The organism is Brevundimonas sp. DW-iso22 (assembly GCF_058725425.1).
In genome coordinates this window covers 10001-446660 of the sequence record NZ_JBZXEB010000004.1, presented here as the reverse complement: position 1 = coordinate 446660, position 436660 = coordinate 10001, and the positions used below count along the sequence as shown (strand labels likewise).

455 protein-coding genes, 4 tRNA genes, 3 rRNA genes, 1 other RNA gene and 1 pseudogene (2 of these 464 cut by a window edge) are annotated in these 436660 nt (G+C 66.2%); 218 read left to right on the top strand and 246 right to left on the bottom strand.

The window, feature by feature from the left end; genetic code table 11:
- Positions 1 to 1425 carry the 5' portion of an alanine--tRNA ligase gene (alaS, locus tag AC4PRM_RS08540; protein WP_492039521.1) on the bottom strand. The gene continues 1221 nt to the left of window position 1, outside the view, so only the first 1425 of its 2646 coding nucleotides appear in the window; it begins with the start codon at positions 1423 to 1425; the stop codon falls past the left edge of the window.
- Positions 1426 to 1662: 237 nt separating this feature from the next.
- Here alaS and AC4PRM_RS08535 point away from each other — a divergent pair, with 237 nt between their 5' ends.
- Complete coding sequence (locus AC4PRM_RS08535; RefSeq protein WP_487922435.1) at positions 1663 to 1992, top strand: hypothetical protein; 330 nt, start codon at positions 1663 to 1665, stop codon at positions 1990 to 1992.
- 220 nt (positions 1993 to 2212) lie between these two features.
- Here the strand turns inward: AC4PRM_RS08535 and recA are convergent, their stop codons facing one another.
- Positions 2213 to 3295: a recombinase RecA gene (recA, locus tag AC4PRM_RS08530; RefSeq protein WP_373258306.1), complete on the bottom strand. Its 1083-nt coding sequence runs from the start codon at positions 3293 to 3295 to the stop codon at positions 2213 to 2215.
- A gap of 224 nt (positions 3296 to 3519) precedes the next feature.
- Between recA and AC4PRM_RS08525 the strand changes: the two genes are divergently transcribed.
- Entirely contained in the window at positions 3520 to 5067 is a 1548-nt protein-coding gene (locus tag AC4PRM_RS08525) for a GNAT family N-acetyltransferase (protein WP_492039520.1), read from the top strand.
- 9 nt (positions 5068 to 5076) lie between these two features.
- Here the strand turns inward: AC4PRM_RS08525 and AC4PRM_RS08520 are convergent, their stop codons facing one another.
- From AC4PRM_RS08520 to chpT, 5 genes are all read right to left on the bottom strand, one after another.
- Positions 5077 to 5526, bottom strand: a complete 450-nt coding sequence (locus tag AC4PRM_RS08520; RefSeq protein WP_492039519.1) for a MaoC family dehydratase — start codon at positions 5524 to 5526, stop codon at positions 5077 to 5079.
- A gap of 5 nt (positions 5527 to 5531) precedes the next feature.
- Complete coding sequence (locus tag AC4PRM_RS08515) at positions 5532 to 7412, bottom strand: M20/M25/M40 family metallo-hydrolase (protein ID WP_492039518.1); 1881 nt, start codon at positions 7410 to 7412, stop codon at positions 5532 to 5534.
- Between the two features lie 90 nt (positions 7413 to 7502).
- Positions 7503 to 8318, bottom strand: coding sequence for a CheR family methyltransferase (locus AC4PRM_RS08510; RefSeq protein ID WP_492039517.1), 816 nt, complete (start codon positions 8316 to 8318; stop codon positions 7503 to 7505).
- A 4-nt stretch (positions 8319 to 8322) separates the two neighbouring features.
- Positions 8323 to 8742 (bottom strand): response regulator, encoded by a 420-nt coding sequence (locus tag AC4PRM_RS08505; protein WP_373258302.1) that lies wholly within the window; start codon positions 8740 to 8742, stop codon positions 8323 to 8325.
- 53 nt (positions 8743 to 8795) lie between these two features.
- Positions 8796 to 9482, bottom strand: coding sequence for a histidine phosphotransferase ChpT (gene chpT, locus AC4PRM_RS08500; protein ID WP_373258301.1), 687 nt, complete (start codon positions 9480 to 9482; stop codon positions 8796 to 8798).
- Between the two features lie 91 nt (positions 9483 to 9573).
- On the opposite strand from chpT, the gene cysQ reads away from it, so the two are divergent.
- On the top strand, positions 9574 to 10374 hold the full coding sequence (gene cysQ, locus AC4PRM_RS08495) for a 3'(2'),5'-bisphosphate nucleotidase CysQ (RefSeq protein ID WP_492039516.1): 801 nt from the start codon (positions 9574 to 9576) through the stop codon (positions 10372 to 10374).
- Here cysQ and AC4PRM_RS08490 read toward each other — a convergent pair.
- The 4 genes from AC4PRM_RS08490 to AC4PRM_RS08475 form a co-directional block, all read right to left on the bottom strand.
- Positions 10371 to 11612, bottom strand: coding sequence for a hypothetical protein (locus AC4PRM_RS08490; protein ID WP_492039515.1), 1242 nt, complete (start codon positions 11610 to 11612; stop codon positions 10371 to 10373). The two genes, cysQ and AC4PRM_RS08490, sit on opposite strands and share 4 nt — an antisense overlap.
- A gap of 133 nt (positions 11613 to 11745) precedes the next feature.
- Positions 11746 to 12096: a hypothetical protein gene (locus AC4PRM_RS08485; RefSeq protein ID WP_492039514.1), complete on the bottom strand. Its 351-nt coding sequence runs from the start codon at positions 12094 to 12096 to the stop codon at positions 11746 to 11748.
- 90 nt (positions 12097 to 12186) lie between these two features.
- Complete coding sequence (locus tag AC4PRM_RS08480; protein WP_492039513.1) at positions 12187 to 13674, bottom strand: DUF1570 domain-containing protein; 1488 nt, start codon at positions 13672 to 13674, stop codon at positions 12187 to 12189.
- A gap of 66 nt (positions 13675 to 13740) precedes the next feature.
- A complete protein-coding gene (locus AC4PRM_RS08475) occupies positions 13741 to 15387 on the bottom strand; it encodes a peptide chain release factor 3 (protein WP_487922445.1) in 1647 nt (548 codons plus the stop codon).
- A gap of 189 nt (positions 15388 to 15576) precedes the next feature.
- On the opposite strand from AC4PRM_RS08475, the gene AC4PRM_RS08470 reads away from it, so the two are divergent.
- On the top strand, positions 15577 to 15714 hold the full coding sequence (locus tag AC4PRM_RS08470) for a hypothetical protein (protein ID WP_373258296.1): 138 nt from the start codon (positions 15577 to 15579) through the stop codon (positions 15712 to 15714).
- Positions 15715 to 15771: 57 nt separating this feature from the next.
- Here AC4PRM_RS08470 and AC4PRM_RS08465 read toward each other — a convergent pair whose 3' ends face one another.
- The 3 genes from AC4PRM_RS08465 to AC4PRM_RS08455 form a co-directional block, all read right to left on the bottom strand.
- On the bottom strand, positions 15772 to 17394 hold the full coding sequence (locus AC4PRM_RS08465) for a DUF1570 domain-containing protein (RefSeq protein ID WP_492039512.1): 1623 nt from the start codon (positions 17392 to 17394) through the stop codon (positions 15772 to 15774).
- Positions 17395 to 17491: 97 nt separating this feature from the next.
- Positions 17492 to 17872 carry a hypothetical protein gene (locus AC4PRM_RS08460; protein WP_373258294.1) on the bottom strand — a complete coding sequence of 127 codons (381 nt, stop codon included), beginning with the start codon at positions 17870 to 17872 and terminating at the stop codon, positions 17492 to 17494.
- A 128-nt stretch (positions 17873 to 18000) separates the two neighbouring features.
- Positions 18001 to 18339, bottom strand: a complete 339-nt coding sequence (locus AC4PRM_RS08455; protein WP_487922447.1) for a DUF1491 family protein — start codon at positions 18337 to 18339, stop codon at positions 18001 to 18003.
- Between the two features lie 57 nt (positions 18340 to 18396).
- On the opposite strand from AC4PRM_RS08455, the gene AC4PRM_RS08450 reads away from it, so the two are divergent.
- Positions 18397 to 19269, top strand: a complete 873-nt coding sequence (locus tag AC4PRM_RS08450) for a hypothetical protein (protein WP_492039511.1) — start codon at positions 18397 to 18399, stop codon at positions 19267 to 19269.
- Here the strand turns inward: AC4PRM_RS08450 and AC4PRM_RS08445 are convergent.
- Entirely contained in the window at positions 19266 to 20969 is a 1704-nt protein-coding gene (locus tag AC4PRM_RS08445; RefSeq protein ID WP_487922449.1) for a sensor histidine kinase, read from the bottom strand. The two genes, AC4PRM_RS08450 and AC4PRM_RS08445, sit on opposite strands and share 4 nt — an antisense overlap.
- A 184-nt stretch (positions 20970 to 21153) precedes the next feature.
- Between AC4PRM_RS08445 and AC4PRM_RS08440 the strand changes: the two genes are divergently transcribed.
- Positions 21154 to 21594: a SufE family protein gene (locus tag AC4PRM_RS08440; protein ID WP_492039546.1), complete on the top strand. Its 441-nt coding sequence runs from the start codon at positions 21154 to 21156 to the stop codon at positions 21592 to 21594.
- Here AC4PRM_RS08440 and AC4PRM_RS08435 read toward each other — a convergent pair whose 3' ends face one another.
- Both AC4PRM_RS08435 and AC4PRM_RS08430 read right to left on the bottom strand, forming a co-directional pair.
- Complete coding sequence (locus AC4PRM_RS08435; RefSeq protein ID WP_492039510.1) at positions 21595 to 22302, bottom strand: DUF6456 domain-containing protein; 708 nt, start codon at positions 22300 to 22302, stop codon at positions 21595 to 21597.
- Positions 22299 to 22655, bottom strand: coding sequence for a helix-turn-helix domain-containing protein (locus tag AC4PRM_RS08430; protein ID WP_492039509.1), 357 nt, complete (start codon positions 22653 to 22655; stop codon positions 22299 to 22301). Before AC4PRM_RS08430 ends, AC4PRM_RS08435 begins: the two co-directional genes overlap by 4 nt.
- Positions 22656 to 22960: 305 nt before the next feature.
- On the opposite strand from AC4PRM_RS08430, the gene ctrA reads away from it, so the two are divergent.
- The 4 genes from ctrA to AC4PRM_RS08410 all read left to right on the top strand — a co-directional run bounded on the left by ctrA (position 22961) and on the right by AC4PRM_RS08410 (position 26611).
- On the top strand, positions 22961 to 23668 hold the full coding sequence (gene ctrA / locus AC4PRM_RS08425) for a response regulator transcription factor CtrA (RefSeq protein ID WP_487922452.1): 708 nt from the start codon (positions 22961 to 22963) through the stop codon (positions 23666 to 23668).
- A 198-nt stretch (positions 23669 to 23866) separates the two neighbouring features.
- Positions 23867 to 24397 carry a hypothetical protein gene (locus AC4PRM_RS08420; protein WP_492039508.1) on the top strand — a complete coding sequence of 177 codons (531 nt, stop codon included), beginning with the start codon at positions 23867 to 23869 and terminating at the stop codon, positions 24395 to 24397.
- Positions 24398 to 24632: 235 nt separating this feature from the next.
- On the top strand, positions 24633 to 25922 hold the full coding sequence (locus AC4PRM_RS08415) for an OmpP1/FadL family transporter (protein WP_492039507.1): 1290 nt from the start codon (positions 24633 to 24635) through the stop codon (positions 25920 to 25922).
- A gap of 182 nt (positions 25923 to 26104) precedes the next feature.
- On the top strand, positions 26105 to 26611 hold the full coding sequence (locus AC4PRM_RS08410; RefSeq protein WP_373258285.1) for a hypothetical protein: 507 nt from the start codon (positions 26105 to 26107) through the stop codon (positions 26609 to 26611).
- 107 nt (positions 26612 to 26718) lie between these two features.
- Here the strand turns inward: AC4PRM_RS08410 and AC4PRM_RS08405 are convergent, their stop codons facing one another.
- The 21 genes and pseudogenes from AC4PRM_RS08405 to AC4PRM_RS08305 all read right to left on the bottom strand — a co-directional run bounded on the left by AC4PRM_RS08405 (position 26719) and on the right by AC4PRM_RS08305 (position 44631).
- Positions 26719 to 28221, bottom strand: a complete 1503-nt coding sequence (locus tag AC4PRM_RS08405) for a DEAD/DEAH box helicase (protein ID WP_373258284.1) — start codon at positions 28219 to 28221, stop codon at positions 26719 to 26721.
- Between the two features lie 367 nt (positions 28222 to 28588).
- Positions 28589 to 30520 carry an ATP-dependent zinc metalloprotease FtsH gene (ftsH, locus tag AC4PRM_RS08400; RefSeq protein ID WP_487922457.1) on the bottom strand — a complete coding sequence of 644 codons (1932 nt, stop codon included), beginning with the start codon at positions 30518 to 30520 and terminating at the stop codon, positions 28589 to 28591.
- Positions 30521 to 30615: 95 nt separating this feature from the next.
- Positions 30616 to 31791 carry a PP-loop family protein gene (locus AC4PRM_RS08395; RefSeq protein ID WP_492039545.1) on the bottom strand — a complete coding sequence of 392 codons (1176 nt, stop codon included), beginning with the start codon at positions 31789 to 31791 and terminating at the stop codon, positions 30616 to 30618.
- Between the two features lie 131 nt (positions 31792 to 31922).
- The gene (locus AC4PRM_RS08390) at positions 31923 to 32786 is read right to left on the bottom strand and encodes a tetratricopeptide repeat protein (protein WP_487922459.1); all 864 of its coding nucleotides are present in this window, start codon (positions 32784 to 32786) and stop codon (positions 31923 to 31925) included.
- 116 nt (positions 32787 to 32902) lie between these two features.
- The gene (pal, locus tag AC4PRM_RS08385) at positions 32903 to 33457 is read right to left on the bottom strand and encodes a peptidoglycan-associated lipoprotein Pal (RefSeq protein ID WP_492039544.1); all 555 of its coding nucleotides are present in this window, start codon (positions 33455 to 33457) and stop codon (positions 32903 to 32905) included.
- A gap of 137 nt (positions 33458 to 33594) precedes the next feature.
- Positions 33595 to 34959 (bottom strand): Tol-Pal system beta propeller repeat protein TolB, encoded by a 1365-nt coding sequence (tolB, locus tag AC4PRM_RS08380; protein WP_487922460.1) that lies wholly within the window; start codon positions 34957 to 34959, stop codon positions 33595 to 33597.
- A 93-nt stretch (positions 34960 to 35052) separates the two neighbouring features.
- The gene (locus AC4PRM_RS08375) at positions 35053 to 35496 is read right to left on the bottom strand and encodes a TA system VapC family ribonuclease toxin (protein ID WP_492039506.1); all 444 of its coding nucleotides are present in this window, start codon (positions 35494 to 35496) and stop codon (positions 35053 to 35055) included.
- On the bottom strand, positions 35493 to 35720 hold the full coding sequence (locus AC4PRM_RS08370) for a CopG family transcriptional regulator (protein WP_487922462.1): 228 nt from the start codon (positions 35718 to 35720) through the stop codon (positions 35493 to 35495). Before AC4PRM_RS08370 ends, AC4PRM_RS08375 begins: the two co-directional genes overlap by 4 nt.
- Before the next feature lie 31 nt (positions 35721 to 35751).
- Positions 35752 to 36519 carry a TonB C-terminal domain-containing protein gene (locus tag AC4PRM_RS08365; RefSeq protein WP_487922463.1) on the bottom strand — a complete coding sequence of 256 codons (768 nt, stop codon included), beginning with the start codon at positions 36517 to 36519 and terminating at the stop codon, positions 35752 to 35754.
- 6 nt (positions 36520 to 36525) lie between these two features.
- A complete protein-coding gene (locus AC4PRM_RS08360; protein WP_487922464.1) occupies positions 36526 to 36987 on the bottom strand; it encodes an ExbD/TolR family protein in 462 nt (153 codons plus the stop codon).
- A gap of 3 nt (positions 36988 to 36990) precedes the next feature.
- The gene (tolQ, locus tag AC4PRM_RS08355) at positions 36991 to 37743 is read right to left on the bottom strand and encodes a protein TolQ (protein ID WP_492039505.1); all 753 of its coding nucleotides are present in this window, start codon (positions 37741 to 37743) and stop codon (positions 36991 to 36993) included.
- A gap of 147 nt (positions 37744 to 37890) precedes the next feature.
- On the bottom strand, positions 37891 to 38340 hold the full coding sequence (locus AC4PRM_RS08350; RefSeq protein WP_487922466.1) for a hypothetical protein: 450 nt from the start codon (positions 38338 to 38340) through the stop codon (positions 37891 to 37893).
- Between the two features lies 1 nt (position 38341).
- Positions 38342 to 38824, bottom strand: a complete 483-nt coding sequence (gene ybgC, locus AC4PRM_RS08345) for a tol-pal system-associated acyl-CoA thioesterase (RefSeq protein ID WP_373258275.1) — start codon at positions 38822 to 38824, stop codon at positions 38342 to 38344.
- The gene (locus tag AC4PRM_RS08340; protein ID WP_492039504.1) at positions 38821 to 39216 is read right to left on the bottom strand and encodes a hypothetical protein; all 396 of its coding nucleotides are present in this window, start codon (positions 39214 to 39216) and stop codon (positions 38821 to 38823) included. The genes ybgC and AC4PRM_RS08340 overlap by 4 nt, the downstream gene beginning before the upstream one ends.
- Before the next feature lie 37 nt (positions 39217 to 39253).
- Positions 39254 to 40288, bottom strand: coding sequence for a Holliday junction branch migration DNA helicase RuvB (ruvB, locus tag AC4PRM_RS08335; RefSeq protein WP_487922468.1), 1035 nt, complete (start codon positions 40286 to 40288; stop codon positions 39254 to 39256).
- Entirely contained in the window at positions 40285 to 40902 is a 618-nt protein-coding gene (gene ruvA, locus AC4PRM_RS08330; RefSeq protein ID WP_492039503.1) for a Holliday junction branch migration protein RuvA, read from the bottom strand. The genes ruvB and ruvA overlap by 4 nt, the downstream gene beginning before the upstream one ends.
- A gap of 164 nt (positions 40903 to 41066) precedes the next feature.
- Positions 41067 to 41567 (bottom strand): annotated as a pseudogene (gene ruvC, locus AC4PRM_RS08325) (crossover junction endodeoxyribonuclease RuvC); the annotation flags it as partial.
- Between the two features lie 53 nt (positions 41568 to 41620).
- A complete protein-coding gene (locus AC4PRM_RS08320; protein WP_492039502.1) occupies positions 41621 to 42319 on the bottom strand; it encodes an MgtC/SapB family protein in 699 nt (232 codons plus the stop codon).
- Positions 42320 to 42386: 67 nt separating this feature from the next.
- A complete protein-coding gene (locus AC4PRM_RS08315; protein ID WP_492039501.1) occupies positions 42387 to 43112 on the bottom strand; it encodes a hypothetical protein in 726 nt (241 codons plus the stop codon).
- Between the two features lie 149 nt (positions 43113 to 43261).
- Positions 43262 to 43780, bottom strand: coding sequence for a hemerythrin domain-containing protein (locus AC4PRM_RS08310; protein ID WP_492039500.1), 519 nt, complete (start codon positions 43778 to 43780; stop codon positions 43262 to 43264).
- A gap of 77 nt (positions 43781 to 43857) precedes the next feature.
- The gene (locus tag AC4PRM_RS08305) at positions 43858 to 44631 is read right to left on the bottom strand and encodes a YebC/PmpR family DNA-binding transcriptional regulator (RefSeq protein ID WP_373258267.1); all 774 of its coding nucleotides are present in this window, start codon (positions 44629 to 44631) and stop codon (positions 43858 to 43860) included.
- 231 nt (positions 44632 to 44862) lie between these two features.
- Here AC4PRM_RS08305 and AC4PRM_RS08300 point away from each other — a divergent pair, with 231 nt between their 5' ends.
- Positions 44863 to 45069, top strand: coding sequence for a hypothetical protein (locus AC4PRM_RS08300; RefSeq protein WP_373258266.1), 207 nt, complete (start codon positions 44863 to 44865; stop codon positions 45067 to 45069).
- 10 nt (positions 45070 to 45079) lie between these two features.
- Here the strand turns inward: AC4PRM_RS08300 and AC4PRM_RS08295 are convergent, their stop codons facing one another.
- Complete coding sequence (locus AC4PRM_RS08295; RefSeq protein WP_492039499.1) at positions 45080 to 45517, bottom strand: acyl-CoA thioesterase; 438 nt, start codon at positions 45515 to 45517, stop codon at positions 45080 to 45082.
- Positions 45518 to 45673: 156 nt separating this feature from the next.
- On the opposite strand from AC4PRM_RS08295, the gene AC4PRM_RS08290 reads away from it, so the two are divergent.
- A complete protein-coding gene (locus AC4PRM_RS08290; RefSeq protein ID WP_492039498.1) occupies positions 45674 to 46846 on the top strand; it encodes a zinc-dependent alcohol dehydrogenase family protein in 1173 nt (390 codons plus the stop codon).
- A 60-nt stretch (positions 46847 to 46906) separates the two neighbouring features.
- Here the strand turns inward: AC4PRM_RS08290 and AC4PRM_RS08285 are convergent, their stop codons facing one another.
- The 4 genes from AC4PRM_RS08285 to AC4PRM_RS08270 all read right to left on the bottom strand — a co-directional run bounded on the left by AC4PRM_RS08285 (position 46907) and on the right by AC4PRM_RS08270 (position 54770).
- Entirely contained in the window at positions 46907 to 47284 is a 378-nt protein-coding gene (locus AC4PRM_RS08285; RefSeq protein ID WP_492039543.1) for a hypothetical protein, read from the bottom strand.
- A gap of 272 nt (positions 47285 to 47556) precedes the next feature.
- The gene (carB, locus tag AC4PRM_RS08280) at positions 47557 to 50856 is read right to left on the bottom strand and encodes a carbamoyl-phosphate synthase large subunit (RefSeq protein WP_492039497.1); all 3300 of its coding nucleotides are present in this window, start codon (positions 50854 to 50856) and stop codon (positions 47557 to 47559) included.
- A 16-nt stretch (positions 50857 to 50872) separates the two neighbouring features.
- On the bottom strand, positions 50873 to 51187 hold the full coding sequence (locus AC4PRM_RS08275) for a hypothetical protein (RefSeq protein WP_492039496.1): 315 nt from the start codon (positions 51185 to 51187) through the stop codon (positions 50873 to 50875).
- Positions 51188 to 51395: 208 nt separating this feature from the next.
- Positions 51396 to 54770, bottom strand: a complete 3375-nt coding sequence (locus AC4PRM_RS08270) for a TonB-dependent receptor domain-containing protein (RefSeq protein ID WP_487922476.1) — start codon at positions 54768 to 54770, stop codon at positions 51396 to 51398.
- A 548-nt stretch (positions 54771 to 55318) separates the two neighbouring features.
- Here AC4PRM_RS08270 and AC4PRM_RS08265 point away from each other — a divergent pair.
- Both AC4PRM_RS08265 and AC4PRM_RS08260 read left to right on the top strand, forming a co-directional pair.
- Positions 55319 to 58336, top strand: coding sequence for a TonB-dependent receptor plug domain-containing protein (locus AC4PRM_RS08265; protein WP_492039495.1), 3018 nt, complete (start codon positions 55319 to 55321; stop codon positions 58334 to 58336).
- Between the two features lie 84 nt (positions 58337 to 58420).
- The gene (locus AC4PRM_RS08260; RefSeq protein WP_492039494.1) at positions 58421 to 59215 is read left to right on the top strand and encodes a hypothetical protein; all 795 of its coding nucleotides are present in this window, start codon (positions 58421 to 58423) and stop codon (positions 59213 to 59215) included.
- Here the strand turns inward: AC4PRM_RS08260 and AC4PRM_RS08255 are convergent.
- The gene (locus AC4PRM_RS08255; protein WP_492039493.1) at positions 59206 to 59907 is read right to left on the bottom strand and encodes an HAD family hydrolase; all 702 of its coding nucleotides are present in this window, start codon (positions 59905 to 59907) and stop codon (positions 59206 to 59208) included. The two genes, AC4PRM_RS08260 and AC4PRM_RS08255, sit on opposite strands and share 10 nt — an antisense overlap.
- 126 nt (positions 59908 to 60033) lie before the next feature.
- Between AC4PRM_RS08255 and AC4PRM_RS08250 the strand changes: the two genes are divergently transcribed.
- Genes AC4PRM_RS08250 through AC4PRM_RS08235 form a run of 4 tightly spaced genes read left to right on the top strand, consistent with a single transcriptional unit; the run spans position 60034 to position 64242 of the window.
- Positions 60034 to 60723, top strand: a complete 690-nt coding sequence (locus AC4PRM_RS08250) for an SDR family NAD(P)-dependent oxidoreductase (RefSeq protein WP_492039492.1) — start codon at positions 60034 to 60036, stop codon at positions 60721 to 60723.
- A gap of 10 nt (positions 60724 to 60733) precedes the next feature.
- Positions 60734 to 62071, top strand: coding sequence for an amino acid permease (locus tag AC4PRM_RS08245; RefSeq protein WP_492039491.1), 1338 nt, complete (start codon positions 60734 to 60736; stop codon positions 62069 to 62071).
- 45 nt (positions 62072 to 62116) lie between these two features.
- Positions 62117 to 63292, top strand: coding sequence for a glutamine-hydrolyzing carbamoyl-phosphate synthase small subunit (gene carA, locus AC4PRM_RS08240; RefSeq protein ID WP_492039490.1), 1176 nt, complete (start codon positions 62117 to 62119; stop codon positions 63290 to 63292).
- A complete protein-coding gene (locus AC4PRM_RS08235) occupies positions 63289 to 64242 on the top strand; it encodes a hypothetical protein (RefSeq protein ID WP_492039489.1) in 954 nt (317 codons plus the stop codon). Before carA ends, AC4PRM_RS08235 begins: the two co-directional genes overlap by 4 nt.
- 3 nt (positions 64243 to 64245) lie before the next feature.
- Here AC4PRM_RS08235 and AC4PRM_RS08230 read toward each other — a convergent pair whose 3' ends face one another.
- The 3 genes from AC4PRM_RS08230 to AC4PRM_RS08220 all read right to left on the bottom strand — a co-directional run bounded on the left by AC4PRM_RS08230 (position 64246) and on the right by AC4PRM_RS08220 (position 65597).
- Complete coding sequence (locus AC4PRM_RS08230; RefSeq protein ID WP_373258253.1) at positions 64246 to 64515, bottom strand: hypothetical protein; 270 nt, start codon at positions 64513 to 64515, stop codon at positions 64246 to 64248.
- Positions 64516 to 64686: 171 nt separating this feature from the next.
- Positions 64687 to 64935: a transcriptional regulator gene (locus AC4PRM_RS08225; protein ID WP_492039488.1), complete on the bottom strand. Its 249-nt coding sequence runs from the start codon at positions 64933 to 64935 to the stop codon at positions 64687 to 64689.
- Positions 64936 to 64952: 17 nt separating this feature from the next.
- On the bottom strand, positions 64953 to 65597 hold the full coding sequence (locus AC4PRM_RS08220; protein ID WP_487922485.1) for a hypothetical protein: 645 nt from the start codon (positions 65595 to 65597) through the stop codon (positions 64953 to 64955).
- A 107-nt stretch (positions 65598 to 65704) separates the two neighbouring features.
- Here AC4PRM_RS08220 and dnaG point away from each other — a divergent pair, with 107 nt between their 5' ends.
- The gene (dnaG, locus tag AC4PRM_RS08215; protein ID WP_492039487.1) at positions 65705 to 67603 is read left to right on the top strand and encodes a DNA primase; all 1899 of its coding nucleotides are present in this window, start codon (positions 65705 to 65707) and stop codon (positions 67601 to 67603) included.
- A gap of 68 nt (positions 67604 to 67671) precedes the next feature.
- Positions 67672 to 69615 carry an RNA polymerase sigma factor RpoD gene (gene rpoD / locus AC4PRM_RS08210; RefSeq protein WP_373258249.1) on the top strand — a complete coding sequence of 648 codons (1944 nt, stop codon included), beginning with the start codon at positions 67672 to 67674 and terminating at the stop codon, positions 69613 to 69615.
- Positions 69616 to 69651: 36 nt separating this feature from the next.
- On the opposite strand, the gene AC4PRM_RS08205 is transcribed toward rpoD, so the two are convergent.
- Complete coding sequence (locus AC4PRM_RS08205) at positions 69652 to 69924, bottom strand: hypothetical protein (protein ID WP_492039486.1); 273 nt, start codon at positions 69922 to 69924, stop codon at positions 69652 to 69654.
- A gap of 210 nt (positions 69925 to 70134) precedes the next feature.
- Between AC4PRM_RS08205 and AC4PRM_RS08200 the strand changes: the two genes are divergently transcribed.
- Positions 70135 to 70806: an extensin-like domain-containing protein gene (locus AC4PRM_RS08200; protein WP_492039485.1), complete on the top strand. Its 672-nt coding sequence runs from the start codon at positions 70135 to 70137 to the stop codon at positions 70804 to 70806.
- A 2-nt stretch (positions 70807 to 70808) separates the two neighbouring features.
- On the opposite strand, the gene AC4PRM_RS08195 is transcribed toward AC4PRM_RS08200, so the two are convergent.
- The 5 genes from AC4PRM_RS08195 to AC4PRM_RS08175 all read right to left on the bottom strand — a co-directional run bounded on the left by AC4PRM_RS08195 (position 70809) and on the right by AC4PRM_RS08175 (position 73426).
- A complete protein-coding gene (locus tag AC4PRM_RS08195) occupies positions 70809 to 71159 on the bottom strand; it encodes a DUF1428 domain-containing protein (RefSeq protein WP_492039484.1) in 351 nt (116 codons plus the stop codon).
- A gap of 122 nt (positions 71160 to 71281) precedes the next feature.
- Positions 71282 to 71773, bottom strand: coding sequence for a VOC family protein (locus AC4PRM_RS08190; RefSeq protein ID WP_492039483.1), 492 nt, complete (start codon positions 71771 to 71773; stop codon positions 71282 to 71284).
- Positions 71770 to 72222 (bottom strand): SRPBCC family protein, encoded by a 453-nt coding sequence (locus AC4PRM_RS08185; RefSeq protein WP_492039482.1) that lies wholly within the window; start codon positions 72220 to 72222, stop codon positions 71770 to 71772. Before AC4PRM_RS08185 ends, AC4PRM_RS08190 begins: the two co-directional genes overlap by 4 nt.
- 35 nt (positions 72223 to 72257) lie before the next feature.
- Positions 72258 to 72947, bottom strand: coding sequence for a glutathione S-transferase family protein (locus AC4PRM_RS08180; protein ID WP_492039481.1), 690 nt, complete (start codon positions 72945 to 72947; stop codon positions 72258 to 72260).
- A 56-nt stretch (positions 72948 to 73003) separates the two neighbouring features.
- Complete coding sequence (locus AC4PRM_RS08175) at positions 73004 to 73426, bottom strand: VOC family protein (protein ID WP_492039480.1); 423 nt, start codon at positions 73424 to 73426, stop codon at positions 73004 to 73006.
- Positions 73427 to 73593: 167 nt separating this feature from the next.
- Here AC4PRM_RS08175 and AC4PRM_RS08170 point away from each other — a divergent pair, with 167 nt between their 5' ends.
- Positions 73594 to 74292, top strand: coding sequence for a winged helix-turn-helix transcriptional regulator (locus AC4PRM_RS08170; protein WP_492039479.1), 699 nt, complete (start codon positions 73594 to 73596; stop codon positions 74290 to 74292).
- Here the strand turns inward: AC4PRM_RS08170 and AC4PRM_RS08165 are convergent.
- The 5 genes from AC4PRM_RS08165 to AC4PRM_RS08145 all read right to left on the bottom strand — a co-directional run bounded on the left by AC4PRM_RS08165 (position 74289) and on the right by AC4PRM_RS08145 (position 76980).
- Complete coding sequence (locus AC4PRM_RS08165; protein ID WP_492039478.1) at positions 74289 to 74576, bottom strand: GNAT family N-acetyltransferase; 288 nt, start codon at positions 74574 to 74576, stop codon at positions 74289 to 74291. The two genes, AC4PRM_RS08170 and AC4PRM_RS08165, sit on opposite strands and share 4 nt — an antisense overlap.
- Positions 74577 to 74682: 106 nt before the next feature.
- Positions 74683 to 75099 carry a hypothetical protein gene (locus tag AC4PRM_RS08160; protein WP_373258236.1) on the bottom strand — a complete coding sequence of 139 codons (417 nt, stop codon included), beginning with the start codon at positions 75097 to 75099 and terminating at the stop codon, positions 74683 to 74685.
- Positions 75100 to 75103: 4 nt separating this feature from the next.
- Positions 75104 to 75757, bottom strand: coding sequence for a hypothetical protein (locus AC4PRM_RS08155; protein ID WP_492039477.1), 654 nt, complete (start codon positions 75755 to 75757; stop codon positions 75104 to 75106).
- 64 nt (positions 75758 to 75821) lie between these two features.
- Complete coding sequence (gene folB, locus AC4PRM_RS08150; RefSeq protein WP_492039476.1) at positions 75822 to 76217, bottom strand: dihydroneopterin aldolase; 396 nt, start codon at positions 76215 to 76217, stop codon at positions 75822 to 75824.
- A 4-nt stretch (positions 76218 to 76221) separates the two neighbouring features.
- Positions 76222 to 76980, bottom strand: coding sequence for an SDR family oxidoreductase (locus AC4PRM_RS08145; protein WP_492039475.1), 759 nt, complete (start codon positions 76978 to 76980; stop codon positions 76222 to 76224).
- A gap of 182 nt (positions 76981 to 77162) precedes the next feature.
- On the opposite strand from AC4PRM_RS08145, the gene AC4PRM_RS08140 reads away from it, so the two are divergent.
- The 8 genes from AC4PRM_RS08140 (at position 77163) to pgsA (ending at position 82973) form a co-directional block, all read left to right on the top strand.
- Positions 77163 to 77609, top strand: coding sequence for a DMT family transporter (locus AC4PRM_RS08140; RefSeq protein ID WP_292174696.1), 447 nt, complete (start codon positions 77163 to 77165; stop codon positions 77607 to 77609).
- Positions 77610 to 77677: 68 nt separating this feature from the next.
- Positions 77678 to 78145 carry a YkgB family protein gene (locus AC4PRM_RS08135; RefSeq protein ID WP_492039474.1) on the top strand — a complete coding sequence of 156 codons (468 nt, stop codon included), beginning with the start codon at positions 77678 to 77680 and terminating at the stop codon, positions 78143 to 78145.
- Between the two features lie 40 nt (positions 78146 to 78185).
- Entirely contained in the window at positions 78186 to 80087 is a 1902-nt protein-coding gene (gene uvrC, locus AC4PRM_RS08130) for an excinuclease ABC subunit UvrC (protein WP_492039473.1), read from the top strand.
- Between the two features lie 24 nt (positions 80088 to 80111).
- On the top strand, positions 80112 to 80420 hold the full coding sequence (locus AC4PRM_RS08125) for a YdeI/OmpD-associated family protein (protein WP_492039472.1): 309 nt from the start codon (positions 80112 to 80114) through the stop codon (positions 80418 to 80420).
- Between the two features lie 72 nt (positions 80421 to 80492).
- A complete protein-coding gene (locus AC4PRM_RS08120) occupies positions 80493 to 80990 on the top strand; it encodes a DUF421 domain-containing protein (protein WP_492039471.1) in 498 nt (165 codons plus the stop codon).
- Complete coding sequence (locus AC4PRM_RS08115) at positions 80990 to 81475, top strand: DUF421 domain-containing protein (RefSeq protein WP_487922503.1); 486 nt, start codon at positions 80990 to 80992, stop codon at positions 81473 to 81475. The genes AC4PRM_RS08120 and AC4PRM_RS08115 overlap by 1 nt, the downstream gene beginning before the upstream one ends.
- Before the next feature lie 154 nt (positions 81476 to 81629).
- Complete coding sequence (locus AC4PRM_RS08110; protein WP_492039470.1) at positions 81630 to 82253, top strand: carbonic anhydrase; 624 nt, start codon at positions 81630 to 81632, stop codon at positions 82251 to 82253.
- 84 nt (positions 82254 to 82337) lie between these two features.
- The gene (pgsA, locus tag AC4PRM_RS08105) at positions 82338 to 82973 is read left to right on the top strand and encodes a CDP-diacylglycerol--glycerol-3-phosphate 3-phosphatidyltransferase (protein ID WP_292175510.1); all 636 of its coding nucleotides are present in this window, start codon (positions 82338 to 82340) and stop codon (positions 82971 to 82973) included.
- A 147-nt stretch (positions 82974 to 83120) separates the two neighbouring features.
- Here pgsA and AC4PRM_RS08100 read toward each other — a convergent pair whose 3' ends face one another.
- Positions 83121 to 85196: a S46 family peptidase gene (locus AC4PRM_RS08100; RefSeq protein ID WP_492039469.1), complete on the bottom strand. Its 2076-nt coding sequence runs from the start codon at positions 85194 to 85196 to the stop codon at positions 83121 to 83123.
- Positions 85197 to 85410: 214 nt separating this feature from the next.
- Positions 85411 to 87501, bottom strand: a complete 2091-nt coding sequence (locus tag AC4PRM_RS08095; protein WP_492039468.1) for a S46 family peptidase — start codon at positions 87499 to 87501, stop codon at positions 85411 to 85413.
- A gap of 182 nt (positions 87502 to 87683) precedes the next feature.
- Between AC4PRM_RS08095 and AC4PRM_RS08090 the strand changes: the two genes are divergently transcribed.
- From AC4PRM_RS08090 to AC4PRM_RS08080, 3 genes are read left to right on the top strand one after another with little or no spacing between them, the layout of a single operon-like run.
- On the top strand, positions 87684 to 88856 hold the full coding sequence (locus AC4PRM_RS08090; protein WP_373258222.1) for an ABC transporter permease: 1173 nt from the start codon (positions 87684 to 87686) through the stop codon (positions 88854 to 88856).
- Positions 88853 to 89608, top strand: coding sequence for an ABC transporter ATP-binding protein (locus AC4PRM_RS08085; RefSeq protein WP_373258221.1), 756 nt, complete (start codon positions 88853 to 88855; stop codon positions 89606 to 89608). Before AC4PRM_RS08090 ends, AC4PRM_RS08085 begins: the two co-directional genes overlap by 4 nt.
- Positions 89609 to 89630: 22 nt before the next feature.
- Entirely contained in the window at positions 89631 to 90644 is a 1014-nt protein-coding gene (locus tag AC4PRM_RS08080; protein WP_492039467.1) for an efflux RND transporter periplasmic adaptor subunit, read from the top strand.
- 7 nt (positions 90645 to 90651) lie between these two features.
- On the opposite strand, the gene AC4PRM_RS08075 is transcribed toward AC4PRM_RS08080, so the two are convergent.
- The gene (locus tag AC4PRM_RS08075) at positions 90652 to 91449 is read right to left on the bottom strand and encodes a crotonase/enoyl-CoA hydratase family protein (protein ID WP_492039466.1); all 798 of its coding nucleotides are present in this window, start codon (positions 91447 to 91449) and stop codon (positions 90652 to 90654) included.
- 167 nt (positions 91450 to 91616) lie between these two features.
- Positions 91617 to 91772 (bottom strand): hypothetical protein, encoded by a 156-nt coding sequence (locus tag AC4PRM_RS08070; protein WP_292174107.1) that lies wholly within the window; start codon positions 91770 to 91772, stop codon positions 91617 to 91619.
- Between the two features lie 164 nt (positions 91773 to 91936).
- Here AC4PRM_RS08070 and AC4PRM_RS08065 point away from each other — a divergent pair, with 164 nt between their 5' ends.
- Entirely contained in the window at positions 91937 to 92146 is a 210-nt protein-coding gene (locus AC4PRM_RS08065) for a DUF1289 domain-containing protein (RefSeq protein ID WP_492039465.1), read from the top strand.
- Between the two features lie 168 nt (positions 92147 to 92314).
- Positions 92315 to 92860, top strand: coding sequence for a TIGR02281 family clan AA aspartic protease (locus AC4PRM_RS08060; protein ID WP_373258217.1), 546 nt, complete (start codon positions 92315 to 92317; stop codon positions 92858 to 92860).
- Here the strand turns inward: AC4PRM_RS08060 and AC4PRM_RS08055 are convergent.
- The 3 genes from AC4PRM_RS08055 to AC4PRM_RS08045 are packed head-to-tail and all read right to left on the bottom strand — an operon-like array spanning position 92857 to position 94608.
- Entirely contained in the window at positions 92857 to 93681 is an 825-nt protein-coding gene (locus AC4PRM_RS08055; RefSeq protein WP_492039464.1) for a sulfite exporter TauE/SafE family protein, read from the bottom strand. The genes AC4PRM_RS08060 and AC4PRM_RS08055 overlap by 4 nt on opposite strands.
- Positions 93678 to 93911: a helix-turn-helix transcriptional regulator gene (locus tag AC4PRM_RS08050; protein ID WP_374599727.1), complete on the bottom strand. Its 234-nt coding sequence runs from the start codon at positions 93909 to 93911 to the stop codon at positions 93678 to 93680. Before AC4PRM_RS08050 ends, AC4PRM_RS08055 begins: the two co-directional genes overlap by 4 nt.
- Entirely contained in the window at positions 93904 to 94608 is a 705-nt protein-coding gene (locus AC4PRM_RS08045) for a hypothetical protein (RefSeq protein WP_492039463.1), read from the bottom strand. Before AC4PRM_RS08045 ends, AC4PRM_RS08050 begins: the two co-directional genes overlap by 8 nt.
- Positions 94609 to 94773: 165 nt before the next feature.
- Between AC4PRM_RS08045 and AC4PRM_RS08040 the strand changes: the two genes are divergently transcribed.
- The 3 genes from AC4PRM_RS08040 to uvrB all read left to right on the top strand — a co-directional run bounded on the left by AC4PRM_RS08040 (position 94774) and on the right by uvrB (position 99208).
- Positions 94774 to 95715 (top strand): hypothetical protein, encoded by a 942-nt coding sequence (locus tag AC4PRM_RS08040; RefSeq protein ID WP_492039462.1) that lies wholly within the window; start codon positions 94774 to 94776, stop codon positions 95713 to 95715.
- Positions 95716 to 95756: 41 nt separating this feature from the next.
- On the top strand, positions 95757 to 96770 hold the full coding sequence (locus AC4PRM_RS08035) for a mechanosensitive ion channel family protein (RefSeq protein WP_492039461.1): 1014 nt from the start codon (positions 95757 to 95759) through the stop codon (positions 96768 to 96770).
- Between the two features lie 83 nt (positions 96771 to 96853).
- The gene (gene uvrB, locus AC4PRM_RS08030) at positions 96854 to 99208 is read left to right on the top strand and encodes an excinuclease ABC subunit UvrB (RefSeq protein ID WP_492039460.1); all 2355 of its coding nucleotides are present in this window, start codon (positions 96854 to 96856) and stop codon (positions 99206 to 99208) included.
- Between the two features lie 28 nt (positions 99209 to 99236).
- On the opposite strand, the gene putP is transcribed toward uvrB, so the two are convergent.
- Positions 99237 to 100742 (bottom strand): sodium/proline symporter PutP, encoded by a 1506-nt coding sequence (putP, locus tag AC4PRM_RS08025; RefSeq protein ID WP_492039459.1) that lies wholly within the window; start codon positions 100740 to 100742, stop codon positions 99237 to 99239.
- Between the two features lie 124 nt (positions 100743 to 100866).
- On the opposite strand from putP, the gene AC4PRM_RS08020 reads away from it, so the two are divergent.
- Positions 100867 to 101004, top strand: a complete 138-nt coding sequence (locus tag AC4PRM_RS08020) for a hypothetical protein (RefSeq protein ID WP_492039458.1) — start codon at positions 100867 to 100869, stop codon at positions 101002 to 101004.
- A gap of 273 nt (positions 101005 to 101277) precedes the next feature.
- Positions 101278 to 102035, top strand: a protein-coding gene (locus AC4PRM_RS08015; RefSeq protein WP_156796487.1) for an IS5 family transposase whose coding sequence is annotated in 2 segments (ribosomal slippage) — positions 101278 to 101599 and positions 101599 to 102035 — 759 coding nt in all. Because the reading frame shifts where the segments join, the coding sequence is not laid out codon by codon here.
- A gap of 691 nt (positions 102036 to 102726) precedes the next feature.
- On the opposite strand, the gene AC4PRM_RS08010 is transcribed toward AC4PRM_RS08015, so the two are convergent.
- The 3 genes from AC4PRM_RS08010 to AC4PRM_RS08000 form a co-directional block, all read right to left on the bottom strand.
- Positions 102727 to 102930, bottom strand: coding sequence for a cold-shock protein (locus tag AC4PRM_RS08010; RefSeq protein WP_292171020.1), 204 nt, complete (start codon positions 102928 to 102930; stop codon positions 102727 to 102729).
- Between the two features lie 220 nt (positions 102931 to 103150).
- Positions 103151 to 103921 carry an extensin-like domain-containing protein gene (locus tag AC4PRM_RS08005; protein ID WP_492039457.1) on the bottom strand — a complete coding sequence of 257 codons (771 nt, stop codon included), beginning with the start codon at positions 103919 to 103921 and terminating at the stop codon, positions 103151 to 103153.
- A 51-nt stretch (positions 103922 to 103972) separates the two neighbouring features.
- Positions 103973 to 105067 (bottom strand): serine hydrolase domain-containing protein, encoded by a 1095-nt coding sequence (locus AC4PRM_RS08000; RefSeq protein ID WP_492039456.1) that lies wholly within the window; start codon positions 105065 to 105067, stop codon positions 103973 to 103975.
- A gap of 118 nt (positions 105068 to 105185) precedes the next feature.
- Between AC4PRM_RS08000 and ppk2 the strand changes: the two genes are divergently transcribed.
- Positions 105186 to 105932 (top strand): polyphosphate kinase 2, encoded by a 747-nt coding sequence (ppk2, locus tag AC4PRM_RS07995; RefSeq protein WP_492039455.1) that lies wholly within the window; start codon positions 105186 to 105188, stop codon positions 105930 to 105932.
- Here the strand turns inward: ppk2 and gluQRS are convergent.
- Positions 105929 to 106777: a tRNA glutamyl-Q(34) synthetase GluQRS gene (gluQRS, locus tag AC4PRM_RS07990; RefSeq protein ID WP_492039542.1), complete on the bottom strand. Its 849-nt coding sequence runs from the start codon at positions 106775 to 106777 to the stop codon at positions 105929 to 105931. The genes ppk2 and gluQRS overlap by 4 nt on opposite strands.
- Positions 106778 to 106865: 88 nt before the next feature.
- On the opposite strand from gluQRS, the gene AC4PRM_RS07985 reads away from it, so the two are divergent.
- The 3 genes from AC4PRM_RS07985 to AC4PRM_RS07975 all read left to right on the top strand — a co-directional run bounded on the left by AC4PRM_RS07985 (position 106866) and on the right by AC4PRM_RS07975 (position 108939).
- The gene (locus tag AC4PRM_RS07985) at positions 106866 to 107528 is read left to right on the top strand and encodes a DNA-3-methyladenine glycosylase family protein (RefSeq protein WP_492039454.1); all 663 of its coding nucleotides are present in this window, start codon (positions 106866 to 106868) and stop codon (positions 107526 to 107528) included.
- Between the two features lie 35 nt (positions 107529 to 107563).
- Positions 107564 to 108217 (top strand): trimeric intracellular cation channel family protein, encoded by a 654-nt coding sequence (locus AC4PRM_RS07980; protein ID WP_373258199.1) that lies wholly within the window; start codon positions 107564 to 107566, stop codon positions 108215 to 108217.
- A gap of 161 nt (positions 108218 to 108378) precedes the next feature.
- Positions 108379 to 108939, top strand: a complete 561-nt coding sequence (locus tag AC4PRM_RS07975; RefSeq protein ID WP_492039453.1) for an HNH endonuclease — start codon at positions 108379 to 108381, stop codon at positions 108937 to 108939.
- Positions 108940 to 108949: 10 nt separating this feature from the next.
- Here AC4PRM_RS07975 and AC4PRM_RS07970 read toward each other — a convergent pair whose 3' ends face one another.
- From AC4PRM_RS07970 to AC4PRM_RS07960, 3 genes are all read right to left on the bottom strand, one after another.
- Complete coding sequence (locus AC4PRM_RS07970; RefSeq protein ID WP_373258197.1) at positions 108950 to 109936, bottom strand: ABC transporter ATP-binding protein; 987 nt, start codon at positions 109934 to 109936, stop codon at positions 108950 to 108952.
- Positions 109937 to 109961: 25 nt separating this feature from the next.
- Positions 109962 to 111518: an ABC transporter permease gene (locus AC4PRM_RS07965; RefSeq protein WP_492039452.1), complete on the bottom strand. Its 1557-nt coding sequence runs from the start codon at positions 111516 to 111518 to the stop codon at positions 109962 to 109964.
- Between the two features lie 62 nt (positions 111519 to 111580).
- A complete protein-coding gene (locus AC4PRM_RS07960; RefSeq protein ID WP_487922529.1) occupies positions 111581 to 112624 on the bottom strand; it encodes an extracellular solute-binding protein in 1044 nt (347 codons plus the stop codon).
- 156 nt (positions 112625 to 112780) lie between these two features.
- Here AC4PRM_RS07960 and AC4PRM_RS07955 point away from each other — a divergent pair, with 156 nt between their 5' ends.
- Positions 112781 to 113557 carry a transglutaminase-like domain-containing protein gene (locus AC4PRM_RS07955; RefSeq protein ID WP_373258194.1) on the top strand — a complete coding sequence of 259 codons (777 nt, stop codon included), beginning with the start codon at positions 112781 to 112783 and terminating at the stop codon, positions 113555 to 113557.
- On the opposite strand, the gene AC4PRM_RS07950 is transcribed toward AC4PRM_RS07955, so the two are convergent.
- Both AC4PRM_RS07950 and AC4PRM_RS07945 read right to left on the bottom strand, forming a co-directional pair.
- On the bottom strand, positions 113554 to 115293 hold the full coding sequence (locus AC4PRM_RS07950; RefSeq protein ID WP_492039451.1) for a M1 family metallopeptidase: 1740 nt from the start codon (positions 115291 to 115293) through the stop codon (positions 113554 to 113556). The genes AC4PRM_RS07955 and AC4PRM_RS07950 overlap by 4 nt on opposite strands.
- Positions 115294 to 115392: 99 nt before the next feature.
- Positions 115393 to 115731 carry an MmcQ/YjbR family DNA-binding protein gene (locus AC4PRM_RS07945; RefSeq protein ID WP_492039450.1) on the bottom strand — a complete coding sequence of 113 codons (339 nt, stop codon included), beginning with the start codon at positions 115729 to 115731 and terminating at the stop codon, positions 115393 to 115395.
- Positions 115732 to 116035: 304 nt separating this feature from the next.
- On the opposite strand from AC4PRM_RS07945, the gene AC4PRM_RS07940 reads away from it, so the two are divergent.
- A complete protein-coding gene (locus tag AC4PRM_RS07940) occupies positions 116036 to 117109 on the top strand; it encodes a sensor histidine kinase (RefSeq protein ID WP_492039449.1) in 1074 nt (357 codons plus the stop codon).
- A gap of 112 nt (positions 117110 to 117221) precedes the next feature.
- On the opposite strand, the gene rpmB is transcribed toward AC4PRM_RS07940, so the two are convergent.
- A complete protein-coding gene (rpmB, locus tag AC4PRM_RS07935) occupies positions 117222 to 117521 on the bottom strand; it encodes a 50S ribosomal protein L28 (protein ID WP_292170981.1) in 300 nt (99 codons plus the stop codon).
- Positions 117522 to 117725: 204 nt separating this feature from the next.
- Between rpmB and AC4PRM_RS07930 the strand changes: the two genes are divergently transcribed.
- Positions 117726 to 118229 carry a DUF3617 domain-containing protein gene (locus tag AC4PRM_RS07930; RefSeq protein WP_373258018.1) on the top strand — a complete coding sequence of 168 codons (504 nt, stop codon included), beginning with the start codon at positions 117726 to 117728 and terminating at the stop codon, positions 118227 to 118229.
- A gap of 27 nt (positions 118230 to 118256) precedes the next feature.
- On the top strand, positions 118257 to 118550 hold the full coding sequence (locus AC4PRM_RS07925; protein ID WP_487922534.1) for a PepSY domain-containing protein: 294 nt from the start codon (positions 118257 to 118259) through the stop codon (positions 118548 to 118550).
- A 3-nt stretch (positions 118551 to 118553) separates the two neighbouring features.
- Here AC4PRM_RS07925 and AC4PRM_RS07920 read toward each other — a convergent pair whose 3' ends face one another.
- From AC4PRM_RS07920 to gapR, 11 genes are all read right to left on the bottom strand, one after another.
- Entirely contained in the window at positions 118554 to 119996 is a 1443-nt protein-coding gene (locus AC4PRM_RS07920) for an SLC13 family permease (RefSeq protein WP_492039448.1), read from the bottom strand.
- A complete protein-coding gene (locus AC4PRM_RS07915) occupies positions 119993 to 121153 on the bottom strand; it encodes a glycerate kinase family protein (RefSeq protein WP_492039447.1) in 1161 nt (386 codons plus the stop codon). Before AC4PRM_RS07915 ends, AC4PRM_RS07920 begins: the two co-directional genes overlap by 4 nt.
- A gap of 463 nt (positions 121154 to 121616) precedes the next feature.
- Entirely contained in the window at positions 121617 to 122276 is a 660-nt protein-coding gene (locus tag AC4PRM_RS07910; protein ID WP_492039446.1) for a hypothetical protein, read from the bottom strand.
- Positions 122276 to 123634, bottom strand: a complete 1359-nt coding sequence (locus AC4PRM_RS07905; protein ID WP_492039445.1) for a hypothetical protein — start codon at positions 123632 to 123634, stop codon at positions 122276 to 122278. The genes AC4PRM_RS07910 and AC4PRM_RS07905 overlap by 1 nt, the downstream gene beginning before the upstream one ends.
- Before the next feature lie 42 nt (positions 123635 to 123676).
- A complete protein-coding gene (locus AC4PRM_RS07900; protein WP_492039444.1) occupies positions 123677 to 123895 on the bottom strand; it encodes a hypothetical protein in 219 nt (72 codons plus the stop codon).
- Positions 123892 to 124143 (bottom strand): hypothetical protein, encoded by a 252-nt coding sequence (locus tag AC4PRM_RS07895; RefSeq protein ID WP_492039443.1) that lies wholly within the window; start codon positions 124141 to 124143, stop codon positions 123892 to 123894. The genes AC4PRM_RS07900 and AC4PRM_RS07895 overlap by 4 nt, the downstream gene beginning before the upstream one ends.
- The gene (locus AC4PRM_RS07890) at positions 124140 to 124268 is read right to left on the bottom strand and encodes a hypothetical protein (protein WP_492039442.1); all 129 of its coding nucleotides are present in this window, start codon (positions 124266 to 124268) and stop codon (positions 124140 to 124142) included. Before AC4PRM_RS07890 ends, AC4PRM_RS07895 begins: the two co-directional genes overlap by 4 nt.
- A 14-nt stretch (positions 124269 to 124282) precedes the next feature.
- Positions 124283 to 124624 (bottom strand): helix-turn-helix transcriptional regulator, encoded by a 342-nt coding sequence (locus AC4PRM_RS07885; RefSeq protein WP_492039441.1) that lies wholly within the window; start codon positions 124622 to 124624, stop codon positions 124283 to 124285.
- Positions 124624 to 125103 (bottom strand): hypothetical protein, encoded by a 480-nt coding sequence (locus AC4PRM_RS07880; protein ID WP_492039440.1) that lies wholly within the window; start codon positions 125101 to 125103, stop codon positions 124624 to 124626. The genes AC4PRM_RS07885 and AC4PRM_RS07880 overlap by 1 nt, the downstream gene beginning before the upstream one ends.
- Complete coding sequence (locus AC4PRM_RS07875) at positions 125103 to 125486, bottom strand: hypothetical protein (protein ID WP_492039439.1); 384 nt, start codon at positions 125484 to 125486, stop codon at positions 125103 to 125105. Before AC4PRM_RS07875 ends, AC4PRM_RS07880 begins: the two co-directional genes overlap by 1 nt.
- The gene (gene gapR / locus AC4PRM_RS07870; RefSeq protein WP_492039438.1) at positions 125486 to 125761 is read right to left on the bottom strand and encodes a nucleoid-associated protein GapR; all 276 of its coding nucleotides are present in this window, start codon (positions 125759 to 125761) and stop codon (positions 125486 to 125488) included. Before gapR ends, AC4PRM_RS07875 begins: the two co-directional genes overlap by 1 nt.
- Positions 125762 to 125929: 168 nt before the next feature.
- Between gapR and AC4PRM_RS07865 the strand changes: the two genes are divergently transcribed.
- A complete protein-coding gene (locus tag AC4PRM_RS07865; protein ID WP_492039437.1) occupies positions 125930 to 126496 on the top strand; it encodes a hypothetical protein in 567 nt (188 codons plus the stop codon).
- On the opposite strand, the gene AC4PRM_RS07860 is transcribed toward AC4PRM_RS07865, so the two are convergent.
- A complete protein-coding gene (locus AC4PRM_RS07860) occupies positions 126482 to 127156 on the bottom strand; it encodes a helix-turn-helix domain-containing protein (RefSeq protein WP_492039436.1) in 675 nt (224 codons plus the stop codon). The genes AC4PRM_RS07865 and AC4PRM_RS07860 overlap by 15 nt on opposite strands.
- 163 nt (positions 127157 to 127319) lie before the next feature.
- Here AC4PRM_RS07860 and AC4PRM_RS07855 point away from each other — a divergent pair, with 163 nt between their 5' ends.
- The 4 genes from AC4PRM_RS07855 to AC4PRM_RS07840 are packed head-to-tail and all read left to right on the top strand — an operon-like array spanning position 127320 to position 129535.
- Complete coding sequence (locus tag AC4PRM_RS07855; protein ID WP_492039435.1) at positions 127320 to 127607, top strand: hypothetical protein; 288 nt, start codon at positions 127320 to 127322, stop codon at positions 127605 to 127607.
- Positions 127604 to 128032 carry a hypothetical protein gene (locus AC4PRM_RS07850; protein ID WP_492039434.1) on the top strand — a complete coding sequence of 143 codons (429 nt, stop codon included), beginning with the start codon at positions 127604 to 127606 and terminating at the stop codon, positions 128030 to 128032. Before AC4PRM_RS07855 ends, AC4PRM_RS07850 begins: the two co-directional genes overlap by 4 nt.
- Positions 128033 to 128036: 4 nt before the next feature.
- On the top strand, positions 128037 to 128429 hold the full coding sequence (locus AC4PRM_RS07845) for a hypothetical protein (RefSeq protein ID WP_492039433.1): 393 nt from the start codon (positions 128037 to 128039) through the stop codon (positions 128427 to 128429).
- Positions 128426 to 129535 carry a DUF7146 domain-containing protein gene (locus AC4PRM_RS07840; RefSeq protein ID WP_492039432.1) on the top strand — a complete coding sequence of 370 codons (1110 nt, stop codon included), beginning with the start codon at positions 128426 to 128428 and terminating at the stop codon, positions 129533 to 129535. The genes AC4PRM_RS07845 and AC4PRM_RS07840 overlap by 4 nt, the downstream gene beginning before the upstream one ends.
- A gap of 2 nt (positions 129536 to 129537) precedes the next feature.
- Here AC4PRM_RS07840 and AC4PRM_RS07835 read toward each other — a convergent pair whose 3' ends face one another.
- Positions 129538 to 130230 (bottom strand): hypothetical protein, encoded by a 693-nt coding sequence (locus AC4PRM_RS07835; protein ID WP_492039431.1) that lies wholly within the window; start codon positions 130228 to 130230, stop codon positions 129538 to 129540.
- Between the two features lie 32 nt (positions 130231 to 130262).
- Here AC4PRM_RS07835 and AC4PRM_RS07830 point away from each other — a divergent pair, with 32 nt between their 5' ends.
- Positions 130263 to 132158 carry a hypothetical protein gene (locus tag AC4PRM_RS07830; RefSeq protein ID WP_492039430.1) on the top strand — a complete coding sequence of 632 codons (1896 nt, stop codon included), beginning with the start codon at positions 130263 to 130265 and terminating at the stop codon, positions 132156 to 132158.
- Here the strand turns inward: AC4PRM_RS07830 and AC4PRM_RS07825 are convergent.
- Complete coding sequence (locus tag AC4PRM_RS07825) at positions 132155 to 132796, bottom strand: hypothetical protein (RefSeq protein WP_492039429.1); 642 nt, start codon at positions 132794 to 132796, stop codon at positions 132155 to 132157. The two genes, AC4PRM_RS07830 and AC4PRM_RS07825, sit on opposite strands and share 4 nt — an antisense overlap.
- A 494-nt stretch (positions 132797 to 133290) precedes the next feature.
- Here AC4PRM_RS07825 and AC4PRM_RS07820 point away from each other — a divergent pair, with 494 nt between their 5' ends.
- The 9 genes from AC4PRM_RS07820 to AC4PRM_RS07780 all read left to right on the top strand — a co-directional run bounded on the left by AC4PRM_RS07820 (position 133291) and on the right by AC4PRM_RS07780 (position 141353).
- Entirely contained in the window at positions 133291 to 133920 is a 630-nt protein-coding gene (locus AC4PRM_RS07820; protein ID WP_492039428.1) for a hypothetical protein, read from the top strand.
- Positions 133921 to 134162: 242 nt separating this feature from the next.
- Positions 134163 to 135692 (top strand): hypothetical protein, encoded by a 1530-nt coding sequence (locus AC4PRM_RS07815; RefSeq protein ID WP_492039427.1) that lies wholly within the window; start codon positions 134163 to 134165, stop codon positions 135690 to 135692.
- A 10-nt stretch (positions 135693 to 135702) separates the two neighbouring features.
- Positions 135703 to 135888: a hypothetical protein gene (locus AC4PRM_RS07810; RefSeq protein ID WP_492039426.1), complete on the top strand. Its 186-nt coding sequence runs from the start codon at positions 135703 to 135705 to the stop codon at positions 135886 to 135888.
- A 4-nt stretch (positions 135889 to 135892) separates the two neighbouring features.
- Positions 135893 to 137560 (top strand): portal protein, encoded by a 1668-nt coding sequence (locus AC4PRM_RS07805; protein WP_492039425.1) that lies wholly within the window; start codon positions 135893 to 135895, stop codon positions 137558 to 137560.
- A complete protein-coding gene (locus AC4PRM_RS07800; protein WP_492039424.1) occupies positions 137557 to 137970 on the top strand; it encodes a hypothetical protein in 414 nt (137 codons plus the stop codon). Before AC4PRM_RS07805 ends, AC4PRM_RS07800 begins: the two co-directional genes overlap by 4 nt.
- Positions 137864 to 138838: a hypothetical protein gene (locus AC4PRM_RS07795; protein ID WP_492039423.1), complete on the top strand. Its 975-nt coding sequence runs from the start codon at positions 137864 to 137866 to the stop codon at positions 138836 to 138838. Before AC4PRM_RS07800 ends, AC4PRM_RS07795 begins: the two co-directional genes overlap by 107 nt.
- A gap of 244 nt (positions 138839 to 139082) precedes the next feature.
- Positions 139083 to 140024: a phage capsid protein gene (locus AC4PRM_RS07790; protein WP_492039422.1), complete on the top strand. Its 942-nt coding sequence runs from the start codon at positions 139083 to 139085 to the stop codon at positions 140022 to 140024.
- A 98-nt stretch (positions 140025 to 140122) separates the two neighbouring features.
- On the top strand, positions 140123 to 140614 hold the full coding sequence (locus AC4PRM_RS07785; RefSeq protein ID WP_492039421.1) for a hypothetical protein: 492 nt from the start codon (positions 140123 to 140125) through the stop codon (positions 140612 to 140614).
- A gap of 118 nt (positions 140615 to 140732) precedes the next feature.
- Complete coding sequence (locus AC4PRM_RS07780; protein ID WP_492039420.1) at positions 140733 to 141353, top strand: phage connector family protein; 621 nt, start codon at positions 140733 to 140735, stop codon at positions 141351 to 141353.
- Between the two features lie 4 nt (positions 141354 to 141357).
- Here AC4PRM_RS07780 and AC4PRM_RS07775 read toward each other — a convergent pair whose 3' ends face one another.
- Positions 141358 to 141516, bottom strand: a complete 159-nt coding sequence (locus AC4PRM_RS07775; protein ID WP_492039419.1) for a hypothetical protein — start codon at positions 141514 to 141516, stop codon at positions 141358 to 141360.
- A gap of 64 nt (positions 141517 to 141580) precedes the next feature.
- On the opposite strand from AC4PRM_RS07775, the gene AC4PRM_RS07770 reads away from it, so the two are divergent.
- The 15 genes from AC4PRM_RS07770 to AC4PRM_RS07700 all read left to right on the top strand — a co-directional run bounded on the left by AC4PRM_RS07770 (position 141581) and on the right by AC4PRM_RS07700 (position 158018).
- The gene (locus AC4PRM_RS07770) at positions 141581 to 143752 is read left to right on the top strand and encodes a phage tail protein (RefSeq protein ID WP_492039418.1); all 2172 of its coding nucleotides are present in this window, start codon (positions 141581 to 141583) and stop codon (positions 143750 to 143752) included.
- Complete coding sequence (locus tag AC4PRM_RS07765) at positions 143749 to 144174, top strand: GNAT family N-acetyltransferase (protein WP_492039417.1); 426 nt, start codon at positions 143749 to 143751, stop codon at positions 144172 to 144174. The genes AC4PRM_RS07770 and AC4PRM_RS07765 overlap by 4 nt, the downstream gene beginning before the upstream one ends.
- Positions 144174 to 144659, top strand: coding sequence for a hypothetical protein (locus AC4PRM_RS07760; RefSeq protein ID WP_492039416.1), 486 nt, complete (start codon positions 144174 to 144176; stop codon positions 144657 to 144659). The genes AC4PRM_RS07765 and AC4PRM_RS07760 overlap by 1 nt, the downstream gene beginning before the upstream one ends.
- Entirely contained in the window at positions 144656 to 147619 is a 2964-nt protein-coding gene (locus AC4PRM_RS07755; RefSeq protein ID WP_492039415.1) for a transglycosylase SLT domain-containing protein, read from the top strand. The genes AC4PRM_RS07760 and AC4PRM_RS07755 overlap by 4 nt, the downstream gene beginning before the upstream one ends.
- Positions 147616 to 150135 carry a hypothetical protein gene (locus AC4PRM_RS07750; protein ID WP_492039414.1) on the top strand — a complete coding sequence of 840 codons (2520 nt, stop codon included), beginning with the start codon at positions 147616 to 147618 and terminating at the stop codon, positions 150133 to 150135. The genes AC4PRM_RS07755 and AC4PRM_RS07750 overlap by 4 nt, the downstream gene beginning before the upstream one ends.
- A complete protein-coding gene (locus tag AC4PRM_RS07745; protein ID WP_492039413.1) occupies positions 150135 to 150338 on the top strand; it encodes a hypothetical protein in 204 nt (67 codons plus the stop codon). Before AC4PRM_RS07750 ends, AC4PRM_RS07745 begins: the two co-directional genes overlap by 1 nt.
- On the top strand, positions 150335 to 152995 hold the full coding sequence (locus tag AC4PRM_RS07740) for a hypothetical protein (protein WP_492039412.1): 2661 nt from the start codon (positions 150335 to 150337) through the stop codon (positions 152993 to 152995). The genes AC4PRM_RS07745 and AC4PRM_RS07740 overlap by 4 nt, the downstream gene beginning before the upstream one ends.
- Positions 152996 to 153035: 40 nt before the next feature.
- On the top strand, positions 153036 to 154283 hold the full coding sequence (locus AC4PRM_RS07735; RefSeq protein WP_492039411.1) for a hypothetical protein: 1248 nt from the start codon (positions 153036 to 153038) through the stop codon (positions 154281 to 154283).
- Positions 154283 to 155254, top strand: a complete 972-nt coding sequence (locus AC4PRM_RS07730; protein ID WP_492039410.1) for a hypothetical protein — start codon at positions 154283 to 154285, stop codon at positions 155252 to 155254. Before AC4PRM_RS07735 ends, AC4PRM_RS07730 begins: the two co-directional genes overlap by 1 nt.
- Entirely contained in the window at positions 155242 to 155628 is a 387-nt protein-coding gene (locus tag AC4PRM_RS07725) for a hypothetical protein (RefSeq protein WP_492039409.1), read from the top strand. The genes AC4PRM_RS07730 and AC4PRM_RS07725 overlap by 13 nt, the downstream gene beginning before the upstream one ends.
- A gap of 1 nt (position 155629) precedes the next feature.
- Positions 155630 to 156079 carry a D-Ala-D-Ala carboxypeptidase family metallohydrolase gene (locus AC4PRM_RS07720; RefSeq protein WP_492039408.1) on the top strand — a complete coding sequence of 150 codons (450 nt, stop codon included), beginning with the start codon at positions 155630 to 155632 and terminating at the stop codon, positions 156077 to 156079.
- Positions 156076 to 156573: a hypothetical protein gene (locus AC4PRM_RS07715; protein ID WP_492039407.1), complete on the top strand. Its 498-nt coding sequence runs from the start codon at positions 156076 to 156078 to the stop codon at positions 156571 to 156573. Before AC4PRM_RS07720 ends, AC4PRM_RS07715 begins: the two co-directional genes overlap by 4 nt.
- Before the next feature lie 28 nt (positions 156574 to 156601).
- Positions 156602 to 156832 carry a hypothetical protein gene (locus AC4PRM_RS07710; protein ID WP_492039406.1) on the top strand — a complete coding sequence of 77 codons (231 nt, stop codon included), beginning with the start codon at positions 156602 to 156604 and terminating at the stop codon, positions 156830 to 156832.
- A gap of 9 nt (positions 156833 to 156841) precedes the next feature.
- Positions 156842 to 157303 (top strand): hypothetical protein, encoded by a 462-nt coding sequence (locus AC4PRM_RS07705; RefSeq protein ID WP_492039405.1) that lies wholly within the window; start codon positions 156842 to 156844, stop codon positions 157301 to 157303.
- A gap of 91 nt (positions 157304 to 157394) precedes the next feature.
- Entirely contained in the window at positions 157395 to 158018 is a 624-nt protein-coding gene (locus AC4PRM_RS07700) for a hypothetical protein (RefSeq protein WP_492039404.1), read from the top strand.
- A gap of 105 nt (positions 158019 to 158123) precedes the next feature.
- Here the strand turns inward: AC4PRM_RS07700 and AC4PRM_RS07695 are convergent, their stop codons facing one another.
- The 3 genes from AC4PRM_RS07695 to AC4PRM_RS07685 all read right to left on the bottom strand — a co-directional run bounded on the left by AC4PRM_RS07695 (position 158124) and on the right by AC4PRM_RS07685 (position 158959).
- The gene (locus AC4PRM_RS07695) at positions 158124 to 158498 is read right to left on the bottom strand and encodes a hypothetical protein (RefSeq protein ID WP_492039403.1); all 375 of its coding nucleotides are present in this window, start codon (positions 158496 to 158498) and stop codon (positions 158124 to 158126) included.
- The gene (locus AC4PRM_RS07690) at positions 158495 to 158680 is read right to left on the bottom strand and encodes a hypothetical protein (protein ID WP_492039402.1); all 186 of its coding nucleotides are present in this window, start codon (positions 158678 to 158680) and stop codon (positions 158495 to 158497) included. Before AC4PRM_RS07690 ends, AC4PRM_RS07695 begins: the two co-directional genes overlap by 4 nt.
- 203 nt (positions 158681 to 158883) lie before the next feature.
- A tRNA-Lys gene (locus AC4PRM_RS07685) sits at positions 158884 to 158959 on the bottom strand.
- A gap of 201 nt (positions 158960 to 159160) precedes the next feature.
- Here AC4PRM_RS07685 and AC4PRM_RS07680 point away from each other — a divergent pair.
- Positions 159161 to 159514 (top strand): Hpt domain-containing protein, encoded by a 354-nt coding sequence (locus AC4PRM_RS07680; RefSeq protein ID WP_492039401.1) that lies wholly within the window; start codon positions 159161 to 159163, stop codon positions 159512 to 159514.
- On the opposite strand, the gene AC4PRM_RS07675 is transcribed toward AC4PRM_RS07680, so the two are convergent.
- The 3 genes from AC4PRM_RS07675 to ygfZ all read right to left on the bottom strand — a co-directional run bounded on the left by AC4PRM_RS07675 (position 159511) and on the right by ygfZ (position 161669).
- Positions 159511 to 159783, bottom strand: coding sequence for a chorismate mutase (locus AC4PRM_RS07675; RefSeq protein WP_492039541.1), 273 nt, complete (start codon positions 159781 to 159783; stop codon positions 159511 to 159513). The genes AC4PRM_RS07680 and AC4PRM_RS07675 overlap by 4 nt on opposite strands.
- 214 nt (positions 159784 to 159997) lie before the next feature.
- Entirely contained in the window at positions 159998 to 160813 is an 816-nt protein-coding gene (locus AC4PRM_RS07670) for a ferredoxin--NADP reductase (RefSeq protein ID WP_492039400.1), read from the bottom strand.
- A 61-nt stretch (positions 160814 to 160874) separates the two neighbouring features.
- Entirely contained in the window at positions 160875 to 161669 is a 795-nt protein-coding gene (gene ygfZ / locus AC4PRM_RS07665) for a CAF17-like 4Fe-4S cluster assembly/insertion protein YgfZ (RefSeq protein WP_492039399.1), read from the bottom strand.
- Between the two features lie 95 nt (positions 161670 to 161764).
- On the opposite strand from ygfZ, the gene AC4PRM_RS07660 reads away from it, so the two are divergent.
- Positions 161765 to 162715 carry a glycosyltransferase family 9 protein gene (locus AC4PRM_RS07660; RefSeq protein ID WP_492039398.1) on the top strand — a complete coding sequence of 317 codons (951 nt, stop codon included), beginning with the start codon at positions 161765 to 161767 and terminating at the stop codon, positions 162713 to 162715.
- Here the strand turns inward: AC4PRM_RS07660 and AC4PRM_RS07655 are convergent.
- From AC4PRM_RS07655 to AC4PRM_RS07620, 8 genes are all read right to left on the bottom strand, one after another.
- The gene (locus AC4PRM_RS07655) at positions 162712 to 163770 is read right to left on the bottom strand and encodes an endo-1,4-beta-xylanase (protein WP_492039397.1); all 1059 of its coding nucleotides are present in this window, start codon (positions 163768 to 163770) and stop codon (positions 162712 to 162714) included. The genes AC4PRM_RS07660 and AC4PRM_RS07655 overlap by 4 nt on opposite strands.
- 236 nt (positions 163771 to 164006) lie before the next feature.
- The gene (locus tag AC4PRM_RS07650; RefSeq protein ID WP_492039396.1) at positions 164007 to 164417 is read right to left on the bottom strand and encodes a flagellar FliJ family protein; all 411 of its coding nucleotides are present in this window, start codon (positions 164415 to 164417) and stop codon (positions 164007 to 164009) included.
- Between the two features lie 28 nt (positions 164418 to 164445).
- Positions 164446 to 165789: a flagellar protein export ATPase FliI gene (gene fliI, locus AC4PRM_RS07645; RefSeq protein ID WP_492039395.1), complete on the bottom strand. Its 1344-nt coding sequence runs from the start codon at positions 165787 to 165789 to the stop codon at positions 164446 to 164448.
- Between the two features lie 171 nt (positions 165790 to 165960).
- Complete coding sequence (locus AC4PRM_RS07640) at positions 165961 to 166863, bottom strand: Brp/Blh family beta-carotene 15,15'-dioxygenase (protein ID WP_492039394.1); 903 nt, start codon at positions 166861 to 166863, stop codon at positions 165961 to 165963.
- Between the two features lie 102 nt (positions 166864 to 166965).
- A complete protein-coding gene (locus tag AC4PRM_RS07635) occupies positions 166966 to 167742 on the bottom strand; it encodes a bacteriorhodopsin-like (protein ID WP_492039393.1) in 777 nt (258 codons plus the stop codon).
- 106 nt (positions 167743 to 167848) lie between these two features.
- The gene (locus AC4PRM_RS07630) at positions 167849 to 168466 is read right to left on the bottom strand and encodes a LuxR C-terminal-related transcriptional regulator (protein ID WP_492039392.1); all 618 of its coding nucleotides are present in this window, start codon (positions 168464 to 168466) and stop codon (positions 167849 to 167851) included.
- A gap of 130 nt (positions 168467 to 168596) precedes the next feature.
- Positions 168597 to 169019 carry a hypothetical protein gene (locus AC4PRM_RS07625; RefSeq protein ID WP_492039391.1) on the bottom strand — a complete coding sequence of 141 codons (423 nt, stop codon included), beginning with the start codon at positions 169017 to 169019 and terminating at the stop codon, positions 168597 to 168599.
- A gap of 51 nt (positions 169020 to 169070) precedes the next feature.
- Positions 169071 to 169970 carry an EamA family transporter gene (locus AC4PRM_RS07620; protein WP_492039390.1) on the bottom strand — a complete coding sequence of 300 codons (900 nt, stop codon included), beginning with the start codon at positions 169968 to 169970 and terminating at the stop codon, positions 169071 to 169073.
- A 213-nt stretch (positions 169971 to 170183) separates the two neighbouring features.
- Here AC4PRM_RS07620 and cysK point away from each other — a divergent pair, with 213 nt between their 5' ends.
- The 5 genes from cysK (at position 170184) to AC4PRM_RS07595 (ending at position 174279) form a co-directional block, all read left to right on the top strand.
- Complete coding sequence (gene cysK, locus AC4PRM_RS07615; RefSeq protein ID WP_492039389.1) at positions 170184 to 171164, top strand: cysteine synthase A; 981 nt, start codon at positions 170184 to 170186, stop codon at positions 171162 to 171164.
- 1 nt (position 171165) lies between these two features.
- Positions 171166 to 171840: a DUF6624 domain-containing protein gene (locus AC4PRM_RS07610; protein WP_492039388.1), complete on the top strand. Its 675-nt coding sequence runs from the start codon at positions 171166 to 171168 to the stop codon at positions 171838 to 171840.
- 26 nt (positions 171841 to 171866) lie between these two features.
- Complete coding sequence (locus AC4PRM_RS07605) at positions 171867 to 173084, top strand: DUF2336 domain-containing protein (protein WP_492039387.1); 1218 nt, start codon at positions 171867 to 171869, stop codon at positions 173082 to 173084.
- A gap of 171 nt (positions 173085 to 173255) precedes the next feature.
- A complete protein-coding gene (locus AC4PRM_RS07600) occupies positions 173256 to 173690 on the top strand; it encodes a Ros/MucR family transcriptional regulator (protein ID WP_492039386.1) in 435 nt (144 codons plus the stop codon).
- Between the two features lie 184 nt (positions 173691 to 173874).
- Complete coding sequence (locus tag AC4PRM_RS07595) at positions 173875 to 174279, top strand: hypothetical protein (protein WP_492039385.1); 405 nt, start codon at positions 173875 to 173877, stop codon at positions 174277 to 174279.
- A 64-nt stretch (positions 174280 to 174343) separates the two neighbouring features.
- Here the strand turns inward: AC4PRM_RS07595 and AC4PRM_RS07590 are convergent, their stop codons facing one another.
- Both AC4PRM_RS07590 and AC4PRM_RS07585 read right to left on the bottom strand, forming a co-directional pair.
- Positions 174344 to 174721, bottom strand: a complete 378-nt coding sequence (locus AC4PRM_RS07590; RefSeq protein ID WP_492039384.1) for an SCO4402 family protein — start codon at positions 174719 to 174721, stop codon at positions 174344 to 174346.
- Between the two features lie 166 nt (positions 174722 to 174887).
- Entirely contained in the window at positions 174888 to 175139 is a 252-nt protein-coding gene (locus tag AC4PRM_RS07585) for a hypothetical protein (RefSeq protein WP_492039383.1), read from the bottom strand.
- Between the two features lie 66 nt (positions 175140 to 175205).
- Here AC4PRM_RS07585 and AC4PRM_RS07580 point away from each other — a divergent pair, with 66 nt between their 5' ends.
- Both AC4PRM_RS07580 and AC4PRM_RS07575 read left to right on the top strand, forming a co-directional pair.
- The gene (locus AC4PRM_RS07580) at positions 175206 to 175490 is read left to right on the top strand and encodes a DUF6624 domain-containing protein (protein WP_492039382.1); all 285 of its coding nucleotides are present in this window, start codon (positions 175206 to 175208) and stop codon (positions 175488 to 175490) included.
- A 1015-nt stretch (positions 175491 to 176505) separates the two neighbouring features.
- Positions 176506 to 177213 (top strand): hypothetical protein, encoded by a 708-nt coding sequence (locus AC4PRM_RS07575; protein ID WP_373257982.1) that lies wholly within the window; start codon positions 176506 to 176508, stop codon positions 177211 to 177213.
- An 18-nt stretch (positions 177214 to 177231) separates the two neighbouring features.
- Here AC4PRM_RS07575 and AC4PRM_RS07570 read toward each other — a convergent pair whose 3' ends face one another.
- From AC4PRM_RS07570 to AC4PRM_RS07540, 7 genes are all read right to left on the bottom strand, one after another.
- On the bottom strand, positions 177232 to 178326 hold the full coding sequence (locus AC4PRM_RS07570) for a DUF2336 domain-containing protein (protein ID WP_373257981.1): 1095 nt from the start codon (positions 178324 to 178326) through the stop codon (positions 177232 to 177234).
- Complete coding sequence (locus AC4PRM_RS07565; protein WP_492039381.1) at positions 178323 to 179393, bottom strand: hypothetical protein; 1071 nt, start codon at positions 179391 to 179393, stop codon at positions 178323 to 178325. The genes AC4PRM_RS07570 and AC4PRM_RS07565 overlap by 4 nt, the downstream gene beginning before the upstream one ends.
- A gap of 104 nt (positions 179394 to 179497) precedes the next feature.
- A complete protein-coding gene (locus tag AC4PRM_RS07560) occupies positions 179498 to 180538 on the bottom strand; it encodes an ABC transporter substrate-binding protein (RefSeq protein ID WP_492039380.1) in 1041 nt (346 codons plus the stop codon).
- Positions 180539 to 181251: 713 nt separating this feature from the next.
- Positions 181252 to 182259 (bottom strand): alpha/beta hydrolase, encoded by a 1008-nt coding sequence (locus tag AC4PRM_RS07555; RefSeq protein WP_492039379.1) that lies wholly within the window; start codon positions 182257 to 182259, stop codon positions 181252 to 181254.
- 43 nt (positions 182260 to 182302) lie between these two features.
- Positions 182303 to 184150, bottom strand: coding sequence for an ABC-F family ATP-binding cassette domain-containing protein (locus tag AC4PRM_RS07550; protein WP_492039378.1), 1848 nt, complete (start codon positions 184148 to 184150; stop codon positions 182303 to 182305).
- 84 nt (positions 184151 to 184234) lie between these two features.
- A complete protein-coding gene (locus tag AC4PRM_RS07545; RefSeq protein ID WP_492039377.1) occupies positions 184235 to 186112 on the bottom strand; it encodes a hypothetical protein in 1878 nt (625 codons plus the stop codon).
- Positions 186103 to 187809 (bottom strand): Hsp70 family protein, encoded by a 1707-nt coding sequence (locus tag AC4PRM_RS07540; RefSeq protein WP_492039376.1) that lies wholly within the window; start codon positions 187807 to 187809, stop codon positions 186103 to 186105. Before AC4PRM_RS07540 ends, AC4PRM_RS07545 begins: the two co-directional genes overlap by 10 nt.
- Before the next feature lie 150 nt (positions 187810 to 187959).
- Between AC4PRM_RS07540 and AC4PRM_RS07535 the strand changes: the two genes are divergently transcribed.
- The 12 genes from AC4PRM_RS07535 to AC4PRM_RS07480 all read left to right on the top strand — a co-directional run bounded on the left by AC4PRM_RS07535 (position 187960) and on the right by AC4PRM_RS07480 (position 199911).
- Positions 187960 to 190794 (top strand): PAS domain-containing protein, encoded by a 2835-nt coding sequence (locus AC4PRM_RS07535; protein ID WP_492039375.1) that lies wholly within the window; start codon positions 187960 to 187962, stop codon positions 190792 to 190794.
- On the top strand, positions 190791 to 191156 hold the full coding sequence (locus AC4PRM_RS07530; RefSeq protein WP_373257973.1) for a response regulator: 366 nt from the start codon (positions 190791 to 190793) through the stop codon (positions 191154 to 191156). Before AC4PRM_RS07535 ends, AC4PRM_RS07530 begins: the two co-directional genes overlap by 4 nt.
- 22 nt (positions 191157 to 191178) lie before the next feature.
- Positions 191179 to 191646, top strand: coding sequence for a YcgN family cysteine cluster protein (locus AC4PRM_RS07525; protein WP_492039374.1), 468 nt, complete (start codon positions 191179 to 191181; stop codon positions 191644 to 191646).
- 35 nt (positions 191647 to 191681) lie between these two features.
- Positions 191682 to 194501 (top strand): PAS domain-containing protein, encoded by a 2820-nt coding sequence (locus AC4PRM_RS07520; RefSeq protein WP_492039373.1) that lies wholly within the window; start codon positions 191682 to 191684, stop codon positions 194499 to 194501.
- Positions 194502 to 194614: 113 nt separating this feature from the next.
- A complete protein-coding gene (locus AC4PRM_RS07515; protein ID WP_487922564.1) occupies positions 194615 to 195031 on the top strand; it encodes a hypothetical protein in 417 nt (138 codons plus the stop codon).
- Between the two features lie 37 nt (positions 195032 to 195068).
- Entirely contained in the window at positions 195069 to 196196 is a 1128-nt protein-coding gene (locus AC4PRM_RS07510) for a DNA-packaging protein (protein WP_492039372.1), read from the top strand.
- 81 nt (positions 196197 to 196277) lie between these two features.
- Positions 196278 to 196985: a hypothetical protein gene (locus tag AC4PRM_RS07505; RefSeq protein ID WP_492039371.1), complete on the top strand. Its 708-nt coding sequence runs from the start codon at positions 196278 to 196280 to the stop codon at positions 196983 to 196985.
- 49 nt (positions 196986 to 197034) lie between these two features.
- The gene (locus AC4PRM_RS07500; protein ID WP_492039370.1) at positions 197035 to 198228 is read left to right on the top strand and encodes a phage portal protein; all 1194 of its coding nucleotides are present in this window, start codon (positions 197035 to 197037) and stop codon (positions 198226 to 198228) included.
- Positions 198229 to 198327: 99 nt separating this feature from the next.
- Entirely contained in the window at positions 198328 to 198558 is a 231-nt protein-coding gene (locus AC4PRM_RS07495) for a hypothetical protein (RefSeq protein ID WP_373257968.1), read from the top strand.
- On the top strand, positions 198558 to 199007 hold the full coding sequence (locus AC4PRM_RS07490) for an HK97 family phage prohead protease (RefSeq protein WP_492039369.1): 450 nt from the start codon (positions 198558 to 198560) through the stop codon (positions 199005 to 199007). Before AC4PRM_RS07495 ends, AC4PRM_RS07490 begins: the two co-directional genes overlap by 1 nt.
- Positions 199008 to 199069: 62 nt before the next feature.
- Positions 199070 to 199282 (top strand): helix-turn-helix transcriptional regulator, encoded by a 213-nt coding sequence (locus AC4PRM_RS07485; protein ID WP_292174546.1) that lies wholly within the window; start codon positions 199070 to 199072, stop codon positions 199280 to 199282.
- Positions 199279 to 199911, top strand: coding sequence for a hypothetical protein (locus tag AC4PRM_RS07480; RefSeq protein ID WP_373257966.1), 633 nt, complete (start codon positions 199279 to 199281; stop codon positions 199909 to 199911). The genes AC4PRM_RS07485 and AC4PRM_RS07480 overlap by 4 nt, the downstream gene beginning before the upstream one ends.
- Positions 199912 to 199926: 15 nt before the next feature.
- Here AC4PRM_RS07480 and AC4PRM_RS07475 read toward each other — a convergent pair whose 3' ends face one another.
- The 3 genes from AC4PRM_RS07475 to AC4PRM_RS07465 are packed head-to-tail and all read right to left on the bottom strand — an operon-like array spanning position 199927 to position 202019.
- Positions 199927 to 200814 carry a hypothetical protein gene (locus tag AC4PRM_RS07475; RefSeq protein WP_492039368.1) on the bottom strand — a complete coding sequence of 296 codons (888 nt, stop codon included), beginning with the start codon at positions 200812 to 200814 and terminating at the stop codon, positions 199927 to 199929.
- Between the two features lie 3 nt (positions 200815 to 200817).
- The gene (locus AC4PRM_RS07470; protein ID WP_492039367.1) at positions 200818 to 201378 is read right to left on the bottom strand and encodes a hypothetical protein; all 561 of its coding nucleotides are present in this window, start codon (positions 201376 to 201378) and stop codon (positions 200818 to 200820) included.
- 53 nt (positions 201379 to 201431) lie between these two features.
- Positions 201432 to 202019: a hypothetical protein gene (locus AC4PRM_RS07465; protein WP_492039366.1), complete on the bottom strand. Its 588-nt coding sequence runs from the start codon at positions 202017 to 202019 to the stop codon at positions 201432 to 201434.
- A gap of 48 nt (positions 202020 to 202067) precedes the next feature.
- On the opposite strand from AC4PRM_RS07465, the gene AC4PRM_RS07460 reads away from it, so the two are divergent.
- The 8 genes from AC4PRM_RS07460 (at position 202068) to AC4PRM_RS07425 (ending at position 206176) form a co-directional block, all read left to right on the top strand.
- Positions 202068 to 203333 carry a phage major capsid protein gene (locus AC4PRM_RS07460; RefSeq protein ID WP_492039365.1) on the top strand — a complete coding sequence of 422 codons (1266 nt, stop codon included), beginning with the start codon at positions 202068 to 202070 and terminating at the stop codon, positions 203331 to 203333.
- A gap of 224 nt (positions 203334 to 203557) precedes the next feature.
- On the top strand, positions 203558 to 203824 hold the full coding sequence (locus AC4PRM_RS07455) for a head-tail connector protein (protein ID WP_492039364.1): 267 nt from the start codon (positions 203558 to 203560) through the stop codon (positions 203822 to 203824).
- A gap of 102 nt (positions 203825 to 203926) precedes the next feature.
- Positions 203927 to 204220 (top strand): phage head-tail adapter protein, encoded by a 294-nt coding sequence (locus AC4PRM_RS07450; RefSeq protein WP_492039363.1) that lies wholly within the window; start codon positions 203927 to 203929, stop codon positions 204218 to 204220.
- The gene (locus AC4PRM_RS07445; RefSeq protein WP_492039362.1) at positions 204217 to 204630 is read left to right on the top strand and encodes a DUF3168 domain-containing protein; all 414 of its coding nucleotides are present in this window, start codon (positions 204217 to 204219) and stop codon (positions 204628 to 204630) included. Before AC4PRM_RS07450 ends, AC4PRM_RS07445 begins: the two co-directional genes overlap by 4 nt.
- Complete coding sequence (locus AC4PRM_RS07440; RefSeq protein ID WP_487922573.1) at positions 204627 to 205037, top strand: phage major tail protein, TP901-1 family; 411 nt, start codon at positions 204627 to 204629, stop codon at positions 205035 to 205037. The genes AC4PRM_RS07445 and AC4PRM_RS07440 overlap by 4 nt, the downstream gene beginning before the upstream one ends.
- Positions 205034 to 205330, top strand: coding sequence for a GTA-gp10 family protein (locus AC4PRM_RS07435; protein ID WP_487922574.1), 297 nt, complete (start codon positions 205034 to 205036; stop codon positions 205328 to 205330). The genes AC4PRM_RS07440 and AC4PRM_RS07435 overlap by 4 nt, the downstream gene beginning before the upstream one ends.
- Entirely contained in the window at positions 205327 to 205566 is a 240-nt protein-coding gene (locus tag AC4PRM_RS07430) for a phage tail assembly chaperone (protein WP_492039361.1), read from the top strand. Before AC4PRM_RS07435 ends, AC4PRM_RS07430 begins: the two co-directional genes overlap by 4 nt.
- A gap of 79 nt (positions 205567 to 205645) precedes the next feature.
- A complete protein-coding gene (locus tag AC4PRM_RS07425; protein ID WP_487922576.1) occupies positions 205646 to 206176 on the top strand; it encodes a phage tail tape measure protein in 531 nt (176 codons plus the stop codon).
- A 97-nt stretch (positions 206177 to 206273) separates the two neighbouring features.
- Here the strand turns inward: AC4PRM_RS07425 and AC4PRM_RS07420 are convergent, their stop codons facing one another.
- Positions 206274 to 206984 carry a DUF805 domain-containing protein gene (locus AC4PRM_RS07420; RefSeq protein WP_492039360.1) on the bottom strand — a complete coding sequence of 237 codons (711 nt, stop codon included), beginning with the start codon at positions 206982 to 206984 and terminating at the stop codon, positions 206274 to 206276.
- Between the two features lie 76 nt (positions 206985 to 207060).
- On the opposite strand from AC4PRM_RS07420, the gene AC4PRM_RS07415 reads away from it, so the two are divergent.
- From AC4PRM_RS07415 to AC4PRM_RS07380, 8 genes are all read left to right on the top strand, one after another.
- Positions 207061 to 207690, top strand: coding sequence for a phage distal tail protein, Rcc01695 family (locus AC4PRM_RS07415; RefSeq protein ID WP_492039359.1), 630 nt, complete (start codon positions 207061 to 207063; stop codon positions 207688 to 207690).
- 117 nt (positions 207691 to 207807) lie between these two features.
- Entirely contained in the window at positions 207808 to 208461 is a 654-nt protein-coding gene (locus tag AC4PRM_RS07410; RefSeq protein ID WP_492039358.1) for a phage/gene transfer agent baseplate hub protein, read from the top strand.
- Between the two features lie 194 nt (positions 208462 to 208655).
- Positions 208656 to 209102: an NlpC/P60 family protein gene (locus AC4PRM_RS07405; RefSeq protein WP_492039357.1), complete on the top strand. Its 447-nt coding sequence runs from the start codon at positions 208656 to 208658 to the stop codon at positions 209100 to 209102.
- A complete protein-coding gene (locus tag AC4PRM_RS07400; RefSeq protein WP_492039356.1) occupies positions 209103 to 212885 on the top strand; it encodes a baseplate multidomain protein megatron in 3783 nt (1260 codons plus the stop codon).
- 81 nt (positions 212886 to 212966) lie between these two features.
- Entirely contained in the window at positions 212967 to 213893 is a 927-nt protein-coding gene (locus AC4PRM_RS07395; RefSeq protein ID WP_492039355.1) for a DnaJ C-terminal domain-containing protein, read from the top strand.
- Positions 213893 to 215044, top strand: a complete 1152-nt coding sequence (locus tag AC4PRM_RS07390; RefSeq protein WP_492039354.1) for a phosphoserine transaminase — start codon at positions 213893 to 213895, stop codon at positions 215042 to 215044. Before AC4PRM_RS07395 ends, AC4PRM_RS07390 begins: the two co-directional genes overlap by 1 nt.
- A gap of 82 nt (positions 215045 to 215126) precedes the next feature.
- Positions 215127 to 216422 carry an adenylosuccinate synthase gene (locus tag AC4PRM_RS07385; RefSeq protein WP_492039353.1) on the top strand — a complete coding sequence of 432 codons (1296 nt, stop codon included), beginning with the start codon at positions 215127 to 215129 and terminating at the stop codon, positions 216420 to 216422.
- Between the two features lie 73 nt (positions 216423 to 216495).
- Positions 216496 to 217302 (top strand): response regulator, encoded by an 807-nt coding sequence (locus AC4PRM_RS07380; RefSeq protein WP_487922585.1) that lies wholly within the window; start codon positions 216496 to 216498, stop codon positions 217300 to 217302.
- 43 nt (positions 217303 to 217345) lie between these two features.
- Here the strand turns inward: AC4PRM_RS07380 and rpoH are convergent, their stop codons facing one another.
- From rpoH to AC4PRM_RS07365, 3 genes are all read right to left on the bottom strand, one after another.
- Complete coding sequence (gene rpoH, locus AC4PRM_RS07375; protein ID WP_373257946.1) at positions 217346 to 218233, bottom strand: RNA polymerase sigma factor RpoH; 888 nt, start codon at positions 218231 to 218233, stop codon at positions 217346 to 217348.
- 206 nt (positions 218234 to 218439) lie between these two features.
- The gene (locus AC4PRM_RS07370; protein WP_492039352.1) at positions 218440 to 218748 is read right to left on the bottom strand and encodes a GNAT family N-acetyltransferase; all 309 of its coding nucleotides are present in this window, start codon (positions 218746 to 218748) and stop codon (positions 218440 to 218442) included.
- A gap of 12 nt (positions 218749 to 218760) precedes the next feature.
- Positions 218761 to 219801, bottom strand: a complete 1041-nt coding sequence (locus tag AC4PRM_RS07365) for an RluA family pseudouridine synthase (RefSeq protein ID WP_492039540.1) — start codon at positions 219799 to 219801, stop codon at positions 218761 to 218763.
- Between the two features lie 117 nt (positions 219802 to 219918).
- Between AC4PRM_RS07365 and AC4PRM_RS07360 the strand changes: the two genes are divergently transcribed.
- Entirely contained in the window at positions 219919 to 220563 is a 645-nt protein-coding gene (locus AC4PRM_RS07360; protein WP_492039351.1) for a DUF2799 domain-containing protein, read from the top strand.
- Positions 220564 to 220586: 23 nt separating this feature from the next.
- Here AC4PRM_RS07360 and fba read toward each other — a convergent pair whose 3' ends face one another.
- From fba to gap, 4 genes are all read right to left on the bottom strand, one after another.
- The gene (gene fba, locus AC4PRM_RS07355) at positions 220587 to 221672 is read right to left on the bottom strand and encodes a class II fructose-bisphosphate aldolase (protein WP_492039350.1); all 1086 of its coding nucleotides are present in this window, start codon (positions 221670 to 221672) and stop codon (positions 220587 to 220589) included.
- A gap of 83 nt (positions 221673 to 221755) precedes the next feature.
- Positions 221756 to 222952, bottom strand: a complete 1197-nt coding sequence (locus AC4PRM_RS07350) for a phosphoglycerate kinase (RefSeq protein ID WP_492039349.1) — start codon at positions 222950 to 222952, stop codon at positions 221756 to 221758.
- Entirely contained in the window at positions 222949 to 223443 is a 495-nt protein-coding gene (locus AC4PRM_RS07345) for a hypothetical protein (protein WP_492039348.1), read from the bottom strand. The genes AC4PRM_RS07350 and AC4PRM_RS07345 overlap by 4 nt, the downstream gene beginning before the upstream one ends.
- A 32-nt stretch (positions 223444 to 223475) precedes the next feature.
- Positions 223476 to 224483: a type I glyceraldehyde-3-phosphate dehydrogenase gene (gap, locus tag AC4PRM_RS07340; RefSeq protein ID WP_492039347.1), complete on the bottom strand. Its 1008-nt coding sequence runs from the start codon at positions 224481 to 224483 to the stop codon at positions 223476 to 223478.
- Between the two features lie 228 nt (positions 224484 to 224711).
- Here gap and AC4PRM_RS07335 point away from each other — a divergent pair, with 228 nt between their 5' ends.
- Positions 224712 to 225950: a S41 family peptidase gene (locus tag AC4PRM_RS07335; RefSeq protein ID WP_492039346.1), complete on the top strand. Its 1239-nt coding sequence runs from the start codon at positions 224712 to 224714 to the stop codon at positions 225948 to 225950.
- Positions 225951 to 225959: 9 nt separating this feature from the next.
- Complete coding sequence (locus AC4PRM_RS07330; RefSeq protein WP_492039345.1) at positions 225960 to 227255, top strand: S41 family peptidase; 1296 nt, start codon at positions 225960 to 225962, stop codon at positions 227253 to 227255.
- Here AC4PRM_RS07330 and purT read toward each other — a convergent pair.
- From purT to tkt, 3 genes are read right to left on the bottom strand one after another with little or no spacing between them, the layout of a single operon-like run.
- Positions 227226 to 228422, bottom strand: a complete 1197-nt coding sequence (gene purT, locus AC4PRM_RS07325) for a formate-dependent phosphoribosylglycinamide formyltransferase (protein WP_492039344.1) — start codon at positions 228420 to 228422, stop codon at positions 227226 to 227228. The two genes, AC4PRM_RS07330 and purT, sit on opposite strands and share 30 nt — an antisense overlap.
- 3 nt (positions 228423 to 228425) lie before the next feature.
- Entirely contained in the window at positions 228426 to 228818 is a 393-nt protein-coding gene (locus AC4PRM_RS07320) for a VOC family protein (RefSeq protein ID WP_373257935.1), read from the bottom strand.
- The gene (tkt, locus tag AC4PRM_RS07315) at positions 228819 to 230825 is read right to left on the bottom strand and encodes a transketolase (protein ID WP_492039343.1); all 2007 of its coding nucleotides are present in this window, start codon (positions 230823 to 230825) and stop codon (positions 228819 to 228821) included.
- 97 nt (positions 230826 to 230922) lie between these two features.
- Between tkt and AC4PRM_RS07310 the strand changes: the two genes are divergently transcribed.
- Positions 230923 to 231195, top strand: a complete 273-nt coding sequence (locus tag AC4PRM_RS07310) for a hypothetical protein (protein ID WP_373257933.1) — start codon at positions 230923 to 230925, stop codon at positions 231193 to 231195.
- Positions 231195 to 231503 carry a cell division protein ZapA gene (locus AC4PRM_RS07305; protein ID WP_373257932.1) on the top strand — a complete coding sequence of 103 codons (309 nt, stop codon included), beginning with the start codon at positions 231195 to 231197 and terminating at the stop codon, positions 231501 to 231503. The genes AC4PRM_RS07310 and AC4PRM_RS07305 overlap by 1 nt, the downstream gene beginning before the upstream one ends.
- 21 nt (positions 231504 to 231524) lie before the next feature.
- Here the strand turns inward: AC4PRM_RS07305 and AC4PRM_RS07300 are convergent, their stop codons facing one another.
- Entirely contained in the window at positions 231525 to 231899 is a 375-nt protein-coding gene (locus tag AC4PRM_RS07300) for a PH domain-containing protein (protein ID WP_492039342.1), read from the bottom strand.
- A 109-nt stretch (positions 231900 to 232008) separates the two neighbouring features.
- On the opposite strand from AC4PRM_RS07300, the gene ssrS reads away from it, so the two are divergent.
- The 3 genes from ssrS to AC4PRM_RS07285 all read left to right on the top strand — a co-directional run bounded on the left by ssrS (position 232009) and on the right by AC4PRM_RS07285 (position 233730).
- Positions 232009 to 232171, top strand: a non-coding RNA gene (gene ssrS / locus AC4PRM_RS07295) — 6S RNA.
- Positions 232172 to 232287: 116 nt separating this feature from the next.
- Positions 232288 to 232899: a 5-formyltetrahydrofolate cyclo-ligase gene (locus AC4PRM_RS07290; RefSeq protein ID WP_492039341.1), complete on the top strand. Its 612-nt coding sequence runs from the start codon at positions 232288 to 232290 to the stop codon at positions 232897 to 232899.
- Positions 232900 to 232905: 6 nt separating this feature from the next.
- Complete coding sequence (locus tag AC4PRM_RS07285; RefSeq protein WP_492039340.1) at positions 232906 to 233730, top strand: TIGR00282 family metallophosphoesterase; 825 nt, start codon at positions 232906 to 232908, stop codon at positions 233728 to 233730.
- A 3-nt stretch (positions 233731 to 233733) separates the two neighbouring features.
- On the opposite strand, the gene AC4PRM_RS07280 is transcribed toward AC4PRM_RS07285, so the two are convergent.
- Genes AC4PRM_RS07280 through AC4PRM_RS07265 form a run of 4 tightly spaced genes read right to left on the bottom strand, consistent with a single transcriptional unit; the run spans position 233734 to position 238883 of the window.
- On the bottom strand, positions 233734 to 235323 hold the full coding sequence (locus tag AC4PRM_RS07280) for an alkaline phosphatase D family protein (protein ID WP_492039339.1): 1590 nt from the start codon (positions 235321 to 235323) through the stop codon (positions 233734 to 233736).
- Positions 235324 to 235374: 51 nt separating this feature from the next.
- Complete coding sequence (locus AC4PRM_RS07275; RefSeq protein ID WP_492039338.1) at positions 235375 to 235815, bottom strand: DUF305 domain-containing protein; 441 nt, start codon at positions 235813 to 235815, stop codon at positions 235375 to 235377.
- Between the two features lie 2 nt (positions 235816 to 235817).
- Positions 235818 to 238040, bottom strand: coding sequence for a phosphoribosylformylglycinamidine synthase subunit PurL (purL, locus tag AC4PRM_RS07270; RefSeq protein WP_492039337.1), 2223 nt, complete (start codon positions 238038 to 238040; stop codon positions 235818 to 235820).
- Positions 238041 to 238088: 48 nt separating this feature from the next.
- Complete coding sequence (locus AC4PRM_RS07265) at positions 238089 to 238883, bottom strand: TspO-related membrane protein (protein ID WP_492039336.1); 795 nt, start codon at positions 238881 to 238883, stop codon at positions 238089 to 238091.
- Positions 238884 to 239008: 125 nt separating this feature from the next.
- Here AC4PRM_RS07265 and AC4PRM_RS07260 point away from each other — a divergent pair, with 125 nt between their 5' ends.
- Positions 239009 to 239227: a hypothetical protein gene (locus tag AC4PRM_RS07260; RefSeq protein ID WP_492039335.1), complete on the top strand. Its 219-nt coding sequence runs from the start codon at positions 239009 to 239011 to the stop codon at positions 239225 to 239227.
- Between the two features lie 6 nt (positions 239228 to 239233).
- Here the strand turns inward: AC4PRM_RS07260 and purQ are convergent, their stop codons facing one another.
- The 5 genes from purQ to purC are packed head-to-tail and all read right to left on the bottom strand — an operon-like array spanning position 239234 to position 241587.
- Positions 239234 to 239896 carry a phosphoribosylformylglycinamidine synthase subunit PurQ gene (purQ, locus tag AC4PRM_RS07255; protein WP_487922604.1) on the bottom strand — a complete coding sequence of 221 codons (663 nt, stop codon included), beginning with the start codon at positions 239894 to 239896 and terminating at the stop codon, positions 239234 to 239236.
- A gap of 40 nt (positions 239897 to 239936) precedes the next feature.
- The gene (locus tag AC4PRM_RS07250; RefSeq protein WP_373257921.1) at positions 239937 to 240416 is read right to left on the bottom strand and encodes a YbhB/YbcL family Raf kinase inhibitor-like protein; all 480 of its coding nucleotides are present in this window, start codon (positions 240414 to 240416) and stop codon (positions 239937 to 239939) included.
- Between the two features lie 48 nt (positions 240417 to 240464).
- On the bottom strand, positions 240465 to 240596 hold the full coding sequence (locus tag AC4PRM_RS07245) for a hypothetical protein (protein ID WP_373257920.1): 132 nt from the start codon (positions 240594 to 240596) through the stop codon (positions 240465 to 240467).
- Complete coding sequence (gene purS / locus AC4PRM_RS07240) at positions 240593 to 240829, bottom strand: phosphoribosylformylglycinamidine synthase subunit PurS (protein WP_487922606.1); 237 nt, start codon at positions 240827 to 240829, stop codon at positions 240593 to 240595. Before purS ends, AC4PRM_RS07245 begins: the two co-directional genes overlap by 4 nt.
- Complete coding sequence (gene purC / locus AC4PRM_RS07235; RefSeq protein ID WP_373257918.1) at positions 240829 to 241587, bottom strand: phosphoribosylaminoimidazolesuccinocarboxamide synthase; 759 nt, start codon at positions 241585 to 241587, stop codon at positions 240829 to 240831. The genes purS and purC overlap by 1 nt, the downstream gene beginning before the upstream one ends.
- 271 nt (positions 241588 to 241858) lie before the next feature.
- On the opposite strand from purC, the gene AC4PRM_RS07230 reads away from it, so the two are divergent.
- A complete protein-coding gene (locus AC4PRM_RS07230) occupies positions 241859 to 242182 on the top strand; it encodes a DUF1476 domain-containing protein (protein ID WP_292174980.1) in 324 nt (107 codons plus the stop codon).
- Positions 242183 to 242257: 75 nt separating this feature from the next.
- On the opposite strand, the gene AC4PRM_RS07225 is transcribed toward AC4PRM_RS07230, so the two are convergent.
- The 4 genes from AC4PRM_RS07225 to purB all read right to left on the bottom strand — a co-directional run bounded on the left by AC4PRM_RS07225 (position 242258) and on the right by purB (position 245522).
- On the bottom strand, positions 242258 to 242863 hold the full coding sequence (locus AC4PRM_RS07225; protein WP_492039334.1) for a fasciclin domain-containing protein: 606 nt from the start codon (positions 242861 to 242863) through the stop codon (positions 242258 to 242260).
- Positions 242864 to 242945: 82 nt separating this feature from the next.
- Positions 242946 to 243503, bottom strand: a complete 558-nt coding sequence (locus AC4PRM_RS07220; protein WP_373257916.1) for a DNA-deoxyinosine glycosylase — start codon at positions 243501 to 243503, stop codon at positions 242946 to 242948.
- A complete protein-coding gene (locus tag AC4PRM_RS07215; RefSeq protein WP_487922608.1) occupies positions 243490 to 244221 on the bottom strand; it encodes a 2OG-Fe(II) oxygenase in 732 nt (243 codons plus the stop codon). The genes AC4PRM_RS07220 and AC4PRM_RS07215 overlap by 14 nt, the downstream gene beginning before the upstream one ends.
- Positions 244221 to 245522, bottom strand: coding sequence for an adenylosuccinate lyase (gene purB / locus AC4PRM_RS07210; protein ID WP_492039333.1), 1302 nt, complete (start codon positions 245520 to 245522; stop codon positions 244221 to 244223). The genes AC4PRM_RS07215 and purB overlap by 1 nt, the downstream gene beginning before the upstream one ends.
- Before the next feature lie 55 nt (positions 245523 to 245577).
- Here purB and AC4PRM_RS07205 point away from each other — a divergent pair, with 55 nt between their 5' ends.
- Positions 245578 to 246246: a glutathione S-transferase gene (locus tag AC4PRM_RS07205; RefSeq protein WP_492039332.1), complete on the top strand. Its 669-nt coding sequence runs from the start codon at positions 245578 to 245580 to the stop codon at positions 246244 to 246246.
- A gap of 44 nt (positions 246247 to 246290) precedes the next feature.
- Entirely contained in the window at positions 246291 to 246476 is a 186-nt protein-coding gene (locus AC4PRM_RS07200) for a hypothetical protein (protein ID WP_492039331.1), read from the top strand.
- A 315-nt stretch (positions 246477 to 246791) separates the two neighbouring features.
- Here the strand turns inward: AC4PRM_RS07200 and AC4PRM_RS07195 are convergent, their stop codons facing one another.
- Together AC4PRM_RS07195 and AC4PRM_RS07190 are read right to left on the bottom strand one after the other, a co-directional pair.
- Entirely contained in the window at positions 246792 to 248498 is a 1707-nt protein-coding gene (locus AC4PRM_RS07195) for a lytic transglycosylase domain-containing protein (protein WP_492039330.1), read from the bottom strand.
- Between the two features lie 155 nt (positions 248499 to 248653).
- On the bottom strand, positions 248654 to 249442 hold the full coding sequence (locus AC4PRM_RS07190) for a uracil-DNA glycosylase (protein ID WP_492039329.1): 789 nt from the start codon (positions 249440 to 249442) through the stop codon (positions 248654 to 248656).
- A 198-nt stretch (positions 249443 to 249640) separates the two neighbouring features.
- On the opposite strand from AC4PRM_RS07190, the gene AC4PRM_RS07185 reads away from it, so the two are divergent.
- The 7 genes from AC4PRM_RS07185 (at position 249641) to AC4PRM_RS07155 (ending at position 257853) form a co-directional block, all read left to right on the top strand.
- Entirely contained in the window at positions 249641 to 251293 is a 1653-nt protein-coding gene (locus AC4PRM_RS07185; protein WP_492039539.1) for an electron transfer flavoprotein-ubiquinone oxidoreductase, read from the top strand.
- Positions 251294 to 251349: 56 nt separating this feature from the next.
- Entirely contained in the window at positions 251350 to 253224 is a 1875-nt protein-coding gene (locus tag AC4PRM_RS07180; protein WP_492039328.1) for a tetratricopeptide repeat protein, read from the top strand.
- A 4-nt stretch (positions 253225 to 253228) separates the two neighbouring features.
- On the top strand, positions 253229 to 254101 hold the full coding sequence (locus AC4PRM_RS07175) for a 4-(cytidine 5'-diphospho)-2-C-methyl-D-erythritol kinase (RefSeq protein WP_373257906.1): 873 nt from the start codon (positions 253229 to 253231) through the stop codon (positions 254099 to 254101).
- A gap of 34 nt (positions 254102 to 254135) precedes the next feature.
- Positions 254136 to 255050, top strand: coding sequence for a hypothetical protein (locus tag AC4PRM_RS07170; protein WP_492039327.1), 915 nt, complete (start codon positions 254136 to 254138; stop codon positions 255048 to 255050).
- Between the two features lie 69 nt (positions 255051 to 255119).
- Positions 255120 to 256322, top strand: a complete 1203-nt coding sequence (locus tag AC4PRM_RS07165; protein WP_492039326.1) for a glycine C-acetyltransferase — start codon at positions 255120 to 255122, stop codon at positions 256320 to 256322.
- Entirely contained in the window at positions 256322 to 257383 is a 1062-nt protein-coding gene (gene tdh, locus AC4PRM_RS07160) for an L-threonine 3-dehydrogenase (protein WP_492039325.1), read from the top strand. Before AC4PRM_RS07165 ends, tdh begins: the two co-directional genes overlap by 1 nt.
- 23 nt (positions 257384 to 257406) lie before the next feature.
- A complete protein-coding gene (locus tag AC4PRM_RS07155; protein ID WP_492039324.1) occupies positions 257407 to 257853 on the top strand; it encodes an opioid growth factor receptor-related protein in 447 nt (148 codons plus the stop codon).
- Here AC4PRM_RS07155 and AC4PRM_RS07150 read toward each other — a convergent pair.
- A complete protein-coding gene (locus AC4PRM_RS07150) occupies positions 257850 to 258857 on the bottom strand; it encodes a DNA topoisomerase IB (RefSeq protein ID WP_492039323.1) in 1008 nt (335 codons plus the stop codon). The two genes, AC4PRM_RS07155 and AC4PRM_RS07150, sit on opposite strands and share 4 nt — an antisense overlap.
- A 90-nt stretch (positions 258858 to 258947) precedes the next feature.
- On the opposite strand from AC4PRM_RS07150, the gene rlmJ reads away from it, so the two are divergent.
- Positions 258948 to 259769, top strand: a complete 822-nt coding sequence (gene rlmJ / locus AC4PRM_RS07145; RefSeq protein ID WP_492039322.1) for a 23S rRNA (adenine(2030)-N(6))-methyltransferase RlmJ — start codon at positions 258948 to 258950, stop codon at positions 259767 to 259769.
- Here rlmJ and AC4PRM_RS07140 read toward each other — a convergent pair.
- The gene (locus AC4PRM_RS07140; protein ID WP_373257896.1) at positions 259766 to 260068 is read right to left on the bottom strand and encodes an antibiotic biosynthesis monooxygenase family protein; all 303 of its coding nucleotides are present in this window, start codon (positions 260066 to 260068) and stop codon (positions 259766 to 259768) included. The genes rlmJ and AC4PRM_RS07140 overlap by 4 nt on opposite strands.
- Before the next feature lie 73 nt (positions 260069 to 260141).
- Between AC4PRM_RS07140 and AC4PRM_RS07135 the strand changes: the two genes are divergently transcribed.
- Positions 260142 to 260870, top strand: coding sequence for a type 1 glutamine amidotransferase (locus AC4PRM_RS07135; protein WP_492039321.1), 729 nt, complete (start codon positions 260142 to 260144; stop codon positions 260868 to 260870).
- Here the strand turns inward: AC4PRM_RS07135 and AC4PRM_RS07130 are convergent.
- The 26 genes from AC4PRM_RS07130 to rnr all read right to left on the bottom strand — a co-directional run bounded on the left by AC4PRM_RS07130 (position 260867) and on the right by rnr (position 289398).
- Positions 260867 to 261805, bottom strand: a complete 939-nt coding sequence (locus AC4PRM_RS07130) for a homoserine kinase (protein ID WP_492039320.1) — start codon at positions 261803 to 261805, stop codon at positions 260867 to 260869. The genes AC4PRM_RS07135 and AC4PRM_RS07130 overlap by 4 nt on opposite strands.
- A 3-nt stretch (positions 261806 to 261808) precedes the next feature.
- Positions 261809 to 263566: an amino acid kinase family protein gene (locus AC4PRM_RS07125; protein ID WP_492039319.1), complete on the bottom strand. Its 1758-nt coding sequence runs from the start codon at positions 263564 to 263566 to the stop codon at positions 261809 to 261811.
- A gap of 294 nt (positions 263567 to 263860) precedes the next feature.
- Positions 263861 to 264961 (bottom strand): 3-isopropylmalate dehydrogenase, encoded by a 1101-nt coding sequence (leuB, locus tag AC4PRM_RS07120; RefSeq protein WP_492039318.1) that lies wholly within the window; start codon positions 264959 to 264961, stop codon positions 263861 to 263863.
- A complete protein-coding gene (gene leuD, locus AC4PRM_RS07115) occupies positions 264961 to 265545 on the bottom strand; it encodes a 3-isopropylmalate dehydratase small subunit (RefSeq protein ID WP_492039317.1) in 585 nt (194 codons plus the stop codon). Before leuD ends, leuB begins: the two co-directional genes overlap by 1 nt.
- A complete protein-coding gene (gene leuC, locus AC4PRM_RS07110; protein WP_492039316.1) occupies positions 265538 to 267001 on the bottom strand; it encodes a 3-isopropylmalate dehydratase large subunit in 1464 nt (487 codons plus the stop codon). The genes leuD and leuC overlap by 8 nt, the downstream gene beginning before the upstream one ends.
- A complete protein-coding gene (locus AC4PRM_RS07105; RefSeq protein ID WP_492039315.1) occupies positions 266988 to 268220 on the bottom strand; it encodes a 2-isopropylmalate synthase in 1233 nt (410 codons plus the stop codon). Before AC4PRM_RS07105 ends, leuC begins: the two co-directional genes overlap by 14 nt.
- The gene (locus AC4PRM_RS07100; RefSeq protein WP_492039314.1) at positions 268217 to 268486 is read right to left on the bottom strand and encodes an ACT domain-containing protein; all 270 of its coding nucleotides are present in this window, start codon (positions 268484 to 268486) and stop codon (positions 268217 to 268219) included. Before AC4PRM_RS07100 ends, AC4PRM_RS07105 begins: the two co-directional genes overlap by 4 nt.
- A 1-nt stretch (position 268487) precedes the next feature.
- A complete protein-coding gene (gene ilvG, locus AC4PRM_RS07095; RefSeq protein ID WP_492039313.1) occupies positions 268488 to 270194 on the bottom strand; it encodes an acetolactate synthase 2 catalytic subunit in 1707 nt (568 codons plus the stop codon).
- A 4-nt stretch (positions 270195 to 270198) separates the two neighbouring features.
- The gene (gene ilvC, locus AC4PRM_RS07090) at positions 270199 to 271206 is read right to left on the bottom strand and encodes a ketol-acid reductoisomerase (protein ID WP_492039538.1); all 1008 of its coding nucleotides are present in this window, start codon (positions 271204 to 271206) and stop codon (positions 270199 to 270201) included.
- A gap of 7 nt (positions 271207 to 271213) precedes the next feature.
- Positions 271214 to 272962, bottom strand: a complete 1749-nt coding sequence (ilvD, locus tag AC4PRM_RS07085; RefSeq protein ID WP_492039312.1) for a dihydroxy-acid dehydratase — start codon at positions 272960 to 272962, stop codon at positions 271214 to 271216.
- A 99-nt stretch (positions 272963 to 273061) separates the two neighbouring features.
- Positions 273062 to 273214 (bottom strand): hypothetical protein, encoded by a 153-nt coding sequence (locus AC4PRM_RS07080; RefSeq protein ID WP_492039311.1) that lies wholly within the window; start codon positions 273212 to 273214, stop codon positions 273062 to 273064.
- 127 nt (positions 273215 to 273341) lie between these two features.
- The gene (locus AC4PRM_RS07075; protein ID WP_373257871.1) at positions 273342 to 274229 is read right to left on the bottom strand and encodes an RDD family protein; all 888 of its coding nucleotides are present in this window, start codon (positions 274227 to 274229) and stop codon (positions 273342 to 273344) included.
- A complete protein-coding gene (locus AC4PRM_RS07070) occupies positions 274226 to 275236 on the bottom strand; it encodes a stage II sporulation protein M (protein ID WP_373257870.1) in 1011 nt (336 codons plus the stop codon). Before AC4PRM_RS07070 ends, AC4PRM_RS07075 begins: the two co-directional genes overlap by 4 nt.
- Positions 275233 to 276543 (bottom strand): DUF58 domain-containing protein, encoded by a 1311-nt coding sequence (locus AC4PRM_RS07065; RefSeq protein WP_492039310.1) that lies wholly within the window; start codon positions 276541 to 276543, stop codon positions 275233 to 275235. The genes AC4PRM_RS07070 and AC4PRM_RS07065 overlap by 4 nt, the downstream gene beginning before the upstream one ends.
- On the bottom strand, positions 276540 to 277496 hold the full coding sequence (locus AC4PRM_RS07060; protein WP_487922636.1) for an AAA family ATPase: 957 nt from the start codon (positions 277494 to 277496) through the stop codon (positions 276540 to 276542). The genes AC4PRM_RS07065 and AC4PRM_RS07060 overlap by 4 nt, the downstream gene beginning before the upstream one ends.
- Complete coding sequence (locus AC4PRM_RS07055) at positions 277483 to 278748, bottom strand: DUF4350 domain-containing protein (protein WP_492039309.1); 1266 nt, start codon at positions 278746 to 278748, stop codon at positions 277483 to 277485. The genes AC4PRM_RS07060 and AC4PRM_RS07055 overlap by 14 nt, the downstream gene beginning before the upstream one ends.
- Entirely contained in the window at positions 278745 to 279416 is a 672-nt protein-coding gene (locus AC4PRM_RS07050) for a DUF4129 domain-containing protein (protein WP_492039308.1), read from the bottom strand. Before AC4PRM_RS07050 ends, AC4PRM_RS07055 begins: the two co-directional genes overlap by 4 nt.
- A gap of 81 nt (positions 279417 to 279497) precedes the next feature.
- Positions 279498 to 280511 (bottom strand): Rieske 2Fe-2S domain-containing protein, encoded by a 1014-nt coding sequence (locus AC4PRM_RS07045; protein WP_492039307.1) that lies wholly within the window; start codon positions 280509 to 280511, stop codon positions 279498 to 279500.
- The gene (locus AC4PRM_RS07040; protein ID WP_492039306.1) at positions 280508 to 281680 is read right to left on the bottom strand and encodes an ATP-grasp domain-containing protein; all 1173 of its coding nucleotides are present in this window, start codon (positions 281678 to 281680) and stop codon (positions 280508 to 280510) included. The genes AC4PRM_RS07045 and AC4PRM_RS07040 overlap by 4 nt, the downstream gene beginning before the upstream one ends.
- Positions 281673 to 282935, bottom strand: a complete 1263-nt coding sequence (locus tag AC4PRM_RS07035; protein WP_492039305.1) for a cell division protein FtsA — start codon at positions 282933 to 282935, stop codon at positions 281673 to 281675. Before AC4PRM_RS07035 ends, AC4PRM_RS07040 begins: the two co-directional genes overlap by 8 nt.
- A complete protein-coding gene (locus AC4PRM_RS07030; RefSeq protein ID WP_492039304.1) occupies positions 282922 to 283713 on the bottom strand; it encodes an MBL fold metallo-hydrolase in 792 nt (263 codons plus the stop codon). The genes AC4PRM_RS07035 and AC4PRM_RS07030 overlap by 14 nt, the downstream gene beginning before the upstream one ends.
- 53 nt (positions 283714 to 283766) lie before the next feature.
- A complete protein-coding gene (locus AC4PRM_RS07025; protein ID WP_492039303.1) occupies positions 283767 to 284753 on the bottom strand; it encodes an NAD-dependent epimerase/dehydratase family protein in 987 nt (328 codons plus the stop codon).
- The gene (locus tag AC4PRM_RS07020) at positions 284750 to 285745 is read right to left on the bottom strand and encodes a 3-oxoacyl-[acyl-carrier-protein] synthase III C-terminal domain-containing protein (RefSeq protein WP_492039302.1); all 996 of its coding nucleotides are present in this window, start codon (positions 285743 to 285745) and stop codon (positions 284750 to 284752) included. The genes AC4PRM_RS07025 and AC4PRM_RS07020 overlap by 4 nt, the downstream gene beginning before the upstream one ends.
- A 51-nt stretch (positions 285746 to 285796) precedes the next feature.
- Positions 285797 to 286210: a DUF5990 family protein gene (locus AC4PRM_RS07015; protein WP_492039301.1), complete on the bottom strand. Its 414-nt coding sequence runs from the start codon at positions 286208 to 286210 to the stop codon at positions 285797 to 285799.
- 4 nt (positions 286211 to 286214) lie between these two features.
- The gene (locus AC4PRM_RS07010; RefSeq protein ID WP_492039300.1) at positions 286215 to 286922 is read right to left on the bottom strand and encodes an NUDIX hydrolase; all 708 of its coding nucleotides are present in this window, start codon (positions 286920 to 286922) and stop codon (positions 286215 to 286217) included.
- Between the two features lie 142 nt (positions 286923 to 287064).
- Positions 287065 to 289398, bottom strand: a complete 2334-nt coding sequence (gene rnr, locus AC4PRM_RS07005) for a ribonuclease R (RefSeq protein WP_492039299.1) — start codon at positions 289396 to 289398, stop codon at positions 287065 to 287067.
- A gap of 117 nt (positions 289399 to 289515) precedes the next feature.
- Between rnr and AC4PRM_RS07000 the strand changes: the two genes are divergently transcribed.
- The 3 genes from AC4PRM_RS07000 to AC4PRM_RS06990 are packed head-to-tail and all read left to right on the top strand — an operon-like array spanning position 289516 to position 292888.
- Positions 289516 to 290919, top strand: a complete 1404-nt coding sequence (locus AC4PRM_RS07000) for a pyridoxal-phosphate dependent enzyme (RefSeq protein WP_492039298.1) — start codon at positions 289516 to 289518, stop codon at positions 290917 to 290919.
- A gap of 2 nt (positions 290920 to 290921) precedes the next feature.
- Complete coding sequence (locus AC4PRM_RS06995) at positions 290922 to 291725, top strand: alpha/beta hydrolase family protein (RefSeq protein WP_492039297.1); 804 nt, start codon at positions 290922 to 290924, stop codon at positions 291723 to 291725.
- The gene (locus AC4PRM_RS06990) at positions 291722 to 292888 is read left to right on the top strand and encodes a cystathionine gamma-synthase (protein ID WP_492039296.1); all 1167 of its coding nucleotides are present in this window, start codon (positions 291722 to 291724) and stop codon (positions 292886 to 292888) included. Before AC4PRM_RS06995 ends, AC4PRM_RS06990 begins: the two co-directional genes overlap by 4 nt.
- Before the next feature lie 18 nt (positions 292889 to 292906).
- Here the strand turns inward: AC4PRM_RS06990 and AC4PRM_RS06985 are convergent, their stop codons facing one another.
- The 7 genes from AC4PRM_RS06985 to AC4PRM_RS06955 all read right to left on the bottom strand — a co-directional run bounded on the left by AC4PRM_RS06985 (position 292907) and on the right by AC4PRM_RS06955 (position 296926).
- Positions 292907 to 293164, bottom strand: coding sequence for a hypothetical protein (locus tag AC4PRM_RS06985; RefSeq protein ID WP_292174513.1), 258 nt, complete (start codon positions 293162 to 293164; stop codon positions 292907 to 292909).
- A 198-nt stretch (positions 293165 to 293362) separates the two neighbouring features.
- The gene (locus tag AC4PRM_RS06980) at positions 293363 to 293575 is read right to left on the bottom strand and encodes a cold-shock protein (protein ID WP_292174515.1); all 213 of its coding nucleotides are present in this window, start codon (positions 293573 to 293575) and stop codon (positions 293363 to 293365) included.
- A 222-nt stretch (positions 293576 to 293797) separates the two neighbouring features.
- Positions 293798 to 294400 (bottom strand): fasciclin domain-containing protein, encoded by a 603-nt coding sequence (locus AC4PRM_RS06975; protein WP_492039295.1) that lies wholly within the window; start codon positions 294398 to 294400, stop codon positions 293798 to 293800.
- A 218-nt stretch (positions 294401 to 294618) separates the two neighbouring features.
- The gene (locus tag AC4PRM_RS06970; protein ID WP_055828888.1) at positions 294619 to 294831 is read right to left on the bottom strand and encodes a cold-shock protein; all 213 of its coding nucleotides are present in this window, start codon (positions 294829 to 294831) and stop codon (positions 294619 to 294621) included.
- 150 nt (positions 294832 to 294981) lie between these two features.
- The gene (locus AC4PRM_RS06965; RefSeq protein ID WP_373257839.1) at positions 294982 to 295206 is read right to left on the bottom strand and encodes a hypothetical protein; all 225 of its coding nucleotides are present in this window, start codon (positions 295204 to 295206) and stop codon (positions 294982 to 294984) included.
- Positions 295207 to 295243: 37 nt separating this feature from the next.
- The gene (locus AC4PRM_RS06960) at positions 295244 to 295960 is read right to left on the bottom strand and encodes a TorF family putative porin (protein WP_492039294.1); all 717 of its coding nucleotides are present in this window, start codon (positions 295958 to 295960) and stop codon (positions 295244 to 295246) included.
- Positions 295961 to 295993: 33 nt separating this feature from the next.
- Complete coding sequence (locus AC4PRM_RS06955; RefSeq protein WP_492039293.1) at positions 295994 to 296926, bottom strand: NAD(P)H-dependent flavin oxidoreductase; 933 nt, start codon at positions 296924 to 296926, stop codon at positions 295994 to 295996.
- Between the two features lie 211 nt (positions 296927 to 297137).
- On the opposite strand from AC4PRM_RS06955, the gene queF reads away from it, so the two are divergent.
- The gene (queF, locus tag AC4PRM_RS06950; protein ID WP_487922654.1) at positions 297138 to 297599 is read left to right on the top strand and encodes a preQ(1) synthase; all 462 of its coding nucleotides are present in this window, start codon (positions 297138 to 297140) and stop codon (positions 297597 to 297599) included.
- A gap of 13 nt (positions 297600 to 297612) precedes the next feature.
- On the opposite strand, the gene AC4PRM_RS06945 is transcribed toward queF, so the two are convergent.
- The gene (locus tag AC4PRM_RS06945) at positions 297613 to 298098 is read right to left on the bottom strand and encodes a DUF3429 domain-containing protein (RefSeq protein WP_492039292.1); all 486 of its coding nucleotides are present in this window, start codon (positions 298096 to 298098) and stop codon (positions 297613 to 297615) included.
- A 133-nt stretch (positions 298099 to 298231) separates the two neighbouring features.
- Here AC4PRM_RS06945 and AC4PRM_RS06940 point away from each other — a divergent pair, with 133 nt between their 5' ends.
- Complete coding sequence (locus AC4PRM_RS06940) at positions 298232 to 299098, top strand: DUF817 domain-containing protein (protein ID WP_492039291.1); 867 nt, start codon at positions 298232 to 298234, stop codon at positions 299096 to 299098.
- Positions 299099 to 299106: 8 nt separating this feature from the next.
- Here the strand turns inward: AC4PRM_RS06940 and AC4PRM_RS06935 are convergent, their stop codons facing one another.
- From AC4PRM_RS06935 to AC4PRM_RS06915, 5 genes are all read right to left on the bottom strand, one after another.
- The gene (locus tag AC4PRM_RS06935; protein ID WP_492039290.1) at positions 299107 to 301260 is read right to left on the bottom strand and encodes an amylo-alpha-1,6-glucosidase; all 2154 of its coding nucleotides are present in this window, start codon (positions 301258 to 301260) and stop codon (positions 299107 to 299109) included.
- A gap of 99 nt (positions 301261 to 301359) precedes the next feature.
- Positions 301360 to 302472 carry a glycosyltransferase family 4 protein gene (locus AC4PRM_RS06930; protein WP_492039289.1) on the bottom strand — a complete coding sequence of 371 codons (1113 nt, stop codon included), beginning with the start codon at positions 302470 to 302472 and terminating at the stop codon, positions 301360 to 301362.
- Positions 302473 to 302604: 132 nt separating this feature from the next.
- On the bottom strand, positions 302605 to 303684 hold the full coding sequence (locus AC4PRM_RS06925) for a site-specific DNA-methyltransferase (protein ID WP_373257827.1): 1080 nt from the start codon (positions 303682 to 303684) through the stop codon (positions 302605 to 302607).
- A 59-nt stretch (positions 303685 to 303743) separates the two neighbouring features.
- Positions 303744 to 304643 carry a hypothetical protein gene (locus tag AC4PRM_RS06920; RefSeq protein WP_492039288.1) on the bottom strand — a complete coding sequence of 300 codons (900 nt, stop codon included), beginning with the start codon at positions 304641 to 304643 and terminating at the stop codon, positions 303744 to 303746.
- A gap of 99 nt (positions 304644 to 304742) precedes the next feature.
- Positions 304743 to 305399, bottom strand: coding sequence for an HAD family hydrolase (locus AC4PRM_RS06915; protein WP_492039287.1), 657 nt, complete (start codon positions 305397 to 305399; stop codon positions 304743 to 304745).
- A 142-nt stretch (positions 305400 to 305541) separates the two neighbouring features.
- On the opposite strand from AC4PRM_RS06915, the gene AC4PRM_RS06910 reads away from it, so the two are divergent.
- From AC4PRM_RS06910 to AC4PRM_RS06900, 3 genes are all read left to right on the top strand, one after another.
- Positions 305542 to 307617 carry a catalase gene (locus tag AC4PRM_RS06910; RefSeq protein WP_492039286.1) on the top strand — a complete coding sequence of 692 codons (2076 nt, stop codon included), beginning with the start codon at positions 305542 to 305544 and terminating at the stop codon, positions 307615 to 307617.
- Between the two features lie 181 nt (positions 307618 to 307798).
- Complete coding sequence (gene ppdK, locus AC4PRM_RS06905) at positions 307799 to 310489, top strand: pyruvate, phosphate dikinase (protein WP_492039285.1); 2691 nt, start codon at positions 307799 to 307801, stop codon at positions 310487 to 310489.
- A gap of 183 nt (positions 310490 to 310672) precedes the next feature.
- On the top strand, positions 310673 to 311200 hold the full coding sequence (locus AC4PRM_RS06900) for a porin family protein (RefSeq protein ID WP_492039284.1): 528 nt from the start codon (positions 310673 to 310675) through the stop codon (positions 311198 to 311200).
- A 77-nt stretch (positions 311201 to 311277) separates the two neighbouring features.
- On the opposite strand, the gene AC4PRM_RS06895 is transcribed toward AC4PRM_RS06900, so the two are convergent.
- The 10 genes from AC4PRM_RS06895 to AC4PRM_RS06850 form a co-directional block, all read right to left on the bottom strand.
- Positions 311278 to 311541, bottom strand: coding sequence for a hypothetical protein (locus AC4PRM_RS06895; protein ID WP_292173794.1), 264 nt, complete (start codon positions 311539 to 311541; stop codon positions 311278 to 311280).
- Positions 311542 to 311670: 129 nt separating this feature from the next.
- Positions 311671 to 312765: a redox-regulated ATPase YchF gene (gene ychF, locus AC4PRM_RS06890; RefSeq protein WP_492039283.1), complete on the bottom strand. Its 1095-nt coding sequence runs from the start codon at positions 312763 to 312765 to the stop codon at positions 311671 to 311673.
- 79 nt (positions 312766 to 312844) lie between these two features.
- A complete protein-coding gene (locus AC4PRM_RS06885) occupies positions 312845 to 313303 on the bottom strand; it encodes a copper chaperone PCu(A)C (RefSeq protein WP_373257817.1) in 459 nt (152 codons plus the stop codon).
- A gap of 14 nt (positions 313304 to 313317) precedes the next feature.
- Complete coding sequence (locus AC4PRM_RS06880) at positions 313318 to 314673, bottom strand: PepSY-associated TM helix domain-containing protein (protein WP_492039282.1); 1356 nt, start codon at positions 314671 to 314673, stop codon at positions 313318 to 313320.
- Between the two features lie 54 nt (positions 314674 to 314727).
- Positions 314728 to 316833, bottom strand: a complete 2106-nt coding sequence (locus tag AC4PRM_RS06875) for a TonB-dependent receptor family protein (protein ID WP_492039281.1) — start codon at positions 316831 to 316833, stop codon at positions 314728 to 314730.
- Positions 316834 to 316914: 81 nt separating this feature from the next.
- A complete protein-coding gene (locus AC4PRM_RS06870) occupies positions 316915 to 317304 on the bottom strand; it encodes a DUF2946 family protein (protein WP_492039280.1) in 390 nt (129 codons plus the stop codon).
- 60 nt (positions 317305 to 317364) lie between these two features.
- Entirely contained in the window at positions 317365 to 317979 is a 615-nt protein-coding gene (gene pth, locus AC4PRM_RS06865) for an aminoacyl-tRNA hydrolase (protein ID WP_373257810.1), read from the bottom strand.
- 75 nt (positions 317980 to 318054) lie between these two features.
- A complete protein-coding gene (locus AC4PRM_RS06860; RefSeq protein ID WP_492039279.1) occupies positions 318055 to 318756 on the bottom strand; it encodes a 50S ribosomal protein L25/general stress protein Ctc in 702 nt (233 codons plus the stop codon).
- 155 nt (positions 318757 to 318911) lie between these two features.
- Positions 318912 to 320003, bottom strand: coding sequence for a hypothetical protein (locus AC4PRM_RS06855; RefSeq protein WP_373257807.1), 1092 nt, complete (start codon positions 320001 to 320003; stop codon positions 318912 to 318914).
- A gap of 87 nt (positions 320004 to 320090) precedes the next feature.
- Positions 320091 to 321026: a ribose-phosphate pyrophosphokinase gene (locus AC4PRM_RS06850; protein WP_373257805.1), complete on the bottom strand. Its 936-nt coding sequence runs from the start codon at positions 321024 to 321026 to the stop codon at positions 320091 to 320093.
- A 232-nt stretch (positions 321027 to 321258) separates the two neighbouring features.
- Between AC4PRM_RS06850 and AC4PRM_RS06845 the strand changes: the two genes are divergently transcribed.
- Both AC4PRM_RS06845 and recN read left to right on the top strand, forming a co-directional pair.
- Entirely contained in the window at positions 321259 to 322113 is an 855-nt protein-coding gene (locus AC4PRM_RS06845) for an outer membrane protein assembly factor BamD (RefSeq protein ID WP_373257804.1), read from the top strand.
- 109 nt (positions 322114 to 322222) lie between these two features.
- The gene (gene recN / locus AC4PRM_RS06840; RefSeq protein ID WP_492039278.1) at positions 322223 to 323923 is read left to right on the top strand and encodes a DNA repair protein RecN; all 1701 of its coding nucleotides are present in this window, start codon (positions 322223 to 322225) and stop codon (positions 323921 to 323923) included.
- A gap of 197 nt (positions 323924 to 324120) precedes the next feature.
- Here the strand turns inward: recN and AC4PRM_RS06835 are convergent, their stop codons facing one another.
- Positions 324121 to 325020 carry a restriction endonuclease gene (locus AC4PRM_RS06835; protein ID WP_492039277.1) on the bottom strand — a complete coding sequence of 300 codons (900 nt, stop codon included), beginning with the start codon at positions 325018 to 325020 and terminating at the stop codon, positions 324121 to 324123.
- A 670-nt stretch (positions 325021 to 325690) separates the two neighbouring features.
- Here AC4PRM_RS06835 and AC4PRM_RS06830 point away from each other — a divergent pair.
- Together AC4PRM_RS06830 and AC4PRM_RS06825 are read left to right on the top strand one after the other, a co-directional pair.
- Positions 325691 to 325831: a hypothetical protein gene (locus AC4PRM_RS06830; protein ID WP_374597817.1), complete on the top strand. Its 141-nt coding sequence runs from the start codon at positions 325691 to 325693 to the stop codon at positions 325829 to 325831.
- Positions 325828 to 326595 (top strand): DNA polymerase III subunit epsilon, encoded by a 768-nt coding sequence (locus AC4PRM_RS06825; protein WP_492039276.1) that lies wholly within the window; start codon positions 325828 to 325830, stop codon positions 326593 to 326595. Before AC4PRM_RS06830 ends, AC4PRM_RS06825 begins: the two co-directional genes overlap by 4 nt.
- Before the next feature lie 41 nt (positions 326596 to 326636).
- Here the strand turns inward: AC4PRM_RS06825 and AC4PRM_RS06820 are convergent, their stop codons facing one another.
- Positions 326637 to 326771, bottom strand: coding sequence for a hypothetical protein (locus tag AC4PRM_RS06820; RefSeq protein ID WP_492039275.1), 135 nt, complete (start codon positions 326769 to 326771; stop codon positions 326637 to 326639).
- Between the two features lie 137 nt (positions 326772 to 326908).
- Here AC4PRM_RS06820 and AC4PRM_RS06815 point away from each other — a divergent pair, with 137 nt between their 5' ends.
- The 3 genes from AC4PRM_RS06815 (at position 326909) to AC4PRM_RS06805 (ending at position 328664) form a co-directional block, all read left to right on the top strand.
- A complete protein-coding gene (locus AC4PRM_RS06815; RefSeq protein WP_373257798.1) occupies positions 326909 to 327127 on the top strand; it encodes a hypothetical protein in 219 nt (72 codons plus the stop codon).
- Between the two features lie 159 nt (positions 327128 to 327286).
- Complete coding sequence (locus AC4PRM_RS06810) at positions 327287 to 328240, top strand: winged helix-turn-helix domain-containing protein (protein WP_373257796.1); 954 nt, start codon at positions 327287 to 327289, stop codon at positions 328238 to 328240.
- A gap of 37 nt (positions 328241 to 328277) precedes the next feature.
- Positions 328278 to 328664, top strand: coding sequence for a helix-turn-helix domain-containing protein (locus AC4PRM_RS06805; RefSeq protein ID WP_492039274.1), 387 nt, complete (start codon positions 328278 to 328280; stop codon positions 328662 to 328664).
- Positions 328665 to 328721: 57 nt separating this feature from the next.
- On the opposite strand, the gene AC4PRM_RS06800 is transcribed toward AC4PRM_RS06805, so the two are convergent.
- The 5 genes from AC4PRM_RS06800 to AC4PRM_RS06780 form a co-directional block, all read right to left on the bottom strand.
- Entirely contained in the window at positions 328722 to 329525 is an 804-nt protein-coding gene (locus tag AC4PRM_RS06800) for an inositol monophosphatase family protein (RefSeq protein WP_492039273.1), read from the bottom strand.
- A 97-nt stretch (positions 329526 to 329622) separates the two neighbouring features.
- Positions 329623 to 330189 (bottom strand): elongation factor P, encoded by a 567-nt coding sequence (gene efp / locus AC4PRM_RS06795; RefSeq protein ID WP_373257792.1) that lies wholly within the window; start codon positions 330187 to 330189, stop codon positions 329623 to 329625.
- A 95-nt stretch (positions 330190 to 330284) separates the two neighbouring features.
- The gene (locus tag AC4PRM_RS06790) at positions 330285 to 330839 is read right to left on the bottom strand and encodes a tryptophan-rich sensory protein (RefSeq protein WP_487922678.1); all 555 of its coding nucleotides are present in this window, start codon (positions 330837 to 330839) and stop codon (positions 330285 to 330287) included.
- A 58-nt stretch (positions 330840 to 330897) separates the two neighbouring features.
- On the bottom strand, positions 330898 to 331398 hold the full coding sequence (gene bfr, locus AC4PRM_RS06785; protein ID WP_373257790.1) for a bacterioferritin: 501 nt from the start codon (positions 331396 to 331398) through the stop codon (positions 330898 to 330900).
- Positions 331399 to 331562: 164 nt separating this feature from the next.
- On the bottom strand, positions 331563 to 331748 hold the full coding sequence (locus AC4PRM_RS06780) for a (2Fe-2S)-binding protein (RefSeq protein ID WP_449495573.1): 186 nt from the start codon (positions 331746 to 331748) through the stop codon (positions 331563 to 331565).
- 120 nt (positions 331749 to 331868) lie between these two features.
- Between AC4PRM_RS06780 and thiE the strand changes: the two genes are divergently transcribed.
- From thiE to AC4PRM_RS06755, 5 genes are all read left to right on the top strand, one after another.
- Positions 331869 to 332528, top strand: a complete 660-nt coding sequence (thiE, locus tag AC4PRM_RS06775) for a thiamine phosphate synthase (RefSeq protein WP_492039272.1) — start codon at positions 331869 to 331871, stop codon at positions 332526 to 332528.
- 72 nt (positions 332529 to 332600) lie between these two features.
- Entirely contained in the window at positions 332601 to 334286 is a 1686-nt protein-coding gene (locus AC4PRM_RS06770; protein ID WP_492039271.1) for a sensor histidine kinase, read from the top strand.
- Between the two features lie 115 nt (positions 334287 to 334401).
- The gene (locus AC4PRM_RS06765) at positions 334402 to 335826 is read left to right on the top strand and encodes a cytochrome ubiquinol oxidase subunit I (protein WP_492039270.1); all 1425 of its coding nucleotides are present in this window, start codon (positions 334402 to 334404) and stop codon (positions 335824 to 335826) included.
- A complete protein-coding gene (cydB, locus tag AC4PRM_RS06760) occupies positions 335826 to 336857 on the top strand; it encodes a cytochrome d ubiquinol oxidase subunit II (protein ID WP_492039269.1) in 1032 nt (343 codons plus the stop codon). The genes AC4PRM_RS06765 and cydB overlap by 1 nt, the downstream gene beginning before the upstream one ends.
- Complete coding sequence (locus AC4PRM_RS06755) at positions 336838 to 336999, top strand: hypothetical protein (RefSeq protein ID WP_373257784.1); 162 nt, start codon at positions 336838 to 336840, stop codon at positions 336997 to 336999. The genes cydB and AC4PRM_RS06755 overlap by 20 nt, the downstream gene beginning before the upstream one ends.
- 163 nt (positions 337000 to 337162) lie before the next feature.
- On the opposite strand, the gene AC4PRM_RS06750 is transcribed toward AC4PRM_RS06755, so the two are convergent.
- Positions 337163 to 337456, bottom strand: a complete 294-nt coding sequence (locus tag AC4PRM_RS06750; RefSeq protein WP_487922684.1) for a hypothetical protein — start codon at positions 337454 to 337456, stop codon at positions 337163 to 337165.
- On the opposite strand from AC4PRM_RS06750, the gene AC4PRM_RS06745 reads away from it, so the two are divergent.
- Entirely contained in the window at positions 337437 to 337796 is a 360-nt protein-coding gene (locus tag AC4PRM_RS06745; protein ID WP_487922685.1) for a hypothetical protein, read from the top strand. The genes AC4PRM_RS06750 and AC4PRM_RS06745 overlap by 20 nt on opposite strands.
- On the opposite strand, the gene AC4PRM_RS06740 is transcribed toward AC4PRM_RS06745, so the two are convergent.
- The 4 genes from AC4PRM_RS06740 to AC4PRM_RS06725 form a co-directional block, all read right to left on the bottom strand.
- Positions 337793 to 338221: a YkgJ family cysteine cluster protein gene (locus tag AC4PRM_RS06740; RefSeq protein WP_492039268.1), complete on the bottom strand. Its 429-nt coding sequence runs from the start codon at positions 338219 to 338221 to the stop codon at positions 337793 to 337795. The genes AC4PRM_RS06745 and AC4PRM_RS06740 overlap by 4 nt on opposite strands.
- Positions 338218 to 338565 (bottom strand): VOC family protein, encoded by a 348-nt coding sequence (locus AC4PRM_RS06735; RefSeq protein WP_492039267.1) that lies wholly within the window; start codon positions 338563 to 338565, stop codon positions 338218 to 338220. Before AC4PRM_RS06735 ends, AC4PRM_RS06740 begins: the two co-directional genes overlap by 4 nt.
- A 156-nt stretch (positions 338566 to 338721) precedes the next feature.
- On the bottom strand, positions 338722 to 339903 hold the full coding sequence (locus tag AC4PRM_RS06730; protein WP_492039537.1) for a thiolase family protein: 1182 nt from the start codon (positions 339901 to 339903) through the stop codon (positions 338722 to 338724).
- Positions 339904 to 339985: 82 nt separating this feature from the next.
- Complete coding sequence (locus AC4PRM_RS06725; protein ID WP_492039266.1) at positions 339986 to 340489, bottom strand: winged helix-turn-helix transcriptional regulator; 504 nt, start codon at positions 340487 to 340489, stop codon at positions 339986 to 339988.
- A 174-nt stretch (positions 340490 to 340663) separates the two neighbouring features.
- On the opposite strand from AC4PRM_RS06725, the gene AC4PRM_RS06720 reads away from it, so the two are divergent.
- Positions 340664 to 341500: an acyl-CoA thioesterase gene (locus tag AC4PRM_RS06720; RefSeq protein WP_492039265.1), complete on the top strand. Its 837-nt coding sequence runs from the start codon at positions 340664 to 340666 to the stop codon at positions 341498 to 341500.
- Here AC4PRM_RS06720 and AC4PRM_RS06715 read toward each other — a convergent pair.
- The 3 genes from AC4PRM_RS06715 to AC4PRM_RS06705 form a co-directional block, all read right to left on the bottom strand.
- The gene (locus AC4PRM_RS06715; protein ID WP_492039264.1) at positions 341497 to 342012 is read right to left on the bottom strand and encodes a hypothetical protein; all 516 of its coding nucleotides are present in this window, start codon (positions 342010 to 342012) and stop codon (positions 341497 to 341499) included. The two genes, AC4PRM_RS06720 and AC4PRM_RS06715, sit on opposite strands and share 4 nt — an antisense overlap.
- 2 nt (positions 342013 to 342014) lie before the next feature.
- A complete protein-coding gene (gene xth, locus AC4PRM_RS06710; RefSeq protein ID WP_492039263.1) occupies positions 342015 to 342812 on the bottom strand; it encodes an exodeoxyribonuclease III in 798 nt (265 codons plus the stop codon).
- 102 nt (positions 342813 to 342914) lie between these two features.
- On the bottom strand, positions 342915 to 343631 hold the full coding sequence (locus tag AC4PRM_RS06705; RefSeq protein ID WP_492039262.1) for a hypothetical protein: 717 nt from the start codon (positions 343629 to 343631) through the stop codon (positions 342915 to 342917).
- 391 nt (positions 343632 to 344022) lie between these two features.
- Here AC4PRM_RS06705 and AC4PRM_RS06700 point away from each other — a divergent pair, with 391 nt between their 5' ends.
- The 6 genes from AC4PRM_RS06700 to AC4PRM_RS06675 all read left to right on the top strand — a co-directional run bounded on the left by AC4PRM_RS06700 (position 344023) and on the right by AC4PRM_RS06675 (position 349123).
- Positions 344023 to 345111: an MBL fold metallo-hydrolase gene (locus AC4PRM_RS06700; protein ID WP_492039261.1), complete on the top strand. Its 1089-nt coding sequence runs from the start codon at positions 344023 to 344025 to the stop codon at positions 345109 to 345111.
- A gap of 3 nt (positions 345112 to 345114) precedes the next feature.
- Complete coding sequence (locus tag AC4PRM_RS06695; RefSeq protein WP_492039260.1) at positions 345115 to 345888, top strand: enoyl-CoA hydratase; 774 nt, start codon at positions 345115 to 345117, stop codon at positions 345886 to 345888.
- A gap of 44 nt (positions 345889 to 345932) precedes the next feature.
- A complete protein-coding gene (locus AC4PRM_RS06690) occupies positions 345933 to 346421 on the top strand; it encodes a GNAT family N-acetyltransferase (protein ID WP_492039259.1) in 489 nt (162 codons plus the stop codon).
- Positions 346422 to 346683: 262 nt separating this feature from the next.
- Positions 346684 to 347244 (top strand): DUF1285 domain-containing protein, encoded by a 561-nt coding sequence (locus AC4PRM_RS06685; protein WP_492039258.1) that lies wholly within the window; start codon positions 346684 to 346686, stop codon positions 347242 to 347244.
- Complete coding sequence (locus AC4PRM_RS06680; RefSeq protein WP_492039257.1) at positions 347241 to 347897, top strand: CoA pyrophosphatase; 657 nt, start codon at positions 347241 to 347243, stop codon at positions 347895 to 347897. The genes AC4PRM_RS06685 and AC4PRM_RS06680 overlap by 4 nt, the downstream gene beginning before the upstream one ends.
- The gene (locus AC4PRM_RS06675; protein ID WP_492039256.1) at positions 347894 to 349123 is read left to right on the top strand and encodes a CCA tRNA nucleotidyltransferase; all 1230 of its coding nucleotides are present in this window, start codon (positions 347894 to 347896) and stop codon (positions 349121 to 349123) included. Before AC4PRM_RS06680 ends, AC4PRM_RS06675 begins: the two co-directional genes overlap by 4 nt.
- Here the strand turns inward: AC4PRM_RS06675 and AC4PRM_RS06670 are convergent.
- Positions 349107 to 350102 (bottom strand): endonuclease/exonuclease/phosphatase family protein, encoded by a 996-nt coding sequence (locus AC4PRM_RS06670; RefSeq protein ID WP_492039255.1) that lies wholly within the window; start codon positions 350100 to 350102, stop codon positions 349107 to 349109. The genes AC4PRM_RS06675 and AC4PRM_RS06670 overlap by 17 nt on opposite strands.
- Positions 350103 to 350137: 35 nt before the next feature.
- Here AC4PRM_RS06670 and AC4PRM_RS06665 point away from each other — a divergent pair, with 35 nt between their 5' ends.
- The 3 genes from AC4PRM_RS06665 to map all read left to right on the top strand — a co-directional run bounded on the left by AC4PRM_RS06665 (position 350138) and on the right by map (position 352343).
- Positions 350138 to 350599 (top strand): DUF4112 domain-containing protein, encoded by a 462-nt coding sequence (locus AC4PRM_RS06665; protein WP_492039254.1) that lies wholly within the window; start codon positions 350138 to 350140, stop codon positions 350597 to 350599.
- Positions 350600 to 351351: 752 nt separating this feature from the next.
- Positions 351352 to 351564 carry a ParD-like family protein gene (locus tag AC4PRM_RS06660; RefSeq protein ID WP_373257750.1) on the top strand — a complete coding sequence of 71 codons (213 nt, stop codon included), beginning with the start codon at positions 351352 to 351354 and terminating at the stop codon, positions 351562 to 351564.
- The gene (gene map / locus AC4PRM_RS06655; RefSeq protein WP_492039253.1) at positions 351561 to 352343 is read left to right on the top strand and encodes a type I methionyl aminopeptidase; all 783 of its coding nucleotides are present in this window, start codon (positions 351561 to 351563) and stop codon (positions 352341 to 352343) included. Before AC4PRM_RS06660 ends, map begins: the two co-directional genes overlap by 4 nt.
- Before the next feature lie 3 nt (positions 352344 to 352346).
- On the opposite strand, the gene AC4PRM_RS06650 is transcribed toward map, so the two are convergent.
- Entirely contained in the window at positions 352347 to 352721 is a 375-nt protein-coding gene (locus AC4PRM_RS06650; protein ID WP_492039252.1) for an ammonium transporter, read from the bottom strand.
- Positions 352718 to 353014: an autorepressor SdpR family transcription factor gene (locus AC4PRM_RS06645; protein WP_492039251.1), complete on the bottom strand. Its 297-nt coding sequence runs from the start codon at positions 353012 to 353014 to the stop codon at positions 352718 to 352720. Before AC4PRM_RS06645 ends, AC4PRM_RS06650 begins: the two co-directional genes overlap by 4 nt.
- Before the next feature lie 207 nt (positions 353015 to 353221).
- Between AC4PRM_RS06645 and AC4PRM_RS06640 the strand changes: the two genes are divergently transcribed.
- From AC4PRM_RS06640 to AC4PRM_RS06600, 9 genes are all read left to right on the top strand, one after another.
- On the top strand, positions 353222 to 354697 hold the full coding sequence (locus AC4PRM_RS06640; protein WP_492039250.1) for a DUF2793 domain-containing protein: 1476 nt from the start codon (positions 353222 to 353224) through the stop codon (positions 354695 to 354697).
- A gap of 8 nt (positions 354698 to 354705) precedes the next feature.
- A complete protein-coding gene (locus AC4PRM_RS06635) occupies positions 354706 to 354873 on the top strand; it encodes a hypothetical protein (protein WP_373257741.1) in 168 nt (55 codons plus the stop codon).
- The gene (locus AC4PRM_RS06630) at positions 354870 to 355142 is read left to right on the top strand and encodes a hypothetical protein (protein WP_492039249.1); all 273 of its coding nucleotides are present in this window, start codon (positions 354870 to 354872) and stop codon (positions 355140 to 355142) included. The genes AC4PRM_RS06635 and AC4PRM_RS06630 overlap by 4 nt, the downstream gene beginning before the upstream one ends.
- Positions 355142 to 355525 carry a M15 family metallopeptidase gene (locus AC4PRM_RS06625; RefSeq protein ID WP_292175223.1) on the top strand — a complete coding sequence of 128 codons (384 nt, stop codon included), beginning with the start codon at positions 355142 to 355144 and terminating at the stop codon, positions 355523 to 355525. Before AC4PRM_RS06630 ends, AC4PRM_RS06625 begins: the two co-directional genes overlap by 1 nt.
- 11 nt (positions 355526 to 355536) lie before the next feature.
- Entirely contained in the window at positions 355537 to 355947 is a 411-nt protein-coding gene (locus AC4PRM_RS06620; protein ID WP_492039248.1) for a hypothetical protein, read from the top strand.
- A gap of 19 nt (positions 355948 to 355966) precedes the next feature.
- Entirely contained in the window at positions 355967 to 356116 is a 150-nt protein-coding gene (locus AC4PRM_RS06615; protein WP_492039550.1) for a hypothetical protein, read from the top strand.
- A gap of 226 nt (positions 356117 to 356342) precedes the next feature.
- A complete protein-coding gene (locus AC4PRM_RS06610; RefSeq protein WP_373257733.1) occupies positions 356343 to 357173 on the top strand; it encodes a flagellin in 831 nt (276 codons plus the stop codon).
- Between the two features lie 114 nt (positions 357174 to 357287).
- Positions 357288 to 357578: a flagellar protein FlaG gene (locus AC4PRM_RS06605; RefSeq protein ID WP_492039247.1), complete on the top strand. Its 291-nt coding sequence runs from the start codon at positions 357288 to 357290 to the stop codon at positions 357576 to 357578.
- 115 nt (positions 357579 to 357693) lie between these two features.
- Positions 357694 to 358524 (top strand): flagellin, encoded by an 831-nt coding sequence (locus AC4PRM_RS06600; RefSeq protein WP_492039246.1) that lies wholly within the window; start codon positions 357694 to 357696, stop codon positions 358522 to 358524.
- A gap of 9 nt (positions 358525 to 358533) precedes the next feature.
- Here AC4PRM_RS06600 and AC4PRM_RS06595 read toward each other — a convergent pair whose 3' ends face one another.
- Positions 358534 to 358659: a hypothetical protein gene (locus AC4PRM_RS06595; RefSeq protein ID WP_492039245.1), complete on the bottom strand. Its 126-nt coding sequence runs from the start codon at positions 358657 to 358659 to the stop codon at positions 358534 to 358536.
- A 171-nt stretch (positions 358660 to 358830) separates the two neighbouring features.
- Between AC4PRM_RS06595 and AC4PRM_RS06590 the strand changes: the two genes are divergently transcribed.
- The 5 genes from AC4PRM_RS06590 (at position 358831) to AC4PRM_RS06570 (ending at position 364242) form a co-directional block, all read left to right on the top strand.
- Positions 358831 to 361551: a transcriptional regulator gene (locus AC4PRM_RS06590; RefSeq protein WP_492039244.1), complete on the top strand. Its 2721-nt coding sequence runs from the start codon at positions 358831 to 358833 to the stop codon at positions 361549 to 361551.
- Between the two features lie 77 nt (positions 361552 to 361628).
- Complete coding sequence (locus AC4PRM_RS06585; protein ID WP_492039243.1) at positions 361629 to 362291, top strand: hypothetical protein; 663 nt, start codon at positions 361629 to 361631, stop codon at positions 362289 to 362291.
- Entirely contained in the window at positions 362291 to 362704 is a 414-nt protein-coding gene (locus AC4PRM_RS06580) for a hypothetical protein (protein WP_492039242.1), read from the top strand. Before AC4PRM_RS06585 ends, AC4PRM_RS06580 begins: the two co-directional genes overlap by 1 nt.
- Before the next feature lie 74 nt (positions 362705 to 362778).
- Positions 362779 to 363264, top strand: coding sequence for a single-stranded DNA-binding protein (gene ssb / locus AC4PRM_RS06575; protein ID WP_492039241.1), 486 nt, complete (start codon positions 362779 to 362781; stop codon positions 363262 to 363264).
- 72 nt (positions 363265 to 363336) lie between these two features.
- Entirely contained in the window at positions 363337 to 364242 is a 906-nt protein-coding gene (locus AC4PRM_RS06570) for a DMT family transporter (RefSeq protein WP_492039240.1), read from the top strand.
- A 62-nt stretch (positions 364243 to 364304) separates the two neighbouring features.
- Here the strand turns inward: AC4PRM_RS06570 and AC4PRM_RS06565 are convergent, their stop codons facing one another.
- Together AC4PRM_RS06565 and lspA are read right to left on the bottom strand one after the other, a co-directional pair.
- Positions 364305 to 364865: a DUF3035 domain-containing protein gene (locus AC4PRM_RS06565; RefSeq protein WP_373257718.1), complete on the bottom strand. Its 561-nt coding sequence runs from the start codon at positions 364863 to 364865 to the stop codon at positions 364305 to 364307.
- Positions 364866 to 364939: 74 nt separating this feature from the next.
- Positions 364940 to 365446 (bottom strand): signal peptidase II, encoded by a 507-nt coding sequence (gene lspA, locus AC4PRM_RS06560; RefSeq protein WP_492039239.1) that lies wholly within the window; start codon positions 365444 to 365446, stop codon positions 364940 to 364942.
- Positions 365447 to 365644: 198 nt separating this feature from the next.
- Here lspA and AC4PRM_RS06555 point away from each other — a divergent pair, with 198 nt between their 5' ends.
- Entirely contained in the window at positions 365645 to 366901 is a 1257-nt protein-coding gene (locus AC4PRM_RS06555) for a cation:proton antiporter domain-containing protein (RefSeq protein WP_487922713.1), read from the top strand.
- A gap of 7 nt (positions 366902 to 366908) precedes the next feature.
- Here AC4PRM_RS06555 and AC4PRM_RS06550 read toward each other — a convergent pair whose 3' ends face one another.
- Positions 366909 to 367688 carry a PhoH family protein gene (locus AC4PRM_RS06550; protein ID WP_373257715.1) on the bottom strand — a complete coding sequence of 260 codons (780 nt, stop codon included), beginning with the start codon at positions 367686 to 367688 and terminating at the stop codon, positions 366909 to 366911.
- A gap of 321 nt (positions 367689 to 368009) precedes the next feature.
- Here AC4PRM_RS06550 and AC4PRM_RS06545 point away from each other — a divergent pair, with 321 nt between their 5' ends.
- On the top strand, positions 368010 to 368543 hold the full coding sequence (locus AC4PRM_RS06545; protein ID WP_373257713.1) for a gamma carbonic anhydrase family protein: 534 nt from the start codon (positions 368010 to 368012) through the stop codon (positions 368541 to 368543).
- Between the two features lie 9 nt (positions 368544 to 368552).
- Here the strand turns inward: AC4PRM_RS06545 and AC4PRM_RS06540 are convergent, their stop codons facing one another.
- Positions 368553 to 369092, bottom strand: coding sequence for a PAS domain-containing protein (locus AC4PRM_RS06540; protein ID WP_492039238.1), 540 nt, complete (start codon positions 369090 to 369092; stop codon positions 368553 to 368555).
- Positions 369093 to 369242: 150 nt separating this feature from the next.
- Here AC4PRM_RS06540 and AC4PRM_RS06535 point away from each other — a divergent pair, with 150 nt between their 5' ends.
- A complete protein-coding gene (locus AC4PRM_RS06535; RefSeq protein ID WP_492039237.1) occupies positions 369243 to 370148 on the top strand; it encodes a hypothetical protein in 906 nt (301 codons plus the stop codon).
- 144 nt (positions 370149 to 370292) lie between these two features.
- Here the strand turns inward: AC4PRM_RS06535 and AC4PRM_RS06530 are convergent, their stop codons facing one another.
- From AC4PRM_RS06530 to hfaA, 4 genes are all read right to left on the bottom strand, one after another.
- Positions 370293 to 373166 carry a M16 family metallopeptidase gene (locus AC4PRM_RS06530; RefSeq protein ID WP_492039236.1) on the bottom strand — a complete coding sequence of 958 codons (2874 nt, stop codon included), beginning with the start codon at positions 373164 to 373166 and terminating at the stop codon, positions 370293 to 370295.
- A gap of 136 nt (positions 373167 to 373302) precedes the next feature.
- On the bottom strand, positions 373303 to 374568 hold the full coding sequence (gene hfaD, locus AC4PRM_RS06525; RefSeq protein WP_492039235.1) for a holdfast anchor protein HfaD: 1266 nt from the start codon (positions 374566 to 374568) through the stop codon (positions 373303 to 373305).
- Positions 374495 to 375508, bottom strand: a complete 1014-nt coding sequence (hfaB, locus tag AC4PRM_RS06520) for a holdfast anchoring protein HfaB (RefSeq protein WP_492039234.1) — start codon at positions 375506 to 375508, stop codon at positions 374495 to 374497. Before hfaB ends, hfaD begins: the two co-directional genes overlap by 74 nt.
- Positions 375505 to 375936 (bottom strand): holdfast anchoring protein HfaA, encoded by a 432-nt coding sequence (gene hfaA / locus AC4PRM_RS06515; protein WP_492039233.1) that lies wholly within the window; start codon positions 375934 to 375936, stop codon positions 375505 to 375507. Before hfaA ends, hfaB begins: the two co-directional genes overlap by 4 nt.
- 175 nt (positions 375937 to 376111) lie before the next feature.
- Between hfaA and AC4PRM_RS06510 the strand changes: the two genes are divergently transcribed.
- The 9 genes from AC4PRM_RS06510 (at position 376112) to AC4PRM_RS06470 (ending at position 384797) form a co-directional block, all read left to right on the top strand.
- Positions 376112 to 376744, top strand: coding sequence for a rhomboid family intramembrane serine protease (locus tag AC4PRM_RS06510; RefSeq protein ID WP_492039232.1), 633 nt, complete (start codon positions 376112 to 376114; stop codon positions 376742 to 376744).
- 46 nt (positions 376745 to 376790) lie between these two features.
- Positions 376791 to 377219 (top strand): CBS domain-containing protein, encoded by a 429-nt coding sequence (locus tag AC4PRM_RS06505; protein ID WP_492039231.1) that lies wholly within the window; start codon positions 376791 to 376793, stop codon positions 377217 to 377219.
- Positions 377220 to 378031: 812 nt separating this feature from the next.
- Positions 378032 to 379492 (top strand): 16S ribosomal RNA (locus tag AC4PRM_RS06500).
- Between the two features lie 182 nt (positions 379493 to 379674).
- Positions 379675 to 379751, top strand: a tRNA-Ile gene (locus tag AC4PRM_RS06495).
- A 58-nt stretch (positions 379752 to 379809) separates the two neighbouring features.
- A tRNA-Ala gene (locus tag AC4PRM_RS06490) sits at positions 379810 to 379885 on the top strand.
- A 219-nt stretch (positions 379886 to 380104) separates the two neighbouring features.
- Positions 380105 to 382894, top strand: a 23S ribosomal RNA gene (locus AC4PRM_RS06485).
- Positions 382895 to 382964: 70 nt separating this feature from the next.
- A 5S ribosomal RNA gene (gene rrf, locus AC4PRM_RS06480) occupies positions 382965 to 383079 on the top strand.
- Together the 16S, 23S and 5S rRNA genes with 3 tRNA genes alongside form the textbook arrangement of a ribosomal RNA operon.
- Before the next feature lie 93 nt (positions 383080 to 383172).
- Positions 383173 to 383249: transfer RNA gene (locus AC4PRM_RS06475), tRNA-Met, on the top strand.
- Positions 383250 to 383354: 105 nt separating this feature from the next.
- Positions 383355 to 384797 carry an aldehyde dehydrogenase family protein gene (locus AC4PRM_RS06470; RefSeq protein WP_492039230.1) on the top strand — a complete coding sequence of 481 codons (1443 nt, stop codon included), beginning with the start codon at positions 383355 to 383357 and terminating at the stop codon, positions 384795 to 384797.
- Between the two features lie 3 nt (positions 384798 to 384800).
- Here AC4PRM_RS06470 and AC4PRM_RS06465 read toward each other — a convergent pair whose 3' ends face one another.
- The 5 genes from AC4PRM_RS06465 to AC4PRM_RS06445 all read right to left on the bottom strand — a co-directional run bounded on the left by AC4PRM_RS06465 (position 384801) and on the right by AC4PRM_RS06445 (position 390654).
- A complete protein-coding gene (locus AC4PRM_RS06465; RefSeq protein ID WP_492039229.1) occupies positions 384801 to 385247 on the bottom strand; it encodes an MAPEG family protein in 447 nt (148 codons plus the stop codon).
- Between the two features lie 14 nt (positions 385248 to 385261).
- Complete coding sequence (gene ileS, locus AC4PRM_RS06460; RefSeq protein ID WP_492039228.1) at positions 385262 to 388192, bottom strand: isoleucine--tRNA ligase; 2931 nt, start codon at positions 388190 to 388192, stop codon at positions 385262 to 385264.
- Between the two features lie 166 nt (positions 388193 to 388358).
- Positions 388359 to 389291, bottom strand: coding sequence for a bifunctional riboflavin kinase/FAD synthetase (locus tag AC4PRM_RS06455; protein ID WP_373259002.1), 933 nt, complete (start codon positions 389289 to 389291; stop codon positions 388359 to 388361).
- Positions 389292 to 389293: 2 nt separating this feature from the next.
- Positions 389294 to 389755, bottom strand: a complete 462-nt coding sequence (locus tag AC4PRM_RS06450) for a MaoC family dehydratase (protein WP_492039227.1) — start codon at positions 389753 to 389755, stop codon at positions 389294 to 389296.
- Between the two features lie 29 nt (positions 389756 to 389784).
- Positions 389785 to 390654: a TIGR01459 family HAD-type hydrolase gene (locus AC4PRM_RS06445; protein ID WP_487923364.1), complete on the bottom strand. Its 870-nt coding sequence runs from the start codon at positions 390652 to 390654 to the stop codon at positions 389785 to 389787.
- A 113-nt stretch (positions 390655 to 390767) separates the two neighbouring features.
- Between AC4PRM_RS06445 and AC4PRM_RS06440 the strand changes: the two genes are divergently transcribed.
- Entirely contained in the window at positions 390768 to 391127 is a 360-nt protein-coding gene (locus AC4PRM_RS06440) for a glycine zipper 2TM domain-containing protein (protein ID WP_373258999.1), read from the top strand.
- A 3-nt stretch (positions 391128 to 391130) separates the two neighbouring features.
- Here the strand turns inward: AC4PRM_RS06440 and tipF are convergent, their stop codons facing one another.
- Positions 391131 to 392402 (bottom strand): flagella assembly cyclic-di-GMP phosphodiesterase TipF, encoded by a 1272-nt coding sequence (gene tipF / locus AC4PRM_RS06435; protein WP_373258998.1) that lies wholly within the window; start codon positions 392400 to 392402, stop codon positions 391131 to 391133.
- A gap of 98 nt (positions 392403 to 392500) precedes the next feature.
- Between tipF and AC4PRM_RS06430 the strand changes: the two genes are divergently transcribed.
- Together AC4PRM_RS06430 and AC4PRM_RS06425 are read left to right on the top strand one after the other, a co-directional pair.
- Positions 392501 to 393271: an SDR family NAD(P)-dependent oxidoreductase gene (locus tag AC4PRM_RS06430; RefSeq protein ID WP_373258997.1), complete on the top strand. Its 771-nt coding sequence runs from the start codon at positions 392501 to 392503 to the stop codon at positions 393269 to 393271.
- Positions 393272 to 393323: 52 nt separating this feature from the next.
- Positions 393324 to 394199, top strand: coding sequence for a lysophospholipid acyltransferase family protein (locus AC4PRM_RS06425; RefSeq protein WP_373259014.1), 876 nt, complete (start codon positions 393324 to 393326; stop codon positions 394197 to 394199).
- Here AC4PRM_RS06425 and AC4PRM_RS06420 read toward each other — a convergent pair.
- From AC4PRM_RS06420 to xseA, 3 genes are all read right to left on the bottom strand, one after another.
- Positions 394187 to 394684, bottom strand: coding sequence for a response regulator (locus tag AC4PRM_RS06420; protein ID WP_487923362.1), 498 nt, complete (start codon positions 394682 to 394684; stop codon positions 394187 to 394189). The genes AC4PRM_RS06425 and AC4PRM_RS06420 overlap by 13 nt on opposite strands.
- Positions 394685 to 394783: 99 nt before the next feature.
- Positions 394784 to 394984 carry a DUF2093 domain-containing protein gene (locus AC4PRM_RS06415; protein WP_487923361.1) on the bottom strand — a complete coding sequence of 67 codons (201 nt, stop codon included), beginning with the start codon at positions 394982 to 394984 and terminating at the stop codon, positions 394784 to 394786.
- A gap of 45 nt (positions 394985 to 395029) precedes the next feature.
- The gene (gene xseA / locus AC4PRM_RS06410; RefSeq protein WP_492039226.1) at positions 395030 to 396643 is read right to left on the bottom strand and encodes an exodeoxyribonuclease VII large subunit; all 1614 of its coding nucleotides are present in this window, start codon (positions 396641 to 396643) and stop codon (positions 395030 to 395032) included.
- Between the two features lie 65 nt (positions 396644 to 396708).
- Between xseA and AC4PRM_RS06405 the strand changes: the two genes are divergently transcribed.
- From AC4PRM_RS06405 to purD, 3 genes are all read left to right on the top strand, one after another.
- A complete protein-coding gene (locus AC4PRM_RS06405) occupies positions 396709 to 396867 on the top strand; it encodes a hypothetical protein (protein WP_492039225.1) in 159 nt (52 codons plus the stop codon).
- Between the two features lie 14 nt (positions 396868 to 396881).
- Positions 396882 to 397325 carry a hypothetical protein gene (locus AC4PRM_RS06400; RefSeq protein WP_373258987.1) on the top strand — a complete coding sequence of 148 codons (444 nt, stop codon included), beginning with the start codon at positions 396882 to 396884 and terminating at the stop codon, positions 397323 to 397325.
- Positions 397326 to 397395: 70 nt separating this feature from the next.
- On the top strand, positions 397396 to 398670 hold the full coding sequence (purD, locus tag AC4PRM_RS06395) for a phosphoribosylamine--glycine ligase (RefSeq protein WP_492039224.1): 1275 nt from the start codon (positions 397396 to 397398) through the stop codon (positions 398668 to 398670).
- A 15-nt stretch (positions 398671 to 398685) separates the two neighbouring features.
- Here purD and AC4PRM_RS06390 read toward each other — a convergent pair whose 3' ends face one another.
- On the bottom strand, positions 398686 to 399378 hold the full coding sequence (locus AC4PRM_RS06390; protein ID WP_492039223.1) for a murein L,D-transpeptidase catalytic domain-containing protein: 693 nt from the start codon (positions 399376 to 399378) through the stop codon (positions 398686 to 398688).
- A 125-nt stretch (positions 399379 to 399503) separates the two neighbouring features.
- On the opposite strand from AC4PRM_RS06390, the gene AC4PRM_RS06385 reads away from it, so the two are divergent.
- A complete protein-coding gene (locus tag AC4PRM_RS06385; RefSeq protein ID WP_492039222.1) occupies positions 399504 to 400820 on the top strand; it encodes a metal-dependent hydrolase family protein in 1317 nt (438 codons plus the stop codon).
- 6 nt (positions 400821 to 400826) lie between these two features.
- On the opposite strand, the gene AC4PRM_RS06380 is transcribed toward AC4PRM_RS06385, so the two are convergent.
- Positions 400827 to 401492, bottom strand: coding sequence for a hypothetical protein (locus tag AC4PRM_RS06380; RefSeq protein WP_487923353.1), 666 nt, complete (start codon positions 401490 to 401492; stop codon positions 400827 to 400829).
- 220 nt (positions 401493 to 401712) lie between these two features.
- On the opposite strand from AC4PRM_RS06380, the gene AC4PRM_RS06375 reads away from it, so the two are divergent.
- Positions 401713 to 402228 carry a hypothetical protein gene (locus AC4PRM_RS06375; RefSeq protein ID WP_373258977.1) on the top strand — a complete coding sequence of 172 codons (516 nt, stop codon included), beginning with the start codon at positions 401713 to 401715 and terminating at the stop codon, positions 402226 to 402228.
- A gap of 21 nt (positions 402229 to 402249) precedes the next feature.
- On the opposite strand, the gene AC4PRM_RS06370 is transcribed toward AC4PRM_RS06375, so the two are convergent.
- Together AC4PRM_RS06370 and AC4PRM_RS06365 are read right to left on the bottom strand one after the other, a co-directional pair.
- Positions 402250 to 403005, bottom strand: a complete 756-nt coding sequence (locus tag AC4PRM_RS06370) for a pseudouridine synthase (RefSeq protein ID WP_492039221.1) — start codon at positions 403003 to 403005, stop codon at positions 402250 to 402252.
- Positions 403002 to 403640 carry a DUF938 domain-containing protein gene (locus AC4PRM_RS06365; RefSeq protein WP_492039220.1) on the bottom strand — a complete coding sequence of 213 codons (639 nt, stop codon included), beginning with the start codon at positions 403638 to 403640 and terminating at the stop codon, positions 403002 to 403004. The genes AC4PRM_RS06370 and AC4PRM_RS06365 overlap by 4 nt, the downstream gene beginning before the upstream one ends.
- 211 nt (positions 403641 to 403851) lie before the next feature.
- On the opposite strand from AC4PRM_RS06365, the gene AC4PRM_RS06360 reads away from it, so the two are divergent.
- Complete coding sequence (locus AC4PRM_RS06360; RefSeq protein ID WP_492039219.1) at positions 403852 to 405699, top strand: phosphoenolpyruvate carboxykinase (GTP); 1848 nt, start codon at positions 403852 to 403854, stop codon at positions 405697 to 405699.
- 45 nt (positions 405700 to 405744) lie between these two features.
- Positions 405745 to 406755, top strand: coding sequence for an NAD(P)/FAD-dependent oxidoreductase (locus AC4PRM_RS06355; protein WP_492039218.1), 1011 nt, complete (start codon positions 405745 to 405747; stop codon positions 406753 to 406755).
- Here AC4PRM_RS06355 and AC4PRM_RS06350 read toward each other — a convergent pair.
- Complete coding sequence (locus AC4PRM_RS06350) at positions 406752 to 407489, bottom strand: energy transducer TonB family protein (RefSeq protein WP_487923348.1); 738 nt, start codon at positions 407487 to 407489, stop codon at positions 406752 to 406754. The genes AC4PRM_RS06355 and AC4PRM_RS06350 overlap by 4 nt on opposite strands.
- A gap of 170 nt (positions 407490 to 407659) precedes the next feature.
- Here AC4PRM_RS06350 and AC4PRM_RS06345 point away from each other — a divergent pair, with 170 nt between their 5' ends.
- Together AC4PRM_RS06345 and spbR are read left to right on the top strand one after the other, a co-directional pair.
- Complete coding sequence (locus AC4PRM_RS06345) at positions 407660 to 408466, top strand: transglycosylase SLT domain-containing protein (RefSeq protein ID WP_373258963.1); 807 nt, start codon at positions 407660 to 407662, stop codon at positions 408464 to 408466.
- 84 nt (positions 408467 to 408550) lie between these two features.
- A complete protein-coding gene (gene spbR / locus AC4PRM_RS06340) occupies positions 408551 to 409693 on the top strand; it encodes a SpbR family protein (RefSeq protein ID WP_373258961.1) in 1143 nt (380 codons plus the stop codon).
- A gap of 11 nt (positions 409694 to 409704) precedes the next feature.
- On the opposite strand, the gene AC4PRM_RS06335 is transcribed toward spbR, so the two are convergent.
- From AC4PRM_RS06335 to AC4PRM_RS06325, 3 genes are all read right to left on the bottom strand, one after another.
- Positions 409705 to 410136, bottom strand: a complete 432-nt coding sequence (locus tag AC4PRM_RS06335) for an Hpt domain-containing protein (RefSeq protein WP_373259012.1) — start codon at positions 410134 to 410136, stop codon at positions 409705 to 409707.
- Between the two features lie 110 nt (positions 410137 to 410246).
- Entirely contained in the window at positions 410247 to 411020 is a 774-nt protein-coding gene (locus tag AC4PRM_RS06330) for an NAD kinase (protein ID WP_373258958.1), read from the bottom strand.
- A gap of 45 nt (positions 411021 to 411065) precedes the next feature.
- Positions 411066 to 412160: a DUF2336 domain-containing protein gene (locus AC4PRM_RS06325; protein ID WP_487923345.1), complete on the bottom strand. Its 1095-nt coding sequence runs from the start codon at positions 412158 to 412160 to the stop codon at positions 411066 to 411068.
- A 140-nt stretch (positions 412161 to 412300) separates the two neighbouring features.
- Between AC4PRM_RS06325 and AC4PRM_RS06320 the strand changes: the two genes are divergently transcribed.
- From AC4PRM_RS06320 to AC4PRM_RS06305, 4 genes are all read left to right on the top strand, one after another.
- Entirely contained in the window at positions 412301 to 413068 is a 768-nt protein-coding gene (locus AC4PRM_RS06320; RefSeq protein ID WP_487923344.1) for a class II aldolase/adducin family protein, read from the top strand.
- A gap of 56 nt (positions 413069 to 413124) precedes the next feature.
- Positions 413125 to 413844: a hypothetical protein gene (locus AC4PRM_RS06315; RefSeq protein WP_492039217.1), complete on the top strand. Its 720-nt coding sequence runs from the start codon at positions 413125 to 413127 to the stop codon at positions 413842 to 413844.
- Positions 413845 to 413971: 127 nt separating this feature from the next.
- The gene (locus AC4PRM_RS06310) at positions 413972 to 415114 is read left to right on the top strand and encodes an efflux RND transporter periplasmic adaptor subunit (RefSeq protein WP_492039216.1); all 1143 of its coding nucleotides are present in this window, start codon (positions 413972 to 413974) and stop codon (positions 415112 to 415114) included.
- A complete protein-coding gene (locus AC4PRM_RS06305) occupies positions 415114 to 418341 on the top strand; it encodes an efflux RND transporter permease subunit (RefSeq protein ID WP_492039536.1) in 3228 nt (1075 codons plus the stop codon). The genes AC4PRM_RS06310 and AC4PRM_RS06305 overlap by 1 nt, the downstream gene beginning before the upstream one ends.
- Here the strand turns inward: AC4PRM_RS06305 and AC4PRM_RS06300 are convergent.
- Positions 418310 to 418834, bottom strand: coding sequence for a c-type cytochrome (locus AC4PRM_RS06300; RefSeq protein WP_492039215.1), 525 nt, complete (start codon positions 418832 to 418834; stop codon positions 418310 to 418312). The two genes, AC4PRM_RS06305 and AC4PRM_RS06300, sit on opposite strands and share 32 nt — an antisense overlap.
- Positions 418835 to 418987: 153 nt before the next feature.
- Here AC4PRM_RS06300 and AC4PRM_RS06295 point away from each other — a divergent pair, with 153 nt between their 5' ends.
- From AC4PRM_RS06295 to AC4PRM_RS06285, 3 genes are all read left to right on the top strand, one after another.
- Positions 418988 to 419263, top strand: coding sequence for a FeoA family protein (locus tag AC4PRM_RS06295; RefSeq protein WP_373258945.1), 276 nt, complete (start codon positions 418988 to 418990; stop codon positions 419261 to 419263).
- Positions 419263 to 421140: a ferrous iron transporter B gene (gene feoB, locus AC4PRM_RS06290; protein ID WP_492039214.1), complete on the top strand. Its 1878-nt coding sequence runs from the start codon at positions 419263 to 419265 to the stop codon at positions 421138 to 421140. The genes AC4PRM_RS06295 and feoB overlap by 1 nt, the downstream gene beginning before the upstream one ends.
- Positions 421141 to 421250: 110 nt before the next feature.
- Positions 421251 to 424088 (top strand): M16 family metallopeptidase, encoded by a 2838-nt coding sequence (locus tag AC4PRM_RS06285; protein ID WP_492039213.1) that lies wholly within the window; start codon positions 421251 to 421253, stop codon positions 424086 to 424088.
- Positions 424089 to 424233: 145 nt separating this feature from the next.
- Here AC4PRM_RS06285 and AC4PRM_RS06280 read toward each other — a convergent pair whose 3' ends face one another.
- Positions 424234 to 425550: an Hsp70 family protein gene (locus AC4PRM_RS06280; RefSeq protein WP_492039212.1), complete on the bottom strand. Its 1317-nt coding sequence runs from the start codon at positions 425548 to 425550 to the stop codon at positions 424234 to 424236.
- A 164-nt stretch (positions 425551 to 425714) separates the two neighbouring features.
- Between AC4PRM_RS06280 and AC4PRM_RS06275 the strand changes: the two genes are divergently transcribed.
- The 3 genes from AC4PRM_RS06275 to AC4PRM_RS06265 all read left to right on the top strand — a co-directional run bounded on the left by AC4PRM_RS06275 (position 425715) and on the right by AC4PRM_RS06265 (position 428447).
- Positions 425715 to 426566, top strand: coding sequence for a PhzF family phenazine biosynthesis protein (locus AC4PRM_RS06275; RefSeq protein WP_492039211.1), 852 nt, complete (start codon positions 425715 to 425717; stop codon positions 426564 to 426566).
- Positions 426567 to 426705: 139 nt separating this feature from the next.
- Positions 426706 to 427833, top strand: a complete 1128-nt coding sequence (locus tag AC4PRM_RS06270; RefSeq protein ID WP_492039210.1) for a zinc-binding dehydrogenase — start codon at positions 426706 to 426708, stop codon at positions 427831 to 427833.
- 98 nt (positions 427834 to 427931) lie between these two features.
- Entirely contained in the window at positions 427932 to 428447 is a 516-nt protein-coding gene (locus AC4PRM_RS06265) for a 2'-5' RNA ligase family protein (protein WP_373258935.1), read from the top strand.
- Between the two features lie 40 nt (positions 428448 to 428487).
- Here AC4PRM_RS06265 and AC4PRM_RS06260 read toward each other — a convergent pair whose 3' ends face one another.
- The 5 genes from AC4PRM_RS06260 to AC4PRM_RS06240 are packed head-to-tail and all read right to left on the bottom strand — an operon-like array spanning position 428488 to position 432150.
- Complete coding sequence (locus AC4PRM_RS06260; RefSeq protein ID WP_492039209.1) at positions 428488 to 429708, bottom strand: aromatic amino acid transaminase; 1221 nt, start codon at positions 429706 to 429708, stop codon at positions 428488 to 428490.
- Positions 429705 to 429911: a hypothetical protein gene (locus AC4PRM_RS06255; protein ID WP_492039208.1), complete on the bottom strand. Its 207-nt coding sequence runs from the start codon at positions 429909 to 429911 to the stop codon at positions 429705 to 429707. Before AC4PRM_RS06255 ends, AC4PRM_RS06260 begins: the two co-directional genes overlap by 4 nt.
- Positions 429912 to 429928: 17 nt before the next feature.
- A complete protein-coding gene (locus AC4PRM_RS06250) occupies positions 429929 to 430588 on the bottom strand; it encodes a helix-turn-helix domain-containing protein (protein ID WP_492039207.1) in 660 nt (219 codons plus the stop codon).
- A gap of 27 nt (positions 430589 to 430615) precedes the next feature.
- Positions 430616 to 431002 carry a RidA family protein gene (locus AC4PRM_RS06245; protein ID WP_492039206.1) on the bottom strand — a complete coding sequence of 129 codons (387 nt, stop codon included), beginning with the start codon at positions 431000 to 431002 and terminating at the stop codon, positions 430616 to 430618.
- Complete coding sequence (locus AC4PRM_RS06240; protein ID WP_492039205.1) at positions 430999 to 432150, bottom strand: NAD(P)/FAD-dependent oxidoreductase; 1152 nt, start codon at positions 432148 to 432150, stop codon at positions 430999 to 431001. The genes AC4PRM_RS06245 and AC4PRM_RS06240 overlap by 4 nt, the downstream gene beginning before the upstream one ends.
- A 164-nt stretch (positions 432151 to 432314) precedes the next feature.
- Between AC4PRM_RS06240 and AC4PRM_RS06235 the strand changes: the two genes are divergently transcribed.
- From AC4PRM_RS06235 to AC4PRM_RS06225, 3 genes are all read left to right on the top strand, one after another.
- Positions 432315 to 434522: a TonB-dependent receptor gene (locus tag AC4PRM_RS06235; RefSeq protein ID WP_492039204.1), complete on the top strand. Its 2208-nt coding sequence runs from the start codon at positions 432315 to 432317 to the stop codon at positions 434520 to 434522.
- Between the two features lie 17 nt (positions 434523 to 434539).
- Complete coding sequence (locus AC4PRM_RS06230; protein WP_492039203.1) at positions 434540 to 436180, top strand: serine hydrolase domain-containing protein; 1641 nt, start codon at positions 434540 to 434542, stop codon at positions 436178 to 436180.
- 85 nt (positions 436181 to 436265) lie between these two features.
- Positions 436266 to 436660: the start of a M81 family metallopeptidase gene (locus AC4PRM_RS06225; RefSeq protein ID WP_492039202.1), read on the top strand. 1069 nt of this gene lie beyond the right edge of the window; 395 of the gene's 1464 nt are visible here — the first part of the coding sequence; it begins with the start codon at positions 436266 to 436268; the stop codon falls past the right edge of the window.

Sequence of the window (436660 nt, the reverse complement as noted above, 5' to 3'; positions counted from 1 at the left end):
GTCCTTGAGGATCGCCAGCACCTCGCCCGAGCCGTCGACGGCGTCGTAGCCGGTGAAGACGGTCGGCCCCAGACGGTCCTTCAGCGCCAGCCATTCGCCCGTCGAGGCGGTCTGGCACGAACCCTTCCAGTTGGCCTTGCCGCGAGTCTTCTGCTCTTCCATGGCCGCGTCGAAGGCGGCGGTGTCGACGGTGAAGCCGCGACGGCGCGCCTCGTCCTGGGTCAGGTCCAGCGGGAAACCATAGGTGTCATAGAGGGTGAAGGCCGTCTGGCCGGGGATGACCCCGCCTTCGGACAGGCCCTGCGTGGCGTCTTCCAGCAGGCCCATGCCGCGACCCAACGTGGTGCGGAAGCGGATCTCTTCCTGCTTCAGCGTGTCCTCGATGGAGGCTTGGGCGCGGGCCAGTTCGGGATAGGCCTCGCCCATCTCCGAGACCAGCGTCGGCACAAGGCGGTGCATCAGGGGATCACCGGCCCCCAGCAGGTGGGCGTGGCGCATGGCCCGGCGCATGATGCGGCGCAGGACATAGCCCCGGCCTTCGTTCGACGGGGTCACGCCGTCGGCGATCAGGAAGGACGACGACCGCAGGTGGTCTGCGATGACCCGGTGGCTGGCAGCACGGTCGCCCTCGGCCTTGGTCGAGGTGGCATCCTCGGAGGCGGCGATCAGGGTCTGGAACAGGTCGGTGTCGAAGACTGAGTTCTTGCCCTGCAGCACGGAGGTCATGCGCTCCAGGCCCATGCCGGTGTCGACCGAGGGCTTGGGAAGGTTGCGAACGATCTCGTCGTTCTCCTTCTCGAACTGCATGAAGACGTTGTTCCAAATCTCCACGAACCGGTCGCCGTCTTCGTCCGGCGAACCGGGAGGGCCGCCGGGGACATGGTCGCCATAGTCCCAGAAAATCTCGGTGCAGGGGCCGCAGGGGCCGCTGTCGCCCATGGCCCAGAAGTTGTCGGCACCGGCGATGCGGATGATCTTGTCGTCACTGAAGCCCGTGACCTTCTTCCAGATCGCGGCGGCCTCGTCGTCGTCGATGTAGACGGTGACCAGCAGGCGTTTGGGGTCGAGGCCGAAGTCCTTCGTGACCAGCTTCCACGCGCTGTCGATCGCGTGTTCCTTGAAGTAGTCGCCGAAGGAGAAGTTGCCCAGCATCTCGAAGAAGGTGAGGTGGCGGGCGGTGTAGCCGACGTTGTCCAGGTCGTTGTGCTTGCCGCCGGCGCGGACGCATTTCTGGCTGCTGGTGGCGCGCGGATAGGGCGGGGTGGCTGCGCCCGTGAAATAGTCCTTGAACGGCACCATGCCCGCATTGACGAACATCAGCGTCGGATCGTTCTGCGGCACCAGCGGCGACGAATGCACCTTGGCGTGACCGTCGGCCGCGAAATAGTCGAGGAAGGTCGAACGGATCTGTTTCAGGCTGGACATGGTGTTCGTCTGACGCGCGGAGTGGGTAGGAAGCCGCGCCTCTTACAGGGTTTTTCCCGACGGCGCACCACTTGCCCGTCCTACGCCCGTACGGCAGTGCCAGCCGGTCATCGCAGAGAACACCGAGGTCGAGCGTCAACCCTAACGAGTCTTAACGACACGGCAATGTGACTTTTGGTAGTTTCTGTTTCGCGTCCTAATCCGGTCGGGGCCATTCCGGTCTCGATGGAGGGTAAGATGCGCAGTGGAGTTCTTGGGATTGTTCTGGCCGGTCTGACGATGTCGGTTTCGCTCACCGCCGCCGCCCCGGCACCGGCGGTACAGCAGTATTATCCGGGTCCGGGCATCTATTGTTTCGGATACAACGAATGTGCGCCGATTGCCTATTCGCGTCAGGTTTTCTCGGATGCGGAACTGACGAATTTGATTGGCGAGGGCTCAGACAACTGTGTCGGGTCCGGTAGTCAAATCTATATCTCGACACCGCAGTTGCCCAGCGGGTTCGAGGTAGCCACTCCGATGTACGTCTGCAGCAGCTATGGTCCGTACCTGCCGCCCGAGTGGTAGTTCCGACAAAAAAGGCCGCCCGATCCGCGTGAGATCGGGCGGCCGCTTCGTCCGGTCTGGCCCGGCAGGGTCATGGCGGGTCACCTGGACCCGACCGGAGAAGAAGAAGTGCACTCGGAAAAAAAACGAGTGCACATAGTGCACATTTGTCAGGTCAGGCTGACATCTCGTTGGGCGCTACCGCTCGGCTCGTGGAGCCTCGCTACCTGAGCGCGGTTGATCACCCCTCCAGGTCCTGACCTTCGTCCGGCTCGGGCGTGCCCAGCAGTTCGTCGGCGATCTTGGTCGTGGAGGCGCGCACGGCCTTTTCGATCGAGTCGGCGACGTCGGGATTGGCCTTCAGGAAGTTGCGCACATTCTCGCGCCCCTGGCCGATCCGCTGGCTGTCGTAGGAGAACCAGCTGCCCGACTTCTCGACGATACCGGCCTTGACGCCCAGGTCGATGATCTCGCCCAGCTTGGAGATGCCCTCGCCGTACATGATATCGAAGATGACCTCGCGGAACGGCGGGGCGACCTTGTTCTTGACGACCTTGACGCGGGTGGTGTTGCCCACGACCTCGTCGCGGTCCTTGATCGCGCCGGTGCGGCGGATGTCGAGGCGGACCGAGGCGTAGAACTTCAGCGCATTGCCGCCCGTCGTCGTCTCGGGGCTGCCGTACATGACCCCGATCTTGTGACGGATCTGGTTGATGAACAGCACGATGCACTGCGACTTGTTGATCGAGGCGGTCAGCTTGCGCAGGGCCTGGCTCATCAGGCGGGCCTGAAGACCGGGCAGGCTGTCGCCCATTTCGCCCTCGATCTCGGCACGGGGCGTCAGGGCGGCGACCGAGTCGACCACCACGATGTCCACGGCCCCGGAGCGCACGAGGGTGTCGACGATCTCCAGCGCCTGTTCGCCCGTGTCGGGCTGCGAGACCAGCAGGTCATCCAGATTGACGCCCAGCTTCTGGGCATAGCCGGGGTCCAGCGCGTGTTCGGCATCGACGAAGGCGGCGACGCCGCCGGCCTTCTGGATTTCGGCCACCGTGTGCAGGGCCAGGGTGGTCTTGCCCGAACTTTCCGGCCCGAACACCTCGATCACCCGTCCGCGCGGCAGGCCGCCGATGCCCAGGGCCATATCCAGGCCCAGCGACCCGGTCGAGACGGAGGGAATGGCCTCGGTCACGCCGTTCTTGCCCAGCTTCATGACCGAGCCCTTGCCGAAGGCGCGATCGATCTGTGCGATCGCCGCCTCCAGAGCGCGCTGCTTGTCGCCGTCGTCCTTGCCCACCAATTTCAGATTCGCCTGTGCAGCCACTTTACCACCCTCCTTTGCCATGATTCCCGTTCGGTACCCGTAGAGGGAGAGGCCCGCCTTCGATCCTGTGATCGTGACCCACTCCCTTGTGAGACGGACTATGTGCACGGTTTGTTCCGGTTGCCAATATGTTCTTTTCCGACGCCGCTCGAGTACGACCGTTTCTGACGTATCGGTTTGTCGTTTTCTGTTGATCGAATAGTCAAGCTGGGCGTTAAGCGGCCATGACAAAATCTGCCAAGCCTGCCGTCCTGAGCATTCGCAATGCTCTGCTTGCCGACGTCGATGCGATCGCCCGCCTGGGGACCAAGGTCTACAAGGAGGGGATGTCGCTGACGCCCGGCATGCTGCGGGGGCAGATCGCGGCCTATCCGGACGGCCAGTTCGTCGTGGAGTATGAGGGCGAGATCGTCGGCTATGCGGCCGGTTTCCGCATCGATGAAGCCACCGCCATGGCTCCTCACAGCTGGAGCCAGATCACGGGCGGCGGCTATGCGGCACGGCATGATCCGGTCGGCGACTGGTTCTATGGGATGGAGGTCTGCGTCGATCCCGAGCGTCGCCGCCTGCGCATCGGCCAGCGGCTGTACGACGCCCGGCGCGACCTGTGCGAGGCCCAGAACCTGCGCGGCATCGTCTTCGGCGGGCGGATGCCAGGTCTGGCGCGGAAGAAGGCGGCCTATCCCCTGGCCCAGGACTATCTGGATGCGGTCACGGCCAGGAAGTTGAACGATCCCGTCGTCGGGTTTCACCTGCGGGCCGGGTTCGAGCCGGTCGGCGTGTTGCAGAACTATATGACGTCTGATTCCGCCTCCATGGGCCACGCGGCCCATATGGTGTGGCGCAATCCCTATTATGCCGAGACGCACGGCAAGGGCGCGGCCTTTGCGGTCAAGGAAACGGTCCGCGTCGCCACGGTCCAGCTGCAGGCGCGCAAGGTCGCCAGCTTTGACGAGTTCATCGCCAACGTCGAATATTTCGTCGATGTGACCTCTGACTATCGCTCGGATTTCGTGGTCTTTCCGGAGCTGTTCACCCTCCAGCTGCTGTCGCTGGAGAAGAAGAAGCTGACGCCCCAAGAATCGATCGAGGCCCTGACCCGCTATACGCCGCGCTTCGTCGAGGCCCTGCGCAAGCTGGCGGTCGAGTACAACATCAACATCATCGGCGGCTCCCACCCCACCCGCACCGAGGACGGCGACATCCAGAACGTCGCCTATGTCTTCCTGCGCGACGGCTCGGTGCACGAGCAGGAGAAGATCCACCCGACGCCGAACGAGCGCCACTGGTGGAACATCAAGGGCGGCGACCGGGTGCATGCCATCCCCACCGACTGCGGGCCGATCGGCGTGCTGATCTGCTACGATTCGGAGTTCCCGGAACTGGCGCGGCGACTGGTAGACGAGGGCGCACGGCTGCTGTTCGTGCCCTTCTGTACCGACAACCGTCAGGGCTATCTGCGCGTGCGCTATTGCTCGCAGGCGCGGGCTATCGAGAACCAGTGCTACGTCACCCTGTCCGGCAATGTCGGCAACCTGCCCAATGTCGAGAACATGGACATCCAGTATGCCCAGTCATGCATCCTGACCCCCTGCGACTTCCCGTTCGCGCGGGACGGGGTGGCGGCCGAAGCGTCGGAGAATGTCGAGACGGTGACCGTGGCCGACCTGGACCTGTCCGACCTGGCCTGGGCCAAGTCGCAGGGCACGGTGCGCAATCTGCGCGACCGCCGCTTCGACCTCTACAAGACGGTCTGGACCGACGGGGGCTGAGGTGCGCGCTCAGGCCGGGCGACGCCAGGCCACGATGTTCACGGTGAAGACCTGAACCGCTTCGCCATGTTGATTGCGGGTCTCGCTGCGGACAAGGAGCATGCCGCGATCGGGGCGCGACCGGGACGGTGTGATCTGCAAGACCTCGCCGTGCACGGTCAGGACATCGCCCGGACGCGTAGGGCGAGGCCAGGCCAGCTCGCCGCCAGCACCGATGACCCCGCGGGCCAGCGGAAACCCTTCGACCAGCAGTCGCATGGTCAGGGCGGCGGTATGCCAGCCACTGGCGGCAAGACCTCCGAACAGACTGTCCATTGCCGCTTCTGCGTCCAGGTGAAACGGCTGGGGATCGAACTGAAGGGCAAAGGCCTGAATGTCCTCGGCGGTCACGGTCAGCGATCCCGTGACGAAGTGGTCGCCGACAGCGATGTCCTCCAGAAAGAGCGGCTCTGTCGGCATGGCACTCAACTCGCTTTGACGACGGCTGACGGCTCGGCGATCCGCGAAACACCGGAAACCGTTCCCGCCAGAAACAGAATGGCCAGCCCCGCTGCCAGCAAGGGACGCACCCATTTCTGCTCGGGCGACAGTGGCCTGACGAACATCAGCATCAGCAGGCCCAGCAGGATCAGCACGGCAGGCAGGTCCATGCCGATGCCCAGGAAGACGGGGTGGGCCAGGGTCATCAGCCAGCCGACGCCGAGTACAGCCCCGATCGCGACAGGGATGAGGCTGGCGCGCCTTGTGAGCCCGGGATCGATGAAGGCCACGACCAGGGCGACGACGCTGGCCAGCAGGGCGGGCCACAGGAACAGGAAGGCGGTTTCGGGCGCGAGTGCCTGAGCCAGGGCGGCCAGGGCGACGACCAGACCCATGATGCCGCTCCAACCGCCCCAGACGGTGCGCACGGCCAGCCTGGGCAGCATCGACAAGACGATGGCGACGGCGGCGGCCCCCAGCACGACATAGTCCATACCGCCCAGCCCGAGGGTCATGAGAGCGGCGACGGCGATGGCTCCCGCCGTCACGCGCGGGTCCGACCGCGACCGGCCGCCCAGTATGGCAAGGGTCAGGGCCAGCACCGTCAGGGCGACCCCAGCCTCGATCCACGGAAGGCGCGCCAGCAAGGTATAGTAGGCCTCGGCGCTCTCGGCCCTGGCGGACAGCGGCCCGGCCAGCAGGCGCACGGCCTGGGTCAGGACGATGCCGGTAGCGACGAACCACACCGCCTCGATCACACCGCGCCCGCTGTCGGCCAGGGTCAGGCCCGCATGCGATCGCGCCCGCCAGACGGCAATGCCCAGCGCGCCAATCGCCAGGATCAGCAGGCTCCAGCCCCAGGCCGGATGGTGGCCGATCACCGCCCGGCCGAAGAGGTCGGCATACACACTGTCATGGGTCGAGACGGGGAGGGTCCCGGCCCGTAGCAGGGTGTCGGTCATCTCCAGCGCCTGGCTGCCGATATGCTGGACACTGCCCAGGTCCAGTGCGTCGGGCGTGGAGGCCTGGGCGTGGTACTGGTCGGGGCGGCCGATGAAGGCCAGGTTGATGCCCTGCACGCCCCGCTCGCGCGGCACGATGAAGTCGGTGCCATTGGGCATGACGCTGTAGACGAAGACGGCCAGGGCGTTGGAGGTGACGCCGCCATCGACGCGCCCGGCGATGTCGGCGAAGAGGGCGATCGTTTCGGCATTGCCGCGCCCGGTCTCGAACATCATGGCGCGCCCACCGCCGCCGCGCGCCTCCAGATTGACCACCGCACCGATGCGGTCGCGCAAGGGGTGGCCGCCCCAGAAGATGCGGGCTCCGTCGAGATTCAGCTCCTCCGCATCGGTCAGGATGACCACCAGCGTCCGCTCTGCCGGGCCGCGCGCACGGATGGCGCGGACGGATTCCAGAATGGCCGCCACGCCCGTGGTGTCGTCCGCCGCGCCGGGGCTGTCGGGCACGGTGTCATAGTGGGCCATCATGGCGACGGCGGGCAGGTCGGGGCGGCTGCCGGGCAGGACGCCGATCAGATTGGTGGCCGTCAGGGCCTGTGGCGGCAGGTTCAGGCCGGAGCGCTCCACCCGCTGAACGGCCCGGGGCGACAGGGGGCCGCGCTGGGCCGAGACCTCGAGCCCGAGAGACTGCATCCGCCGGACCAGCAGGGCCTGAACCCGCGCGTGGTCGGCCGAGCCGATCGGGTGTGGTCGCTGGGCAATATCGCGGATGTCCACCATGGCGCGCGTGGCGGAGAAGGTGTCGGTAGGGGCATCGGCCCCTCGCGGTGTCGGACTCTGCAGGGCCAGCACGGCCAGCAGCAGCGCCACGGCCAGTGATCCAATCAGTGCGATCAAGCGCATGCGCTGTTCCTCCCCCGAGATGGGCGCAGGCTAGCGGGCTATGGGATCAGCGTCACCCTTTGGGTCGCCGGAACGAGCGGTCGGGGCAGATTAAGCCGCCCGCCTCAATGCAGACGGCGCCTTGACGAACAGGCCTTTGCGACCCGCGACCGGGCGGAAGGCCACGGTATCGCCGCCCAGCTGTTCGTCGGGGCCCAGGAACAGGCAGCCGTCGTCCACCAGCCTCCGCTCCAGATTGTCCAGAATGTCCCCGCGACGCGACGGCTCGGCATCGCTCAGAACATGGCGGCAGAAGATGACGTCGAAACGGTAGTCGTCCTTGGGCGGCTCGACCAGATTGGAGCGGGCAAACTGGACCGCCGCCTTCAGCTGAGGCTTGGCGACCCAGGTATCCTCGACCTGGTCGAACCAGCGCAGCATGGTCTGAGCCTTGAGGCCGCGCTGGATTTCGAAGCCGGTATAGGTGCCGGATTTCGCCTTTTCGAGTGCGCGGCGCGACAGGTCGGTGCCGGTGACCTCGATGGCCAGTCCCTGTTCGAGTGCCGGCATGGCCAGGGACCAGGCCTCCTGACCCGTTGAACAGCCGGCGGCCCAGACGGTGACCGGATCACCGCCTCGCGCGGCTGACAGAGCCGGCAACAGCTCGCTGGCGAAGGTGTCGAAAGACGAGCGATCGCGCCGGAACCAGGTCTCGGGCGTCAGCAGAGCCTCGATGACGGCCCAGCCCAGCGATGCGACAGGCTTGGCCCACAGGGCCGCCAGCATGACCTCGACGCTCTCGAACGACTGCGCCCGCGCCACGGGCCCTAGCCGATGCTCGACAAGCTTCATCCGGTCGCGCGTCAGCCGCATCCCCGCACGCGAGGACATCAGGGCTTGCAGGCGATCGAAATCGTCCGGAGACATCAGGTCAGGCGGCTCCCACTTCGGCGAATTTGGACGTCAGGATATCACCGTCGAACGGCTTCATCACATAGTCGTCTGCGCCCGCTGCCAGCGCCTCGGCGATCCGTTCGGCGCGGGTCTCGATGGTGCAGAACAGGACCTTGGGGCCTGCCCCGCCCGGCAGGACGCGCAACCGCCGCAGGAAGGCCATGCCGTCCATTACCGGCATCGACCAGTCCAGCAGGATGACCTCGGGCATGGAGGAGGAACAGAAGATCAGGGCCTCAGCGCCGTCGCCGGCCTCGTCGACCTCGAAGCCCAGTCCCTCGACGATACGGCGCGCCACCTTGCGGATGATGCGGCTGTCGTCGACGATCAGACAGGTTCTGGGGGTCAAGAGAACTCCAATCCGCAAAGCGTCCACAACGTCCGCGTGTGTGAACATCCCGATCATCGGCTGTGCCGGTTAACGGAACCTTGGCAAGGCGCGTTAAGATATCACCGTGGCATGCGAACGGTGAGGATAACCCGGCCCTCTTCGGCCTGAACGGACAGGTCGCCGCCCGCATCATTCGCCGTCAACCAGAGCCAGTAGGGCTGGATCCATTGCCCTTGCAGCCCCTCGGCCAAGGGCTGACCCGCCAGCCCTGTCACCGCTTCGGGCTTCAGTCGTGCGCGGGTGCCTTCCGCCAGGCCTTCGAACACGATCAGGTCGTTCTCTACCCGGCTGGACACCGTGGCGATGCCACCGGACGGAAGGGCCGCCATGGTCAGGTAGGCCATGTTGACCAGCGCCCGCGACTGCGCCTTCGACCACGACTGATCCTCCACCTTCCACACCAGGCTGGCCCGACCTCCGCCGGTCAGGGCATCGACGATGCCGCCCAATTCGCCGCCCGAGAATTTCTCGGCCGTCGTAGCCGCCCCGAAGGCGACACGGGCGAAAGCCACCAGGGCGATCATCTTGGCCGCGCTGGCCTCGATCAGGCCCATGGCATCGTCACGCATGTCCTGGGCCGAGGGGTCCTTCAGCAAATCCAGCCCGGACGAGATCGCGCCCGCCGGACTGATGAAGTCGTGGCACAGCTTGCCCGCGATCAGAGCGGCCAGGTCCTGGCCATCGGGCATCCGGGGGGCGGGGGCATCATGCAGGCGCGTCGTGGAGAGCGTGTCGGTATCGGTCATCGGGCCTAGAGACAGTCATTTATGAGGATGCGACGACGCTGACCTGATTTGCCGGTTCATGAAACCGTGCGGATGCTCTATCGCAGCGCGAATGACTGATCGCCTGTTTGCCAACCTGAAAGCCGACCTCGCATCGGGAGCCTTGACCGAGGCCCTGGCCGACATCGCCGAGGACGCGGCGCAGGTCATTCTGCCTTTCTGGCGCGCTGGAACGGTGGCGATGACCAAGGCCGACGACAGTCCAGTCACCCTGGCAGACCAGCAGGCCGAAGCCCTGATCCTGTCACGACTGGCGGCTCTGTATCCGGACGTGCAGGCTGTGGCCGAGGAGGCGGTGGCCGACGGCGGCGCGCCCGCGATCACGGGTGACTGGTTCTGGCTGATCGATCCGCTGGACGGCACGCGCGGCTTTGTGGCGGGCAAAGAGAGCTTCACCGTCAACATTGCGCTGGTGCACAAGGATACGGTCGTGGCCGGCGTCGTCACCGCGCCCGCGACTTCGACCACCTGGCGCAGCGGCTCGCATCCGGACGGCGGGGCTTTCCGGCGTCGCTTCGGCGAGGGCTGGCAGGTCATCAAGGTGCGCGACCGTCCGGCCGCACCCATGGCCGTGATGAGCCACAGCATGACCGATGTGGAGGCCAAACGCCTGGCCTCGCGCCACGGCTGCACCGAATGGCAGGGCACGGATTCATCGCTGAAGTTCTGTCTGATCGCCGAGGGGCGGTTCGACGCCTATCCGCGCACCGGCCCGACCTCGGAATGGGACACGGCGGCGGGGCAGGCGGTTCTGGAGGCCGCAGGCGGCCGGGTCATGGCCGAGGACGGCACGCCCTTCTGCTATGGAAAGCCGGGCTTCCTGAATGGCGGATTTGTTGCTGTGGGCGGCTAGGCCCGCGCCATCCTGAAGGCGATCCGCTCGGCCTGTTCGGCCAGAGCCAGGGCTCCCCATTCGCGCGCGGTTGTCGCCGCCTCTGCCAGCATCATGCCGACCGCGTGGGGCCGAGATCCAGTCAGACGCGCCCGCGACAGCATCAGATGCGCCATGCCCATCTGGTCGGCGGCCCAATCCAGCGGGGGGCGACTGACGGGCTTGGCCAGACGGCGGCGAACGATCGTCTCCAGTCCCTGGATGGCCTTCACGTCGCCCATGGCCTCGGCCAGAGCGGCCTCGGCGGCCATGCGTCGCTCGCGGGCCATGGCCCCCATGATCAAGCCCGGCTCACGCGTCATGGTCTCGGCCTGGGCCAGAACCATCAGGGGCGTCTGTGTGGCACCCTGCGCCAACTGCACCGCGACCCAGTCCAGCGGACTGTGGTCCGGCGTGAACTGGTCGGCGGCGGCGTCGAACAGGGCCTGCCCCTGAGCCTCTGCCTCGATATCGTTAGCCAAGTTCGCCAGCGCCTTCAGCCCGACGGCGGCCAGGCAGAGGGCGCGGGCCCGCGTCACAGGCCGGTACTCCGGGGACGCGGTCTCTACCAGCGCTCGCAAGTCCTGTCCGACCCGGTCCAGCAGGGCGACGTCCCGCCGTTCGACACCCCGACGCAGGGCCAGGCCGGCCCAATCCAGCGTCAGGTCTTCCGCGACGGTGGTGGACAGGTGGCGGTGGTCGCGCCGCGCAGTGTCCAGCAGCGCCAGGGCGTGATCGGCCTCTTCGGTTGTCTGCACCAGGTCAGCCCGGCGTGCGGTCAGGCGAGCGCCCAGGGCCCCGGCCCAGGCGCGCGTCGATGCTTTCTCGGGGCTCAGACCCTGAATATCCATCAGGGCCGCGTTCAGCCGCTCAGGCCCGCCGAACAGGTCGAACCGCGCCAGGTGGATCTCGCCCGCTTCAAGGCCCGCCGCCACCGTCTGGTCCGATGTCCGCGCATGCCGGGCCGCGTCACTCGCGCAAGACGCTGCGCGTTCCAGGGACGCCGCCGATCCCGTCCGCCGCGCATGTTCGCGCCACATGAAGGACGCCCGCATCCAGGCTTCGAAAGGCCGGGCGCAGGACACCCGTCCGGCGTCCGTGGTCTCACGCTTCGCCTCGGCCTCCAGCAGGTCCGCGCCGATCAGCTCCAGCCAGCCCAGATCGTCGCTCTCGCGCGCCTTTTCGAACAGCTTGCGCAGGTCTCGACCGAACTCGAACATGGCCGTGGCGACTCCGTTATCCCGCTTCGGGACGAAGGATGCGCCCCGGTGGCTTCCTACGCAAACGCAGCGCCACCGAGCCGGTTCGGCTTGACCGTGGGAATGACACAGGCTGCGCGGGCCTTGAGCGGTCTCAGCCCAGGTTCGGCGTGCGCGCGCGGCAGGTCTGCAGGGCGGTCCGCGCCGCTTCGTCCCGGGCTGTCAACTGGCGCACCGCCTGAATGCGGGCGCGGGTCATGTCCGCTTCCACCGCGGCTGTAGCACGTCCTGCGGCCTGGCCGGCCTGAATGGTGGTCAGCGACCAGTACAGGGCTGCATCATAGAGGGCACGGCCCTCGCCGCTCTCGCCCCCTTCAAGCTCCGATGCCGCCTGGGCCAACCCCGAACAACGCAGGGCTTCCGTATAACCGAGGGCAGGCGGGCGCGAGGTCGGCGGGTTTTGATCGACTGAAAACAGTAAAGTCGTCGCAATCAGCGCGAACATGAGAACTCCGTTGACCACTTGTGAGCGCCGCTCACAAGCATAGGCGACTGCCGCCCGACTGTCGAAAACGGATTGGAGCTGGCCACGGCCTCACTCATCTTCGGCCTGTCCGCGTCTCAATGCGATCTGGCCCAAAAGCTGCCTCGCCTGTTGCACGCCCGGTCCGCCATGCGGATCGTTGACGATGGGTGTCAGGAGCGCCACGGCTTCGTCGTAACGTTCATCCTCCAGCATGGCGATGGCGGCATCTCCCCGGATCGACATCACCTGGGGCGCATACCGAACCGCCATGGCCCAGGTCATCAGATCGTCCTGCGTCGGATAGTCTGACGCCATGCGCCGCAGCCGTGCGAGCGCGGCATAGACACGGTAATCCTTGGGGCCCGCCTCTCGTGCCCGGGTCAGCAGGTCCAGAGCGCGGCTCCTTTCACGGTCGCCCTCGGCCTCGTCCGCCGCCACATCGGCCCGCTCCTCGACGATGTCCGCCAGCAGCAGCAGGCCTTCGACCTGTGCGGGTTCCAGCTCCAGCGCGCGCGTCAAGGCCGTCTCGGCCGCCGCTGCGTCCCCCCACCGACGTTCGGCGCGGCCTAGGGCGACCAGGGCCAGCGCATCATCGGGGAACCGGGCTGCATTGGCCCGACTGGTGGCCAGCAGGGCGGGGCCGTCGGTCTCTTCCGGCCGCGGGCTGCGCGCGTTGATCAGGGGCAGAATCACGCTGTTCCACGACGGCGGCAGGGTGGACACCGTGATCTGCGGGGTGATCGGCGGGATTTCCATCTCGGAAAAGTACAGTCGACCGCGAACATAGGTTTTCAGCTGTCCCTCGAGCGCCGCCAGAGGAAAGCCGAAGCTCGCCTGCCAAGCCTCGACCGGATCCTGCCCATTCGCCACCGCGTTCAGATAGCCGTTCAGCGCCCGGGCCCGCCCCTGATCGGCCAGGACCCAATGCGTCAGGGCCCAGGACTGCGCATAGTACATGTTGCGCCCGGCCTCGGTGTCGATGTCGAACGAGCCCTTGGCGCGCAGCAGTTGATCCATCGGGAGCCAACGGCCCTGCTGCAGCCGTTGCTGACGACCGGCATTGGGCATGCCGAAGGCTGCGGCCCCGCGGTCACTGACGGTCGCTGTCGAATAGTATTCGGCTATCCCCTCGCTGAACCAGCCCGGCAGCCGGCCCTGGCCCGCATTGGCCATGAAGTGGTGAGTATATTCGTGCAGCAGAAGATCATCGCTCTGGCCACGCACCAGAATGGCGAAGATGTCGTTCTCGCTGGCCATGTAATAGCCGTCGATGCCGTTCGGCAGTTGCGGCTGGGCAATGCGCAGCGCCCGGGCGTCTCCGACAAGGTAGACAGGCAGCTTTCGAAGATCGTTGACGGCTGGTCCCCCCAGCCGCGCCCGCAGCAGACTGTGAAAGCGCTCCAGCTTGGCGGTGTAGTCCCGCAGCGAGCGTTCGGACCCGTCGCTGTAGACGACGAAATGCTCGCTCTCCGCCTTGCGCCAATCGGCCCATGCCGCAGAGGGGGCGAGCGTCAGCAGGGCCAGAACGAGGGCGATGAAGCGCGCGGTCGAAATCAAGGCAACCTCCGTGATGGAGGGTCATCTAGCCTCGAAATGCGACGAACAGTCCAGCCCGGCTGTTCGCTACCCCCGTTCCTTCGTGCGCGTGAAAGCCACGTTCGGGAAGCGTTCGCCGACATAGCCGGTTTCCCAGCTCGACTTGGCCAGGAAGACGGGGTCGTTGTCGATGTCGGTGGCCATCTGGCCGCGATATTTGCCGGCGAAATCCTCGACGTCGGCCTTGGTGCCGCCAACCCAGCGGGCCTCGGCGTAAGGGCTCGGCTCGAAGATGACTTCCAGCCCGTATTCCTCGCCCAGACGGTCGGCCATGACCTCGAACTGAAGCTGGCCGACGGCCCCGACGATGAAGTCGCTGCCCAGTTCGGGCCGGAATAGCTGGGTGACGCCTTCCTCGGCCAGGCCGTCCAGTGCCTTCTTCAGGTGCTTGGCCTTGAGCGGATCCTTGACCCGGACGCGCTGCAGGATCTCGGGCGCGAAGTTCGGCAGGCCCGCGAACCGGATCATGCCGCTTTCGGACAGGCTGTCGCCGACGCGCAGGACACCGTGGTTGGGAATGCCGATGACGTCGCCGGCAAAGGCGTCCTCGGCCAGTTCGCGGTCGCTGGCGAAGAACATGATGGGCGCGTTCACGCTCAGCTGTTTGCCGGTGTTCTGGACCTTCAGCTTCATGCCGCGCTTGAAGGAGCCACTGGCCATGCGGAACATGGCGATGCGGTCGCGGTGGTTGGGGTCCATGTTGGCCTGGACCTTGAAGACGAAGCCGGTGACCTCGTTGCTGCCCGGATCGACTGTCAGATCGACGGGCTCGGGGGCATTGCGCGTCTCGGGCGGGGCGGCCTTCTGGGCCTTCATGACCTTGGGCGGCGGGGCCCATTCGCCGATGGCGGCCAGCAGCTCGTCAATGCCGAAATGGCGCAGGGCCGAGCCCCACAGCACGGGCGTCATATGCCCTTCCAGAAACGCCTGACGGTCGAAGGCCGGATAGCCGCCGGTCACCAGTTCGGCCGCGTCCATCAGCTCCTGATGCTCGCCCGGCTCGAAATAGCGTTCGGCCTCGGCCAGGGGCAGGGCCTCGGGATGGCCGGCATCCTCGGTCGCGCCGGGAATCTTGCGGGCATAGGGCTGGAAGGTGCCTGTGCCCATCTCGACCATGCCGCGCAGGCGGTTGCCGCTCTGGGCCGGCCACCAGATCGGGGCAGGGTCGAGCTGCAGCTTGGACGCGATCTCGTCCAGCAGGGCCATCGGGTCCTGAGCCTCGCGGTCCAGCTTGTTGATGAAGGTAATGATCGGGATATCCCGAAGACGGCAGACCTCGAACAGTTTCAGCGTCTGCGGCTCGATCCCCTTGGCGGCGTCCAGCACCATGATGGCGCAGTCGGCGGCCGTGAGGGTGCGATAGGTGTCTTCGGAAAAGTCCTCGTGCCCCGGGGTGTCCAGCAGGTTGAACATCTTGGCCACGCCGTCGGATGTCGTGTGCTCGAACGTCATGACCGAGGCGCTGACCGAGATGCCGCGCTCCTTCTCTATCTTCATCCAGTCGGACTGGGTGCGCCGGTTCTCGCCGCGCGCCCGCACGGCCCCGGCCGCGCGAATGGCTCCGCCCGCCAGCAGGATATGCTCGGTCAGGGTGGTCTTGCCGGCGTCCGGGTGGGCGATGATGGCGAAGGTCCTGCGACGCAGGGCCTCCTGTTCGATGGTCAGTTTCGACATGGAGTTTCCTTGAGCCGCGCGACCTAGCGCGGACCGCCTCAAAAGTCACCCGATGCGCGGACGCAGGCCCGGTCTGTCAGTGAAAGCGAATACCCCTTGGCAAGACAGGGTTATCGGGTTCATTGTGATCGCAGGCGAGACGTCCCGGTCACGCAATCGGGCACCGCCTTTGGAAACGAAGGAACGGACATGGCCCTGATTGACGACCACAAACCCCCTCAAGCCCACCGCGACGGCCCCCATCCGGCGATCTGCCTGATGGCCGGGTTCGGCGTGATCATCGCTGCAGCGATGATTGTGCACGTCGTCTTCAACATGATCATGTGACCTGGCCGCCGGACACGTGCGTTTTGCACGTGTTGATCTAGCGGATGTCCAGCAGCGTCAGTCTGCTGAAACCTCTGTCTCTGCCGTATCTTCCGGTGCCTGGACGATGGGATCAACGGACTGGCCGAGGGCAGATTGTGCCGTAGCCACAAGGGCCTTGGCTCGCCGCGACCAGGATCCTCCGTGGGGACTGTTCGCAACCGGGCGCAGAACCACGATCGCTTCGGCGTTCATGTCGCGCGACATATAGGCTCGCGCCAGCCTCATACGTATGTCGAAGGATTGGGGAGCCAGCTTGAGGGCGACGTCCAGGGTGGAGAGGTCATTGTCGTTGGGGTAGCCGGGTTCCCCCCGACGCGCTTCGTTGAGCGCGCGGTAGGTGAGGAAATTCAGGGGGTCTGCGTCAAGAGAGCGCGCGAGGTAAGCGACCGCCTCACGTCGATTGCCTGTGGCCTCGGATGTTTCCGTGTCCGGCCCCGTTTCATCCATAAGCAGTTCCGCCGCCAAGCGGAGGAGATCGGGATCCGTTTGATCGCGCGTCAGATGTGGTTCCAGAACCTGGAATCCAGCGCGGGAGTTACCGGCAAGCCTGTGCCCCCTTGCGACGACGCGAAGACGCAAAAGCTCGTTGCCGTTCCCGTTGTGTGCGGCGAGCGCAGCCCGGATAAGCTCGGCCCGATCCTCAGCGTTTTCCCTGATCAGCGTTTCCCGGCGCTGGCGTGCCCGGTCGGTTTCATCCTCGGGCGGATCTGACACTTCCACCTTGACTGGTTCACGGTCCAGCCTGAGGTCAAGCCACAGAAGCTCGGCTTGTTCAGAAGAAAGACGTGAGACTTTCACTTCAGGAGTAGGAAACTGAACTTGCGGAATGTGGACCTGAATGGCCCCAGAGAGGTAAAGGCGCATGTCATTCTGTAGCTGCGCTGCGCTTCGACCGGTGACACGCTCCATGGCTTGAACCGAGTCCTCGCCTTGCGTAACAGCCGCCAGATAAAGGCCCAGCATGCGGGTGCGTTCGGGCGTGCTCATGAAATAATGGGTCAGCCCCCAAGCCTGGGCATAATAATCACCGGCCCGGTAACGACCCGAGTCAGAGATTCTCCATTTCAAGACATCAGCCATCGGGGCCCAGCTGTTGGCTGGAAGCTGCACGAAGTAGGTCATCCGTCCTTCGTCATGTCGACCGAACTGGATCCGGTCCGGTCGGACATCCGCTGTCGAATAGTATTCGGCAAACCCTTCCACGAACCATGAGGGATAGGCGTTGGTCATCATCTGATACATGAAATGGTGGCCATATTCGTGAAACAGAGTGAGGTCGCCCCTGCTGCTCTCGGTGTTCACAACGGCGTGGATCCTGCCTGAGTTCGGCGAATAGAACCCTCCGACCGATGGACCAATGCGAGGCTCAGCCCGAAGCATGTCGCGGCGACCGTTTGCCAGATAAATCTCCAGCCTGGGGATCTCGTACTCTGACTGGGCCGGATAGTAGGTTCGCAGGAAGCTATCGAAGCGTTCGACCTTCTCAGCGTAAGCGCGCATCTCTCTTTCGCTGGTGTTGCCGTAAATGATGAAGTGTTTCGTCTCTGCTTTTAGCCATTCGGCATGCGCAGAGCTCGCCAGACCAAGAAAGACGGCTACAGCAGCCAGGATGCCAATCCCGAGAGACTTGATAGACAATGTGATGGTCCCCTGACGCGCCTAAGTTGCGTCAGAATAGGCACCTGAGCGATCAAGGTTCAACCCACCTCATCGCCACATTCGGCGCCAGGATTGATCAGGCCGCCAGGCGGTTCCAGACGGCGCGGTCGGCGGCGACGGCGTCCAGCTTGCCGCGCGCATTCTTGCGCTGGAGCTGGCCCAGAACGACGTCGGGCAGGGCGCAGAAGCGTGGCTCGACCAGGTCGGGGTCGCAACCGGCCTCGGGCGCGGCGAACAGGGCGGCATTCACTTCCGGGCTGCGGTCGTGGATCAGCCAGGCCAGACGACGGGCGCGCTGCGGGTCGTTCAGATGCAGCAAGGGGTCCTCGGCGAACAGCTCGCAGCCCAGCTCCAGCACATAGTCCAGGCCCAGCGTTTCGAAACGGCGCGCGTCGCCGGGCGTGACCGGGCAGGCCGCGTCCAGGTCGAACACCACGTCGTTCAGAAGAAACAGCATCGGAACACACCACCACAGGCCGGACCTTTCTGGCCCGTTGGAAGTGACACTACCGCGATGCACTTGCGGTTCCGTTTGCGAACTGGGTTAAGGATTTCGCACCAACCGAGCGCACGGCTCAGGATTGGTTAGCTACGCTCGCCAGCCACCTTCTCGGTAATGAAGTGCCGCCCCTCGCGGTCCTCGATCTCGACCACCCAGACGTCGGGGTCGTAACCGATCTGGCGCTGAATATAGGCGTCCAGCTCGCTCTCGAACTCGCTCTCGACGGGCTGCATCCACAGGCGCTCGCCATCGGGACCGAAGGCTTCACTATAAAGACGGGCGCGGCGGGTGGAGGTGTCGAAGGCCTTGACGATGACGGTACCGGCGCGGGCATCGCCCTTGCGCGCGACGGTAGCGAACGACCCGGCCAGCTCGGCGCGGCGTATGAGGGCGGACACCCACAGATCGCTGGAAAGAAGCAATTCGTTCACCCTGCTCGGAAACCGGACCGGAACGCATGGGCGTCTAAGGGTCGCGTCATGACGATAGGGCAGAATGCCGAAAAGACGAAGCGCGACGGGCATCCAGCACGCGCGGCCCTGACCGCCGTGGTGGCGGGCGGCATGCTGGCCGTGGCCGTCCCGGCCTCGGCCGATCCGGCGCAAACCTACTATGAGCGCAGCTTTGTGCTGGCCGCCGACGCCCGCTGCGACCTGTTCCAGCCTCGCGTCAACGCCGCCCTGACCGCCGCTGCCTATCAGGCGCGCGGCGCGGCCCTGCGATCGGGCGCGGCGCAGACGGACCTCAGGGCCACGGCGGCCCGTGCCCGATCACGGGCGGCAGCTGTGTCATGCGGCGACACTGATCTGAAGACTGTTCAAGCTCGCGTCGACAATGCCTTTGCCGGCTGGTCGCGCATGCCGCGCATGGATTTCGAGGGCTGGTCCGCCAATCGCGCGGCCTATTCCAGCCCTACCTGGCGTCTGATGCAGGCCTCGGCCAGCGGGGCGGCCCCGGTTCAGTTCGGCTTCGGCGGTGGCGACCCCGTGCTCAGCGCCGTCGTATCCTTTCCCGGCAAGCCGCGTCCTGTGGCAGCGCGGGTGGTCATGCGGGACGCCTCCCTGCTGCCGCGCCCGTGGCTGTTGAATGACGCCCTGCCGCCCGCCTCGGTCCGCACCAGCCTGTGGGCCACGGGCGTGTCGCCAGCGGACGAAGGCCTGCTGGCGGCCGAACGCCGGTCAGGCGAGGCCTGGCGGTTTCCGGCCCGGACGACATTGGCGCTGGAGGCGCTGGATCCACGCGAACCCTTCCTGGTCGAGTTTCACTTCCGTGACGGCAGCGTGGCGACGGCCCGGTTCACCGCCGGTGATTTCAGCGCCGGGCGCGCCTTTCTGGCGATGGGTAGCCTCTAGGCTGATCCGCCGTTCGCCAGCGGCATCGGAATGATCTCCGCCCCGCCCTCCGGCACCGGAGCCCGCGCGGGCACGGCTACCGGCATGCGCACCGTCACGGCCGTGCCCTCGCCCAGGGTGCTGTCGATGCTCATCTGGCCGCCGTGCAGTTCGGCCAGGGCCCGCACCAGCGACAGACCCAGACCGGTGCCCTGACGGCGCTGCTCGATCGCGCCGGCCTGTTCGAACGGACGGCCCAGGCGTTTGACGTCTTCCGGTGCGATGCCGACGCCGGTGTCGGCCACGGCGAGCTCCAGCCACGCCCCGACCGCCTCGCTGGTGACCGTCACGGCCCCGCCTGCGGGCGTGAACTTCACCGCATTGGACAGCAGGTTCAGCGTAATCTGTTTCAGCGCCCGCTTGTCGGCGGACACCTCGACCGGCTCGGACGGCAGGACGGCTGATAGTGTCACGCCGCGTTCGTCAGCCGTGACCCGCACCAGCGCCACGGCGGCCGAAATGATCTCGCGTGCATCGAACCGTTCCAGCGACAGGGTGTAGCGTTCGGCCTCGATCTTGGAGACGTCCAGCACATCGTTGATCAGGTCCAGCAGATGCCCACCGGCTTCGTGGATGTTGTCTGCATATTCGCCATAGCGGCCTGGCAGGGGGCCAAAGATGCGCTGCCGCATCATGTCGGCAAAGCCCAGAACGGCATTCAGCGGCGTGCGCAGTTCGTGGCTCATATTGGCCAGGAAGCGGGTCTTGCCCGCCTCGCGCGTCTCGGCCTCGAACCGCGCGGCCTCCAGTCCCAGTTCGTGAGCATACTGTGGTGTGGCGTCGAAGGCCTGGACGACGATGCGCGGGCCGTCGGCCTCGTCCAGACGGCGCAGGTGAAGTTGCAGCCGCCGATCCAGCGCTCCGCGCGGTGCGACCCGCACGGCCGCGTCCTGACCGGACAGGGCCCTGGACAGGGCGGCCAGCAGGGCCGGGCGATCTGGCGCATGGACTGCGGCGATCAGGCCCTCGGCGAAGAGGGGATCGACCGACACGCCCACAGGCGGACGGCCATAGGCGGCCCGAACCCCGCCATCGGGTGAAACCACCAGCGTCAGACTGCCCTGCGCGGCCATCAGGCTTTCAAGCCGGCTCACCTCCGCCTCGGCATGGGTCAGTCGACGCTCGCCCTGTCGCCAGGACAGACGAACGGCCGGGATAGCCGCTCCCGCCGTCAGCAGCGCCGCGACAGTCGCCAGCACCGGCCGGTGCGGCCCGACATCGACCAGCAGGGTGGAGAACAGCCCCGACAGGACCGCCAGCACCACGCCGATGGCCCCGATCTGAACGGCTCGCGATCCGCCCATGGCCAGGCCCGCCGCGAGCGGCAGAAAGACGAAACCGGCCAGAGGTCCGCTCAGTCCACCCGAAAACGATGCCGCGATGACAGCGGCCAGTCCCCAGGCGGCCAGCAGGAGCAGGCGTTCGGCCTGGGTGTTGCGGATCAGAAGTCCAACCCCGATCAGACCGGGCACCACCATGGCCACGATGCCGTAGAAGATGGCCCCGTCGACGGCACCCAGCCATCGCCCGCCCAGCGCCAGCAGAGCCGCCGCGACGGCCCACGCGGCATGCCAGGCGGCCAGCGCCGGGCCGTCCTCTGCGCGGGCGGAACCGGCGAGGGGGCGAAGCGGCGCGAGATCGGGCTGCGGCTGTGGGGTCAAGTCGGTGTCATGTCGTGCCCGGACGATATCTCCGGTCCTGTCAGACTAGCGAACGGGGTGAGTCGTCCCAAGGCGGTTCCCGCCACAGGCGACTGCCACAAGGTCGCTGCGTCGCCCTGCGTCACGATTTCCGGGGATGGATGCGGCGGTTGTCGTTAACGCCCGCTCGGCCTATCTGGCCCACATGACCGCAACGCCGACCGCCGACCGCCGCTTGATCGACGACACCTTGGCCGAACTGGTCGAGGAGTTCGACCTGCTGGGCGACTGGGAGGGGCGGATCGAATACGTCATCGACCTGGGCAAGGGGCTGGCTCCGCTGGACGAGGCGGACCGCATCGAGGCGCACAAGGTGCCCGGCTGTGCGGCCCAGGTCTGGCTGGCCGTGCATCCGACCGGCGACCGCCTGGTCTTCACCGCCGACAGCGACAGCGCCATCTCCAAGGGCAATATCGCCCTGTTGCTCAGTCTGTATTCCGACCGCACGCCGGACGAGATCCTGGCCTTCGACGCCCGTGCGGCCCTGGACCGGCTGGGCCTGCCGCAGGCTCTGACGCCCCAGCGGGCCAATGGGCTGAACAATATGGTGGGCCGGATACGCGCGGCGGCGATGGCTCAGGCCTGATCACCCGATCCGGTAGTGCACAGCCAGGTCGGTCAGGCCCTGGATCAGCAACGCCCTGCCACTGCGACGCCTCAGGCCCAGGTCCTGCTCCGCCAGTTGCAGGGACGAGGCGCGAATGCAGATGGCTTCGACCATCGCCCGGGCTGGGCCGCAGGCGCTCAGCGCCGCCTCGACCCTGCGGCCCGCGGCCATGGACTGATCTCCGGGCTCGGCCCGTGTCGCCGATCCACCGCCGGAGCGGGGCAGGGCATCCCAGCGCATCGTCAGTGACGGCCCGCGCAGTGCGGCCTCTGCGTCCAGCCCCAGCCGCCCTGCCGCTGCTACCTGGGCGGGCGACAGCCAGGCCTGGCCGTTCTCGTCCTTGCGCCTCGCCAGCCAGACGATCGGCGACTGGCCCAGATTGGCGCGGCGAGGGGTCCACCGACCGTCGGAGTCCATGATCAGAGCCACCCCGTCGATCATGCCGGGTCGGCCCGGTTCGGAGGTGGCATCGCCGCCGGCGCGCGCGGTTCGGGGCATCCAGCCGCCGCCGCCCCGGACGCGCAGGCCGGGCTGGGTCATCAATTCCCGAAACGTCGCCTCGCCGAACGTCAGCAGCACCCTCGCTCTGCGGGTGGTGCCGATCCGCAGCGCATAGGTCTGACCGGTCGCATCCACCCATGCGCCTGACCGCGCCAGCAGCCGCCTCGCCTTGGCCAGATCGCTCATGCCGACAGCTCGCAGCGCGGGGCCTCCAGCACGTCGCGCAGGTTGCGCTCCAGCCGGTCCATCAGGGCGTCCAGCCTGGGCTTGTCCCGCTCGTCCTCTGCCCAGCGACAGGCCGCCGCTGCCGTCGTGCGGTTCATGCCGAACGCATGCCCCACATGATCCAGTGTCCAGCTGTAGGTCACATGCGCCAGATACATGGCCAGCCACCGTGCCTTGCACGCCGCTCCCGACAGCCGTGCCCGGGCCGTCATGCTCTCCACCGGCACGCCCGTGGTGGCCGCCACCATCTGGAGCGCCAGCCCCGCCTTGATCCGGTCGCCCTGCGTCACCTGAACCCGATATGTCTGCGCCATCGATACACCCCTCGCTCACTGATCGCCCGGTCGTTTGCATGCGCCGGTCGTGAGAATAGGAATATAGTCCTGCTACGTCAGTTGCGGTCGTAGGCGTCCGATAGGCGACCGAGGGGCTGTGGATCGAAGAATTTTCGCCGGATTGACTCGCGGACTCTCGACGGCGATTCGCAAATCAGCCTACTGATTCTCATATCGGGACGGCGTTAACCTTTCTTAAGGTTCTGATAGATTAACGTCGGAACAAGGTTACCCGTTAAGCGGGGCCATATTCATACGGTTGAGCTTAGCCTGGAGGGGCCTGAATGCGCGTTCTGCTTATCGAAGACGATCACGCGACCGCGCAAAGCATCGAGCTGATGCTGAAGTCGGAAGGCTTTAACGTCTATACGACCGACCTGGGGGAAGAAGGCATCGATCTGGGCAAGATCTATGACTACGACCTGATCCTTCTGGACCTCAACCTGCCCGACATGAACGGCCTGGAAGTCCTGCGCCAGCTGCGCGTCGGCAAGGTCAACACCCCCGTCATGATCCTGTCGGGTTCGACCGAGATCGAGACCAAGGTCAAGACCTTCGGCGGCGGTGCCGACGACTACATGACCAAGCCCTTCCACAAGGACGAGCTGATCGCGCGCACCCACGCCGTGGTCCGTCGCTCCAAGGGTCACGCCCAGGCCATCATCCACACCGGCGAGATCGCCGTGAACCTGGACGGCAAAACGGTCGAGGTGCACGGTCACCGCGTCCACCTGACGGGCAAGGAATACCAGATGCTGGAGCTGCTGAGCCTCCGCAAGGGCACCACCCTGACCAAGGAAATGTTCCTGAACCACCTGTACGGCGGCATGGACGAGCCCGAGCTGAAGATCATCGACGTCTTCATCTGCAAGCTGCGCAAGAAGCTGGCGACGGCCGCCGGCGGCAAACACTATATCGAGACCGTCTGGGGCCGGGGCTATGTCCTGCGCGACCCGTCGGAAAACGCCGCCCCGGCCAGCGCCGCGGCCTGATCTACAGGGACGAAACACCAGAAACGACCCACGCCCGCCGGATCACTCCGGCGGGCGTTTTGGTGAGTGCGGGATGGGCCGAGGAGCGGCCGTGTTGAATGTCCGCTATGGGTGGAAACCAGACCTCTGTCGCCTTTGAGTGGGGAGCGGACAGGCTCCTCCTCCTGTAGCTATGACGGCGGATATTGGAGATAGTTCATGGGGCGGATGTCTGAGGTCCTAAAGATCGTTGCGTTCGCGACTTGTGCAGCCATCACGTACGGCATCCTTCACGATCAAATCACTGCTCACTTGTGCGTTGAGTATTTTACGATCGCTCATCCTCCCGTTTTTCCGACAAGCTCGCCAGTTCTGCTGGCGATCGGATGGGGGATAATCGCAACTTGGTGGGTCGGATTGTCGCTGGGGCTCGTACTGGCCTTTGCTGCCCAGTTTGGTCGCGCTCCGACGATCCCTCTGAGGATGCTGCGGCGACCAATAATCTTGTTGATGCTGGTATGTGGCGGTGTGGCCTTGGCGGCCGGATTGTCCGGCGCTGTACTAGTCGGGTCTCAAGTTGCCGCCGTCCCAGGCATGTGGGGCGCTGTGATTCCGGAAAGCAAGCACGTCGCATTTTCGGCAGCAGCGTATGCGCATCTGGCCAGCTATGCCTCGGGTGCCATCGGTGGGTTGTTTCTCATCCTCCGGACTGCCGGGCTTCGCAGCCGAATCGCCAAGATGAATGTCTGAGAAGGGTCGGAAGCGGTCTTTTCGTTCGCCTCGCAAAACAAGCCATTTGCGGCCAGGCACCTCCCTACTCGCCTTCCACTGTTCGGTGACCCACTAAACATCGATCACCTTCGCGCGAGGCGACCCCGCAGGCGTTGCAGCCCGGGACGCGGTCGCCCATTCCACGCGGGCCTCCCCGGCACAGTTCCAGTCCCGCCGCCGATCCGATCGGTGCCGCGTTGTGAAAGTCAGTCCCATGAACACGTCCCGCCTTCTTCTGGCCGGCGCGGCTTCGGCCGTTGCCGTCGCCGCCGCATCGCCCGCCGCTGCCCAGGCCTATTATCTGCAGGAACAGTCCGCCCGCGCCGCCGGCCGGGCCTATTCGGGCGAGGCGGCCGATACCGGCGTGTCGTCGCTGTGGTGGAACCCCGCCGCCATCGCCCGCAGCGGGCGCGAGGTGACCGCCGGAATCCATGCCGTGGCCGTGGGCTCGGAGGTGAACAATGCCGGATCGACCTTGACCTATCCCGGCGATATCACGGTGCCGGTCGCGGGCAACAACGCCAACAGCCCGATCGAGAGCGGCCTGGTGCCCAACTTCGCCATCGCCACGCCCGTCGGCGACCGGTTCGCCGTCGGCCTGGCCATCGCCGCGCCCTACAACTTCACCACCAAATACCAGCCCGAATCCTTCGCCCGCTATGACGCCCTGACGTCCGAACTGCGCTCGGCCAACATCGGCCTGGTGGGGGCGATGAAGGTGACGGACTGGCTGGACATCGGCGCGGGCTTCGACGCCCAGTATGCCAAGGCCAAGCTGACCTCCGCCCTGCCCAATCTGTCGCCCGCGCTGCCGGACGGGTTCTCCTCACTGGAAGGCGACGGCATCGCCTATGGCTGGAACGTGGGCGCGCAGGCGCATCTGGGTCGCTTCGACCTGGGGCTCAGCTACCGTTCGTCCATCGAGCATGAGCTGGACGGCGACGTCCTGATCTCCGGCCTGGTCGGGCCGCTGGAGGGCGCCAATGTCGACACGGCGGGCACCGCCGGTTTCAGCACGCCGTCCTTCATCGCCGCCTCGGTGCGCTATCGCGCGACGGACAGACTGACCCTGAACGCCCAGGTCAACCGCATCGGCTGGTCCGAGTTCGACGCCATTGAAGTGGTCTATCCGACCGGTGGCCAGACCATCGTTCAGGACTACAGGGACGTCACAACCGGCGCGGTCGGCTTCGACTATGCCGCGACCGACACCCTGACCTTCCGGGGCGGTTTGGGCTACACGCCGACGCCGACGCGCGATACCGAGCGTACGGCGCGCATTCCGGACTCCAACCGCTGGCTGGTCTCGGGCGGTCTCTCCGTCAAGGCGACCGACCGGCTGACGATGGACCTGGGCCTGACCTATGTCGCCTTCGAGGACGGCGACATCTTCAGCGACCGCACGTTGTACGAAGGCACCCCTGCCGCCACCCTGTCCAGCCTGCGCGGCACCGCCGAGGGCTATGGCCTGGCTTGGTCGCTGGGCACGCGCTGGGCGTTCTAGGCGAGCACACACCCCGGACAAGACGACGCCCGCCGGATCGCTCCGGCGGGCGTTTTCGTGTGCGGAGTGGGGCAGAGAGCGGACGTGTTGAATGACCGTTGAGGGTGGAAAGCGGGCATCGCCATGGATCGGTAGGGTCTGATGTGCTCCACTTGGTCTGTTACTCATGAGGGGCGAAACCGATGGGCCGTCTGAACATCATTGCGGCCACTGCGGTGCTGATCGTTTCTTCGCCAGCGTTGATGCACTGTGCCCCCTTGCCATCATTCGCCCAGTCGGATGCCGCGCCCCTTCGGTCGGATGTCCGGCGGATTGTGAACCAGATTGCTTCGCTGCCTCGGGGGCGGGCCAGCGCGGAGCGACAGCAAGGATTATTCGACGAACTGATCGCCATCGGTTCCGAAGGCGTGCCGACACTGATTGCTCTTATGGATGATCGTCGGCAACTCCCATGGTCCGCCATTTCACTCAAAAATCGTTCGCCTGATGCGTTCGAAGGAATCCGACATTACGGCCCGGAGCTAATGGTCGATGCCTTGGCGGCGGTGCTCAATCAGATCACCGGCGAACATTTCGGTTTCATCTACAACGGAGCATCAAATGCTGACCGCGCCGCATCAGTCGCCGCATGGCGTGAGTATCTCAAGAGCCGCCTGAGCAGTGACCTTCAAGCGGTGCCGAGCGATTAGCACCGTCCGCCATGGGGCGAGACCTGACCTTGGCTTCTGATCGCAAATACGACAACGCCCGCCGGATCGCTTCGGCGGGCGTTGTTTTTCAGGTCACTTCAAGGCGATCAGCCCTTGGCGACATAGCCCTTGCCGCCGTTGGAGGGGCGGCGGTTGCGGGGGCGGCGCTTGATCTCGCCGGCGGGCTTGCCCTCGGCGGCAGGCGCGCTGGTGTGGCGCGGGTCGTTGTTGCTGTTGCGCGGACGCTCGCGCGCCAGCGGATCGAAGGCGCGTTCCGGCACCGGACGGGCGTCGCGGCCCGGACCCGGCTTGCGGACGCGGTGCGGTTGTCCGCCGCCTTCCAGCTTGACGCCGTCGCGGCGCGGGTTGCGCGGGCCGCGCTGCTGCTGGCGATCGCCGCGCCCGTCGTCGGGCATGGAGGCCTTGGACTTGACGCCCGAGGCCATGATCGACTGGTCCAGCAGGGCCAGCGACTTGTCGTTGCGACGGTCGGTGGCCGGGATCTTCTGGCGCGTGACTTTCTCGATGTCGCGCAGCAGCTTCATCTCGTCGCCGGCCACGAAGCTGATGGCCGAGCCGTCCTTGCCCGCACGGGCCGTCCGGCCGATGCGGTGGACATAGGCTTCCGGCACATGCGGCAGCTCGAAGTTCAGCACGTGCGAGACGCCGTCCACGTCGATGCCGCGGGCGGCGATGTCGGTGGCGACCAGCACGCGCAGCTTGCCGGCCTTGAAGGCGGCCAGGGTGCGTTCACGCTGGGGCTGGCTCTTGTTGCCGTGGATGGCTCCGGCCTCGACGCCGCCGGCCTCCAGATAGGCCGCGACCTTGTCGGCCCCGTGCTTGGTCTTGGTGAAGACCAGGCAGCGGGTATAGCCGGGATCGGCGAACATCTCGGTCAGCAGGGCGCGCTTCTTGCCCTGTTCGATATGGATGATCGACTGGTTGATGCGCTCGACCGTGGTCGCTTGCGGCGTCACCTGGACCTTGACCGGATCCTTCAGCAGCTCACCCGCCAGCTTGCCGATCTCGCTGGGCATGGTGGCCGAGAAGAACAGGTTCTGGCGCTTGGCCGGGATGCGCGACACGATCTGGCGGATCGGCTTGATGAAGCCCAGGTCCAGCATCTGGTCGGCCTCGTCCAGCACGAAGATTTCGGTCTGCGACAGGTCCAGATTGCGCTGTTGCAGGTGGTCCAGCAGACGACCGGGCGCGGCCACCAGAATGTCCAGACCCTGGTTCAGGGCGCGTTCCTGACCGCCGTACTTAACGCCGCCGAAGATGACGGCGACGCGGAAGCCTAGGTGCTTGCCATAGGATTTGAAGCTCTCGCCGATCTGGGTGGCCAGTTCGCGCGTGGGGCTCAGCACCAGGCAGCGCGTGGTGCGCGGCACCGGCGCGATGCGGTTGGCGGCCAGACGGTGCAGGATCGGCAGGGCAAAGGCGGCCGTTTTGCCGGTACCCGTCTGGGCGATACCCAGCAGGTCCTTGCCGGCCATCACGTCCGGAATGGCCTGGGCCTGGATCGGCGTGGGGATGGTATAGCCTTCACTGGTCAGCGCCTGCAGCAGGGCCGGGTTCAGACCAAAGGATTCGAATGTCTTGTTGCTCATGTGGAGCCGTTTCTTTCGCGTATGTGGCGACGCGCAAACGGCCATGGCTCAACGCCGAAAAGGCCGCGCACCGCCAGTCCCGATAGAGCCTCGAAATCGAAGCCGCCGGGGTGGTCGGGCGCCGCCCCGCGTGTCCGGGCAGCGAATGAATCTTGAGGGCCGGCCGCTGCTACAGTCAGGTCTTCGATAGACGGAAGACCCACACGCGCTGGAGCGCACCGGATATCGCTATTGTGCGACGCAGCGCAAATGGACGCTCAATACGGCCAAGTCAAGGCGTCGCTTGTTTTGAGCCTGGCAACCCGGCCCAAGACAAAAGGCCTCCGGATCGCTCCGGAGGCCTTGGTCTGTGTGGCTGTATGGAGCCCTAGTGAACAGTCGGCTGCTCGACCTCGACGGTCACGCCATCCGACACCGGGGTGATGGGCACGGAGACTGAGGGGCCGGCGTTGGGGAAGTTCGACTCATCGCGGTTGGGGGCCTGACCCTTTTCGATCAGGTCCTTGATCTCCTGGCCGGACAGGGTTTCGTACTCCAGCAGCGCCTGAGCCAGGGTCTCAAGATCGGCGGCCTTGGTCTTGAGGATCTTGCGGGCCTCGTTCCAGCCGGAGGTGACCAGCTTCTTGACCTCGGCATCGATGATGCGGGCCGTCTCTTCCGAGACGTTCTGGCTGCGGGCGACCGAGTGGCCCAGGAAGACCTCCTGCTCGTTCTCGCCATAGGCCACTGTGCCCAGCACGTCGGAGAAGCCCCACTGGGTCACCATGCGGCGGGCCAGTTTCGTGGCCTGCTGGATGTCGGATGAGGCACCGGAGGTGATGTTGTCCTTTCCGAAGATCAGCTCTTCGGCGACGCGGCCACCCGCCATGATGGCGATGCGATCGACCATCTGGCGGTATTTCATGGAGTAGCGGTCGCCTTCCGGCAACTGCATGACCATGCCCAGGGCCTGGCCGCGCGGGACGATGGTCGCCTTGTGCACGGGGTCGGCCATCTTGACGTTCATGGCGACGATGGCGTGGCCGCCTTCGTGATAGGCGGTCAGGCGCTTTTCTTCCTCGTTCATGGCCATGGAGCGGCGCTCGGCCCCCATCATGACCTTGTCCTTGGCGTCCTCGAAATCGCGGTGAGTGACCATGCGGCGATCCTTGCGCGCGGCCATCAGGGCGGCTTCGTTGACCAGATTAGCCAGATCGGCACCGGAGAAGCCGGGTGTACCGCGCGCGATCGTCTTGACGTTGACGTCGGCCGCCAGTGGCACGTCCTTCATGTGCACGCGGATGATCTTTTCGCGCCCGTTGACGTCGGGATTGGGCACCACGACCTGACGGTCGAAGCGGCCGGGACGCAGCAGGGCCGGGTCCAGCACGTCGGGACGGTTGGTCGCCGCGATCAGGATGATGCCTTCATTGGCCTCGAAGCCGTCCATCTCGACCAGCAGCTGGTTCAGCGTCTGCTCGCGCTCGTCATTGCCGCCACCCAGGCCAGCGCCCCGGTGACGACCGACGGCGTCGATCTCGTCGATGAAGATGATGCAGGGGGCGTTCTTCTTGGCCTGTTCGAACATGTCGCGCACGCGGCTGGCGCCGACGCCGACGAACATCTCCACGAAGTCCGAACCGGAGATGGAGAAGAAGGGCACGCCCGCCTCACCGGCCACGGCGCGGGCCAGCAGGGTCTTGCCGGTACCGGGAGGGCCGACCAGCAGGGCACCCTTGGGGATCTTGCCGCCCAGGCGCTGGAACTTGCCGGGGTCTTTCAGGAAGTCGACGACCTCGGACAGTTCTTCCTTGGCTTCGTCCACGCCGGCGACGTCCTCGAAGGTCTTGCGGCCCTTGTGCTCGGTCAGCAGCTTGGCCTTGGACTTGCCGAAGCCCATGGCACCTCTGGCTCCACCCTGCATCTGACGCATGATCAGGAAGTAGAAGCCGATGATCAGCAGGATCGGCAGGGCGCCGATCAGGACGTTCAGCCAGATGGAGGTGCGGGTCGACTTGATGTCGACCTGGGCACCCGTCGCCTGAATGCTCTCGATCAGGTCGCCATTGGGCAGGGTCGTGGTCGTGGTGAAGCTGGTGCCGTTCTTGAGCGTACCGGTCAGGGTCTCGCCCTTGACCTCGATGCCGGCGATCTGGTTGCCGTTCCGGTATCCGACCAACTGGGTGTAGGTGATGGGCTCGGGACGTGGCGCGGCCTTCTGGCCGGGCATGGGGGTGTTGCCCCCGCCGCCGAAGGCCATGAACAGCGTCAGCGCGCCCAGGATGATCACGCCCCAGATGGCGAAATTGCGCAGATTCATTCTCGTCTCGATCCCTCGGGACGCGAAGCCGCCCCGTCAGCCTGTGATGTCAGCACTCGAAATAGGCGTTTCCTAGCCCCAGCGCCATGTCTTGCTCAGGACAGATGGCGCTCATGCGTCACTGCGTCCAGTGCCAGCGCCAGTCTCTGTTCGACCAGGGAGCGCGCCTGACCGATGGTGCCTGCAAGAACCGGGGCATCCGAACCGTTCCGGATCAGTACAGGCCGGGTTGGGCGTGCGGCGGCAGGCAGGGCGTTCAGGACGGCGCGATCGGCTTTCGACAGCGCGCTCATGCGACCGGCGGCGGCGGTGACGGTCCAGCCGGGCTCGGAGACCGTGATGGCCCAGCGACCGTCCCAGACGGCCTCGATGCCGGGGTTCAGGGTGATGTCGGGCGGCGGGCGGCGGGTGAACTCCCCGGCTTCGCGGTGGATGAAGATGTGGTCGGGTGTCGCGTGAAGTCGAGCGCCGCAGAGGGTGGCGGTGAAGGTGTCGTCGGTCGCCAGTCTTGCGATGAGGGCGTTCAGGCGGTCGCCACGGGGCATGCGTTCGCCTCCCCCAGCGCAGACGAAGGCTGCGGCGAGGGTCGGCGTAGAGATGGTACGGTCCAGGGTCAGGAGACCCTCTCCCGGTGGGAGAGGGCTTGAGCGCACGGCAGCAAAGCTGTCGTTCTGGCGCGAAAGGGTGAGGGCGTCAGGTGCCAAGGTCGTCAAGTACCGTAACCCCTCATCCGAGGGGGCTGCCGCCCCCCCACCTTCTCCCAATGGGAGAAGGGATCTGCGTGCGCGGCTCCTGGCGAATCTGACATCCTCATTACCCGGATCATCGGTCCAGCCCGCGCCCTGCGCCGCCAGCCAATCCCGCAGGGCCTGGCGTCGCACCTCCAGCATTGGCCGCAACAGCATCAGGCCGCGGCCCTCAGGCCAGACGGGGGAGGGCGACCATTCCCGCACCCGACCCAGGGTCGACCCCTCGGCCCGCATCCAGTTGCCCTCGGCCACATCGTCTGCGGTGTGGCCCAGCAGGATGACGCGGGCTCCGGCCGCGCGGGCGGCCTCGGCCAGCCGGGCGTGGCGCGCGCGGCGGGCGGCGGCGGGCAGGCCTGTGCTCGGCTTGGGGCCATCCCAGCTCAGTCCCTGCCAGTCTGCACCCTCGGCGAGGGCGGCGTCGCGGGCGAAGGTCGTCCAGCGAGGGCTGTCGGGGTTCAGACCGTGGTCGATGGTCAGGGCCAGGATGCGGCGACCACTCTGACGGCCCCAGTCGGTCGCCAGTTTCAGTAGGGCCAGGGAGTCACTGCCGCCTGAAAGGCCCAGGGCGACAGGTGCATCGACATGAGTGATGAGCTTGGCGCTCAGGCGATCGAGGACACCGGCAAAGGCGACGGTCGCATCGTCCGACGAGATCAGGCGCAGTCCGCGTCGGAGCGCACGCGGGCGGCGACGCTGCGCAGGTCCGCCGAGGCGCGGGCGTTGTAGCGGCGGGTGAACTCGCCCAGGGCTGCACAGGCTTCGGCCGGGCGCTGGGTGGCGGCCAGGCCACGCGCCAGCTTCAGGGTCACTTCCCCGGCCCAGGCGTCAGTGGGCCAGCCTCGCAGGGCGCGGGCGTAGGCCGAGACGGCGGCACCCTGGTCTCCGGCGGCACGGACGGCGTCGCCGATACGCCACTCGGCCTCGCGGCTTTCGGACGTGTTGGGCCAGTTGGTTATGACCCGTTCCAGCGCTTCCAGTCCGCCCTGTCGGTTGACGGTGACCAGGGTGCGGGCGGCGGCCAGATCGCTGGCAGCGTCTCCGGTGGGGGAGGCGGCGGCCTGTTCGGCTTCAGCTTCGCGCTGGGCGGCGGCGGCCTGGGCGGCGGTTTCCATCGTGCGCAGGCGGGTTTCGGCGTCTCTCAGCCGGGTACCGATGGCGGCGTTGTCGCGCTGGCTCTCGTCCAGCTGGAAGCTTAGCCGCTCCAGGTCGCCATTGACGCGCTGGACGGTGGCCTCGAGGTCGCGCAGGCGGCGATCCATGATGCCGACCTGACCTTGCAGGGCGATCACTTCGGGGTCCGGCTCCACCAGAACCGGCTGACCGGCAGCGTTGCGCTGGGTGACGGCGCGTTCCAGGCGCCGAACGTTGCGGTCCAGTTGCTCGAGCCGGCGATTATCCCACTGGACGGCCGGCAGGGGCGCTGTCTGGGCTACGACCGTCGTCGTCCCGGCGATCAGGACCAGGCCGAGCACGGTCAGGACGGCATTGCGGGGGCGGAAAAGGGCAGGGCGCTTCATGTCCCTGTCGTCCCACCGATTTGCGGCGTCCGCAAGGCTGGCGCTGTTAACGGGTCGCAACAAAAAAGGCACCGGCCGGAGCCGATGCCTTTCCAGGATTCGTTGTGACCGTCAGATCAGCGCATCGCGCCCGAGACGATGGCCGTGTGGCCGTTGCGGTTGCGGGCGAAGGCGTCCTCGGTCGAGCCGGCGGCGATCGGGCGCTCCTTGCCGAAGCTGATGGTGTCGATGCGACCGGCGGGGATGCCGCGCTGGACCAGATAGGTCCGGATCGACTCTGCGCGGCGGGCACCCAGGGCCAGATTGTATTCGGCGGTGCCGCGTTCGTCGGCATTGCCCTCGATGCGGACGGTCACCTGCGGGTAGCGCTGCAGCCAGGCGGCCTGGGCGTCCAGGCGCGGCATGGCGTCGGAGCGAACGTCATAGCTGTCGAGGTCGAAATAGATGCGGTCGCCGACGTTGACGACGAAGTCCTGCTCCGAACCGGCGGCGGGTACGCCAAGGTTGCCGCCGTCCACGTTGCCGGTGCCGGCACCGGGATAGACAGGGTTGTTGGCGGGCGGGACTTCGTTGCCGGCACCTGTATCGGCGGGGCGGCGTGGGGTGCAGGCGGCGATAGCGGTCACGGCCACGCCGACGGCAGCGATACGCATCAGCTTCGAGGTCTTCATCATGGGACGTCTCCTAGATCTTCGGGGCCGGGGCCTAGCTTGGCTGTATGAACCGAATAGGGCCGGTTCGTGTCATGGGGAACCGGGGTAACGCGGGTTTGAACGATAAGGCTCCCGTGTTGCCCCGATTTGGTCTGTCAGGCCGGGCAGGCGTCTGCCGCCCGTCCGCCCAGATTGGTGGGTTGTTCGTCCAGCAGGGGCGACCAGGCCGGGCTGCTGCCGCGACCGGTATAGCCGGATTGAGAGATCACCCGGCCCGACAGGTCCACGGTCCACAGACGGGTGTCGCCGCCCGGGCTCTGGCGCGCGAACATGATGTAGCGGCCGTTGGGAGCCCAGGAGGGGCCTTCCTCGAAATAGCTGGACGAGAGGATGCGCTCGCCCGAACCGTCGGCGTTCATGACGCCGGTCGAGAAGCGGCCGCCGCCCTGTTTGGTGAAGGCGATCAGGTCGCCGCGCGGGCTCCAGTTCGGTGCGGTGTACAGGCCGCCGCCGCGCGCGATGGCCCGCTGGCCCGAGCCGTCGGACCGCATCACATAGATGCGTGCGCTGCCAGACCTGTCCGAGGTGAAGGCAATCTGGCTGCCGTCGGGATTGAAGGTCGGCGAGGTGTCGATGCCCGGATCGCTGGTCAGGCGACGCACCTGACGGCTGGACAGGTCCATGACATAGATGTCGGTGTTGCCGCCCCGGATGATCGAGAACGCCATCTTCGACCCGTCGTTGGAAAAGCGCGGAGCCAGCACCTGACCGTCGAACTCGCCCAGGCTTTCGCGACGGCCGGTGGTCAGGTTGAGCAGATAGATGCGGCTGTAATCCTTGCCGAGCGCCACATAGGTGACCTCGTTGGGATCATGCAGCGAGAAGCGCGGCGACATGATGATCTCGGCACCATCTGTCAGATACTGCGGATTGAACCCGTCCTGGTCCGAAATGGTCAGGCGCGACAGGCGGTTCAGCTGGGTGCCGCTCTCTGAGACGAACAGCACGCGGCTGTCGAACAGGCCGGTCTCGCCGGTCATGCGCTGATAGATCAGGTCGGCGATCTTGTGCCCGATCCGGCGCCACTGCTCGGGCGTGGCGGTGAACTGGTAGGAGACCAGCTGGCACTGGCGATAGGGGTCGTACAGGCGGAAGCCGAAGTCGTTGCGGCCATCGGGACGTGGCGTCACCGCGCCATACAGCACGGCCTGTGCTCCGATGGAGGTCCACTGCGGAAAGTTCGGCGCATTGGCCAGGGTCAGTCCGGTCTCGACGAAGCTGTTCGGATCCAGAGGCTGGAAATAGCCGGTGCGGCGCAGGTCGTCGCGGATCACACCGCCGACGTCGGAGCCATTCGGGCCGTTGAAGTTGACGACAGCGATCTGAAGCGGGCGCAGGACGCCTTGGTCCACGACGATGTCTTCTTGCTGAGGCGGGGTTTGCGGGGACTGCGCCACAGCTGCCGAACCGATGACCAAGGCTGCCGCAGCCGTACCGAAGATCAGGTGTTTCAGGATCATGTCGTAGCTCCGGGTCTGATGGCCGGCGTGAACCGGCAAGTCTTGTGGAAGCACCTTGGGGTGCATTGAGGCGACATTCGGTCAATCACCAAGTCAGGCCCCCAGTTGCACGAGCGCCTGTGCCCCATTTCTGACGGCGCGCGGCGAAAGTCTGCGATCGAAGGTTGCCAGTTTCGCGTTCTTGCTGACAGCGAGAGCCAGCAGATAGGTGTCGGTGACCTGCTGGCTGGACGTGATGGCGGAGGCATCCACCAGATCGGAATCGAGCAGGCTGAGATCGTCGGCCCAGAAGACGTGACCCCGAACCGTCACCATATGCGACAGCGAGGCGACCACTTCGGCGGGGGTGAAACGTGGAGCGCCCCCTGCAGACCGGTAGGTTGATCCGCTTAGAATGCGCAAGGCTCCGTTCTGGGTGATCGGGCACGTGGCCCAGTCGGGCTGCGTCGTCTGGAACCAGGTCTGGGCACTGTCATGCGCGACATGGCCGGGGTCGAGAATGGCCAGCAGGACGTTGACGTCGAGCAGATAGGTCACTCTTCCTCGTCTCTGAGCTTGTTGATCATTTCCAGCGTTACGGGCGGACCGTCGCGGTAGGGCAGAAGCCGAAAGCCATTTCGATGCGTGGGCCGGGCCTCGGCCTCTTTCAGGCCGCGCCGCATCAGGTCCGACACCACGCTGCCCAAGGGCCGGTTCTCGTGCTCGGCTCGTGCGCGCGCATGGTCCAGAACGTCATCATCAATGGAGAGGGTCGTGCGCATGGACTGATGATAACGCATCGCGCATCACGCATCAACAAAGGCTGGCCGTCTGGAAGGAGAAGGGCAGTTGCTGCTGCTCATAGCCGTCGGGCATGCGGAAGGGGGCGGTGGCGCGGATGGCGCGCTCGACCCCATCGGCTATGGCACGGTTGGGGTGGGTGGCGCGGACCGGTCCTACGATGCGCCCGTTCTCGTCGAGAGTGACCAGCACGCGGATGGTTGCGTCGCGCCCACCCGGGAGAGAGCAGGGCAGGTCCCAGTTGTTGTAGATCTGAGCCGCCAGAGCTTGCAGCGAGGCGCGGCCGACCGCTTGCGGTGCGGTGCCTCGGCCTTGCTGACCGGTGCGGGGCCGATTGCCCGGCGCGGTGGCTGTGCGGGGTGGGCCGGACAGGGCGTCCAGATCGAGCGCGGGCTGGTTGCGGGGCGGGGTCGCCGGGCGCTGGGCCGGAGGACGCGGCGTCGGCTGGGCGCGCGGCGGTGTGGGCTGTGGACGTGGCGTGGGCGCGGGTCTGGTCGGCGTGGGCGTCGGACGCGGGGCGGGCGGCGTAGGTTCGACCGGCAGGGGCTCCGGCGGCACTTCGACCGGGGCGGTGGTGGCGTCCTCGGTGACCACTTCCTCGCTGGGATTGTCGGCAGGACCGGCCTCGATCACCACGTCCGAGACGATCGACACCGGCACGGCTGTGACGGTCGGCAAAGGCGCCTTCACCCAGCCCAGGCTGCTGGCCAGGACGGCGATGCCGATCACGCCCGCATGCAGCAGGACCGAGGCGATCAGGGCGGGCGCGGGCCGTTGCATGACGCCCTAGTTCCCCTCGCCCGAGGCGGCGGTGTCGGTGATCAGGTTCAGCTTGGTAAAGCCTTCGGACGACAGGCGGGCCATGACGCGGGCCACGGCCTGATAGGGGGCGCGGCCGTCGGCACGGACGAAGACGGGGCGTTCGCGGGCACCCTCGCCGCCTTCCTGGGCCACGCGCAGCACCAGATCGTCCCAGCTGACGCCGCCCTCACCGACGAAGATTTCGCCGTCCTCCTTGATCGAGACGGTCACGGGCTCATCGCTGGCATCGACGGCCCCGGCCTCGGTCTTGGGCAGTTCCAGCGGCACGCCGACGGTCAGCAGCGGGGCCGAGACCATGAAGATGATCAGCAGCACCAGCATGACGTCCACCAAGGGGGTGACGTTGATCTCGCTCAGCGGCTGTTTGCGGGCACGGCGTCGACCGCGTCCGCGACCTCCGCCCCCTGCTGCTCCACCCATGGCCATGGCTCAATACTCCCGGCGGGCGGTGTCATCGTAGGGACGGCTGGCTGGCGCGCTGGGGGCCGGGCCGCTCAGGCGGCGCGCGACGGCGGCCTGCAGATCGTCGGCAAAGCTCTCCAGACGGCCGGTGAACTTGCCCGCATCGATCGAGAACTTGTTGTAGGCGATATAGGCCGGGATGGCGGCGGCCAAACCCAGGGCCGTGGCGAACAGGGCCTCGGAAATCGCCGGGGCCACGGTGGCCAGATTGGTGTTGCCCGAGGCGGCGATGGCCCCGAACGCATTCATGATGCCCCAGACCGTGCCGAACAGGCCGACGAACGGCGAGGACGTCGCCACGACCGACAGGACGCCAAGTCCGTTTTCGACACGCTGGCTCTCCCGCGCGATGAGGCTGTCCACGGCGCGGTCGATGCGTGAGACCAGCAGATTGCCCTGATGCTCGTTCAGCGGACCGCGCGTCCGTGTCTCACGCCAGTCGGCCAGGGCGATGACCAGCATGCGGGGCAGGGGGTGCTCGGGATTGGTGCCCGCCTGGGCCGCGATATCCTCCAGCGACCGGCCCGATCCGACCTCAGCCTCGAAGGCCCTGGCGCGGCTGTTCAGCCCGCTGAACTTGATCGCCTTGTCGATGATGACCGCCCAGGACCACAGCGAGGCCACGACCAGACCGATCATGACGGCCTTCACGACCAGATCGGCCGCCATGAACATCTCGATCGGGTTCAGCATGGACGTGGCGTGGGCGGCGATGGTCATTCAGGCGTCCTCGGTCGCGATTCGTGCATGGGCTCCATCCCTGTGCACCGGATGGAGGTGGCGGTTGTGTGGCGGTGTGGCGCGGGTCTAGCCGGGTGTTGCCCCCGCGTCACTCAGACGGTCTCTGACGGTTGCGTGAGCGGCCGATCATTCGGAGCGCGCGGCGGACGGGGCGTTGGGCTGCACCGCCACCGACACGGGCGCACCCACGCTGATGATCACGCCCTCATGGCCTTCCTTGGCGATAGAATAGGTGGCGGCGTCGCGCAGCAACTGGTCCTCGCAGGCCACGTCGTTTGCGCGGCCCAGATCCTGACAGCCGCGCTTGGCCGCGTCGGCCCAGCCGCGCACCCGGCGGGTCGCCGCCTCCGCCCGCTTGATCGCCGCCTCGTCCTCGGCGGCGGCCTGGGCGATCAGGGCCTGGCGGGCCCCCTGCTGATACTGAAGCTCGGCCTGCCCGGCCATCTTGCGCTCCCAGACCTTGTAATAAGGACAGCCGACCAGGCCGCCGCCGAACAGCAGCACGACCAGCAGGCCGATGGTGATCAGTATGGTCCAGCCCTGGCGCTCGGTCATGGTGGGGGTCGTCTGGGCCAAGTCAGGTCTCCGGTTCGGTCAGGGCGTGAGGGGTGGCCAGCCAGGGGCCGACCTTGTCTTTCAGGGCTTGCGTCGGACGACGCGGGCGACCGTCCATATGGATGCAGACGACCTCGACCTCGGCCCTGCACAGCACCTCGTCGCCGCGCGTGACGGTCTGGTTGATCAGCAGGCGGGGGCCCTTCACAGCATCGTAGTGGGTCCGCACGATCAGGGCGTCGTCGATGCGAGCGGGCTTATGGAACGTCAGACCCATCTTGGACACGACGAAGGCCAGGGGCCGGTCGCCGTCCAGCAGTTCGGCGTGGCCGATGCCCATCATCCGCAGGGCGTCGGACCGGCCCCGCTCGAAATACCGCACATAGTTGGCGTGATAGACCAGGCCGGTGAAGTCGGTGTCCTCGTAATAGACGCGGACGGGCAGGCGATGCTCGCGGCCCTCGAAGCGCCCGGCGGTAGGAATGTCGGCGAGGGCGTCGATCATGGCGTCGGCCTGGGAGCGGGACGGCGTTCCATGAAGCCGGGGCAGTCGGCGCGCACCATGGCCGCGAACTCCTTGGGCAGCGGGTCGTTGTCCAGAAGGATGCGCTGGGGCCGGGAGACAAAGGCCACCACCTCGGGCTCGCCGCGCCGTCCGGCATAGCCGCACAGGGCCAGACCGGCCCCCTGTTCGGTGTAACGCAGCTCTGCCGTGCGCCCCAGATGCTCGCGCAGCTGGCTCAGGGCCCTCGCCTGACGATCCGGCTCCTGAGGGGTCAGGGCGCCGTTCTGCACGAACAGCCAGGCCGCCAGTCCGCCCAGCACGACGACCGCGACGCCCAGCACCACGATCAGTCGATCCGTTCTGATGACCCGACGCACCATGCGGCCAAGCATGCCGGGGTTCGGCCTGAAGGTGAAGCCGTCTCTTGGCCTACTTGCCACCAAACAGATCGGGCGCCTTCGGTGGTGCCGGCGGTTCGGTCAGGCCCAGATGGGCATAGGCCTTGGCGCAGGCCATGCGGCCGCGAGGGGTGCGCTGTATAAAGCCCTGCTGCAGCAGGTAGGGCTCGATCACATCCTCCACGGCGTCGCGGGCTTCTGCGATGGCGGCGGCCAGGGTGTCCATGCCGACGGGGCCACCGCCATAGTTCTCGATCAGGGCCTTGAGGAAGCGGCGGTCGTTGGCGTCCAGTCCGACCTCGTCGATCTCCAGACGTGACAGGGCGCGGGCGGCGACCAGTTTCGAGATGACCGCCGCCCCCTCGGCCGTGGCGAAGTCGCGGACGCGGCGCAGCAGCCGTCCGGCCACGCGCGGGGTGCCGCGGGCACGCGATGCAATCTCGCGCGCGCCTTCCTCGTCGATGGGGGCTCCCATCTTGCGGGCCGCGCCGGTGATGACCCGGACCAGCTCGTCGGGCGTGTAGAACTCCAGCCGCAGGGGGATGCCGAAGCGGTCGCGCAGGGGCGTGGCCAGCAAACCAGCCCGCGTCGTCGCCCCCACCAGGGTGAAGGGGGCCAGGTCGATCCGCACCGACCGCGCCGACGGGCCTTCGCCGATGATCAGGTCCAGCACATGGTCCTCCATGGCGGGATAGAGGATTTCCTCCACCGTCGGGGCCAGGCGGTGGATCTCGTCGATGAACAGGACGTCGCGCGGTTCCAGATTGGTCAGGATCGCCGCCAGATCTCCCGCCTTGGCCAGGATGGGGCCAGAGGTGGCGCGAAATCCGACGCCCAGTTCACGCGCCACAATCTGGGCCAGGGTGGTCTTGCCCAGGCCCGGAGGCCCGAACAGCAGGACGTGGTCCAGGGCCTCGGAACGCCCGCGCGCGGCGTCGATGAAGACCTTCAAATTGCCCTTGGCCTGCTCCTGACCGACGAACTCGGACAGGGTCTGGGGCCGCAAGGCGCGGTCATAGGCCTCGCCGGGGGCGGACTCGGGGGAGATGATGCGGTCGTCGGTCACCGGCCCAGCTCCTGCAAGGCCGCGCGGATGACGGCGGACAGTTCGGTCTCCTCACCCAGCCGGATCAGGGCCTGATCGACGGCGCGGCGGGCATTGATCTCGGCGACGCCCAGACCCAGCAGCGCGGACACCGCCTCGCCGGTCACGCTGGGCACGGGAACCACTGCCTCGGCATGCATACCCGGCGCGCTCGGTGTGAAGCTGACCTCGCCCAGCGGCTTGCCCTTCAGTTCGGTGACGATGCGCAGGGCCAGTTTGGGGCCGACGCCATTGGCACGGGCCACCGCCGCCTTGTCTTCTCTCGCGACGGCCCCGGCCAGCTCTCCGGGCGGCAGGACGTCCAGCACCGACAGGGCCGCCTTGGGCCCCACGCCCTGGATGCCGGTCAGGGTGGTGAAGGCGCGGCGTTCGTCGCGGGTCAGGAAGCCGTACAGGCGCGGGCCGCTCTCGGCGTTCCAGACGTGTTCGATGTGCAAAATCGCCTCGTCGCCGGGAGCGGGCAGGCGCTGCAGGGTGCGCGCTCCGCACGCCACGACATAGCCGACGCCGGCGCAGTCGATCAGGCAGTGATCCTGCTCCACCTCGGCGAGCATGCCCCGGATGCGCCCGATCATGACGCAATCCTCCCCCGACGGGGGAGGGGGACCGCGAAGCGGTGGAGGGGGTTGGCCCCAAGCGCCGCAGTTTGCCGTGTGCCCCCTCCACCATGCTTCGCATGGTCCGCTCCTTGCCGTGGCTCCGCCCCGCCGGCGTCGACCCCCGATGGGGGAGGAATGAGCAAGGCCCGCTTGCGCAACTGGGCATGGGTGATGGCGACGGCCAGGGCGTCGGCGGCGTCGGCCTTCACATCACCGGCGGCAGGCAGCAGGCGCTTGATCATGAAGGCGATCTGGCTCTTGTCGGCATGACCCGCCCCGACCACGGCCTTCTTGATCAGATTGGGCGAATATTCCGCGACCGACAGGCCGCAGCGGGCAGGGGCCAGCATGACCGCGGCGCGAGCGTGCCCCAGTTTCAGCGTGGAGGACGGGTTCACGTTGACGAACACCTCCTCGATCGCCGCTTCATCGCAGGCATGGGCGACGCAGATTTCGGACACGGCTTCCAGGAGGAATAGCAGCCGCTCGCTGAACGGCGCGGTCTCGGGCGGGGCGACCACCCCGTGCGCAACCCAGCGCAGCCGCGACCCCTCGGCCACCACCACGCCCCAGCCGGTGCGGCGCAGGCCGGGGTCCAGGCCCAGGATTCGCGTTCCATTCTGAATCAGCGCGTTCGTCATTCGTTCCGTTCATGCCGCAAAGACGGTTAGCGAACAATGACTGCGGCTCAGTTCTAGTCGTCGCGGGGATCCAGATCGTAGCCAGTAACCCCGTCGATGGCTCTCAGCCGCTCGGCGAAGGCATGGATGGCTTCTGGTGTCGCCTTGGTCAGGCGAAAGCCCCAGCGCACGGTCTGGCCATCGTCCAGAAGTTCGTGGTGGTCCGAGCGGGCCACGCGGTTGAGATTTCCCAAGGCCTGATTGACCGCCGCCTCGACCTGCGGCGTCTCTCTTCTCCAGGCGACGTGGGCATCGACCACTGCCGTCTGTGGCAGCCGTCCGCTGACAAGTCTGAGGCCAATCAGGATAATCGCCGTCAGCAAAGTCCCTACCGTACCCAGGCCGTACAGCCCCGCCCCGAACAGCAGGCCGATCGCCGCCGTCACCCACAGGGATGCCGCTGTGGTCAGGCCGTGGATCGAAAAGCCGCTGCGAAAGATCACGCCCGCGCACAGGAAGCCGATGCCGGTCAGGACGCCGTGCGCCATCCGGGTCGGATCGCTGACGATATCCGTTCCAGGCAGGGGGGCGAACCGCCACATCCCCTGCATGACCGCCGCCTCCATCAGCAGGGCCGAGCCCAGGCAGACCAGGATGTGGGTGCGAAAGCCCGCCGCCCGGCCTCGCCATTCCCGCTCGAACCCGATCAGCCCTCCCGCCACGACGGCAGCAAGCAGGGGCAGGGTGAAGGCGGGCAGGTCGGTCCAGTCCATTTGAAGCGAACGGAAGGGGTGATTGCGAGGTTCCGTGCGCGGAACAAAAGCGATGATCGCGCTCCGATCAGTTGGCCGGTGTCGCCGGGTCCGCTGGCGGCACCGCCGTCGCCGGAGGTATTTCGGGAATGATGGACGGCAGTATCGATTCTGACGCCAACGGCTCATTGTTCGGCAGGAAGGGTGTGTTTCGTGAAGACGGCAGTTCGACGGACGGCGCGGCCGGACGCGGCACCTCGCGCCGTTCAATCTCGAATGACACCGTCAGGCTGATCGTGGTGGATACGGCCTGGCCATCGACGCGGCTGGGCACCACCCGGGCCTGAGCCAGCTGCGGGGCCAGAAGGGCTGACAGGCCCGAACCCGCCGGGGTGTCGACACCTCGGCATTGGCTCAGCCGCCCATCGGGGCCCGCAACACAGGTCAGCCGCGACGACACACGCTCGAAGTCGCCGCGAAGCTGATCCGGGCGTACGCTGTAACGGGGCGGGACGACCCACTCGAGCGGCATCCAGCGCGAGGAACGGTCAGGGCCCGGCGTCGCACGGGAGGGCTGGCCGATCTGTTCGCGACCGACGTCGGGAACGGAGACATCGACGGTCTGGCCCGGCACGGGTGCTGTCAGCTGCCGCTCGCGCTCTGCGGCAGCCAGATCGGCCGCGATCCGGCGTTCCTGCGCCGCACGAACCTGTTCGGCCCTGTAGGGCGCGGCCTCGCGATAAGCCACTGACAGATAGACGGCACTGACAGTAGCGACGAGGAGCAGAGCCAGGCCGCTGGCTGCGGCTGTCACGACGGTTCGGCGGTCGGGGATTGCAGGGCTGCTAGCGTTCAGCGGCTGATAGTCGTGGTGTGTCAACGCTGGCCCCCGGCACATTGCCCTGATGGCCTATCCTGACCGACCTTCGGCCATAGGCAAGAGGGACAGGCTTTCAAACAGGCTCAGCCATGCTTGTCGACGTAGGCGTCCGGGTCCTTGTTCACCGGCTTGACCCCGGTGATGTGCTCGGCCTCGAAGGCGGCGAACTTGACGGCCAGGTCATGCCGCATTTCCAGATCGGCATTCAGGCGGAAGTCGGTCAGACCCTGACGTTCTTCCTCGCCCATATGCTTGGAATTGACGACATTGGCCGCACCCACCGCCTCGAACCAGCCGGGCGAGCCGACCTCGTGGCCCTCGACGGCCTTGACCGCGTCGCGCAGTTTGTTGTGGTCCTCGATGGCGTCCTCGGTCTCGCCCGCGACCGTGCCGTCCTCGGCGTCATTGGCCCCTTCGCCGATCTTCATCAGCTGCGGATAGAAGAACCGCTCTTCGGCCTCGGCATGCACATCCAGAAACGCCGACAGCCGCCCCCACACGGCCGTGAGGGCATCGGTATCCTTCGGATCGATCTGCTCGATGATGCCGAACAGCCGCCGCTGCTCCGCGTGGTCGTCGAGGATCAGTTGGGTGATATCCATAAGGTCAGCTCCGGCAAGGCTTGAAGCCGGTTAATCGCCGCCGCCCTCACCGGTTCCGCGCTAACGACTCGCAAGCCTCAGCCCGCGTATTTCGCCAGGTCCTCGTCGGAGATGTCCTCGTTCGAGAAGACGTTCTGCACGTCGTCCTCGGCGTCCAGGGCGTCGAGCAGCTTCATCAGGGTGGCGACGGCTTCGCCGGTGACCTGAACCTCGGACTGCGGCTTCCAGACGATGGCGGTGGACTTGGGGTCACCCAGGATCTTGGACATGGCTTCGGCCACGTCATTCAGGTCCTCGAAGGCGGTCCAGATGGTGTGGCCGGGCGCGTCCTCGTAGATGTCGGGCTTCACCAGGTCGCTCTCGACGTCCTGGGCCCCGGCCTCGATGGCGGCCTCCATGACGGCGTCCTCGGACCCGGCCTCGGCGGCATAGGTAATCTTGCCGACCTTGTCCCACATGAAGGCGACGGAGTTCATCTCGCCCAGGGCTCCGCCATTCTTCTTGAAGGCGGTGCCGATGTTGGAGGCGGCGCGGTTGCGGTTGTCGGTCAGGGCCTCGACGATGATGCCGACGCCACCGGGGCCACGACCTTCGTAGCGAATTTCCTCCATCGTATCGACGTCGCCGCCCGAGGCCTTGTTGATCGCGCGCTGGATCACGTCCTTGGGCAGGCTCTCGGCCTTGGCGTTGTTGACGGCCAGGCGCAGGCGCGGGTTCAGGGCCGGATCGGGCATGCCCGACTTGGCCGCCACGGTGATGTCGCGCGACAGTTTCGAGAACAGCTTGGAGCGTACCGAATCGGCGCGGCCCTTGCGGTGCATGATGTTCTTGAACTTGGAATGGCCGGCCATGAAGAGTCTCTTTTTAGGGGCGCTAACGCTCGCCTCGCGGAGGCTCGCTGCTTGAGCGCGGGTAGTCTGTCTGTTTGCGGCAGTGTCGCGCCGATCACGACGCGGTGCCCGGTTGCGCGCATCTAGCGGATGATGCGAAGCCTGTCACGATACAGGAACCGTAACGGTTTGATGGTATTATCCACGTACAAGGCGGTTGAGACCGCATCAGCAGGGGCCAAGGGAAACGACATGACCGCCGAAGACGTCATCTACAATTCCAAGCTCTATGCCGACGACGATTTCAACGAGCACGGGCCCGACATCGTCGAATGGTACGAAGCCCGTCCCGTGACCGTCCCCGCCGCCGTGGCGGCCGGGTCGATCCTGGGGGCCTTTGCGCTGGGGGCCCTGACGGCCGTGGGTATCCTGTTCCTGACGGGCCAGTTGGACGACTGAGGCCGCGGCCTCAGATCTTCATTCCTTCCAGAAAGCCCCGCATCTTTGCGTCGACCGACACGGGCCGCTTGGTCTCGCGGTCAACATAGACGTGAACGAAATAGCCGACGGCCGCAGCGTCTTCCTCATTATTCCGGAACAGGCCGATTTCGTAGCGGACCGAGCTGTCGCCCAGATGGGCCACGCGAACTCCGGCCTGGATTTCGTCCGGGAAGGCTGTCGGCGAAAAGTACCGGCAACCGGTTTCGGCCACCAGACCGATGGTCTTGCCGCCGTGAATGTCCAGCAGGCCGTTGACGACCAGCAGACGGTTCACCGCCGTGTCGAACCACGAATAATAGACGACATTGTTGACGTGGCCGTAGATGTCATTGTCCATCCAGCGGGTGGATATGGCCTGGAACCGCTGATAGTCGCCGCGTTTCGTCCGTTCGATGGTACCCGTCACGCTTCGCTCCATTTTGGTGCGCTAACGCTCGGCTCGCGGAGCCTCGCTGCTTGAGCGCGGTTTGTTTGATGGGAATGTTCCCCAGCGTGTCTGCGCACGCCTGAATTGAACGCTCGGGCTTGGCGGACGCGGCGTCAAGCGCCTAGCGTTCACGACATGATGACCCGCGCCGCCATTCTTCGCACCGTCGGGGCGACCCGCCCCTACGCCGACAGCCGTCCGCTGAGCATCGAGACGGTGATCCTGGACCCGCCGGGCCGGGACGAGGTGCTGGTCGCCATCAAGGCCGCGGGCCTGTGCCATTCGGACCTCAGCGTGATCAACGGCGACCGGCCTCGCCCCCTGCCCATGGCCCTGGGGCACGAGGCGGCGGGGGTGGTCGAGGCCCTGGGCGACGGCGTGACCGACCTGGCCATCGGCGATCATGTGGTCATGGTCTTCATGCCCTCCTGCGGCCACTGTAACCCTTGCGCCGAGGGCCGCCCGGCCCTGTGCGAACCGGGGGCGGCCGCGAACGGCAAGGGCGAGCTGCTGGGTGGCGGACGGCGGCTGCACATCCATGGACACTCCGCCATGGATACGATGGATCGGGCGGATATCCCGGCCGAGAGTATCCATCATCACCTGGGTTGCTCCGCCTTCGCCGAGCATGCGGTGGTGTCACGCCGGTCGCTGGTGAAGATCGACCCGGCCCTGCCGTTTGAGCAGGCGGCCCTGTTCGGCTGTGCGGTGCTGACCGGTGTCGGGGCGGTGGTGAATACGGCGGGGGTGAGGGCCGGGCAGTCAGCGGTGGTCGTCGGCCTGGGCGGCGTGGGCCTGGCCAGCGTTCTGGGGGCTCTGGCCAGCGGTGCGTCGCCGGTCGTGGCGGTCGATCTGTCGGAGGACAAGCTTGCCCTGGCCCGCAGTCTGGGCGCGGTGCAGACGGTGAATGCCGCCGATGCGGATGCGGTGGAGCAGGTTCGGGCCCTGACCCATGGCGGGGCGGACTATGTGTTCGAGATGGCCGGGTCGGTGCGGGCGCTGGACAGCGCCTGGCGAATGACGCGGCGGGGTGGCACGACCGTGACCGCCGGCCTGCCGCCGCCCGATGCGGCCCTGGCGGTCAATGTGGTGTCGCTGGTGGCCGAGGAGCGGACGCTGAAGGGCAGCTATATCGGCACCTGTGTGCCTGCCCGCGACATCCCCCGCTTTGTCGCCCTGTTCCGCGAGGGACGGTTGCCGGTCGACCGGCTGATGACGGGCCGCGTCGCGCTGGACGACATCAACGCCGCCTTCGACCGGCTGGCGGACGGGCAGGCCGTGCGCACGGTGGTCACCTTTGGCGCATAGAGAAAGGGGCGCGACCCTTTCGGATCGCGCCCCTCGAACGCCTGTGGAATGGCTCAGGGTTTAGTAGCGGCGGTTGTCGCGGTCGCGGCGTTCGGCGCGGACCTGCGCCGACAGACGGTCGTAGCGACGGTCCAGATCGGCCCGCTCGCGGATGGTCAGGCCACCGCGCAGATAGGTGCGCTCCAGATTGACCAGGGCATTCAGCTCGCTGCGCAGGCGAATGGCCTCGCGGCGGCTCAGCGAGCGGTTGCGCTCGCCCTGATCGATACGGCGGTCCAGATTGTATTTGCGCTGGGCGATCTGCTGCCAGCCGCCGTGGTGCTGAACCTGCACATAACCATGACCGCGTGCCGGGCCGTAGCCATAGGATTGCGCCGCTGCGGGGACCGCGACGGAAGCGGCCACAAGAGCCAGTGCGGGAATGAGAGCCTTCTTCATCATCGGTCTTCTCCTTGATGTTTGCGCCGTCCGGGGTGGCGGCGTTGATCGGAGAAAACCATTCCGGGGCTGAGCGCGATCTGAACGCGCCGGGTCAGGTTTCATTCATGCAGATGAAATCGGGGACAGGGCGCGCGAATAGCCATTGTCCGCCTGTACCACCGGTGTCGGGTGGACGGTTCGGCTATCCGACGCTGCGCACGTCAGTCACGCACCGCCAAGGGCGACGAGACAAGACAGGGTGAGGCCGACCGGCAGACTGGTGCCGTATGTCAGCCGTAATCCTGGATCGGCCGCACATCCAGGTCACCCGCCTTGATCGCACCGATGGCCTGGGCGGCGGCCTGGGCCCCTGCGGTCGTCGTATAGTAGGGGATCTTCATCATCAGGGCGGTGCGGCGAAGGCTGAAGCTGTCTTGCAGCGACTGCTTGCCCGAGGTGGTGTTGAAGACCAGCTGGACCTCGCCGTTCTTCATCGCATCCACGATGTGGGGTCGGCCTTCCAGCACCTTCTTCACATGGGTCACGGCCAGGCCCTGTTCGACCAGATAGCTGTGGGTGCCGCCGGTCGCCATCAGGGTGAAGCCTTCGGCCAACAGGGTCCTGGCGGCGTCAACGATGAAGGGCTTGTCCTCGTCCTTGACCGAGATGAAGGCGCAGCCGGAGACGGGCAGGGTGGTGCCGCCCCCGATCTGGCTCTTTGCAAAGGCACGGGCGAATGCGGGGGCCATGTCAGCCTCGCTGTCGCGCTTCCAGTCCAGACCCATGACCTCGCCGGTCGAACGCATTTCCGGGCCCAGGATGGTGTCGACCCCGGCGAAGCGGGCGAACGGGAAGACCGCCTCCTTGACCGCGATATGGTCGTACGGCTTGTCCGCCAGGCCGAAGGATTTCAGGGGCACCCCGGCCATGACCTTGGCCGCTATGGCGGCGATGGGCTGGCCGATGGTCTTGGCCACGAAGGGGGCGGTGCGGGACGCGCGCGGATTGACCTCCAGCACGAAGATGCGCGGATTGTCGCTGTGCGGCTCCTCGATGGCGAACTGCACATTCATCAGGCCGCGCACTTTCAGCGCCCTGGCCATGGCCTCGGTCTGACGCTTCAGCTCGGTCACGATCTCTGCCGACAGCGACCAGGGCGGCATGGAACAGGCGCTGTCGCCCGAGTGCACCCCGGCCTCTTCGATATGTTCCAGCACACCGGCCACGAACACCGTCTCGTCGTCGCACAGGGCGTCGACATCGACCTCGGTGGCGCGGTTCAGATAATGGTCGATCAGGACGGGGTCGTCGCCCGAGACCCGCATGGCCTCGCCGACATAGCGGTCCAGCTGTTCGCGGTCGTGGACGATCATCATGCCGCGTCCGCCAAGCACATAGGACGGGCGCAGGACGACGGGATAGCCGACCTCTTCCGCCTTCTGGGCGGCTTCCTCGGCGCTGCGGGCCAGACCGTTGGGCGGCTGGATCAGGCCGATGTCGTTCAGCATTTTCTGGAAGCGCTCGCGGTCCTCGGCCAGGTCGATGGAGTCCACCGACGTGCCCAGGATCGGCACGCCATCCTCCTGCAACGCATGCGCCAGCTTCAGCGGCGTCTGACCGCCGAACTGGACGACCACGCCGATCAGGTCGCCCTTGGACCGCTCGACGTCGATCAGTTCCAGCACGTCCTCGGCCGTCAGGGGCTCGAAATACAGGCGGTCGGAGGTGTCGTAGTCGGTCGAGACCGTCTCGGGGTTGCAGTTGACCATGATGCTTTCGACGCCGATGTCGGCGAAGGCAAAGGCCGCGTGGCAGCAGCAGTAGTCGAACTCGATCCCTTGCCCGATGCGGTTCGGTCCCCCGCCCAGGATGATGGCCTTCCTGGCCTCGGTCGGCGCGGATTCGCAGGCTGGAACCTGGCCCAGCGCCCCGGTCTCATAGGTCGAATACATGTAGGCGGTGGCGCTGGCGAACTCGGCGGCGCAGGTGTCGATGCGCTTGAAGACGGGGCGCACGTTCAGGGCGCGGCGGGCCTTGCGCACGGCGGCTTCGCTCAGGCCCGTCAACTGGGCCAGACGGGCGTCGGAGAAACCCTTGGACTTCAGCTTGCGGAATTCGGTGGCCTCGACGGGCAAGCCCGTGACGCGGACATGGCCCTCGGTTCGCACGATGTCGGCGATCTGGCGTAAGAACCACGGTTCATAGGAACAGGCGGCGTTGACCTCCTCGACTGTCAGGCCGTGGCGAAACGCCTGGGCGATGACCAGGATACGGTCCGGCGTCGGCTGGCCCAGGGCGCGCACGACGGCGGCCCGGATAGAGCCCTCGTCGCCCGATCCGTCGGTGCCCTCAATCTCGATTTCGTCGAAACCGTTCAGCCCGGTTTCCAGGCCGCGCAGCGCCTTCTGCATGCTCTCCTGGAAGGTCCGGCCGATGGCCATGACCTCACCCACCGACTTCATCGAGGTCGACAGGGTCGCCTCAGCGCCGGGATACTTCTCGAAGGCGAAGCGGGGGATCTTGGTCACGACATAGTCGATGCTCGGCTCGAACGAGGCCGGCGTGACCTGGGTGATGTCGTTGGTCAGTTCGTCCAGCGTGTAGCCCACCGCCAGACGCGCGGCGACCTTGGCGATCGGGAAGCCGGTGGCCTTGGAGGCCAGGGCCGAGGACCGGGACACCCGCGGGTTCATCTCGATCACCACCATCCGGCCGTCCGCCGGGTTGATCGCCCACTGGACGTTCGATCCGCCGGTCTCGACCCCGATCTCGCGCAGGACGTTGATCGAGCCGGTCCGCATCCGCTGGTATTCTTTATCCGTCAGCGTCAGGGCGGGGGCGACGGTGATGCTGTCGCCGGTGTGGACCCCCATCGGATCGATGTTTTCGATGGAGCAGATGATGATGCAGTTGTCCGCCGTGTCGCGGACGACCTCCATCTCGTATTCCTTCCAGCCCAGCACCGATTCCTCGATCAGCACCTCGGTCGTCGGCGACAGGTCCAGCCCGCGCAGGACGATCTCCTCGAACTCCTCGCGGTTATAGGCGATGCCGCCGCCGGTCCCGGCCAGGGTGAACGACGGGCGTACGATGGCGGGCAGGCCGACGAACTCCAGCCCCTCCAGCGCCTCTTCCATCGAATGGGCCGCCTTGGACTTGGGCGATTCCAGACCCAGCTTGTCCATGGCGTCGCGGAATTTCTGGCGGTCCTCGGCCTTGTCGATGACCTCGGCCTTGGCCCCGATCATCTCGACGCCGTATTTCTTCAGCGCGCCGGATGCTTCCAGCGCCAGGGCCGTGTTCAGCGCCGTCTGGCCGCCCATGGTCGGCAGCAGGGCATCGGGACGCTCTTTGGCGATGATCTGCTCGACGAACTCCGGCGTGATCGGCTCGATATAGGTGGCGTCGGCCACCTCCGGGTCGGTCATGATGGTGGCGGGATTGGAGTTGACCAGGATCACCCGGTACCCCTCGGCCTTCAGCGCTTTGCACGCCTGAACACCGGAATAGTCGAACTCGCAGGCCTGACCGATCACGATCGGACCGGCACCGATAATCAGGATGGATTTGATGTCTGTGCGTTTGGGCATCTTCGGCCTCGTCTGATCAGTTCGTCACGACCGCGCACTCCCAGCCGTCATAGTCCAGCTGAAAGGCCGCGGCCCAGGATTGCATCATGGATGAAACGGGCGTGAACGAGGCTTCGTCCACCGCCATGGTGGTCTCCAGAACGGTCATCTCGTCCTGGCCGCGCGTGATGAAGCCGGCGCGCCGCGCGACCTCGTTCAGATCGTCGTGGTCACCCTCGCCATAGAAGTAGAACAGGGTGTGCCGGGGCGTGACGCCACTGTCGCCATGCTCCGCCAGAGACGCCCGGATCATGGCGTCGCGCTCTTCGTGCGGGACATCGGATGCGGTCACGTCGGCAGCGGTCCTTTCGCGCACGAAAATCCGGCGCGGGCGATACGCCGGCGCGGTTCCGTTCGGGTTGTCGGTTAAGCGGTCCGTCTAAAGAGGGCAGGGGGCGGGGGCAAGAACCAATGCGCCTGACGCCGCCATTTGCTGTGCACGCACGAAAAAGGGGCGGCCCTTTCGAGCCGCCCCTGATCCGTCTTGGCCGGTTCCGAAATCAGAACGGGCGGTAGTTCAGGCCGATGAAGAAGCGACGGCCGTAGGGGTCGAAGTTCGAATACAGCGTCGTGCCGAGATAGTCGGCCTGTTCAGCATCGAACGCATTCACCACGCCGGCGCGAACCGTCAGGTCCTCGCGAGCATTCCAGCGCACCGTGAAATCGTGGCGCGTGAAGTTTTCGGTGTCCAGTTCGCTGACCAGACGGGCATCGGCATTGTTCACGAAGTCGCGGACGTTGACGATGTCCTGGGCCGTTTGCCAGTCGGCGGTCCAGTTGACGCTCCAGATCTCGTTCGGTGCCCACGTCAGCGACGAGGTCAGACGCACGCGGGGGTAGAACAGACCACTGGCCAGTTCGGTGAAGTCGCTCGGATCGCCTTCGTTCAGGAACTCCTTCTGATCGATCAGCCACGAACCCGCGAGACGATAGTCGAACTGGCCGAAGTCGCGGCCGGTCATTTCAAGCGTGTCGACACGGTAGTTGGCCGTGAAGTCCAGGCCACGGGTCTGCAGCTTGGCATAGTTGAACGACCGCTCGATGAAGCCACCCACGGAATCACCAGCCGGCGCACCCACGCCGAACGGAATGTCCGGATTGTTGCGGAAGATGGTTTCGCAGGCATCCGCATTCAGCGTCGCGCCGTTGACGCAGTTGGCCGCGGCGGTTGCGGCGCTGACGGCCGAGATGACCTGTTCGATCTCGATTTCATAGTAGTCGAGGACCAGCGAGAAGTTCGGGATGAAGCGTGGACGCAGCACCGTCGAGAAGGTGAAGCTGTTGGACTCCTCCGGCCGTAGGTTCGGGTTGCCCCCCAGCGAGCCGGCGATGCCCGAGGTGTAGTTCGGGTTGAAGTCGTCCAGGTTGGTTGCGGTCGCCCCGGCGAAGTCGAACGTCAGACCCTGTTCGGCGGCCAGCGCCGTACAGTTGTTGATCCGGTTCTGGCGGGTTTCGGCATCCTGAACATCGGCGATGGCCAGGGTGGCGCAAGGGTCGGCAAAGGCGTTGGCGAACGTCTGTCCCAGAGGCGAGAAGTTTTCGCCCAGGTCCGGCACGCGCACCGATGTGTTGTAGCTGGTCTTGAAGGCGATGTCCTGGATCGGACGGTAGACCAGGTTGACCCCATAGACATCCACGTCGCCTACGGTCGAATAGTCGGCGTAGCGGTAGGAGCCGCTCAGCTCGGCATATTCACCCAGGAAGCTGTCGCGGAACAGTGGGACCGAAAGCTCGGCGAAGTACTCGTTGGAATCGTATTCGACCTCCGGGAAATCGGCACCGGTGTTGAGGAACAGCAGGCGTCCGTCCGTGTCACGATCGCGGCCGGTGGCCGAGGTCGCCTCGCGGCGATATTCGGCCCCCAGAGCGACGCCCAGAGGTCCGGCTCCCCAGAAGTCCCACAGATTGCCGGAGATCGAAGCGATCGCCTGCTCCTGCTCGTTGCGCTCGGTGACGCCGATTGTGGCGTCGACATAGTCGAGCGCCGCCTGGCTCTGGTTGCCCTTGCCGAAGACGTTCAGCGGGGCGCACTCGTCAATACTGCGACGGCCGTACTCGCTGTCGCGCAGGTCACCGCCACGTTGCGGATCACCCAAGGCTCCGTCGGGCGCACCCTGCGCGGCCAGAAGCTGGACGCGGCAGACGATCTCGCCCGGTGTGCCGTTGACGACACCGGCCGTGTCGAGCACGGCATCGGCGGCCAGGGCAAAGCGCTGGCCATCGACGCCCCGCTCACGGTTTTCGACCTCGACCTGGCCGTAGGTGTAGCCGATGTCCCAGTTGAAATCCCTGACGAAGGCCAGCTGATCGCGCGAGCCACGCAGGCCCACGACGTAGCGTTGCAGTTCGCGGGTGTTGTCCTGGGTGCGGTCTGGTCCGAACAGGCTGTGGCGAGCGATCTGCAGACCTTGCGATCCCAGCAGTACGCTGTCGGCGTCGTCGGTCGGCGGTGCATAGCGGTCGATCTGGTTTCCGGCGATGGCATCCTTCACCAGTTGCGGCAGGAAGGCGTTGTCGGACCAGCGCAGGTCGAAGTTGTTCACCGCATAGATCGGGTTGGCCGTTCCGGCACCGTAAGAATCGACCAGGTCGACGTTGAAGAAGGTCGGCTGACCCACGTCGAACGTATCTTCGGTGACGTATTTGGCCTCGGCGTAGAGCTCGATGTCCGGCGTGACATCGAAGGTGGCACCGGCCTGGAAGCGGGCCGATTCCGAACGCGGCACGCGCGATCCGGTCGAGAAGTCGGCGATATTCTCGCCGTCGCCGCCAATGTTGTAGGGACGGAACAAGCCGGTGTTACCGATGCGCTGACCAAAGTTGGCCAGGCGGGCGGTCGAACCGTCGTAGTAGAAGGTCTTGCCTGGGTTCGGCGCAAAGCAGTTGTTGCTGTAGGTGAAGAACTCACCACCTGCCCCGTCCGGAGCGAAGCAGTCTTCGTACGGCACGTCAGGATCGCTGAGGCGCGAACCGGGCTGCGAGTTGGCCAGCGTGGTGGCACCCCAGCGCGGAATATCCATGCGGCGGACGTTCTTGAACAGCTGGAAGTCCTGGTTGCCGTCGAACGGTGCCGTCGTCGGATCGGCATCAATGCCGGCACGGAACGGTGCATCGTTGATCCAGTCGATGTTGTTGGAGGTGACTTCGTCGACCTCTTCATACTCGCCGTGGGCATAGACATTGAGGCGACCGTCGAGCAGATTCACGCCTGCCAGGGCCGAGATACGGCGATTGGCTTGGCCGTCCTGGTTGATCATGCCGTAGTTGGCGTCGATCTCCAGGCCCTCGAAATCCTTGCGCAGGATGAAGTTCAGCACGCCGGATACGGCGTCGGCGCCGTAGACCGAGGCGGCACCGCCGGTGACGATCTCGATATTCTCGATAAGCAGACGCGGAATGGTATCGATGTCGACGGCCAGCGAGCCGCCGCTGGAGCCCACGTGGCGGCGTCCGTCAACCAGTGTGAGGGTGCGGTTCGAGCCGAGGCTGCGAAGGTTCGGCAGCGACAGACCGCCGTCACCCAGGTTCGAACCCGTCGTGTCCGACGGAACGACAGAGTTTGAAAGGGCAGGGATGGTCGCAAGGTAGTCGATTACCGTCGCCTGGCCAGTCGACAGCAGGGCTTCGCGCTGAACCTGAATCAATGGTGTCGGTGCGTTGGTGGCATCGCGGCGAATGCGCGACCCGGTCACGACGACCTCGCCAAGTTCGGTGGCCTGGTCCTGAGCAACGGGTGCCTGATTCAGGGGCTCTTGGCCCGTCACCGTACCGGCTGGCTGATCGGCGGGCACCGTCTGTGCCAGCGCGGGGGCGGAAATGGCGATTGAGCCTGCCAACATCGTGGTTGCAAGCAATGTCTTGCGAATATCGATCATAGATTAAAAACCCAAGCTATCTGAATAACGCAGTTATGTCGAAGGGACGACAAGGCTGTGCAAAAGGTCTGGGTCCAAGAGATTGGTCAAGCCTTGCCGTAGCATTTCTTGCAACATTACAATGTTATTCAAACATTATGTGTCGTTATTGAAACTGTATGCTGCCACATTCTAGAATCTTGGAGTAGGGCGCGTCGAACAACTGAACTAGAACACAAAGTACTGTTCTGAGTATTGTTGAACTGATCGCTTGGCATATTGGCTGCGCGACACGACGTTGCGGTGTGTTGCCAAGCACGACCAAGTGCCTGTTTGGTGCGCCTGGAGCTTCGAGCAGAGAAGGCCGACTGACAGATTTAGGTCAAAGGAGGCGGCGGGAGCCCGCATCAGGCGTGGTGCCCATGTGCTACAGTGCCTGTACTAAAATGCCTCTCCCGACCCGCTCGAGCTTGCGTGTCGAAAAAGCGACCGTAATGTGACCCCTTAGCTAGGGTTGGGGCGGCGTTCGGATTCGCGCTTCGGCAACCGATACAAAAGGATATTTATCTGTGCGTTATTCTCGATTGCTGACGACGACCGTTCTTTCGAGCCTGGGTGTGTTCGTTGCGACCGCCGCATTGGCTCAGACCCCTCCGCAAACCGCTCCGCAACCCGCGCCGGATGCGGAAGAGCAAGAGTCACAGGCTACGGAACTGGGCGACGTCGTCGTTACGGGGTCGCGCATTCCCCAGAACGAATTTACCAGCCCCTCGCCTGTTCAGGTGCTGACGGCTGATCGTGCCGAACAGCGCGGCCTCAGCGACACGGTCCAGTTGCTGCAGAGCTCGACGCTCGCCTCTGGTTCGCCTCAGGTGAACTCGACCATCTCCAGCGCCTTTGTGACGGACGGTGGCCCCGGTGCCGCGACGATCTCGCTGCGCGGCCTGGGTGCGAACCGCACGCTCGTGCTGCTGAACGGTCGCCGTGCCGGCCCAGCCGGTACGCGCGGTGGCGTCTCGGCATTCGACCTGAACGTCATTCCTCAGTCGGCTATCAACCGCATCGATCTGCTGAAGGACGGCGCGTCGTCGATCTATGGCTCGGACGCCGTGGCCGGCGTGGTCAACCTGATCACCGAGCGCGCCCGCGATGGCGGGGAGATGACCGCCTTCGCTTCGGCTCCCTTCGATCAGGGCGGCGAGCAGTACAACATCTCCGGAACTTTCGGTAAGCAGTTCGACCGGGGCTACGTGAACCTGTCGGCCGACTACTATCGTCAGGAAAAGCTGGCTGCCGGCGAACGCGACTATCTGATCTGCCGCAACCAGTACATCACCGCGCCGGGCACCAACACGCGCGTTGACCGCGTCGACCCGCGCACGGGACAGCCGCAGTGCACCGACCTGACCTGGGGCAATATCTACGTCTACGGTGCCGACTTCTCGGGCCGCGCCGGTCGCTTCCAGTTTGATTACGACGGTGATCTGGGTCGTTACATTCCCACGCGCCCGACGAACCCCGCCACTTCGGCCCTCTATCCGACCGCACCTGACGGCTTCTACATCGTGAACTACGATGCGGCCTCGCGTTCGGTGGTCAACAACCTGTCCGATTTCGCCCGGGAAGAATCGATCATCCCCGAGACCGAGCGTTACACGGTGTTCGGTGAAGGCGCATATGAACTGGGCGGCGGTGTCGAAGCCTATGCCGAACTGCTGCTGAACCGCCGCGAAAGCCGCACGGACAGCTATCGCCAGTTCTGGAACTACGTCTACACCTCGACCTTCGGCGATCCGCTGAACGACTTCGTCGGCCCCAACATCCTGAGCCCGACCGCGATCACCGATCACTTCGATGCGTCTCAGAAGGTGGACTACACCCGTGCGGTCGTAGGCCTGCGCGGCAACTTCAGCATCGGCGGCCTGAACAATTGGTCGTGGGATGTCTTCGGCCAGTACAGCCGCTCGGATGCGGAATACACGAACGACGTCATCCTCCAGGATGCCGTCGATTCGACCAGCTTCAAGACGGAGCTTTGCGCGGGTCAAAACCTGCCCGGTACCAACCGTCCATGCGTGGATGTTGACTTTACCCGCCCTGGCTTCCTCGCCGGCGATCTGACCGATGCCGAGCGGGCCTTCCTGTTCGATACAGAGACCGGCACGACTGTCTACGAGCAGACCTACGTCGAAGGTTCGCTGGCCGGTAACCTGTTCGAGCTGCCTGCGGGTCCGCTGGGGGCTGCCTTCGGTTTCCACCTGCGCAAGGATGAGATCGTCGACACTCCGGGTGATGTCACCCTGGCCAACAACAGCTGGGGCCTGAGCGGCGCTGGCGTGACCCAGGGCTCCGACACGACCAACGAAGCCTACGTCGAGCTGGCCATCCCGCTGCTGGCCGATATGCCCTACGTCCAGGGCCTGGATCTGTCGCTGTCGGGTCGTTACACCGACACCGATACCTCTGGCGACGCCACGACCTACAAGGTCGGCCTGAACTGGAAGATCAGCGATACGATCCGCGTTCGCGCCACGCACGGCACGTCGTTCCGCGCACCGGCCCTGTTCGAACTGTATCTGGCGGACCAGACCAGCTTTGTCGGTCAACGCAACATCGACCCCTGCCTCAACCTCGACCAACGCGTGGCCGATGGTGTTCTGGCCACGACCGACCCGCTTTACGTCAACTGCACCAGCGCAGCGGGCCCGGGCGGCGGCGTAGCCAGCGACTTCACCGGCGGCGTGGCATCAGCCGAGGTCGTGACCGGCGGTGGACTGGGCGTTCTGGAGCCTGAAACCTCCAAGGCAACGGTCATCGGCCTGGTCCTGACTCCGCCGGACAGCAACCTGAGCGTCGCGATCGACTACTTCGAGATCAAGATCGAGGATCAGGTCGATGTTCTGGGGGCCGGTGGCATCCTGCAGGCCTGCTATCTGTCGGAGAACTTCCCGAGCGATCCGATCTGTAACCAGTTCGACCGCGACCCGACGCTTGACGGTGCGATCAGCCAGGTCCGCGACAGCTATCTGAACATCGCCGAGCAGAACAACCGTGGCTTCGACTTCACGGCACGCTGGTTCCACGACTTCGATTGGGGTACCCTGTCGCTGGACACGCAGACGACCTGGACGCTGGAAACCAACCAGTCGACCTTCGCCGACTTCAGCACCGACTTCCTGGGTGACATCGGCAGTCCCAAGCTGGTCGGCAACTTCAACGCCAGCATCAATCGTGGACCTTGGACCGCATTCTGGGGCTTCGACTGGATCGGGCCGCAGGACAACCGTCCTGACCGCATTCGCAACGGTCAGTCGGCCTTCCAGGTCATCGAAGGTCGCCAGGGTCTGATCAAGGCCGATGCCGAGTTCACCGGTTTCCACAGTGTTTCGCTGTCCTACAGGTCCGAAGGTTCGGGTCTGACCGGCGGCTGGACCCTGTCCGGCGGCGTGGCCAACCTGTTCGACGAACTGCCGCCGGCGGCTTCGTCTGTCGCAGTCGGCACGACCGGCAACTCGATCCTGTCTTCGCAGTATCAGGAAGCCTATTACGGTCGCCGTGCCTTCCTGCGGGTGAGCAAGTCCTTCTAAGGGCAGTTCATCAGGTCTAACCGAGAGGGCGGTGGCGAAATCCACCGCCCTTTTTCGTTCTCGTGTCACGCTCTGGAGAAAACTTTGGCGATCATCAAAGGCATAGCCGACACTCTGGACACCGAGGTCGCGCGATTTTCGCAGGCACCTCTTCGACAGCCCGTTCTGATGAACAGCATCCCCAAGGGCGGAACGCATCTTCTGCGCAATATCCTGCGCATGTTCGTCCCGGTCGATCAGCATCATGCGCGGGATTTCATCCAGATACCGAACATGCACGAGCACCTGGATGCCCTGGACCCCTCGGCCCCGAAGCTGGCGATGGCTCATTTGCTGTTCGATGATCAGTCGGTGGCCAATGTCCGCTATGCACGACACATCGTGCTGGTTCGCGATCCCTACGACTGGGTCATCGCCCGCGCCCGGTTCCACGTTTCAGACGCCTTTGAGCAGCCCAACCTTCAGCACCTGAAGATCCCCGGCCTGTTTTCAAGCGACGTGCTTCTGAACATGATGATCTTCGGCATTCACCAGAAGGTGCCTGCGCTCACGGACATCTATACCCACAATGCCGTCGCCTGGCTGGGGACAGGCGTGCACCTGGTTCGCTACGAGGATGCGGTGCAGGCTGTTCAAAACCTGGAGTCAGCCGAGAGCGAAGCCTTCTTCGCGTCCTTGCTCGATGCGGCGGGCATAGACCAACCCGACGACTGGCGCGAGCGCGTGGCAGTCGGTGCAGATCGTAAGCGCAGCCGCACGGCGCGTGAAAACCTTGTCCTGCCCCAAGGGCTTCAACTGCCCGATACACTGCCGGAAACCCAGCGCCGCCTGATCGACGTTCATGTCCCGGGTCTGCGGGCCCTTCTGGGCTACGACTGAGCAATCTGACCGATCCAGGCCGGCAAGCTGCCGATGTTCTCGAGTGCGCCGTACCGGGCATGGTCCTGCGGCGCATCGGCCAGTTCGTGCGCCCAGGTCACGTGATAGGGGATGTGCACGCCGTAAGCCCCCGCCGCCAGGGCAGGCAGGACGTCCGACTTCATGGAGTTGCCGGCCATGACGGCGTCCTCGGCCCCGGTGCCGTGTCGGGCAAAGACGCGCTCATAGGTGCCGCGATCCTTTTCGGACACGATCTCGACGGCGGCAAACAGATCCCCCAGGCCTGAGGCGGCCAGCTTGCGCTCCTGATCCAGCAGGTCGCCCTTGGTGATCAGGACCAGGCGGTATTTTTCGGACAGGGTGGCCAGGGCCTCGTCCACCCCGGGCAGGGTCTCGACCGGATGGGCCAGCATCTCGCGTCCCGCCGCCAGGATTTCGCGCACAACCTCGGGCGGGGCCCCGCCGTCGCACAGCTCCATGGCGGTCTCGATCATCGACAGGGTGAAGCCTTTCACGCCGTAGCCATAGAGACGCAGGTTGCGTTGCTCCGTCTCGGCCAGCCGCGCCTCGATCACCTCGGCGTCGCCGTGATCGTCCAGCAGGTCGACGAACCGCGCGTGGGTCAGGCGAAAGATCGTCTCATTGTGCCAGAGGGTGTCGTCGGCATCGAGGCCGACAGTGGTGATGGGCATGGCGGGCGTCTCGTGGCTTCGAATGTGAGTGGGCGGTCTCGCGCGCGGTCGCGCGCAGGTCAATCGGTCGCCTTGTCGGCCGGCGCGGATTGCCCTCTTGCTGATGCGTCAGAGGGAGCGTCGTTCATGACAGATCAGGCAGCGGTAGTAATCGGCGCCTCGGGCGGCATCGGCTCGGCCATGGTGGAGGCGCTCAGGGCGTCGGCGCTCTATGCGACGGTCCACGCCCTGTCGCGATCCGGCACGGGACTGGACCTGACCGATGAAGCCGCCGTCGCTGAGGCGGCGCGTCAGGTGGGCGAGGGGCCGCCGCCGTCGCTGATCTTCGTGGCCACTGGCGTCCTTCACCACGGCCAGGAGCCGGAGCGGGCCTACAAGGCCATGACGGCCGAGCATCTGCTGCGGGACTATCAGGTCAACACGGTCGGCCCGGCCCTTGTGGCCAGGCATTTCCTGCCGCTGCTGCCACGTGACCGTCGCGCCGTCTTCGCCGCCCTGTCGGCGCGGGTAGGGTCGATCGGCGACAATCGGCTGGGCGGCTGGCACAGCTATCGCGCGTCGAAGGCGGCGCTGAACATGATCCTCAAGACACTGTCAATCGAGCTGGCGCGGACCCACCCGCAGGCGGTGGTCGCCGGCCTGCACCCCGGCACGGTCGATACGGCGCTCAGCGTGCCGTTCCAGAAGGGGGTGGCGGCCGACAAGCTGTTCACCGCAGACTACTCGGCCAGTCGTCTGCTGGCTGTGCTGGACGGCCTGACGCCCGCCGACAGCGGTGGTGTTTTCGCATGGGACGGGGCGCGGATTCCCGAGTAATCGGAAGGCCATGAGCCAGACCGAGATCCTGCCGATCCCCGATACGCCCTCCGCCCGAAAGATCGGCTGGGGCATCGCCGCCCTGGTGGTGGCCGGCAACATGATCGGATCGGGGGTGTACCTGGCCCCCGTCGCGCTTGCATCCACCGGCTCGTCCAGCCTGATCGGCTGGCTGATCTGCGGGGCCGGGGCGATGATCCTGGCGGCGGTGTTCGCGGGCCTGGGCCGGTTTCAGCCGGATGCCGACGGCCTGTCGGATTTCACGCGGCGGGGGTTGGGGCGGTTCATCGGCTATCAGACGGCCATCGCCTATTGGGGCGTCTGCCTGACCGGCAATATCGCCGTGGCCATCGCGGGCACCGGCTATCTGGCCTTCTTCTTTCCAGTGCTGGCCGAGCCGGTGCCGGCGGCGATGAGCAATCTGGCCCTGATCGCCATCACCACCGCCGCCTATGCGACCGGGGCCAAGGTGGCAGCTCGGCTGGGCGCGACGACGCTGGTGATCGGCCTGCTGCCGCTGGTGCTGGCCATCGTCGCCGGGGCTGTGGCCTTCAGCGGCGCGACCTTCTCCGCCTCGTGGAACCCGTCGAGCCAGCCGCTGACGGCCACCATACCCGCGTCGCTGGTGGTGATCTTCTGGTCCTTTCTGGGTCTGGAAAGCGCCGCCGCCTTGTCGAAACTGGTGCGCGACCCGGCCCGTGACGTGGGCCGGGCCAGCGTGGGCGGCGTGGGGCTGGCCCTGGTGGTCTATGTGCTGGCCTCCGCCGCCGTATTCGGCGTGATCCCTGCGGGCGAGCTGGCGCAATCGACCAGCCCGTTCGCCGATCTGGCCGCGCGGGTATTCGGGGCCTCGGTGGCCGGCCTGGTTGCGGCCTGCGCCGTCATCAAGGCGCTGGGCACTATCGCGGGCTGGACCATCCTGGGTGGCGAGACGGCAAGATCGGCGGGGGAGGCGGGCTATCTGCCGCGCGTCTTCGGCCATGCTAGCCGACCGGGCCATCTGCCGCTGTCCAATCCCCTGATCAACGGATCGATCATGGCCCTGCTGATCGTGGCGACGATTCAGCCGACGCTGGCGGGACAGTTCGGCCTGCTGATCGGGGCCTGTACGGTCCTGACCATCTGTCTGTATGCCCTGTGCTGCATCAGCCTGTTCCGGTTCAGCCAATCGACCGGCTGGCGTATTCTGTCGGTCGTGGGTCTGGTGTTCTCGGTCGGTGCCGTGGTCGCGGCGGCTCCGGGCAACGTCATTCCGGCCATCGTGCTGTTCGCGGTCGCCTCGGTGGGCTGGATCTGGGTTCGGAAGGGCGCAAACCACCGCGTTGACCCCGTACCGCCTACCCTTTAGCAACGCCGCCGTTTGCCCGCCGGGATTCGGTGGTATGGAGCGCGCATGACCCAGTCTTCGTTTCCGACCCTTCTTCCCGGTGTGACCGGCGTCCTGGCGCTGGCCGACGGCACCATCCTGCAAGGCCTCGGTTGCGGCGCGACCGGCTCGGCGCTGGGTGAGGTGGTCTTCAATACCGCCATGACCGGCTATCAGGAAATCCTGACCGACCCGTCCTACATGAGCCAGATCCTGGCCTTCACCTTTCCGCACGTCGGCAATGTCGGGACCAATGCGGACGACATCGAGCAGATCGGCGGCGGGTCGGACACCTCCGCACGCGGTGCCATCTTCCGCGACATGCCCACCGATCCGGCCAACTGGCGGTCCGACGCGGACCTGGACACCTGGATGAAGCGGCGTGGGGTCGTGGGCCTGGCGGGCATCGATACGCGCGCCCTGACGGCGCTGATCCGAGACGGGGGCGCACCCCATGCCGTGATCGCCCATGATCCGGACGGTCAGTTCGATCTGGAGGCCCTGGTCGCAAAGGCGAAGGCCTGGACGGGTCTGGTCGGGCTGGACCTGGCCAAGGACGCCTCCACCCTGCAGTCCTTCGACTGGGATCAGGGCCTGTGGGACTGGCCTGAGGGGCATCCGCGGGTCGATGCCTCGGACCGGTCGGTGGTGGTCATCGACTATGGCGTCAAGCGCAACATCCTGCGGGCCCTGGCCTCGACGGGCGCGAAGATCACGGTGGTGCCGGCATCGACGACCGCCGAGGAGGTTCTGGCGCGCAACCCGGATGGCGTGGTCCTGTCCAACGGCCCCGGCGATCCCGCCGCCACCGGCGAATATGCCGTGCCGGAAATCCGCAAGCTGGTCGACAGCGGCAAGCCTGTCTTCGGCATCTGCCTGGGCCACCAGATGCTGGCCCTCGCGCTCGGCGGCAAGACCGTCAAGATGGATCAGGGTCACCACGGCGCCAACCACCCGGTCAAGGATCTGACGACGGGCAAGGTCGAGATCGTGTCCATGAACCACGGCTTTACCGTCGACCGCGACAGCCTGCCGGATGCGGTCATGGAAACGCATGTGTCGCTGTTCGACGGCACCAACTGCGGCATCGCCCTGAAGGATCGTCCGGTGTTCAGCGTCCAGCACCATCCGGAAGCCTCGCCGGGGCCGACGGACAGCCTGTATCTGTTCCAGCGGTTTGCCGACGCGATGACACCGCGTTGAGCTTGCCTCCGGCCCGATCGCGTTATCTGACATGGCTGGCCAAGGCTCTGGCCCAACCGGTTGACGGGACGACATCGGTGCAGGGGAATGCGGTTCTGGGCTATGCCACCGGCTATGATGCTGCCGATATTGCGCCCTTCGTCCGATCCTTGCGGGCGGTGTTCGACGGTGCGGTGGCCCTGGTGGTGGACGACCGGCGTGATGTGGCGGCCTTGCTGGCCGAGTATGCGGTGATTGCGGTCGCGCCGGATCGGATCGACGGCTGGGCTCCACACCCTGTCATGCAAAGGTTCGCGGCGTTCGACCGGCTGCTGCGCGCCTGGCCCGGGGTCGATGGCGTCCTGATCACCGATGTGCGCGATGTGATCTTTCAGGCCTACCCGTTTCAGCCTCGACCGGACGGCCTGCTGGCGTTTCAGGAGTATGAGTCCGGCGTCCTGGCCGATCATGCCTTCAACATGAAATACATACGGGCCCTGGCAGGGAGCGGCCTGGCGGAGGCTATAGGCCAGCAGGCGTGTGTCTGCGTGGGGACGGTCATGGGGCCCCGGGCCGACGTCCAGCGCCTGTGCCGTGCCATACTCATGCTGGCCACCACCCCCCGGTCGTCCATCGGTGGCGCGTTCGGAGCGGATCAGGCGGCATGCAACCTGGCCATCCACCTGCGCATGATCGAGGCGCAGGTGTTGCCCAACTATGGTCGCGTGGCGACGTTGGGCATGACGAACGGGGCCAGCCTGACATTCAAGGACGGCAAGATCATCAATCCGGACGGCACTGCCAGCGCCATCGTGCACCAGCATGACCGGCATCCGCATCTGGCCGAGGCCGTGCATGCGCTCTGGGGCGGCGGCTTCGAGCGGCGCCAGCGCATCCAGCCCAAATCCGGCACTGAACGTCTGGACAAGCTGAAACAGTCGATCGCGCGACGCATGTCAGAGCCGCGTTAAGCTTCAGGGCAGGGGGGCGAAGCTCTTGCTCTCGCAGCGCAACTCGCTGGCCTTGCGGATGGCCATGGGCGCGGCGCTGAACCAGTAGCCGGCATCGTCTTCACGCAGGGCCCGGCGGCGTTCGATCGCCCGCATCCGGCGAAGGGCGGCGTTCTCCAGCAGGCGCGCGTGCAGGGCGCGGGGCGACAGTTCTGCGATGGCGGGGGAACCGGGGACGGCGACGGCGTCGGGGCCGATGGGTTCCACCGCCGGGCGGGCGATGGCGATGAACATGAGGGTCTCGTTGTCAGGAGCGGGCGACGCTTCTGCATCACAGGGTTCGGGGAGTTAACCACAGGGTCTGTGGATAGTTCCGCAATCTGACGAAATAATGTTCATTGATTCAGTGTGTTAGTGCCCCGATCTGGCCTTCTTGGTTAAAAAATCATTAACAGCGTTCGGTGATCAGCGCGTCAGCCGGTCAAGGTGTGCCTGCCAGGCGGCGCGGCCGGTGGCGGTCATGACGATCCGAGTTCTGGGCTTGCGGCCCAGAAAGCCCCGCCTCAGGATAACGTAACCCGCGGCCTCAAGCCGTTGCAGGTGGCTGGAGAGGGCGTTGTTGGCAATCTCCAGAGCCGAGGCAGCAGCCACGAAATCGCCTTCGCCCTGATCGGACAGCCAGGCCAGCAGGCCCGCTCGAACACGATGAGACAACAAAGCGTCTTCTTCAGTCATCCACGCCGCGTCCGCATCAGCAGGACTGCCGGCAGGAAGGCCAGCAGCAACAGGCACCCACACATGATCGGTAGCGCCCACAGGGTATTGCCGACATAGGCCAGGGCGATTGCGGCGGCGAAACTGCTGACGGCGACAACCAGCAGCCAGCGTCGGTCGCTGGCGATCGCTGTGGCCCACCACGCGCTGCCCCACAGCACCAGAAGGACCGGCCCCACAAAATGCACGGCATAGACGGCGTCGCTGGGTGGCTCGTTCCGAGTAAACAGCACAGCGGACGCGTAAAGCGTCACCAGGGCGATGAAGGCGGCAGACCAGATCGCTGAGGCCGCACGGTTCAATCGCACGCGATGAGGCCCTATCGTCCGCCAGATCGTCCAGAGAAGGGCGACCAGAAACGCCAGATGAGCCGCGACGAAAACCCAACGGCCCAGGAACTCGGATATGGGCCCTGGATGCGCATGGGGTGTTGGGGGACCTTCGACGGTGAAGGCCACGATCACCGACAACAGGGCAAAACCATAGACGCCGCCAAACACCGCCATGAGCAGCAGAAAAGGCGCCGGCTCACCCCGTCCTGCCGCCGCCAGACGCTTCAGATAGGCCAGGTCGCCTTCATCGGTTCCAGTTTGACCAGTCATTTCATTCCCACCGTCAAATGATATGACTACTTTTACATGCAAAGTGGTCAAGTCAAGAGGCTAAGCGTCCCCTTCGCATGGAGGCGCTAACCGATTAAGGCTGTGCAGTGCGCTTTGACGAACGATACATTGAGGAACTGAAGGCTCGCCTTCGCCCGTCCGACGTCATCGGGCGGTCGGTGAAGCTCAAGCGTCAGGGGCGCGAATATGTCGGCCTGTCGCCCTTCTCCAAGGAAAAGTCGCCGTCGTTTTTCGTCAACGATGACAAGGGCTTCTTCCACGATTTCAGCTCCGGCAAGCATGGCGACATCATCAGCTTCCTGCAGGAGACCGAGCGGCTGACCTTCGTCGAGGCGGTCCAGCGTCTGGCCGGCGAGGCAGGGATGGCCCTGCCGGCGGGAGACCCCCAGGCGGCCGAGCGCGAGGAGAAGCGCAAGGGTCTGGCCGACTGGATGGACCTGTCCCAGAAATGGTTCGCCGCCAATCTGCGCCGCTCGGTGGGCAAGGCGGCGCGGGAATATCTGGAGCGGCGCGGTCTGCCCGAGGATCAGTGGGAACGGTTCGGCCTGGGCTATGCGCCCAACGATCGAGAGGGGCTGAAACAGGCCCTGGTCCAGCGCGGTGCCAAGCCCGGCGATCTGGTCGAGGCGGGGATGCTGATCGCGCCGGAGGGGGGCGGCAACCCCTACGACCGCTTCCGCGACCGGCTGATGTTCCCGATCCTGGATGCGCGGGGGCGGATCGTGTCGTTCGGCGGCCGGGCCATGAACCCCGACGACCGCGCCAAATATCTGAATGGACCGGAAAGCCCGCTGTTTCACAAGGGAGCCACCCTCTACGGCCTGCCCGAGGCGCGGCGCATCCTGGGGGCCGAGTCCAAGGGCGAACAGGCCGTCGTCGTGGTCGAGGGCTATATGGACGTCATCGCCTGCCAGCGCGCGGGCATCCCCGCCGTCGCCCCCATGGGCACGGCCCTGACCGAAGAGCAAATGGCGTTGCTGTGGCGCGTGTCGTCCGAGCCCGTGCTGTGCTTCGACGGCGATGCAGCGGGCAGGCGCGCCGCCTATCGCGCCATTGATCGCGCCCTGCCGCAGTTGAAATCAGGCAAGTCGTTCCGCTTCGCCCTTCTGGACGGGGGGCAGGATCCCGACGACATCCTGCGTGACAAGGGTGCGCCCGCCCTGCGTCAGGCCATGTCGGGCACGCGGCCCTTCGCCGAGGTCCTGTTCGGCAAGGAGGCCGAGCTCGAACCGCTGGATACGCCGGAGCGCCGTGCCGGGCTGAAAGGTCGACTGCGGCAGGCGGCCTCGGCCATTCAGGACAAGGACCTGGCCGATCAGTATCGTCGCGACTTGTTCGACCGGTTCGACGCCCTGTTCACGCCGCAGCGCAGCCCGCAGTCCGTGCCAGGTCGTCAGGCCCCGGGCCAGAGTTTCAGCGGGCGTGGACGTGGGCGCTTTGGTCCACCGCCTATGCTGGGCCAGACGACGGAAGGCGCGCAGGCCATGCAGTCGCTGTCGCGCTCCATCGAGCCTGTGGCGGCCGCACTGGCCCATGGTGCCATCGACGATCCGGCCCGCATGGATGATCATCTGGAAGACATCGCGGCGCATGGCTTCGGCGACAAAGCACTGGATGGGCTGGCGCAGGAACTCGTCCGGTTGCGGTTCAGTGCCCAGGGAACAGCCCAAACCCTTGACAGCGCGGCCTTGCGACGCCATCTGGCGCAGTCGGGTCACGATGCTTTAGTGCGCGAGGTCGAGAAGGCGGCGGCAAAGTCCGGCGCGCCTTTCCTGGCCGCAAATGCGCCCCTCGCCGAAGCAAGGATCCGATGGTCGCAGGCGTTCGACGCACTTACTCGCGTCGCCGCCCTTGAAGATGCGCTGGCCTCGGCGGCCTCCATGCCGGGTCAGGACGAGGCGTTCCGCAGGTTGAAAGCCGAGCGGGATGCTTTGCGTCGCGCGGTCAAAACCGGTGAGATTTGGGAAGACAAAGCGGGCTCGTAACCAACGACCCCGTCACACATTGTATGAGATGGACGGCCTGATCAGCCCTCCGTCCGGAGACTGACTGAATGAGTGAAACGACCGAGACGCAGGAAGCCGAAGTCCAGAGCGACGGCCCGCTGCTCGACCTTACCGACGCCGGCGTCAAAAAATTCATCAAGCAGGCCAAGGCCAAGGGCTATGTGACGATGGAGGAGCTGAACAAGGTTCTGCCCTCCGAAGAGGTGACCCCCGACGCGATCGAGGACACCCTGGCCATGCTGTCCGAAATGGGCGTCAACGTCGTCGAGGCCGAAGAAGACGCAGGCGAAGCGGCGGGCACCGATGTCGCGGCTGCCGCCGGAACGGCCGTTGCCGAGGCTCCGGCCAAGGCCGCCTATGACCGCACCGACGACCCCGTGCGGATGTATCTGCGCGAGATGGGCTCGGTCGAGCTTCTGAGCCGCGAGGGCGAGATCGCCATCGCCAAGCGGATCGAGGCCGGCCGCGACGCCATGATCTCGGGTCTGTGCGAAAGCGCCCTGACGTTCGAGGCCATCATGGTGTGGCGTGACGAACTGGCCAACAACCGGATCCTGCTGCGTGAGGTCATCGACCTGGACGCCACCTATGGCGTGCTGAACCCGTCGTCCCTGCCGCACAACCAGCCGCCCCAGCCGCTGCCGGGTGAAAAGCCTGTGCCGTCTTCGGAAACCGAGGAAAAGGCGGACGAGGACGAGGAAGACGAAGACTTCGACGATGGCGGCGGGATGTCCATCTCGGCGCTGGAGGCCGAACTGCGCGATGGCGTCATGGATGTGCTGGACGCCGTGGCCGGCGACTTCGGGGCATTCCGCAAGCTGCAGGACAAGCTGGTCGAGAGCCGCCTGAAGGGCGAGGTCCTGACCGCCAAGGACCAGAAGGCCTATGACACCCTGACGGCGACCATTTCAGGTCGCCTGAAGACGATGAAGTTGAACAACAACCGCATCGAGGCCCTGGTCGAGCAGCTGTATGCGATCAACAAGCGCCTGATCGGGCTGGAGGGACGCCTTCTGCGCCTGGCCGACAGCTACGGCATCTCGCGGCCCGAGTTCCTGAAGTCGTATTTCGGTGCCGAGCTGGACCCGAACTGGGCCGATAGCGTCAAGGACATGGGCGTGCGCTGGACCAAGTTCAGCGAGAACGAATCCGCCCAGATCGCCCAGATCCGGGGCGACGTCGCCGCTGTGGCGACCGAGGCCGGCCTGCCGATCGATGACTATCGTCGCATCGTCCAGAAGGTCCAGAAGGGCGAGCGCGAGGCCCGTCAGGCCAAGAAGGAAATGGTCGAGGCCAACCTGCGCCTGGTCATCTCCATCGCCAAGAAATACACCAACCGCGGCCTGCAGTTCCTGGACCTGATCCAGGAGGGCAACATCGGTCTGATGAAGGCGGTCGACAAGTTCGAGTACCGTCGTGGATACAAGTTCTCGACCTACGCCACCTGGTGGATCCGTCAGGCGATCACCCGCTCCATCGCCGACCAGGCGCGGACCATCCGTATCCCGGTGCATATGATCGAGACGATCAACAAGATCGTCCGCACCTCGCGCCAGATGCTGCACGAGATCGGCCGCGAGCCGACCCCGGAAGAACTGGCCGAAAAGCTGGCCATGCCGCTGGAGAAGGTGCGCAAGGTTCTGAAGATCGCCAAGGAGCCGATCTCGCTCGAAACGCCCATCGGCGACGAGGAAGACAGCCACCTGGGCGACTTCATCGAGGACAAGAATGCGATCCTGCCCATCGACGCGGCCATTCAGTCGAACCTGCGCGAGACTACGACCCGCGTGCTGGCGTCCCTGACGCCGCGCGAGGAGCGGGTTCTTCGGATGCGCTTCGGCATCGGCATGAACACCGACCACACGCTTGAAGAGGTCGGCCAGCAGTTCTCGGTGACGCGTGAGCGCATCCGTCAGATCGAAGCCAAGGCGCTGCGCAAGCTGAAGCATCCGTCGCGGTCGCGGAAGCTGCGGTCCTTCCTGGACAGCTAGGTCTCAAATCCTCTCCCGGCGGGAGAGGAGCGAGGCTCAGTTCGGCTTGGGATCGTAGACCACACGGCAGTCGCCATCGATCGTGGTGTAGCGGTTGTTGGCGGCGTCCACGAACGAGATGCGTCCGCCGTCGTCGTATTCAACCTTGCCGGTGGACCGTCCCTCGAAATTCTGGACGCCATAGCTCCAGCAGGTGATCTGGGCCGGACGATCCCCCCAGGTCGCATCGTTGCGTGCCCGCTTGCTGTCGGTACAGGCGGCGGTGAACAGGACGGCGGCGAGGAGCGGAAGGAGCAGGACGGGCTTCATGGGGCACTGGTGCCATGCTGCAGCTCGGGTGGGAAGCCCGTTCTGACGGCCCACCTTTGCAACAGCCTCGCCGCGCAACGTTCTTTTTTCCGCCTCGCCGTCTCGTGATTCAAGCGTCTGACGAAATCCGCTAGCGTCCCGGCGATGACGCATCCGCTTCGCCTGATCCTCGCTCCGCTAGCCCTTGTGGCGTTGGCAAGTTGTAGTGCCATGCTGCCCGAGCCTGCGAGGCCCAGCTATCCGGCTGCGTCTTCCCGCACCGAGGCCCCGCTGGTCGGGGCGCTGGTCGATCTGCCGCTCGGCGGCAACACGCGCGAGGCGTTGATCCGCGAAAGCGCAGACCTTCGCCAGTGCGTGACGCAGTTGACGGCGGCGCGCGTGAACTTCAGCCCTGTTCCGGACCGGGCGAACTCGGCCACGTGCGGCCTGACTGGCGCAGGTGTTCTGGGCGCAGACATGGGCACCATTGCGCGGATGTCGCCGGGCGATGTCCAGATGACCTGCCGCACGGCCCTGGCGCTCAGCATCTGGCGGCGACAGTCGCTGGAGCCAGCGGCGCGCGAGATCCTGGGTTCGGACGTAGTCCAGATCGACCACATGGGGGCCTATGCCTGTCGCAATGTGAACAACGGCGTGGGCAGCACCCGGATCAGCGCCCACTCCCAGGCCGCCGCGCTGGATTTTGCCGGCGTGCGCCTGCGCGACGGGCGGCGCATCACGGTTCTGAACGACTGGAATGGCGACACGCCCCAGTCGCGCTTCCTGCGCCGTATCCGTGACGACGCCTGCCGCATCTTCGGCACCACGCTGAGCCCCGACTACAACGCGGTGCATGCCGACCACCTCCATCTGGAGGCGACCGACACGCGGTTTTGCCGCTAAGGTTACTTCCCTTCGAACACGGGCGCGAACCCGCCCCACATCATGCGCTTGCCGTCGAAGGGCATGTCCATGTCGGCGAAGGCAGGGTCGGCCTCCATCTGCTGCCAGCAGGCGTCGGCGGTGGCGCGATCAGGCCATTTCAGCCAGGCGAAGACCACCACCTCGCCGGGCTCCAGCTTCACGGCCAGGTCGAAACCGGTGACCTTGCCGGGCGGGATGTCCTCGCCCCAGCATTCGATCTGTTCCAGGGCCCCGTATTTCTGGAACAGCGGCCAGGACTTCTGGGCGGACGCGATGTAGCGCTCCTTGTCCTCGGTTTTGACAGGGGTGAGGAAGCCGGTGATGTAGGACATTCTGGTTCTCCTTCGGAGGGTTGGCCTTAGGTTCTAGGTTCTAGGTTCTAGGTTCTAGGTTCTAGGTTCTGGCCGGGCTCGCGTTTGCCTATCCCTAGAACCTGACCCCTAGAACCTGAAACCTATGACGCCGTGTCAGCAGCGGCCTCGATGACCGCGATGTCGATCTTGTGCATGGTCATCATGGCCTCGAAGGCGGCCCTGGCGCGGGCGGGGTTGGGGTCGGTATAGAACTCCAGCAGGCGGCGCGGGGTGATCTGCCAGTTGACGCCCCAGCGATCCTTGCACCAGCCGCAGGCGCTCTCGGCCCCGCCATGGCCGACGATGGCGTCCCACAGGCGATCCGTTTCGGCCTGATCCTCGGTCTGGATCATGAAGGACACCGCCTCGGTGTGAGGGAACTGGGGCCCGCCGTTCAGGCCCACGAACGACTGTCCGGCCAGGGTGAACTCGACCACCAGCTCCTCGCCCGCCTTGCTGGAAGGATTGTCCGACGGGCTGGCGTGGACGCCGTCGATGTGGCTGTCGGGCAGGCCCAGGGTCATGTAGAATTCGGCGGCATTGCGGGCCTGACCCAGGTCGTACCAGATACAGGGGGCGATCTTGCTGGTCATTGGACCGCCTCCGCCAGTTCGGCCAGTTGATCGGCGGCGGCGGCCCAGCCCTGTTCGAAGCCCATGTCGCGGTGGGTGGCGGCGGCCTTCTTGTCCCAGTGGCGGGCCGTGGCGGTATAGCGGGTGCCGTCACCCTCAGGCTCGAAGGTGTCGATGCGGACGAAGTTCATGTCGCCCGGCTGGGGCACCCAACCCTCGGTCATGGCCCCGGTCGAGACCAGCCGGCGGTTGGGCACGACCTCCAGAAACACACCCTGGTAGCTGTGTGTTTCGCCCTCGGGGGAGGCCATGGTGATGTTGGCCCGGCCACCGGGTCGCAGATCGAAATCGACCGCAGGTGTCGTCCAGGGCCGGGGCGTGAACCATTCGGTGCCCCGCTCGACATAGACCTGCCAGACCGTTTCGGGCGGGGCGGCAATGTAGCGGGTGATGCTGAGTTCGCTGGTCATGGTGTTCCTCTGGGCGTTATCGGGGCACGCATGGGTCAGACGCAGGGCAGCAGTCGCTGCTCGGGCGCGATGTCCGCGCGAAAGCAGGGCGGGACTTCGCCGGAATGCAGCTTGGCAAAGGCCTCGGCGATACGCGGCGGTGCCTTGGGCCGGGCGTACATCCGCTCGACGAACCGGCGGCAGTTGGGGGAGGCTTCCAACAGGCCGCCGTCCTCGTCGGCCCAGTCCAGCGTATAGGCCGCATTGAAGTCCGCGACAGTCAGGCTGGATCCGACCATGTGGTCGCGTCCCTCAAGGTGGGCCTCCAGCGGGGCCAGCATCCGCAGGCAGTCGCGGCGGGCGAGGGGGACGTCTGCCGGGATCCGCTCGGCCTCGGGATAGATGACGGTGTGCAGGCCCATGCGCCACAGCGGCTGTTCGATCTCGGTCACGAGAAAGAGGTTCCACTGGTGCATGCGCGCCCGCTCGGCAGGGTCGGTGGGCAGGAACTGCTCTCCGCCGTGGGCCTCGGCCAGATACATCATGATGGCGACGGATTCCGCCATGGCCAGGTCGCCATCCACCAGGGCCGGGGCCTTGCCGAACGGATTGACGGCCAGGAACTCTGCGCCCTGATGCTCTCCGGCCGGGATATCCAGCGGGACGATCTCGCAATCGATATCCAGTTCGTTCAGCAGCCAGATCGGCCGGGTCGCGCGGGTGGGTGGCGCGCCGTACAGTTTCATGCGCTTGTCCTCCGGTTGCGTCTCCCCGTCTGCGCGGGGATGACGATGATTGCGGGTCAGGCAGCGGCGGGGGCCTCGCCCGAGGCAGCGGCCGGGTCCATCCACATGATCTCCCAGATGTGGCCGTCGGGGTCTTCGTAGCTGCGGCCATACATGAAGCCGTAGTCCTGTTCCGGGGTCGGGTCGGGGGTGCCGCCGGCCTTCACCGCCGCATCCAACTGGGCCAGGACGGCGTCCTTGCTGTCGCACGACAGGCACAGAAGGGCGTGGACGCTGGAGCGGTCGCCGATGGGGCGGCTGGTGAAGCTGGCGAACTTCGGATGGGTCAGCAGCATCACATAGATGGTGTCGGAGATGACCATGCAGGCGGCGGTGTCGTCGCTGAACTGCGGGTTTCTGGTCGCCCCGGTCGCTTCGTAGAAGGCGACGGATTTTGCCAGGTCAGAGACCGGCAGGTTGATGAAAATCATGCGGGACATCGGCTTCGCCTTTCCTTTGGGGCGCTAACGCTCGCCTCGCGGAGGCTCGCTGCTTGAGCGCGTTCTGGTGGTAGCGCGGCTTGAGCGCCGGTGGGGTTCCTCTGCGGCGTTCGGTGCGACGCCGTTGACGTTGTGCATCAAGCCGAAGCTGGTTATATATGTCAACCATGAAGTTAGAAAAACTAACCAAAAAGAATCCGGAGCTAAAACGCTGGTACGATGACGCCTGCGGAACCGCCCATGCGCTGGAGCTGGTCGGAGAACGGTGGTCGCTGCTGATCATGCGCGAGATGATGTTTGGCCCGCGACGGTTCGGCGATATCCGCGCCGCCCTGCCAGGGATCAGCGCCAATGTCCTGACCCAGCGACTGGAGACGCTGGAGAGCCACGGTATCGTCGTGCGATCCAAACTGCCCCCGCCCGCGTCCGTGCAGGTCTATGGTCTGACGCCGTGGGGCTATGAGGCGGATCAGCTGCTGATCGTGCTGGGCAACTGGGCGGCGCGGTCGCCGGGACATGACCCGACCCTGCCCCTGTCGAAGACGTCGCTGATGCTGTCGTTCCGGACGATGTTCCAGGCCGATGTGGCGGGGGACCGGGTCGTGACCGTCGGCTTCGTGCTGGGCGAGGAGACATTCCGGGTGCGGGTCGAGAACGGCACCCTGACGCCGCGCCGGGCCGAGATCGACGACGCTGATGTGGTCTTCGACACCACGCCCGAGGCCATGGCCGGCTATGTCTATGGCAAGGTGCCGCTGGAGGCGATGGAAGAGGCGGGAGCCATCGTCGTGCAGGGAGATCGCAATGCGGCCCTGCGCTTCCAGACCTGGTTCATCCTGCCGACCAAGGCGGAGAAGCCGCTCTAGGCCAGAATGTCCGAAAACTCGGGATGTCGCTTCAGCCAGGCGACGGCGTAGCTGCACCGGGGAGCCAGCTTCAGCTTTTCAGCCCGCGCATGTTCGGACAGGGCACGCATGAAGGTGCTGGCCGCGCCGGTGCCACGCAGGGCGGGATCGGCCTCGACATGCAGGATGATGCGGGTGTCGCCCTGGGTCGCATAGTCGGCGAAGACGGTGCGGGTCTGGCCGTCCTGATCGACGAAGCCCTGTTCGAAGCGGTTCTGGTCCCGCACGTCGCGCAAATCACTCATTACTGTCCCCGGTGGTTCCGGACTGCCAATGTCGGCCATCCGACACAGCAAACCCGCCCAGCCCTGCGCCGTTCCAGCTTGGCCGATAAGAGTTTTTTTGCTGCGCTCAGGGGGCGCGGTCGCGGGCCAGGTTCAGGGCCGCGATGGCGCTGCGGACGGTGAACCACAGCGTCAGCCCGATCAGTGCCAGTCCGCTGACGACAGTCAGCGGCAGCAACCAGGCCGCCTGGCTGGGGTCCATCGCCAGGCTGACGATCCCGACCATGCAGATGCCGGTCAGCACGATATTGATCACCGCCGACGTCCAGAACAGCTTCAACTGACGATCCAGATGCTGGCGGGCCAGGCCGGTCGCGCCGCCCCGCGCCGAGGCCGCCACCAGCATGCCGACGATGGCCAGCAGATTGGCGCTGGGCAGGGCCAGCAGATACAGCACCCAGACGATCATGGCCGCCGGCTTGCCCGCCGATTCATGGGTCTGGTTGAACCGGGGGCGACCGGGCTCCGGCGGCAGGACCGTCATAGCCTCAGATCCACCAGCCCGATGGATTCCGGATCGGCCGCCCGGACTTCAGCGCCATGACGCCAGCAGCCCCACGCAGGATGACCCAGATGGCCAGCAGGAACAGCACCGGCACACCCAAGGCGAACGGGGCCGCAATCAGGACCAGCCCGACCACTGCCGCCACCGCCGCCGCGAACAGGGTCCGCCGCTGATACAGGTGGTGCGAGCGTGACAGGTCGTCGGACGGGACGGCGCGGCTGATGATGGCCAGCAGGCCGACGATCACTGACACCCCCAGCGTCGGCACGGCAAACAGGATCAGGGCATAGCCGGTGAACAGTCCCGTGCCGCCGTTTGGCAGGTCGGCGGGCTCGCCGCGACCGCGTGCGCGGGTGGAAAATTCGGAAGGTGCAAAGACCGATCCCGCACTGACCGGCGCAGCGGCGACACCCGTTTCAGGTGTGGGTTCAGGCGTGGACGATGCAGCCACCGCTTCCGGAGACGGATCGAACAGGTCCGGTTCGGGCTCACGCGCGGCCCGGGCCGGCGATGCAGGCCGGGCAGGCCGCGCCTCTTCACGCGGACGACCGGCCAGAGATGCGGGCGTCGAGAAGCCGACCATGTCGTCGTGGTCGTCGGGAACCTGGGGGTCCTTGGGGGCGCCGGGTTCGGCCATCGACAATCCTGGGCTGGCAATCGGGTACGCGGCGAACAATGACGTCGCCGCCCGTTCGGCGCAACTAGCCGCGCGTCAGCACGACTTCGCAGCCGGGCGCGATGACACCCTCCAGAGCGCCTGGTTTCTCGATACGCACCACGCACCGCTGAACATGCGCCTCCCGCAGGCAGGACAGGGCCAGTCGCTGGGCAAAGGTCTCGACAAGACCGACATGGCCCTCGTCCACGATGGCGCGGGCCGCGGCGGCGACGGTCTCGTAGTTGATGGTATCGCCCAAACGCTCGACCGGCCCCGGCGTCAGGGTCAGGGTGACGTCGATGACCAGGCTCTGAAGCCTGTTCTGCTCGTGATCGTGAATGCCGATCCCGGCCTGGACCGTCAGTCCGCGCACGAAGACGCTCAAGGCCTCATGGCGGACCCCATCACTGGCGCTGAAGGGCAGGGTGGCAGCACTCACGGCGTTACTCCAGAATGTCCGGGGTCTTCCAGGCCAGGTGCTGGCCCGCATCGACGGCGATCATCTGGCCGGTGACCAGATCGGCCTCGACCAGCCAGCGTACGGCCTCGGCCACCGCTTCGGGGCTGCCCGGACGCTGCAACAGGGTGGCGGCGGCCTCTGCGGCGAACTCTTCGTCAGTCTGATGGATGGAGGCCAGGGTCGGACCGGGGCCGACGCCATTGACCCGGATGCGCGGGGCCAGGGCCTGGGCCAGGGTCCGCGTCGCCCACCACAGGCCGTTCCTCGACAGGGCATAGGAGATGAAGCGCGGATCGGGCTTCAGTACCCGCTGGTCCAGCAGATTGACGATGCAGGAACCGTCAGCAGCCTGGCCCGCAAAGGCCTCGCTCAGCACGATCGGGGCCCGCAGATTGGTCTCCATATGGGCGTCCCAGGTCTCGCGCTCCAGCGATCCCACCCGGTCGTCCTCGAAGACGGAGGCATTGTTAACCAGCACGCTCAGCGGTCCGATCGCGGCCACGGCGTCCGGAACGATCCGCGCTACCCGAGCCTCGTCCGACAGATCGCCCTGAACGGTTTCGGCCCGGCGACCTAGCGCCCGCACCTCGTCCGCGACGGCCTGTGCGGCGTCGTTTGATGATCGATAATGGACGACGATGTCGAACCCGGCCTGCGCCAGCGTCAGACAGATGGCGCGCCCGATCCGCTTGCCCCCGCCCGTGACCAGGGCGGCTCCGCGACCGGTCGAGGTATCAGTCAACCCGGCCGAATTCGATGAAGTTGATCACGCCGAGAACGACGACGAAACCGAGGATGACGTAAAGGGCCAGCATGGCATGCTCCTGAGACTGGGGCTGCAATAGAGCCGCTACGCCTGATCATCAATAGGCGGCTGCGTCAGGGCAGGTGCGCCCTACCGATTCCGGTGCTAGCCATCGTGTCATGAACCCCAATCTCTTTCCCATGCTGCTGATCATTCTGGCCGGGGGTGCGACCGCCTTGCAGGCCCCGACGAATGCCAGGCTGATGACCGCCGTCGGCTCGCCGGTGAACGCAGCCTTCGTGTCGTTCGCGGTGGGGACGGTGGCGCTGGGGCTGATGGCGGTATTGTTCCAGACGCGGCCGGACATGGTCGCGGCGCGCAGCCTGCCCTGGTACGCCTGGATCGGCGGATTGTACGGCGTGGTCTTCGTGATCGCGGCGACCTGGGGCGTGCCCCGGCTGGGGGTGGCGCTGACCATCACCCTGATGGTGGCGGGCCAGCTGCTGATCAGCCTGATCCTGGACCATTTTGGCGCGTTCGGTGCGCCGCAGCAGCCCATCAACCTGGGCCGACTGGCGGGCGTCGCCCTGGTAATCGGCGGGGTGCTGATGGTTCGGCGGTTCTGATCGGGCGGATTGAATGTAACCTTTGCGTCGTCTGCAGCGAATGCACCGGACACGCACAGGGGGCCTCAATGACCGACATCGCCATTTCCAGATCGTCCAGTCTGGACGGCCGGGCCGCGCTGCGACTGGGGATCGTGCTGATCCTGCTGGTCTTTGGCTATATGAAATTCCTGCCCTATGAGGCCGAAGGGGTCGCCGGCATCGCCCGCGACTATTGGCTGTTCGGCTGGATGTATCCGCTGATCGGTGTGGCCGGGGCCTCGATTGTGATCGGTGTGCTGGAGCTGACGGCGGGCGGCCTGATCGCCCTGGGCGGGCGCATTCCGCTGGCCGGTCTGGTCGGGGGTCTGATGGGGGTGGCGACCTTTCTGGTCACGCTCAGCTTCTTCTTCACCGCGCCGGGCATTGTGCAGGAGGGTTATGCCTTCCCCGCCCTGGCATCGACGGGTCAGTTTCTGGCCAAGGACATCGGCCTGCTGGCCATCTGTGTCTATCTGACCCTGGATGCCCGCGCGCGGTTGCTACCGACGCGCTGAGCGGTCGCGCGTCGCCGCGCGCCGTCCTATATCGGGCGTGATGCCGACCGACTCGCCCGCCCCTGAAACCCTGCCGCTGGTCGCCTCCGATCTGATCCGCGACGAGGCGCGGCGTGCGCCAGACAAGCCGGGCGTCTACCGGATGTATGGCGCGGATGGGACTTGCCTGTATGTCGGCAAGGCGCGGTCGATCAAGAAGCGTATCCTGCAGTATGCGCAAGGCCGGTTCCACACCCAGCGCATCGGCCTGATGGTGTCGCTGACCCGCTCGATGGAGCTGGTGGTCACGGCATCCGAGACCGAGGCCCTGCTGCTGGAATCCAACTTCATCAAGAAGCTGAAGCCACGGTTCAACGTCGTCCTGCGCGACGACAAGTCCTTCGCCGAGCTGATGATCCGCAAGGACCATCGCGCACCCCAGGTCCGCAAGCATCGCGGGGCCCACACCACGCCGGGCGACTATTTCGGGCCCTTCGCCTCGACCTGGGCGGTGAACCGCACGCTGAACACCCTGCAGAAGGCCTTCCTGCTGCGATCCTGCTCGGACAGCGTCTACGAGACCCGCACCCGGCCCTGCATGCTGCATCAGATCAAGCGCTGCTCGGCCCCCTGCACCGGCCTGATCAGCCTGGAGGACTACGGCCAGCTGGTCGGGGAGGCGTCTGACTTTCTGAAGGGCAAGTCGCGGGCCGTCATCGCCCGCCTGTCCGACGAGATGACCGCCGCCGCCGAGGCCATGGACTATGAACAGGCCGCCCGCGTGCGCGACCGCATCCGCGCCCTGTCCGCCATCAGCATGGAAAACTCCGTCAGCGCCGAGGGCGTGGCCGAGGCGGACGTCTTCGCCCTGTTCAGCGAGGGCGGTCAGGCCTGCGTCCAGGTCTTCTTCTATCGCGGGGGCCAGAACTGGGGCGGCCGGGCCTATTTCCCGCGCGTCGATCGGACCGACACCGATCCCGAAATCCTGGCCGCCTTTCTGGGCCAGTTCTATGAGGACAAGCCTGTCCCGCGCCTGGTCCTGTCCAACATACTGCCGTTCGAGAAGGAGCTGCTGGAGGAGGCCTTTTCGATGAAGGCCAAGACGGCCGACGGCCGCCGTGTGGTCTCGATCGAACAGCCGAAACGCGGCGACAAGGCGGCCCTGATCGACCATGCCCTGACCAACGCCCGCGAGGCTCTGGGTCGCAAGATGGCCGAGGGCTCGGCCCAGGGCAAAATCCTGGACGAGGTCTGCGAGGCCTTCGGTCTGGACGCCCGCCCCGAGCGGATCGAGGTCTATGACAATGCCCACATCCAGGGGACCAATGCGGTCGGCGGCATGATCGTGGCCGGGCCCGAAGGCTTCCAGAAGTCGCAGTATCGCAAGTTCAACATCAAGGGCACGGACCTGACCCCCGGCGATGACTACGGCATGATGCGAGAGGTCATGCGCCGTCGCTTCGGCCGACTGGTCAAGGACGAGGAGGAGGGGACGGAGGAGGTTGTGCGTCCCGACCTGCTGCTGATCGACGGCGGGGCAGGGCAACTGGCCGAGGTGCTGGCCGTGCTGGCCGATCTGGGGCTGGACGACATCACGGCCGTGGGCGTGGCCAAGGGACCGGACCGCGACGCGGGCAAGGAGCATTTCTTCATGCCCGGCAAGCCGCCCTTCATGATGCCGCTGAAGTCACCGGCCCTCTATTATGTCCAGCGCCTGCGTGACGAGGCCCACCGCTTCGCCAACGGGGCCCACGCCAAGCGCCGCTCCATGGACATCAAGCGCAATCCACTGGACGAGATCGAGGGCGTCGGCCCCGGTCGCAAGAAGGCCCTGCTGCACGCCTTCGGCTCGGCCAAGGGGGTGGGGCGCGCCTCGGTGGTCGATCTGGTCAAGGTGGACGGGATCAACCAGCCGCTGGCGGAGCGGATCCATGGCTTCTTCCATCCGGAAACGCGCGGCTAGGATGCGGCGTCAGGAGACACCGGCATGAGCGACTTCGCCCAGGGCACCGTCCATGTCGCCGGGGCCGATCTTCAGGCCGCCGTGCAGGCCGACCCGGAGATTCTGGCCCTCTGGCAAGGGCTGACGCCGCTGGGCCGCAATGAGTTCATCTGCTGGGTCGAGGACGCGAAACAGCCCGCGACCCGACAGCGCCGCATCACCCGCACCACCGACGAACTGCGCGAAGGCAAGAAGCGCCCCTGCTGCTGGTCCGGCTGCCTCCACCGCATCGACAAGGCCCCCAGCCGCTGGCAGCAGGCTGTGCTGATCGACGGGAAGAAGCGCAAACCGTAAAATCCGGTGTGCGGGGGGCAAGATTCCGCCTCCTGACGAAACGGCAGGGCAACCTCTGCAGGCAGGGCTCGTTTGACCGCTCTGGAGGGCAATGTGCCGGATGCAATCTTCAACGGATGGGACGGAGTGCTGCGTATCCTCGTGATCGCTCCGGCCGCCTATGTCGCCCTGATCCTGATCCTGCGTCTTTCAGGCAAGCGGACGCTGGCCAAGCTGAACGCTTTCGATTTCGTCGTGACGATCGCGCTTGGCTCGACCCTGGCGTCAGTGATCACCAGCAGCACTCTGTCTCTGGTAGACGGGCTGGTCGCCCTCGGCCTTCTGGTCGGCATGCAGTTTCTGGTCACCTCGGCCTCGGTTCGCTGGCCGCGCTTCAACAGTGTCGTCAAGGCCGAGGCCACGCTGCTGGCGCGCAGGGGCGAGCTTCTTCCCCAGGCCATGCGCCGTCAGCGGATTACTTGCGACGAGGTGCAGGCGGCCATCCGGCAATCGGGGGGACGTGATCTCGCCGACGCCGACGCGGTGTTCCTGGAAACGGACGGTACACTCACTGTCACCCGGGTGCCCTGATGGATGTCCTGCATTCCATCATCGGAAACCAGGGTCAGGAGATCAGCGCACTGCAGATGTCCCTGCGAGCTGTCCTGATCTTCCTTCTGGGTGTTCTCATCGTACGCTTCGCGGCCACGCGCGCCTTCGGAAAATGGAGCCCGCTCGACATCATCTTTGCCGTCATTGTGGGTTCCAATCTCAGCCGGGCGCTGACCGGCAGCGCCCCGTTCGTTCCGACCCTGACGGCCACAGTCATCCTGGTCGCCCTGCATGGCCTGCTCGCCATGGGTGCGGCCCGGTGGTCGTGGCTGAGCGCACTCACCAAGGGGGCGTCGGTGCAGCTTGTTCGTGACGGAGAACCGGACGAAGCGGCCATGCGGCGCGCAGGCATCGGCGAGGGCGACATGAGGATGGCGCTGCGCGACGCCGGTCACGCCGATCTGGAGAATGTCCGATCGGCGTCCCTTGAGCGCAATGGCGATATCAGCGTGATCAGTAAGTGACCTTCTGAACCCGGTCCGAATTCCAGCGCCCCGCCTTCAAGCCACCGGCGACATTTGGGTGACGGTCCGGCGATCTTCTTCCAGCACGACCGAGCGGGCAACGGCTCTGCTGTACCCTCTCCCCCAGGCGTCACCGATCGCCTATACCGCCCTCATGACCGACGATTCCTCCGACACTCTCCTCGCCGGCTATCGCCGCTTTCGCCAGGATCACTGGCCCGAGGCCAAGGCCGAGTATGAGGCGCTCGCCGCCGGGCAGAAGCCGCACACCCTGATCGTGGCCTGCTCGGACAGCCGCGCCGATCCGGCCCTGATCTTCGACGCCGCGCCGGGCCAGCTGTTCGTGGTGCGCAACGTCGCCAACCTCGTCCCGCCCTATGAGCCGGATGGCCAGCTGCACGGGGTATCCGCCGCGCTGGAGTTCGGGGTGAAGGTGCTGGGTGTGTCGCGCATCGTGGTCATGGGCCATGCCCATTGCGGCGGCGTGGCGGCCATGCGGACCGGTGCCCCCGACAGCGTCCGCGATTTCGTCGCGCCCTGGATCGCGCAGGGCGAACCCGTCGTGCGCCGCGTCGCCGAGGCGGTCGATCCAGACCATGTCGAACAGGCGTCGGAGGAGGCCATCGTGCGCCTGTCGATCGACAATCTGCGCACCTTTCCCTGGATCGCCGAGCGCGAGGCGGCGGGCCAGCTGACCCTCAGCGGCCTGCATTTCGGCATCGCCGACGGCATCCTGCGGGCCCTGCGTGGACCGGGCCGGTTCGAGGCGCTGGATTGAGGCTTCGCGCGATCCTCGCCTAAGGCAACGAAGCGTGGCACATCCCGTTGTCCAGACAGCCGTGCTTGAGACGGAATTGAGATCATGACCCCCAGCCATCCTGCCAATCCCATTCCGAATATCATCACCGGCCTGAGGCTGTTTGCCGGGGTGATCATGTTCCTGATCCTGGCCGGTGCCGCGCCGCAGGGTGTGCCGATCCTGTCGGAATATCTCAGCCCCGACGACCAGTTCCGGTTCGGCCGCACGGCCTTCGTGATCTTTGTGGTGGCGGCGTCCAGCGACTGGATCGACGGCTTTCTGGCGCGGCGGTGGAATGCGACCACGCGCTGGGGGGCCATTCTGGACCCCATCGCCGACAAGGTTCTGGTCACCGGGGCCATCCTGGGCGTCCTGGCCTGGGGAGCCTTGCCCCAGATCGCCATTCCCTGCGGCCTGATCCTGTTCCGCGAGTTCGCCGTTTCGGCCCTGCGCGAAACCGTGGCGGGCAAGGTCAAGCTGCCGGTCACCCTGCTGGCCAAGTGGAAGACGGTCTTGCAGATGATCGCTCTGGGCGCGCTCCAGGTTGCCCTGCTGTGGGACGGCTTCGGCCTGCCGCTGGAATGGCAGCCGCATTTCCAGGTGTTCGCCTATGTCCTGATCTGGGCGGCCGCCATCGTTACCCTGTGGACCGGCTGGCAGTATTTCTCGAAGGCCCAGCAGAAGATGAGCGCGGTCTAGGATTCTCCCTCCCCTTCATGGGGAGGGATGTCGGCGCGAAGCGGCTACAGGGTGGGGTGCGTATCGGAGAGCTGCGGCCCTTTGGGACCCCACCCTGGCTCAGCCTTCGGCCTCGCCGTCCCTCCCCATGAAGGGGAGGGAGAAAGCTCACTCCACCCCCAACTCCGCCACCAGCCGTTCCATCCCGTACACATCGCGCAGCGCGGTCGTCACTGCCCCGGTGGTCACGATGACCGAGCGGTTGACGTTGCGATCATAGCCATAGGCGTTGCGCTGGGTCAGGACGGTGGAGTCGAAGTTCGCCCCCAGGATCTCGCCCGCCGCGTTGACGACCGGCGATCCCGACGAGCCGCCGATGGTGTCGGACGACACGGCCATGTTCAGCACCGTATCTCCGTCGATCCGCTCGCGCGCGGCCAGTAGCTTCGGCGCGACATCGAAGGGGGCCGAGCCGGTCGCCCGGTCCCACAGCCCGCTGAAGGTCGTGAAGGCTCCGAACCGCTGTCCGGGCACGTCTGTGCCCTCGATCTGGCCATAGGTCAGGCGCAGGGTGCCGGTCGCATCCGGATAGACGCTGTCGCCGTAGGCCTGGAAGCGCAGGGCGGCCAGTTGCTCTGACGCACGGGCGGTCGGTGCATCGACGCGGGCTTCCCAGTCGGCGCGGATGGCGCGGGTCGGCTCCTGCAAGGTCAGCAGATACTGGATCATCGGATCGTCCGACGCCTGGATGGCGGCCAGGCCACCCTCCCACAGGGCCCGGCGCACGGCCGGATCGCCCAGGGTCGTGCCCTGGACCAGACGGGCGGAGCGCGCCTCGGGCGATTCATCACCCAGCAGCACCGCCATGCGCGGGTCATCGACCGTCAGCCATTCGCGCGTCTTGGACAGCCACCATTCCATCCGCACCTGATCCAGCGCCGGATAGACGGGGCGTTCGGCGAACAGGCCGGATTGAATGGCGGTCAGGCGGCTGTCGGCGAACTCGGGCAGGCGTTCGGCCGATGGCTTCTCGCGCTCCTGCGCCCCGCGCACCAGTGTCCGCGCCCAGTTGAACAGTTGCGATCCGCCTGCCACCGGCGTGGTGCCCAGGCCGGTGCCGCCTTCCAGCAGGGCCATGGCGGGGTAAAGTTCGCGGGCTGCGGGCTGGACTGCCGACAATGTGGACCAGGGATCAGCGGGGGTCGCTGTCGCTCCGCGAATGCGGCTCTGGAAATCGACCTCGGCCTCGGCCCGCTTGGCCATGAATTGTTGATCCACCAGCGCCCGCATCCGGCCCAGCCCACGCTTGTAGGTGTTCTCCAGTCCCACGATCGGGTCCATGGCGATGAAGGCGTTCTCTTCGCTTTCCTGGCTGAACCGGATCAGCCGCCCGCGCAGTTCGCTGGCCAGCAGCTGGTCCATGGGCAGGACGACGTCGCGGATGGTGAACAGCTGGTCCTGGGTCAGCAGGCGCTGGGTCGATCCCGGGCTGCCCGAAACGAAGACCGGCGTGCCCTCGACCGGCTTGTCGGCATTCCACTTGAAGTGGGTCGGCGTCGCGACCGGCGCGCCGTTTTCATACAGGCGGATGAAGGCCGCATCGATCGAGAAGCGCGGGAAGCTGAAGTTGTCCAGGTCGCCGCCGAAGGTCGCGGCCCGATCTTCCGGGGCCCAGGCCAGGCGCACGTCGGAGTATTTCTTGTAGGTGTAGAGCTTGAACTGACCGCCGCGATACAGGCTGACGACCTGACAGCGTTTGTCGGTCGCATCGCCGCACGCCTCCTGCTCGATCCGTCCGGCTTCGGCATCGCGCGCGCGGGTGAAGGCCTGGCCTTCCAGACCGGCCCCGGCGGCCTGCATCCGCTCGGTGATGTCCGTGATCTCCGTCAGGATCTCGGCCGTGCCGCCGGGGCATTTCAGCTCCTCCTCCCGGCTGCGCGGGGTGAAGCCGGTCTCGGCGTAGTTGACCGCCTGGGTCGACAGATTGGCCACGCATGTGGCGACGCAGTGGTTGTTGGTCATCACCAGCCCCTCGGCCGAGACGATGCCCGCCGAACAGCCGCCGAACTTGACCGAGCTCAGCCGCACCCGGTCCAGCCAGGCCTGATCGATGTTCGTCCCCAGCGTGGCATTGGCCCGCGCGATGGGGAAGTTGTCGAACGTCCACATGCCTTCCTCAGCTTGCGCTGCAGAGGCGGCGGCGAGGGTCAGCATTGCGGCGGCGAGGGCGGGGGTGAAACGCATGGGATGCTCCTTCCCCTTCTTCCCTTGCGGGTGAAGGAGGCTCGCATTGCGAGGCGACGGCGGGTGGCCCGGAGGGCCGGATGAGGGGTCGCACCAGCTGGTGCGGTTGTTGTGGAATGACCATGAATGACGAAGGGGTCGCCCGGCAAGACCGGTGCGACCCCTCATCCGTCAGGCTGCGCCTGACACCTTCTCCCGCAAGGGAGAAGGGACCCTACTCGACCCCCAGCTCTTCCAGCAGGCGCGGGCTGGGATAGATCACCCGCAGCGCCTCGGTGACGGCGGCGGTCGAGACCGACACCGTCCGGTTCAGAGTACCGTCATAGCCGAACGACCCACCCAGCGAGTGGATGTTGCCGTCGAAGGCCGTGCCGATCACTTCGCCCGCGGCATTGATCACGGGCGAGCCGGAGTTGCCGCCGATGATGTCGTTGGTCGAGACGAAGTCGTAGACGGTCTGCTTGTTGATGCGGTCCTCGGCATCCAGGAACTTCTGCGCCGCATTGAACGGCACCGAGCCCGTCGCCCGCTCGTACAGGCCACCCATGTAGGTGAAGGCCGGGACGGTCACGCCGCGATAGGTCCAGCCCTGAACCTGGCCATAGGACAGGCGAAGCGAGAAGGTCGCGTCGGGATACAGGTTGTCGCCATAGACGGCGAAGCGGGCCTGGGCGACGCGCTCGGCGGCGCGGGCCGTCGGGGCGCTGACCGTGCTGGCCCACTGGGCCGCCACTTCGGCACCGGCCGCCTCATTGGCCAGGACGAAACCGATCAGCGGATCGGCCTCGGCCAGCTGTTCCGGCGTCATCGACAGGGCAGCGACGCGGAAGGCCGGATCGGCCAGCTTCGTTCCCGCGATCAGACGTTCGGCCAGGGCTTCCGGGCTTTCGCGGCCCAGCATGGCCTTCACCGTCGGATTGTCGACCGTCAGATACTCGCGCGTCTTGGACAGCCAGTAACGCATCTGGACCTCGTCGATGCCGGGCGTGACCGGCAGGACGGTGGCCAGACGGCCCTGCAGTGCCGCGCGTTGTTGCGGCGTGATGCGGCGTTCACCTTCCGGGCGGGCGTTGTCGCGGGCGACACCGGCCAGGGCGCGGGCGTAGCCGTAAAGCTGCGAGCCGCCACCGGCACCCTGAACCAGCTGGCGATAGGGCAGGTACAGATCGCGCGCGGCGGTTTCGACGGCTTCCAGCTCGGCCCACGGATCGCCGATGCGTTGCAGCAGGGCAGGGTCTGCGGCGACGCGCTGGCGCAGCTCGGCTTCCTGCTGGCGCTTGGTGGCCATGAAGGCGGGATCGGTCAGAGCCCCCTGCTGGCCGTACCAGACCTTGAAGCTGTTCTCGAGGCCGAAGATGGTGTCGAAGGACGCGCGGCCGGCCTCCTCGTCGGTCAGCGAATACTCCAGCAGGCGACCCCGCAGTTCCGAGCCCTGGATCAGCTGGGTCGGCAGTTGCTGGTCGCGCAGTCGCTCCAGCTGGCTCATGGTCAGCAGGCGCTGGGTGGTGCCGGGGTTGCCGGCCACGAAGGTGACGTCACCCTCGGCCGGTGCATTGGGGTTCCACTTCAGGAAGTTGGACGTCTCGACCGGCTTGCCGTCCTCGTAGGCGCGCAGGAAGGCGGCATCCAGGGCATAGCGCGGGAAGTTGAAGTTATCGGGGTCCCCACCGAAGAAGGCGGCCTGGTTCTCGGGCGCGAACACAAGGCGCACGTCTTCATAGCGGCGGAACTTGTACAGGGCATATCGGCCGCCGCGGTAGAAGCTGATCACCTGGCAGTTTAGCTTGGCGTCGCCGGCGCAGTTCTCTTCCTGGATCTTGGCGGTCTCGGCGCTGCGGGCGGCGTTGAAGGCCGCGCCTTCCAGGCCCTCGCCGGCGGCCAGGACGCGATCGGTCACGTCGACGATGTCGGTCAGGACCTCGGCGGTCTGGCCGGGGCAGGTTTTCTCTTCCTCGCGATTGGCCGTCATCCAGCCGTTCTTGACGAAGTCGTTCTCCGGGCTGGACAGATCCTGCACGCAGCCGACCACGCAGTGCCAGTTCGTCAGGATCAGGCCGCTCTCGGACACGAAGGAAGCCGAACAGCCCTGCAGACGCACGGCCGAGTTACGGACGCGGTCCAGCCAGGCCTGATCGATGCGGGTGCCGTATTTGTCGTTGACGGTCTGGATGGGGAAGTTGTCGAACGTCCACATCCCCTCGTCGGCCTGGGCCACGTTCGGGGCGGCGGTGATGGCCAGCGCCCCGGCGACTGTGGCGATGGAGGCAGTCGCGGCTATGGCGGACCGAAGCGAACGAAACAGCATGTCTGGTGGTTCTCCCTGGCCCGTCCATTCACTGCGGGCTGTTACACGATAACTAGACCCGAAGCCGCGCCTGCGTCCACAGCCTGTTTCCGAAGCGGGTGCGGCGCCTTACCCCGATTTAACTTGGCCGGAACACATACCGGCGTCAGATAACGGACAACCTTGGGGGTTCGTCGGTTTTCATGACTCTTGCTCAATCCACCCTGCTCTTCGAATGGCGCCGCTACATGGCCGCCGTGATGGCGCTGGCGTTGTCGGGGCTGCTGGTTCTGGCCATGACCGGCGTCTTCATCGGTATCGGCAAGGGCTTCACGGCCCAGATCGAAAGATCGTCTGCGGACATCATCATTATGCAGCCGGGAGCGACCAGCCTGTTCGGCGGACCCTCCGGCCTGCCTCGTCGCTATATTCCGCAGGTCTACAACAATCCCGCCGTGGAGGAGGTTCAGCCCTTCGACATGGCTGGCGGCAGCTTTCAATCCATCAAGGACGTGGACCCGACGCTTAGCCAGGCCGATCGCGCCAAGATGGGTGCGGCCAAGATGAACTACGTCCAGACGCAAATCATCGATACCACGCCGAACGCCGTGACCATTCCGACAGATTATTCGCCAGAGATCGTCGAAGCGCTGCGCCAGCCATTCACGGTCGCCATCGACGAAACCACTCTGCCCAAGCTGGGCGTGAAGCTGGGCGAGAAGGCGTTGTACAACGGCCAGACCGTTACCGTGGTCGGTATCCTGCGAGGCTATCCCAGCATGATGCAGCCAGCGATCGTCGTGTCCCGCGACACCTTGCGGATGGTCGGGCAGGCTGACACTGGCCCGCGCGTAGGCCCTCTGATGGTCAAGCTCAGCGACCCCACCCAGGCCCGCTTCGTCGCCGACCAGCTGAACGCTCAGGGTGACGGCCAGTGGAAGGCCTGGACGCGCCAGGAACTGGCCGACGCCAACGCCGGGGCCATGTTCGAGGAGGGTATCCTGCTGATCATCATCGGCGGCTGCGTCGTGCTGGGCATCATCATCGGCGTGGCCATCACCTGGCAGACCCTGCGCGGTGCCATCATGGCCAACATCAAGGAGTTCGCCTCTCTTCGCGCCCTCGGTGTCGGCATGGGCTCCCTTCGCTGGATCGTGCTGGAGTTGAGCTTCTTGGTGGGTGTCGTTGGCGTCGGGGCTGCCATTTTCCTGACCTGGCTCCTGTCGCTGCTGGCGGCGGCCAATGCCGTCATCATCGCGCTGCCGCCGATCCTGCTGATCATTGTCGGTGGCGGTCTGATCCTGATCGCCATGGGATCGGGCCTGCTGTCGATGGGCATCCTCAAGAAAAGCCAACCTGCGGACCTGCTGCGATGACCGGCCATACGAAACTGCATGGCCGTCATGGCTCCGCCGCCATCGAGGCCACCGGCCTGGTCAAGCGGTTCAAGTCCGGCAAGTCCTTTGTCGAGGTGCTGAAGGGCGTGGATTTCGACGCCCGCCACGGCGACCTGACCATGGTTATGGGCCCGTCGGGTTCCGGCAAATCCACCCTGATCGCCGCTTTGTCCGGCCTGCTGCGCCCCGAGGCCGGGCGGGTGGATGCCCTGGACGTCGACGACATGTGGAAGCTGTCGTCCGGCCGGATCGACAAGTTCCGCCTGGATCACTGCGGCTTCATCTTCCAGGGCTTCAATCTGTTCCCGGCCCTCAGCGCCCTGACCCAGGTCACGACGGTGCTGAAATATCAGGGCCTGTCGCCCGACGCCGCCCGCAAGCGCGCCACCCTGGCGCTGGAAGAGGTCGGCCTGGGTCATCGCCTGCACCAGCGCCCCTCGGCCCTGTCCGGCGGCGAGAAACAGCGTGTCGCCATCGCCCGCGCCCTGGCCAAGGACCCCAAGATCCTGTTCGCCGACGAACCGACCTCGGCCCTGGACGGCGAGAATGGCCAGGTGGTCATCCGCCTGCTGCGCCGGGCCGCGACCGAACATGGCGCGGCGGTCATCTGCGTCACCCACGACCCGCGCCTCGAAGCCTGGGCCGACCGGGTCATCCACATCGAAGACGGCGTGATCATCGACGATCAGCGCCGCATCCCCAATCCCGACGCTACGCTCGCGTCGCACTGAACGCCCTGAAGGACCTCCAAGAATGCCCGGCTTCCTGAAAAGCAAATGGACCTGGATTGGCCTCGCGCTGATCGTCGTGGTCGCCCTCGCCGCCATGTTCATGAACAACGCCGCCACGGCCAAGAAGGCCGAGGAGGCCGAGCGCGAGGCGAACAAGGTCGAAAGCCCCTATGCGGCCATCGCCAACGGCAAGGTCGATGTTGAGGGCGGCATCATCCAGATCGCGGCCCGCCGCGGCGGCATCGTCAGTGAAGTCCTGGTCCAGGAGGGCGACCGCGTCGTCACCGGCCAGATCCTGGCCCGCCAGGAAGCGGACGAGCCCCGCCTGGCCCTCCAAAGCGCCGCCGCTGACGTGGCCCAGGCCGAAAGCCAGCTGCGCCAGATCCAGGTCGACATCCGCACCGCCCAGCGCGAGTTCGATCGTCTGCAACAGCTGGTCGCCACCAACTTCGTCGCCGCCCAGCGCCTGGATCAGGCCCGTGACGCCATCGCCACGGCCGAGGCCCGCATGGCCTCGGCCCGCGCCGCCGTCGACACCGCCCGCGCCCGCCGCGACCAGGCCGCCTATAATGTCGAACTGACGGTCATCCGCGCCCCCGCCAACGGACGGATCGTGCGCCGCTATGCCAACCCCGGCGCCGGTGCCTCGACCCTGAACGTGTCGAACATGTTCGACCTGGAGCCCGACGCCCCGCGCATCGCCCGCGCCGAGATCGTCGAGAGCGACATCCCCAACATCACCGCAGGGCAAGCCGTCGAGGTCACGCCCGAGGGCGACACGACCAAGGTCTATGTCGGCACCGTCCTGCGCCGCGCCGCCGTCTTCGGGGCCCGCAAACTGGCCTCCGACGACCCGTCGCAACGCTCCGACGAACGCGTCGTCGAGGTCGTCGTCACCGTCGGCGACGCCCCCCTGCTGATCGGCCAGCGCGTCCTGGTCAAGTTCATGAAGCCCGGCGAAACGGCGGGGGCTCCCCGCACCGCCACCGTCGGCGTCCCGGCTGATCGCTCGATGCAGACGCCGAACAGGGGGTAGTTGACCGTCAGCGCCCCTCGAACGTCGCCGCCCGCTTCTCCAGCACGGCGCTGACGCCCTCGGCGTGGTCCTCGGTCAGATGGGCCAGGGCCTGCATGGCGGCGGTCATTTCCAGGATCTGGTCGAAACTCGCATCCCTTCCCTGGCGCAGCAGGGCCTTGGTCATGCGCAGGGCCTGCGGGGCCTGGGCGGTCACCTGCGCCGCCGTGGCCAGGGCTTCGTCCATCAGACGGTCGGCGGGCACGACGCGGTTGACCAGGCCCCAGTCCAGTGCGGTGGCTGCATCCAGCGTCCGTCCCGTGAACAGCAGCTCGGCCGAGCGGGCATAGCCGACGTTCCGCGGCATCAGCCAGGTCCCGCCGTCGCCGGGCAGTATGCCCAGCTTCAGGAAGGGCACGCCGAAACTGGCGGCCTCGGACGCGATGCGGATGTCGGCCAACCCGGCGATGTCGCACCCCAGCCCCATGGCCGGGCCGTTCACCGCCGCGATCAGCGGCACCTCCAGCCCATAGAGGGATCGCACGATCCGGTGCACGACCCGGCGATAGTTCTCGCGGATGTCGACGCCGGTGCCGCCGAACAGGTCGCGCCGGTCCCGCATGGCGGTCAGATCGCCGCCTGCCGAGAAGGCCCGGCCCGCGCCGGTCAAGATCACGCAGGACACGCTCCGGTCCGCATTGACCGCCTCGCAGGCGTCGGCAAACGCCTCGCCGTCCTGCGGATCGGGCAGGGCGTTCAGCCGCTCGGCCCGATCCAGGGTCCAGATTTCGAGGGGGCCTCGGCGTTCGCGTGTGATCAGGGTCATGATCACGCTGTGCCGCATTGGCTTGTCGCGCTCAAGCCATGTCCGGTGATCCTGCTCCACCCGCGCTCATGTAGCGGAGGCTCCGCGAGCCGAGCGATAGCGCCCAAACAAAAGCCCCGGTCCTTGCGGGGCCGGGGCTCGGTCTTCTCGCTGCCGCAGTCGCTGTTCTAGCGCTTGCGGTCCAGTTTGATGGGCACGAAGTTGGACGGGTGGCTGACCGCGCGGTCGCCTGCGCCGTTCGTGTTCTTCGTGTTCACCAGCATCCCACCCCACAGGGCGAAGGACATCATGGCGTGCTGGAGGTTGCGCTCCTTGTTATTCATCTTGGCGTCTCCTTTCGATGAAAGATGAAAAGAGACGCGGCGTGCTTTTCGGGGGTCTCACCGTCATAGTCGTTTCGCGTCAGCGTCCTATCTAGCAGGCGCGCTGCAAATTGCAAGGTTTTTGCTCCGCAATCGGACCATATTTCGCACCGATGTCATCAAACGTGTCCCCGTCGCCACAAGGCCCGCCGCGCTCCATCGCCACCCCCTGTGTCCAGGTGTGCGTGGTCGACGGCGCCTCCAGCCTGTGCCTGGGTTGCTACCGCACCCTGTCCGAGATCGCGGGCTGGAGTGGGCTGACGGACGCGGAGCGCGCGGCGATCATGGCGGAGCTGCCTGAGCGCGAGCAGGAGGTTCTAGGTTTCAGGGGCTAGGTTCTAGGGCCGAACCTGTTCCGGCTTGCGGTCTCTCCCTTATCCCTAGAACCTAACCCCTCGCTTTAACCCCCCGTCCACCACGCCCGTTCACCGCATACCAACCGCCCCCTGCCAGGGTGTCACAGCCGCAGAAGCGGTTGTGTTCTGGTGAGTGTGTTCGGTCCGATGCGTTTGAACCTGTCCAACCTCGGGGTGATGACCCTGGCGATCGCCTGTTCGCTGACGGCCGCCTTCTGGGTCAATCAGCTGGGCGACCGGGGCCAGGCCCAGGCCGCCGTGGTGCCCGTCACGGCCTCTGCCGTAGCGACAGCTGCCCCCGCGCCCGCCACCGGCCCCGACACCCGCATCGCCCGCTCCGAAGACGGCCACTACTGGGCCGAGGCGCGCATGAATGTCCGCACCGGCGGCCGCCCCATCCGCGTCATGGTCGATACGGGGGCCAGCGTGGTGGCCCTGACCCGCGCCGATGCCGAACGGCTGGGCGTGCATGTCACGGCCGCCGATTTCTCCGGCACCATCATCACCGCCGCCGGCCGCGTCCGCGCCGCGCCCGTCACCCTGGCCTCGGTCAGCATCGGCGGCACGCGCGTCAACGACGTCGAGGCCCTGGTGATCGAGAACGGCCTGCCGCACTCGCTTCTGGGCATGAGCTATCTGGGCCGCCTGTCCAGCTTCACCGCCACGCCGACGACCCTGACGCTCAAAAGCTAGAGCGCCTTCACCACCACGGACAGGGCGGTCAGCAGCAGATAGATCGCGAATACCCGCCTCAGCGTCGTCTTGTTCAGCCGGTGCGCCAGCCGCGCGCCATACGGGGCCACCGCCGTGGTCAGCAGCCCCATCACCACCGCCGCCGGTATGTTGACATAGCCCAGCGACAGCGGCGGCCGTCCGCCCGCATCCCAGCCGAAGACCACGAAGCCCAGGCTCGCCGCCGCCCCGATGGCCAGGCCAAAGCCCGACGCCGTCGCCACCGCCTGATGGATCGGCCGCCCGCACAGGGTCATGGTCAGGCCGCCGAAACTGCCGCCGCCGATCCCCATCATGGCCGACAGCCCGCCGATGACCGTCGCTGTCACCCGGCGGCCCCAGCCCGTCGGCATGTCCCGCCTCAGCACGATCCGCTCGGGCAGCAACCCCATCTGCGCCGCGATCAGCGCCAGACAGACCCCGTAAACGATGGCCAGCCCCTCCATCGACGTGAACCCCGCCACCCCCGCCCCGATAAGCCCGCCCAGCGCCACCCACGGCGTCCAGGTCTTCAGCACCACCTCGTCCACCGCCCCATGCTCACGATGCGCCTTCAGCGACCGCCAGGACGTCGCCACGATGGTGGCCAGAGACGTGCCGATGGCGACGTGCAGATTGCTCTCGCCCCCCAGGCCCAAGACTTCGAACGCATAGAACAGCGCCGGCACGATCACCGTCCCGCCGCCGACCCCGAACAGCCCCGCGATCAGGCCCCCGACCAGTCCTGCGGCCACGAGCGCGGCCAGCAGCATCAGGATTTCGCTCAGCGGCAATGCGGTCATGCCAGCGGTCTAGACGGTCCTGAATCGACCAGCCAGAACAGATCCTCCACCGTCGTGTTCAGGGCTCGCGCCAGTGACAGCGCCAGGATCGTCGACGGCACGAACACCCCGTTCTCGACGGTATTCACCGTCTTGCGCGACACGCCAGCCAGCGCCGCCAGCTCGACCTGCGTCAGCCCCGCCGCCGTCCGCACCTCCTTCAGCCGGGAGCCCAGGCGCGGGTCACTCATCGTCGCTCGCTGAATCCGCTTGATTGGCCTCGCGATCCAGCCAGGCAAAACGAAACCCCGCCGTGGCCGCTGAAACGGTCAGTGAAACGATCATGGCCATGATGCCTGCCTCGGCCCGCCAGACCATGAGCCCCAGCGCAAGGGTCGTGCATGCCATCAAGACCACGAACGCCGCTTTCAGGGCCTGGGCACGGAACACCTGGGTCAGTTCATCGTCGAGAAAGCGCCTGTTGGTGATGGAATATTTGTCCCAACCCAACACCATGAGGACGACCAGCCACGCATAAAGCACCGGCATGCCCAGCCGCAGACATGCCATCAGGCTGGGCCCTTCCGCCTGGATATCACCGGAAGCCTCGTAGGCGACATACAGCAGCGCCAGTCCAACGACAGGGAAGGTCCAGAGCATCCGCGACCGTTCGGCCTGCAAGCGATCCCGTTTCGTCTGCGCCCGCTCGCCGATCTGTTGCGACCGCGATGGGTGATGCCAGGCCGCCAGGATCAGTCCCACGACCATGACGGCAAACCCGATCCCGGCCAGAACACCCGCCGCCGTCGCCGCATCACCGGTGCGTCCGTCTCCGACGACGAATCCCGCCACGCAGGCCACTACGCCGACCGCGGTCAGAACCAGCCCCCAGCCATACCGACGCGCCCGGTCATTCAACGCCCGCTTCACCTCGCCCTGATCCCTCATCACCGCCCAACCCCTTACATGATGTCACCTGTGGGTTACATGTCACCTTGGGGTTACATCAGTCAAGAGGCTATTTCAGGCTTCCGCCGGACCGTGTTCGCGCAGACGCAACCTCCACAGTTGGCAGCCGTTCCGACCGCGACTTCCACTCGGGACATCCCTGCGATGACGACGACCAAGACTTCTTCCATCCGCACCCTGGCCCTGGCCGGTTCCGCCCTGCTGCTCAGCTCCGGCGCGGCCCTGGCCCAGACGCCCTACAACTCGACCCAGAGCCATTCCCAGACCCAGCAGCAGCCGTCGCAGCAGCAGGAAGCGATCGGGGCCATCCTCGGGGCCCTGTTCGGTGACCGTCTCGGCGTCTCCACCGGCGTCGATGCCCAGTGGGCCGCCGGGCGGCGTCCGCTGAACACCCAGCGCACCCAGTTCTACAGCCGCATCGATGCGGACGTGCGTTCGGGCAATCTGTCGTCCTATGCCGGCGACCGCCTCAAGACCGACTACGACGCCCTGGTCCAGCTGGAGACCCGCTATGGCTCCGACGGTCGCTTCACGGCCGCCGAGCGCAACGATCTGAACGAACGCTACAGCCGCCTGACCCAGGCTGTCGCCGACGGGGGCTACGGCAACGACAGTGGATCGAACAACGGCTATGCCTCCGTCGCCGGTGGCCGGGTCGAGTTCGAGGCCCGCGTCGACGCGGCCGTTCGCGCCCGTCGCCTGACCCGCACCGAGGGCACCCGCCTGAAATACGACTATCAGGCCCTGATCCAGGTCGAGTCCGGCTATCTGCGCGACGGCTCGCTCAGCGCCCGCGAGCGCGACGATCTGGAACGCCGTCTGGACGCGCTGGACGCCCGCGTCGGTGACGTCCAGTCCGGTGGTGGCTATCAGGACAACCGCACCCGGCTGTCGGCCATCGAACGCGCCGTGTCGACCAACGGCTCGGGCGTGGGCCGCGCAGAGGCGGCAGACATCCTGGTCGAGGTCGGTGACCTGACCCGTCTGGAGGCCGCATACAGCCGCACCCAGCCGTCGTCCGACGACCGTGCCTATCTGGAACGTCGCATCGGCGAACTGGAAGTCCGGGCCCGCATCCGTCGCTAGGCCACACCGGAACTGCTCAGCTGTCTGAACGCTGTTAGGCCATGCTTCCGACACTTGCCGAACTCGACGACGCCCGCCTGATTCAGTTCGGGGGGGTGTCGTTGACGTTCGGCGGTCTGGTCAGCGCCGCCGTCCTGCTGGGCGGGGCGGTCGCCCTGTCATGGGTGGTGACCCGATCCATCCGCCGGTTCCGCATGCGGGCCGAGCGCAGTGCTCAGGCGCTGTATCTGCTGGAAAAGCTCGCCGGCTACGCCATCGTCTTCGCCGGGGCCGTCATGGCCCTTTCGGCGGCGGGTCTGAACCTGTCCTCCCTGGCCGTCTTCGCCGGGGCCATTGGCATTGGTGTGGGCCTGGGCTTGCAGGGGGTGGTCAAGGAGTTCGTCTCCGGCCTGTTCCTGATCTTCGACCGCATGGTGTCGGTCGGCGACTATGTCGAACTGGATGGCGCGCGCGGCGCGATCGCTGAAATCGGACCGCGCGCTACCCGCATTCGCACCAATGACAACATCAACATCATCGTCCCCAACTCTCACCTGATCGAGGGCAGGGTGACGAACTGGACGCTGAAGGGCGACACCCGACGCATCCACATTCCCTTCTCCGTCGCCTATGGGGCTGACCGCAGCCAGGTCCGGGACGCCGTGCTGGCCGCAGCCCGCGCCAGCCCCTTCACCCTGCCGGAAACCGAAACCCGCAAGAGCCAGGTCTGGCTGACCACCTTCGGCGAAAGCAGTCTGGATTTCGAGCTCCTGGTCTGGCCGACGCCCGAGGCGGTCAAACGTCCCGCCGCCATGCACGCCGCCTATACCTGGGCGATCGCCGATGCCTTGGACGAGGCCGGCATCGAGGTGCCGTTTCCTCAGACCGACCTTCGCATCCGCAGCCTGTTCGGCCGCGAGGGCGACGAAGCCATCGCCGCCATGCTGGGTCAGCATCTGGCAAAACAGGCCGACACCGGCACCCCGTCGCCGCGCCCGTCGCAACCGTCACAGAACGACGCCGCCGCCGAACTGCTCAAACCGCCCGAGGCACCGCCCGAGCGCGACCGGGAATAGCTGCTGACACCGGCTGTCAGCATCCCCCGGCCGTCCCCGCGCGTTGACTGGCGCAGACCCCTCGCGCGTCCTAGATGGTGTTCATGGCCCGTTCCACTCCGCCTCCCGGCAAATCCGCCAAGCCCGTCCACGTCCCCGGCCAGTCGCCGCAGGGCGTCGCGGAGGCTTCGGCCCCCTTCATCTTCGATCCGGCGGCGGCCACGAACAAGCTTCCCATGTTCGCGCCCGTCACCGGCCCGCGCCTGACGCCGGAGGAGGCTCCGGGCAAGCCTGCCGACTGGGTTCCGCACCGGCCAGACCGCCCGGATGGCCGCAAGCACATCCCCTTCCGGCTGGAGACCAAATACACCCCCGCCGGTGACCAGCCCTCGGCCATCGCCGAACTGGTCGAGACGGCCAAGACCGGCGAGCGCAACCAGGTCCTGCTGGGTGTCACCGGGTCGGGCAAGACCTTCACCATGGCCAAGGTCATCGAACAGACCCAGCGCCCGGCCCTGATCCTGGCCCACAACAAGACGCTCGCCGCCCAGCTCTATTCCGAGTTCAAGAGCTTCTTCCCCGACAATGCGGTCGAGTATTTCGTCAGCTACTACGACTACTATCAGCCTGAGGCCTATGTCCCGAAGTCCGACACCTACATCGAGAAGGACAGCTCCATAAACGAGCAGATCGATCGCATGCGTCACTCGGCGACGCGGGCGATCCTGGAGCGGGACGACGTCATCGTGGTGGCCTCGGTCAGCTGTATCTACGGCATCGGCTCGGTCGAGACCTATACGGCCATGACCTTCACCCTGAAGGTCGGGGACCAGATCGACGAGGCCAAGCTGCGGGCCGATCTGATCGCGCTGCAGTACAAGCGCAACGACCTGAATTTCGACCGCGGCATGTTCCGCAAGCGCGGCGACGTGCTGGAGATCTTCCCCGTCCACATGGAGGACCGCGCCTGGCGCATCCAGCTGTTCGGCGACGAGCTGGAGAGCATCCAGGAGTTCGACCCCCTGACCGGCAAGAAGACTGCCGAACTGGAGGAGATCACCGTCTATGCGGCCAGCCACTACGTTACCCCGCGCCCGTCGCTGAACCAGGCTATGACCGGCATCAAGGCCGAGCTGAAGGAGACGCTCGACTGGATGGTCGAGAACGGCAAGCTGCTGGAGGCCCAGCGGCTGGAACAGCGCGTCCGCTTCGATCTGGAGATGATGGAGGCCACCGGCTCATGCGCCGGGATCGAGAACTATTCCCGCTGGCTGACCGGCCGCAGCCCGGGCGAACCGCCGCCCACCTTCTTCGAATACATCCCCGACAACGCCCTGCTGTTCGTGGACGAGAGCCACGTCACCGTGGGTCAGATCAGCGCCATGTACCGGGGCGACTACCGCCGCAAGTCGACCCTGGCCGAGTATGGCTTCCGCCTGCCGTCCTGCATCGACAACCGCCCGCTGAAGTTCGACGAATGGGACGCCATGCGGCCCCAGACCCTGTTCGTCACCGCCACCCCCGGCCCGTGGGAGATGGAACAGACCGGCGGCGTCTTCACGGAGCAAGTGATCCGCCCCACCGGCCTGATCGACCCGCCCGTCGAGATCCGCCCCGTCTCCGGCCAGACCCGCAACCAGGTCGACGACGTCATCGACGAGGTGAAGGCCGTGGCCCGCGCCGGCTATCGCAGCCTCGTCACCGTCCTGACCAAGAAGATGGCCGAGGATCTGACGGAATACATGCATGAGCAGGGGGTCCGCGTCCGCTACATGCACTCCGACGTCGACACGCTGGAGCGGATCGAGATCCTGCGCGACCTGCGCATGGGCAGCTTCGACGTCCTGATCGGCATCAACCTGCTGCGCGAGGGCCTCGACATTCCCGAGTGCGGCCTGGTCGCCATCCTGGATGCGGACAAGGAGGGCTTCCTGCGCTCGGAGACCTCATTGATCCAGACCATCGGTCGCGCGGCCCGCAACGTCGACGGCCGGGTGATCCTGTACGCCGACCGCATGACCGGCTCGATGGAGCGCGCCATCGCCGAGACGAACCGCAGGCGAGAGAAGCAGGAGGCCTACAACGCCGAACACGGCATCACCCCGGAGTCAGTCAAGCGCGACATCCGCGAGATCATGGCCAGCCCCTATGAGAGCCGCGCCCTCGACCAGCTGACCCGCCCCGGCGTGGCCGAGGCGTCAAAGCCCTTCGTCGGCACCAACTTCCAGGCCGCCCTCAAGGACCTGGAGGGCCGCATGCGCAATGCCGCCGCCAATCTGGAGTTCGAGGAGGCCGCCCGCCTGCGCGACGAGATCAAGCATATGAAGCTGATGGACCTGGAGTTCGCCAACGACGCCATGACCCCCGCCGGTCAGGCCGTGGACACCGAGGCCCCCAAGCGCGACCGCGCCGCCGCACGCGCCGCCTCCGCCGAGGCCTTCCGCAAGGGGCGGCTGTAAGCCAGCAGCCCCCCGGTCAGCCCCCCGTTCAGCGGGCCTTCGTCCGCGCCTCGGCCAGCACCTGTTGCACCTGCTCGAAGGTGTCGGTCACCGTGCTCGCGGGCGGCTTGCCCATCAGGCTGACGACCACGATGGCGATGGCGCTCAGCACGAAGCCGGGCACGATCTCGTACAGCAGGCTGCTCAGCGTCGCCCCGTCGGCCAGCACCGGCGCATAGATCCAGACCAGCACCGTCACCGCCCCCACGACCATGCCGGCCAGCGCCCCGTCGCGCGTCATCCGCTTCCACGTCAGCGACAGGATGACCAGCGGCCCGAACGCCGCCCCGAACCCGGCCCAGGCCTTGGACACCAGCCCCAGCACATTGCTGTCGGGGTAGGCCAGCAGGATCGCCGCCACCGCCACGGCCAGCACCGCCAGCCGCCCGACCAGCACCAGCTCCTTCTGCGGCGCGCTCTTCCTCAGGAACACCCCGTAAAAGTCCTCGACCAGCGAGCTGGACGACACCAGCAGCTGCGACGAGATGGTGCTCATGATCGCCGCCAGGATCGCCGCCAGCAGGAAGCCGGTGATCAGCGGATGGAACAGCACGTCCGACAGGATGATGAAGATGGTCTCCGGATCGGTGACCTCCAGCCCGTTGCGCGTCGCATAGGCCAGGCCCGCCAGACCGGTCCCCAGTGCCCCGACCAGGGTGACCAGCATCCAGCCCATGCCGATGTTGCGCATGGCCGGAATGTCCCGCACCGAGCGGATGGCCATGAAGCGCACGATGATGTGCGGCTGCCCGAAATAGCCCAGCCCCCAGGCCAGGGCCGACAGCACGCTGATCAGGGTCGCATCGCGGAACAGGTTCAGCAGTTGGGGATCGATCTCGTTCAGGGTCGCCGCCGTCTCGCCCACCCCGCCGTCGTTCATGATGGCCACGACCGGCACCAGGATCAGCGCCACGAACATGATCAGACCCTGGACGAAGTCCGTCAGGCTGACCGCCATGAAGCCGCCGACCATCGTATAGGCCAGCACCACCCCGGCGGTGAGCCACAGCCCCAGGCCGTAATCCAGCCCGAACGACGTCTCGAACAGCTTGCCCCCCGCCACCATGCCGGACGAGGTGTACAGGGTGAAGAAGACCACGATCACCAGGGCCGACACGATCCTCAGCATCCGGGACCTGTCCTCGAACCGCTTGCCGAAATAGTCGGGGATGGTGATCGCGTCGCGCGCCACCTCGGTATAGACCCGCAGGCGCGGTGCCACGATCAGATAGTTGGCCAGCGCCCCGGCGAACAGGCCGATGGCGATCCATATGGACGACAGGCCCGACACATACATGGCCCCGGGCAGACCCAGCAGCATCCAGCCGCTCATGTCCGACGCCCCGGCCGACAGCGCCGACACCGCCGGCCCCAGCTTGCGCCCGCCCAGCATGTATCCGGCCACATCGTCCGTGCTGGTCCGCATCGACCACACCCCGATGCCCAGCATCAGAGCGAAATACAGGCCGAGAGTGATGTAGGTTCCGATTTCCATGCCCCATGCCTAGCAGCAGGTCAGGGGCCGGGGCCACCCTTTGGGGCGAGAAAGGGGCGGGGGGAAAGGGAGGTTCCGCCTGCGCGAAGCCCCGAAGGGCAGGGCGGAGCCTGAGATCAAGCGCATGACGCTGATGGACCTGGAGTCCGCCAAAGACGTCATGACGGCCGAGGGTCAGGCCGTGGACAAGGCCGCGCCGAAGCGGTGGTGGGCCGAGGCGGCGGCGGAGAATGCGGAGGCGTTCCGGGAGGGGCGGTTCTAGGGAGCGCGGATAAGGCGGGTAACGACGAGCGGTTAGTTCCGTTCTTTAGGGAGCGGCGCAAAACTCTCTGGCTTCTCGAGCCAAAGAGATGTCACCAGAATCAAGCGCCATCCTGACAGCTTCATCACACCTGCCTTGAGACAACAGTTGCCCCACAGTTCGACCGAAGCGGTCAGCGGTTTCGGTGCGCTCACGCTCCCGACGCCGGTCTAGGCTCAGGACCCATTGATGTGATGTGCTCGATCTGATTCAGGCTCTGTAAGGAGACTGGATATGAGCGACCTCTATTGGCTGACGGACGAGCAGATGGCGCGGCTGCAGCCGCACTTCCCCAAGAGCCACGGCAAGCCCAGGGTGGATGATCGTCGGGTGTTGAGCGGGATCATCTTCGTCAACCGCAACGGGCTTCGCTGGCGTGACGCGCCGCCGGTCTATGGCCCACACAAGACGCTGTACAACCGCTGGAAGCGTTGGAGCGAGGCCGGGATCTTCATCCGGATGATGGAGGGACTGTCCGGCGCTCAGGCCGAACGGCGCACCCTCATGATCGACGCGACCTATCTCAAGGCGCACCGTACGGCTTCGAGCCTCGCGGTAAAAAAGGGGGTCTTGGGCGGCTCATCGGACGCACCAAAGGCGGCATGAACACCAAGCTTCACGCCGTAACCGATGCGAACGGACGCCCCATCAGCCTGTTCATGACGGCAGGCCAGGTCAGCGACTACACCGGTGCTGCGGCCCTGCTGGACAGCCTTCCCAAGGCCCAATGGCTGCTGGGCGACCGGGGCTATGACGCAGACTGGTTCAGGGACGCTTTGGAGGCCAAGGGCATCACGCCCTGCATCCCCGGTCGAAAATCCCGGACCGCGCCTATCCGTTACGACAAGCGCCGGTACAAAAGCCGAAACCGCATCGAAATCATGTTCGGCCGGCTCAAGGACTGGCGTCGCGTCGCCACCCGCTACGATCGGTGCCCGACCGTCTTCCTGTCCGCCATCGCCCTCGCCGCTACAGTGCTATTCTGGCTATGAGTCCTGAGCCTAGACCGTTTTGTAACGCCTCCATCTGCTCCCGTCCGGCTTGTGCCGAACCAATAGGATCATAGGCCACGCCTGGGGCGCTTTGCTGGTTCGGCACACCCACTGGTTTCCCTCCCACCCGCATCGCTGAACCTGCTGCGACTGGATGGCAACCGCGATAGCCCACGCGGTGCCGATCATTGATCTGGATCCCGTAGATGGTCTTCTGGCGGCTCTTTGTCTGACGCCTCCTCTAGCGGCGGTGTCGTCAGCATGGTGTCCAGTTGGGCGTCAAAGCGATGCGCGGCGTCGGATTCTGGCTTCTAGATCGCCTCCAGGGGGCGGACATTGCTCTCGATTTGTGCGATTGTCGTAGCGATAGGTCTAGGCGGCTTACAGCGGCCCGATCAACCCAGTCGCGCCGATAGCGGCCAAGCCTCCAGTGGGGCACAGGTGCCGTCGCCAGACGCCTCGCCACCACAACCCAGCCCCGACATTGAAGACCTGGGCTGCGAACGCGATCACGACGACAGAAGCTCCGATCTTTGCGCCGAGTGGAAGGCCGCAGATGCTGCCCGCTCCTCTGCTAATGCTGCATGGTGGCTTGGTGCCATGGGGGCGCAAACGCCCGCCCTGCGGCCATGAAGAAGGGCGCGGTAGCCGTGGCCACCGCGCCCTTCTGTATCGTGGGTTTTGTCAGGCTTCAGAGAAGCTTGAGGTCCACCGCCGAGGTCTTGCCGCGCTGGTTTTCCAGCTCGTATTCGACCTTCTGGTTGTCATCCAGGCCTTGCAGGCCCGCCTTCTGGACCGCGGTGACGTGTACGAACACGTCAGAACCGCCGCCATCGGGCTGGATGAAGCCGTAGCCTTTGGTGGAGTTGAACCACTTGACCGTGCCGGTCGCCATGTCTGCGTCTCCGTGAACGCGCTTTGCCAGGCAGGTGTCCCTGCGGGATCACCCGTCAGCCCATCTGGAACCAGCTCGTTCGAAGAAGGAGCAAGCACGGGTTTGGACCCCGCGCGATATCCGGACTGCACCGACTTTCTCTCGCGCAAATCCAGGTCGGTCAACAGCAAAGCGAATCGGTTGGGCCCGAACAGGGTTACCGGATGGGTCAGCGGACCGCTCAACGCGGACGGGCACACAGGCTGTAGGATGCGCCGTCCAGATGCAGATGGTCCGCATGCGCCGCATTGTAGTCCGGCGTCAGAACCGTCGAGAACAGACGGCACGCGCCGTCCCTCAGCCGCGCCAGGAAGGGGGCGGCCTCGTCGCCCGCCGGACCCTGGCCCGACCAGTCGTCCAGCACGGTCACCTTCTGCCCATCCGCCAGGGTCACGCCCGCGACGTCCAGCGCATTGGCCTTGGCATGTTCGCTGGGCCGGGCGCTGGCATCGGTCTGTCCATAGATGCGGCGGCATGAGTAGGTGCCCATGTTGTCGACGCGGGCGACGTCCTGACCAAAGCTGGCCTGGGCCGCCGGCTGCAGCACCTGGCGGTCCCAGATGACGTATCGGACGGCCAGCGGGCACTGCATGACCAGGCCGCCGGGGCTCAAGGGCGTGACCGCCCCGCCGGTGATCCGGACCGCGCCGCGCACGACGCAGAAGCCGCCGTCGTCCCGGTCCGGGGCCCGCTCGACCGTAACGCCCGCGTCGCGCAGCACCTGCATGCAGGCCTCGGTCTGGGCGGTGATCTGCTCCGGTGCGGCCGTGGGCGGCAGGTCCAGACTGGCGACCTTGGACTGCGTCGCCTGGCCGATCGGCCGGTCCAGATCCAGCGGCTTCCACGGCAGGTCCTGGTGCGGCGCGAACGCATTCAGCAGGGCGAACAGGGCGCAGACCGCCAGGCCCGCCTCCCACATCAGGTTCCAGAAGTCGGCCAGATCACGCTTCATGCCCACCCAGCGTGGCGGGTGCTGCGATGCAGCGCAAGCGGAACCGTGGGGCTACGGCAGGCCGTTCAGCCTGACCATCAGATCCTGCACCGCCCGGCTGCCCGCGTCGTGGTCGTTGGACACGGCGATGACGGCACGGTTCTGGCCAGGCCGGACCAGCACCCCGGCATGCCACATGGTGTTGGACCCCTCATGCCCCAGCACCCGCTCCGGCCCCTGACCCCGCACGATCCAGCCGCAGCCATAGCCCGGCGGCGGCCTCTCGGCCGGGGCGGTCAGGCGCGCGACGCTGTTGGCGCTGATCCAGCCATCGTCCTCGCTCAGGAACACCGCCAGGAACCGTCCGTAGTCCGCCAGCGTCATATGCGCCGTCCCTGCGGGCCCCAGCGCCAGCGGGTTGTCCGCCCCTGGATTGGTCGGGTCGATCGCCACCCCGCGATGCCCCCAGGCATTGGGCGAAGGCGGGGGGCCGAAGCCTGCGCTGGTCAGGCCGAGCGGCCCATAGACCTCGGCCCGCATGGCGTCCTCCCACGACGTCCCCGTTATCGCCTCGATCGCGGCCCCCAGGACGATGTAGTTGGCATTGCCATAGGCGAAGGTGCCGACTACCCCGCTGGGCGGCTTGGCAAAGGCCTGTTCGGCGATGGTGCGCCGCTGCTCCGGCAGGGACCTCGGATCGGCCCGCGCGGTCATCAGCCAGGCGAGCCCGACGACGTCGGCGTCCATCAGTCCGGCGCGGTGGTGCATCAGGTCGATCAGCCGCGTCGTGCGCCACGCCGAATCGAGGGTCAGGCCGACGAACGCCTGCGCGACCGTCATCTCCCAGTCGGCGCGCCCCTGCTCGACCAGTCGCGCGAACAGCGCCGCCGTCATCGCCTTGGTGTTGGAGCCCAGGTGCCAGCGGTCATCGGCGGTGACGGGATCGCTGCCCCCCGCCTGCCGCACGCCCCTGACCGACGACCAGACCAGCCCCTCGCGCGAGACGATGGCCCCGGCCAGGGCGGGCGGTGTGGTGGCGGCAAAGGCGGCGTCGAGCGCGGCCTCGGCCGGAGCGAAGGTTTCGTCCGCGCGGGCGATGCGGGGCAGGACGCACACGGCTGGCGTGGCGATCAGGCTGGCGAGAACGGCACGGCGATGGGCAAGCATGGGCTTCCTTCGGGCTGGACAACCCAAGCTATCCAAGACGGGCGACGAACGCACCTGACAACGAAGACAGGATCGGCGGACGGTTGCCGTCCGGCCCACGACGGCGCAGCATACGACCATGGGCAAGAACTCGGACTACGAAGACGAACTGGTGCGGCTGCAGATCCAGCTGGTCGAAACCCAGGCCTGGACCATCGAACAGGGCATCAAGACCGTGATCGTGTTCGAGGGACGCGACAGCGCGGGCAAGGACGGGGCGATCAAGCGGATCACCGAACACATGGCCCCGCGCCAGACCCGCGTCATCGCCCTGGCCAAACCCAGCGAGCACGAGCAGGGGCAGTGGTATTTCCAGCGCTACGTCCGGCACCTGCCGTCGGCGGGCGAGACCTATCTGTTCAACCGCTCCTGGTACAATCGCGGCGGGGTGGAGCCGGTGATGGGCTTCTGCACGCCCGAACAGCACACCCAGTTCCTCAAGGACGCGCCGCGCTTCGAGCGCATGCTGACCGACAGCGGCATCGTTCTGATCAAGCTGTGGCTCGACATCTCCAAGGCGGAACAGGCCGAGCGGCTGGAGGCGCGGGTCGAGGATCCTCTGAAACGGTTCAAGGTCTCGTCTCTGGACGCGGAGGCCCAGGATCGCTGGGACGCCTATTCCAAGGCGCGCGACCAGATGCTGGAAGCCACCCACTCGGGCCATGCGCCCTGGACGGTGATCGCCACCGACACCAAGAAGCAGGCGCGGCTCAACATCATGCGCCACATCCTGCGCCGGCTAGGGGCACCCGGCGTCAAGCCGTCCAAGCCCGATCCCCACATCGTCTTCGACGCCGACCGTGCGGAGGGACGCCTGGCCCCCTAGACCCCCAGCTCCGCCCGCAGGGCCTCCGCCGTCATGCCCCCGGCGCGCAGCTCGGCCAGGGTCACCGACCGGTCCCGCTTGGCATACCGACGCCCATCCGGCCCGGTCAGCAGTCTGTGGTGGTGATAGACCGGCCTCGGCCAGTTCATCAGCGCCTGGATCAGCACCTGGATATGCGTCGCCTCGAACAGGTCTTCGCCCCGGACGACATGGGTGACGCCCTGCAGGGCGTCGTCGTGAGTAACCGCCAGATGGTAGGCCGTGCCCGCATCCTTGCGGGCCAGGATGATATCCCCGACGGTTTCGGGCCGGGCCGGGATGCGGCCGCTCTCGCCGTTCGGACCCCGACCCTCCTCGACAAACGACAGGTCATTCCAGACGGCATCGCCCAGTTCAGCCCGCGCCCGATCCAGCGACAGCCGCCAGGCGAAGGCCAGGCCCTGATCCAGCATCGCCGCCTCTTCCTCCGCCGGATGCGGGCCGGGCCGCGCGGCCTCTACCGCGCCGTGCGGGGCGTCGCCGATAGCGTCAAGCAGCGCCTTGCGGGTGCGAAAGCAGCGGTACAGGAGGCCTCTCTGGTGCAGCGCCTCGACGATGGCGGCATAGTCCGCCAGATGCTCCGACTGTCGGCGCACCGGCCTGGGCCACCCCAGCCCCAGCCAGCTCAAATCTTCCATGATGCCGGCGTCGTACTCCGCCCGGCACCGGGTCGGATCAATGTCCTCGATCCGCAGCAGCCACTGCCCGCCCGCCTCTTTTGCCAGCCGATGTCCCAGCAAAGCCGACCAGGCATGGCCCTTGTGCAGACGGCCGGTCGGGGAGGGGGCGAAGCGGGTGACGAACATCCTGGCACGATAGCGGGAAGCGGACGCGGTAGAACCCCACACGGGCCCCTCACTTGCTCGCGCCGGGCGAGGACGTAAGGTCCAGCTCATGCCCACCCCACCAGGTTTCGCCGACATCGCCGCCGCCCGCGAGCAGCTCGCAGCCCTCGACCCCGCCCTGGCGCGCGCCCACGCCCAGACGCCGGTGTTCGAATGGCGGCTGCGGCCCGGCGGCTATGAGGGGCTGTTCCGCATGATCGTGGAACAGCAGGTGTCGGTGGCGGCTGCGGCCTCGATCTGGAAGCGGGTGGTCGAGGGGCTGGACGGGGAGGTGACGCCCCAGGCGGTGCTGTCCCGCGACGTCGAGACGCTGCGCACCTTCGGCCTGTCGGGCCAGAAGGCGAAATACGGCCATGAGATCGCGCGCGCCCATGCCGACGGCCTGATTGACTTCGACCATCTGGAACGGTTGTCGGACGAGGAGGCGATCGCGCGGCTGACGGCCATCAAGGGGGTCGGCAAATGGACGGCCGAGACCTTCCTGATGTTCTGCGAAGGGCGTCTGGACGTGTTTCCCGGCGGTGACGTGGCCTTGCAGGAGGCGATGCGCTGGGCTGACGGGGCGACCCTGCGGCCGCGTGAGAAAGAGGCGTATGCCCGTGCCGAAATCTGGCGACCGCACCGCGGAGTTGCGGCGCATCTGCTGTGGGGATGGTATGGAGCGGTCAAGCGCGGCGAGGTCGCGCTGGAGGATGGTGCGTCTCTCGCGTAGGTGTATGCCGCGCATGAGCCGCTAGAGACGCAAGAATGAACCCGATCGTCGATCCCGGCCTGGCCAATCCCGAGACTGTGCTGGGCGCTCTGGATTTTGCGGGTGTTGCCGTCTTTGCCGCGACGGGGGCGCTGGCGGCGGCGCGCGAGAAGCATGACCTGGTCACCTTCGCCTTCTTCGGAGCCGTGACGGGCGTGGGCGGCGGCACGCTGCGCGACCTTCTGATCGGGGCCCCGGTCTTCTGGGTTCAGGACTGGCGCTATATCGCCGTCTGCCTGTTCGCCTCGGTGGCAGTCTGGCTGGTAGGGGCCCGGCCGTGGCGTTTCCGCGCCCTGCTGTGGCTGGATGCGATCGGCCTGGCCGCCTATGGCGTCATGGGGGCAGCCAAGGCCGAGGCCTATATGGTCGCGCCGCTGATCTGCATCGTCATGGGGGCGCTGACCGCCTGTTTCGGCGGGATCGTACGCGACCTGCTGGCAGGCCAGCCGTCCATCCTTCTGCGGAGAGAGATCACGATTTCGGCGGCCCTGGTGGGTGCGACCCTGTTTGTGGTTCTGCGTGTCGTGGGCCTGGACGCCTGGCCGGCCGCCCTTCTGGCCGCGCCGTGCTCGTTCGCCCTGCGCGCCGGGGCCCTGGCCTGGGGCTGGAGCCTGCCCGGCTTTCCTGGAAAGACCAACTGGGGCGGCTGAAGGGGCTGTCGCCAAACCGTCTCGCGCCCGTCACGACGCGATGATCGCCAAGGCGTCGAATCAGGTCTAGGCTTCATCCATAGCCTGGGAAGGAGACCTGTCTTCAGTCCTCTCGCGTACATAAAACCCGCCCGATCCGCAGCCTCGACAAGGAGGCCGTGATGCAGGTCACCCATCGCCAGCTTTCCGGCTTTCCCGCCCTGGTGCTGAACGCGGACTTCCGGCCGCTGTCCTACTATCCGCTGTCGATCTGGCCGTGGGAGGAGGTCGTCAAGGCCGTCTATCAGGACCGCGTCGACGTTGTCTCCACCTATGACAAGGTCGTGCGCAGCCCCTCGATGGAAATCATCCTGCCCAGCGTGATCGCGCTCAAGACCTATGTCGATCAGGACCGCCAGCCCGCCTTCACCCGCTTCAACGTCTTCCTGCGCGACGGCTTCACCTGCCAGTATTGCGGCGACACGGCCGAGCTGACCTTCGACCACGTGGTGCCGCGCTCGAAGGGCGGTCGCACGACCTGGGAAAACATCGTCGCCGCCTGCTCGCCCTGCAACCTGCGCAAGGGCGGCCGGACCCCCCAGCAGGCCGGCATGCCGATCCGCCGCGAACCCCACCGCCCCAACGCCTGGCAACTACAACAGCACGGCCGCCGCTTCCCCCCGCACTATCTGCACCAGAGCTGGCTGGACTATCTGTACTGGGACATCGAGCTGGAGCCATAATCGGTTGTGATCAGGCCAGCACGCGCAGATGCGTGGGGCTGGCTGCAATCGTGATTGTGTCGCCCACACACGGCGGTTCGCCAGACACATGCAGAGCGAGAGTCTGCATTCCCAACATAACGCGCACCATGTTGAACGCGCCGACGTCGCTCACCGACGTCACTCGTACAGCCTGGCCCTCCCCGGGCGTGGTCAGAGCCAGATCTGACGGACGCACGCCCATCCACGCTCTGCCTTCGGGCAAATCCGTGTCAGCGGTGCCGAGTACCGACGTGGCCATCCGGTGGCGAACCTCTGCCTCAATCAGATTGATGGGCCCCAGCAGTCTTGCCGCCGCGACAGAAGTGGGATGCCTGTAGAGGTCACGCGGTGTTCCCGTCTGAATAATCCGGCCGGCCTCCATGAGGGCCAGATCGTCGGCCATCACCATGGCGTCCTGGGCATCGTGAGTGACGACGATAGCTGAAGTGCCACTGTCGCGCAGGGCCTGTATCAAATCGTCGCGCACCTCGGCCCGCAAGTATCCATCCAGGCTGGAAAACGGCTCGTCCAGCAGAATGACCGCCGGATCGCGTGCAAGTGCACGTGCCAGTGCGACGCGCTGCTGTTCGCCGCCAGACAGGGTGTGAGGAAAGAGCCCGGCCTTATCCACCAGTCGCAGGCGCTCCAGCAGATCGACGACGAGGGCGTCGCGGTTGGGGCGGTCCTTTACGCCAAAGTTGATGTTTTGGGCGACGGTCAGATGAGGAAACAGGGCGAAGTCTTGAAACACCATGCCGACGCGGCGAGCTTCGGGAGGCGTGGTGCGACGGGGTGTGGATACCACCTCGCCGTCGATAGAGATGCTGCCGGAATCGATGTTTTCCAGGCCCGCGATGGCCCGTAGCAGAGTGCTCTTGCCCGAGCCGGAAGCGCCCAGCAGGCCCAGGATACGGCCGCGCGACAAGCTGAGGTCGGCGCGATCAATCGCGAGCTTGCGCCCGTAGGCGCGGCTCATCCCCGTCACCGAGACGATGGCTTGATCAGTGGCCATTGGCATCTCCGGGGCGTGAGCGTGTGATCTTGCGGGTCAGCCAGATCACGGCGGGCAGGGTCAGGGCGATGATCATCAGGCTGGGCCATCCGGCATTGGGCAGGCGCTCGTCGCGCGCATAGTTGTCAGCGATCACAGCCAGGGTGTCGACGTTGAACGGCCTCAGGATCAGGGTGGCGGGCAGTTCCTTCACCACATCGATGAAGACGACCAGGGTGGCGGTCAGCAGGGCCCCGTAAGCGATGGGCAGTCGAACCGACAAGGCGGCCCCGATCTCGCCGCGCCCCAGGGTGCGGGCGGCGGCGACCATTGACGGGGTGACGCGGGTCAGGCCGGCCTCTATCGGCTCCAGAGCTGCCGCCATCAGCCGAGCGGCGTAGGCATAGATCAGCAGCATCAGCCCTACGCCCAGTCCGGACACTGCGCCCGGCACGCCCTGCCAGACAATCGATGCCGGAGCCAACAGGCCGATGGCCATGACCGCGCCGGGGGTCGCATAGCCCAGGCTGCTGATCCGGGCCGCGATTGGCATCCGCTCTGCACTCAAGGCCAGGCAGGTGGCCAGGACGACCGTGGTGATGGCTCCGCCCAGCGCAAGTCCCAAACTATGCGAGGCGGCGATGGCGAGGCGTCTGACATCGGGGTCGATGTCGATGGCGTTGACGGCCATCCAGCCGACAGGAAGAAACAGGCCGAGCGTCAGAAGGCCGGCGCAAAAGCCGAAGGCCAGAGCCCCGCGACCGGCGCTCAGCTGCGTCGGCTGGATCGGCCGCCAGCGGGCGCGAGCAACTTCGTCGGTGCGCCCCCTGCGGCTCAATCGCTCGAACCACAGCAGGACGGCGGCGGTGGCCAGCAGCGGCAGGGCCAGTCGGGCCGCAGATTCCAGCGAGCCGTAGACGAACCAGGATCGCACCACGCCGGTCGTCAGGGTCTGCACGCTGAGGAACTGTACCGCCCCATAATCGGCCAGGGTCTCCATCACGGCCAAAGCGACCCCCGCCGCCAGGGCCGGGCGCAGCAGCGGAAGGCCGACCCGCAACAGGGCCTGCGTCGGCGAACAGCCCAGACTGCGGGCCGCCTCGATGGCCTGGCTGGACTGGTTCACCAGCGCCGCCCGCACCGTCAGATAGACGTAGGGATAGAAGGCCATCGACAGCACGAAGGCGGCGCCGGGCAGGCTACGGATCTGGGGGCCCCAGTCGATGCCGGGCACAGTTCGCATCCAGGTCCGCAGATCGCCCGCCACATCAAACAGGTCGGAATAGCCATAGGCCAGGGCAAAGGCAGGTGCGGCCAGGGGCAGGGCCAGGGCCCAGGCGAAGACAGACCTCCCCGGAAAGCGATGCATGACCACCAGCCATGCCGAAACCGATCCCAACACGGCGGTTGCCAAGGCGACCATCAAGGCCAGGGCGACTGAGGTCAGGGCATAGCGGACCAGGTCCGAGGCGGCGATGTCGGCCCGCCCTTCTCCAAAGGCTGCGGCCACGACCCCGATCAGGGGAGCGATAGCCACAGCGGCGGCCAGCCAGGCCAGCAGCCGCAACAGAGAAGGCCCGCCGACGCGAAACGCGCGGCGGGCCGGGGTTGGCCGGACGGTGTCGGGACCTATCGCCAGCCCGCCGCGCTCATCAGGCTCTGGGCCTCGGCCTGGCGTGGCCCATAGACGGCGACCGACATCGGATGAGCCGTGAAGTCCGCATAGGCATTGGTCGGGGCCGGCACCGGGACGGCCGGGTTGCCCGGGAACTCGTTATTGCCCGCCGACACCGCCGTCTGCGCCTCGGGCGACGCAAGGAATTCCAGCAACCGCACGGCATTCTCGCGGTTCGGCGCATTCGCAGCGACGCCTCCGCCCGACACATTGATGTGCGCGCCCTGACCGGCCAGCGACGGGAACGACAGTTTGACCTTCTGGGTCACTGCCCGGTCGGCGGCATCTTCGCCATTGGCCATACGGATGTAATAGTAGCTGTTGGTCAGGGCGATCTCGCAGACACCAGCGTTGACGGCGCGGATCTGATCGCGGTCGCCGCCCTCGGGCGGACGGGCCATGTTGGCGACGACGCCCCGCGTCCATTCGGCAGTCTTTTCCGGACCCCATGCCTCGATCAAGGCACCGACCAGCGATAGGTTGTAGACGCTGTCGGCCGAGCGGACGCAAAGCTTGCCCCGGAAACGCGGCGAGGCGATTTCCTCGTAGGTGTCGATCTCGGCCGGCTGAACCTTGGACGAGTCATAGGCTACGATCCGCGCGCGGCGGTTCAGACCAAACCAGCGGCCCTGCGGATCGCGCAGATTGGCCGGAATGGCGTCCGTCAGCACTTCAGAGGTCGTGGGCTGGAGCAGATTGGCGTTCTGTGCCCGCCACAGGGCCCCGGCATCGGCCGTAATGAAGACGTCGGCGGGGCTGGCAGAGCCCTCGCTGCCCATGCGGGCGATCAACTGGTCGGCATTGCCTTCGATGATATTGACCCGGATGCCTGTCTGTTCGGTGAACCGGTCATACAGGGCCCGGTCGGAGTCATAGTGACGCGCGGTGTACAGGTTGACGACACCGGCATCGGCCGCATCGGTTGCGGACGGTTCTCCCTGACCACAGGCGGATACGACCGCGGCGAGGGCGACGGGCAAAATGAATTTGGTTCGCATATGCATAAGCGAAGTCTTCCCTCCACGGCGCGGATGGTCAAGGGGCAGGCGGACGCGGTCCAGCGTCGCACCGTTTGCGGGGAACGCAGACTGACACGGAACACCGGTTAAACCGCCACGTTGACGCCGTGTCCGTACTCCTTCACTCGAGCCCTCATGAAAATCCGAGTCCGTGCCGAACTGGTCTATCGTTTCGATCCCCCGACGGATGCGATCTACAAGATTCAGGTGGCCCACTGGCCGGGGCAAAACATCCTTGAGGAGACGCTGACCACAACGCCGGAGGTCGAGTTCCAGCATGATCAGGACGACGAGTTCGGGGCGCGCACGTTGCGGGCGCATCTGCAGGGCGAAGTCGCGCTGGTCTATGAGGCGGTGGTCGACAACGGCACGCTGAAGGGCCTTCCGCCGGTCACGGTCCAGCATGACTGGAACGACCTGCCGGCCGAGGTGCTGCCCTATCTGAACCCCAGCCGCTATTGTCCGTCGGACCAGTTCGGACGGTTCGTAGAGCGGACGTTCGGCGGCACGGTCGGCGGCGACCGGGTGCTGAAGATCCTGAACTGGATCGCCGAGAACATCGACTACGAGCCCGGTGCCTCCGACAGTGAGACCACGGCGGCACGGACCTTCATCGACCGGGCGGGGGTGTGCCGCGACTTCACCCACATGGGCATCACCCTGTGCCGGGCCTCGGGCATTCCGGCGCGCGCGGTCAGCGCCTTTGCGCATCAGCTGAGCCCGCCGGATTTCCACGCCATCTTCGAGGTCTGGCTGTCGGATGGCTGGTGGCTGGTCGATCCGACGGGGCTGGCTCCCGTCGAGGGTCTGGTGCGGATCGCCTGCGGGCGCGACGCCGCCGACATCGCCTTCCTGACCACCCAGGGGTCGTGCCAGATGGTGCGCCAGTCGGTGACGGCCGAGGCGGTCTAGTTTCCGCCTGACGCCTTCCACGCCTCGATGAAGTCCAGGCGGCGCAGGACCTTGCTGTCCGGGTCGATCAGGATGTGGCTGGCTGCGCGGGCCTCGATGAAACCGCGGCCGCCGGGCATGGCCACGGTCGTGCGCCGGCCATCGATCTCGACCTCGACCGGCATGGGGAAGGGCTTGCCGTCGCCGGTAACCCATTCCAGCGCAAGCCCGCGCTCGTCGCGGGTCTGGCGCAGGTCGGGCAGGGCGGCCTGATACAGATAGCCGTCGAAGAACCAGCCCAGATCCTGACCCGTCTCCTCGTTGATCAGGGCCAGAAACTCGCGTGTGGTGCCATAGCGGGGCTGGAACGCGCCAGGCTTCGGCGTCGCCGTGCCATAGACCAGCCGGGTCACGGCGCGAAAGAAGGCCTCGTCCCCGACCAGCATGCGCAGGGAATGCGAGATCAGCGAGCCCTTGTTGTAGAGGTCCAGCCCCGGCCCGGTGTCGCCCTCATAGACCTCGGCCACGGCGCGGTCGGTGCCGGAGACGACGGGGTAGCGGTTGATCAGGTCCCGCCGCTGCTGCAACAGGCTGGCCTGCATGAAGCGCTCGCCGTTCAGCCAGCGGTCGTAGAGCGGCTGCATATAGCTGCCCAGCCCTTCGTGCAGCCACATGTCGTCGGCGTTGCGATTGGTCAGCTGATTGCCGAACCATTCATGGCTCAGCTCGTGGTGCAGCAGCCAGTCGAAGCCGCGCCCGTCCAGCCGGTAGCCGTTGCCATAGGCGTTGATGGTCTGGTGCTCCATGCCCAGATGCGGCGTCTCCACCACCCCCATCTTCTCGTCACCGAAGGGGTAGGGGCCGACGGTGGCCTCGAAGAAATCCACCATGGGCGCGAACTGGTCGAACAGGACCTTCACCTTGGCCGGGTCGTCGCCGCGCAGATACCAGTAGGTCAGGGGGATGACGTTGCCGAACCGGCTGACATAGTCGGTGGTCATCTCGTCATACGGCCCGATGTTCAGGGCGATGGCATAGGTGTTGGGGCTACGCGCGCTCCAGTTCCAGGTCGTGGTGCCGTCGCCGTTGTCGGTCTTGCCGACGAACCGCCCGTTCGACGGCGCGGCCAGATCGGACGGCACGGTGATGTGCAGGTCGACGCGGCCCGGTTCGGCCAGCGGATGGTCGATGCAGGGCCAGAACAGGTCGCAGCCCTCGCCCTGAACCGCCGTGGCGATCCACGGCTGGCCATCGGGGGTCGTGGACCAGACGAAGCCGCCGTCCCAGGGCGCGCGGGGGGCGACGCGCGGCTGGCCGGCATAGGCGATGCGCAGGGAGGCGGTCTGGCCCGTCTGAAGCGTGCGACCCAGCGGCACGGTCATGCGGCCCTCGGGATTGGTCCAGGTGCCGGGTGCGATCTCCTGCCCGTCGACCTGGACGGAGGAGACGGCGAACCGGGTGTCCAGTTCGACCACCAGGGCCTCGACCGGCGACTGGGCCGTGAAGTCCAGCACGGCGACCGCGTCGATGGCCTTGTCCGCAGGCATGACCCGGATCGAAAGATCGGCCTTGTCGAAGCGCACCGCGACCTGTTCGGGCGTGCGGGGCTGGTCGGTGGCCAGGGTGAAGGCGGAGGATTCGACGGAGATGTCGGTGACGACAGGGGCGGGTGCGTCCTGGGCCGAGGCTGTGAGGGGGGCCGCGGTCAGGGCCAAGACGGAGACGGTGGCGACGGCGACACGGCGGAATACGGACACGAAGGGCTCCGGGACGGACAGGGGGATCAGCCTAGAGACACAGTCGGTGTGCGCAAGTGATCCATTCCTCCCCCGATGGGGGAGGAATGCCGCTGCGGATCAGCCCTTGCCCGCTCGCGCCTTGCGCTGGACCGCCGTAGCGCGCCGGGCCCAGGCCTTGTCGATCTGTTCGCGCAGGCGGTCGTCGTCGGCCACGGCATAGCGGACCAGGACGGCGGGCCAGCCCTCGAAATGCGGGGTCTGGAAATAGGTCTGCGGCTCCGTCTCCATCAGCAGCGCCACGGTGTCGCGATCCAGCGCCAGGGCCAAGGCGTCGGGGTCGGCATTGTCATTGACGATCCAGTGCCCCCGCACCCGCACGCACCGCCCGCCATGCAGGGTGGACGCCTCCGCTCCGGGCTGGCTCAGCGCATGGGCGAACATCTGGTCGCGGGTCATGAAGTGTCCTCGGGGCGAGGTCGTTGTTACCTGCAACGTACAGAGCGAACCGTCAGAAGGAAGCCGGTCGCCAATGTCCGGTTTCCGGCGGCATTGTGATGACGGCTTCTGATCCGTTGCGGACGTTAGGAGCACTTGCAGCTAAAGCTCCCGACATGATCCTAAGTCAGTCTGGACGTAAGTTCGCCAAATGCTGGATCACAGAGTTATATGGTCTAGCCTAAATGTGCAGAGCCGCCGCTCTGAGTGGGGAGCAGCTATGACGATAGCTTTACGCCCGGATGAACAGGAGCGACTAGCGGCGTTGGCCAGCTATGCCGTGCTCGACACCCCACGCGAGAGCGACTTCGATGACATAGTGAAGTTAGCTTCCGAAATCTGCGAGACGCCCATAGCCGTTGTGAATTTGATCGGGGATGGACGGCAGTTTTTTAAAGCCGAGATTGGGTTAGGCGTCCGTGAGACGCCGCTCGAGACGTCATTCTGCGGTCATGCGCTGTTGGCCGATGACTTCATGGTGGTGCCTGACGCAACTCTCGATCATCGGTTTGACTGCAATCCGCTTGTCACTGGCGATCCGGGACTACGGTTTTACGCGGGAGCCCTGCTGAAAACTGCAGCGGGGTTGCCGATCGGCACTCTATGCGTGCTCGACTATGAGCCGAAAGACCTCCCGCCACGCCAACGCATGGCCCTACGCACCCTCGCCAACCAAGTGATGACGCAACTCGAGTTGAGACGCCTGAACACCCATCTGGCCGAGCGCGTCGCAGAGGTGGAAGCCGAGCGTGATAAATCAGAGATGCTCGGCAGGGAGATCGACCACCGCGTCATGAATAGTCTGCAGTTCGTCTCCGGATTGCTGAAGATGCAGGCGAAAACCGAAGGTAACAGCGAAACGGCCCGCCAACTCGGCCTGGCGGCGTCGCGGGTGGACACAGTTGCCCGGGTACACCGCCACTTCTACGTAGAGGACGCCATCGAGACGACCTGTGCCCTAGCTTATACCGAGCGGCTGTTGGCCGATCTCTCCGATGTCATATCGCCGTGCACGGTCACAACGCTGGGTCAACCGACGCCAATCCCGACCACGTTGGTTATGCCTATTGGTCTGGTCACTAACGAACTCGTCACCAACGCCGCCAAACACGGTGCGCCACGTGTCGAAGTTCGGATCTGTACGAGCGGCCAAGGTGTACGAATCGAGGTTGAAGATGACGGTCCCGGTCTTCCCGCCGACTTCGATCCGGCAGCCCAAAAAGGTCTCGGCATGAGGGTTGTTCGGTCGCTCGTTGATCAGCACGCGGGGGTGCTCTCCTTCGGCAAAGGTCGAAATGGTGGTGCTCATTTTACCGCCACGCTCGCGGAGGTCCGCTAACCACCCACCACGGCGCACGCCCGATCTGCCATCAGGGGTAGCCCCCGATCCCGCGCAAAGAAAAAGGCCGGTGTTTCCACCGGCCCTCTTCACATCTTGATGTCGTCGCCGATCAGGCGGCGGTGGCTTGCTCGGCCAGCTTGGCCTTGACCTGGCGCTTGATGCGCTGGGCGGCCATCGACAGTTGCTCGTCGCGGGCCTTGACGATGAAGGGGTCCAGGCCACCCTTGTAGTCGAGGGTGCGCAGGGCGGCGTTCGAGATCCGCAGGCTGAAGGTCTGGCCCAGGGCTTCCGAGGCGACCTTGACCGTCTTCAGCGACGGCAGGAAGCGGCGCTTGGTCTTGACGTTCGAGTGGCTCACGCTGTGGCCGACCATGGGGCCGATACCGGTGAGTTCGCAGCGACGCGACATGGGACTATCCTTGGGCAGAGGCGTCCACGAAGCGTATGGACGCATGAAATGATTGCGCGCAGGAACGGGGCTCCTGCGCGAGAGGGGGCCGTATAGAGGAGGGTGCCCCGCCGCGTCAAGGGTTTCGCGCCCGTTCAGGCCCCGTTCAATTGCGCCCCTGTATCCGCTCTAATGATGAAACGCCCTTCTGTCGAAAGACCCGCCATGTCTCGCAAGCCCAGCCGTGTCTTCAGCCGCGTCCTGGCCACCGCCGCGCCCGTGATCGCCGGGGCCCTGTTCCTGGCCGCGCCGGCGGCCGCGCCGATGGCCGGCCCCTCCTATCAGGCCGCCGCGACGGCCGCGCCACCGGTCCTGCCCGGCTACTGGGAATATACCACCAGCGCCCTGGGTCAGCGGGACACCGAGACCAAATGCGTGCGCCCCAGCGAGATCAACCGATTCTTCGGCGGCCTGTCGACGCGGCATTATCAGTGCACCTATCCGGTGCGTCAGGTCGGCAACGGCAATGCCCGGTTCGAGGGCAACTGCGTCTCGCGCAGCGGCCGTCAGGCCCGCGTGCGCCTGAACGGCACCTATCAGGCCGAGCAGTTCAGCTTCCGCGGCGGGGCCTCGGTCAAGGCGGCGGGGATCTGGAGCCCCTTCATCCCCGCGACCATCACCGCACGGCGACTGGCGGCCCAGTGCCCGGCCAATGCCGAGTATTTCTGACGGCAGACCGCTGAACAGGAGGACGTCATGAGACTGCACCTATTGACCCTGACGGTCGCGGCCCTGGCCTTCAGCCTGCCGGCGTCCGTCACGGCGCAGGATCGTGAGCGCCCGGCGGTCCGTCAGGGCATAAGCGAGGCCCGCGCCCTGCAGATCGCGCGCGGCTACGGCATGGTCCGGGTCGACGAGATCGAACAGGACGATGGAGGCTGGGAGATCGAGGGTCGCGACCAGCGGGGTCGCAAGCTGGAAATCGACATCAACCGCGACGGTCGCGTGACCCGGGTCGACCGCTCGAACGACCGCGACGACGACGACTGACCATCAGGTGGATAGCGCCAGCCCCGTCCACTTCCACCAGGCGAAATAGAAGACGATCATCAGCAACAGGTGCACCGGCGTCAGGATGGCGCTGAGCCGCATCAGATCGCGCGGGCGGAAGGTGACGCCATCCGCATCCTGGAACATCAGCAGCGCCTTGGAACAGACCGGAAGCGTCAGGCAGTAGTTCATGCCCGCTGTGGCGATGAACAGCACAGCCACCGGATTGAGCTCGGCCGTCTGGGCCATCAGGATGAAGGGCGGCCCCAGGGCTGCGGTGCGGGCCACGTGGCTGGTCATGAACAGGTGTGACGCCAGGCTGATCACGGCGATGGCCGCGATGACGGCGATCTCGGGCGCATTGCCGCCCCTGATGGTGTTTAGATTGGCAATGTCGAACATCGCGCCGACCAGCCACCCGGCCGCCTGGGTATTGATCAGGGCCTGGCCCAGAACCAGCGCCGCCCCCACGAACAGGACCAGCGACCAGTTCACCGCCTTCATCGCCGCCTTGAACTTCAGCACGCCCAGGCGCGGGGCGGTCAGGGCGATCATGGCCACGACCGCGACGCTGGCGATGCGATAGCCGTGCCACTGGGTGGTGAACCACAGGCCGAAGGTGACGGCCGCAATGGCCAGTGTCGTCCATTCGGCCCGGCTCATGGGCGTGTCGCTGCGGGCTAGAAGCGGAACGGGTGCCGCCCGTTCCGGACCGTCCAGGAACAGCCGCAGCACGACCCAGCATGACGCCAGCGAAGCTGCCAGGGCGAAAGGCAGGCCCCACAGGGCCCATTGCGCAAAGCCGAACCGCTCGCCGATCCGTTGATACAGCAGGTCTTCGGCCAGCAGGTGCGAGCCTGCGCCGGTCAGGGCCGCCGTGGTCGCCACCAGGATGATGGTGGGGATCAGGATGGCATAGGCCCGACGTCCGCGTTCCGCCGCCTGGCCCCGCTCCACGCCGAAGAAGCCGTTGAGGGCCGGCAGGGTCGCCGCCGCCCTGCCCGATGTCGACGGGATCAGGAAGGTCAGCGGGATCAGGGCCAGCGTCGTCAGCCAGAACAGCTGCCCGGTCGTGCGCGCCCGCGACGCGACCGCCGCGGTCAGGCGCGCGGCCAGGCCCGAGCTTTCAAAGGCCGCGCCGATGACGAAGGCCCCGATCATCAGCCAGATGATGTCGTCGGCCAGCATGCCCGTCACGTCGCGCTGGTCCGCCGCGCCGAACAGCACCAGGGCCACGGCCCCCGCCAGGGCGATCCAGGCGGCCTCGATCTTCGTTGTCGCCCACAGGATCACCGCCGTGCCGAACACAGCCAGCGCCACCCGTCCAGGTTGGAACAGGTCGGCCGGCAGCACCACCAGCGCCGTCAGCAGGGCAAAGGCCGACAGCAGTCCCAGAAGCCGGATCCAGGGTCGGCGACGGCCTTTCGCTTCGTGGGTCAGGGTCATCCGCGCGGCATGGCCCGACCGGCCAGGACGGTGCGCATCACATTCTCTGCCGCCAGGATCAGCTGCGCCTCGGCCTCGGCCATGGCCATCTCCATCGGGCAGGGGCGCATGGCGGTCGAGAAGAAGGCATCCACGCCGTGCTGATAGACGATACGCGCCGGATCGCCGACGGCCCCGGCCAGGGCGAAGACAGACAACCCGCGCAGCTTGGCCCGGCGCGCGACCTCTACCGGAATCTTGCCGTTCGGCGTCTGCAGATCGATCCCTCCTTCGGCGGTGAAGACCAGATCGGTCTCGGCCAGGCGGGCATCCAGATCGAAATAGGGCAGGACCACATCGTAGCGGGACCGCAACTCCGCCCCCAGCAGGACCCTCAGCCCCGTGCCCAGGCCGCCGGATGCACCCCCGCCCGGCATCTGGCGCACATCTATGGCGAAGGCGTCCTGCACGACCCGGGCATAGCGATCCAGGGCAGCATCCATCCGCTCGACCGTTTCGGGCGACGCGCCTTTCTGGGGGCCAAAGACGCGGGCGACGCCGCGCGGACCGCACAGCACATTGGTGATGTTGCAGATCGCCTCGATGCGAACCTTGTCCAGCCGCAGGTCTCTTTCGGTGATGTCGATATGGTCGAGGCGGGCCAGACCTTCGCAGCCCGGCGGGATGTCGCGACCGTCTGCGTCCAGCAGGCGCAGGCCCAGTGTCTGGGCCATGCCTGCGCCCCCGTCATTCGTCCCCGAATCGCCACAGCCGACCAGGATGCGTTCGGCCCCGCCGTCCAGCGCCGCCTGGATCAGTTCGCCGACACCACGGGTGGTGGTCTTCATCGGGTCGCGCGCATCGGCCGGAACCAGTCTGAGACCGGCGGCCTGGGCCATCTCGACCACGGCTGTCGGTGTCTGCGTTCCGCCCAGCCAGCCCAGGGTCGCCTCCACCGGCTGTCCGACCGGGCCAGTGACCGTCAACGCTTGGAGCCGGCCGCCTGTGGCCACGGCCATCGCCTGGGCAAAGCCTTCGCCGCCGTCGACCAACGGCAGACGCGTCACCCGGGCGTCGGGCAGGGCCCGCAACACGCCCTGGGCGATCGCCTCGGCGACCCGGTCGGCCTCCAGACATTCCTTGTAGCCCGAGGGTGCCACGAGAATGCGCAGGGTCATGACGTCTGTTCCCTCTGGCCAACGATCACTGGTCCTTGGCCGCGCCAGTATGAACAGAAGCTGACACAGTTGCTGGACGCGACCAATCGCGAAGGTCTTCTCCGAAGCCCGTCATATGGCGTGACGTGTCTTGCCATGCTCGAGCCTTCGGAACCTGGGAGGCACGCACGCGGTTCCTGGCCGCTCTGGACCCGATCCATCGGGGCCAGAGCCCATTGTCTTGCGCATTAACCGGACCAGCGATCACTCCGAGCGCGGACGGGGCGCTTCGACGTCTGCTTAGCGAAATCAATGCAGGACGATGGTGGGTGATGTAGGGTTCGAACCTACGACCCGCTGATTAAGAGAAACCGGGACGCCCCGCGAAGCCAGTGGTGGCGGGCACATTGTCAAAGGCAGCCGGGTCGATCAGGGGCGTTTCAGGGCCTGATCGGGTGTGAAAGTCTCACGTGAGACTTGGGGGTTATGCGTCCTCGTCCTGAATTCTGATGGAATAGATTTTGTCTGTAACGATCTTGGCCCGTGCGCTTTCAGACCCGGGGCCATTGCACGTCACCAAAATTGCCTGACCGGCTGCGTCGCGCCTCTCGCTCACATGCTGCAAAGCCCGCTCTGCAAGCTCTTTAAGTCGGGGGGAAAACACCCAGCCGTCAGAGCGCGTGGTCATGGTGAGGCACACTACCTCCTGCGCGCGCCGTTCGCTGTCGAAGATGACAACCGGCCTGCGCGCCGGAAACTGGTCGTCATCATGGGCCACATACTTATCTCGAAGTTTTTTCAACGAGCGATGAGCATCAGCCAAGTCGTCGGCATCAAAAACCTCTTCGGACTTTAGATGCTTCACGCCTTTGCGCCCGCTATTCCTGTCAAAAACAGAGAAATAGCGGACGAGGGCGGCGTCAAAAGCAGCCTCTGCCATGAAATCATCGACGGCGGACATGCCCTCTAACCACGCCAGAACCTTATGAAGGTCGGCGAGCAACACCGTCAGCGCCTGATACGTCGGGTCGATTGGGCTTGGCTCTTGGATTGACCAACCTTCGGGGTAGCCTCTGAGCTGGAAATAGATGCGGCCGTCGGAATGAGTGATCTCGATGTCGCGGTTTTCAGAACTTGCTTCCATCACAGGCTCACCCCCTGACGTGCGAAGTATTTCTCAAGCAGGTCCCGCGCCCGATCCGCGATCTCTGGCCCAATCTCGCCGTAGTGGGCGTCGCCCAGTTCGCCGATGTGTTTGCGGCTCTGCAGGGTACGGCTGGCGATGCCGTCGTCGTCGATGCCCGCATTCTTCATCCAGGTGAATGCGGTGTCGCGCAGGTCCTGGTCGCGGATTTCGGCGCAGCTGGCCAACGTCGCGGCGGCATGGGCGCGGACCTTGGAAAACTGGTTGCGGTAGTGCGAGCCCTCGGGATCGTAGGGCTGGCCCGTCGCTTCGCTGATCAGGACGTGGGTGGGGTGGGCGTCCATCGCCTTGTGACGCGCCCGGACCATGGCCATGCGGGCCTTGCCCAGGCTGGTCAGCGGGGTGCCTCCGACCCGGCCGGTCTTGGAGCGGGCCGCGTTGGCGCGGTCGTCGGCCAAGGTGGCGTGGGTCATGATCAGCCGGTCGACCAGCGACCAGGACAGGTCGAGGCCAAGGCTGATGCTGTCGCCGATGCTGTGCAGGCCCAAGGCGTCGGCCGACGTCAGCATCGTTTTGAACTCCGCGACGGTCCAAGGGCGGATGCGGCCGGGCGGGGTGTCGCGGCGGACCTCCTTGGCCCAGTTCTGGATGGTGCGGCTCTGATGCTTGCGGCACCAGGTCAGCCAGGCGCTGACGGCAGCGAGGACGGCATAGGCCTGGTGCACCCCGGCCTGGTCGTGCAGGGCCCAGTAGGCGCGGTACAGGACGTCATCGACGCCGGTGGCCGTCTCGGCCGGTTCGAAGATGTCGACGCGGCTGGCGCGGATCGTCGCCACGGCGAGGGCGTAGTGGGCCTGGGCAGCGGCGTCGTCTTTCGCCGGCAGGGTGACGTAGCCAGCCAGTGTGTCGATCAATCGTTTCAGGCTGGTCTTGTAGCCGCGCTGGGTCGATGGCTTGAGGCCGCCGCGCACCTCGCCGTCGGGACCGGGCGAGCCCAGGAACTCACGGCTGGCGAAGAAGCCGTCCAGCAGGCGACCGATCGACAGGCGGTCGACGGCGGCGGGCAGGCCAGTGGGGGTGTGCGCCGCACCGTCCGGGGTCATGGCGGCGAAGCCTTCGGCAACCAGCTCGCCGCGACGCCAGGCCGCGACGGCTGCGTTGATGTCACGGGCCGCGTCGCGCGACAGGCCCTCGGACAGGAAGACGCCGTCGGTGCCTTTCAGGTCGCGAGCGCGCCATCCGGACTTGCGCAGGGCGGGCGACGGGATCCATCGCGGGCGGCCGTCGCGGTATTGCCAGTTGGCAGGCGCGTCGCCGTGGCGGCGGAGCCGCTTGGACTTGGTCGGGGCCTTGGTCACCGGGCGGTTCTCCGTCGCCTGGAAAGGGGTGGGATGCTGGCGTCAGGCGGCGGCGGCGTCAACGCCGGTGTTTCGGGCGACGACAGCCGCCCGGCGCGACACCTCGATCGCGGCTCCGTCGACCAGCCGTTCGACTTCCAGCGCGGGATTGATGGCGCGGATGCGGTCGAACAGGGCACAGGCCTCGGCCTGGTCCCGGCATCCCTCCTCATGCCAGGCCCCGCGCACCCAGGCGCGGACGCTATGGGCGAAGACGGTCATGGTTCGGGGGCCGTGATCATGATGGGGCCGATGGCCGGGTCGCCGATCAGGATATCGCGCACGGCCGCAGGGTCGGTGCCCGCCTCGACGGCCGCGACATAGCCCGTCAGGGCCTCGACATTGGCGCTCTTCAGGGCCTCGCCCGCGAGCGACGACGCGACCGTGGCGGACACGGTCATGCCCGCGTGGCCCAGTCGGAGGCGAAGGGTGCTGGCCAGGCGCTTGCGCAGGTCGGTAACGACGGTCACGCCAGCCCCTTGATGCGTAGGCAGAGCCAGAACAGGCCCGCGATGACAAACAGGAGGGCGGCGAGGCCCTGGCCGCGTTCGTTCAGCAGCGGGGCGGGACGGGCACGGTGAGGACGGCGGAACATGACGGCTCTCCAGATCACCGCGCACCGGCCATGAACGACAGCACTGCGCTGCGCTCGCGGTCAATGCGGCGGGCGACGCGGCTGACAGGGGCAGCGTCGAGGGTGTTTTCGTTGGCCGGTGCGTCGGAAACGGTCGTATCTGTCGCGGCCGGGTTCAACAGGGCGGAGCGGTTCTCGGCCTCGCGCCGGATCAGCCACGCATCGAGCGATGCGCGGTTCCAGCGGTACGGGCGTTTCACGACCGGGGCCGGAAACCCCAGATCGCGCACCCAGGACGACCAGCCCTTGCGGACGGTGTCGTAGTGCACCCCCCGGAAGGTGGCGACGCCTTGCATGTCGATCAGGGGGGTGGACATCAGTTCACGGACCAGCCGATCAGGTCACGCGTCACGCGGCCATCGGCATCGGGACGCCCGCGACGGTCGCGGGCGGCGTTGAAGGTGTAGAGCGCCTTCCAGCTGCGGAACCCGGCCAGCTTGGCGAGGGCCAGCAAGGTGTCGGATGTGGCGGCGGGGGTGCCCTGTTCCGCCGCCTCGATCAGGCGCTTGAGGCGTTCGGCCTCGGCGGCCCATTCGTCGCGGTCGCGGAAGCGCAGGTCGGTGACGCGCACCAGGGCGTCTTCGGTGATGACCAGCTGACCGCGCAGGATGCAGCGGCGGCGGGCGACCCGTTCGCGTGGCTTGTCGCCCCGCTTTGCCAGGTCGACGAAGACGTCATCGCCGACGGCGGCGTGGCCACCGGGCACGTTGTTGTCGCGCGGCGCGGCCAGGGTAATCCGCTGGCGGCCGTCGCGGACGGCGGGGCCATGTTCGCGGGGAAGGGTGTAGGCGGGCATCAGTGATGGCTTCTATGCAGCTGGTCGGCGAGGGCTTCGGCCTGGTCGCAGGCCCCGAGCAGATCGAGGGCGGCGCCCTGGCGGCCGGCGAAGTCGATGGTCAGGGCGATGCGCCGCATGGCGTCGGCCGAGGCGATCACGTCCATGCCGCCCCAGTGGACGACGACCAGCGGGCGATAGGGCTGGCCCTCGCGCTTCATCAGGGTGGGGACGCAGTCGAGGCGGTCGCTGCGGGGGGCGGCGCAGGCCAGCAGCAGCTGGGCGGCGAGCCCGGCCTCTTCGGCCGTCTGACAGGCGATGCGGGTGGCGGGTTGAAGGGGCGTCGGACGGACCTCTACCGGAGCCCGCGGAGCCACCGCGAAAGGCAGGACGATGGCGGTCATCAGACTTCACCCAAGGTGGCGAGGTAGAGGTCCATGATGGCGTCTTCTTCCTGACGCTTGGCCTTGTCCTGTTTGCGGATGCGGATGACCTTGCGCAGGATTTTGACGTCGTAGCCCTCGCCCTTGGCCTCGGCGAAGACCTCCTTGATGTCTTCGAGGATTGCGGCCTTGTCCTCTTCCAGCCGCTCGACCCGCTCAATGATGGTGCGGAGGCGGCCCTGGGCCGTGGCGTTGAGAACGTCGGGGGATGCGTCGTGTGAGGCGTCGTCGGCCATGAAGGGCTCCTGTTGATCCGTGCCCCCGCCGCGTCTGCCAGACGACCCACCAGGGGGGATCACGTCTGACGTCTCGTCCGGCGTCATGCATGCGACGCGGCGGGGACAACCGGAAACAAGACTGCTTCGGTTGCTGCTGTCAACCTACAGACACGAAATAGATGCGCTGTGGTGTTTTCTAACTTTGCCATCGTGCTGCTGGCGAGTGGTCATTATCTGCGTCATCGTGAGGGAATGCTGACCTCTCTTGTTGCTGCATTTGCCCTTGTCGCCACCCAGGACCTTATGGAGCGGCGGGGGCTCGCGGCGGTTGAGGTCGCCGAACGCGCCGCCTCGGCAGCAGAGTATGCCGCTGCCATTGAGGAGGCGGCACAGGCCACGAGCGAGGGTGCCGATCAGGAGGCGGCAGACGCCAGCGACGCCCATCTATGGGATGGCGTTTCCGACAATAGGGACCTGTATCTTTGCCTGCCGGCGCGTGCGGTGTGTGACGAGACGGCAGGTGCACTGCCCCGTGCATCGGAGGACCTTTGGGCTTCTAGCGTCCAGCGGCGGCCATCCTTCGAGGAATATCGGAAGCTCCGCGCGGAGATCGACAACGTCTGTGCATTAGCCATGATGGCTTCAGACGAGGCCTTCGAGCTTAAAGAACGACCCTCGCCGGACATGGCACTGGTCTATCTGCATGCTCGAATCTGGATGATAGCGAACGCGGCCTGCTCACCCGCCCCTTAGGCCGATCGCGTAAACGCCCTTCACCTCGGCCAGGTCGAACGTCAGCTCCCGTTCCTTGGGATAGAGTTCGGTGACGTAGAGGTGGTCGTCGTCCATGCGCTCGAACCGCTTCACGGCATAGGAGCCGTCCGCCATTTCGATGACGCAGCCCTGGCCGCGACGCGCGGGCTGGCGGACGTTGTAGGTGACGAAGCCGCCGGGTTCGGCATAGGGGACCATGCTCATTCCGGCGAGGCGCAGCACCTGGGTGCCGGGCGTGAAATACTGGGCGAAGTCGATCACTTCGGCTTCGCCCCCGTCGTCATAGAGGTTGGGCCGCAACGCGCCGCCGTGGGCGATGCCGCCGACCGGGAGGGCCATGACGCGACCGCGCTCGGCCATGCCGGGGTGCGCGAAAGACGCCGACGGCAGAGGCGATGACATGCGGGCCACCTCCAGCTGATGTTCGTCGGCCGACGCGCCGATGGCCTGCAGCGCGCGGGCCAGGATAGGCGTCGACATGGACCGCGCGCCCTTCTCGTAGTTTTTCCAGCTGGTGATGCTGATGCCGACGGCGCGGTCGACGGCCTCTTCCTGGGTGATGCCGGCACGCTTGCGTAGGATCCGAAGCGCCAGCCCGGCCTTCTCGCGCGCAATGCGGTCGTGTTCCGTCGTGTCCATACGACGGGATATCCACGGCTCAGACGCGAGGGCCAGCAACGACATAGTCTCAGTCTAGACGGCATGATGTGTCTAAAGTCCACAAAATAGATACAAAATAGGTTGACGGGGTAAACCAAATCAGGGGCGTATCCGACGCGAACTTCGTTGAACGGACGGACCCGTGACCCCGACACAAGCCCACACTGTTACGACAATACCGGTCGTAAGGCCGCGCCCGGCGCTCGATCGCTGGCTGCGCGATCATGACCTGGACGATGCAGCGGCCGCTGACCTGTTCGGCTGCACGCGGCAGATGGTGCACGCCATGCGACGGCCGTTCGACGACGCGGAGCGCAAGCGGCCAGGGTCCAAGCTGCTGACGCGCATCGTCCGGGCGACGAAAGGCGGCGTGCGGCCCGAAGACTTCAGCCCGCCGGTCGCGGACATCATGAGGGGCCTGGCAGCATGACGCGCACCCTGCACCCCACAACCCGCGACCTGCAGCTGTGGCGGGCACTGTGCAAACAGGCTTGGCGGGCCGAGACGCATCCGACAGGCGCGGGCGGCGACCTGCGCGCGGCGGCGAAGCGGGCGGAGAAGGCCGTGGCTCCGTCGGTCGAGGCGCTGACGACGTTCGGATCGCCCCTGGTGCGGCTGGGCCTGTCCTGGGCGGCGATGGACGATGCGACGCGGACCGCGAACGCCGCGACCCTGCGCTGGCTGGCCGATGGGCTGGGGCCGCTGGTCGGGGCGGAGCGTCGGATCGGGCCGGTGCCCGTGGCGAAGGCGAAGGCGCACCGGACGGTCGGCATCCCCGGCCAGCGGCTGGGTCTGCACGTCCCGCCCGAACCTCATGAACGCGAAGCGCCGATGCGCCGCGATATCTTCGGGTGATGCGATGACCCCGACCAAACGCAGCGGCGACACGGCGCGGGCGGCCTGGCTGCTGGCCGTCGACCTGGCCGAGGGGGCGGTGGATGGTGCCGTTTTCCTGAAAATCTATGCGACGCCCGGCAAGGTGGGGCGGGGGTCGGACGCGCGAACGGCGCTAGCCCGCAAGATCGCCTGCTATCTGGCCGTGACGGTCGCCGACTGCCAGCCCGCGACGCTGGCTAGGGCGGCGCGGCTGGACCGCAAGACTGTGCACAGCCACCTGAACGACGTCGAGGACATGCGCGACAAACCCGGCATCGACCAGATGCTGGACGACCTGCGCGAACGAATGATCACCAGCGCGGCGAGCCTGGTGTTGGCGGCCTATGGCCAATCACCGATGGGGATGGCCGCATGACCCCCCGCCGCGAGCTGCCCCATGACAAGGACCGGGTGAAGGATGCCCTGCAGCAGCGCGTCGACAGCGTGCTGGCCGCGTGCGGGTTCTCCGAGAAGCCGCGCAACGGGATGATCACGCCCCTGAACCCGCGTCGGCCGGACAAGCGGCCGGGGTCGTTCGTCATCTGGCTGGACGGGCGCAAGGGCCTGTCGTTCGTCGACCATTCCAGCGGCGAGAAGGGCGATATCTATGAGCTGATCCGCTGGACCCAGCGGCTGGATGAATGGATCGACGCCTATTGGTGGGCGCTGAACTTCCTCGGCTGGGGGCGGCACGAGGCGCGGTCGGCCGACCAGGTCAAACAGGACCGGGAGGACGCCGAGGCGGCGCGCAAGGCGGCGGTCGCGCGGCAGGATGCCGAAGAGGCGGCCAAGGCGGGCAAGGCCAAGGGGTTCTGGGTCCGCGACTGCCAGGCGATGGTTTGGACGGCGGCGACGCCGGTCCGGACCTATCTGGAAACGGCGCGGGGCCTGCCGCTCGATCGCCTGCAGGCCATGCCGGGCGCGATCCGGTATCACCCGGCGCTGGAGCATTTCGACCGGGCGACGGGCGAGCTGACGGAATGGCCTGCCATGGTCACGGCCATGAGCGGGTCGGACGGCGACGTGCGGGCCATTCACCGGACCTGGCTGGCCCCTGACGGGCTGAATAAAGCTCCGGTCGACAAGGCCAAGAAGATGAGCGGCGTCGCGCGGGGATGCGCGATGCGCCTGGCCAAGGGGGAGGGCGGCCTGTCGCCCGAGGAAGCGGTACGCCGGGGCGTGACGGGGCCGCTGATCATCACCGAAGGGATCGAGGACGGACTGACGGCCGCGATCGCGCAGCCGGGGGCGCGCGTCTGGGCGGCCGGGAGCCTGTCGCTGCTGGGCGAGCTGGCCTGGCATCCGTGCGCGTCGTCCGTGGTGCTGGTGGCCGACAACGACTGGCACACGCCCGCCGCCATGGCCGCGTTCGAGGCGGTCGAGGCGAAGTGGAAGGCGATGGCGCAGGGGCGGCCGCTGAAGGTCGTCCGGGCCGACGTCGGCAAGGATTTGAACGACTGGGCACGGGGGAGGGCTGCGTGAGCCTAACTATCGTGAGGTCGAGCAACAGGCCTAATCGGCCCTGCAGCCATAGCCGCAATGGGCAGCAGCTTGGCTTGAAAAGCCTCACCAAAGGTGCCGCCCAGCTGCTGCACTCGTATATAAACACTGACCGCCGCCGAGCCAGCTTGGTGGAAAACGCGATCGTGCGGAGGCACGTTTTCCAATCCTCTGCTCCCTGGATGTTGCCGGACGATCATCGAAAAGTATTCGCGGGTCAGGTTCAGCCTAGTGCGAAGCAAAAGAATGCCTTCGACGTCGCTCTCTTCGAGGAGGCGCAGGTCGACCGATCGCAGTTGGGTAATAGCTTCTTCGTAGGGTTCAAGCATCAATGCGTTTCTTGCGTGTTGAACAGCAGCACCTGGGTCATCTGCCATTTTGCGCGCGCCAGCGAGAAAATAGTCGATAGCGAAAACAAAAAGCGTCAACGCAGTTTTGAGTTCGGTGATCACCAGCAGACGCGCCGCTTCGGCAGCATCGGCCTGCTGCTTGGCGATCAGCTTCCTGGCGCGCGAAGCCTCATGACTTGCAATGCCAATCGCAGCCAACACACCGGCACCGGCCATAATGCCCGACACCCATTCGCCCATCGAGCCGACCGAAATCCGCTCAAGGCGCCCGAACGCTACGATCACCGCCGCCGAGGCGAACATCACCGCGATCGACACCCAAAACATGGCCCAGTTTCTAGACATAGCGTTGCGGTAGCATGACTGATCCCTTTGCCGCCATCGGCGCGCGCCTCGCCGCACCCGAACCTGGCGACGCGGACTGGCAGATGCTGGAGCTGCGCGAGCGCTCGCGGCTGGACCCTCTGACCGGATGCCCGATGCAGGTCGGCGAACATCTGGTCGAGCCGGGAGAGTGGGAGACCATCGGCCTGGCCGACCGGCGGACCGGCCTGCCCGTCAACTGCCCTGTCGTGCCGCTGGGGCGGATCGACGGGGCATCGGTCATGCTGAACGCCATGGGCGACATCGCCACCCTGAAAGACAGCAGCAGCGGCAAGGGGCCGATCGGCGGCGTGTTCGCGGGTCGGTCCAAGTTTCTGGAATGGGCCTGGCCGCGCCGAGGCAAGGGCACCAAGAACAATCCGAAGGGGCCGGTCGTGGGGTGGGAGGCGGACAATGCGCGCCAGGCCCTGGTGGACGCCTGTGCGTTCGAGGGGGCCTATGATCCCGACCAGATGCACGGGCGGGGCGCGTGGCGAGACGATGCCGGGCAGCTGGCCTATCACGCCGGAAACCGGGTCTGGATCAACGGCAAATGGGAGCAGCCGGGGCGGCATGACGGGTGGATTTACCCAACGCGGCCGACGCTGGCCCCGCCTTGGCCCATCCGCGTGCCGGACATGCATGGGCCGATCGAGCAGCTGCGCCCCGTGTTCGAGACGTGGAACTGGCGGCGCAAGGATATCGACGTGCACCTGCTGCTGGGCTGGGTCTGCATGGCGATGCTAGGCGGGGCGCTGGACTGGCGCGCCATGGTGTTCGTGACGGGCGAGAAGGGGTGCGGCAAGTCCACCCTGCTGAACTTGCTGAAGACCTTGTTCGGCGGCGGGCTGCTGAAGAGCGGCAACACCAGCGGGGCCTATCTGTATCAGAAGCTGGGGCACGACTGCATTCCGTGCGTGATCGATGAGCTGGAAGCCCAGGCGGGCAGCAACCTGTCCAAGGTCATGGCGATCATCGAGCTGATCCGCACCGCGTCGTCGGGCGACAAGGTCGGCCGGGGGTCGTCAGAGGGCATCGCGCGCGAGTTCGAGTGCCGGTCGGCCTTCATCTGCACCAGCATCAACGTGCCGCCCATGCGCCAGCAGGATCAGAGCCGGTTCGCCATCCTGAACCTCAACCCGTTCGCGGCCGCCGACGCTGAACCGAAGATCCCGTGGGATGACATGCGCGACGTCGGCCGCAAGCTGTTGCGGCGGATGATCGACGGCTGGCCCCGGTGGAAGCGGACGCTGCTGCTGTTCAAGGAAGCCCTGATCACCCAGGGCAAGCACGACGCGCGGGGGGCAGAGCAGTTCGGGGCCCTGCTGGCCGCCGCTCACCTGGCGGAGTTCGACACGGACCCAACGGCCGAGCAGCTGACGACCTGGGCGACGCTGCTGAAGTCCAACACCCTGAGCGAGACAGCGAACAAGACCGACGACTGGCGCGAGTGCCTGAACCACCTGACCGACGTGATACCTGAAGGGATGCGCAACAAGGGGTCGACCATGCCGACGCTGGGGCACCGTCTGGCGGCGTTCAGGCGGTCACCGGGTGGCGTCGAGGACCTGACGTCGATCCTGGCCATGATGGGCCTGGCCGTGTCGTTTCCGAAGGGTGAGATCGCGACATGGGAGACGGGTCGGCTGTTCATTCCGGCCAGCCACCCGGAAACCCGCAAGCAGTTCGCCGGCACGACCTGGGAGGGCGTGCCGGGGGCAACCGGCGTCTGGCATACCACCCTGCAGCGTTGCCCCGACCCACGGATGATCTGGCCCGGAGCCAGTGACAAAGGCCTGGACAAGAAGCGGCACGGCGTCTTCGTGCAGCTGGCCAAGGCGTTTGACGGGCTGGGGGATGAGGACGAGGGGTATGAGCGGGAGGCGGCCTAGGCGCGGCCGGTCGGCTTCGTCGTGTCGCTGAAGCGCCAGGCGTTCGCGTCGATGGCCGCGATTAGGACGTCGTCCTGAAATAGGGGCGGCGCGCCCTCAATTTCGCCGATCCTCTCCATCAGCCTGTGCAGGTCGCCACCCAAGTGACAAAGGTCGTGCCACAGGCGCTGCAGTGTCGCGTCGGTCAGTTCAATGGCCTGTTCGCGTCCGTTGTGGGTCCCGCGCGCTGTGGCGGTGGCAATGCTGCTGTTGGGCGGGAAAATGAAGCTGTAAGAACCGTGGACGATGATGTTGCGCTGCCAATGCAACGTGCAGGCTACGTCAAATAGCCGAATGATTTCTGTTTGGGCATGATCGTCGTCTTTCTCAAATATAACAGCAGGCACTACGCGTCGGCCGATGCGTATGCGTTGTGTGAAGCCTCGCTGGCGGCGAAACGTCTCTTCATCATCGGTGCCCTGGACCAAGTTCAGGATCAGCTGTCCGATCAAATTCTCCGCGTGGCCCCATTGAACCGCGATGTAGCCGATCATCGCCGCAACGTCCCGGCTGACCACAATGGGCGACACGGCTTTGCCTGGAACTAGGTAATCACGGGTGAAGGTGACGCCGGCGGCTTTGTTCGGATCTTCTGCCATGCAGAACCGTCGCCCGAAAGGGCGTCGGGAACAAGAGGATCGCCGCTTGGCGATCCGAGGCCGCGCAGCGCCCGCTTGGGCGCGGTGCGCGCGGCCACCGCATCACCTTCGCCTCGGCCCCAACCCGCTACTCCACGGCGCTCCTGACGCTGATCTGGTGCCTCTTACCCTCACCCGGACCCCTCCCTTCATAACATGCATGACGCGGAGGGCTTCCTCAGCGGTGGGTCCGGGGGACTTCTACCGCTTCTGTCGCGGCTTCTATTGAAAGTTGAACCCGATCAACGGGCTAGGTGCGCGTAGAAGCGTAGAAGCGATAGAAGTCGCTCGCGGCCTCATACGCGTAGCAGATCAGCCGAAAGCATCGCGCAATGTGAAGATATAGACTTCTACCGCTTCTATGACTTCTATCATAACCAACCCCCTGAAAATGCGCCGATAATCCTAGAAGTGGCCGTAGAAGCGGTAGAAGCGGCATTAAATAGGGGCGTTTAATGACAGACGGGCTCGCCCTGGTGGGCGCGGGACCGGCACCGAAGCCGAGGGGCCGGCCGAAGGGGGCCAAGAACAAGCGGACGGCTGACCTGGTCGGGTATCTGGACGCGCGGTGCGGCGGATCGGCGGCGCTGCAGCTGGCCCAGGGCTGCATGGTCACGACGGCCGAGGTGAAGGCCGAGGGCGGATCGCTGCAGCGGGCCGAGCTGGCCAAGGCCCGGCGGATGGTCGAGGCGTTCGACGTCGAGGCGGGCAGGCTGGATCAGGACCTGCGGACCGTGGTGCGCGATGCCCTGGCCGATCTGATGGAGCGGGCGGAGCGGACGTCCAAGGCCGACGCGGTGCTGGCGCTGGTCGGCCAGGCGGTGGACCGGATGCAGCTGGCAGGCGGTCGCCTAACCCTGCTGGGTGCGCTCGATCGGATGGGCGAGGACCGGCGGGCGCTGCTGCCGTACACCGACCAGAAGCAAGCCCAGCGGGTCGAGCTGAAGGATGACCGGGTGCCGCCCGTCATGGTGCTGGTCGGAGGGTCGCCCTATTCGGAGAAACCTCAACAATATCAAGGGCCGGTGCTGGACGTCCCGTTCGAAGTCTTACAGCCCAAGTCTCACGACGACGATGAAGCCTAGCGATTTCAGCGGCTTGGCTGGCTGGACCCACTGATGAAAGATCAGCAGGTCGGTGGCGCGACCTGGGCGTCGCGCCAGACCCCCCGGGGGGGATCGACCCCCCACCCCCCTTTTTGGCCCCGGCCTGTCTTATGGATGGGGGCAGGGTCTGCCACGCATTGCATGCCAAGCGAACTTATACCCCGCAGGTGTCCAGCGCCGAAAATACACCCGACCGCCATGGGTCAGGGTGAGGGATGGGCATGAGACTGGGTGAAGCGCAACGTCAGTTTGGATGGACCCCGGCCGGGCCGGTGGCGGAGGCCTATGGCCTGTCTCGCGCGCCGATCAGCGTGATCATCGGTCCTACGGGTGGGGGAAAGACGACGGAGAGTATTCGTCGCTTCGTCCGCATTGCTCAATGGCAGCACCCTAGCCCGATCGACGGGATCCGCAAGGGGCGGATCGTCGTGGTGGCCCCGACCTATCGAAAGCTCTGGGACCAGTTCATCCCCAGCTACAAGGAAGAGATCAAATGGTGGGAGAAGGGCTGGAAGGGCGGGACCGGGGAGCCCTGCGAGCACATCTATGACTTCATGTGGCGCGACGACTATGGCCGCGACATCGGCCAGGTCCATGTCGAAGTGCTGTTCCGCGCGCCCGGCGAGGGCAATCTGGAAGACTTCTACCGGGGTCTGCAGACGACGGCGATCCACTACCCCGAAGCCGACACGCACGAGACGCAGGACATGTTCTCGCTGGGGTCCAACCGGACGGGGCGCTATCCGCCGCCCTATGACCGTCCAGACCCGTCGCTGGGGCTGGAGGATGCCTATGAAGGCGTCTCGGCGGACGCGAACGCCCCGATCATCGACAGCTGGTTCGACAAGCGGTTCCTGATCGAGCGCCGGGCATCGGACGCGGTCTTCGTCCAGCCGCCTGGTTATGATCCGTCGACGCCCGACGGCTTCCACCCACTGGCCGAAAACGTCGTCAACCTGCGCAAATACAAGCGGGACTATTACAAGGCGAAGGCTGTCACCCACGAAAAGTGGGATATCGCCCGCCTGCTGCAGAACAAGCGCGGCTACAGCCGCCAAGGCCAGCCCGTGCATCCGGATTTCGACCCGATCCGCATGGTCGCGGTCAACGGTCTGCAGGCCGATCCGTCCAGCCTGCTGGTCATCGGGGTGGATGCCGGTTCCGGCACACTGCGGCACGCGGCCATCTTCATGCAACGCAACTGGAGCGGCCAGATCAGGGTGCTGGGCGAGGTGGTGCCGGACGGGCAGTCGGACATCATCGAGTTTGCGGGCGAGCTGCGGCGGCTGAAGGAAACGAAGTTCAAGGACGTCACCCATGCGGTGATCATCGTCGACCCGGCCGCGCGCCAGCACACGGCCATGAACCGCGCGATTACCTGGGCACAGGTGCTGCAGCAGGCCACAGGGATCGAGGTCCAGATTGCGCCGACGAACGACCCGCGCATCCGTCGGACGGCCGTCGATCAGTGCCTGAAGCGCAACTGCGGACCGAACGAACCCGGTCTGATCGTGTCCGGTCCCGACTGCCCGAAATATGTGGCTGCGATGGCGGGTGGCTACCGGTTCAAGCGCACCGGCGACAAGCTGGCGGTGACCCCGGACAAGTCCAACGGGGCGTCGGAGCCTGCCGACGGGGGTCAGTACGGCATCCTCGGGCTGAACGGCATCGGAGCGATGGACGGGCCGCTTATCCCCTCAGGGCCAGACGAGGGGCATTCTGCGGACTATGGGGCGCTGCTGCCCGATTGAGCGGTGAGCGATGTTCAGACGCCCGAAGATTAAGGATGCGGGACCGGCACCGGACCCCAACGACCTGGCCAACCGCCGGGACAGTGAGCGCAAGTCGCGCCTGCAGACCGGCGGGCGGCAATCGACGCTGCTGGCGCAGGCCATGGAGCGGCAGGCGGGGGCTCCGACGGCGACCCTGACCGGACTGAACGGCTGACGACGTGAAAACGACCGATCCGATCACGCTGACCTCGCGCACCTTCGACGAGATGAAGTCGCATCGGCTGCACCGCGAGAGCGAGTGGCAGCAGATCGCCGACCACTTCCTGCCGCGCAAGGATTTCAGCCTGGTCCAGCGCCGTGGCGACCTCCGCCGGCGTCGTCTGACGTCCAGCGTCCCGGCCGTGTCCCTGCGCAACAGCGCGGCCATGCTGGTCAGCTACCTGATCGACCCGACCAATCCGTTCATCACGCCCAATGCCGAGAACAGCCTGATTTCCTCGGGTCGATCGACCCGTCTGGGGGCCAGTGCGACCGACTTTCTGGACAACATGCGCTGGGGCATCCATTCGCGGATGATGCGCCCGGCCTCGGGCTTCCTGTCGTCAGCGGCGCGCCTGTCGATCGAGCTGTGGGCCTTCGGAACGGGCGTCCAGTGGATCGGCCACAAGCGCGGCTTCGGTCCCATCTATCAGACGCGCCCGCTGCGCAGTTGCTGGATCGCGTGCAACGGCGACGGCATCGTCGACACCCTCTACTACCAGTTTCAGTTGCCGCTCTGGCGGGTGCTGCGCGACTATGAGAACGCGCGCTACGTCGACAAATGGCGGGACGCCAGCGACGACAAGCTGAAGGAAATGGTCACCATCCTGCACACGGTCGAGCCGCGTCAGAATGGTCAAAAGGGCGGCCCGAAAGAGCGCAAGCCCTGGTCTGAACGCTATGTCTGCCTGGAAGAGAAGGCGATCCTGCGCGAGGGCGGCTATGACAGCTTCCCCTATGCCGTGCCGCGCCTGGAAGTCGAGGAAGGCTCTGACTATGGCACCGGGCGGTGCTGGTATGCCCTGCCCGATGCGGTCGGCCTGTCGGTGCTGCAGCAGGGTATCGAAAACGCTGTCGACCTGAAGGTGTCGCCGCCGATCATGCGGCCCAAGCGGATGTTCGGGCGGCCGCTGGACCGCCGCGCCGGGGCGGACAATCTGTATGACCCCGGCCAGCTGGGGTTCATGTCGGCCAGGGACGCCTTCCAGAAGATCGACGTGGCGGGCGACGTCGGGGTGGGGCTGCAGTATCGTGGCGATCTGGTCCAGGCCGTCGAGGCCGCCATGCTGGTCGACTGGATGCGGCTTCGCGAGACGGGCAACGTCACGGCCGAAGAGATCGTCGAGCGCCGCAACCTGCGCGTCGGCATCATGAGCGCCCATGTTCCCGGCATCGACCGCGACTGGATGGGCGTGACGGCCGACCGGACGGCGGAAATCATGATGGCCGAGGGCGACCTTGGCGATCCTCCGCGCGAGTTGGCCGGGGCAACGGTCGAATGGGACTATGCCGGGCCGCTGGCCCGCGCCCAGATGCAGCGCCAGGCCGAGGCCTTCGACCGCATGTTCGAGCGCGCCATGCGGGCCAAAGAACTGGACCCGGCCGCCCCCTATGTCCTGAACATCGCCGAGGGACTGCGGGCGTGCGCGGAGGCCGAGGGCCTGCCGATCGGCACCCTGCGTCCGCGCGAAGAGGTCGAGGCCCTGACGGAGGCGGAAAACGATCGTGCCGAGCAGGCCGAGCAGATGCAGGCCGTCCAGATGGGGGCCGGGGCGCTGCGTGACGGTGCCCAGGGCGTGGCCAGCCTGGCCGGGGCCATGGCGCAACCAGAGGCGCAGGCCGCATGACCGACGCGCCCTATGCCTACATCGACCATGCGCGGCTGGTCGCGGACCTGAAGGCCGAGGATGGGCGTGCCGTGGCCTATGCCTATGCACAGGTGTTTTCCAGCCAGGTCGGACGCCTGGTTCTGACGCACCAGCTGGCGGAGGCGGGCGTGGGATCGCCGCGGCCTCCTGAAATGACCGCCCTGGAACGGGCGAGCTACGACGGCGAGGCGCGACACGCGCTGCGCCTTCTCAACCTGGCGGGCTTCGGGGCCATGAGCGTCGCTCATGCCGTTGCCGCCGACACCCTGGAAGGACAGGACCATGACCGACACGACCACAACGACCGGCGAGAGCGGGGATCAGACGACAGACACGACCCAGACGGGTTCGGCGGACCAGACCGGCACCCAGACATCCTCCCCGGCTGACAAGGCTTCGGGCAAAGGTGCAGGCAAGACGGCCACTGGGGACCACGGCACGACAAAAGGGCCGGGGCTGAAGGCCGAGGACGACGCGCCCTGGTACAACGGCCTGCCTGACGATCTGAAGGGCGAGAAGTCGGTCCTGCGCCACGCCACACTGGAAGATGCGTTGAGGGCAGGCCTTGGAGCCGAGAAACGCCTTGGGGTGCCGGCGGACCAGCTGGTGCGACTGCCGACCAAGCCTGAAGAACATGCTGATCTGTATCGCAAGCTGGGTGCGCCGGAGACGGCCGATGGCTATCAGATCGGCCTGCCCGAGGGCGCGACCGATGATGACAAGGCGGTGGCCAAGTCGTTTGCCGAACACATGCACAAGGCCGGGCCGTTCCCACCTGACTTCGTGAAGGCGGCGCTGGACTGGAACAACGCCCAGACCGAGGCGGCCGCGACGGCCTTGGCCGACGCCCAAGCCACGCGCCAGGCTGAGGGCGTGGCGCTGCTAAAGTCGGAGCTGAAGGGGGCCTATGACCCCGACATGAAGGCGGTCGGCAAGCTGCTGAACGATCTGGGTGGCCCGGAGCTGGCGGCCGAGTTCAACCTATCTGACCACGGCGACAATCCGCGTCTAATGCTGGCCTTCCACAAGGTGATTGAGCGTTTGGGCGAGAGCCAAACCATCGACGGCGGCAACAGCGGGACCGCCACGATCGGCGGGATCACGCCGGGTCAAGCCAAGGCGGCAGCGGCCAATCTTGAGAACGATCCGGTGAAGGGCGTGGCCCTGCGCGATGCCAGTCATTCGATGCACAAGTCTGTGGTCGAAGAGCGCGCCCGGCTGATCAAGATTTCGGAGGGGATCGACCCCGACGCCTGATTTTTCCGTTGACGGCGAGGGCAAATCGAATCAGCCCTAGCGTCTCAGGTTGGCGGGCTCCTGCACAAAGCCCGCACCCTTCCCACGAGCCGAGGCCCTGGCAACAGGAGCGGACACGGGGAAGCGCCGGGGGGCGATAAATCCAGGTTCGCGTCCGGTCCAGAAGCCGGGGGTCGCTGCCGATCAAACCCATTTTTGATCGAGACCATGCCCGAGGCATGGCCGCAGCCGAAAGACCCATCCGATGACCACCATGTCGAACGATCCGAACACCGTCCTGGCCCGCTATGTGCCGGGCTTCAAATCCAACCTGAACCTCTCGCCGCAGCAGAAGACGTCGCATCTGGTCGATGCCGTCGATGCCGACCTGTCGTTTTCCGAGCCGGGCGAAGGCTTCAACGTCGATGACCTGGGCGAAAGCACGCCCGAGGATGTGGCCACCCGCGTCCCGAACACGCCCGACAAGTTCCTGGGCGGCCAGCGCCGCATCGCCAACTTCACCGAATATCAGGACAGCGCCTGGCTGGACAACGTCGACAAGGCCAAGCTGCTGGAAGACCCCACCAACATGACCATGGCCGCCCTGATGGCCGGTCGCTGGCGCAAGGTGGACGACCGCATCATCGCCGCCGGTCTGGGCAACGCCTTCCTGAAGGATGCGTCGACCGGCGCGCTGAATGCTATCAGCCTGCCCGCCACCCAGATCGTCGCCGCCAATCAGACCAGCCTGGTGCACGACGCTGAAACCATCCCCGGCGGCAACGTCGATTACGGCATGTCGATCGGCAAGCTGATCGCGGCCGGTGCCCTGCTGGACGAAAGCGAGCTGGAAGGCGAACGCTATGTGACGCTGTCCTCGGACGATGTCGCCCAGCTGCTGACCCGCACGCCGGTGACCTCGAACCACTATGCCTCGGTGCAGGCCCTGGTATCGGGTTCGGTGGACAATCTGCTGGGCTTCAAGGTCAAGCGCATGTCCAAGAAGCGCCTGCTGACTGTCGGCACCAATCGCCGCCTGATGGCGTGGGTCAAACCGGCGATCGTCTATCGCGGCCGGTCGGTCACCGATGCGCGCATCGCCATCCGTCATGACAAGTCGGACACGCCGCAGGCCTTCTACAAGACCTCGCACGCCGCTGGCCGCCGCTACGACGAAGGCGTCGTCGAAATCCAGGTGAAGATCTAGCGCCCGTCCGGGCCGGGGCATCCGCTCCGGCCCATCCTTTCTGATTTTCGGGCCGTGCGCCCGCCGGTCGAGGCCGGAACCCACAAGGAAACGCCATCATGGCAAAACTTTTCGGAGAACTGGTCGGCATCGCCTATTCGGGGACGTCGGCCGTGGCCAAGGCCACCAACCACGCCCACGAGAAGGGCACCGACAACATCCTGCGCCGCGACCGCATCGCGCTGGCGGCAGCGCCGGTCAACGACACGATCAGCCTGGGGAAGTTCGGCTCGAACTGCTACCTCGACCCCGAGGCCTGCATCATCCGCCACGACGACCTGGGCGCGACCACGACCCTGGACATCGGCCGCGAGGCCATCGGTGCCCTTGCGGCGGCTCCCCAGGCCTTTATCGCCGCCCAGGACGTTTCGACGGCTGCAGGCACCTTCAACCTGTTCAAGTCGATCCCGATCCAGAACTATTTCAAGCCGCTCTGGCAGGTTCTGGGTCTCGCCTCCGATCCCGGTGGCGAAATCGAACTGATCGCCACGGTGAAGTCCAGCGCCGCGACCGGCAACCTGGTCTGGTCGTTCAAAGGCCAGAACCGCTAGGGCGGGACACCCCATCGGTCGCCGTTCTCCGCGCTGCTCAATACAACGCTTCGGCGACCTGATCGACGGCCCGGCGGCTCCCTTCCCCGCCGGGCCGTTTGTATGAAAGGACCAGGCCATGGCCACCAAACTGTCGATCTTCAAGCTGGCCCTCGGACACCTGGGCGAAAGCACGGACATCAGCCTGTCGGATGATCCGCCGTCGCCGAACGTGGCCAAGTTGAATGACCAGTGGGACCAGGCGCTGGAAAGCGCCCTGGCCCGCGCGCCCTGGCTGTGCGCGACCGAAAGCCCGGTCCTGCCGGAAGACGCCCCGCCACCCGCTGGCTGGGGTGACTGGCGCTATCCGCACCGGTTCAGCTGCCCGGCCGGGACGCTGAAGGTCTGGAATGTCGAGGGGATCGAGGGCGACGCCTGGCAGAAGGGGGTCGCGCTGGACGAAAGCGGCGCGCCAACCGTCGTCATTAAGGCCGTCTGGAATGGCCCGTTGCTCGTCGACCTGATCAGGAAGCGCCCGCCCGAGGCCCTGACGCCCCTGCTGGTCGATGCCTTGGCCAAGGACCTGGCGTCGCGGGCGGCCGGGCCGATCCAGCAGAGCGAAGAGAAGGCGCGGGCTTGGGAGAAGAAGGCCAGCGACGCCTATCTGCTGGCCGAGGCGAGCGAAGCGACCGAAATCGGGGGGCAGGCCACGACGTTCGGCATGGGCGGGCTGGCGGCCGCCCGGCTGAGTGCGATCTGAGGCGTCAGGGCAGGACGGCGCTGGGCGTGAACCAGCTGGTGGCACACAGTCCGATGATGAGGGCCGCGACGGCAACGATCATCAGGCGGTGAACGATCGCGAGAATGCGCTGGCCCCGGGTCATGGGTGGCGGGACAGGATCGGGCAGGTCTGACCAGGGCATGGGTCGAGATTGACATGCCGTGTCCCGCTTATCCACCCGGAGCGTGGCCGCGCGATGGTGTGGCATGGCCAGGACGACCAGCTACGCCAATGCCTTCACCGCCGGTGAGATAGGGGAGAACGCCTGGGAGCGGTCTGACCTGCAGCAGCATGCCAAGGGCTGTGCCGAGGCGTCCAACATGATTGCCCTGGTGACTGGCCCGCTGGCCAGCCGGGGCGGGTTCTGGGATCGCGGGGCGGTATCGATCGAGGCGCAGCCGTCGCGGATCATCGGCTTCGTCCGGTCCAGCGAGGACGCGCTTTTTCTGGAGCTGGGCCACCAGACGGCGCGGGTCTGGACCACGGACGGAAACCGCGTTCTGGTCGGCGGCACGCCCTATGCCTTCGCCACGCCTTGGACCGGGGCGCAGCTGGCGCGACTGTGGTTCAAGCAGCTGGGCGACGTCCTGTATGTGACCGACCTGGACGGCGGGCCGACGCGGGTCATCAAGCGGCTGGCGGATGACGACTGGTCGGTGGCGCTTTTCGACTTCCGCGATGGGCCGTGGCTGCCCGAACAGGTGAATGCGGGCCTGACGCTGCAGTCGACGGCACTGATCGGCACGCCGACGCTGACCGCGTCCGCGCCGGTGTTTTCCGCCGCCGACGTCGGCACCCTGATCCAGCTGCGCGAAAGCGACGGTAGCCCTGGCCTGCAGACCTGGACCTCCGACACCGACTATGACGCCAACCAGCTGGTCCAGTTCGACGGGCGCGTCTATCAGCGATCGTCCGGCGGCGAGAACACGACCGGCACGACGCCACCCCTGCATTCCGAGGGCACCCTGTCAGACGGCGCGGTGACCTGGACCTTCGTCCATGACGGTCGCGGCGTGGCGCGCATCGACAGCGTTCTCAGCGCCACCCAGGTCACCGTCACCGTTATCCGGCCGATCCCGACGCTGGAGCCCACGAAGTTCTGGTCGAAACAGGCCTATTCCGCCTCCGAAGGCTATCCGCGCGCGCTGGCCGAAGAGCGCGAGGAACGCCTGGTCTTTGCGGCCAGTCAGGTGCGGCCCGGCACGGTCGATGCAACGCGCACGGCGGGCTTCGGCCCGGCCTTCGGTGACTTCAAGCCGGGACTGGGCACCGGGCGCGTGGTCGAAGACGACGCCGTGCGGCTGGACGTCGGCGGGGCGTCTCGCGTGGTGTGGCTGCTGTCGGCGGCCGTGCTGCTGGCCGGGTGCACGGACGGGGAATATGTCCTGTCGGGCAGTCAGATGGACGAACCCATGACGCCGCAGACGCGGCGCGCCTCGCCGGTTTCGTCCTATGGCAATGCCGACGTCGCGCCCCTGCAGATCGAGGGCCCGCCCCCGGCCATCCTGCATGTCCTGCGCAGCCGGAAGACGTTGCGCGAGCTGAAGGTGTCGCCCGACCTGGGCGTCGAAAGCCGCAACCTGTCGATCCTGGCGCATCACATCTTCGACCGGGGCGTCGCCGCCATGGCCTGGCAGCAGGCCCGGAACATCGTCTGGTTGAAGCTGGACGACGGCGGGCTGGCCGCGATGGCCTATGACATGGAACAGCAGGTGGTCGCGGCGACGCGCCAGCCCCTGCCCGAGGGGTGGACGGTCGAAAGCCTGGACTGTGCCAGCGCGCCCGGCGGCGGCGACGTCCTGATGATGACGGTGAAGCGGACCAAGGGCGAAACGATCCAGCGCCGCGTCTGGCTGCTGGCCGACCGCTCCGAGCGCATGTTCATGGACGGGGCCGAACGCTATCAGGGTGCACCCGTCACCACGGTGGCGGGACTGGCCCGATACGAGGGCGAGACGGTGCGCGTGCTGGCCGACGGCGGCCGCGTGGCTGACCGCCTTGTCGTGGATGGCACGATCAGCCTGCCCGTTGAGGCGTCCGACGTGCTGGTGGGGCAAAGATTGCGCCGGCGGATCGAGAGCCTGCCTCTGGACATGGAGGGCACGGGCTCGACCAATGCCCGCACGACCATCCCGACCCATGCGACCGTGATCCTGACGGCGGCCGAGGCCACGGTGGGCACGACCCGGCAGGGCAGCGCCGACACGGTGCGCGCCCGCGCGCCTGACGACCTGGCCGGGCCCGTCGAAAAGAGACTGCGCAAGCGGATCGGCCTGGGCAACGGCAGCGGCCGTGACGAACGCCTGGTGATCGAGAGCGACGCGCCGTTCGACCTGGTGATGCACGCCTACCGGCTGGAAGCCGAGGTGAACAAATGACCGCCTGGCGCATCTACGGCACGTCGCGACCCTTCGCAGAGGCCCGCGCGCGCGACATGACGCTTCGGCCCGACATGGCCGAGGCCTTCCGGCGTGAAGGCTGCGCCCTGCCGCCCGGTCCGATCTGGACCGTCATGAAGGGCGACCAGCTGGTCGGCATGGGCGGTCTGGAACCGCGCGGGGCGGCGACGTCGCTGGGGTGGCTGCTGGTCGCCGACGGCCTGTCTGCCCGCGACTGGGCGATGGGGCGCAGGGCGATGGCTTCTGCGCTGGGCTGGGCACGATGCCACGGGATCAAGCGCGTGGTCGTGGTGGCGACGCTGGCGTTGCCCGGAGCGCGCCGTTTGCTGGAGCGGCTGGGGTTCGTGGCCGTCGGTCCGGATGACGACGGGGATCTGGAAATGACGATGGAGCTGGGCTGATGGCCGTGACACCGGAAATGGCGCAGGCCGCGTCGCAGCAGGTCGGTCGGCTAATCCAGGGGTTCGGCACCTGGCAGGCGAGCCGGAGCCGCGCGGCTAACCTGAAGGCGTCCGCCAAGGTCGCACGGCGCGAGGCCTCGGCCGAGGCGCAGATGTCGGCCGACGAAGCGGAGCGGGCAGGGGCGCGGGCGGCCGTAGCCGGGTCGGCCGGAGGCGGCGGGTTCGAGGGGTCGTTCGGCAGCGTGCTGGAAGATCTGGAACGCACGGGCGTCTTCAACGCCCGGTCGGCGATCTATGCGGGCAACGTCGATGCCAACAATCGGCTCTATGAGGCGGAGGTTGCCAAGCAGGAAGGGCGGTTTGCCCTGATCAGCTCCATCTTTCAGTCGTCGGCCTCGATCGCCGGTCAGCAGATGCAGGCGGCGGAACAGCGCAAGCAGCAAGCCGCCCGCAAGAACCTGTATGCCAAGGGGTATGGCCGATGAGATTGCCGGAGCTGACGGCGCGCCCGCAGCGCGCGGAGCGGCCCTCGCAGGCGACCGTTCGACCGACCGACCTCGGGCTGGGCAGCGTTGCCCAGGATATCGGCGCGTGGGCGCAGGACGTGGAGCGCACCAAACAGATCGAGGAGGAGGTGGGGCAGGTCGAGGCCGAGGCGGCCGTGCGGCCGATCCTTGAGCGGGTCCAGAGCGAGTTCGAAAGCGAGTTCAACACGAACGGAGCCAACTGGGACGCCAGCGAGCCGGGTTTCGCGCGGTCGATCACGGGCAAGCTGAATGAACGGCTGACCGGCCTGGGGGATGACCTGCCGCTGACGCCAAGCGAACGGGCCGCCCTGCAGCGCGGGGCCGCTCAATACCGCGTGGGCGTGGGCCAGCGTGCGGTCGCCTATGAAGGTCAACGGCGCGGAGCGGTCGCGGCCGAGGCCGTGCAGGCGCGCGAAACGGTCGAGACCGGCGGCATGATGGGCCGCTACATGGCCAGCATGGCCGAGGGCCGCAGTGCCATCGACAACGCCTATGACGGATCGCAGGCAGACTATTCGGGCCAGGTGCTGGCCCTGCACGACCAGACGGCCGCCGAGGTGCTTGCCACTACCCCGGCCAATCTGCAGGCCCGGGTGACACAGCGGCTGGCCGAAACGCGCCTGCAGCTGATGGGACAGGCCATCGACGTCGAGCAGCGCGGCGAGCAGGCCTATGTCGTTGGCGCAGCCCGTTCGGCGGGCGACCAGCTGATCAACGCCGTGCTGACTTCGCCGTCGATGGCGGAAACGGCCGCGCCTATGATCGAGGAGATCGTGGCGGCCCTGCCTGCCGGGGCGCGGGCAGGCGAGCGGTCGCGGTTGTTCGACGCCGTTGGCGAAGCGCGCGTCGGCGGGATGATCCGCGACGGCCAGCACGACCAGGCGCTGGACCTGCTGAACAGCGGCGCGCTGGACAGCCAGCTGAGACCGGAAACCAAGGCCCGCCTTCTGGCCGAGGGCATGAGGGCGCGGGACGAACCGTCGGCCGAGGACTTCATCGGCCAGCTGCGCACCCAGGACCTGATGCAGGACAATCTCGCGTCGATTGCGACGTCGGGGGTCGACATCGACGGGGCCGATCCCGCCAGCCTGGTCGACCAGCTGACACCGGCGCAGCTGGCGCAATACACGCTGGATATCGAGAAGGCCCGCCAGCAGCGGGCGGCCACGCCGACCTTCACCCAGATGACGCAGGCGCAGATCAGCGCCCATGTCGAAAGCCTGAAGCCCGTCGAGGGCACCCCCGGTTTTGCGGACGCGCAGCGCGCCTACGAAATGGCGGGGGCTTCGGCGCGGCGCGAGCTGGAAGCGCGCGAGGAAGACCCGGCGGCATGGGCGATGAATGCCGTCCCGAGCCTGCGCGCCAATCTGGAGGCCCTGTCGAGTGGTAACCCGGACGTGGCGCGGCGCAACGCGGTGGCCCTGGCCACGGGCATCCTGACGCTGCAGGACCAGGCGGGCATCCCGATGGGCCAGCGGCGCATCTTCACCAAGGGCATCGCCACGGCCATGGTCGAGCGGGCCGAGGGCAATGCCGACCCGGTCGCGGGACTGGCCGGTCTGGCGCAGGTCGTGAACGCATTCCAGCCGCCGTCCGGAGCTACTGACGGTGACCGGGTCGTCGCGTCCGCGCGCCGCCAGAAGGTCGTCGCAGAACTGATCCAGGCCGGGGCTGAACCTTCCGACCTGGCCGCGTCAATCCTGCTAAACGGGCGAGGGGCCGCCATGGGGGCCTATGTCGCCGGGGACCGTTCCGGGCTGCTGAACACGATGGAGCGGCCGCAGAGGGAGCGGTTGCAGGGTCTGGTCGATACGCAGCTGCGCCCGTATTTCGCGTCACTGGACGGTGCGCCCAATCCAGACGGCCTGACGCCGGGCCGCCGGTCGATGGCCTACAAGCTGGCGGCGGGCCGGATCACGGCGAGGCCGGGGACTTCGGTCGAGGACGCCGCGCGCTGGGCCGCCGATCAGGTCGCCGCGCCCTATACCTTCGTCGGTCCGACCAGCCTGAGGGTTCCAGAACGCATCGCCAGTCGCCCCGCGCGGGACATTGAAGCGGGCGGCGGCGGATCGCGTGACGGGGCTGGCGATATCCAGCGCGGCACGGCACGGCTGATGCGGATGATCACCGACCGCGACGGCGCGGGCTGGTGGGACCCGCAGAACAATCCGTCGATGGACCCCAGCCAGCGTCGCCGCCTGTATGGAGACCAGGTCCGGCAGACCGGCCGTTGGGTTGCGCGCGGTGACGACAGCGGCGCGGCCTATGTCTATCGCAACAACGAGGGCCAGTGGGTCACGGCGCGCAATGCGCAGGGGCGACCGATTTCCGCAAGCTGGGATGCACTGGCGTCCGGCCGCCTGGACCCGGAGGCCGGCCAGGCGGCATCCGCGCGCCCTAGACAGGCGGCGCAAGCCGCAGCCCCCGCCCCGGTGACTGTCTGGGGCAGCGCCGTGCGCTGGGTCGAGACGCGCGACAATCCAGCCCGAACCAGCGAGCGCGGGGCATCCGGGGCGATGCAGCTGATCCCCGGCACTGCCCGCCAGATGGCGGAACGACTGGGCATTCCTTACGACCCGCGCCGGGTCCTGACCGACGTCGCCTACAACACCCGCCTGGGCCACGAATATCTGAACGTGTTGCAGCGTCAGTACGGCGGCGACCAGTTCCTGGCGACCACGGCCTATCATGCCGGTCCCGGTCTGGTGGATGCCTGGCTGAAGCCCATCGGCACGATCACGCATGTGATGCTCAACGGCCGGCGGCGGGCAGTGCGTGGCCACGGCGATCCGCGCAGCGGTGCGATCACGCGGTCGGGCTGGCTGGCGCGGATCGCGCCGGGCAATCCGCGCAGCGCCGCCTATCCGCGCGCTGTCTTCGCCCGCATGGGCATGCCGATTGATGGAGCGCGGCGATGACCGACACCTTCGACGCGACAGGCGCTGAGGCCGCCCAGACGGCTTATACCCCGCAGGTGTCCAGTGACCCGTCGCTGGAGCGTGAGCGACGCGGACTTGAGGGTCTGCAGACCTCGCAGGGTCTGGCCTTGCGCGAGACGTTCGAGGATGCGGGGCTGACCGACCGGCTGTTCAGCTTCATCGGCGCATCGGACCGGGAGAGCTTCAACAAGGGCCAGCGGCGAGTGTTCGGCGACATGGCCGAACAAGAGCTGACGCCGGATGAGGCCACTGCTCAGTTCGGGGTGGAAGGTCGTTTGCGGTTCGACGCGCCCGTCGATCGCAACATCGCAGCATGGCGCCAGAGCCAGGCGCAGCGGTCGGAGTTCCGCGACCAGGTCGTGGCCAATGCCGATCTGTCGTGGTGGCAGCAGATGGGCGCGGGGTTTCTCGGGTCGGTGCTGGACCCGGTCAGTCTGCCGCTCTGGCTGGTGCCGGAGCTGGCGGCCGGGCGCGTGCTACAGAGCGGCATGGCCGCGACGCGGCTGGCCCGGCTAGGGCGGATCGGGGGCGGCGCGGTGCGCGGCACGGCCGAGGGCGTGGCAGGCGGTGTGCTGTATGAGGGCGCGAACCTGTGGCTGCACCACGAGGCGGCGGACGATTACAGTCTGGGGCAGGCGAGCGCGAACATCCTGCTGGGCGGTTTGTTCGGGTCGGTGACGGGCGCGGCGGGGGGCTGGTGGACCAGCCGGGGCCGCGCGCCGCGCGCGCCCGCTCTGGTCGAGCAGCTGAACGAACCACAGCGGATGGGGGCGCTGGTCGAGGCGATGGAAGCCATGGTCGAGGATCGGCCGGTGGACCTTGGGCCCGTGATGATGCGCGAGGCGAGGGCACGGGCCGAAGGGCGACCGCCGGTTCTGGATGCGACGTCGCGCGATCTGCTGGACGAAACGGAGGGGCAGGGGGCCGAAGCGACGATCAATGCCCGCTTCATCCGGTACGACACGGCGGTGACGCCGCGCGGCGACGACGTCGACGTCGGCTTCGCCCTGGTCGAGGTCGAGGACCTGATCACCAGCCACGACGACGACCTGTTTCCAGACGGTCGGTTTCCGCGCGACCTGCAGCCGCGCCAGCGGGACCGGGCCGGGGCCCAGGCGCGCAACCGGGCGCTGGAAACCGATCTGAACCCCAAACGGCTGATGTTCGATGCCGGGGCCGAGACGGGCGCGCCCATCGTTTCGCGTCAGGGGCTGGTCGAAAGCGGCAACGGGCGAACCATCGCCCTGCGCCGGTCGTATCGCAACGGGACCCCGGCGGCTGCGCGCTATCGCGCCGAGCTGGAAGCGCAGGGTCTGGACGTGTCGGGCATGAAGGCCCCCGTCCTGACGCGCATCCGGCGGGGTGCCCTGACCGCCGAGGACCGGATCAGGCTGACGCGCGACATGAACGCGGAAACGACGGAGGCCTATTCGCCATCAGAGCGGGCGCTGGCCGATGCCGAGGCCGTGGATGACGACCTGCTGGGCATGGTCGACGGCGCGGACATGTCGTCGGCCGGTAACCGGCGCTTCGTGAAGGGGTTTCTGGACCGTGTCGCGTCCGACGACCTGAACAGGATGACGACGGCGGGCGGAGCACTATCTGACGCTGGCCTGGACCGGATCAACGCGGCGCTGGTGGCGCGGGCCTATGGCGACCGGGGGCTGGTCGAGGCCCTGTTCGAGGCGACGGACAACAACATCAAGGCCATCGGCAAGGCGCTGGCGACGGCCGCGCCGGAATGGGCGGGCATGCGGGCAGCCATCGCGCGCGGCGAGGTGCCCGAGGCGCTGGACCCGACCGATAACCTGAAGGCGGCCGTGGCCTTCGTGAAGCACGTTCGCCAGCGCGGCGGGTCGGTGGCCGAGGCGATTGACCTGACGGTGGGCCAGTACGACGCCTTTGCTGGGGCGGCCATGAGGCCCGAGACGGAGGCCTTCGTGCGGGCCTTCTTCCGCACGAGTCCTGAAGGGGTTACACTGTGGAAGTCGCCCCGTTCCGCGACCAGCCTGGCCGAGGGTCTGCGCTGGCTGGCGAGCGAGGTTCGCAAGGCCGAGCCCGGCCCTGACCTGTTTGGAGCCGTCGCCGATGAAAGCACCAGCCGCCAGCTCCTCGACGTCTTCGGCCAATGGTTCCGCCGCGAAGGCAACGACGGGGGCGACCTCTTCGACTTCGGCCCAGACCCCCACGATCATGGCGCAACGGCGATCCCTTCTGGCGGGGATGTTCGACCATCTGTCCTCGACGGAGGGCGGGAGCCCCGGCGACAAGCTGATGGCGAAACGCTTGAGAAACCCCGCGTAGCCAAGGGCGAACCGCCTCCGCCCCCCAAGGGCGACCCCTACGCCGATCCCGAGATCGCGGCCCTGGCCGCCGACACCGACGCCTGGATGGCGCGCGAGGGCCTGAGCCCTGACGCCATTGGTGGCGACAATCCGCAAACCGTCGCCGACGCCATCGCGGCCGGGGCCTTCTGCCTGAAAGGGGGCGGCTGATGAGCGCGCCCGTCAAGCGGATCATCTATCTGAACGGGGTCGACACCGGCCTATCGGCTTTCAGCCCGGGCACCGCTGTGTCGCAGCTGGCCCACGTGCTGCGTCGTCGTGGCGACATGCATGTCACTGAGGCGGCGCTGAAGGCCTCGCATTCCACATCTAAGGGCCGGGTGGACTTCACCTGGAAACCGGAGGCCCAATGACCGACCGTTGCCGAAAGACCGTGCGGGACGCCATCGGCGAGGTCTGGTCAGACGAACAGATCGACGACGTGCTGGAACGCCTGCAGGCCGCCAGGGCCCGTGCCGAGAAGGGCGACCCGCTGGGCTTCGACGGCGACGCCTTCGACGCGGCCGCACGCGAGATCACCCGCGAGGAGGTGCTGGGTGCCCTGATGCAGAAGCGGCTTGAAGTGTTCGCGGCGCGGGCATCCAAGGTGCGCGCGGAGCGGCTGGCCGCCCTGCCCGGTGACGAGGGCGACAAGCTGCGGGCCTATGACGTCGGGACGGAAAAGCAGGGTCGGTTCAGCGGGGCGTCGGTCGATGCCGAAGGCCGCGCGCGGGGCACCGCTCTGTGGGGCATGGTCGAAAAGGGACTGAACAAGCAGCCCGAACTGAAGGCCAAGCTGGTCAGCAACATCCGCGGCGTTTCGGATCCCATGTTCGAGCGCAAGGTGGCCCGTGAAATGGCCCGCCTGAACGGTGCGGCGATCGAGGCGACGGGCGATGCCGACGCCGTGACGGCCGCCAAGCTGTTTGCCGATGCCCTGGAAGCCGGGCGGCGGATGCAGAACGCCGAGGGGGCCTGGATCGGCAAGATCGAGGGCTATATCGGCCGCCAGAGCCACGACCGTCTGAGGGTCGCGGGCGGCTTCTGGCGCGAGCTGAAGGCGCAGGGGGTGCGCGGCGTGCTGGACTGGAACGGGGCGCGGCTGATCGCCAGCCGCAAGGCGTTCCGTGAATGGCGCGATTTCATCAAGCCCAAGCTGCACCCGGACACGTTCGAGGGCGTGACCTGGAAGCCGAGCGAGGCCGCCCAGCTGAAGGATGCCGGTCTGATCGACGACATCTACGACAACTCGGAGGTGTTTCTGTATCGCGTCTGGTCCGACATCGTGACCGGCCGCCATGAGGTTCTTGAAGGCCTGTCGGACTTCGGTGAATATCGCCCGCCGGCGGGCAAGGCGCGCAGCGCGTCTAAGCCCCGCGTGCTGCATTTCGCGGACCCTGACGCCTGGATGGACTATGCCGAAACCTACAGCCGGGGCGGGCTGTATGGCGCGATCATGGGCGACCTGGAACGGTCCGGAAAGAACGCCGCCCTGATGGCGCGCTGGGGGCCGTCGCCCGAAGCGGCGCGCGCGGCCGAGATCGAGCGGCTGTCGCAGGCGGCGCGCCTGCGAGGCGACACGGGGGCGGTCGACAAGCTGAACAGCCGGATGCGGGTGGCGGAGTTCGAGGAAATCAACGGGGCCGGATCGGCACCGGAAAACCTGCGTCTGGCCATCGTGGGGCGGTCGATCCGGATGGCGGAGGTCCTGTCCAAGCTGGGCGGGGTGGTGCTGTCGGCCCTGTCCGACGGGTCGTTTGCGGCGCAGCGGATGAAGCGGGCGGGCGGTACCTATCTGGACGGCTATCAGGGTGTGGCGCGGGGCGTGGCGCGTCTGCAGGGCGAGCAGGGCAAGGCGGTGGCCGATGCCCTGGACGTCGGGGCGCGATCTGCGGCGGCGCATCTGACGTCGCGGTTTGCGGCGGCAGACGGGGCGCTGGGCTGGGCCAGTGCGGCGCAGCGCCTGTTCTACAAGGTCAACGGGTTCGAGGCCTGGATGGACGGGGCGCGGCGTGGCCTGGCCGAAATGTTGTCGTCGGTGTGGGGACGTCAGGCGGACCGCGCCTGGTCTGCGCTGGAAATAGGTACGCGCGAGGACTTCGAGCGGTTCGGCATCGACGAGGGAGCGTGGGACCTGTTGCGGGCGGGGGCGACGGGCATGGAAGACGGGCGGCGCTACCTGACCACGGATGCGGCGGACATGGCCGATGCCGACGGCTTGCTGGCATGGAGCGGCTGGAACGGCCAGGGCGGGCGCGAGGCCGCGATCGAGGCGGCGCGCGACGACCTGCGTCTGAGGCTTCAGACCATGGTGGGGGCAGTGCTGGACGATGCCCTGACCGAAGCGCGGGCGCGGGAGAAGGTGGGCCTGCACCGTGGCCTGAAGCCCGGCACAACGGGCGGGGAGGCGGTGCGGTTCTTCACCCAGTTCCTGGGCTTTTCGCAGGCGGTCATCGGTCGCCACGTCGCCCCGGCCATGCGTGGCTATGCAGGACAGACGCCCGTGGCCCTCATGGCGCACCTTATCGTGGCGTCGACGGCGCTGGGCTATGTGTCCCTGCAAATGAAACAACTGGCCAAGGGCCGCGAGCTGCGGGGGCTGGAGAACGACGACGGCGAAAGCCTGGCCGGGTCGTTGTGGATTTCGTCGCTGCTGCAGGGCGGCGGGCTGGGGCTGTACGGGGACTTCCTGTTCGGGGAGGCGAACCGCAATGGCCTGCCCGCAACCATCGGCACCTTCATGGGCCCGGCGGTATCGGATGCGGAGAAGCTGTTCGCCATCGTCAACAAGGCGGTGTGGGGCGATGCCGAGGACAAGGCCGACGCCGGGGGCGACTTCACCAAGTTCACGCTGCAGAACCTGCCCGGGGCCAACATCTGGTACACGCGCTGGCTGATGGATTACCTGGTGCACTGGCGTCTGTCGGAGGCGATGAGCCCCGGCTATCTGGAACGCTACGAGCGGCGGGTCGAAAAGCACGAAGGCGCGGGTTTCCTGGTCGATCCGTCGGAAGCGATCACGGGCCAGTAGCCTCTTATCCACCGCGCGGGCCATGCGGCGATGCTGTCTCATGGCCGAAACGCTGCGCACCCCCGAGACTGTCTCGCTCGCCGATGGCGCGACGGCGATCTTCGCCACCGTCTGGACGTTCGAATATGCGGCCGAGGTCAGGGTGCTGGTCGACGGCCGCCCCTGCGTCGCCGGCATCGACTATGACCTGAGCGAGGGGGCGTGGCTGAGCGCCGGGGCCAATGTGGTGTTCCGGACCGGGCGGTTGCCGACCATCGGCCAGCGCGTCGTGCGCAGGCGGGTGACGCTGGCCCAGCAGTCCGAGCCGTTCGGCGATCAGGAGACATTCAGGCCGGTGATGGCCGAACGCGCACTGGACCGCCTGGCGCGCGCCGCGCAGGATCGGCAGGCCGAGGCGGCGCGTGCCATTCGGGTGCCGGTCGGTGAACCGGGGTCCGACCTGCCGACCGCCGCCGTGAGACGCGGGCGGGCGTTCGGCTTCGCAGACACGCCGGAAGCCCCAGCCATGGCCATTCCGCTGACCGAAGCGGCGGTCGCCAGCGACCTGTTGCGGGCCGAGGATGCGCGCGACCGTGCGGAGACGGCGGCGGTGACCGGCGGCCTGGCGGCGCAGGAGGCCGTGACGGCCGAGGCTGTCACCGTCAGCGCGCGGGATGCCGCCCTGACCGCCGCCGCCCAGGCCGAGGCCTATCTGAACGCCTTCCCGGCCGACATCATCTACGACAGCGAAGCCGCTGGCCGCGCGGCCGTCGCCAATGGCGAGCATTTCTGGGAGCGCACGGCCGACGGTCTGCAATCCTGGCGACGGACCAATGCCGATGCGTCGGTCGCCGGTCCCCTGGTGCCCAGTCTGGGGCAGGTCACGGCCTTGGCCACGCCCAGCTTTTACATCGTCGTGACCCAGACGGACGGCAACGCCAATAACTGGGTGCTGACCCCGACGTCCCGCCTGCCAAACAACAGCGGTGATGGCGTGACCTTCCGCTATCGGCCTCCCAATAAGGGTCCCGGCGATGTGCTGGCGCGGGTCATCGGCATCAACGACGTCGACCCTTGGTACGTCGTCGGGCCGGGCGGCGATATCAACGCCGACCAGCTGCAGGACGGCACGTACACAAGCGAAGATGAGCTGGAGTTCGAGCGCAAGCCGGGTGCCAGCGTCTGGGTCGTCAAGCGGGTGCTGAATGCCTCGCTGGCCAAGGTCGGCAGTGCCGCCGCCGGGGGTGATCCCTTTACCGCATGGGCAGGCGCAGGTGCCGCCGCCCTGGCCTTCACTGGGAGCCTGTGATGCCGCTGACCAAATCCTGGGAAATCGACTTCAACGCGGGCGACAGCGCCGCCAAGCGGGCGAAGGTGGCCAAGTTCTATTCCAATGTGGATGCGAAGTCGGGTGCGACCTCGCAGAACCTGCGACTGAACAGCGACGGGTCGGGTAGCTTCATGACCTCGACCTTCGGCGCGCCCGAGGCCGGGGCCATCGTCTATGACACCGACGCCCTGATGCAGGCCGCCGCCCCCGCGAACGGGACCGTGGCCTATTGCTATGACGAGGACCCGGCCAAGCACGGGCGGTTCGTGCGAACGGCAGGCGTCTGGGCAGCGCGCAGCGGCGACGTGCGCGACGCGGGGTGGAACGATCCAAATCACTACATCCGGGGGCATCTGAACCTACCGGCGCAGACCTGGTCGCAAGCCGCGCACCCAGCGGCCCCGGCCGGGCGTCAGGGCTTTCCCGACGTGCGCGATCTGAGGGATGGCGAGCTGCGCTACCGGATGCGGTTGCGCGACTTCTACAAGCCTGAGGGCGCGCGGATCGTCCAGCACATCCAGACGCACGTTCCCGCTCTGGACGCGTGGGATGATCCGAACCGGCAATACTGGGTGAACATGATCCAGATCGCCGACCCGATGGACGATCAGTTGAACCTGGGCAAAGGCGGGTTCTTCGACCGCTCGCCCGTGCGCGGCCTGCGCAATAGCCAGTGGCAAGACGTGGTCGTGCGCCTGTCGGCCGACGACCGGTTCTGGATGCAGCTGGGCGGCGCGCCGGGGCGTCAGGGTATGCCCGACGACGACGTGCGCTATTTCAACTATGGCGTCGCGCCAGCCGACACAGTCCTGGGCGACTGGACCGGCAATGCGATGGTGGTGATTTTCTATCCCTCCGTCGATCCGATGACGCGACACGAGCCGATCCCGATCAACGACCGGGCGCGCGGGCACATCGACATCCAGAAGATCGAACTGTGGCTGCCATGACCTCGGCCAAGTTCCTGACCGCCATCTGGCATGCGCTGGAGCCGTTCGTGCCCGGTGCCCTGGGAGCGCTTGTGGCACAGATGATCCGGCCCGGCCTGGGCATCCGCACGCGGTTCATTCAGTGGACCGTGAGCGTGATCGTGTTCCACTTCGTCAGCGTGGCCCTGACGGCGATCTTCGGCTGGAGCGCACCGATCGCCAATGTGATCGGGTTCTTCGTGGCCTTCATCGCCTTCGAGGCCCTGCATGCCTGGCAGAAGGCGGCGGTGGCCGCTGGCGTCAGCATGATCAGTGGCTTCCCCGACATCGTGAAATCCATCGCCGAGAGCTGGGGCAAGCGCCCCGGATCGTCGGTATCGCCTGAAGGAGAATAGGATGGACCAGCGCCTTTCCGCACATTTCACCCTGGCCGAAATGACGACATCAAACACGGCGGCGCGTCTGGGCATCCCCAACGTCGCGCCGCCCGAGGTTGTCGATACCCTGATCCTGACTGCTGACCGGATGGAGAAGGTTCGATCGCTGCTGGGCGACAAACCGATCCGCGTGCTGTCCGGCTATCGCAGCCCGAAAGTCAACAAAGCGGTCGGCGGGTCGAAAACGTCAGCACACATGACCGGGCACGCCGTGGACTTCATCTGCCCGGAGTTCGGCACGCCCGCCCAGGTAGCGGCGCATCTGGCCAAGCATCTGACCGGCTTCGACCAGATCATTGAGGAGTTCGGCCAGTGGATCCATGTTGGCTTCGGTCCGACCAAGCGCGGCCAGCTGCTGACCGCCCGCAAGCTGGGGGGCCGGACGCGCTACACGCCGGGGATCGGATGAGCTGGCTGCTGTCGCTGCTGGGCCTGGCCAAGGCCAATCGCAAGATGCTGACCATCCTGCTGGCCCTCGCCGTGGGGGCGGCCTTCTACGTCCAGTGGCAGTTCGCGGCCCTGTCGGCCAGCCGTGCGGCGACGGCGCATGCCAAGCTGCTGGGCTATTCCGACGCCATCTGCGGGTCGCTGGGCGTGCCGTTGCCGGCACCGGATGCGGACGCCGAGACGCGGGGCGCGTTTGCCGCCGCATGTCAGGCCGAGGCCGGGCGGCTGGGGGCCATCGAGGGCGACCTGGCCACCGGGTCGCTGGACACCGTTCTGGACGCCATGGCGCGCCAGCACGGCAAGGAACAGGTGGACGCCGCCCTGGCGGCCGCCATGTCGAAACGCACGGCCGACGCCGTCGCACAAATGGAGGCGGCGAATGCTGCGATCGAGGATGACCGGGTCGGCTCTGGCTGGGCTGCTGCTGTCAACGAGCTTGGCGGCGTGCGGCGGTAGCGCAGGGCGCGAGGCGGCGGCCGAGTTTGTGCGCGAACCGACCGTCGCGGTGCGAGAGGTTCCGGCTCCGCGTCCGCCCGCCGAACTGCTGCGATGCCCAGCCCCGGTGCAGGGCCTGCCCGAGAGCGGCGGGGCCATCATCCCCGGCGACTGGCGCGCGGGGATTGTGCGCCTGGCAAAGTCGCGCGGCGAGCTGGCCGACCAGGTCGCGCGGCTGATCCTGTTTCACACGGGCGAACCCTGCCCGGACGTTCGCTAGGAGACGACCATGCCTGCCCAGACCCTGAGTGCCGTCCGCCGCGTCCAGCTGGTCGATGCCGAAGGTGCCCCTACGCCCGGCCCCTCGGCCGCCAATGATGCGGCCGCCCTGGCCATTCTGTCCCGACAGGTGCTGGCGACCGAGTTCTTCAAGGACAGCAGCGCGGCCAACAACAATGCCGAGCTGATCGGCACGGGTCAGAACGCCCTTGTGCAGGTCCGCGCCTTCAACACCACGGCGTCCGTGATCTATCTGAAGCTCTACAACCTGACCCGGTCGCCCGATCCGACGACGGACCTGGCGCGCACGGTGCTGGCTCTGGCCCCCGGTGCCAATGTCATCGACACAAAGGGTCGGCTGTTTCCGGTCGGCATATCGTTTGCCTTGGTCACCGGAGCGGGCAACACCAACAACACGCCCGTGACGGCCGGGGCGATCACCGCCATGACCATCGGCTTCTCGCCCGCGTAAGCTTCGAGGGCGTAACGCTTCGTCAGATTGCAAAACGCAGTTCGATCGTGTCCATCAGCTTTACTGGAACTGATCGACTGGGCAGCAGGCAATGAAGCAGTTGAAGAGGCTTAGCTGGTGGCAAGGCCTGTTGAAAATCTTGGTCCGACCGTGGCCAACGGTCCTTGCTGTTCTGATCCTGGCAGCCGTGGTGCTAGTAGCAAAAAGGTTCGCACCTGAGGGCAAGGAGGCTGATTGGGTAGGCGGAGCCCTGCAAATCGTCGGCCTGCTTCTAGTGGTCTGGCAAATATTTCGGACGGCCAATGAGTTTTCGACGCATCCCTTTAAGGGTGCCCGGACTTGGCTATCCGACCTCTGGCGTCATCTCCGACCCCGTACTTATGTTCTCAGTGCGGAAGGGGCATCGTTCACGATAGACGCACCAGACTTAGTGGCCGGCACCGCTATCAGTTATGATCGGAACGACCCCCACTCTCGGATGAATTACATCGAGCGCGTCATAGAGCTGCACAAGGAAGAGGAAGTCGCCCGACGGGCTGAAATCTGGAAAGGCATCGAAGGGCTGCAAGTAGAAATGCAGAAACTGGTGACCGAGCAATCAGCGAGGGCCGAAAAGATTGAAGCCAGCCTGCGTACCCAGTCGATCGGCAATCTGGATGCGTCGATCATAGGTGTGATCCTCACAATTATCGGCACCGCCCTGTCTTCAATCTAAAAGCGAGGGAACCCAGATCGGTGTTCTGCCATTGAACTTGCAGAGCCGGCTGATGCGGAAGGTGGCCCGGCAATATGCGCCTTCCCGTTTTCTCTCTTGATTGACCTAGCCCCCGCCGTTCCCCCCGGCGGGGGCTTTGTCATGGGGCTGGACCCATTTGCCGTCGAGCATCCGATAGCCGAGGCTTTCCAGCCGATCGCGTTCGGCGGCGTTGTAGTCCCACCAGGCCTGATAGCTATGATCGATGCTGACCAGGAACACCGGCCACATCGATGTGCGATCCTCAAACCGGACGCGGCCGGGGCATCCGGCTACGCGGCAGGGCGGCCGCTTGTTGGTCAGTGAGAAGTCCGGCCCCTTGGCGGCCGCGATCGGGGCCAGATCGACGTCGCCCATCGTCTGGCAGACCTCGCACCACCACACGACCTTGCGCCGGTGATCGACCAGGTAGCCGAGGCGGCCAGCCTGAAGCGACGTCAATGGGTGAGAGGCGACAGCCCCTGACGACGCAGCGCCAGGCGGTCGGCCATCTGCTGCAGGGTGCCGGGCGTCGTCTCCTCGACCTCGCGCAGTATGGCGCGCACGCCCGCGCGGCCGTCGGCCGTGTCGATCGCCAAGCCCTCGACCAGGCGGCGCAGCTGGTCGGCTTTCATCGTGTCCATGTCATCATCCTTCGTCGCGCCACGACCCGGACGGGCGGATAGGCTGCAGCGTCCAAGATGGCAAGAACGAAAGCGGAACATCAACAGCCCTTGAAGCGCCGAAGTCTCACGTGAGACTTTGTCGAAGTCTCACAGTTGCCGGATTGTTCTGGCGACCTTGGCTCGGCCGGTGGGGTAAGATGATGATTTATAAGGAAAAACGATGGTGGGTGATGTAGGGTTCGAACCTACGACCCGCTGATTAAGAGTCAGCTGCTCTACCAACTGAGCTAATCACCCGTACCATGTCGTCGGGGCAGGCCTCGCAAGGCCCGTGCCGTCCCGGTTGTCCCTGGGCGGGACTGGCGAGAACGGGCGGATGTAGAGGGCAACGGCGGTCAAGGCAAGGCGTTTCGATCCGGCGTTCCGGTTTGTCGCAGGTGGCTTACGGTCAAGCTGGCAATCATGATAACCACCGTTGCGTAGCCGGGAGTGAACGACATGGCATTGCGCGACATATCGGGGGCGGTGGATTTCACCGTGCTGGAAGCCATGACGGCCGGTGATGACGCTATCGGCGAGGAGGTGCTGGGTCTGTTTGTCCAGCAGGCCTCGCTCTGGTCGCCGATGCTGGATGCGCGAAACGACGGCTGGCGCGATGCAGTGCATACGATCCGGGGGGCTGCAGCCGGGATCGGGGCCAAGGCCCTGGCCGAGGCGTGTGCGCGGGCCGAGGGTGAGACCAGGGCCACCGTCTCGCCCCGGCTTGACCGGGTGCGCGATGCCCTGGATTCGGCTCTGGCCGACGTGGCCGCCTATCGCCACGCGCTGATGCTGAAGAGCTTGAGAGCCTAGCCTCGCGTCCGGTCCCAGACCGCCAGCTCGTGGGCGATGCAGCGGTCGATCAGGGTGCGCCAGACGGGTTCGGCGATGTCGGGCGACAGGCCGGCGGGCTGGGCGGCGGCCAACACTTTGGTCACGACATCCTCGATGCGGGCGTCGTCATGGACCACGTCGCGACTGGGCTTGATGCGGGCGGCGGCGTGCATGTAGCGCTGCCGCTCGGCCAGCAGGGTGACCAGGGCGCGGTCGAGGGCGTCGACGCCCTGGCGCACCTGGGCCATCGTTTCGCAGGCTTCCGGGGCTGTGCGGGAATCAATGGTGATGCTTTTGGGAGCGCCCACTTAAAACGCTCCGCTCGTCCCGGCGAAAGCCGGGACCCAGTTCTGTCCAGCTTGACGCAGGCATTTCAGGACTGAAGGGTTTGCCAACACGGTCGCACCGTTCACCCAAAATACTGGGTCCCGGCTTTCGCCGGGATGAGCGGATTTATAGCGGTCATCCGACAAAGGCGCGCTCCAGCACATAGTCGCCCGGTTCGGCGTTGGAGCCTTCCTTCAGGCCATAGGTTTCCAATAATTCGCCAGCTTGCTTGATCATGGCCATCGACCCACACAGCATGACCCGGTCGGTATTGGGCGAAAAGCCGATGGGCAGGCCCAGATCGGCGAAGACGTCGCCCGACTTGATCCGTTCGGTGATCCTTCCCGGCGTCTCGAACCGCTCGCGCGTCACGGTCGGATAATAGACCAGCTGGGCCCTGGCCTCCTCGCCGATCAGGGGGTCGTCATGGATGCCGGCGGTGAAGAAATCGCGGTATGCCAGATCGGCCACATTGCGCACCGTATGGCAGACGATGACCTGGCCGAACCGGGCATAGGTGTCCGGGTCCCGCGCGACCGACAGCCAGGGGGCCAGACCCGTGCCCGTCCCGATCAGCCACAGCCGTTCTCCGCCCGTCAGGGCATCCAGCACCAGGGTGCCGGTCGGCTTCTTGCCCATCAGGACGGTGTCCCCCGGCTTGATCTTGACCAGGCGCGACGTCAGCGGGCCGTCGGGCACGGCGATGGACAGGAACTCCAGCTCCTCGTCCCAGTGCGGGCTGGCGATGGAATAGGCGCGCAGGATCGGCTTGCCGCCATCCTCGCCCGGCAGGCCGATCATCACGAACTCGCCGGAGCGGAAGCGGAAATCCTCGGGCCGGGCAATGCGGAAGCTGAACAGCTGATCGGTCCAGTGGCGCACCGACAGCACCTCCAGTTCATGGAAGGGGCTGGCCTTGACGGGAGGAAGGGATACGGCGGCGTCGGTCATGTGCGGCGTCTGTTAGCGGTTGAGGGCGTCCGGCGAAAGGGATGGGGTGTCGCTGTCGAGGTCAGCCGACGTCGCGCGACATCCATTCGGGCCAATGGGCGGTGACGGGTCGTCCGTCGACGCTCAGCGCCCCGTCCAGCCGGTCGACGCGCAACAGGGCGATGGCGGCACCCTCGTGCCCGCCCATCACCTCGCCCGCCCGCAGGTCGCCGTTCAGCACCTCGGCCCCGAATGGTGGCGGCGGCCCGTCGAAGGTCAGGCCCATCATCCGGTTCTTGACCGTGCCGCGCCGGTGCATACGCGAGGCGGTCTCCTGGCCAATGAAGCAGCCCTTGTGGAAGTCGATGCCGTTCAGCAGGTCGAAGTTGGCCTCGATCGGCCAGGTCTTGTCCTGCACCGTGTCCAGCGCCGGATCGGGCACGCCGTGCCGAATGCCGTGGGCGCGATAGTCGTCCTCGCTCGCCGTCGTCTCGACATCGCGGCCCCAGGCCCGGCCACCCAGCGCCGACAGTCGCGGGTCCGCCACGAACCCCGCCGCCTCGCCGTCCCAGGCGGCGAATACCGCCTCGTCCAGCGCCGCGATCTGCACGTTCGAGCGCAGGCGATACATCGACAGCCGCTGGATCAACGCCTCGCGCCGGTCCGCCGCCACATCCAGCACCACACCTTCCGCCTCGCCCCACAGGAAGAGGTCGAACAGCAGCCGCCCCGGCGGCGACAGCAGGGCACCATACCGCAGGCCCCCCTCCGCCAGCGTCTCCACATCCTGGGTCAGCAGATTGTGCAGGAACGGGCGGGCATCGGGGCCCGACACCCGGATCAGGGCGCGGCTGTTCAGGCGGGCGATCTGCGTCATGGGGCCTAGATAGGGGCCCTCGTCCCCGCCGACCATAGCTGGGGACAGTTGCGCACCCCCTGATCCCCGGTCGAGAATCCGTATACGGTCCAGTCATGTCGGCCCGTTTCCCCATTCTGTACATTGCCGAGGCCAGCCCGGAGGATGCCGTCCTGTCGTCCGGCGTGCTGGCCTATCTGGTCGAGGCGATGCCGACGGCGGACTTCACCATCGTGGGGTCCAGGACCAGCGCACCGCTGTTCGCCGACACCCCGCGCCTGCGCCGCCTGATCGTGCTGGACAAGGAGACGCGGCTGGACTGGCTGGGCCTGTGGAACCAGGTGCGCGACACCCGCTGGGGGCTGGTGGTCGACATGCGCGGCTCGACCATTTCCGGCAAGCTGAAGCGCCAGAAGCGGGCCGTACGCGGTCCGGGCGAGGCGGGCGTGCATGCCGTCGAGCTGGCCGCCCGGGTGCTGCACCTGGACGATATCCCGTCACCCCGCCTGTTCGTGTCGGAGGAAACCCAGGCGACTGTCGACGCCCTGATCCCTGCGATCACCGGCCCCATCATCGCCGTAGCCCCCGGCACCGACTGGATGGGTCGGCACTGGCCCGCCGAACGCTATGCCAAGGTCGCCGCACCCCTGATCGCCGACGACGGTCCGCTGGCGGGCGGACGGCTGCTGATCCTGGGCGATGAAAAGGACCGCGACGACGCCCACACCATTCGCCTGGCGGTCAGCCGGGGCCGGGCGACCGAACTGGTCGGCCGACTGACACCCTTGCAGGCCGTGGCCCTGTTGGGGCGTGCAGCGCTGTATCTGGGGCCGGATTCGCTGTGGACCCATCTGGCCACGGCGGCGGGCGCGCCCGTGGTCGCCGCTTTTGGCCCGTCGGACGAGGCCGAACGCGGTCCCTGGACCGGCATCGCCGTGCGCGGTCCTCGCTCGGTCGAGGAATACCGCAAGATCGACCCGCGCCTGAACCAGGCCATCCAGCACATGAACGACCTGCCGGCGGAGCGCGTGCTGAAGGCGGCGAAGAAGGTGCTGGTTGGGTCCTAGCCCACCGCCGCCACCACCGCCTGATACGCCGGATTGGCCCGGCCCTCGGCGTCCAGCAGCAGGGGGCTGTCGCTGCTCTTGCCCACGCGGACCAGCCAGCTGTCGATGTCGCGCAGGCCCCAGGTGGTGAAGGCGTAACGCTGGCGCTCCGGCAAGGCCATGAACGCCTCCGCCAGTTCGCCCACGCGCGCCACCTGCTGTGCCCGCTTGTCGGCGACGCTGCGCAGGTCGGGCATCCGCCCCTCGCGCTGCATCGGGAAATCCAGCTCGGACACATGGATCGGCAGGCCAAGGGACGCGGCGTCCCTCATGAAGGTCGTGATCTGACCCGCCGGGATTTCGATATCCAGGTGCGACTGGGTGCCGATGCCGCCGATGGGCGCGCCCAGTTTCAGCAGCCGCTCGACCAGCTTGAGGAAGGTCGCGCCCTTCTTCGGGATGTTCTCCAGATTGTATTCGTTCAAGAACAGGACCGCGTCCGGATCGGCCGCCTTCGCCTGTTCGAAGGCACGGACCATATAGCCGTCCATGCCCAGCGCCCGGCTCCAGTGACAGTCGCGCAGGCCCTCGCCGTCCTCGGCCACCGGCTCGTTGACCACGTCCCAGCCCGCCATCTGACCCTTGTAGCGACCCACGAAGGTGGAGATGTAGCGGTCGTATTCGGCGGCGAACCGATCGCGCGGCACGGAGGCGTCGTCGAACACCTCGGCCCCTTGCGAATACCAGATGACCGTATGGCCATGGACGCGCAGGCCGTTGTCGCGGGCAAAGCCGACGACGCGGTCCGACGGCTCGAAATCATAGGTGAAGCCGGGCCCCAGGGTCCGCTCCATCTTCTGCTCCCACTCCGGCGTCAGCTGGGAACAGTGTTTCAGCGTCTGGGCGATCCAGTCCGCCTGATCCAGCTGCCAGGTCATCCCCGTCGCCCCGAACGGACACGGCAGGATGTCCTTCAACGGCGCGGCCTCCGGCCCCGGCGCGGGCGCGGCGGAGGCGAAGCGGTCGCAGGCGGCGAGGGCGATGGGCGCGGTGAGGAGGAGGCGGCGATTGATCATGCGGCAGGACCGCGTCTGGTCAGGACTTTCCGAAACCAATGAAGAGCGATGGCACACGCTGCCGCTGCCAAGCAGGCCAAACTGGCCGATTGCAAATCCGAGAGTGGTGCGCCGGTAAACAAGCCGGCAATGACCATCAATCCGCTGCCGGCGCTAACAATCGCGGCGGCATAGAAGGGCCATTGCAAGCCCCATGCGAGCCTGTGGCCAAGGGCTCGCTCTTTGGGCATCGGCCTTTATACGGCCCGCCGCCGCAATCCCATCTCGTCGAACGCGGCCGTCTCGCGCTTGCCGGCGGCGAGGAGGGCGTTCAGGCGGGTGGTTTCGGCGACGTGTTCGAACTTCTTCAGCTCTTCGAAGGCGCTGGTCAGGGCGTCGCGCGCCCCTTCTTCCTCGGCTTCGATGGCGGCGACGTCGGCCTGGACGGCGGCCTTCTTCTGCTTCCAGCCGTTCAGATAGGCCCGCAGCATCATGGCGGCGTCGACGTCCTGACGGGCGCGGTCCTGCTCGCCCTCGGCCTCGGCCTCCAGCATGGCCAGACGCATTTCCGTCTTCACCTTGCGATCGCTGATCTCGGCCAGACGCTTCTGCAGCGTCTCGACCTCGTAGTTGGAAATGCGGATCAGCGATTGCGCCCAGGTCGTCATGCGTACTCTCTCGTTCCACCAGCCAGGGTCACTGGATCAGACCTTGGTTCAGAATGCTTTCCAACCGGTTGAAGGATTCGGCCAAAGGCGTGTGATCGTCCTTGTCCTGGCCCAGGAAGGCTTCCAGCGCCGGATTCAGGGCGATGGCGCGGTCGACGATGGGGTCGGCACCGGTCCGGTAAGCCCCGATCTTGATCAGCTCTTCCATGTTGGCATAGGCGCTCAGGCACTGGCGGGCGCGCTTGTTCAGCTCGCGCTCGGGCGGCGTCTGGCAGGCGGGCAGGGTGCGGCTGACGGATTTCAGCACATCGATGGCGGGGAAACGCCCTCGCTCGGCGATCTTGCGGTCCATGACGATGTGGCCGTCCAGGATACCGCGTACGGCATCGGCGATCGGCTCGTCATGGTCCCCGCCGTCCACCAGCACGGTGAACAGGGCGGTGATCGGCCCCGCCGTCGTGCCGTCGGCCCGCACCGGCCCCGGCCCGGCCCGCTCCAGCAGTTTGGGCAGTTCGGTGAAGACGGTGGGGGTGTAGCCCTTGGTCGTCGGCGGCTCGCCCGCGGCCAGACCGATCTCGCGCTGGGCCATGGCAAAGCGGGTGACGCTGTCCATCAGGCACAGCACCTCCAGGTCCTGATCCCGGAAGTATTCGCTGATCGCCATGGTCATATAGGCGGACTGGCGGCGCTTCAGCGCGGGTTCGTCCGACGTCGCCACGACCACGACGGCCCGGCGTAGGCCCTCTTCGCCCAGGGTCTCCTCGACGAACTCGCGTACCTCCCGGCCCCGTTCGCCGATCAGGCCGACCACGACGACGTCGCATGTGGCCTCCTTGGCCAGCATGGACAGCAGCACCGACTTGCCGACGCCCGAGCCGGCAAAGATGCCCAGTCGCTGACCCCGGCAGGTGGTGGTGAAGACGTCCATCGACCGCACGCCCAGGTCCAGCCGCTCGCCCACGCGTCCGCGCGAATGAGCGGGCGGCGGCGGGGCGCGCAGGGGATAGGCCGCCGGGCCCTGGGGCAGGGGGCCCTTGCCGTCGATCGGCTGGCCGAAGGCGTCGATGATCCGGCCCAGCCAGGCGGTGGTCGGCCGCACGCTGGCGGCACTGTCGATGATGCGGATGTCGGCCCCGGGCGCCACGCCCTCGACCGGGCCGAACGGCATCAGCAGGGCCTTGGCATCGCGGAACCCCACGACCTCGGCCGGCAGGGGATTGAGACCGCGCCCGCGCTGGATCTCCGCCCGCGCCCCGACCGACAGCCGCGACAGCCCGCCCTTGGACTCGATCAGCAGACCGTTCACCCCCGCGACCTTGCCGGTCACGACCAGCGGATCGATCGCTTCGACGGCGGCGGTGAGTGAGCGCACGATGCAGAGGACCCCGAAGGCCGCGCTGGGCCAGCCCGGCAAATACTGCCTCTACGGATGGGTGATCGTGGTTAACAGGGGGTGAAGGCGACGACGCTGTCCACCGCTTCGAACGCGGCGGACTTGCTGCGAACCTCGGCTCCGTCCTTGATCTTCATGGGCGTCGTCCTTTCAGGCCGTTTCCGTCTTGAGCGTGTGGGGCTGTCGCAGTTTCGAAAGGGTCGCGATCAGCGGCGGTACCAGCATGTGCGGCACCGTCAGGATCGACAGGGTCATGAAGCTGGCCGCCATGATCCGCTCGGGCAGGGCCGCGCGAATCTCCAGGCCGAAGACCAGCACCCCGATCGCCCCCGCCGCCAGCGTCAGCGGCACGACGACCCAGCCCCAGGTCGCGACCCCGCGCCACTTCAGCGTCAGCAGGCTTTCACGGAAATGCCGAGGCGAATGGAACAGGCAGAAATACAGCGCAAAGCCTATGATCGGCGGCAGGATCAGCATGCCGGTCAGGGCCGCCAGCCCCCCGATGGCCTGATCACGCCGCCCGGCCTGCCACAGCGAGGCAATGGCGATCAGACCCAGTCCGACGGCCACCGGCAGGACCAGCATCAGTCCGTCCGTCACCGCCGATGCGCCCGCCCTGTCCGTCAGACCGATGAAGGTGGCGTCCAGTTCGACCCGGTGCAGCAGCGTCGGTGCGGCCAGCAGGGCCAGGGCCAGACCGGCCCGCAGGATGACGGGGCCCGCCCCGTCCCAGTCTTCGGAAAAATGCGCGACGGCGATGGTGATGAATGCCCCCAGGGCCAGCACCGGCTCGGCTCGCCACAGGCCGTACATGGCCGCCGCCAGTCCCAGGTACAGAAGAACCAGGGTGATCATCCCGGTCCACGGCCCCGCCTGCTGCGCGCGAATGATCTCGAGGTCCAGCGTGCCATGCGGCAGGCCGAACACCAGCAAGGCCAGACAGGCGACGGCCGTGGCCATGCCGCCCGATAGCGGCACCCCGGCGGCCAGCGCCAGAAGGGAGAGGGCGAGCGCCCCGACCCCCAGCGTCGACCCCGACAGTGATCGTGGCAACCCCGGTCTCGATGCAAAGGTGACAGGCATCGCAATGCCTCCTGTTGCGACACTGTCCGGACGGGCGCGAACCCGTCCGGACGTCGTATCCGCCTGACGCCGTCAGGACGCGGTGGTGACCGTGTGGCCCGGCTCACCGTATTCGACCGCCGATTTGCGGACCGCGATGATGTAGACCAGCACGCCCACACCGGCCTTGGCGATGATGTCGGCGATGGTGTAGCCGATCTGGACCGCCGTCTCGACGCTGCCGCCCCCCATGTTGGTGAAGGGGATCATGTAGACGATGGGATAGAAGCCCCAGGAGGCGAAGGTCAGCATGCGGGCCGACTTGATCAGGCCCTTGACGCTTTCCGGCTGGCGCTCGATCGAAGCCCCCAGACCCTTGAACAGCTCCCACACGATGTACAGGAACGGCACGGTAGACAGCGTGCCCCAGATGGCGCGCGTGACATTGTCGTCGGCGATCTCGCCCGGATAGCCCAGCACGATCATCAGCGCCGCGGCAAAGCCCAGCTTGACCGACTTGGACATGGTCTCGGCCTGCGACAGCCGCATGACCAGGATCAGCTCGATCAGCAGCAGCGGCACGGTCAGCAGCCAGTCGACATAGCGATAGGCGTCGTTGAACGCCAGGCCGGTGACCTGGATCACGCCGTTGCGGACCTCGTATGCGGACTCCCAGCTCTCGAAGATCCGGAAGTAGTGATAGGCGGCGATGGCGGTCACCAGCCCCGAGATGACCAGGGCCGAGCGGTAGGCGGGACCGACCTGCGAGCGGCTCAGCCACAGGAACAGGGTGGCCGCCGCCATGGTGGCGAAGGTGAAAGAAAAGGCGTTGTAGACGAGCAGGTACTGCCCGACGTCGATGGTTGGCATTGTGAATCCTCCAGTCGGCCCTTGTCTGGCCTTGCTGGAGAACCGTCAGCCTTTAAGCCCGTCTGCGCCATACGGCCTTTAGGCCGTACCCGGAGTGTCGCCGCCCTTAGAGGCCGGCCTCGACGGCCAGGCGGATGGCGTCCGCGACGTTATGCGTGCCGATCTTTTCCAGGATCAGGCCGCGGTGCATCTTCACCGTCTTTTCGCTGAGCGACAGGTTGTAGGCGATCTGCTTGCTGCGATGGCCGGTGGCGATCTGTTGCAGGATTTCGCGCTGTCGCGGCGAAAGCGTCCGCACCACCTCGACCGCATGGTGGTGACGGCTGGAGGAGGGGCCGACCGCATCCGGCTCCAGCTCGACCTGGGAGCCGAGGAAATACTCCAGCTCACCATCGGGCGTGAAGACCGGCGCCACCAGAACGGCATTGCGGAACGGCTGGCCGTCGCGCTTGTAGTTCAGGATTTCGACCAGGGTCGCCCGCCGATCCCGCGTACCCTGTCGGATGCGTTCGGTCAGCCATGGCTCGGTCGCCGGCCCGGCCAGAAACCGGCAGTTGCGGCCCAGGATCTCGCCGTCGCTATAGCCGGTCAGCTCGCAGAAGGCCTGGTTGACCGCGATGATCGGATTGTCCGGCAGACGCGGGTCGCTGACGACCGACGCGATCGGACTGCGGACGATGGAGTCCCTCAGGCTGATACCGTCTTCGTCCAGTTCGTAGGCCATTCGCTCCGTCGTCCCCCGAACAGGACCCTACGCCCAGGATCGGAGGTGGCAAGCAGTCATCCCGTCGCGGTTTTGCTCAGGCCGGCGCGACCGGCTCGCCCGCTTGCCCATCGACGTCACGATGTCGATGCTAGCGAAACCAGAAGGCGTCCGGGTCTGCCGTGATCTCGCTGCCCTTGTCGATCACGCGGCCGTTTCGTTCCACGTCGATGCCTCTGATCGCGTAGGAGACGGATCCATCGATTGCGGCGGAGGCGCGATAGATGATCAGCGTCACCCCCGGTCCGCTTTCAGGGCATGTGCCGGAAACCCGAAAAGTTGCGGCCGACTCGCCGACAAAGAAGTCTGCCAGTTCCGGCGAGATATCGACCCGCCGTCCGTTGTAGCGGATGCGTGGCCCCTCGAAGTCAGACCCCCACCCGTTCAGACCCTCGATCGATACTCGTCGCCCCCGACACACGACTTCGCTCGATGTCGAGACCACAACAGGCAGCGGCGGCCTGCTCGTTCGCATGACCACCTCCTGATGGGGAAGGAGGACCGACAGGATCAAGGCTGTTGAGAGCATCACACGACCACCAGGTTTACTCGACTGACGGGCAGCCTAGGCGGGCACGACGGGCTCTGCCAGCACTGGATCGCGCGGTCCCTTCGTCAGGATCGCCCCGACCGAGGCCACGACGATAAAGCCGATGGCCAGCCATTGCAGCCCGCTGAGCTGTTCGTGCAGCAGGATCAGTCCCGCCACTGCGCCGATGGCCGGTTCCCCCGACAGCAGAACGCCGAAGGTGCGTTTGGGGATATGGCGCAGGGCGATCATCTCCAGCGAATAGGGCAGGGCGCTGGACACCAGGGCGACCCCCAGGCCGATCAGCAGGACGGACGGGGCCAGCAGGGCGGCACCGGCACTGGCCACCCCGAAGGGCAGGATGACCACCGCCGCCGTGCTCATGCCCAGGGCCACCGACTGGCCGGCGTGCATGTGCGACAGCCGCTTGCCGAAGACGATGTACAAAGCCCAGAACAGACCCGCCGCCGCTGCGAACGCCACGCCGACCGGGTCCAGCGCCTCCAGCCCGCCCCGGATCGGCAACAGCAGGCCTAGGCCTGCGACGGCACAGGCGATCCAGACGAAATGGATGGCCTTGCGCGCATGGATCAGCGCCAGCGTCAGAGGCCCGGCGAACTCGATGGCGATGGCCAGCCCTAGCGGAATGGTCCGCAGCGACATGTAGAAGCACAGGTTCATCAGCCCCAGAACCAGGCCGTACAGCAGCACCCCTTTCGCATCCGCCCGACCCAGAGCGAACCGCCACGGCCGCCAGATCGCCACCAGCACCAGCGCCGACAGCCCGACCCGTAGCGCCGAGGTCCCCTCTGCCCCCACCACCGGAAACAGCGACTTGGCGAACGACGTGCCCACTGCCAGCGACAGCATCCCGCCCAGCAGGGCCAGATAGGGCAGGGCGGCGGCAAGGGACGGGCGGGAAGAGGGACGTATCATCGGGCCCCTTAAGCACAGGTCTTCGCCTTTACGGATAGGGGTTCGCGCCGGATCGGTTCACGCCGATGACGCGTTATCCGACACAGGCCCGCCTTGTGCCGAGGGACCGCTGCGCTATGTCTAACGCCAGTCAGCGTCCGCATCGCCCGAGTGCACACAGTGCACTCGATTTTCTACAGTGCACTTCATCTCCGACAGCGACAGAGCCACCCCATGACCGACATCGCCTATGACGCCTCGCGCCACCTGAAAGCCGGTCGGGGCAAGGTCTATGACTCCATCCTGGACACCATCGGCGACACCCCCATCGTGGGCCTGCCGCGCCTGTCGGCGGAGTATCAGCCCAAGGCCAAAGTTCTGGCCAAGCTGGAGTTTTTCAACCCCGTGTCGTCGGTCAAGGACCGGATCGGGGTGGCCATGATCGAGGCGCTGGAACAGTCTGGCCGCCTCAAGCCCGGCGGGGTCCTGATCGAGCCGACATCCGGCAACACCGGCATCGCCCTGGCCTTTGTCGCCGCCGCCAAGGGCTACAAGCTGATCCTGACCATGCCCGAGAGCATGTCGATCGAGCGCCGCAAGATGCTGGCCCTGCTGGGGGCCGAGCTGGTGCTGACCCCGGCTGAAAAAGGCATGAAGGGGGCCATCGCCATGGCCCAGGAACTGCTGGACCGCACCCCAGGTGCCGTCAGCCCGGCCCAGTTCGACAACCCCGCTAACCCCGCCATCCACAAGGTCTCGACCGCCGAGGAAATCTGGAATGACACGGGCGGCGCGGTGGACATCATCATCGCCGGCGTCGGCACCGGCGGCACCATCACCGGCGTGGGTCAGGCGCTGAAGGCGAAAAAGCCTTCGCTGCGCATGATCGCGGTCGAGCCCACCGCCAGCCCCGTCCTGTCGGGCGGCGAGCCGGGCCCGCACAAGATCCAGGGCATCGGCGCGGGCTTCGTCCCTTCCATCGTCGACCGTTCGGTCATCGACGGGGTGGAACAGGTCTCCAATGACGACGCCTTCGACATGGCCCGCAAGGTCGCCCGCGCCGAGGGCATTCCCGTCGGCATCAGCTCCGGTGCCGCCGTCCTGGCCGCTTTCCGCCTGGCCGCCCTGGACGAAAACGCTGGCAAGACCATTGTGGCCATCATCCCCAGCTTCGCGGAGCGGTATCTGAGTACGGCGCTGTTCGAGGGGTTGTAGTTTGCTGGCCTCGGCGTTGCTCGCCTTCGCCCTGCTGGCGCAGCAGGAAGCACCTGGGCCGACCTCGCCTCTGGCCAGCCTGCACGCGGCGCATGCCCTGGCGTGCAGCCTGGATGATCGGGATTGTCTGGTTCAGGAGTTGGGATTTCGCCGTGCGGCGGATCAGGCGGTCCGGCAGGATGCTTTGCTGAACCTCGACTGTCAGGCCCGCTACGGCGCGGCCGCGACGCCGTATCAATGCCAGGCCATCTGGAAGGAAGTCGATGCCGACAACCTGCCCAGAGTAGAAGCTATCCTCGATCGTCATGGCTGGCCGACCGGGAGTTCTGACTTCCAGAAGGCCATATGGCTGATCGTCCAGCATGCGCCCGACGAAGACGGTGGCACGGAGTTGCGCGAGCGCTGGCTGCCCGACGTGCGCGCCGCCTACCAGCGTGGCGAGCTGAGCGCGTTCGACTATAGCGCCATGGTGGACCGGGTCAGCATGGCCCGTACCGGTCTGCAGGTCTATGGCACCCACCGCCCCTGCCGAGACGGGGCCTTCGACCGCAGTAGCGTCGACAGCGCCGAGGCCGTCGAGGCGGCGCGTGCGGAACTGGGCATGGATATTCGCTGGGCGGAGCTGTTGCCCTTTTACGATCAGAAGTGCGCGGCCGAGGCATCCATTCCCGGTTAACCGCGTCCGGGCTAGGCTCGCTGCCTATGTCCGAACCGGCCACCCTTTCTGACGAGGCGAACCCGCTAGGGGAGTTCCGCGCGCGGCATGCCCTGCTGAAGCGGCTGGCCGATGTCGTGTCCCTGCCGGCCAGCCGGATCAATGCGTTCGAGCGGGCGGTGACGGGCGATCTGCTGGTCGAGATGCTCAGCCTGGCCACGACCGAGGACCGCAAGCGCGTGGCCCAGCGGCTGGCCCCGCTGTCGGAACTGCCCAATGCTCTGGCGCGGATGCTGCTGCGCGACGAACCCGAGATTGCGGGCCTGCTGATCGAGAACTGTGCCTCGCTGAGCGATGCGGACCTGGCCGCCTGCGCGCGCGACACCGGCCGTGAACACCGGCTGCTCATGGCCGAGCGCAAGGGCCTGAGCGAGGTCGTCACGGAAACCGTCATGAGCTTCGGCGAAAGCGACGTCATCGAGGCGGTGCTGAAGAACCGCACGGCCCGGCTGGGCCAGTCCGCGATCGAGGGTGTCGTCAGCCTGAGCCGTCACAACGTCGTGCTGTGCGAACATCTGCTGAAGCGTCCCGAACTGCGGCCCTCGGCGGCCTATGTCATGTTCTGGTGGTGCGGACCCGACGACCGGCGCACCATCCTTCAGCGGTTCGCCGTCTCGCGCGAAGTCATGCAGGAGGTGTCGGAGGACATCTTCGCCATGGCCGCCGACGAGGGCTGGCAGGATCCGGTGTCGCGCAAGGCGCTGCAGTTCATCGAGCGGCGCCAGCGCAACCGCGCGGCTGTCGAGCGCAGTCCCTATGGCGGGCTGGAACAGGCCATCGCCGCGGCCGCCGAGATCGGGTTGAACCGTGAGGTGGCCGCCGAGATCGCCTATCTGTCGGGGGTCAAGCCGCTGACGGGGGCCAAGATACTGGGCGATGCGGGCGGCGAGCCCCTGGCCATTCTGTGCAAGGCGACGGGTCTGACCAAGGGCGATCTGGCGGCCCTGTGGCGGTCGATGAAACGGCCCGAGGTTACGGCCAGCGGCGAGGTCTCTCCCGCCTGGGAACGCGTCCAGGTCACCTATGACATGCTGGCGGTGGACCGGGCACAGACCGTGCTGCGCTACTGGAACTGGTCGCTGTCCTCGGCGCTGACGCCGGCCCTGCTGCGAGCCATCCGCGACGGCGATGAAGAGATGCAGAACGAATATTCGCCGTCAGAACGGGCCGCGATGCTGGCCCTGGCCGATAATTTCGGCCGCTGATCAGTCTAGAAGCCTGGAACAATCAGTCCTGTGCTTCACACGCATTGAAGCCGATGTCGGCTACAGTGTTGCGTTCAAGAACAAAGAAACCTAATAGCCACTGCAACGTCGGATCGTTCTGATCTGTCGATCCGGTCAGAATATCTGACCACATCATCTGGGGCACGGACCATGGAAGACAACGCACAACTTCTGGAAATGACGGCGGACATCGTGTCGGCCTATGTCGGCAACAACAATGTCCAGGTGACCGAAGTCCCCGGCCTGATTTCCAGCATCCATGCCGCCCTGTCGCAAATCTCGACCGGCGTCGTCGAAGTCGAGCCCGAGGTCAAGGAACCCGCCGTTTCGGTGCGCAAGTCGATCACCCCCGACTTCCTGATCTGCCTGGAAGACGGCCGCAAGTTCAAGTCGCTGAAGCGTCACCTGCGCACCAAATACAACATCAGCCCCGAAGAATACCGCGCCAAGTGGAACCTTCCCAAGGACTACCCCATGGTCGCCCCCAACTATGCCAAGGCCCGTTCGGAACTGGCCAAGCAGATGGGCCTGGGCCAGGGCGGCCGCAAACCCGCCCGCGCCGCCGCCGGCCGCGCCAAGAAATAGTCACCGGCTGACACATTGAGATCGAGACGCCCGCGATCGGCAACGGTAGCGGGCGTTTTGCTATGTGGGATGGAGGCTCTGCAGCGAAGCCGGAAGCTGACATTCCTGAGGTCCGCTAGGGGTGGGAAGCGGACGCGGGGCGTGCGACCACAATCATCATAGCCAAGCTTATCGGAACAGGCTGATGACCAAACTTCACAACCTCGCATCATGGGCGGCGGCGACGCGCTTGCGATACATAATCACGATGGCTGTTCTTCTTTCGACGGGTATGCTGGCCTGGCAAAATAGTTTGCTTTGGCCGTTCGCGATTCCTGCAATGGCTATCGGCTCCTTGATGAACATCAAGAGGGTCGCCCTGATCGACATGACCAATCAAGCGGCCATTTATGCGTCGGTTGCCTATTGCACGTACGTCGGATTCTCCTGCGTGACACCAATGCTGGCGGGCTCAGGGCTTATCAAGGGATGGCTGATTGATGCCGTCGGAATAGCCTATGTCATGACGAGCGGACTTGCCCTTTCGGCATTAGCGATCTTGGGCCTGAGGCAAGGACCGGCGAGGCCGAAGCTTATGCGATCAGTCTAAAGGGTTAGATGTCCGCTAAGGGTCGACAGCGGACGGTCGCCTGAGGGCGGAAAGCGGACGTTCGTCAGGCTCGCTTGAACGCGTCGCAAGCAGCTACGGCAGCCGCAGTGACTTTCGGCCAGAGGCGGTGAGTGACGAAGTAGTTGTCGTCTCCCTGAGGGCGCTCATCAATGATTGGATCAAGTTCGCCCTTCAATGCATCGATCAGAGCCAGCTCTTGTCGATTCAGGAGCGTTGCGCCCACGTCAGCTTCGCCAAAACCGTGGTCGTCAAAGAGGAAGTGAATGACTTGGTTGATGCCGGAAACCATCTTCCTCTGCCGTTCAGATACCCATTGCTCCCGGGGATCGGCAGCGGAGAGTTCTTCAAGGGTAAGGAGCAACTCGGCTCTTACCCAAGGGTGGCTCAGAGACGCCCAGCTTGATGGATAGCGCACCTGCATAGCCGCGAGGCTACGGCGTGGAAGTTCGACCCGCAATGTCCGCTTTGGGTCGACAGCGGACGATCGCCTAAGGGTTAAAAGTGGACGCGCGCATAAAAGCGTAGCTCCGAACCTCGCATCGAGTTTGGCAGTGGGCAGGAGCTCATAGCAGATGCGCGAACGCAGATTAGCGTTGACGACCACCGAGTTGGCTCGGCGAGCGTCCGTGATCGGGGCGAGAAATCGAAGCGAGCACCACCACAATACCGGTCAAGGCCAGACCCAGCATTACAAATGCGGCGAACCCGGCCCAAGGTATCAGGCCGTAGAACAATAGAATGATCCAGTTATCGAGGGCCAAGCTGCGAACGGCGAGGTAGCCTGCGCCTCCACCCACCAGCAATAAGATGCCCGTGCGCCGTAACCGCTTGCCTTGCATTATTGATCTCCTAGGAGGAGACGGTCTCACGAATACCGAAGGTCCGCAACGGGTCGAAAGCAGACGGTGGCTCCCAGTCCAGAACCAGACGTCTCCACCCCGCCGGAGGGCTGGTTCCTTCGCAGTCAATACGGCGATGAGGCTGCGAGTGCTGCTTTTCACATCGTGCAGCATGGCGACCAAGCGCTGTGGAGGCGGTTCCTTCCTACCCTTGAGCCCTTAGTTGCGACAGACGAGGTCGATGGTGAAAATCACGCCAAGATGTATGATCGTCTGGCTATCTTCGAGGGCCATCCGCAACGATACGGGACCCAGTTCAACTGTGTTGAATCTCGCTCCCTTGGAGGATGAAGCGCGAGTCGATTCGTGGCGTGCTGAAATGAACTTCACTCTTCCCCTCTCGGTCTATGTCGAGCACATGACAAACGGTCCGCCTTGCGGCTGACGTCTTTAGCGGGTCGAAAGCGAATGTCGGCTTCCAGCCTAACAACGTCATCTTCAGATTGGTGGTGAATTCCATGCATAGACATCTCCACTTCAGCACCGCCCTGATATTGTTCACATCAGTTCTGACGTCCTCGTGCTCGACACCGGAAACCTCCGACACCCGCACGCCGATCGAAGCCGCGTATGAACCTGGAGACTTGGACAGCTACGAACTCGAGAACCTGGCACTTGATCTGGCCACCGAACGCACCGGATTGCCCAGAGAGGCTTCGCTCTGGATCAAGCGCTCGATAACCAGCGGCGTGGTTTGCGGAGCACTCGCGCGGCCGGAGGGAACGCCCTTGCTGTTTCTGGCGGGCCGGGGCGGTGGTTTTCTGGGGCTCCCGATAGCGCAACTTCAGCCCCACGTTGTCGAGCGGACGATCGATCGATCAAATAGGGCTGTGATGACTGCCTGCGCCGAGCACCGCCTCGTTCCCCCTGCCCGGGTTCAGGCCTTGCTCGCAGACACAAACTAGCCGCTGCCAACTCCTTAACGAACGCTAAGGGTCGAAAGCGGACAGATGCCCTAGGGTGGTTAGCGGACGATAGAAGGGGCATTATGACTGGCATGAATACGCACGACAAAGCTCCGCCCACGGAGCTGAAGCCCGCCAATGCGGTTTGGGAAGTTGCGAGGTTTTTGGGCATTTGCCTATTCGGATTTGCCGCCGTCAGCGTCTTGATCGGGTTTGGGCTCATCGTCGTTATGGGCCTGAGCATCGCTGCAATGTGACGTCCGCAACGGGTCGTTGGCGGTCCTCGGCCAACAGGCGATTCGCGCAGGTCGATCATTGAAGCCCCACCCTCAAGCTTCGCTCGCGAAACAGGGTTTGGTTCGGTCGCCTATGCCGCTATCACTGGCGTCGGGGAGGACACCATGACCGACGCACGCAAACCCGGCGATGAGCTGGCCGAAGATGTCCTGGGCATGGGCGGGCGTGAGCTGGTCACGGTCCGGGACCTGCTGCTGCGCCCGGCCACGGTGCTGATGGCGTGGATGGAGGGCGGGGCCGAGGGCGGCGGCGTCTATGCGCGTCCCTTGCGGCTCTATCTGGCGCTGAATGCCATACTGATGCTGATCCTGTTCCTGAAGGGCGGGGCCGGCTTCATGCTTGAAGGCTATCCGTCCGAGGTCATGACCCCGCTGCTGGAGCAGTCCGGCAAGACCCGCGACGCCTTCATCGCCGACGCCGATGGCTGGATGACGCTGGTGATGGTGCCCTTGATCTCCCTGTTCTTCGCCCTGGCCGCCACGCCGCTGCTGCGGTGGTGGGACAAGGACGATCTGGGCTGGCGCAGGGGCTTTCGGGCGACCTTCGGCTGGCTGTGTGCCTGGACCGTGCCGATGATGCCTCTGGCGTGGTGGGGCTATGGCAAGGGACCCGTGGCTGCGTTGGTGTCGCTGGTGATCATGCTGCTGGGGATCGTCGCCTTCGTCCGGATGGGACGCGGGCGGTGGTTCAAGACGAGCCTCGGCGGCGTCGTGAAAGGCGTCGTGCTGATGATCGCTGTTCAGATCGCAGCGGGATTTGGCGGCGTTCTGGTCGGCGGGATCGGCATACTGGGTGCCATCTTCAGCCCCTGAGCGGTTGAACGCTCTGGATCACGCCGCCTGGGCCGTCCGGCGCATCCGCCAGAAGCGCAGGGTGCGCATGGCCGCTTCTTTGGTCAGTTCGCCGTACATGCGGGCATAGGCCTGGGCCTTGCCCATGGCGTCGCCGTCGTCGTTCAGCAGGACCACCGCATAGGTCAGGAACAGGGCCCGGTCCAGGTCCGCGCCCTTGCAGACGACCGCCAGGGCATCCAGCTCGCGCCGCTCGACGATCTTGCTGGCGGTGTGGAAGTCGATGTCCGCCAGCTGGGCCAGGGCGATCAGGAAGGAGGTCTTGGAGCCCGAGCGCAGGAAGCGGGCCAGCATCTGGGGCGTCAGCTGACCGGCGGCGCGCAGCTCCTCGACATAGGCCAGGCTCTCGGCATAGTCGGCCGGCAGGATGCCATCCTCGGCCGCCATGCGGGCGCGGCCGGCGGACAGGGCGCTTTCCAGCAGGGCGGGATCCAGCCGGGCGTTCTTCTCCAGGATCTGGTTCCGCAGGCGGGCCTCGACCACGAAATACATCTCGTTCAGCAGGTCGGGCTCAAGACTGGCGCGCTGGACCGTGGCCTCGTGCAGGTCGCGGTTCGCCTTGGCGCGCTCGACCACAGCCTCGGAACCCTGGCGCGATAGCCGGGCACCGTCGTTGCGCAGCAGGGTGCCAAGGGTCTCGTCATCACCCTTGTCGATGATGGCGTCGGAGACGGTTTCTGACACGGTCTCGCGCTGGGAAACGGCACGCATATGCGCCTGGGTACGGCGGTTGACGACATCCACCAGATCGCTGTCGGTCAGCACCTGCGACTTGGCCAGCACCACGCCCGCGACCTCGGATACGTCATGGGCCAGGCTGCGCATCAGGGTGGGCGGCGCATCCAGCGCATTGGCGAACCGGGCGGCCAGTTCGGCGCGGACGGCAGTTTCCATGTCACTGGCCAGCTGGGTCAGGATCTGGCCGTACAGCGCGTCCTCGGTGCCGGTACGGACCGTCGAGCCGAAGAAGTGGTCGGTCAGTTCGCGCAGCAGGGCGCGGCGATTGTCGCTGGACCCGTCCTGGGCCAGGGCGATCAGCTGGGGCAGCCGCGACGGCGCGATGTCGACGCTCACTGATGGTCTCCGTCGGAGGCGGCGGGCGCGGCGCGGACGCGGCCCTGGTTGTCACGATACAGGTTCGGACCGGGCGCAGGCTCGGCCAAGTCGCGGCCCGCAGGCATGTCGGTCAGGGTGACGGCCAAGGCGTCGACATAGGTGGGCTGGGGCAGTGCGACAGCGTCCGGCTGCTGGCCGTTCTGGCGGTGCACGGAGTAGCGGCGCGAGGCCTGGAGGTCCGGACGATCGGAAGGGTTGGCGGTGACGGCGGCCATCTGGCGCGGGGCGGGCGCGGCTTCGCCCTGCGGGCCAGCCGGGGCTGCCTCGGCAGAGGGGCCGGGGATCGGGGCCGGAGCGGCCGGGGCCTGGCGTTGCAGGCGGAAGATCGGGGCATCGCGACGCGGGGCCATCGGGTCGGCCACCTCCGGCGCAGGCCCTTGCGGCTCGGCATAGGTTGGTGCGACGGGCGTGGGGGCCGGGCTCGGGGCGTCGGCATAGACGGCCTGGGACGGCGCGGGCTGTGCCCCACCCTGACCGGCCAGATACTCCGGCAGGAACTGACGGTCGTCCTGACGCTGGGCCTGGAACTGAGCCTGCGGCTGGGGTGCCACATTGGGCGAATAGGACGGCGCGCGCGGTGGCGGCGGCAGGTCGACGCGCGCCTCGACCGGTGTGGCAGCCGGAGCGGGGGGCGGTGCAGCAGCGGTCTCACGCGCTTCCGTCGGTGCGACAGGCGCAGGCGCAGGCGCAGCATTCGCCATGCCATAGGACGCGCCCGGCGTAATCCAGGCGCTGGCCGGGGTCAGGGTGCGGCGGGCAGGCGTGGCGGAGGCGGCGACGGGCGAACCGGCGCGGGCAAATCCACCATGTGGAATGGGGGTGTTGGAGCGTCGCGGTGCGGCCGTTTCGTTTGACGCGGTCTGGACGCCCTGCGGCATGACGGCGGGGCCGCGCCCGGACCAGTTCATGTAGCGGGGAGCGGCGGCCTCCTGGGCCATGGTCTGACTGGCCAGCAGCAAGCTGCCGACAAGCGTCAGTGCACCGGCAGTTACGATGGAAGGTCGATACAGGTCGGGTCGGCGCAAGGGGGGCAGGCTCCGCGCGAGGGATCGCTCGCCCCAACCTTTACCGAACGGCTCTTAACCCGCTCCTAATGGACGTTGTTATGTAAACGGTTCCGGAAGACCGATCAGCCCCGTCCGGGCAGATACTGGGTCGTGAAGGCCTGACGCCAGTCCAGGTCGGCCGGATACAGCCCCGCCTGCGACATCACCTCGAAGAAGGCCTGCCACCGCTCGGGCGTCATGGCCCCCAGGCCATACAGGGCCGCATCGCCTCCGCTGACGACGCTGTTGGTGCGCAAGGCAGCCCGGGCCTGGTCCAGCTCGGCCTGACCCATGTCGCTGTTGGCCTGACGGATCAGCGCATCGGCGGCGCGCCCGTCGCCCTGGATGTAGTCGCGCCAGCCCTCGACCGAGGCAGCGATGAAGCCGCGCAGGGCGTTGGCATTGTCTCGCGCGAACCCGTTGGGGGCCAGCACCATGGAACCATAGGAGGGATAGCCCTCGTCGGCCGGCAGAAGAATGCGCGGGCTGAAGTCGGCGGCGGCCTCGACCTGCGCCACGTCGCGCGTCAGCTCGCCCTGCAGCACGCCGTCGCCGTCGGCCAGAAAGGCGGCCAGATCGCCGTCGAACCGAACCAGCTGATCGTCGGTGAAGCCATAGGTGGCGCGCAGCCACAGCCAGACGGTGTCGCGGGCGCTGTCGGACACATACAGCGGTCGCCCGACCAGGCCGGCGATGCCCTCGACCGCCGGTTCGGGGCGGGCGATCAGCACCTGCGGGTCCTTCTGGAAGAAGGCGGCGACCGCCCGCACGGGTGCGCCCTGGGCGACGAGATTCATGGGCAGGAAACTGGACGAGGCCAGGCCCAGCTCGACCATGCCGCTGGCCAGCCGCTGGGGCACATCGCCGCCGGGGCCGCCCTGAATGATCTGGACCGTCAGGCCGCGCTTCTCATAGGCCCCCGACGCCAGCGCCTGGTAGAAGCCGCCATGCGTGGCCTGGGCCGGGCCATCGGTGGCGAAGCGTAGCCTAACCCGGCCGTCCTCGCCCACCGGGGCCTGGGCACGGTCGCAGGCGGCGACGCTCGCCGTGAGTGCGACTGCGCCGGCACCGATCAGCAGGGCGCGGCGGTGGGGGAGATTGCTGGGTTCTGCGCTGGACGCCATCGCTTGGGTTTACGGCGGTGCCCGGAGGAAGGGAAGAGGATGGGCAAGGGCGGACGTGTCGCGTTGGCCCTCCCCACCCGGTCCCTTCGGACCACCCTCCCCAGGCGGGGAGGGAGAAGGCACCATGCGCTCAAGCCGCGAGCCGCCGCGCAGCAGTCACACGCCAGATGCCCTCAAGTCGTGAGCGACCGCGTCGCGAACATGGGGCACCAGAATTGAGCGAGGGGACGAGGCTCCCCGGCGGACCGGTTTGCTTCGTCCCCTCGCCAAGTCCGGGTTGGACCTGGCCATTGAGGTTTCGGACCTTGGCTTCAGCATCTGCGAGGCAAGCCCCGGAGATGGTCGGCTGTATCCTGTCGCACTCCTGGTCTCCGGCGTACCGCGAGGCTCAAGGCCTTGCGTCGTCCATCGATCCCGATCCGGTTCTCCGTGAACGTCTCCGGCGTGAGCCTTCGTCGTTCGGGAGCCTTGATCCTGCCCTTCGTGCCTCGCCTCCGAAGAGGTCCGGTCGCCTGGGTCAGAGAGCCGGGCCGGTCCGCTTGATTGCCGGGTCTCCCCGGTTTTCCGCGCCGCCGTGTCCCTCGGCCTGTTGACGTTCGCGCCAAATCCGTTAGACGGCAAGCGCCCGAATTCGGTCGGCTGTGCGGAACCGCCCCGGCCCCGGTGGGTAACCCTGTGCATATCCGTGGACGGACGGAATTCTGGCTGACGGATCAGCGGTTTGTGTTGTCCACAGAAACCGGGTCGCTTTTCATCTGAGCCTCCAGCCAGCACAGAATGAAGGCCTGGGCGGCACGAGCGGTGGCCGGCGAGAAATGCTGGAAGCCGTGCGGGGCTGTGGGCACATCCAGCAGAGTCGTCGACGCATGCCTGGCCCAGGCCTCGGCCATCAGCAGGCTGTCATCCCCGAGAGGGTCTTCCTCGCCCATGACGAACAGGGCCGCAGGCATGCCGGTCAGGTCGGCGTAAAGGGGAGAGATATCCGGCTGGCGCAGTCCGGCCTCATCACGGTCAGGGGCCAGACGGGCGAGGTCACGCTGCAGATTGGGGCCATCGAACAGCAGGGCCTGGCGCGTCGCGGATCGCACGCTGGGTGTGCCCGACAGATCGAACACGCCCTGGACGAAGGCACAGGGCGGTAGAGCCTGCTCACCCGCATCGCGCAGTCTCAGCATGGCCAGGGCTGCCAGATGCGCCCCGGCGGACTCTCCTATGACCAGCACCGTCTCGACCCCGAACCGGTCACGGCCTTCGGTTCTGGCCCAACGCATCGCATGCGCGCAGTCGGCGACGGCATCGGCAAGGCTGTCTTCCAGCCCCTGGGTCAGAAGACGATAGTCGACCGAAACGACGACATGACCGGCGTCGACGAAACAGGCCGTCAGCCGGTCGTTCAGGGCCGCGCTGCCGACCACCCAGCCGCCACCATGCAGGTCCACAACGATGCCCTTGGCCGCCCCTGCAGGCTCAAGAATGCGCAACGCGACAGGACCGTCGCCGCTCTGGATGGTCAGGTTGGACACCCGTATGCCCTTGCGCCCCAGTCGGGCGGCGGACACCCGCCCAGAGGCCCGGCTGGCCAGTGCGTTCAGCCGCGTTCCGACCGCCAGCCGCCAGCCGCTGATCTTCAGCCGTGGGGCGACGGCCATGACGGCATTCACACGTCGGGCGGCCTTCAACTCGGCAGGCGTCAGGGACAGGGTATGGCGCGTCAGGGACATGGCGTCAGACTAGGCTCTGCCGCCGCGACCGCCATGCGACCGGTCAGCCCGCCAGAGCCTCGCGCCGGGCTTCCAGCTCCAGCCACTCCTCTTCGGCCGAGGCCAGCAGGGCGCGGGCGCGGTCGGCGTTGGCGGTGGCGCGGTCGAAGGCCTTGCGGTCGCGGGTGTAGAGGTCGGGGTCGGCCAGGGTGGCGTCGTGGCGTTCGATGTCCTGGGGCAGGGACACCAGCAGGCCCTCCAGTTCTTTCAGCCGGTGGGCATCCTTGAACGACAGCTTGCCGGGCTTTTTTGTCTGGGCGCGATCAGAAGGCTCCGCCTTCTCGACCCGACGCGCCCCGTCGGCGGCGACACGATCATCGGCGGCGGCCTTGTCCTGGGGGCGGGGGTTGGCACCGGGCTTCAGGAAGCCGGGGTTCTGGCGGATGAAGTCGGTCCAGCCGCCGGGTGTCTCGACGATGTCGCCGCGCCCGTTCATGGCGATGGTCGAGGTGGCGAGGCGGTCGACGAAGTCGCGGTCGTGGCTGACCAGGATCAGCGTGCCGTCATAGCTTTCCAGCAGCTCCTCCAGCTTGTCGAGCGTGTCCATGTCCAGATCGTTGGTCGGCTCATCGAGGACCAGCATGTTGGCGGGCTTGGCCAGGGCCCGGGCCAGCAGCAGGCGGTTGCGTTCGCCGCCCGACAGGGTCGAGATCGGCTGGCGCAACTGGCCCTCCTGGAAGAGGAAGTCCTTGGCATAGGCGGCGACATGTTTGGGGATGCCGCGCACCAGAATGCTGTCACCGCCGCCGGGTGTCAGGGAGTCCCACAGCGTCATGTCCGAGCGCAGGCCCTCGCGCGACTGGTCCAGATAGACGGGCTCCAGATTGGCCCCGAGCCGCACCGTGCCTTCGTCGGGGGCCAGTTCGCCCAGCAGGATCTTGACCAGGGTGGTCTTGCCCGCGCCGTTGGGACCGACGATGGCCAGGCGGTCGCCGCGGATGACGCGGGTGGTGAAGGGCTTGATGACGGGTCGGTCGCCGAAGGTCTTGGAGACGCCCTTCAACTCGGCCACCAGCTTGCCGGAGGTGGAGCCGGAATCGACGCCCAGGTTCAGCTCGCGCGGGCTGTCCTTCATCCGCTCGGCGCGGTCGGCGCGCAGGGCGTCCAGCGAGCGGGCGCGGCCCTCGTTGCGGGTGCGGCGGGCGGTGATGGAGCGGTAGAAGGTCTCGGTCTCGCGCTCGATCGTCTTGGTCAGGCGCTGCAGGGACTGGGCCTCTTCCTCCTGGACCTTGGTGGACCATTCGTCGAAGGCGGCAAAGCCCTTGTTCAGGGTGCGGACGCGGCGCCCTTCCAGCCAGTGCACTGCATTGGTGACGCGGTTCAGGAAGGCACGGTCGTGACTGACCACCAGGATGGCGAACCGGGCGGAGAGCAGTTCCTCCTCCAGCAGTTCGATGGCCAGGATGTCCAGGTGGTTGGTCGGCTCGTCCAGCAGCAGCAGGTCGGGCTCTTCGGCAAAGGCCTTGGCCAGGGCGGCCCGGCGGGTCTCGCCGCCCGACAGCCCTTGCGTTGATTTCTCGGGGTTCAGGCCAAAGGTGCTCAGCCAGCTTTCGGCGGTCCAGCGTTCGGCTCCGCCGGAGGACGCATAGTCCAGCAAGGTCTCGCCCTGGATGTCCGGCTCCTGAGGCACATAGGCGAAGCGGACGCCCGCCTGGACAGAACGGTCGCCCTCATCGGCCTCGATCAGGCCCATGACCATCTTCATCAGGGTCGATTTGCCGGCCCCGTTGCGACCGACCAGGGCGGCGCGGCTGCGCGGCTCCACGGCCAGATCCACCCCCTCGAACAGGGGGCGTTGACCGTCCTGCAGACGGACGGACTTGAGGGCGACGAGGGGGGGACGGGCAGCCATGAGGCGGGGGGTATAGACAGACACAGGCGGTTTCGCCAGCGAAAGCCCGCGCCGAGGCTGGCGAACCGCCTCAGCCGCGGAAGATCAGGCGAACTGTCCGGCCTTCTTCTTCGTCTTCGGTTGCCGGGCACGAGGCGTGGGCAGGAAAGGACTGACGGCCGTTATGACGGCCGCTGACATGAGCCAGAGGCCCAGGGTCACGGTCATCTGATCCTCGAACCGTCCGGTCGGGACGATCCAGAACATTGCGAATACAGCGATCCAGCCGAAGGCGACCCACAGGCGGCGCCAGTAAAGGGCCCCGTCCTCTCGTCCCCACGACAGGGCCCGGTCTGCCAAGGCCACCATGCAGACCACAGCCACCGCAGGCAGAAACAGGCCGGACAGAGGGGCCGTGGCCATGGCTGCTGTGGCGGCCACCGCCGCCGCGCCCAGACCCAGGCTGACTCCGCGACGCCGTTTGTCGGACATCTGGGACCATTCGTCGGGGAAGGCCTTCACGCCGAGGGCCAGAGGCAGGCCGCCCGCAAATGCGCCGATCAGCAGCATACCCGCGCCCGGCCAGCGGGCGTCCAGCTGGAAGGCGCACAGGGCCAGGACGGGCGACAGGCCGCCCAGGCTCCAGATGTTGATGGTCTCGCCGGGCCGGGCCATGTGGCTGACCGTGATCCGGGCCCAGGCGGCCAGGCCGACCCCGGTGACCAGCAGGCCGAGCGCGGCGACGGGATGGGACGGCAGGATCAGGCTGACCGGCGGCAGGAGCAGGGCGGCCGGAGCCCAGCCCATCCGCTTCCACAGTGGCTGGTCCCACGGATAGCCCTGGATCCAGCGGCGCGAGGGCCAGCCGATGCCCCAGACCCAGGCCAGGGCGATCAGCCCGGCGATGCAGGTCCACAGCACCCAGGCGGCACCGAAGAGAGGCCAGTTGGGCACGCCGAACTCGTTCGACAGGACGGTGAAACCGCCCAGCACCGGCGGCGCGATCACCAGCAGCAACAGCCGGATCAGATTGCTCAGTCCGGGCCGACCCAGGCGTTTGCGCCAGCGTTCGACGGCCGGTGGGGCCAGCTGGGTGGCCAGGGCCGGTATCTCGTAGTCGATCCGCTCCAGCAGGCGTCTGACCTCGCGATCCAGGCCAGGCTTGAACAAATCACCCAGCCTGCGCAGGGGAGTCTGTTTGGCGCGCAACGTCTCGAAGGCCGTGTGGCCGGGGTTGCCCGGACGGACGATGTGACGTGCCGCATGGATGGCCCGCAGCCGCATCATGACCGGCTGGGCATGGCTGAGATCGACACCGACGCGGGCGTCGTTCCAGCCGAAGAACTGTACGGCCGGTTCGATCAGCACCTCGACCGCAGGAGGGCCTCCGGCGATCAGATGGGCCAGCCAGTGTTCGGTGCGGCCATGCACGTCCAGGGCGGCCATGGCGGGCGACCGGAACACGGCCATCAGGGCGCTCATGCGATCGTCGAAGGTGGCGGTCGGTGACTGCACCTGCTCCATCAGGGCGTCGCACAGGGCGGCGTGGGCCTGACCGCGCGCCTGTTCGCCTTCAAGCTCCTGGCGGATGTCGTCGGCCATTTCGGGTTCTTCGGGACGCTGCCAGTGGCCTTCCGGACGAGGCAACCGATCGCCGGAACCCGCCACCCGATCGTCACGCCGGTTCTCGGGCCGGTTCTCGGGCCGGGCCGACCAGACGTGACCGCCATGCTCCATGAAGGCGTCGTCGTCGTCATAGGCGTCATCGACGGCTTGCGGAGACGTCGGGGCCACCGGGGCCGCCCAGCCGCGCCGGGCCATGTTGGACGCCTGCTCATAGGCCGCCCGCAGCGCCTGAAATCCCTCCGGATCGTCCTCCGGGTGGACGTGTTTCAGCCGCCGCGCATAGGCCCGCCGGATGTCGTCGACCTCATTCGTCGGCGAGATGCCCAGCGTCTTCCAGATGGAGCCCCCTACAGCCACGTCTCGCCCTCGAAGCGGTCGAGGATCTGGGTCAGTTCGGTGCGGGCGTGTTCGATGGCGCGGGGGTCCTGGGCGTCGAGGATAGCCTGGAAGTGACTGATGTGACCGTTGATGAAGGCCCGGTCGTCGCCAAGCGAATCTTCGTAACAGCGCTCGGCACGGGCCATGACGGCCTTGTTGGCATCGGCTTCGCGCGGGTGCTGCTTCAGCTTGGCCAGGGCGGCGCGGCGAGCCTCGAACTCTGCGTCGGCCATGACGGCCTCGTCGGCTACGACCAGCTCGTGGCGCTGGCCGGTCTGGGGGATGTGGACGTCGACTTCCAGCAGGCCGTTGATGTCATAGGTGAAGCGAACCTCGAGCTGGACCGAATTGGCTGGACCGGCGGGGATGGGCACCTTCAACTGACCCAGCAGGATGTTGTCGGCAAGGTTGCGCGACTCGCCCTGGTAGACCGGTATTTCGACGGTTCGCTGGTTGGCTTTGGTGTTGGAATAATACTGGACGCGACTGGCCGGAATGATGGTGTTGCGCTCGATGATCGGCGAGAAGGTGACGCCGATGATGCGGTTGTCGGGGGTGTATTCTGCCGCGCCGATGCCCAGGCTGTAGGGGCAGACGTCAGTCATGACGACTTCCTTCAGCGCCACGTCGCGGGCCTTGAGCCCGGCCTGCACCGCCGCCCCGATGGCCACGGCCTCGTCGGGATTGACGGCATTGGCGGGGAAGCGGCCGAACATGCGGGTGATGGCCTTGCGCACCACCGGCATGCGGGTGGAACCGCCGACCAGGATGATCTCGTTCAGCTGGTCCGCCCGCAGGCCTGCATCGCGCAGGGACCGCAGGACAGGTTCGCGCAGACGGGTCAGAAGGCCCTGGCACAGGGTCTCGAAATCCTCGGTGTCGATCTTGTGGCTGAGCGTCTGGTCCTTCCAGACCACGGACATGGTGGCCGAGGCATTCTCGGTCAGGGCCCGGCGGGCGCGTTCGGCCGCGACCCGGATGCGTTCGCGCAAGGTGGAATCGCTGCGATCCTTGTCCGGCACCGCCTTGCCGACCACGCGCTTGAACTCCTCGATCAGGACCTCGTTGAAGTCCTCGCCACCCAGCCGGTTGTCGCCGGTCGAGGCGCGGACCTCGATCACGCCCTCGAAGATTTCCAGGACCGAGACGTCGAAGGTGCCGCCGCCCAGGTCGAAGACCAGAAAGCGGCTCTCATTGCCCAGTTCGTGGATGCCGTAAGCCAGGGCGGCGGCGGTCGGCTCGTTCAGCAGGCGCTCGACCTTCAGGCCCGCCAGTTCGCCCGCGCGGCGGGTGGCCTTGCGCTGCTTGTCGTTGAAATAGGCCGGGACGGTGATGACGGCTTCGGTCACCGGCTCGCCCAGATGCGCCTCGGCATCGGCCTTGAGACGCGCCAGAACCAGGGAGGACAGCTCCTCGGCGGTGAAGCTCTTCTGGCCCAGTTTGGTGACGCGGGTCGAGCCCATGTAGCGCTTGAACGCCGTGGTGGTCAGGTCGGGATGGGTCGACTGTCGCTCGCGCGCGGCCAGGCCGACGATGACGTCGCCGGTCTTGTCGTCCAGGCTGACCGCCGAGGGGGTCAGGACGTGTCCCAGGCTGTTGGGGATCAGTTCCGCCTTGCCGTCGCGCCAGATGCCGACCGCACAATTGGTCGTGCCTAGGTCAATACCGATGATCACGCAAGTCCCCCGAAACGCCCTCGTCCGCCTTCCTAGCGTGGCGGCAGGGCGGGTGGAAGACCGCAGCGAACGCCGATCCGCCCGCCGTCGTGGCTGTTAACCGCTTTTTCGTCAGCATCCCTCAGGGTCAGTGTCCTACAGGAAGCGCGCTTGAGTACCGAGTTGGACCAGACACTGCATACGCGCGCGGCAAGATCCCTGGCGACGCTGCTGATCGGCGCGGGCCTGTTTGCACTGCTGGCCTTTTTCAGTCTGACCTTTGCGCGAGAGGCAGGACGGGTCGCGTCGATCTGGCCTGCCAATGGTGCCCTGCTGGCCCTGGTACTGATGCGGCCCCGGTCCGAGCGGGCCGGTCTGATCTGCGGGGCGCTGCTGGGTGGCTTTCTGATCAATCAGGTGATGGGCGATACTCCGCTGATTGCCGCCGGACTGGCCCTGGCCAACGGCGTGGAGATCGGCCTGGCGACCCTGCTGATGACCCGGATGGGGCGGGCCGTTGATATAAGCCGTACGCAGACGCTGTTCCGCTTCGCATGGCTGGCAGGGGGTGTGGCCCCTCTAGCCTCATCCTTCATTGCGGCGGGTACTCTGGCGATCTGGCATGCCGAGCCGCTGGTGGGCAACATCGGACGGTGGTTCGTGGCCGATGCGCTCGGCATTCTGATGATCACGCCGCCGCTGTTGCTGGCAGCCTCGGCCCAGGCGTGGCGGGAAAGCCGGGCTACATTCGGCCAGCGCGCGCTCATGGCTGGCACCCTTGCGGCGACGCTGGCGATTGTCTTTCTGCAGACGCGGTTTCCCCTGCTGTTTCTGGTTCCGCCGGTCCTGATCCTGATCGCCTTCCGATGCGGGCCGGGCTCGGCATCCGTCGCCTTGCTGGTTTCGGCGGTGGCCTCGCTGGCTGCCGTGGTCGCCGGAACGGGGCCGCTGGCGCTGGTGGACGGTGGTCTGGATCAGCGCGCGATGGTTCAGCAACTGTTCCTGGCCGTGCTGGTCTTCACCACCCTGCCGGTCGCGTCGGTTCTGGCCGAAAGGGCCAAAGAGCGGCGCGAGGACGAAGCGCGGATTGCGGTACTGAGCCTGGCGGAAAGCGTGGCCGGGCTGGGTAGCTGGCGACTGGATCTGGTGGGCGGGCCGCGGGTGACCTGGTCGGAGCAGGTCTATCGCATTCACGGGGTGGAGCCGGGAAGTTTCGATCCGGCCTATGATGACGCCATCGACTTCTATCACCCCGAGGACCGGCCCCTGATCCGCGACTGGGTGGCGAGTGCGCTCGAGACAGGTGTGGCCGAGCCCCTGACGCTGAGGCTGATCCGGTCCGACGGCGACGAACGCCGGGTTCGAACCCAGGGCGAGGTCCAGAGAAACGAGGCCGGTCAGATCACTGCCCTGTTCGGAATTTTCCAGGACGTGACGGACAGCGAACGCCGGCACATGGAGGTCGCGGCCAGCGAACAGCGATTCCGCGCCCTGGCCGAGCATACCAGTGACATCATCGCCATCTTCGATCTGGACGGGACGTTCCGCTATCTGTCACCGGCCATAGAAAGGGTTCTGGGCTGGTCGCCGCAGGAGCTGGTGGGCACCCGGACCTGGAGCATCATCCATACCGAGGATCAGGACGCGCTGAGGCTGGCATACCGGGCCTATCTGGCCGCCGGGCCGGGGGCACCGTCGCCGCACATACGGTATCGGGGTCGGCACAAGGATGGAGGCTGGGTCTGGCTGGAGGCCCATCCGACCGTCGCAAGGGATGCCGCCGGAGAGCCGGTCGAAATCCAGGACACGGTTCGGGACGCCACTGCGGCCAAGGCACTGGAGGACGCCCTGACCCAGGCCAAGGAGGCCGCCGAGTCGGCTGCGGAGGCCAAGTCGGAGTTTCTGGCCAATATGAGCCACGAACTGAGGACGCCGCTGACCAGCGTGATCGGCTATTCGGGCCTGCTGCAGGGCGCAGATGCGCTGGGCGAGACCGAACGGCTGTTCGCGGACCGGATCGCCATGTCCAGCCAGGCGCTGCTGGCGGTCATCAACGATATTCTGGATTACTCGCGGCTGGAGGCCGGCGGCATTGTGTTGGAACCGGCTGCGATGGCTCCGCGCGATCTGGCCGACACGGTGGCGGGCATCATCGCGCCTCAGGCCATGAGCAAGGGCCTGGACCTGCAGATCGCGGTCGATAATGACGTTCCCCGGACCGTCATGGCCGACGAGGGACGGCTGAAGCAGATCCTTCTGAACTTCCTGTCCAATGCCGTGAAATTCACCGAGGCAGGCAGCATTCGACTGGGCATGAGGTACGACGAAGGGCGGCTGAAGGTCGAGGTGAAGGACACCGGGATTGGCCTTACGCATGAGCAGTGCGCCCGTCTGTTCCAACGCTTCAGCCAGGCCGATACGTCCACCACGCGGCAGTATGGCGGCACCGGCCTGGGGCTGGCGATTTCCCGGCGACTGGTCGAAATGATGGACGGATCGGTGGGCGTGCAAAGTGCCCCGGGCGAGGGTTCGACCTTCTGGTTCGATGTTCCGGCGGAGGCTTGCAGCGCGCAGAGCAATGCAGACCAGCAGGACGCTCTGCATCCAATCCCCGAGGGGCTTCGTATCCTGTTCGCAGATGACTCCGAGGCAAACCGTGGGCTTATGGCCGCCATCACAAGCGAATGGCCGATCCTGCTGGAGACAGTGGTGAACGGAGCGGAAGCGGTCGCGAGAGCGAAGGACGGCGGGCTGGATCTGATCCTGATGGACCTCCAGATGCCGGTCATGGACGGCATGCAGGCAACCCGTGCCATCCGCGAGCTTGAGGGTGCGAACGGACGGGTTCCGATCATCGGATTGACGGCGGATGTGCTTCCCGAACACGTCGCGGCCAGCCATGCCGCCGGGATGGACGGGCACGTGGCCAAGCCGATCAAGGTCCACGAGCTGGTGTCACGGATCGCCAGCGTGTTGAGTAAGCGTGAGAAGGAAGAGGCGGCATGACAGGCTCGATTCTGGTCGTCGAGGATGACGCCATGATCCGCGATATCGCCGACAGGATCCTGACCTTGGCGGGCTATTCAGTGGCACCGGTCGCCTCGGGTGCCGCAGCGCTGGATCTGCTGAAGAGGGTTCGCTTCGATCTGGTTCTTCTGGACATTCACATGCCGAACATGAGCGGGCTGGACCTGCTGGATCACATGCGGCGGCTGTATGTGAAGGTGCCGGTCGTCATGATGACGGCGGACCGCGAGATGTCGACGGTAGCTGCTGCGCGCGAGAAGGGGTGCATCGGCTATGTGGTGAAGCCCTTTCTGCCGGAAACCCTGGTGGAGCGGGTCAGGAAAGCCTTGGTGCGGACCTGAGTTGGAGCCTATAGCGGCGCGCATGACGCCCTTCTGGCAGACCAAGACCCTGTCGCAGATGACGCCCGCCGAGTGGGAGAGCCTGTGCGACGGGTGCGGGCTTTGCTGCCTGATCCGCTTCGAGGACGAGGACACCGGCGAGGTGTTTCCCACGAAGGTCCACTGCAAGCTGTTCGACCCGGACACCTGCACCTGCACCGACTATGCGAACCGCAAGGCGCAGGTACCGGATTGCATCAAGCTGACGCCCGGCAATGTCGGAGCCCTGAAGTGGATGCCCAAGTCGTGCGGATACCGGCGGGTGCATGAGGGGCGGGGACTGGCGGACTGGCATCATCTGGTGTCGGGCAGTCGCGAGACGGTGCATACGGCGGGGGTGTCGGTCCGGGGACAGACCATCAGCGAGCTTGATCTGGACGAGCCTGAAGACGCCGTCGCCTATGAAGCGATGGAGTGGAACGAGGAGCGCGGCACGACGTCCGGCCGCTAACCAATATTTTGTCGTTTGCGTGCCAGGCTTCGCTCATGCCCAGTTCGCGTCTCAGGTCCCACAAGTTCAAGGCAGAGGCGCTGAACCTCGACGGGCCCTTCGATCGGCTGACCGCCCTGGCCTGTTCCATCTTCGATACGCCGTTCGCCATGGTGTCGGTCATCGATGGGGACCGGACCATCTTTCGCGCCAATATCGGCCAGGACGAGGACAGCCTGCCGCGCCAGCAGACGGTCACCGACCTTCTGGTCAGCCTGGGCCCCGATGCGGTGTTCGTGGTCGAGAACGGCCTGACCGATCCGCGGGTGAAGGACCATCCGATGGTGGTCGGCAAGCCGCATTTGCGGGCCTATGTCGGGACGACGATCGTCAATGCGGACGGCGAGCCGATCGGGGCGCTGGGGGTCATGGACACCAAGCCAAGACCTGCGCCGACGGAGGCGCAGATCGCCAGTCTGAGGCTGCTGGCAGGGCTGGCCGGGCAGGAAGTCGAAAGCGCACACAAGCTGCGAAGGGCGGCCGAACACACGGCCATGCTGGAGATGTCGGAGGCCCTGGCGGGACTGGGACACTGGCATTACGACGTGGCGGATCACAGCGTGAGCTGGTCCGACGAGGTGTTTCGCATTCATGGCGTCGAGCCGGGGTCGATCGAACCCAGCCTGGCGACGATGGCACCGCTGTATCACCCAGCGGATCGTGAGGCGGCCAAGGTTCTGATCCACAGAGCCCTGACGACGGGCGAAGGTTATGACACCCGGCTGCGGCTGAACCGCAACAGCGAGGAACGGGTTACCCGGTCGCGAGCCCAGGTCGAACGCGACGATCAGGGCCGGATCGTCGCCCTGTTCGGCGTGGTCCAGGACATCACGGAAACCGTCCGGGCCGAGCGCGAGCAGCAGGAACTGGTCGAGACGCTGAAGCTGGCCGAGGATCTGGCAGGGATCGGCTGCTGGCGGCTGGATGTCGAGACAAGCCATGTCCGCTGGTCGGACCAGGTTTACCGCATCCACGGTCTGGATCCGGCGACGTTCGACCCGGCCCTGGACGACGCGGTGGCCTGCTATCATCCGGACGATCGCCAGGCGGTGATGGACTGGTGCGCCAGGGCCATTGAAAGCGGTGAGGCGGACGAGTTCAGGCTGCGACTGATCCGGGCCGATGGCGAGGAGCGAATCGTGGCCTCCCAGTGTCGTCCGGAAGTGGGCGACGACGGCAGGACGCGTGCCCTGTACGGTGTCTTTCAGGATGTGACCGCTGCGGCACGGGCACACGAAACCATCATGGCCAGCGAGGCGCGATATCGGCTGCTGGCCGACAATGCGACCGACATCATCGCCACCTACGGGATCGATGGTCGCTTCAGATACATCTCGCCCGCCATCGAGGCGGTCATGGGTTACACAGCGGACGATATGATCGGCGGACGTTTCCAGGACTTCATGCACGCCGAGGACGTGGAGAAGGTCCGAACGGCGTTCGCGGACTATGCTCTGTCGGACCCCAACACTTCGCCACCCCGGATTGCCTACCGCGGACTGGCGAAGGATGGATCGGTTGTCTGGCTGGAGGCGCATCCCAAGCTGATACGCGATGCCGAAGGCCGGCCGGTCGAGTTCCATGACGTGGTGCGCGACATCAGCGAGACCAAGGCGCTGGAGGATGCCCTGATCACCGCCCGCGACCGGGCCGAAGCCGGGGCGCTCGCCAAATCGGAGTTCCTGGCCAACATGAGCCATGAACTGCGAACGCCGCTGACCAGCGTGGTCGGCTTCTCGGGACTACTGTTGAGCAGCGATGCCCTGCCGGAGACCGAGCGGCGCTATGTCGACCGGATCGCCACGGCCAGCGATGCCCTGCTGGGGGTCATCAACGACATTCTGGACTATTCCAAGCTGGAGGCCGGGGCGGTGTCGCTGGAGCCGCTGGCCTTCTCGGCGGAGACGATGGCGCGGGGCGCGGCCTCGATCGTCGAGGCACAGTGCGAGGCCAAGGCGCTGGCGCTGGAGGTGGTCGTCGATCCGGCGGTGCCGGCGATCCTGATCGGCGACGAGGGGCGGCTGCGTCAGGTGACGCTGAACTTCCTGGCCAATGCGGTGAAGTTCACGGCCAGGGGCAGTGTCCGGGTCGATGTCAACTGGACCGGCGAAAGGTTGCGGGTGGCGGTGACGGATACCGGCATCGGCGTGTCGCAGGACAAGATCGCGGCCCTGTTCGAGCGTTTCACCCAGGAGGACAATTCGACCACGCGGGTCTATGGCGGGACCGGGCTGGGGCTGTCGATCTCGCGTCGCCTGGTCGAGCTGATGGGCGGCGAAATCGGGGCGGATAGTTGCAAGAACGAGGGCTCGACCTTCTGGTTCGAGGTGCCGCTGATCGCCGGTGAGCGGCGGGCTGAGCGACGCGTTCAGGCCCCGGTGACGGACAGCCAGTCGTCGGGTCTGAGGATCCTGGTGGCCGACGATGCCCCGGCCAATCGCGAGCTGGTCTTGGCCATACTGGGCAGTATGGGCGTGCATGTCGACGCCGTGGCCGACGGCGTGGAGGCGGTAGAGGCGGCGCGGACGGGAGCCTATGACCTGATCCTGATGGATGTGCACATGCCGGCGCTGGACGGACTGGACGCAACGCGGGCGATCCGGGCGCTGGACGGGGAGGCGGCACGGACGCCGATCATCGCCCTGACCGCCAATGTGCAGCCCGAGCAGGTCGAGCGGTGCCGCGAGGCCGGAATGGACGACCATTGCGGCAAGCCGATCCAGGTGTCGGAGCTGGTGCGGGTCATGTCGGCGCGGCTGGACCGGCGCGCGGAAGATCGCGGCGGACCGGGTCGGCTGGCGGGCACTGCTGCCTAGAGTTCGCGGATTGTCAGTCGGATTGGCTGACGAAAAGCGTTTGCGATCAATCGCCTGACGGAAAGTAAGGGCGATCTGCCTGGCTGAGGACGCTGGTCCGGTAGAGTCTGGGCATGACGGGAAATCAGGACAAGACGGCCAGCCGGGCGAGCAACCGGGCGGGCGTGGTGAGGGCAATCGACATGATGATCGAGCACGCCCTGTTGACGATGGCCGCGACGAGACTGGAGCCGGGGGATACTCTGGCGGTCCAGCGCTACATGCGCGCCGCCGAACAGATCGCCAAGTCGAAGCGGGCCGCCGATACCTTGGCGGGCGGTGACGAGAAACCTGACGTCGAACCTGAAGCAGCAGAGGACGACATGGCCGACGATGACGACGACAGCCCCGAAGTCATGGAGCGGGTTTACAGCCAGCTCCAGTCCAATATCGATTATTCACGGGCCTCGCTCGAACGAAAGCGAATGGAAGGCTGGACTGTCGCCGGAACAGCTGCGCGAGGCCCTGAGGGCGACTCCGAGATTCCATAGCCATCAGCATATTCCGGAGGTCGACTGGCGCACTTGGGTGCTGCTGGGTGGACGAGGGTCGGGCAAGACCTTTGCCGGTTCCCACTGGATCACCCAGATGGCGCGAGACAAGCCGGAAAAGCGGATCGCCTTGATCGGACCGACCTTGCACGATGTGCGCGAGGTCATGGTGGAGGGGCCGTCGGGTTTGAAGGCGGTCTGCGAAAAGGCTTTTCGACCGCGCTGGGAGGGCGGACGCAAGCGGCTGGTCTGGCCGCATAGCGGGAGCGTCGCCTATGCCTTTTCGGCCGATGACCCGGACAGCCTGAGAGGGCCGCAGTTCCATCATGCCTGGGCCGATGAGTTCTGTGCCTGGCGCAAGCCGGAGCGGGTGCTGGAAAATGTGCGGCTGGCGCTGCGTCTGGGAGAGGATCCACGGCTCATGGTCACGACGACACCCCGGCCCATGCCCGCGCTGCGACGCCTGCTGGCTCAGAACGGCACGGTGCTGGAACGGGCACCGACAGCCGCCAATGCCGAACATCTGTCGCCGCGTTTTCTGGAGCATCTTAAGGCGCTGTATGCCGGGACGCGGCTGGAGGCGCAGGAGATCGAGGGGCTGATCGTCGAGAGCGAAGGCGCGCTGTTTCGGGCCGAGGATCTTGCGCGGGCGCGGGGTGCGAGACCCGCGACGCTGGAGCGGATCGTGGTGGCGGTCGGTCCGCCGGTGACGGCGGGCGGTGATGCCTGCGGGATCGTGGTGGTCGGGCGTCGGGACAAGGTGGCCTTTGTTCTGGCCGACAAATCCGTGCGCGGTATGAGCCCGCAGGGCTGGGCCGACCAGGTGGTGGCGGCGGTGCGCGTGTTCGGTGCGGACGCGATCGTGGCCGAGAGCAATCAGGGTGGCGAGATGGTGCGGACCGTCCTGGCCCACGCCGACTGTCCGGAGCCGATCAGACTGGTGCATGCCAGCCGGGGGAAGGTGGCGCGGGCGGAGCCGGTGGCGGCGCTGTACGAGCAGGGGCGGGTGGTGCACTGCGGGGCGTTTCCGGCGCTGGAGGAAGAACTGATGGCGCTGGGGGCGGCCGATGGCGGTCCCAGCCCGGACCGGGCGGATGCCCTGGTCTGGGGCGTGACGCATTTGATGCCGGCACCGAAGGCGGGGCCGAGTGTGCGGTGGCTGTAAGTCTGAATAGCGCCGTTCATCGAATTGACTCGACACGGTGAAGCTTTGAGCGCGTCGTGCTGACGGGGCATGGAGGACGACATGAAACGATCAGTATCAAGGGCATCGTGGGTGAACTGGGCAGGGTCGGCGGCGCTGGTCGCCACGATCGTTTGGGTCGGCACGGCGCAGGCCGGGCAGGATGCCAACGGGCGAAGCAGCGTGGTCCAGAAGGGCCGCGAAGGTCGTTCCGAGCCGGCCCCTTCGGTCGACGCCAGGGCGGGTTACGACCTGGCCAAGGCCAAGTCAGCGCGAACTGCACCGGTCAGCGGATCACAGGTCGGCGCGATCACCGGCGGTGCGGTCGCGGGGATCGTGGTCGCGCGCCCGGAGGATCAGACTGCTTGTGACAGCGGAACCGCCAGCGCGTGCCGCGCGATCGAGGCCGGCCTGTCGACCGGTGGGGCGTGGTCCTTCGTCGACGGCGGGATTACGGCCATGGACGATTGGGAAACGCCGGTGGCGGCGATGTCCTCGGTCGGCGGTCCGACCTCGTCCGGCAGAGGACCGGCGTCGTCTTCCCATGCACGGAGCAGCGGGCCGTCGCCCTCTTTGGCCTCGACCCCTGGTTCGTCATCGTCCAGCCGGGCCGTGCGGGGTACGCATTCCCCGGACGCGGTGCTGGTGCATCGGGTTCTGGCCGCGTGTGACAGCAACGACGCGAGAGCCTGCAGCGCCTTTGCCCGGTCGGTACGACCCGCGACGGCGACGGAAAGGGCCGAGACCCGGACCTATACGGCCGGTCGGTAGGAACTGATTTTTCCTCCCTCGGACAACGGGGGAGGAGGCTGGCAAGGAGATGCTCATGTTCGATTGGCGACGGCCCCTGGAGGGTCGGCGGCGCAGAGTCGTGCCTGAAACCAAGGAGAGCCGCAGCGGGCCGTTGATCGCGTTCTCGCATGGTGGGCGAGCGCGGTGGACGCCGAGGGACTATGCGCATCTGGCGAGCGAGGGGTTCGGCAAGAATGCCGTGGCCTATCGCTGTGTGCGGATGATCGCGGAGGCGGGTGCCTCGGTGCCGCTGGCGGTGTTCGTGGACGGGGTGCGGACGGCGGATCATCCGCTGGCGCGGCTGCTGGCCCGGCCCAATCCGGAGCAGTCGGGGGCGGAGTGGCTGGAGGGGCTGTATGGCGCACTTCAGACGGCGGGCAATGCCTATGTCGAGGCGTCTGGGGCGAAGGCGACGGGCGATGTGGACGGGGACGGTGCGCCCGATGAGCTGTGGGGCCTGAGGCCGGACCGGATGAAGGTCGTGCCGGGTCGGGCGGGCTGGCCGGACGGCTATGAGTATTCGGTGGACGGACGGTCGGTGCGGATCGGGCGGCAGGCGGATGGCTGGATGCCGGTGATGCATCTGAAACTGTTTCATCCGACGGACGATCACTATGGCTTTTCACCGCTGGAGGCGGCGGCGTTCGCGATCGATGTGCACAATGCGAGCGGGGCCTGGAACAAGGCGTTGCTGGACAATGCGGCGCGGCCGTCGGGGGCGTTGGTTTACGGGGCCAAGGACGGCGAGCGGCTGACGGGCGAGCAGTTCGAGGCCTTGCGGGCGCAGGTCGGCGAGAGCCATATGGGCACCGCCAATGCCGGGCGGCCGATGATCCTGGAGGGCGGGCTGGACTGGAAGCCCATGAGCTGGACGCCGGCGGACATGGACTTCATCGCGGGCAAACATGCGGCGGCGCGGGAGATCGCGCTGGCGTTCGGGGTGCCGCCCCAGCTGCTGGGGATTCCAGGCGATGCGACCTATGCCAACTATCGCGAGGCCAATGCGGCGTTCTGGCGCGGGACGGTTGTGCCGCTGGTCAGGAAGACGGCGGGGGCGCTGACCGGGTGGCTGGGCGGGCGGTTCGCGGCTGTGAAGATTGAGGCGGACCTCGAAGCGGTGCCGGCGCTGCAGCCCGAGCGAGATGCGCTGTGGGCGCGGCTGTCGGCGGCGGAGTTCCTGACGGATGCGGAGCGGCGGCAGATGGCGGGTGTGGGGGAGTAGGTAGGGGCTAGGTTCCAGGGATTAGGTTCTAGGGACGCTGAGGCGGTCGCCAGTGCCTGTTCCCTAAAACCTAGAACCTGAAACCTTGGGAGGCATGACATGAGCGAGCACCAAATCCGGCGCGTGCCGACGGCCCTGCTGATCGCGCTGACGGTGCAGACGGTCGGGGGGCTGGTCTGGGCCGGTGGGGCGGCGGCAAGGATCGGGACGCTGGAAGAGCGGGTCGGGGAGCAGAGGCTGGTCTCCGAGCGTCTGGCGCGGCTGGAGGAACAGAGCGCGGCGACGCGGGCGGCGGTGGAGCGGATCGAGACCCGGCTGGAGGGGCGCTGATGGATGTGGTCGTCGATGAGGGGCTGCGCATACGCGGCTATGCGTCCCTGTGGGGCGTGGCAGACCTGAACGGGGATGTGGTGGCGAGAGGCGCGTTCGCGGCCAGTCTGGCGAAGACCAGCGCGGGCGGGGTGCGAATGCTGCACCAGCACGAGGCGCGGTCGATGGTCGGGGTCTGGGACCGGATCGAGGAGGACGAGCGCGGGCTTTATGTCGAGGGGCGGGTCATGGACTGGTCCGCCGAGGCGCGGTTCGCGGGCGCGCTGAGCCGGGCGGGGGCACTGGACGGGCTGTCGATCGGGTTCCGCAGCCATCGGGCGCGGCGCGACGGGCGGTTGCGGGTGCTGGTCGAGGTGGAGCTGTGGGAGGTGTCGCTGGTGACGTTTCCGATGCTGCCGGGGGCGCGGTTCGGTGTGCTGGCGTCGCCTAAAGCGAAGCTGAGCCTGTAAAGAGCTCTTGACAGCCGGGGCTGTGCCTGTAAAGAGCTCTTTACAGGCAGGTTGAGGAACGCGTGCGCAATCTGGTGCGGGAGATGCGGGAGGCGAAGGGGTGGAGCCAGGGTGAGCTGGCCCGCCGCCTGGGTGTCTCGCGTCAGACGATCAATGCGGTCGAGACGGACAAATACGATCCGAGCCTGCCGCTGGCCCTGCGCATGGCGGTGCTGTTCGAGGTGCCCGTGCCGAGCCTGTTCATCGACGACTGGACACCGGAGGAGACGCTGTGACCACCCTTGATCAAGCCAAGATACGCAAGATGCTGCTGGCCTTCGTTCTGGGGGCGCTGGGCGGGGGAGGGGCCATGGCCGCCTTTCTCTGGCTGGGCTTCGAGCCGGGCTGGAGGGTCGAACAGGTGGCGGTCGGCGGGGTGGGCGTCGTCTATCTGGTGACCGGCCTGTTCACCCTGGGCGGGGCGCTGATGCCGGGCATGGGCGCCAGGGTGCTGAACGTCGCGGACCGGGAGGAACTGGTCGAGATGCGCAACATGCTGGTGGGCAGTTCGGTGTCGGCCATCGCGCTGGGGATCATGCTGCTGGCGCTGGTCGGATCGGGACCGGGTGGGGCGGTGCCCGACATCGTGGTGATTGCGGCGGTGGGGCTGTCGCTGCTGACGATCGGAGTGATCGGCGTGAAGCAGTGGAGATTGTACGACGAACTGTGGCGTCAGCTGTCGTGGGAAAGCTCGGCGTTCGCCATGTCCATTCTGCTGCCCATTCTGTTGATCTGGAGCGTGGCGGTGCATCTGGGATGGCTGTCGGCCATGGATCCGCTGCTGGTCATCGCCGTGGCGGCGGCGTCCATGCTGGTCGGAGCCTTCATCGCGGCCGGGCGGCGGGGCATGTTGGCCCCGCGCTGACCGGGGCTGGAGTGATCAGTCGCCCGATGCGGCGGCGGTTCGGGCCGAAGCCTGCCAGGCGGCCAGACTCTTGCGGATAGCGGACAGGACGGCGGGGCGGCGGATGGCCTGGGCGATCCAGAAACCGGGGATCAGGACGAAGACCCAGCCGATCTGGAAGATGGTGACCAGCAGGAAGGCGACGACGGCGATGACGACCCACAGGCCGGCGAGCAGGGTCTTGTCGTCCATGCTGGCGATGTCGGGCATGTCGGTGGTGCCGGAGCCAAACCCGGTTCCGGGCGCGATCGGGGGCGGGGTGGAGATCGCGCCATTGGGACCAAAGGTGAAGGCCGGGTCGCGGCGGGGCGGCGCAGCCTGCGGTGTCTGAGCAGGGCGCTGGGCCGGGCGCTGTGCTGCTGTCGGCAGGGTCTGGCGCATCGGCTCGGCCTGCTGGGCCGGTCGCGGGGCAGACGGGAGGCCGCGGGTCGGTGCGGGGTCGGCGGACGGTCGGGGCTCGAACGGGATGGAGCGGCCCTGGGCATCCAGGGTGAAGACCTGTTCGAAGCCGACGGTGTCGAAGTTTATCGCGCGCGTGTCCTGGCCATAGCTGTCGGCCTGAAGCGCGGCCACGGTGCCGTGGCGCATGAGGACCTGGAAGGCGACGGCGTCCTGAAGCCCGTCGATCATGACGTGGACCGTGCCGAACCAGCCGTCGGCCGTGGTGGCGGGACGCGGGCGGTCGAGAGTCAGGCCGGTATAGGCCCCGAAGGCCATATTGCGACGCTGGCTGGCTTTGGCCCCGGCGAACTGGGTGGCGAGGTCCGGGATGGTGTGCCGTAGTTCATGCGCCAGGGCGGCCATGACGGCCCGCTCCAGCCGGTTCAGAGGGATGTTGGCGACGGTGGCGCGGGACGCGGCCATCGCTCAGTTCGCCTCTGGCAGATAGTCGGCGGGCAGGGGCAGGTCGGGGGTCTCGGCCTGCCAGTAGACGCTGACGATCCACCAGCGGGTGCCGTCGTCGAACAGCTGGATGGAGTTGATGCCGCGCATGAAGGGCCGGGCGTCGGTCGCGGCGCGCCGGGCATCATAGGTGGAGAACAGGTGGGCGATGCGGCCATAGCGGTCGGTGCGACGGGCGATCTCCTGCTCATGAAAGCCATCGCGGACTAGGCCGGGTCCGGCACGGTCGACATAGTCCTGGGGCGTCAGGGGGCGCAGCGTGCCCTGACCCTGGGCGTCCGTACCGGTGGGCATCAGCCGGGCGGACGGATGGAACAGGTGGCGGAACCGGTCCCAGTCGCGGGCCACGCCGGCGTCGCCGGAAATGCTGGCGTAGAGGGCGGCGACGATGGCGTCCATCGAGGCGACGTCGGGGGCGTAGGCGGGGCTGGATGCGGCGGGCGCGGAGGGCGCTGACGCTGTCTGCGCGAATGCCGGTGAAGTCAGTGCAAACAGCGTTGTGGCACCGAGAATGGCAAGACGCATCGGGAATCTCCTGGAAACGTCGCGGACGTTTTTGATGTCGCTGTGAATACCGTTCAGGCCATCTTTCGATGCACGCGGTTGATGTAGTTTTGGCAAGTGAGTCTGAACGACTGAAAGGTGGCAACGCCAATTAGCCCGAAGATGGCAGAGGCGCGGATCTGGGGGTCGAGCCAGAAGGACCCCAGCGTCGATGTGATCCAGTTGTCTGGTGCGTGTGTGAGGAAAAGTACGGCCGCCAAGGTCGCTACCGCCACGCCACGTTCGAGCATCGAAAAGGGCTCGGGAAGTCGTCTCGCTAATGACGAAATCCAGTTCGGGGGCGGATGATCGTCTGGCGGTTCTGCCAGCATATGGACTTCGGACCTGGGGGGTTCGGCAAGAGAGTGAATTCGCTCGAAGGTGCCTTGGCCACGTCGTTTGGGTTGCGTCTGCAGCGATGCCATCAGGCCGCCTACGAGGCCAGCGAAGGTCGCGGCGACGCCGCCCAAGGTGAAGATGTTTTCCGCCACGGATGCCCAGTGCGCGTCCAGAAACCACAAGGCCTGGATAGCGAGAGCGAGCGGGAACACCAGAGAGACGGCAACAAGGCCGAGCCATGACCGTCGCAACGCACCGACAAGATTTCGGGTGACTGTGTTCATTCATCCGACCCTAACCGCAAACCGCGGTTCCTGAAAACCGGAGAGACCATGAAAGACACCAAGACCGTCTCGGGCACACCCGAGGCTCGCGCCGTCATGCATGAAATGATGGCGGCGTTCGAGGCGTTCAAAGGGGCGAACGATGCCCGGCTGGACGAGATCGAGAAGAAGGCGTCGGCGGATGTGCTGCTGGAGGAGAAGGTGGCGCGGATCGATGCGGCGGTGGGGGCGGCGCAGGCGCGGCTGGATCGGGTGGTGAGCGAGGGGCGCAGGCCGGAGCTGGGACTGGCCCCCTCCGTCTCGGCCTTTGGCCGAGCCACCTCCCCCGGTGGGGGAGGATTGGAGGCGAAGGCGGCGTTCGATGGGTATCTAAAGACCGGGGCCTCCTTCGGGCTGGAGCTGAAGGCGGGGTTGTCGTCGGCGTCGAACTCGGCGGGGTATGTGGTGCCGCCGGAGACGGAGCGGGCGATCGAGCGGCGTTTGATGGCGGGCTCGCCGATGCGGGAGATTTCGACGGTAAGGACCGTGGGCTCGGGCGTGTTCAGAAAGCCGGTGTCGACGGCGGGCGTGGTGTCCGGCTGGGTGGCCGAGACGGCGGCCAGGCCCGAGACCGATCCGGCAACCCTGGCGTTGCTGGAGTTCCCGTCGGCCGATCTGTACGCCAGTCCGGCGGCGACGCAGTCCCTGCTGGACGACGCCATGATCGACCTGGACGAATGGCTGGCCGCCGAGGTCGAGGATGCGTTCGCGGCCCAGGAGACGCAGGCCTTCGTCAACGGCGACGGGATCAACAAGCCGAAGGGCTTTCTGAGCTATACGACCGTGGCCGACATCAGCCAGACCTGGGGCCAGATCGGCTATGTCGCGTCGGGTGCGGCGGGCGCGTTCACGGCGACGACTGCGTCCAGCAATCCGACCGACCGACTGATCGACCTGATCTATACGCCCAAGGCCCAGTATCGACCGAACGGGCGGTTCGTGATGAACCGGCGCACGGTCTCGACGGTGCGCAAGTTCAAGGATGTGGACGGCAACTACATCTGGACGCCGCCGTCGCGGGTGGGGGAGACGGCTTCGCTGCTGGGCTATGCGGTGACCGAGATCGAGACGATGCCGGACATCGCGACGAACAGCCTGTCGATCGCGTTCGGCGACTTCCAGCGGGGGTATCTGATCGTGGATCGGGCGGGGGTACGGGTCTTGCGCGATCCCTATTCGGCCAAGCCCTATGTGCTGTTCTACACGACCAAGCGCGTCGGTGGCGGGGTGCAGAACTTCGACGCGATCAAGGTGCTGAAGTTCGCGGCGACCTAGGTCGCTGACGTTCACCTCCCTGCGCGCGAAGGCGCGGGGGGAGGACAGATCGCGGAGCGATCAGGAGGGGGCGGCGCGGTGGCGACCGTGCGGGTCGCGAATTCCCCGCCGCCGGAGCCGCCCCCTCCTGGTCGACGCGAAGAGCGCCGACCTGTCCTCCCCATTTGCCTGCGCAAATGGGGAGGTGATGGGCGCGCATGACTTCCAAACATCGGAGATTTCCCATGACAGCACCCGTCAGCCTGACGGAGGCGAAGCTGTTCCTGCGCGTCGAGCATGAGGTGGAGGACGGGCTGATCGGCACATTGATCGAGGCGGCGCGGGCGCGGGTGGAGGGGGAGGTGGGGCTGAGCCTGACCTCGACCAGCCCGGCACCGCTGCGGCTGGCGATCCTGATGCTGGCCTTGCGCGCCTATGAGCGGGGCGAGGTGGAGATGGCGGTCGCGCCGGTCGAAGTCTGGATCGCACCGTATCGGGTGGTGCGGATCTAGGGGCGAGGGATGAGGGATGAGGGATGAGGGTGACAGGCCCTCGTGCGGCGCGTTCTCGTCCCTCGTCCCTTATCCCTCGAACCTGAAATCAGGAGCAATTTCATGAAGATATTGGCCGGCGTGTTCGAGGCCATCGAGGCGCATACGCCCTATGGCGGGGTCAGTGTTTCCTACGAGCCGGTGGGGCACGCCTGGCTGAAGCTGGGGGCGCGGCGGCGGCGCGAGAGGAGCGAGCCGGGCGGGGTGCGCGTCGTCGAGGTGGTGACGGCGGAGACGCGGTCGGACCCGCGACTGATCGCCGGACGGGTGCTGAGGTTCGGCGGGGCCGACTGGCGCATCCAGACGACCGAGACGGTGGGTGGCCGGGCGATCCTGATGCTGGAACGCAACCGATGAGCGGGCATGAGCTGGCGCTGCAGAAGGCGCTGATCGCGCATCTGTCGGAGGATGTCGCGGTGCGGGCGCTGCTGGGGGATCCGGCGCGGATCCGGGATGCGGTTCCCGAGGAACCGGTACTGCCGCATCTGCTGATCGGACGGTGCGAGAGCCGGCCGGTGGGGGCGGATGGCGGGGGCGTGGAGCATCGGCTGACGCTGACGGTCGTGTCGCGCTTTCGCGGGACGGAGGAGGCCAAGGCGGTGCTGGCGGCGGTGCGGTTCAGGCTGACGGATGCCCGCATTCAGGCGGACGGGGTGCGGGCGGTCAGCCTGGGCATCGTGTTCGCGGATGTGTTTCCGGCGGCGGATGGGGCGAGGACCTATGCGGTGCTGCGGGTGCGGGTCGTGACGGAGGAGGTGGAACCATGAGTGCACAACGCGGCAAGGATATACTGCTGAAGATCGAGGGGGCACCGGAGGTGTTCACCACTGTGGCGGGGCTGAGGGCGAGAACCATTAGTCTGAATGCGCGCACGGTGGATGCGACCGATGGCGACAGCGCCGGGCGGTGGCGCGAGCTGCTGGGCGGGGCCGGGGTCAAGTCGGCGGCGGTGGCGGGGCAGGGGATATTCCGCGATGCGGCGTCCGATGCGCTGATCCGCGAGGCCTTCTTTGCGCAGGAGGCGAGGCGCTGGCGGCTGATCGTGCCGGATTTCGGCCAGCTGGAGGGGCCGTTCCTGGTATCGGCGCTGGAATATGCGGGCGAGCACGAGGGCGAGGCGACGTTTGCGATCAGCCTGGCCAGCGCGGGCGAGATCGGGTTCTCCAGCCTGTGAGCGCGGTGAACGGAGTACGCGGCGAGGTGTCGGTGGTGCTGGCGGGCGAGGCGCGCAGGCTGTGCCTGACTCTGGGGGCGCTGGCGGAGATCGAGACCGGGTTGCAGGTGATCGGGCTGGCGGGGCTGTCCGAGCGGATGCGGGCGCTGTCGGCGGGAGATCTGCTGGTGGTGCTGGCGGCCTTGTTGCGGGGTGGAGGCGAGCGGGAACTGGCCGCGGGGTTGGCGGATGCGGCGGTCGATCCGCGCGAGGCGGCGCAGGCTGTGGCGCGGGCGTTTGCGGCGGTAGCATGAGTGCGATGGCTGGCAGCCCCCTCCACCATCCTTCGGATGGTCCCCCTCCCCCGAGGGGGGAGGATCAGACGCCATGGCCGGAGATGATGCGGATGGCGGCGGGGTTCGGCGTGGGGCCGCAAGCGTTCTGGCGGTTGTCGCTGAGGGAATGGCGGATGCTGACGGAGCGTCCGGACGTGGTCGGGCCGATGGGGCGTGGGGTATTTGAGCAGATGGCGGAGCGGTGGCCGGACTAGCGGCTGGGTTGCCTTAGCCCTCCCCACCCAGTCGCTGCGCGACCACCCTCCCCCTCGGGGGAGGGAGAAGGATGAAGATATGACCGACACATTCGAACCGAACGGCCTGGACGCCCTGCCGCGCAAAGCGGCGGAGGCGCAGGCGGCGCTGGAGGCGTTGAGGGAGCCGGCGGAGCGGGCGGCGGCGTCGATCGAGGAGGCGTTCGGGCGGGCGGGGGACAGTCTGACGCGGTCGCTGAGCCGGGCGGCGGCGGACGGGGAGATCACCCTGGCCGAGCTGGCGCGATCAGTGCTGGCGGCGGTGAATGCCGCGGCAGGCGGTGGACGCGGTGGAGGGCTGGGCGATGCGATCGCCCAGGCGGTCGGGGCGGTATTCGGTGGCGCGCGGGCGGATGGCGGCGCGGTGCTGGGCGGCGGAGCCTATCTGGTCGGGGAGCGCGGGCCGGAGGTGTTTCGGCCCACGGGTGCCGGAACGATCGAGGCGGCGGGCGGCGCGGGAGTCACCATCAACATGCGGGTGGATGGCGGGGCGCAGGGGTTGCTGAGGTCCGAGGCGCAGATCGCCCAGATGCTGGCCAGGGCCGTCGCGCTGGGCGCGCGACGGCTTTGAAGTCGGCGCTATCGCGAGCCGCGCGGCGGCTCGCTGCTTGAGCGCATGTTCGTGGCGCTATCGGCTCCCGCGCGGCGGGAGCCTGCTTGAGCGCGGATCAGGCGAAGGTGTTGGCGGTGTCGTCGACGGGGTTCTTGGGGTTGGGGCCATATTTATTGCGGCCCGGCTGGCTGTCGGCGATGCCGAGCCAGAGCCAGAAGCCGATCGACACCGGTAGGGCTACAAGGGCGAACAGGCCGACCGAACCCATCAGGGCCATCATGGCTGCAGGATCTTCAGACTCGAAAGCCTGAGGATTCGTGATGGCCGCTACACCGACCGCGGCGATGGCAGCGATCTGAGCACCAATCAGCAGTACCCAAGGAATGGCGATCAGCCAGCTGGTCTTGCCCATGTCATGGAAGCGTTTGGCCCCAACCGCGAGGTTGGCCCAAAGCAGTACGAAGTAGAAGATGATGTTCAGGAACGGCACCCAGAAGGTGAACCACCAAGTGGCGCACATGATCGCCCAGCTGATCCAGAAGTGGGAACGACGCAGTCGGCCATTGAACGAGAAGACCGCGCTCAAGAAATTGTAGCCGGGGGCAGGACGGCTGTAGCCGTAGTCGTTGACGCCAAAGCCCTGACCCGGTGCGGACAGGGCGATGATGTCGGTGGCGACGTCGTCGGTGCCGACGAAATCGACTTTGTCGCCGATGCGCAGGGCAGCGCGGGTGCTGGAGGCGGCGAAGGTGTAGCGACCGCCGTCCTCGCCGGTGATCAGGCCATCGCCCGAGAAACTGTCAACGCTGATGACTTCGCCGCGCATGGATGAGTGTCCCCTCTGAATGCCGCAGCTTGGCCGAAGCCGTAACGGCGAGCAACCTTACCAGAAGGATATTTCCATGAGTTTTCATGACGTCAGGCTGCCCGCCCGTCTGGCCTTCGGGTCGACGGGAGGAGTGGAGCGGCGGACCGAGATCGTGACGCTGGGGTCTGGCTACGAGCGGCGCTCGACGCCGTGGGCGCAGGGGCGCAGGCGGTATCTGATCGGGGCGAACCTGAGGTCGCTGGATGACATGGCGGCGCTGACGGAGTTCTTCGAGGCGCGGCGGGGGCGGCTGTACGGGTTCCGGTTCCGGGACTTTGCGGACTTCAAGTCGTGCGCGCCGGGGGCGGTGGTGACGGCCGCCGATCAGGCGCTTGGGACCGGGGATGGGGTGCGGACGCGGTTCGAACTGATCAAACGCTACGGCGAGGGCGAGGACGCGCTGGAGCGGCGGGTGCGCAAGCCGGTGGCGGGGACGGTGCGGGTGGCGGTGGCGGGTGTGGAGCTGGATGCCGGCGGGTTCACGGTCGACGCGGCGACGGGCGAGGTGACGCTGGCGGTTGCGCCGGCGGTCGGGGCGGTTGTGACGGCGGGGTTCGAGTTCGACGTGCCGGTGCGGTTCGATGCGGACCGGATCGAGGTCACGCTGGAGAGTTTCGAGGCCGGTCGGATGGCGGCGGTGCCGCTGATTGAAGTGCGGGTTTGAGGAAGGGGCTAGCTTCTAGGGGGTAGGTTCTAGGGGAGAAGCGAGCGCTGGGACGCGCCAGCGGATGACTAACCTAGACCCTAAAATCTAGCCCCTAGAACCTCATGGAGGGGTGAGATGAGATCGATACCAAACGAACTGGCCGACCGCATCGAGAGCGGGGCGGCGGGGCTTTGTCATGCCTGGGTGCTCACGCGGGCGGATGGCGTCAGGCTGGGCTTCACGGATCATGACCGCGATCTGGAGGTCGAGGGCGTGGTGTGCCGGGCGGCCAGCGGCTGGACCGCCGGTGCGGCCGAAAGCGAGGTGGGCTTGCGGGCCGGTGCGGCATCGGTGGCGGGCGGGCTGGATGACGAGACGATCAGCGATGCGGATGTCGAGGCGGGGCGCTTTGACGGTGCGGTGGTCGAGCTGTGGCGGGTGGACTGGGCCCGACCGCATCTGAGGGTGCGGCTGTGGGTCGGGACGCTGGCCTCGATCCGACGCGAAGGGGGGAGCTTCGTCGCCGAACTGGCCGGGCCGATGGCGGCGCTGGAGCGGGTGGTCGGGCGGACCTATGGGCGCGAGTGCGATGCGGTGCTGGGCGACGGGCGGTGCCGGGTGGATGTGGCGGCGTTTGCGGGCCGGGGCTGTGACAAGCGGTTTGCGACCTGTGTGGGCGTGTTCGGCAATGGGGTGAACTTTCAAGGGTTTCCGGATGTGCCGGGGGACGACTTTCTGACGGCGGTACCGATCGAGGGTGGGCGCAACGATGGGGGGAGCCGGCGGTGAGGGGGGTGTCTCAAGAGCCCTTCCCCCTTGATGGGGGAAGGGTTGGGATGGGGGTGACAGTATCGGATGGGGGTACGGCGTTTTGCGGCAAGGAGGACGGTCGAAGGGGCCGCTCTGGCGGTGCGATATCGGACAGGGTTTCACCCCCATCCCCGGCCCTTCCCCCATCAAGGGGGAAGGGAGTTTCTTTGGAGGTGCTGAGGGCTGCCCGGGCCTGGCTCGGAACCCCCTACCGACATCAGGCGAGCGTGAAGGGGGTCGGGGCGGATTGTCTGGGGTTGGTGCGGGGCGTCTGGCGCGAGGTGGTGGGCGGTGAGCCCGAGCCGGTGCCGGCGTATCGGGCGGACTGGGCCGAGGTCGGGGGTGAGGAGACGCTGCTGGCGGCGGCGCGGCGCTGGCTGGTGGAGATCCCGGTGGCGCGGGCGAAGCCGGGCGATGTGCTGCTGTTCCGGATGGCACCCGGCTGTGCGGTGAAGCACTGCGGGGTTCTGAGTGCCGTGGACGGGGCCGAGCCGAGGTTCATCCATGCCTACTGGGGGCGGGCGGTGGTCGAGAGCTGGCTGGGGCGCTGGTGGCGCGAGCGGCTGGCGGCGGCGTTTACCTGGCCGGAGGCGGCCTATGACAATCAGGGAGCGGGCTGAATGGCGCAGGTGATCCTGACCAGTGTGGGGCAGTCGGTTGGGGGACCGATCGGGGCGTTCATCGGCTCGACCCTGGGGCGGGCCATCGACCAGCGGGCGATCGCCAGCCTGGAGCCGGCGCGGCAGAGGGGGCCGAGGCTGGAGACCCTGAGGGTGCAGGGGACGGCGGAGGGCGCGTCGATGGCCTGCGTCTTCGGGCGGGCGCGGGTGACGGGTCAGGTGATCTGGGCCGCGCGGTTCCAGGAGGGGCGCACGACGCGGTCGGCGGGCAAGGGCGGGCCGCGGACGGTCGAATACGACTATGCGCTGAGCTTTGCGGTGGCGCTGTGCGAAGGCGAGATCGACGGTGTTGGGCGCGTCTGGGCCGACGGCCAGCCGATGGACATGACAGGCGTGACGATGCGGGTGCATCGGGGCGGGGCGGAGCAGGTGCCGGACCCGCTCATCGAGGCTGTGGAGATGCGGCAGGCCCCCTCCACCCCTTCGGGGTTCCCCTCCCCCGATGGGGGAGGAATGGCACCGGCCTATCGGGGTGTCGCCTATGTGGTGTTCGAGGATCTGTCGCTGGGGCCGTTCGGCAATCGGGTGCCGCAGCTGAGTTTCGAGGTGTTTCGGCGGGCGCGGGGGAGTGAGCCGAGGCTGGAGGACCGGCTGGAGGGGGTGTGCCTGATCCCCGGGGCGGGGGAATTCGTGCTGGCGACCGATGTGGTGATGCGGCGCGACGGGCTGACGCGGTCGACGCCGGAGAACCTGCACAATGGCGAAGGGCAGGCGGACCTGCTGGTGTCGATCGATCAACTGATCGCTCAGGTACCGAACCTGAAGCGCGTCAGCCTGGTAGTGGGGTGGTTTGGGACGGACGTGCGGGCGCAGCATTGCGTCGTGAAGCCGGGGGTGGAGCGGCGGGACAAGACGACGGTGCCGATGGGGTGGTCGGTGGCGGGGCTGGATCGGGGGAGCGCGCATCTGATCAGCCGTGCCCCGGCCCCGGCCCCCTCCACCGCCTTCGGCGGTCCCCCTCCCCCGATGGGGGAGGAATATGGTCCTGCTTACGGCGGGACACCGTCGGACGAGAGCGTGCGGCAGGCGGTGGCGGCATTGAAGGCGCGGGGGATGGCGGTGACGCTGTATCCCTTCGTCTTTATGGATTGCGAGGGCTATCCGTGGCGCGGACGGGTGAGCGGACGCGACGGAGCCAATGCGGCGGCGGATGTGGCGGCGGTGTTCGGGCCGGCGGACGGCTGGGGGCTGCGTCGGATGGCCCTGCACTATGCGGCGCTGGCGGCGGAGACGGGGGCCGATGGGCTGCTGATCGGGTCGGAGATGCGGGGTCTGACCTGGACGCGGGATGCGGGCGGCGGGTTTCCGGCGGTCGAACAGTTCAGGACGCTGGCGGCGGAGTGCCGGGCGGTGGTCGGGCCGGATGTGGCGATCAGCTATGCGGCGGACTGGTCGGAGTATTTCGGGCGGCAGACGGGTGGGGAGGTGCGGTTTCATCTCGATCCGCTGTGGGCCGATGCCAACATCGATTACGTCGGCATCGACTGGTATCCGCCGCTGGGCGACTGGCGCGAAGGCGACGGCGGAATAGACGCGGCGACCTGGGGCGGACCGGACGACGCCGACTATCTGGCGGCGCAGGTGGCGGGCGGGGAGGGGTTCGACTGGTACTATGCCTCGGACACTGATCGCGCGGCGCAGGTGCGGACGCCGATCGTCGATACGGCTCACGCCGAGGACTGGGTCTTTCGGCCCAAGGACCTGAAGGGGTGGTGGTCGAACGCGCATCATGAGCGGCCCGGTGGGTTGCGCAGTGCGACGCCGACGGCCTGGGTGCCGGGGATGAAACCGATCCGCCTGACGGAGTTCGGCTGTGCGGCGGTGGATCGCGGGGCGAATGCGCCGAACCTGTTTCAGGACCCCAAGAGTTCGGAGACGGCCCTGCCGCCTGGATCAACGGGCGCGCGGGACGACCGGATGCAGCGGCGGGCGCTGGAGGCGGTGCTGGAGCACTATGCGGAGCCTGAGAACAATCCGGCGGCGACGCTGTATACCGGGCGGATGGTCGAGGCGGCGGATGCCTGGTGCTGGGATGCGCGGCCTTATCAGGCGTTTCCGGGGCGGTCGGATGTCTGGGCCGATGGGGGGGCATGGCGGACGGGACACTGGCTGAACGGGCGGCTGTCGGGCGAGACGCGGGACCTGATCGCGGCGATCCTGAAGCGGGGCCGTCTGAGCGAGGAGGCATTCGAGATTGGACCGGTCGCAGGCGAGGTGCAGGGCTATGTCATCGACCGGCCGATGCGGACGCGCGATGCGCTGGAGCCGCTGCTGGCGGGGCTGGGTCTGGTGGCGGCGGAACGGGGCGGGAAGGTCGCGGTGCTGGGTGAGGGCGCGGTCGATCTGACGCTGGCGGAAGAGGCGATGGCCCTGCCGGATGAGGGGGGCAGCGTGCGGGCGGATCGGCGGCTGGAGGCGCGACCGGGCGCGGCGCGGGTGCGGTTCATCGACGGCAATGCGGACTATCAGACCGGGGCGGTGGTCGTGCGCTCGGGTGGCGAGGCCGGTGGCGTCGATCTGGACCTGCCGGCGGTGTGCACGGCGGCGACGGCGCGGGCAGCGGCGGAGCGGGTGCTGGCGGGCGCGGACGGGCGGTCGCTGACGGTCGCGCTGGGGCCGCTGGAGATGATGACGCTGGAGCCGGGGGATCGGGTCGAGGTCGAGGGGCGGGCGGGGGTCTGGCATGTTGTGCGGCTGGATCAGGATGAGACGCCGTCGGTGGTGCTGGAGCCTGTCGTCGATGTAGCGGCGGGCGAGGACGATACGACGCCGCGGCCGGGGGAGCCGGGGTCGGTGGTGGGGGTGCCGTTCCTGAGGGTGCTTGAACTGCCGCCCCTGCCGGGTGCGGAGGACGACGGGCGAGCCTTGGCCGTTGTGGCGGCGGAACCGTGGCGGGCGATGCAGGTGTTTGCGGGGGTGAGTCACGATGCGCTGACGACGCGGGGCGAGGCGCGGTCGTCGGCGACGGTGGGCGTGCTGGTGGAGGCCTTGCCACCGGGGCGGGCTTGGAGCTGGGACGCGGTGAATGATGTGGTGGTGCGTCTGGAGGGGCGCGATCCGGAGAGCCGGTCCGATGGGGCGGTGCTGGGTGGGGCCAATGCGCTGGCGATCGAGACGGAGACGGGCTGGGAGATTGTGCAGTTTCGGACGGCGACACTGGTCGGCGACGGGGTGTGGCGACTGGCCGGTCTGTTGCGGGGGCAGCAGGGGACCGAGGGCGCAATGCAGGCGGGCGCGTTGGCGGGTGCGATCTGCGTCGTGCTGGACGACGCTCTGGCGCGGGTCGCCTCGCCGCGTGGCGAGCGGGGGCTGCCGCTGATCTGGCGGGCCGGACCGCTGGGGGGACCGGCGGGAGGCGCGGGCGTGAGTGAGGTGATGCAGACGCTGACGGGGCTCCATGAGCGGCCGTGGCGGCCGGTGCATCTGAGGCTTGCTGCGGAGGGCGAAGGGCGGCGGGTCGTTTGGCGCGGTCGGTCGCGGATCGATGGCGACCGCTGGGATGGCGAGGCGGCGGGAGCCGATCCGCTGCGGTTTCGGGTGCGCGTTCTGGATGGTGAGTCCGTGCGGCGCGAGGTGGTCGTGGAGGGCGAGAGCTGGACCTATGCAGCGGGCGATCTGGCCATGGACTTTCCGGGCGGGGTCGGAGCGGACGCGACGCTGGCCGTTGCGCATTGGGGCGAGGGATATGGCTGGGGCGATGAGGCGCGGGCGGGGTTGCGCTAGATTCCGCGTCGATCCCTTTGCGCTGCAACAGGAATGGCCTAACTGACGAGGAAGCAGTGGGTCTGATGGAGCAGTGAGCGCGTGGCGGGTGATCCCTACAAGGAACTGGGTGTTTCCCGGACGGCGAGCGCCGACGAGATCAAGAAGGCGTTTCGCAAACTCGCCAAGGAACTGCACCCCGACAAGAACCCCGGCAATACGGTGGCCGACGAGCGGTTCAAGCGGATCACGGCGGCCTTCGACCTGGTCGGCGACGCCGAAAAGCGCGCCAAGTACGACCGGGGGGAGATCGACGCCGACGGCCGCGAACAGTTCCGGGGCGGTGGCTTCGGCGGTGCGGGCGGCGGGCGCGCGGGCGGCAATCCGTTCGGCCAAGGCGGCGGACCGCAGGCCGGCGCAGGCTTCGAGAATATCGATCTGGATGAAATCTTCGGCGGCATGTTCGGCGGCGGTGCGGCGCGGGGTGGCGCGCGCGGCGGCTATGCGCCCAAGGGCCAGGACGTGCGGGCGACGCTGGAGATCAGTCTGGAGGACGCCATCAGCGGCAATACGCGGCGGATCCAGTTCTCTGACGGACGCACGCTGGACGTTGCGATCCCGAAAGGCGCGTCGGACGGACAGACAATCCGGCTGAAGGGCCAGGGTGCACCGGGTCGAGGCGGCGTCGCGGGCGATGCCCTGATCGAGCTGAAGATCGCGCGGCACCCGGTGTTCACGCGTGAGGGCGCGGACCTGACCATGGACCTGCCGGTGACGCTGTATGACGCGGTGCTGGGTGGCAAGATCCCGGTGCGGACGCCGGAGGGGACGGTCAGCATGACCATTCCCAAGGGCTCCAACTCCGGCAAGGTGCTGCGTCTGAAAGGGCGGGGCGCGTTTGCGGACGGCAAGCGCGGCGATCTGCTGGCCAAGCTGATGATCATGTTGCCCGAGACCGAGGACGCGGCCCTGACCAATCTGGCGCAGGGGATGCGGGACAAGGGCCCCTACAAGCCGTGGCGCGAGTGATGCCGAACAAGCCGAATGTGAAGCCGGAACGGCCTTGGTTCTCGGCGGGGCCGACGGCCAAGCGGCCGGGCTGGTCCAGCCAGGCGTTGAACCACGATCTGCTGGGCCGAGGCATCCGCGCGCCGGAGGTGGTGGCGCGGTTCGCGCACGGGCTGACGCTGACGCGCGAGCTGTTGCAGGTGCCGGAGGACTGGGTGCTGGTCTATCTGCCGGGGTCTGACACGGGCGCGGTCGAGGCGGCGCTCTGGTCCATGCTGGGCGAGCGGCCGGTGCAGGTGCTGGCGTTCGAGAATTTCGGCCAGGTCTGGGCGACCGATATCCGCGATCATCTGAAACTGGAGCCCGAGGTGATCGAGGCCCCGTGGGGACAGTGGCCGGATGTGTCGGGGATCGATCCGGCCAAGGATCTGGTCTTTCCCTGGAACGGGACGACGGCGGGGGTGAAGGCCCCGAATGCGGACTGGATCGCGGACGACCGCGAGGGTCTGGTGATCTGTGATGCGACCTCAGCGGCGTTTGCCATGGCCTTGCCGTGGGACAAGCTGGATGTCGTGACCTTCAGCTTCCAGAAGGCGCTGGGCGGTGAGGCCGGGCTGGGGGTGGCGGCGATGTCGCCGCGGGCGGTTGCACGGCTGGATCGTTATGCGCCGCCGCGGGCCGTGCCGAAGGTGCTGAGGTTGCGGAATGACAGAGGCTTCGACCGGGCGCTGGCGTCCGGGTCGATGATCAACACCTTTTCTGTCTGGACGCTGGAAGACTGGATCGACGCGGTGGAGTGGGGCCTGTCGATCGGTGGTCTGGAGGCGCTGATCGCGCGGACCGAGGCGAATGCGGCGGCGCTGGACGCGTGGGTGCAGCGGACGGCCTGGGTCGACTATCTGGCGGAGGACCCGGCGACGCGGTCGACGACATCGGTGTGTCTGAAGATCGTGGCCGAGCGGGTTGCGGCGATGGATGCGTCGGCGCGGCAGGCGCTGGTGCTGAGGATCAAGGCGCTGCTGGAAGGCGAAGGCGCGGCCTTCGATGTCGAGAGCCATCGCAATGCGCCGGCGGGCCTGCGGATCTGGTGCGGCTGCACGGTCGAGACAGCGGATGTCGAGGCCCTGACGCCCTGGCTGGACTGGGCGTTCGAGACGGCGCTGGCGGAATAATCCGCGCACGGGAGGACATCCCCCGATTCCCCCGCTATAGGCTGCGCCCGCGTTCCGGGTTGTCGGTCAGCGGAGAACTATCTTGGCAAATGTCGCAGTAGTCGGTGCCCAGTGGGGCGACGAGGGCAAGGGCAAGATCGTGGACTGGCTGTCCAACCGTGCCGACATGGTCGTGCGGTTCCAGGGCGGTCACAATGCGGGCCACACGCTGGTCGTGGACGGCAAGGTCTACAAGCTGGCGCTGCTGCCGAGCGGCGTGGTGCAGGGCAAGCCCTCGATCATCGGCAATGGCGTGGTGGTCGATCCCTGGCATCTGGTCGGCGAGATCGACAAGATCGTGGCGCAGGGCGTGGCGATCAGCCCGGACATCCTGACCATTGCGGACAATGCCTGCCTGATCCTGCCCATCCATCCGGCGCTGGACGTGGCGCGTGAGGCGGCGGCGAGCGCGCCGGGGGCCAAGATCGGCACGACGGGGCGCGGCATCGGCCCGGCTTATGAGGATAAGGTCGGACGTCGGGCGATCCGCGTCTGCGATCTGGCCAATGAAGACGACCTGAAGGTCAAGATCGAGCGGTTGCGTTCGCACCATGATCCGCTGCGGGCGGGGCTGGGGCTGGAACCGATCGATCCGGGCGCACTGCTGGCTTCGCTGCTGGAGATCGCGCCGAAGATCCTGCCGTTCGTGAAGCCGGCGTGGCGGGTCCTGGATCAGGCCAAGCGCGACGGCAAGCGGGTGCTGTTCGAGGGGGCGCAGGGCGCATTCCTGGACGTGGACCACGGGACCTATCCCTATGTCACCTCGTCGAACACGGTGGCGGGGCAGGCGGCGGCCGGATCGGGCATCGGGCCGCGCGGCGTCGGCTATGTGTTGGGGATCGTGAAGGCCTATACGACGCGCGTCGGCGAGGGGCCGTTCGCCTGCGAACTGAACGATGCGGTGGGCGAGCATCTGGCGATCGTGGGCCGCGAGGTCGGGGTCAACACCGGGCGCGCGCGGCGATGCGGCTGGTTCGATGCGGTGCTGGTGCGTCAGTCGGTGGCAATCAACGGGATCGACGGGATCGCCCTGACCAAGCTGGACGTGCTGGACGGGCTGGAGACGCTGAAGATCTGCGTCGGTTACCGGATCGATGGCGAGGTTCTGGACTATCTGCCCTCGAGCCTGAAGGCCCAAACAGCGGCCGAGCCGGTGTTCGAGGAACTGGAAGGCTGGAGCGACACGACGGCGGGCGCGCGGAGTTTCAAGGATCTGAACGCCAATGCGATCAAATACGTGCGTCGGATCGAGGAGTTGATCGGAGCGCCGGTGGCTCTGCTGTCGACCAGTCCGGAGCGGGACGACACCATCATGATGCGCGATCCGTTCCAGGACTGAGAGGCTCGCTCGCGCCGTTCAAAGGGTCTTAACCGGCGTGCGCTAGGGTTGGCACTTCGCCGGAGACCTGCCTGTGTTTGATATCGATCGCCGCTTGCTGGCCAAGCTGGAGCCCGTCATCAAGCGGGTACTGATCGTCGATCCGAATGCACATGCCGCGCGCATGCTGATGGACATCATGAAGGGCCTCGGGGCCCGGGAAGTGGTTGTCGAGGCCGAGAATGGCCCTGCCATGCGGATGGCCGAGGGGCTGGAGCCCGGCCTGATCTTTACCGAGCGCAGCGGCGACGGCCTGAACGGCGAGGCTCTGACCAAGGCCATCCGCCGCTCTCACATGGCGTGCCGGATGTCGCCCATCATCATGATCACGGGAGAGGCGACGGCCCAGACCATCATCGGCGCCCGAGACGCCGGTGTGCACGAGTTCCTGCGAAAGCCCTATGCCAGCGCCGACCTGTACAAGCGGATCGAGAATGTCGCGGTAAAGCCCCGCGGCTGGGTCGAGGGTGTGGGCTATGTCGGACCGGACCGGAGGCGTTTCAACTCGGGTGAATACTCCGGGCCGACCAAACGCAAGAGTGACGTGGCGCTGAAGGGTAGCGCCGCCCTGGCTGAAGCCAAGGATCAGGCCATGCGAATCCTGGCCGCTGCCCTGAACCAGTTCGACGACGATCCGATGCAGGCGACCCGCGCGGTCAAGCAGCAGGCGATGACACTGAAGGATGTGGCGCTGAAGACCAACGATCCCAAGCTGCAGGTGGCGGTCGGAGCATTGGAGGTCAGTCTGGCGTCGGGGCCGCCCACCAAGGCGACGCTGGCCGCTCCGATCGGTGGCCTGCTGGCCATGGTGCATCTGGAGCCCAGCAGAAAGGCCGGCTGACGGATCAGCCGGCCCCTCTAATTGGTGCGCCACCCGGTTGTGGTCAGGCGTCGACCAGGTTGCGATCTTCGGCAGCGGCTCGCATGGCCTTCTGCAGTTTTTCGAAGGCCCGGACCTCGATCTGACGAACGCGCTCGCGCGACACGCCATACTGGCCTGCCAGTTCTTCGAGCGTGACCGGATCGTCCTTGAGGCGACGCTCCGTCAGAATGTGCTTCTCGCGGTCGGTCAGCTCCTGCATGGCTTCTTGCAACAGGCCCATGCGCAGGGATTTCTCCTCGCTTTCGGCCAGGGCGGTTTCCTGAGAGACCGCCGTATCGTCGGCCAGCCAGTCCTGCCATTCGCTTTCGCCATCCGAGCGGATCGGGGCGTTCAGCGAGGAGTCGCCGCCGAGGCGACGGTTCATGTTGGTGACCTCTTCCTCCGACACGCCCAGCTTGGTGGCGATGGCGGAGAGGTGCTCAGGATGCAGGTCGCCTTCCTCGAAGGCCGAGATCTGGCTCTTGGCCTTGCGCAGGTTGAAGAACAGCTTCTTCTGCGCCGCCGTGGTGCCCATCTTCACGAGTGACCAGCTGCGCAAGATGTATTCCTGGATCGAGGCGCGGATCCACCACATGGCATAGGTCGCGAGGCGGAAGCCCTTGTCCGGGTCGAATTTCTTGACCGCCTGCATCAGGCCGACGTTGCCCTCGGAGATCACTTCGCCGATCGGCAGGCCGTAGCCGCGATAACCCATGGCGATCTTGGCCACGAGGCGCAGGTGCGATGTGACGAGGCGGTGCGCGGCCTCGGGATCCTGATGCTCTTCCCAGCGCTTGGCCAGCATGAACTCTTCGTCCTTGGCCAGCATAGGAAACTTGCGGATTTCAGTGAGATAACGCGAAAGGCCCTGCTCGGGCGACATTACCGTTAGTGATCTGGCTACAGCCATATGGTCCCTCCGACCGTAAACGAGCGGGTTCTTCGGAGGCGGCCACCCAATGTGCACCGTCGCCTCACCCCTCAACCGATGAAGTAGTGTCGGGTTTCCGCATTTGTCAGTGGCGGATCGTCACACGAAAGCGTGACCGTTGCCCCGATGCCACGGCATCGAACGAGATTGTGTATAGCAGGATGTCAGTCCTTTATCAAGACGGACTATTGAAGACCCAAAATCTGGCGGTAGGTCGGGTGAACGACATCCGCGTCGTCAGGATGTTTCTGGAAGCATGCGCTGAAGAAGGGGCAGACCGGCAGGATCAGCAGGCCGCGCGCGCGGGCGTCGGCGATGACGTGGCGGGCCAGGCGGCTGGCGATACCCTGGCCCTCCAGAGCCTGGGGCACCAGGGTCTCGGTAATCATCAGATTGGGTTCGGACAGGTTGTAGGTCACCACGGCGATCTGATCCCCGATCGGCAGTTCGTAGCGTTTGGCGTCCGGGTTATCGCGGATGTCGGCTTCGGTCATCGGCGGTTCCTTTCAGAGTTCGGCGAGCAGGGCCTCCAGCGCCAGCATATCCGCTGGAGGATCGGTGTCGAAGCGCAGGGTCTGGCCCGTGACGGGATGCACGAAGCCCAGGACGGCGGCGTGCAGAGCCTGGCGGGTCAGGCCGGCGGCGGCGATGGCGGCGCGGACGGGGGTGGCGGGACTGCCGGAGCCATAGGTGGCGTCACCCAGAATGGGTGAGCCCTTCGAGGCCATGTGGACGCGAATCTGATGGGTGCGGCCGGTGTGCAGGGTGCAGGCGACGCGGGCGGCCATGGGGGCTCCGCCCGGCTTTGCGGGTTGGCCATAGGTTTGCTGGACGACGTAATCGGTGATGGCGTTTCGCCCGGACGACTTCTGCACCGCCATCTTCTTGCGGTCGCCGGACGAGCGGCCGATAAGAGTTTCGATGCGGCCCTTCGAGGGGTTGGGCGAGCCGCGGGTCAGGGCGACATAGGTCCGTTCGATATCGTGGGTGGCGAACAGGGCGGACAGGCCAGCGTGGGCGCGGTCGGTCTTGGCGGCGACCATGACGCCGGAGGTGTCCTTGTCCAGACGGTGGACAATACCGGGCCGGGCGACACCGCCGATGCCCGACAGGCTGTCGCCGCAATGGGCCAGGAGTGCATTGACCAGGGTGCCGTCGGGCGTGCCGGGGGCGGGATGCGCCGCCATGCCTGCGGGCTTGTCGATCACGATCAGATCGGCGTCCTCGAACAGGACGGTCAGCGGTATCGCCTGGGGTAGGGGGGTGGCCGAGATGACCGGAGGCGGGGTGACGGCATAAAGGCCGGGCAGAGCCTTGGCAGATCCGCTGGACACGGGCTGGCCGTCGCAGGTGACGGCCCCCTCGGCCAGCAGGGCCTGGAGCCGGGCGCGGGACAGGGTGGGGAAGGTGACGGCCAGGGCCTTGTCCAGCCGGACGCCCTTCAGATCGATCCGGGCTTCAAGCACGGGCTGTGACGCGGCATCTGGCTCGGCGTCGTCCAGAAGATCGTCGGACAGAAGGGGTTCGTCGGACACGCGGGACTCCATCGCCCGCAGGCGTGCAGCCTGTCTAGCATGACGCGGCCGGACGGGGCCAATGACGCTCTTGGATACCGCCAAGCTGTGCGGCATGATCGTCCGGTCGGGTGGGCCTTGGAGATGACGATGTTGATCAGAACGATGGTTCTGGGCGCGATGGCCGGTGCGGCGGCGCTGGCCCTGGGCAGTTGCGCGACCATGAGCGAGGACCAGTGCCTGGCCGGGGCCTGGGGCGAGCGTGGATACAAGGACGGGCTGGAGGGACTGGCGCAGACGCGGCTGAACGACCATGCCGAGGCCTGTTCGAAGTACGGCGTGGTGCCGGAGACCGAGGTCTACATGTCCGCGCGCGAGGATGGCCTGCGCAGCTATTGCACGCCCAGCGGCGGATTTCAGGCCGGACGGCTGGGGCGCAGCTATGCGGGGGTGTGTCCGGCGTTTGCAGAAGCAGACTTTATTCCGGCGTTCGAAGACGGACGGCGCGTCCATGCGGTTGAGCAGGCGGTGTCCTCTGCTGAAAGCGACCTGAGCTCGGCCATCGCGCGCATCGAGGACCGCGAGGACAAGCTGGAGGCCAAGCGCCGGGAACTGGATGAGGAGGGCCTGACCAACGAACAGCGCCGAAAAATCCGCGAGCGGATCGACGAAGTGCGCGGCGAGATTCGCGATGCAAGGCGTCGGGCGCGGGAGGCCGAAGACGCTCTCCGGTATGCCCGCGACGAGGCCGACCGGTTGCGGTTCTCGATCGGGAGCCGGTACGGCGGCTGGTAGGCCGCCGCAGGATTGTCAGACGATCAGGCTGCTTTGGACTTGGCCGAACCGAAGTGGGGGTTCAGCTCGCCCTTGGCATAGCGCTGGGCCATCTGGGCGGTGGACAGGGGCTTGATCTTGGACGCCTGGCCTTCGCAGCCGAACTGGACGAACCGCTCCTGGCAGAGTTTGCGCATCGCCTCCTTGGCGGGCTTCAGATAGGCGCGGGGGTCGAACTCGCCCGGCTTTTCGGCCAGGATCTTCCGGATCGCGCCGGTCATGGCCATGCGGTTGTCGGTGTCGATGTTGATCTTGCGCACGCCGTGCTTGATGCCGCGCTGGATTTCCTCGACCGGTACGCCCCAGGTCTGGGGCATCTGGCCGCCGTACTGGTTGATGATGTCCTGCAGGTCCTGCGGCACCGAAGACGAGCCGTGCATGACCAGGTGGGTGTCGGGCAGGCGGCGGTGGATTTCCTCGATCACATTCATGGCCAGGACGTCGCCGTCCGGCTGGCGCGTGAACTTGTAGGCGCCGTGGCTGGTGCCCATCGCAATCGCCAATGCGTCGACCTGTGTCTCGCGCACGAAGTCGACGGCCTGATCCGGGTCGGTCAGCAGCTGGGAGTGATCCAGCTTGCCTTCGAAGCCGTGGCCGTCCTCGGCCTCGCCCATGCCGGTTTCCAGCGAACCCAGAACGCCCAGTTCACCCTCGACCGAGACGCCGCAGGAGTGAGCCATCTGGACCACGCGGCGGGTGACGTCGACGTTGTATTCGTAGCTGGCGGGGGTCTTGGCGTCCTCTTCCAGCGAGCCGTCCATCATCACCGAGGTGAATCCGTACTGGATGGCGGTGGCGCAGGTGGCGGGACCGTTGCCGTGGTCCTGGTGCATGCAGACCGGGATGTGCGGGTACAGCTCGGCCAGGGCGTCGATCAGCTTGGCGAGGACGATGTCGTTGGCATAGTTCCGCGCGCCGCGGCTGGCCTGGATGATGACCGGGGCGTTGACGGCCTCGGCCGCCTCCATGATCGCCAGGCCCTGTTCCATATTGTTGATGTTGTAGGCGGGCAGGCCGTAGCCTTCCTCTGCCGCGTGATCGAGCAGTTGTCGCAGCGTGATGCGCGCCATGGGGTGTCTCCTGAGCCCTTTGATTTTGACGCTGGTTTAGCCGCCTCGCGCGCCGAAGTCACGCAATGTAACAACGCAAGCTATCAGATGTTCAACGCCAGAACGCCGGGCAGGGGCTTGCCCTCCATCCATTCCAGGAAGGCACCGCCGGCGGTGGAGACGAAGGTCATGTCGTCGCTGACGCCGGCGTGGTTCAGGGCCGAGACGGTGTCGCCGCCGCCGCCGACGGCGACCAGCGATCCGGCCTTGGCGCGGGCGGCCACGTGGCGCGCGACCGCGATGGTGGCGGTGTCGAACGGGGGCACCTCGAACACGCCCAGCGGGCCGTTCCAGATCAGGGTCTTGCAGCCATCGATGGCGGCGTTCAGTCGGGCGACCGAGGCGGGACCGGCGTCCAGGATCTTGTCGTCGGCCGACAGGGTGTCACCTGCCTTGACGATGCGATGCTCGGCCCCGGGCTTGACCTCTGTGGCGACGACCAGATCGACGGGCAGCAGCAGTTCGCAGCCACGATCCGCCGCCTCCTGCATGATCTCGCGGGCGGTGGCCTCCATGTCCTTTTCGGCCAGCGAGCCGCCGATGTCGAAGCCCTGGGCATAGAGGAAGGTGTTGGCCATGCCGCCGCCGATGGCCAGCTTGTCCAGCTGGCCCACCAGGTTCTTGAGCAGGTCCAGTTTGGTGGAGACCTTGGCCCCGCCGACGATGCCGATGACCGGCTTCTGCGCATTGCCGAGCGCGGCGTCGAGCGCGTCCAGCTCGCGGCGCATCGACTCGCCGGCATAGGCGGGCAGCAGCCGGGCCAGTCCCTCCGTCGAGGCATGGGCGCGGTGGGCGGCGGAGAAGGCGTCGTTGACGTAGAGGTCGCCAAGATCGGCCAGTTGCTGCGCGAAGGCCGGATCGTTGGCCTCCTCGCCCGCATGGAAACGGACGTTTTCCAGCAGGATGACGCCACCGGCGTCGAGGTCGGCGATGGCGGCTTTCGCTTCGTCGCCTACGCAGTAGGCGGCGAAGCGGACGGGAGCTCCGATCAGGGCCTCCAGATCATCGACCACGGGCTGCAGGCTCATGGACGACACGACCTTGCCCTTGGGCCGGTCGAAGTGGGCCAGCAGGGCGACCTTGGCCCCCGCGTCACGCAAGCGCTGGATCGTCGGCAGGGCGACGCGCAGGCGGGTGTCATCGGTGACCTTGCCGCCCTCCATCGGCACGTTGAAATCCACGCGGACAAGGGCGGTCTTGCCGGCGAGGTCTTTGGCGTCGTCGAGGGTGCGGAAGGTCATAAGGGCTCCGAGATCAAAGTTTGATTTTGGCTTGGGATTACCGGAAATGACTGACGCGGGGCGAGGCATTCGGATTTGCGGCAGGCCGAAAAAACGACGCCGTCCAAGCCCCAAGATGGTTCCCATTGAACGCGGCCAAGAACAGTCACCGCACCAACGTCGCACTTCCAGATGTGAAAGATTGGATCGTCCGAATATTGGGGCGGAACCACATCGACCTTGTGCCACCGGGCAACCGGACAAGCCCTGAGCGCCGCATGGGCCTCTGAAGCCGTCAGTCCAAATAACCGAGACCGAACGCTTCCGTCGCTGAAATGGGTGCTGAAGGCATTCAGTTGCGGGTTGGGCTGGTGCAGTTCCAGCGCCATGTTGAATAGGCCTTGCGGGGACGAGGCGCGGTTCAGCTCTACCCAGAGGTTCGAAGCTGGCCGCCATGAAACGAGCGCCAAGATGGCCAGCACGCTTAGAGCGATGGCCGCTCCGGTGCGCATGTCAAACTTTTGACGCTCGCTCTTGGCCAACCTCAGAGGAACTTGCTCATCACCAGCGCCGTGTCCGCCATACGCGTCGCAAAGCCCCATTCGTTGTCGTACCAGCTGAGCACGCGGGCCAGCTTGCCGTCGACGACCTGGGTCTGGGGCAGGGCGGCGGTCGAGGAGGCGGCGATGTGGTTCAGGTCGCTGGAGACCAAGGCCTCGTCGGTGGTGAACAGGACGCCCTTCATGGGGCCGTCGGCGGCGGCCTGAAGGGCGGCGTTGATCTCTTCTACGGTCACCTCGCGGCCGGCGACGACCTTCAGGTCCACGACCGAGACGTTGGGGGTCGGGACGCGAATGGACGAGCCGTCCAGCTTGCCCTTCAGCGCGGGCAGGACCAGACCCAGGGCCTTGGCGGCGCCGGTCGAGGTCGGGATCATCGACAGGGCGGCGGCGCGGCCGCGGTACAGATCCTTGTGCATCGTATCCAGCGTCGGCTGGTCGCCGGTGTAGCTGTGGATGGTGGTCATATAGCCGCGCTCGATCCCGAACAGGTCGTTCAGCACCTTGGCGACGGGGGCCAGGGCGTTAGTGGTGCACGAGCCGTTGGAGACGATGATGTCGTCAGCGGTCAGGGTATCGTGGTTGACCTTGTAGACGATGGTCTTGTCGGCGTTGTCGCCAGGGGCCGAGATCAGGACGCGCTTGGCCCCGGCCTTCAGGTGGGCCTCGGCCTTGTCACGGCCGGTGAAGATGCCGGTGCACTCAAAGGCGATGTCGACGTTCAAGTCCTTGTGCGGCAGGTTGGCCGGATCGCGTTCGGCCGTGACCTTGATCTTGCCTAGGCCGACGTCGATCCAGTCCTCGCCCGAGGTGATGGTGCCGGGGAATCGGCCGTGCACGCTGTCGTATTTCAGCAGGTGGGCGTTGGTGGCCACGGGCCCCAGATCGTTGATCGCCACCACCTCGATATCGCGACGGCCATGCTCGACGATCGAGCGCAGGACGAGACGGCCGATGCGGCCAAAGCCGTTGATGGCGACGCGAACGGTCATGGGCGGGCTTCCTTTGAAAGAATTCGTGATCGCGGCTTCAATGGAACCCTGAGCGCCGGGTTTCAACCCCCGGGGTTCAGTTGTGACTTCACACACTGCCAGTGACTGTTACGGCTGCGCTTGCCGAAATCGCCCGCGCATTCGTGAGTTGAATGCCACGCCGCATCGGCGCATCACCGTTTCATGAGCAGGCGGGGCGTCCTTCACAGGCTGGGACTGAGCGCGGCGATGGGGCTGATGCTCGTCGCCCTGCCCACACAGGCGCGCCAGACGCTGGACACGCCCGATGCCGTGGCGGTGCTGGCGGCGCCGGATCGCGAACGGACGCGGATGAATGCCCGCGTCTTCGACCGGGTCTGGAGCGAGACGCGCAGCCAGTATTACGATCCGAACCTGCATGGCGTCGACTGGCGCGCGGCGCGGCGCACCTATCGACCCGAGGCCCTGGCGGCGACCGACGACCGGACGCTGTACCGGGTGATGTCGCGCATGCTGGCGCTGCTGGACGACGCCCACGCCGGGGTGATCTCGCCCGCTGCGGCGCGCCGTCAGGATGGCCTGCGTCAGCCCCGGGCGGCGCTGGGCGTCACCTTGCGTGCCGACCCCGAGGACGGCAGCTATCTGATCGAAAAGGTCCGGCCCGGATCGCCTGCAGCCGAGGCGGGTCTGGACGTGGGCTGGCGGCTGCTGATCGATGAGCGGTCGGAATGGTCGCCCGATCGGGATGTGGTCGAAGGCCAGACCCTGAGGCTGAACCTGCGCGATGCGGCCGGTCAGTCGCGGGCGGTGACGGTCATGCCACGCATCCTGCCACCGCTGGCTCCCTTCGTGGCCGACCGGTCGCGCGAGGGCGTTCTGCTGCTGCGGATCGAAGGGTTCGAGGCGGGGTTGGGCCAGTGGATGGGCGGTCAACTGGCCGATCTGGAGCCGGCGACGGAGGTGGTGATCGACCTGCGTGGCAATCCGGGCGGGCGGCTGCATGAGGCGGATGCGGTGCTGAGCTGTTTCCTGCCGGTAAACCGGACCTGGGCCACCCGCACGGTCCGGTCAGGGCGGCGTGTACCCCTGCGGACCATGGGGGGGTGCGGAGACCGGCAGATGCCCGCCGACAATCCGGTGGCCATCCTGGTCGATGCCGAGAGCCGCAGCGCCGCTGAACTGACGCCTGCCGCCCTTCAGGAAGCGGGCCGTGCGGTCGTCGTCGGGGAACAGACGGCCGGGGCAGTACTGATTTCGCAAGAGACGCGCCTGCCGGATGGTGGTCGGTTGACGCTCAGCCGCGCCGACTTCGTGACTTCGGGCGGAGTGCGGCTAGAAAAGCGCGGGGTTCGGCCTGACATCCTGGCTGCGCGCTCGGCCGAGGACAGCCGCGCCGGCCGCGACCCGGTGCTGGAGGCGGCGCTGGCCGCGCTGCGGACGGCACATGACGCCGCGACTGTCTCGACAGCCGAGGTTCTGGCCCTGTAGCGTCGCGGCATGCTGAAGTCGTCGCTTTCCGTCCGCCTGGCCGTCGTCGCGTTTGCGGCTTTGCTGCTGGGGGCCTGTGCCTCCATTCCCTATGCCAGGACCTATGAGCCGCCCGGGATCGCACTGCCCGCCGATGGGTCGCCAGAACGCGCCGAGCTGAACGCAGAAGTCTATGATTCCGTCGTCCGCTATGTGGACAAGCTCTTCTACAAGCCCGAGTTCGGCGGCGTGCCGTTCGAGCAAGAGGCCGAGGCGCGCCGGGCCGCGGCCATTGCCCAGTCGACGTCGGACGGCCTGCACGGCGACCTTTCGCAGTTGCTGGATCTGCTGGACGACGACCACACCGTGACGCTCAGCCCCCTGCAGCGTCTGCGTTACTTCGAACAGCTGTCTGGCGGGTCGGCGACCGGCTATGGCTTTACCGTCACGCCGCGGGGTGACGACCGGTATGTGGCGAGCGTTCGGCCGGACTCGCCTGCACAGGCCGCAGGGGTTCTGCCGGGCTGGCGGATCGAGAGCGCAGGGGGGCAACCTGTTCTGCTGGCCAGACCCGCCATCCTTGGGCGCGTCGACACACTCGTTTTTGTGGACGAGGCGGGTGATCGCCACAGCCGCGATCTGGAGGGGGTCTCCATGCCCCATCGGCCACGCTTTGCCTCGCAGCGACTGGAAGAAGACATCGCCTATATCCGCTTCGACGACTTCGATGCCGAGCGGTACCGGCTGTATATGGCCGAGTTCGAGGCCATGGCGGATGATCCGCCAGCCGGTCTGATCATCGACCTCAGAACCAATGGCGGCGGGCAGCTTGATGTCACGGGCCAGATGTCAGCCTGGCTCTACTCGGATCGGCGTGACTATGCGGTGATCTATGGCCGGTTCAGCAACACCCGCTTCTTCACACTGCCGGCCCCGAAGCCGTACCTGGGGCCGGTGGTCATGCTGATCGGGCCGGGCTCGGCCAGTGCGGCGGAGCTGTTCGCGGGAGTCGCCCAGGAAAAGGGGCGGGCTATTATCGTGGGCCAGACCTCGCGCGGCGCGGTGACAGGCACCCGACCGATCGAGCTGGCAGACGGCGGCCTTCTGAGGGTCGGGACCATCGTCATGACGACGCCTGCCGGCAAGCAACTGGAGGGCGTCGGGGTGACGCCGGACATCGTCGTGCCGGACGACTGGCAGGCCGTGCGCGAAGGTCGGGACCCGACCCTTGCGGCCGGTATTGCAGCGATCGAAGCCTCGATGATTGAGGCCGCCGTAGGCCCGGCCGAGGTCGCTTCAGCTGCGGACGGGCCGGACCTTCCCTGAGGCCTCGCGCGCGCGTTCGCGGGCCTGTTCGACGGTGTCGCCGCGCGCCGTCGCCACCCCCATGCGCCGCCGCTCATAGCTTTCAGGCTTGCCGAACAGGCGAAGGTCGGCGGTAGGCACGGACAGGGCCTCGGCGACGCCCTCATAGGCGATGCCGACGGCGTCCGTGCCGCCATAGATGACGGCACTGGCCCCCGGCTCGCGCAGGGTGACGTCGACAGGCAGGCCCAGGATAGCGCGGGCATGCAGGGCGAACTCGGACTGGACCTGGGTGGCCAAGGTGACCAGACCCGTGTCGTGCGGCCGGGGCGACACCTCCGAGAACCACACCTGGTCGCCCTTGACGAACAGCTCCACGCCGAAGACGCCGAGGCCGCCCAGCGCATCCGTGACCTTGCCCGCGATATCCTGGGCAGAGGCGAGGGCGGCGGGGGTCATGGCCTGCGGCTGCCAACTCTCGACATAGTCGCCCTTCTCCTGACGATGGCCGATGGGGGCGCAAAAGTCGGTGCGGATGGTGCCGTCGGCGGCGCGTGATCGCACGGTCAACAGCGTGATCTCATAGTCGAAGTCGATCCGGCCCTCGACGATGACGGTGGCGGTCTCGACGCGACCGCTCGATTGGGCATATGTCCAGGCGTTGCCGGCGTCCTCCAGTGCCTCGATCATCGACTGGCCCTTGCCGGAGGACGACATCACCGGCTTGATGAAGACGGGCAGGCCGATCCGGTGCGCGGCCTCGGCCAGTTCAGCGGCAGAGGTGGCAAAGGCATAGGGGCTGGTCGGCAGACCCAGCTCCTCTGCGGCCAGGCGGCGGATACCCTCGCGGTTCATGGTCAGCTGGGTCGCGCGGGCTGTCGGGATGACGGTGGCCAGACCCGCCGCCTCGATCTGGGCCAAGACGTCGGTGGCGATGGCCTCGATCTCGGGCACGATGAAGTGCGGGGCCTCGGCCAGGATGACGCCGTTCAGGATTTGCGGGTCCGTCATGGGGATGACGTGGCTGCGGTGTGCCACCTGCATGGCGGGAGCGTTGGGATAGCGGTCGACGGCGATGACCTCGACCCCCAGCCGCTGAAGCTCGATCGCGACCTCCTTGCCCAGTTCCCCTGCGCCCAGCAGCATGACGCGGATGGCGGTGTCGGACAGGGGGGTGCCGAGTTTCATGGGTCAGTCTCCGGTCGCAGGTTCGATCAGGTCCCAGGCGTTGCCGTAGAGGTCCTCGAAGACCACCACCTTGCCATAGGGTTCGTGTCGCGGGGTCTCGCGGAAGACGACGCCGCTGGTCAGCCAGGCGGTGTGGTCGCGCATCAGGTCGTCGGTTTCCAGGAACAGCCAGACCCGGCCACCGGCCTGGTTGCCGACCTGGGCCGTCTGGGCCTCTGTCGTGGCGCGGGCGAGCAGCAGCGAAGTCTCGCCGCCTTTGGGCGTGACCCGGACCCAGCGTTTGCCGCCGCCCATGTCGGTGTCATCGCTGAGCTCAAACCCCAGCTTGCCGACATAGAAGGCGATCGCCGCGTCATAGTCGTGGACGAGCAGGCTGATCGCCCCGATGCGGGCCATTTACAGGCGCGCCTTGGCCGCTGCGACCACGGCCTCGGTGGTGATGCCGAACTTGTCGTACAGAACCTCGGCGGGGGCAGAGGCACCGAAGCCGGTCATGCCGACGAAGGCACCGTCTTCGCCGATGAACCGCTCCCAGCCCTGTTTGATCGCGGCCTCGACGGCGATGCGCACCGTGCCGCGACCGATGACCGAGGCCTGGTAGGCGGCGTCCTGTTGTTCGAAGAGTTCGAAACAGGGGACGGAGACGACGCGGGTCGGGGTGTTGTTGGCCTCCAGTCGGTCGGCGGCGGCCAGGGCCAGCGGAACCTCGGTGCCCGTGGCGAACAGGGTGACCTTGGCCTCGCCGTTGGCGGCCCTCAGTTCATAGGCCCCCTTGGCCGACAGGTTTTCGGACGTCGCGACGGTGCGGACCGCCGGGGTCTTCTGGCGCGAAAGCGCCATGGCCGACGGCTGGCTCTTGGTCTGCAGCGCGATCTGCCAGCACTCCATGGCCTCGATCGTGTCGGCGGGGCGGAAGACGAGCAGGTTGGGGATGGCACGCAGGGCCGCCAGATGTTCGACGGGCTGGTGCGTCGGGCCGTCCTCGCCCAGGCCGATGCTGTCGTGGGTCAGCACGTGGATGGCACGGACCCCCATCAGGGCCCCCAGACGGATGGCCGGGCGGCTGTAGTCCGAAAACACCATGAAGGTGCCGCCGTAAGGGATGACCCCGCCATGCAGGGCCAGGCCATTCATGGCCGCGGCCATGCCGAACTCGCGGATGCCCCAGTTGACGTAGCGCCCTTCATAGGACGGCGCGTCCAGGATCGGCGTGCCCGACACGAAGGTGTTGTTCGAGCCGGTCAGGTCGGCCGAGCCGCCGATCAGCTCGGGGATGGCGGCGAACAGTTCGTCCAGCGCCGCACCCGACGACTGGCGCGTGGCCTGGGCAGGCTTGGTCTCGACCAGTTCGGCGATCTTCGCCTGAAGCTTGTCGAAGGCCCCGGCGGGCAACTCGCCCTTCATGGCGCGGGTGAAATCTGCGGCCTGGGACGAGGCGGCCAGGCGGGCCTCCCACGCCTTGCGCTCCTTGGCACCGCGACGGCCGACCTTCTTCCAGGCCTTGTCGACGGCCTCGGGCAGGTCGAAGGGCTCGTGCTCCCAGGCCAGACCCAGGCGGGTGGCGGCGATCTCTGCGGCACCCAGGGCCGCGCCGTGGGTCTTGTGGCTGCCGGCCATGGTGGCGGCACCGCGACCGATCTGGGTCTTGCAGGCGATCAGGGTCGGCTTGTCCTGACGCGTCGCCCATTGCAGGGCGGACTTGATGGCTTTCGTGTCGTGGCCGTCGATGGCCTTGACCGCCCAGCCTGCGGCCTTGAAGCGCGCCTTCTGGTCGGTGGTGTCCGAGAGGGACACCTTGCCGTCGATGGTGATCTCGTTGTCGTCCCACAGCACAGTCAGCCTGTTCAGCCGATAGCGGCCGGCCAGGGCAATGGCCTCCTGGGATACCCCCTCCATCAGGCAGCCGTCACCGGCGATGACCCAGGTGCGGTGAGCGACGAGGTCGTCGCCATACTTGGCCGCCAGATGCCGCTCGGCCATGGCGAAGCCGACGGAGGTAGCGAGGCCTTGGCCCAGGGGGCCGGTGGTGACCTCGACGCCCGGCATGTGGCCGAACTCGGGGTGGCCGGCGGTCTTCGATCCCCACTGGCGGAAGTTGGACAGCTCTTCGCGCGTCGCAGCCTTGTAGCCGGTCAGGTGAAGCAGGGAGTAAATCAGCATCGAGCCGTGGCCCGCCGACAGGATGAAGCGGTCGCGGTCGGCCCAGTCGGGGCGGCTCGCGTCGAACTTCAGAAATTTGGAGAACAGCACCGTCGCCACGTCGGCCATACCCATCGGCATGCCGGGGTGGCCGCTCTTGGCCTTCTCCACCGCATCCATGGACAGCACCCGGATGGCGTCGGCCATCTGTTTCAGGGAGGCCTTTTCGGGGGCGTTTTTGGATGTGATCTTGGCGTCGGTCACGGCGGGACCTTTCGTCGGAAGGCGGAAAAAGGGAGGCGCGCCGCTTTACCCCGACGCGCGGGCGGGTTCTATACGGATTCTGGAGGATATGACCCGAATGGATGCTGCCTCGGCCGCAAAAGACCGTGTCGACCGCGCTCTGGCTCTGCTGGAGCGCCGTCTGCTGGACCTGAAGGGTCGCGCGGCGGGGACAAGCCGTGTGCCCGACGACGATCTGTTCGCGCCCACGCCGTCCAGCGACACCGACCGCGCCCGCATCCATGAGCTGGAATCGGCGGGCCGCGACGCCGCCGAGGTCCTGGACCGCGCGGCCGAGGCGATCCGCGATGTCCTGGCGGAGAATTCTCTGGCTGAATGGGAGGGGCGCTGATGGCGACCGTCACCGTAGAGGTCAATGGCCGCCCCTATGCCGTCGGGTGCGCCGATGGTCAGGAGCAGCGGGTCCAGATGCTGGCCGGCCTGTTCGACACCCATGTGCGCCAGGTCGCGGGCGAGGTCGGGCATGTGGGCGACATTCGCCTGTTCCTCATGGCCGGGCTGATGTTGGCCGATGAATTGCACGAAGCCCGTCAGGGCCTGCCGGTTGTCGAGGTTCCGGGTGCCCCGACCAACGATGGCGTGGCCGAGGCCTTGAATGCCGTCGCCGCGCGGCTGGAAAAGATCGTCCAGGGGCTCTGAGGCCAACGCCTGGACGTCAGGTCAGACCAGGACGTAGGTCGCCAGCACTCGCTGCACCTCGGTGATGTCCACGCCGCGCCCGAAGGTCTTGGCGAACAGCGCCCCGCCCGAGACGCCGATCTTCATCTCCGCATCCATGTCGAGGGTGCCTGCCGTTTCGACGCTGAAATGGGTGATTTTCGAATAGGGCAGGGACTGGAAGGTCGTCTTCTTCCCCGTCATCCCCTGTTTGTCGACGAACAGCAGCCGCTTGTCGGTGAAGACGATCAGGTCGCGCACCAGCTTGTAGGCGTGTTCGATCCGTTCGCCAGGGATCAGGATGTTGGCCATATCGCCCGCAATGCTCTTGGGGTCGACGGTATTCGCATTGCCCATCAGGGCGTTCAGCAGGCTCATGATGCATCTCCGTGTTGCGCCATCGATAACGCTCTGGCGCGACGAACTGAAGACGCTTCGACGCCCTCTGGCGAAAGACCGCGCGAAGGACTATCTTGCTCAGCGGCGGGTCATGCTGTGGCTCTCGTCGAAGGCAACATATCCTCGCGGCCTTAATTCACTCGAAGGGATCTGTCCCTGTTTGACCTCGTGGGGTTGAGCACACGGAGCCCACCTGGCTACCCAGGCTCGAGAGGATTTAAACCGTCCTTCACGGCTCTTACGGCGCCGCCACCCTTCCTATTTTGAGTGCGCTAACGCTCGCGACGCGGTCGCTCGCTACTTGAGCGCGTTCGTTGCTGGGAGTAGGGCTGCCGCGCGTGTTCGACGCGGCCGACGGCGTTGCCCCATGACCGACAAGCATCAACTCCGGGCCGAGATGCGGGCGACGCGAAAGCGATTGGCCGTGGAAACGCCAGATGCGGCCGAAGGCGCGGTCCAGCATCTGTCGCAACTTCTGGAAATCATGTTCGAAACCTCGGCTTCCTTCGCAGAGGAGCAAAAGCGTCGCCGCTTCACCGCCGCCGTCTACAAGGCGGTGGGTTCCGAACTGAGCGCTTTGCCGTTGGCGCGGGCGTTGCAGGCGCGGGATGTCGACCTCGCCCTGCCGGTGGCAACCAGCGCGGGGGAGCCACTGGTCTTTCGTCGATGGAGTCCGAGTGATCCGCTGGAGCTTGATGCTTCGGGCGTTCCCGCGCCGCTGCCGCTGGCCGAGGTCGTCTTGCCGGATGTGATCTTCATCCCTTTGCTTGCGGTCGATCAGCGCGGTTACCGATTGGGCCAAGGCGGCGGCTACTATGACCGGACGCTTCATGCGTTGCGCAGTGCCGGTTCCCTGCCTTGGTTTATTGGCCTCTGTTATGCGGGCCAGATGGTCGACAGCCTTCCCGAGGAAGTGCATGACGAACGTCTGCACGGCGTTCTTACAGAAGCGTTCTGTAAGACCGTCTGGAAAGCGTAATCTGATATGCGTCTGGCGTTCTTTGGTGATGTGGTCGGCAAGTCCGGGCGGGATGGTCTGAGCGATCATTTGCCGGGGCTGAAGCGCGACCTGAAACTCGACTTCGTGGTGGTGAATGCCGAGAATGCGGCGGGCGGGTTCGGCATCACCGAGAACACCGCGCGCGAGCTGTTCATGGCCGGTGCCGACTGCCTGACCCTGGGCAACCACAGCTGGGACCAGCGAGAAGCCCTGACCTATATCGTGCGCGAGCCGCGGCTGATCCGGCCGGCCAACTATCCCCGGCTGATGGATGCACCAGGGGCCGGGGCCAATCTGTTCGAGACCCACAGCGGCAAGACGGTGCTGGTCATGAATGTGCTGGGCCGCATCCACATGGACCCGATGGACTGCCCGTTCAGCGCGGTGGAAAAAGAACTGGCCGCCTGCCCGATGGGCATGGCCGCCGACGCCGTCATCGTCGACATGCATTGCGAAGCGACCAGCGAGAAGATGGCCATGGGTCACTTCTGCGACGGCCGCGCCAGCCTGGTGGTTGGCACCCACACCCACGTGCCCACCGCCGATTGCCAGATCCTGCCCGGTGGCACGGCCTATCAGACCGATGCCGGGGGCTGCTGCGACTATGACAGCGTCATCGGCAACGAGAAGGAAGAGCCCCTGCGGCGCTTCACGACCCGTATATCGGGCGGGCGTTACACGCCGGCGCATGGCCCGGCGACGATCTGCGGAGTCTATGTCGAGACCGACGACAAGACCGGCCTGGCGACACGGATCGAGCCGATCCGGGTGGGTGGCCGGTTGAGCCAGGCCGTGCCGCTGGTCGCCTGACGATCAGGCGGCCACGACCCGTGCATCGCCGCTGGCCACCGCGAACTTGGCCCGCGTTGTCAGGGTTCCGCCCTTGTCCGACACCTTGTCCAGCACCTTGAACTCGGTCTGCCAGCGTTCGGGGGTGATGTCGCAGACGACATAGCCGCGCTGGGCGTTGTTGAACTTCAGGAAGGGGTTATCGGCGAGATAGCGGCGGCCATCGGCGCGCTGGTCCTGGCCGTCGCCGGACGAACTGATCGAGGTGGTGACGAACTCCGAGGCTATCGGAGACCCCTCCGGGTTGCGGCTGTCGCGGTAAAGTTCACCGGCATAGTTCTGGTGCTCGTCGCCGGTCAGGATGACGGTATTGTCGATCCGGCGCTCACGCAGACGATCCAGCAGCCGCTGGCGCGGGATGGCGTATCCGGCCCAGGTGTCCAGGTTGTAGCCGGGCTCGGGCCCCTCCTTGCGGTCCAGGTCCATGACCATGATCTGCTGGGCCAGGACCTTCCAGTGCGCCTGAGTGCGATCCAGATTGCGATACAGCCACTGTTCCTGCGCCTCGCCCATGACCTGGGCTGCCGGGTCACGCACCGCATCGCAGGTCGAGGCCCAGGTGCCGTCGCACGGGATGGCGGTCCTGAACTGGCGCGTGTCGAGAAAGTTCAGGTCCAGCAAATTGCCCCAGGTCGCGTGGCGATAAAGCTGGATAGCCGCGCCCGTCGGGAAGGATGAACGCCGTAGAGGCATGTTTTCGTAATAGGCCTGGGCTGCCGCCTGCCGCCGCAGGTTGAACACCTCGGGCGGGGTGCCGTCCTGATCCAGGGCGGCGGTCCAGTTATTGTCGGTTTCGTGGTCGTCCCAGGTGCAGAACCAGGAGGTGGCGGCGTGGCTGGCCTGCAGGTCAGTGTCCAGCTTGTACTGGGCATAGCGGCGGCGGTAGTCGTCCAGCGAATAGATTTCGCCGCCCAGATGCTGGCGGGGATTGTCCATCGTGCCGCCGGAGCCGGTGTAGGTGCGGTTGCCGCGCCCCTCATAGATGTAGTCGCCGTAGCAGAAGACGAAGTCCAGGTTCTCCTCGGCGATCTTGCGGTGGGCGGTGTAGAATCCCTGCTCATAGGCTTGGCAGCCGACGATGCCGAAGCGGGCCTGTGCGACCTGAGCGCCCGCCGCCGGGGCCGTCTTCGCCCGACCCGAAGGCGAGCGTTCGCGCCCGGCCGTAAAGCGATAGAAATAGTCACGACCGGGCTCCAGTCCCCCGACCTCGACGTGAACGGAGTGGGCCAGTTCGGGGCGTGCAACCGCTTCGCCGCTGCGGACCACGGTGTTGAAGCCACGGTCGGAGGCGACTTCCCAGTTCACCAGCGTGGGCTGGCTGGGCATGCCATGGCCGATCTCCAGCGGGCGGGGGGCCAGACGGGTCCAGATCACGAACCCGTCCGGCAACGGATCGCCCGAGGCGATGCCCAGCTGGAACGGATATTCGGCGAACACCGGCCCGGCCATGCGCCGGGTGTTTTCCTGGGCCAGCGCACCGCCGCTGACCAGGGCACCACCGGCGCCGAGGCTGAGCAACAGGCCGCGACGGGACAGGGAATCGATCGGACGCATGGGCGCACTCCAGGCTGAAGTTGTGCACCTAGCCCGGAAATGTGACGGTCCTTACTGGGTCGGTCGCCAAGCCTTCATCTCCGCGATCTCGCGGGTCTGGGCGTCGATGACGGCCAGGGCCATACGGCGGATCTCGGGGTCCTGGCTTTCACGCAGGGCCACCTGGGCCATGGCGACGGCCCCTTCGTGGTGGGCAATCATCTTGGCGATATAGGCTTCATCCACGGTCTCGCCGGATGCCTCTGCCATCAGGCGGTGCATCTCGGTTTCGGAGGCGGCGAAGGCCTGGTTGCCGGGTGTCGCAGCAGCGCCGTGGCCCATGGCGGCATGGTCGACCGGGGCGGGACCGGACACTTCACCATCGACGACGGTCGCCGCTTGCCGCTCGGACGAGGCGTCGCGCAAGGCCTGCTGGACAGGATCGCCGCCGCCTTCGCAAGCGGTCACGCTCAGGGCCAATAGAGACAGAGCGGCGATGGTATGCAGGCGCATGTTCAACCTTCGATCCAGTTCGGCATCCAGCTTTCGTGCATTTCGCGCAGGTGTTCCAGCGGCAGGCGGAACAGGTCGCCGCCCTTGCCGGTCGAGGCGAAGTCGGTGCCACGGGCCCGGCCGACGACGGAGGCGTGCAACCCGGCCTCCTGCGCCCTGGCGATCAGGCTGACCGGGTCGGTGACGGCGACCAGATAACGGGCCTGGTCCTCGCCAAACAGCAGGAAGTGGGCGTGGTCGTGGCTGGAGGCGTCCAGCTCGACGCCGCAGTCGCTGGCCAGGGCGATGTCCGCCGCCGCACCGATCAAGCCGCCATCGGACAGGTCGTGAACACAGGTCAGGTCTCCGCCCTCGATCAGGCCGCGCACGAAGTCGCCCGTCTTGCGCTCCAGCGCCAGATCGACGGGCGGCGGTGCGCCTTCTTCGCGGCCCAGCACGTCGCGCAGATAGATGGACGAGCCCAGCTCTCCATGCGTCTCGCCGATCAGCACCAGCACATCGCCCTCGGCCATGGTGCCGAAGCCGGTGACGATGTCGTAGTTGCTCAGCAGGCCCACGGCCCCGACGGTCGGGGTCGGCGGAATGGCGACGCCATTGGTCTCGTTGTAGAGCGACACGTTTCCGCTCACGACCGGGAAGTCCAGCACGCGGCAGGCCTCGGCCATGCCGTCGATGGCGCGGACGATCTGGCCCATGATTTCGGGGCGCTGCGGGTTGCCGAAGTTCAGATTGTCGGTGATGGCGATGGGGCGGCTGCCGACCGCGGTCAGGTTGCGCCAGGCTTCGGCTACCGCCTGTTTGCCACCTTCATAGGGGTCGGCCTGGACATAGCGCGGGGTGCAGTCGGAGGTGACGGCCAGACCCTTGTCCGTGCCGTGCACGCGAACCACGCCCGCATCGGCCGCCGTGGCGGAATCGTGCAGGGTGTCTGCCATGACGTGGCGGTCGTACTGTTCCCAGATCCAGCGCTTGGAGGCCATGTCGGGGCAGGTCACCACCTTGATCACCGCATCGACCCAGCTGTCGGGCGCGGGCACCTCGGCGGGCGTCAGGCGGGGTTGAAGCTCCGGCTGGACCCAAGGGCGGTCATAGAGCGGCGCATCGTCGAACAGCGGGGCCAGCGGCACATCGCAAACGGTCTCGCCATGATGCTTCAGGACCAGGCGACCCGTGTCGGTCGTCTGGCCGATGACGGCGGCGTCCAGGCCCCATTTCTTGAAGATGCGGTGGCCGTCTTCCTCGCGGCCCGGCTTCAGGACCGCCAGCATCCGCTCCTGGCTTTCCGACAGCATCATCTCATAGGCGGTCATGCCCTCCTCGCGCTGGGGCACGGCATCCATGTTCAGCTCAATGCCGACGCCGCCCTTGCCGGCCATTTCGACGGAGGAGCTGGTCAGACCCGCCGCCCCCATGTCCTGGATGGCGGCGACGGCACCGGAAGCCATCAGCTCCAGCGTCGCCTCGATCAGCAGCTTTTCGGCGAAGGGATCGCCGACCTGCACCGTGGGGCGTTTGCTGTCCGACTCATCATCGAATTCGGCCGAGGACATGGTCGCGCCGTGAATGCCGTCGCGGCCGGTCTTGGAGCCGAAATAGACCACCGAAAGGCCCGGCGCAGGCGCGGCCGAATAGAACAGGGCATCGGCCTTGGCGAGGCCCACGCACATGGCGTTGACCAGGATGTTGCCGTTATAGCCGCTGTGGAAATTGGTCTCGCCCGCCACGGTCGGCACGCCGACGCAGTTGCCATAGCCGCCGATGCCGGAGACGACGCCCTTGACCAGCCGCTTCGTCTTCTCGTGCGACGGATCGCCGAAGCGCAGGGCGTTCAGCAGGGCCACGGGGCGCGCCCCCATGGTGAAGACGTCACGCATGATGCCGCCCACGCCCGTCGCCGCACCCTGATAGGGTTCGATGAAGCTGGGGTGATTGTGGCTTTCCATCTTGAAGATGCAGGCATCACCGTCGTCGATGTCGATCACCCCGGCATTCTCGCCGGGACCACAGATGACGCGCGGCCCGGTGGTCGGGAACTTGCCCAGATGGATCTTGGACGATTTGTAGGAGCAGTGCTCGGACCACATGACTGAGAAGACGCCGAGCTCGACATGGTTGGGCTCGCGCCCCAGCCGGTCGAGGACGACCTGATATTCGTTGGGAGCCAGGCCGTATTCGGCGGCCAGCTCGGCCATCGACGGGGTGGGGGTCTTTTCAGATGCGCTCATGGGCGGGCGTCATAGCGGGTGTCGGCCCCGCTGTCAGCCGCCGTGCGCCTAAACCGCCCGGTCGACGCCCGACTTCAGCCGGAAGGCCAGAAGGATCGCCCCGATCAGCACAACGACACCCGCTGCCAGGCCGATCATGGCCAGGGGCATGTTGCGTTCCTGCTCTGCCACGAAGGCCCCCAGCAGGCCCCAGGCGATGGGCAGGGAATAGGCGATGGTGCGTACGCGCCACGTCACCAGTAGGGCGACGGCCACCACGACGACGATAGCCAGGGCTGCCCAGAGCGTCGGAGACAGCATGGTCGGCAGGTCGCCGTTGCCGGTCGCGACGGTAATCAGGTTCAAAGAGGCTGCCACGGTCAGCCAGCCTGCCAGCAGGCTGAGCGGCCAGACGGTCATCCAGCGGTCGCGGTCGGCGCGCGACAGGGCGCGGATGGCATGGGCACCGGTCAGCATCGGAATCAGCAGCACGATCAAAGAGCCGAAGATCAGCACGATGGTCGCCAGCTCCCAGTCGAAAGCCGCCGCCACGATCCACCAGCCGATGCCCAGAAACGCCAGGATCGACGGCCAGCCGAACCGGTTGATCATCTCGCTCTCGCCCGTCTGGGGCAAGGCCTGGCGGATCGCATAGACCAGCAGCCCTGCGTAGATCACGCCCCAGATGGCGAAGGCATAACCCGCGACCTTCAACGTCGTGTCGCTGTCGGCCGAGAACTCCTGCGCCGTCTGACCCCATCCCATGAACATCTGCACCTGGGAGATGGCGATGGCGAAGACGACCGTCGCCAGCACGATCAGGCGGCGGGTCATCTGGGACGAGCTGGGACGAAGGATGGACATGGGCGCGCTCCGGCGGAGATATCGACGTGCCGCCAATACGCACAGGAACGGCAAAGGTTCACCCCCGCGCATGCGGAACCGCCCTGTACGCCAGCGGTTAAGGCTGGACACTCAGGAGAACGACCATGGCCGACGAAAAACCCGTCTTCGAAACCGACGAAGTCTCCGCCACCCGAGGCCGCGAACAGGGCCTGGGCATCGGTGCCCGCGAACTGGCCGCCCAGCGAGACGCCGGCGACGTCCAATCACGCGACGACGAGGACGCGATCATCGAAGCCAATGACGCGGACTACGAAGAGACGGTCCATCCTGCCGGCAATAACGCAGACGGCAAACCGGACTGATCTCGCCTAGGCCGCATCCATGATGCTGCGGAACAGGGTCGCGCCGTCGGCGGAGCCAAGCTCCTCCTCGAAGGCGCGATCCGGGTGTGGCATCATGCCCAGCACATTGCCTCGCGCGTTCTGGAGGCCGGCAATGTCGGCCATCGAACCGTTGGGGTTGTCGATATAGCGGAACACGACCTGGCCCTCGCCCTCGATGCGGGCCAGGGTTTCCGGCTCGGCGAAGTAGTTTCCGTCACCGTTGCCCTGGGTCATGATGACTTCGCGCTGGCCCTGATAGCCGGCCGTGAAGCGGGTCTGGCCATTGGCGACCGTCAGGCTGATGGGCTTGCACACATATTTCAGCCCGCTGTTGCGCAGCAGGGCACCCGGCAGCATCCCGGCCTCGCAAAGGATCTGGAAGCCGTTGCAGATACCCAGCACCGCGACGCCATCATCCGCCGCCTTCTTCACCGCCTGCATGACGGGCGACTGCGCCGCCATGGCCCCGCACCGCAGATAGTCTCCGTAGGAAAAGCCGCCCGGCAGGACGATCAGGTCGAGGCCAGACGGCAACTCCGTATCCTGATGCCAGACCATATCCACGCGCTCGCCTGTGGAGCGTTCGATGGCGACCTTGCAGTCGCGATCACAGTTGGACCCGGGGAAGACGATGACGGCTGCGCTCATGGCGCGGGCGTTTAGCAGGCTTCGCGCGCCCTGTCAGGTGTCAGCCCTTGTTCTCGTAAGTCGCCGTGATCGAGGCCTTCGCCAGGGTGTGGAAATGCAGGTTGAAGCCGAACACCGCGCCGGAATCGTCGGCGGTCACATCCAGCGAGTCCGTGTCGACGGCGAACACCGTGAAGATGTAGCGGTGCGGACCATGACCGGCGGGCGGAGCGGCCCCGCCGAAACCGGCCTGACCGAAGTCGGTGCGGCCCTGAATAGCACGCATGGGCAGGTGGCCGCCGGATGAGCCCGCGCCGGTCTCCAACTCGGTCACATCCGCCGGAATATTGGCGACCGTCCAGTGCCAGAAGCCCGAGCCGGTCGGCGCGTCGGGGTCATAGACGGTGATGGCGTAGCTTTTCGTGCCCTCAGGCGCACCGGACCAAGTCAGATGGGGCGAGGTATTGCCCTTCGCCTGAACCTGAGCATCTGGCAGCAGGCCGCCGTCAGTGATGTCGTTGGAGGTCAGGGTGAAGGTCATGAGGGCCTCGCGTAAATGTTGGGAACGAACACTAACGCACCAACGCCCTCAGTGTGCCGCGTCCTTGGCCTGCTGGGTGAAGGCACGGTCGTCCATCAGCCCACCGGCCAGCGCCCCGGCGAAGATCAGGCACCCGGCCAGTACGAACAGAGCCACCAGAAGTTTGACCCCGCGCTTCACGCCACCTCGATGCGGTAGCTTTCGATAACGGTGTTGGCCAGCAGTTGCTCGCACATCTTCTTCGCCTCGGCGGCGGGGTCTTCGACGCCGTCCAGGTCGAACTCGATCAGCTTGCCGACGCGGGCTCCGGACACGCCGGTCCAGCCCAGGCCGTGCAGGGCCCCTTCGACGGCCTTGCCCTGAACGTCCAGGACGCCGGGCTTCAGGAAGATGTGTGCTTTCACCTTGGCCATCAGTGCAGTCCCCCCTGAATCACAGTCGGCATGTCCTTCATGATCCCCAGGCGGCGCGCCACCTCGGTATAACTTTCGATCACGCCGCCCAGATCGCGGCGGAAGCGGTCCTTGTCCAGCTTCTCACCCGTCGTGGTGTCCCACAGGCGGCAGCTGTCGGGGCTGATCTCGTCGGCCAGGATGACGCGGCTGAAGTCGTTTTCCCAGATCCGGCCGAACTCGATCTTGAAGTCCACCAGGGTGATGCCGACGGCCCCGAACATGCCCGACAGATAGTCGTTCACGCGCACGGTCGTGGCCAGGATGTCATCCAGTTCCTGGGTCGAGGCCCAGTTGAAGGCGGTGATATGCTCTTCAGTGACCATCGGGTCGTTGAGCTCGTCCTTCTTGAGATAGAATTCGATGATCGAGCGGGGCAGGGGCGTGCCCTCGTCGATGCCCAGTCGCTTGCTCATCGAGCCGGCCACGACGTTGCGGCAGACGACCTCCAGCGGGATGATCTCGACCTCGCGGATCAGCTGCTCGCGCAGGTTCAGCCGCTTGATGAAGTGGTTGGTGACGCCGATGCCGTTCAGGCGGCTCATCACGAACTCGCTGATGCGGTTGTTGATGACGCCCTTGCCCTCAAGCTGAGCCTTCTTCTCGCCGTTGAAGGCGGTGGCGTCGTCCTTGAAATACTGGATCAGGGTGCCGGGCTCGGGTCCCTCGTACAGGATCTTGGCCTTGCCTTCGTAGATCTTCTTGCGCTTGACGTTCATTCACCGGGTCCGACGGGGCCTGCCTTAAACGAAAATCGCGCGGCCAGAACCATCGTCTGGGCGGCGCGATCCGGAATCGGCGGGCAGGGATTTGACGCGGGCACCTTTAGCGGAACCCCGGTCCCGATACAAACGCGTCCGCGACGACACGTCCGCCTGTCATCCGTGCGCCTGCATCCGGTTCCGGTTGCGTTCGCAAGCGGGGCGGCTATAGACCACCTCGAATGCGGTCCGAGCTCTGAGGATCGCCTGCCGGAGCCTGACGACCCCCATGACGACCTTCGACGATCGCGAAAAGGGCTTTGAAGCCAAATATGCTCTGGACGCCGAGCAGGAGTTCAAGGCCGTCGCCCGTCGCAACAAGCTGCTGGGTCTCTGGGCCGCAGAGAAAATGGGCCTCAGCGCCGACAGCGCGGATCAATATGCCAGTGCTGTGGTGAAGGCCGACTTCGAACAGCCGGGCGAAGAAGACGTCTTCCGCAAGATCGCCCAGGACCTGGAAGGCTCGGGCATCGCCGTCACGGAGGGCGAAGTGCGCCGCAAGATGGACGAGCTGTCGTCGGTCGCCCGCGAGCAGATCCGCAGCGGCGAATAGGCCGACATCGCAGACATGAAAAAAGGGCCGCTCCGTTGCCGGAGCGGCCCTTTCTGCTGTCCGGGGAGGACGCGGTTAGTTCGGCATCACGACCGTGTCGATGGCGTGGATCACGCCGTTGGTCGCGGCCACGTCGGCCTGGACGACGCGCGAGGTGCCGCCGTTTTCGTCCGTCAGGGTGACGGAGCCGTCAGCACCGGCACGGGCGGTCAGAGTGCCGCCTTCAACGGTGGTCAAGGTGGCGGAGCCGCCACCGGCCGTGATCTGCTCGGTCAGGGCTGCGGCCGTCACGTTACCGGGGACGACGTGATAGGTCAGGATCTTGGTCAGATCCGCCTTGCCGGCCGGCGACATCAGGGTTTCACGCGTGGCGGCCGGAACCTTCTCGAACGCCGCGTTGGTCGGCGCGAACACGGTGAAGGGGCCGGCACCATTCAGGGTTTCGACCAGTTCAGCGGACTGGACGGCGCTGACCAAGGTGCTGAAGTCGCTGTTGCCCTGGGCGGTGGCGACGATGGTGCCCGTGGCTGCGGCGGGCGCCATGCTGTCAGTGGCGGGGGCCATCGCGCCTTCGGCCGACATGGCGTCGGTGGCCGGTTCAGCGGATTCGGGGCTGCTGCAGGCGGCGAGGCCGAGAACGGCCATCGAGGCTACGGTCAAGGTAATCATGCGGGTATTCATGGGCTTCTCTCCTGATCGGCCGCTCTCAGAGTGGCGGCGTCGTGTAAGAGACGAACCAGCGATCAAAAGGATGCGCGATCGATCACGTTTTCGGGTGCGACATGTGATCACGTGCGGCGTGGGGCATTCGCACATACGGGCTGAGAACTGCCCAGCGTTCCGCCTTCCAGGCCAGCGTCCGCGCCATCGCCGGACTGGATGACGGTAGGGTCAGGCGGACGATCTGCCCCACCTCCGGCCCCAGCACCCGCGCCCCCTCACGTGCCGCCTTGCCGCCATTGAAGGCGATGGCTTTGAGCTGGGGCAGGGCCGCGACCAGACCGTTGAGATCAGCGTGGACAGGTAGGCGGATGGCGGTGTCCAGACTGCCGATTCGCTCCGCCTCGGCGATCACGTCCCACAGGCCAATGCCGTGAGCCTTCAGGATACTCAGCCGTTCCCCATAGGGCTGGCCAGCGAGATCTGGATGGCCGATCACGCCTCCGATCAGCCGCCAGAACCCATTCTGCGGATGCGCATAATACTGGCCCGCCTTCAGCGACGCCTCGCCCGGCAAACTCCCCAGGATCAACAGGCGGGTGTTCGCATCGACGACGGGATCGAAGGCGCGCTTGCGGGCGGACGCCTCAGCGCCCGGCATTTCTCAGCCAGCCGACGACGGACAGGCGCGGGCCCTGGGCATAGGCCGCGACCGGTGCGACGGAATGATACTGCGGCACCGAGAACAGCGTCAGAGTGTTCCAGCGCGGGGCGTGGCCACGGATCACATCGCCCGCCGCATCATGGAATAGCAACTGCCCGCCCCAGTCGGCGCGCCAGGTGCGGGTCAAGCCCAAGGTATAGGCTACCAGCCTGTCGCTGGCCTCGGATCCCACGTCGTTGTGCAGGCCGATGAAGTCGCCGGGGCGGTAGCGGGTCAGCTGACCGTCGGCCTTGGCGATGTCGGCGCGGCCCGTGATGGCAATGCCCAGCTGCACGAAGGCGTCGTTCAGGAACTCGGTGATGGCGTGCACTGGATGGCCCGGATCACGCCGGGTCAGATAGGCCGTGATCAGGGGGTAGGTCAGGTACAGAAAGCCGTATCCCGTGCCCGCCCGCGTCATCATTCCGCGAAGCTGTTGCTGCAGGGCGGCGTCGCCCTGGGCCACGACCTGCTGGCGGGTCAGGACGGCCGGCCGGCCATCCTCGCCCTGAAAGGCCAGGTCCCAGTCGATGCCGGTCTCCAGTATCTTTGCCAGATACTCCGCCGTCTCGCCCTCGAACACATCCGCGACCTGGACCCAGCCGTCACGGCGATAAGCCTCCGCTGCCGCCGCGACATCCAGCTTGGGATTGAGACGGATCGGCGGGTTCGCCATCAGCCCGCGCCGAAGACCCGGTTAAAGACGGTGTCGACGTGTTTGGTGTGGTAGCCGACGTCGAACAGGGCCTCCAGTTGCTCGGTCGGCAGGGTCACGCGGGCGTCGGCCTTCAGGAAGTCCAGGAACCGGCCCTCGCCGCGCCAGACCTTCATGGCGTTCTCCTGAACCGCGGCATAGGCGTCCTCGCGCGACACACCGGCTTGGGTCAGGGCCAGCATGACGCGTTGCGAATGCACCAGCCCGCCCAGCAGATCGAGATTCTTCTGCATGTTCTCGGGATAGACGTTCAGCCGCTCGACCACATTGGCCAAGCGGTGCAGGGCGAAGTCCAGGTGGATAGTCGCGTCCGGCCCGATGCCGCGCTCGACCGAGGAGTGGCTGATGTCCCGCTCGTGCCACAGGGCGACGTTCTCCATCGCGGGCGTCACGGCCGAGCGGACCAGACGGGCCAGGCCGGTCAGGTTCTCGGTCAGGATGGGGTTGCGCTTGTGCGGCATGGCCGACGAGCCCTTCTGGCCCTTGTCGAAGAACTCCTCGGCCTCGAGGACTTCGGTGCGCTGCAGATGGCGGATTTCGATAGCCAGCCGCTCGACCGAACTGGCCACGACGCCCAGGGCCGCAAAGAAGGCGGCGTGACGGTCGCGCGGGATGACCTGGGTCGACACGGGCTCGACCGCCAGACCCATCTGGTCGGCGACATACTGTTCCACCGCCGGATCGACATTGGCAAAGGTTCCGACCGCGCCGGAGATGGCGCAGGTGGCGATCTCTTCTTTCGCGGTGATCAGGCGGCGCTTCGCCCGCTGGAACTCGGCGTGATAGCCTGCCAGTTTCAGGCCGAAGGTCACCGGCTCGGCATGGATGCCGTGGCTGCGGCCGACGCAGGGCGTTAATTTGTGCTCCTTGGCACGTGTCTCCAGCGCGGCCAGAACCCGCTCGACGCCCTCGATCAACAGGTCTGACGACCGCGCCAGCTGCACGGCGAAACAGGTGTCCAGCACGTCGGACGACGTCATCCCCTGGTGCAGGAACCGCGCCTCTTCGCCCACGATTTCCGACACATGGGTCAGGAAGGCGATGACGTCATGCTTGGTGGTGCGCTCGATCTCGTCGATGCGGTCGGCGTCGAAGGTGACGTCCTTGCCCTTGGCCCAGATGGCCTCGGCCGCGCTGGCCGGGATGGTGCCCAGCTGCGCCATCTTGCTAGCGGCATGGGCTTCGATCTCGAACCAGATCCGGTATTTGGTCTCTTGCGACCAGATGGCGACGGCGGCGGGGCGGGAATAGCGCGTGATCATGGGGGCGTCTAAAGGCTGTCGGCAGCGAGCCTGTCAAGGAATCGAGGAGCGAACCATGGAACTGATCGTCGGAAACATCGCCTTTTCCACCTGGTCGCTGCGGCCCTGGCTGGTGCTGAAGCGGTGCGGGGCCGAGTTCACGATGCGCGAGGTGGCGCTGTATGGCCCCCGCTATCGCGAGGAGCTGGACCGGGTGTCGCCGTCGGGCAAGGTGCCGCTGCTGGTTGTGGACGGGGTGACGATCTGGGATTCCATGGCCATCAGCGTCTGGTGCGCCGAGCGGTATCCGGAGGCGAAGCTGTGGCCCACGGACGCCCACGCCCGCTGGCTGGCGCGGTCGGTGGCGTGCGAGATGCACTCATCCTTCATGGCCCTGCGCAGCGAATGCGGCATGGGGCCGGACGCGGCGGGCGTGATCCACACCATGGTCGGCCCCGACCGGGCCCCGCCCCCGACCAGCGAGGCGGTCGCCGCCGACGTGCGCCGACTGGTCGAAATCTTCCGCACCATGCGCGCCCGCTTCGGCCAGGGCGGGCCATACCTGTTCGGCGAATGGTCCATCCCCGACGCCTTCTTCACCCCGGTGGCGACGCGGTTCCGGCATTACCAGATCGACCTGGCCGCGCATGGGGATGACGGGACGGCGGCCGAATACTGCGAGACGCTGCTGGCTCAGCCGGACTTTCTGGAGTGGAGCCGGATGGGTGGGGCAGAGGCGGGGTGACCTGCTCGGTTGCTCAAGAGCCATTTTGGGGGAATGCTTGCCGGATGGAACAAAAGTTTTCTGACATCGAGGTCGAGGCTGCGGCCCGGCAACTCCACCGGATAGGCCGCCATCACAACTGGTTCAGCGGCCCTGCCGATTATCGTGATATGGACCCGATTGCTGTCAGTGAATTTGAGGGAGCGGTGGAGGAGATTTTGCGTGCAGCGGCAAAAGCACGAACCGCCTAAGGTCTCCGATGGGTCGGAAGCAGTCTTTGGCCTCGGATTGCAAAGCTGATGTCGGCGGCACTTGTACTCGCGCTCGTTCGCCAGCCAAGACCGCGACCGCTACAAGCTGAGCGTTAACTCCGCCGACAAACTTGGCCTTAAGAGGGTCACGCTAGGCTGGCACCTTCGCAACGCTTCCGCGTTCAGGTGTTATCATGACCGTCCCCGTGCCTCAGCCCGCCGCCCGTCGCCCCAGCCTGATGGTCTATGGGCTGTTGATCGTGGTGGCCTGCTGCCTGCCGGCGCTTCTGCTGGCGAGCGTGATCTAGAACCGGCTTACTGGCTGCCCGCAGGCACCTGGGCCTGGGCATAGTCGACCGGCTGGGCCGGCATCGGCGGCGGGGCCACATAGTCCAGGCTGAGTGGCACCAGCGACGCGCCTGAGGCCACGGCGTCCAGCGTGTGCAGCGGCCGCCCGTTCATGCGCTGATAGATCCAGTAGGCGGCCACGACCTTTTCGACATATTCGCGCGCCTGGGGCACGTCGATCGTCTCGATCAGCAGCAGGGGATCGGCATTGGGCCCCAGCTTGCGCACCGCCGCCACCATCGGCCCTGGCCCGGCATTGTAGGAGGCCGTGGCGCGCAGCAGGTCGCCGTTGATCGCCGGCATGGCCAGAACCTTGTTCACATAGGCCTGACCCAGTTGGGCGTTCAGATTGGGATCGAACAGCCGGTCTGGGCTGCTGATCAGGCCCCGGTCGCCCGACAGTTCCGCCGCCGTCGCGGGCATGACCTGCATCAGGCCGTAAGCGCCGACCGCCGAACGGGCGCGGGCGTTGAAGTCGGTTTCCTTGCGCGCGATCGCATAGACCAGCGAGCGTTCGATGGTGAAGCCACCGGCGGGCTCGATCACCGGCTGGGGGAAACGGTCGGCATTGATGCGGCGGGCCTCGTCGTCGCGGCCACCCAGACGCGGACCCATCATCCGGCCCAGGGCGCTCCACATCCGGCGGCCGCGCTCGGTGATCGCACCGCGAAGGCCGGTGCGCAGTTCCTCGCGCGCCTCGGAGCCCCGCCCGACCTCGAGCCAGGCGAGGGTGCGCCGCGCCTGGGCGTCCTCGCGTAGAAAGGCCTCCATCTCGGCATTGTCGATGTCGGAGGTGTCGTCCCCGGCCCAGGATGTCTGACGCACGCTGGCGACGGCGGAGTAGGGGACCGGGCCCATGTTTTCGATCGCCGGTTCCTCGCCCAGCTGGCGCAGGGCGATCTGGCCATAGAAGGTGGCGGGCCACTGGGCTGCGCGGCGCAGATTGGGCTGGATGCGGTTCTGGCGACCGGCCATGCCCGCCGATTTGGCGGCCCAGAAGGCGGCCCCGGCGCGAACCCAGGCATCTTCGGTCGGATCGTCATAGACGCGCTCGAACGCCTCGATGGCGGGGCCATAGTCGCCCAGCCGATACTGGGCCAGGCCGACCGTCCACCAGTCGCCGATCTGGCCACCGAGTGACACCGCCCCTTGCAGGTCGTCGCGGTTCAGGGCGACGCGGGCGGCGCGGGCCGGATCGGCCTCGCGGTTGCCGCCGGCGGCGATCAGACTGGTCCAGGTGCGGGCCACGCTGACCGGGCGGCGCGGCTCGGGCGCACCGTCGGGGCGGCGCTGCATCGCCAGATTATAGACCCGATCTGCCGTGGACAGGTCGGAGTATTGCTCCAGCCAGGCGGCCAGTTCGTCATAGGTGGCGACGTGGTCGCGATGGAAAAGGCTTTCAAACTCGACCTGGCCCAGCAGGACGCGGTCCTGGGCCTGACGGGCGGAGGCGCGGGCGGCATCGATGTCCCCGCGTCGCAGGGCATCGAAGGCGGTGGTGTAGCTGAGACGGTCAGCCTGGCTGAGGGCTGAGGGGCGGCGGTCCTGGCCTTCACCCTCGACGACGGCCTCGTACGGGACTTCGGTGGCATGGACGTGCGCCAGTCCGGTCAGGGCCGACAGCGCGATGGCGAGCGTCGGCGCAAGACAGGCGCGGCGGAAATCTACTGGCACAGGCGGCCCCCCTGGGAGCGGCGTCCGACCCGTCTCGAAACAGGTTCAGCGCTCGCTATTCGTTCGGTCGTCAGGCCCGAGGACACCCGCCCTCACGCCACATGTCAATCTGTTACGAGAATCGGGCGGTTTTGAGTCGCCTGTGAGGCGAACCGTCAGGTCGCCGCGTCGAGACGCCCCGCCAGCGCCAGCATGTCGGCCCAGGCCATAGCCTTGGCCTGGGGCTGTTTCAGCAGAAAGGCAGGGTTCAATGTGACCAGTGCCGGAGCTGACACCGCGCCCTCGTGCAGTCGCCAGTCCTGCCAGGTCCCGCGCAGGCCCATCACATTGCCCGTCGCGCCCAGCACCGCCCGCGCCGGGGCCGCGCCCAGCAACAGCACTGCGCGAGGCTTAAGGATTTCCAGCGCGCGCTCCAGAAACGGCAGGCAGGCGGCCTGTTCCTCGGGGGCTGGGGCCCGGTCGCCCGGTGGTCGCCAGAAGACGCTGTTCATCTTCCATGTCCGATCCGCCAGTCCCGATTCGATCAGCATGCGGTCGAACATCCGGCCCGCTCGTCCGGCGAAGACCTCGCCCGAACTGTCCTCCGCCTCGCCCGGCGCATTGCCGATGACCAGCAGGCTGGCGTCGTCCGGCCCCGATCCGACCACGGCCCGCCGCGCCCCCTGACGCTTCAGCCCGCAGCCGTCGAAGGTGGCGGCGACGGCGACCAGAGCGTCCAGTGTCATGGCCTCGGCGGCCAGGGCCCGGGCCTGCTGGGCGCATTCGGCGCTGTCGGGGGCGGCCACGACCGCCGAGGTGGCCTTCAGAACCGCCTTGCGGGCAGGCGGCAGCTCGACATGGGTCCGGTCGACCGGGGCGTCCTCATAGCAGCCGTCCACCCCCGCATCGCGCCAGAAGGCGAGCAAGCTTTCGGTCGCGGCAATGTCCAGGGCGGCAGGGGTCATGGGCTCGCAGATAGCGATAGTCCTTGACCACCCTTGCGTCACCTTCCGATAAGCGGAAAACGACAAGACTATACTGACCACGAGGAAATCCCCATGGCCGAAGACGTGATCGAAGGCGGTGCCACCAATGCCTGGCAGGACGCGATCATCGACAAACTGCCCGCCAATGAGGCCCTGACCGGCGTCGAGCGCGAGGTCATGGAGTATGACGTCGTCATCGTCGGCGGCGGCCCCGCCGGCCTGTCCGCCGCCATCCGCCTGAAGCAGCGGGCGGAAAAGGACGGCAAGGAAATCAGTGTCGCCGTTCTGGAGAAGTCGGCCGAGATCGGCGGACACATTCTGTCGGGCGCGGTCATCGATCCCAAGGCGCTGAACGAGCTGTTCCCCGACTGGAAGGCGCGCGGTGCGCCGCTGGAGACGCCCGTTACCGAGGACCGCTTCATGGTGTTGGGCCCGGCAGGTCAGGCCTCGCTGCCGATGATGATGCTGCCGCCGATGATGCACAATGACGGCTGCTACATCGCCTCGCTGGGCAATGTATCCCGCTGGCTGGGCGAACAGGCTGAGGCGCTGGGCGTCGAGGTCTATCCCGGCATGGCCGCCAGTCATGTCGTCTGGGATGAACCCTCAGGACGTGTGAAGGGCGTTGTCGCGGGTGTCTTCGGCATCGACCGCGAGGGCAAGCCGACCGATGACTTCCAGCCCGGCATCGAACTGCATGGCAAATATGTCTTCATCGCCGAGGGCGTGCGCGGCTCCCTGGCCAAGACCATCATGGCCCGCCACAACCTGTGCGACACCGCCGAGCCCCAGAAGTTCGGCATCGGCCTGAAGGAGCTGTGGCAGGTGCCCGCCGAGAAGCACCGCCCGGGCCTGGCCCAGCACACCACCGGCTGGCCGCTGGACGAGTTCACCGGCGGCGGCAGCTTCATGTACCATTTCGGCGACCGCTATGTGGCCATCGGCTATGTGGTGCACCTGAACTACAAGAACCCGTTCCTGTCGCCGTTCGACGAGTTCCAGCGCTTCAAGCATCACCCGGCCATCGCCGAGCATCTGGAGGGTGGCACCCGCATCTCCTACGGTGCCCGCGCCATCACCGAGGGCGGTTTCCAGTCAGTGCCCAGGCTGTCGTTCCCGGGCGGTGCCCTGATCGGCTGCTCCGCCGGCTTCGTGAACGTGCCCCGCATCAAGGGCAGCCACAATGCGATGAAGTCCGGCATGCTGGCCGCCGACGCCGCCTATGACGCGGTTCAGGCCGGGCGCGAGGGCGATCAGCTGGTCGAGTACCAGGCCGCCTATGAGAAGAGCTGGGTTTACAAGGAACTGAAGGCGGTCCGGAACGCCAAGCCCTATCTGACCAAGTTCGGCACCACCCTGGGCGGAGCCTTCGGCGTGGCCGAGATGTGGTTCACCGGCCTGACCGGCATCGCCGTGCCCTGGACGATGAAGCACAAGAAGACGGATGCCGCCTCGACTGAACTGGCGTCCAGGCACAAGCCGATCGCCTATCCCAAGCCGGACGGCAAGCTGTCGTTCGACAAGCTGTCGTCGGTGTTCATCTCCAACACCAACCACGCCGAGGAGCAGCCTGCGCATCTGAAGCTGCTGGACCCGTCAGTGCCGATCCGGGTCAATCTGCCGAAATATGGCGAGCCGGCGCGGTTGTATTGCCCGGCGGGCGTATACGAGGTCGTCTATGGCGACGAGGCGGCCAAGGCGGATCCTCGCTTCGTCATCAACGCCCAGAACTGCGTCCACTGCAAAACCTGCGACATCAAGGATCCGTCCCAGAACATCGTCTGGACGACGCCCGAGGGCGGCGGCGGCCCCAACTATCCGAATATGTGACGCCGTCGGGATCGCGGGCCTTGCCATTGCCGCATAAGCCGGGAAGGGTCGGGCCCATGATCCTGACCCCGCTTCGCCTGCTCTCGACCGGTTGCGCCCTCGTGGCCCTGATGATGGCCGCGCCGTCCCTGGCCCAGGATGTCCCGGCGTCCCAAGTGCCGGACGCTGGCGTGCCGACACAGGCCGAGCCCGCTGTCCTGCCGCCTGCCATCGTGGTCGAGGCCCCGCCTATCGACCGGACCGCAGAGCCGGAGGCACCCGCCATTCCCGCGGTCTGGTCGCCGATACCTGAAACGGCCGACGGTCAGTCGGCCTACGGCCTCTATTTGTCGGGGCGTCTGGCCAGTTTTCGCGGCGATCGCACGACGGGGGCCGCACTGTTGGCGCAGGCCCAGTCGCTGGTGCCCGAACAGCCCGTCCTGGCCGACGAGGCCTTCCGCGAGGGGCTGTTCGCTGGCGATCTGGATGAGGTCGCCCGCCTGACGCCGCTGGTCAGCCAGACCCCGCAACTGGCCGAAGCGGGGCGCTTCACGGATGTGGTTCAGTCGCTGCAGCGCGGAGACGCCCAGCGTGCTCAGGCCATCATCCGGCAAGGCGGATTCTCCGACTTCTTCGGCGTCGGCGTGCGCTTTCTGACACCGATCGTCGCGGCGGGCGCGGGAGACTGGCTGACGGCCCTGTCCCCCGCTGTCGTTGCGCCGCAAGACCCGTCCGCCTTCATCCTTCGCCTGAACCGCGCCCAGCTGCTGGAGCGCCGTAGGCAGTTCGATGCGGCAGAGGTCGAATACAAGGCGTTGCTGGAGACACCGATCGGGACGCGGTTCGCCGCCGAGGCCTATGGCGCTTTTCTGGAGCGTCGCCGCCGCAAGGACGAAGCCATCGTCGTCTATGACGCCGCCCTGGCCGCCGGACCTGCAGACCCGGCCATCGTCGCCGCCCGTACACGCGCTTCCGGCCGGGGACGCGCGCCCGCCCTGGCCAGCCTGAACGACCTTGCGGCTGATGCCCTGAACTTCATCGCGGGCGGAGCCAGACAGGCCGAGGCCAGCGACCTGGCCATCATCTATCTGAGGCTGGCGCAAAGCCTGCGCCCGGACAATCTGACCGCCTATGAACTGGGCGAAGCCCTGGCCAAGGCGGAGCGCGAACTGCCCGCGCGTGAGGCTTTCGGCTCCGTGACCACCGCCGATCCGCTGATCTATGCCGAGGCGCAGTACAGCATCGGCGAGAGCTTCGTGCGCGACGAGATGCCCGATCAGGCGCTGACGGCTTTCCGCCGCGCCGACGCAGCCGCCCCGGACCAGCCCCGCATGGCCCTGGCGCTGTCGGGCCAGTTGCTGGGCATGGGCTTCACCGAGGAGGCGCTGGGTGTCCTCAATCGTCCCACGATCAATACAGCGGACCAGCACCCCCTGATCCACTTCCAGCGCGGGGCGGCGCTGGAACGTCTGGGCCGTCTGGATGAGGCGGAAACCGAGCTCTGGACGGCGCTTCAGGCCGCCCCGGACAATGCCACCATCCTGAACTTCCTCGGCTATATGTGGGTCGACACCGGTCGCCGGGTCGAGGAGGGGGCCGAGATGCTGGCCCGCGCCCATGCCGCCGCGCCCGAGGACGGCAATATCCAGGACTCCCTCGGCTGGGCCCAGTACCGGCAAGGGCAGTACGAGACAGCGGTTACGACCCTGCAGGAAGCCGTCGAAAAGGAGCCGGGAAACGCCGAGATCAACGACCACCTGGGCGACGCCTACTGGCAGGTCGGTCGCCAGCGCGAGGCCCAGTGGCAGTGGACGCGCGTCCTGACCCTGGATCCCGACGCCGAGCGCCGAGCCGAGGTTGAGCGCAAGCTGGTCGAGGGGCTGACGGAGCCGGCCCTGACGCCCGGTACAGCACCGGCACCCGCAGAGGCCATCGTCGTCGGTGGCGGCTGAGCCTATGCCGCCGCTGACGGCGATCGCGCCCGCCAAGATCAATTTGTTTCTGCACGTCGGGCCGGTGGACGGCGAGGGCTATCACCCTCTGACCAGCCTGGTGGCCTTTGCCGCTGTCGGCGACATTGTCTCGGTCGAGCGATCGGACCGGCTGTCGCTGACCGTCGGTGGTCCGTTCGGGACTGGTCTGGCCAATGATCCGGACAATCTGATCCTGCGTGCGCTGCGTGCCCTGGGCGAAGCGACAGGGATCGGCGAGCCGCCGCTTTACGTCCATCTCGAAAAGCGCCTGCCCATCGCGGCAGGTCTCGGCGGCGGGTCGTCGGATGCGGGGGCGGCACTGAAGCTGGCGCGCAACCTTCTGGGACTGGACCTTGACGATGCTGTCTTGGGCGACATCGCCAGGGTCGTCGGCGCGGACGGCCCCATGTGCCTGCATGCCCGCACGGCCTGGGCCGAGGGGCGGGGCGAGGTCCTGACGTTCGAGCCCAACCTGCCGCCTCTGCATGCCCTGCTGGTCAACCCCGGCGTGCCGTCGCCGACGGGCGCGGTTTACCGGGCCTACGATGCCGAGCCGCGGGCTCTGGAGCCGCGGCCGACGCCGCCTGCGGACTGGAGCTCCGCCGGTGTGATCGACTGGCTGGCAGGCCAGCGCAATGATTTGCAGGCCCCGGCCATCGCGCTCCAGCCCGCCATCGGGACGGCCATGCAGTCCGTCGCCGCGCTACCGGCTGTCCGCCTGACCCGGATGTCGGGATCGGGGGCCACGGTTTTCGCCCTGTTCGACAGACGCGAGGCGGCCGAGGCTGCGGCGCGCCAACTGGCGAGCGAACAGCCCGAATGGTGGATCACACCGACGACGCTGGCTGCCCCTTAACCGTCGGCAAACCCGCGTGCGTTAGGGTCCAGGCATGAACAGCCTGACCCCCGCCTGGATCGCCGCCTTCGAGGCCGTGCTGAACAAAGTCCCGGCGGAGGATCGCGCCCGGATCGCCGCTCTTGCCCCCGCCGCCGCAGAGGCCGCAGCCGACAGCGCCCCGCACTGGGATTTCGACCAGCCGGGGCATCGCGCGGAGGCGGCCCTGTCCGGCACCTTTGGTCCCGCAGTGACCGACGACCACCGCCGCGCCCTGATCGCGCACTGGGCACTGGAGATGCCGGGCCGGATCGCCACCGCCGATCTGCCTCAGGCGTCGCTGGAGCTCTATCCGGAATGGATCGGGCGGTTGGCCGACTTCCTGACAGCCGCGGCCGATCCCTACGACCGCGACTTCTGGGCCAAGGACGTGCGCATCTCGCTGGTGCTGTCGGTGCCGGGCGCGCGCACCCAGATGATCGACCTGTCCTCGCCCATGGGGCCGGGCCAGGTGTTGCGCCATGCGCGCGAGGGCTGGGGCTGGTCGGTTATCCCTTCGTACATCGCCGCCCAGAGTTGGAAGCCCTGGCTGGAGGTCCACACCGAAAGCCGCGAACTGTCCGACTTCAACGAGGCGGGCTGGGACCGCGCCTGGGCGACGGCCGCCGAAGTCTGCAAGCGCCGCCCGCAGATGGCGGGCATGCTGGGATCGTCATGGTTCTATGATCCGCCACTGGAGCAGATCAGCCCGCGCCTGGCCTATCTGCGGGTCAATCCGCTGAAGCACGGGGCGTTTCTACTGCATCAGGGTCCGGGCGAGATACACAGCCAGCGGGCTGCGACCAGTTCGCCCACCCGCGCCGCCCTGATCGAGAAGGGCGAATACACCGCCCGCTCCTGGATCGTCGCCTGGCCCCGTGCGGCCCTGATCCGCTGGGCCGACAGCCGCGCGGCAGGGTCCGCCGGCTGACCCGGTTTCACGACCGGCAGCGACAGCCCGGGCTTTAAACCCCCGGCGAAAACGTCTAGCGACAGCGGCATGACCCAAGCCACCAATGCGGCCTTCTACGACCGCGTCTCCGCCGAGCTTTCCGACATAGAGGCGCAGGGCCTCACCAAGCCCGAGCGTGTCATCGCCTCACGTCAGGGGCCCGTCATCAAGGTCGGCGGACGCGACGTCCTGAACTTCTGTGCCAACAACTATCTGGGTCTGGCGGGCGACGAGCGCGTCACCCAGGCCGGCATCAAGGCGCAGGAAAAATGGGGCGCGGGCACGGCCTCGGTCCGCTTCATCTGCGGCACGCTGGAAATCCACAAGGAGCTGGAGCGGGCCACCGCCGACTATCTGGGCTTTGAGGACACCATCCTGTTCGCTGCCGCCTTCGACGCCAATGGCGGCATCTTCGAGCCGCTGTTCGGAGCCGAGGATGCGATCGTCTCGGACGCGCTGAACCACGCCTCGATCATCGACGGGGTGCGGCTGTGCAAGGCCAAACGCTATCGCTTCGCCACCTCCGACATGGACGATCTGGAGGCCCAGCTGAAACAGGCCCGGGCCGATGGCGCGCGCAATATCGTCATCGCTACCGACGGTGCGTTTTCGATGGACGGCTATATCGCCAAGCTGAAGGACATCCGCGCCCTGGCGGACAGGTACGACGCCCTGATCATGGTCGATGACTGTCACGCCACGGGTTTCCTGGGTCCGCAGGGCCGCGGCTCCTATGCCTACCACGGGGTCGAGATCGACTTCCTCACCGGCACCTTTGGCAAGGCGCTGGGTGGGGCCATGGGTGGCTTTATCTGTGCCAAGGCCAATGTCGTGGCCCTGCTGAAACAGCGGGCGCGGCCATACCTGTTCTCCAATGCGCTGAGCCCCGCCGTCTGCGGCTCGTCGCTGGAGGCCATCCGCATCGCCGCCGGGTCGGAAGGCGACGCCTTGCGTGAGCAACTGATGGCCAATGCCGCCCGCTATCGGGCCGCGATGACCGAGGCCGGTTTCACGCTGCAACCCGGCGAGCATCCGATTATCCCGGTCATGCTGGGCGACGCCAAACTTGCGCAGGACATGGCGGCCCGGCTGCTGGAGCTGGGCGTCTATGTGATCGGCTTCTCGTTCCCGGTGGTCCCGCGCGGCCAGGCCCGCATCCGCACCCAGATGTCGGCGGCGCATACCTTTGAACAGATCGATCAGGTGGTCGCGGCATTCACGACGGCCGGTAAAGAACTGGGAGTAATCTGATGAGCACGACAGACTCTGGCACCATGCAGGCCCTGGCCAAGACGCGTCCCGAAGTCGGGCTGGAACTGATCACGGCTCCGATCCCCGTCGCGGGTGACGAGGACGTGCTGATCAAGGTCCACAAGACCGCCGTCTGCGGCACCGACATCCACATCTGGAATTGGGACGAGTGGTCCCAGAAGAATGTGCCGGTCCCTATGATCACCGGCCACGAGTTCGCGGGCGAGATCGTAGCCATCGGCAAGGACGTGGATCGCAGGCTCAAGATCGGCCAACGCGTCTCGGCAGAAGGTCACGTCATCGACCTGAATTCCGAGGCGGCCCGCGCCGGCCACTTCCACCTGGATCCCGACACCCGCGGCATCGGCGTCAATCGCCAGGGCTGTTTCGCCGAGTTCGTGGTTGCCCCGGCCTTCAACGTCATCGAACTGCCCGACGATGTGCCTTACGAGATCGGCTCGATCCTGGATCCGTTCGGCAATGCCGTGCACACGGCGCAGCAGTTCGACCTGCTGGGCGAGGATGTACTGGTCACCGGGGCCGGGCCCATCGGCATGATGGCCGCCGCCGTCGCCCGCCACGCAGGCGCGCGGACCGTCGTCCTGACCGACATCAACGACTTCCGTCTGGAGCTGGCCCAGAAGGTCGCGCCGGGCGTGCGGACGGTGAACACCACGCGCGAAGACCTGCACGACGTCATGCACGAGCTGGGCCTGAAGGTCGGCTTCGACGTGGCGCTGGAAATGTCGGGCTCGCCCATCGCCTTCAAACAGTGCGTCGACACCCTGATCATGGGCGGTGGCCTGGCCCTGCTGGGTATTCCGTCCAAGCCGATGGAGACGGACTGGGGCGCGATCATCCTGAAGGCCCTGACCATCAAGGGCGTCTATGGGCGCGAGATGTTCACGACTTGGCGCAAGATGCTGGGCCTGTTGAAGGCCGGCCTGGACCTGACGCCGCTGATCACCCACCAGATGCCCTATCAGGACTTCCAGAAGGGCTTCGAGGTCATGAAGGCCGGTCAGTCGGGCAAGGTCGTTCTGGACTGGTCCAGGGCCTGACGCTCCTCCGTCCGGCAAAAGGCATGGCCGCCATCGTCGATTTTCTGAAGGGGGCGGGCACCGACGGGGCCGGCCGCACGGTCTTCGACGTGGTGGCCATGGATGACCGGGCAATCGAACGCACCCACGACTTCATCCAGTGGCTGTTTCCGCTGGCCGAGCTGTCCGGGGCCAACCGCCGCGCGCCGGTCCTGAGCTCGGCGGACGTCGAGGAGGTGCAGGCCTGCGGCATGTGCCAGGTTGCCCTGGCCGCCGCGACGGACCGGATGAGCGCCTTCTACGGCCACAACACGCACTGGCTGGTCCCGCACGATCACAACCATCTGCGGATCACGCGGATCATCAAGTCGCTGCGCCTGCTGCGGGGCGACGATGAGGCCGATGAGTTCCGCACCATGATCCTGGCCCTCGACGAGGCGGCGGATCGCCCCGCCAGCGTCGACAGCCGCCGCTACTGGACCACGGCCTAGGCCTTCAGCAGCTTCATCAGCGCGGGCTCGAACCCCTTGGTCTCCGCGCCGGGCAAGACGTCCAGCAGCTTGCCCGCTTCGAACAGTTCGAACACCTGTGGATGCACATAGGAGCTGCGGCACACGGTCGGGGTATTGCCCAGAAGGCCCGCGACAGCCTTCACGCAGACCGTGATCTTGCGCTTGGCATCAGTGGGTGAGGTCGGGGCTTCCGTATCGCGCAGCGCCCGGGCCGCGGACACCGTCCCGGCCCAGGTGCGGAAATCCTTGGCGGAGAAGTCCTCGCCCATGGCGTCGCGGATATAGGCGTTCACATCGTCCGACGTGATGGGGCACAGGTCGCCGTCGGCATCGCGGTACTTGAACAATTGCTGACCGGGCAGTTCGCGCAGGGAGCGGACTACGGTGGCCAGCCGCCGATCCTGCACCCGCACGGCATGCTCGACCCCGCTCTTGCCCTTGAAGGCGAAGGTCAGCCGCGTGCCGTCGACGTCCAGATGACGCTTGTTCAGGGTGGTCAGGCCATATGACCGGTTGGCCTTGGCATACTGGGCATTGCCCACGCGGATCAGGGTGACTTCCAGCAGGCGCACCGCCGTGGCCAGCACCTTGTCGCGCGACACGCCGCGCCTGTTCAGGTCGGCCTCGACCCGCTCGCGCAGCCGGGGCAGGGCGCGGGCGAAGGCGGGCAGGCGCTCGAACTTCGTCTGTGACGCGTGAGTGCTCCAGTCGTTGTGATAGCGGTACTGTTTGCGACCCTTGGTATCGCGACCCGTGGCCTGGATATGGCCTGTCGCTCGCGGGCAGATCCAGACATCGGTCCAGGCCGGCGGGATGGCCAGCATGCGGATGCGGTCAAGCACCGCCTTGTCCTTGATGACCTTTCCGGTCTTGTCCCGATAGGAAAATCCCTTGCCCGAGCGGGCGCGGGTCAGGCCGGCATGATCATCGCTGCACCAGGTCAGGCCGGTGGGTATCTGGGCGTGATCGGCGGTCGAGGTCATGTCGGGCGTATCCGGGTGCGGACAGGCCGAACGGCGAAGACCCGGCGCGGTTCCTCTTGACCCCGGCGGCCAGCGGGGGGATGCGGGGCCATGAACTATCGCCACAGCTTTCACGCCGGGAATTTCGCGGATCTGGTCAAGCATGCCCTGGTGCTGTGGCTGCTCGAGCGGCGTCAGGCCTCGGGGCCGGTTACGGTGCTCGACACCCATGCCGGTGCCGGTCTGTATGACCTGACCGGAGACGCTGCGCGCTCGCGTGAGGCCGAAGCCGGGATTGCCCGGCTGATGGCCACCGATGGCCGTCCAGCGCTGATCGATGCCTTGGCGGCCGAAGTCGCCGCGATGAACCCGGACGGTGGTGTCACCTTCTATCCGGGCTCGCCGCTTCTGATGGCGCAGCACCTCGGGCCCCAGGACCGATATGTCGGCTTCGAGTTGAACCCGCCCGTTCTGGACCTTCTGACCCAGGCCCTCGCACCGTTCGCTGCCGCCGATGCCCGTGGCGGCGACGGCTTCGACCAGGCGGTGGCCGAGGCGAAGCGCACGCCCGGCCCGCTGGTCCTGATCGACCCGCCGTTCGAAAAGCCCGACGACTATCACCGCGCCGCCGACACGGGGGCCGCCATCGTGAAGGCCGATGCGCGGGCGACCGTGGCCATCTGGACCCCGCTGAAGGACATGGAGACCTTCGACGGCTTCCTGCGTCGGCTGGATCAGGGCGGCGCGCGGCGCGTGCTGGTCGCCGAGGCGCGGTTGCGGCCCCTGACCAACCCCATGAAGATGAACGGCTGTGCCATGGTCGTGCTGAACCCGCCCAGCGGGGCAGAGGCGGCGGCGCGCGAAATCTGTGGGTGGGTCGTCGATACCCTGGGCGAGGCGGGCGCGAAATCCGAGGTCTGGATGGCCGACTAGTCGATCACTTCGCCGGGCTCATACAGGTGCGGCTCGAAGGTCGCGATGGCCATGATCGGGTCCATGCGGATGGCGATGGAGGGGTGGCGCGACATGGCCTTCCAGTCCTCGCGCGATCGCCACAGTGAATGCACCGCCGCCACCTTGCCGTCGATCCCGCGATGCAGGGTGGCCGAGATATAGCCCTCCAGATCGCGCTGCGCCCGGACCAGCGAGGTCAGATGCTCCATCAAGACATCCAGCTTGTCCGGCTGGCAGCGATAGACATTGATCAGAACGACAGGTTCAAGCTCGGCCATGGCGGCGGCATAACCTATCGGGCTTGGCGCGTCTTGCGTGATCGCCCATATCGGTAGGCCAGCCGGAGCCGTCATGACCCGTATCGCCATTCTTGAGACCGGCCACCCGCCCGAGGCGCTGAAGAACGACTTCGACGACTATCCGGCGCGGTTTCGGGCCTTGCTGGGCGAGGGCGTGGCCACCACCCGGTTCGATGTCCAGGCGGGTGTGCTGCCGGACGATCCATCTGCCTTCACCGGCGTGATCGTTACGGGCTCGGCGGCGGGGGTCTATGACGATCTGCCCTGGATACCGCCGCTGGTCGACTGGTTGCGGGCTGCCAGATGCCGGACCCGGCTGGTCGGCATCTGCTTCGGCCACCAGATCATGGCCCACGCCTTTGGCGGGCGGGTCGAGAAGTCGGACAAGGGCTGGGGCATCGGCTTGCACCGCTATCAGGTGACCGTCACCGAGGACTGGATGCATCCGCGTGCGCCCAGTATCGCCATCCCTGTCTCGCATCAGGATCAGGTCGTGGCCCCACCTCCAGATGCCCGAGTGATCGCCACCTCCGACTTCACCCGCTATGCGGGCCTGGCCTGGGATGACGCCATCAGCTTCCAGTGCCACCCGGAGTTTCAGCCGGACTATGCCGCCGCCCTGATCGAGACCCGGCGCGGGCACCGCATTCCTGAAGCCTTGGCCGTCGAAGCCCTGGACACCCTGCGCCAGCCCAATGATCGCGCCGTCCTGACCGCCTGGATCCGGGCCTTCCTGCTGCTGACCCCGCCTCCCGTCGAGGGCGAGGGCTCCGGGATCTAGGCCGCGAGCGGCACCCGCGTCCACCAATCCAGTCGGCGTACGAAGGGGGCCGGGTCCTTGGGAGTCACGAGAGCCGACGGGTCGTGATACAGTTGATCGTGCAGCCGGGTCAGGGTGAAGCGCGTCGCGGCGACGGCTCCCAGCGCAGGCAGCGCGCGCAGCTCGGCAGGACTGAGCGGGCGCAGGCTTTCATATCCCGCCTGAAACGCCTCCAATGCAGCGGGGATGGCAACCCCTTCCGCATCGAACCCCCAGGCCGACAGGGCGATGGCCAGGTCATAGGACAGGGCGTCGTTGCAGGCGTAATAGAAGTCGATCACTCCGCTGATGGCGTCGCCTTCGAACAGGACATTGTCGGGGAAATAGTCGGCATGGATCGGCCCTTGCGGCAGGTCGCGGCCGGGATCGGCCTCGACCCAGGGGCTGCAGCGATCGAGGATGGCGCGGTCGCTTCCGCGGGCGCGGCGCGCACAGGCCTCGAACAGATCGCGGCGGGCTGAGGGCCCAACGGGGTTGGGCCTGACGCCCTCGAAGTCCAGCGCCGCCAGATGAAGCCGCGCCAGCATTGCTCCGGCGGTTGTGTGATCAGCTAGCGACGGCTGACGCTTCCACGCGCCGTCCAGCCATTGCAGGATGGCGGCGGGCCGATCATTCAAGTGTTCCACCGTCAGTCCCGCACCGTCGCGCAGCGGCTGCGCCGTCGGCAGGCCGCGCGTGGCCAGATGGTCGGTCAGTTCCAGGCAAAAGGGGAGGGACGCCACCTCCGTCCTATCTTCGAACAGGGTCAGGACAAACTGCCCCTGGTCGGTATCGACCCGGTAGTTGGTGTTCTGGATGCCCTCGGCGATCGGTGTCAGGGCGTGGAGCTGGCCTGCGCCGAAGCGTCTAATAAAGGGCTCGGCGTCGGCCTCCTCGACGGGTGTGAAGACGGCCATGGCTCAGCCGTGTCCTCTTAAGCGCAGGGCCGCGCGGTGTGCGGCCAGTTCCGAAAGGTCCGCCAGCAGACTCTCGGCCGTGGCCCAGCGGCCGGCACCGCGTCCCTTGCATCGCACGACCGATCCGTTCTGACCGATGACCTTCAAGGCGTTGCCCTCTCCTTTCAGCGTGGCGAACAGCGGGTCCACCGGACCGGCCGCCAGCCGCACTTCGGCAATCAGCTTGCCCTCTTCCAGACGACAACGACAGAGCTGACGTGCGCCCGCCGCGGCAGGCCGGTCGGCACTCAGGATATCGCGCGGGATATCGGCCTGATCCGGCATTCGCCCGAACGCCTCGAACGCCAGCAGACGTACCTTGGCGGCGGCATCCAGGCCTTCCAGGTCGGACGAGGGGTCTTCCTCGGCGAAGCCCGCCGCACGGGCTTCGCTCAGGGCGGTCTCGAACGACGCCCCGTCGCCGATCCGCTCCAACATGAAGTTGACGGTGCCGTTCAACACGGCCTCGAATGCGACAACCGGCTCCTGCGCCCGCGCGGCCCTCAGCGTCTCGACCATGGGCACGCCACCGCCGATGGAGGCCGACCACAGCAGCCTAGCACCGTTGGCCTCGGCCAGTGCCAGAAGGCCGGAAGGGTCGGCGCTGACCGCCTGTTTGTTGGCGGTGGCGACATCGACGCCGTGCTCCAGAGCGGTACGGATCAGGGCATAGCCCGCCTCGGCCTCCGACAGGGCCTCCAAAACGATATGGGGCCTGCGCGCCAGCAGGGCGGCGGCGTCGGACACCAGAAGCGCCTTAAGCGTCTCGGGCGCGGCCCCCGGCACGTCGCGCGGCTTGGACGGATCGCGGACCAGAACGCCGACGACGTCCACTCGGCTGTCGCCCAGCAGCCGGGCAAGGGCTCCGCCGCCGACGACACCGCACCCGGCTACGGCCACGCGCAGTCGCTCATGCGGCACGGGGCGGCGTGGTGGCTGGCCGTCGGCACCGATCACCGTGCGGTGGCCGTCGGCATGGTTGCGGACCTCGATCTTGAGCTGCCTCGCCTGGGCCATGTCCAGCGCATCGGGCTGAACCAGGCCGCCGCCCAGCGCCTTGGCCTCGGCCCAGCTGGCCTGGTCGTAGCGTTTCGCGTCGGGGTCGAGGTTCGGGTCGCGGTCGTACAAACCATCGACGTCCTTAAGTAGCTGAACGCTGTCCAGACCCAGTTCCGCCGCCAGGAACAGCGCCGTCAGGTCCGACCCGCCCCTGCCCAGCAAAACGACCTTGCCGTCGGGCGACAGGGCCCCGAACCCTGGCACCACCACCACCTCATGCCGTTGCAGCGCCTGATCCAGAGCCGCGCGTTTCAGCGCCACGGGGGTCGCATGCTCGTATGGGCCCTCCGCCACGATGCCGACCTCGCGCACCGTCAGCGTCACGGCATCAAGCCCGATCCGGTCGCAGGCCAGGGACACCAGTGCTGCCGACCGCTCCTCGCCCTGGGCCACATAGGCGGGCAGCAGGTGGTTGTCGTGGGCAAGCCCCAGCGCCCGCGCCTCGCCCAGCAGACGGTCGGTTTCACCCTCGAAGGCAGACACGACCGCGACCACCCGGCGGCCCTGGCGCACCTGGGCATAGATGTCAGACGCTACCGACGGCACGTCGGCGGGGTTACGCAGAACCGAACTGCCGAACTTCATGACGACGACGGGGGCGACCGCAGCGGGCGCTGCGGCGCTGTCGGGTCTGGGTTTCTCTAGAACGGCGAGGTGGGGCATGGCGGGGTCTTTCGGATGAGGCGATGAAGTGGGGGAGGGGGACATGAAAAACCCCGCCCGGGGGTCCGGGCGGGGTTGGGTTTGTGCGTTCCTGTCGTATCGGTGCGCGCTAACCTGTCCCCGCCGTGGGCGTGGTGGTCATGGTCATACCGGTCGAAATGCCGCGCACGTCTGCGCCGCCGCGAGGTGCGGTCATCGGCGAGACGGAAAGGGCGACGGTCTGGATCACAGCGATCACTCGTTGGGTTCAACAGCAGGCTGACGGACAAACGGGCCATCCGTCAAGCCTCAAGATCACGCCCAGTGCATCTGGACGCGGTGGGCGGCGGCCCAGTGGATGGCGCGGATGCCGTCGATCACGGCCTCGCCCGCCGCCCGCGTACCCAGTGTCCCGCCCAGGTCCGCGGTGACAGCCCCGGCCGAAACCACGGCAGCGACAGCGGCCTCGATCGAGCTGGCCTCGTCCTCCAGACCCAGGCTGTGGCGCAGCAGCAGGGCGGCCGACAGGATGGTACCGACGGGATTGGCCTTGTCCTGACCGGCGATATCGGGTGCCGAGCCATGGATCGGCTCGAACAGGCCCGGCCCGCTTGACCCCAACGAAGCCGACGGCAACAGGCCGATCGACCCGCCCAGGACCGAGATCTCGTCCGACAGGATGTCGCCGAACATGTTCTCGGTCAGGATGACGTCGTATTCGCGCGGCTTGCGGATCAGATGCATGGCCATGGAATCGACCAGGGCATGTTCCAGCTCGACGCGCGGGAACTCTTCGGCATGGATGCGGGTCACGACCTCGCGCCACAGCCGGCTGGTTTCCATGACATTGGCCTTGTCGACCGAGGTGACCTTGCCGCGCCTTTGCTGGGCGGTCTGGAAGGCCGCGCGGGCGACGCGTTCGATCTCTGGCACCGTATATTCGCACAGGTCCGTGGCGCGGTCGGCGGTGCGGGTCTTCTCACCGAAATAGATACCGCCCGTCAGTTCACGGAAGACGATCAGGTCCACGCCCTCGACGATCTCCTTCTTCAACGGGGAACGGTGGGCCAGCACGGGCGAGACCTGCAAGGGCCGCAGGTTGGCGAACAGACCCAGCGCCTTGCGCAGACCCAACAGGCCCTCTTCCGGCCGACGCTCGCCCCCGTCCCACTGCGGCCCACCGACGGCCCCCAGCAGGACGGCATCGGACGCCTTGCAGGCCTCGACCGTTTCAGGTGGCAGAGGATCGCCCGTCGCGTCGATGGCTGCGCCGCCGATCAGATGCTCGTGAAAGCGGAAGGTGTGACCATAAAAGTCGCCGATGACCCGCAGCACATCGGTGGCGGCAGCTGTGACTTCCGGGCCCACGCCGTCACCGGGCAGGACAACGATGTCGAAGGATTTGGTGTGGGGCATCAGACGGTTTCCGTTCGGTGTTCAAAGGCTTCGATGGCGGGCAGTTGGGATTGCAGCCAGCCCAGGGTGTCGACCCCGTCCAGCAGGCAGCGTCGCGCGAACCGTTCCACCTCGAAGGTGACAGGCTGTGCATTGCCGCGCCGGATCGTGGAAGATTCCAGATCGACGGTGATGGGCTGCTCTGCATGAGCGGCCAGATCGTCCCAGGTCGCCTGATCGACGACGATTGGCAGCAGGCCGTTCTTCAGGGCGTTGGAGGTGAAGATGTCAGCGATCTCGGTCGAGACCACGGCCCGAAAGCCGTAGTCCAGCAGGGCCCAGGGCGCATGCTCGCGCGACGAGCCACAGGCGAAGTTCCGGCCTGCCAGTAGGATGCGGTGCTCGGCGGGATCGATGCGGTTCAGCACGGCCTCAGGCTTGGGTGTGCCGTCCGCTTCGTAGCGCCAGTCATAGAAGGCCTGGGCCCCCAGACCCTCGCGGGTGGTTGTGCTGAGAAACCGTCCGGGAATGATCTGGTCGGTGTCGATGTTCGACTGCGACAGGACCACGGCCTTGGACGTCAGGGTTTTCAGAGGCTCAGGCATTTTCGGCCCCTATCGTCTCGCGCGCGGCGCTCGCCTGCTTGAGGGAGACACCCTCCGTCATGAACACCCTAGGGTCGGTCAGCACGCCCATGATGGCCGTCGCCGCCGCCGTCGCCGGACTGGCCAGGATGGTGCGGGCCCCCGGCCCCTGGCGGCCCTCGAAATTGCGGTTGGAGGTGGACACGGCCAACTGGCCTGGCGCGACCCGGTCGCCGTTCATGGCCAGGCACATCGAACAGCCCGGAATGCGCCATTCGGCCCCGGCGTCGATGAAGACCCGGTCCAGCCCTTCGGCCTCCGCATCGCGCCGCACGGCCTCCGATCCCGGCACGACCAGCACCCGCACACCCGGCTTGACCTTGCGCCCACGCAGCACCTCGGCGGCGGCCCTCAGGTCGGGCAGACGGCCGTTGGTGCAACTGCCGATGAAGACCACATCGACCGGATAGGCGGTGGTCGCTGCTCCCGCGGTGAAGCCCATATAGGCCAGCGCCTTTTCGCCCGAGGCGTCGTGCGGCATGGGGACGGCCTCGCCAATGGGCGAACCCGCATCGGGCGTCGTGCCCCAGGTCGCCATGGGCCGGATCGTGGCTCCATCGATCCGTATTTCCGCATCGAATACCGCGTCGGCATCCGACTTCAGCGTCAGCCAGTCCGCCGCCGCCCGCCCGAACGCTTCGCCCTGTGGCACATGTTTGCGCCCCTGCAACCAGGCGACGGTGGTCGCGTCCGGCGCGATCATGCCGGCCCGCGCCCCGGCCTCGATCGACATGTTGCAGACGGTCATCCGCCCCTCCATGTCCAGCGACCGGATGGCCTCGCCGGCATATTCGATGACGAAGCCGGTGCCGCCGCCAAAGCCCAGCCGCGCGATGATGGCCAGGGCCACGTCCTTGCCCGCCACGCCCGGCTGCAACCGCCCGTCGACCGTCACCCGCATGGCCTTGGCCTTGCGCTGCAACAGGCATTGGGTCGCCAGCACATGGCCGACCTCGGACGTCCCGATGCCGAACGCCAGGGTGCCGAAGGCTCCGTGCGTCGCCGTATGGCTGTCGCCACAGACGACCGTCATGCCCGGCTGGGTCAGTCCCAGTTCCGGCCCCATGACATGGACGACGCCGCGATCGGCGCTGTCCCATCCGGCCAAGGATATGCCATGCCGCGCACAGTTGGCCTCCAGCGTCTGGACCTGGGCCTTGGACGCCGGCGTATCATACGGCCGCTCGCCATCCGGCCCGGCGGGCAGAGTTGGGGTCGAATGGTCCAGGGTCGCAAACGTGCGGTCCGGGCGGCGCACCTTCAGACCCCGGCTCTCGATCTCGGCGAAGGCCTGGGGGCTGGTGACTTCGTGGATCAGATGCAGATCGACGTACAGCACCGCCGGGGTGTCCTCGGTCTCGGCCGCCACGACGTGCCGGTCCCAGACCTTGTCGAACAGGGTGCTAGGCCGCGACATGGGTACGCTCCCCAGTGGCGAACGGGCGGGTCGCCTCGATGATGGCCAGCAGTTCGCGGTCGTCGATCTCGCCGATCTGGTCCGCGCGATGCTTGAAGCCCGCAAAGGCATCCAGCAGGTGCTGCCCCTCGACCGAATGGCCCAGAGCCGCCGCCCGCTTGGCCACGGCATGGCGCCCCGAATGCTTGCCCAGTACGAAGGAGGTCCCGTCGAAGCCGACATCCTGAGGCCGCATGATCTCATAGGTGCGGGCGTCGGCCATCATGCCGTGCTGGTGGATGCCGGCCTCGTGGGCGAAGGCGTTCATGCCGACGATGGCCTTGTTGCGCGGCGTCGGCGTGTGGGTGATCTCGCTCAGCATCCGGCTGGCGCGCACCAGTTGGGTGCTGTCGGCAGCGGTGTGCAGGCCATACCGGTCCGCGCGGGTGCGGATGGCCATGATGATCTCCTCGACCGAGGCGTTGCCGGCTCGCTCGCCGATGCCGTTGATCGCCCCCTCGACCTGACGCGCGCCTGCCTCGACGGCGGACAGGGTGTTAGCGACGGCCAGGCCCAGGTCGTCGTGGCAGTGAGCCGAGAACACCACCTGCGGAAACCGTGCCCGGACCCTGGCGATCAGGGTGCGGAACAGGTCGCCGATTTCGGTCGGGGTCGCATAGCCGACCGTGTCGGGGATGTTCAGGGTCGTGGCCCCAGCTGCCGCAGCGACTTCGCAGATTTCCGCCAGGAACTCCGGCTCGGTGCGGATCGCGTCCTCGGGGCTGAACTCCACATCGTCGAAGCGGGTGCGGGCATAGCGGACCGCCCGATCGGCGGTCTCCAGAACCTGGTCCGTCGTCATCTTCAGCTTGGCGGCGCGATGGATCGGGCTGGAGCTCAGGAAGATATGGACCCGGCGCTCTTCCGTCGCGCGCAGCCCTCGCCACGCGGCGTCGATGTCGGCCTCACTGGCGCGCGCCAATGAGCAGAAGACCGGCCCTTCAGCATCACGCCCGACCTCGCCGACCACGCGCCGCACGCCTTCTTCGTCGCCGGGCGAGGCGGCGGCGAATCCCGCCTCGATGACATCGACGCGCAGATCCGCCAGAACATGCGCCATGCGCACCTTGTCGTCGGGCGACATGGAAAAGCCGGGGGCCTGTTCCCCGTCTCTCAGAGTGGTGTCGAAAACGATGACCCGGTTCGGATCGGCGGCGACGGCTTTGGCGATCCGGCTCATACGACCCTCTCTGGTACAAAGGCTGCCGAATGAGAGGGAACGGGCATGCGGGTGACGCCGAACAGTTTGTCGATCTGACGACCCAGGGTCTGGATGCAGCGCGCCGTGTCTCGGCCGCGCACGGCCATCTCGACCCGGCGACCGGCCCCGTCCTCGCTCAGCGACAGGCCGTCGATGTGAAAGCCGCGACGCTCCACCAGGCCGATCAGGCGCTGGAGTGAACCGTCGGCGCGGTCGATATGCAGGTGCAGGGTATCAGCGGTCATGTCAGGCGCCTTCCATCATTTCGGCGTTGTTCTTTCCGGGTGGGACCAGCGGCCACACATTCTCCCGGGGGTCGATGATCACATGCGCGAGGCAGGGGCCGTCGGCGGCCAGCAAGCGGGCGATCCCGGCCTGGACCTCCTCGCGCCGCCTAATTCGGAAGGCCTCGACGCCAAAGGCTTCGGCGACCTTCACGAAGTCCGGATTGTCGGACAGGTCGACCTCGGAATAGTTCTGCTCGAAGAACAGCTCCTGCCATTGGCGGACCAGGCCCAGCGAGCTGTTGTCCAGCAGCAGGACTTTCACCGGGATGCCGTAGCGGCGCAGGGTGGCCAGTTCCTGGATGTTCATCATGAAGCCGCCGTCGCCCGCGACCACGACCACGGTCGCGTCCGGATCGGCCAGCTTGGCTCCGATGCCTGCGGGCAGGCCGTAGCCCATGGCCCCCAGGCCGCCAGAGGTCAGATGCGCCTCGGGCCTGGCAAAGCGACAGTGCTGGGCGGCCCACATCTGATGCTGGCCGACGTCGCAGGCGGCGACGAAGTCGTCACCGGCGGCCTCGGAAATGGCCTTCAGCAGAGCCGGGGCGTAAACGCCGTCGCCAGGCGCGTCATAGCGGAAGGCGGTGCGCGCGGCCCGTGCCGTGCACCGCATCATCCACGGGTCGATCTTCAACGGTGTAGGGGCCAGACGGTCCGTCAGGGCGGCGATGCCGGCGGGCAGTTCACCCGCGACGGCGACCTCGGTCCGGCGCAGCTTGCCGATCTCCGAACGATCGATGTCGAAATGGACGACGCGGGCATGGGGCGCGAACTCCGCCAGCTTGCCAGTCGCGCGATCATCGAACCGTGCGCCAAAGACGATCAGCAAATCGGACTCCTGAACGGCCTCATTGGCCCCTCGCGTGCCGTGCATGCCCAGCATGCCCAGGGCTCCGGGTGCGTCGGTCGAGATGGTGCCCAGGGCGTTCAGGGTGGAGACGGACGGAATGCCCGTCGCCTCGGCAAAGGCGCGCAGTTCGTCAACGGCCCGACCGATCTTGACCCCGCCGCCGACGTAGATCAGCGGTCGCTCGGCCTGGCGGATCGCCTCGGCGGCGCGGGCGATGGCGTCGTGATCCGTCGCGGCGACCGTGTTGGGATAGGGGAAGCCGAAGTCCTGGGTCGTCGTGCCGACCTGGACGTCCTTGGGCAGGTCGACCAGAACGGGACCCGGGCGGCCCGAGGCGGCGATATGGAAGGCTTCCTCGATGGCGGCGGGCACATCGGCCGGGTCGCGGACCAGGATGGAGTGTTTCACGATCGGCAGGGTGACGCCCAGGATGTCGATCTCCTGAAACGCATCGGTGCCCATGACGCCCTGGGGCACGTTGCCGGTGATACAGACGACCGGGATGGAATCCATCATCGCATTGGCGATGCCGGTGATCAGATTGGTCGCACCGGGGCCGGAGGTCGCCAGACAGACCCCGACGCGTCCGCTGCGCCGCGCATAGGCATCGGCGGCAAAGGCGGCGGCCTGTTCGTGCCGCACCAGGATGTGGCGCAGGGAAGATCCGGTCAGGGCGTCATAGACCGGCATGATCGCTCCGCCCGGATAGCCGAACACGACCTCCACCCCCAGCCGCTCCAGGGTGGAGATCAGCAGGCGGGCACCGCTGCGCGGGGCGGCGGCGTCGGGGGCGATGGTCATGGCGGCAGCAGCGGTCATGGTCTCAGGCGGCCTCGGATTTGGGCGTGTGCAGCCAGGCCATCCGCTCGCGCAGCTTTGCCCCGGTGATCTCGATGGTTTGCTCGCCGTCCGCCTTGACCCAGGCGTCGTAGCGGGGCTTGCCAGCGTCGTTTTCGGCGATCCATTCGCGGGCGAACTGACCCGACTGAATCTCGTCCAGCACCGTTTTCATGCGGGCGCGGGTCTCGTCTGTGATGACGCGCGGACCTGACTTGACCGAGCCCCATTTGGCCGTCTCGGAGATGAACTCGTTCATCTTTGTGATGCCGCCCTCGTAGAACAGGTCCACGATCAGCTTCAGCTCGTGCATGCATTCGAAATAGGCGATCTCGGGCTGGTAACCGGCCTCGACCAGGGTGTTGAACCCGCTCATGACCAGTTCCTTCGCGCCACCGCACAGGACAGCCTGTTCCCCGAACAGGTCGGTCTCGGTCTCCTCGCGGAAGGTGGTTTCCAGCAGGCCGCCAGTGGCCCCGCCATTCCCTTTTGCGTAGCCCATGGCGCGATCACGGGCCTTGCCGGTCGCGTCCTTCTCGATGGCGAACAGGCTGGGAACGCCGCGTCCGCGCTGATACTCGCGGCGGACCAGATCGCCCGGACCCTTGGGCGCGACCAGGATGACGTCCATGTCCTCGCGCGGCGTGATCCGGCCATAGATGATCGAAAAGCCGTGGGCGAACAGGATGGCCGCGCCCTGTTTGGCGTTCGGCTCGATGACCTCGCGGTAGACCTCGGCCTGGGCCATGTCGGGCGTCAGGATGGCGATGATGTCCGCGCCCCTGACGGCCTCGGCGGGTTCGGCGGTGGCGATGCCGTCGGCGGTGGCATTCTTCCAGCCCTTGCCGCCATGACGGACGCCCGCGACCACGTCGTGGCCGCTGTCTTTCAGGTTCTGGGCATGGGCACGGCCCTGCGAGCCATAGCCGATGATGGCGATGCGCTGGCCCGCGATGGCCCCGGGGCGAATGTCGTCGTCTGTGTAGATGGTGATGGCCATGTCAGGCGTCCTCGTGAGCTTTGAAGTCGGCCCTGACCTGTCCATCTCTGGACTGAATGGGGGGCGGGGTGGGAATGGTGACGGCCCCCTGAGCGGCGGAGGCCACGCTGGCGCGGTACTTGGCGAAGACACCGCGCGCCGGGCGCAGCGGTGGGGGGGCGAAGTCCGCCCGGCGCGCCACCAGATCGGCGTCGACGTCGATCCGGCGATTGGTGACGTCGATGGCGATACGGTCGCCATCGCGGATCAGGGCGATGGGGCCACCGACAGCGGCCTCGGGCGACACATGGCCGGCCACGAAGCCATAGCTGGCCCCGGAAAAGCGTCCGTCGGTGATCAGGGCGACGTCGTGGATGCCCCGACCCTTCAGCGCCGCCGTGACCTGCAGCATCTCGCGCATGCCGGGGCCACCGCGCGGCCCCTCGTAGCGGATGACGATGACGTCGCCCTCGCCGACCGCACCGTCCTGGACCGCATGGAAGGCGTCTTCCTCCGAGTCGAAGACGCAGGCGGGGCCTTCGAACCTGTCGACCTTGTGGCCAGTCAGCTTGATGACAGCACCTTCGGGGGCGATGTCGCCATAGATGACGGCATAGCTGCCGCGCGCCATGACCGGGGCGTCGAAGGTCGTGACGACCTGCTGGCCGGGCGCTTCCTCGGCCTCGGCGGCTTCGGCGAACAGGCTGCGCCCGCTGACAGTGGGGGTGTTCACGATCTTGCCGGCAGTGGCCATGCGCTGCGTGACCAGGCGCGTGCCGCCCGCCGCAAACAGGTGCGAGGCCAGGAAGCGCCCGCCCGGCTTCAGGTCGCAGATGACCGGGGCCTCGACGCAGGCCTGATGGCAATCCTCGATGCCGAAATCGATCCCCGCCTCGGCGGCGATGGCCGTCAGGTGCATGACCGCATTGGTCGATCCGCCCGAGGCCGAGACCGCGACGGCGGCATTCTTCAGGCTGGCGCGGGTGATGTATTTGCGCGCCGTGTCTCCGGCAAAGACCCGCTCGACGATCAGGCGACCGCAACGCATCCCCTCGGCAGCCTTGGCCGGATCGACGGCGGGCACGTCATTGGCCCCCATGGGCGACAGACCCATGACCGACAGGGCCATGGCCATGGTGTTGGCGGTGAACTGACCCCCGCAAGCCCCCGCGCCGGGACAGGCGGCGGTCTCGACCGTCTTCAGCTGATCGTCGTCGATCGTGCCCGCGCCATGGGCTCCGATGGCCTCGAACACCTGCTGGATCGAGATGTCGGTGCCGCCCATCCGGCCCGGCATGATGGTGCCGCCGTAATAGACCAGACCGGGAATATCCATCCGCGCCAGGGCCATGGCCGCGGCCGGAATGGTCTTGTCGCAGCCGACGATGCAGATCACGCCATCCAGCTGATGGCCTTCGACGGCCAGTTCGATGCTGTCGGCGACGACTTCTCTGGAGATCAGCGAGGCCTTCATCCCCTCGGTGCCCATGGAGATGCCGTCGGTCACGACGATGGTGTTGAAGTCGACTGGATAACCACCCGCCGCGATGATGCCCGCGCGGACATCCTTCGCCAGCCGGTCCAGGTGCATGTTGCAGGGCGTGACCGACGACCAGGTGTTGACGATGGCGATCATCGGCTTGTCAAAGTCGGCATCCTGCATCCCAGCCGCACGCAGATAGCTGCGGGCGGCAGCGCGGCTGGGGCCAGCCGTGACCGCACGACTTCTCGCGTTCGGGGGTCGTCTGTCTGAGGTAAAATCTTGCGTCATGGGCGGGGTCGGTTCCGAAGGTGTCCGGACCGCGCGCAACAAAAAACCCGCTTCCTTTCGGGAGCGGGTGGCTGCGGGCGATCCTGAGTTTGACTTAAGTCAGGTTGCGTGCATCCACACCGCTCCGAGGAGCAGGACGGGCGATACAATGAGAATAAGGGTGTTCAGGGCCATCTGAGCCTCATGCGCATGCGACAGCGCGACCGCCTTGGCGGCGCTCCTGCGGTCAGCGATGCGAATGGTGTGAGGCACGTGTGAAATCCTGTTCTGTCGCATAGTAATCACCACTCGCTGCGCCGCACAATCCACAAAAGCAATAATCGTGCAGAAAGTCCACTGACGACGCTTCGCCGGGCAAATTCTGACCAAGCCGACTATTTCAGACAGAGCGGTCGAATTTGTCCTTCCGACGGCGACCCATCAGCAGCCCCTGCTCCATTCGGCCGCGCACCGCGTGGTAGTAGGCCCGCAGGAATTCGATGTCGGTGGCGTCGCGTCGGTCATAGACGATCTTGCGCGCGATCCGGTCGGCAACGGCCCGAACGGTGGTGCGATCGCCGGTGCGCAGCACCTCTTCCAGAACGTGCAACTCCTTGACGCCATAGGCATCCAGCTGGGCCGGCGTGAAGCTGTGGTCCGCCTGATGCCGGGCCCCCGCATCAGCCATGTCGCGCATCAGCTTCTGGCGCGGTGCGCGCAGCACCCAGGTCCCGGCCACCATGTCCCCGGCCCGCAGCTTGTCGGCGTTGAAGAAGGGCAGCAGCACGAAGATCAGGCACCAGATCGTGGCCAGCAGATAGATCCACCCGCCCATGTCGCTCTGCAGCGCCATGATCGGTCCGGCAATCATCAGGCTGAGCGGCAGGAACAGTTCGAGTTCCCGCAGTGCATTACGGGTGAAGATCGCCTCGAATGTCAGCCGACCGCCGTTTCGCGCTGCCACTCGCAGACCCATGACACGCTTGCCCGGCGTCGCCGCCCGGGCCGACATCTCGAAGCCCAGGAAATAGGCATTGCGCAGCAGGAACATGCCCAGCAGCCAGACGATGCCGATGATCTCGGCCGAGCCGCCGCGCGTTCTGGAAAACACGATGGCCAGGGCGATGGTGACGGCGACGACGGTGCCGACGATGATCAGCAGGTCAAGCGCCAGCGCCCCGAACCGCTGGCCCACCGTGGCCAGTTCCAGGTTCAGCGGCACCCCCTCGGGCGTGACCAGGACGCGCATCCGCTTGCGTTCGGCCGGGGTCGGCGCGGCCATCGTCATCGGCCGATCCTCGCCAGCACGCGGTCAGGGCGGGGCGCGTAGAAGTACAGACCCCACAGGATCGCGCTGCCGCCCGCGATGGCATAGCGCACGGTGTCGCTGGTGATCAGCTGGCGCCCGAACCCCTCCAGCACGCCTGCCAACATCAACATGATGACCACCCCCATCATGACTGCGCCCGCCGCCTTGCCGGCACCGGACATGGCTTCCAGCCGGCTCTGACGCCCGGGGAAGGCGACAGCCCAGCCGATCCTTAGACCCGCCGCTCCGGCCAGGACGATGGCGAACAGTTCGGTCACCCCGTGGATCAGCAGCCAGCCTCCGAACTCATAGCCCAGCCCCTTGGACACGAAGACATGGACCATCGCCCCCAGCATGGCTCCGTTACTGAGCAGGACCACGATGGTCGGCACCCCGAAGGCAAAGCCGAGCGCAAAGGCCAGCAGGGCGACCTCGGCATTGTGGGTGAACAGATAGGTGGCGAAGAACGACAGACCGTCGGCATCCGCGCCGTCATAAAGCGTCGCTCGCAATGCGGCCTGCGTCGCCGTTGGATCGCGTCCCTGGGCCAGGCCCGGATCGACGAAGGTGAAGAACCAGTCGCTGTCGGCCCCGACCAGCACATAGGCGACCACCGCTCCCAGCGCCGTCACGAACAGGGCGACCAGCGTCTCGCGCCAGATCGACTGAACCCCCCGGGGCCAGTCGCGCGAGAAGAAGGCGTTGAGCTGCTCCAGCGGCGTAGACCGCGCCCCGTAGACGAAGAAGTAGGCTCGCGCCGACAGGTTCTCGAGGTAGCCGATCAACCCTTGGTCCAGCGAGGTCTCGCGCGCCACCGACAGGGCCGACAGGGTGGAGCGGTACAGCACCGGCATGGCCAGGATTTCGGCATTGCTCAGGGCACCGGCCGAGCGTTTCTCGGCCTTGGTGACGAGCGCTTCGAGCTGGCGCCAGTCGCGCTCGCGTTCGGTGCGGAACCGCTGGCTCTTGAGTTGAAGCTCGCTCACAGCAGGTCCCGCCGTTTGAGGTCCAGATAGGCGTTCAGGATGGCGGGGCCGACATGCTGGGCCTCGGCCTCGACGATATGGGCCCCCAGACGACGCAGCCGGGCCAGGACCAGATCGCGCTCGCGCAACAGGCTGGCGGCGACCACGGCACGAGACACGTCCTCCGGCGTTTCCGGGACGGTCGAGACCAGGGTCTCCAGCTCCTCGTCACGCATCACGACGAACAGGACCAGATGCCGTTTGATCAGGCGCGACACCGTCTCGATCATCAGTTCGGCCGCGGTGATGTCGGCGAATTCGGTGAAGACCACGACCATCGACCGACGCTTCAGACTGGCCGACAGGGTGGTCAGACCCAGGGCATAGTTGGTCTCCGTGGTCCCATAGTCGATGGTCGCGGCCTGGCGTACCAGCAGGGGGAAGGAGGCGACGCTGGCGACCGCGCCGGTGGTCAGCTTCGGTCGCTCGGCAAAGGCGAACAGTCCCGCCCGGTCGCCTTCGCGCAGGCAGGCATAGGCCAAGATCAGGGCTCCATGGATGGCCCGGTCGATGCGCGGGGCCCCGCCGACCGGCTCGCTCATCACCCGACCGCAGTCCAGGGCCATGATGATCTGGTGGTTGCGCTCGACCCGGAACTCCTTGGCCAGCAGGTGGTGGTGCCGGGCTGACTGTTTCCAGTCGATGGTGCGCCGGTCCATGCCAGAGTGGAAGTCGCGCAGGGCGTGGAACTCGGCCCCTTCGCCGATGTCGATCTGGGCCTTGGCCCCATGCAGGGCGTCGCGCGAGACAAAGCGCACGGCCTCGTCCTCGATTCGGCGGACATCGGCCCCGATGGGAATGGCCTCGGTCAGCGGTCGCCGGGTCTGACGCCAGATCAGGCCCAGCGGTCCCTGCCAGCGCAGGGTCGCCTGGGTTAAGACGGCCAGCCCTCGACGCACGGGCGTCATGTCGAACAGGACGGCATCGCGCCGGGCCGGGTCGGTCCGTCCGATGGCGCTGTCCAGGCCCGTGCGCGCCTCCGCATCGAGAGCGATCTCGAGACGTCGCCGCGTGCCGCCGCGGCTGAAATCGGCTTGCAGCAGGGCGGTCGCGGGGGCCGCGACGGCCAGATAGCCGGGCGGATCGAAGGTGATGCCGATACTGCGCGGGGCCGCCGCGCACAGCGCGTCGATCAACATCAGCACCCCCAGACCCATCAGCCAGGCGGGTGCCGCCAGCCACAGGCCCGGCTGCACCAGGCCAAGCAGCAGCGCGATGGGCGCTCCCGCCAGGGCCGCCAGGATGCTGAGCCGGGTCGGATAGATCATCGCGGAGCGGGAACCTGATCGATCAGGCTGGCGATCACCTGATCGACGCGGCGACCCTCGATCTCGGCGGCGGCCGACAGGACCACCTTGTGCCTCAGCGCGGGCAGGGCCAGGCCCTTGACGTCGTCGGGGATGACATAGTCGCGTCCATCCAGCACCGCCCGCGCCCGCGACGCCACCGCCAGCATGGACCCTGCCCGCGGCGAGGCCCCCGTCTGCAGGTCGGCATTCTCGCGCGTCGACCGGATCAGGTCGACGACATAGGCCGCAATCTCGTCGCTGAGCCGCACGCGCGACACGGTCTGGACAGCGGCGGCGACGGTGGCCTGATCGGCGATGGGGGTAACGCCCAGACCTTCCGGATCGGGCATACCGGCCTGTGATCCGTGCGCCTTGACGACCTTCAGCTCGTCCTCGCGCGACAGATAATCCAGCGTCTGTTTGAACAGGAACCGGTCCAGCTGCGCCTCGGGCAGGGGGTAGACGCCCTGCTGTTCGATCGGGTTCTGGGTGGCGATGACGGTGAAGCGGTCGCTCAGCGCATGGGTCTCGCCGTCGATGGTGACCGATCGCTCCTGCATGGCTTCCAGAAGCGCCGCCTGGGTCTTGGGCGGGGTCCGGTTGATCTCGTCGGCCAGCAGCAGGTCGCAGAAGACCGGCCCGCGCGTCAGGCTGAAGGTCGAGGTCTGGAAGTTGAACAGATTGGACCCCAGGATGTCGCCCGGCATCAGGTCCGGCGTGAACTGGATGCGCCCGAACTCCAGCGACAGGGTGCGCGCAAAGCTCTGGGCCAGCAGGGTCTTGGCCGTGCCGGGCGGCCCTTCCAGCAGGATATGCCCCCCACTGAACAGGGCGGTCAGCATCAGGTCGACGGTGTCGGTCTGGCCGATCACGGCCTTGGCGACCTCGTTGCGGATTCGGGCGGCGATCGCCCCGACTTCAACCACGTCCACGGGTCATCTCCGATTTCCAGTTCAACAGTTTGCGCACGACGACCATCAGGTCACCGGCGTTGCGAGCCTGATCCGCCTCGGTGGACAGGGTCTCGAAATCCGTCTGCATGCCCTGGCGCGTTGCCAGTCGATCCAGCAACTGGGTCAGGCCGTCGCGCGACAGAGTGGGCGGTGCGGCCACGGCCTTGGCCGCCTGCTGACGCACAAGGTCGGCATAGGGCCGTGCCATGCTGCGTTCGCGCCGGGCCAGCCGGACCAAGGCGGCGGTATTGTCGGCCAGGGCCTTCTTGCCCAGGGCCACGGCGCGGTCGCCCTTGCGATGGGGCGCAAACCGGTTCGCCGCCTGCCAGAAAACCAGTCCCGCCGCGAACAGAAGACACAGGGTGAACCCCAGCAGCGGCGGCTCCAGTAACAGGCGCAGAATGCTGCGCGGTCGCCCGAAGCCATGCAGGGTCAGGTCGAAGACCACCGCCTGATCGGGAATGGCAACCGCATCGATCAGGCCCAGGGCCGTCTGTGCCTTGGCCGGCCTGTCCATGCCCAGGGTGTTCAGCAGGTCGGGATCGGACACGACCATGACCCCGGTGTCGTCATGCATCAGCACAACCGCGCCGCCGCCTCGCACGGTCACCAGCGGCGACCAGCCGGGGCCGGACAGGGTGCGCAGGCCTTGGATCGCCACGGGCGGACCGATCGGCTCGTCATCAAGACCCAACAACACCGCCGGCTGGCCGGAGGAGCGCGACGACATCGCCAGATCGGGCCGCAGGTCGTCGGGCAGCACCGACAGCGCCTCGCCGGCTGTCAGCTGACCCATCTGTTCGACCCAGCCCTTCCTGAACGGTTGTCCGACCGTCTGCCATTTCGGCAGGACCAGCAGCGTCGCCTGCGAGGACCAGCGCAGCTCGTCCAGCGCATCGGTTTCTTGGCCGACGGCGGGGGTCAGGACCAGCAGGTTCTCATCGTTGACGGCCCCCAGGGCCCCGCGGCTCAGCAGCACGGGACGTCCCGTCTCGCGCATCAGCCGGACGACCCCGGCATAACCCACGGCCGACTTCGACAGCGCATGTTCGCGCCCGTCGTTGCCGCTGCTCAATTCGGGCGAGAAGGCGTCCAGTGCAGCCATGGCCGACAGGGCGAAGACCGCCGCCAGGATCAGGGCGATGATGACGACGGGCCGGAACGGGCTGTGGCTGGCACCCGCGTCGTTGACAGCGGTGGCCTGACCGGGGCTGGCGAGTGCTTCGGTCATCGGGCCCAGGTCTCCGGAAAGGCGAAGGCCTCATAGGCGGCGCGGCAGTCGTCCCAGGTCGCACGATCGACCGTCCCGCCGCCGAACAGACTGGTTTCCACCGCGCGGGAGATGCGCATGAAGGTGGGTCGCGCCGCATCCGGCAAGCGCTCCAGCCGGGCGATGTCACGCGACGTCAGGGCCGGGCGCACCGCATTGGGCAGACGCCCCTCGATGTCATTGATGCTGCGCAAAAGCAGCAGGTGCACGGCCTCGGCAAACTGACCTTGTGCGGCCAAAGCATCCGCATCGGACAGCAGGGCCAGGGCCGCTGCCGCTGCGGGTCGCCACGGCTCGGGCGCGGGCTTGGCCGTCTTGCCGCGCTTCTCGGGTGCGCGGATACGCATCAGCTCGCGGATGATGAACCAGCCGATCCCGGCCACGACAAGGCCGATCAGGATCCAGAAGAGGATCTGGAACAGCGGGCCCAGGGCATCCAGAAACTCGAACAGTCCGCGCAGCCAGCCGGGCGGCGGCTCGGGCGGGGGCGGTATGTCGCGCGGTTCCATGCTGAACTGCAGCGACCGGTCGTTGGCCACAGCCTGATGCGCGGCGTCGAACCCCTGGCCGGTGGCGGCGGGGCCCGGGTCAGCTTTGACAGCTGGCTGTATGCCCGCAACACGCCCCATGCCCGTTCACGTTGCCAAGCGAAAACGACCCTGTCGAGAGGCTGTGTGCAATCAACTGCTTAATGACGGACCGGTGACATGTCAGAGGTGGTGCTCGAACGGTCCTTCATGACCGGGCTCCAGGCGGTCGCCATTGAACAGTCGTGCGACGCGCGCGCCCAGAAGGTCGCCGGGGCCTTGCAGGAAACGCGGCGCACAGAAGCGCTCGATATTGGCCAACTGCTGCGCCAGGGCATGCCGATCCTGACGCACGACGGGGTCCAGAAACAGGCGGATGGCCCGCTCTTTCAGCCAGCCGGGGCCACGACCCTTCGGCGTGGTGAAACAGGCGAATGGCATCAGGCTGATCTCGGTCACCGGGGTGAAGAAGACGGTGACGCACAGGGTCAGGCCCTTCGGGCCCTCCCAACGTGCCTGGACCGTGGTCAGGCCATTGAGCCGGGTGCGGCTGCGGTCGCGGGGCGGCTCCAGCAGACGGGACATCCAGCCCAGGTCCGGCTGGGGTTGTGCAATGATAGACTCGATCCAGTCCTCGCCCGAGGCGACGCTGAGCCTGACCGGCACGCGCCGGGTACTGCGCCGGATGATGCCGTCGTGGATGAAGTTGGTGTGGAAGGGGTCCAGCACATTCTCCAGCGCATCCAGCGCCCGCCCGCGCCACACCCCCTGCGACCACCAGAAATGATCGTGCCCCTGTGCGCCCCAGTCGGTCAGGTCGGGCAGGGGCGCAGTGGCGTCGCCATCCAGCCGAACCAGCACCGCGCCGTGTCGCTCCATGACCACCACCGGCGTGGCCGCCAGCCGCTGCGACTGGCCGTCGGCCAGATCGCATCCCGGCACCTCGACGCAGGCTCCGTCGCCCGCGAACCGCCAGCCGTGATAGGGGCATTGCAACGCCCCCGCGACCAGCCGCCCCTCCGACAGCGGATAGTTGCGATGGGGGCAGCGGTCGATCAGGACGCTGACTCCTCCGGCGGTTCTGAACAGGACCAGCGGCACCCCCGACACGGTCCGGGCCAGAGGCTTCGCCGTCACCTCGCGCGACAGGGCCGCCATCTGCCAGCTGGATTTCAGGCTCGCGGGAAGCGGTGTCATGGCCTCTCCCATAGCGCAGGCATCAGCGGCTGTCCGTTCCACTCGATATCGGCGGTCATGGCCTCGGCGAGGCCGTGTCCTGATGCCAAAGCCCGCAGGCCGAACCCGGCGGCATCCATCAAGGCACCGAGCGGGGGCAGGGGGTCGCCGGTGGCCGACACGATGTCGTTCGAGCGGCCACGATCCGTGCGCCATTTCGACAGGCGGCGCGTCCGCAAGGCCTCGGCCACACCGAAGCTGTCCAGCATCACGCCATTACGCCAGTCGTCGGACGCAGGGTCCGCGATCCCGCACCCCAGCAGCGCCCGACCGAACTCTGCACTACGATCAAACAGATGCACGCCGCTGGTCGCGCGGGGATTGCACTCGATCAGCCAGGGTTTGCCGGTCGCATCGACGATGGCGTCACAACCGAACTGTCCTGGCCCGACGAAACTGGCCAGTGTCGACGCCATGTCGCGCAGGCGATCCAGCACACTCCCTGTCAAAGGCTCGAACACATAGGCCGCCCCGCCGCGCGTTCGCCAGTCGGAGCGGTAGGCGCAGAAGGCCGACAGTCGGCCCTCATGGGCAGTCGAATACAGGCTGACCTCCTCGCCCCGGACGCGGTCCTGGACGATCCACGGCTGGTCGGGTGATGGCGACACTAGAGCGAGTTGCTGCGGCGTCGGCTCGATAAGGGTGCGGCTGCCAAAGCGGGACCAGGCGGGCTTCACCACGACCGGGCCGCGCCTGGCCTGCATCATCAGCGCGTCTGCATCGGTAGCGGTGGTGGTGTCCGGCACGGGCAGGCCGAGCGTCTGGCACAGGTCCGCAAACTGGCCCTTGTGATGCAGGCGCGTCAGCCGGTCCATCGGCGGGGCGATCACGCGGTCCGACCAGCCGTCGGCTTCGGCCAGGGCCACCAGGTGGAAGACCTCCTCGCAGGTCGGGATGACGGCTGTGGGATCCAGGCGATCCAGCAGGCCGCGCATCTCCGCCGCGAACCGCGCAGGCTCGCGCACCGGCGACGCGTGACGATGCACCGTTGTCGGCGCGCAGGACCATCGCGCGATCCGGGCCGGGACATAGTCGGCCATGTGGACCTCGAACCCGGCGGCCTTCAGGCTGCGGGCGATGTCCAGCGCAGCGGGCGCACGGGCTCCGGTGACCAGGACCCGCTCAACCATCGGACCACCGGATGCGTCGGCGCTTGACCCCGTGGACGGGCGTCTGCGGTAAGGCCGTTACCGGCAGGTGGAGGCGGTAGGTCGCCAGCAGGCAGGTGACGGCTTCGGCAACCCTGCCCGCATGCAAGCCCTCGGCCTCGACGACGACCCCCTCGGTCGAGGCCGTGGCGCGCCAGTTCACCTCCGCGCCCAGGGCCGCACTGACGGCGGTTTCCACATCGCGCGGCGGGATGGTGACGCCGGGCCAGCGCCACAGGTCTTCCAGCCGCCCCTCGACCGGATGGATGGCAGTCAGGGGCGACCCGCAGGCGCATGCCCCCCCGAGCGGCTGCAACAGGTCGCCCAGCCGGACCCGGATCATCGGCTGGCTGGTGCGGCGCAGATCGGTGATGATGGGCACGAACCTGTCGGTGCCGGGCACCGGCTCGCGCTCGACGATCAGCACATCCTCGTTGAGGTGCAGCGTGCCGTGCCGACAGGGCGCGGCGATGAAGCCTTCGGTGGCCTGATACAGCGGGGCCGGACGCGCCTTCAGCACCGACCCGATCCACGCATGCTCGGCATCTCCCATCGGCTCGGCTCCGTAGAAGAGGCGGCGCAGGGACCAGGCCTCGCGGGCCGCCTCCGTTCGATGCACCAGGTCGGCCAGCACATGCGGCGGGGCGATCAGGATGTCGGGACCGAAAGCGTGCAGACGCTGGAACCGCGCCGCAGCATCCTCGCCCAGGCCCACGAACAGAAAACGGATACGGCCCGTCTTGCCCGCGTCTTGATACAGGCGGTTGTCCGCGCGCAGGCACAGGGCGATGCGCAGGGGCCTGATCAGATCACGCACCGGCAGCAGCCGCGCCAGCAGGTGGCCCAGGTAAGCGGCACGCTCGGCTTCGCTGTTCAGGAACAGGCCGGACGTACCGGATGACCCCGTGGAGAACCCCGCCGCTACGCCGGGCGCGACCAGGCCATCGCCATCCATTTCAGCATCGCAGGCGGCCGCTTCGGCCTGATCCCGCGTCAGCCCAAGCGTATTCCACTCCGCGAAACCGGCGCGCAGATCGCGCGGCTCCATGATCGGGAACTGGTCCAGCGGCAGGCCCGCCAGGTGAGCGACAGCAGGCGTTGCAGCGATCACGGGCTGCATGCGTCGCCACAGCCGCGCTTGTCGCGCTTCCACATCTCGACGGCTGCGCAGCCTCAGCGTTGACCAACGCGCGTCCAGCCACGCGGCGGCCAGTGCGCTCTGGTCAGGCCGGTCCATGGCCACCGCTCTCGTGCGCGACCTCGCCGCAGTGCGAGGGGGTGACAGCGATGTCGGGGTTGTGCTGCCACAGGCGATGCAGGTCGTGCAGGGTCCGGCGGCAGGCTTCGGTGTCGCCCAGCAGGCCGGTGGTCAGTTTCGGTGGCGGGGCGTCGTCGCGCACGGCCCCGCTCGACCAGGCCGCATCGCCGATAAGGAACCGAAACTGATCGTCGTGCTGCCGCACCAGCAACCCCCAATGCCCGGGACAGTGGCCGGGCAGGGGGACGGCGATCAGCGAGCCGTCACCCAGCAGATCCGCCCCCGTCTCGAACGGGGCCAGATCGGCGGACAGGGCGGTGCGGGGTCTGTCCTCGAACCAGGCGGCGCGCTCCACCAGATCGGCCGGGGCCAAGGCGCTGAGCACACCCTTACGCAACCGCGACAGCCTGTTGCCGCGAAGCAGCTGTTCCGCCCCGGCGCGGGCGCAATAGATCTTGGCCTTGGGAAACCGATGCAGTCCCGCGACATGATCGCCGTGGAAGTGGGAAATGACGATGGCAGTGACGTCTTCGGGCTTGACGCCAAAGCGGGGAAGTTGCTCGGCCACCGCCTCTTCGGGCCGAAACTCGACCGGCGTCGTCCAGCGATACAGCCGCTCGGGAAACGCTTCCGTTGCCGCAAAGAAGGCGGGGTCATAGCCGGTATCGAACAGGATCGGCCCGGCGTCAGGATGCAGGATCAGGGCGACCAGGGCCGGAAACTCCACGCTGCGCCACGACGCCCCTTCGCGGGTCATGGCCTCCGGGTGCCGACACGCCCCGGCTCTCAGGATGTGGACGCGGCAGGCCTTCACCGGGACGCCATATCGGGCGCGATGGCCAGGGCCGTCTCGACCGCGTCATGCTCCGGCTCGTAACCCAGCAGGGTGCGCGCCTTGGTCAGGTCGAATGCCTGCGACCAGGCCAGGGTCGACAGGGTGTAGGGCGTCAGGATCGGCTCTGGTCGGCCTGGCAGGATGCGGCAGACGGCGTCGGAGACGACAGACAGGGCCTGTCCCAGCCAGAGCGGCAGGGGCACGATCTTCACCGGCACGCCCAGCCTGTCGCTCAGCCGCTTCACCAGCGTCGCGATCGGCAGGGGCCGCCCCCCGGAGATGTTGATGGCCTGTCCGCCCGCCGCCTCCCTGTGCTGATCTGCCAGCATCAGGGCGCGAGCTCCATCGCGCACATCGGTCAACTCGACCAGAGCTTCGCCCCGGCGGAACAGCGGGAACCGCCCCTTGCGGACCAGCCGCAGGATGCGCGGCAACAGGACCGTATCGTCTGGGCCGATCAGCGCACGGGGACGGATGGCGACGCTGCGGAAACCGGGCCGGTCGGCGGCCAGAACGATCTTTTCCGCTTCGCCCTTGGTGCGGGCATAGGCATTCAGCGGTCGATCGGGCCAAGGCGTGGCCTCTGTCAAGCCGGTCTGGTCGCGCCAGCGGGCATAGACGGAAGGCGAGGAGACGAAGGCGAAACTGCCGACGCCCGCGGCCTGCGCCGCTGCCAATAGCCGCCGTGTCGCCTCGACATTGGCCAGGTCGAAAGCCTGATCCGGGCCCCAGGGACTAGACAGGCCGGCCACGTGAAAGACGACATCGCGGTCGGCACAGAGGACAGCCAGATCGGTCTCCAGCAGATCGGCCGCGACCGCCTCGGCTCCCATGGTCGCCAGCCGCGCCAGAGCCGCAGGCTGGCGACCCGTGGCCCTGACCGCATAGCCTGCGTCCAGCAGGGTCTGCACGAGAGCAATGCCCAGCCCGCCCGTCGCACCGGTGACAAGCGCCCTTCTCATGTCCGCAGCACCATGGCCGCAGCACTGATCCCGGCCGCCGTGCCCAGCATCAGCACCGTGCTGCCGGGGCGTACCAAGCCGTGTGCCTTCGCCTCGACCAGGGCCGTCGGCAGGGAGGCCGCGATCTGGTTGCCGTGGGTGGCGAAGATATCGACGACCCGCGCGGGATCACCCCCCATCAACCGCCGCACGTGTTCGACGCCAGGCGCGCTGGCCTGATGGCAGATGACCAGATCGACGGTCTCGCGCGTCAGCCCGGCCTCGCCCAGCACTTGATCGATCAGGCGGGGCAGGGAGCGCGCTGCGGCCTTGAAGATGCCAAAGGCGTCCATGTGAAACTTGGCCCCTTCGCGCAGGGCTTGCAGCCCATGGTCGATGCGGATGCGGGTGCCGCCGGATTTCAGCGTGGCCAGGTCCTTGCCCTCGCCATAGCTCTCGAACCCCCGCGACAGCAGCCCCGGGCCGGACGGATCGTCCGTCGCCTCAACGCAGATCGCCGCCGCGCCGTCTCCGAAAATGGCCGCAGACCCCGGCGTCTCCCAGTCCAGCCCGGCCGAAGCGATATCGCTGGCCACGATGACGGCGCGGCGGAACCGGCCGGTCGCAAATCCCATGGCGGCGATGTCCAGCGCCGTCACGAAGGACAGGCAGGTCTGGTTGACGTCGAACGCCCAGATGCCGGATTTGCCCAGACCGAGCGCCTGCTGGATCAGGATGGACGTGCCTGGAATGGGCTGCTCCATGACCGCGCACGCTCCGATCAGGACGTCGAACTCGCCGTCACGCCAGCCCGCGTAGGTCAGGGCGCGCCGGGCGGCCTCGGCCCCCATCATGGAGGTGGTTTCGTCGGCCGCAGCCACGCCACGGGCCGCGATCCCGAACTGCTCCTGCGTCCAGCCGGCGGGCTGTCCGAAGACGACATCCAGCGCCTCGGACGGGCGTCGCTCGCGCGGGGCATAGACCCCGTATCCCACGATGTTCATCGGCGTCATGGCCACAGGCTTACGCTGAGGCTTGGGCGGCGTCTATCGGCACCGACCTGTTCAGACCTGACGCCAGGGATGCAGCGGTCGAACCGTCGCGCAGGCCGGTGTGCCGTCCTTGCCGCGGCCAGGCAGCACCGCCTCCAGCACCTTTCCCTGCCGCGCGAGGACCAGCAGCTCGCGCGGAATGTCGTGCACATCGATCTTGGCTCTGCGGCTGAACACCCGTTCGTCGCCTCCCGCCTGACCACCGATGGCGATGTAGACGAAGCGCCGCGTCGGCCCCTCGGTGCGTACGAACGGCCCCAGCATCCTCCCGTCATCCGACAGCCGGACGGGCACGTCGAAAGACAGCGGACCCTCGCCTGCAATCACCGCATCGACCGGCGCATTCGTCTTGTCCTGCAAACTGTAGTGCAGCCCCGCGACCGGATCGGCGATGGTGAGGCGCAAGGTGATGGGCGTGTCGGCCATGGGCTCAATCCTGATGCTCGACATGGTGGGCACCGCGAACCATGCGCACGAACGGCAGCGGGCGACGTGGCTGCACGAGCCTCTCGGCCATTTCGCCCAGTACGAAGCGCGTGATCGCGGGCAGGTCCAGCGCCCGCGCTTCCACCAATGGCATCCAGGCGATCTCGTCCAGTTCGCCCGAACCCGCCGTCGGTTCGGGATGCAGCAAGGCCTTCGCATCGGCCATGAAGAAACGGGCGTCGAAACGGCGCGTCCGTCCCGGCGGCGTGATGGCGCGGGCTACATAAGACAGGGCTGCCAAGTCGGGCAGAGCCCCGACCGCGCGAAACTCCCGCCAAGGCCCGGCAACCGAAGCGACCGGCGCGGCCTCGGCCAGCATCAGGCCCGTCTCCTCGAAGGTTTCGCGTACGGATGTCAGGGCCAGGGCGCGGGCGCGGCGGGCATTGCCCTCGCGGGCCAGGCGGGCGGCGTCCTGATGCGGCAGATCGGTGGCCGACGCCGCGCTGTAATCCGCCCGCTCGATCCGTCCGCCGGGAAAGACCCATTTCGACGCCATGAAGACATGGCCGGGTGCGCGGCGGCCCATCAGCACTTCGGTCGATCCGGATGTGCCTCGGGTGAGGATCAGGGTCGCCGCATCTTTTGGCCGCTGACGCCCACCGGTGTGCGGGGCGTCTTTCATGTCCTGTGCGGCGTCGAAGGGTTGGCTCATCGCATTCCTCCCCCATCGGGGGAGGGGGACCACGAAGTGGTGGAGGGGGCAAGCCGCAAAAGCCGGTGGATAGGGGTGGCCCCCTCCACCACCCTGTGGGCGGTCCCCCTCCCCCGATGGGGGAGGAATGCGGGTGATCCAGTCACTTCCTCTTGCCCTTGCGCACCCCCTTCAGGCCGCCTGAAGGCTTGCCGCCGCGACCACCCTTGCCGGGCTTGGGTCCGCCGGGGCGGTTGGCTCCCCGCTTGGGAAAACCAGTGCCGCCCGGACTGCGCGCCCGGACACCCAGCCGGGGAGCGGGGGCGTTGGGATCGCGCGGGGCAGGATCGGACAGCATTTCGAACACCAGGCCGCCGGTGATCGGCGTGGCCTCCTGCAGCTTGACCTCCACATTGCGGCCCAGGGTCCAGCGCTGGCCGCTGCGTTCGCCGACCAGGGCGTGAGCCTTGTCGTCATGATGGAAATACTCGCCGCCCAGCGACGACACCGGCACCAGTCCGTCGGCTCCTGTCTCGTCCAGGCGGATGAACAGACCGAACCGGGTCACGCCGGTGATCCGTCCGGTGAAGGTCGCGCCCACGCGCTCGGACAGGAAGGCGGCCATGGAGCGGTCCATGGCGGCGCGTTCGGCGGCCATCGACCGACGCTCGGTCTGGGTCACCTGTTCGGCGATGGCAGGCAGTTCGGCGATCTCTCGGTCGGTCAGCCCGTCCTTGCCCAGATTGAGCGCCCGGATCAGGCCCCGGTGCACGATCAGGTCGGAATACCGCCGGATCGGCGAGGTGAAGTGGGCATATCTGTCCAGGTTCAGACCGAAGTGGCCGATGTTCTCGGGCGAATAGATCGCCTGCATCTGCGACCGCAGGACCACCTCATTGACGACCTCGGCGTGCGGCCCGTCGCGCGCCTCGTCCAGCAGGGCGTTCAGTCGTTTGGTGGTCGGAGCCTGTCCCTTGTCCCACGGCTTGCCGATGGTCTGCAGGAAGTCGGCCAGGTTGAAGGTCTTCTCCTGGCTGGGCGTCTCGTGAATGCGATAGATCAGCGGGGTACGTTTCTGCTCCAGCGTCTGGGCGGCACAGACATTGGCCTGGATCATCATTTCCTCGATCAGCCGGTGCGCTTCCAGGCTGACGCGCGGTTCGATGGAGGCGATCTGGCCGTCGGGCGTCATGCGGATGCGCCGTTCGGGGCTTTCGATCGCCAGCGGACTGCGCTTCAGACGCCCCTTCAGCATGGTGTGATAAGCCGCCCACAGTGGCGTCAGGATCGCGTCCATGATTGGGCCGGTGGTGTCGTCAGGCTGGCCGTCGATCGCCGACTGCGCCTGTTCGTACGACAGCTTGGCGTGCGACCTCATCAGGCCGCGCACGAACTTGTGCCCAGTCTTCCGTCCGTCCTTGTCGAAGACCATCCTCACGGCCATGCAGGCGCGGTTCTCGCCCTCCTTCAGGCTGCACAGGCCGTTCGACAGCCGTTCGGGCAGCATGGGTTCGACGCGGTCGGGGAAGTAGGTGGAGTTGCCCTTGTCGCGCGCCTCGCGGTCCAGATTTGTGCCGGGCCGGACGTATGCGGCCACGTCGGCGATGGCGACCCATACCACCCAGCCGTCAGGGTTCTTCGGGTCGTCGTCCCGCATGGCATAGACGGCATCGTCGTGGTCGCGTGCATCGGCCGGGTCGATGGTGACCAGCGGCAGGTCGCGCAGGTCCTCGCGCCCTTTCAACGACGGCAGTTCCTGATCCTCGGCCTCCTTCTCCACCGCTTCGGAGAAGCCCATCGGCACCTTGTTGGCAGCGATGGCGATCAGGGAGGCAGCACGGGGATCGTCCTCGCGGCCGATGATCTCCAGGATCTTGCCGCGCTTGGGGCCGTAGCGGTGGTCGCCCTTTTCAATGGAGGCGAACACCAGATCGCCGTCCTTCAGGCTTTCGGCCTGGGCGGGCGGCACGAACAGCACGTCCTTGGAGCGGCGGTCGACGGGCTCGACCCGCACCTCGCGGTTCGACTTGCGGATGACGCCCAGAACGCGGTTGGTGTCGGTATCCAGAACCTTGATGATCCGGGCTTCCCAGCCATCGGGGCCGCGCTCGAACTTGGCCAGGACACGCGCGCCCAGCCCCACGGCAGGTCCCGTCTTGCCGGTCTTGTCAGGCACCAGCACAGCGCGTGGGGCGTCGTTCGAAGCCTCGACCAGCCGCACATAGAGGTCGCCGTCCGTGTCGCGCTCGCTGACGTCGGCCACACCGACCGGGGGCAGGGCCCCGACCTCGGCAAAGCCCTTGCGGCCGCGCTTGCCCAGTTTGCCAGCGGCTTCAAGTTCCCGGATCATTTCGCGCAGCATGCGCCGCTCATGGCCCTTCAGGCCGAAGTGTCGGGCAATATCGGTTTTCTCAGCCGTGCCCGCCTCGCGCAGGAAAGCCAGCAGGGTGTCCGGATCGGGGAGGCCGGCGGGTGGCCGGCTGGATGATTTTGTCATTTGGAATCCTTGATACCGCGCTTTGGCTCTCTTCGAGAGGTCAAATTCTCGCGCGGCGTGTTGTGATGAGGGGGAGGCGCGCCTAGCTTCCGGCGCGAACGTCCCTCGGAGTTATGAATGTCTTTGGCCCCCACGCCCGTCCTGTCCGGTCCGACCGGTTCCTTGCTGGACCTGATCGGCAAGACGCCGATGGTGGAGGTGACCAAGATCGATACCGGCCCGTGCCGCCTGTTCCTCAAGCTGGAGGCCCAGAACCCCGGCGGTTCGATCAAGGACCGTATCGCCCTGTCGATGATCGATGCGGCTGAACGGGAGGGATATCTGAAGCCCGGTGGCACCATCGTCGAGGCGACGGCTGGCAACACGGGTCTGGCGCTGACGCTGGTCGGTCAGGCCAAAGGCTATAAGGTGCTTCTGGTCATTCCGGACAAGATGTCCAAGGAAAAAATCCAGCATCTGCGCGCCATGGGGGCCGATGTGCGGCTGACCCGGTCGGACGTCGATCACGGCCACCCGGAATATTACACAGACATGGCCGAGCGACTGGCGCAGCAGATCCCGGGCGGATTCTTCGTCAACCAGTTCGCCAACACGGCAAACTCAGAGGCGCACGTTCGGACCACAGGCCCGGAAATCTGGGAGCAGATGGGGCACGACATCGACGCCTATGTTGCCGGCATCGGCTCAGGCGGCACGATCACCGGCGTGGCCCAGTATCTGAAAAGCCAGGGCTCGAACGCCCAGATCATTCTGGCCGACCCGGTCGGTTCGGTCCTGGCCGGCATCGTCAACGATGGTGTCCCCAGCCCGGAAGGCAGCTACACCGTCGAGGGCATCGGTCAGAATTTCGTGCCGGACACGGCGGACATGAGCCTTATCGACAAGGCCTATTCGATCCCCGACAGCGAGGCGATCTCGACGGTGCGGGACCTGCTGCTGAAGGAAGGCATTCTGGCGGGATCTTCGTCAGGCACCCTGATCGCCGCCGCCCTGCGCTGGTGCCGCGAGCAGACAGAGCCCAGGCGTGTGGTGACCTTCGTCTGCGACACCGGTGCCAAATATCTGTCGAAGGTCTACAATGATGCCTGGCTGGCCGATCAGGGGTTGGGCGAACGCGAGCTCCATGGCGACCTGTCGGACCTGATCACCCGCAAATACGCAAACGGCGACGTGGTCGTGGCCGGGCCGGACGACACTCTGGACACAGCCTTCAAGCGGATGCGCGGTGCCGACGTCTCACAGCTGCCGATCATTCAGGACGGGCGGCTGGTCGGTATTCTGGACGAAAGCGACATCGTGCATGTCATGAATACCGACGAGATCACCCGCCAGGCCCGCTTCGCCAAGCCGGTGGGTGAGGTCATGACGCGGGATCTGGACACGGTTCAGGTGGGCGAGCCGCTGGACGCCCTTATCCCCCTGTTCGACCGCGACCGGGTGGCCCTGGTGCTGGACGGCGAGCAGTTCGTCGGCCTGATCGCCCGTGTTGACCTGATCAACCACCTCAGCCTGAACCGGTAGCTATGCGGGTGCCGCTGATCGCAGTGGTCCTGGCGGTGGCGGCCTCAGCCACATCGCCGGGCTACGCGCAGTCTGTTCAGACCCCGCCACAGGTCGGCATCCCCGGCTGTGCAGACGATGTGCAGGTCCGGGCCTCGCGTCAGTCGATCACCTTCGATAGCCGGGGGCGTGCGATCCGCGCCCATCTGTATGCGCCGCGCGGCACGCCCAATGGTCTGGGCATAGTCTTGCTGCATGGCGGTACAGGGTTCGAAATGAACTCCATCCTGTTCGACGCCCACGCCATCCAGCTGGCGTCGCGGGGCTATCATGTTCTTCTGCCGGCCTATTTCGACGCGGCCGCCCCGGACCCCACGCGCCGCACTGTGACGGCGCGGGCGTGGCGACAGGTGGCGCTCGATGCACTCGGCGAGCTTGAGGGACGCCCCGGCGCTGAGCGGGGCCGTGTGGCGCTTTGGGGCTATTCGCGCGGTGCCGGGGTGGCCGTCAGCGCGGCCACGGTTCCGGGCAGTCCCGTTCGGCGCATGATCCTGGCTGCAGGGGGAGGCTCGGCGGACGTCTCGTTCGAGGGCCGTGACGTCGCGGCCCTGGTGCTGCATGCCCGGAGCGACGAAGCCGTTCCGGTACGTGCCAGCCTGGCCATGGCCGACAGCCTCCGACAGCGAGGGGCCAGGGTCGATGTTCAGGCTCTGGACTTTGACGGGCATCAGTACGACTTGCCGACCTGGTGCTCGGTCATGAGCCGGACGCGCACCTTCTTGGAGCAGGATGCCTCCAGTCCAGACGAAAACGAGGATATCCGATGACTACGCTCAAGAACGCCCAGGGCTTCTCCACCCGCGCGATTCACGCCGGCCAGCGTCCCGACCCGACGACCGGCGCGGTCATGACCCCGATCTACGCCACCTCGACCTATGCCCAGGAAAGCCCGGGCGTGAACAAGGGGTATGAATACGCACGGGGCAAGAACCCGACGCGCGAAGCCTTCGAGGCGTGCCTGGCCGACCTGGAAGGCGGAACCCACGGCTTCGGCTTTGCGAGCGGAATGGCGGCGACCTCGACGGCACTGGAACTGCTGGATGCCGGGTCGCACATCGTCACGGGCGACGATCTGTACGGCGGTTCATGGCGTCTGTTCGAGCGCGTTCGCCGCCGCTCGATGGGGCTGGATTTCGCCTATGTCGATCTCAGCGACCTGGCCGCCGTCGAGGCCGCCATCACGCCGAAGACGAAGATGCTGTGGGTGGAGACCCCGACCAATCCGATGATGAAGCTGGCCGACATCTCCGCCCTGTCGGCGATCGCCAGGGCGCATGGCATCTTGCTGGTCGTCGACAACACCTTCGCCACGCCTTTCAGCCAGCAGCCGCTGGCGCTGGGGGCCGACATCGTCATGCATTCGGCGACCAAATATCTGAACGGCCACTCGGACATCATCGGTGGGGCGCTGGTGACGGCAAACCCGGACTTGGCCAAAGAGATCAAGTTCCTGCAGAATTCGATCGGCGGCGTGATGGGACCGTTCGATGCCTTCCTGGCCAATCGCGGCCTGAAGACCTTGGGCCTACGCATGAAGGCCCACAACGAGAACGCCTTGGCCGTCGCCCGCTGGCTGGAAGACCGCAAATCCGGTGTGGCTCAGGTCATCTACCCGGGCCTGATCACCCATCCCCAGCACGACCTCGCCGCGCGTCAGATGAACGGGCGGTTCGGGGGCATGGTGACGGTGATTCTCGACGGCGACCTGGCGCGGACGCGCGAGGTGCTGGAGCGGGTGCAGGTCTTCACCCTGGCGGAATCGTTGGGTGGGGTCGAAAGCCTGGTCAACCACCCGGCCATCATGACCCACGCCTCTGTGCCGAAGGAGGTTCGTGAGGCGGGCGGCGTCACCGATAACCTGATCCGCCTGTCGGTTGGTGTGGAAGAGGTCGAAGACCTGATCGCCGATCTGGATCAGGCCCTCGGCTGAAGGCGCTCTCTCCCAAGGTCAGGCGACCTTGGACGGCAGGGCGGTCTGGTGTCCGGACGCGGGCACGACCTTCTTCTTGGCGGGTGCGCGCTTCTTGGGGGCGGCGGCGGGCAAGCCGGCGCGGCGCACAACCTCGTCGTCGATCAGCGGGATGATGTCGGCAGCGGTTGTCGCCTGAACAGGCGAGCCGTGACCGACCATGCGGGCGGCATTGGCGCGCAGGGCCTTCAGGTCGGCGTCGCTCATTGTCGGCAGTTTTTCGGCCAGGGGGGTCATGGCGTGATCCTTCTTTGAAGGGCGCTATCGCTCGCCTCGCAGAGGCTCGCTACCTGAGCGCCAGATATGGGCATCCTCGCTAGGCATTCCGGTTCGTCGGGGGGCCGTGGCGCGGAGCTAAATGCAAACGGGCCGGTCCCCTTGCAGAGGCCGGCCCGTCCGCCAGCCAGGATGAGCCTGGCTAAAGGGTATCGAAAACTATTCGGCGGCCTTCAGGCGACCGGCAGATTCCTTGCCCGAACGCGAGTCGCGCTCGATTTCGTAGGAAACCTTCTGGTTTTCGTTGAGCGAACCGAGGTCCGAAACTTCAACAGCCGAAGCGTGAACGAAAACGTCCTTGCCGCCGTCGTCAGGCTGGATGAAGCCGTAGCCCTTGGTGGAGTTATACCATTTTACAGTGCCGGTAGCCATTTTGAGACCTCCGTTAGGCGTTGACCGCCGGAAGAGGTTCCGGGTCGGCCTGTCGGGTCTGGATGGGATCGGCTTTGGACCTCGGTGCGCGATGCAAAGGGGCAGCAGCGTTTCGCAAGTGAGATCGACGAGTACACAGGTGGGCCCTTTCCCCCGGAATAGCAAGGTGCTTGTCCAAAAGGGATGACGGGGTGCCCTTTGGAGCACCCCGCCGAAACGCTCTTAGTTGGGCATGGAGACGGTGTCGGTGACGTGGATGACGCCATTCGACTGGAAGACATCGGCCTGCGTGACGGTCGCCACGCCGCCCATTTCATCGGTCAGGATGACCGAACCATTGCGGACCGAGGCGGTCAGCGTGCCGCCCTCGACCGTGGTCAGGCGAGCCTGGCCACCGCCTGCGCGGATCTGTGCCGTCAGGTCAGCGGCGCTGACCCGGCCGGGTACCACATGATAGGTCAGGATCTTGGTCAGGGTCGCGCGGTTGGCAGGCTGGACCAGGGTGTCGACCGTACCGGCAGGCAGTTTGGCAAAGGCGGCGTTGGTCGGGGCAAAGACCGTGAACGGACCCGGCCCTGACAGGGTCGGTGCCAGGCCTGCGGCGGTCACGGCGGCGACCAGGGTCGTGTGATCGGCCGAATTGACGGCGTTCTCGACGATATTGCGGGTCGGATACATGGCGGCACCGCCGACCATGACGGTGCCTTGAGCTTCTGCGCCGGAGGACATGGAGTCCATGCTGTCCATCGAGCCACAGGCGGCAGTGGTCAGAGCGCCAGCGGCGAGGGCGGCAACGAGGGCGAGGCGTGTGGGATTGAAGGTCATCGGGGTCTCTCCTGAACAGGCCGTCTGTGCGGCTGCGCGGGAGAGACGAAGGCTGGCCCGCAGAAGATGCGCCAAAACCGCGATATGCGACCTCTGGCCACGGGGCGGAACCGGGCGTGAAATTCGGTGTTTCGACCCCCAAACAAAAACGGCGGCGAAGGCTGAAAGCCCTCGCCGCCGTCTGAAATCACGCGTCGATCAGATCAACGCGAAGGGGTTCAGCCCTCGGTCTTCAGTTGACCAGCCGATTCCTTGCCCGAACGTTTGTCGCGCTCGATTTCGTAGGAAACCTTCTGGTTTTCGTCCAGGCCGCGCAGGCCGGCCTGTTCAACGGCCGAGATGTGCACGAACACGTCCTTGCCGCCGTCGTCAGGCTGGATGAAGCCGTAGCCCTTGGTGGAGTTGAACCATTTCACGGTGCCGGTAGCCATAATAGACCTCCTTTTGGCGTTGGCCGCAGGGAACATCCCTGGAGGCCTGTCGGGTCTGTATGGGAGCGGCTGGACCTCGGTGCGAAAGCAGAGGGTGGCGTTACGCAGTAAGATCGACGTTCACGATCATGACGGGTCCGCGTGGCGAAATCAAGCCGGAGCTTCGTCCGGGGTCTCTTCCTCAGGCGCGGCGATGTAGTGTTCCTGGCACAGCTTGCGCAGGGCCGAGGTCAGTGTGGGGCCGTAGAGCGAGTCCTGGATGCGCTCGTAGCCTTCGGCGGAAAGGGCCTGTTTGATCTCGCTTACGGTGCGGCAACTGCCGCTGCGCGCCAGGTCATAGGCGCGTTCGAGGGTGGTCTGACGAAGATTGCTCATGTGACCAATATAGGGCCGCCGACGCTGATTGCGACCCTTAGAAGGCCGCTGATATCCCGAACACCAGACCGTCCTTGTATTGCTCGCCCGGCTCGTTGGCGTCCGTGGCGTGCCAGCGCAGGTCTGCCTCCAGGGTCTGGGTCAGGGCATAGGTGAAGCCCGCGTTCCAGCCGGTGTAGTCGATGCTGTTGTCCTGCTCGCGTCGACCGATGGCGGTCGAGCCGGACAGTTTGTCGGTGAAGTCCCAGCTGACGCGCGCTTCGTACCAGGTCCAGGCCTCGGTCGAGCCGGTGCCGTCCGGCGAGTGTTGCAGGCGCACGCGCGCGCCCGCCGGACCGATGGAGCGCGAGACGTCGGCCGTGAACTCCCACGCATCATCGTCAGCCCCCTGATCGGCGTCGATCTGCCATTTGTGGGTGGCGTTCAGATCCAGGTCGAAACCGGCGAACTGAGGCCGGATGCCGACGCCGATGTCGGTTTCCAGGTTCGAGCCGGTCGAGCTGTCGATCGTCTCGAAAGCCGGGCCGGCGTAGAAGAACCCGTCCGAGGTTTCCCAGACGGCTTCGCCCCAGACGAAGGGGTTGCCGTCGGACTTGGAGGCGTCCTTCGAGCGGTTGTCGGTCGCGGCGCCAAAGGCAAAGCTCCAGGGGTCCGAACCATAGTTGGCCAGGACGTCCTGCGGTTCGGCATCCTGGGCCAGGGCCGGTGCGGCGACGGCTGCTATAAGGACGGCGGCGAGGGCGGAACGGATCATGAGGCACCAGACGCAAAAAGAGGCGTCGGGTTCCTAGATGAAAGCGGTCGCTTTGGCGAATTGTGCCGTGGCCTGATGAAATTCCGATGTTAGGCGAGCCACCAGCTCACCCGCTGGAACGACGTCGTGAACCGAGCCGGAGCCTTGTCCAGCCGACCAGACGGTCTTCCAGGCGCGGGCTTCCTCGCCCATGTCCAACTTGTGCTCGGGCAGGGTCTTGGGGTCGATGCCGTTGTCCAGCAGCGACTTGGTCATGAAGTTGGCCGGAATGCCCGAGACCGCAGGTGTATAGGTGATGTCGGTCGCGCCGCTGTCGATCACCATCTGCTTGTACTCGGCCTGGGCAGAGGACTCCGTCGTGGAGATGAAGCGGGTGCCCATATAGGCGAAGTCGGCCCCCAGCATCAGCGCGCCCGCCACGTCCTGACCCGTCGACAGACAGCCGGACAGCAGGATGGTGCCGTCGAAGAACTCGCGCACCTCGTTGCTCAGGGCGAACGGATTGACCACCCCGGCATGCCCGCCCGCGCCATTGGCGACCAGAATCAGTCCGTCGACCCCGGCCTCGGCAGCCTTTCGCGCATGACGCACATTGGCGATGTCGTGAAAGACCACGCCGCCATAGCCGTGCACCGCCTCGACCACGTCGCGCACGGCTCCCAGCGAGGTGATGATCAGCGGCACCTTCTCCTCGACCGACACCATCATGTCGGCCATCAGGCGCGGATTGGTCGGGTGGACGATGTGGTTGACGCCGTAGGCGGCGGCATCGGGCGTCAGGCGCCCTTTGATCTCGTGCAACCATTCCCGATAGCCCTCGGTCGTGCGCTGGTTCAGCGACGGAAAGGTCCCGATAGCCCCGGCATTGCAGGTCTCGACCACCAGATCCGGCCCGGAGACCAGGAACATGGGTGCCGCGATCACCGGCAGCTTCAGACCCTTTTGCAGTGACGCCGGAATGGCCATGACGTTTCCCCTGGTTTTCTTTGACTACGGATAGCGGGCTGTCGCGGGGTAAGGCAAATGCGAAAAAGAGAGTCCACTCAGTCCACTCAGTCCACCTGGGCCGTCCTCCACGTCGGCGAGGAGGTTTCTACCGTAGGCCGGCGTCAATCGCGGACGCATCGCTGATGACGCGCAGGCGTGACGGGCGGACGCGATGGCGGTAGGACGGGGAATGACCACAGACACCTCTTCCCTGTCCCAGCTCGGCCAGATGATCGCCGCCCCGGCCAGCCCGGAAACCGCCGTGCTGGAGCGGGTGCCCAATCCGCATCCGGACACCCTGTATCTGGCGCGGTTCACGGTGCCGGAATTCACCAGCCTGTGTCCCGTCACGGCCCAGCCGGACTTTGCCCATATCGTCATCGACTATGCGCCTGGCGACTGGCTGGTGGAGTCGAAGAGCCTGAAGCTGTACCTGACCAGCTTCCGCAACCACGGGGCCTTCCACGAGGATTGCACCGTCGCCATCGGCAAGCGGCTGGCCGACCTGCTACAGCCGACCTGGCTGCGCATCGGCGGCTACTGGTACCCGCGCGGTGGCATTCCCATCGACGTCTTTTGGCAGACAGGCCCGGCTCCAGAGGGTCTATGGCTGCCCGACCAGGGCGTGCCGACCTATCGCGGGCGGGGGTAGGAACGGCCGCGCGTCAGCCGGTCAAAGTCGTTGCAAAGCCAGCGGCCAGGGTCAGCCCGCCAAGTCCCAGAGAAAGCGGAACTCTGAGCGATAGCCATCGCGTGGGTGTCAGCCCTGCACGAGACAGGGTGATATCGACGACGATACTGGAAGCGAGCGCAATGCCCAATACGATCAGCGACGGACCAGGCCAGTCGCCACCGACTGCCCAGGGCCAGGCGCAGGCCAAGGCGATCAGCGACGGCAGGATGCTGACACTCCATATCCAGCGGGGCGCTTGGGCAGGCGACCGCGCCGCTAGTCCCCACCAGACCCCGCCCAGAAAGCTGTAGATCAGCGCCGCATAGGCAAAGGCCATGCTCAACGCCGCAAACCGCCACTCCGGTCCGCCGGACATGATCAGAACCAAGGCGGCGACTTGTGGCACTAGGCCCGCATAGCCGAGGCCTACAGCCAGTCTGGGTAGCGCAGACGTGGTCGGGTGTTCAGGATGTGACATGGTGTTTCCCGATGCGCGGCGGCGACGCGGGAGTGGCCGCGTCATTGTGCATCTTGGCCCAGGCCGGGCGGACTGCACACGTTTTTCATCCCTTGGCTATCGCAGCACCCACGCATCGGCCTAGCTTCGGCCGATGACTGCTTCCCGCCGCCTTCCGCTCGAATCCCGGGGCCGCCTCTGGCTGGAGCGCGCCAAGGCGCGGGCCGACCGGGCTGCGTGGAGTCGCTACGGTTTCGAGTTCCTGATGTTCGGCTTCAAACAGGCCTGGGCCTGTCTGTTCGGCGGGCTGATGCTGGTCATGATCGTGGGCACCTTTCTGCTGTGGCCGGACCAGGCCGCGATCAGCCGGTATGACTTTCTGGTCGTCGGTGCGCTGGCCATTCAGGCGGGGATGCTGATCTTCAAGCTGGAAAGCTGGGAGGAGGCGCGGGTCATCTTCCTGTTCCACATCGCCGGCACGATCATGGAGCTGTTCAAGACGTATCACGGCTCCTGGGTCTATCCGGAGGACAGCGTGCTGCGCATCGGAATGGTGCCGCTGTTCTCGGGCTTCATGTATGCGGCGGTGGGCAGCTATATCGCGCGGGTGCAGCGGATCTTTCACATTCGGGTGCGGCGCTATCCGCCGATGTGGTCGACTTGGGTGCTGGCGGCGGCGATCTACATCAACTTCTTCGCCCATCACTGGCTGCCGGATGTGCGGATCGCCCTGTTTATCGCCACCGCGCTGCTATTCGGACCGGGCTGGTTCTATTTCACGGCCGACCGGGAACGGCGGAGGATGCCTTTGCTGCTGGGCTATTTCCTGGTCGCCCTGTTCATCTGGTTCGCCGAGAACCTGGCCACCTTCGGTCGCGCCTGGGCCTATCCAGGTCAGGAGGCGGGCTGGGAGATGGTGGGGCTGGAGAAGCTGGGCAGCTGGTTCCTGCTGATGATCATCTCCATCGTGCTGGTGTCGATCGTGCATAGGCCAGAGCCGGAACCCGACCCCCAAGTCTGAGAGCAGGCTCAGCAGATCGTCCGAACCGCCACTTCACCTGAGCGGCGCCGGGGCACCACCACAGTGTGCAGACCCGTCTGCTGGAACGACAGGTCCAGGGTGGCCTCGCCGACTTTCAGGTCCGTGACGTTCAGCCGTTCGATCCCGACGGGCAGGACCGGATTGTCGATCTCCACCGTGCCCGCCACGGCGTCGATCCGCACGCCCAGCGCCGATTGCAGCATCAGAAACACCGATCCGGCGGCCCAGGCCTGGGGCAGGCAGGCGACCGGATAGGCGATGGGTGCCTCGCCCGACCTGCGCTCGAAGCCGCAGAACAGTTCGGGCAGGCGCAGGTTGAAACTGGCGGCCGCCTCATAGATTTCGCTGAGCAGCAGGGCCACCGCCCGTCGCTCGCCATATCTGGCCATGCCGGCCGCCGCCATCGCCGTGTCGTGCGGCCAGACCGAGCCGTTGTGATAGCTCAGAGGATTGAACCGCGCCTGTCCCCTCGCCAGCGTCCGCACGCCCCAGCCGGATCGGAAGTCGGCACCCAGCATGCGCTTCGCCACCCTCAGCGCCCGCTCGTGCGACGGCAGGCCGGTGAACAGCAGATGCCCGGCATTGGAGCCGATGGACCGCACGGCCTCACCGTCGCCGTCCAGGGCGATGGCATAGAAGCCCTGATCCTCCATCCAGAACCGGTCTTCTACCTGGGTGCGGACCCGCTCGGCCCGGTCGGACCATTGCTGTGGGTCCGGCTCGCCCAGCGCCTGGGCCAGTTCGGCCATCGCCTGCCAGGCGGCAAAGGCATAGCCCTGGACCTCCAGCAGGGCGATCGGCCCCTTCGGGAACCGCCCGTCGGTGTGGAAGATAGAGTCTTCGCTGTCCTTCCAGCCCTGATTGGACAGGCCGGTGTCGGCCCCGCGCTGATAGCTGATCAGGCCGTCGCCGCGCACGTCGCCTTCCTTGGTCATCCAGCCTGTGGCCGCGATCAGGTTGGGCCACAGGCTGCGGATGGTCTCAAAATCCCCGGTCCGTTTCGCATAGGCCCCGGCCAGGGCGACGAACAGACAGGTGGTATCGACCCCGCCGTAATAGAGGCCGAACGGCACCTCCCCCAGCGCGCTCATCTCGCCGCCGCGTGTTTCATGCATGATCTTGCCGGGCGCACTGTCCTGAAACGCCGAGGTCTCGGTGGCCTGACGCCTGGCCAGATAGGTCAGGACGCCCTTGGCCAGGGACGGGTCCAGCCACAGCATCTGCCAGGCAGTGATGATGCCGTCGCGCCCGAACGGGGTCGAGAACCAGGGCACGCCCGCATAGGGATAGGGGCCGGTCGGCAGGTCGGTGGTCAGCAGGGCCACATCCGCCCGGCTCTGGTCCAGCCAATCGTTGAAGCGCGGGCTGCGCGGCCCCCGCACCGAGGCCCCGCGCCTGCGCCGACTGCGCATCGCCAGGCGTGCCTGGACAGCACTCAGTCTGAAGCGGGCTTCATCGGGGGCCTCGCAGGCGTCAGGACCGCATTCGATATAGAGGTCCTGAACCCGGCCCTTGGGCAGGCTGAACATGAACTCGGCGCGTCCGGCACTCAGGCGGGCGGGCGGCTCGGAGAAGGCCAGGCAGCTCATCCGCTCGACATCATCCAGACCGCGATAGCGGAAGGTCACCCGCCGCCCGTCCTGCGTCGGGGGCGACAGCGTCCCATGCTTCAGCCGGGGCGTCCCGCGAACCTGGAAGATGTCCGCGAAGTCGGCTCCGAACTCATAGGCCAGCGGCAGGAGCACATCCTCCATGCCGTGATTGGAGATACGCACCCGCTCGAACAGCCGCCGGTCCCAGACGAAGCGCCGCCGCTCGATATGCAGCACCCCTGCCGGGGCCGATCGCCCGCCCATCGGGGGCAGGGGCCGGTTGGTCGAATGACAGGTGAAGAAGACATTGTCCTGGCTGACGCCCGAGCTCAGCCGAGACGGCCGCGCCCCGCCGACCGTCATGACCAGCCGCGACAGCAGGCGGGTGTCGTTGTCGAACAGGCCGTCGGCCCCGCCCGCCATGTCGCCCCAGCCGTCGGTCACCAGAAAGGTGTCGGCATCCTTCAACGCCATCAGCCGCTCCAGGCTGTCGGCCTCGCCGGTGCCGCTTTCGGCGGCGGCCAGTTGGGTCGAATAGGCGTCATCCATGAAGGCTCTCTCGCGTCTCGTCTCAGGTTCGGACCATCATAGGCCCGAATGCGCGAGGAAAATGGCCCGCAGCGGGATTTGATCCGTTTCGGCTCAGGCCTAGTTGGCCGCAAAGCTGCGCGGCTCGGCCAAGGGCCGGATCTGCACCGCACCTTCCGCCAGCGGCAAGCCCGCAAACGGCCGCCTCGCCAGCAGGTCGCCATAGACGTCCAGATACCGCCGCGCCATCGCCGTGGACGAAAAGCGCAGGTCGAACCGTGCCCGGATCGCCTCGCGGTCCAGCAGATGCGCCCGGCCCGCCGCCGCCACAGCCTGCTCCAGCGTATCGACCAGGAAGCCCGTCTCGCCGTCCTCGATCACCTCTGCGGTCGAACCACAGCGGAAGGCCACCACGGGCGTCCCGCAAGCCATGGCTTCGATCATCACCAGGCCGAACGGCTCGGGCCAGTCGATGGGGAACAGCAGGGCGTCGGCACCGCCCAGGAAGGCGGACTTCTGATGGTCGCCAATCTCGCCGATGAATTCGATCAGGGGATTGCCCTCGACCATCGGCTTGATGACCGTCTCCCAATAGACCTTGTCCGCCGCATCCACCTTGGCCGCCATCTTCAGCGGCTTGTTCAGGGCGGTGGCAATCTGGATGGCGCGGTCCGGGCGCTTCTCGGGCGAGATGCGGCCCAGGAAGGCCAGATAACCCTGCGACGTGGACGAGGCCTGATAGACGTCGCCCGGCATGCCGTGATGCACCGTCGCCTTCCAGTTGGCGAAGGGCAGGGGACGACGCTGGTCATCCGAGATCGACACCAGGCCAAACTGCGGCCAGCGTTCGTACACCCCGCCGATGTCCTTCATGTCCAGCCGCCCGTGCAGGGTGGTCAGGGTCTTGTCTGCCAGCGCCTCGAACATCGGGAACTGGATCATGTCGGTGTGGAAATGGATGACGTCAAACTCGTCCGCCCGCTTCAGCACTTCGTGCAGCATGACCATGTGCGAGGCCAGGTCGGACTTGAGCGGTGCGGGGTCCAGGCGGATGGCCTGATCGCGGACGGGCACCAGACGCGCGCGCGTCTCGGCATCGGCACTGGCGAACAGGGTGACGTCGTGGCCCAGATCGACCAGGGCATCCGTCAGATGCGCCACCACCCGTTCGGTCCCGCCATACAGCCTCGGCGGCACGGCTTCGTACAGCGGGGTGACCTGGGCGATCTTCATGGCGATGGGCTCCGGGCGTCATTCGTCCGGACGCCGGATCATCTAACCGTCTCGCAGGTGCGAAGTTCCCGGAACACCGCTTTTTATTCTTTTGTCCCGGTAACTTAGCCGTAATCCAATGTCGGGAACCCGTCATTGCATCCCGGCGCGGACCTCGGCTCTCAGGGTGTCGATGGACCTAAGTCCCTGATCCGTCTTGAAACGCCAGTAGGTCCAGCCGTTGCAGGCTGGGGCATTCTCGAACAGGGCCCCCAGCTTGTGGATGGACCCCGACAGATCGCCGGACACCAGCGAGCCGTCGGCCCGCACCCGCGCCTCGCGGTCGCCCTTGGGGCAATACAGCCGGTCGCCCGGTTGCAGCAGTCCCGCCTCGACCAGCGCCCCGAACGGCACCTTGGGCTCATTGCGCTTGGAGCCGGTGACGACCAGATCCTCGGGCCGGGCCGGAATGACGGCGGCGATCCGCTTTTCGGCCACGTCGGCATAGGTCGGATCGCGCTCGATGCCGATGAAATGCCGCCCCAGCCGCTTGGCCGCCGCACCCGTGGTGCCCGTACCGAAGAAGGGGTCCAGAACCACGTCGCCGGGGCGGGTCGCGGCCAGCAGCACGCGATGCAGCAGCCCTTCGGGTTTCTGGGTCGGATGGGCCTTCTTGCCGTCGGCGTCCTTGATCCGCTCCTCGCCCGTGCACAGGGCAAAGGTCCAGTCGGACCGCATCTGGGTGTCCTCGTTGAAGGCCTTCAGCGCATCATAGTTAAAGGTGTAGCGCTTCTGCTCGCGGCTGCGCGCCGCCCAGATCAGGGTCTCGTGCGCATTGGTGAAGCGCGTGCCCTTGAAGTTCGGCATGGGGTTGGACTTGCGCCAGATGATGTCGTTCAGGACCCAGAACCCCAGGTCCTGGATCGCCGTGCCAAGGCGGAAGACGTTGTGGTAGCTGCCGATCACCCAGATCGACCCCTCCGGCTTCAGCACCCGGCGGCATTCCTTCAGCCAGTCGCGCGTGAAGGCGTCATAGGCCGCGAAACTGTCGAACTTGTCCCAGTCGTCATCGACCGCATCGACCAGGCTGTTGTCCGGCCTCAGCAGATCGCCGCCCAGCTGCAGATTATAGGGCGGGTCGGCGAACACCATGTCGACCGACGCCGTGGGCAGCGACCGCAACACCTCGATACAGTCCCCACGATGGACGATGTCGGTCTTCAGTTCGGACATGGAAACGCGGCCCCGGATAATGAGAGCCCGGATGGTGAATCCTTACGGTTAAGGCCGAGTTAGTTTGCCTTGGGTTCCTGCACCTGCGTCTGCGATTCCGGCTTTGATGTCGCGACGGGCATGTTCGGTGCCAGTATCTGCATCTCGCCGTAGTTCGACTGCCCTTGCTCGGCATTGGTAATGAATTCCAGCTCGGCCAATGCAATCGCATTGCCCGGTTCCGCCTCAAGAGAAGCCTCGTAAGCTGCTCGCGCCTCATGCAGCCTACCTAGTTCAACCAGCGTATAACCCAGACGGCGCTGAAGCAGCGCAGGATCTGCTTTTAGCAGTGGGTCATCTGTGGCAAGCGCATTTTTTACCAATAGGTAGGCCTCTTCCCATCGCCGCTCGGCGTGCAGAACGACCAGTTTTTCATTGAGCAGATGCCTATCAAGAGGTTGAAGCGCCAAGCCTGCATCAAGGACAGCGTGAGCGGTCGCGAAATCGCGCCTTTCCACGGCCGCGCTGGCTAATAGAAAAGCGATGTTGGGGTACACATTGGGGCGCGCAACGACCTTAACCTCGCCTCCGCCTCGCTCACTCTGAACTTCACCAATTCTTTGAGCCAGCGTCATGATTTCATCGCGGGTGTCAGCCCGGATAGACCAGCCACCGGCAACTTCTTGAACGGTCGGATACGTGCCTGGCGCGTGGCTGAAGGCTTCAGTCAACGCTGGTACGTGCCGCTGCAGTGCCGCAAAGCCGCCTCCCGAATTCACCTCTTCCAGCGCGGCTCGGTACGCGCTTTCATGAGACGCTTCCTCGGCAAACGGCCCTTCTGATTGGACGGCGACGTTAACACGGACTTGCGGTGGTTCCTGTTGCGAGAGCAACAACGCTGACGCAGCCGAGGCTGTGGCTGGCGCGACAATCTGGGCCGCAAGCGCCAAGGCGAGCCACAATCGGACTGCAAATGCCATGATGCCGTATCCCCTCTTTAAAGCTGGGCTATCGTTCACTGGAAGGCGGCAGCACGCAACGATTTGAGCGCCCCACACAGTGTTTTTGGTCATTGGAAGCTAGTCGATAAGGACGGCCACTTCGTCATAGGACCAGGCGATCCGATGCGCGCCAGCCTTTGTCAGCGCTTCGGCATGACCGTCCCGCACATGGCCCCCGGCGCACAGACCGATCACATGCATTCCCGCCGCCACGCCGGCCTGCACGCCCGAGGGACTGTCCTCGATCACCACGGTCCTGTCGGGGCGAGCCCTCATCGCCTCGGCCGCATGCAGGAAGATGTCCGGATGCGGCTTGCCGCGCGACACATGCACAGCGGCGCTGAATATCGGACCCATCCGGTCGGCCAGCCCGAAACGGGCCAGCCCCAGGGCGATCCAGTCCGGCGGGCTGGACGAGGCGATGCAGCGCGCCTGCTGGCGTCCTTCCACAAACGTCATCAACCCGTCGACCGGGGTCAGCCGGGTCGAGGCCCGCTCATGGCAGAGCCGCGTCCAGTCCACGACGACCTCGTCAGGGCAGTCTCGTCCCAACTCCGCCTCGATCAAGGGTCGGAAATCCAGCCAGCGTCGCCCCATATAGCGCGCGATGGCGTCGTCGGTGGTGGTGGGCAGACCGATTGCTGTCAGCACCTCGGCCAGGGCGGTGCTGTTCAGCAGTTCGCTGTCGGCCACCACGCCGTCGTAGTCGAAGATGATCAGGTCGGGCTGCCGCATGGCCTGATCTGCCCTGCCTTAGCGTGTTTGAACAGTCTGGGCTCCGCCGGAACCCGACATATAAATTAAGCTACGGCCAAGCTGGGGCTTTGTCGGCTCGGGGGTGTTTCCCTGACACATTCTCTCCAGTCAGGATATCCCCATGGCCGCTTCCAAAACGCGCTCGCCCGGCAACGGCGGCGAGACCCATCAGACCGCATCCACGCCCGAGACCCGCCTGACCACCAATCACGGCGTGCCGGTCAGCGACAACCAGAACTCGCTCAAGGTCGGGCCGCGCGGTCCGTCGCTGCTGGAAGACTTCGTCCTGCGCGAGAAAATCCAGCATTTCGACCATGAGCGTATTCCCGAGCGGATCGTCCACGCGCGAGGCTCGGCCGCGCACGGCGTCTTCGAGCTGACCGAGAGCCTCGAGAAATACACCACCGCGAAAATCCTGACGGAGGTCGGCAAGCAGACCGAACTGTTCACCCGCTTCTCGACCGTGGCCGGTGGTGCCGGGTCCGTCGACACGCCGCGCGACGTGCGCGGTTTCGCCGTCAAGATGTACACGACCGAGGGCAACTGGGACCTGGTGGGCAACAACATCCCGGTCTTCTTCATCCAGGACGCGATCAAGTTCCCCGACCTGATCCATGCCGTGAAGATGGAGGCCGACCGCGGCTATCCCCAGGCGGCCAGTGCCCATGACACCTTCTGGGACTTCATCGGCCTGATGCCTGAAAGCACCCACATGATCATGTGGGCCATGTCGGACCGGGCCATTCCGCGATCCCTGCGCATGATCGAGGGCTTTGGCGTCAACACCTTCCGCCTGATCAATGCGGCGGGAGAGGCGACCTTCGTCAAATTCCACTGGCGGCCCCGATTGGGCACGCAATCGACCTGCTGGGACGAGGCGGTGAAGATCGCAGGGGCCGATCCCGACTTCCACCGTCGCGATCTGTTCGAGGCCATCGACGCCGGCGACTTCCCCGAGTGGGATTTCGGCGTCCAGCTGCTGAGCCAGGCCGAGGCCGACGCCCTGCCGTTCGACATCCTCGACGCGACCAAGCTGATTCCCGAGGAGCTCCACCCGATCCGCGTGGTCGGCAAGATGACCCTCAACCGCAACCCCGACAACTTCTTTGCTGAAACCGAACAGGTCGCCTTCCTGCCCACCAACATCGTGCCCGGTATCGATTTCTCCGAGGACCCGCTGTTGCAGGGGCGACTGTTTTCCTATCAGGACACCCAGCTGTCGCGTCTGGGCACGGTCAACTTCCACCAACTGCCGATCAATCAGGCCAGGGGCTGCCCGTTCCAGAACCTGCAGCGTGACGGCCAGATGCAGATGGCCGTGCCCAAGGGCCGCGCCAACTATGAGCCCAACAGCCTTGCGGAGGCGGGCGAGGAGGGCGGTCCGCGCGAAGATCCGAAGGGCGGCTTCCGGTCCTTCGCCGCGCCGGTGGAAGACGCCAAGGTCCGCCTGCGCGCCGAGACCTTCGCCGACCACTACAGCCAGGCCCGGCTGTTCTTCCGCAGCCAGACCGCGCCGGAACAGGCTCACCTGGCCAGCGCCATCGTGTTCGAACTGTCCAAGCTCAGCCTCGACCATGTCCGCGACCGCGTCCTTGGCAATCTCCAGAATGTCGATGCCGACCTGGCCCAGCGCGTCGCCGACGGTCTGGGCGTCGACCTGCCCGCGGCGTCGGAGCCCGCCAGCAAGCCCTATGACATGGACGAAAGCCCCGCCCTGCGCATCGTCGGCAAATATCCTGACACCCTGAAGGGCCGCGCCGTCGGCATCCTGGTCAGCGACGGCGCGGACGGCACGGTCATCGACGCCGTCAAGGCCGCCGCCGAAGGGGCAGGAGCCACCGTCAAGATCGTCGCGCCCAAGATCGGCGGCGTGAAGCTGAAGGGCGGCAAGCGCCTGAAGGCCGACGGCCAGCTGGCCGGAACGCCATCGGTCATGTTCGACGCCGTGGCGATCGTTCTGTCCGAGGCCGGATGCGCCGAACTGCTGAAGGAATGTGCCGCCATCGACTTCGCCAAGGACGCCTTCGGCCACCTCAAGGCCATCGGCTTCACGCCGGACGCTCAGCCCTTGCTGGACAAAGCCGGGGTCGAGGCGGACGCGGGCGTGATCGACGTCTCCACCGATGCCAAGCCCTGGCTGAAGCCCGCCGCCACCCGCCAGTGGGACCGCGAACCCAAGGTGCGCATGCTGGCCTGATGCAGACCGGGCGCGGGACCAATCCCGCGTCCGGGCCAACCTTTGCGACCCGTGCGAAACCTCTTCTCACGGTTTGTTACAGCGCGGCCCTCGCCTTCGCGGGCGCTGCGCGGTAATCGGAGCGGCACGGACGCGGATGGTTGAGTCCATCCTGCGCGACCACGGCTTCAGGGACTGACTGATGACTCAATGGGTGTACGGCTTCGGTGGCGGATCCGCCGACGGCGATGCGTCGATGAAGAACCTTCTCGGCGGCAAGGGGGCCAATCTGGCCGAGATGTCCTCGCTGGGTCTGCCCGTGCCGCCCGGCTTCACCGTCACGACCGAGGCCTGCGTCCACTACTTCACCAACGGCCAGGCCTATCCCGCCGACCTGACCGAACAGGTCGCCGCCGGCCTGAAGACGGTCGAAGGCATCGTCGGCAAGACGTTCGGCGATGCGGCCAACCCCCTGCTGGTCTCCGTCCGCTCGGGTGCCCGCGCCTCCATGCCCGGCATGATGGACACCGTCCTGAACCTGGGCCTGAACGACCAGACGGTCGAAGGGCTGGCGAGCCTGTCCGGTGACCGCCGCTTCGCCCTGGACAGCTACCGCCGCTTCATCACCATGTACTCCAATGTGGTGCTGGGCCTCAGCCACGACGATTTCGAAGAGGTGCTGGATCACCACAAGGATCGTCTGGGCATCACCATCGATACCGACCTGCGCGCCCAGGACTGGGAAAAGGTCGTGGCCGACTACAAGGATGTGGTCGAGCGTCACCTGGGCCGCCCCTTCCCGCAGGACCCGCACGACCAGTTGTGGGGCGCGATCGGCGCGGTCTTCGACAGCTGGATGAACGACCGGGCGAAATTCTATCGCCGCATGCACGACATCCCCGAAAGCTGGGGCACGGCCGTCAACATCCAGTCGATGGTCTTCGGCAACATGGGCCAGACCTCGGCCACCGGCGTGGCCTTCACCCGCAACCCTTCGACCGGCGAGGCGCGCCTGTACGGCGAGTTCCTGATCAATGCCCAGGGCGAGGACGTCGTCGCCGGCATTCGCACGCCGCAATCCCTGACCAAGGCGGGCCGCGAGGAGATGGGCGAGACGGCCCCCTCAATGGAAGAGGCCATGCCCGAGGTCTTCGGCCAGTTCGTCGATGTGGTCGGACGGCTGGAGACCCACTACCGCGACATGCAGGACATCGAGTTCACGGTCGAACAGGGCCGCCTGTGGATGCTCCAGACCCGCAACGGCAAGCGCACGGCCAAGTCGGCGCTGAAGATCGCCGTCGATCTGGCCGCCGAGGGTGTGATCTCTCAGGACGAGGCGGTCAGCCGCGTCGAACCCGCCGCCCTGGACCAGTTGCTGCATCCCACGCTCGACCCCAATGCCACCCGCAACGTCCTGGCCTCGGGCCTGCCGGCCTCTCCCGGTGCCGCGACCGGCAAGATCGTCTTCGACGCCGATGAGGCCGAGCGCCTGGCCCAACTGGGCGACGCCGTCATCCTGGTGCGCGAGGAGACCAGCCCTGAAGACATCCACGGCATGCATGCCGCCCGCGGCATCGTCACGGCACGCGGCGGCATGACTAGCCACGCGGCCGTGGTCGCCCGCGGCATGGGCCGCCCCTGCGTCTGCGGCATCAACGCCTTGTCGATCGACGAGAAGGCCGGGACCTTCACCGCCCACGGCCGCACTTTCAAGGCGGGCCAGATCATCACCATTGACGGCTCCAAGGGCGAGGTCCTCGAGGGGGCCGTGGCCATGATCGAGCCGGAGCTGACCGGTGACTTCCAGACCCTGATGGCCTGGGCCGACAGCGTTCGCAGGCTGAAGGTCCGCGCCAATGCCGAGACGCCGCTGGACGCCCGCACCGCGCGTGGCTTCGGCGCCGAGGGCATCGGTCTGTGCAGGACGGAGCACATGTTCTTCGACGAGGCCCGTATCGCCGCCGTGCGCGAAATGATCCTGGCCGACGACGAGCAGGGGCGCCGCGCGGCCCTGGCCAAGATTGCGCCGTTCCAGAAGTCGGACTTTGTGGAGCTGTTCACCATCATGGCCGGCCTGCCGGTGACGGTGCGCCTGCTGGACCCGCCGCTGCACGAGTTCATTCCCCACAGTGACGCCGACATCGACGCCCTGGCCGCCAGTTCCGGCCTCGACGCCGCCAAGTTGAAGCGCCGGGCGAAGGAACTGCACGAGACCAACCCCATGCTGGGCCATCGCGGCTGCCGCCTAGGCGTCGCCTATCCAGAAATCTACGAGATGCAGGTCCGCGCCATCATCGAGGCGGCGCTGGAGGTTCAGGCCACGTCCGGCCAGGCTCCTCTGCCGGAGATCATGCACCCGCTGGTCGCCCTGGGCCTGGAGATGAAATATCTGCGCGAGCTGACGGACCGTACGGCTCAGGCCGTCTTCGCCGAAACCGGTCAGTCCATCGCCTATCTGGTCGGCACCATGATCGAGCTGCCTCGCGCGGCCCTGCGGGCCGGGGATCTGGCCGAGCATGCCGAGTTCTTCAGCTTCGGCACCAACGACCTGACCCAGACCACGTTCGGTATCAGCCGCGACGATTCAGGCCGCTTCCTTCAGGCCTATATGGACAAGGGCATCTTCGAGACTGACCCCTTCGTCCGCCTGGACCAGGAAGGCGTCGGCGACCTGATCCGCATCGCTGCCGAGCGGGGCGGGGCCGTGCGACCCGACATCAAGATGGGCATCTGCGGCGAACACGGCGGCGATCCCTCGTCGATTGCCTTCTGCGAAGAGGTGGGCCTGAACTATGTGAGCTGCTCGCCCTATCGTGTGCCCATCGCCCGGCTGGCCGCCGCCCAGGCGGCCCTGCATGCGCGCGCAGGCACGGAGCGCGAAAAGGATCGCTGATCGGCGCTGAGGCGCTGCCACAAAACTGTCATGGTTGAAGTAACGCGGTCTGTGTTTCGTGACACACAGTCCTTGTTATGTATTCACTTGCCTCTGGAACGCCGCTTTCGGCTGCCCATTTGTGTCTTCGCTGGATGGGGCTGGTTGCCGATCGGTGACCACATCTAGAGGATACAAGAAACAATGCGTAACATTCTTCTCGCCACCGCCGCCCTTACTGTGATCGCGGCCCCCGCTATGGCGCAGAGTATTCCGAACCCGCAATGGCAGGGTTCGATCGGCTACACTCAACTGGACGGAAGCGACGGTGACCTGGGTGCCATCACTGGCCGCGTCGGCGCCAAGTTCAATCGCTACATCGGAGCCGAGGGCGAAGCCTCGTTCGGCGTCCGTGACGACGACTTCACCGTCGCCGGCGTCGAGGGCAAGCTGGAGCACGAGTATGACGCCGCCATCTATGGCGTCGGTACCCTGCCCATCAACGACAACTTCGAACTGTTCGGCCGCGTCGGCTACGGCACCACCAGCATCAAGGCCGAGATCCCGGGCGTCACCGCCACCAATGACGGCGAGAGCGTCAACTATGGTGCCGGGGCCAACTACTTCTTCGACGGCCAGAACGGCGTCCGGGGCGACTGGACGCGCCGCGACTTCCGCGATGACGGTGGCGAAGTCGACACCTATGGCGTCAGCTACATCCGCCGCTTCTAGGATCTAGCGTCTGCCGGAATTGACGAGGCCCGCGATTTCGATCGCGGGCCTTTGTCGTAGTCGGAAAGATCAGAAGCTCAGGCGACGCCGGGTTGCAGGGCCCAGCGCATGGAGCCTTCACCGTAGGGCCGGAAGAACAGGTCGCGGTAACGCTCGAACACCTCGACGATCTTGTTGGCCAGATCCTGGGCCACCGTTTCGCCGCGCTGGCGTTTGATCGCGGCGACGCACTGGACCACGTCGCGCTGATGCGCGGAGCCGCCCATGCGTTTCAGCACGGCCGCGATGTCCTGGGCCAGAGGATCGACCTGGGTCGCCCATGGATTGGTGTTCTGAGTCATTCGGGCGCCCCCTGTTCTCGACACTTCGCTAACCGGTCGCAAATACGCGCGACAGATGCAAGCGTTACCGGCGAATTGTGATCAGGAAGTTGTCGATCGCGGTAAACAGCGCCACTTCGCAGAACAGCGTCAGTTGAACAGGAAGTTCATCACGTCGCCGTCCTTGACGACATAGCTCTTGCCCTCGGCCCGTAGCTTGCCGGCTTCACGCGCCCTGGCCTCGCCACGCAGGGCGACGAAGTCGTCATAGGCGATGGTCTCGGCGCGGATGAAGCCCTTCTCGAAGTCGGTGTGGATGACGCCGGCGGCCTGGGGTGCCGTGGCACCGATCGGGATGGTCCAGGCGCGGGCTTCCTTGGGACCGACCGTGAAATAGGACTGCAGACCCAGCAGGGCATAGGCCTCACGGATCAGCCGGTTCAGGCCCGGCTCGGCCAGGCCCAGGCTTTCCAGGAACTCGGCCTGTTCCTCAGCGTCCAGCACGGCCAGCTCGGAATCGATCTTGGCCGAGATGACGACCGAATTGGCATTGTCCTCGGCGGCGCGCTTGGCGACCAGGTCGGACAGTTCATTGCCCTTGTCGGCCGAGGCCTCATCGACGTTGGCGACATAGAGGGCGGGCAGGGAGGTCAGCAGCTGCAGCATGTGCCAGGCCTTCTCGTCCTCCTTGGACACCTCGACGACGCGGGCCGGCTTGCCGGCGCGGAGCGGCGTCAAGGCCATATTGATCAGGCGCAGGGTGGTCTGGGCCTCCTTGTCGCCGCCCTTGGCCTTCTTCTCGACGTTGACGACCCGCTTCTCCAGGCTTTCCAGGTCGGCCAGCATCAGTTCGGTCTCGATGATGTCCAGGTCAGAGATCGGGTCGATGCGGTTCTCGACATGGGTGATGTCGTCATCGACGAAGCAGCGTGCGACGAAAGCCACGGCGTCGCAGTCACGGATGTTGGCCAGGAACTGGTTGCCCAGACCCTCGCCCTTGGACGCGCCGCGCACCAGACCGGCGATGTCCACGAAGGTGATCCGTGACGGGATGATTTCCTTGGAGCCCGCGATCTCGGCCAGCACGTCCAGGCGGGGTTCGGGCACGGCCACGTCGCCGGTGTTCGGCTCGATGGTGCAGAACGGATAGTTGGCGGCCTGCGCCGCCGCCGTCTTGGTCAGGGCGTTGAACAGGGTGGACTTGCCGACGTTGGGCAGGCCGACGATCGCGACTTTCAGGGCCATGACGTTCCGATGGTTTGCAATGAGCGCGAGCCTTTAGACGGTTCGATCCCGTTTGTCAGGCTCGCGCGTGATTGCAGTGTCAGTGGCGGGTGTGTGTGGGCCCCGGCTGACCCACAACAGCGCGGACCCCCAGCGGAGCCGCCTTCTCGAACGTCAGCGTCAGGGAGACGGTGTCCCCCGTCGCCAGAGGGGTCTTCACCTGCATCAGCATGATGTGATTGCCGCCCGGCTTCAGACTGATCGCCTCGCCCGCAGGCAGGGCCAGGCCATCCGGCAGCTCGGCCATTTTCATGATGCCGCCCTCGGTCTTCATCTCGTGGATTTCAGCCACGCCAGCCGACGGTGAGGCGACGGAGATCAGACGGTCGGCCTGGCTGGCGGTCAGGGTCACGTAGCAGCCCGTGACGTCGCGTCCGTTGGGGGTGGGTCGGCACAGGGCGTCTGCGGCCTCCACGACCGCCAGGGTCGAGCTCTCGGGCTGGGCCGAACAGGCGGTCAGGGTGGCCGAGGCGGCGGCGAGGATCAGGAGACGTTTCATGATCTAGGGTCCTTTCAGGACGCGACCGGACGGGGCCGCACCAACCGCGCGACGAGGCGGTCGAGGGCCAGCGCAGCCAGCAGGCTGAGACCGGTCAAGGGATAGAGGAGGCAGAGGGGAATGACGATGCCCAGCACTGCGGCACGCGCCCGCAGGCCGCCGGGCGCGGGCGGTGCGCCCAGCGACAGGCCGCGTCTGGCCGGGCGACGCTTCCACCACATGATCAGGCCGCTGATCGCCAGCACCCAGACCGCGATACAGCCCAGCAGCATGATGATGCGATTGATCTGGCCATACTGGGTGCCTTGATGGGTGAAGATGCCCCATTCGAAGGCCTTGGCCCCCCAGCCATACTGTTCGTAGCGGATGTCGCCCCTCAGCGTCCCGGTCGTGCCGTCGATATAGAGTGTGCGGCTGTCCTGAACCCGCTCGTTCTGGCGGGCGACCGAAAAGGCGCGATCAGGCGACGCCGGGATGGAGACGGTATATGGGCGCGGCAACTGCATGGCCTCGGCCCGGTTGATCACCAGCGACAGGCGCGGCGGGGCCATCTGATGGTCGGTGGTGACGCCGGAATGCTCCAGCGCCCAGCCCGCGCCCTTGGGCTTGTCGTCATGCTCGGCATGGGCCCAGGATGAGGCGGCGGACGGAGCCTGGGGCCGACCCAGACCCGCCTCGTTCATGGCCTTCAGCACCTGACCGCCCCAGACGGACGACCAGGGCATGCCGGTCACCGCCAGGAACAGGATGATCCCGCCCGCATAGAGACCCGTCAGGGCGTGCAGGTCGCGCCAGAAGGGGCGGCGCTTCGGATCGGTGGCCTTCACCGTGGTGACGCCGACCGCCCGCTTGCGCGGCCACCACAGGAAAAGGCCCGTGGCGAACAGGATGATGGCCCAGCCCGCCACGACCTCGACCACCAGGTTCATGACCGGCCCGAACTGCTCCAGGCTGTGGATTCGCTTGATGGTCTCGGTCAGCCCGACATAGCCGGTGACGCCCTTCAGCTCTGCGCTGTAGGGATCGACAAAGGCGATGCGGCGGCTGTCGTCGGGCAGGCGCACCGTCATCTGCACCGCACGATCGGGTCTGTCCGGCACCAGCACATTGGTCACCTCGCCGCCTGTGCCGACCCGGGCGGCGGCGACCCAGCGGTCGGGAGACGCGGGCGTGCCCCGCGCCTCGACCGCCGCCATGGGCCGATAAACGGCGTCGTCGATCTCGGCCTTGAACAGATACAGCCCCCCGGTCAGGGCCATCAGCATCAGAAACGGCAGGACCAGAAACCCGGCATAGAAATGCCAGCGCCAGACCGCGCGGTAGTTCCCGGACAGGGCGGTGTTGGACATAGAATTATCAGGCACGCTCATGGCAATCTCTTTCGAAAGCGGGGGCGGTCCGTCTCCGGTCCGCCCCACAGGCCCCTAGTAGGTCAGACGCAGGCCGATGAAGGCCGAACGGCCTTCGCCCGGGAAGAAGACGGCTTGGGCGTCTCGTGGATCGCGCGGATTGGTCGGCGTGGGACTTGCATTTGGAACCGCCGTAAACTCCCCGACATACCGCTCATCCGTGAGATTGCGCAGGTCCGCATAAACCGTCACGCGATCACCGAGGTCGAACGACGCGTTCAGGCCCATCAAGGCATAACCCGGGGCCTTGAAGGTGTTCTCATAGTCGACCCACACATCCCTGGGTCGCCATTCGACGGACGGGGTCAGGCTGACGCCCGACGGATGTCGCCAGGTCAGTTCGGCGCGATACTGATGCTCCGGCACCACCGGCAGGGTGTTGTCGCCCCACCGTACATCGCCATCGAACCGGAAGTCCGAGAAGGCATAGGTCTGACGTAGCATCAGGCTGCCGTCGGCCAGCTGGAAGGGCAGGGTCCAGTCCAGGCCCGCCTCGATCCCCTGATGGATCGTCTTGTCGGCGTTGAACGTCGCCGCCGGGGCATTGACCAGGACGATGAAATTCAGGATCTCGCCCTCGATATCCGAGCGATAGGCCACGACGTCCCAGGCAAACGCGCCGCGACGACCTCGAGCGCCCACCTCGCCGGTCCAGGCGTCCTGAATGTCGATCGTGGTGAAGCCGGGCGAGGTGGCCTGAACCAGCGCTCCATAGGTCGGCGGCTCGACCGACCGGGTGATGTTGGCAAAGATCTGAAGACCCGTATCGTCCTGCCAGAGCAGACCCAGTCGCGGCGAGAACCAGTCGTAGTCCACACTGGCGTTGTTGATCGGGTTGAGGCGGTCGGCATAGTCGCGCGTCGCCTTGCCGTAGGAGCCGCCAGCGACCAGAGCGATCTGGTCGGTGACGAACAGGCGACCCTCGGCAAAGACGTCCAGCCCCGTGGCCTGCTGGACGCCGCTGGCCTGAACGGCCCCACGCTGGCCGGCGATATTCAGGAAGCGTTTGGCGTCGTTGTCACCGTCGCGATAGCTGAAGCCGTAGAAGGCGTCGGCCTTCATGCCGCCAAGTGAGCCTGTCCAGTCGATGCGGGCATAGGCTCCGGCGGTGTCGGTCTGATTGTCCACCACCTGAAAGATCGGGTGGAACAGGTCCTTGCTCCAGCCCCAGACGGCCCCTTCGAACAGGGTGCTGTCATCGAAGCGCCAGCGGCCCTGAAGCGTCAGGCGTTTCAGCGTCAGGTCGCGGGCATAGTCATTGGCGATGGTCACCGGTGTCGTGGCGCGCGGATTGGTCAGGGCGGCGTTCAGGCTGACGGCGGCGGGGATCGACTGCTGGATGTCGGCGGCCTGGGCGATCAGGCGGATTTCGCGGTCCTCGCCGAAGCTGCGGCCGACGCTGGCGGTGACGCGGCCCTGGCTCTGGTCGCTGTGCTGGCGATAGCCGTCGGCCTCCAGGGCGGTGACCCCGACGAAGGCATCCCAGTCGCCGCGTTCACCGGCCACCTGGGCATGCAGGCGGCGGAAGCCCCAGGAGCCGGCCTCGGCCTGAAGCATCAGGTCTTGCGTCGCTGTACGGCCGTTCGGCGTGACCAGATTGATCGCCCCGCCCAGCTGGGCCCCGCCGAAGCGCAGGGTGTTGGAGCCCTTGTAGACCTCGATGTAGCGGGCGCTCAGTGGGTCGATGCCCTGAAAATCGGAAAAGCCATCGGCATCCGCAAAGGGCACGCCGTCCTGGGCGAACAGAACGCCGCGCTGGTGAAAGCCCTGGGCGATGCCCGAGCCGCGGATGGAGAGGCGGCTTTCCTCGCCATAGCGCTTCTGGGCCAAGACACCTGGGACGTTGCGCAGGGTGTCGGAGAAACCCTGGGCGAAGCGGTTTTCATAGCTTTCTGACGACACCACCGACACCGCACCCGGCGTCCGCGACAGCAGGGCGCGGGCCTCGGCCACGACGGCGGGGTCTTCCGGATTGCGACGGCCGGTGACGATGACGCTGTCCAGCGTCGTGACGGGATCTTCGGTCGGAGGAGTAATGGGCTCGGCCAAAGCCAGCGACGGGCTGGCGACAAGGGCGGCGAGTAGCAGCGCGCGCGGCGCGGCTGTGGTCTTGAGAGACATGGATCGGTCCTGAATACAGAAGAATGCCGCGCGGCCGGGCGGCGGCGCGGGGTCTGACGCGATGGCGTCAGCTTGTCTGGTTCAGGCGATGGGTGGGGCGGTCGAGGGCGGCCGCGGCGGCGCACGCGCCGGGGGCGGAGGGCTGACCGAGGTCGGCGCATAGACCACGGTCGTGGCGAGGCGCAGCGGGGCCGAGGGCTCGGGGATCGGCGGGTCGGGCAAGACCGCCGGCAGGGGCATGACGCAGGCGGCGCATTTGGCCGGATGGGTCTTGCCGCCGGGGCCGTCCATGTCGCCGCCGACCTGGATGGTCATGGGCCCCTGGGCCGAGCAGATGACGATGGGCTGACCCGGCGTCGCCGCCGCCATGGCTCCGAACGGCAGCAGGGTGCCGAGCGTGATCGCAAAGACCGCAGCCAGGAAGGCCAGCGATCGGGCGATCGACCAGGTTTCGACGCGGGAACGGCTCACGGACCGGGCTTTAGCGGGGCCGTATCGATTTGCAAACCGTGGCGAAGGGCCGCGCGGGATTCAGTCGGCCCTGCCGCCCTGCGCGGCTTGGCGCGGGCTGAATTTCGGAGCGGGGGCCAGGCGCATGACCTCGCCCTGAAAGCGTTCGTCCTCACCGGCCACGGCAAAGGGCAGGGCGTCCGCGACGGCACTCAGCATGGGGTCCAGCCAGGGCAGGTCGGCTTTGTGGAAGTCACCCAGCACGTGCGGCATGACCAGATGGCTTTCGCCGGGATGGCCCACCCCCATCCGCCCGCGCCGGAAGTCGGCCCCCAGGTGGCTGATCAGGGAGCGGATGCCGTTTTGACCGGCCGCCCCGCCGCCGGTCTTCATGCGAAAACGGCCGGGGGCCAGGTCGATCTCGTCGTGGAAGACGATCACCTCGGAAGGCTTGATCTTGTAGAAGCGGGCCGCCTCGCCGACCGCCCGGCCGCTCTCGTTCATGAAGGTCTGGGGCTTCATCAGCAGCACCTTGGTGCCATCGATCTCGCCGTCGCGCACCACCGACTGAAACTTGGCCCGTTCGGGTCCGAAGCGCCAGCGGCGCGCGATCTCGTCCACGGCCATGAAGCCGATGTTGTGGCGGTTCTTCTCGTACTTCGGGCCGGGGTTGCCCAGGCCGGCGATGATGATCATGGCGCGCTCCGGATAAGGAAACGGCCCACTCCGTTGCCGGAATGGGCCGTTGCCGCAACAGTCGTGTCGAAGAGATTAGTCTTCGGTCTTGTCTTCGGCGTTTTCTTCGTCCGATTGCTCGGTCGCGGGCACGTCGCCGGCCTCGATGGCGGCGGCTTCAACCTCGGCCTGCTCTTCGGCGATGGCTTCCTCGATCTCGTCGGCGGCCTTGGCAGCCGAAGAGGTCTTGATGGAGGCGATCACGAAGTCGCGGTCGGTGATGGTCGGCTCGACGTCGTCGGTATTCTTCAGGTCGGACCAGCGGATGGTGTCACCCAGCTTGTGACCGGCCAGGTCGACGATCAGGTCTTCGGGGATGTGGTCGGCGCGGACCTTGACCTCGACCGAGTGACGGACGACTTCCAGCGAGCCGCCCTGACGGAATGCACCGCACTGGTCTTCGTTGATGAAGTGGACGGGCACATCGATCGTGATCGTCTGCTTCTCGTCGACGCGCATCAGGTCGAAGTGCAGGGGACGGTCCGAAACTGGGTCGAACTGGACCTCGCGGGCGATGACCGACTGGGTCTCCTTGCCGTACTTCAGCTTGACCAGATGGCCCAGCAGCTTGCCGGTGTAGAGCGACTTGCGGAAGTCACGCTCGTTCACCGAGATGGCGACGGGGGCCTTGTCGCCGCCGTACAGCACGCCGGGGACCAGGCCCGCACGACGCGCGGCTCGGGCGCCACCGGTGCCGACGCCTTCACGGACGTCTACGTTCAGAATGATGTCGGCCATAGCCTCGCCTCAACAACGAAAAGCGGCGCGTGGCTGTTTCTCGGCCGCGCGCCGGGGTCTGTAGACCCTGAATTCAAGAGCGCGGGTCATTACACGCAAGCGTCGGAGGACGCAACCGTCCCGGCAAGGAATCCTTGCCGATTGACCCGCAGGGTTTACCGGCCGCTGTTCAGAGCTGCCGTCGCGGAGGCCGAAGCCGCCGCTGCTTCGGCTGCGATCGGCGTCTGGGCAGGGGTTGCTGCACCATCAGCGACCGTGCTGGCCGGCACTGTGATGCCGACAGGATTCATCGTCTGGGCCGTGCAGGTGGCCAGGTCGCGGGCGACGTGGCGGCCGACGCAGAAGATGTCCTCATAGCTGGGGCGCGAGGCCGCCAGGCACTGGAACAGCATCAGCTTGGACATGTTCAGGCAGAACTCGCTGTTCTGCTCGACCGTCAGGGCCTCGGTGCTGGCGCGAGCCTCTTCACCACCGGCACCCAATGCGGCCAATGCGGCGAGAGCCAGCGAGCGAACCACGGCAGGCGTATACGGAGGTCCCGAGCGAGTCGGGCTGACTGAAAGGCCTGTGCCTGCGTTGGCCGCAGCGAACAGACGCGCTGATTCCTCGGCCGAGGGCAGCATCTGAATGGCGGACAGGGCCTTGGCCCCTTCCAGGCGGACTTCGCGGTTGGGAATGTGCACCGTGGCCCAGCGGCGACGCGGGTCACCACGGCCCTGGATGGTATAGGCGTCTTCCTCGACGGCATTGGCGATCAGCATCATCGCGGCTGAATCGCGCCCGATGGTGTCGACGATCAGGCCAGCCGCGGCATCGGCCCCCGGCAGGGTGGCGGCATAGGCCGGGTCGGTCAGGATGCTGTTGATCACGGTCTGTCGCGTCGTCGGGTCACCCGCATAGGTGCGCACGCCCTGGACGAACTCCGGCGACTGAAGGGCCAGGATGGAGCCGTAGGCGATCATCCCGCGCGACAGCTGAGCCGGTTCATAGGACGCGCCCTTGCGGATGGCGGCCTGGATGGATTCGGCGTCCTGGAAGCCCGGCTGGATAGTGCCGACGTCACGCATGAAGGTGACATAGATCGAGGCAGCCTGGGCCACACCTTCGTTCAGCGTGACGGGAGGTGGCGGAGGCGGAGGAGGTGCGACAGGCTCGGGCGCTGGCTCCGGTGTCGAGCAACTAGCGATAAGGGTGGCGGCGGCGAGGGCGGCGATCGTCAGACCACTGCGCATTGAAACCCGGAACATTCAGACATCCCCACGTGGACGCGCGGCGCGAACGGCACCGATACTATGTGAAGTCCCTATAACGCGGGCCGAAGTGTTTTCCGATGGTTAATCAAAAAGTTTCGAGACCGATTCTTCGTTGGCGATCCGGCGGATAGCCTCTCCGATCAGTGGTGCAGCCGATACGGCGCGGATTTTGGCGCAGTTCAAAACTTCGTCAGGCTGCTCGATCGAGTCGGTGATGACCAGGGTCTTCAGCGGGCCGTCCGTGATCCGCTGGACCGCCGGACCCGACAGAACGCCGTGGCTTATGTAGGCCGAGACCTCTGTCGCGCCCTGGTCGATCAGGGCCTTGGCCGCGTTCACCAGGGTGCCGCCCGAATCGACGATGTCGTCGAAAAGGATGCAGCGGCGTCCTGAGACGTCACCGATAATGTTCATCACTTCGCTTTCGCCCGCCTTGGGCCGGCGTTTGTCGACGATGGCCAGGTCGGCGTTCAGACGGCTGGCCAGGGCACGGGCGCGGACGACGCCTCCGACGTCGGGCGAGACGATCATCAGCTCTTCGGGATTGGGATAGTGACGGCGGATGTCGTCGGTCAGAACCGGCGTGGCGACCAGATTGTCGGTCGGGATGTCGAAGAAGCCCTGAATCTGACCGGCATGCAGATCCATGGTCAGCACGCGGTGCGCGCCGGCGCGGGTGATCATATTGGCGACCAGCTTGGCCGAGATGGGCGTCCGGCCACCGGTTTTCCGGTCCTGACGCGCATAGCCGAAATAGGGCATGACGGCCGTGATCCGCTTGGCCGAGGCGCGCACCAGCGCATCGGTCATGATCAGCAGTTCCATCAGATTGTCATTGGCCGGATAGCTGGTCGACTGGATGATGAAGACATCCTCGCCGCGCACGTTTTCCTCGATGACGGCGAAGACTTCATTGTCGGCGAATCGCTTCACCTGGGCCCGCGTCAGGGGCATGTCCAGGTGGGTGGCAATGGCCTGGGCCAGGGTCCGGTTCGAATTGCCTGCCAGCAGCTTCATGTCCGGTCATCCTTTCGCCGTCATCGGCGGGCTGTGTTTGGTGTGGTCGCGCTGGCGCGCTTCTTATCAGGGGACAGCCCGGCGACAAGGCCAAACGCCATGTGCATGACGCATTGGCGATAGGTTGTGGCCTGGTGTAGAGATCGCGTCCTGTTTTCGGATGTCGCGGGTTTTGGCCTGTGCCGTCCAGTTGAAGGCCCGCTGGGGCTGCACGGTCCCCGGACCAAAGTGATTGAGGTCGTCCTTGCCTGCTCCCAAGTTTCGTACCGGCCTGGTTTTGGCACTCGTGCTCGGTTCGACCGTCGTCGTCGCCGGCTGTTCCGGTCGGGATCGGCCGCGCCTGGCTTACGAGGAGCGTCCTGTCGAGGCGCTGTACAACACGGGTTACCAACGGCTGGAGAGTAAGCGCTGGGCCGACGCCGTCGACTATTTCCAGGAAGTGGAGCGTCAGCACCCGTATTCGGAGTGGTCGCGCCGGGCGATCCTGATGCAGATCTACGCCTACTATCAAAACAACAACTATCCCGAAGCCCAGGCGGCGGCTGACCGGTTCATCCAGCTGTTCCCCGGCAACTCCGGCGCAGCCTATGCCTATTACATGAAGGCGCTGTGCAATTTCGAGCGCATCACCGATGTGGGGCGTGACCAGGGCTATGCCGAAGGGGCCCTTCAGGGTCTAAACGACGTGGCCCGCCGCTACCCGGGCACCAGCTATGCCATCGACGCCACGGTCAAGATCGACATGGTCAACGACCAGCTGGCCGGCAAGGAAATGAACATTGGCCGCTATTATCAGCGCGCGGGACAGCCGCTGGCGGCGCTGAACCGCTACAAGGCCGTGATCGCCAACGAGGCGTTCCAGCGCACGTCTCATACGCCCGAGGCCCTGTACCGTCTCGTTGAGGTCAATCTGATCCTGGGCCTGAAGGAAGAGGCGATGCGCAACGGTGCCGTGCTGGGCTTCAACTATCCGGGCAGCCCCTGGTACGCCGAGGCCTACGCCCTGCTGACCGAAGAGGGAGCCCGCCCGGAAACCGCCCCGACCGGTCAGCGCGAAAGCTGGCTGCGCCGGATCATTCCGGGCTGAGCCGGCGGTCGCTGAACAAAGGCCCTGCGTCAGGCGGCAGGATTCACTGACTGACTGTTCTTGCCCCGTTCCGGTCTAGACTGGCACCCATGCCGAATCGCGCGCCCTCATGCTGACCGCCCTTTCCATCCGCGACATCGTGCTGGTGGACGTGCTGGACCTGGAGGTTCGGGACGGGCTGACCGTGCTGACCGGCGAGACGGGGGCGGGCAAGTCGATCATTCTGGATGCCCTCGGCCTGGCGCTCGGCGCGCGAGGCGATGCCGGTCTGGTCCGTCATGGCGCGAAACAGGCCACGGCCACGGCGGTCTTCACCGCTCCCGACGACCCCGCCCTGATCGAGCTGCTGGCCGAGCGGGGGTTCGAGGTGGCGGCGGGCGAGGAGTTGATCCTGCGCCGCGTCGTCACCGCCGATGGCCGCAGCCGCGCCTTCGTCAACGATCAGCCTGCGGGCGTCACGGCCCTGCGCGAGATCGGCCAGGCCCTGGTCGAGGTGCATGGCCAGCACGAGACCGTCGGCCTGCTGGACTGGAAGACCCACCGCGCCCTGCTGGACACCTATGGCGGGGTCCAGCCCCAGCTCAGCGCCGTGGCCGCCGCCTCCGAAACCCTGAAGGCCGCCGATCGCGCGGTCGCCGAGCTGAAGGCCGCCGCCGCCGATGCCGCCTCGCGCGCCGAGGAACTGACCGACGCCTTGGCCGATCTGGATGCCCTGGATCCCCGCGCCGAGGAAGAGACCGAACTGGCCGGCGAGCGCGCCATACTGGGGGCGGCGGAAAAGGCCCTGGCCGATCTGGCCGACGCCCGCACCCTGCTGGGCGGGGACAAGCTGTCCCAGAAACTGGCCTCGGCCCTGCGCGCCGTCGAGCATGCGCGTCAGCGGGCAGGGCAGGCGGGTGCGACCCCCGATCACCCGGTCATCGTCCAACTGGGCGCAGCGGCCGAGGCCATCGACCGCACCCTGATGGAGGCGACCGAGGCCATCGCCACCGTCGACGCCGCCGCCAACGCCTTCGATTTCGAGCCGGGGCGGCTGGACAAGGCCGAGGAGCGTCTGTTCGCCCTGCGCGCCGCCGCGCGAAAGCTGAACACCTCGGTCGAGAACCTGCCCGTGTTGCGGGTGCGGTTCCGCGAGCAGCTGCGCCTGATCGAGGACGGGGCCGACGCCATCGTCGCGGCGGAGCGTCAGGCCAGCGCCGCGCGCGAACACTATGACCTGGCCGCGACCTTCCTGACCTCGGCGCGAGAGGCAGCGGCGCTGCGGCTGACGGCGGCGGTGATGCAGGAACTGGGCCCGCTGAAACTGGACCGCGCCCGCTTCCGCGTGGCGTTCGAGCCGGTGGCCGACGGGCGGCGTGGCCCATTGGGTGTGGAAACGACGCGGTTCGAGATCGCCACCAATGCCGGCACCGACTTCGGCCCCCTGGACGCCATCGCCTCGGGCGGCGAACTGGCCCGCTTCGCCCTGGCCATGAAGGCGGCGCTGGCTGGGCGCGAAGATCAGCGCCAGCCGGTCATGATCTTCGACGAGGTCGATCAGGGCGTCGGCGGCGCCGTGGCCCAGGCCGTCGGCGAACGCCTGCAACGCCTGTCCACCGGTGCGCAGGTCCTGGTCGTCACCCACAACCCCCAGGTCGCCGCCAGAGGCCACGCCCACTGGAAGGTGCGCAAGTCCGACACCGGCGGCCTGACCACGACCACCGTCGATGCGCTTGATGAGGAAGCCCGTCAGGAAGAGATCGCGCGGATGCTGTCGGGGGCGGTGATCACGGACGAGGCGAGGGCGGCGGCGAGGACATTGATCGGGTGAGGGCGGGGCGGCGATGAGCGTCGCCTTGGACGAACCGGCCGAGTGTCCGCTATGGGGGCTAGCGGAACTTGCCTAGCCGACCCACAGAGTCGCGCAGCTTGAGGCGCAATCAGGCTTAGAGCATGGATTTGTCGTGTCGATGCGGGCGGTGAAGAAACAGTTTGACGTGGAGGCGGCGCGGGCCGAGGCGGCGGCCTTCATTTTAGGCGCGTCCTCTTTACCTTCCTCAGCAGATCGCGCTTCGGTGCCGCCTTCTGGGCGGGCGGTTCGGCCGACATCAACATGGCCTCCAGCCTTCCATCATCTTGGCGCGACATCACAAAGCGCATCTCGCGACCATCGGCGGTGAACGTGGCGGACGCGAACCCTCGGCCAGGTTCGCCCGGCTTCCCGTAAGAATGAATTGCTACGGGCACCTTCTGCTCATGAAGACGGAAAACGAGATCGCCGAATAGATTCGTGATTGGAACGATCCGACCATCACTGGACCGCGCGTTCGCCACCAAACCGGGTGAGACAACCCGCATGAGGTTTTCGCCCTCGCTCAGCAGCGATCGATCGAGTTCCATCATGATATGTTGCCCGACCATTCGCACGTCGAGCGGCGTCCCGTCTGCCGCCAAGAGCTGGAGATCCTGATCCGCAGCAGCAGGGTCATCTGTCGCACCTTTCGCGTCGAATCGAAGGAACTCCCTCTCGTCAATGGTCAACTCCTGCATCGCTAGCCACGGCAAGCTATCGACCTCGTCGAGCGCTAGCAGCAGTACGTTCTCCAACCGTGCTGCTTCCAGCGCTGTGTCTGTGAATCCGGTCGCGCTCACGATCACCGGCTGATGCACTCCGGTCCTCTGACACTTCTTAGCGTAAGCTTCCACGTCGGGCACTCCGACCGCCGCCGTCCTGTCGCGACATTCGAATCCTGTGATGACTCTGTGGTGCCCATCCACGAAGGTCATGAGCACGTCATGCTCGCGCACTTGGTCTGACGCGAGATCGCGAAGGCGTCCCGGCGATGCGAGGGTCACCCGCGGATCGGCTGATGTAAGCGTCTCCAAAGCATGAGCCAGTGTTTCAAGCGATCGTCCTTCGCGAGCCATATGCCGTACCTCCTCCCCGCTTTATCGGTGCGAGCCCTCCTGAGGTCTAGGGCTCAGCCTCCCAAGCCAGCTTTTGCTTGGGGTAACAGTCCCGCCAGCCGCTCGCCTAGGGCGTGATCTAGCGTTTGATGCGGGGTCTACATGCGTTGAGAGTCATGGTCGGCGAGCTTCACGACGGAGTACTACAGTTCAACACGCAGTTAGGAACTTAGTGGTCGAAGTCCGCGAAGGGTCGAAAGCGGACGTACACTCAAGAGCCAGAAGCGGACGCCGGATTGGACGAGTCTAACAGGGCTTGACCTTCCGCCGTCCAACGCCCGCCCCCAGGGATGATTTCGACAAAGCCATAGCTGCTCAAAAGCTTGATAGCCTCTTCGCCAGCGGACATGAATGAGTGGTCGAGATCGCCATCCGACTTTCGGAGGTATTGCTCGCACATCCAAGCCAGCGAGTGCAGTACGCGTCTTTCAGCCAATGTCATGGGGCTACCATGACCAAACCGGGTTCACCAAGCAACGGCGCAATCGGTCGATGACAACCTCAGGTTCAATATCTTCAAGCAGACAATAGGGTGTCATACACCTCTCTGGAGTGTGGTGAGCCGATGCCAAGGGGAACAACTGACCCTATGACGCCGCTTTGACAGCATTGATCCACGCGGAGACCATCGATGTCAGAGACCAAAGGCAAGGGTAGTCACACGGCCAGGCGCGCCAATGCCGCGGCAGCGAAGGACGGCGAGAGCAACCCGCGCAAGTCCTCCAAGGCGCAGGCCATCCTCGGCAAGAAGGGAGCACGCTCCAAATCGTGACGGACGACCCCGCCCAGCCCGCCTGCGTGCGCATCATCGACCTTGAAACCGCCGGCAATGGTGCCGGCGATGTGTGCGAGATCGGCTGGCAGGACGTCGTGCAGGACGCCGGCGGTCTGTGGTCGGTCAGCGAGACCTCCAGAGGCGCCCGTTTCGTCAATCCGGGACGGCCGATCTCGCCGGACACCATGGCGGTCCATCATATTCTCGATGAGTGGGTGGCGGATGCGCCGTTCTGGAAGGATGTCGCGCCGTCCGTGCTGCGGCCCGACACACCTGTCGTGGCGCTCGCAGCGCACCGCGCCGCCTTCGAACAGCGCTATTGCACGCCCCGCCTCAGTGGGGGCGCGACCTGGATCTGCACCTGGAAATGCGCCCTGCGGGTCTGGCCGGAGCTGCCCAGATTTTCCAATCAGATGCTGCGCTATCAGCGCAGGCCCGAGGGCCTGATCCACGAGCAGGGCCTGCCCGCGCACCGCGCCCTGCCCGATGCCTATGTGACCGCACACCACCTGCGCGACATGCTCAATGCCGTTCCACTCTCGCAACTGATCGAATGGAGCAGTCAGCCCGGTTTGCTGCCACGCGTTCCCACCGGTGCCGATCGTGGCAAGGCCTGGTCCGCCGTCTCTGATGAGGCGCTCGCGACCCTGGCGCGCGATCGCGACATCGATGTGCGCTTCAGTGCCGAAACGGAGAGGTCTCGGCGTGGTGACCAACCGCTTGTCGCGCCGTCAAAGCCGGGCCAGCAGACGTTGATCTAGGCCGTTTCCTACCGCGCGTATCAGCGCGATGCTTGGCCTCTTCATTCCCGACCGACTTCGATGGCGTCCATCGCCACAAGCGCCCCGTCCGGCAGGGCCTTGGGGCGGACGGCTTTCACCGGCTCGCTGGTCCAGAATGGCCCGCGGCCTGACCGTATCCGATAGAGGTTGCACATGAGGCGAGCGTGTCATGGCTCTGGGTGAAAGTGGAATCGCTGCCGGAGAATGTCAGGCGGCCAATCCCCCAAATCGGGGGGCAAATTTCTTCACCCAACGCGCGGACGACGTTAGTGCGGTCAGCCGGGAGGGTAGGATGCCTGTGCTAGCCACACTGATCCGTGACGCTACCTGCTGCAACATCGTTGCCGACGGACAAGGCTTCGCCTTCACGGCCCGGGACGGCGAGATCGAAGCTTTCAGTGCTCTCGTCCGCCGAGCCAAGCACGATCTGGGGAGCGATTACATGGTGTTCGCCACGCCGTCTGGACCAGGCCAGTATTCTGAGATGTTCGTGCTGCCCCTCGATCTCTAGCTGCGCTCGGCTCCGCGTCGGAAACAGCAGACCTCGATGACAGATGTGACTGCATCTGTGCTGGTGCCTGATTCCCCCAAATCTGGGGGTGTAACAATGGACCGCCAGCGCAATTGCGCTGAAGCATTCTTGCGAGATGCAGGGTTTGGTTGACTACTGATGCTGGCAAGGATTCAAGCCGCCCAGATTACATGGCTGAATGTTCGTCTGACGCTCAGCTTCACCGACGCGGCGCGTGCAGCGGTGAACGACGATCTGGTTTCCGCGCTTCTGTTAGGGGGTGTTCTGGGTGCCAACGTCCAGCCCTCGGACCACTATCCGCGCGACTCAGGCCGCCTGATGGAGCCTGGCGGCCTGCCGGACGACCTGCGGCGCGCCGTTAACGCCACAAGCATGGCACAGTCTCTGGGCATCCCGGATGAGACCGCTCGCGTGAAGCTGGCGGCATTACAGAAGCAGGGCATTCTGGAGCGACGCGAGGATGGCTATGTCCTTAACTCTTCGGCCATTCTGGCGGAACCTTTGGTGACGACGCTGACAGCGTTTCTTCACGGCATTTCGGATTTTATCGAAGGGCTGGCGGCGATCGAAGCCTGCGGTCTCACGCAAGACTACGTGTTGGCATCTCCGCAATGGGAGAAGGGCGGGGAGGCTATCCGACTGGTCAATGCCCACATCCTGCGCGGGATTGATTATGCGACGGACCTCAACAGCACGAACAGTGTCATGACCCGGTTCGTCCAGTTGGGCGTGGCACATCTTACGGGCAGCGCACTGCGCCTGTTTCCGTTTATGCCTCCGAATGGAGGTGGCCTGGCACCGTGCAAGCCGCACACCGGACCCGTCTCCGTTGCCGCCCTCGCCCGCTTGTTACGACTACCGGAAGAGACGGTCAGGCGACACGTCGCGATCCTGGAGCAGGGCGGTGCTGTCGTGAAAGTACCCGGAGGGCGGGACATGGCACTGGCCAATCCTGAACTTGTTGCACGCTGGCTGGATTTTCATGGCCGTGCCAGCGTCAGCACCAGGCATCTGGTTTCAAGACTACTGACCACCGGCGTGATCCGTCCGCGCGAGATTGGTGTCGCCTCATCCCTCCGGCAACGACCTTAGGCGACGACGCCTGAAACCTGACAGCGCAAGAACACTCATGGCAAAGCCGACGACAGAAGAACCCCACCCCATCGACAAGTCTGTCGGACAGCGGGTGGCGCGGCGACGGTTGGAGTTGGGCTACAGCCAGGCAGACCTCGGGAAGGCACTCAACCTGACATTCCAGCAGATCCAGAAGTACGAAAAGGGGGCCAACCGGATATCGGCTTCTAAGCTTTGGGAGGCGTCCAGCTTCCTGGATGTCGATGTCTCATATTTTTTCCGAGAGCCGAACCGCCAGGAGCCTGTCTCCATGCCGGCCATGCCCACGCGATATTCTGTCGAGACCAATAGGATCTTGCCTGCGTTGTCTATCGAAGATCAGAAGCTGATCCTCTCGATCGCACAGCGACTTGAAGTCCGGCCGCAGAGTGTTCACGAATAGGGGGCACGCAAAGCCCGAGCGTGGTTGTCGAGCCCGATTCTTTGCGTCCCCTCGAACCTAGCCCCGCAGCACCTTCTGCAACTGCGGATGCAGGTCGGAGTTGGCGGCCAGGATCTGGGCCCCCGTCTCCGGCCGGCCTTCGCCGTCGATGGTGGTGACGATGCCGCCGGCCTCGGTGACGAACAGGATGCCGGCCGCCACGTCCCAGGGCTTCAGGTTGCGCTCGTAATAGGCGTCGTATCGGCCTGCGGCGACCCAGGCGAAGTCCAGGGCGGCAGAGCCCAGACGGCGGATGCCCGCAACGCGCTGGCCCACGGCGTGGATGTCCTTGATCGACTGGGCGTGGCCGGTCTTGCCGATGAAGGGCAGGCCGGTGGCGATCAGGCTTTCGGACAGGTCCTTGCGGCCCGCCACGCGGATGCGTTGGTCATTCAGATAGCAGCCCTTGCCCTTTTCGGCCCAGAACAGCTCGTTCATCACCGGGTTGTAGGTCACGCCCGCCACGATCTCGGACGTGCCGTCCGGTGCGGTGCGTTGCAGCCCCACCGTGATGGCGAAGTGGGGCATGGCGTGCATGAAGTTGGTGGTGCCGTCGATCGGGTCGACGATCCACATATGGGACTTGTCGGTCCCCTCCATCATGCCCCGCTCCTCGCCCAGGAAGCCGTAGCCGGGGCGGGCCTTCATCAGCAGCTCATACAGGGTGTCCTCGGCCCGGATGTCGGCAGCCGTGACGAAATCGCCGGGACCCTTGCGCGAGACCTGCAACTGGGCGACCTCGCCGAAGTCGCGCAGCATCGGGCGCGCCGTCTTGCGAACGGCGTCGATCATCACGGAAACGAGGGCTGAGGCGAGGGCCATGGTCGCAAATCTCCTGGTCCGCATGTCCTGAAAAGGCGCCAGCCCGGAGATGCGGAGAAGTTCAACGGCTCCGGATGGGGCCGAGTGTTGAGTGTAATCAGTCCGCGCGGCGGACGTATTCGCCGGTCGAGGTATCGACGACGATCTTTTCGCCCACGCCCATATAGGGCGGAATCATGATGCGGACGCCGTTGTTGGCTATCGCCGGCTTGTACGATGACGACGCCGTCTGGCCCTTCACCGTCGGCTCGGTCTCGACCACTTCCAGGGTAACCTGGTCGGGCAGGGACAAGCCGATGGGGCGGTCTTCATGCGTCTCGATGATGACCTTCATGCCCTCTTGCAGATAGGCGATGCGATCTTCGCCGACCCAGTCCTTCTGCAGTTCGACCTGCTCGTAGGTGGTGTCGTCCATGAAGACCAGGCTGTCGCCATTGTCGAACAGGTAGGAGAAGTCCTTCTGCTCCAGCGTCACCCGCTCGACCTTGTCTTCCGACCGGAAGCGTTCGTTCAGCTTGTTGCCGGTTTCCAGGTTCTTGGCCTCGACGTTGGCGAAGGCCCCGCCCTTGCCGGGCTTGACGTGGCTGGCCTTGGTCACGACCCACAGGCCGCCGTTGACCTGCAGAACCATGCCGGGCTTGATGGTGTTGCCGTTGATCTTCATCGGTGTCTCGAAAAGGTTTTGGCGCAGCCCTTGTGGCGCGCACGAGCGGGCGCAGTCCGTAAAGGAAGCCGGGGCTTACGGCAAGGCGCTGTCCGTCAGTGGACGGTGCGATGGTCGTCCGAAAGCTTGTCCTCGACCTTGTTCATCAGGCGGGTCGCGCCGCCGATCGGAGAGGCCATCTTTCCCGCCCCCTCATCCAGCTTGCGGGCCTCATGGGCAAAGGCCGCAGCCATGCCCGCCGAGGCCATGGCCGCAGCGATCTGGAAGCCTCGGCCCGCCGGGCGCGCCGCCAGCCAGATCGCATTGACCACCTGGGTTGCGGCCCACAGGGCCAGGGTGCCGGTGCGGCGTTGGCTCTTCGGCCCGTTCCAGACGCGGACGGCCGACAGGCTGGTCGCCGAGAAGACCGCCGGCACGATCATGCTCATGGCTCCCCGCGGACGCTCCGTCACGGGCCGGGCCCCGCGGCGGATGTCCGAGGCCGAAAGTCGCGGTTGCAACGCCTTGTTGGCCAGGAAAGTCGCGGCCAGGGCGAATCCGGCCGTCACCACGACCCCCAGGACGACATGGCCCACGTCGCGCTCGTCGCCATTGACGAAATCCAGCGCCGCGTCGCGTGCGTCGTCCACGAATTCTGCAATGTCCGTCATGGTCAGCCCTTCTGTTGCTGACCGAACAATGGGCTAGGCGGCGTTGCGGTTCCGCCGATCAGTTGCCGGTGGCGGACTTGTCCGGGCTGATCTCGGTCATCGCGGATTGCAGATAGTTCTGCACGCCCAGCTGGCGGATCAGGTGGTGCTGGTTTTCCAGGAAGTCGATGTGCTCTTCGGTGTCATTCAGAATCCGCATCAGCAGGTCGCGGCTGACAAAGTCACCGGCGGCCTCGCACTGGGCCACGGCGGCGGCGGTCGTCGCGCGGCTGTCGATTTCAAGCTGAAGGTCGGCCCCCAGACATTCGACCGCTTCCTCGCCGATCTTCAGTTTGTGCAAATCCTGAAGATTGGGCAGGCCATCCAGAAAGAGGATGCGCTTGATGAGCATGTCGGCATGTTTCATCTCGCCGATCGACTCGTCGTAAATGATCTGGCCAAGGTGTTTCAGGCCCCAGCTTTCGAACATGCGGGCATGCAGGAAATACTGGTTCACGGCAGTGAGTTCGTTGGTCAGCACTGCATTGAGCGTGCGGATGATCGCGGGATCGCCCTTCATGGCCTTGTCTCTTTCGATGGGCGGGTGTGGAGCCGACGGCCCCGGACGCATCCCGTCCTAGCCAGACAGTTGTATCACAGGAAAAAGGCCTGTGATCTTTTGCGATTACTTATCAGCACATTGATATTGCGAATGATTTTTCCGCGCAAAGCCGTTGCCGTTGGCTATTCGGCGGCCATGGCGAACGCCTGCTGCGTTTCCTGAATCATCTGACGCATTTCGCAGACGCATTTGGCGCATTGGGCCTGACATTGGTTGCGCGTGAAGATGTCGCGTGGACGGCAGGCACCAGCCTCGATGGCCAGGGCCACATCACGTTTGCGAAGACCATTGCAGTTGCAGACGTACACGACAGGCGAAACCCGGCTGGTGATGCGAATGGTTCGCTATAGCAGGCACGTTAAGGCGAATGCAAGGCGTTCGCAGCGGGGCGGGTTGACGCGGACATCGTCGCATCGCAACTGCCCTGTATGGCCAAACAACCTTTGATCCCCGCCCGCCCGCCCTGTCGGCTGTATCTGATAACGCCTTCAGCGATCCCGGACCTGGAAGCGTTTGTTTTGACCCTGGCGAACGCCCTGGACGCTGGCGATGTTGCCGCCCTGCAGGTCAGGTTGAAGGCGGCGGACGACCCCGGAGTTTTGGCTGCGGTTGAGGCGATACTGCCGGTGGCCCAGCGGCGTGGCGTCGCGGTCATTCTGAACGACAGGCCGGATCTGGCGAAGCGGTCGGGCTGTGACGGCGTGCATCTGGGGCAGTCGGATATGCCGTTGGCCGAGGCCAGGCGGATCATGGGCACGGAAGCCATGATCGGCGTCACATGCCACGACAGCCGCGAACTGGCGATGGATGCAGCCGAAGCTGGCGCAGACTATGTGGCGTTCGGAGCCTTCCGTCCCTCGACGACCAAGGCGACGACCCACCGTCCTGACCCGGAAATCCTGACTATCTGGCAGGAAACGGTCGAAGTGCCATGCGTCGCGATTGGGGGAGTTACACCCCAGAACGCAGCAGACCTGGCCAAGGCGGGTGCAGATTTCGTCGCTGTCAGCAGTGCGGTCTGGGATCATCCTGGCGGTCCGGCACTGGCAGTGCGCGAGTTCAATCAGGTGCTTGCATCGGCGAACTGATCCTTCAGGGGATGTTAGGGGACGACCGCTAAGGCTGGTCCTTATTGCGTCCATCGGAACCGTCCCATGCCCATGAGCCGCGCGCTCGCCCCATCCGACAGCGCACCCGTCGCTGCGGCAGATCAGGTCGCAGCGGCAAAGCTGGCGCGTGAGGCGGCCAGTCTGAGACGGCGTCGCCAGACCATGGCTCCGGTATTCACCGCCATCGCCGTGACGGTGATGGTGGTCATCTCGATCAGTTTTGCGCGTTCCGTCGGTCTGGTTGCTCCGCTTTGGGGAGCGGCGGGACTGGCCGTGGTTGTGTGGCTGCGAACGTCCACAGGCCGGATGTACGACCTTAGTTTCGCGGGCCTGATCGCCATGGGCATGGCGGCGGGAAATTTCCTTATTGGCAACGACACTGCTCACACGGCCATGTTCACGGCAGCCAATATGCTGGACGTCGGAATGGCGGTGTGGATCGCGCGGCGTTTCGCACCGACCCTGAACCTGGCCACTGTGGAAGGCGCGACCCGGTTCCTGCTGGGGGCAGCCTTGGTTGCGCCCATTCCGGCTGCCTTGCTGTCCAGTACTGCATTGTATTTTCTGGATGGCACAAATCCGATTCAAAGTGCCCAGACCTGGTGGTTCGGGCACGCCTTGAGCATTGCCATTATAGGCAGCTTCGGACTGTCGCTTACGAAGCGCGAAATTCTGCGTCTGCGGGCTCCGGCTGCTGCGCTCGAAGCGGCTGTGCTGATGGCGCTCTTGACGGTGGGAAGCTGGATTGTCTTCGTCCACCTGAATGTGCAGTTGTCGTTCCTGATTTTGCCGATCCTGCTGCTGATTGCGGTGCGCCTGCGTATGCTTGGCGTGACGGCTGCCCTTCTGATCATCACCATTCTGGCGGTCGGCGGCAGCATGAAGGGCCACGGGCCTTTCGCAGGCGATTTCAGCCGAGCTGACCAGGCCTTGATGGCGCAGTTGCTGGTGTTGTTGGGCTATTTACCGATCATGCTTGTGGCGGCTCTGCTGGAAGAGCGTGACCGGTTGTCGGATCGCGCCAAACTGGGTCAGGTTCGGGCCGAGAAGGCCTCTGCGGCCAAGTCGCGCCTGCTGGCTAATGTGGCGCATGAGATCAAGAGTCCTGTCGGTGGCATCATCGGCATCGGTGAGCTCTGGCAGGGCGGGCAACTGGGGCCGATCAACGACACCCAGACCGAAATGGCTGCCATGGTCGTGAAGACGGCACGTCAGGTAGAAACCTTGGCGCACGACCTGCTGGATGTCGCGCGTGCCGAATCCGGGGATGTCCGTGTCGAGTTGCGGCCCACAGATGTGCCGGGTGTTCTTGAAGATGTACGTCGCGCGACAGCCCTGCGGCCCGAAGCGACAGAGCTCAGGCTGGAGGTGGTCACCGAGGGCGACGGGCTGGTTGCGCTGGCCGACTCTCAGCGTCTGAACCAGATCATCACCAACCTTGCCAGCAATGCCGTGAAATATGGGTCCAGCGGCGGCCTCGTCACTTTCCGCGCCTGCCGGGTCCATGATGCCGTGCGGGTTGAGGTGAGCGATCAGGGGCCCGGCCTGTCGCTCGAGAAACAGGCGCAACTGTTCGAGCCTTTCAATCGATTGGGACTGGAACGATCCACCATCGAGGGCCATGGCATCGGCCTGGCTCTGGCCAAGCGCCTCGTGGAGCTGCAGGGGGGCAGTATTGGCGTGATCTCTACGCCGGGCGAAGGTGCGACCTTCTGGATCGAACTGCCCGCCGCCTGATTATCAACAGCCAAGCTTTGCGACCTTCCGCCGCGCGACCGTAAGCTCATGGACTCTGCGGTTCGTCGGGTATAAAGCCGCAATTGTCGTAGGGTTATTTGAAAAGGCGATCACCGTGGAATTCGACGCGCTTCTGCTGTCGCGGATGCAGTTTGCCTTCACCATCGCATTTCACATCCTGTTCCCGGCCTTCACGATCGGGCTGGCCGCCTTTCTGGCGGTGCTTGAGGGGCTATGGCTCTGGACCAAGCGGGATGCCTTCAAGACCCTGTATCTGTTCTGGGTGAAGATCTTCGCCCTCAGCTTCGGCATGGGCGTCGTGTCGGGTGTGGTGCTGAGCTACCAGTTCGGCACCAACTGGTCGGAGTTCATCCGCCTGACGGGCGGGGTGATCGGGCCGCTGCTGGCATTCGAGGTGCTGACGGCCTTCTTCCTGGAGGCGTCGTTCCTGGGGGTCATGCTGTTCGGCTGGAAGAAGGTCGGGCCAAAACTTCACTTCACAGCCACCGTGCTGGTAGCGATCGGGACGACCATTTCGGCCTTCTGGATCCTGTCGGCCAACAGCTGGATGCAGACGCCGCAGGGCTTCGAGATCATGGCCGACGGCCGGTTCCAGGCCACGGACTTCTGGCAGGTTGTGTTCAACCCCAGCTTCCCGTCCCGGCTGGTGCATATGCTGCTGGCGGCCTTCATGACCACCGCACTGGTCGTGGGCGGAGCGTCGGCATGGCGGGTGCTGAAAGAGAAGCGGGGCAGCAAGGCCTGGACGGAGAGCCGGATCGCCCTGGTCATGGCCATTGGCCTGGTCGCCGTAGCTGCGCCGCTGCAACTGGTCGTCGGGCACTGGTCAGGCGAGGTGGCCCATAAATACCAGCCGTCCAAGACCGCCGCCATTGAGGGTTATTGGGAAACCCGGGCCAACCAGCCCCTGCATCTGTTCGGTATCCCCAACCGCGAGGCGCAGAAGAACCATTTCGAAGTGTCGATCCCGGGAATCGGCAACATGATCCAGAACCTGCCGAAGGATGAGGTCATCCAGGGTCTGGATGCCTGGCCGCGTGAGGATCAGCCGCCGCCCTTCATTCCCTTCTTCGGCTTCCGCATCATGGTGGGGCTGGGTCTTCTGATGATTGCCCTGGGTGGCGTCGGGGCCGTGCTGATCTGGCGGAAGCGGCTGTTCGAGAGCCGGTGGTTCCTGAAGTTCTGCGTGGCCATGGGGCCGAGCGGCTTCATTGCGGTGCTGGCCGGCTGGATGGTCACGGAGGTCGGACGCCAGCCTTGGGTCGTCTATGGCGTGCTGAAGACGCGTGACGCCGTGTCGCCCGTCACGGCGGCCGAGGTGGCGACCAGTCTGACGGTCTATGTTCTGGTCTATGCGCTGGTGTTCACTGCGGGGGCTCTGTTCATCCTGCGGCTGATGGCCGAGGGACCCAAGGCGGCGCTGGCCGAACCCGATCCGCGTCAGGACCGCGCGCCCGGCTCGGCCCTGGCCAAGGCACCCGCCGATGCCGAGGGTGGCATTCCCGGAGACGAAAGCTGATGGACCTGCCACTGATCTGGGCCGGGGTGATCGCCACCGCCGTGCTGCTGTACGTCATGCTGGACGGGTTCGATCTGGGTGTCGGCATCCTGTTTCCGTTCGCCAAGTCGCCGGGCGAGCGCGACGTGATGATGAACACCATCGCGCCCGTCTGGGATGGGAACGAGACCTGGCTGGTGCTGGGGGGCGGGGGGCTGCTGGCGGCGTTCCCGTTGGCCTATTCCGTCCTGATGCCGGCGCTGTATCTGCCTGTGCTGCTGATGCTGGCGGGCTTGATCCTGCGCGGCGTGGCGTTCGAGTTCCGCTTTAGGGCCCGCAAGCGCGGTCGCAAATTCTGGACCCAGATGTTCGCGGGCGGGTCGATACTGACCGCTGCGGCACAAGGGCTGATTTTGGGTGGCTTCATCCAGGGCGTGACGGTGGCCGACCAACAGTTTGCGGGTGGGCCGTTCGATTGGTTCACGCCCTATACGCTGCTGGTTTCCGCCGGGATCGTGGCGGGCTATGCCCTGCTGGGCGCGACCTGGCTGATGCTGAAGACCAAGGACAATCTGCATGGTGATGCCAAGCGCTGGTCGTTGATCAGCGCGGCGTGCACGGCAGGGCTGCTGGCCGCGGTCAGTGTCGCCACACTGTTCGTGCATCCACGCATCGCCTTGCGCTGGGGCTTCGACCTGACGCAGGGGTTCGGGGTCGACTGGGGCGTGCTGGGGCCACTCCTGCCTGTGCCCCTGCTGGGTCTGGCCGGACTGATCCTGCTGGTTGGCTCGGTGCAGCGGTCGTCGCACGTGCTGCCCTTCGTCGGTGCGATTTTGGTGTTTTTGTCGGGCTATCTGGGGCTGGCTGCCAGCTTCACCCCCTACATTGTGCCCTACGCCGTCGATTTCCGCCTGGCTGCGGCGCCGGACAATGCTCTGGGTCTGATGCTGGTGGGGGTGGTGGCGATCCTGCCCGCCATCCTGGCCTATACTGCCTGGGTCTATTGGGTGTTCCGGGGCAAGATCGACGAGGATGCCGGCTATCATCATTGATCCCGTCCCCCCGCCCACACCTGACGAGCCGCCCGGTCCCCTGTGGAAGCGGCTGGCCTGGTTCGTCGCCCTGTCGGTCGTGGCCGCCGGGGTGACAGCCATCGTCGCCTATGCGCTGAGGGCCTTGCCGTTCGCGGGCTGAAGGGCGACATTGGCAGGATGAAAAGTATCGCTTTCGCGGCCCTCATCCTCGCCGCCTCTCCGGCCCTGGTCCATGCTCAGACCGCGACGCAGACACCAGCACCCGCCACGGCACGGCCAGCGGGATCGCCAGATATCACGGGAAGCCTGAACGGTGCCCCGGCTCAAGCCCAGCCCTCGACCACGGTCCGTCCCGGCGCGCTCGGCTCCGTACCCAGTCGCTCGCCTGCCGCATCGACACCGACCGTGACGGCCGCCCCGAGGGCCGAGGGGGCGCCGCCTCCGCCGCCGATCGTGACACCGGCTCCCGCCGCGGCATCGACCGCTGCCCGGCCGCCCGCTGCGACGCCTTCATCGGCAGCCGTACCTCCAGCCGCATCGGCGACGGCAGAGACGAGCGCGCCTGCTCCGGCTCCGGCTCCGGCTCCGGCCGCGACGGTGCTGGATGCGGCGGCCATCGCCGCCCTGCCGTTCTCCATCGAATTGCCGCCCGGTTTCCGGATCGAGACGGGGCGGCCCGGTCCGAACTTCAAGATCTACACGGTCAAGCGGGGCGATAAATCCTTCGCCATGATCTATGCCGGGCCATCGTCGCAGTTTCCCATCTATTCCGGCGAGATGGCCGAAGTCGGGGGCCGCGCCACGGTCGTGGCCAACCAGGGCGGCACGCGCCACGCCATGGAGCATCTGTTCCAGCGCGAGACCGCGCCAAAGGAAATCCATGTCTGGATCATGTCGCTGGAGGGAGCCGATCAGGCCTTGGCCGAGCGGATCGGCCAGACGGTGGATGTGCGCTAGGCCGCAGACCGCCTGACGGGGGAGTCCGTCGAGCCCAGCCTGACACCGCGCAGCCCGGCGAACACCAGCACCTCCTGTCCCGGAGCCTCGGCCCAGCGACGCAGAGCCGACTGATAGGGCTCGCGCCGCCAGTCATGCGGGCGAGCGGGGTCGGACTCGACGATCAGGCGCGCACCGCCCTGCTCGCTGTGCAGGACGAAGCCCGCGACGGAGGGTTTCCACGTTTCGTCGAGCGCATCGGTCAGCAGCCACAGGCAGTTGAAGACGCGGCAATCATCCGGGCGGTCAGCATAGATGGCGCAGCCGCTGGTCTTGCCGAAATGGCGGCACCATTTTCCTGCGGGTTTGGACAGGGCCGTGACGCCCATCAGCTTGCAGCACAGGCCGCAGTCGCCACAGGATTTGGCGATGGTCGCCGTGGTCACGTCGCCTTCGGCTCGGACCAGATAGCCAGTTCATTGCCGGCCGGATCGCGGAAGTGAAAGCGCTGTCCGCCGGGGAAGTCGAAGATCGGCTTGACGATAGTTCCACCCGCCGCTGTCACGCGGGCCAGGGCCGCCTCCAGATCTGTGGCATAGAGGACGGGCAGGGGCGCTTTCAGCGCGGCCTCATCGGCATCGAACCCGCCGTCCAGACCTTCGCTGAAGGCCGCATAGGTCGGGCCATAATCCTGGAACGTCCAGCCGAAGGCCGCGCCGTAGAAGGCCTTGATCGTGCCGGTGCTGTCGGCGGGGAGTTCGAGGTAATCCAGTTTTCCATCGACACGCATGCGTGATCTCCCGCTTCACAATGAGGGCTTGCCACGACCCAGCCTTCTGCGCAAACCTGCTAATGGTTCGCAACTGCGGGAGTCGCAGATGATCGTCCTGACCACCGGAGGCCCGGCGCTGGCGCGGTTGATGGCGCGTGACGCGCCGCGCGAGCGTCAGGCCATTTCGACGGCCAGGGCCACGGCTTCGCCGCCACCGATGCACAGCGATGCCACGCCGCGCTTGCCGCCGCGCGCCTGAAGCGCACCCAGCAGGGTGGCCAGAACGCGCGCGCCCGACGCGCCGATGGGGTGCCCGAGGGCGGTCGCGCCGCCGTTAACGTTCAGCCTGGCGTGGTCGATGCCCAGTTCCTGCATGGCGATCATGGGGACGACGGCGAAGGCCTCGTTGACCTCCCACAGATCGACATCCTCGACCGACCAGCCCGCCTTCTTCAGCGCCTTCTGGATGGCCGGGACGGGGGCGGTGGTGAACAGGCCGGGCTCGTGCGCATGGGCCGAATGGCTGATGATGCGCGCGACTATAGGCAGGCCCAGCGCCTTGGCCACGCTCTCGCGCGTCATGACCAGGGCCGCGGCACCGTCGGAGATCGAGGCAGAGGAGGCGGCGGTGATGGTGCCGTCCTTGGCAAAGGCGGGCTTCAGGCCGGGGATCTTCTCGGGCATGGCCTTGCCGGGTTGTTCGTCCTCGCTGATGGTCTGGGTACCCTTGCGGGTGGTGACGTCCACCGGGGTGATCTCGGCCTTGAAGGCTCCCGAGGCGATGGCGGCGCGGGCGCGGGTCAGACTTTCGACCGCATAGGCATCCTGGGCTTCGCGCGTGAACTGATAGGTTTTGGCCGTGTCCTCGGCGAAGGAGCCCATCGGCTTGCCTGGGGAATAGGCGTCCTCCAGCCCGTCCATCATCATGCTGTCGACGATGACGTCGTGGCCGATGCGGGCACCACCGCGGTGCTTGTTCATCAGGTAGGGCGCGCCGGTCATCGACTCCATGCCGCCGGCCACGATGACGTCGGCGCTGCCCGCCATCAGGCTGTCGGAGGCCATCATGACGGCCTGCAGGCCCGAGCCGCACATCTTGTTGACCGTGGTCGCCTCGACATGCTGGCCCAAGCCCGCGCCGAGGGCGGCCTGGCGTGCGGGGGCTTGCCCAAGACCGGCGGGCAGGACGCAGCCCATGTAGATCTGCTCGATCTTTTCAGGCGCGACACCGGCACGTTCGACGGCCGCCTTAACCGCCGCCGCCCCCAGGTCGGTCGCCTTGGTGGTGGCGAAGGCTCCCTGGAAACCGCCCATGGGCGTGCGGGCGAACGAGACGATGACGACGGGATCGGACATCAGGACAGTATCCATGGCTGGTGCGCCGCAGGGGCGATGATGGGGGCGAGATGGGCCATCGGGCCCGGGCAGGCAAGCCGGGCTAGCCTGCGTTCTCACTCGTGGGCTGACGCGGAAGCAGGTCTCCGACGGTCGGACAGTCGGCGGTGCGGGTCAGCAGAAGATCGCGCGGCTTGACGATTTCGTTGCAGTGGCCACAGGCGATGCGCGGGGTCAGGTCGTGGCCGCAGGTCTTGTGGATCATGGCAAAGCCGGCGTCGGTGTTGCCGTACACATGCTTGTTTCCCCAACCGTGCAGGGTGACCAGGACGCCGTACAGATCCTTGCCCTTGGCGGTGAGGACATATTCGTTACGGGGCGGACGCTCGGAGTAAAGCCGCGGCTCCAGCACGCCGTGCTGGACCAGCGATTTCAGCCGCGCGGCCAGTACATTGCGTGCGACGCCCAAGCGGTCCTGCCACTGTTCGAAGCGGCTGATGCCGTTGAAGGCGTCGCGGATGACCAGCAGGGTCCAGGGATCGCCGATGACCTCCAGTGTCGCGGCGATCGAACAGCTCTGGCGTGAATAATCGGCGGTGCGTCCCATACGGACGAAAGTGACCCTGCGTCAGGGGATTTGCAAGAGGGTTGTCATTCGGAACGGACGAGGTAAGTTGCTTTTGGCTATGGACATATCGCACCACCTGCGCGACGCGTCCTGATCCCCTCGACCTCCGGGCGGAAGACCTCGCGTCGACCGCCCGTTTTTTTGAAGCGACCCATGACCGAGCAGACTCTGGATCAGGCCCTGACCTTGACCGCCAACGGCGCGGGGGGTCTGACGGCCGATCTGACCACCGGTTTCTCCAACGCGCCGCAGAGTTGGCCGGGCGAGAAGGGCGCGCCGTTCGGCGGGCTGATGAGCGCCCTGGCGGTGAAGGCTCCACGTCAGGCGCTGGAGATCACCCAGCCGCTGCGGAGCGTATCGGTCCAGTTCCTGGTCGGGGCCCGGTTTGAACCGCTAACCCTGACAAGCGAGAAGCTGAGGGGTGGGCGTTCCGCGGTCTATACCTCCGTGCGGGCCGGGCAGGGGGATCGGCTGGCGATGAGCGCCCAGGTGACCTTTGGCAGTGCGGGCGACGGGCCGGAGGTGCGTGCCGCCGCCATCGTGCCGCCACCGCTGGAGGACCAACCTCTGACGCCGATGGGCGACGGGTTCGCACCGCATTTCCTGCGTCATGTGGAGCATCGGTTCGTCGGCGGCATCCAGCTGTTCGGTAAGAATACGACCGACCGGATGGGTGTGTGGATGCGGACCGTGGACGGCCAGCCTCTGGACGAGGCGCGGCTGGCCTTTCTGCTGGATGCGACCTTTCCGGTCTACTGGACCATGCTGCCCCCGCCGCCCGCCGTCTCGGCCACGGCCGACCTGCGCTATGACTTCTTTGGCCCGGTGCCCGAGGATGCGGCCCCGGACGGCTGGACCTATTTCGAGTTCGTCTCGCGCGACAGCCACGCAGGCTGGACGGTCGAAGATGCTACCGCCTGGGCCCAGGATGGGCGGCCACTGGCGGTGGGGCGGCAGTTGCGCAAGGTGTTGGCGTCGCGTGTGGGCTAGCCCTTCAGCAGGGCTTCCAGATGTGACAGCCAGCGCCGGCCCAGGCGCAGGGCCTCGCCCGGTGAGCTGGTCTGGACCGGCAGGGTCGCGTCCCACAGGGCCAGCTCGAACTCCGGGTGGCGAGGGTCGTCGAACAGCAGGCGCAGGGTGACCTGTTCAGCATCGGGTGCCAGGATGTCGAGGGACTTGCGGGTCTCGCCGCGTCGCACGCGGGCCACGACGTGCCCGTCGACGATGATCTCACCGCCCTCGATTTCGTGGAAGTCGTAGACCAGGCCCGAGCCGCCGCGATTCCACAGGACGCTGACCTGCGCCTCGTCAAAATCCAGGCCAGCGGCGCGGCCTTCTGCGGGAGAATAGGCCTCGGCCTCGGGCGATGCCGCCAGTGATTTGAACAGCGCCCGCTTCATGCGGCGCAGAGGCTCCATCCACCAGGCCAGGACGAGGGCACCGGTGGTCAGTGCCGCTGCCGCCAGCGCCACCAGAAGCACCAGGCGCAGGGCCTCGGCCATGCTCAGTCCTCCAGATCGACGACCACGGGGACGTGGTCGCTGGGCTTGTCCATGTCGCGGGCGTCACGGTGGGTCTCAATCCCCCGGAACCGGTCTGCGGCCTGGGGCGAGAGCAGGTGGAAGTCGATGCGGATGCCGTTGTCGCGCTGCCAGGCCCCGGCCTGATAGTCCCAGAAAGTAAAGGTGCCGGGCGGCTGCTGGCCCAGTTCGCCGGCTTCGGACAGTCCGAGGTGTTTCAGTGCGCGAAAGGCAGCCTTGCTCTGGGGTTGGTAGAGGGCATCGCCCAGCCAGGCGTCCGGCGTCTTGGCGTCCTGCGGCGTGGGTATGACATTGTAGTCACCGCACAGAACGAAGGCTTCTTCCTGAGCCAACAGATCGCGGGCGTGAGTGTGGAGACGGTCCAACCACGACAGCTTGTAGGCGAATTTTTCAGTGCCGACCGGATTGCCGTTGGGCAGATACAGGCCGCCGACGCGGACAGGGCGCGGGGTCTCGACCAGGGCCTCGATATACCGGGCCTGCTCGAAGTCGGACTCGACACCGGAGGTGTCGGTGCCAGGCAGGCCGCGGCGGACGTCCGAGACCGGGTGTTTCGAGAGCAGTGCGACGCCATTGTAGCTCTTCTGCCCGTGGACCTCGACGTTGTAGCCAAGCGACTCAAAGGCCTCGCGCGGGAATTTCTCATCCTGGCATTTGATTTCCTGCATGCAGACCACGTCTGGCGCGGCGGCCTCGAGCCAGGCCAGCACGGTCGGGAGCCGGGCGTTGACGGAGTTGACGTTCCAGGTGGCGATGCGCATCCGCCCTGATTACGTCGCGTCGGGGCGTTCTGTGAAGCCGGATGTGAAAACGCCCTCCGGAGCGGACTCCGGAGGGCGTGAGGAAACGGGAAGCGGGATGTACTACTCGGTCGGTGCCGCGGCCGCTGCGGTCGTGGTCAGCCGGCAGCCGCCGCCGATGTTCTGAGCTGTGGCGCAGGGGTAGACCTGCTGCGTGACACCCTCATTGTTGACGCGAGCGATGTAACCGTCACCTGCGCCGCATTTGGCTTCGTAGAACTGCCCGTTGGCATTACGTCCCATCAGCCGAACGGTCTGGACATCACAGGCAGCGGCGTCTGTCCCCGCCAGCTTGGTTCGGAAGCCGGCGGCCTGTTCTGCCGGTGTTGTGAAGTTGCAGGCCCCCTCGGAAGCCTGAACCTGAATGCATTCCTGCAGATCCCAGCCTGTGGATGTCTTTTCCAGCCAATATCCGTCCGCGTTGGCGCAGCCGACTTCGTAGATCATGGAACCGCTCATGCTCTTGCCGATCGCCAAGGCCTGATCGACGGTGCAGGTCACGCCCGCTTCGCGGGCCCAGCCGCCGATGACGGCGAGGCCATTGTCATTGGCTGGCAGGGCACATTGCTGGCCGACGTTGGCCTCCGGGTTACGAGCTCTTGCCGTTGCGGCCGTACCGGCGAGCTCCAGGCAGTCGACGGCCAAAGGGGGAGTGGAACCGACAATGATGTAGCCCGGGCCAGTCGCGCAGGCTGCCTCATAGATCTGTTGCTGCTGCTGATCCTGCCCTAGCAGAGTGGCCTGGGTGACTTCGCAGGCCAGGCCTGAGGCGGTAGCCAAAGCCTGTGCGCCAGCCGTGATCTGCTCGGCGGTGGGCGCTGCGGGCGCTGCACGTTCACGTCTTGCGCCGCGAAGGCGCGTAGCGGACGTGTCGCGTGTCCCACGCGCATTGATGGGATCGGAAGGGTTGCCCGGTGCAGCGCGCCCGCCGGCCTCTGGGAGCGAGCCGCCCCCCGGACTTTGGGCATTGGCTACCTGAGCGGCACCTAAGCTCAGTGTCAGGCCACATATGATGGCGGTGAACAGACGAGAATGAGACACGGTCAAGCTCCGAACCGATGGAAATCCATACTGTGGTCAGCGTCAGGCGGAATGGCGTCTGGGTCAAGTGCGCTGTGTCTGGCGCACGATTCGGTTTAGGCCTAGACAAGGGTCTTCAAAGGAGACGGACTTGGCGGACGGCGTCGTCGTAACGGAGCGAAAAGACGAGGCACGCGATATGCGCGGCCTGACCTATCCGTTTGCCACTTTGCCAAACCCGGGAGAGGCAACCCCGGTCGCACCCGGCGTGCTGTGGATGCGGTTGCCGATGCCGATCGCCCTGAACCACATCAATGTCTTCGCGATCGAGGATGGCGAAGGCTGGGTCGTTGTCGATACCGGTCTGGCGATCGAGGAGACGCGGGGGCTGTGGGAAGCGATCCTGAGCGGGCCGCTGGGCGGGAGGCCGGTGACGCGGGTGATCTGTACCCACATGCATCCCGATCACATCGGTCTGGCGGGATGGCTGTGCGAGCGGTTCGATGCGCCCCTTCTGATGACGCGGTTGGAGTATGTGATTGCGCGGATGCTGGTGTCGGATACGGGCAAGACGGCCCCGAAGGCAGGCGAGACCTTCTATCGCGCGGCGGGCTGGGACGAGACCCAGATCGAGACCTACCGGCGCGAGTTCGGGCGGTTCGGTATGGCGGTGTCGCCGATGCCCGCTGGCTATATGCGGATCAGCGAGGGTGACCGGATCAGCATAGGCGGTCACGACTGGCGCGTGGTGGTGGGCGAGGGGCACAGCCCGGAGCATGCCTGTCTGTGGCGCGAGAGCGACGATGTGGTGCTGGGCGGAGATCAGATCCTGCCGCGCATATCCTCCAATGTCTCGGTGTGGCCCACGGAGCCGGAGGCCGATCCGCTTGGGGACTGGCTTGTCTCGCTGGAGCGGATGAAGACGGTGCTGCCGGAGGGCGCGCTGATCCTGCCGTCGCATGGCGAGCCGTTCTATGGCGTTCACATGCGGCTGGATGCTCTGATCCGGGGGCATGAGATGTCGCTGAAGCGGCTGGAGCGATCGCTGAAAGAGCCCAAGCGGGCGGTGGACGTGTTCGGCAGCCTGTTTGCGCGCCCCATCGGCGACGGGGTTCGGGGCATGGCCACGGGCGAAGCGATCGCGCATCTGAACTATCTGGCCCGTCAGGGTCGTGCCGAGCGGACCCGGGACGCCGATGGCGTGGACTGGTGGACCGCTACCCACATCGAGGAGGCCTGAGCCATGACCGACCATATCCGTACCGACCTGAGCGGCGGCATCCTGAGCGTGACCTTCGCGCGGCCTGACAAGAAAAATGCCATCACACAGGCGATGTATTCCGCCCTGGCCGAGGCGACGCAGAGGGCGCAGAGCGACGATGCCGTGCGGGTCTTGCTGTTCCGGGCCGAGGGTGACAGCTTCTCGGCAGGCAACGATATCGCCGACTTCATCGCGATCGGATCGCAGGCGGGTGAGCCGCTGGATATGCCGGTGTTCCGGTTCCTGAAGGCGCTGGCCGATCTGGACAAGCCCGCGGTGGCGGCGGTGCGGGGGCGGGCCGTGGGGATCGGGCTGACGCTGCTGCTCCACTGCGACATGGTGGTGGTGGCCGAGGATGCGCTGCTGTCGGCACCGTTCATCAATCTGGCGCTGGCTCCGGAGGCGGCGTCCAGCCTGTTGCTGCCGCAGGTGCTGGGGCATCAGCGGGCATTCGAGATCTTTGCCCTGGGCGAGCCGGTCGACGGGCGCACAGCCGTGGCCTGGGGCCTGGCCAACCGGGCGGTGGCGAGCGACCAGGTCGAGGCGACGGCGCTGGACCTGGCTGGCAGGCTGGCCGCGCGAGCCCCCAACTCGCTGCGCAAGACCAAGCGGCTGATGCGGGATGCCGAACATCTGTGGGCCCTGATGCAGCGCGAGGGCGAAGCCTTTGGCAGCCAGATGAAGAGCCCCGAGGCGATGGAGGCCTTCATGGCCTTCAGCCAGAAGCGGGCTCCGGATTTCAGCAAGGTCGGCTGATTGGCCATTGCGCTGCGGGGCGCAGGCCTTTAGGCGCCACGCCCATGTTCGACACGCCGTCAGCCCCTGTTCGTATCGAGACCGAGACACCTGCAGACGCCGCGGCGGTCGAGGCCCTGGTTCTGGCCGCCTTCGGGCCGGGCCGGTATGCCAAGACAGCGGAGCGGCTGCGCGAGCGGGCGTCGGTGGTTGCGGGCTTTGTGGCGCGGGAGGACGGCGCTGTCATCGGCTCGGTCAGGCTGTGGGCGATCACAATCGGCGATACGCGAGCGGTCTTTCTGGGGCCGATCGCGGTCGAGGCTGGCAACCGGCGGGGAGGGCTGGGGGCCGAGCTGGTCCAGGCCTGCCTGGCCTTTGCTGGGAGCGGGGATGCGGCGGGCGTATTGCTGGTTGGAGACGTGCCCTACTTCGAACGGTTCGGGTTCCGGAAGGCCGAGGGTGTCGTCATGCCCGGCCCGGTCGATGGGCGGCGGCTGCTGTGGTGGGGCGAAGGCGATGCGGCGGGTGAAGTTAAACCGGAAAAGCCCATCTAAAACAGTGCATAATCTGCGTTTCTTAGACGAAGCGGCTTAGTCTGAATCCGCACTTTGCACTCGGAAAAACAGGGTGCAAAAGTGCAAAAGCAGTCGGTCCGTCCGAAATGTGCACTGTGAAAATTTGAGTGCACATCGTGCACAATCGGGTGGTGGTGCCTTCCCTGCGGTTTCATCAGCCTGTGCGCCAGACTGGCATGCGGATACGTCAGATACGGTCGCAGGGCTTTCGGCGCGGGGGGATCGGGCCTAGATCGGTAGGATGCCGACCTCATCCGACAATCCGACCGGACTGGCCGCCGTGGCGGCGGCAGCGAAGCAGGCACCCGGGCGGGGCATCCCGCCGGTGCATCTGTGGCACCCCGAGCATTGCGGCGACATCGACATCGTCATCCAGAGGGATGGCCTGTGGATGCACGAGGGATCGCCCATCGGGCGGCCCGAGCTGGTACGGCTGTTCTCGACCATCCTGCGCAAGGATGCGGATGGCTATGTGCTGGTCACGCCGGGAGAGAAGCTGTCGATCACGGTCGAGGATCTGCCGTTCCGGGCAGTGGCGGTGGAGATCGGGGCCGATAGTCTGACCTTCACCACCGATGTCGGCGACGAGGTCGAGGCGGGGGCGGAGCATCCCATCGTCGTCGAGACCGATCCGGTGACGGGTGAGCCCGCGCCGCGTGTGCATGTGCGGGCCGATCTGTGGGCGCGGATCGCGCGGTCTGTCTTCTACGAACTGGTCGAGGCGGCCGAGGTCGAGGACGGGCAGTGGGTCGTGCGGGCGCAGGGGCAGGCCTTTGTGCTGGGTCCCGTGAGCGCCGAATGAGTAGAGAGGCACTGAAGGCCGAATTGAAGGCGCGGTTGCTGCCGGTCGAAAGCTGGTCAATCGAGGGCGGGGCCGCGCGGTCCGATTTCGACCTGAACCCGGATGCCGTGCGCGAAGAGCGGACGCTGCGGGCGGCGGCGGTGCTGATCCCCATAATCGCGCATGACGGTGGGGCGACCGTTCTGATGACGCGGCGGTCCGACACCCTGGCCAGCCATACCGGCCAGATCGCCTTTCCGGGCGGACGGCTGGACCCCGGCGAGACGGCGGTTCAGGCGGCGCTGCGCGAGGCGTGGGAAGAGGTGGCGCTGGACCCCGGCGCGGTCGAGGTGCTGGGGCTGGGCGATGCCTATGAAACGGGGACGGGGTTTCTGGTCACGCCGGTGATCGGCTGGCTGAACCGCGCGCCGGAGACGAGGCCGTCGCCGGACGAGGTGGCCGAGGTGTTCGAGGTGCCGTGGGATTTCCTGATCGACGGGGCCAATCACCGTCGGGACTATTATGACCCGGAGACGGGTCCGAGGCGGTGGTACTGGGCCATGCCGTTCGGCGAGCGCTACATCTGGGGCGTGACGGCAGGCATCGTGCGGGCGCTGAGGGTGCGGCTGTACGGCGAGGATGTCGTCGTGGCCGATGGGGAGGATGCGGCGTGAGCGTGCGTCTGACAGGACAGGACTGGCTGAACGATCCGGCGACGCGGGCGGTGATCGCGGCGCTGGAGGCGGCGGGCGGGCCGAGCTGTGCGCGGTTCGTGGGTGGCTGCGTGCGCAATGCCCTGATGGGGCAAGTCATCGACGATGTGGATATCGCCACGACGCTGAAACCCGAGGAAACCAAGGCGGCGATCGAGGCGGCGGGGCTGAAGGCCGTGCCGACCGGCATGGCGCACGGGACGGTGACGGCGGTCTCGGGGCGCAAACCCTATGAGATCACTACCCTGAGGCAGGACGTCTCGACCGACGGGCGCAATGCGACCGTGGCCTTCACCGACGACTGGGCCGAGGATGCGGCGCGGCGCGATTTCCGGCTGAATGCGCTGTATGCCGATGCGTCCGGAGAGGTGTTCGATCCGACCGGGCATGGGGTGTCGGACGCGGCGGAGGGGCGGATCGTTTTTGTCGGTGAGGCCCGGACGCGCATCCGCGAGGACTATCTGCGCATCCTGAGATTCTTCCGCTTCTACGCCTGGTACGGGCGAGGGGAGCCGGATGACGAAGCGATGGCTGCCTGCGCGGCCCTGGCCGAGGGGATGACGCGGCTGTCGGCCGAGCGGGTGTCCAAGGAAATGCTGAAGCTGCTGGCCGCGCCGGACCCGCGCCGGGCGGTGGCGGCCATGCGCGAGGCCGGCGTGCTGGCGCAGGTGCTGCCCGAGGCGACCGATCTGGCGACGTTCGAGGCGATGGTGGAGCGGTCGCCGGACGCCGAGATGCGGCTGATGGCCCTGCTGCCGCCCGATCAGGATGTGGTGAAGGCGGTGGCGGTGCTGCTGCGGCTGTCCAATGCGGTGCGCGACCGGCTGACGGCGGCGGCGCGGGCCTGGGCGGTGGTCGATCTGGAGATGACGGATCAGGCGGCGCGGGCGGCGATCTATCGGCAGGGGCGGCCGGGGTTCAAGGATGCGGTGGTGCGGCGCTGGGCGGAAGCGGCGGATGGGGAGGGCAATGGCGAGGCGGAGGCGCGGCGGTTGCTGGCGCTGGCCGACGGTTGGACCGTGCCGCGGCTGCCTGTCGGAGGACGGGAGCTGGCGCGGCTGGGACTGGAGCCTGGGCCGGAGACGGGGCGGGTGCTGAAGGCGTTCGAGGACGGCTGGATCGCGGACGATTTCCCGACCGAGGGGCATGAGGCGCGGCTGAAGGCGCTGATCACTGCGCCAAAGTGAAGGTCGTGATGACCGGGGCGTGGTCCGAGCCGTTGGGGCGACCCAGGCGGCGACGGGTGAAGGTCAGGTCGGACGAGCGGTAGACCTGGTCGATGGTCATGCCGAAGACGGGGGGCAGGGCCGTGGGCCAGGTGCCCAGAATGCCGGGGGCCGGGTGCAGGCCGACCTCGTCGCGGACCTGACGGCCGATGCGGGCGGATGAGACGCTGTTGAAATCGCCGGCCACGATCATGGGGCCGGTGGTCGTGCGGCGAAGGTCGGCCAGGTTCTCGGTCTGGATGACCTGGCCGTGCTGGAACTCATAGGGCCAAGGGCGGGTCAGGTGGACACCGACGATGTTGATTGGCCCCAGAGGGGTCTGGGCCACGGCGGCGACATCGTGCAGCAGGTCGGGGAAGGTCGGCACCTGTGTCAGGGGAAAGCGCGAGGCGATGATGGAGCGCGACGGCCCGCGCATCTGGGCCGGAAGGGTGGCGTGGACGCGGTGCGGATAGTCGCCCAGCAGGGCCTCGATGCCGTCGGCGGTCTGGAGGCTGAGTTCGACCAGCACAATGATGTCGGGATCGGCCTGATCGATCGAGCGGCGCATGCGGTCGATGTCGGTGTTCAAATAGTGGACGTTGGCGGAATAGAGGGTCAGTTCGGGTGCGCCGGGGCGGGCCGGGGGCTGGGCCGGGAGCCACTGGGGCCAGACGGCGACCAGAAGGGTGACGGAGACGATCAGGCCGAAGGCGGTGGCACGCCACAGCCGGGCGACGGCGACGAGGGCGGTCAGCAGGACCGTGGCCGTCAGGGCCGGGGCGGTGAACTGGGCCAGGATGTCGATCCAGCGGTGGCCCGAGCCGGACAGGGCCGCCACCGCCAGGGTCAGCGGGGCGAACAGGCTGAGGCCGATCAGGACTTCGGCAATGCGCCAGGCCAGGCCGCCCCGTGCGAAAGGAGGGCGTGCGGGCAGGTCCGGTTGAACGGGTGACGTCATCGGGCGTTGGAAGCTTTGCGGCAGGAGACGAATGAATGGCCAAGCGGACCATCGGCGATATCGAGAAGATCTGGGCCAATGTCGAGGGCATCAAGAAGCTGTCGGACCGGGCGGTCGGCATCGGGCCGTTCGGCATCGGGCTGGACGGCCTGCTGACGTGGATCCCTATCGTCGGCACCGTCTACACGGTGGGGGCGGGGGGATGGCTGCTGACCCAGGCATTCCGGGCCAAGGCGTCGCCGATCACCCTGCTGAAGATGGCCGGCTATCTGGGTGTCGATACAGCGACGGGCGAGGTGCCGATCCTGGGCGACGCGGTCGACTTCTTCTTCCAGGGCCACCTGCTGGCCGCCAAGGCCCTGCAGGCCGAGATGGAACAGACCCACTGGGTCGAGGCACGCGAGGCGGACGCCAAGGCCTCAGGCGAGCATGAGCGGCATATGGAGGTGGTGGCGCGCGATCCGCAGTTGAAACGGGTGGTGTATTTGCACGATTGAGGCGGTAACTTCGCTCAAAGGCTGCACTTGACCCATAGGTATCGTCAGCCACGCCGCCCTCGGCACTAATCGAGCGACTAATTCACGATGATCCGCTCTACTAGAGCGCCTTGTCTTACCCTTGATGCAACTAACTCGACAGCTGTGACCGCGAGAATCAAGCCAGCTGCGATGAAGCCCTGATCAACGGACATTCCTGAGCGAAACGACGAATACACCCCTGCAAAGCCAGCCGCTGTGCAACCGACACTTCCGAGGCCATAGATGTAGTTCATAGCTACATGCCGCGTGCCTGATCTCGCCAAATCCCTTCGGACCTTATCGTTCTTCGCCTTGTCGTCGTCGCTGGCATCAATTCCGCCAATTAGCCAGAAACCAGTGTCAGTGTGGTTCCAGTGCATATAAGCGCCCAAGACCAAGATTATTGCCGCTGCGAAGAGAGGGGCCCCGGGGGCCACGACCGAGGGAGTGTCGGCGAACACTAAAGCGGCAGCAGGTAACGCACCAACCGCTCCGTGAACTGCGCCTATTCGGACGCCTTCCAATGCCTTGAAGTCTGTTCCGTTCATTGTGGCACTCGATACGGAAAATCAGAGCGACGCAAGCAACCTCACAGAGTTCTTGACCTCGGTAAGTTAACCAAGCGGCGTAGGCTCCTCGGCCAAGCGCACTTTTCTTGGTGCCCCCTGATTGCCACGCTAAGTATATTTCCATATGTAACGCATACGAACCGTATATACCAGGACCACCCCATGGGCATCGTCAACATCGAGGATGAGCTGCACGAGCAGCTGCGGCGGGCCAGTCGGGTGTCGTGCCGGTCGATCAATGGGCAGGCGGCGTTCTGGATCCGGATCGGCATGCTGTGCGAGATGAATCCCGGTGTGAGCTATCAGGATCTGGTGGCGCGCGAGCTGAAGGCGGCGGGGGTGGATGCACCTGTGGCGGAGCCGGTCGCGGCGTGACCAAGACGCCGGCGGAAGTGGAGCTGATGGCCGAGGCCGGGCGGTTGCTGGCGCAGGTGTTCACCCATCTGGACAGCCTGACGCTGGCGGGGATGAGCACGCTGGAGATCAACGACCGGGTCGAGGCCTTCATCGTAGTTGAGCTGAAGGCGCGGCCGGCCAGCAAGGGCCAGTATGACTATGGCTTCGTGCTGAACAGCTCGATCAATGCCGTGGTCTGTCATGGCGTGCCCTCGGCGGACGAGGTGCTGAGGGACGGGGACATCGTCAACCTGGACATCACGCTGGAGAAGGACGGCTTCATCGCCGATTCCAGCAAGACCTATCTGATCGGGGCGGTGTCGCCGGCGGCCAAGCGGCTGGTGCAGACGACATATGAGGCGATGTGGCGGGGCATACTGGCGGTAAAGCCCGGCGCGCGTCTGGGCGACATCGGCCATGCGATCGAGCGGCATGCGCGGCGGGCGGGCTATTCCATCGTGCGCGAATACTGTGGCCACGGCATCGGGCGCGAGATGCATGAGGCCCCGCAGGTGCTGCATTTCGGCAAGCCGGGGACAGGGCTGGTGCTGAAGGAAGGCATGACCTTCACCATCGAGCCGATGCTGAACCAGGGCCGGCGCATGGTCGAGACGCTGGACGACGGCTGGACCGTGGTCACCGCCGACGGGAAGCTGTCGGCCCAGTTCGAGCATACGGTGGCGGTGACCAGGGACGGCGTGCGGGTGCTGACCCTGCGGCCCGACGAGGTGCGGGGCGGGATGCGCCGGGCGGCCTGATGATCAGGCGCTTCGTGCCTTGTCCCGCAGCGACAGGCAGTAGCCGAAGGTGATAGCCATGCCCAAAATGATGGCACCGCACCCGCCGATCAGCGCCACGTTCAAGGGCGCGAAGGCCCACAGTCCGGCATAGATCAGGCCACTGATCGCCAGCGACCAGCCGCCGACGCGGGTCGCCTGATGGGCGCGGGCGTTGGGCACCATTCTCTTGGGCATCCGGTTTCCGAACGAAGCGACCATCAGCCCCGTCGCGCCCAGCACGATGCGTGTCGTCGTATCATGGTCGATGTAGCCCTGGTGTCGCGCGAACGACGCGATGAGGGCCAGGACCAGTATGCCGCCGCCCCAGGCCAGGTCGGTGATTACATCCTTTTTCATCTTGCAGTCTCCTTGCCGGGCTGAGGCGCGTCCTCGCCCAGGCCGAATGAGTGGACGAAGCCCAGCAGCGCCTCTTCGAGGACCGAGAGCTTCAGGTGATAGATGACGGATTTTCCGGACTTTTCGGCGTGAACGAGATCGGCCTCCTTCAGCACCGCGAAGTGCGCCGACATGGTCGGTCTGGAGACGTCGAACCGGTCACTGAGATCGCCCGCGCTCATCGGCCCTTGCCGCAGCAGTTGCAGCACGCGGCGGCGGGTCGGATCGGAGAGGGCTCGGAAAACCTGGGACATGATAAGACAATTAGCTAAACGTCTAAATGAGTCAAGCGCGCGTTTCGCGGGCAGCGTCCAAGTGCTGAGAGTTCGGCGATTGTCCGCATGATCAGATCTTCCAAGTCTTTGATTTATATTCCGGATTGGGCGCGAGCAGCGTCATGAGACCGCCATAGGAAGCGGCTGGCGCAGACTGATCTCCGACATTCCCCCGGAGATAATCGCATGAGCGCCGACCGAACCGCCCGACTGGAGCTGCCGTATCTGGCGGCCGGGCAGATGCAGAAACACGTGACCCTGAACGAGGCGCTGACGCGGCTGGATGCCCTGGTGCAGACGCTGATCGTCAGCCGCACGATGACGGTTCAGCCTGCGTCGCCGGAGGAGGGGGCGCTGTATGTGCTGCCCGCCGGGCGGACGGGGGCGGACTGGGCGGCGCGGGCGGTGGGGACGGTGGTCCGGGCCGACATGGGCGGCTGGGTCGAGGTGCCGGTGCAAAACGGGCTGATCGCTCTAGTGCAGGACGCCGGCGAGCTGATCGTGCGGTCGGGCGGCGACTGGGTGGCGCTGGGGTCGCGTCTGCGGGCCTTGCAGGGACTGAGCCGACTGGGGCTGAACACGACGGCGGATGCGACCAATCCCTTTGCGGCGCGGGTGAACAAGGCGCTGTGGACCGCGCTGGAGAGCGGGGCGGGCGGTGACGGCGATCTGAGGCTGACGTTCAACAAGGAGGCGGCGGGCGATGTGCTGTCGCTGCTGTTCCAGAGCGGGTTTTCCGGCCGGGCCGAGCTGGGGCTGATCGGGGGCGACGACCTGACGCTGAAGGTCAGCGCGGACGGGACGACCTGGCATGAGGCGCTGAGTGTGGACCGGGCGACGGGTCAGGTCAGCCTGCCCAGAGGCGTGGGTCGGCGCGAGGTGACGGTGTTCAACGCCAGCGGCCCCTATGCCGTGCCGAGCTGGGCCAGAAGCGTCGAGGCCATCGTGGTGGCCGGGGGCGGTGGCGGCGGGGCCGGGGCGTTTGGTGCCTCTGGCGCGCGCTTCGGCGGCGGAGGCGGGGGTGGAGGCGGCGTCAGCCTTGCCAGCTGGTCGGCGGCGCGGGTTGCGGCGGGGCTGGACGTCGTGGTCGGCGGCGGAGGCGCGGGTGGTGTGGCCGGACCCGGCGGGGGTGGTAGCGGCAGCATCGTCTACCGTGGCTCGCAGGCCCTTCTGAAGGCCATCGGGGGCGGTGGCGGGGGACTAGGTACGAGCGCCAGTGGTCCTGCTGGATCGGCCGGGCTGGGGGCCACCAGCACCAATCCGGGCGGGGCGTCCAGCGTCAGTGCAACGGCCGGTGCGGGCGGCAGCTTTGGGCGGACCGATGCGCCGGGCGGCGGCGGCGCGGGCGGCGGGCTGGACGCCGGCGGTATCGCGAGAGCGGGTGGCGCGGGCGGTGATGGCGGTCTTTGCACCGCGACCTGTCCCGGGGGCGCGGGTGGGATCGGAGCGGTGGGCACGGCAGGCAGCGGCCCGAGCGATATCCTGCTGCAATGGGCAGGCGGCGGCGGAGGCGGCGGTGGTGCGGCGACCAGCGGCACGGGCTGGGCCGGCGCAGCAGGTGGTCCCGGTGGCGGCGGTGGCGGCGGCGGGGCCGGGGTCAGCGTAGGCGGACAGGGCGGTGCGGGCGGCAGCGGCATCGTCTGGCTGATCGCCGTCGGATGAGCCGCATCATGACCCGCAGGCGCATGCGCGAAGACACCGACCTGCTGGATGTCGAGGCCTGGGACACGCCCCGTCGGCTGAGTGACGAAGACCTGCACATCCATGACCTGAACGGTCGCGACGGCCCAGGCTGGCGCAGCGCCGTCGGCCTGTTCGATCCGGAGGATGGACGATGAGCGACCTGACGAAGACGTCTCCACCGACCCTGGCCGAGGGGCAATGGCTGTGGCGCAGGCTGTATGTCTATGTCGGCACGGCCGTGTGCTGGCTGCTGCTGGATCGTCTCATCGCCGTGGTGCCGCCCGATGCCGCGCCCAGATTGGCGGAAGGGCTGATGGCGCTGCTGGCGCTGACACTGGTGCTGTATCTGGTCGCGCCGACGGCCCAGCAACTGATCGTGGGTCTGAGAAGCCTGCCGCCGCGTCTGAACGATGGGGGCCGGTGATGGGGTTCGGTCTGTCGAAGCGGTCGCTGGTGCGGCTGGAGGGGGTACATCCACGGCTGGTGGCCCTGGTGCGCGAGGCGATCGCCCTGTCGCCGGTCGATTTCATGGTGACGGAGGGGCTGAGGACGCCGGAACGTCAGGCGGCGCTGATCCGGGCGGGGGCCAGCCGGACCAAGCGGTCGCGGCACCTGACAGGGCATGCGGTCGATGTCGCGGCCCTGGTGGACGGTCAGGTCCGCTGGGACTGGCCGCTGTATCCACGCATCGCCGCGGCCTTCAAGGCGGCGGCAGTGCGCCAGGGTACGCCCATCGTCTGGGGCGGAGACTGGCCGAGCCTGCGCGACGGGCCGCATTTCGAGCTGGACCGCAAGGTGTTCCCATGAGGATGCCGGGGGTGTTGCGTGCTCTGACGCCCTGGGGATGGGGCCTGATGGTCCTGGTGGTCGTCGTACTGGCTGTCGGTATCGGGCGAGGGCTGGGCCTGCGCTGGGATCCCTTTGACGTGGCCGGACGGCGGCTTGAGGCGGTGGAGACACGGGCCGAGACGCTGGACCGCGACCTGTCCGCCCGTCGGCTGGAGGTCGAGGGCGCGCAGGCGCAGGCGCGTCGGACGACACGCCATCATCAGACATTGAATGTGGTCGCCGCAACGACGGCTCGCACACTGGGAAGGACGGAACAGGCCCATGATGCTGAAATCCTGCTCGAGGCTGATCGTGCCGATCGGCTGCGCGATCATGACCGCGAACTGTGCCGCCTCTCGCCCGCCGTCTGTGATACCGCCACGACTGACCCTGCCGGATGAGGCCGTGCAACCTTGTCAGTTGGCTGTGTTGCCGGATCGGCCGACGCGGGCAGACCTGGATGCTGCCTATGTAAGGCGAGGGGCGCAACTGGTGGCCTGCGAGGCGTCACGAGCCCTGGCGGTCGAGACGCTGATGGCTGAACGGGCGCTTCAGGATCGCTGGCGGTAGGGGCCAAGCGGCACAATGTGCAGGGTGACTCGGCAAAACCTGCCGACACCCGGCACATTCTGCCGGGTCGCGGACGTGGTAAACAAGAAGTACCGTAATGAAATCAGCGCCGACCGGTTTGGCACGATCGATAACCCGATGGTCCCGTCCTTGCTGAAGAGGTTTCGAACAAAATGTTCCCGGCAGCCAAAATGGCGTCGGACACCTTGAAACAAGGAATATCGTCATGGCGCTCAACAGCGTGAACACGAACGTCGGTGCAATGGTCGCTCTGCAGAACCTGCAGAAAACCAACGCTGAACTGGCAACCACTCAAAACCGCATCAACACCGGCAAGTCCATCAACTCTGCCAAGGACAACGGTGCCATCTGGGCGATCGCCCAGAGCCAGCGCTCCGAGTCCGCCTCGCTGAACGCTGTGAAGTCTTCGCTGCAACGCGGTCAGTCGACCGTCGATGTGGCGCTGTCGGCCGGTGAAAGCATTTCGGACCTGCTGACGCAGATGAAGACCCTGGCCCTGTCCGCTTCGGACACCAGCCTGGGCACATCGGCTCGCGCTTCGCTGAACGAAGACTTCATCAACCTGCGCGATCAGATCACGACCGTTGTGGCAAACGCCAGCTTCGACGGCACGAACCTGATCAACGCAGGAACCGCAGGCTTCAAGGCTCTGGCCAATGCCAAGGGCTCGTCGACCATCAACGTTGCTCAACAGAACCTGTCGCTGGGTGGCACGATCGTGACCGTCGCAGCCGCCGGCGTTCTGGATACGGCGGCCAATGCGACGACCATGATCGCCACGGTCGACGCTTCGATCAAGAACGTCTCGACGGCTCTGTCCAAGCTGGGCACGGGCTCCAAGGCGTTTGAAAACCACCTGACCTTCGTCGGCAAGCTCCAGGACTCGCTGGACGCCGGTGTGGGCAATCTGGTGGACGCCGATCTGGCCAAGGAAAGCGCACGACTGCAGTCGCTGCAAACCAAGCAACAGCTGGGTGTGCAGGCTCTGTCGATCGCCAACTCCTCGACCTCGATCCTGCTGGGCCTGTTCCGCTAAGAACAAGCCACCTGGAAGGGCGGGGCTCCGGCTCCGCCCGACCACCCTATTCAGTAATCCCGACAACCAGTTCCTTTGAAGGAAGCCGTCGACGAAAGGTCGGCGGAGGGAGACATGAGCAACAATGCCGCCATAGCCGCTGTGACCACCGCCGCCGTCATGCCCGTCTCGGGAGGATCGGCAACCAGCGGTAACTTCAACGGCTCCAAGTCCGCCGAGAATGCCGAAAAGGCCTCGCGCTATCGCCTGGTGATCGAGGAAGGTCCCCAGGCCGGATCGTTCATCTACAAGACAATGGACCGGGTGACCGGCGAGGTTGTCCGCCAGTTCCCCCGCGAACAGGTCGTCCGGATGATGCAATCCGACCACTATGGTGCGGGCGCGGTGATCGACACCACGGCCTGAGATCAGCGCACATCTCTATCTCGCCACGCAGGAGCGATCCGCGTGGTTATCGTGCGTTAACCATGTGTCCATCCTTGCGCCATAGCTTGATCCAAACATCTAAGGGTCGAGTCGGATGACGAATAGCGTCCATACCAATGCCTCCGCTGCCATCGCGCTGCAGAATCTGACGCGCACCAACGACCGGCTGGGCGAGGTTCAGGGCCGGATTTCCACGGGGCTGAAGGTCCAGGGAGCCAAGGACAATGCGGCCATCTGGGCCATCGCCCAGCAACAGCGAGCCGATGTGGGTGCGCTGAGCGCCGTAAAATCCAGCCTGGATCGCGCGACCTCTCTGGCGGATGTCGGATTGTCGGCCGGCGAATCGATCTCCGACCTGCTGAACCAGCTCAAGGAAAAGGTGGTCCTGGCGAAGGACGATTCGCTGAAGACCCAGTCGCGCAAACTTCTGGACGACGACTTCAAGGCGTTGCTGCGCGCCATTTCTTCGGCCGTCGAGAATGCGACCTTCGACGGCGGCAATCTGCTGAATGGCTCGTTGACCAATGGCGTGAAGTTCCTGGCCAATGCCGAGGCGACGTCGTTCGTGACGCTGTCGGGGGCAAACCTGACCCTGGGCGGCACCATTATCGAGCTGTCGCTTTCGGACAGCCTGGCGACGCTGACCGGCGCGACCAACGCCCTGACCAAGCTGGACGATTCCATCGCTCAGCTGAACTCGGCCCTGGGTTCGATGGGGGCTCAGGCCAAGCAAATCTCTGCGCACCGCACCTTCGTCGGCAAGCTGGTGGACACGCTTGAGGCGGGGATCGGCAATCTGGTCGATGCCGACCTGGCCAAGGAAAGTGCGCGGCTTCAGGCCCTTCAGGTTCAGCAGCAACTGGGCGCGCAATCCCTGTCGATCGCCAACCAGGCCCCGCAGATCATTCTGTCGCTGTTCCAGTAGGCGACAGCGTCAGTTCAGGCGGCGAGGGGCGGCGTGGCTGATGTGGATGGCGGCGCGGCGCACGCGGGCTGGCTGCGCGATTGAAAGGCCGTACAGGGACAGCAGCGAAAGCAGCGGTTCGAAGAGCTTACTCAAGACGCAAATCTCCTTCGGCAGACCGGTTCAGGGCACAAGAAGGCACGGCATCGAAAACCCTTGTTAGCTGAGTCGGGCTGTGTGTCGCCAGAGGGCTGGTATGCGATTCCTGTGGGTCGTTAAGTCCATGTTACCCCCAAGGTTCCAGACTGGCCGACGGAGACGCGGTCTGTGATTAACAACAGCTATCTGCTGGGCCTGTTCGGGGGCACGTCGGCTACGACGTTTTCGCCCATATCGACGGCTGCGCCGAATGCGGCAGCGAACAGGCAGCCCACTCCGCCCTGGTCCACGACGGTGGAGGCCCCAAAGGCCAGCGATCTCGTACGGGCGGCACTGGGCGGTCGCAAGCTGATCAACGAGGATGCAGCCCAACTGGACGTCCGGTCGGCGTCGGCGGACTACAAGAAGCTGTTCGCCCTGTATCAGGGTCTGGATACACTGAACGCCCTGACCAATCGCGCCGCGACCAAGGGGGTGAGTAGCCTGGAACTGAGCCAGCTGGACAAGCGGTTCGCTTCTGGTCTGAGCGAGATAGGATCCTGGCTCACCTCGGCAGACTTCGACGGCATACGTCTGGCGCAAGGGACGGCCGGAGCGACCAGCAAGACGACGGCGGCGGTGTCGCGCGACAGTGCCGTGTCCGTGACTGGCCCGATCCACGAGGGTTCGCCAGATGCGCTGAGCCCTGCTTTCGCGGGCGATGTGAAGTTCAATATCGGGATCAAGCGTTCGAACAGCGACGCCACCGTGTCCATCGATCTGGCCGAGATGGGGGCAACCCCACGCACGCTGACGGCGGTGCTGAACCACATCAACGGCAAGCTGCAGGCCGCCGGCTTTGAGACCCGTGTCGGGCGCGAACTGGTCCCCGTGGCCCCCAAGACGGTGACGGTGGGCGGCAAGCCGGTCACCCTGCCACCCGGACCCGATCAGTTTGCGCTGGTCGTGCGGGGAAGTGTTGGCGAGACTGTCAGCTTCTCCGCAGGCGAGCGGGCGGACGCCGTCTACGTCGTGCAGGCCAGCGGGACGACGGGCGGCCAGCAGGTGCTGAAGTTCCAGACCGACACGGGCGGGACTGCGCCGGATGCCGTGGCGCGTCCGGGTGAAACCTATTGGGTACCGGGCAGGGCAGGACAGACGGCCTTGCCAGCGGGCGTAGAGACCGTCCGGGCCAGCGCCACAGGCCCGGACGGGTCGCTGTGGCTGGTCGCAGATCTGGAAGCCGGGCCGGGCAACCAGCCGATCAAGGGCCAGAAGGATGTGGCCCTGATGAAGATCGATTCGGCCGGGCGCGTCGTCTCGACCCAGACGCTGGGTGCGGCTTCGACGGCCAGCGGCTATGCGATCGCGGTCGATGCGGACGGCAGGGTCGCGGTGGCAGGCTCGGTGACGGGGGCACTGGAGCCGGGCAAGAGCGGCGATGTGGCAGGCGTGGCCGACAGCTTCGTCACGATGTTCGACGCCGAGGGCAAGGAGATCTGGACCCAGCGACGCGGGGCGCGGGCGGCCGATGAGGCGACGGCCGTCAGCTTCGGTGCCGATGGGATGGTCTATGTGGCCGGGCGCGCCCAGAGCGCCATGACCGGCGGCGTCGCCCAAGGCGGTTGGGACGGCTATGTCCAGGCCTTCAGCGAGACCCAGGCACACATCTATGCGCCCGTCGTGGCAACCAGCGCGGGCGTGCAGCAGTTCGGCACCAGCGGGACCGACGGCGTGGACGCCATCGCGGTGGACGGGGCCAACCTGTATTCCGCCGGTGTCGAGAACGGCAAGATGATCGTGCGACACTTCAGCCTGGATGCCGGCGGCAAGCCGACGCTGGTGTCGTCGCGCGATCTGGGCTCGGCCAGTGGCGAGATCGCAGGCATTTCGGTGTCCAATGGCCAGGTGATCCTGACCGGCACGACGCGCAATGCGGCCCTGGACATCGGCATGGTCAATACGGCCCATCACGGCGGCACGGACGCCTTCGTTGCAGTGTTGCAGGGCGATCTGGCAGCGTCGGGGCAGGACCGGCTGACCTATGTGGGCACCGCCGGAAACGACACGGCGGCGGATGTGAAGGTCGTCGACGGCAAGGTCTGGGTGACGGGCGTGGCCGACAGGCCCGAGGGGGCCAAGGAGACCGATCCGACCAAGGCCTATCTGGCCCGCATCGATGCCCAGACCGGGGCCGAAGAGTGGCGCAGGGACTGGGAGGGCAATGGGGCCCAGGCCGCCCCCCTGACCCTGGCTGTCGCCAAGGACGGAGCCAGCATTCTGGATCGGCTGGGCCTGCCGCAGGGCGAGATCGACCAGAGTGGCTCCAAGACGCTGACCGATGCGACTTCCCTGAGGGTCGGGGATCGCTTCTATGTCTCCGGTGCCGATGGCGGGCGGCAGGTGGCAGTGACCATTGATGCCCGCGACACCCTGCAATCCCTCGCGCGCAAGATCGAGCAGGCGTCCAATCGCAAGCTGAAGGTCACGCTCACGACCGAAACCGCCAAGGCCCAGGCGGGGGATACGCCATCGGCCCTGTTCGCCGGTTTGCAGCGGCTGACGATCACGGCGCGTGATGGGTCGACCGGGGCGATGTTGACGGCCGGGGAAACAGGCCGCGACGCGCTGGCTGGCCTGGGCCTGTCACAAGGCTATATCGGCGCGACGACAGGCGAAGACATCATTCGCACCTTCGGGCTGAATCTGACGGGCGGCATGAACCTGGGCAGTCCAGAAGCGATCAAGGCGTCGGGTGAGAAGCTTCAGGCGGCGATGAAGGCGGTGCGCGACGCTTACAGGGCGCTGGACCCCACGACGACGACGGCCAAGCCGGTCGGGCAGGCGCCGGCCTATCTGACGGCGCAACTGGCCAACTATCAGGCGGCACTCGCCAGATTGACCGGATAAACGGGATAGTCTGCGAACAGCGTTGACGCATCGGGGTCGGGCAGGGTTATTGGGGGCCTGTCCCACGTGAGTGCCGAATGCCCCAAGACAACCGCATCCTGATCGCGATCGGCGCTGGCATAGCGATCATAGCGGCCGTGGTGATCGCTCTGTTGCTGAACGGCGGCCGCGACGAGCCTGCGACACCGCCCCCGGCCGCCCAGGGCGGGCTGACCATCGATGTCGCGGATGCGCCGGGCCTCGATTCCGAGCGGGAGCTGCGCTGTTTCGTCAATGGACAGTTCGTCGGCATGGCCAATCTGGCCGACTGTGCGCGTCAGAACGGACTGGCGACCGAGGCCATGGATGTTGGCATCGACCAGAGCGGCCAGGCGGCCGCCTTCGTGCCGCCTGCGGGCCCACCGCCTGTGGAAGACCTTCCCGTGATCGAGCTGGAGCCTTATCCTGTCGATGTGACCGAACCGGAGCGGCCGGCCAGCCGACCGACGCGCGCTGGCAGTGCCTGCCTGCGCCACACCGGCTCCGACTGGCGGTCGCTTTCGAACAACATGAGCCTGGAGGCCTGCGTCCAGGCGCTGTATTCGGGAACCTGCGTCCGTCCTGGCGATGCTCAGTACGGCCGCTGGGGCGACACCACCGTGCGTCTGGTTGCCGGCCGGGTTGAACAATCCGCCGACAACAGCCGTTTCAGCACCCTGGTCGAGCAGGACCGCAGTTGTCAGTTTCCGGAGTTGCGCTGATGAAGCCCGCATTCATGACCGCCGTCGCCTTGGGGATCGGGGCGTTTGGGCTGGCCGCCTGCGAGAAAGATATCAAGGCCCCGTTTGATCAGGGCGTCTGCTATGTCGTCGAACTGGGTGAGGAGGACTCCGATCCCGTATTCAACAAGGTGGCCGACAACCAGCCGCAGATCGAATATTGCGCCGCGCGCCTGGAGGAAGTGCGTCAGCGCTTCCTGAACCTGGGGGGGACCCGCACGGAACTGGTCGGTGCCTATCAGGGCAGCTTCCTGTTTCTCGATTCCTCGGGCGCCCGCCGGGCCCAGACGCTGAACGGGACGCGGTATTTCATGATGGCGCGCACGGGTGACGGGCGACTGGCCGTTCCCGGGACGATCGAACAACGCCCGGCGTCACCCGCACCCGCACCTTGACGGCGTGAACAAAAAAAGAACATACAGGCGCGATCGGTGATTGCGTCTTAACGGCAACAACAGGAAATTCGGTCATGGCGGGCAGCGTCAACAAGGTTATTCTGGTCGGCAATCTGGGCAAGGACCCGGAGATCCGCACCCTCAACTCCGGCGAGCGCGTCGCCAACCTGTCGCTGGCGACGTCCGAGAGCTGGCGCGACAAGTCGACCGGCGAGCGCAAGGAAAAGACCGAGTGGCACCGCGTGGTCATCTTCAACGAGAACATCGTCAAGGTGGCCGAGAACTATCTGAAGAAGGGCTCGACCGTTTATATCGAGGGCTCGCTGCAGACGCGGAAATATGAGCAGGCGGGCGTCGAGAAATACACGACCGAGATCGTCCTGCAGAAGTTCCGCGGTGAACTGACCATGCTGGGCGGCCGTGACGGCGGTGGCTCGGGCGGCGGTGGCGGCGGATCGCGCGGCGACGATGACTATTCGTCCGGCTTCTCGACCGGCGGAGCGAACAAGCCGAGCGGTCCCAAGGAAAGCTACGACCTGAACGACGATATTCCGTTCTGAAGCCAGACAGGCGTCACACCCCCTAACCCGATGTGATGGGCGGCACGGTGCAGGCCGCGCTATGCCGTCCCTATGATCACGCCCGACAAGCCGCACAGTCCGCTGACCCTTGTCGAGATCGCCGCCATTGTCGCGGTGGTCGTGATCTGGGGCGTCAACAATGCCGCGGCCAAGCTGGGGACCGAAACCCTGCCGCCGCTGCTGATGGGGGCAATGCGCTTTGCCCTGGCGGCGGCCTGTCTGATCCCGTTCGTGCGGCCACCCTTTCCCAACTGGAAGAGCCTGCTGATCATCGTGGGCGTGGGCGGGCCATTGCACTATGGCCTGATCTATCTGGCGTTCTGGCTGGCCCAGGACGTCAGTCCGGTGTCGGTCGCGGCGCAGCTGTGGGTGCCGTTTACGGCCCTGTTTGCCTTCCTGTTGCTGGGGGAGCGACTGTCCAGGTTTGCCCTGACCGGCATGGGTGTTGCCTTTGCCGGTGTGGCCTGGATGACGCTGGATCCGCATGCGATCGAGGACTGGAAGGCTATTCTGGTGGCGATCGCGGCCAGTTGCGCCTGGGCCCTGACCACAGTCATTGCGCGCCGGACCACCTCGATCCCGCCGCTGAAGATGCAAGGTCTGCTGGCGCTGGTGGCGCTGCCGTCGCTGGCTTTTGCCTCGGCGGTGTTTGAAACGGGCCAGTGGCAGGCGGTCCAGCAGGCCGACGCTCTGGTCTGGGCCTGTGTGATCTGGGCTGGACTGGTGTCATCGGTGCTGGCCACGACCCTGGTGTTCTGGCTGGTCCAGAAACGCGAAGCGGGACGGGTGACGCCCTATCTGCTGGCCACGCCGGTGGTGTCCATCCTGATCGGCTGGGGTTTCATGGGCGATGTGCTGACGACGCAGATACTGGTCGGAGCCGCCCTGACCATGGGCGGTGTCGGGATCGTGGCCTTGGCTGAGCGGGGCTTGAGGGCTGGGGCGACCAAGGGCTGAGAATCAAATCAGGCCCGAACGCGTGGCGTCCGGGCCTGATTCTGTCGTGCGTAATGTCTGGCTCAGAGGCCGGGCAGCTTGAACCCGCTGTCGCGGCGCGGGGCGATGCTGATACCCGAGTTGCCGACCAGGGCTTGATAACGTGCGTATTCGGTGGCGGGGTCGATGACGACGGCACCGTCGGCGGTCTGGGTTGTTGTGGCGGCCTGGCTGGCGGGGTCTTCACGACGCCAGAACATAATGCGGTCGGCCCAGCCGGATTCCTTGTGCGCAAGATCGCCGAACTCATCGTCCACGACATAGCGGGCGAGGGGATCGGCGCGGTCGCCGCCGGCCTGGGCCACCAGAATCTGCTCGCCGGCCGAGCGGGTCACGGCCTGGCGCTGACCCAGAAGGATCTGGCGTGCTGCCGATTCAGGAGCCAGTTCCTGAGGGCGGGGCTGACCCGGTGCCGGCGGCGTCAGGCCGTACTCCGGCGGCACGGTCAGGGGGGCGGTGGAAACCGTCAGGAATTCGTCCGGCGTGACCTTGGCCAGACCAACGCTGCGCGACAGGGTGCTGCATGCCCCCAATGCCAGGGTGGACGCGGCTACGGTCAGAATAGTCAGGGTACGAAGGCGCATGGTCACTCTCGGTGTCGGACTGGATCGCGCAGCCGAGGCGGGCGCGCATGTCAGACCGTGGATGAAGCGTTTGATTACGACTTTTCGGCGGCGCCGCCAACCTTGGCCGCCTGTTCGGCACGCAGACTGTCCCAGATCAGCAGGACGACACCGATGGAAATGGCACTGTCGGCGACGTTGAAGACCCAGGGGAAGAACCCCGTGCCAGAGAAATCCAGAAAGTCGACGACGAAGCCAAACCGGATCCGGTCGATAACATTGCCGATGGCCCCGCCCATGACCAGACCGATGGCGGCGATCAGCAGGCGGCGGTCGGCCTTCAGAGCCCACCAGCCCAGGGCTCCGGCTACGAGGATCGAGAAGACGCTCAGATACCAGCGGGCCGAGCCGTCGCCGAACAGGCCGAAACTGACGCCGCGGTTTTCGACCCAGGTCAGGTTGAAGATCGGCGGCAGGACGGTGACCTGCCCCATCTCCTGCAAGTCCAGGCCTGAAATGATCCAGGCCTTGGTCAGCTGGTCGAAAATGACGATGAAGAGGGCCAGGCCGAAGGCGGCATAGGCGATGCGTGGGATTTTCATTCGGGCCGCTGAATTGTGAAGCGCTCCGGTTAGCAGCCCCGTCGCAGCCCGCGAAGAGGCAAAAAGCGCGGAAATGCACGGTGCGATCGCGTTGAGAAGCGGTTTCCCGGCCAGAAAGGGTTGCCGTCAGGTCGGCATCGCCCCAAATGTAGCGCTTAAACAACCGAGTAATTCTCTGCCCATATCGAAGGAGCGCCGATGCCGCATGCCGACAGCCTGATTCTGATACTGGTCGGCGGCTTCGTGCTGGCTTTCATCTTCGGCATGTTGGCGAACCGGCTGAAGCTGTCTCCGCTGGTCGGCTATCTGGTTGCGGGGATTGCGGTCGGACCGCATACGATCGGCTTTGTGGCCGACCCTGAACTGGCTCCGCAGCTGGCCGAGATCGGCGTCATCCTGTTGATGTTCGGCGTCGGGCTGCATTTCTCGCCCAAGGACCTGATGAAGGTCCGCAAGGTCGCGGTGCCGGGGGCTTTGGTGCAGATCGCCTCGGCTATCGGACTGGGCTGGTTGCTGGGGCGTTTCCTGCTGGGCATGTCGGATGTCGAGGCGCTTCTGATGGGCTTTGCGCTGTCGGTGGCATCGACCGTCGTGCTGATGCGGGCCCTGGAAGAGCGCCGGCAGAACAAGGGTGAGATCGGACGAATCGCGGTCGGCTGGCTGATCGTCGAAGATCTGGTGATCGTGCTGGCGCTCGTCATGCTGCCGATGATGGTCGTCCCCGCCGGTCAGGAAGTCGCTGCCGGACCGCTGGCGCTCAGTATGGCCTGGACGCTGGTCAAGGTGGGCGCGTTCGTGGCCTTCATGCTGATCGTGGGGGGGCGCGTCCTGCCCTGGCTGCTGATCAAGATCGCCCATACCAAGTCGCGGGAGCTTTTCACGCTCGGGGTCCTGGCCATTGCGCTGGGGATCGCCTGGATTGCCTATCAGCTATTCCACTCGTTCGCCCTGGGAGCCTTCCTGGCGGGGCTGGTGCTGAACGGAACGCCGCTGGGGCACAATGCGGCGGAGCGGTCGTTGCCGCTGCGTGATGCGTTCGCGGTGCTGTTCTTCGTCTCGGTCGGCATGCTGTTCGACCCCATGATCCTGGTTCAGCAGCCCTGGGCCGTTCTGGGCGTGCTGGGCATCGTCATCGTTGGCAAGACAGTGGCAGCCCTGGTCATCACCACGGCTTTCAAATTGGATCGCAAGACCAGCCTGACCGTGGCGGCATCCCTGGCCCAGATCGGGGAGTTCAGCTTCATCCTTGCCGCTCTGAGCATGAGCCTGGGGGCCATGAGCCAGGAGACGCACGACCTGATCCTGGCTGCTGCCCTGCTGTCGATTTCGCTTCACCCGTTCGTGTTCAAGCTGATCGACCGGATGGGGGCCGCGCCGGATCCCCAACGGATCGCCCGCGCCGAGGCTGCAGAGGCCTCGATCGCGAGCGGGCCGAAGGTGACCGACCTGGTCTAGGCTGCGGTCAGAGCACCCCGATCATTGAGGCAACCAGCGGGTGGCGGACGATGTCGCCCTCGGCCAGTTTGACGACCGAGATGTCGGGCACGGCCTTCAGTCGCTCGGCGATGTCGGCCAGGCCGGAGATGCCGGGCAAGAGGTCCGACTGCTGCGGGTCGCCGGTGACCACCATGGTCGAATGCCAGCCCAAGCGGGTCAGCAGCATCTTGAGCTGGACGTAGGTGCAGTTCTGGGCCTCATCGACGACGATGAAGGCGTTGTTCAGTGTGCGGCCGCGCATGTAGCCGATGGGGGCGATCTCGATCAGCCCCTCGGCCATCAGGGCCTTGACCCGCTTCATCGACAGGCGATCGGACAGGGCGTCGTAGAGCGGGCGCAGATAGGGGGCCAGCTTGTCCTCCATGTCGCCGGGCAGGAAGCCGATGGATTCGCCTGCCTCGACAGCGGGACGGCTGAGGACGATGCGGCCGATCTTTCCGGCTTCCAGAGCCTCCACGGCCTTGGCAACGGCGAGGTAGGTCTTGCCCGTGCCTGCCGGACCGAGGGCCAGGACCAGATTGTGGTGGTCAATGGCGGCCATCAGTTCGGCCTGACCTTCGGACTTGGGCTTGAGGGTCTTCAGATAGGCCTGGTCACGGTCGTCATTGGACGGAAGCGGCGACCAGCCTGCGTGTGTTGGCAGACGTCTCACCTTGGCATCGTCCATGAACTGGCGGGTATCCAGGACACCGTGTTCACGGCCGGTGTCGCGGGTCTGTCGCTTGATGGCTGCACGCTTGGTCATGGACGCCTCATTCCTTCAGGCATGAAAAAGGCGATGCCGCAAAAGCATCGCCTGGGGAGACAGTGGGGAGGAAGTCGAGGACGGGAACGCAAGCGCCGGGTCACAGACACGCCCTCTGATCGAGGGGGGGACTGACAGCGGAGAAGACCGCCGACCGGAACGCGTCACGCGCGTCCTCCTTGGGCTATGACCGGACCGGGCTTGATCCGGTTTCGGATCCGGGGCCGAAATGGCGACCTCGAATCGCATCAACAGAATGATGCTAGCGTGGTTTACGATGGGTTAAAGCGCCCAATCGACGAAGAATAAGGTGATGATTTCATGACGGTTTATGCGTTGGCGGACAAGAAACCGCAGCTTCCGCCAAAGGGCGAATACTGGATTGCACCGAACGCGACTGTGTCAGGTGACGTGATTCTGAAGCCCGGCGCCAGTATCTGGTTCGGGGCGGTCGTGCGCGGCGACAATGATCCGATCACGATCGGGCGCGACACCAATATTCAGGATGGCAGCGTGCTGCATTCAGACCCCGGAGAGCCTCTGACGATCGGCGACGGGGTCACGGTCGGGCATATGGTGATGCTGCACAGCTGCGAGATCGGGGACAACACCCTGATCGGCATCGGCGCAGTGGTGCTGGGCCGGGCGAAGATCGGGAAAAACTGTCTGATCGGGGCCAATGCCCTGATCACCGAGGGCAAGGTGATCCCGGACAACAGTCTGGTCATGGGTCAGCCCGGCAAGGTGGTGCGCGAACTGGAGCCCGGCCAGATCGAAGCGTTGAGGGTGTCGGCCCAGCACTACGTCCAGAACTGGAAGCGCTACATCGACGATCTGACCGAGGTGTCAGAGTAGGGAAGGGTTTCAGGCGATGCGGCGGCCGTGGATGGCGGCCAGGCTAAGGGGCGGGCGGCCTGTCGTGCCGACGCCAATGCAGACGCGACCCGTCAGCAACCGGCTGTCGCCTTCACCAAAAGCCAGGGTCGAAAGGGGTGCGTAAAGACCGACCACGCGGTCGATCTGTCCGGAAGGCCCGCGCAAGGGGGCCAGGGTGACCTCGATCAGATCACCGGACAGGCCGATGGCGGCCTTGATGACGACGGGGCGCGCTTCCTGAATGCACTGAGCCAAGGCGGCCGAGACCATGGCGTGCGAGGTTTCGCGCCACAGGGTCAGCAGCGAACGATCTTTCTGCGTCAATCCGTGGAACGACTCGATCCAGCTGCCGGCGGTCCGCAGTCTGCAGCCACCCACATTGATCTCGGCCATGAACAGGCGGGGCAGGCGAAGGCCCATGGCATCGGGATGAAAGCTGTTGCGATTTGGAACGCCAGCCGTGGTCGATGGCCGGCGCGACAGGCTCGTCCAGTGATCGATCAGCAAATGTGTGTCGGCATGGAACATCGAAACGGCCTCCGGCTGCCGCGTCGCAAGACCTACGCCGGAGTTGGGCCGGGCGAAGGCAACGGAAATGAAAGGCTTTTGCTGTCTTGATGCCGGCTGGAGCGCCGCACCCCTTGCGGCGCGCGTGCGAAATTTCTGGAGGGTCGGCCCATGCGGGTGCGGATCAAGACATGGCTGCCGGCCCTGGTGGGCTTCGTTGCCCTGACGGCCTTTGCCGACAAGGCGGCGGCGCAATGCGGCGCAGGCTGCGAGCCCCCGCCGCCGCCGTGCTGCGAGCCCCCGCCGCCACCACCGCCGCCACCTCCGCCCCCGTCATGCTGTGGCCAGCCGCCATCACCGCCGTTTGGCGGCGGGAACTTCGGCGTGAACGTCAATGTGAACGTCAACGCCAATGGCAATGCGAACGGCAATGCCAACTCCAATGCGAACTCCAACTCCGGCCGTGGCTTCATCGGTGCCCGCTCGGGCGGAGGCTTCTACGGCGGGGGTGGGGGCGGCTCCGCCTATGTGACGGTCGATCAGCCCTATCCGACCTCAATCAACGGCTTGAACGTCGAGGGTGGGGTGACACGCCGGCTCAACCGCGTGGCCTTTGAGGCGAGCCGTCGGGTCGAGAAGCGCGTCGTCATCCAGGCCTTCTGCATCGATGCGCGCAATGTGCCCCACGCGGCGTCACAGGTTCGCGCGGGTCGTGACGTAAGCCTGGACTATGAGGGCGAGCTGTATCGCTGCCTCGCCGGAACCTATCTGCAGGCCACAATCGCGGACTACTCGGGCGACATCAATTTCGACCACGGCGAGACCATGCGCTGCGAGCGTGGTCAGGCCCTGTGGTTCGGCAATGGCGGGACGGTCGAGTGCCGGACCCAGAAGGCCGAGCGCGACTGCAACGAGCGTTCGCTGCTGCGCCGCTATGGGGCCGGGGTGAAGATCCTGACCCTGTTCCGTGAGGAAACCTACACGGACTACCGCGAAGAGTGGGTCGAGGAAGCCGCCGCCATGGTGTCCGGCGCGACCATGACCCTGGATGGTGGCGTGGGTGGCCGGGTATTCTGAACGGGCGTGAATGCCCCGTTCAGGTGCGGGTCAGCCGCACCGGCCTAGAGATACAGCGTCGGCTTCGTCGACGATCCTGAGAAACGAACTGGCCCCGGTGGAGCGATCCACCGGGGCCTTTTTTCGTCCTGGTGATTGTCCTGCCTATTGGGCGGCAGGTGTAGCAGCAGCGGTCGCCGGGTTGGCGGACACGACGAGAGCGCGCCAGGCGGTATCCGACTTCAGATACTGCTGGGCGAGGCGCTGGATGTCGGCCGGGGTGATGGCCTCCAGGTCCGAGATGTGGCTGAGGGTCTGCTCGACATTGGCCGGCTTCTCGGCGACCTCCGACAGTTGACCCAGCCAGTATTCATTTCCCGCCTGACTGCGGCGCAGGGTCTCGATTACGGGCAGGCGAGCGCGGTTCAGTTCGTCATCGGTCACCGGCGTGTCGCGCAGGTTGGCGACGATGTCGCTGACGGCCGTCCAGAAGGCGTCGGCCTTGTCGGACGCGATCTCGGCCCGGATGGAGATGGAGCCATAGCCGGGGAAGACGTCCGAGGCGCTGGCACCGACGCCGGGCGAATAGGCCAGAGCCTGACGCTCGCGGATCTCGTCCAGAACGCGCAGCTTGAGGACTTCGGACAGGATGCTGGCCTGACGGGCAGCGGTCCGGTCATCGACAGCATCGGTGGTAGGCCAGGCGATGTAGGCCAGGGTCTGTTCGGCCGGACCGTTGTGGGTCAGTCGGACAGGCTCGGCGTTACCCGCCGGGAAACGGCGCTGATCTGCACCGGGAGCGGGGGCCAGGTCGGGACCACGCGCAGGCAGGGCACCAAAGGTCGAGGCAATGCTGGCGATGGCATCATCGACGGTGACGTCGCCGACCATGACAACGTCGATCGGGCCGGTGGACAGGCCCTGGCGAACGCCTTCGCTCATCTGCTCATTGGTCCAGCCGGCGATTTCCTCTGCAGTCGGCAGAGCTTCGCGCTTGTCTCCGCTGGCCAGAAGTTCGGAGGCCTGAAGGCTGAAGGCTCCACCCGGTGTCGCCATCTGCTGGGCAATGATCTGGGGGAAGAAGGCCTTGATCTGCTGGAACGGCGCAGGACGCAGACCCGGATCGGTCAGATAGGCGGCCAGAACCTGAGTCTGCAGTTGCAGATCTTGTGGCCGGGTCGCACCGGACAGGACGTAGGAATCGCCGTCCAGCGAATAGCCCGCCGAATAGATGCGGCCATTCAGGACGCGGCTGAGTTCGTCCGCTGTAAGCTTGCCCAGACCACCGGCCGCGAAGACCAGCGGTGACAGAGCCTGAGGCTCGATCCGGTCGACAGGCAGGCCCAGTTCGCCGATGCCGGTGCGCACGCTGACCAGAACCTGTTCGTCGCGGAAGTCGGTGGGCTTGACCGTCAGGCGCACGCCATTGGCAAAGGTCACGACCGTGGCCCCGACCGAGGCGATTTCGGTACGGCTGGCGACCGTGCCGGGGGTGCCGAACTCGGCATAGGGCCACTCCAGGTCAGCTTGAGCAGCGGGGGCGGCGACGGGCACAAGGCGTGAAGCCTCCAACGCCGCGGTGACGGCCGCTTCGCCGCCTTCGATCTCGACGGGGGTGACAACCAGGGCCAGCGGGCCGCCACCTTCAAAGACAGGCTTGATGGCTTCATTGACCTGGGCTGCGGTCAGGCCTTCGGTCGCAGCGTTAAACAGGTCCAGATTGGTCTGAGGCGCGGTGAAGACGGTTTGGGCGTTGACCGAGCCGGCCAGGGCTCCAGCCAGAGCAGGCGTGCGCCGCGTGGCGGCACCGGCGACGGCGTTCTCCAGCGCGGTGCGACTTTCCGTGATTTCTCGCTGAAGTTCGGCGTCTGAAACACCGTACTGGACCAGGCGGCGCTGCTCCTGCTCGATGGTTTCCAGCGCCCGCTTCCATTCGCCGGGATTGAACTGGGCGGAGACTGAAGCGATCGCGACACTGTCGGCCAGTTCACCTTCACCGCCACCGGCGCTGATGAAGGGCGGATTATCGGCGCGGGCCAGTTCGCCCAGGCGGCGGTTCAGGACAGCTGTGCCGAGGCTGCGCAGCAGGTCTTGCCGACGCTCTGAAACAGTGTCGGGATTGCGGTCCGGCGCGCGGGTCCAGTTGATCTGGATGGAGGACTGAATGCCGGGCTCGACCAAGATGGCGGTTTCCGGTTCACGCGGGGCGACGGTGCCCAGATCGGGTTCAGGGGCGGCGGGACCCTTGCCCTGCCATTCGCTGAACTCGGCGCGTACCTTGGCTTCCATGACGTCGACATCGAAGTCGCCGACGGCCACAAAGGTCGCGCGTTCGGGGCGATAGTAGCCGTTGTAGAATTCCACGAAACGCTCGCGGGGGGCCGTGCGGATAATGTTCAGGTCGCCGATCGGCAGGCGATTGGCCAGGCGCTGGCCGGGTGCCAGCAGGCCGATCTGGGCCTTGATGGAGCGCAGGCCAGGGGTGTTGCGCAGGCGTTCTTCGCCGACAATCACGCCGCGTTCGGCATCGACGGCTTCTGGAGCCATCAGGGCTTCGGAGACCTGTTCACGCATGATGCGCAGGGAGGTGTCGACGGTCTCGTCGTTCGTCCGAGGCAGTTCCAGCATGTACACCGTCTCGTCGAAGCTGGTGTAGGCATTGGTATCGGCACCGAAGGCCAGGCCCAGACGCTCGAGAATGCGCAGCAGGTCGTTCTCGGGGATGTTCGTCGTGCCGTTGAAGGCCATGTGCTCCATGAAGTGAGCCAGACCCAGCTGGTCCTCATTTTCCATCAAAGAGCCGGCGTCGATGCGCAGTCGGAAGCTGGCCTGACCGGGAGGCGTCGCATTGCGCAGCAGGGCGTACTGCATGCCATTGGGCAGGGTGCCGAAACGGACGTTGCTGTCTGCGGGAATGTCGCTGGTCGCCTGGGCGAACGGATCGGTGGGGGCCTGAGCCTGGGCCAGGGCCGGGGCGGCGGTGATCAGGACGCTGGCCGAGGCGGCGACGAGTAGAAGCAGGCGACGAGGGGAACGCATAAGACAGTCTCTTTCCGAAGGGCGCAGGGGCCTTCGATGAGGCCGCGCCGGTCAAGGTCTGGGACTGTGGCAGGAAGTTGTCACGGTCCTGTGCCACCTTTCGGTGACAAGGACGCTTGACGCAAGTTACCGAATGTTAATTTCCGGGGCGTGAGACATAGAAGGTCGCCGAGTTGCCGGTGGCATTGGCCCCCGTGATCACGGCGCGGCCCGACCCGGCGACGGTGGTGTTGGCCGTCGCGGAGACGTCACCTTCGTTGGTCTGGGTGTTGCGGACTTCCATATAGCCATTGCAGGTCGAGCAGCCGTAGCCGGTGACGTTGTTGCCCACGGCGTCGGCCCCGACATAGACGTCGTAGCCATCGGTGCCGCTGAAGGTGGCGGTGGAATCGACGCCGCCCGTGTTCAGCTGGGTATTGTCCAGCTCCAGATAGATGTCGTTGTTCCCGACGGACAGATCGTTGCCGGCGGCGCGCGACGAGGCCGTGGTCGCACCATAGTCGAAGGCGGTGGTCAGGGCCGAGGAGCGGACGAAGCTTCCGTTCTGCTGATCCGAGGCGACAACGACGCTTCCGCCCTGATTATACAGATTGGCCTGGTTGGCGCTGGCGCGGGCGCGGGCGGCCAGGTCCCAGGCGTTGCCGGCGCTGGAACTGGCTTCGGCCTCGATGAAATCGCCGGTCGAGCGCTGGCCGATGGTCAGGTTCTGGCCAGAGGTCTGGCCGGAGTTGACCTCGACCGCATTGGCGATGGCCTGGCTGGTCACGCCTGCGGTGGCGGGGATGTATTGCGCCTGGATACGGCCGAACGAGCGGACGGTGGCCGAGGACGACTGATCAACAGAGCCATCGATGAAGGCCCCTTCGCCATAGGCCGCGACGGTGTTGGAAATGGCCGTGGCGTTGATGTTCGCACCGCCCAGAAGGCGTGCCGACCCTGCAGGCCCCACCTCGGTGGTCGCGCTGACCAGACCGCCGGTGTTCGACTGGGTCGCGTCCAGCGTCACGTCGGCCCCGTAGCCGCTGGCGGCGAGATAGTTGCCGGCGGCCTGGGTCGTCGCATTGATCACGCCATAGGTGTCGCCAGAGGCGTTGATGTCGGTGCGGGCGACCGAGTCGCCGCGCATATCCTGCGTCGAGGTGACCGTGATGCTGCCGTTGTAGACGGCGCCGCTGATCGTATTCCCCTGGGTCACGGTGGTGACCGTGACCTGTTCCTGGGCATTGACCACGTTCAGCGTCTGGCCCGCGATGACATCGCCCAGTTGCAGCTGATTGTTCAGGACGACGCTGTCATCCTGGGGCGGGGGAGGCGTTTGCGCGCAGGCGTCAGTAGCGACTGCGGCGAACATCGCCGTCGCGAGCATCGTGCCAGCGAGACGGATCCGCTCGTGTTGCGCCATTGTTCGTGTCCGTGTTGGGGTAGGCGGGATAGTAGCCGCCGGTCGGGCCGACGGTGCCGCCCAGAGGATCGGGTCCGGCCGACAGGCAGACCTCCGGTCCCGGAGCGCCATACAGATTGGCCATGAATTCGACGGTGGCGCGCTCGATCAGTGCCCGCACCGCCAGCTGGACGGGTTCCAGCCCGCCTTCGCCCGCCGAGATGTCGAAGACGTTGCCGTTCAGGAAGTCGAAGACGCCGGCGGAGATTTCGCGGCCGATGATCTGCTTCTGATAGGAGACGACATCGACGACCTCCATCGTCTGGGTCTGGACCAGACGAAGGTCGATGGCGACGTTCATGACGTAGGATTTGCCGCTGAAGGCCGTGGACAGCGGCGTGCCCGTCTCGACCTGACCGGCGGCCGCGTCGAAGCCACCCGAGCGGATGTTGTAGTTCACCTCGGTGATGCCGCCGACGACGAAGAAGTCGGAGCCCGGCACCTGGCCGGCGATGATGCGGCGATATTCGGTGTCGCCACCCTCTGCCGCCTGGTCGCCGATCAGGCGGTTGTTGGCGTAGCGCAGCTCCATCTCGGAGACGGAGGTGTCATAACGTTCGACGATGTGAGCACCGGACTTGGCCAGGGCGCTCATGGCCATCAGGGAGGCACCGCCAGTGATCTGGCGGCCGCCGTCGGCCGAGACCGTGCCGGTGTAGTCGCTGATCCGGCCGACGGCCATGCGCGGGGAGGGCAGGTTATAGCGGCGCGCGTAATCGGCCATGCAGTACAGGGCCGCCGAATAGGGGGTCGGGTTGGCGGTGACCGGCGCATTGCCGATCGGCGTCGCATAGCGCCCGCTGGAATCGGCCGTGGCCGAGATACAGCCGCTGAGCAGGGCCGCTGTCGCGCAGGCGACGCCGGCCACGCGAAGGCGGCGAGAGATGGAGCCTACGCTCATGGAAGCCTCAGGGTGCCGTTCAGGCTGGTCCCGGCGTTGACGTTGCCGTTGTTGACCTGACGGGAGTTGACGATGACCACATTATTGTTGCCCTGAACCACGACGTTCAGGTTGTTGCCGATGGCGGTTGAGCCGCCAATGGCCGTGCCGTTTCCGTTCTGGCCCGCACCCGCATAGGCCGAAGCGACGCCACCCGACTGGCGGGAATAGGCGCTGGCACCGGACTGGATCAGGCCGTCAACGATCAGACGGTTGCCGTTGGCATCGCGTGTCGAGCCGGTCTGGGCCTGGCTGGTCGTGTAGCGCGAGCCGCCGTAGCCGGACTGGTAGTTGGCCATGCCAGTGGAGCCTGCCGACTGGGCGACGGCCACGGCGGGCAGCGCCAGCAGCGCGACCGCCGCGAGGGGCAGGATGGAACGGATGGACATGAGCAATCCTCGGGCCAAAACGACGCGGGTCGCACAAGACCCTGTGTGCCACTCTGGAGCATGGTTATTAAGAACCGCTTGCCATGGTGAACATCGTTGTGATTCAGCGCTCTGACCCGACCGGAGACACGCCCTGACCGACCGTTCCGAACCGCCGATCTTCAATGCGCCGCTGGTGGCGGTGCTGCTGGTCGCGTCAATGCCTGCACTCTATATTTTGCAGACAACGCTGCCGGACGGAGGGTTGTCGCTGGCGTTCCGGTCGTCAGCATTGGTGGACCGCGGCTGGTGGCCCGGCGTTCTGACGTCGATGTTCGTCCACACCGGGTGGGGTCATGTCATCATGAACGCGCTTGCGGCCCTGGCCTTTGCGCCGGCCGTCGCCAGGCTGTTCCCCGGAACGAAGGGCGGCGCTGTTTTTCTCCTGCTCTATATAATGTGTGGTGCCGTCGCGACCGTTGGCTATGGGCTGCTCTATCTGGACAGTTCCGTTCCGGTTCTGGGAGCCTCAGGGGCGGTGTTCGGCATGATGGGAGCGGCGCTGAGGTTGCTTGGGCGAAGGGGGAGGGGGCCGGTCCCGCTCACAAACACGCGATTCCTGACGAACTCGGCGATACTGATGCTGGTGAATGCCGCCGTCGGTCTGATCGGCTTTGCCCCCGGTATGGGTGGGCTCCAGATCGCCTGGGAGGCCCATGCCATAGGCTATTTGGCAGGGGCCCTCTTGATCGGCCCCTGGTTCGCCTGGTTTGCGCCGAAGCCGGATCAGTTTGATTCTCGGGCCGATGTGAGCGACCCTCTCGTCTGATGCGGTCCGTCCGCGGCCGCGCGCAATACCCTGGGAGGGGAAGCCGATGCTGGTCGCCGAGATTCTCAAGGACAAGGGCGAGGCTGTCTTTGTCATCCGCCCGGATCTGCGTCTGTCCGATGCCTGTGCCGAGCTGGATCGCAGGCGGGTCGGAGCCCTGATCATCTGTGACGAGGAAAAGGTGGTGGGTGTGCTGTCAGAGCGGGATGTGGTTCGCGCTGTGGCCGCAGACGGAATCGCCGCGCTGGAGCGCCCTGTCTCTACATATATGAGTGCCGATGTGGTGTTCGCTGCGCCAGCAGAGACCGTTGCGATTCTGATGGAGCGGATGACGGACCGCCGAATCCGGCATCTGCCGGTGCTACGCGACGGGCGATTGGCCGGGGTGATCTCCATTGGCGACGTGGTGAAGTGCCAGATTGCCGAGGCCACCCATGAGGCGGAATCCCTGCGTACATATATAGGGGCAGGATAGCGCCCTCTGCGGTGACGCTTTGAGCAATCCGGGGTCTGCGAGAAACTTCACAAAAAATGCGGATTCCGATTGCGGACAAAAGGGGCGCTGCGTATATCCCCGCCTCGCTCGGAAACGGGCCGGACGCCGGGGCAGCAGCGACGAAAGTCTCTCTCTGCTCCATCAGGAAAAGGGAACGGTTCGTTCTTGCTTCCGAAGGGCTGTTCGGTTAAGTTCCGCGCCTTCGATCGAATCGTCGGAACGAAAAGAGGGAAGCCTCTCGGGCTTCTCCTGACGGTTTTCTGCGGCCTGGAAGCCTTGGTTTCCTTCGCCCCGGAATGGCTGAAGAGCCCGGTTTGATACGGAGAAGCGGGTCTTTGGACAGCCGCCTCCGCCGCCTTCGAGGTGGACTTGCAGAGGCTGGTTCTTCTTTAAAAAGAACCACTTGACGCAGAAAAATGAGGCGCTAAACACCGCGCCTCACTCGCCTCCGGGCGGGCTGCGGAAGAGGGTTCTTCTAGAAAGAACTGCTTGACATGGAATACCGGGGCGACTACATCGCCGCCTCCGCCGCTCACCGGCGCTAAACAGTGGGGCCGGTTTTTCCGGTCTTGGTCTTTGAAATCGTTGATCTGGAAAGAGAAACGCAGGCGGCGGTGTCCTAGCGACGGTTCTTCGGAACTGTCTAACGACGCTGACATCTGCGGTCTTTTTGAAAAGACACCATAGACGCCCGATCTTCGGATTGGTCGTTCGTGGGATCTCGTCAAAGAATACGTAGAACTAATGCCAATCGGTTTTCGAACCGATCTGCTTAGGTCAGATAGTCAACTCAACCTGAGAGTTTGATCCTGGCTCAGAGCGAACGCTGGCGGCAGGCCTAACACATGCAAGTCGAACGGACCCTTCGGGGTTAGTGGCGGACGGGTGAGTAACACGTGGGAACGTGCCTTTAGGTTCGGAATAGCTCCTGGAAACGGGTGGTAATGCCGAATGTGCCCTTCGGGGGAAAGATTTATCGCCTTTAGAGCGGCCCGCGTCTGATTAGCTTGTTGGTGAGGTAATGGCTCACCAAGGCTACGATCAGTAGCTGGTCTGAGAGGATGACCAGCCACATTGGGACTGAGACACGGCCCAAACTCCTACGGGAGGCAGCAGTGGGGAATCTTGCGCAATGGGCGAAAGCCTGACGCAGCCATGCCGCGTGGATGATGAAGGTCTTAGGATTGTAAAATCCTTTCACCGGTGAAGATAATGACTGTAGCCGGAGAAGAAGCCCCGGCTAACTTCGTGCCAGCAGCCGCGGTAATACGAAGGGGGCTAGCGTTGCTCGGAATTACTGGGCGTAAAGGGAGCGTAGGCGGACATTTAAGTCAGGGGTGAAATCCCAGAGCTCAACTCTGGAACTGCCTTTGATACTGGGTGTCTTGAGTGTGATAGAGGTATGTGGAACTCCGAGTGTAGAGGTGAAATTCGTAGATATTCGGAAGAACACCAGTGGCGAAGGCGACATACTGGATCATTACTGACGCTGAGGCTCGAAAGCGTGGGGAGCAAACAGGATTAGATACCCTGGTAGTCCACGCCGTAAACGATGATTGCTAGTTGTCGGGTTGTTTACAACTCGGTGACGCAGCTAACGCATTAAGCAATCCGCCTGGGGAGTACGGTCGCAAGATTAAAACTCAAAGGAATTGACGGGGGCCCGCACAAGCGGTGGAGCATGTGGTTTAATTCGAAGCAACGCGCAGAACCTTACCACCTTTTGACATGCCTGGACCGCCAGAGAGATCTGGCTTTCCCTTCGGGGACTAGGACACAGGTGCTGCATGGCTGTCGTCAGCTCGTGTCGTGAGATGTTGGGTTAAGTCCCGCAACGAGCGCAACCCTCGCCATTAGTTGCCATCATTTAGTTGGGAACTCTAATGGGACTGCCGGTGCTAAGCCGGAGGAAGGTGGGGATGACGTCAAGTCCTCATGGCCCTTACAGGGTGGGCTACACACGTGCTACAATGGCAACTACAGAGGGTTAATCCTTAAAAGTTGTCTCAGTTCGGATTGTCCTCTGCAACTCGAGGGCATGAAGTTGGAATCGCTAGTAATCGCGGATCAGCATGCCGCGGTGAATACGTTCCCGGGCCTTGTACACACCGCCCGTCACACCATGGGAGTTGGTTCTACCCGAAGGCGATGCGCTAACCGCAAGGAGGCAGTCGACCACGGTAGGGTCAGCGACTGGGGTGAAGTCGTAACAAGGTAGCCGTAGGGGAACCTGCGGCTGGATCACCTCCTTTCTAAGGATGTTTCTCCAGGCCGTCTCTCACGAGGCTGTCTATTGGAACTCCAATAAACTGCGGGGCGCCGCCGTCTCCGTTTCTCTTTCCTCTTTCGCTTCCATAAGCATCCGGCATTCGGTCGGTGTGGTTGGAAGTGCGATCGCGAGCCTGGGTAATCTGCCTGGCTGTCGTGCCGCCGAAGGCCCGTAGCTCAGGTGGTTAGAGCGTACGCCTGATAAGCGTAAGGTCGGCAGTTCGAGTCTGCCCGGGCCTACCAGCCTAGCTGGACCGGCTACGACAATCGTTGACAGCTCTCCTGTGTTCGACCCTGAAATGGGGCCATAGCTCAGTTGGTAGAGCGCCTGCTTTGCAAGCAGGATGTCGTCGGTTCGACTCCGTCTGGCTCCACCAGGACCCCGAACCCCGGGACCTCGTTAGATCGCAATCAAGATTGCCACCGGCTTCAACGCTGGCTGGCATTGATATTGTAAAGGAAGAATGCGTCCGGCCTGTTCATAGGCTTCAAGGACACGTTCGAGAGAAGACATTGTCTGACAAAAATCAGGCATGGACCCCCGGCATTTCTTTCCAGTCGGCGGGATCATCCATGCATGAGTTTTGCTGAGAAACGATCAAGCGTTGAAGGGCTTCTGACGGATGCCTTGGCGTAGAGAGGCGATGAAGGACGTGGCAAGCTGCGATAAGAACCGGGGAGGCGCTAGCACCCTTTGATCCGGTTATTTCCGAATGGGGAAACCCACCTTTGTGGTCTTCCAACTCATGCCCAGTCTTCGGACTGTGTGCGAGTTGGTTGATTGCTTAAAGGTATAATGACCTGAATACATAGGGTTCATTAAGCGAACCCGGGGAACTGAAACATCTCAGTACCCGGAGGAAAGGACATCAACCGAGACTCCCGTAGTAGTGGCGAGCGAACCGGGACCAGGCCAGTGCTCTTGTGAAATAAAGTCGAACAACCTGGGAAGGTTGGCCATAGCGGGTGACAGCCCCGTAGACGTCAAACAGCAAGAGATTCGAGTAGGGCGGGACACGTGAAATCCTGTCTGAACATGGGGGGACCACCCTCCAAGCCTAAGTACTCCTCTACGACCGATAGTGAACAAGTACCGTGAGGGAAAGGTGAAAAGCACCCCAACGAGGGGAGTGAAACAGATCCTGAAATCGGAAGCCTACAAGCAGTCGGAGCCCCCATGCGGGGTGACGGCGTACCTTTTGTATAATGGGTCAGCGACTTCATGTGTCGAGCAAGCTTAAGCCGTTAGGTGTAGGCGCAGCGAAAGCGAGTCTGAATAGGGCGCTAAGTTCGACGTATGACGACCCGAAACTAGGTGATCTATCCATGAGCAGGTTGAAGGTTAGGTAACACTAACTGGAGGACCGAACCCGTGAATGTTGAAAAATTCTGGGATGACTTGTGGATAGGGGTGAAAGGCCAATCAAACCTAGACATAGCTGGTTCTCCGCGAAATCTATTTAGGTAGAGCGTCCGACGAATTCCTTGGGGGGTAGAGCACTGGATGGTTGCGGGCTGCGCGAGCGGTACCAATACTAACCAAACTCCGAATACCCAAGAGAACTATCGGGCAGACACACGGCGGGTGCTAACGTCCGTCGTGAAAAGGGAAACAACCCTAACCATCATCTAAGGCCCCCAAGTACTGGCTAAGTGGGAAACGATGTGGGATTGCTTTGACAATCAGGAGGTTGGCTTAGAAGCAGCCATCCTTTAAAGAAAGCGTAACAGCTCACTGATCAAGCGATCCTGCGCGGAAAATGTAACGGGGCTCAAGCCAGTCGCCGAAGATATGGGTTTGCACTTATGTGCAAGCGGTAGCGGAGCGTTCCGTAAGCCGATGAAGGCCAGGCGTGAGCCTGACTGGAGGTATCGGAAGTGAGAATGCTGACATGAGTAACGATAAACAGTGTGAGAAACACTGTCGCCGAAAGACCAAGGGTTCCTGCGTAAAGCTAATCTGCGCAGGGTTAGTCGGCCCCTAAGGCGAGGCTGAAAAGCGTAGTCGATGGGAAGCAGGTAAATATTCCTGCACCAGCTAGAAGTGACGGATGGCGTAACTTATCAGGGCTTATTGGATTGCTCCTGGTAGGGAAGTTGTCCCTGGAAATAACTCTAGCAGAGACCGTACCCGAAACCGACACAGGTGGTCAGGTAGAGCATACCAAGGCGCTTGAGAGAACTGTGCTGAAGGAACTCGGCAAATTGCACGCGTAACTTCGGAATAAGCGTGACTCACCTAGGGCAACCTAGACTGAGTGGCACAAGCCAGGGGGTAGCGACTGTTTAGCAAAAACACAGGGCTCTGCGAAGCAGCAATGCGACGTATAGGGTCTGACGCCTGCCCGGTGCCTGAAGGTTAAAGGGAGTTGTGAAAGCGACGAACTGAAGCCCAGGTAAACGGCGGCCGTAACTATAACGGTCCTAAGGTAGCGAAATTCCTTGTCGGGTAAGTTCCGACCTGCACGAATGGCGTAACGACTTCCCCACTGTCTCCAGCACAGGCTCAGTGAAATTGAATTCCCCGTGAAGATGCGGGGTTCCCGCGGTCAGACGGAAAGACCCTATGAACCTTTACTATAGCTTCGCCTTGGCGTTAGCGACCGTATGTGTAGGATAGGTGGGAGGCTATGAAACCGGGGCGCCAGCTCTGGTGGAGCCATCCTTGAAATACCACCCTTACTGTCGTTGACGTCTAACCGAGGGCCGTTATCCGGTCCCGGGACATGGCGTGGTGGGTAGTTTGACTGGGGCGGTCGCCTCCTAAAGTGTAACGGAGGCGCGCGATGGTGGGCTCAGACCGGTCGGAAATCGGTCGTCGAGTGCAATGGCATAAGCCCGCCTGACTGCGAGACTGACAAGTCGAGCAGAGACGAAAGTCGGCCATAGTGATCCGGTGGTCCCGCGTGGAAGGGCCATCGCTCAACGGATAAAAGGTACTCTAGGGATAACAGGCTGATTTTGCCCAAGAGTCCATATCGACGGCAAAGTTTGGCACCTCGATGTCGGCTCATCACATCCTGGGGCTGGAGCAGGTCCCAAGGGTATGGCTGTTCGCCATTTAAAGTGGTACGTGAGCTGGGTTCAGAACGTCGTGAGACAGTTTGGTCCCTATCTGCCGTGGGTGTTCGAAGCTTGAGAGGATCTGTCCCTAGTACGAGAGGACCGGGATGGACATACCTCTGGTGGACCTGTCATGACGCCAGTTGTGCAGCAGGGTAGCTATGTATGGAATAGATAACCGCTGAAAGCATCTAAGCGGGAAACTAACCTCAAAACAAGGCTTCGCTGAGGATCGTGGAAGACTACCACGTTGATAGGCCAGGTGTGGAAGTGGGGCGACCCATGAAGCTTACTGGTACTAATAATCCGATCGGCTTGATCGTTTCTCAGCAAAACTCATTCGATTTTCGAATACGACAATGTCTTCTCACAATCGTCTATCCGCCTGGTTGACCTGGTGGCTATGTCGGAGGTTCCCCACCCGATCCCATTCCGAACTCGGTCGTTAAGCCCTCCAGAGCCGATGGTACTCCGTCTCAAGGCGTGGGAGAGTAGGTCGCTGCCGGGTCTACCAGACGGATAGATGATTGTATTTACGGGCACCCTTTACGAAACTTGGGCCCGTTCTCTCGAACCCTTCTTCCTTTGCACTACCGTTTGCCGCGGGATGGAGCAGCCCGGTAGCTCGTCAGGCTCATAACCTGAAGGTCGCAGGTTCAAATCCTGCTCCCGCACCCAAACATTCTCAAAGCCCCGCATGGCTCGCCAGCGGGGCTTTTTGCTGCCCGGAATCCTGCCCGGCTGGCCGTTTCAATGACGGATGATCTCGGCTAGACCATCGCCATGGCAGACATTCTGGCGCTCTCTCACTGGATCGATGGCCGAAAGGTCGAGGCTGAACGGCCCGCCGAGGGGCTGAACACGTCGGACACGCGCGAGATCGTGGCACGCACGCCTGACGGCGGCGTGGCCGAGGTGGATGCTGCCGTTGATGCGGCACGCAGGGCCTTCCCGGCCTGGGCCGAGGCGTCGCCGGAGGCGCGGTCCGATGTGCTGGATCGGGCGGGTACGCTTCTGATGGAGCGGCGCGAAACGGTCGGGCGTCTGCTGTCGCGCGAAGAGGGCAAGACCCTGGCCGAGGGGATCGGCGAGACGGCGCGGGCGGCGCGCATCCTGAAGTATTTCGCAGGCGAGGCGCTGCGTCTGCACGGCCAGAACCTGGCCTCGGTGCGGCCGGGGGTAGAGGTCCAGACCTGGCGGCAGCCGGTCGGGGTGTTCGGCCTGATTACGCCGTGGAACTTCCCCATCGCCATTCCCGCGTGGAAGGCGGCACCTGCCCTGGCCTTCGGCAATACGGTGGTGATGAAGGCGGCGGGGCCGACGCCTGCGACGGCCGAGGCTCTGGTCGCCATCCTGCACGAGGCGGGGTTGCCCGACGGGGTGCTGAACCTGGTCATCGGGCGTGGCGGGGTGGGGCAGGCGATCGTGGATCATCCGGAGGTGGACGGGATCAGCTTCACCGGTTCGCAGGGCGTCGGGGCGGGCGTGGCGATGGGGGCGGCCAAGCGCCAGGCGCGGGTCCAGCTGGAGATGGGGGGGAAGAACCCGCTGATCGTGCTGGACGACGCCGATCTTGAGCGGGCCGTGGCTGTGGCGCTGGACGGCTGCTTCTATGCGACGGGTCAGCGGTGCACGGCATCCAGCCGGTTGATCGTGCAGGACGGCATTCACGACCGCTTCGTGGCGGCGCTGACGGAGAGGCTGGCCGCACTGAAGGTCGGCCATGCGCTGGACCCGGCGACCAACATCGGCCCGGCGGTCAGCGAGGCGCAGATGGAGACGTCATATCGCTATATCGACATTGCGACCGGCGAGGGCGGTCGCGTGGCCCAGGGCGGGCGGCGGCTGACGCTGGAGACGCCGGGCTGGTACGTCGATCCGACCCTGATTGTCGATACGGCCCCGGATATGCGGATCAATACCGAAGAGGTGTTCGGCCCGGTGGCCTCGGTGATCCGGGTCAAGGACTACGAACAGGCGCTGGACATCGCCAATGGCGTCGAGTTCGGCCTGTCGGCGGGCATTGTCACGACCTCGCTGAAACATGCGCGGGATTTCCAGCGGCGGGCCAAGGCGGGGATGGTCATGGTCAATCTGCCGACGGCGGGCGTGGACTATCATGTGCCGTTCGGCGGCACGAAGAAGTCCAGCTATGGCCCGCGTGAGCAGGGCTTTGCGGCGGCGGATTTCTTCACCCAGACGAAGACCGGGTACAGCTGGAGCTGAGGCCTAGAGGCTGAGCACAACGACCCACGCCGCGTGCGCCATCAGCCAGAGGATGGCCACGAAGTTGATCGTAAAGACCTGGCCGCGCAGGGCGACATTGTCGCCGGTGCACTGAACCGCGCTGTGGATCACGCGCCCGATCAGGAACAGCCAGGCGGCGGCGACGTCGAACGTGTTTAGCTGCCCGGTCAGGATCAGCAGGCCGAGGCCGATCCATGCGAAGACCGGGGCCTCGAACTGATTGGCCAGATTGCGCTGGATGCGGGCGGACAGACGCGGGTCGCCGTCGGCGCGGGCGAAGTCGGCCTTGGTGGCCTCGCTACGTTTGACGACGATCAGCCGTGTCCAGGTCAGGACGACATAGAGGCTGACCACCAGGCCAAAATGCAGGACCATCGGAACCAGGGCCCAAGCGGCGAGCGCCGTCAGAGCCGGTTCCGATGTCTGCATGCCCATCATGGCTGTCAGGCTCGCGCCGCGTCCCAGGCCCGGACGGCGTTCGCATCGCGAGCGCTGAGGTCGGGGTAGCCGGGGTCGGAGCCAACGTCAGGCACGCGGCGCCATGACCGGGCGCATTTGGGATACTCGGCCAGCGCTACAGTAACCGCGATGGCATCGCCCGGAACCAAGGTGGCTCCGGAGGTGCGGAAGACTTCAGCGGGATCGAGGTCTCGGAAGGCATTGATCACGTCGTTCGGGCCTGTGACGGACGGCCACGCATCAAGCGCGCCACCGATGATCTTCTGCCGCCGGGCCTCCTCCAAGGCATCGTTGACGACTTCCAAGACAGTTTGAACGTAGCCCCAGCGTGATGCTTCTTCGACGTTTTCCCACGCCCCCGGCGTCTCCGGGATCACCCGCGCGCAGTTCGAGCCGCCGTCCGGGAAACGTGTCCCCCAGGCTTCTTCCATCGTGAAGGGTGTCAGCGGAGCCAGCCAGGCCGTCAGGCGCATGAAGACTTCGTCCATCACCGTGCGGGCGGCACGGCGGCGGACCGCGTCGGGGCGGTCGCAGTACAGACTGTCCTTGCGGATGTCGAAATACAGGGCCGACAGGTCGCCGGAGCAGAACTCCAGCACCGGGCGGACGACGTCCTGGAACCGGTATTCGGCATAGGCCTGACGCACCTGGCCATCCAGTTCGTGCAGGCGATGCAGGATGAACTTCTCCAGCGGCGGCATCTGCGCATAGTCGGTCAGGCGTTCGGCCTCGTCGAAACCGTCCAGTGCGCCCAGCAGATAGCGGACGGTGTTCCTCAGCTTGCGGTAGGCATCGACCGTGGTCTGGAGGATCTGCTTTCCGATCCGCTGGTCCTCGGCATAGTCCACCAGCGACACCCACAGGCGCAGGATGTCGGCGCCACTTTCCTTGATGATGACGGCGGGGTCGGTCGTGTTGCCCTTGGACTTGGACATCTTCTCCCCGTTCTCGTCCTGGGTGAAGCCGTGTGTCAGGACGGCCTCATAGGGGGCGCGGCCACGGGTGCCGGAGCCTTCGAGCAGGTTGGACTGGAACCAGCCGCGATGCTGGTCCGAGCCTTCGAGATACAGGTTGGCCGGCCAGTGCGATGGGCGGTCGCCGGTATAACCATGGGCTGGATCGCGGGCTTCGAGCGTGAAGGCGTGGGTGCAGCCGCTGTCGAACCACACATCCAGGATGTCGGTGATCTTCTCGTAGCGCGACGGATCGTGGGCACCCAGGAAGTCGGCGTCAGGCCGGTCGAACCAGGCATCGGCCCCGCCCTCGGCGATGGCCTTCAGGATGCGGGCATCGACCTCTGAATCATGCAGCGGATGGCCGGTGTGTTTGTCGACATACATGGCCAGGGGCGTGCCCCAGGCGCGCTGGCGGCTGATCAACCAGTCGGGGCGGCTTTCGACCATGGTGCGGATGCGGTTCTTGCCCGCCGCCGGGTGGAAGGCCGTGGTGTCGATGGCCGTCAGGGCCTTGTCGCGCAGGGTGTCGCCGTCCTTGAGCGGCTCGTCCATGCGGATGAACCACTGGGGCGTGTTGCGGAAGATGATCGGCGCCTTGGAGCGCCAGCTGTGGGGGTAGGAATGCTCCAGCCGTCCGCGGGCTAGCAGGGTGCCCGCCTCGATCAGCTTTTCCATCACGGCGGGGTTGGCCGAGCCGAACTTGCCGGTCTTCTTGCCCTCGGTCTCCAGCACCTTCAGGCCCGCGAACAGGGGGACGTGCGGATAGTAGGCGCCGTCGGGATCGACCGTGTCGGGCACCTCCTTGTGGCCGTGCGCCTTCCAGACCTCATAGTCGTCTGCGCCGTGGCCGGGCGCGGTGTGGACAAAGCCGGTGCCGGCATCGTCGGTGACGTGGTCGCCCGACAGCAACGGCACGGAGAAGCCGTAGCCGCTGTCCAGCGCGGCCAGCGGATGGGCGCACTCCAGACCCGACGGGTCGATGTCATAGACGCGGGTCCAGGTGGCGATCTTCGCCGCCCTGAAGACGTCCTCGGCCAGCTTGTCGGCGATGATGAAGCGGTCGCCGGGCTTGGCCCAGGGCTCGAAGTCCAGCCCGGTCTCCAGCGACGCGACCTCGTACAGGCCATAGGCGATGTCGGGGCCATAGGAGATCGCCCGATTGGCCGGGATGGTCCAGGGCGTGGTGGTCCAGATCACGACCGACGGTGTCTGGGTGCGGAAGGCCAGCAGGTCGTCCGGATGGCTGTCCGACGTGCCGACGACCGGGAACTTGACCCAGATCGTGGGGCTGACGTGGTCGTGGTATTCGATCTCGGCGTCGGCCAGGGCGGTGCGCTCGACCGGCGACCACATGACGGGCTTGGAGCCGCGATACAGCTGGCCGGAGTTCTTGAACTTGTGGAACTCGGCGACGATGGCGGCTTCGGTGGTGAAGTCCATGGTCGCATAGCGGTTGTCGAAGTCGCCGGTGATGCCCAGCCGCTTGAACTGATCGCGCTGCACGTCGATCCAGCCAGCGGCGTATTCGCGGCAGGCGGCCCGGAACTCGGCCTTGGACACCTCGTCCTTGCGGCGGCCCTTGGCGCGGTACTGTTCCTCGATCTTCCACTCGATCGGCAGGCCGTGGCAGTCCCAGCCGGGGACGTAGTCGACGTCATAGCCCAGCAGGAACCGCGACCGGACCACGAAGTCCTTCAGCGTCTTGTTCAGGGCGTGACCGATGTGGATGTTGCCATTGGCATAGGGCGGGCCGTCGTGGAGGACGTATAGCGGTGCACCCTGGGCCTGACGGGTCTTGCGCAGGGTCGAATACAGGTCGCCCCACTGCTCCAGGATCAGCGGTTCCTTCTGCGGCAGACCTCCGCGCATGGGGAAGGGCGTCTCGGGCAGGAAGACGGTCTCGCGATAGTCGCGGCCCGTCGCGGCGTCGGTAGGGGTGTCGGGTGTGGCGTCGGCCATATCAGTCGTCCAGGCGTATCTTTGGGTGATCGTTCGCGGTGATGTTTCGATCCCGGCGAGCACGGGGCTTGAGCCCGTTGGCGCTACGCCGGGCGGCTAATCGAAATCGGGCGAAACAGGCGGACGGTCATGATGGGATCGGTCTAGCAGGGCGGTGCGCGGGAGGCTAGGCGGACAGGACGGCGCGCGCGGCGGCGGCGTCGGCGTCGATCTGGGCCTTCAGGGCGTGCAGGCTGTCGAAATTCATCTCGCCGCGCAGCAGGGCGACCAGTTCGGTCTCGATGATCTGGCCATACAGGTCGCCTGAAAAGTCCAGCAACCAGACCTCCAGCAGCGGCTCCTCGATCTCGAACATGGGACGGATGCCCAGGTTGGCGACACCGCCGACGATACGACCATCGGCCATGCGCGTGCGGGTGGCATAGACGCCGTATGCCGGTCGCATGTATTCGCCCAAGCGGACGTTGGCAGTGGGCACGCCGATGGTGCGACCGCGCTTTTCGCCGTGCACGACCTCGCCCTGTATGGCGAAGGGGCGGCCCAGGATGGTGGCGGCGCGGGCCATGTCGCCGGCCTTCAGCGCCTCGCGCACAGCTGAAGACGACAGCTTCAGCCCGTCGGGATCGTCCAGTCGGTCGATGACGCTGACCGTGAAGCCCAGCTGTTTGCCGTGGCGGCGCAGACCCTCGGGCGAACCGCTGCGACCCTTGCCGTATGTGAAGTCGAAGCCGACGGCGGCGTGGCGGATGCCCAAGCCAGAACCGAGAACTTCAACAGCAAACTGCTCATCCGTCATGGCGGCCATGTCGACGTCGAAGGGCAGTAGATACAGGCGTTCGACACCCAGGGGGACCAGGGCGCGGGCCATCTGGTCGGTGGTCATCAGGCGGAAGGGAGCAGCCTCGGGCTGGAACCAGCGGCGGGGATGGGGCTCAAAGCTGACCACGGCGAGAGGGGCACCGAGCCGTTCGGCGGCCTGACGCGCGGCGACGATGACGGCCTGATGTCCGCGGTGGACACCGTCGAAGGCACCGATGGCGACGGCGGCTCCGCGCAGATCCTCAGGCAGGTCGCGCCAGTCTGTGACGACCTGGACCAAGATCAGGCCTTGCCGGGGCGCCGACGGCGGGGAACGCGGACCACGGCGATGCCGTCCATGATCAACTTGTCGTCGACAAAGCCCTCGCAGTTCAGTTCGGCCCGCGCCGTCTCCTGATCGACCGACAGGACGGTGATGCGGATCAGGACCGTGTCGCCTATGCGGACCGGGAAGTGGAACTGGAGCGTCTGTGAAATATAGATGGCACCGGCACCCGGAAGGATGGTGCCGACCACGGCAGAGCCGAACGAGGCCGACAGCAGGCCGTGGGCGATGCGGCCGCGATAGGCCGTCTTCGATGCGAAGGCCTCGTCCAGATGGACCGGGTTGAAGTCATCCGACGCCTCGGCGAACTGCTGGATACGCTGCTCGGTGACGAAGATGCTCTTTTCGGCGGCCATGCCGACGTGAAGCTCGTCGAGGATGTAGCCGCCCGAGGCGTGCGCTGTGACCAGATCAACCATGAACGGGCCTTAGACTGAATTGTCGCATGTCACCACGTCAGATCGAGCATCGCATAGCGGGCGTGGGTGGTCTCGGCCTTCAGGAGATCTGCGGCACGGGCCGGGTCGATCAGACCGTCGGGCCCACGGGCAGCATCGCCATGGATGCCCTGCGCGATGAACAGACAGTCAAGGGCCTGGCGGTCCGCTCCCAGCACGTCGGTGACGACGCCATCCCCGATGCACAGGACGCGCGAGCGATCGACAGAGCGACCCAGTAGCGCCTCGGCTTCCTTCAGCGCCAGGCCATAGATGGGCGAGAAGGGCTTGCCGGCCATGGTTACGCGGCCGCCGAGTTCCTCGTACAGGTCGGCGAGCGACCCGCCGCAATAGATAAGCTTGTCGCCGCGCTGGACCACGCGATCCGGGTTGGCGCAGATCAGTTCCAGGTTCCTGGCCGCGCCTTCGGCAAGACGCTCGCGGTAGTCCTCGGGGGTCTCGACATTGTCATCGACCGGGCCGGTGACGGAAATGAAGGCGGCATCGGCGGCACCCTCGGCAATGTCGAGTCCGAGCCCGTCGTACAGGGGCCAGTCACGATCAGGACCGATGATCCAGGCCGGACCGGGTGCACGTTTCGACAGCTCGGCGCGAGTGGCATCGCCCGATGTGACAAAGGCTTTCCACGCGGCACGCGGCACGCCCAGAGCATCGAGCTGGGCGACAACGTCGTGGGCCGGGCGTGGGGAGTTGGAAATCAGCACAACCGCCCCGTGGTCGCGGTTGAAGCGGATCAGTGCCTCGCAGGCCTCAGGCCAGCTTTCGCGTCCGTTGTGGATGACGCCCCAGACGTCGCAGAGCAGGATGTCGTAGTTGCCGGCGATCTCGCCGAGGCCGGAGGGCGCGTGGGGCAGGGTCATAGGCGGCAGATAGCGGGTTCTGGGAGCGGGGAGAAGGGCAACAGCCCGCGCGTCCAAGGAACTGGCGCTGCGCACCGCACGTTGCTGCTTCAGATATACGAGGGAGAGGGTTCATGAGAACGATGTTGACGATGGCGGCAGTGGGGGCCTGCGGGTTGATCGCAGCGTCCTGTGCGACGACGGATGGCTATGCCTCGGCGTGCGAGCGGGATTACGCGCGCAATCGCGAGTTTGCGACGGCGTCAGGTGCGGCGCTGGGCGCGGCGGTCGGGGCAGCCGTCGCCGGGCGCGGCGACCGCGAAGCCGGAGCGGCCATCGGTGCCGTGGCCGGGGCGCTGCTGGGTAATCAGTTGTCAGCTGAAGACGATCCCTGCGGCTATGGCTTCGGCGGCTACAATCGCGACTATCGCTACGGCCGCGAGCGCATCTACTGGCAGGACGAGTATCGGCGCGATGGTTACCGCCGGTATTGACTTCTAGTGCACTCGGCGGCGCTGATCGGCGCTGCGCAGGGTGTTGCGCAGGAACTCGGCGGGTGGGTCGGTTTCGGCCAGGACCGCTTCCTTGATGGCGCGGGGCTCGCCGAACAGGTGGCCCTGGGCCATGCCGATGTCGAGTTCGAGGATGTCGACGATCTGGCGCTCGGTCTCGCACTTCTCGGCGATCAGCTCGATGCCGTAGCGGCGGGTCAGGTCGGCGAAATCGACGGCCGATATGTCCGGGCGACCGGGCAGGGGCGAGGCAATGTCGAGGTCGAGTAGCTGTTCGATCAGCAGCTCGGCCGAGACCTTCATGAACTTGACGTCGGATCGCTGAAGGTCGGCGAAGTCGAGGTCCAGCGTCTGGACCTTGTCGATGGAGAAACGGAAGCCGAGGTCAGCCAGCTTGGCCATGTTGCGGGCCTCGACCGCACCGCGCGCGTCGAAAGTGGCCTGGCCCAGTTCGAAGATCAGGGCCTGGTTCAGGTCGCGGTTCTCACTGAGGAAATCGAGGAACTGCGGGAAGAAGGCCTCGTCGGCCAGGGACGTCAGGGCGACATTGCAGAAGACACCGACCTTGCGGTCCTGGCGTGCCAGTCGCCGCACGATCTGGGCGCAGCGAAACAGCAGCAGGTTGTCGATGGCGGGCACCAGACCCTCGCCTTCGGCGATCGACAGGTATTCGGCAGGCATCATGACCCGATCGTCGGCGGCCCGCAGGCGGGTGAAGCTTTCGTAGAAAAGGGTCCGGCGCTGGGGCAGGGAAACGACGGGCTGCAGGTACAGGTCGACGCGGTTTTCGGTCAGGGCATCATGGATGGTGTGCAGCAGGACGTTTGACTGCTGCTGCCAACGGGCCTCGAAGGGGCCGGAGGCGGGGGCCTGGGTGGCCATGCGCTGGTCGATTGATTCGCTCATCTGCTGGATCAGGCTCTCCAGCATGCGGACCTCGCCGGTCAGGCTTTCGGTCGAGGTCAGGGAGCCGGCCTCGATCGCCCCGGCCAGGTCGGTCAGGGCGGATTGGGTCGATTCCATCGCATCGGCGAGCAGGCGATGCGCCTGGCGGACGGTGTCGATCTCCTTGCGCAGGGCGGCTTTGTCGGCGCGGGCGGCAATGAGGACGTGGATGGCGACCAGAAGGCCCGCAGCCCCCACGAAACCGGCAACCGCCGATCCCAGACCCAGGTTGGCACTCCACAGCCATGTGCCCAGGGTCATGGCCACGAACAGATAGCTGAAGAACAGAAAGCCCTGGGTCAGTGCACGCATGGAAACGGTTGTTCCGCCTTCCCGGATGGAATCGCTGGAGTATCAGGGTATCAGAGACGCACGCCTATAGGCCAAACGCACAGAATACGGGGATATGCATGGAATTGTTCGATCTGACCGGCAAGGTCGCCATCATCACGGGCTCGTCCAAGGGCATCGGCAAGGCGATCGCAGAGCGGATGGCGGAGCATGGAGCCAAGGTCGTCATCTCCTCGCGCAAGGCTGGGCCGTGCGATGAAGTCGCCACGGCGATCAACGAAAAGCACGGCGAGGGCACGGCCATCGCCATCCCGGCCAACATCGCCTCCAAGGACGACCTGCAACGACTGGTCGACGAGACCATTGTCGCATTCGGCCAGATCGACATCCTGGTCTGCAATGCCGCGTCCAACCCCTATGCCGGTCCGATGGCGGGGATTGCCGACGAGCAGTTCGAGAAGATTTTCCACAACAATGTACTGGCCAATCACTGGCTGACCCAGATGGTCGCGCCGCAGATGATCGAGCGCAAGGACGGGGCGATCGTGATCATCTCGTCCATCGGCGGCCTGCGGGGCAATGCCCTGATCGGGGCGTACAATGTCTCCAAGGCGGCGGACATGCAGCTGGCGCGCAATCTGGCGGTGGAGTGGGGGCCGTCGAATGTGCGGGTCAACTGTATCGCGCCGGGCCTGATCCAGACCGACTTCGCCCGCTATCTGTGGGAGAACGAGGAGGTGCTGAAGGTGACGGTCGAGCCCAATCCCATGAAACGCATCGGCCAGCCGGACGAGATCGCGGGAACGGCGGTCTATCTATGCTCGAAGGCCGGGTCCTATGTGAACGGCCAGACTCTGGTGGTCGATGGCGGGCTGACGATTGCCTGGTGAGGGCACACGCAAGGTCGGCTTTCGCCAGGATCTGAGCTGGCGGCTGGAGGCCATGGGGTTCGCGGCCTTCATCGGGCTGATGCGGTTGCTGGGGGTGCAGCGGGCGTCAGGGCTGGGCGGCTGGTTGTTGCGAACCCTGGGACCGAAAACGGGTACACAGAAGACGGTGATGCGTAACCTGCGGATCGCCTTTCCGGACATGCCGCCGGCCGAGCGCGAGCGGCTGGCGCTGGACCAGTGGGAGCAGACAGGCCGGGCCTTTGCCGAGACGGCGCTGATGGACCAGATCGTGGCCCAGGACCGGATAGAGGTCGTGGGGCTGGAGCGTCTGCATGCCATCCGCGACAGCGGCCGGCCGGTGGTCTTCGTCGGCGGGCATTTCGCCAATATCGAAACGCTGGCGGCAACCATCATCGGCGCGGGTGTGCCGTGCCAGATCACCTATCGCGCGGCCAACAATCCCTATGTCGACGCCCAGATCATCGCCGCCAGAGCGCGTTACGGCATCACCCTGTTCGCGCCCAAGGGCGGGGACGGGGCGCGGGAGCTACTGGCCGGGATGGCGCGGGGCGAGTCGGTCGCCCTGATGAACGATCAGAAATTCTCGGAAGGGCCCGAGGTGACATTCTTCGGCCAGCCGGTGAATGCGGCACCGGGACCCAGCCGCCTCGCCCTTAAGTTTGGAACTGTGTTGCAGCCCTTGTCGGTCACGCGGCTGCCTGGTGTTCGATTTCGCCTGACCGTCCATGACCCGATCGCGCTGGAGAAGACCGGTAATCGATCAGCCGATATTGCGCGTGGCGTACAGGCGATCACTCGCTTCATCGAAGACCGTGTGCGCGAGCATCCCGTGGACTGGTTCTGGGTGCACAAACGTTGGCCAGACCGGGTCTATGCGACGCTGACGGAGACCGATCAGGCGATTTGATGATCCGCGACGCGGCGCTTTTCGCCGTTGTAATTGGCATCGTTGCGGCGACGGCGGTCGGGACCGAAATAGCTGTCGGTCTTCACATAGGGCCGGGGCCGGAAGATCACGGCGTGAAGCCGGTCCAGCAGAGCCTTGGCGGTCAGCGGCTTGGTCACGAACTCGGTCACGCCGGCGTCGCGGGCCTCGAACACCCGGCTCTTTTCCGAGTGGCCGGTCATCATGATGATGGGCAGATAGGGATTGGCGCTGCCTGGACTGTTGCGGACCAGGCGGGTGAACTCCACGCCGTCCATGGGCGACATGTTGAAATCGACGATGGCCACGTCGATGTCGTGGCCCTTCAGGATTTCCAGGGCCAGGGGGCCGTCGCCGGCCTCATGCACGTCGCGCACGCCAGCAGACTGCAGCACGGCGGAGGTGATGGCCCTCATGTGCTGGTTGTCATCGACCAGCAGGATTTTTACGGATTTGTACGAGGACATCGAAAGCTTGAATCACCGGGCGTCGGAACAGACAGTCACGGTAGGCGCGAACGGAATCGGCGTCCATCGTCCACATTCGACAGGCTTATGACGGTTTGATCAGTCCACCTGGGCCAGACGTTTGAAAGCTTCGTCAGGACCGGCATAGGCCTCCTGAAGGCTGACCGACCAGTAGCGCAGGATCTCCAGTGGTATCCCGCGTCCAGAAACGGCGCAGGTGACGTAGCGGCCAGGCTTCAGGACGGCGAACTCGCCGTCGCCATAGTGGAGGGTGGCCTGGCCGGGTGCGGTCTGGGTCATGGCTTCGTATAGCGCGAGTTAGGCCTACAAGGCAGAGCTTGTCGGCTAAAAAAGATCGCCCTGTGGAGCGGGTGTGGGCTTTGGAGATGGCGCTGGTCGGGGCCGGGGACGGCCGACGGTGGGTGCCTGGGTGCCGTCGTCAGAGTCAATATGTGCCCCACGTGACCCATCGGCGAAGACAAGGCTGACGGCTTGCCCGGCGGTCAGGGCCGCTGCGCTGCTGATCATGGCACCGTCGGTTGTCTCGACGCGGGCAAAGCCGGGCTTGGGGCGTTTGGGATCCAGGCCCGCCAAAGCGCGGGACAGGGCCGCCAGGCGCGCTTCGTCTCGGTCCAGGCGGCGGGGCAGGGCGGGCGTCAGGCGATCTGAGACGGCGGACAGGCGGGCCAGCCGCTGATCGAGACGTCGGTGCAGCGGATCGGGCGACAGGCGACTGGCGACCCTCAGCAGACGATGCTGGTGGGCCGCGACATTGGCGGAAAGGCCGCCTTGCAGACGACGGTCGGCCATGACCAGGCGTTCATCCGCACGGCTCAGCCGCTGCGTCAGCAGATGTGAGCCCAGGCGGGCCGAGGTGGAGACCAGTTGCTGACCGTGAATCGAGACATTGCGCTGCAGGCCGGAACTGAGTCGGCTGCTGGCCAGGTCGAGACGCTGCTGGGGCAGGGCCAGCAGGTCTTCGGGCCGGGTCGGCAGGCCACGCGCGGCGGCGCGAAGGCGGGTGCGGCGTTCCTCGATCAGACGGCCGCCCGCGCGGGCCAGTCGCCGCTCCAGATCGGCCACGGCATAGCGCAGATCGGCCAGGACGGGCGTGGCGATCTCGGCGGCCCCGGTCGGGGTCGGGGCCCGGCGGTCGGAGACGAAATCGATCAGGGTGGTGTCGGTCTCATGCCCGACGGCGGAGATGATCGGGATGGTGGCCGAGGCGACCGCGCGGGCCAGGGTCTCGTCGTTGAAGGCCCACAAATCCTCGACCGAGCCACCGCCACGCGCGACGATCAGCAGGTCAGGGCGGGGAATGACGCCATCGGCACCCAAGGCATCGAAACCGCGCACCGCGTTCGCGACCTGGGCGGCGGCGGCATCCCCTTGGACCACGCAGGGCCAGACGATGACGCGGCAGGGCCAGCGCTCGGCGATGCGGTGCAGGATGTCGCGGATGACGGCGCCCGTCGGGCTGGTGATCACGCCGATGGTAGCTGGAAAGGCGGGGATGGCCTTCTTGCGGGCCGGATCGAACAGGCCCTCTCCCTGTAGTCTGACCTTCAAACGCTCCAGCTGGGCCAGAAGCGCACCGGCACCGGCGGCCTCCATGCTCTCTATGACGATCTGATAGGAGGAGCGGGCCGGGTAGGAGGTGATCTTGCCGGTGACGATAACTTCCAGCCCCGTCTCAGGCCGGACGCCCAGTCCGCGCACCGAGCCCTTCCAGATCACGCCGTCGATCGCGGCCTTGTCGTCCTTGAGGGTCAGATAGACATGGCCCGAGGCATGGTGATTGACCTTGGACACCTCGCCCCGCAGGCGGACGTGGCCGAAGCGGTCCTCCAGCGTGCGCTTGAGCGCAAAGGACAGCTCCGACACCGACTGCGGCGGGTTGTTGTCGCGCGGCGGGGCGGCGGCTTCTGCCGGTCCGCCGAAGACGTAGTCGTCAGTCATGTGTCGGTCTTAGCGCCAGATCGTCATGCCGGGAACGCCTTTCAGCACAGGTCGTTAGCTTCACCATGCCCGCTGATCCCCAGGATACCGACCCCATCGACCAGAACCCCGACGAGCGGGAACTGGGTCGCAGAAGTGCCGCACCAGCCGTCAGCCTGTGGCTCGTGGTGGGCGTGATCCTGTTGATCGGCATCGGGGTATATGCCCTGTCCGCCATGCTTTGACCCCAGGAGACATCATGAACCGTTTTGCCATCGCCGCCGTCGCCACCCTCGGGGCCATCACGATTTCGGCCTGTTCCGACAGCACCGATGACGTCGTCCAGCCGCCCGCACCCGGTGCTGCGCCCGCGCCCGTGACGGAACAGGCCGCTGATACGGCGACGGCGCGTGCCGCCATCGCTTTCGACATGAGCCGCGATCAGCTGGAGGACGCCGACCTGCACGCGGCGGACGGCACGGACCTGGGCGATGTCGAGACGCTGGTTCTGGACGCCGGTGGCCAGCTGACGCAGTTGGTCGTCGAGCTGGAAGGACCGGGCGATGTGAAGGTCGTGGTGCCGGTCGGTGACGTGCGGGCCGCGCCGGTCCCGACCAATGGATCGGACGACCGCGACCTGATGACCGACCTGACGGCGGCGCAACTGGCGGCCCTGCCGCGCTGGACGCCGCCCGCCCGCTGAACGAACGATAAGACCTCGCTAACCGCGCCTGTGACTTGACCGTGTTCGCAGGTGCGGTCATGTCGCGGGCATGAATATTCTGCTCGTCGGATCGGGAGGGCGCGAGCACGCCCTGGCCTGGAAGATCGCCCAGTCGCCGCTGGTGCGTCGACTGGTCATCGCGCCGGGAAACCCCGGCATGGATGCGCTGGGCGAGCGGGTCGATGTGAAGGTCACGGATGCGGATGCCCTGACGGTGCTGGCGCGCGAGATGCGGGCCGATCTGGTCGTCGTGGGGCCGGAGACGGCTCTGGAGGCTGGTCTGGCGGACCGGCTGGCCGCGGCGGGCATTCCGTGCTTCGGACCCAGTGCCAAGGCGGCGCGGCTGGAGACCTCCAAGGCGTTTTCCAAAGCCTTCATGGAACGCCACGAAATCCCGACGGCCGGCTATGGCGTCTATGAGCGACTGCACGAGGCGCGGCAGGCGCTGACGGTGTTCAAGCCACCCTATGTGATCAAGGCCGACGGTCTGGCCGCCGGCAAGGGCGTGGCGATCAGTCCCGACAAGCGCGACGCGGAGGCCGAGATCGAGCGGATGCTGGGCGGTCGGTTCGGCACTGCCGGAGCCCGCGTCGTCATCGAGGAGTTCATGGACGGCGAGGAAGGCTCGCTGTTCGCCGTCTGTGACGGCCAGAGCGCTTTGCTGCTGGGCGGGGCGCAGGATCACAAGCGCGCCTTCGACGGCGATCTGGGCCCCAACACGGGCGGCATGGGCAGCTATTCGCCGGCCCCCGTCTTTACGCCCGACCTGGTCGAGGCGGCCGAGCGGCTGATCGTGCAGCCAGTGGTGGCGGCCATGGCGGCTGAGGGCGCGCCCTATCGCGGGGTGCTGTACGCCGGGCTGATGGCGACCGAACAGGGTCCGAAGGTCGTGGAGTTCAACGCCCGCTTCGGCGATCCGGAATGCCAGGTCCTGATGATGCGGATGGACGGGGATATCGTGCCCCTGCTGCTGGCCTGTGCGAAGGGTGACCTGACCCAGGCGCGTCTGCCGACGTTCTCCACCGATACGGTGATCTGTGTGGTTCTGGCGGCCAAGGGCTATCCTGACAGCCCGCTGGAAGGATCGATCATCCGGGGCGCAGAACAGGATTTTGGCCCGCATGTGCAGGTGTTTCACGCGGGCACCAAGCGCCGGGACGACGGCCAACTGGCAGCGGCCGGCGGGCGCGTGCTGAACGTCTGTGCGAGGGGGCGCGATATCGTCGAGGCGCGCGAACGGGCCTATGCGGCGGTGCGCAAGATCGACTGGCCCGGTGGTTTTCACCGCACCGATATTGGCTGGCGGGCGGTGGAGCGGGACTAGGTTACTTCGCCAGCCTCAGGTGTAGGCGAACAGCAAGCGGCCAGTGCCCATGCGCTCGCGAAGGGCCGGCAGGTCTGCGTGGGCGACGGAGAAGCAACCATATGACCGCCCCAGCTTGCCCTCGCGCGCCAGGAAGCGCGGATCGGCGTAGTCGGCACCGTGGATGATGATGGCGCGGTCTCGGGCCAGATTGTTGGAATACTCCAGCCCGTCCAGCAGCACGTTCGGCCCCTGCTGGGAGCCATAGCTGGCCCCGGCGGTGGCATAGGCCCCGAGCGAGGACATGTGACTGTCGGGCTCGTTGGAGAAGCGGCGGGCGAAGCCGGTGTGCGTCGGGTCTGAGCCGCGACCGTGGCTGGTGCGTAGGGGCGTGACGTTTCCAGCGACCAGATCGACCTCGTACAGCCGCTCTTCCCCCGAGAACTTCTGGAAATCGACCAGATACATCCGGTCGCGCAGCGGCACCTTGTGGTGATGGATGTCCAGCGCCGCCATGGCGCGGTCCATCAGGTCCTTGCGAACTATGCTGCGGGGATCGAGGGGCGGGGCGACCTGACTGGCCGCGACGACGATGGGCTGGGCCGCCGGCTGTGGCGGAATGATGCCGGGTGTGGTCGCTAGTTGGGGCTGCTGCACAGCACCCGCTGTTGCGCATCCCGACAGCAGGGCGGCACCGCCCAGAATGAATCCTCGTCTCGCAAGCCGCATACGACGCCCTTCGTGCGGTTTCATCGAAGGGAGGGTTTGTTTCAAAGTGTGACGCCGGTTTCAACCTCGGCCTTGGCGATTAGCGAGCGCAGGCTATGGTAGCCGCTGTCCTTGGGAGGGGTTTCATGCGGGTTATGGCATCGATGATAACGGCGGTCGTTCTGGCCGTCGGCACAAGCGTTGCGGCGCAAAGTCCGGCGAGCACTCCCGTATCCGGGGATGATTTAACGACGTTCGTTCAAGTTGGTCGGCTCTTGGCCGATCCATCGAACGGCGTTGTGCAGCGCGATAAAACTATCGTGATCAGAGGGAACCAAGTCGCCGAAATCCGCGACGGCTTCGTTGGAGACGGTCAGATTATTGATCTGCGCGACTCATTCGTGCTGCCCGGCCTGATCGACAGCCATGTGCATCTGACCGGCCAGCAGAACCCCAACGGGCGGCTGGAAGAGGTGACCCAATCCAATGCGGAACAGGCCTTTGTCGGCGCGCGCTATGCCCGGCGCACCCTGATGGCGGGCTTCACGACAGTCGCCGATCTGGGCGGATCGAACGAGGCCGTGTTTGCCCTGCGCGACGCGATCCGCCGCGGCGACGTGCCTGGGCCGCGCGTGATCGCCTCAGGCTCGTCCGTGTCGATCCATGGCGGTCACGGAGACATCAATGGCTACCGCGAGGACGTCATGCACATCCTGTCGCCGGAAAGCGTGTGTTCCGGCGTCGAGGACTGCCAGCGGGCGGTGCGGACGCAAGTGCGTTCGGGTGCCGACATCATCAAGATCACGGCGACGGGCGGGGTCCTGTCCAACACGGCGGCGGGTCTGGGCCAGCAGTTCTCGGACGAGGAATTGGCCGCCATCGTCGCAGCGGGTCACCGGATGGGGCGGCAGGTGACCGCCCATGCCCACGGCGCGGACGGCATCAACAGCTTCTTGCGTGCGGGCGGCGATTCCATCGAACACGGCACCTATCTGGACGCCGAGTCGATCCGGCTGATGGGGCGCGAAGGGGTCTGGCTGGTGCCGACGCTGCTGGCCGGGGACTATGTGGCGCGCATCGCCTCGGGGCCGGACAACTTCTTTACGCCCGCGCAGACGACCAAGGCGCTGGAGGCCGGGCCAAAGATGCTGGACATGGTCACGCGGGCGCATGACGGTGGTGTGCGGATCGCCTTCGGCACGGACAGCGGCGTCTCGGCCCACGGTGACAATGCCCAGGAGTTCGCCCTGCTGGTGCGGGCAGGCCTGACGCCGCTGGAGGCCGTGCAGTCGGCGACGGTGGGCGCTGCAGAGCACTTGAGAATCAGTGATCAGGCCGGGCGCATTGCTGTGGGCATGCCGGCAGACCTGATTGCAGTCGGGGGCGATCCACTGAGCGACGTCACCGAACTGGAACGGGTGGTCTTCGTGATGAAGGGCGGCGAAACCTATCGCGACGAATAGGCCCGGCTATTCGATCAGGGCATTGGCCGCGACCACAAGACTGGTGGTCATCAGATACAGACCGAAGGCCCAGGCCCAGGCTTTCCACTGGACCATGCCGGGGATCGCCATCAGCCACAGCCGCTGGATGGCGATATACCAGACGGTGATGGCCACCACGATCGCCATGCCCGTCAGGGTCGTCCAGATCAGCGGGTCGTTGACGCCCAGGCTGCCGACACTGACCAGGATGGAGGTCGCGCCCGCCAGATAGCACTGGGCGAAAAAGGGGGTGCGCAGGCTGTCACGATCGACCTTGTGCTTCGACAGTTTCAGGAAGGCCCAGGCAAAGACCAGAGGATGCAGGCTGAACATCAGGGCGCGGAAGGCCAGCAGATTCTGCTCGCTGGCGGTGATGAAGCGGCTGACCGGATTGGGCTCGTCGGTGACGGGCACGCCGAACAGTAATTCCAGGCCGTGGGCCAGCAGGATGCTGAGCACCAGAAACAGCGGCGGGCTGAGGGTTTCCAGATACTGTTTCTCGGGCTTGTCGCGCTGTTCGGCGTCCGAATAGTGCATGGTCCGCAGGGGATGGCGCAGCGTCATCGCCAGGGTGCGCGGATAGAACAGCAACCACGACATGACCTCGTAGAGCAGTTCCTCCACCGACTGCAGGATCTTCATGGCGTTCATGTGCGGCCCTCCCGCGGTCACCTTAGCCAAGGCGGGTTCAGAGGGAAGCCTTGTCATGTCTGCGAGTGATCCGGCGCGCCAGGCCTTGAAATCATTGGAGGAAGTGCCCATCTCCAGCGCTCCCAGACATCCAGCCTTACCGCCGCCCGCCTCCTCGACGGGTGGTCGTCGTCTATTTGGCCGTCGATGTCGTAACCCGAGGACCAACCCAGGAGACGCCTTGTTCGCTCAACGCAAAGCCCCGTTTACGCCCCGCTCCAACCCCGGTTCACGCTATGGCTATCGGCCCGCACCCATCCGTGCCCGTGTCGGTCTGGCCATGCGCCGGGCCATGACATTCGGCCCCATGCCGGACGCCGAAGCCGTCCTGAGAGCCAACGGCCTGTCGCTGGCCCCCATGTCAGTGGGCGAGGCAGGCATGAATGTCGGCGGCACCAGCGTACTGGCCACCGCCCAGGTATCAGACATCGACAGCGGGGCGTTGAAGGCCCTCATCGTCCCGGCGGGATCGGCCGACCCCGAGGCCGCTGCCGCTCTGAACGACGCCATCATGCGTGCCAGTGCCAAGGGCATGCCCATCCTGGCGTTCGGTGAAGGCGTGGCGGCAACGCTGCGCGCGCTGGATCGGGCGAGCGAAGACCTGGCGGATGCTCCGGCGATCATGGTCACCGGTCAGACGATCCTGCCACTGGAAGACATGGCTGCCGTTGCCGCTGCCGCCGGCAAGGTGGGTTAAAGCCAGCCTGAAGACGCGGGCTCAGCCGACCAGGGCGGCCCGCTCTTCGGGCGTCAGCATGCGCCAGCGGCCCTCCGGCAGATTGTCGAGCCGTAACGGGCCGATGCGGATACGGATCAGGTCGACGACCTCAAGTTCCAGCATGTCGCACATGCGCCGGATCTGGCGGTTGCGGCCCTCGCGTAGGATGAACTTCAGGCGGAAGGTGTCCATGCGGCTGACCCGTGCCGGCTTCAGCTGACGCCCGTCCAGCCGCAGGCCGTAGCGCAGTAGCTTCAGCTTGTTCTCGGTGACGTCGCCGCGGACGCGGACCAGATACTCCTTGTCCAGATCGGACTGCGGCCCGATCACCGCCTTGGCCACCACGCCGTCGGACGACAGCAGCAGAAGGCCGCGCGAATCCTCGTCCAGCCGGCCGATAGGGGGCAGGGACATGTCCTCGGGCGGGGCCTCGCCCGGCCCGACCAGGTTCTCGGAGGTCAGCAAGCGGACGGCCGGAATCTTGTCCGGCTCAGGCTGGCCCGAGACGAAGCCCAGCGGCTTATGCATGACGATGGTGATACCCTCGGCCAGGGTAGCGGTGGCCCGGTCGTTCAGGGTCAGGGTCTGGCCGGGCTCAAGCTTGCGGCCCGCATCTGTGACGACCGCACCGTCGATGGACACCAGACCGTCGGCGATCAGAGCATCGGCCTCTCGCCGAGAGCAGACACCCGTCTGGCCCAGCCACTTGTTGATGCGGACGGGCTCGGTGCCGTCATAGGTGCGCGAAAAGCTCATGACACCCGCCGGAACAGCAGCATCAGGTTGTTGGCCGGCATATCTCGACGAAGGGTCAGGCGCAGGCCCTCAGACCGCGCCGCCTCGGCCACCGCGTCCAGATCGCGCAGGCCCCAGTCGGGATTGCGGGCCTTGAGGCTGTCGTCGAAGGCGGCGTTGGAGGGGGCCAGAGGCACGGTAGCCTCTTGGAAGGGGCCGTAGAGAACCAGCAGGCCGCCGGGCTGGATCAGGCTCTGACCAGCCAGCCGCATCAGGCCGATCGTCGCGCTCCACGGGCTGATGTGGACCATGTTGATGCAGACGACAGCGTGGACGGTTTCGGTTGGCCAGGTCGCCTCATCCAGCACGTCGAGGGCCAGCGGGGCGGACAGATTGGGCAGAGCCGCGGCCCCGGCCCAGGCGGCAATGCTGGTGCGTGCGTCCGGCGAGGGGTCGCTGGGCGTCCAGGTCAGGCCGGGCAGGGCGCGAGTGAAGGCCACGGCATGCTCCCCAGACCCGGCGGCGACTTCCAGCACACGACCCCGCGCGGGCAGATGGGCCCGCAGTACTTCCAGGATCGGCCCGGTGTTGCGGGCCACGGCGGGCGAGGCGGCGGCCCCGTCGGGCAGTGTGGTGATCGTGTCCATCGTCTGCATGGTCGTTCCGATAGCCTGCCCGGCCTCGAACCGCGACCGGAAAGATGCCGAGGCGAGCCCTGTCATAGCTCATTGGCGAATGATTTTTGCGTCAGTTGACGGAGCGGCACCGGAGGTGTCATTCCGCGCGTAACAATGCGTGATCGTTTGCGCATCGGGAGGGGCCACGGCGACGTCAGATCGCCGGGCCAAGGACGTTCAGGAGAGTAGCATGACCCCATCCGCCATCCCCGGGCTGCACCCGGCCCCGACCGCGCACGCCGGGCTGATCGCCTGGGTCGAGCAGATCGCCGCCCTGACCAGGCCGGACCGGGTCCACTGGTGCGACGGCTCGGAGGCCGAGAAGGCGGAAATCATCGCCGACCTGATCGGCAAGGGTACGCTGCGTGAACTGGACCAGGCCAAACGCCCCGGCTGCTACTATGCCGCCTCGGACCCCAAGGACGTCGCCCGCGTCGAGAGCCGCACCTTCATCTGCTCGGCGGATCAGGCTGATGCCGGGCCGACCAACAACTGGGCCGATCCGGTCGAGATGCGGGCGCGGATGCAGGGGCTGTTCGACGGCTGCATGGCCGGGCGCACCATGTATGTGGTGCCCTTCTCCATGGGGCCGCTGGGCTCGCATATCTCCGCCCTGGGCGTCGAGATCACCGATAGCGGCTATGTGGCCGTCTCGATGGGCATCATGACGCGCATGGGCCAACCCGCACTGGACGTGCTGGGCACCGACGGCGTCTTCGTGCCCGCCGTGCATACGCTGGGCGCGCCTCTGGCCGAAGGTCAGGCTGACGTCGCCTGGCCGTGCAATGAGGACAAGTGGATCGTCCACTATCCGGAGACGCGCGAAATCTGGTCCTATGGCTCGGGCTATGGCGGCAACGCCCTGCTGGGCAAGAAATGCTATGCCCTGCGCATCGCCTCGATCATGGCCCGAGACGAGGGCTGGCTGGCCGAGCATATGCTGATCCTGAAGCTGACGGACCCGAAGGGCCGCGCCAAATATGTCGCCGCCGCCTTCCCCAGCGCCTGCGGCAAGACGAACCTGGCCATGCTCCAGCCGACCATTCCGGGCTGGACCGCCGAGACCATCGGCGACGACATCGCCTGGATGCGTTTCGGTGACGATGGCCGCCTGTACGCCGTGAACCCCGAGGCCGGCTTCTTTGGCGTCGCGCCGGGCACCAGCCGCAACACCAACGGCAATGCCCTGGCGACCATGGCGACCAACACCGTCTTCACCAATACGGCGCTGACGCATGACAACGACGTCTGGTGGGAAGGTCTCTCCAAGCCTGCGCCCGAGGGTCTGACCAACTGGAAGGGTGTGCCGCACGACCCCGCGTCCGGCGAGCCTGCGGCACATCCCAATGCCCGTTTCGCCGCCCCGGCCAGCCAGTGCCCGACCATCGCGCCGGAGTGGGAAGACCCGAAAGGCGTGCCGATCGATGCCATCCTGTTCGGTGGCCGCCGGGCCAGTGCCGTGCCGCTGGTGACCGAGGCCTTTGACTGGGAGCACGGGGTCTTCATGGGCTCGACCGTGGCGTCTGAAGGTACGGCAGCGGCGGAGAATGCCATCGGCACCCTGCGCCGCGATCCCTTCGCCATGCTGCCGTTCTGCGGCTACAATATGGGCGACTATTTCGCGCACTGGCTGTCGATGGGCCGCAAGGCCGAGGCGGGCAAGCTGCCGCGCCTGTACTTCGTGAACTGGTTCCGCAAGGACGACGAGGGCCGGTTCGTCTGGCCCGGCTTCGGCGACAATGCGCGTGTCCTGAAGTGGATTTCCGAGCGGCTGGACGGCGAGGCCGAGGCGGTCGATACGCCGGTCGGGCGGGTGCCGACGCGGGCCAGCCTGGATCTGTCGGGTCTGGACCTGACCGAGGCCGATCTGTCGACCCTGCTGGATGTCGATGCCGAGGTCTGGGCCGAGGAAGCGGCTCTGATCCCCGAATTCTACGCCCAGTTCGGCGATCGTCTGCCCCAGGCCCTGTGGCAGCAGCACGAGGCCCTGACGACGCGGATCGAGCAGAACCGGGCGGCGGCGATCGCTGCGGAATAGGCCTTCGCTCTTGCAAAAGGACGACGACCGGTCGATCTGATCGGGGTGGCGTCTTCCCCTGATGTGATCGTGATCGGTGCCGGCGTGCTGGGCCTCTGCTCGGCGGCGGAGCTGGCTGCGCGCGGGCATGCGGTGACGGTGGTCGATCCCGGTGGTGCCAATGCCAGCGCGGTGGCGGCGGGCATGATCGCTCCGGCCATGGAATCTCTTCTGGAAGAGACGACGCCCGAGCGCGCGGCCTTGCTGCGCCGCGCCCGCGATCTGTGGCCCGCCTTTGCCGAAACGCACGGCCTGAAGGTCCGGCGTGAGGGGGCCGAGTGGCGGGGTGATGATGCCCCGGCGGCCCTGGATCGTCTGAAGGCTCTGGGCTTCGAAGCGGAGGCCGTCACCGGCGGCATGCGCACCCTGGAGGACTGGCGTGTCGATGTCGGCCCGGGGCTGGCGGCTCTGGCGCGTGTGTCGGGGGTGTCGGTCGTGCGGGCAACGGTCGCGCGGCTGAGCGGCGATACCCGGCGTTGGCGGGTCGAGGCTGGCGATGGCCGGGTCTGGTTCACGCCCTCCTTGGTCGTCGCAACCGGGGCTGCGGCGGCCATCGAAGGGTTACCGTCTGCGGTTGCCGAACGCATTACGGCCATCCAGCCGATCAAGGGCCAGCTGAGCTATTTTGCGGGGCTAGCGACGCCAGCCGTCATTCGCACACCGGGGGCCTACGTCGCGCCCGCAGATGGCGGCGTCGTGATCGGCGCGACTATGCAGGCCGGTGATCGGGATCTGACCCCCGACCCTGATGCTGCAAACGATCAGGCTTCGCGGGGCCTCGGCCTTCTGGGGCTGGACCACCGCGAAGGGGTCGTACGCGTGGGCATACGCGGCGCGACATCGGACGGTCTGCCTCTGGCCGGGCCGACGCAGGCGGAGGGTCTGCATCTGGCTCTGGCTCCGCGCCGCAACGGCTGGCTGCTGGGGCCGCTGGTGGCACGGATCGTGGCCGATGGGATCGAGGGGGCAGCACCTGTGCCTGATGCCGCCGCCCTCGACCCCGCCCGCTTCGACTAGTCCTGCGGCAGGTTGAACCGCATGTTGATCGCCACGCGTGAACCTTGCGCGGCACCGTTCACGGTCTGCGGACTGATCTGGAAGTAGCGCGACACGCTCTGCGCGGCTCGGCCGAAGCCATAGCCCCCGGGCGTTTCGCCGGTGACCCGACAGTCGGTCACCCGCCCGCTGACCTCGACGAGGCAGTTCAGCGAAGCCGTCCCCGCCACGCCGCGTTGCAGGGCCCTGTCGGGGAAGACGCGGGCCAACTGTTCACCGGTCGGCTGGCGAATCCAGTTCGGACGCGAGATGACGGCCGGCGGGTCGGGTTGTGGCTGGACGGCAGGCGGCTGGTTAGGGCTTGGGTCAGTCACCGGCTCGTTGAAGGTAAGGGTGGTCCCGGTGGCCGGCTTGGGGTCTGTGGCTGGAACCGTGATGGTCTCCGTTGGCTGCGTCGGCAGCGGCGTCTTGTTGACGACGGGGTTGGGAGCCGCCGGATTGGGTTGAGGCCTTGGCGGCTCGACCGGCTTCAGCTTGGGCATATTTTCCAACGTGATGACCGTCGGGGGCGGCTCCTCCGTCGGTGCCAGCTGCAGCTCGAACCTTTGGTTATAGAGCGCCACGCCCACACCGACGTGGGCCAGGGCGACGACGCCAATCACCATCCAACTGGTCCGGGACAGACCCGGCTTGCGTCTTTCATTAAAGTCGAGGGGGCTGACACCGTGTGGGCTGCCCGCGGTTCTGATCATCATGGCCGTAACTCCCTGTCTATCGCCGTCCCCACAGCAACCCATGGGCGAATGCAGCGCTGACCTTGCGGCAAGTTTACGGCGAAGATCGCCGGGCCTCGAACAATGTTCGCCTGTGGAGCGCGGGCGACACATTAGGGTTTGATTAACCACGAAACCCCAGCCTGATACCCATGACGGTAGGAGCGATTCCCTCATCCGGCGGTGTCGAGGCGGCCATCCGGCGTGCCTCCAGCGCGACCGGCGTGGATGCGGACTTCCTGCTGCGCACGGCGCGGCGCGAAAGCTCCATGAACCCGTCCGCGCGGGCACCGACGTCGACGGCGTCCGGCCTGTTCCAATTCATCGAGCAGACCTGGCTGGCCACGGTGAAGCAGCATGGGGCCAAGCACGGCTATGGCCAGTATGCCGACCTGATCTATCGCGGCAACGACGGGCGTTGGAAGGTGCAGGGGTCGGCGCGCAACGTCGTGCTGGACCTGCGTTTCGACCCCCAGGCCGCTTCGACCATGGCGGGCGAGCTGACGGCCCAGAACGCGGCCTATCTGCGTGGGCGCACGGGGCGTGAGCCGGGGGCGGGTGATCTGTACGCCGCCCACTTCCTCGGGCCCGCAGGCGCGGCCCAGCTGATGGAGGCTATGAGCACGCGGCCGGGAGCCAGCGCAGCCTCGATCTTTCCGCAGGCCGCCGCCGCCAATCGGTCGCTGTTCTATCGCGGTGGTCGACCGACGACGGTGGCCGAGGTGCATGCCAATCTGCAACGCTCTGCCGGATCCGGTGCGCCCGCCGCCGATGCGGGTTCGGGTGCTCAGACGCAGAAAGTTCCCGACCTGTCCGAACGCGATCAGATGCTGGCGGCGCGGCTGGATCGGTTGAAACAGGATCAAAGCCTCCTGGCCCTGCTGCTGGGTCAGGACGGCCAAGGCGGGGCCAGCACAGGCTTCGGCGGGGCCTTCAGCCCGGAAAGCTCGCGCAGCTGATCGCGAATCCGGCGATGGTAAACTCAGCCTTAACCATAACGGGTTGATGCTGGCCGCGAACGCCTGCATGCAAAGCGCACTCACATGACCGCCTATCGCGCCCGCCTGACCGAGATCGACATTCGCCGCCTGATCAAGGCGACGGACGAGGACGAGCGCGCCGCGGCCGCGCACAAGCTGTGCCGCAGCATGGACAAGGCCGAACTGGACGACGAAGGCCGCGCGGCGGCCCAGAAGATACTGCGGCTGCTGGCCGAGGATGCCGCCGAACTGGTGCGCCGTGCCATGGCGGTGACGCTGAAGGCGTCGGACCTCATCCCGCGCGACGTGGCAAGACGGCTGGCGGCGGATGTGGACAGTGTTGCGTTGCCGGTTATCCACTTTTCGCCTGCCTTTACCGACGAGGACCTGATCGAGATCGTGACGGCCGGATCGTCGGTACGTCAGGTCGCCGTGGCCTCTCGCCCTCGCGTCGGACGCGACGTGGCGTCGGTGATGGCCGAGCTCGGCAGCGAACAGGCCGTGCGGGCGCTCGCGTCCAACGACAATGCCGACATCGCCGAGGCGGCGCTGGGTCGCTGCGTCGATCGGTTCAGCGGTTCGTCCGAGATCGTTACGGCCCTGGCCTATCGTCAGGTGCTGCCGTTGAGTGTCACGGAGCGTCTGGTCGATCTGGCGTCGGACGCCGTGCGCGAGCACCTGATCGCTCGCCATGCCGTGGCCCCGGAGACGGCGATCCGTCTGGCGAACTTCGCGCGCGAGCGGGCGACGATCGATCTGGTCGATCAGGCCATGGGCCAGACCGACCTGGGCGGCTTCGTCGCCGGGCTGAATGCGCGACGGGTCCTGACGGCATCACTGCTTTTGCGGGCCCTGGCGCGGGGTCAGATGGCCCTGTTCGAGCATGGGATTGCCGAGCTGGCCGGTGCGCCGCATTCACGTGCGGCGTTGATGATCCACGATGCGGGGCCGCTGGGGCTCAAGGCCATCTATGACCGGGCCGGTCTGCCGCCGCGCCTGTTTCAGGCTTTCCGGGCCGGCGTCGACACCTGGCGCACCTTGCAGGCCGAAGGGATCGACACCTCCGGTGACCTGTTCCGCCAGCAAATGCTGGAGCGCTATCTGACCCAGCGCCCGCATGCTCCTCGCGAGGACATGGCCTATCTGCTGGAGCGGCTGGATCAGACGGCCACGACGCAGCAAGCCAACGACGTGGCGGCAGCTTAGGTCGGTTTCCGTTAGCCCTGAAGCTCGGCGACCCGCGTTTCCAGCGTTTCCGCCAGTTCACGTCCGACAGGATGCTCGTCGGTCTGGATTTCGTCGCGGACCACGGCCTTGATGGCGTCGATGTGGGCATCCAGCAGGACGATCGGAGCCTCGGTCCGCTTTGCCGGATCGTCCAGTAGCTTGCACAGCGAGCCGGCCATGCGGGTCACGATCGGATACTGGTAGGTTGAGCCGAGACCCTTCAGGTCGTGGGCGCGGAAATAAAGCCCCTCGGCAGTTTCCTGGGTCAGGCCCTGCGTGCGGATCGCGGTCTGGGCCGCGTCCAGCTTGGTGATTTCGTCCTGCAGCCATTGGCCGAACTGGGCTGACATGGCCTTCAGCGCCTCCTCGGCCTTGGCGATGGCCCCGGCGTCGATGCCGCCAAATCCACCGCCGACTTTCATGCGCAGCGTGTTGGGAGGGGTAAAAAGCTGGGCCGGATTGGACACGTCAAAACTCCTGGGAGGATATTTCAGTTTCGCCTGACAGGTTTAAGAACCGGTGCACGGCAGTTTCAGGCCGTGAATTGCTCGGCCAGAACCCGCTCCTCGAAGGACCGACCGGCGTCAAACAGCATGGTCAGGGCGATGTCGCGGCGTTCCCGCACCTCTACGGCAGCCACGCGACGGACTTCGAAACTGTCGGCGGTTGCGCTGACCGGGCGTTTGTCAGGCTCCAGAACTTCGAAGCGTACCTTGGCGGTATGGGGCAGGAGAGCGCCGCGCCAGCGCCGTGGGCGAAATGCGCTGATAGGTGTCAAGGCGAGTATTGGCGCGTCCAGAGGAATGATCGGGCCGTGGGCCGACAGATTGTATGCGGTCGACCCCGCCGCTGTGGCCACCATGCAGCCATCGCAGGCCAGTTCGTCTAGGCGCACGCGGCCATCCACGCTGATGCGCAGCTTGGCACTCTGACGGGTCTGGCGCAGCAGGGAGACCTCGTTGATGGCCAGGCCGCTGTGCACCTGACCGGCTTCGGTCCAGGCGTCCATCTGCAGCGGATGGATGACGGCGCGACCGGCCATGGCCAGTCGTTCGCGCAGGCCCGATTCCTCGTAATCGTTCATCAGGAAGCCGACCGAGCCCCGGTTCATGCCGAAGACAGGCGTACGGCGCTCGAGATTGGTGTGCAGGGTCTCCAGCATGAAGCCGTCGCCGCCCAAAGCCACGATGACGTCGGCCACGGCGGGATCTACACCGCCATATAGCCCTTTCAGCCGCTCGCAGGCGGCCTGGGCTTCCGGGCGGTCGGACGCCGTGAAGGCGATCTGAAGGTCTGACTGGCTCACGACGCTACGCAAGCGGAGCGGGCCGGTCGTGTCAAACGCTCATACTCAGGCCGGGATCAGGACGCGGAACGAACGCAGCGCGGACGAGGGCGACAACTGTCCCCGTTGCCAGACCGATCCCCCGTCCCCGGCGGGCATGCCTTCGTTCAGGTGCCGGACCTCGGCGAGGATGGCGGGGAAAACAGCTCGATCCATGCCGATCGCGGCGCAAGCATAATAAAGAGCCTCGGCACTGTTGTCGGCCAGGGCCTTGCGGATATCCGCAGCAGGCAACCCGCTGAGCGCGGCAAGTCCATGCAGGAAAAGGCCAAGTCGCCTCTCGCGGATGGCGCGGACCAGATAGCCGGCCTTCAGTTGACCCGCCGCGTGCAGCTTGTCGATCAGGCGGCGTTCCATCTCGTCGCGATGCGGACTGTCAGGCGAGGTATCGGTCGGGGCCATGGCATCAGCGGTGGCCTGGTCGACCAGACCGGCCAGGCGTTCCTCGTCGATCTCGAACCGCACGGCGATGGATTGGCGCAGGGCCACACCGACCCACTGATACATCTGCTCTGCGAGCGATTCCGTCAGGCCAGGGTGGCGCGTCAGGGGCAGGCGAAGGGCGGCAATCCGGCGCGAATGCTCGACAAGGCGACGCAACCCTTCGCCGCTGATCTGGGCGCTGCGGTTGGAGGCCAGGGCTGTCAGGGTCGCGGGCTCGCCTCGGTCGATGATGGCATCGGAGACGCGGCCGCTGAGCCTGGGCCGCAGGGCCACTTCGATCTGATGCTCCAGTGTGGCCTCCAGCAGCACCCGCATCATGTCCTCGTCCTGGACTACGGAGCTGGAAGCCAACAGGGGACGGGCGATGTCGATATCATCCATCATCAGAACCTCGACGACGGCGTGCGGGGCCCAGTCAGCCTTGGCCAGACGGATGGCGAGGGCCTTTCGGATGTCGCGCTCGATCTGGTCAGCGACGGTGAGAAAGATGTCGCCGAAAGCCTTGGCCGCCTCTTCGCTGGCTCCCTGCGTTTCGCAAAGCGTCAGCACGCCCATGAGCAAGCGTTGGCGTGCATCGACGCTGGGATTACGGGCGAGTGCCAGCAGGTCGGGCAGGGGAGAGTCAGACGCGGCACGCATCATGGGGAGGACGGTCACTGGCGTCTCCGGCACACCGGTCGATTCGGCTTATCCCTGATTATAGCGGCCAAGCTAAGACAGGGTTAACGGAAGCTGAATCTTGACGCGGCCATCGAGGAGAGCGACCCTGAGTTGAAACGCAGACGAGGAACGACCCAGTGGCTGATGGACCTGCTCTCCAATCCCTGAAATCTCGTGTGTCTTCCGAGGAGTGGCAAACCCGGATCGAACTGGCGGCCCTGTACCGTCTGGTCGCCCTGCATGGCTGGGACGACATGATCTTTACCCATATTTCGGCGCGGGTGCCGGGACCGGAGCATCATTTCCTGATCAACCCCTATGGCTGGTATTTCGAGGAGATCACGGCCTCTTCGCTGGTCAAGGTCGATCTGGACGGCAACATCGTTCAGGACACGACCAGCTTCATCAATCCGGCCGGCTTCACGATCCATTCGGCCATCCATGGCGCGCGCGACGATGCGAAGTTCGTCATCCACCTGCATACCGTGGCAGGCGTCGGTGTGGCGGCCCAGGCGGAAGGGCTGCTGCCCATCGGCCAGAACGCCTGCCTTTTGCAGCATCAGGTCGCCTATCACGGCTATGAGGGCTTGGCCCTGAACCATGACGAGCGCGAGCGTCTGGTGGCCGATCTGGGCGACAAGCCGCTGATGCTGCTGCGCAACCATGGCACGCTCGCGGTCGGTCAGACGGCGGCGGCGGCATGGGTTGGAATGTTTTTCCTGGAGCGGGCCTGCGCCCAGCAGATCGCAGCCCTGTCGGGCGGGCGCGAGCATGTACTGATGGCTCCCGACGCAGCACAGGAAGAGACGAAGGAGCAGGGCAAGGGTATCGGCTTTATCTCATCCCTCGCCTGGCCGGGGGCCTTGCGGATGCTGGACCGAAAGTCGCCGGGCTACGACGCTTGAGATACGCCGGGGGGCTTTGGATAGGTGTCGCGGCTCTTGCGGTCGCGGGGCCTTGCGTGGCGGGACCATGGACCCAGCCGAAAGGTCAGGGGCAGATCATCGTCAAATATGAGCAGATGCGGGCTGATCAGGGCTTCAATCCGGACGGTAACCGGGTCGCTCTGCCTGCGGACCGACAAGACAGTTCGCTCAGTGCCTTCATCGAATATGGCCTGACCGACGATTTGACGTTCCAGTTCAAGGGCGATTGGCAGTCTGGCGAAGATGCCTTCGTTGACTACGAAGGACGGGGCCCGCTGGAAGCTGGCGTCACCTGGAGAGTCTGGCACGATGACCGGACCTCCGTCAGCCTTTATGGCGGATATGCCGATGGCGGTGAGGGCCGCAACGCCGGTTATGCTGCGCCCGGCGTGGGTGATCAGGACTGGGAGGTTCGTGCCTCCGTCGGGCGTTCGTTCACCAGCAGCGGGCGGCGGTTCAGCCCGCGCAGTAGCTTCATAGACCTTCAGGTCGCCCGCCGCATGCGGCAGGGCCTGCCAGACGAAACCCGCATCGATGCTACGGCGGGGGCTCGATACGGCGCGGACTGGATGGTCCTGACGCAAGCCTTTGGCGGACAGACCGACAATGACGGGGCGCAATGGCTGTCCGTCGAGACTTCGGTGGTGCGCGATCTGGGCACCTGGAGCCTGCAGGCAGGCTGGCGACAGTCCGTTCTGGGCCGAGAGACTCCTGCCGCCTCCGGGCCTGTGGTCGCCATCTGGCGTCGGTTCTGAACGCGGCGAATTTACGCAGCATTGCCGCGACGGAAACCGGAACAGTCTGCGTTACAACCACTTTAGTTGCGTCGACGGCGAAAGCCGCTAAGTCGGCATGCCCACTGACCGCCGGAGAGCCTGACGCGTGATCAAACGCCACTTCTTCCTCATTGCCGCCGGTGTGCTGCTTGTCCTGATGGTATTGGCCGTCGTCCTGCGCATGGCCTTTGCGGGCGACGAAAAGGCGGGCGGTCGGGGCGGCCCCGGTGGTCCTGGGGGGCGGGGTCAGGCCGTGTCAGCGGCGACGGTGGCGCAGCGCGAGTTCAGCGATCAGATCAGGGTTCTGGGCGTGGCGCGTGGCCGCCGATCGGTGAACATCACCTCCTCAACCAGCGAACTGATCACGCGCGTTCTGTTTACTGACGGCCAGCGCGTTGCCGCAGGCGCACCGCTGGTCCAGTTGCAGGCTCGCGAGGAAGACGCTGGTGTCGGCGAAGCCCGCGCGCGGGTCGATCAGGCCCGGTCGATGTACAATCGATACAAGACCCTTAGCGATCGAGGTTTTGCCTCGCCCATGATGGTCGAGCAGTACCAGACGGAACTCACGACTGCCCAGGCGGCATTGACGGCAGCGCAGGCACGTCAGGGCGATCGGACAATCCGCGCGCCTTTTGCCGGTGTGCTGGGGCTCAGCACCGTCACGGCCGGTACGTTGGTCAATCCGGGCGGCATCATCGCGACGCTTGACGACATCGATATTGTCCGCGTCGATTTCCCGATACCTGAACGGTATCTATCCACACTGCGGCCCGGTGCAGCGATCACAGCCAACATCGATGCCTATGGCGATGAAACATTTACGGGGCGGATCGCCCTGATCGACACACGCGTGAATGAGCAGACCCGATCGGTCACCGCCCGCGCCGAAATCCCTAACCCCGGCGGTCGCATCCGTCCCGGCATGGCCGTGCGGGTTGCGGTCCAGCAGGGGCAGCGCTCCTCGATCGCCGCGCCTGAGGCTGCGGTCCAGTATGAAGGCGAAGGGGCCTTCGTCTATCGCATCGCGCGCGGCGAGAACGGCTCCACCGCCCAGCGGGTGGAGGTTGAGGCAGGCGCGGTCGAGGGAGGGTTCGTTGAAATCCTGTCCGGCCTGAATGCGGGCGACCGTATTGTGGCTTCGGGTCTGAACCGTATCCAGCCGAACGCGCCGATCACCGTGGCCGGTAGTGGAAATGCCGGCAGCGCGCGTCAGGGTGCGGCGGTTGCACCGCAGGGAGCCGCCCGATGATGTTGTCCGACATGGCCGTCCGCCGCCCCGTCTTCGCGGCGGTGGCGGCGATCGTGCTGTGCGTGATCGGAGCAGCGGCCTTCTTCTTCCTGCCGGTGCGCGAACTGCCGGACGTCGATCCGCCCATCGTTTCGGTCAACACCAGCTATGCCGGGGCCTCGGCCGAGGTCATCGAGAGTCGGATCACCGAGCCGATCGAGCAGCAGATCGCGGGCATCCAGGGCGTCGAGCGCATCAACTCGACCAGCCGCGACGGCCGCTCCAGCGTCTCGATTGAATTCGCTCTGGACCGCAACATCGACGACGCGGCCAATGACGTGCGTGACCGGGTGTCCCGGGTCGTCGGCAATCTTCCGGATCAGGCCGACCCGCCGGAGGTGGCCAAGGCCGACTCCGACAGCCAGCCGATCATGATCCTGTTCCTGCGTTCCACGGCGATGAACCGGCTGGAGCTCACGGACTATGCCGACCGCTATCTGATCGACCAGTTGGCGACCGTGCCTGGCGTGGCCCAGGTCCAGATCTATGGCGAGCAGCGCTACTCCATGCGCATCTGGCTGGACGCCGCAGCCCTGGCCGCTCGCGGCCTGACGGTCACGGACGTAGAGACATCCCTCAGTGCCCAGAATGTCGAACTGCCGGCTGGGGCGTTGGAATCGGGCGAGAAGAACTACACGGTCCGCGTGGCCCGGACCTATGCCCTGGCCGAGGACTTCCGCCAGTTGCCGATCGGCACGCGCGGGTCGGCAACGGCCAGTGCGCCAACGACCGGCACAGCCAACGGTGCGGCAGCCTCGACGGCCCTGCCCAGTGGTGCGACGACCGCCATCCAGGGCACCGGGGCATATGTCACCCGTCTGGGCGACATCGCCCGGGTCGAGGAAGCGCCCGAGGAAGATCGCCGCCTGTTCCGTGGCAACGGGCTGGATCAGATCGGCCTGGCCATCACCCGGCAGGCCCAGTCCAACGACCTGGCCATTTCCGATGGCGTGACCGACCTGCTGGACAGCGTGCGTGCCAGCCTGCCGGAAGGCACGGAGCTGGTCGTCGGCTCGGACAATTCGGTCTTCACGTCGCACGCCATCGACGAGGTCTGGATCACCATCGGTATCTCGATGGCCTTGGTGGCCCTGGTCAACTTCATCTTCCTGGGCTCGCTCAGGGCGGCTCTGATCCCCTCGGTGGTGGCCCCGATCTGTCTTCTGGCGACCTTCATCGTATTGGCCCCGCTGGGGTTCTCATTGAACCTGCTCACCCTTCTGGCGCTGGTTCTCGCCATCGGTCTAGTGGTCGATGACGCCATCGTGGTGACCGAGAACATCCAGCGCCGTCTGGACCACGGCGAGCCGCCACTGGTCGCCGCCGAACGGGGGGCGCGTCAGGTGTTCTTCGCCGTCGTGGCCACGACGATCGTCCTTCTGGCCGTGTTTGCGCCGCTGCTGTTTTTGCCCGGCTATGTCGGGCGGCTGTTCGTGGAACTGGCCGCCGCCATCGCGGCGGCGGTGGCCTTCTCGGCCTTCCTGGCTCTGACCCTGTCGCCCATGTTGGCGTCCAAGATCCTGCGACCCGTCACGACCGGCGGCTGGCTGGCACGCCGGGTCGACTGGGGCATGGACAAGCTGAAGAACTCCTATGGCAACTCGCTGCAGGCCCTGCTGGGCAAGCGGATCGCCGTCGTCGGTGTCGCCGGCCTGATCCTGCTGGTCGGTGCCGGAGCCGCCGCCATGTTCCTGACCCTGCCTAACGAGCTTGTCCCCGGCGAGGATCGGGGACGTGTTACCGTGCGTGTGTCGGGTCCAGAAGGAGCGGGTTTCGACTATACCCGCCGCATCATGCTGGGGCTTGAGCCCATCCTGGCCGAATATCGCGCCAACGGAGAAGCCGAGAGCTATCTGATCTCGGCTCCCGGCTTCGGGGGTGGAAGTTTCAACTCCGGCAATGCGGTGCTGACGCTGAACGACTGGTCCGAACGTGACCGCTCGGCCGACGAGATCGCCCAGGAACTGAACGGCAAGCTGCGCACCCAGACGGATGCCCAGGTGAACGCCAGTGTTCCCGGAGCCTTCCAGCGTGGCGGTGGCAACTCCAACTCGGTGGAGATGGTCGTGACCGGGGCGGAGTATCGGGACATCTTCAACTGGCTGCAGCCAGTGCTGGCGGCGTCGCTGGAGAACCCCGGCTTCTCGCGCCCGCGCCTGAACTATGAGCCCAACTCGCCGCGTCTGCTGGTCGACGTCGATCCGGAGAAGGCGGCGGCGCTTGGCGTGTCGGCCCAGTCGATCGGGCGGACGCTCGAGACCATGTTCGGCTCGCGCCGTGCCACCACCTATCTGCGCGGCGGTCAGGAATACGATGTGATCCTGCAGACCGAGCGGGATGACCGGCGCACGGTCGAGGATCTGGAATCTCTCTATGTCGCGACGGGCAGCGGCCAGCTTGTGCCCCTGTCGGCCGTGGTGACGACCCAGACCAGTGGCGACACGCCTGATCGTCGCCGCCTGGATCGCCAGCGCGCTATCACCCTGTCGGCCGACCTCAACCCCGGCACCACCATCGCCGATGCGACCGAGTTCCTTGAAAGGGTGTCGCGTGAACAACCCCAAGGCGTAGTGGCAACCCAGTGGGGCGGCGCGGCGCGGGATCAGCAGGAAGCGGGCGGAGCCGTCGCTGCTGCGTTCGGCCTGGCGCTATTGCTGGTCTTCCTGGTGCTGGCGGCACAGTTTGAGAGCTGGATCACCCCTGCGGTGATCATGCTGACGGTGCCTCTGGCGGCGGCGGGAGGTCTGTTTGGTCTGGTGATGGCGGGGTCCAGCCTGAACATCTACTCCCAGATCGGGCTGATCATCCTGATCGGCGTCGCGGCCAAGAACGGCATTCTGATCGTGGAGTTTGCCAATCAACTGCGCGACCAAGGACGGTCGATCTCGGAGGCGATCATCGAATCGTCCACCCTGCGTCTGCGGCCCATCATCATGACCTCGATTGCCACCGCCTTCGGGGCTCTGCCTCTGGTGCTGTGGCAGGGCGCGGGCGCGGGCAGTCGCCAGACCATCGGCGTGGTGATTTTCGCCGGTGCCATGTTCGCCACTCTGCTGACGCTGTTCGTCGTGCCGGTGATCTATGGCGTGCTGGCGCGCTTCACCAAGTCGCCGGAGTACACTGCCCGCAAGATCGAGGCCTGGGAGGCGGAAGAGGTCAGGGGCGCGCCGCCGGCTCCGGCGGAGTAGTTGCAGTTGCTGGGGCGGGGGCGGGCGCATAGCCCGTCTCCACCTTCAGAAAGGCGATGACGTCGCGGCGGTCGGTGGCGTCCGGGATGCCGGCAAAGCTCATCTTCGTGCCTTTCAGGAAGGTGCGCGGGTTTTCCAGCCAGTTGTTCAGGTGATCCGCGTCCCAGACGAAGCCCGCCTGTTTCACTGCGGTCGAATAGTTGTATCCATCCGCAGCACCCGCCGTCCGACCGAAGACGCCATACAGATTTGGCCCCGTCATGTTCGGCCCGCCCTCGGTGATGGTGTGACACGAGCGGCAACGGGCGAAAACGCGCTGACCATTGGCCAGGTCGGCGGCGTCGTAGGGCGCGGGCAGGGTGGCCAGCAGGGCCGTCTTCTGCTCCGCCGTCAGGGCAGGGCGCGCGGGACGCGCGGGCTCCTGGCTCGCCTCCTGGCTACAGGCCGCCAGGGCCAGTCCGGTGATCGTCAGGACAATGAGGGCGCGGGTCATGCAGGGCTCCGGAGCTATCGGCTGGTGATACCGCAACCGCGCGAGCGGGCAAGCGGCCTGCGACGCCGCGACGGGGTGGACGCGGACCCATCGCGCCTGATAATCACTGTCAACTGAAGGCGCGGGCCCGCGTCAGCGTCGATCAGAGTACCTATGTCCGAACCCACCAAGCTCAGCCAGGCTCGTCCCGGTGACCGCGGCTCTATCCTCAAGGTCGGCGACCATTGCCACCATCAAGATCACGCGCTGGAGCTGGAACGGCGCCTGCTGGAACTGGGATTCGTCGAGGGGGCCGCTATCGAACTGCTGCACGAGGGACTGTTCGGGGGTGATCCGATCGCCCTGAAGGTAGACGACATGCGCGTGGCCCTGCGCCGGCACGAGGCCGCCAGCATCACCATTCAACTCGACAACGCGGCGACGACCTGATGGACATGGCCCTGCGTACGGCGCGGATCGCGCTGGTCGGTAATCCCAACAGCGGCAAGACCGCCCTGTTCAACGCCCTGACGGGCGCGCACCAGAAGGTGGCCAACTATGCGGGCGTGACCGTCGAGCGCAAGGAAGGCCTGATCCGTGCCACCAGTGGCCGGACCCTGTCCGTACTGGACCTGCCCGGCACCTATTCGCTGCGCGCTCGTAGCCCTGACGAGGAGGTCACGCGCGACGCCGTATTGGGCCGACTGGTGGGTGAGGCGGCACCTGATGTGATCGTGGCCGTGGCCGATGCGACCAATCTGCGGTTGGTCCTGCGCCTGATCCTGGAGCTGAAGGCGGTGGGGCGTCCGATGGTTCTGGCCGTCAACATGTACGACATCGCTCAGCGTCAGGGCTTGCGCATCGACCTGGAAGGCCTGTCGCGGGAGCTGGGCGTGCCGGTCGCGACCACGGTGGCGACGCGGCGGCGTGGCATCGACGACCTTATCGCTCAGGTCGAGACGCTGGCGACATCCTCGGACGTGGCAACCGCGACCGAGGGCGAATGGCACGCCCCCGACGCCGCCGAACTGCGCGCTGCTCACCGCAACGCCGAACGCATCATGCGGGCCTGCGTCCGCCCACCTGAACGCCCCGACACCCTGACAGGCAAGATCGACGGCGTGCTTCTGCATCCCGTCGGCGGATTGGTCATCCTGCTGGCCCTGCTGTTCGTCATGTTCCAGGCGGTGTTCAGCTGGGCCACGCCTCTGATGGATCTGATCGATGCCGGCTTCATCGGCCTGGGTGGACTGGTTGCGACCGTGGTTCCGGACGGTCTGTTGCAGAGCCTGATCGTCGACGGCCTGATCGCCGGCGTCGGCAGCGTGATCATCTTCCTGCCCCAGATCGTGATCCTGTTCGCCTTCATTATCCTGCTGGAAGATTTCGGCTACATGGCCCGCGCGGCCTTCCTGATGGATCGGATCATGGGTGGGGCGGGTCTGCACGGTCGCGCCTTCATTCCTCTGTTGTCCAGCTTCGCCTGCGCCATTCCGGGTGTGATGGCGACACGGGTGATCGACAGCAAACGCGACCGCCTGACGACCATCATGGTCGCGCCCCTGATGACCTGTTCGGCGCGGATACCGGTCTACACCCTGATCATCGCGGCCTTCATTCCGAACGAGACCGTCTGGGGTTTCGCCAACCTGCAGGGCCTGGTGATGTTTGGCCTGTATGGGGCGGGCATCGTCAGCGCCCTGACCGTCTCCTTCGTCATCCGCCGCATCTTGTGGCGCGGGCAGGTCGAGCCGTTCATGATGGAACTACCGGCCTACAAGCTGCCGGGCACCAAGTCGGTGCTCATCAACCTGTGGCTCCGGGCCAGGATCTTCCTGACGCGGGCGGGCAAGATCATCCTGCCGCTTATGGTGCTGGTCTGGGTGGCCTCGACCTTCCCCTATCCGCCCGAAGGCGCGACGGGCCAAGCTATCGAATACAGTTTCGCCGGCATGATCGGAAAGACGCTGGAGCCCATCTTCGCCCCCATCGGCTTCAACTGGCAGATGGTCATCGCCCTTGTCCCCGGCATGGCTGCGCGCGAGGTGGCGGTGGCGGCCCTTGGCACTGTCTATGCCGTGGCCGATGCGGAAGCGGTGGGCAGTGGCCTGGCGGGCCTGTTGGCCGCGCAATGGTCGCTGGCGACGGGCCTGGCCTTCCTGGCCTGGTACGTCTTCGCACCGCAGTGCGCACCGACCCTGGCCGTCGTCAAGCGCGAGACCAACTCCTGGAAATGGATGGCGATCATGATCGTCTACATGTTCGGCCTGGCCTATCTGGCGGCCTTCGTGACCTACCGGGTGGCTGTGGCCCTGGGCGGAGGATAGCGGTCTGACGGACGGTTGTTGGTGATCGTCCGGCCAGGAAATTCTAAGCGATTGCGTCCTTCGTTTGGCTCGCTAAGGTCTGCCAACCGCTGATCTGAAGGACTGTCTCCATGCGACTTCGCGCCGTCTCACTTGCTGCCATTCTCGCCGTCATTTCCCCGGCTGTTGCTGTTGCCCAGGCTCCGGCCGTGCCGTCGGAGAACGTCGCAGCCGCGCAGGCAGCAGAGCTCCGCGCCGCGCCGGTCGCCGAACTGGTGTCCGAGGTGAACATTCCCTGGAAGCGCTTCACGCTGGACAACGGTCTGACTGTGATCGTGCACGAGGACCGCAAGGCCCCGGTGGTGGCGGTTTCGGTTTGGTATAACGTTGGTTCCAAGGACGAACCCGCTGGATCGACCGGCTTTGCTCACCTGTTCGAACACCTGATGTTCGGCGGATCCGAGAATGCGCCTGGCAGCTATCTGGGCCGGATGCGCAACCTGGGCCCATCAAATCTGAATGGCACCACCTGGTTTGACCGCACCAACTATTTCCAGACGGTCCCGACGCCCGCGCTGGAGCAGGCCCTGTTCTTGGAAAGCGACCGCATGGGCTACCTGCTCGGCGAGGTGGGGCAGGAGGTGCTAGATCTGCAACGCGGCGTCGTCCAGAACGAGAAGCGTCAAGGCGACAACCAGCCCTACGGCCTGTTCGAATATGCCCAACTGGAAGCCCTGTTCCCCGAGGGGCACCCCTACCGCCACTCCACCATCGGCTCAATGGCCGATCTGGACGCCGCCAGCCTGGAGACGGTGCGCAACTGGTTCCGCGACAAGTACGGACCGAACAATGCCGTCGTCGTTCTGTCGGGCGATATCGACGAGGCGACCGCGCGTCCTCTGATGGAGCGTTATTTCGGCACGATCGCGCGGGGCCCCGTAAACACGCCGGCCCAGGCCGATGTCCCAACCCTGGCCGCACCGATCGTGGCGACCATGCAGGACCGGGTGGCCAATACGCGTCTGACCCGCAGCTGGGCCGTGCCCGGCATGCTGAGTGATGATGCCGTGCCGCTGTCGGTAGCCGCCTCGGTGCTGGGCGGGCTGGCCTCCTCTCGCCTGGACAATCAACTGGTGCGCGGCGAGCAGATGGCCGTGTCGGCGTCGTCGTCTCTGTCGGATTTCCAGCGTGTCGGCATCTTCGACATCTCGGTTGACGTGAAGCCGGGCCAGGACGCCGCCGAGGTCGGACGCCGCCTGGATGCCATAATCGCCGATTTCATCGCCAATGGTCCGACCGACGAAGAGGTCGCTCGCGTCGCCACTCGCTATGTCTCGGGCCGGATCCAGAGCCTGGAGCAGGTCAACGGCAAGGCCAATGTTCTGGCCGAAGGTCAGCTGTATGCCGGGGATCCGGACGACTACAAGAAGGAGCTGGCCGAATACGCCTCGGTGACGCCGGCCGAGGTGACGGCTGCAATGCAGCGCTGGCTGACCCGCCCCGTCTTCGACATGACCATCGCCCCCGGAGAGCGCGAGGCCTATGTGGAGGCTGCCGCCGCGCCGTCGGGTGCCGATCCGGTACCGGCCGCTGAAATCCAGCGTGTGGCCCGTGATCCGATGCCGTCGATCGGCCAGGTGCCGGATCTGGAGTTCCCGGCCGTGGAACGGACAACCCTGTCGAATGGCCTGAAGGTGGTTTACGCCCAGGTAGACACTGTGCCGGTAACGCGCGTGGGCATCGATTTCGACGCCGGCTATTCCGCCGACCGTGCCGACCGTCTGGGGGCCCAGGCCATGATGCTGGACCTGCTGGATGAAGGCACGACAACACGCGATGCCAACCAACTGGCTCAGGAAGAAGAACGTCTGGGAGCCTCGATCAATGTCGGTGCGTCCATGGACCGGACCTCTGCCGATCTGTCGGTCGTGACTGCCAACCTGGCCCCGTCGCTGACCCTTCTGTCGGATGTCGTGCGTAACCCGGCCTTCGCCCCGTCAGAAGTCGAGCGTATTCGTGCCTCGCGGTTGTCGGGCCTTGCCAGCGAACGCACCAACCCCGGGGCCATCGCCGCCCGAGCCCTGCCGCCGCTGATCTATGGCGCGGACAGTCCCTATGGCCGATCGTTCACTGGATCGGGTGATGAGGCGACCCTGACGGCTCTGACCCGCGCCGATCTGGTCGCCGAGCACAATGCCTGGGTCCGGCCGGACAATGCGACCATCTTCGTCGTTTCGGACCTGCCCCTGTCGGATGTCACGCCGCAGCTGGAAGCGGCCTTCGGCGACTGGCGCGCCCCTTCTGTGGCCAAAGGCACCAAAGACTTTTCCACCACCGTTCCCGCTACAACCAGTCGCATCGTCCTCATCGACCGTCCGCAGTCGCCGCAATCGCTGATCTATGGCGGTGCTGTGCTGCCTGCATCCGGCACAGATGATCTGCTGGCGCTCAATGCCGCCAATGTGACGCTGGGCGGAGACTTCCTCTCGCGCATCAACGCCGACCTGCGTGAAACGAAAGGCTGGTCCTACGGCGTGCGCGGTGGTGTCAACCCGTTCCAGCAGCGTGTACCCTACATCATCAATGCGCCTGTTCAGGCCAACCGCACCGGCGAATCGATCGCCGCTCTGATTGCCCAGTACGACCGTTTCCTGAAAACCGACGGCGTCACGCCGCAGGAGCTGGAGCGGACGATCAACGGCAATACCCGCTCGCTGGCGGGTGGTTTCGAAACCTCGGCCCAGATCATGGGGGCCTTGCGGTCCAATGCCCTGTTCGGTCGTCCAGACGACTACCAGGCCACGCTGGCCAGCCGTACTCGTGCTCTGACAGCCGCTCAGCTGGATGCTGAGGCCCGCCAAATCATCAAGCCGGATCAGTTTGTCTGGGTGGTGGTGGGCGACGCCTCGGTCGTGCGTCCGCAACTGGAGGCTCTGGGGCTGCCCATCGAGGACCAGCCGATCCAGTAGCGGGCCACGACGACACGGCGGCCCGGCTTGAAGGCTTAGGGTCGCCGTATCGACCGCCGGCGGCGGCAGGCTTTCAGGACTGCGCGGCGCGGGGTCTAGCGGCGGCTGATCGTCTGCGGTATCGCGTGCAGCCTTGGCGATCGCGTCAACCTGACTGGCTCCAGACGTCCAGATCGCTCTCGCGGCCTATCAAAGCCAAGCCGCTAGCAATAGACTCAAACTCACCGCCGGTCTCGATCCGCTCCGTGCCGAACCGTTTGTGAAAGATGTTTCTGACCGCAGGTACGAACGAAGTGCCGCCTGTCAGAAAGACCCTGTCGATCTGCTCAGTAGCCAATCCAGATTTCTCGATCGCTTCATCCACCGCGACTTCGATCGCTGCCAGTTCGGGCGCAATCCAGTGTTCGAACTCCGACCGCTTCACGGGGGTCTCAATCAGAACCGAGCCGGCCTTGAACCGGAAGGTCGCCTCGTCGTCATGCGAAAGCGCCATCTTGAGCGCAGAGACCGACTGGTAAAGCGCGTAGCCGTGGTTGTCGTCGAGGATCTCGATCAGGCGATCGAGCTTTTCAGGCTCGGTCGCGGTGCGTGCCAGGGCGCGGATATCGCGCATGTCCTTTGAGGCGCGTAGCAGCGCGAGCTGGTCCCACCGTGCGAACGCAGCATAGTAGCGTTGGGGGATCGGCAGCGTCTTTCCGAACGTGTGGTACTGCCCGCCCTTGCCGAGTTCAGGCGAAACCAGATGGTCGATGATGCGATAGTCAAACGCGTCGCCGGCAACGCCGACCCCCGACTGGGCGAGCGCTTTCGAACGCAGACCCTCGTCGGACTGTTCGAAGCGGATGATCGAGAAGTCGCTGGTTCCGCCGCCGAAGTCTGCGACCAGCACATTGGCGTCGGTCTTGAGCGTTCGGGCAAAGAAGAAGGCGGCCCCTACCGGTTCATACGCATACCGAATGTCCCTAAAGCCAAGACGCGCGAACGCGGCTTCGTAGCGTTTCAGCGCCAGTTGTTCATCGGGTGCGCCACCCGCGAAAGTGACCGGTCGACCGACGATCACGCGCGCGGGCAGGTCCGCCATGGCCTCTCCGCCATGAAGGCGCAGCCTCAGCAGAAAGGCCGCAAGCAGGTCCTCGAATGCGTAGCGCCGATTGTCGATGACGGTCTCGGTAAACGCAGCGCTCGCGGCGAAGGTTTTGAACGACTGAATGAACCGGGTTTCCAGCGCTTCTTCGACATAGGCATCAATGGCCCAGGGACCAGCTTCCACCAGCCGCCGAGGTGGTTCAGCGCCTACGGCCGGTTCGACCTGAAAGCTCAAGGTGGAGCGGAATGCGGTCAGTTCACCGGTCGGCGCATCAAACCGGAGAACGAGCGCGTGGCCGTCGGCGCCTGTGACGGCGACCACGGTATTGGTCGTGCCAAAGTCGATCCCTACCGTCTGCGGGGTTTGACGGGTCATGCTGCTCTCTTTGGTCGGTGGGCGGCGTAGCTAGCGCAATCGCGCCCAGAAAGCTGCATGGGTTGTCGATGTATATGTGGACCTTGAAGATAGCTGTGACGAAAATCGCTGACGGCAGGCTGCGGGCGCTCGACGCTATCGGCCGCGCTCTCTAGAGCTTCGGCATGACCCGACAATGGACCATCGACGCCTTCGCCGATCAGGTTTTTCTGGGCAACCCGGCTTGCGTCGTCGAGCCTCTCGCGGCGTGGCCGGCTGATGCCGCGCTCCAGGCCGTTGCGCGCGAGAACAATCAGTCCGAGACCGCCTTTCTGCGCCTGACCGGCAAGCCATCGCACTATGATCTCCGCTGGTTCACACCCTCGATGGAGGTGGATCTGTGCGGGCACGCGACCCTGGCAGCAGCCCATGTTCTGCTGCACGAGCTGGCCTTGGATGCAGCACAGGTGACGTTTTCTACCCGGTACGGCGCGCTGACGGTTCGGCGTCACGAGGGCGGCTACGAGATGGATTTCCCGGCCGATCCACCGCGACGCCTGCAGACTCACCTAGGTCTGGCCGAGGCGCTGGGGGTCGAGCCGGTCGAGATCTGGGCCGGGCGGTATCTCGTCGCGATCCTGGATAGTGAAGTTGCAGTCAGGCGACTGGCCCCGGATATCGATTCCGTCTCCAGGCTGACGGGCCATGCGGCAGAGGCGGGGCAGGTGGTCGTCTGTGCCTTGTCTGACACGCCGGGTGTTGATGTGATCGACCGCTTCTTCGCGCCGGGGTGCGGCATTGATGAGGATCCCGCTACCGGATCCGCGCACTGCGTTCTGGCGCCTCTGTTTGCTGAGCGATTGGGCCGGACCCGGCTGTCGTTTTACCAAGCCTACCCGGAACGGGGAGGCAGGATTGAAACTGAAGTTGCGGGCTCCAGAGTTCTTATTCGCGGCAGAGCCGTGACGGTGATTGAAAGTCGCTGGCGCAGCCCCCTTCTCGAGGTAGGTCCATCAAGTGGCACGACGTCACGCTGAACCAAGGCGAAGGCCGAGGATGTGAGGATCGGCAGAGGCCTGATCCGGCGCGTCAGTTGTTGAACGCCTCTGACACGCGGCCGTCATCACGCTATTATCAGCGCGATCATCATCCCGGCGACAAAGAGGAACAGACCAGATGGCACTGACAGGACGCGCCCTGCGATCGACAGTTCAGGAAGACGGCACTCTGAAGCTTTCGCTGGAGCCGCTGGTCATTGGCGATCTCGGGCCGGACGAAATTGTAGTCAGGGTGGAGGCTGCTCCGATCAATCCCAGCGATCTGGGGTTGTTGCTCGGACCGGCCGATGTCAGCTCAATGCGCGTCGCGGATAAGTCCGACGGCCCGGAACTGGTGTTCGATATTCCAGAGCCGCGTCGAGCGGGGCTCGCGGTCCGCATCGGAAAATCGTTGGCTGTGGGCAATGAGGGCGCGGGGACCGTTGTGGCAGCAGGCTCTGACAGTCAGGACTGGCTCGGTCGCCGGGTGGGACTGATCGGCGGCGGCATGTATGCTGACCTGCGCAAGATCAGAACACGCGACACTCTGGCGCTGCCAGACGGGGTCACACCCGCACAGGGCGCGGCACTGACCGTCAACCCGATGACGGCGCTGGGGTTCGTAGAGACCGCACGCGCAGAGGGTCATTCGGCGATCGTCCACACCGCAGCGGCATCCAGCCTCGGTCAGATGCTGCAGCGGATCTGCACGAGCGACGGTATGGGGCTGGTCAATGTGGTGCGGTCGGAGGAACAGGTTGCACTTATGCGGGATATTGGCGCGACCCACGTGCTGAACAGCCGCGATGACGACTTCCGCCACAAATTGATCGACGCGATCACCGAGACCGGCGCGACGGTGGCGTTCGACGCCATCGGAGGCGGATCGCTGGGAAGTGACATCATGCGGGCCATGGAAAGGTCGGCCGCCCAGAGAATGACTGATTACAGCCCCTACGGGTCCGCCACCTTCAAGCAGCTTTATATTTATGGAGCTCTCGATCTTTCTTCCACGACCCTGGACCGTCTGTCGTTCGGCTTCCAATGGAGCGTAGCGGGCTGGCTTCTGACGCCCTTCCTGCAGAAAGCCGGTCCAGAGACCGTCGCCCGACTCAGAAAGCGGGTGTTCGACGAGCTGACCTCCACGTTTGCCACGCACTACACGCGCACGATCGGACTGGCCGAAGCGCTCGATCCGGCGGTGGTGAAGGCCTACGAGCGCAAGGCGACCGGAGAGAAGTTTCTCATTGATCCAACCCTCAACTGAGGCTCGGGCGAGACCTGCCAGTTGCCGAGGCACCCGGTAGGTCGTCACCCGATCTTTGCTGCGCCCGCCGCTCCCCCAACTCGCAGAACCGATGTTGAATGTCTGACCTGCCGCCACTCATCGTTACTGCGGCCCTGGATGACGGGGCGTTCGCCTGGTTTGAGGACTTGCGCCAGTCGCACTTCCCGCGTCTTCGCAACAAGGTGCCCGCCCACCTGACCCTCTTTCACGCTCTACCCGGCGAACATGAGCGTGAGGTAGCCCGGACTCTCAAGGCGGCCTGCCAAAGGCGATCTGCCTTTCCGCTGGACGTTCGAGGCCCATGGTCCCTCGGTCGCGGGGTGGCCTACAAGCTTGCATCGTCCGACTTGGAAGGGTTGCGCAAAGAGCTGGCCGAATCCTTTTCACCGTGGCTGACGCGCCAGGACAGCTCACCGTACCGACCGCACATCACCGTCCAGAACAAGGTAGAACCCGACGAGGCTCGCCTGCTGCTCGAGACGCTGCAGCTCGAGTTCGAGCCGTTTCAGATCTTCGCTGAAGGCCTGATGCTCTGGCGTTATCTGGGAGGACCTTGGGCGCTGGTTGAGCGATTTGAGTTCGAAGCGCCCTGAACCCTGAAGTAGCTTTGAGGGTCAGAAGAGCGGGCTGTGGTCACCGGTCATGAACGTCTGTGCCGACAGAGCTCGCCTGTCGAACAGCCTCATAGGCATGGGTGAAACTGGCCAGGGTCTCTGGTGTGAGGCCCGCAAGGTTGATGCGTCCGGAGGGCGCGCAGTAGATCGCATGGGTCTCGCGCAGGCGTGCCACCTGACCCGGAGTCAGAGGCAGCGAAACGAACATGCCGTGATGACCGTCGAGCGCGGCGAGGCTGGTCGCCTGGCTCGCCAGGGCCTTCCGCATGCCAGCCAGACGCTGGCGCATCGTCTCAAGCTCGGCCTCCCATTGGGCGCTCAAGGCTGCATCGTGGAGAATGACGCGGACGACAGCTGCCCCGTGATCCGGGGGCATGGCCCAGCTCGCTCCTGCCAGGGCAAGGACGTTGGAGGCCGCGTTCGCCAGATGACGGGGATCGCGCGCGAGGACGAACAGGGCGCCGGTCCGCTCCCGGTAAAGTCCAAAATTCTTGTCGCAGGAGTAGGCCACCAGGGCTTCCGGGGCCGCCTCGAGGACAACCCGCATGCCGGCGGCGTCCGGCTCGAGCCCCTGGCCCAGACCCTGGTAGGCCAGGTCGATAAGGGGGATCAGGCCGCGCCTCTCGATAAGCCCGGCCAGAATATTCCACTGATCAAGGCTGGGGTCGGCCCCGGTGGGATTGTGGCAGCAAGCCTGCAGCAGAACCGCATCGCCGGGGCGGGCGGTCTCGAGCGCCGCCATCGTCGCATCGAAATCTGCGGTCTGTGTGGTGGCGTCGAAACAGCCGTATCGCTCCAGGCGGAGCCCGGCGGCCTGGAAGATCTGCGGATGGTTCGGCCAGGTCGGATCGCCGATGAACACCCGTGCACCCGGCCGGCCCGAGGCCAGAAGATCCGCAGCCAGGCGCAGGGCGCCTGTGCCTCCCGGGGTCTGGGCACCGAACACTCCCGCCGTTCCCCGGGAGCCGAAGATGATCGGCCCCAGGGCATCCAGAAACCCGACATCTCCCTGGGGACCGAGGTAGGACTTGGTGTCCTGCATCTCTAGAAGGTGCCTCTCCGCCGCCTTGACGGCACCGAAGACGGGGGTTCGCCCGTTCTGGTCACGATAGACGCCGACGCCGAGATCCAGCTTGTGCGGCCGGGCGTCGGCCCGGCAGGCTCCAATCAGGGCCAGAAGTCCGTCCGGTTCATGGGGTGACAGCCCGCCAAATACGGACTGCGAAGCCGCATCGGTCATGCCTGGGCCTCGCCAACGGGAGCGGCGACGGCTGGGCTGACCGACAGGACCTCGGTCCCCGTGCGGCGGAACCTGCTCTCTCTGCGCCAGATCAGCTGGGCGGCAAGTCCGACCAGGACGGCCACGGCGAACCCGGCCGAGAATGAGGCGGGGGCTTCGATGGGGTCTGGCAGGGGGACGTCAGGATGGATGGCGGTGGTCAAGATGCCCCCTTTTCGGGTTATGAGGTCTCGGTCGCCTGCCTGGCTTCCTCCTCTGCAAGGCTGATCAGTTCGCCGGCGAGATCGGGATCCTCGCTGGAGCACACCCCAAGGATCAGGGCGCTGTCGCAGTCCTTGCAGACGTAGGCGTGGCTCATGGAGCTATCGAGATAGATGCCCTGTCCGGCCTGAAGGACGACGGGGGTGTAGAACTCCAGATGGACCTCGATCGCGCCTTCCAGAACGAAGACGAACTCCTCGCCCTTGTGCCGGACCGCGTCGCCGAAGGTGCCGATGTCCCCGGTTCGGACGCGGGTCATGATGGGGACCATCCGCTTCTGGCGAAGATCGGCGCAGAGATATTCGTAGTCGTAGTTCGGCGTCGCGATGTGGACGGAGTTGCCCGTCGTGGTCAGGCTTCGCCGGCCCATGACCTGTGAAGCTGACGCCGTCTCGCCCGCAGGCTCGCCCTGGGCCAGGAACTCGGTCATGGTCAGGCCCAGCCTGGCGGTAAACTGTTGCAGCTTGTCGTAGGTCAGAGACAGCTTGTCTGTCTCGACCTTGGCCAGGGTCGACAGGGGTATGCCGACGACCGCGCTCATCTCGCGCAGGGTCCAGCCGTTGCGTTGCCGGACGATCCTGATGAGGCTTCCCAGGGTACCGCTTTCGTTCGCCATCATGTCCTGCCCTTCCGGCCCCGAGCCGGGTCATGCGCGTCGAGGCTCCCGACTGGCGACGACCTCGATCTCCACGCGAGCATCCGGTAGCACGAGCTGAGAAATCACGCACGAGCGGGCGGGGAAGGGGGCCGGAAGGCGTTGCGCATAGACGGCGTTGAAGGCGGCGAAGTCTGCAGGATCCGTCAGCCAGACCGTCGTCTTGATCACATGGTCGAGCCCCAGGCCGGCCTCTTCCAGAATAGACTGGATCGCGTCGAAGGTGACTTCGGTCTGGGTCGTGATGTCTCCCTCGACCCGGCCACCGACCAGTGCCAGCTGTCCTGACACAAAAACGAGCCCGCCGGTCTCGAGTGCGGGTGAAAGGGGGATCGTCGCTCCGCCCGGGCCGATCAGGGGTTTGCCGTGGATTTTCAAAGGGCAACCTTTCTCATTTTGGCCGTGTCGCGAAAGCGGCCGGGGGACAGATCAGCGGCGCTGACACCTTCGGCGGCGATATCGGCTGGAACCTCGCCCCCGCACGCCAGGGCTGCGGCCAGGCGCGCCCACGCCGGGGCGGTCTGGATTCCGTAACCGCCCTGTCCAACCGACCAGAACAGGCCGCTGATCTCGGGATCGAAGCCAATGACGGGTTCACGATCCGGCGCAAAGGTGCGCAGGCCTGCCCAGCTGTGATTGACGCGCTCAACCTCGAGCGCCAGCGCCGACTGCACCCGGTCCACGCCTATGGCGATGTCGAGTTCTTCGGGCTGGACATCGCAGGCCTCGACGAGCGTCTCGTCAGCCGGTGATATCAGGAGTTTGCCCGCATCCGGCTTGAAGTAGAACTGTTCCTCGACATCGATCACGGCGGGCCAGGCGGCGATGTCGGTTCCGGTCGGAGGATCGACGAGGACAGCGGTGCGACGCAGCGGCTGAAGGCCGAGGGCCTGCGCACCCACACTGGTCCCGACCAGGTCTCCCCACGCTCCGGCGGCATTGACAAGTACGGGGGCGGCAATGGCCTGTGCGCCCAGGTCGACCATCCACATGCCGCCCGTCCGCTGGATCGTGGGGTCGCCGACATCGGTCAGGAGGCTGGCACCGCGCGCCCGGGCACCACGAAGAAGGCCCTGGTGCAGGGCATCGACGTCTATGTCCTGGGCATCCTGATCGAGTGCCGCTGCGGCCACATAGTCCGGCTTGAGGAGAGGAATGGACTGCAGGATGCTGGTGACATCGACCCTTTCGATCGTGCCACCAGAACGGCGAATGTCGCCTATCATCGCATCAAGAAGATTCAATTGATCGGTACGCGCGATGTACAGGGCACCGCGCGGCGTGAGCAGGCGGCCTTGTGCAAACCCTCCGGGGGGTGCCGAGAAGAAGTTCCGGCTGGCCCTTGTCAGGGCACGGACGGCACGCCCTCCATAACTGGGAGCGAACAGGGCGGCCGAGCGGCCAGTGGCATGATGGCCCGGCAAGGGCTCGCGTTCGATCAGGCAGACTCGCGCGGTGTTGGCTAGCTCATAGGCGACCGAAGCACCGGCCATACCTGCGCCCACAACGATGAAGTCGTATTCCATTGCGCCCCGGTACCCCAGAAGAAGACAGGCTTGCGGCAGAGCCGGCAAGCGCGTCCAGGTTCGCAAATCCTGAACCAGCAATATCGTCTATAGCAAGAGACTTTTTCTCTTGACAGAAAAATGACGTGATTGATTGTGGTCTGACATATTCGAGGGGATCCACCATGACGAATGCCTGTCGTATCCATCGCACGCGTATCGGCCTTGCGACCCTCATGGCCTCGACGGCGCTGTGCGCCGCGCCGGCACTTGCCCAGAGCGCGCCACCGCCAGACGACGTCTCGGTTCTGGGAGACATCATCGTCACGGCGCAGAAACGGGAGGAGCGGGCCAGCGAAACTCCCCTGTCCCTGTCGGTCCTGACGGGAGAGGCCCTGCAAGCGACCGGCGCAACCCAGCTGGCGGATTTCGCAGCCACCGTGCCTGGCCTGTCCTTCACCACCAATGGCGTAGGGCAGGGCCAAATCAACCTGCGGGGCGTGACGACCGGCCTGAACGTCGGGTCCACGGTGGGCATTTATGTCGACGAAGTGCCCTACGGTTCCAGCACCTCTTTCGCCGGTGCCGCCCAACTGGCGCTGGATGTCGGACTGTTCGACCTGGACCGGGTGGAGGTCCTGCGCGGTCCGCAAGGTACCCTCTACGGTGCCAGCACGATGGGCGGACTGCTGAAATACGTCACCCAACGGCCTGATCCGAGCCGTTTCAGCGGCGGGCTGCGGGGAGGGGTCTCGACAACGGCGCATGGCGGCATTGGCTATGACCTCGCCGGTGCCGTGAACACGCCGTTTGCTGGCGATAGGGCAGCCCTAAGGCTGAACGGCTTCTATACCCGCGACGGCGGCTTTGTGGACAACCGACAGACCGGCGAGGAGGACGTCAACCAGTCGGATGTCTACGGCGGACGTGCCGATGTCGTGTTCAATCCTACGGATGCCCTGTCGATCCGCCTGACGGGTTTTGCTCAGGAAATCAGGCGCGATGGCTCTGGCTCGGTCGACTTCGTCGGTGCGACAAACGAACCTGTCGATGGCGAGTACGACCAGCGGCGCTTTGCCGAACCTTTCGACCAGTCGTTCCGGCTGGCCAGCGCCGTGGTCGATTACGATTTCGGACCCATGCAACTCACCTCGGTCACCAGCTACCAAACCAGCGATGCCGATTACGTCACCGATGTCTCGGCCCTCTATGTGCCTTTGCTGGGCGGGTTCGGCCTGTCGCTCGGGTCAACGCTTCTGGTCAAGGCCGTTGAAACCGAGAAATTCACTCAGGAAGCCAGACTGGCGGGCAGCGTCGGTGCGTTCGACTGGATCGTCGGAGGCTTCTACACCCGCGAAGACAGTTTCCAGCTGCAGACCCTGCCCGCGACGGATCCCACCGGGGCTCCCTTTCCTCTGAACCTGCTCACGGCGGAGCTTCCAAGTCTCTATGAGGAAGTGGCCGCGTTCGGAACGGTGACATGGCATGTGACCGACCGTCTCGACCTGTCCGGGGGGCTGCGGTACGCGACCAATGACCAGACCTATGAACAGAACGCCTCGGGCTTGCTGGGTGGGCCCGCCCCGAAGCGCAGTTCCGACGAGACCGTCACGACCTATCTGGCCAATGCGCGCTATCGTCTGACGGACCGGTCCATTGCTTATCTGCGCTATGCCACCGGCTATCGTCCCGGCGGGCCCAATATGGTGCTCAACGACCCGGTGACGGGAGATCCGCTCGCCCCTCCGACGTTCGCAGCCGACAGCCTGGACAGCTACGAGGCGGGCTACAAGGCCAGCACCGCCGACGGCCGCTTCAGCATTGACGCCGGCGTCTACTATATCGACTGGCAGGATCTGCAGATCGTGGCGCTGCGCAATGGTGTGGGCGTCGTGGCCAATGCCAGTTCCGCAGCCATCAAGGGGGCGGAGCTCACCATCACCACGAGACCCACCGCCGCCCTGTCGCTGGTCGCGGCTGTCAGCCTGCTGGACGCCCAGCTCGACGCCGATTCGCCGGATCTTGGCGGTCTCAAGGGGGACAGCCTGCCGGACAGCCCCGACCTTACGCTTGCTGTCTCGGCGGATTATGGGTTCACCCTGGGTGGCTACGATGCCGACCTGGGAGGTACCGTGCGCTATGTGGATGACCGCGTATCCAGCTTCGACATGAGCGCCGGTACCCCTCAGCATACCCTGCCGGACTATACGACCGTCGATCTGCGCGCCGGTATCGACTTCAGCGGTTTCAGGGCGCAGCTCTATGTGCGCAATCTCTTCGACACCTTTGGCGAGCTGTCCGCCCAGACCAGCTTCTCCGTCGCAGGCGGGCCGATCCAGATTACACCCCTGCGGCCCCGGACCGTCGGCCTGACCGTCACCAAGCGCTTCTAGTCCCCTGGAATGTCCTGATGCCTGACACTGCTGCCACCCCATCGGTCGATGCCGCCAGGATAGACGCGCTCTTCGCCGCGTATGATTCCTGCCATGCGCCTGGGGTCGCGGTCGGGATCGCGATCGGTGGGCGGCCCATCTATCGCAGGGCTTTCGGGCTGGCGAACATCGAGCTGGGCCAGACGCTGTCGCCCGGCATTCGCATGCGGATCGGTTCGACGACCAAACATTTCGCAGCCCTGGCCTATATGCTGCTGGTCGAGGACGGTCTGGCGTCACTCGACGATCCCGTGCGTAGACACATTCCGGAGATGTCGCCCGCCGTCGCCGACGGTGTGACCATGCGCCAGCTGATGAGCCATACCAGCGGCCTGCGCTGTTCGCTGGACCTCTCCATGCAGCTTAACGGGCTGGGGCATTTCATGTCGCATCCGGACACGCTGGATCTGTTTGCAGCCCAGGACACCGTGAACTTCGCGCCGGGGACATCCTGGTCGTATAACAACGGAGGATACACGGCGCTGAGCGTCGCGATCGAGCGGCTGACGGGACAGCGGCTCGAGGATGTGCTGCGCGAGCGGATCTTCCAGCCTGTCGGCATGCACGACACCCTGCTGCGTCGGGTCGACAGCGACTTCGTACCCAACAGCGCGACCCTGCACATGCTGGGAAGGGATGGCAGCTTCACCCGGGACTATCTGGGGATGGAGGTCAGCGGCGAGGGCGGCATGGTTTCCACCGTCGACGACATGCTGCGCTGGATGGCCCACATGGACCATCCTGTGGTCGGAACGCCCGAAACCTGGGCGGCCATGAAGACCCCTTATGTCCTCGAGAACGGCTATTCGACGCGATATGCCCTGGGCCTGTCCGTTGGCGGCTACCGCGGCCAGACCACCATCGAGCACGGCGGCACGGTGATGGGGGGCGGCTGCCAGATGATCAAGGCCGTGGAAGCCGGCCTGGACATCATCGTCATCGCCAACCGGGCCGGCGTGGACGCAATGAGCCTGGCGGACCGGATCATAGACGCCTGCGTCCCTGATCTCGGACCACCGCTGGATGACCTGCCGGGGGCCAATGTCAGCGGCCTCTACTATGCTGAGGCGACCGGCTCGACCCTGCATCTTCTGGAACACGAAGGTCGCCAACTCATCGGCATGGGCGGTGCCACCATCCCAGCCCGGCGCGACGCTGAAGGCCGACTGCACTCCAGCTACCGGATTTTCGATGCCGTGGTCGAGGCTCCGGCCGGCGAAAGTCAGCCGGACCAGCTGACCTATCGACAGTGGGGGCAGGGGGAGGTGCTGACGCGCCTGGAGCCGGGCCTCAAGCCCGACATCACCGACCGTGAAGGCGTATACTCTTCCGCCGCCACCGGCACGACGGCCTTGCTGGAGGTCGCGGAAGACGCTGCGCTGCTCACCTTCGAAGGCCGCTGGCACAGCGTCCGCTACCGGCTGGATCATGTGGGCGGGCCGCTTTGGCGGGTGGTGTCCCTCGATATGGCGCATTTCGGCCTGGGCGGGTTTCTGGAGTTTGATCCCGACGGCGCGGGCTTCGCCTTCAGTGCTGGCCGCACCCGGCGTCTTCGCTTCGAGCGTGGGCCGCTGGCACAGACGGCTGGCAAGCTGGCGCAGAGACCGGCCGACGCATGACACACAGGCCGGAATTGTTTTGTCGTCGTGTGCCAGAGGGGGCTGACCTGTCGTCGCGGGTCAGCTCTTGCTTCCGGCGCGGCGCATGATCCGTCATCCACTCCGGGTGTTCGTGGGGTCCTTGTCCCATGAGACCAACAGCTTTTCCCCGCTGCCGACCAGCCTCAGGGCCTTCGAAGCCGATCTGTTGCACAGGGCAGGGGATCCAGCGACCCTGGCCCAGGCCATGGCCTTTCCCGCCTATGGCGACGCCATAGAGGCGGGAAGGGCGCGTGGACACGAGATCATTGCCGGTCTGTGTGCCTGGACACAGCCGTCCGGCCCGCTGCCGGGCCCAGTGTATGAACGGCTACGCGACGAACTGCTGGCTGACCTGTCCGCGGCGGGCGCGGTAGACCTCGTCATCCTGGTTCTGCACGGCGCCATGATGTCCGACGACCATGACGACTGCGAGGGAGATATCCTTGCCCGGGCCCGCGC

What these genes read in the sequence shown, in the direction of transcription:
- AC4PRM_RS08535 (WP_487922435.1), top strand. Translation starts at nt 1,663, where the DNA reads ATGCGCAGTGGAGTTCTTGGGATTGTTCTGGCCGGTCTGACGATGTCG.
- AC4PRM_RS08525 (WP_492039520.1), top strand. Translation starts at nt 3,520, where the DNA reads ATGACAAAATCTGCCAAGCCTGCCGTCCTGAGCATTCGCAATGCTCTG.
- AC4PRM_RS08520 (WP_492039519.1), bottom strand. Translation starts at nt 5,526, where the DNA reads ATGCCGACAGAGCCGCTCTTTCTGGAGGACATCGCTGTCGGCGACCAC.
- AC4PRM_RS08515 (WP_492039518.1), bottom strand. Translation starts at nt 7,412, where the DNA reads ATGCGCTTGATCGCACTGATTGGATCACTGGCCGTGGCGCTGCTGCTG.
- AC4PRM_RS08510 (WP_492039517.1), bottom strand. Translation starts at nt 8,318, where the DNA reads ATGTCTCCGGACGATTTCGATCGCCTGCAAGCCCTGATGTCCTCGCGT.
- AC4PRM_RS08505 (WP_373258302.1), bottom strand. Translation starts at nt 8,742, where the DNA reads ATGTTCACACACGCGGACGTTGTGGACGCTTTGCGGATTGGAGTTCTC.
- chpT (WP_373258301.1), bottom strand. Translation starts at nt 9,482, where the DNA reads ATGACCGATACCGACACGCTCTCCACGACGCGCCTGCATGATGCCCCC.
- cysQ (WP_492039516.1), top strand. Translation starts at nt 9,574, where the DNA reads ATGACTGATCGCCTGTTTGCCAACCTGAAAGCCGACCTCGCATCGGGA.
- AC4PRM_RS08490 (WP_492039515.1), bottom strand. Translation starts at nt 11,612, where the DNA reads ATGTTCGAGTTCGGTCGAGACCTGCGCAAGCTGTTCGAAAAGGCGCGC.
- AC4PRM_RS08485 (WP_492039514.1), bottom strand. Translation starts at nt 12,096, where the DNA reads ATGTTCGCGCTGATTGCGACGACTTTACTGTTTTCAGTCGATCAAAAC.
- AC4PRM_RS08475 (WP_487922445.1), bottom strand. Translation starts at nt 15,387, where the DNA reads ATGTCGAAACTGACCATCGAACAGGAGGCCCTGCGTCGCAGGACCTTC.
- AC4PRM_RS08470 (WP_373258296.1), top strand. Translation starts at nt 15,577, where the DNA reads ATGGCCCTGATTGACGACCACAAACCCCCTCAAGCCCACCGCGACGGC.
- AC4PRM_RS08460 (WP_373258294.1), bottom strand. Translation starts at nt 17,872, where the DNA reads ATGCTGTTTCTTCTGAACGACGTGGTGTTCGACCTGGACGCGGCCTGC.
- AC4PRM_RS08450 (WP_492039511.1), top strand. Translation starts at nt 18,397, where the DNA reads ATGACGATAGGGCAGAATGCCGAAAAGACGAAGCGCGACGGGCATCCA.
- AC4PRM_RS08440 (WP_492039546.1), top strand. Translation starts at nt 21,154, where the DNA reads ATGACCGCAACGCCGACCGCCGACCGCCGCTTGATCGACGACACCTTG.
- AC4PRM_RS08435 (WP_492039510.1), bottom strand. Translation starts at nt 22,302, where the DNA reads ATGAGCGATCTGGCCAAGGCGAGGCGGCTGCTGGCGCGGTCAGGCGCA.
- AC4PRM_RS08430 (WP_492039509.1), bottom strand. Translation starts at nt 22,655, where the DNA reads ATGGCGCAGACATATCGGGTTCAGGTGACGCAGGGCGACCGGATCAAG.
- ctrA (WP_487922452.1), top strand. Translation starts at nt 22,961, where the DNA reads ATGCGCGTTCTGCTTATCGAAGACGATCACGCGACCGCGCAAAGCATC.
- AC4PRM_RS08420 (WP_492039508.1), top strand. Translation starts at nt 23,867, where the DNA reads ATGGGGCGGATGTCTGAGGTCCTAAAGATCGTTGCGTTCGCGACTTGT.
- AC4PRM_RS08415 (WP_492039507.1), top strand. Translation starts at nt 24,633, where the DNA reads ATGAACACGTCCCGCCTTCTTCTGGCCGGCGCGGCTTCGGCCGTTGCC.
- AC4PRM_RS08410 (WP_373258285.1), top strand. Translation starts at nt 26,105, where the DNA reads ATGGGCCGTCTGAACATCATTGCGGCCACTGCGGTGCTGATCGTTTCT.
- AC4PRM_RS08405 (WP_373258284.1), bottom strand. Translation starts at nt 28,221, where the DNA reads ATGAGCAACAAGACATTCGAATCCTTTGGTCTGAACCCGGCCCTGCTG.
- ftsH (WP_487922457.1), bottom strand. Translation starts at nt 30,520, where the DNA reads ATGAATCTGCGCAATTTCGCCATCTGGGGCGTGATCATCCTGGGCGCG.
- AC4PRM_RS08390 (WP_487922459.1), bottom strand. Translation starts at nt 32,786, where the DNA reads ATGAAGCGCCCTGCCCTTTTCCGCCCCCGCAATGCCGTCCTGACCGTG.
- pal (WP_492039544.1), bottom strand. Translation starts at nt 33,457, where the DNA reads ATGAAGACCTCGAAGCTGATGCGTATCGCTGCCGTCGGCGTGGCCGTG.
- tolB (WP_487922460.1), bottom strand. Translation starts at nt 34,959, where the DNA reads ATGATCCTGAAACACCTGATCTTCGGTACGGCTGCGGCAGCCTTGGTC.
- AC4PRM_RS08370 (WP_487922462.1), bottom strand. Translation starts at nt 35,720, where the DNA reads ATGCGCACGACCCTCTCCATTGATGATGACGTTCTGGACCATGCGCGC.
- AC4PRM_RS08365 (WP_487922463.1), bottom strand. Translation starts at nt 36,519, where the DNA reads ATGCAACGGCCCGCGCCCGCCCTGATCGCCTCGGTCCTGCTGCATGCG.
- AC4PRM_RS08360 (WP_487922464.1), bottom strand. Translation starts at nt 36,987, where the DNA reads ATGGCCATGGGTGGAGCAGCAGGGGGCGGAGGTCGCGGACGCGGTCGA.
- tolQ (WP_492039505.1), bottom strand. Translation starts at nt 37,743, where the DNA reads ATGACCATCGCCGCCCACGCCACGTCCATGCTGAACCCGATCGAGATG.
- ybgC (WP_373258275.1), bottom strand. Translation starts at nt 38,824, where the DNA reads ATGATCGACGCCCTCGCCGACATTCCTACCGCCGGGCGCTTCGAGGGC.
- AC4PRM_RS08340 (WP_492039504.1), bottom strand. Translation starts at nt 39,216, where the DNA reads ATGCTTGGCCGCATGGTGCGTCGGGTCATCAGAACGGATCGACTGATC.
- ruvA (WP_492039503.1), bottom strand. Translation starts at nt 40,902, where the DNA reads ATGATCGGGCGCATCCGGGGCATGCTCGCCGAGGTGGAGCAGGATCAC.
- AC4PRM_RS08320 (WP_492039502.1), bottom strand. Translation starts at nt 42,319, where the DNA reads ATGGACTGGACCGACCTGCCCGCCTTCACCCTGCCCCTGCTTGCTGCC.
- AC4PRM_RS08310 (WP_492039500.1), bottom strand. Translation starts at nt 43,780, where the DNA reads ATGGATATCACCCAACTGATCCTCGACGACCACGCGGAGCAGCGGCGG.
- AC4PRM_RS08305 (WP_373258267.1), bottom strand. Translation starts at nt 44,631, where the DNA reads ATGGCCGGCCATTCCAAGTTCAAGAACATCATGCACCGCAAGGGCCGC.
- AC4PRM_RS08300 (WP_373258266.1), top strand. Translation starts at nt 44,863, where the DNA reads ATGACCGCCGAAGACGTCATCTACAATTCCAAGCTCTATGCCGACGAC.
- AC4PRM_RS08290 (WP_492039498.1), top strand. Translation starts at nt 45,674, where the DNA reads ATGATGACCCGCGCCGCCATTCTTCGCACCGTCGGGGCGACCCGCCCC.
- AC4PRM_RS08285 (WP_492039543.1), bottom strand. Translation starts at nt 47,284, where the DNA reads ATGAAGAAGGCTCTCATTCCCGCACTGGCTCTTGTGGCCGCTTCCGTC.
- carB (WP_492039497.1), bottom strand. Translation starts at nt 50,856, where the DNA reads ATGCCCAAACGCACAGACATCAAATCCATCCTGATTATCGGTGCCGGT.
- AC4PRM_RS08270 (WP_487922476.1), bottom strand. Translation starts at nt 54,770, where the DNA reads ATGATCGATATTCGCAAGACATTGCTTGCAACCACGATGTTGGCAGGC.
- AC4PRM_RS08255 (WP_492039493.1), bottom strand. Translation starts at nt 59,907, where the DNA reads ATGCCCATCACCACTGTCGGCCTCGATGCCGACGACACCCTCTGGCAC.
- AC4PRM_RS08250 (WP_492039492.1), top strand. Translation starts at nt 60,034, where the DNA reads ATGACAGATCAGGCAGCGGTAGTAATCGGCGCCTCGGGCGGCATCGGC.
- AC4PRM_RS08245 (WP_492039491.1), top strand. Translation starts at nt 60,734, where the DNA reads ATGAGCCAGACCGAGATCCTGCCGATCCCCGATACGCCCTCCGCCCGA.
- carA (WP_492039490.1), top strand. Translation starts at nt 62,117, where the DNA reads ATGACCCAGTCTTCGTTTCCGACCCTTCTTCCCGGTGTGACCGGCGTC.
- AC4PRM_RS08230 (WP_373258253.1), bottom strand. Translation starts at nt 64,515, where the DNA reads ATGTTCATCGCCATCGCCCGCCCGGCGGTGGAACCCATCGGCCCCGAC.
- AC4PRM_RS08220 (WP_487922485.1), bottom strand. Translation starts at nt 65,597, where the DNA reads ATGACTGGTCAAACTGGAACCGATGAAGGCGACCTGGCCTATCTGAAG.
- rpoD (WP_373258249.1), top strand. Translation starts at nt 67,672, where the DNA reads ATGAGTGAAACGACCGAGACGCAGGAAGCCGAAGTCCAGAGCGACGGC.
- AC4PRM_RS08205 (WP_492039486.1), bottom strand. Translation starts at nt 69,924, where the DNA reads ATGAAGCCCGTCCTGCTCCTTCCGCTCCTCGCCGCCGTCCTGTTCACC.
- AC4PRM_RS08200 (WP_492039485.1), top strand. Translation starts at nt 70,135, where the DNA reads ATGCTGCCCGAGCCTGCGAGGCCCAGCTATCCGGCTGCGTCTTCCCGC.
- AC4PRM_RS08195 (WP_492039484.1), bottom strand. Translation starts at nt 71,159, where the DNA reads ATGTCCTACATCACCGGCTTCCTCACCCCTGTCAAAACCGAGGACAAG.
- AC4PRM_RS08190 (WP_492039483.1), bottom strand. Translation starts at nt 71,773, where the DNA reads ATGACCAGCAAGATCGCCCCCTGTATCTGGTACGACCTGGGTCAGGCC.
- AC4PRM_RS08185 (WP_492039482.1), bottom strand. Translation starts at nt 72,222, where the DNA reads ATGACCAGCGAACTCAGCATCACCCGCTACATTGCCGCCCCGCCCGAA.
- AC4PRM_RS08180 (WP_492039481.1), bottom strand. Translation starts at nt 72,947, where the DNA reads ATGAAACTGTACGGCGCGCCACCCACCCGCGCGACCCGGCCGATCTGG.
- AC4PRM_RS08175 (WP_492039480.1), bottom strand. Translation starts at nt 73,426, where the DNA reads ATGTCCCGCATGATTTTCATCAACCTGCCGGTCTCTGACCTGGCAAAA.
- AC4PRM_RS08170 (WP_492039479.1), top strand. Translation starts at nt 73,594, where the DNA reads ATGAAGTTAGAAAAACTAACCAAAAAGAATCCGGAGCTAAAACGCTGG.
- AC4PRM_RS08165 (WP_492039478.1), bottom strand. Translation starts at nt 74,576, where the DNA reads ATGAGTGATTTGCGCGACGTGCGGGACCAGAACCGCTTCGAACAGGGC.
- AC4PRM_RS08160 (WP_373258236.1), bottom strand. Translation starts at nt 75,099, where the DNA reads ATGACGGTCCTGCCGCCGGAGCCCGGTCGCCCCCGGTTCAACCAGACC.
- AC4PRM_RS08155 (WP_492039477.1), bottom strand. Translation starts at nt 75,757, where the DNA reads ATGGCCGAACCCGGCGCCCCCAAGGACCCCCAGGTTCCCGACGACCAC.
- AC4PRM_RS08140 (WP_292174696.1), top strand. Translation starts at nt 77,163, where the DNA reads ATGAACCCCAATCTCTTTCCCATGCTGCTGATCATTCTGGCCGGGGGT.
- AC4PRM_RS08135 (WP_492039474.1), top strand. Translation starts at nt 77,678, where the DNA reads ATGACCGACATCGCCATTTCCAGATCGTCCAGTCTGGACGGCCGGGCC.
- uvrC (WP_492039473.1), top strand. Translation starts at nt 78,186, where the DNA reads ATGCCGACCGACTCGCCCGCCCCTGAAACCCTGCCGCTGGTCGCCTCC.
- AC4PRM_RS08125 (WP_492039472.1), top strand. Translation starts at nt 80,112, where the DNA reads ATGAGCGACTTCGCCCAGGGCACCGTCCATGTCGCCGGGGCCGATCTT.
- AC4PRM_RS08115 (WP_487922503.1), top strand. Translation starts at nt 80,990, where the DNA reads ATGGATGTCCTGCATTCCATCATCGGAAACCAGGGTCAGGAGATCAGC.
- AC4PRM_RS08110 (WP_492039470.1), top strand. Translation starts at nt 81,630, where the DNA reads ATGACCGACGATTCCTCCGACACTCTCCTCGCCGGCTATCGCCGCTTT.
- pgsA (WP_292175510.1), top strand. Translation starts at nt 82,338, where the DNA reads ATGACCCCCAGCCATCCTGCCAATCCCATTCCGAATATCATCACCGGC.
- AC4PRM_RS08100 (WP_492039469.1), bottom strand. Translation starts at nt 85,196, where the DNA reads ATGCGTTTCACCCCCGCCCTCGCCGCCGCAATGCTGACCCTCGCCGCC.
- AC4PRM_RS08095 (WP_492039468.1), bottom strand. Translation starts at nt 87,501, where the DNA reads ATGCTGTTTCGTTCGCTTCGGTCCGCCATAGCCGCGACTGCCTCCATC.
- AC4PRM_RS08090 (WP_373258222.1), top strand. Translation starts at nt 87,684, where the DNA reads ATGACTCTTGCTCAATCCACCCTGCTCTTCGAATGGCGCCGCTACATG.
- AC4PRM_RS08085 (WP_373258221.1), top strand. Translation starts at nt 88,853, where the DNA reads ATGACCGGCCATACGAAACTGCATGGCCGTCATGGCTCCGCCGCCATC.
- AC4PRM_RS08080 (WP_492039467.1), top strand. Translation starts at nt 89,631, where the DNA reads ATGCCCGGCTTCCTGAAAAGCAAATGGACCTGGATTGGCCTCGCGCTG.
- AC4PRM_RS08075 (WP_492039466.1), bottom strand. Translation starts at nt 91,449, where the DNA reads ATGACCCTGATCACACGCGAACGCCGAGGCCCCCTCGAAATCTGGACC.
- AC4PRM_RS08070 (WP_292174107.1), bottom strand. Translation starts at nt 91,772, where the DNA reads ATGAATAACAAGGAGCGCAACCTCCAGCACGCCATGATGTCCTTCGCC.
- AC4PRM_RS08060 (WP_373258217.1), top strand. Translation starts at nt 92,315, where the DNA reads ATGCGTTTGAACCTGTCCAACCTCGGGGTGATGACCCTGGCGATCGCC.
- AC4PRM_RS08055 (WP_492039464.1), bottom strand. Translation starts at nt 93,681, where the DNA reads ATGACCGCATTGCCGCTGAGCGAAATCCTGATGCTGCTGGCCGCGCTC.
- AC4PRM_RS08050 (WP_374599727.1), bottom strand. Translation starts at nt 93,911, where the DNA reads ATGAGTGACCCGCGCCTGGGCTCCCGGCTGAAGGAGGTGCGGACGGCG.
- AC4PRM_RS08045 (WP_492039463.1), bottom strand. Translation starts at nt 94,608, where the DNA reads ATGAGGGATCAGGGCGAGGTGAAGCGGGCGTTGAATGACCGGGCGCGT.
- AC4PRM_RS08040 (WP_492039462.1), top strand. Translation starts at nt 94,774, where the DNA reads ATGACGACGACCAAGACTTCTTCCATCCGCACCCTGGCCCTGGCCGGT.
- AC4PRM_RS08035 (WP_492039461.1), top strand. Translation starts at nt 95,757, where the DNA reads ATGCTTCCGACACTTGCCGAACTCGACGACGCCCGCCTGATTCAGTTC.
- uvrB (WP_492039460.1), top strand. Translation starts at nt 96,854, where the DNA reads ATGGCCCGTTCCACTCCGCCTCCCGGCAAATCCGCCAAGCCCGTCCAC.
- putP (WP_492039459.1), bottom strand. Translation starts at nt 100,742, where the DNA reads ATGGAAATCGGAACCTACATCACTCTCGGCCTGTATTTCGCTCTGATG.
- AC4PRM_RS08020 (WP_492039458.1), top strand. Translation starts at nt 100,867, where the DNA reads ATGACGCTGATGGACCTGGAGTCCGCCAAAGACGTCATGACGGCCGAG.
- AC4PRM_RS08010 (WP_292171020.1), bottom strand. Translation starts at nt 102,930, where the DNA reads ATGGCGACCGGCACGGTCAAGTGGTTCAACTCCACCAAAGGCTACGGC.
- AC4PRM_RS08005 (WP_492039457.1), bottom strand. Translation starts at nt 103,921, where the DNA reads ATGAAGCGTGATCTGGCCGACTTCTGGAACCTGATGTGGGAGGCGGGC.
- AC4PRM_RS08000 (WP_492039456.1), bottom strand. Translation starts at nt 105,067, where the DNA reads ATGCTTGCCCATCGCCGTGCCGTTCTCGCCAGCCTGATCGCCACGCCA.
- ppk2 (WP_492039455.1), top strand. Translation starts at nt 105,186, where the DNA reads ATGGGCAAGAACTCGGACTACGAAGACGAACTGGTGCGGCTGCAGATC.
- gluQRS (WP_492039542.1), bottom strand. Translation starts at nt 106,777, where the DNA reads ATGTTCGTCACCCGCTTCGCCCCCTCCCCGACCGGCCGTCTGCACAAG.
- AC4PRM_RS07985 (WP_492039454.1), top strand. Translation starts at nt 106,866, where the DNA reads ATGCCCACCCCACCAGGTTTCGCCGACATCGCCGCCGCCCGCGAGCAG.
- AC4PRM_RS07980 (WP_373258199.1), top strand. Translation starts at nt 107,564, where the DNA reads ATGAACCCGATCGTCGATCCCGGCCTGGCCAATCCCGAGACTGTGCTG.
- AC4PRM_RS07975 (WP_492039453.1), top strand. Translation starts at nt 108,379, where the DNA reads ATGCAGGTCACCCATCGCCAGCTTTCCGGCTTTCCCGCCCTGGTGCTG.
- AC4PRM_RS07970 (WP_373258197.1), bottom strand. Translation starts at nt 109,936, where the DNA reads ATGAGCCGCGCCTACGGGCGCAAGCTCGCGATTGATCGCGCCGACCTC.
- AC4PRM_RS07960 (WP_487922529.1), bottom strand. Translation starts at nt 112,624, where the DNA reads ATGCGAACCAAATTCATTTTGCCCGTCGCCCTCGCCGCGGTCGTATCC.
- AC4PRM_RS07955 (WP_373258194.1), top strand. Translation starts at nt 112,781, where the DNA reads ATGAAAATCCGAGTCCGTGCCGAACTGGTCTATCGTTTCGATCCCCCG.
- AC4PRM_RS07945 (WP_492039450.1), bottom strand. Translation starts at nt 115,731, where the DNA reads ATGACCCGCGACCAGATGTTCGCCCATGCGCTGAGCCAGCCCGGAGCG.
- rpmB (WP_292170981.1), bottom strand. Translation starts at nt 117,521, where the DNA reads ATGTCGCGTCGCTGCGAACTCACCGGTATCGGCCCCATGGTCGGCCAC.
- AC4PRM_RS07930 (WP_373258018.1), top strand. Translation starts at nt 117,726, where the DNA reads ATGTCTCGCAAGCCCAGCCGTGTCTTCAGCCGCGTCCTGGCCACCGCC.
- AC4PRM_RS07925 (WP_487922534.1), top strand. Translation starts at nt 118,257, where the DNA reads ATGAGACTGCACCTATTGACCCTGACGGTCGCGGCCCTGGCCTTCAGC.
- AC4PRM_RS07920 (WP_492039448.1), bottom strand. Translation starts at nt 119,996, where the DNA reads ATGACCCTGACCCACGAAGCGAAAGGCCGTCGCCGACCCTGGATCCGG.
- AC4PRM_RS07915 (WP_492039447.1), bottom strand. Translation starts at nt 121,153, where the DNA reads ATGACCCTGCGCATTCTCGTGGCACCCTCGGGCTACAAGGAATGTCTG.
- AC4PRM_RS07910 (WP_492039446.1), bottom strand. Translation starts at nt 122,276, where the DNA reads ATGGAAGCAAGTTCTGAAAACCGCGACATCGAGATCACTCATTCCGAC.
- AC4PRM_RS07900 (WP_492039444.1), bottom strand. Translation starts at nt 123,895, where the DNA reads ATGACCGTCTTCGCCCATAGCGTCCGCGCCTGGGTGCGCGGGGCCTGG.
- AC4PRM_RS07890 (WP_492039442.1), bottom strand. Translation starts at nt 124,268, where the DNA reads ATGTTCCGCCGTCCTCACCGTGCCCGTCCCGCCCCGCTGCTGAACGAA.
- AC4PRM_RS07885 (WP_492039441.1), bottom strand. Translation starts at nt 124,624, where the DNA reads ATGTCCACCCCCCTGATCGACATGCAAGGCGTCGCCACCTTCCGGGGG.
- AC4PRM_RS07880 (WP_492039440.1), bottom strand. Translation starts at nt 125,103, where the DNA reads ATGCCCGCCTACACCCTTCCCCGCGAACATGGCCCCGCCGTCCGCGAC.
- AC4PRM_RS07875 (WP_492039439.1), bottom strand. Translation starts at nt 125,486, where the DNA reads ATGACCGCCATCGTCCTGCCTTTCGCGGTGGCTCCGCGGGCTCCGGTA.
- gapR (WP_492039438.1), bottom strand. Translation starts at nt 125,761, where the DNA reads ATGGCCGACGACGCCTCACACGACGCATCCCCCGACGTTCTCAACGCC.
- AC4PRM_RS07860 (WP_492039436.1), bottom strand. Translation starts at nt 127,156, where the DNA reads ATGGACACGACGGAACACGACCGCATTGCGCGCGAGAAGGCCGGGCTG.
- AC4PRM_RS07850 (WP_492039434.1), top strand. Translation starts at nt 127,604, where the DNA reads ATGACGCGCACCCTGCACCCCACAACCCGCGACCTGCAGCTGTGGCGG.
- AC4PRM_RS07845 (WP_492039433.1), top strand. Translation starts at nt 128,037, where the DNA reads ATGACCCCGACCAAACGCAGCGGCGACACGGCGCGGGCGGCCTGGCTG.
- AC4PRM_RS07840 (WP_492039432.1), top strand. Translation starts at nt 128,426, where the DNA reads ATGACCCCCCGCCGCGAGCTGCCCCATGACAAGGACCGGGTGAAGGAT.
- AC4PRM_RS07835 (WP_492039431.1), bottom strand. Translation starts at nt 130,230, where the DNA reads ATGTTTTGGGTGTCGATCGCGGTGATGTTCGCCTCGGCGGCGGTGATC.
- AC4PRM_RS07830 (WP_492039430.1), top strand. Translation starts at nt 130,263, where the DNA reads ATGACTGATCCCTTTGCCGCCATCGGCGCGCGCCTCGCCGCACCCGAA.
- AC4PRM_RS07825 (WP_492039429.1), bottom strand. Translation starts at nt 132,796, where the DNA reads ATGGCAGAAGATCCGAACAAAGCCGCCGGCGTCACCTTCACCCGTGAT.
- AC4PRM_RS07820 (WP_492039428.1), top strand. Translation starts at nt 133,291, where the DNA reads ATGACAGACGGGCTCGCCCTGGTGGGCGCGGGACCGGCACCGAAGCCG.
- AC4PRM_RS07815 (WP_492039427.1), top strand. Translation starts at nt 134,163, where the DNA reads ATGAGACTGGGTGAAGCGCAACGTCAGTTTGGATGGACCCCGGCCGGG.
- AC4PRM_RS07810 (WP_492039426.1), top strand. Translation starts at nt 135,703, where the DNA reads ATGTTCAGACGCCCGAAGATTAAGGATGCGGGACCGGCACCGGACCCC.
- AC4PRM_RS07800 (WP_492039424.1), top strand. Translation starts at nt 137,557, where the DNA reads ATGACCGACGCGCCCTATGCCTACATCGACCATGCGCGGCTGGTCGCG.
- AC4PRM_RS07795 (WP_492039423.1), top strand. Translation starts at nt 137,864, where the DNA reads ATGACCGACACGACCACAACGACCGGCGAGAGCGGGGATCAGACGACA.
- AC4PRM_RS07790 (WP_492039422.1), top strand. Translation starts at nt 139,083, where the DNA reads ATGACCACCATGTCGAACGATCCGAACACCGTCCTGGCCCGCTATGTG.
- AC4PRM_RS07785 (WP_492039421.1), top strand. Translation starts at nt 140,123, where the DNA reads ATGGCAAAACTTTTCGGAGAACTGGTCGGCATCGCCTATTCGGGGACG.
- AC4PRM_RS07780 (WP_492039420.1), top strand. Translation starts at nt 140,733, where the DNA reads ATGGCCACCAAACTGTCGATCTTCAAGCTGGCCCTCGGACACCTGGGC.
- AC4PRM_RS07775 (WP_492039419.1), bottom strand. Translation starts at nt 141,516, where the DNA reads ATGCCCTGGTCAGACCTGCCCGATCCTGTCCCGCCACCCATGACCCGG.
- AC4PRM_RS07770 (WP_492039418.1), top strand. Translation starts at nt 141,581, where the DNA reads ATGGCCAGGACGACCAGCTACGCCAATGCCTTCACCGCCGGTGAGATA.
- AC4PRM_RS07765 (WP_492039417.1), top strand. Translation starts at nt 143,749, where the DNA reads ATGACCGCCTGGCGCATCTACGGCACGTCGCGACCCTTCGCAGAGGCC.
- AC4PRM_RS07760 (WP_492039416.1), top strand. Translation starts at nt 144,174, where the DNA reads ATGGCCGTGACACCGGAAATGGCGCAGGCCGCGTCGCAGCAGGTCGGT.
- AC4PRM_RS07755 (WP_492039415.1), top strand. Translation starts at nt 144,656, where the DNA reads ATGAGATTGCCGGAGCTGACGGCGCGCCCGCAGCGCGCGGAGCGGCCC.
- AC4PRM_RS07750 (WP_492039414.1), top strand. Translation starts at nt 147,616, where the DNA reads ATGACCGACACCTTCGACGCGACAGGCGCTGAGGCCGCCCAGACGGCT.
- AC4PRM_RS07745 (WP_492039413.1), top strand. Translation starts at nt 150,135, where the DNA reads ATGAGCGCGCCCGTCAAGCGGATCATCTATCTGAACGGGGTCGACACC.
- AC4PRM_RS07740 (WP_492039412.1), top strand. Translation starts at nt 150,335, where the DNA reads ATGACCGACCGTTGCCGAAAGACCGTGCGGGACGCCATCGGCGAGGTC.
- AC4PRM_RS07735 (WP_492039411.1), top strand. Translation starts at nt 153,036, where the DNA reads ATGGCCGAAACGCTGCGCACCCCCGAGACTGTCTCGCTCGCCGATGGC.
- AC4PRM_RS07730 (WP_492039410.1), top strand. Translation starts at nt 154,283, where the DNA reads ATGCCGCTGACCAAATCCTGGGAAATCGACTTCAACGCGGGCGACAGC.
- AC4PRM_RS07720 (WP_492039408.1), top strand. Translation starts at nt 155,630, where the DNA reads ATGGACCAGCGCCTTTCCGCACATTTCACCCTGGCCGAAATGACGACA.
- AC4PRM_RS07715 (WP_492039407.1), top strand. Translation starts at nt 156,076, where the DNA reads ATGAGCTGGCTGCTGTCGCTGCTGGGCCTGGCCAAGGCCAATCGCAAG.
- AC4PRM_RS07705 (WP_492039405.1), top strand. Translation starts at nt 156,842, where the DNA reads ATGCCTGCCCAGACCCTGAGTGCCGTCCGCCGCGTCCAGCTGGTCGAT.
- AC4PRM_RS07700 (WP_492039404.1), top strand. Translation starts at nt 157,395, where the DNA reads ATGAAGCAGTTGAAGAGGCTTAGCTGGTGGCAAGGCCTGTTGAAAATC.
- AC4PRM_RS07690 (WP_492039402.1), bottom strand. Translation starts at nt 158,680, where the DNA reads ATGGACACGATGAAAGCCGACCAGCTGCGCCGCCTGGTCGAGGGCTTG.
- AC4PRM_RS07680 (WP_492039401.1), top strand. Translation starts at nt 159,161, where the DNA reads ATGGCATTGCGCGACATATCGGGGGCGGTGGATTTCACCGTGCTGGAA.
- AC4PRM_RS07675 (WP_492039541.1), bottom strand. Translation starts at nt 159,783, where the DNA reads ATGGCCCAGGTGCGCCAGGGCGTCGACGCCCTCGACCGCGCCCTGGTC.
- AC4PRM_RS07670 (WP_492039400.1), bottom strand. Translation starts at nt 160,813, where the DNA reads ATGACCGACGCCGCCGTATCCCTTCCTCCCGTCAAGGCCAGCCCCTTC.
- ygfZ (WP_492039399.1), bottom strand. Translation starts at nt 161,669, where the DNA reads ATGACGCAGATCGCCCGCCTGAACAGCCGCGCCCTGATCCGGGTGTCG.
- AC4PRM_RS07660 (WP_492039398.1), top strand. Translation starts at nt 161,765, where the DNA reads ATGTCGGCCCGTTTCCCCATTCTGTACATTGCCGAGGCCAGCCCGGAG.
- AC4PRM_RS07655 (WP_492039397.1), bottom strand. Translation starts at nt 163,770, where the DNA reads ATGATCAATCGCCGCCTCCTCCTCACCGCGCCCATCGCCCTCGCCGCC.
- AC4PRM_RS07650 (WP_492039396.1), bottom strand. Translation starts at nt 164,417, where the DNA reads ATGACGACCTGGGCGCAATCGCTGATCCGCATTTCCAACTACGAGGTC.
- AC4PRM_RS07635 (WP_492039393.1), bottom strand. Translation starts at nt 167,742, where the DNA reads ATGCCAACCATCGACGTCGGGCAGTACCTGCTCGTCTACAACGCCTTT.
- AC4PRM_RS07630 (WP_492039392.1), bottom strand. Translation starts at nt 168,466, where the DNA reads ATGGCCTACGAACTGGACGAAGACGGTATCAGCCTGAGGGACTCCATC.
- AC4PRM_RS07620 (WP_492039390.1), bottom strand. Translation starts at nt 169,970, where the DNA reads ATGATACGTCCCTCTTCCCGCCCGTCCCTTGCCGCCGCCCTGCCCTAT.
- cysK (WP_492039389.1), top strand. Translation starts at nt 170,184, where the DNA reads ATGACCGACATCGCCTATGACGCCTCGCGCCACCTGAAAGCCGGTCGG.
- AC4PRM_RS07605 (WP_492039387.1), top strand. Translation starts at nt 171,867, where the DNA reads ATGTCCGAACCGGCCACCCTTTCTGACGAGGCGAACCCGCTAGGGGAG.
- AC4PRM_RS07600 (WP_492039386.1), top strand. Translation starts at nt 173,256, where the DNA reads ATGGAAGACAACGCACAACTTCTGGAAATGACGGCGGACATCGTGTCG.
- AC4PRM_RS07595 (WP_492039385.1), top strand. Translation starts at nt 173,875, where the DNA reads ATGACCAAACTTCACAACCTCGCATCATGGGCGGCGGCGACGCGCTTG.
- AC4PRM_RS07590 (WP_492039384.1), bottom strand. Translation starts at nt 174,721, where the DNA reads ATGCAGGTGCGCTATCCATCAAGCTGGGCGTCTCTGAGCCACCCTTGG.
- AC4PRM_RS07585 (WP_492039383.1), bottom strand. Translation starts at nt 175,139, where the DNA reads ATGCAAGGCAAGCGGTTACGGCGCACGGGCATCTTATTGCTGGTGGGT.
- AC4PRM_RS07575 (WP_373257982.1), top strand. Translation starts at nt 176,506, where the DNA reads ATGACCGACGCACGCAAACCCGGCGATGAGCTGGCCGAAGATGTCCTG.
- AC4PRM_RS07560 (WP_492039380.1), bottom strand. Translation starts at nt 180,538, where the DNA reads ATGGCGTCCAGCGCAGAACCCAGCAATCTCCCCCACCGCCGCGCCCTG.
- AC4PRM_RS07555 (WP_492039379.1), bottom strand. Translation starts at nt 182,259, where the DNA reads ATGTCCCTGACGCGCCATACCCTGTCCCTGACGCCTGCCGAGTTGAAG.
- AC4PRM_RS07550 (WP_492039378.1), bottom strand. Translation starts at nt 184,150, where the DNA reads ATGGCTGCCCGTCCCCCCCTCGTCGCCCTCAAGTCCGTCCGTCTGCAG.
- AC4PRM_RS07530 (WP_373257973.1), top strand. Translation starts at nt 190,791, where the DNA reads ATGACAGGCTCGATTCTGGTCGTCGAGGATGACGCCATGATCCGCGAT.
- AC4PRM_RS07525 (WP_492039374.1), top strand. Translation starts at nt 191,179, where the DNA reads ATGACGCCCTTCTGGCAGACCAAGACCCTGTCGCAGATGACGCCCGCC.
- AC4PRM_RS07520 (WP_492039373.1), top strand. Translation starts at nt 191,682, where the DNA reads ATGCCCAGTTCGCGTCTCAGGTCCCACAAGTTCAAGGCAGAGGCGCTG.
- AC4PRM_RS07515 (WP_487922564.1), top strand. Translation starts at nt 194,615, where the DNA reads ATGACGGGAAATCAGGACAAGACGGCCAGCCGGGCGAGCAACCGGGCG.
- AC4PRM_RS07505 (WP_492039371.1), top strand. Translation starts at nt 196,278, where the DNA reads ATGAAACGATCAGTATCAAGGGCATCGTGGGTGAACTGGGCAGGGTCG.
- AC4PRM_RS07500 (WP_492039370.1), top strand. Translation starts at nt 197,035, where the DNA reads ATGCTCATGTTCGATTGGCGACGGCCCCTGGAGGGTCGGCGGCGCAGA.
- AC4PRM_RS07495 (WP_373257968.1), top strand. Translation starts at nt 198,328, where the DNA reads ATGAGCGAGCACCAAATCCGGCGCGTGCCGACGGCCCTGCTGATCGCG.
- AC4PRM_RS07490 (WP_492039369.1), top strand. Translation starts at nt 198,558, where the DNA reads ATGGATGTGGTCGTCGATGAGGGGCTGCGCATACGCGGCTATGCGTCC.
- AC4PRM_RS07475 (WP_492039368.1), bottom strand. Translation starts at nt 200,814, where the DNA reads ATGGCCGCGTCCCGCGCCACCGTCGCCAACATCCCTCTGAACCGGCTG.
- AC4PRM_RS07470 (WP_492039367.1), bottom strand. Translation starts at nt 201,378, where the DNA reads ATGCGTCTTGCCATTCTCGGTGCCACAACGCTGTTTGCACTGACTTCA.
- AC4PRM_RS07465 (WP_492039366.1), bottom strand. Translation starts at nt 202,019, where the DNA reads ATGAACACAGTCACCCGAAATCTTGTCGGTGCGTTGCGACGGTCATGG.
- AC4PRM_RS07460 (WP_492039365.1), top strand. Translation starts at nt 202,068, where the DNA reads ATGAAAGACACCAAGACCGTCTCGGGCACACCCGAGGCTCGCGCCGTC.
- AC4PRM_RS07455 (WP_492039364.1), top strand. Translation starts at nt 203,558, where the DNA reads ATGACAGCACCCGTCAGCCTGACGGAGGCGAAGCTGTTCCTGCGCGTC.
- AC4PRM_RS07450 (WP_492039363.1), top strand. Translation starts at nt 203,927, where the DNA reads ATGAAGATATTGGCCGGCGTGTTCGAGGCCATCGAGGCGCATACGCCC.
- AC4PRM_RS07445 (WP_492039362.1), top strand. Translation starts at nt 204,217, where the DNA reads ATGAGCGGGCATGAGCTGGCGCTGCAGAAGGCGCTGATCGCGCATCTG.
- AC4PRM_RS07440 (WP_487922573.1), top strand. Translation starts at nt 204,627, where the DNA reads ATGAGTGCACAACGCGGCAAGGATATACTGCTGAAGATCGAGGGGGCA.
- AC4PRM_RS07430 (WP_492039361.1), top strand. Translation starts at nt 205,327, where the DNA reads ATGAGTGCGATGGCTGGCAGCCCCCTCCACCATCCTTCGGATGGTCCC.
- AC4PRM_RS07425 (WP_487922576.1), top strand. Translation starts at nt 205,646, where the DNA reads ATGACCGACACATTCGAACCGAACGGCCTGGACGCCCTGCCGCGCAAA.
- AC4PRM_RS07420 (WP_492039360.1), bottom strand. Translation starts at nt 206,984, where the DNA reads ATGCGCGGCGAAGTCATCAGCGTTGACAGTTTCTCGGGCGATGGCCTG.
- AC4PRM_RS07415 (WP_492039359.1), top strand. Translation starts at nt 207,061, where the DNA reads ATGAGTTTTCATGACGTCAGGCTGCCCGCCCGTCTGGCCTTCGGGTCG.
- AC4PRM_RS07410 (WP_492039358.1), top strand. Translation starts at nt 207,808, where the DNA reads ATGAGATCGATACCAAACGAACTGGCCGACCGCATCGAGAGCGGGGCG.
- AC4PRM_RS07400 (WP_492039356.1), top strand. Translation starts at nt 209,103, where the DNA reads ATGGCGCAGGTGATCCTGACCAGTGTGGGGCAGTCGGTTGGGGGACCG.
- AC4PRM_RS07390 (WP_492039354.1), top strand. Translation starts at nt 213,893, where the DNA reads ATGCCGAACAAGCCGAATGTGAAGCCGGAACGGCCTTGGTTCTCGGCG.
- rpoH (WP_373257946.1), bottom strand. Translation starts at nt 218,233, where the DNA reads ATGGCTGTAGCCAGATCACTAACGGTAATGTCGCCCGAGCAGGGCCTT.
- AC4PRM_RS07370 (WP_492039352.1), bottom strand. Translation starts at nt 218,748, where the DNA reads ATGACCGAAGCCGACATCCGCGATAACCCGGACGCCAAACGCTACGAA.
- AC4PRM_RS07365 (WP_492039540.1), bottom strand. Translation starts at nt 219,801, where the DNA reads ATGGAGTCCCGCGTGTCCGACGAACCCCTTCTGTCCGACGATCTTCTG.
- AC4PRM_RS07360 (WP_492039351.1), top strand. Translation starts at nt 219,919, where the DNA reads ATGTTGATCAGAACGATGGTTCTGGGCGCGATGGCCGGTGCGGCGGCG.
- fba (WP_492039350.1), bottom strand. Translation starts at nt 221,672, where the DNA reads ATGGCGCGCATCACGCTGCGACAACTGCTCGATCACGCGGCAGAGGAA.
- AC4PRM_RS07350 (WP_492039349.1), bottom strand. Translation starts at nt 222,952, where the DNA reads ATGACCTTCCGCACCCTCGACGACGCCAAAGACCTCGCCGGCAAGACC.
- AC4PRM_RS07345 (WP_492039348.1), bottom strand. Translation starts at nt 223,443, where the DNA reads ATGCGCACCGGAGCGGCCATCGCTCTAAGCGTGCTGGCCATCTTGGCG.
- gap (WP_492039347.1), bottom strand. Translation starts at nt 224,483, where the DNA reads ATGACCGTTCGCGTCGCCATCAACGGCTTTGGCCGCATCGGCCGTCTC.
- AC4PRM_RS07335 (WP_492039346.1), top strand. Translation starts at nt 224,712, where the DNA reads ATGGGGCTGATGCTCGTCGCCCTGCCCACACAGGCGCGCCAGACGCTG.
- AC4PRM_RS07330 (WP_492039345.1), top strand. Translation starts at nt 225,960, where the DNA reads ATGCTGAAGTCGTCGCTTTCCGTCCGCCTGGCCGTCGTCGCGTTTGCG.
- purT (WP_492039344.1), bottom strand. Translation starts at nt 228,422, where the DNA reads ATGAAACTCGGCACCCCCCTGTCCGACACCGCCATCCGCGTCATGCTG.
- AC4PRM_RS07320 (WP_373257935.1), bottom strand. Translation starts at nt 228,818, where the DNA reads ATGGCCCGCATCGGGGCGATCAGCCTGCTCGTCCACGACTATGACGCG.
- AC4PRM_RS07310 (WP_373257933.1), top strand. Translation starts at nt 230,923, where the DNA reads ATGGATGCTGCCTCGGCCGCAAAAGACCGTGTCGACCGCGCTCTGGCT.
- AC4PRM_RS07305 (WP_373257932.1), top strand. Translation starts at nt 231,195, where the DNA reads ATGGCGACCGTCACCGTAGAGGTCAATGGCCGCCCCTATGCCGTCGGG.
- AC4PRM_RS07300 (WP_492039342.1), bottom strand. Translation starts at nt 231,899, where the DNA reads ATGAGCCTGCTGAACGCCCTGATGGGCAATGCGAATACCGTCGACCCC.
- AC4PRM_RS07290 (WP_492039341.1), top strand. Translation starts at nt 232,288, where the DNA reads ATGACCGACAAGCATCAACTCCGGGCCGAGATGCGGGCGACGCGAAAG.
- AC4PRM_RS07285 (WP_492039340.1), top strand. Translation starts at nt 232,906, where the DNA reads ATGCGTCTGGCGTTCTTTGGTGATGTGGTCGGCAAGTCCGGGCGGGAT.
- AC4PRM_RS07280 (WP_492039339.1), bottom strand. Translation starts at nt 235,323, where the DNA reads ATGCGTCCGATCGATTCCCTGTCCCGTCGCGGCCTGTTGCTCAGCCTC.
- AC4PRM_RS07275 (WP_492039338.1), bottom strand. Translation starts at nt 235,815, where the DNA reads ATGCGCCTGCATACCATCGCCGCTCTGTCTCTATTGGCCCTGAGCGTG.
- purL (WP_492039337.1), bottom strand. Translation starts at nt 238,040, where the DNA reads ATGAGCGCATCTGAAAAGACCCCCACCCCGTCGATGGCCGAGCTGGCC.
- AC4PRM_RS07265 (WP_492039336.1), bottom strand. Translation starts at nt 238,883, where the DNA reads ATGTCCATCCTTCGTCCCAGCTCGTCCCAGATGACCCGCCGCCTGATC.
- AC4PRM_RS07260 (WP_492039335.1), top strand. Translation starts at nt 239,009, where the DNA reads ATGGCCGACGAAAAACCCGTCTTCGAAACCGACGAAGTCTCCGCCACC.
- purQ (WP_487922604.1), bottom strand. Translation starts at nt 239,896, where the DNA reads ATGAGCGCAGCCGTCATCGTCTTCCCCGGGTCCAACTGTGATCGCGAC.
- AC4PRM_RS07250 (WP_373257921.1), bottom strand. Translation starts at nt 240,416, where the DNA reads ATGACCTTCACCCTGACCTCCAACGACATCACTGACGGCGGCCTGCTG.
- purS (WP_487922606.1), bottom strand. Translation starts at nt 240,829, where the DNA reads ATGGCCAAGGTGAAAGCACACATCTTCCTGAAGCCCGGCGTCCTGGAC.
- purC (WP_373257918.1), bottom strand. Translation starts at nt 241,587, where the DNA reads ATGAACGTCAAGCGCAAGAAGATCTACGAAGGCAAGGCCAAGATCCTG.
- AC4PRM_RS07230 (WP_292174980.1), top strand. Translation starts at nt 241,859, where the DNA reads ATGACGACCTTCGACGATCGCGAAAAGGGCTTTGAAGCCAAATATGCT.
- AC4PRM_RS07225 (WP_492039334.1), bottom strand. Translation starts at nt 242,863, where the DNA reads ATGAATACCCGCATGATTACCTTGACCGTAGCCTCGATGGCCGTTCTC.
- AC4PRM_RS07220 (WP_373257916.1), bottom strand. Translation starts at nt 243,503, where the DNA reads ATGCCGGGCGCTGAGGCGTCCGCCCGCAAGCGCGCCTTCGATCCCGTC.
- AC4PRM_RS07215 (WP_487922608.1), bottom strand. Translation starts at nt 244,221, where the DNA reads ATGGCGAACCCGCCGATCCGTCTCAATCCCAAGCTGGATGTCGCGGCG.
- purB (WP_492039333.1), bottom strand. Translation starts at nt 245,522, where the DNA reads ATGATCACGCGCTATTCCCGCCCCGCCGCCGTCGCCATCTGGTCGCAA.
- AC4PRM_RS07205 (WP_492039332.1), top strand. Translation starts at nt 245,578, where the DNA reads ATGGAACTGATCGTCGGAAACATCGCCTTTTCCACCTGGTCGCTGCGG.
- AC4PRM_RS07200 (WP_492039331.1), top strand. Translation starts at nt 246,291, where the DNA reads ATGGAACAAAAGTTTTCTGACATCGAGGTCGAGGCTGCGGCCCGGCAA.
- AC4PRM_RS07190 (WP_492039329.1), bottom strand. Translation starts at nt 249,442, where the DNA reads ATGACCCCTGCCGCCCTGGACATTGCCGCGACCGAAAGCTTGCTCGCC.
- AC4PRM_RS07185 (WP_492039539.1), top strand. Translation starts at nt 249,641, where the DNA reads ATGGAGTATGACGTCGTCATCGTCGGCGGCGGCCCCGCCGGCCTGTCC.
- AC4PRM_RS07180 (WP_492039328.1), top strand. Translation starts at nt 251,350, where the DNA reads ATGATCCTGACCCCGCTTCGCCTGCTCTCGACCGGTTGCGCCCTCGTG.
- AC4PRM_RS07175 (WP_373257906.1), top strand. Translation starts at nt 253,229, where the DNA reads ATGCCGCCGCTGACGGCGATCGCGCCCGCCAAGATCAATTTGTTTCTG.
- AC4PRM_RS07170 (WP_492039327.1), top strand. Translation starts at nt 254,136, where the DNA reads ATGAACAGCCTGACCCCCGCCTGGATCGCCGCCTTCGAGGCCGTGCTG.
- AC4PRM_RS07165 (WP_492039326.1), top strand. Translation starts at nt 255,120, where the DNA reads ATGACCCAAGCCACCAATGCGGCCTTCTACGACCGCGTCTCCGCCGAG.
- tdh (WP_492039325.1), top strand. Translation starts at nt 256,322, where the DNA reads ATGAGCACGACAGACTCTGGCACCATGCAGGCCCTGGCCAAGACGCGT.
- AC4PRM_RS07155 (WP_492039324.1), top strand. Translation starts at nt 257,407, where the DNA reads ATGGCCGCCATCGTCGATTTTCTGAAGGGGGCGGGCACCGACGGGGCC.
- AC4PRM_RS07150 (WP_492039323.1), bottom strand. Translation starts at nt 258,857, where the DNA reads ATGACCTCGACCGCCGATCACGCCCAGATACCCACCGGCCTGACCTGG.
- rlmJ (WP_492039322.1), top strand. Translation starts at nt 258,948, where the DNA reads ATGAACTATCGCCACAGCTTTCACGCCGGGAATTTCGCGGATCTGGTC.
- AC4PRM_RS07140 (WP_373257896.1), bottom strand. Translation starts at nt 260,068, where the DNA reads ATGGCCGAGCTTGAACCTGTCGTTCTGATCAATGTCTATCGCTGCCAG.
- AC4PRM_RS07135 (WP_492039321.1), top strand. Translation starts at nt 260,142, where the DNA reads ATGACCCGTATCGCCATTCTTGAGACCGGCCACCCGCCCGAGGCGCTG.
- AC4PRM_RS07130 (WP_492039320.1), bottom strand. Translation starts at nt 261,805, where the DNA reads ATGGCCGTCTTCACACCCGTCGAGGAGGCCGACGCCGAGCCCTTTATT.
- AC4PRM_RS07125 (WP_492039319.1), bottom strand. Translation starts at nt 263,566, where the DNA reads ATGCCCCACCTCGCCGTTCTAGAGAAACCCAGACCCGACAGCGCCGCA.
- leuB (WP_492039318.1), bottom strand. Translation starts at nt 264,961, where the DNA reads ATGCCCCACACCAAATCCTTCGACATCGTTGTCCTGCCCGGTGACGGC.
- leuD (WP_492039317.1), bottom strand. Translation starts at nt 265,545, where the DNA reads ATGCCTGAGCCTCTGAAAACCCTGACGTCCAAGGCCGTGGTCCTGTCG.
- leuC (WP_492039316.1), bottom strand. Translation starts at nt 267,001, where the DNA reads ATGTCGCGGCCTAGCACCCTGTTCGACAAGGTCTGGGACCGGCACGTC.
- AC4PRM_RS07105 (WP_492039315.1), bottom strand. Translation starts at nt 268,220, where the DNA reads ATGAGCCGGATCGCCAAAGCCGTCGCCGCCGATCCGAACCGGGTCATC.
- AC4PRM_RS07100 (WP_492039314.1), bottom strand. Translation starts at nt 268,486, where the DNA reads ATGACCGCTGATACCCTGCACCTGCATATCGACCGCGCCGACGGTTCA.
- ilvG (WP_492039313.1), bottom strand. Translation starts at nt 270,194, where the DNA reads ATGACCGCTGCTGCCGCCATGACCATCGCCCCCGACGCCGCCGCCCCG.
- ilvD (WP_492039312.1), bottom strand. Translation starts at nt 272,962, where the DNA reads ATGACGCAAGATTTTACCTCAGACAGACGACCCCCGAACGCGAGAAGT.
- AC4PRM_RS07075 (WP_373257871.1), bottom strand. Translation starts at nt 274,229, where the DNA reads ATGACGATGGCCGCGCCGACCCCGGCCGAACGCAAGCGGATGCGCGTC.
- AC4PRM_RS07065 (WP_492039310.1), bottom strand. Translation starts at nt 276,543, where the DNA reads ATGATCTATCCGACCCGGCTCAGCATCCTGGCGGCCCTGGCGGGAGCG.
- AC4PRM_RS07055 (WP_492039309.1), bottom strand. Translation starts at nt 278,748, where the DNA reads ATGACCGAAGCACTCGCCAGCCCCGGTCAGGCCACCGCTGTCAACGAC.
- AC4PRM_RS07050 (WP_492039308.1), bottom strand. Translation starts at nt 279,416, where the DNA reads ATGGGGCGTGTTGCGGGCATACAGCCAGCTGTCAAAGCTGACCCGGGC.
- AC4PRM_RS07045 (WP_492039307.1), bottom strand. Translation starts at nt 280,511, where the DNA reads ATGACACCGCTTCCCGCGAGCCTGAAATCCAGCTGGCAGATGGCGGCC.
- AC4PRM_RS07040 (WP_492039306.1), bottom strand. Translation starts at nt 281,680, where the DNA reads ATGGTTGAGCGGGTCCTGGTCACCGGAGCCCGTGCGCCCGCTGCGCTG.
- AC4PRM_RS07035 (WP_492039305.1), bottom strand. Translation starts at nt 282,935, where the DNA reads ATGGACCGGCCTGACCAGAGCGCACTGGCCGCCGCGTGGCTGGACGCG.
- AC4PRM_RS07030 (WP_492039304.1), bottom strand. Translation starts at nt 283,713, where the DNA reads ATGACCCGCGAAGGGGCGTCGTGGCGCAGCGTGGAGTTTCCGGCCCTG.
- AC4PRM_RS07025 (WP_492039303.1), bottom strand. Translation starts at nt 284,753, where the DNA reads ATGAGAAGGGCGCTTGTCACCGGTGCGACGGGCGGGCTGGGCATTGCT.
- AC4PRM_RS07020 (WP_492039302.1), bottom strand. Translation starts at nt 285,745, where the DNA reads ATGACGCCGATGAACATCGTGGGATACGGGGTCTATGCCCCGCGCGAG.
- AC4PRM_RS07015 (WP_492039301.1), bottom strand. Translation starts at nt 286,210, where the DNA reads ATGGCCGACACGCCCATCACCTTGCGCCTCACCATCGCCGATCCGGTC.
- AC4PRM_RS07010 (WP_492039300.1), bottom strand. Translation starts at nt 286,922, where the DNA reads ATGAGCCAACCCTTCGACGCCGCACAGGACATGAAAGACGCCCCGCAC.
- rnr (WP_492039299.1), bottom strand. Translation starts at nt 289,398, where the DNA reads ATGACAAAATCATCCAGCCGGCCACCCGCCGGCCTCCCCGATCCGGAC.
- AC4PRM_RS07000 (WP_492039298.1), top strand. Translation starts at nt 289,516, where the DNA reads ATGTCTTTGGCCCCCACGCCCGTCCTGTCCGGTCCGACCGGTTCCTTG.
- AC4PRM_RS06995 (WP_492039297.1), top strand. Translation starts at nt 290,922, where the DNA reads ATGCGGGTGCCGCTGATCGCAGTGGTCCTGGCGGTGGCGGCCTCAGCC.
- AC4PRM_RS06990 (WP_492039296.1), top strand. Translation starts at nt 291,722, where the DNA reads ATGACTACGCTCAAGAACGCCCAGGGCTTCTCCACCCGCGCGATTCAC.
- AC4PRM_RS06985 (WP_292174513.1), bottom strand. Translation starts at nt 293,164, where the DNA reads ATGACCCCCCTGGCCGAAAAACTGCCGACAATGAGCGACGCCGACCTG.
- AC4PRM_RS06980 (WP_292174515.1), bottom strand. Translation starts at nt 293,575, where the DNA reads ATGGCTACCGGCACTGTAAAATGGTATAACTCCACCAAGGGCTACGGC.
- AC4PRM_RS06975 (WP_492039295.1), bottom strand. Translation starts at nt 294,400, where the DNA reads ATGACCTTCAATCCCACACGCCTCGCCCTCGTTGCCGCCCTCGCCGCT.
- AC4PRM_RS06970 (WP_055828888.1), bottom strand. Translation starts at nt 294,831, where the DNA reads ATGGCTACCGGCACCGTGAAATGGTTCAACTCCACCAAGGGCTACGGC.
- AC4PRM_RS06965 (WP_373257839.1), bottom strand. Translation starts at nt 295,206, where the DNA reads ATGAGCAATCTTCGTCAGACCACCCTCGAACGCGCCTATGACCTGGCG.
- AC4PRM_RS06960 (WP_492039294.1), bottom strand. Translation starts at nt 295,960, where the DNA reads ATGATCCGTTCCGCCCTCGCCGCCGTCCTTATAGCAGCCGTCGCCGCA.
- AC4PRM_RS06955 (WP_492039293.1), bottom strand. Translation starts at nt 296,926, where the DNA reads ATGGCCATTCCGGCGTCACTGCAAAAGGGTCTGAAGCTGCCGGTGATC.
- queF (WP_487922654.1), top strand. Translation starts at nt 297,138, where the DNA reads ATGACCACAGACACCTCTTCCCTGTCCCAGCTCGGCCAGATGATCGCC.
- AC4PRM_RS06945 (WP_492039292.1), bottom strand. Translation starts at nt 298,098, where the DNA reads ATGTCACATCCTGAACACCCGACCACGTCTGCGCTACCCAGACTGGCT.
- AC4PRM_RS06940 (WP_492039291.1), top strand. Translation starts at nt 298,232, where the DNA reads ATGACTGCTTCCCGCCGCCTTCCGCTCGAATCCCGGGGCCGCCTCTGG.
- AC4PRM_RS06935 (WP_492039290.1), bottom strand. Translation starts at nt 301,260, where the DNA reads ATGGATGACGCCTATTCGACCCAACTGGCCGCCGCCGAAAGCGGCACC.
- AC4PRM_RS06930 (WP_492039289.1), bottom strand. Translation starts at nt 302,472, where the DNA reads ATGAAGATCGCCCAGGTCACCCCGCTGTACGAAGCCGTGCCGCCGAGG.
- AC4PRM_RS06925 (WP_373257827.1), bottom strand. Translation starts at nt 303,684, where the DNA reads ATGTCCGAACTGAAGACCGACATCGTCCATCGTGGGGACTGTATCGAG.
- AC4PRM_RS06920 (WP_492039288.1), bottom strand. Translation starts at nt 304,643, where the DNA reads ATGGCATTTGCAGTCCGATTGTGGCTCGCCTTGGCGCTTGCGGCCCAG.
- AC4PRM_RS06915 (WP_492039287.1), bottom strand. Translation starts at nt 305,399, where the DNA reads ATGCGGCAGCCCGACCTGATCATCTTCGACTACGACGGCGTGGTGGCC.
- AC4PRM_RS06910 (WP_492039286.1), top strand. Translation starts at nt 305,542, where the DNA reads ATGGCCGCTTCCAAAACGCGCTCGCCCGGCAACGGCGGCGAGACCCAT.
- ppdK (WP_492039285.1), top strand. Translation starts at nt 307,799, where the DNA reads ATGACTCAATGGGTGTACGGCTTCGGTGGCGGATCCGCCGACGGCGAT.
- AC4PRM_RS06900 (WP_492039284.1), top strand. Translation starts at nt 310,673, where the DNA reads ATGCGTAACATTCTTCTCGCCACCGCCGCCCTTACTGTGATCGCGGCC.
- AC4PRM_RS06895 (WP_292173794.1), bottom strand. Translation starts at nt 311,541, where the DNA reads ATGACTCAGAACACCAATCCATGGGCGACCCAGGTCGATCCTCTGGCC.
- ychF (WP_492039283.1), bottom strand. Translation starts at nt 312,765, where the DNA reads ATGGCCCTGAAAGTCGCGATCGTCGGCCTGCCCAACGTCGGCAAGTCC.
- AC4PRM_RS06885 (WP_373257817.1), bottom strand. Translation starts at nt 313,303, where the DNA reads ATGAAACGTCTCCTGATCCTCGCCGCCGCCTCGGCCACCCTGACCGCC.
- AC4PRM_RS06880 (WP_492039282.1), bottom strand. Translation starts at nt 314,673, where the DNA reads ATGAGCGTGCCTGATAATTCTATGTCCAACACCGCCCTGTCCGGGAAC.
- AC4PRM_RS06875 (WP_492039281.1), bottom strand. Translation starts at nt 316,833, where the DNA reads ATGTCTCTCAAGACCACAGCCGCGCCGCGCGCGCTGCTACTCGCCGCC.
- pth (WP_373257810.1), bottom strand. Translation starts at nt 317,979, where the DNA reads ATGATCATCATCGCCGGCCTGGGCAACCCCGGCCCGAAGTACGAGAAG.
- AC4PRM_RS06860 (WP_492039279.1), bottom strand. Translation starts at nt 318,756, where the DNA reads ATGGCCGACATCATTCTGAACGTAGACGTCCGTGAAGGCGTCGGCACC.
- AC4PRM_RS06855 (WP_373257807.1), bottom strand. Translation starts at nt 320,003, where the DNA reads ATGTTCCGGGTTTCAATGCGCAGTGGTCTGACGATCGCCGCCCTCGCC.
- AC4PRM_RS06850 (WP_373257805.1), bottom strand. Translation starts at nt 321,026, where the DNA reads ATGAAGCTGCTGGCAGGCAATTCGAACCGGACCCTGGCCCAGGCCATT.
- recN (WP_492039278.1), top strand. Translation starts at nt 322,223, where the DNA reads ATGCTGACCGCCCTTTCCATCCGCGACATCGTGCTGGTGGACGTGCTG.
- AC4PRM_RS06835 (WP_492039277.1), bottom strand. Translation starts at nt 325,020, where the DNA reads ATGGCTCGCGAAGGACGATCGCTTGAAACACTGGCTCATGCTTTGGAG.
- AC4PRM_RS06830 (WP_374597817.1), top strand. Translation starts at nt 325,691, where the DNA reads ATGTCAGAGACCAAAGGCAAGGGTAGTCACACGGCCAGGCGCGCCAAT.
- AC4PRM_RS06820 (WP_492039275.1), bottom strand. Translation starts at nt 326,771, where the DNA reads ATGTGCAACCTCTATCGGATACGGTCAGGCCGCGGGCCATTCTGGACC.
- AC4PRM_RS06815 (WP_373257798.1), top strand. Translation starts at nt 326,909, where the DNA reads ATGCCTGTGCTAGCCACACTGATCCGTGACGCTACCTGCTGCAACATC.
- AC4PRM_RS06810 (WP_373257796.1), top strand. Translation starts at nt 327,287, where the DNA reads ATGCTGGCAAGGATTCAAGCCGCCCAGATTACATGGCTGAATGTTCGT.
- AC4PRM_RS06805 (WP_492039274.1), top strand. Translation starts at nt 328,278, where the DNA reads ATGGCAAAGCCGACGACAGAAGAACCCCACCCCATCGACAAGTCTGTC.
- AC4PRM_RS06800 (WP_492039273.1), bottom strand. Translation starts at nt 329,525, where the DNA reads ATGGCCCTCGCCTCAGCCCTCGTTTCCGTGATGATCGACGCCGTTCGC.
- efp (WP_373257792.1), bottom strand. Translation starts at nt 330,189, where the DNA reads ATGAAGATCAACGGCAACACCATCAAGCCCGGCATGGTTCTGCAGGTC.
- AC4PRM_RS06790 (WP_487922678.1), bottom strand. Translation starts at nt 330,839, where the DNA reads ATGACGGACATTGCAGAATTCGTGGACGACGCACGCGACGCGGCGCTG.
- bfr (WP_373257790.1), bottom strand. Translation starts at nt 331,398, where the DNA reads ATGAAGGGCGATCCCGCGATCATCCGCACGCTCAATGCAGTGCTGACC.
- thiE (WP_492039272.1), top strand. Translation starts at nt 331,869, where the DNA reads ATGGCCAAACAACCTTTGATCCCCGCCCGCCCGCCCTGTCGGCTGTAT.
- AC4PRM_RS06770 (WP_492039271.1), top strand. Translation starts at nt 332,601, where the DNA reads ATGAGCCGCGCGCTCGCCCCATCCGACAGCGCACCCGTCGCTGCGGCA.
- cydB (WP_492039269.1), top strand. Translation starts at nt 335,826, where the DNA reads ATGGACCTGCCACTGATCTGGGCCGGGGTGATCGCCACCGCCGTGCTG.
- AC4PRM_RS06755 (WP_373257784.1), top strand. Translation starts at nt 336,838, where the DNA reads ATGCCGGCTATCATCATTGATCCCGTCCCCCCGCCCACACCTGACGAG.
- AC4PRM_RS06750 (WP_487922684.1), bottom strand. Translation starts at nt 337,456, where the DNA reads ATGGCCGCCGCATCCAGCACCGTCGCGGCCGGAGCCGGAGCCGGAGCC.
- AC4PRM_RS06735 (WP_492039267.1), bottom strand. Translation starts at nt 338,565, where the DNA reads ATGCGTGTCGATGGAAAACTGGATTACCTCGAACTCCCCGCCGACAGC.
- AC4PRM_RS06730 (WP_492039537.1), bottom strand. Translation starts at nt 339,903, where the DNA reads ATGTCCGATCCCGTCGTCATCGTCTCGTTCGCCCGCACGCCCATGGGC.
- AC4PRM_RS06725 (WP_492039266.1), bottom strand. Translation starts at nt 340,489, where the DNA reads ATGGGACGCACCGCCGATTATTCACGCCAGAGCTGTTCGATCGCCGCG.
- AC4PRM_RS06720 (WP_492039265.1), top strand. Translation starts at nt 340,664, where the DNA reads ATGACCGAGCAGACTCTGGATCAGGCCCTGACCTTGACCGCCAACGGC.
- AC4PRM_RS06715 (WP_492039264.1), bottom strand. Translation starts at nt 342,012, where the DNA reads ATGGCCGAGGCCCTGCGCCTGGTGCTTCTGGTGGCGCTGGCGGCAGCG.
- xth (WP_492039263.1), bottom strand. Translation starts at nt 342,812, where the DNA reads ATGCGCATCGCCACCTGGAACGTCAACTCCGTCAACGCCCGGCTCCCG.
- AC4PRM_RS06695 (WP_492039260.1), top strand. Translation starts at nt 345,115, where the DNA reads ATGACCGACCATATCCGTACCGACCTGAGCGGCGGCATCCTGAGCGTG.
- AC4PRM_RS06690 (WP_492039259.1), top strand. Translation starts at nt 345,933, where the DNA reads ATGTTCGACACGCCGTCAGCCCCTGTTCGTATCGAGACCGAGACACCT.
- AC4PRM_RS06685 (WP_492039258.1), top strand. Translation starts at nt 346,684, where the DNA reads ATGCCGACCTCATCCGACAATCCGACCGGACTGGCCGCCGTGGCGGCG.
- AC4PRM_RS06680 (WP_492039257.1), top strand. Translation starts at nt 347,241, where the DNA reads ATGAGTAGAGAGGCACTGAAGGCCGAATTGAAGGCGCGGTTGCTGCCG.
- AC4PRM_RS06670 (WP_492039255.1), bottom strand. Translation starts at nt 350,102, where the DNA reads ATGACGTCACCCGTTCAACCGGACCTGCCCGCACGCCCTCCTTTCGCA.
- AC4PRM_RS06665 (WP_492039254.1), top strand. Translation starts at nt 350,138, where the DNA reads ATGGCCAAGCGGACCATCGGCGATATCGAGAAGATCTGGGCCAATGTC.
- AC4PRM_RS06660 (WP_373257750.1), top strand. Translation starts at nt 351,352, where the DNA reads ATGGGCATCGTCAACATCGAGGATGAGCTGCACGAGCAGCTGCGGCGG.
- AC4PRM_RS06650 (WP_492039252.1), bottom strand. Translation starts at nt 352,721, where the DNA reads ATGAAAAAGGATGTAATCACCGACCTGGCCTGGGGCGGCGGCATACTG.
- AC4PRM_RS06645 (WP_492039251.1), bottom strand. Translation starts at nt 353,014, where the DNA reads ATGTCCCAGGTTTTCCGAGCCCTCTCCGATCCGACCCGCCGCCGCGTG.
- AC4PRM_RS06640 (WP_492039250.1), top strand. Translation starts at nt 353,222, where the DNA reads ATGAGCGCCGACCGAACCGCCCGACTGGAGCTGCCGTATCTGGCGGCC.
- AC4PRM_RS06635 (WP_373257741.1), top strand. Translation starts at nt 354,706, where the DNA reads ATGACCCGCAGGCGCATGCGCGAAGACACCGACCTGCTGGATGTCGAG.
- AC4PRM_RS06630 (WP_492039249.1), top strand. Translation starts at nt 354,870, where the DNA reads ATGAGCGACCTGACGAAGACGTCTCCACCGACCCTGGCCGAGGGGCAA.
- AC4PRM_RS06625 (WP_292175223.1), top strand. Translation starts at nt 355,142, where the DNA reads ATGGGGTTCGGTCTGTCGAAGCGGTCGCTGGTGCGGCTGGAGGGGGTA.
- AC4PRM_RS06610 (WP_373257733.1), top strand. Translation starts at nt 356,343, where the DNA reads ATGGCGCTCAACAGCGTGAACACGAACGTCGGTGCAATGGTCGCTCTG.
- AC4PRM_RS06605 (WP_492039247.1), top strand. Translation starts at nt 357,288, where the DNA reads ATGAGCAACAATGCCGCCATAGCCGCTGTGACCACCGCCGCCGTCATG.
- AC4PRM_RS06600 (WP_492039246.1), top strand. Translation starts at nt 357,694, where the DNA reads ATGACGAATAGCGTCCATACCAATGCCTCCGCTGCCATCGCGCTGCAG.
- AC4PRM_RS06585 (WP_492039243.1), top strand. Translation starts at nt 361,629, where the DNA reads ATGCCCCAAGACAACCGCATCCTGATCGCGATCGGCGCTGGCATAGCG.
- AC4PRM_RS06580 (WP_492039242.1), top strand. Translation starts at nt 362,291, where the DNA reads ATGAAGCCCGCATTCATGACCGCCGTCGCCTTGGGGATCGGGGCGTTT.
- ssb (WP_492039241.1), top strand. Translation starts at nt 362,779, where the DNA reads ATGGCGGGCAGCGTCAACAAGGTTATTCTGGTCGGCAATCTGGGCAAG.
- AC4PRM_RS06570 (WP_492039240.1), top strand. Translation starts at nt 363,337, where the DNA reads ATGATCACGCCCGACAAGCCGCACAGTCCGCTGACCCTTGTCGAGATC.
- AC4PRM_RS06565 (WP_373257718.1), bottom strand. Translation starts at nt 364,865, where the DNA reads ATGCGCCTTCGTACCCTGACTATTCTGACCGTAGCCGCGTCCACCCTG.
- lspA (WP_492039239.1), bottom strand. Translation starts at nt 365,446, where the DNA reads ATGAAAATCCCACGCATCGCCTATGCCGCCTTCGGCCTGGCCCTCTTC.
- AC4PRM_RS06555 (WP_487922713.1), top strand. Translation starts at nt 365,645, where the DNA reads ATGCCGCATGCCGACAGCCTGATTCTGATACTGGTCGGCGGCTTCGTG.
- AC4PRM_RS06550 (WP_373257715.1), bottom strand. Translation starts at nt 367,688, where the DNA reads ATGACCAAGCGTGCAGCCATCAAGCGACAGACCCGCGACACCGGCCGT.
- AC4PRM_RS06545 (WP_373257713.1), top strand. Translation starts at nt 368,010, where the DNA reads ATGACGGTTTATGCGTTGGCGGACAAGAAACCGCAGCTTCCGCCAAAG.
- AC4PRM_RS06540 (WP_492039238.1), bottom strand. Translation starts at nt 369,092, where the DNA reads ATGTTCCATGCCGACACACATTTGCTGATCGATCACTGGACGAGCCTG.
- AC4PRM_RS06535 (WP_492039237.1), top strand. Translation starts at nt 369,243, where the DNA reads ATGCGGGTGCGGATCAAGACATGGCTGCCGGCCCTGGTGGGCTTCGTT.
- AC4PRM_RS06530 (WP_492039236.1), bottom strand. Translation starts at nt 373,166, where the DNA reads ATGCGTTCCCCTCGTCGCCTGCTTCTACTCGTCGCCGCCTCGGCCAGC.
- hfaD (WP_492039235.1), bottom strand. Translation starts at nt 374,568, where the DNA reads ATGGCGCAACACGAGCGGATCCGTCTCGCTGGCACGATGCTCGCGACG.
- hfaB (WP_492039234.1), bottom strand. Translation starts at nt 375,508, where the DNA reads ATGAGCGTAGGCTCCATCTCTCGCCGCCTTCGCGTGGCCGGCGTCGCC.
- hfaA (WP_492039233.1), bottom strand. Translation starts at nt 375,936, where the DNA reads ATGTCCATCCGTTCCATCCTGCCCCTCGCGGCGGTCGCGCTGCTGGCG.
- AC4PRM_RS06505 (WP_492039231.1), top strand. Translation starts at nt 376,791, where the DNA reads ATGCTGGTCGCCGAGATTCTCAAGGACAAGGGCGAGGCTGTCTTTGTC.
- AC4PRM_RS06470 (WP_492039230.1), top strand. Translation starts at nt 383,355, where the DNA reads ATGGCAGACATTCTGGCGCTCTCTCACTGGATCGATGGCCGAAAGGTC.
- AC4PRM_RS06465 (WP_492039229.1), bottom strand. Translation starts at nt 385,247, where the DNA reads ATGCAGACATCGGAACCGGCTCTGACGGCGCTCGCCGCTTGGGCCCTG.
- ileS (WP_492039228.1), bottom strand. Translation starts at nt 388,192, where the DNA reads ATGGCCGACGCCACACCCGACACCCCTACCGACGCCGCGACGGGCCGC.
- AC4PRM_RS06450 (WP_492039227.1), bottom strand. Translation starts at nt 389,755, where the DNA reads ATGGTTGATCTGGTCACAGCGCACGCCTCGGGCGGCTACATCCTCGAC.
- AC4PRM_RS06445 (WP_487923364.1), bottom strand. Translation starts at nt 390,654, where the DNA reads ATGACCCTGCCCCACGCGCCCTCCGGCCTCGGCGAGATCGCCGGCAAC.
- AC4PRM_RS06440 (WP_373258999.1), top strand. Translation starts at nt 390,768, where the DNA reads ATGAGAACGATGTTGACGATGGCGGCAGTGGGGGCCTGCGGGTTGATC.
- tipF (WP_373258998.1), bottom strand. Translation starts at nt 392,402, where the DNA reads ATGCGTGCACTGACCCAGGGCTTTCTGTTCTTCAGCTATCTGTTCGTG.
- AC4PRM_RS06430 (WP_373258997.1), top strand. Translation starts at nt 392,501, where the DNA reads ATGGAATTGTTCGATCTGACCGGCAAGGTCGCCATCATCACGGGCTCG.
- AC4PRM_RS06425 (WP_373259014.1), top strand. Translation starts at nt 393,324, where the DNA reads ATGGGGTTCGCGGCCTTCATCGGGCTGATGCGGTTGCTGGGGGTGCAG.
- AC4PRM_RS06420 (WP_487923362.1), bottom strand. Translation starts at nt 394,684, where the DNA reads ATGTCCTCGTACAAATCCGTAAAAATCCTGCTGGTCGATGACAACCAG.
- AC4PRM_RS06415 (WP_487923361.1), bottom strand. Translation starts at nt 394,984, where the DNA reads ATGACCCAGACCGCACCCGGCCAGGCCACCCTCCACTATGGCGACGGC.
- xseA (WP_492039226.1), bottom strand. Translation starts at nt 396,643, where the DNA reads ATGACTGACGACTACGTCTTCGGCGGACCGGCAGAAGCCGCCGCCCCG.
- AC4PRM_RS06405 (WP_492039225.1), top strand. Translation starts at nt 396,709, where the DNA reads ATGCCCGCTGATCCCCAGGATACCGACCCCATCGACCAGAACCCCGAC.
- AC4PRM_RS06400 (WP_373258987.1), top strand. Translation starts at nt 396,882, where the DNA reads ATGAACCGTTTTGCCATCGCCGCCGTCGCCACCCTCGGGGCCATCACG.
- purD (WP_492039224.1), top strand. Translation starts at nt 397,396, where the DNA reads ATGAATATTCTGCTCGTCGGATCGGGAGGGCGCGAGCACGCCCTGGCC.
- AC4PRM_RS06390 (WP_492039223.1), bottom strand. Translation starts at nt 399,378, where the DNA reads ATGCGGCTTGCGAGACGAGGATTCATTCTGGGCGGTGCCGCCCTGCTG.
- AC4PRM_RS06385 (WP_492039222.1), top strand. Translation starts at nt 399,504, where the DNA reads ATGCGGGTTATGGCATCGATGATAACGGCGGTCGTTCTGGCCGTCGGC.
- AC4PRM_RS06380 (WP_487923353.1), bottom strand. Translation starts at nt 401,492, where the DNA reads ATGAACGCCATGAAGATCCTGCAGTCGGTGGAGGAACTGCTCTACGAG.
- AC4PRM_RS06370 (WP_492039221.1), bottom strand. Translation starts at nt 403,005, where the DNA reads ATGAGCTTTTCGCGCACCTATGACGGCACCGAGCCCGTCCGCATCAAC.
- AC4PRM_RS06365 (WP_492039220.1), bottom strand. Translation starts at nt 403,640, where the DNA reads ATGCAGACGATGGACACGATCACCACACTGCCCGACGGGGCCGCCGCC.
- AC4PRM_RS06360 (WP_492039219.1), top strand. Translation starts at nt 403,852, where the DNA reads ATGACCCCATCCGCCATCCCCGGGCTGCACCCGGCCCCGACCGCGCAC.
- AC4PRM_RS06350 (WP_487923348.1), bottom strand. Translation starts at nt 407,489, where the DNA reads ATGATGATCAGAACCGCGGGCAGCCCACACGGTGTCAGCCCCCTCGAC.
- AC4PRM_RS06345 (WP_373258963.1), top strand. Translation starts at nt 407,660, where the DNA reads ATGACGGTAGGAGCGATTCCCTCATCCGGCGGTGTCGAGGCGGCCATC.
- spbR (WP_373258961.1), top strand. Translation starts at nt 408,551, where the DNA reads ATGACCGCCTATCGCGCCCGCCTGACCGAGATCGACATTCGCCGCCTG.
- AC4PRM_RS06335 (WP_373259012.1), bottom strand. Translation starts at nt 410,136, where the DNA reads ATGAAAGTCGGCGGTGGATTTGGCGGCATCGACGCCGGGGCCATCGCC.
- AC4PRM_RS06305 (WP_492039536.1), top strand. Translation starts at nt 415,114, where the DNA reads ATGTTGTCCGACATGGCCGTCCGCCGCCCCGTCTTCGCGGCGGTGGCG.
- AC4PRM_RS06300 (WP_492039215.1), bottom strand. Translation starts at nt 418,834, where the DNA reads ATGACCCGCGCCCTCATTGTCCTGACGATCACCGGACTGGCCCTGGCG.
- AC4PRM_RS06295 (WP_373258945.1), top strand. Translation starts at nt 418,988, where the DNA reads ATGTCCGAACCCACCAAGCTCAGCCAGGCTCGTCCCGGTGACCGCGGC.
- feoB (WP_492039214.1), top strand. Translation starts at nt 419,263, where the DNA reads ATGGACATGGCCCTGCGTACGGCGCGGATCGCGCTGGTCGGTAATCCC.
- AC4PRM_RS06285 (WP_492039213.1), top strand. Translation starts at nt 421,251, where the DNA reads ATGCGACTTCGCGCCGTCTCACTTGCTGCCATTCTCGCCGTCATTTCC.
- AC4PRM_RS06280 (WP_492039212.1), bottom strand. Translation starts at nt 425,550, where the DNA reads ATGACCCGTCAAACCCCGCAGACGGTAGGGATCGACTTTGGCACGACC.
- AC4PRM_RS06275 (WP_492039211.1), top strand. Translation starts at nt 425,715, where the DNA reads ATGACCCGACAATGGACCATCGACGCCTTCGCCGATCAGGTTTTTCTG.
- AC4PRM_RS06270 (WP_492039210.1), top strand. Translation starts at nt 426,706, where the DNA reads ATGGCACTGACAGGACGCGCCCTGCGATCGACAGTTCAGGAAGACGGC.
- AC4PRM_RS06265 (WP_373258935.1), top strand. Translation starts at nt 427,932, where the DNA reads ATGTCTGACCTGCCGCCACTCATCGTTACTGCGGCCCTGGATGACGGG.
- AC4PRM_RS06260 (WP_492039209.1), bottom strand. Translation starts at nt 429,708, where the DNA reads ATGACCGATGCGGCTTCGCAGTCCGTATTTGGCGGGCTGTCACCCCAT.
- AC4PRM_RS06250 (WP_492039207.1), bottom strand. Translation starts at nt 430,588, where the DNA reads ATGATGGCGAACGAAAGCGGTACCCTGGGAAGCCTCATCAGGATCGTC.
- AC4PRM_RS06240 (WP_492039205.1), bottom strand. Translation starts at nt 432,150, where the DNA reads ATGGAATACGACTTCATCGTTGTGGGCGCAGGTATGGCCGGTGCTTCG.
- AC4PRM_RS06235 (WP_492039204.1), top strand. Translation starts at nt 432,315, where the DNA reads ATGACGAATGCCTGTCGTATCCATCGCACGCGTATCGGCCTTGCGACC.
- AC4PRM_RS06230 (WP_492039203.1), top strand. Translation starts at nt 434,540, where the DNA reads ATGCCTGACACTGCTGCCACCCCATCGGTCGATGCCGCCAGGATAGAC.